The sequence below is a fragment of the Ruegeria sp. H7 genome (genome assembly GCF_056532945.1).
Genome location: NZ_JBQFNZ010000001.1, coordinates 57,426 through 509,578, shown reverse-complemented (window position 1 = coordinate 509,578; position 452,153 = coordinate 57,426). Strand labels below are relative to the sequence as shown.

At 59.9% G+C, this 452,153-nt stretch carries 421 protein-coding genes, 5 tRNA genes and 1 riboswitch (2 of these 427 cut by a window edge); of the genes, 235 read left to right on the top strand and 191 right to left on the bottom strand.

Annotation, left to right across the window (positions count from 1 at the left end):
- The 4 genes in view from argE to ACR0AC_RS02385 are tightly spaced (at most 20 nt apart) and all read left to right on the top strand, a layout consistent with a single transcriptional unit that may run on beyond the window.
- A protein-coding gene (gene argE, locus ACR0AC_RS02400; protein WP_170451989.1) for an acetylornithine deacetylase crosses the window boundary here: on the top strand, positions 1 to 243 show its 3' portion. It extends 924 nt beyond the left edge of the window; the window shows 243 of its 1,167 coding nt (coding positions 925-1,167); the start codon falls outside the window, past its left edge; it ends in the stop codon at positions 241 to 243.
- A gap of 20 nt (positions 244 to 263) precedes the next feature.
- Positions 264 to 1,430, top strand: coding sequence for a M20 aminoacylase family protein (locus ACR0AC_RS02395; RefSeq protein WP_480871788.1), 1,167 nt, complete (start codon positions 264 to 266; stop codon positions 1,428 to 1,430).
- A gap of 14 nt (positions 1,431 to 1,444) precedes the next feature.
- A complete protein-coding gene (locus ACR0AC_RS02390; RefSeq protein ID WP_170621346.1) occupies positions 1,445 to 2,608 on the top strand; it encodes a M20 aminoacylase family protein in 1,164 nt (387 codons plus the stop codon).
- A 17-nt stretch (positions 2,609 to 2,625) separates the two neighbouring features.
- Positions 2,626 to 3,789, top strand: a complete 1,164-nt coding sequence (locus ACR0AC_RS02385) for a M20 aminoacylase family protein (protein ID WP_170451983.1) — start codon at positions 2,626 to 2,628, stop codon at positions 3,787 to 3,789.
- Positions 3,790 to 3,858: 69 nt separating this feature from the next.
- Here the strand turns inward: ACR0AC_RS02385 and ACR0AC_RS02380 are convergent, their stop codons facing one another.
- Positions 3,859 to 5,151 (bottom strand): 3-deoxy-D-manno-octulosonic acid transferase, encoded by a 1,293-nt coding sequence (locus tag ACR0AC_RS02380; protein ID WP_170451981.1) that lies wholly within the window; start codon positions 5,149 to 5,151, stop codon positions 3,859 to 3,861.
- A 1-nt stretch (position 5,152) separates the two neighbouring features.
- A complete protein-coding gene (gene moaA, locus ACR0AC_RS02375; RefSeq protein ID WP_480625736.1) occupies positions 5,153 to 6,160 on the bottom strand; it encodes a GTP 3',8-cyclase MoaA in 1,008 nt (335 codons plus the stop codon).
- 90 nt (positions 6,161 to 6,250) lie between these two features.
- On the opposite strand from moaA, the gene ACR0AC_RS02370 reads away from it, so the two are divergent.
- Entirely contained in the window at positions 6,251 to 6,664 is a 414-nt protein-coding gene (locus tag ACR0AC_RS02370; protein WP_170451977.1) for a hypothetical protein, read from the top strand.
- Here ACR0AC_RS02370 and ACR0AC_RS02365 read toward each other — a convergent pair.
- Genes ACR0AC_RS02365 through glmU form a run of 4 tightly spaced genes read right to left on the bottom strand, consistent with a single transcriptional unit; the run spans position 6,652 to position 11,084 of the window.
- Entirely contained in the window at positions 6,652 to 7,341 is a 690-nt protein-coding gene (locus ACR0AC_RS02365) for a DNA alkylation repair protein (protein ID WP_170451975.1), read from the bottom strand. The genes ACR0AC_RS02370 and ACR0AC_RS02365 overlap by 13 nt on opposite strands.
- The gene (locus ACR0AC_RS02360) at positions 7,338 to 7,907 is read right to left on the bottom strand and encodes a GNAT family N-acetyltransferase (RefSeq protein WP_170451972.1); all 570 of its coding nucleotides are present in this window, start codon (positions 7,905 to 7,907) and stop codon (positions 7,338 to 7,340) included. The genes ACR0AC_RS02365 and ACR0AC_RS02360 overlap by 4 nt, the downstream gene beginning before the upstream one ends.
- Positions 7,904 to 9,727: a glutamine--fructose-6-phosphate transaminase (isomerizing) gene (gene glmS, locus ACR0AC_RS02355; RefSeq protein ID WP_170451970.1), complete on the bottom strand. Its 1,824-nt coding sequence runs from the start codon at positions 9,725 to 9,727 to the stop codon at positions 7,904 to 7,906. Before glmS ends, ACR0AC_RS02360 begins: the two co-directional genes overlap by 4 nt.
- A gap of 4 nt (positions 9,728 to 9,731) precedes the next feature.
- Positions 9,732 to 11,084 (bottom strand): bifunctional UDP-N-acetylglucosamine diphosphorylase/glucosamine-1-phosphate N-acetyltransferase GlmU, encoded by a 1,353-nt coding sequence (gene glmU / locus ACR0AC_RS02350; protein ID WP_170451968.1) that lies wholly within the window; start codon positions 11,082 to 11,084, stop codon positions 9,732 to 9,734.
- A gap of 134 nt (positions 11,085 to 11,218) precedes the next feature.
- Here glmU and ACR0AC_RS02345 point away from each other — a divergent pair, with 134 nt between their 5' ends.
- From ACR0AC_RS02345 to ACR0AC_RS02335, 3 genes are all read left to right on the top strand, one after another.
- Positions 11,219 to 11,890 (top strand): HAD-IA family hydrolase, encoded by a 672-nt coding sequence (locus ACR0AC_RS02345; protein ID WP_170451967.1) that lies wholly within the window; start codon positions 11,219 to 11,221, stop codon positions 11,888 to 11,890.
- Between the two features lie 39 nt (positions 11,891 to 11,929).
- Positions 11,930 to 13,120, top strand: a complete 1,191-nt coding sequence (locus ACR0AC_RS02340; protein ID WP_170621361.1) for an aminotransferase class I/II-fold pyridoxal phosphate-dependent enzyme — start codon at positions 11,930 to 11,932, stop codon at positions 13,118 to 13,120.
- 170 nt (positions 13,121 to 13,290) lie between these two features.
- Complete coding sequence (locus tag ACR0AC_RS02335) at positions 13,291 to 14,454, top strand: isovaleryl-CoA dehydrogenase (protein WP_170451963.1); 1,164 nt, start codon at positions 13,291 to 13,293, stop codon at positions 14,452 to 14,454.
- Between the two features lie 44 nt (positions 14,455 to 14,498).
- On the opposite strand, the gene ACR0AC_RS02330 is transcribed toward ACR0AC_RS02335, so the two are convergent.
- The gene (locus tag ACR0AC_RS02330) at positions 14,499 to 15,104 is read right to left on the bottom strand and encodes an OmpW/AlkL family protein (RefSeq protein WP_480871783.1); all 606 of its coding nucleotides are present in this window, start codon (positions 15,102 to 15,104) and stop codon (positions 14,499 to 14,501) included.
- Between the two features lie 136 nt (positions 15,105 to 15,240).
- Between ACR0AC_RS02330 and ACR0AC_RS02325 the strand changes: the two genes are divergently transcribed.
- The 32 genes from ACR0AC_RS02325 (at position 15,241) to ACR0AC_RS02170 (ending at position 44,005) form a co-directional block, all read left to right on the top strand.
- On the top strand, positions 15,241 to 16,767 hold the full coding sequence (locus ACR0AC_RS02325) for an AMP-binding protein (RefSeq protein ID WP_480871781.1): 1,527 nt from the start codon (positions 15,241 to 15,243) through the stop codon (positions 16,765 to 16,767).
- Entirely contained in the window at positions 16,764 to 17,240 is a 477-nt protein-coding gene (locus ACR0AC_RS02320; protein WP_480871779.1) for a hypothetical protein, read from the top strand. The genes ACR0AC_RS02325 and ACR0AC_RS02320 overlap by 4 nt, the downstream gene beginning before the upstream one ends.
- Positions 17,237 to 18,844 carry a carboxyl transferase domain-containing protein gene (locus tag ACR0AC_RS02315; RefSeq protein ID WP_480871777.1) on the top strand — a complete coding sequence of 536 codons (1,608 nt, stop codon included), beginning with the start codon at positions 17,237 to 17,239 and terminating at the stop codon, positions 18,842 to 18,844. Before ACR0AC_RS02320 ends, ACR0AC_RS02315 begins: the two co-directional genes overlap by 4 nt.
- 10 nt (positions 18,845 to 18,854) lie before the next feature.
- Positions 18,855 to 19,253 carry a hypothetical protein gene (locus ACR0AC_RS02310; protein WP_170451955.1) on the top strand — a complete coding sequence of 133 codons (399 nt, stop codon included), beginning with the start codon at positions 18,855 to 18,857 and terminating at the stop codon, positions 19,251 to 19,253.
- A complete protein-coding gene (locus ACR0AC_RS02305; protein WP_480871775.1) occupies positions 19,253 to 21,184 on the top strand; it encodes an acetyl/propionyl/methylcrotonyl-CoA carboxylase subunit alpha in 1,932 nt (643 codons plus the stop codon). The genes ACR0AC_RS02310 and ACR0AC_RS02305 overlap by 1 nt, the downstream gene beginning before the upstream one ends.
- A 78-nt stretch (positions 21,185 to 21,262) precedes the next feature.
- On the top strand, positions 21,263 to 22,114 hold the full coding sequence (locus tag ACR0AC_RS02300; protein ID WP_170621365.1) for a hydroxymethylglutaryl-CoA lyase: 852 nt from the start codon (positions 21,263 to 21,265) through the stop codon (positions 22,112 to 22,114).
- Position 22,115: 1 nt separating this feature from the next.
- Positions 22,116 to 22,904 carry a crotonase/enoyl-CoA hydratase family protein gene (locus ACR0AC_RS02295; RefSeq protein WP_480871773.1) on the top strand — a complete coding sequence of 263 codons (789 nt, stop codon included), beginning with the start codon at positions 22,116 to 22,118 and terminating at the stop codon, positions 22,902 to 22,904.
- A gap of 185 nt (positions 22,905 to 23,089) precedes the next feature.
- Positions 23,090 to 23,455 (top strand): NADH-quinone oxidoreductase subunit A, encoded by a 366-nt coding sequence (locus ACR0AC_RS02290; protein WP_170451948.1) that lies wholly within the window; start codon positions 23,090 to 23,092, stop codon positions 23,453 to 23,455.
- Complete coding sequence (locus ACR0AC_RS02285; RefSeq protein WP_037307875.1) at positions 23,446 to 23,979, top strand: NuoB/complex I 20 kDa subunit family protein; 534 nt, start codon at positions 23,446 to 23,448, stop codon at positions 23,977 to 23,979. The genes ACR0AC_RS02290 and ACR0AC_RS02285 overlap by 10 nt, the downstream gene beginning before the upstream one ends.
- A 12-nt stretch (positions 23,980 to 23,991) precedes the next feature.
- Complete coding sequence (locus tag ACR0AC_RS02280; protein ID WP_170451946.1) at positions 23,992 to 24,597, top strand: NADH-quinone oxidoreductase subunit C; 606 nt, start codon at positions 23,992 to 23,994, stop codon at positions 24,595 to 24,597.
- The gene (locus tag ACR0AC_RS02275) at positions 24,597 to 24,770 is read left to right on the top strand and encodes a hypothetical protein (RefSeq protein WP_480871771.1); all 174 of its coding nucleotides are present in this window, start codon (positions 24,597 to 24,599) and stop codon (positions 24,768 to 24,770) included. The genes ACR0AC_RS02280 and ACR0AC_RS02275 overlap by 1 nt, the downstream gene beginning before the upstream one ends.
- A gap of 1 nt (position 24,771) precedes the next feature.
- Positions 24,772 to 24,900 carry a hypothetical protein gene (locus tag ACR0AC_RS02270; RefSeq protein ID WP_480871769.1) on the top strand — a complete coding sequence of 43 codons (129 nt, stop codon included), beginning with the start codon at positions 24,772 to 24,774 and terminating at the stop codon, positions 24,898 to 24,900.
- The gene (locus tag ACR0AC_RS02265; RefSeq protein ID WP_480871767.1) at positions 24,900 to 26,123 is read left to right on the top strand and encodes an NADH-quinone oxidoreductase subunit D; all 1,224 of its coding nucleotides are present in this window, start codon (positions 24,900 to 24,902) and stop codon (positions 26,121 to 26,123) included. Before ACR0AC_RS02270 ends, ACR0AC_RS02265 begins: the two co-directional genes overlap by 1 nt.
- 77 nt (positions 26,124 to 26,200) lie before the next feature.
- Positions 26,201 to 26,479: a DUF4267 domain-containing protein gene (locus tag ACR0AC_RS02260; protein ID WP_480871765.1), complete on the top strand. Its 279-nt coding sequence runs from the start codon at positions 26,201 to 26,203 to the stop codon at positions 26,477 to 26,479.
- The gene (gene nuoE / locus ACR0AC_RS02255) at positions 26,479 to 27,612 is read left to right on the top strand and encodes an NADH-quinone oxidoreductase subunit NuoE (RefSeq protein ID WP_480871764.1); all 1,134 of its coding nucleotides are present in this window, start codon (positions 26,479 to 26,481) and stop codon (positions 27,610 to 27,612) included. Before ACR0AC_RS02260 ends, nuoE begins: the two co-directional genes overlap by 1 nt.
- A gap of 33 nt (positions 27,613 to 27,645) precedes the next feature.
- Positions 27,646 to 27,873, top strand: a complete 228-nt coding sequence (locus ACR0AC_RS02250) for a DUF5337 domain-containing protein (RefSeq protein ID WP_170451938.1) — start codon at positions 27,646 to 27,648, stop codon at positions 27,871 to 27,873.
- A gap of 6 nt (positions 27,874 to 27,879) precedes the next feature.
- Entirely contained in the window at positions 27,880 to 29,178 is a 1,299-nt protein-coding gene (nuoF, locus tag ACR0AC_RS02245) for an NADH-quinone oxidoreductase subunit NuoF (protein ID WP_170451936.1), read from the top strand.
- A gap of 5 nt (positions 29,179 to 29,183) precedes the next feature.
- A complete protein-coding gene (locus ACR0AC_RS02240) occupies positions 29,184 to 29,600 on the top strand; it encodes an MAPEG family protein (protein ID WP_170451934.1) in 417 nt (138 codons plus the stop codon).
- Positions 29,601 to 29,605: 5 nt separating this feature from the next.
- A complete protein-coding gene (locus ACR0AC_RS02235; RefSeq protein ID WP_170523558.1) occupies positions 29,606 to 29,989 on the top strand; it encodes a hypothetical protein in 384 nt (127 codons plus the stop codon).
- Positions 29,990 to 30,087: 98 nt separating this feature from the next.
- The gene (locus ACR0AC_RS02230; protein WP_170451932.1) at positions 30,088 to 30,492 is read left to right on the top strand and encodes a DUF5333 domain-containing protein; all 405 of its coding nucleotides are present in this window, start codon (positions 30,088 to 30,090) and stop codon (positions 30,490 to 30,492) included.
- Positions 30,493 to 30,495: 3 nt separating this feature from the next.
- Complete coding sequence (nuoG, locus tag ACR0AC_RS02225; protein ID WP_480871763.1) at positions 30,496 to 32,514, top strand: NADH-quinone oxidoreductase subunit NuoG; 2,019 nt, start codon at positions 30,496 to 30,498, stop codon at positions 32,512 to 32,514.
- Positions 32,515 to 32,709: 195 nt separating this feature from the next.
- Positions 32,710 to 33,747: an NADH-quinone oxidoreductase subunit NuoH gene (nuoH, locus tag ACR0AC_RS02220; protein WP_170451928.1), complete on the top strand. Its 1,038-nt coding sequence runs from the start codon at positions 32,710 to 32,712 to the stop codon at positions 33,745 to 33,747.
- 1 nt (position 33,748) lies between these two features.
- On the top strand, positions 33,749 to 34,243 hold the full coding sequence (gene nuoI, locus ACR0AC_RS02215) for an NADH-quinone oxidoreductase subunit NuoI (protein WP_068347504.1): 495 nt from the start codon (positions 33,749 to 33,751) through the stop codon (positions 34,241 to 34,243).
- Positions 34,240 to 34,650 (top strand): carboxymuconolactone decarboxylase family protein, encoded by a 411-nt coding sequence (locus tag ACR0AC_RS02210; protein WP_480871762.1) that lies wholly within the window; start codon positions 34,240 to 34,242, stop codon positions 34,648 to 34,650. The genes nuoI and ACR0AC_RS02210 overlap by 4 nt, the downstream gene beginning before the upstream one ends.
- Complete coding sequence (locus tag ACR0AC_RS02205; protein ID WP_039534292.1) at positions 34,647 to 35,249, top strand: NADH-quinone oxidoreductase subunit J; 603 nt, start codon at positions 34,647 to 34,649, stop codon at positions 35,247 to 35,249. The genes ACR0AC_RS02210 and ACR0AC_RS02205 overlap by 4 nt, the downstream gene beginning before the upstream one ends.
- Before the next feature lie 4 nt (positions 35,250 to 35,253).
- Positions 35,254 to 35,559, top strand: a complete 306-nt coding sequence (nuoK, locus tag ACR0AC_RS02200) for an NADH-quinone oxidoreductase subunit NuoK (protein ID WP_005984024.1) — start codon at positions 35,254 to 35,256, stop codon at positions 35,557 to 35,559.
- Positions 35,560 to 35,566: 7 nt separating this feature from the next.
- Positions 35,567 to 37,744: an NADH-quinone oxidoreductase subunit L gene (gene nuoL, locus ACR0AC_RS02195; RefSeq protein ID WP_480871761.1), complete on the top strand. Its 2,178-nt coding sequence runs from the start codon at positions 35,567 to 35,569 to the stop codon at positions 37,742 to 37,744.
- Entirely contained in the window at positions 37,744 to 39,288 is a 1,545-nt protein-coding gene (locus ACR0AC_RS02190) for an NADH-quinone oxidoreductase subunit M (RefSeq protein ID WP_170451917.1), read from the top strand. The genes nuoL and ACR0AC_RS02190 overlap by 1 nt, the downstream gene beginning before the upstream one ends.
- 15 nt (positions 39,289 to 39,303) lie before the next feature.
- Positions 39,304 to 40,746, top strand: a complete 1,443-nt coding sequence (gene nuoN, locus ACR0AC_RS02185) for an NADH-quinone oxidoreductase subunit NuoN (RefSeq protein WP_480871760.1) — start codon at positions 39,304 to 39,306, stop codon at positions 40,744 to 40,746.
- 54 nt (positions 40,747 to 40,800) lie between these two features.
- Complete coding sequence (locus tag ACR0AC_RS02180; protein ID WP_170451912.1) at positions 40,801 to 41,550, top strand: biotin--[acetyl-CoA-carboxylase] ligase; 750 nt, start codon at positions 40,801 to 40,803, stop codon at positions 41,548 to 41,550.
- An 11-nt stretch (positions 41,551 to 41,561) separates the two neighbouring features.
- On the top strand, positions 41,562 to 42,341 hold the full coding sequence (locus ACR0AC_RS02175) for a type III pantothenate kinase (RefSeq protein WP_170451910.1): 780 nt from the start codon (positions 41,562 to 41,564) through the stop codon (positions 42,339 to 42,341).
- Complete coding sequence (locus ACR0AC_RS02170; protein ID WP_480625752.1) at positions 42,338 to 44,005, top strand: ribonuclease J; 1,668 nt, start codon at positions 42,338 to 42,340, stop codon at positions 44,003 to 44,005. The genes ACR0AC_RS02175 and ACR0AC_RS02170 overlap by 4 nt, the downstream gene beginning before the upstream one ends.
- 8 nt (positions 44,006 to 44,013) lie before the next feature.
- On the opposite strand, the gene ACR0AC_RS02165 is transcribed toward ACR0AC_RS02170, so the two are convergent.
- Both ACR0AC_RS02165 and ACR0AC_RS02160 read right to left on the bottom strand, forming a co-directional pair.
- Positions 44,014 to 44,715, bottom strand: coding sequence for an NUDIX hydrolase (locus ACR0AC_RS02165; protein ID WP_170451906.1), 702 nt, complete (start codon positions 44,713 to 44,715; stop codon positions 44,014 to 44,016).
- 25 nt (positions 44,716 to 44,740) lie between these two features.
- Entirely contained in the window at positions 44,741 to 45,148 is a 408-nt protein-coding gene (locus ACR0AC_RS02160) for a DUF983 domain-containing protein (protein WP_480871759.1), read from the bottom strand.
- A 199-nt stretch (positions 45,149 to 45,347) separates the two neighbouring features.
- Between ACR0AC_RS02160 and ACR0AC_RS02155 the strand changes: the two genes are divergently transcribed.
- Genes ACR0AC_RS02155 through ACR0AC_RS02140 form a run of 4 tightly spaced genes read left to right on the top strand, consistent with a single transcriptional unit; the run spans position 45,348 to position 47,252 of the window.
- Complete coding sequence (locus tag ACR0AC_RS02155) at positions 45,348 to 45,815, top strand: EF-hand domain-containing protein (protein WP_170451904.1); 468 nt, start codon at positions 45,348 to 45,350, stop codon at positions 45,813 to 45,815.
- Positions 45,816 to 45,821: 6 nt separating this feature from the next.
- The gene (locus tag ACR0AC_RS02150) at positions 45,822 to 46,436 is read left to right on the top strand and encodes an RNA polymerase sigma factor (RefSeq protein WP_170621391.1); all 615 of its coding nucleotides are present in this window, start codon (positions 45,822 to 45,824) and stop codon (positions 46,434 to 46,436) included.
- Entirely contained in the window at positions 46,429 to 46,782 is a 354-nt protein-coding gene (locus ACR0AC_RS02145; protein ID WP_170621394.1) for a hypothetical protein, read from the top strand. Before ACR0AC_RS02150 ends, ACR0AC_RS02145 begins: the two co-directional genes overlap by 8 nt.
- Positions 46,779 to 47,252 (top strand): periplasmic heavy metal sensor, encoded by a 474-nt coding sequence (locus ACR0AC_RS02140; RefSeq protein WP_480871758.1) that lies wholly within the window; start codon positions 46,779 to 46,781, stop codon positions 47,250 to 47,252. Before ACR0AC_RS02145 ends, ACR0AC_RS02140 begins: the two co-directional genes overlap by 4 nt.
- Before the next feature lies 1 nt (position 47,253).
- Here the strand turns inward: ACR0AC_RS02140 and ACR0AC_RS02135 are convergent, their stop codons facing one another.
- Complete coding sequence (locus tag ACR0AC_RS02135) at positions 47,254 to 48,654, bottom strand: diguanylate cyclase (protein ID WP_170451896.1); 1,401 nt, start codon at positions 48,652 to 48,654, stop codon at positions 47,254 to 47,256.
- 88 nt (positions 48,655 to 48,742) lie between these two features.
- Here ACR0AC_RS02135 and ACR0AC_RS02130 point away from each other — a divergent pair, with 88 nt between their 5' ends.
- The 5 genes from ACR0AC_RS02130 to ACR0AC_RS02110 all read left to right on the top strand — a co-directional run bounded on the left by ACR0AC_RS02130 (position 48,743) and on the right by ACR0AC_RS02110 (position 53,101).
- A complete protein-coding gene (locus tag ACR0AC_RS02130; RefSeq protein ID WP_170451886.1) occupies positions 48,743 to 49,024 on the top strand; it encodes a DUF3572 domain-containing protein in 282 nt (93 codons plus the stop codon).
- A gap of 23 nt (positions 49,025 to 49,047) precedes the next feature.
- A complete protein-coding gene (locus ACR0AC_RS02125; RefSeq protein WP_170451884.1) occupies positions 49,048 to 49,740 on the top strand; it encodes an HAD family hydrolase in 693 nt (230 codons plus the stop codon).
- Between the two features lie 118 nt (positions 49,741 to 49,858).
- Complete coding sequence (locus ACR0AC_RS02120; RefSeq protein ID WP_480871757.1) at positions 49,859 to 51,418, top strand: trimethylamine methyltransferase family protein; 1,560 nt, start codon at positions 49,859 to 49,861, stop codon at positions 51,416 to 51,418.
- Between the two features lie 106 nt (positions 51,419 to 51,524).
- The gene (locus ACR0AC_RS02115; RefSeq protein WP_480871756.1) at positions 51,525 to 52,112 is read left to right on the top strand and encodes a heme NO-binding domain-containing protein; all 588 of its coding nucleotides are present in this window, start codon (positions 51,525 to 51,527) and stop codon (positions 52,110 to 52,112) included.
- Entirely contained in the window at positions 52,109 to 53,101 is a 993-nt protein-coding gene (locus ACR0AC_RS02110) for a GGDEF domain-containing protein (RefSeq protein WP_480871755.1), read from the top strand. Before ACR0AC_RS02115 ends, ACR0AC_RS02110 begins: the two co-directional genes overlap by 4 nt.
- A gap of 11 nt (positions 53,102 to 53,112) precedes the next feature.
- Here the strand turns inward: ACR0AC_RS02110 and ACR0AC_RS02105 are convergent, their stop codons facing one another.
- Genes ACR0AC_RS02105 through ACR0AC_RS02070 form a run of 8 tightly spaced genes read right to left on the bottom strand, consistent with a single transcriptional unit; the run spans position 53,113 to position 60,529 of the window.
- Entirely contained in the window at positions 53,113 to 53,811 is a 699-nt protein-coding gene (locus tag ACR0AC_RS02105) for a CbiX/SirB N-terminal domain-containing protein (RefSeq protein ID WP_480871754.1), read from the bottom strand.
- A 59-nt stretch (positions 53,812 to 53,870) separates the two neighbouring features.
- Positions 53,871 to 54,803, bottom strand: coding sequence for an AEC family transporter (locus ACR0AC_RS02100; RefSeq protein ID WP_170451866.1), 933 nt, complete (start codon positions 54,801 to 54,803; stop codon positions 53,871 to 53,873).
- Positions 54,804 to 54,848: 45 nt separating this feature from the next.
- On the bottom strand, positions 54,849 to 55,646 hold the full coding sequence (locus ACR0AC_RS02095; protein WP_480871753.1) for an MBL fold metallo-hydrolase: 798 nt from the start codon (positions 55,644 to 55,646) through the stop codon (positions 54,849 to 54,851).
- A complete protein-coding gene (locus tag ACR0AC_RS02090; protein ID WP_480871752.1) occupies positions 55,643 to 56,449 on the bottom strand; it encodes a TatD family hydrolase in 807 nt (268 codons plus the stop codon). Before ACR0AC_RS02090 ends, ACR0AC_RS02095 begins: the two co-directional genes overlap by 4 nt.
- Positions 56,446 to 57,567, bottom strand: coding sequence for a DNA polymerase III subunit delta' (locus ACR0AC_RS02085; RefSeq protein WP_480871751.1), 1,122 nt, complete (start codon positions 57,565 to 57,567; stop codon positions 56,446 to 56,448). Before ACR0AC_RS02085 ends, ACR0AC_RS02090 begins: the two co-directional genes overlap by 4 nt.
- 3 nt (positions 57,568 to 57,570) lie before the next feature.
- On the bottom strand, positions 57,571 to 58,197 hold the full coding sequence (gene tmk, locus ACR0AC_RS02080; protein WP_480871750.1) for a dTMP kinase: 627 nt from the start codon (positions 58,195 to 58,197) through the stop codon (positions 57,571 to 57,573).
- Positions 58,194 to 59,360, bottom strand: coding sequence for a D-alanyl-D-alanine carboxypeptidase family protein (locus ACR0AC_RS02075; protein WP_170621417.1), 1,167 nt, complete (start codon positions 59,358 to 59,360; stop codon positions 58,194 to 58,196). Before ACR0AC_RS02075 ends, tmk begins: the two co-directional genes overlap by 4 nt.
- Positions 59,361 to 59,377: 17 nt before the next feature.
- Positions 59,378 to 60,529, bottom strand: a complete 1,152-nt coding sequence (locus tag ACR0AC_RS02070; RefSeq protein WP_170523634.1) for an SPOR domain-containing protein — start codon at positions 60,527 to 60,529, stop codon at positions 59,378 to 59,380.
- Positions 60,530 to 60,729: 200 nt separating this feature from the next.
- Between ACR0AC_RS02070 and ACR0AC_RS02065 the strand changes: the two genes are divergently transcribed.
- Together ACR0AC_RS02065 and ACR0AC_RS02060 are read left to right on the top strand one after the other, a co-directional pair.
- Positions 60,730 to 60,819, top strand: a tRNA-Ser gene (locus ACR0AC_RS02065).
- 241 nt (positions 60,820 to 61,060) lie between these two features.
- Complete coding sequence (locus ACR0AC_RS02060) at positions 61,061 to 62,527, top strand: uracil-xanthine permease family protein (RefSeq protein ID WP_480871749.1); 1,467 nt, start codon at positions 61,061 to 61,063, stop codon at positions 62,525 to 62,527.
- 95 nt (positions 62,528 to 62,622) lie between these two features.
- Here the strand turns inward: ACR0AC_RS02060 and ACR0AC_RS02055 are convergent, their stop codons facing one another.
- From ACR0AC_RS02055 to ACR0AC_RS02045, 3 genes are all read right to left on the bottom strand, one after another.
- Positions 62,623 to 63,687: a hypothetical protein gene (locus tag ACR0AC_RS02055; RefSeq protein WP_480871748.1), complete on the bottom strand. Its 1,065-nt coding sequence runs from the start codon at positions 63,685 to 63,687 to the stop codon at positions 62,623 to 62,625.
- A 64-nt stretch (positions 63,688 to 63,751) separates the two neighbouring features.
- Positions 63,752 to 64,060 carry a MocE family 2Fe-2S type ferredoxin gene (locus tag ACR0AC_RS02050; protein ID WP_170734401.1) on the bottom strand — a complete coding sequence of 103 codons (309 nt, stop codon included), beginning with the start codon at positions 64,058 to 64,060 and terminating at the stop codon, positions 63,752 to 63,754.
- A 17-nt stretch (positions 64,061 to 64,077) separates the two neighbouring features.
- Complete coding sequence (locus ACR0AC_RS02045) at positions 64,078 to 65,214, bottom strand: fatty acid desaturase family protein (protein WP_480871747.1); 1,137 nt, start codon at positions 65,212 to 65,214, stop codon at positions 64,078 to 64,080.
- 289 nt (positions 65,215 to 65,503) lie between these two features.
- On the opposite strand from ACR0AC_RS02045, the gene ACR0AC_RS02040 reads away from it, so the two are divergent.
- Together ACR0AC_RS02040 and ACR0AC_RS02035 are read left to right on the top strand one after the other, a co-directional pair.
- Positions 65,504 to 66,541 carry a LacI family DNA-binding transcriptional regulator gene (locus tag ACR0AC_RS02040; RefSeq protein ID WP_480871746.1) on the top strand — a complete coding sequence of 346 codons (1,038 nt, stop codon included), beginning with the start codon at positions 65,504 to 65,506 and terminating at the stop codon, positions 66,539 to 66,541.
- Positions 66,538 to 67,317 carry an oxidoreductase gene (locus tag ACR0AC_RS02035; protein WP_170621426.1) on the top strand — a complete coding sequence of 260 codons (780 nt, stop codon included), beginning with the start codon at positions 66,538 to 66,540 and terminating at the stop codon, positions 67,315 to 67,317. Before ACR0AC_RS02040 ends, ACR0AC_RS02035 begins: the two co-directional genes overlap by 4 nt.
- Position 67,318: 1 nt before the next feature.
- Here the strand turns inward: ACR0AC_RS02035 and ACR0AC_RS02030 are convergent, their stop codons facing one another.
- A complete protein-coding gene (locus tag ACR0AC_RS02030; RefSeq protein ID WP_480871745.1) occupies positions 67,319 to 68,353 on the bottom strand; it encodes a LacI family DNA-binding transcriptional regulator in 1,035 nt (344 codons plus the stop codon).
- Between the two features lie 195 nt (positions 68,354 to 68,548).
- Here ACR0AC_RS02030 and ACR0AC_RS02025 point away from each other — a divergent pair, with 195 nt between their 5' ends.
- The 9 genes from ACR0AC_RS02025 to ACR0AC_RS01985 all read left to right on the top strand — a co-directional run bounded on the left by ACR0AC_RS02025 (position 68,549) and on the right by ACR0AC_RS01985 (position 78,134).
- Positions 68,549 to 69,277 (top strand): SDR family oxidoreductase, encoded by a 729-nt coding sequence (locus tag ACR0AC_RS02025; RefSeq protein ID WP_170621430.1) that lies wholly within the window; start codon positions 68,549 to 68,551, stop codon positions 69,275 to 69,277.
- A gap of 11 nt (positions 69,278 to 69,288) precedes the next feature.
- The gene (locus ACR0AC_RS02020; RefSeq protein WP_480871744.1) at positions 69,289 to 70,443 is read left to right on the top strand and encodes a Gfo/Idh/MocA family protein; all 1,155 of its coding nucleotides are present in this window, start codon (positions 69,289 to 69,291) and stop codon (positions 70,441 to 70,443) included.
- 10 nt (positions 70,444 to 70,453) lie between these two features.
- Positions 70,454 to 71,368 (top strand): sugar phosphate isomerase/epimerase family protein, encoded by a 915-nt coding sequence (locus tag ACR0AC_RS02015; protein ID WP_480871743.1) that lies wholly within the window; start codon positions 70,454 to 70,456, stop codon positions 71,366 to 71,368.
- A 53-nt stretch (positions 71,369 to 71,421) separates the two neighbouring features.
- Complete coding sequence (locus ACR0AC_RS02010; protein ID WP_170451830.1) at positions 71,422 to 72,450, top strand: ABC transporter substrate-binding protein; 1,029 nt, start codon at positions 71,422 to 71,424, stop codon at positions 72,448 to 72,450.
- A gap of 75 nt (positions 72,451 to 72,525) precedes the next feature.
- The gene (locus ACR0AC_RS02005) at positions 72,526 to 74,010 is read left to right on the top strand and encodes a sugar ABC transporter ATP-binding protein (protein ID WP_480871742.1); all 1,485 of its coding nucleotides are present in this window, start codon (positions 72,526 to 72,528) and stop codon (positions 74,008 to 74,010) included.
- Positions 74,007 to 74,945: an ABC transporter permease gene (locus tag ACR0AC_RS02000; RefSeq protein WP_170451826.1), complete on the top strand. Its 939-nt coding sequence runs from the start codon at positions 74,007 to 74,009 to the stop codon at positions 74,943 to 74,945. Before ACR0AC_RS02005 ends, ACR0AC_RS02000 begins: the two co-directional genes overlap by 4 nt.
- Positions 74,942 to 75,949 (top strand): ABC transporter permease, encoded by a 1,008-nt coding sequence (locus ACR0AC_RS01995; protein ID WP_170451824.1) that lies wholly within the window; start codon positions 74,942 to 74,944, stop codon positions 75,947 to 75,949. Before ACR0AC_RS02000 ends, ACR0AC_RS01995 begins: the two co-directional genes overlap by 4 nt.
- A 14-nt stretch (positions 75,950 to 75,963) precedes the next feature.
- A complete protein-coding gene (locus ACR0AC_RS01990) occupies positions 75,964 to 77,034 on the top strand; it encodes a Gfo/Idh/MocA family protein (RefSeq protein ID WP_480871741.1) in 1,071 nt (356 codons plus the stop codon).
- Positions 77,031 to 78,134: a Gfo/Idh/MocA family protein gene (locus ACR0AC_RS01985; protein WP_170517439.1), complete on the top strand. Its 1,104-nt coding sequence runs from the start codon at positions 77,031 to 77,033 to the stop codon at positions 78,132 to 78,134. Before ACR0AC_RS01990 ends, ACR0AC_RS01985 begins: the two co-directional genes overlap by 4 nt.
- A gap of 46 nt (positions 78,135 to 78,180) precedes the next feature.
- Here ACR0AC_RS01985 and ACR0AC_RS01980 read toward each other — a convergent pair whose 3' ends face one another.
- Positions 78,181 to 79,062 carry a LysR family transcriptional regulator gene (locus ACR0AC_RS01980; RefSeq protein WP_480871740.1) on the bottom strand — a complete coding sequence of 294 codons (882 nt, stop codon included), beginning with the start codon at positions 79,060 to 79,062 and terminating at the stop codon, positions 78,181 to 78,183.
- Positions 79,063 to 79,174: 112 nt separating this feature from the next.
- Between ACR0AC_RS01980 and acdA the strand changes: the two genes are divergently transcribed.
- A complete protein-coding gene (acdA, locus tag ACR0AC_RS01975) occupies positions 79,175 to 80,395 on the top strand; it encodes a 3-sulfinopropanoyl-CoA desulfinase (protein ID WP_480871739.1) in 1,221 nt (406 codons plus the stop codon).
- Positions 80,396 to 80,441: 46 nt separating this feature from the next.
- On the opposite strand, the gene ACR0AC_RS01970 is transcribed toward acdA, so the two are convergent.
- The 6 genes from ACR0AC_RS01970 to ACR0AC_RS01945 form a co-directional block, all read right to left on the bottom strand.
- Positions 80,442 to 81,455, bottom strand: coding sequence for a D-cysteine desulfhydrase family protein (locus tag ACR0AC_RS01970; RefSeq protein WP_480871738.1), 1,014 nt, complete (start codon positions 81,453 to 81,455; stop codon positions 80,442 to 80,444).
- A gap of 19 nt (positions 81,456 to 81,474) precedes the next feature.
- Complete coding sequence (locus ACR0AC_RS01965) at positions 81,475 to 82,212, bottom strand: TSUP family transporter (protein WP_480871737.1); 738 nt, start codon at positions 82,210 to 82,212, stop codon at positions 81,475 to 81,477.
- A gap of 85 nt (positions 82,213 to 82,297) precedes the next feature.
- On the bottom strand, positions 82,298 to 83,038 hold the full coding sequence (locus ACR0AC_RS01960) for an aspartate/glutamate racemase family protein (RefSeq protein WP_170451809.1): 741 nt from the start codon (positions 83,036 to 83,038) through the stop codon (positions 82,298 to 82,300).
- A gap of 43 nt (positions 83,039 to 83,081) precedes the next feature.
- On the bottom strand, positions 83,082 to 84,320 hold the full coding sequence (locus tag ACR0AC_RS01955; protein ID WP_170451807.1) for an FAD-dependent oxidoreductase: 1,239 nt from the start codon (positions 84,318 to 84,320) through the stop codon (positions 83,082 to 83,084).
- 4 nt (positions 84,321 to 84,324) lie between these two features.
- A complete protein-coding gene (locus tag ACR0AC_RS01950; protein WP_480780356.1) occupies positions 84,325 to 86,538 on the bottom strand; it encodes a TRAP transporter permease in 2,214 nt (737 codons plus the stop codon).
- Positions 86,539 to 86,619: 81 nt separating this feature from the next.
- Complete coding sequence (locus ACR0AC_RS01945) at positions 86,620 to 87,627, bottom strand: TAXI family TRAP transporter solute-binding subunit (RefSeq protein WP_170451802.1); 1,008 nt, start codon at positions 87,625 to 87,627, stop codon at positions 86,620 to 86,622.
- 128 nt (positions 87,628 to 87,755) lie between these two features.
- Here ACR0AC_RS01945 and ACR0AC_RS01940 point away from each other — a divergent pair, with 128 nt between their 5' ends.
- Positions 87,756 to 88,718 (top strand): LysR family transcriptional regulator, encoded by a 963-nt coding sequence (locus ACR0AC_RS01940; protein ID WP_480581914.1) that lies wholly within the window; start codon positions 87,756 to 87,758, stop codon positions 88,716 to 88,718.
- Positions 88,719 to 88,737: 19 nt separating this feature from the next.
- Here ACR0AC_RS01940 and ACR0AC_RS01935 read toward each other — a convergent pair whose 3' ends face one another.
- From ACR0AC_RS01935 to cuyA, 6 genes are all read right to left on the bottom strand, one after another.
- Positions 88,738 to 90,621: an SLC13 family permease gene (locus ACR0AC_RS01935; RefSeq protein WP_480625770.1), complete on the bottom strand. Its 1,884-nt coding sequence runs from the start codon at positions 90,619 to 90,621 to the stop codon at positions 88,738 to 88,740.
- Between the two features lie 138 nt (positions 90,622 to 90,759).
- Positions 90,760 to 91,485 (bottom strand): alpha/beta fold hydrolase, encoded by a 726-nt coding sequence (locus ACR0AC_RS01930; RefSeq protein WP_480581908.1) that lies wholly within the window; start codon positions 91,483 to 91,485, stop codon positions 90,760 to 90,762.
- Complete coding sequence (locus ACR0AC_RS01925) at positions 91,482 to 93,023, bottom strand: ABC transporter permease subunit (RefSeq protein ID WP_480871736.1); 1,542 nt, start codon at positions 93,021 to 93,023, stop codon at positions 91,482 to 91,484. The genes ACR0AC_RS01930 and ACR0AC_RS01925 overlap by 4 nt, the downstream gene beginning before the upstream one ends.
- Positions 93,020 to 94,075, bottom strand: a complete 1,056-nt coding sequence (locus ACR0AC_RS01920; protein ID WP_480871735.1) for a quaternary amine ABC transporter ATP-binding protein — start codon at positions 94,073 to 94,075, stop codon at positions 93,020 to 93,022. The genes ACR0AC_RS01925 and ACR0AC_RS01920 overlap by 4 nt, the downstream gene beginning before the upstream one ends.
- 71 nt (positions 94,076 to 94,146) lie before the next feature.
- The gene (locus ACR0AC_RS01915; protein WP_170451792.1) at positions 94,147 to 95,106 is read right to left on the bottom strand and encodes an ABC transporter substrate-binding protein; all 960 of its coding nucleotides are present in this window, start codon (positions 95,104 to 95,106) and stop codon (positions 94,147 to 94,149) included.
- Between the two features lie 43 nt (positions 95,107 to 95,149).
- Positions 95,150 to 96,163: a D-cysteate sulfo-lyase gene (gene cuyA, locus ACR0AC_RS01910; RefSeq protein ID WP_480872216.1), complete on the bottom strand. Its 1,014-nt coding sequence runs from the start codon at positions 96,161 to 96,163 to the stop codon at positions 95,150 to 95,152.
- Positions 96,164 to 96,359: 196 nt separating this feature from the next.
- On the opposite strand from cuyA, the gene ACR0AC_RS01905 reads away from it, so the two are divergent.
- The 7 genes from ACR0AC_RS01905 to ACR0AC_RS01875 all read left to right on the top strand — a co-directional run bounded on the left by ACR0AC_RS01905 (position 96,360) and on the right by ACR0AC_RS01875 (position 104,459).
- Entirely contained in the window at positions 96,360 to 97,268 is a 909-nt protein-coding gene (locus tag ACR0AC_RS01905) for a LysR family transcriptional regulator (protein ID WP_170451788.1), read from the top strand.
- 201 nt (positions 97,269 to 97,469) lie between these two features.
- Positions 97,470 to 99,209 carry a peroxidase family protein gene (locus tag ACR0AC_RS01900; RefSeq protein WP_480625774.1) on the top strand — a complete coding sequence of 580 codons (1,740 nt, stop codon included), beginning with the start codon at positions 97,470 to 97,472 and terminating at the stop codon, positions 99,207 to 99,209.
- A 3-nt stretch (positions 99,210 to 99,212) separates the two neighbouring features.
- A complete protein-coding gene (locus ACR0AC_RS01895) occupies positions 99,213 to 100,085 on the top strand; it encodes a hypothetical protein (protein WP_480625775.1) in 873 nt (290 codons plus the stop codon).
- Complete coding sequence (locus ACR0AC_RS01890; protein WP_170734422.1) at positions 100,082 to 101,434, top strand: NADH:flavin oxidoreductase; 1,353 nt, start codon at positions 100,082 to 100,084, stop codon at positions 101,432 to 101,434. Before ACR0AC_RS01895 ends, ACR0AC_RS01890 begins: the two co-directional genes overlap by 4 nt.
- Positions 101,431 to 102,966, top strand: a complete 1,536-nt coding sequence (locus ACR0AC_RS01885; RefSeq protein ID WP_480871734.1) for a c-type cytochrome — start codon at positions 101,431 to 101,433, stop codon at positions 102,964 to 102,966. The genes ACR0AC_RS01890 and ACR0AC_RS01885 overlap by 4 nt, the downstream gene beginning before the upstream one ends.
- 17 nt (positions 102,967 to 102,983) lie before the next feature.
- Positions 102,984 to 103,406, top strand: coding sequence for a hypothetical protein (locus tag ACR0AC_RS01880; protein ID WP_480871733.1), 423 nt, complete (start codon positions 102,984 to 102,986; stop codon positions 103,404 to 103,406).
- Positions 103,407 to 103,445: 39 nt separating this feature from the next.
- Positions 103,446 to 104,459 carry a hypothetical protein gene (locus tag ACR0AC_RS01875; protein ID WP_170451777.1) on the top strand — a complete coding sequence of 338 codons (1,014 nt, stop codon included), beginning with the start codon at positions 103,446 to 103,448 and terminating at the stop codon, positions 104,457 to 104,459.
- Between the two features lie 76 nt (positions 104,460 to 104,535).
- On the opposite strand, the gene ACR0AC_RS01870 is transcribed toward ACR0AC_RS01875, so the two are convergent.
- From ACR0AC_RS01870 to ACR0AC_RS01825, 10 genes are all read right to left on the bottom strand, one after another.
- A complete protein-coding gene (locus tag ACR0AC_RS01870; RefSeq protein WP_480780361.1) occupies positions 104,536 to 107,997 on the bottom strand; it encodes a hypothetical protein in 3,462 nt (1,153 codons plus the stop codon).
- Positions 107,997 to 111,839 (bottom strand): hypothetical protein, encoded by a 3,843-nt coding sequence (locus tag ACR0AC_RS01865; RefSeq protein WP_480871732.1) that lies wholly within the window; start codon positions 111,837 to 111,839, stop codon positions 107,997 to 107,999. Before ACR0AC_RS01865 ends, ACR0AC_RS01870 begins: the two co-directional genes overlap by 1 nt.
- A gap of 3 nt (positions 111,840 to 111,842) precedes the next feature.
- Complete coding sequence (locus ACR0AC_RS01860; RefSeq protein WP_170517500.1) at positions 111,843 to 112,889, bottom strand: hypothetical protein; 1,047 nt, start codon at positions 112,887 to 112,889, stop codon at positions 111,843 to 111,845.
- Positions 112,886 to 114,988 carry a hypothetical protein gene (locus tag ACR0AC_RS01855; RefSeq protein WP_480871731.1) on the bottom strand — a complete coding sequence of 701 codons (2,103 nt, stop codon included), beginning with the start codon at positions 114,986 to 114,988 and terminating at the stop codon, positions 112,886 to 112,888. The genes ACR0AC_RS01860 and ACR0AC_RS01855 overlap by 4 nt, the downstream gene beginning before the upstream one ends.
- Before the next feature lie 2 nt (positions 114,989 to 114,990).
- Entirely contained in the window at positions 114,991 to 124,761 is a 9,771-nt protein-coding gene (locus ACR0AC_RS01850; RefSeq protein WP_480871730.1) for a DUF6603 domain-containing protein, read from the bottom strand.
- Positions 124,758 to 125,903, bottom strand: a complete 1,146-nt coding sequence (locus tag ACR0AC_RS01845) for a hypothetical protein (protein WP_480871729.1) — start codon at positions 125,901 to 125,903, stop codon at positions 124,758 to 124,760. Before ACR0AC_RS01845 ends, ACR0AC_RS01850 begins: the two co-directional genes overlap by 4 nt.
- 92 nt (positions 125,904 to 125,995) lie before the next feature.
- A complete protein-coding gene (locus ACR0AC_RS01840) occupies positions 125,996 to 126,190 on the bottom strand; it encodes a hypothetical protein (protein WP_170451767.1) in 195 nt (64 codons plus the stop codon).
- A gap of 238 nt (positions 126,191 to 126,428) precedes the next feature.
- Positions 126,429 to 127,466 (bottom strand): TRAP transporter substrate-binding protein, encoded by a 1,038-nt coding sequence (locus tag ACR0AC_RS01835; protein WP_170517512.1) that lies wholly within the window; start codon positions 127,464 to 127,466, stop codon positions 126,429 to 126,431.
- Between the two features lie 67 nt (positions 127,467 to 127,533).
- Positions 127,534 to 128,862: a TRAP transporter large permease subunit gene (locus ACR0AC_RS01830; RefSeq protein WP_170621477.1), complete on the bottom strand. Its 1,329-nt coding sequence runs from the start codon at positions 128,860 to 128,862 to the stop codon at positions 127,534 to 127,536.
- On the bottom strand, positions 128,859 to 129,419 hold the full coding sequence (locus ACR0AC_RS01825) for a TRAP transporter small permease subunit (RefSeq protein ID WP_480872214.1): 561 nt from the start codon (positions 129,417 to 129,419) through the stop codon (positions 128,859 to 128,861). Before ACR0AC_RS01825 ends, ACR0AC_RS01830 begins: the two co-directional genes overlap by 4 nt.
- 370 nt (positions 129,420 to 129,789) lie before the next feature.
- Here ACR0AC_RS01825 and ACR0AC_RS01820 point away from each other — a divergent pair, with 370 nt between their 5' ends.
- From ACR0AC_RS01820 to ACR0AC_RS01805, 4 genes are read left to right on the top strand one after another with little or no spacing between them, the layout of a single operon-like run.
- A complete protein-coding gene (locus tag ACR0AC_RS01820) occupies positions 129,790 to 131,043 on the top strand; it encodes an MFS transporter (RefSeq protein ID WP_170451763.1) in 1,254 nt (417 codons plus the stop codon).
- A gap of 30 nt (positions 131,044 to 131,073) precedes the next feature.
- On the top strand, positions 131,074 to 131,700 hold the full coding sequence (locus ACR0AC_RS01815; protein ID WP_170451761.1) for an HD domain-containing protein: 627 nt from the start codon (positions 131,074 to 131,076) through the stop codon (positions 131,698 to 131,700).
- 23 nt (positions 131,701 to 131,723) lie between these two features.
- Positions 131,724 to 132,866, top strand: a complete 1,143-nt coding sequence (locus ACR0AC_RS01810) for an aromatic ring-hydroxylating oxygenase subunit alpha (RefSeq protein WP_170451759.1) — start codon at positions 131,724 to 131,726, stop codon at positions 132,864 to 132,866.
- Positions 132,863 to 135,346 carry a CoA transferase gene (locus ACR0AC_RS01805; RefSeq protein ID WP_480871728.1) on the top strand — a complete coding sequence of 828 codons (2,484 nt, stop codon included), beginning with the start codon at positions 132,863 to 132,865 and terminating at the stop codon, positions 135,344 to 135,346. The genes ACR0AC_RS01810 and ACR0AC_RS01805 overlap by 4 nt, the downstream gene beginning before the upstream one ends.
- A gap of 82 nt (positions 135,347 to 135,428) precedes the next feature.
- Here the strand turns inward: ACR0AC_RS01805 and ACR0AC_RS01800 are convergent, their stop codons facing one another.
- The 3 genes from ACR0AC_RS01800 to ACR0AC_RS01790 all read right to left on the bottom strand — a co-directional run bounded on the left by ACR0AC_RS01800 (position 135,429) and on the right by ACR0AC_RS01790 (position 139,578).
- Complete coding sequence (locus tag ACR0AC_RS01800; protein ID WP_480871727.1) at positions 135,429 to 136,250, bottom strand: enoyl-CoA hydratase/isomerase family protein; 822 nt, start codon at positions 136,248 to 136,250, stop codon at positions 135,429 to 135,431.
- Positions 136,251 to 136,253: 3 nt separating this feature from the next.
- Positions 136,254 to 138,308 carry an acetate--CoA ligase family protein gene (locus tag ACR0AC_RS01795; protein WP_480871726.1) on the bottom strand — a complete coding sequence of 685 codons (2,055 nt, stop codon included), beginning with the start codon at positions 138,306 to 138,308 and terminating at the stop codon, positions 136,254 to 136,256.
- Between the two features lie 94 nt (positions 138,309 to 138,402).
- Positions 138,403 to 139,578 (bottom strand): TauD/TfdA family dioxygenase, encoded by a 1,176-nt coding sequence (locus tag ACR0AC_RS01790; protein ID WP_170451751.1) that lies wholly within the window; start codon positions 139,576 to 139,578, stop codon positions 138,403 to 138,405.
- A 103-nt stretch (positions 139,579 to 139,681) separates the two neighbouring features.
- Between ACR0AC_RS01790 and ACR0AC_RS01785 the strand changes: the two genes are divergently transcribed.
- The 6 genes from ACR0AC_RS01785 to ACR0AC_RS01760 all read left to right on the top strand — a co-directional run bounded on the left by ACR0AC_RS01785 (position 139,682) and on the right by ACR0AC_RS01760 (position 144,392).
- A complete protein-coding gene (locus ACR0AC_RS01785; protein ID WP_170451749.1) occupies positions 139,682 to 140,635 on the top strand; it encodes a helix-turn-helix domain-containing protein in 954 nt (317 codons plus the stop codon).
- Positions 140,636 to 140,831: 196 nt separating this feature from the next.
- Positions 140,832 to 141,089, top strand: a complete 258-nt coding sequence (locus ACR0AC_RS01780; protein ID WP_170517540.1) for a YjhX family toxin — start codon at positions 140,832 to 140,834, stop codon at positions 141,087 to 141,089.
- Between the two features lie 9 nt (positions 141,090 to 141,098).
- The gene (locus ACR0AC_RS01775) at positions 141,099 to 141,620 is read left to right on the top strand and encodes a GNAT family N-acetyltransferase (protein WP_480871725.1); all 522 of its coding nucleotides are present in this window, start codon (positions 141,099 to 141,101) and stop codon (positions 141,618 to 141,620) included.
- Positions 141,621 to 141,678: 58 nt separating this feature from the next.
- A complete protein-coding gene (locus ACR0AC_RS01770) occupies positions 141,679 to 142,143 on the top strand; it encodes a GNAT family N-acetyltransferase (protein WP_170451743.1) in 465 nt (154 codons plus the stop codon).
- A 162-nt stretch (positions 142,144 to 142,305) separates the two neighbouring features.
- A complete protein-coding gene (locus ACR0AC_RS01765) occupies positions 142,306 to 143,238 on the top strand; it encodes a DMT family transporter (protein WP_480625791.1) in 933 nt (310 codons plus the stop codon).
- Between the two features lie 11 nt (positions 143,239 to 143,249).
- Positions 143,250 to 144,392: an aromatic ring-hydroxylating oxygenase subunit alpha gene (locus ACR0AC_RS01760; protein ID WP_480871724.1), complete on the top strand. Its 1,143-nt coding sequence runs from the start codon at positions 143,250 to 143,252 to the stop codon at positions 144,390 to 144,392.
- A gap of 63 nt (positions 144,393 to 144,455) precedes the next feature.
- Here ACR0AC_RS01760 and ACR0AC_RS01755 read toward each other — a convergent pair whose 3' ends face one another.
- Together ACR0AC_RS01755 and ACR0AC_RS01750 are read right to left on the bottom strand one after the other, a co-directional pair.
- On the bottom strand, positions 144,456 to 145,691 hold the full coding sequence (locus ACR0AC_RS01755; protein ID WP_170451739.1) for a Tm-1-like ATP-binding domain-containing protein: 1,236 nt from the start codon (positions 145,689 to 145,691) through the stop codon (positions 144,456 to 144,458).
- A gap of 18 nt (positions 145,692 to 145,709) precedes the next feature.
- On the bottom strand, positions 145,710 to 147,194 hold the full coding sequence (locus ACR0AC_RS01750; RefSeq protein WP_480871723.1) for an aldehyde dehydrogenase: 1,485 nt from the start codon (positions 147,192 to 147,194) through the stop codon (positions 145,710 to 145,712).
- Positions 147,195 to 147,356: 162 nt separating this feature from the next.
- Here ACR0AC_RS01750 and ACR0AC_RS01745 point away from each other — a divergent pair, with 162 nt between their 5' ends.
- A complete protein-coding gene (locus ACR0AC_RS01745) occupies positions 147,357 to 148,169 on the top strand; it encodes an IclR family transcriptional regulator (RefSeq protein ID WP_170517556.1) in 813 nt (270 codons plus the stop codon).
- Entirely contained in the window at positions 148,169 to 149,521 is a 1,353-nt protein-coding gene (locus ACR0AC_RS01740; RefSeq protein WP_480625794.1) for an aminotransferase class III-fold pyridoxal phosphate-dependent enzyme, read from the top strand. Before ACR0AC_RS01745 ends, ACR0AC_RS01740 begins: the two co-directional genes overlap by 1 nt.
- Before the next feature lie 12 nt (positions 149,522 to 149,533).
- Here the strand turns inward: ACR0AC_RS01740 and hpaR are convergent, their stop codons facing one another.
- Positions 149,534 to 150,010, bottom strand: coding sequence for a homoprotocatechuate degradation operon regulator HpaR (hpaR, locus tag ACR0AC_RS01735; protein ID WP_480581826.1), 477 nt, complete (start codon positions 150,008 to 150,010; stop codon positions 149,534 to 149,536).
- Positions 150,011 to 150,119: 109 nt separating this feature from the next.
- Between hpaR and ACR0AC_RS01730 the strand changes: the two genes are divergently transcribed.
- The 7 genes from ACR0AC_RS01730 to ACR0AC_RS01700 are packed head-to-tail and all read left to right on the top strand — an operon-like array spanning position 150,120 to position 156,838.
- Positions 150,120 to 150,509 (top strand): 5-carboxymethyl-2-hydroxymuconate Delta-isomerase, encoded by a 390-nt coding sequence (locus ACR0AC_RS01730; protein WP_480871722.1) that lies wholly within the window; start codon positions 150,120 to 150,122, stop codon positions 150,507 to 150,509.
- A complete protein-coding gene (hpaE, locus tag ACR0AC_RS01725; protein ID WP_480871721.1) occupies positions 150,506 to 152,014 on the top strand; it encodes a 5-carboxymethyl-2-hydroxymuconate semialdehyde dehydrogenase in 1,509 nt (502 codons plus the stop codon). The genes ACR0AC_RS01730 and hpaE overlap by 4 nt, the downstream gene beginning before the upstream one ends.
- Positions 152,015 to 152,055: 41 nt before the next feature.
- Positions 152,056 to 153,039: a 3,4-dihydroxyphenylacetate 2,3-dioxygenase gene (gene hpaD / locus ACR0AC_RS01720; RefSeq protein ID WP_480871720.1), complete on the top strand. Its 984-nt coding sequence runs from the start codon at positions 152,056 to 152,058 to the stop codon at positions 153,037 to 153,039.
- Between the two features lie 10 nt (positions 153,040 to 153,049).
- Positions 153,050 to 154,447: a pyridoxal phosphate-dependent decarboxylase family protein gene (locus tag ACR0AC_RS01715; RefSeq protein WP_480871719.1), complete on the top strand. Its 1,398-nt coding sequence runs from the start codon at positions 153,050 to 153,052 to the stop codon at positions 154,445 to 154,447.
- Positions 154,444 to 155,298, top strand: a complete 855-nt coding sequence (locus ACR0AC_RS01710; protein WP_480780377.1) for a fumarylacetoacetate hydrolase family protein — start codon at positions 154,444 to 154,446, stop codon at positions 155,296 to 155,298. The genes ACR0AC_RS01715 and ACR0AC_RS01710 overlap by 4 nt, the downstream gene beginning before the upstream one ends.
- Positions 155,295 to 156,095, top strand: a complete 801-nt coding sequence (gene hpaH, locus ACR0AC_RS01705; RefSeq protein WP_480780378.1) for a 2-oxo-hept-4-ene-1,7-dioate hydratase — start codon at positions 155,295 to 155,297, stop codon at positions 156,093 to 156,095. The genes ACR0AC_RS01710 and hpaH overlap by 4 nt, the downstream gene beginning before the upstream one ends.
- A gap of 14 nt (positions 156,096 to 156,109) precedes the next feature.
- On the top strand, positions 156,110 to 156,838 hold the full coding sequence (locus ACR0AC_RS01700) for a metallophosphoesterase family protein (RefSeq protein ID WP_480871718.1): 729 nt from the start codon (positions 156,110 to 156,112) through the stop codon (positions 156,836 to 156,838).
- Between the two features lie 36 nt (positions 156,839 to 156,874).
- On the opposite strand, the gene ACR0AC_RS01695 is transcribed toward ACR0AC_RS01700, so the two are convergent.
- The 3 genes from ACR0AC_RS01695 to ACR0AC_RS01685 are packed head-to-tail and all read right to left on the bottom strand — an operon-like array spanning position 156,875 to position 159,661.
- Positions 156,875 to 157,057 (bottom strand): DUF2783 domain-containing protein, encoded by a 183-nt coding sequence (locus ACR0AC_RS01695; protein WP_480625803.1) that lies wholly within the window; start codon positions 157,055 to 157,057, stop codon positions 156,875 to 156,877.
- A gap of 3 nt (positions 157,058 to 157,060) precedes the next feature.
- A complete protein-coding gene (locus ACR0AC_RS01690) occupies positions 157,061 to 158,674 on the bottom strand; it encodes an FAD-dependent oxidoreductase (protein ID WP_480871717.1) in 1,614 nt (537 codons plus the stop codon).
- A gap of 36 nt (positions 158,675 to 158,710) precedes the next feature.
- Complete coding sequence (locus ACR0AC_RS01685; protein WP_480871716.1) at positions 158,711 to 159,661, bottom strand: MBL fold metallo-hydrolase; 951 nt, start codon at positions 159,659 to 159,661, stop codon at positions 158,711 to 158,713.
- 166 nt (positions 159,662 to 159,827) lie between these two features.
- Between ACR0AC_RS01685 and ACR0AC_RS01680 the strand changes: the two genes are divergently transcribed.
- Positions 159,828 to 160,262, top strand: coding sequence for a MarR family winged helix-turn-helix transcriptional regulator (locus ACR0AC_RS01680; RefSeq protein ID WP_480871715.1), 435 nt, complete (start codon positions 159,828 to 159,830; stop codon positions 160,260 to 160,262).
- Between the two features lie 155 nt (positions 160,263 to 160,417).
- Positions 160,418 to 161,758, top strand: coding sequence for a serine hydrolase domain-containing protein (locus tag ACR0AC_RS01675; RefSeq protein WP_170621527.1), 1,341 nt, complete (start codon positions 160,418 to 160,420; stop codon positions 161,756 to 161,758).
- Here the strand turns inward: ACR0AC_RS01675 and ACR0AC_RS01670 are convergent.
- On the bottom strand, positions 161,755 to 162,435 hold the full coding sequence (locus ACR0AC_RS01670) for a TetR/AcrR family transcriptional regulator (protein WP_170451701.1): 681 nt from the start codon (positions 162,433 to 162,435) through the stop codon (positions 161,755 to 161,757). The genes ACR0AC_RS01675 and ACR0AC_RS01670 overlap by 4 nt on opposite strands.
- A 47-nt stretch (positions 162,436 to 162,482) precedes the next feature.
- Between ACR0AC_RS01670 and ACR0AC_RS01665 the strand changes: the two genes are divergently transcribed.
- The 4 genes from ACR0AC_RS01665 to ACR0AC_RS01650 are packed head-to-tail and all read left to right on the top strand — an operon-like array spanning position 162,483 to position 166,460.
- Entirely contained in the window at positions 162,483 to 163,859 is a 1,377-nt protein-coding gene (locus tag ACR0AC_RS01665) for a flavin-containing monooxygenase (protein WP_480780381.1), read from the top strand.
- Positions 163,856 to 164,758 (top strand): bile acid:sodium symporter family protein, encoded by a 903-nt coding sequence (locus tag ACR0AC_RS01660; protein ID WP_480581798.1) that lies wholly within the window; start codon positions 163,856 to 163,858, stop codon positions 164,756 to 164,758. Before ACR0AC_RS01665 ends, ACR0AC_RS01660 begins: the two co-directional genes overlap by 4 nt.
- Positions 164,755 to 165,693: an SDR family oxidoreductase gene (locus ACR0AC_RS01655; RefSeq protein WP_480871714.1), complete on the top strand. Its 939-nt coding sequence runs from the start codon at positions 164,755 to 164,757 to the stop codon at positions 165,691 to 165,693. Before ACR0AC_RS01660 ends, ACR0AC_RS01655 begins: the two co-directional genes overlap by 4 nt.
- Complete coding sequence (locus ACR0AC_RS01650; protein ID WP_480871713.1) at positions 165,690 to 166,460, top strand: SDR family NAD(P)-dependent oxidoreductase; 771 nt, start codon at positions 165,690 to 165,692, stop codon at positions 166,458 to 166,460. Before ACR0AC_RS01655 ends, ACR0AC_RS01650 begins: the two co-directional genes overlap by 4 nt.
- 23 nt (positions 166,461 to 166,483) lie before the next feature.
- Here ACR0AC_RS01650 and ACR0AC_RS01645 read toward each other — a convergent pair whose 3' ends face one another.
- Positions 166,484 to 167,125, bottom strand: a complete 642-nt coding sequence (locus ACR0AC_RS01645) for a TetR/AcrR family transcriptional regulator (RefSeq protein WP_480871712.1) — start codon at positions 167,123 to 167,125, stop codon at positions 166,484 to 166,486.
- An 87-nt stretch (positions 167,126 to 167,212) separates the two neighbouring features.
- On the opposite strand from ACR0AC_RS01645, the gene ACR0AC_RS01640 reads away from it, so the two are divergent.
- Together ACR0AC_RS01640 and ACR0AC_RS01635 are read left to right on the top strand one after the other, a co-directional pair.
- A complete protein-coding gene (locus ACR0AC_RS01640; RefSeq protein ID WP_480871711.1) occupies positions 167,213 to 168,373 on the top strand; it encodes an efflux RND transporter periplasmic adaptor subunit in 1,161 nt (386 codons plus the stop codon).
- 12 nt (positions 168,374 to 168,385) lie between these two features.
- A complete protein-coding gene (locus ACR0AC_RS01635; RefSeq protein WP_480871710.1) occupies positions 168,386 to 171,529 on the top strand; it encodes an efflux RND transporter permease subunit in 3,144 nt (1,047 codons plus the stop codon).
- Between the two features lie 101 nt (positions 171,530 to 171,630).
- Here ACR0AC_RS01635 and ACR0AC_RS01630 read toward each other — a convergent pair whose 3' ends face one another.
- Complete coding sequence (locus ACR0AC_RS01630) at positions 171,631 to 172,707, bottom strand: pyridoxal-phosphate dependent enzyme (protein WP_170451687.1); 1,077 nt, start codon at positions 172,705 to 172,707, stop codon at positions 171,631 to 171,633.
- A gap of 81 nt (positions 172,708 to 172,788) precedes the next feature.
- A complete protein-coding gene (locus tag ACR0AC_RS01625; protein WP_170621544.1) occupies positions 172,789 to 173,808 on the bottom strand; it encodes a hypothetical protein in 1,020 nt (339 codons plus the stop codon).
- A 167-nt stretch (positions 173,809 to 173,975) separates the two neighbouring features.
- On the opposite strand from ACR0AC_RS01625, the gene ACR0AC_RS01620 reads away from it, so the two are divergent.
- Both ACR0AC_RS01620 and ACR0AC_RS01615 read left to right on the top strand, forming a co-directional pair.
- Positions 173,976 to 175,100: a radical SAM protein gene (locus ACR0AC_RS01620; RefSeq protein WP_480871709.1), complete on the top strand. Its 1,125-nt coding sequence runs from the start codon at positions 173,976 to 173,978 to the stop codon at positions 175,098 to 175,100.
- A gap of 39 nt (positions 175,101 to 175,139) precedes the next feature.
- The gene (locus tag ACR0AC_RS01615) at positions 175,140 to 175,940 is read left to right on the top strand and encodes a hypothetical protein (RefSeq protein ID WP_480871708.1); all 801 of its coding nucleotides are present in this window, start codon (positions 175,140 to 175,142) and stop codon (positions 175,938 to 175,940) included.
- Here the strand turns inward: ACR0AC_RS01615 and ACR0AC_RS01610 are convergent.
- Both ACR0AC_RS01610 and ACR0AC_RS01605 read right to left on the bottom strand, forming a co-directional pair.
- Positions 175,933 to 181,218, bottom strand: a complete 5,286-nt coding sequence (locus ACR0AC_RS01610) for a beta-ketoacyl synthase N-terminal-like domain-containing protein (protein ID WP_480871707.1) — start codon at positions 181,216 to 181,218, stop codon at positions 175,933 to 175,935. The two genes, ACR0AC_RS01615 and ACR0AC_RS01610, sit on opposite strands and share 8 nt — an antisense overlap.
- A complete protein-coding gene (locus tag ACR0AC_RS01605) occupies positions 181,184 to 181,966 on the bottom strand; it encodes a thioesterase II family protein (RefSeq protein ID WP_480625815.1) in 783 nt (260 codons plus the stop codon). Before ACR0AC_RS01605 ends, ACR0AC_RS01610 begins: the two co-directional genes overlap by 35 nt.
- A 230-nt stretch (positions 181,967 to 182,196) precedes the next feature.
- On the opposite strand from ACR0AC_RS01605, the gene ACR0AC_RS01600 reads away from it, so the two are divergent.
- From ACR0AC_RS01600 to ACR0AC_RS01570, 7 genes are all read left to right on the top strand, one after another.
- Complete coding sequence (locus ACR0AC_RS01600; protein WP_170451674.1) at positions 182,197 to 182,757, top strand: hypothetical protein; 561 nt, start codon at positions 182,197 to 182,199, stop codon at positions 182,755 to 182,757.
- A 9-nt stretch (positions 182,758 to 182,766) separates the two neighbouring features.
- Positions 182,767 to 183,549, top strand: coding sequence for a hypothetical protein (locus ACR0AC_RS01595; protein WP_170517631.1), 783 nt, complete (start codon positions 182,767 to 182,769; stop codon positions 183,547 to 183,549).
- A 30-nt stretch (positions 183,550 to 183,579) separates the two neighbouring features.
- Positions 183,580 to 184,293, top strand: coding sequence for a hypothetical protein (locus ACR0AC_RS01590; protein ID WP_480871706.1), 714 nt, complete (start codon positions 183,580 to 183,582; stop codon positions 184,291 to 184,293).
- A 372-nt stretch (positions 184,294 to 184,665) separates the two neighbouring features.
- Positions 184,666 to 185,616 (top strand): ABC transporter substrate-binding protein, encoded by a 951-nt coding sequence (locus tag ACR0AC_RS01585; RefSeq protein ID WP_480871705.1) that lies wholly within the window; start codon positions 184,666 to 184,668, stop codon positions 185,614 to 185,616.
- A gap of 83 nt (positions 185,617 to 185,699) precedes the next feature.
- Complete coding sequence (locus ACR0AC_RS01580) at positions 185,700 to 186,737, top strand: quaternary amine ABC transporter ATP-binding protein (protein ID WP_480871704.1); 1,038 nt, start codon at positions 185,700 to 185,702, stop codon at positions 186,735 to 186,737.
- Positions 186,730 to 188,319, top strand: a complete 1,590-nt coding sequence (locus ACR0AC_RS01575) for an ABC transporter permease (RefSeq protein ID WP_480871703.1) — start codon at positions 186,730 to 186,732, stop codon at positions 188,317 to 188,319. The genes ACR0AC_RS01580 and ACR0AC_RS01575 overlap by 8 nt, the downstream gene beginning before the upstream one ends.
- A 53-nt stretch (positions 188,320 to 188,372) precedes the next feature.
- A complete protein-coding gene (locus tag ACR0AC_RS01570) occupies positions 188,373 to 189,347 on the top strand; it encodes an arginase family protein (protein WP_170451661.1) in 975 nt (324 codons plus the stop codon).
- Here the strand turns inward: ACR0AC_RS01570 and speB are convergent.
- Positions 189,344 to 190,312: an agmatinase gene (gene speB / locus ACR0AC_RS01565; RefSeq protein ID WP_480871702.1), complete on the bottom strand. Its 969-nt coding sequence runs from the start codon at positions 190,310 to 190,312 to the stop codon at positions 189,344 to 189,346. The genes ACR0AC_RS01570 and speB overlap by 4 nt on opposite strands.
- A gap of 69 nt (positions 190,313 to 190,381) precedes the next feature.
- The gene (locus ACR0AC_RS01560; RefSeq protein WP_480871701.1) at positions 190,382 to 191,902 is read right to left on the bottom strand and encodes a trimethylamine methyltransferase family protein; all 1,521 of its coding nucleotides are present in this window, start codon (positions 191,900 to 191,902) and stop codon (positions 190,382 to 190,384) included.
- Between the two features lie 185 nt (positions 191,903 to 192,087).
- Here ACR0AC_RS01560 and ACR0AC_RS01555 point away from each other — a divergent pair, with 185 nt between their 5' ends.
- The 3 genes from ACR0AC_RS01555 (at position 192,088) to ACR0AC_RS01545 (ending at position 196,687) form a co-directional block, all read left to right on the top strand.
- Positions 192,088 to 194,523, top strand: coding sequence for a GcvT family protein (locus ACR0AC_RS01555; protein ID WP_480871700.1), 2,436 nt, complete (start codon positions 192,088 to 192,090; stop codon positions 194,521 to 194,523).
- A gap of 127 nt (positions 194,524 to 194,650) precedes the next feature.
- Positions 194,651 to 195,625 (top strand): LysR family transcriptional regulator, encoded by a 975-nt coding sequence (locus ACR0AC_RS01550; RefSeq protein ID WP_480871699.1) that lies wholly within the window; start codon positions 194,651 to 194,653, stop codon positions 195,623 to 195,625.
- An 81-nt stretch (positions 195,626 to 195,706) separates the two neighbouring features.
- Entirely contained in the window at positions 195,707 to 196,687 is a 981-nt protein-coding gene (locus ACR0AC_RS01545) for a sterol desaturase family protein (protein WP_480871698.1), read from the top strand.
- Here the strand turns inward: ACR0AC_RS01545 and ACR0AC_RS01540 are convergent.
- On the bottom strand, positions 196,674 to 197,705 hold the full coding sequence (locus tag ACR0AC_RS01540) for a LacI family DNA-binding transcriptional regulator (protein WP_480871697.1): 1,032 nt from the start codon (positions 197,703 to 197,705) through the stop codon (positions 196,674 to 196,676). The genes ACR0AC_RS01545 and ACR0AC_RS01540 overlap by 14 nt on opposite strands.
- Positions 197,706 to 197,840: 135 nt before the next feature.
- Between ACR0AC_RS01540 and ACR0AC_RS01535 the strand changes: the two genes are divergently transcribed.
- The 11 genes from ACR0AC_RS01535 (at position 197,841) to ACR0AC_RS01485 (ending at position 206,849) form a co-directional block, all read left to right on the top strand.
- Positions 197,841 to 198,026 carry a hypothetical protein gene (locus ACR0AC_RS01535; protein ID WP_170451648.1) on the top strand — a complete coding sequence of 62 codons (186 nt, stop codon included), beginning with the start codon at positions 197,841 to 197,843 and terminating at the stop codon, positions 198,024 to 198,026.
- A 24-nt stretch (positions 198,027 to 198,050) separates the two neighbouring features.
- On the top strand, positions 198,051 to 199,196 hold the full coding sequence (locus ACR0AC_RS01530) for a TRAP transporter substrate-binding protein (RefSeq protein ID WP_170451646.1): 1,146 nt from the start codon (positions 198,051 to 198,053) through the stop codon (positions 199,194 to 199,196).
- Between the two features lie 111 nt (positions 199,197 to 199,307).
- Positions 199,308 to 199,820, top strand: coding sequence for a TRAP transporter small permease (locus ACR0AC_RS01525; RefSeq protein WP_170451644.1), 513 nt, complete (start codon positions 199,308 to 199,310; stop codon positions 199,818 to 199,820).
- Positions 199,821 to 199,831: 11 nt separating this feature from the next.
- Positions 199,832 to 201,160 carry a TRAP transporter large permease gene (locus ACR0AC_RS01520; RefSeq protein WP_170451642.1) on the top strand — a complete coding sequence of 443 codons (1,329 nt, stop codon included), beginning with the start codon at positions 199,832 to 199,834 and terminating at the stop codon, positions 201,158 to 201,160.
- Between the two features lie 12 nt (positions 201,161 to 201,172).
- Positions 201,173 to 202,480 carry a histidinol dehydrogenase gene (gene hisD / locus ACR0AC_RS01515; RefSeq protein WP_480780395.1) on the top strand — a complete coding sequence of 436 codons (1,308 nt, stop codon included), beginning with the start codon at positions 201,173 to 201,175 and terminating at the stop codon, positions 202,478 to 202,480.
- A complete protein-coding gene (locus ACR0AC_RS01510; protein ID WP_480780396.1) occupies positions 202,473 to 203,234 on the top strand; it encodes an SDR family NAD(P)-dependent oxidoreductase in 762 nt (253 codons plus the stop codon). The genes hisD and ACR0AC_RS01510 overlap by 8 nt, the downstream gene beginning before the upstream one ends.
- Positions 203,231 to 204,208, top strand: coding sequence for an alcohol dehydrogenase catalytic domain-containing protein (locus tag ACR0AC_RS01505; RefSeq protein ID WP_480780397.1), 978 nt, complete (start codon positions 203,231 to 203,233; stop codon positions 204,206 to 204,208). Before ACR0AC_RS01510 ends, ACR0AC_RS01505 begins: the two co-directional genes overlap by 4 nt.
- A 23-nt stretch (positions 204,209 to 204,231) precedes the next feature.
- Entirely contained in the window at positions 204,232 to 204,642 is a 411-nt protein-coding gene (locus ACR0AC_RS01500) for a universal stress protein (RefSeq protein WP_170517663.1), read from the top strand.
- A 49-nt stretch (positions 204,643 to 204,691) separates the two neighbouring features.
- A complete protein-coding gene (gene comD / locus ACR0AC_RS01495; RefSeq protein WP_170451631.1) occupies positions 204,692 to 205,198 on the top strand; it encodes a sulfopyruvate decarboxylase subunit alpha in 507 nt (168 codons plus the stop codon).
- A complete protein-coding gene (gene comE / locus ACR0AC_RS01490; RefSeq protein WP_170451629.1) occupies positions 205,195 to 205,749 on the top strand; it encodes a sulfopyruvate decarboxylase subunit beta in 555 nt (184 codons plus the stop codon). Before comD ends, comE begins: the two co-directional genes overlap by 4 nt.
- Positions 205,749 to 206,849 carry an alpha-hydroxy acid oxidase gene (locus ACR0AC_RS01485; RefSeq protein WP_480780399.1) on the top strand — a complete coding sequence of 367 codons (1,101 nt, stop codon included), beginning with the start codon at positions 205,749 to 205,751 and terminating at the stop codon, positions 206,847 to 206,849. Before comE ends, ACR0AC_RS01485 begins: the two co-directional genes overlap by 1 nt.
- Before the next feature lie 11 nt (positions 206,850 to 206,860).
- Here the strand turns inward: ACR0AC_RS01485 and ACR0AC_RS01480 are convergent, their stop codons facing one another.
- Positions 206,861 to 207,961, bottom strand: a complete 1,101-nt coding sequence (locus ACR0AC_RS01480) for a Hint domain-containing protein (protein ID WP_480625830.1) — start codon at positions 207,959 to 207,961, stop codon at positions 206,861 to 206,863.
- A gap of 317 nt (positions 207,962 to 208,278) precedes the next feature.
- Between ACR0AC_RS01480 and ACR0AC_RS01475 the strand changes: the two genes are divergently transcribed.
- The gene (locus tag ACR0AC_RS01475; RefSeq protein WP_480871696.1) at positions 208,279 to 209,682 is read left to right on the top strand and encodes an MATE family efflux transporter; all 1,404 of its coding nucleotides are present in this window, start codon (positions 208,279 to 208,281) and stop codon (positions 209,680 to 209,682) included.
- A 5-nt stretch (positions 209,683 to 209,687) separates the two neighbouring features.
- Here the strand turns inward: ACR0AC_RS01475 and ACR0AC_RS01470 are convergent, their stop codons facing one another.
- The 8 genes from ACR0AC_RS01470 to ACR0AC_RS01435 all read right to left on the bottom strand — a co-directional run bounded on the left by ACR0AC_RS01470 (position 209,688) and on the right by ACR0AC_RS01435 (position 217,225).
- A complete protein-coding gene (locus ACR0AC_RS01470) occupies positions 209,688 to 210,785 on the bottom strand; it encodes a M56 family metallopeptidase (protein WP_480625832.1) in 1,098 nt (365 codons plus the stop codon).
- Positions 210,772 to 211,167, bottom strand: a complete 396-nt coding sequence (locus ACR0AC_RS01465) for a BlaI/MecI/CopY family transcriptional regulator (RefSeq protein ID WP_170451622.1) — start codon at positions 211,165 to 211,167, stop codon at positions 210,772 to 210,774. Before ACR0AC_RS01465 ends, ACR0AC_RS01470 begins: the two co-directional genes overlap by 14 nt.
- A 65-nt stretch (positions 211,168 to 211,232) precedes the next feature.
- Positions 211,233 to 211,502, bottom strand: a complete 270-nt coding sequence (locus ACR0AC_RS01460) for a DUF2160 domain-containing protein (RefSeq protein WP_480626265.1) — start codon at positions 211,500 to 211,502, stop codon at positions 211,233 to 211,235.
- 140 nt (positions 211,503 to 211,642) lie between these two features.
- The gene (locus ACR0AC_RS01455) at positions 211,643 to 212,440 is read right to left on the bottom strand and encodes a carbohydrate ABC transporter permease (protein WP_058280831.1); all 798 of its coding nucleotides are present in this window, start codon (positions 212,438 to 212,440) and stop codon (positions 211,643 to 211,645) included.
- Positions 212,437 to 213,300, bottom strand: a complete 864-nt coding sequence (locus tag ACR0AC_RS01450) for a carbohydrate ABC transporter permease (RefSeq protein ID WP_058280832.1) — start codon at positions 213,298 to 213,300, stop codon at positions 212,437 to 212,439. The genes ACR0AC_RS01455 and ACR0AC_RS01450 overlap by 4 nt, the downstream gene beginning before the upstream one ends.
- On the bottom strand, positions 213,297 to 214,373 hold the full coding sequence (locus ACR0AC_RS01445) for an ABC transporter ATP-binding protein (RefSeq protein ID WP_480871695.1): 1,077 nt from the start codon (positions 214,371 to 214,373) through the stop codon (positions 213,297 to 213,299). The genes ACR0AC_RS01450 and ACR0AC_RS01445 overlap by 4 nt, the downstream gene beginning before the upstream one ends.
- A 1-nt stretch (position 214,374) precedes the next feature.
- Entirely contained in the window at positions 214,375 to 215,424 is a 1,050-nt protein-coding gene (locus tag ACR0AC_RS01440; protein WP_170451617.1) for an ABC transporter ATP-binding protein, read from the bottom strand.
- A 61-nt stretch (positions 215,425 to 215,485) separates the two neighbouring features.
- Positions 215,486 to 217,225: an ABC transporter substrate-binding protein gene (locus tag ACR0AC_RS01435; RefSeq protein ID WP_170451615.1), complete on the bottom strand. Its 1,740-nt coding sequence runs from the start codon at positions 217,223 to 217,225 to the stop codon at positions 215,486 to 215,488.
- Between the two features lie 542 nt (positions 217,226 to 217,767).
- Between ACR0AC_RS01435 and ACR0AC_RS01430 the strand changes: the two genes are divergently transcribed.
- Complete coding sequence (locus ACR0AC_RS01430; protein ID WP_480581738.1) at positions 217,768 to 218,547, top strand: DeoR/GlpR family DNA-binding transcription regulator; 780 nt, start codon at positions 217,768 to 217,770, stop codon at positions 218,545 to 218,547.
- Positions 218,548 to 218,586: 39 nt separating this feature from the next.
- On the opposite strand, the gene ACR0AC_RS01425 is transcribed toward ACR0AC_RS01430, so the two are convergent.
- From ACR0AC_RS01425 to ACR0AC_RS01400, 6 genes are all read right to left on the bottom strand, one after another.
- Positions 218,587 to 218,661: transfer RNA gene (locus ACR0AC_RS01425), tRNA-Glu, on the bottom strand.
- Positions 218,662 to 218,687: 26 nt separating this feature from the next.
- A tRNA-Glu gene (locus ACR0AC_RS01420) sits at positions 218,688 to 218,762 on the bottom strand.
- A gap of 107 nt (positions 218,763 to 218,869) precedes the next feature.
- Positions 218,870 to 220,612, bottom strand: coding sequence for a single-stranded-DNA-specific exonuclease RecJ (gene recJ / locus ACR0AC_RS01415; RefSeq protein ID WP_480871694.1), 1,743 nt, complete (start codon positions 220,610 to 220,612; stop codon positions 218,870 to 218,872).
- 94 nt (positions 220,613 to 220,706) lie between these two features.
- A complete protein-coding gene (gene glpX / locus ACR0AC_RS01410) occupies positions 220,707 to 221,687 on the bottom strand; it encodes a class II fructose-bisphosphatase (RefSeq protein ID WP_480871693.1) in 981 nt (326 codons plus the stop codon).
- A gap of 71 nt (positions 221,688 to 221,758) precedes the next feature.
- Positions 221,759 to 223,045: a homoserine dehydrogenase gene (locus ACR0AC_RS01405; RefSeq protein ID WP_170621564.1), complete on the bottom strand. Its 1,287-nt coding sequence runs from the start codon at positions 223,043 to 223,045 to the stop codon at positions 221,759 to 221,761.
- A 118-nt stretch (positions 223,046 to 223,163) separates the two neighbouring features.
- Positions 223,164 to 223,412: a hypothetical protein gene (locus tag ACR0AC_RS01400; RefSeq protein WP_170621565.1), complete on the bottom strand. Its 249-nt coding sequence runs from the start codon at positions 223,410 to 223,412 to the stop codon at positions 223,164 to 223,166.
- A gap of 102 nt (positions 223,413 to 223,514) precedes the next feature.
- On the opposite strand from ACR0AC_RS01400, the gene ACR0AC_RS01395 reads away from it, so the two are divergent.
- Positions 223,515 to 224,102 (top strand): TetR/AcrR family transcriptional regulator, encoded by a 588-nt coding sequence (locus ACR0AC_RS01395; protein WP_170621566.1) that lies wholly within the window; start codon positions 223,515 to 223,517, stop codon positions 224,100 to 224,102.
- 23 nt (positions 224,103 to 224,125) lie between these two features.
- Here ACR0AC_RS01395 and ACR0AC_RS01390 read toward each other — a convergent pair whose 3' ends face one another.
- Entirely contained in the window at positions 224,126 to 225,037 is a 912-nt protein-coding gene (locus ACR0AC_RS01390) for a pirin family protein (RefSeq protein WP_170621567.1), read from the bottom strand.
- Between the two features lie 221 nt (positions 225,038 to 225,258).
- Between ACR0AC_RS01390 and ACR0AC_RS01385 the strand changes: the two genes are divergently transcribed.
- Positions 225,259 to 225,672, top strand: a complete 414-nt coding sequence (locus tag ACR0AC_RS01385) for a hypothetical protein (RefSeq protein ID WP_170734489.1) — start codon at positions 225,259 to 225,261, stop codon at positions 225,670 to 225,672.
- Here the strand turns inward: ACR0AC_RS01385 and ACR0AC_RS01380 are convergent.
- Genes ACR0AC_RS01380 through ACR0AC_RS01370 form a run of 3 tightly spaced genes read right to left on the bottom strand, consistent with a single transcriptional unit; the run spans position 225,669 to position 228,758 of the window.
- Positions 225,669 to 226,271 (bottom strand): TadE/TadG family type IV pilus assembly protein, encoded by a 603-nt coding sequence (locus ACR0AC_RS01380; RefSeq protein WP_480871692.1) that lies wholly within the window; start codon positions 226,269 to 226,271, stop codon positions 225,669 to 225,671. The two genes, ACR0AC_RS01385 and ACR0AC_RS01380, sit on opposite strands and share 4 nt — an antisense overlap.
- On the bottom strand, positions 226,258 to 226,860 hold the full coding sequence (locus ACR0AC_RS01375) for a TadE/TadG family type IV pilus assembly protein (RefSeq protein WP_480871691.1): 603 nt from the start codon (positions 226,858 to 226,860) through the stop codon (positions 226,258 to 226,260). Before ACR0AC_RS01375 ends, ACR0AC_RS01380 begins: the two co-directional genes overlap by 14 nt.
- Complete coding sequence (locus ACR0AC_RS01370) at positions 226,857 to 228,758, bottom strand: pilus assembly protein TadG-related protein (protein WP_480871690.1); 1,902 nt, start codon at positions 228,756 to 228,758, stop codon at positions 226,857 to 226,859. Before ACR0AC_RS01370 ends, ACR0AC_RS01375 begins: the two co-directional genes overlap by 4 nt.
- A 327-nt stretch (positions 228,759 to 229,085) precedes the next feature.
- Between ACR0AC_RS01370 and ACR0AC_RS01365 the strand changes: the two genes are divergently transcribed.
- From ACR0AC_RS01365 to rpoD, 4 genes are all read left to right on the top strand, one after another.
- Positions 229,086 to 230,516: a Glu/Leu/Phe/Val family dehydrogenase gene (locus ACR0AC_RS01365; RefSeq protein WP_170451596.1), complete on the top strand. Its 1,431-nt coding sequence runs from the start codon at positions 229,086 to 229,088 to the stop codon at positions 230,514 to 230,516.
- Positions 230,517 to 230,645: 129 nt separating this feature from the next.
- Entirely contained in the window at positions 230,646 to 230,942 is a 297-nt protein-coding gene (locus tag ACR0AC_RS01360; protein ID WP_170451594.1) for a hypothetical protein, read from the top strand.
- A 79-nt stretch (positions 230,943 to 231,021) separates the two neighbouring features.
- Positions 231,022 to 232,971, top strand: a complete 1,950-nt coding sequence (gene dnaG, locus ACR0AC_RS01355; RefSeq protein ID WP_480871689.1) for a DNA primase — start codon at positions 231,022 to 231,024, stop codon at positions 232,969 to 232,971.
- Between the two features lie 114 nt (positions 232,972 to 233,085).
- Positions 233,086 to 235,074, top strand: coding sequence for an RNA polymerase sigma factor RpoD (gene rpoD, locus ACR0AC_RS01350; protein ID WP_170621570.1), 1,989 nt, complete (start codon positions 233,086 to 233,088; stop codon positions 235,072 to 235,074).
- 174 nt (positions 235,075 to 235,248) lie between these two features.
- On the opposite strand, the gene ACR0AC_RS01345 is transcribed toward rpoD, so the two are convergent.
- Positions 235,249 to 236,268: a helix-turn-helix domain-containing protein gene (locus ACR0AC_RS01345; protein WP_480871688.1), complete on the bottom strand. Its 1,020-nt coding sequence runs from the start codon at positions 236,266 to 236,268 to the stop codon at positions 235,249 to 235,251.
- Positions 236,269 to 236,588: 320 nt separating this feature from the next.
- On the opposite strand from ACR0AC_RS01345, the gene ACR0AC_RS01340 reads away from it, so the two are divergent.
- The 6 genes from ACR0AC_RS01340 to ribD all read left to right on the top strand — a co-directional run bounded on the left by ACR0AC_RS01340 (position 236,589) and on the right by ribD (position 240,170).
- Entirely contained in the window at positions 236,589 to 237,026 is a 438-nt protein-coding gene (locus tag ACR0AC_RS01340; protein WP_480871687.1) for a thiol-disulfide oxidoreductase DCC family protein, read from the top strand.
- Positions 237,027 to 237,569 (top strand): DUF4166 domain-containing protein, encoded by a 543-nt coding sequence (locus ACR0AC_RS01335; RefSeq protein WP_480871686.1) that lies wholly within the window; start codon positions 237,027 to 237,029, stop codon positions 237,567 to 237,569.
- A gap of 79 nt (positions 237,570 to 237,648) precedes the next feature.
- Complete coding sequence (locus ACR0AC_RS01330; RefSeq protein WP_170451582.1) at positions 237,649 to 238,047, top strand: hypothetical protein; 399 nt, start codon at positions 237,649 to 237,651, stop codon at positions 238,045 to 238,047.
- Positions 238,048 to 238,068: 21 nt separating this feature from the next.
- Entirely contained in the window at positions 238,069 to 238,482 is a 414-nt protein-coding gene (locus tag ACR0AC_RS01325) for a secondary thiamine-phosphate synthase enzyme YjbQ (RefSeq protein ID WP_480871685.1), read from the top strand.
- 120 nt (positions 238,483 to 238,602) lie between these two features.
- Entirely contained in the window at positions 238,603 to 239,073 is a 471-nt protein-coding gene (gene nrdR, locus ACR0AC_RS01320; protein WP_170451578.1) for a transcriptional regulator NrdR, read from the top strand.
- Positions 239,070 to 240,170 carry a bifunctional diaminohydroxyphosphoribosylaminopyrimidine deaminase/5-amino-6-(5-phosphoribosylamino)uracil reductase RibD gene (gene ribD, locus ACR0AC_RS01315; protein ID WP_170451576.1) on the top strand — a complete coding sequence of 367 codons (1,101 nt, stop codon included), beginning with the start codon at positions 239,070 to 239,072 and terminating at the stop codon, positions 240,168 to 240,170. The genes nrdR and ribD overlap by 4 nt, the downstream gene beginning before the upstream one ends.
- An 8-nt stretch (positions 240,171 to 240,178) precedes the next feature.
- Here the strand turns inward: ribD and ACR0AC_RS01310 are convergent, their stop codons facing one another.
- The 3 genes from ACR0AC_RS01310 to ACR0AC_RS01300 form a co-directional block, all read right to left on the bottom strand.
- Positions 240,179 to 242,167 carry a capsular polysaccharide biosynthesis protein gene (locus ACR0AC_RS01310; protein WP_480871684.1) on the bottom strand — a complete coding sequence of 663 codons (1,989 nt, stop codon included), beginning with the start codon at positions 242,165 to 242,167 and terminating at the stop codon, positions 240,179 to 240,181.
- A gap of 15 nt (positions 242,168 to 242,182) precedes the next feature.
- The gene (locus tag ACR0AC_RS01305; RefSeq protein ID WP_480581718.1) at positions 242,183 to 243,316 is read right to left on the bottom strand and encodes a polysaccharide biosynthesis/export family protein; all 1,134 of its coding nucleotides are present in this window, start codon (positions 243,314 to 243,316) and stop codon (positions 242,183 to 242,185) included.
- A 79-nt stretch (positions 243,317 to 243,395) separates the two neighbouring features.
- Positions 243,396 to 244,694, bottom strand: coding sequence for a capsule biosynthesis protein (locus tag ACR0AC_RS01300; protein ID WP_480871683.1), 1,299 nt, complete (start codon positions 244,692 to 244,694; stop codon positions 243,396 to 243,398).
- A gap of 163 nt (positions 244,695 to 244,857) precedes the next feature.
- On the opposite strand from ACR0AC_RS01300, the gene ACR0AC_RS01295 reads away from it, so the two are divergent.
- From ACR0AC_RS01295 to nusB, 4 genes are all read left to right on the top strand, one after another.
- Positions 244,858 to 245,445: a riboflavin synthase gene (locus tag ACR0AC_RS01295; RefSeq protein ID WP_480871682.1), complete on the top strand. Its 588-nt coding sequence runs from the start codon at positions 244,858 to 244,860 to the stop codon at positions 245,443 to 245,445.
- 108 nt (positions 245,446 to 245,553) lie between these two features.
- On the top strand, positions 245,554 to 246,675 hold the full coding sequence (gene ribB / locus ACR0AC_RS01290; protein WP_170517744.1) for a 3,4-dihydroxy-2-butanone-4-phosphate synthase: 1,122 nt from the start codon (positions 245,554 to 245,556) through the stop codon (positions 246,673 to 246,675).
- A gap of 2 nt (positions 246,676 to 246,677) precedes the next feature.
- Complete coding sequence (locus ACR0AC_RS01285) at positions 246,678 to 247,229, top strand: 6,7-dimethyl-8-ribityllumazine synthase (protein ID WP_170621576.1); 552 nt, start codon at positions 246,678 to 246,680, stop codon at positions 247,227 to 247,229.
- Positions 247,226 to 247,708, top strand: coding sequence for a transcription antitermination factor NusB (gene nusB, locus ACR0AC_RS01280; protein WP_170621577.1), 483 nt, complete (start codon positions 247,226 to 247,228; stop codon positions 247,706 to 247,708). The genes ACR0AC_RS01285 and nusB overlap by 4 nt, the downstream gene beginning before the upstream one ends.
- A 156-nt stretch (positions 247,709 to 247,864) precedes the next feature.
- Here nusB and ACR0AC_RS01275 read toward each other — a convergent pair whose 3' ends face one another.
- A complete protein-coding gene (locus tag ACR0AC_RS01275) occupies positions 247,865 to 248,644 on the bottom strand; it encodes a response regulator transcription factor (RefSeq protein ID WP_480871681.1) in 780 nt (259 codons plus the stop codon).
- A 94-nt stretch (positions 248,645 to 248,738) separates the two neighbouring features.
- On the opposite strand from ACR0AC_RS01275, the gene ACR0AC_RS01270 reads away from it, so the two are divergent.
- Positions 248,739 to 249,044, top strand: a complete 306-nt coding sequence (locus ACR0AC_RS01270) for a hypothetical protein (RefSeq protein ID WP_170621579.1) — start codon at positions 248,739 to 248,741, stop codon at positions 249,042 to 249,044.
- Between the two features lie 213 nt (positions 249,045 to 249,257).
- Here ACR0AC_RS01270 and ACR0AC_RS01265 read toward each other — a convergent pair whose 3' ends face one another.
- Both ACR0AC_RS01265 and ACR0AC_RS01260 read right to left on the bottom strand, forming a co-directional pair.
- Complete coding sequence (locus tag ACR0AC_RS01265; protein ID WP_170621580.1) at positions 249,258 to 249,683, bottom strand: SRPBCC family protein; 426 nt, start codon at positions 249,681 to 249,683, stop codon at positions 249,258 to 249,260.
- Entirely contained in the window at positions 249,680 to 250,000 is a 321-nt protein-coding gene (locus ACR0AC_RS01260) for an ArsR/SmtB family transcription factor (protein WP_480625847.1), read from the bottom strand. Before ACR0AC_RS01260 ends, ACR0AC_RS01265 begins: the two co-directional genes overlap by 4 nt.
- Before the next feature lie 115 nt (positions 250,001 to 250,115).
- Here ACR0AC_RS01260 and ACR0AC_RS01255 point away from each other — a divergent pair, with 115 nt between their 5' ends.
- Positions 250,116 to 250,547, top strand: coding sequence for an MmcB family DNA repair protein (locus ACR0AC_RS01255; RefSeq protein ID WP_170451551.1), 432 nt, complete (start codon positions 250,116 to 250,118; stop codon positions 250,545 to 250,547).
- 6 nt (positions 250,548 to 250,553) lie between these two features.
- Here ACR0AC_RS01255 and ACR0AC_RS01250 read toward each other — a convergent pair whose 3' ends face one another.
- Positions 250,554 to 250,742 carry a DUF6324 family protein gene (locus ACR0AC_RS01250; protein ID WP_170451549.1) on the bottom strand — a complete coding sequence of 63 codons (189 nt, stop codon included), beginning with the start codon at positions 250,740 to 250,742 and terminating at the stop codon, positions 250,554 to 250,556.
- A 77-nt stretch (positions 250,743 to 250,819) separates the two neighbouring features.
- On the opposite strand from ACR0AC_RS01250, the gene ACR0AC_RS01245 reads away from it, so the two are divergent.
- A complete protein-coding gene (locus tag ACR0AC_RS01245) occupies positions 250,820 to 251,302 on the top strand; it encodes a GNAT family N-acetyltransferase (RefSeq protein ID WP_170451547.1) in 483 nt (160 codons plus the stop codon).
- A 47-nt stretch (positions 251,303 to 251,349) separates the two neighbouring features.
- Positions 251,350 to 251,426: transfer RNA gene (locus tag ACR0AC_RS01240), tRNA-His, on the top strand.
- 72 nt (positions 251,427 to 251,498) lie between these two features.
- Here ACR0AC_RS01240 and ACR0AC_RS01235 read toward each other — a convergent pair.
- The 10 genes from ACR0AC_RS01235 to secG all read right to left on the bottom strand — a co-directional run bounded on the left by ACR0AC_RS01235 (position 251,499) and on the right by secG (position 259,935).
- Positions 251,499 to 252,305, bottom strand: coding sequence for an ABC transporter permease subunit (locus tag ACR0AC_RS01235; RefSeq protein ID WP_170451545.1), 807 nt, complete (start codon positions 252,303 to 252,305; stop codon positions 251,499 to 251,501).
- 91 nt (positions 252,306 to 252,396) lie between these two features.
- On the bottom strand, positions 252,397 to 253,284 hold the full coding sequence (locus ACR0AC_RS01230; RefSeq protein ID WP_170517773.1) for an ABC transporter permease subunit: 888 nt from the start codon (positions 253,282 to 253,284) through the stop codon (positions 252,397 to 252,399).
- 82 nt (positions 253,285 to 253,366) lie between these two features.
- Positions 253,367 to 254,116 (bottom strand): transporter substrate-binding domain-containing protein, encoded by a 750-nt coding sequence (locus tag ACR0AC_RS01225; RefSeq protein ID WP_170451541.1) that lies wholly within the window; start codon positions 254,114 to 254,116, stop codon positions 253,367 to 253,369.
- A 33-nt stretch (positions 254,117 to 254,149) separates the two neighbouring features.
- Positions 254,150 to 254,926, bottom strand: coding sequence for an amino acid ABC transporter ATP-binding protein (locus ACR0AC_RS01220; RefSeq protein WP_170517776.1), 777 nt, complete (start codon positions 254,924 to 254,926; stop codon positions 254,150 to 254,152).
- 125 nt (positions 254,927 to 255,051) lie between these two features.
- On the bottom strand, positions 255,052 to 255,795 hold the full coding sequence (locus tag ACR0AC_RS01215; RefSeq protein WP_480872212.1) for a phosphate/phosphite/phosphonate ABC transporter substrate-binding protein: 744 nt from the start codon (positions 255,793 to 255,795) through the stop codon (positions 255,052 to 255,054).
- Between the two features lie 5 nt (positions 255,796 to 255,800).
- A complete protein-coding gene (locus ACR0AC_RS01210; protein ID WP_170517782.1) occupies positions 255,801 to 256,238 on the bottom strand; it encodes a tellurite resistance TerB family protein in 438 nt (145 codons plus the stop codon).
- A gap of 20 nt (positions 256,239 to 256,258) precedes the next feature.
- The gene (locus tag ACR0AC_RS01205) at positions 256,259 to 256,708 is read right to left on the bottom strand and encodes a tellurite resistance TerB family protein (RefSeq protein ID WP_170451533.1); all 450 of its coding nucleotides are present in this window, start codon (positions 256,706 to 256,708) and stop codon (positions 256,259 to 256,261) included.
- A 183-nt stretch (positions 256,709 to 256,891) separates the two neighbouring features.
- Entirely contained in the window at positions 256,892 to 257,668 is a 777-nt protein-coding gene (locus ACR0AC_RS01200) for an isocitrate lyase/PEP mutase family protein (RefSeq protein WP_480871680.1), read from the bottom strand.
- A gap of 97 nt (positions 257,669 to 257,765) precedes the next feature.
- Positions 257,766 to 259,409: a CTP synthase gene (locus tag ACR0AC_RS01195; RefSeq protein ID WP_170451529.1), complete on the bottom strand. Its 1,644-nt coding sequence runs from the start codon at positions 259,407 to 259,409 to the stop codon at positions 257,766 to 257,768.
- Positions 259,410 to 259,569: 160 nt separating this feature from the next.
- Complete coding sequence (gene secG, locus ACR0AC_RS01190; RefSeq protein ID WP_170453086.1) at positions 259,570 to 259,935, bottom strand: preprotein translocase subunit SecG; 366 nt, start codon at positions 259,933 to 259,935, stop codon at positions 259,570 to 259,572.
- 151 nt (positions 259,936 to 260,086) lie between these two features.
- Between secG and nthA the strand changes: the two genes are divergently transcribed.
- The 5 genes from nthA (at position 260,087) to ACR0AC_RS01165 (ending at position 263,457) form a co-directional block, all read left to right on the top strand.
- The gene (nthA, locus tag ACR0AC_RS01185) at positions 260,087 to 260,701 is read left to right on the top strand and encodes a nitrile hydratase subunit alpha (protein WP_170451527.1); all 615 of its coding nucleotides are present in this window, start codon (positions 260,087 to 260,089) and stop codon (positions 260,699 to 260,701) included.
- Positions 260,698 to 261,375, top strand: coding sequence for a nitrile hydratase subunit beta (nthB, locus tag ACR0AC_RS01180; RefSeq protein ID WP_170621588.1), 678 nt, complete (start codon positions 260,698 to 260,700; stop codon positions 261,373 to 261,375). The genes nthA and nthB overlap by 4 nt, the downstream gene beginning before the upstream one ends.
- Positions 261,372 to 261,710: a nitrile hydratase accessory protein gene (locus ACR0AC_RS01175; RefSeq protein WP_170451523.1), complete on the top strand. Its 339-nt coding sequence runs from the start codon at positions 261,372 to 261,374 to the stop codon at positions 261,708 to 261,710. Before nthB ends, ACR0AC_RS01175 begins: the two co-directional genes overlap by 4 nt.
- A gap of 215 nt (positions 261,711 to 261,925) precedes the next feature.
- On the top strand, positions 261,926 to 263,221 hold the full coding sequence (locus tag ACR0AC_RS01170; protein ID WP_170451521.1) for an adenylosuccinate synthase: 1,296 nt from the start codon (positions 261,926 to 261,928) through the stop codon (positions 263,219 to 263,221).
- On the top strand, positions 263,221 to 263,457 hold the full coding sequence (locus ACR0AC_RS01165; RefSeq protein WP_170451519.1) for a DUF2842 domain-containing protein: 237 nt from the start codon (positions 263,221 to 263,223) through the stop codon (positions 263,455 to 263,457). Before ACR0AC_RS01170 ends, ACR0AC_RS01165 begins: the two co-directional genes overlap by 1 nt.
- An 89-nt stretch (positions 263,458 to 263,546) precedes the next feature.
- Here the strand turns inward: ACR0AC_RS01165 and ACR0AC_RS01160 are convergent, their stop codons facing one another.
- Positions 263,547 to 265,097, bottom strand: coding sequence for a midas domain-containing protein (locus tag ACR0AC_RS01160; protein ID WP_170451517.1), 1,551 nt, complete (start codon positions 265,095 to 265,097; stop codon positions 263,547 to 263,549).
- Positions 265,098 to 265,316: 219 nt separating this feature from the next.
- Between ACR0AC_RS01160 and ACR0AC_RS01155 the strand changes: the two genes are divergently transcribed.
- On the top strand, positions 265,317 to 265,928 hold the full coding sequence (locus tag ACR0AC_RS01155; protein ID WP_480871679.1) for a thiamine diphosphokinase: 612 nt from the start codon (positions 265,317 to 265,319) through the stop codon (positions 265,926 to 265,928).
- On the opposite strand, the gene ACR0AC_RS01150 is transcribed toward ACR0AC_RS01155, so the two are convergent.
- From ACR0AC_RS01150 to ACR0AC_RS01135, 4 genes are read right to left on the bottom strand one after another with little or no spacing between them, the layout of a single operon-like run.
- Positions 265,873 to 266,787, bottom strand: coding sequence for a DMT family transporter (locus ACR0AC_RS01150; protein ID WP_480871678.1), 915 nt, complete (start codon positions 266,785 to 266,787; stop codon positions 265,873 to 265,875). The two genes, ACR0AC_RS01155 and ACR0AC_RS01150, sit on opposite strands and share 56 nt — an antisense overlap.
- Positions 266,788 to 266,832: 45 nt before the next feature.
- Entirely contained in the window at positions 266,833 to 267,249 is a 417-nt protein-coding gene (locus tag ACR0AC_RS01145; protein WP_170517811.1) for a GFA family protein, read from the bottom strand.
- 21 nt (positions 267,250 to 267,270) lie between these two features.
- A complete protein-coding gene (locus tag ACR0AC_RS01140) occupies positions 267,271 to 268,644 on the bottom strand; it encodes an L-serine ammonia-lyase (protein WP_170451509.1) in 1,374 nt (457 codons plus the stop codon).
- A 1-nt stretch (position 268,645) separates the two neighbouring features.
- Entirely contained in the window at positions 268,646 to 269,347 is a 702-nt protein-coding gene (locus ACR0AC_RS01135) for a glutathione S-transferase family protein (protein ID WP_480871677.1), read from the bottom strand.
- A gap of 169 nt (positions 269,348 to 269,516) precedes the next feature.
- Between ACR0AC_RS01135 and rpiA the strand changes: the two genes are divergently transcribed.
- The 7 genes from rpiA (at position 269,517) to ACR0AC_RS01100 (ending at position 276,854) form a co-directional block, all read left to right on the top strand.
- On the top strand, positions 269,517 to 270,305 hold the full coding sequence (rpiA, locus tag ACR0AC_RS01130) for a ribose-5-phosphate isomerase RpiA (RefSeq protein WP_480625854.1): 789 nt from the start codon (positions 269,517 to 269,519) through the stop codon (positions 270,303 to 270,305).
- A 126-nt stretch (positions 270,306 to 270,431) separates the two neighbouring features.
- Positions 270,432 to 271,790, top strand: a complete 1,359-nt coding sequence (gene gor, locus ACR0AC_RS01125; RefSeq protein ID WP_480780423.1) for a glutathione-disulfide reductase — start codon at positions 270,432 to 270,434, stop codon at positions 271,788 to 271,790.
- A gap of 72 nt (positions 271,791 to 271,862) precedes the next feature.
- Complete coding sequence (hflK, locus tag ACR0AC_RS01120; RefSeq protein ID WP_170630295.1) at positions 271,863 to 273,005, top strand: FtsH protease activity modulator HflK; 1,143 nt, start codon at positions 271,863 to 271,865, stop codon at positions 273,003 to 273,005.
- Entirely contained in the window at positions 273,005 to 273,883 is an 879-nt protein-coding gene (hflC, locus tag ACR0AC_RS01115; RefSeq protein ID WP_170451499.1) for a protease modulator HflC, read from the top strand. Before hflK ends, hflC begins: the two co-directional genes overlap by 1 nt.
- Complete coding sequence (locus tag ACR0AC_RS01110) at positions 273,883 to 274,077, top strand: DUF2065 domain-containing protein (protein ID WP_170330952.1); 195 nt, start codon at positions 273,883 to 273,885, stop codon at positions 274,075 to 274,077. The genes hflC and ACR0AC_RS01110 overlap by 1 nt, the downstream gene beginning before the upstream one ends.
- Before the next feature lie 132 nt (positions 274,078 to 274,209).
- Entirely contained in the window at positions 274,210 to 275,706 is a 1,497-nt protein-coding gene (locus tag ACR0AC_RS01105; protein WP_480581682.1) for a Do family serine endopeptidase, read from the top strand.
- A gap of 161 nt (positions 275,707 to 275,867) precedes the next feature.
- Positions 275,868 to 276,854: a DMT family transporter gene (locus tag ACR0AC_RS01100; protein ID WP_480871676.1), complete on the top strand. Its 987-nt coding sequence runs from the start codon at positions 275,868 to 275,870 to the stop codon at positions 276,852 to 276,854.
- A 191-nt stretch (positions 276,855 to 277,045) separates the two neighbouring features.
- On the opposite strand, the gene ACR0AC_RS01095 is transcribed toward ACR0AC_RS01100, so the two are convergent.
- The 5 genes from ACR0AC_RS01095 to ACR0AC_RS01075 all read right to left on the bottom strand — a co-directional run bounded on the left by ACR0AC_RS01095 (position 277,046) and on the right by ACR0AC_RS01075 (position 281,296).
- Entirely contained in the window at positions 277,046 to 277,714 is a 669-nt protein-coding gene (locus tag ACR0AC_RS01095; protein ID WP_170451495.1) for a Crp/Fnr family transcriptional regulator, read from the bottom strand.
- Positions 277,715 to 277,850: 136 nt separating this feature from the next.
- A complete protein-coding gene (locus ACR0AC_RS01090; RefSeq protein WP_170451493.1) occupies positions 277,851 to 278,456 on the bottom strand; it encodes an inner membrane-spanning protein YciB in 606 nt (201 codons plus the stop codon).
- A 16-nt stretch (positions 278,457 to 278,472) separates the two neighbouring features.
- Positions 278,473 to 279,375 (bottom strand): DMT family transporter, encoded by a 903-nt coding sequence (locus tag ACR0AC_RS01085; protein WP_170451491.1) that lies wholly within the window; start codon positions 279,373 to 279,375, stop codon positions 278,473 to 278,475.
- 87 nt (positions 279,376 to 279,462) lie between these two features.
- Entirely contained in the window at positions 279,463 to 280,602 is a 1,140-nt protein-coding gene (gene ftsY, locus ACR0AC_RS01080; RefSeq protein ID WP_480871675.1) for a signal recognition particle-docking protein FtsY, read from the bottom strand.
- Between the two features lie 58 nt (positions 280,603 to 280,660).
- On the bottom strand, positions 280,661 to 281,296 hold the full coding sequence (locus ACR0AC_RS01075) for a lysoplasmalogenase family protein (RefSeq protein ID WP_480871674.1): 636 nt from the start codon (positions 281,294 to 281,296) through the stop codon (positions 280,661 to 280,663).
- Between the two features lie 131 nt (positions 281,297 to 281,427).
- On the opposite strand from ACR0AC_RS01075, the gene ACR0AC_RS01070 reads away from it, so the two are divergent.
- Positions 281,428 to 281,823 (top strand): hypothetical protein, encoded by a 396-nt coding sequence (locus tag ACR0AC_RS01070; protein ID WP_170621598.1) that lies wholly within the window; start codon positions 281,428 to 281,430, stop codon positions 281,821 to 281,823.
- Positions 281,824 to 281,825: 2 nt separating this feature from the next.
- Here the strand turns inward: ACR0AC_RS01070 and ACR0AC_RS01065 are convergent, their stop codons facing one another.
- Both ACR0AC_RS01065 and xseA read right to left on the bottom strand, forming a co-directional pair.
- Entirely contained in the window at positions 281,826 to 282,467 is a 642-nt protein-coding gene (locus ACR0AC_RS01065; RefSeq protein ID WP_170621599.1) for a glutathione S-transferase family protein, read from the bottom strand.
- 3 nt (positions 282,468 to 282,470) lie between these two features.
- Positions 282,471 to 283,955 (bottom strand): exodeoxyribonuclease VII large subunit, encoded by a 1,485-nt coding sequence (gene xseA / locus ACR0AC_RS01060; RefSeq protein ID WP_170621600.1) that lies wholly within the window; start codon positions 283,953 to 283,955, stop codon positions 282,471 to 282,473.
- Positions 283,956 to 284,031: 76 nt separating this feature from the next.
- On the opposite strand from xseA, the gene purD reads away from it, so the two are divergent.
- Positions 284,032 to 285,294, top strand: a complete 1,263-nt coding sequence (gene purD, locus ACR0AC_RS01055; protein ID WP_480871673.1) for a phosphoribosylamine--glycine ligase — start codon at positions 284,032 to 284,034, stop codon at positions 285,292 to 285,294.
- 92 nt (positions 285,295 to 285,386) lie between these two features.
- Here purD and ACR0AC_RS01050 read toward each other — a convergent pair whose 3' ends face one another.
- Both ACR0AC_RS01050 and ACR0AC_RS01045 read right to left on the bottom strand, forming a co-directional pair.
- Entirely contained in the window at positions 285,387 to 286,151 is a 765-nt protein-coding gene (locus ACR0AC_RS01050; RefSeq protein ID WP_480871672.1) for an FG-GAP repeat domain-containing protein, read from the bottom strand.
- Positions 286,151 to 286,474: a 2Fe-2S iron-sulfur cluster-binding protein gene (locus tag ACR0AC_RS01045; RefSeq protein ID WP_039534845.1), complete on the bottom strand. Its 324-nt coding sequence runs from the start codon at positions 286,472 to 286,474 to the stop codon at positions 286,151 to 286,153. Before ACR0AC_RS01045 ends, ACR0AC_RS01050 begins: the two co-directional genes overlap by 1 nt.
- Positions 286,475 to 286,601: 127 nt before the next feature.
- Between ACR0AC_RS01045 and ACR0AC_RS01040 the strand changes: the two genes are divergently transcribed.
- Together ACR0AC_RS01040 and ACR0AC_RS01035 are read left to right on the top strand one after the other, a co-directional pair.
- Positions 286,602 to 286,967 carry an OB-fold nucleic acid binding domain-containing protein gene (locus tag ACR0AC_RS01040; RefSeq protein ID WP_170451479.1) on the top strand — a complete coding sequence of 122 codons (366 nt, stop codon included), beginning with the start codon at positions 286,602 to 286,604 and terminating at the stop codon, positions 286,965 to 286,967.
- Positions 286,968 to 287,051: 84 nt separating this feature from the next.
- A complete protein-coding gene (locus tag ACR0AC_RS01035) occupies positions 287,052 to 288,080 on the top strand; it encodes a VOC family protein (RefSeq protein WP_480871671.1) in 1,029 nt (342 codons plus the stop codon).
- 31 nt (positions 288,081 to 288,111) lie between these two features.
- On the opposite strand, the gene ACR0AC_RS01030 is transcribed toward ACR0AC_RS01035, so the two are convergent.
- On the bottom strand, positions 288,112 to 288,801 hold the full coding sequence (locus tag ACR0AC_RS01030; protein WP_170451474.1) for a glutathione S-transferase N-terminal domain-containing protein: 690 nt from the start codon (positions 288,799 to 288,801) through the stop codon (positions 288,112 to 288,114).
- Positions 288,802 to 288,824: 23 nt separating this feature from the next.
- Positions 288,825 to 289,760 (bottom strand): DUF726 domain-containing protein, encoded by a 936-nt coding sequence (locus tag ACR0AC_RS01025; RefSeq protein ID WP_480871670.1) that lies wholly within the window; start codon positions 289,758 to 289,760, stop codon positions 288,825 to 288,827.
- 134 nt (positions 289,761 to 289,894) lie between these two features.
- A riboswitch (SAM riboswitch) is annotated at positions 289,895 to 289,972 on the top strand.
- 65 nt (positions 289,973 to 290,037) lie between these two features.
- Here ACR0AC_RS01025 and metZ point away from each other — a divergent pair.
- From metZ to ACR0AC_RS01000, 5 genes are all read left to right on the top strand, one after another.
- On the top strand, positions 290,038 to 291,228 hold the full coding sequence (metZ, locus tag ACR0AC_RS01020; protein ID WP_480871669.1) for an O-succinylhomoserine sulfhydrylase: 1,191 nt from the start codon (positions 290,038 to 290,040) through the stop codon (positions 291,226 to 291,228).
- Positions 291,229 to 291,432: 204 nt separating this feature from the next.
- Positions 291,433 to 292,533: a GTP cyclohydrolase FolE2 gene (gene folE2 / locus ACR0AC_RS01015; RefSeq protein ID WP_170451469.1), complete on the top strand. Its 1,101-nt coding sequence runs from the start codon at positions 291,433 to 291,435 to the stop codon at positions 292,531 to 292,533.
- A 285-nt stretch (positions 292,534 to 292,818) separates the two neighbouring features.
- Positions 292,819 to 293,526, top strand: coding sequence for a hypothetical protein (locus tag ACR0AC_RS01010; protein ID WP_170451467.1), 708 nt, complete (start codon positions 292,819 to 292,821; stop codon positions 293,524 to 293,526).
- A gap of 52 nt (positions 293,527 to 293,578) precedes the next feature.
- Positions 293,579 to 295,027, top strand: coding sequence for a TrkH family potassium uptake protein (locus tag ACR0AC_RS01005; protein ID WP_170451465.1), 1,449 nt, complete (start codon positions 293,579 to 293,581; stop codon positions 295,025 to 295,027).
- Complete coding sequence (locus tag ACR0AC_RS01000) at positions 295,027 to 296,604, top strand: 5-guanidino-2-oxopentanoate decarboxylase (RefSeq protein WP_480871668.1); 1,578 nt, start codon at positions 295,027 to 295,029, stop codon at positions 296,602 to 296,604. The genes ACR0AC_RS01005 and ACR0AC_RS01000 overlap by 1 nt, the downstream gene beginning before the upstream one ends.
- A 52-nt stretch (positions 296,605 to 296,656) precedes the next feature.
- Here the strand turns inward: ACR0AC_RS01000 and ACR0AC_RS00995 are convergent, their stop codons facing one another.
- A complete protein-coding gene (locus ACR0AC_RS00995; RefSeq protein WP_480871667.1) occupies positions 296,657 to 298,399 on the bottom strand; it encodes a serine protease in 1,743 nt (580 codons plus the stop codon).
- 206 nt (positions 298,400 to 298,605) lie between these two features.
- Here ACR0AC_RS00995 and ACR0AC_RS00990 point away from each other — a divergent pair, with 206 nt between their 5' ends.
- The 10 genes from ACR0AC_RS00990 (at position 298,606) to glmM (ending at position 311,928) form a co-directional block, all read left to right on the top strand.
- Positions 298,606 to 299,535, top strand: coding sequence for a glycine--tRNA ligase subunit alpha (locus ACR0AC_RS00990; protein WP_480625869.1), 930 nt, complete (start codon positions 298,606 to 298,608; stop codon positions 299,533 to 299,535).
- A gap of 155 nt (positions 299,536 to 299,690) precedes the next feature.
- A complete protein-coding gene (locus tag ACR0AC_RS00985; RefSeq protein ID WP_170451459.1) occupies positions 299,691 to 300,215 on the top strand; it encodes a DUF6446 family protein in 525 nt (174 codons plus the stop codon).
- Between the two features lie 6 nt (positions 300,216 to 300,221).
- A complete protein-coding gene (gene gltS, locus ACR0AC_RS00980; RefSeq protein WP_170451457.1) occupies positions 300,222 to 301,436 on the top strand; it encodes a sodium/glutamate symporter in 1,215 nt (404 codons plus the stop codon).
- Between the two features lie 9 nt (positions 301,437 to 301,445).
- Positions 301,446 to 303,629, top strand: coding sequence for a glycine--tRNA ligase subunit beta (gene glyS / locus ACR0AC_RS00975; protein WP_170451455.1), 2,184 nt, complete (start codon positions 301,446 to 301,448; stop codon positions 303,627 to 303,629).
- 68 nt (positions 303,630 to 303,697) lie between these two features.
- Positions 303,698 to 306,259, top strand: coding sequence for a pyruvate, phosphate dikinase (locus ACR0AC_RS00970; protein WP_170517883.1), 2,562 nt, complete (start codon positions 303,698 to 303,700; stop codon positions 306,257 to 306,259).
- A 186-nt stretch (positions 306,260 to 306,445) separates the two neighbouring features.
- Positions 306,446 to 307,087, top strand: a complete 642-nt coding sequence (locus tag ACR0AC_RS00965; RefSeq protein ID WP_480871666.1) for a cell wall hydrolase — start codon at positions 306,446 to 306,448, stop codon at positions 307,085 to 307,087.
- A gap of 25 nt (positions 307,088 to 307,112) precedes the next feature.
- Positions 307,113 to 308,534 (top strand): multicopper oxidase family protein, encoded by a 1,422-nt coding sequence (locus ACR0AC_RS00960; protein WP_480871665.1) that lies wholly within the window; start codon positions 307,113 to 307,115, stop codon positions 308,532 to 308,534.
- Between the two features lie 101 nt (positions 308,535 to 308,635).
- Positions 308,636 to 309,556 carry a dihydroneopterin aldolase gene (locus tag ACR0AC_RS00955; protein WP_170517894.1) on the top strand — a complete coding sequence of 307 codons (921 nt, stop codon included), beginning with the start codon at positions 308,636 to 308,638 and terminating at the stop codon, positions 309,554 to 309,556.
- Positions 309,553 to 310,551, top strand: a complete 999-nt coding sequence (gene folP / locus ACR0AC_RS00950; protein WP_480871664.1) for a dihydropteroate synthase — start codon at positions 309,553 to 309,555, stop codon at positions 310,549 to 310,551. The genes ACR0AC_RS00955 and folP overlap by 4 nt, the downstream gene beginning before the upstream one ends.
- 33 nt (positions 310,552 to 310,584) lie before the next feature.
- Positions 310,585 to 311,928 carry a phosphoglucosamine mutase gene (glmM, locus tag ACR0AC_RS00945; RefSeq protein ID WP_170517900.1) on the top strand — a complete coding sequence of 448 codons (1,344 nt, stop codon included), beginning with the start codon at positions 310,585 to 310,587 and terminating at the stop codon, positions 311,926 to 311,928.
- Here the strand turns inward: glmM and ACR0AC_RS00940 are convergent.
- Positions 311,925 to 312,827, bottom strand: coding sequence for a DMT family transporter (locus tag ACR0AC_RS00940; protein ID WP_170517903.1), 903 nt, complete (start codon positions 312,825 to 312,827; stop codon positions 311,925 to 311,927). The two genes, glmM and ACR0AC_RS00940, sit on opposite strands and share 4 nt — an antisense overlap.
- A 79-nt stretch (positions 312,828 to 312,906) precedes the next feature.
- Between ACR0AC_RS00940 and ACR0AC_RS00935 the strand changes: the two genes are divergently transcribed.
- Together ACR0AC_RS00935 and ACR0AC_RS00930 are read left to right on the top strand one after the other, a co-directional pair.
- Positions 312,907 to 313,218 (top strand): ArsR/SmtB family transcription factor, encoded by a 312-nt coding sequence (locus tag ACR0AC_RS00935; RefSeq protein ID WP_480871663.1) that lies wholly within the window; start codon positions 312,907 to 312,909, stop codon positions 313,216 to 313,218.
- Positions 313,215 to 313,670 carry an SRPBCC domain-containing protein gene (locus tag ACR0AC_RS00930; protein ID WP_170517907.1) on the top strand — a complete coding sequence of 152 codons (456 nt, stop codon included), beginning with the start codon at positions 313,215 to 313,217 and terminating at the stop codon, positions 313,668 to 313,670. Before ACR0AC_RS00935 ends, ACR0AC_RS00930 begins: the two co-directional genes overlap by 4 nt.
- Positions 313,671 to 313,718: 48 nt before the next feature.
- Here the strand turns inward: ACR0AC_RS00930 and ilvC are convergent, their stop codons facing one another.
- On the bottom strand, positions 313,719 to 314,741 hold the full coding sequence (gene ilvC / locus ACR0AC_RS00925; protein WP_170451439.1) for a ketol-acid reductoisomerase: 1,023 nt from the start codon (positions 314,739 to 314,741) through the stop codon (positions 313,719 to 313,721).
- Between the two features lie 131 nt (positions 314,742 to 314,872).
- Here ilvC and ACR0AC_RS00920 point away from each other — a divergent pair, with 131 nt between their 5' ends.
- Positions 314,873 to 315,328 carry an Lrp/AsnC family transcriptional regulator gene (locus ACR0AC_RS00920; protein WP_170621614.1) on the top strand — a complete coding sequence of 152 codons (456 nt, stop codon included), beginning with the start codon at positions 314,873 to 314,875 and terminating at the stop codon, positions 315,326 to 315,328.
- Positions 315,325 to 315,783 (top strand): Lrp/AsnC family transcriptional regulator, encoded by a 459-nt coding sequence (locus ACR0AC_RS00915; RefSeq protein WP_170621615.1) that lies wholly within the window; start codon positions 315,325 to 315,327, stop codon positions 315,781 to 315,783. The genes ACR0AC_RS00920 and ACR0AC_RS00915 overlap by 4 nt, the downstream gene beginning before the upstream one ends.
- A gap of 6 nt (positions 315,784 to 315,789) precedes the next feature.
- Here the strand turns inward: ACR0AC_RS00915 and ACR0AC_RS00910 are convergent, their stop codons facing one another.
- Positions 315,790 to 316,491, bottom strand: a complete 702-nt coding sequence (locus ACR0AC_RS00910) for a GntR family transcriptional regulator (RefSeq protein ID WP_480708042.1) — start codon at positions 316,489 to 316,491, stop codon at positions 315,790 to 315,792.
- 232 nt (positions 316,492 to 316,723) lie between these two features.
- Here ACR0AC_RS00910 and ACR0AC_RS00905 point away from each other — a divergent pair, with 232 nt between their 5' ends.
- Positions 316,724 to 317,851 (top strand): aminotransferase class V-fold PLP-dependent enzyme, encoded by a 1,128-nt coding sequence (locus tag ACR0AC_RS00905; RefSeq protein ID WP_480625877.1) that lies wholly within the window; start codon positions 316,724 to 316,726, stop codon positions 317,849 to 317,851.
- Positions 317,852 to 317,882: 31 nt separating this feature from the next.
- Here the strand turns inward: ACR0AC_RS00905 and ACR0AC_RS00900 are convergent, their stop codons facing one another.
- The 3 genes from ACR0AC_RS00900 to ACR0AC_RS00890 all read right to left on the bottom strand — a co-directional run bounded on the left by ACR0AC_RS00900 (position 317,883) and on the right by ACR0AC_RS00890 (position 320,133).
- A complete protein-coding gene (locus tag ACR0AC_RS00900) occupies positions 317,883 to 319,079 on the bottom strand; it encodes a UbiH/UbiF family hydroxylase (RefSeq protein ID WP_480780443.1) in 1,197 nt (398 codons plus the stop codon).
- Between the two features lie 74 nt (positions 319,080 to 319,153).
- Positions 319,154 to 319,402: a hypothetical protein gene (locus tag ACR0AC_RS00895; RefSeq protein WP_170451428.1), complete on the bottom strand. Its 249-nt coding sequence runs from the start codon at positions 319,400 to 319,402 to the stop codon at positions 319,154 to 319,156.
- A gap of 86 nt (positions 319,403 to 319,488) precedes the next feature.
- Positions 319,489 to 320,133, bottom strand: coding sequence for a pyrimidine 5'-nucleotidase (locus tag ACR0AC_RS00890; protein WP_170451426.1), 645 nt, complete (start codon positions 320,131 to 320,133; stop codon positions 319,489 to 319,491).
- A gap of 100 nt (positions 320,134 to 320,233) precedes the next feature.
- Here ACR0AC_RS00890 and ACR0AC_RS00885 point away from each other — a divergent pair, with 100 nt between their 5' ends.
- The gene (locus ACR0AC_RS00885) at positions 320,234 to 320,881 is read left to right on the top strand and encodes a GntR family transcriptional regulator (RefSeq protein ID WP_170451424.1); all 648 of its coding nucleotides are present in this window, start codon (positions 320,234 to 320,236) and stop codon (positions 320,879 to 320,881) included.
- Positions 320,882 to 320,884: 3 nt separating this feature from the next.
- Here the strand turns inward: ACR0AC_RS00885 and ACR0AC_RS00880 are convergent, their stop codons facing one another.
- Together ACR0AC_RS00880 and carA are read right to left on the bottom strand one after the other, a co-directional pair.
- On the bottom strand, positions 320,885 to 322,765 hold the full coding sequence (locus tag ACR0AC_RS00880; protein ID WP_480871662.1) for a glycosyltransferase: 1,881 nt from the start codon (positions 322,763 to 322,765) through the stop codon (positions 320,885 to 320,887).
- 81 nt (positions 322,766 to 322,846) lie between these two features.
- Entirely contained in the window at positions 322,847 to 324,013 is a 1,167-nt protein-coding gene (gene carA, locus ACR0AC_RS00875; protein WP_480625880.1) for a glutamine-hydrolyzing carbamoyl-phosphate synthase small subunit, read from the bottom strand.
- A 183-nt stretch (positions 324,014 to 324,196) separates the two neighbouring features.
- On the opposite strand from carA, the gene ACR0AC_RS00870 reads away from it, so the two are divergent.
- Positions 324,197 to 324,682 (top strand): GatB/YqeY domain-containing protein, encoded by a 486-nt coding sequence (locus ACR0AC_RS00870; protein WP_170517930.1) that lies wholly within the window; start codon positions 324,197 to 324,199, stop codon positions 324,680 to 324,682.
- Between the two features lie 16 nt (positions 324,683 to 324,698).
- Here ACR0AC_RS00870 and ACR0AC_RS00865 read toward each other — a convergent pair whose 3' ends face one another.
- From ACR0AC_RS00865 to ctaD, 3 genes are all read right to left on the bottom strand, one after another.
- Positions 324,699 to 325,190, bottom strand: a complete 492-nt coding sequence (locus ACR0AC_RS00865) for a DUF2244 domain-containing protein (RefSeq protein ID WP_480871661.1) — start codon at positions 325,188 to 325,190, stop codon at positions 324,699 to 324,701.
- A gap of 44 nt (positions 325,191 to 325,234) precedes the next feature.
- Positions 325,235 to 325,834, bottom strand: a complete 600-nt coding sequence (locus tag ACR0AC_RS00860; protein ID WP_170451414.1) for a 2-hydroxychromene-2-carboxylate isomerase — start codon at positions 325,832 to 325,834, stop codon at positions 325,235 to 325,237.
- Positions 325,835 to 325,977: 143 nt separating this feature from the next.
- Positions 325,978 to 327,636 (bottom strand): cytochrome c oxidase subunit I, encoded by a 1,659-nt coding sequence (ctaD, locus tag ACR0AC_RS00855; protein ID WP_170451412.1) that lies wholly within the window; start codon positions 327,634 to 327,636, stop codon positions 325,978 to 325,980.
- A 294-nt stretch (positions 327,637 to 327,930) separates the two neighbouring features.
- On the opposite strand from ctaD, the gene ACR0AC_RS00850 reads away from it, so the two are divergent.
- The gene (locus tag ACR0AC_RS00850) at positions 327,931 to 328,347 is read left to right on the top strand and encodes an HIT family protein (RefSeq protein WP_480871660.1); all 417 of its coding nucleotides are present in this window, start codon (positions 327,931 to 327,933) and stop codon (positions 328,345 to 328,347) included.
- A gap of 459 nt (positions 328,348 to 328,806) precedes the next feature.
- On the opposite strand, the gene lipB is transcribed toward ACR0AC_RS00850, so the two are convergent.
- Positions 328,807 to 329,463, bottom strand: a complete 657-nt coding sequence (lipB, locus tag ACR0AC_RS00845) for a lipoyl(octanoyl) transferase LipB (RefSeq protein ID WP_170451408.1) — start codon at positions 329,461 to 329,463, stop codon at positions 328,807 to 328,809.
- 39 nt (positions 329,464 to 329,502) lie between these two features.
- Positions 329,503 to 330,162 (bottom strand): DsbA family oxidoreductase, encoded by a 660-nt coding sequence (locus ACR0AC_RS00840; protein WP_480871659.1) that lies wholly within the window; start codon positions 330,160 to 330,162, stop codon positions 329,503 to 329,505.
- A 141-nt stretch (positions 330,163 to 330,303) separates the two neighbouring features.
- Between ACR0AC_RS00840 and ACR0AC_RS00835 the strand changes: the two genes are divergently transcribed.
- Positions 330,304 to 330,390 (top strand) — tRNA-Leu (locus ACR0AC_RS00835).
- 126 nt (positions 330,391 to 330,516) lie between these two features.
- On the opposite strand, the gene ACR0AC_RS00830 is transcribed toward ACR0AC_RS00835, so the two are convergent.
- On the bottom strand, positions 330,517 to 331,299 hold the full coding sequence (locus tag ACR0AC_RS00830) for an FkbM family methyltransferase (RefSeq protein WP_480871658.1): 783 nt from the start codon (positions 331,297 to 331,299) through the stop codon (positions 330,517 to 330,519).
- Positions 331,286 to 332,392 carry a glycosyltransferase gene (locus tag ACR0AC_RS00825; RefSeq protein ID WP_480871657.1) on the bottom strand — a complete coding sequence of 369 codons (1,107 nt, stop codon included), beginning with the start codon at positions 332,390 to 332,392 and terminating at the stop codon, positions 331,286 to 331,288. Before ACR0AC_RS00825 ends, ACR0AC_RS00830 begins: the two co-directional genes overlap by 14 nt.
- Before the next feature lie 380 nt (positions 332,393 to 332,772).
- Here ACR0AC_RS00825 and ACR0AC_RS00820 point away from each other — a divergent pair, with 380 nt between their 5' ends.
- From ACR0AC_RS00820 to ACR0AC_RS00805, 4 genes are all read left to right on the top strand, one after another.
- Positions 332,773 to 334,656 carry a glycosyltransferase family 2 protein gene (locus tag ACR0AC_RS00820; RefSeq protein WP_480871656.1) on the top strand — a complete coding sequence of 628 codons (1,884 nt, stop codon included), beginning with the start codon at positions 332,773 to 332,775 and terminating at the stop codon, positions 334,654 to 334,656.
- A gap of 62 nt (positions 334,657 to 334,718) precedes the next feature.
- Positions 334,719 to 335,414, top strand: a complete 696-nt coding sequence (locus tag ACR0AC_RS00815; protein WP_480871655.1) for a class I SAM-dependent methyltransferase — start codon at positions 334,719 to 334,721, stop codon at positions 335,412 to 335,414.
- A 31-nt stretch (positions 335,415 to 335,445) separates the two neighbouring features.
- Positions 335,446 to 336,501 carry a glycosyltransferase family 2 protein gene (locus ACR0AC_RS00810; protein ID WP_480581597.1) on the top strand — a complete coding sequence of 352 codons (1,056 nt, stop codon included), beginning with the start codon at positions 335,446 to 335,448 and terminating at the stop codon, positions 336,499 to 336,501.
- 25 nt (positions 336,502 to 336,526) lie between these two features.
- Entirely contained in the window at positions 336,527 to 338,434 is a 1,908-nt protein-coding gene (locus ACR0AC_RS00805) for an ATP-grasp fold amidoligase family protein (protein WP_480871654.1), read from the top strand.
- Positions 338,435 to 338,444: 10 nt separating this feature from the next.
- Here the strand turns inward: ACR0AC_RS00805 and ACR0AC_RS00800 are convergent, their stop codons facing one another.
- Positions 338,445 to 338,750 carry a DUF6476 family protein gene (locus ACR0AC_RS00800; protein ID WP_480625888.1) on the bottom strand — a complete coding sequence of 102 codons (306 nt, stop codon included), beginning with the start codon at positions 338,748 to 338,750 and terminating at the stop codon, positions 338,445 to 338,447.
- Between ACR0AC_RS00800 and ACR0AC_RS00795 the strand changes: the two genes are divergently transcribed.
- The 4 genes from ACR0AC_RS00795 to ACR0AC_RS00780 all read left to right on the top strand — a co-directional run bounded on the left by ACR0AC_RS00795 (position 338,749) and on the right by ACR0AC_RS00780 (position 342,284).
- Positions 338,749 to 339,783 carry an RluA family pseudouridine synthase gene (locus tag ACR0AC_RS00795; protein WP_480871653.1) on the top strand — a complete coding sequence of 345 codons (1,035 nt, stop codon included), beginning with the start codon at positions 338,749 to 338,751 and terminating at the stop codon, positions 339,781 to 339,783. The genes ACR0AC_RS00800 and ACR0AC_RS00795 overlap by 2 nt on opposite strands.
- Positions 339,784 to 339,929: 146 nt before the next feature.
- Positions 339,930 to 340,826 (top strand): RNA polymerase sigma factor RpoH, encoded by an 897-nt coding sequence (rpoH, locus tag ACR0AC_RS00790; RefSeq protein WP_170451393.1) that lies wholly within the window; start codon positions 339,930 to 339,932, stop codon positions 340,824 to 340,826.
- A 144-nt stretch (positions 340,827 to 340,970) separates the two neighbouring features.
- Positions 340,971 to 341,945, top strand: coding sequence for a Gfo/Idh/MocA family protein (locus ACR0AC_RS00785; RefSeq protein ID WP_480871652.1), 975 nt, complete (start codon positions 340,971 to 340,973; stop codon positions 341,943 to 341,945).
- Between the two features lie 69 nt (positions 341,946 to 342,014).
- A complete protein-coding gene (locus ACR0AC_RS00780) occupies positions 342,015 to 342,284 on the top strand; it encodes a DksA/TraR family C4-type zinc finger protein (RefSeq protein ID WP_480871651.1) in 270 nt (89 codons plus the stop codon).
- Positions 342,285 to 342,370: 86 nt separating this feature from the next.
- Here ACR0AC_RS00780 and ACR0AC_RS00775 read toward each other — a convergent pair whose 3' ends face one another.
- Both ACR0AC_RS00775 and ACR0AC_RS00770 read right to left on the bottom strand, forming a co-directional pair.
- A complete protein-coding gene (locus ACR0AC_RS00775; protein WP_170517967.1) occupies positions 342,371 to 342,754 on the bottom strand; it encodes an ectoine synthase in 384 nt (127 codons plus the stop codon).
- Positions 342,755 to 342,771: 17 nt separating this feature from the next.
- Positions 342,772 to 343,521 carry an SDR family oxidoreductase gene (locus tag ACR0AC_RS00770; protein WP_480871650.1) on the bottom strand — a complete coding sequence of 250 codons (750 nt, stop codon included), beginning with the start codon at positions 343,519 to 343,521 and terminating at the stop codon, positions 342,772 to 342,774.
- A gap of 116 nt (positions 343,522 to 343,637) precedes the next feature.
- Here ACR0AC_RS00770 and ACR0AC_RS00765 point away from each other — a divergent pair, with 116 nt between their 5' ends.
- On the top strand, positions 343,638 to 344,516 hold the full coding sequence (locus ACR0AC_RS00765) for a LysR substrate-binding domain-containing protein (protein ID WP_480871649.1): 879 nt from the start codon (positions 343,638 to 343,640) through the stop codon (positions 344,514 to 344,516).
- An 89-nt stretch (positions 344,517 to 344,605) separates the two neighbouring features.
- Here ACR0AC_RS00765 and ACR0AC_RS00760 read toward each other — a convergent pair whose 3' ends face one another.
- The 3 genes from ACR0AC_RS00760 to ACR0AC_RS00750 all read right to left on the bottom strand — a co-directional run bounded on the left by ACR0AC_RS00760 (position 344,606) and on the right by ACR0AC_RS00750 (position 347,774).
- Entirely contained in the window at positions 344,606 to 346,426 is a 1,821-nt protein-coding gene (locus tag ACR0AC_RS00760) for a M3 family oligoendopeptidase (RefSeq protein ID WP_480871648.1), read from the bottom strand.
- Positions 346,427 to 346,524: 98 nt separating this feature from the next.
- On the bottom strand, positions 346,525 to 347,484 hold the full coding sequence (locus ACR0AC_RS00755; RefSeq protein ID WP_480871647.1) for an alpha/beta hydrolase: 960 nt from the start codon (positions 347,482 to 347,484) through the stop codon (positions 346,525 to 346,527).
- Positions 347,484 to 347,774: an SCP2 sterol-binding domain-containing protein gene (locus ACR0AC_RS00750; protein WP_170451378.1), complete on the bottom strand. Its 291-nt coding sequence runs from the start codon at positions 347,772 to 347,774 to the stop codon at positions 347,484 to 347,486. Before ACR0AC_RS00750 ends, ACR0AC_RS00755 begins: the two co-directional genes overlap by 1 nt.
- Before the next feature lie 30 nt (positions 347,775 to 347,804).
- Between ACR0AC_RS00750 and ACR0AC_RS00745 the strand changes: the two genes are divergently transcribed.
- The 8 genes from ACR0AC_RS00745 (at position 347,805) to ACR0AC_RS00710 (ending at position 354,305) form a co-directional block, all read left to right on the top strand.
- The gene (locus tag ACR0AC_RS00745) at positions 347,805 to 348,413 is read left to right on the top strand and encodes a tetratricopeptide repeat protein (protein ID WP_170451376.1); all 609 of its coding nucleotides are present in this window, start codon (positions 347,805 to 347,807) and stop codon (positions 348,411 to 348,413) included.
- Between the two features lie 22 nt (positions 348,414 to 348,435).
- Positions 348,436 to 351,249 (top strand): helicase-related protein, encoded by a 2,814-nt coding sequence (locus ACR0AC_RS00740; protein ID WP_480871646.1) that lies wholly within the window; start codon positions 348,436 to 348,438, stop codon positions 351,247 to 351,249.
- A gap of 90 nt (positions 351,250 to 351,339) precedes the next feature.
- Complete coding sequence (locus ACR0AC_RS00735) at positions 351,340 to 351,531, top strand: hypothetical protein (protein ID WP_170451372.1); 192 nt, start codon at positions 351,340 to 351,342, stop codon at positions 351,529 to 351,531.
- A 6-nt stretch (positions 351,532 to 351,537) separates the two neighbouring features.
- Positions 351,538 to 351,843, top strand: coding sequence for a hypothetical protein (locus ACR0AC_RS00730; RefSeq protein WP_170451370.1), 306 nt, complete (start codon positions 351,538 to 351,540; stop codon positions 351,841 to 351,843).
- Between the two features lie 8 nt (positions 351,844 to 351,851).
- Positions 351,852 to 352,220: an RNA-binding S4 domain-containing protein gene (locus ACR0AC_RS00725; protein WP_170451368.1), complete on the top strand. Its 369-nt coding sequence runs from the start codon at positions 351,852 to 351,854 to the stop codon at positions 352,218 to 352,220.
- A 66-nt stretch (positions 352,221 to 352,286) separates the two neighbouring features.
- Complete coding sequence (gene fdxA / locus ACR0AC_RS00720) at positions 352,287 to 352,625, top strand: ferredoxin FdxA (RefSeq protein ID WP_170451366.1); 339 nt, start codon at positions 352,287 to 352,289, stop codon at positions 352,623 to 352,625.
- A gap of 284 nt (positions 352,626 to 352,909) precedes the next feature.
- Positions 352,910 to 353,425, top strand: a complete 516-nt coding sequence (locus ACR0AC_RS00715) for a CarD family transcriptional regulator (RefSeq protein ID WP_170451364.1) — start codon at positions 352,910 to 352,912, stop codon at positions 353,423 to 353,425.
- Between the two features lie 118 nt (positions 353,426 to 353,543).
- The gene (locus tag ACR0AC_RS00710; protein ID WP_170451362.1) at positions 353,544 to 354,305 is read left to right on the top strand and encodes a potassium channel family protein; all 762 of its coding nucleotides are present in this window, start codon (positions 353,544 to 353,546) and stop codon (positions 354,303 to 354,305) included.
- Here ACR0AC_RS00710 and cobS read toward each other — a convergent pair.
- The gene (cobS, locus tag ACR0AC_RS00705) at positions 354,302 to 355,066 is read right to left on the bottom strand and encodes an adenosylcobinamide-GDP ribazoletransferase (RefSeq protein WP_480871645.1); all 765 of its coding nucleotides are present in this window, start codon (positions 355,064 to 355,066) and stop codon (positions 354,302 to 354,304) included. The two genes, ACR0AC_RS00710 and cobS, sit on opposite strands and share 4 nt — an antisense overlap.
- A gap of 78 nt (positions 355,067 to 355,144) precedes the next feature.
- Between cobS and cobT the strand changes: the two genes are divergently transcribed.
- Entirely contained in the window at positions 355,145 to 356,155 is a 1,011-nt protein-coding gene (cobT, locus tag ACR0AC_RS00700; protein ID WP_480871644.1) for a nicotinate-nucleotide--dimethylbenzimidazole phosphoribosyltransferase, read from the top strand.
- A gap of 31 nt (positions 356,156 to 356,186) precedes the next feature.
- Here the strand turns inward: cobT and ACR0AC_RS00695 are convergent, their stop codons facing one another.
- Complete coding sequence (locus ACR0AC_RS00695) at positions 356,187 to 358,067, bottom strand: monovalent cation:proton antiporter-2 (CPA2) family protein (protein WP_170451356.1); 1,881 nt, start codon at positions 358,065 to 358,067, stop codon at positions 356,187 to 356,189.
- 19 nt (positions 358,068 to 358,086) lie between these two features.
- Positions 358,087 to 358,542: an Lrp/AsnC family transcriptional regulator gene (locus ACR0AC_RS00690; protein ID WP_170451354.1), complete on the bottom strand. Its 456-nt coding sequence runs from the start codon at positions 358,540 to 358,542 to the stop codon at positions 358,087 to 358,089.
- Positions 358,543 to 358,689: 147 nt separating this feature from the next.
- Between ACR0AC_RS00690 and hppD the strand changes: the two genes are divergently transcribed.
- A complete protein-coding gene (gene hppD / locus ACR0AC_RS00685) occupies positions 358,690 to 359,787 on the top strand; it encodes a 4-hydroxyphenylpyruvate dioxygenase (protein WP_480625898.1) in 1,098 nt (365 codons plus the stop codon).
- A 23-nt stretch (positions 359,788 to 359,810) separates the two neighbouring features.
- Here hppD and ACR0AC_RS00680 read toward each other — a convergent pair whose 3' ends face one another.
- Positions 359,811 to 361,772, bottom strand: a complete 1,962-nt coding sequence (locus ACR0AC_RS00680) for a hypothetical protein (RefSeq protein WP_480780474.1) — start codon at positions 361,770 to 361,772, stop codon at positions 359,811 to 359,813.
- A gap of 164 nt (positions 361,773 to 361,936) precedes the next feature.
- Between ACR0AC_RS00680 and ACR0AC_RS00675 the strand changes: the two genes are divergently transcribed.
- The gene (locus ACR0AC_RS00675; RefSeq protein WP_480871643.1) at positions 361,937 to 362,632 is read left to right on the top strand and encodes an SIMPL domain-containing protein; all 696 of its coding nucleotides are present in this window, start codon (positions 361,937 to 361,939) and stop codon (positions 362,630 to 362,632) included.
- A gap of 2 nt (positions 362,633 to 362,634) precedes the next feature.
- Here ACR0AC_RS00675 and ACR0AC_RS00670 read toward each other — a convergent pair whose 3' ends face one another.
- The 3 genes from ACR0AC_RS00670 to ACR0AC_RS00660 all read right to left on the bottom strand — a co-directional run bounded on the left by ACR0AC_RS00670 (position 362,635) and on the right by ACR0AC_RS00660 (position 365,707).
- On the bottom strand, positions 362,635 to 363,345 hold the full coding sequence (locus ACR0AC_RS00670) for a GNAT family N-acetyltransferase (protein WP_480871642.1): 711 nt from the start codon (positions 363,343 to 363,345) through the stop codon (positions 362,635 to 362,637).
- 3 nt (positions 363,346 to 363,348) lie between these two features.
- Complete coding sequence (locus tag ACR0AC_RS00665) at positions 363,349 to 364,641, bottom strand: O-acetylhomoserine aminocarboxypropyltransferase/cysteine synthase family protein (RefSeq protein WP_170451344.1); 1,293 nt, start codon at positions 364,639 to 364,641, stop codon at positions 363,349 to 363,351.
- A 70-nt stretch (positions 364,642 to 364,711) separates the two neighbouring features.
- Positions 364,712 to 365,707 (bottom strand): hypothetical protein, encoded by a 996-nt coding sequence (locus ACR0AC_RS00660; protein ID WP_480871641.1) that lies wholly within the window; start codon positions 365,705 to 365,707, stop codon positions 364,712 to 364,714.
- A 288-nt stretch (positions 365,708 to 365,995) separates the two neighbouring features.
- Here ACR0AC_RS00660 and ACR0AC_RS00655 point away from each other — a divergent pair, with 288 nt between their 5' ends.
- The 4 genes from ACR0AC_RS00655 (at position 365,996) to ACR0AC_RS00640 (ending at position 370,088) form a co-directional block, all read left to right on the top strand.
- Positions 365,996 to 367,330, top strand: coding sequence for an NAD(P)-dependent oxidoreductase (locus ACR0AC_RS00655; RefSeq protein ID WP_480871640.1), 1,335 nt, complete (start codon positions 365,996 to 365,998; stop codon positions 367,328 to 367,330).
- Positions 367,331 to 367,373: 43 nt separating this feature from the next.
- A complete protein-coding gene (locus ACR0AC_RS00650; protein ID WP_170451338.1) occupies positions 367,374 to 368,210 on the top strand; it encodes a methyltransferase domain-containing protein in 837 nt (278 codons plus the stop codon).
- Between the two features lie 20 nt (positions 368,211 to 368,230).
- On the top strand, positions 368,231 to 369,535 hold the full coding sequence (gene preA / locus ACR0AC_RS00645; protein ID WP_480871639.1) for an NAD-dependent dihydropyrimidine dehydrogenase subunit PreA: 1,305 nt from the start codon (positions 368,231 to 368,233) through the stop codon (positions 369,533 to 369,535).
- Positions 369,536 to 369,608: 73 nt separating this feature from the next.
- Positions 369,609 to 370,088: a hypothetical protein gene (locus tag ACR0AC_RS00640; RefSeq protein WP_170451334.1), complete on the top strand. Its 480-nt coding sequence runs from the start codon at positions 369,609 to 369,611 to the stop codon at positions 370,086 to 370,088.
- A gap of 3 nt (positions 370,089 to 370,091) precedes the next feature.
- Here ACR0AC_RS00640 and ACR0AC_RS00635 read toward each other — a convergent pair whose 3' ends face one another.
- On the bottom strand, positions 370,092 to 370,700 hold the full coding sequence (locus ACR0AC_RS00635) for a TetR family transcriptional regulator C-terminal domain-containing protein (RefSeq protein ID WP_480871638.1): 609 nt from the start codon (positions 370,698 to 370,700) through the stop codon (positions 370,092 to 370,094).
- Positions 370,701 to 370,871: 171 nt separating this feature from the next.
- Between ACR0AC_RS00635 and ACR0AC_RS00630 the strand changes: the two genes are divergently transcribed.
- The 10 genes from ACR0AC_RS00630 (at position 370,872) to ACR0AC_RS00585 (ending at position 380,210) form a co-directional block, all read left to right on the top strand.
- On the top strand, positions 370,872 to 372,122 hold the full coding sequence (locus tag ACR0AC_RS00630; RefSeq protein ID WP_480871637.1) for a Zn-dependent hydrolase: 1,251 nt from the start codon (positions 370,872 to 370,874) through the stop codon (positions 372,120 to 372,122).
- 91 nt (positions 372,123 to 372,213) lie between these two features.
- On the top strand, positions 372,214 to 373,668 hold the full coding sequence (gene hydA, locus ACR0AC_RS00625; RefSeq protein WP_480871636.1) for a dihydropyrimidinase: 1,455 nt from the start codon (positions 372,214 to 372,216) through the stop codon (positions 373,666 to 373,668).
- Between the two features lie 53 nt (positions 373,669 to 373,721).
- Positions 373,722 to 374,519: an ABC transporter ATP-binding protein gene (locus tag ACR0AC_RS00620; RefSeq protein ID WP_170451327.1), complete on the top strand. Its 798-nt coding sequence runs from the start codon at positions 373,722 to 373,724 to the stop codon at positions 374,517 to 374,519.
- On the top strand, positions 374,509 to 374,946 hold the full coding sequence (locus tag ACR0AC_RS00615) for a GNAT family N-acetyltransferase (protein WP_480871635.1): 438 nt from the start codon (positions 374,509 to 374,511) through the stop codon (positions 374,944 to 374,946). Before ACR0AC_RS00620 ends, ACR0AC_RS00615 begins: the two co-directional genes overlap by 11 nt.
- Positions 374,943 to 375,875, top strand: coding sequence for an ABC transporter permease (locus ACR0AC_RS00610; RefSeq protein ID WP_480871634.1), 933 nt, complete (start codon positions 374,943 to 374,945; stop codon positions 375,873 to 375,875). Before ACR0AC_RS00615 ends, ACR0AC_RS00610 begins: the two co-directional genes overlap by 4 nt.
- Positions 375,872 to 376,717, top strand: a complete 846-nt coding sequence (locus ACR0AC_RS00605; protein WP_170518042.1) for an ABC transporter permease — start codon at positions 375,872 to 375,874, stop codon at positions 376,715 to 376,717. Before ACR0AC_RS00610 ends, ACR0AC_RS00605 begins: the two co-directional genes overlap by 4 nt.
- Before the next feature lie 62 nt (positions 376,718 to 376,779).
- Positions 376,780 to 377,775 (top strand): ABC transporter substrate-binding protein, encoded by a 996-nt coding sequence (locus tag ACR0AC_RS00600; RefSeq protein WP_480871633.1) that lies wholly within the window; start codon positions 376,780 to 376,782, stop codon positions 377,773 to 377,775.
- Positions 377,776 to 377,933: 158 nt separating this feature from the next.
- Positions 377,934 to 378,647, top strand: a complete 714-nt coding sequence (locus ACR0AC_RS00595; protein WP_170451322.1) for an ABC transporter permease — start codon at positions 377,934 to 377,936, stop codon at positions 378,645 to 378,647.
- Positions 378,640 to 379,374 carry an ATP-binding cassette domain-containing protein gene (locus ACR0AC_RS00590; RefSeq protein ID WP_480780482.1) on the top strand — a complete coding sequence of 245 codons (735 nt, stop codon included), beginning with the start codon at positions 378,640 to 378,642 and terminating at the stop codon, positions 379,372 to 379,374. Before ACR0AC_RS00595 ends, ACR0AC_RS00590 begins: the two co-directional genes overlap by 8 nt.
- Positions 379,375 to 379,394: 20 nt before the next feature.
- A complete protein-coding gene (locus ACR0AC_RS00585) occupies positions 379,395 to 380,210 on the top strand; it encodes an ABC transporter substrate-binding protein (protein WP_480871632.1) in 816 nt (271 codons plus the stop codon).
- Between the two features lie 52 nt (positions 380,211 to 380,262).
- Here the strand turns inward: ACR0AC_RS00585 and ACR0AC_RS00580 are convergent, their stop codons facing one another.
- The 10 genes from ACR0AC_RS00580 to ACR0AC_RS00535 form a co-directional block, all read right to left on the bottom strand.
- A complete protein-coding gene (locus tag ACR0AC_RS00580) occupies positions 380,263 to 381,135 on the bottom strand; it encodes a substrate-binding domain-containing protein (protein ID WP_480871631.1) in 873 nt (290 codons plus the stop codon).
- On the bottom strand, positions 381,136 to 381,261 hold the full coding sequence (locus ACR0AC_RS00575; protein ID WP_480581542.1) for a hypothetical protein: 126 nt from the start codon (positions 381,259 to 381,261) through the stop codon (positions 381,136 to 381,138).
- A gap of 14 nt (positions 381,262 to 381,275) precedes the next feature.
- A complete protein-coding gene (locus ACR0AC_RS00570) occupies positions 381,276 to 382,538 on the bottom strand; it encodes a c-type cytochrome (RefSeq protein ID WP_480780484.1) in 1,263 nt (420 codons plus the stop codon).
- Positions 382,539 to 383,747 carry a formate dehydrogenase subunit gamma gene (locus tag ACR0AC_RS00565; RefSeq protein ID WP_480780485.1) on the bottom strand — a complete coding sequence of 403 codons (1,209 nt, stop codon included), beginning with the start codon at positions 383,745 to 383,747 and terminating at the stop codon, positions 382,539 to 382,541.
- Positions 383,748 to 383,817: 70 nt separating this feature from the next.
- Positions 383,818 to 384,414, bottom strand: coding sequence for a formate dehydrogenase FDH3 subunit beta (gene fdh3B / locus ACR0AC_RS00560; protein ID WP_039530246.1), 597 nt, complete (start codon positions 384,412 to 384,414; stop codon positions 383,818 to 383,820).
- 17 nt (positions 384,415 to 384,431) lie between these two features.
- A complete protein-coding gene (locus tag ACR0AC_RS00555) occupies positions 384,432 to 387,326 on the bottom strand; it encodes a formate dehydrogenase subunit alpha (protein WP_480871630.1) in 2,895 nt (964 codons plus the stop codon).
- Between the two features lie 132 nt (positions 387,327 to 387,458).
- Positions 387,459 to 387,647 carry a twin-arginine translocation signal domain-containing protein gene (locus ACR0AC_RS00550; RefSeq protein WP_480871629.1) on the bottom strand — a complete coding sequence of 63 codons (189 nt, stop codon included), beginning with the start codon at positions 387,645 to 387,647 and terminating at the stop codon, positions 387,459 to 387,461.
- A 61-nt stretch (positions 387,648 to 387,708) separates the two neighbouring features.
- Positions 387,709 to 388,320, bottom strand: a complete 612-nt coding sequence (locus tag ACR0AC_RS00545; RefSeq protein ID WP_170734576.1) for a molecular chaperone TorD family protein — start codon at positions 388,318 to 388,320, stop codon at positions 387,709 to 387,711.
- A 3-nt stretch (positions 388,321 to 388,323) separates the two neighbouring features.
- The gene (locus ACR0AC_RS00540) at positions 388,324 to 388,893 is read right to left on the bottom strand and encodes a DUF3306 domain-containing protein (protein WP_480871628.1); all 570 of its coding nucleotides are present in this window, start codon (positions 388,891 to 388,893) and stop codon (positions 388,324 to 388,326) included.
- Positions 388,890 to 389,444, bottom strand: coding sequence for a DUF3305 domain-containing protein (locus ACR0AC_RS00535; RefSeq protein ID WP_170451312.1), 555 nt, complete (start codon positions 389,442 to 389,444; stop codon positions 388,890 to 388,892). Before ACR0AC_RS00535 ends, ACR0AC_RS00540 begins: the two co-directional genes overlap by 4 nt.
- Positions 389,445 to 389,707: 263 nt before the next feature.
- On the opposite strand from ACR0AC_RS00535, the gene ACR0AC_RS00530 reads away from it, so the two are divergent.
- The gene (locus tag ACR0AC_RS00530) at positions 389,708 to 391,663 is read left to right on the top strand and encodes a 4Fe-4S binding protein (RefSeq protein ID WP_480871627.1); all 1,956 of its coding nucleotides are present in this window, start codon (positions 389,708 to 389,710) and stop codon (positions 391,661 to 391,663) included.
- Here ACR0AC_RS00530 and ACR0AC_RS00525 read toward each other — a convergent pair.
- On the bottom strand, positions 391,657 to 392,385 hold the full coding sequence (locus ACR0AC_RS00525) for a hypothetical protein (RefSeq protein ID WP_170451310.1): 729 nt from the start codon (positions 392,383 to 392,385) through the stop codon (positions 391,657 to 391,659). The two genes, ACR0AC_RS00530 and ACR0AC_RS00525, sit on opposite strands and share 7 nt — an antisense overlap.
- A 105-nt stretch (positions 392,386 to 392,490) precedes the next feature.
- On the opposite strand from ACR0AC_RS00525, the gene ACR0AC_RS00520 reads away from it, so the two are divergent.
- From ACR0AC_RS00520 to ACR0AC_RS00510, 3 genes are read left to right on the top strand one after another with little or no spacing between them, the layout of a single operon-like run.
- Positions 392,491 to 393,552, top strand: coding sequence for an Mrp/NBP35 family ATP-binding protein (locus ACR0AC_RS00520; protein ID WP_170621666.1), 1,062 nt, complete (start codon positions 392,491 to 392,493; stop codon positions 393,550 to 393,552).
- On the top strand, positions 393,549 to 394,244 hold the full coding sequence (locus ACR0AC_RS00515; protein WP_480871626.1) for a biotin/lipoate--protein ligase family protein: 696 nt from the start codon (positions 393,549 to 393,551) through the stop codon (positions 394,242 to 394,244). The genes ACR0AC_RS00520 and ACR0AC_RS00515 overlap by 4 nt, the downstream gene beginning before the upstream one ends.
- Positions 394,244 to 394,723 (top strand): DUF6505 family protein, encoded by a 480-nt coding sequence (locus ACR0AC_RS00510; protein WP_170451305.1) that lies wholly within the window; start codon positions 394,244 to 394,246, stop codon positions 394,721 to 394,723. The genes ACR0AC_RS00515 and ACR0AC_RS00510 overlap by 1 nt, the downstream gene beginning before the upstream one ends.
- On the opposite strand, the gene ACR0AC_RS00505 is transcribed toward ACR0AC_RS00510, so the two are convergent.
- From ACR0AC_RS00505 to acs, 8 genes are all read right to left on the bottom strand, one after another.
- Entirely contained in the window at positions 394,720 to 395,220 is a 501-nt protein-coding gene (locus ACR0AC_RS00505; RefSeq protein WP_170518068.1) for a flavin reductase family protein, read from the bottom strand. The two genes, ACR0AC_RS00510 and ACR0AC_RS00505, sit on opposite strands and share 4 nt — an antisense overlap.
- 88 nt (positions 395,221 to 395,308) lie before the next feature.
- Positions 395,309 to 396,721, bottom strand: a complete 1,413-nt coding sequence (locus ACR0AC_RS00500; protein WP_480871625.1) for a 3'-5' exonuclease — start codon at positions 396,719 to 396,721, stop codon at positions 395,309 to 395,311.
- Between the two features lie 2 nt (positions 396,722 to 396,723).
- Positions 396,724 to 397,242 (bottom strand): hypothetical protein, encoded by a 519-nt coding sequence (locus ACR0AC_RS00495; protein WP_170518075.1) that lies wholly within the window; start codon positions 397,240 to 397,242, stop codon positions 396,724 to 396,726.
- Between the two features lie 93 nt (positions 397,243 to 397,335).
- On the bottom strand, positions 397,336 to 399,159 hold the full coding sequence (locus ACR0AC_RS00490; protein WP_170451298.1) for a DUF294 nucleotidyltransferase-like domain-containing protein: 1,824 nt from the start codon (positions 399,157 to 399,159) through the stop codon (positions 397,336 to 397,338).
- 109 nt (positions 399,160 to 399,268) lie between these two features.
- Positions 399,269 to 401,053, bottom strand: a complete 1,785-nt coding sequence (locus ACR0AC_RS00485) for a sodium:solute symporter family protein (protein ID WP_170451296.1) — start codon at positions 401,051 to 401,053, stop codon at positions 399,269 to 399,271.
- A gap of 15 nt (positions 401,054 to 401,068) precedes the next feature.
- Positions 401,069 to 401,353, bottom strand: a complete 285-nt coding sequence (locus ACR0AC_RS00480) for a DUF4212 domain-containing protein (RefSeq protein WP_170451294.1) — start codon at positions 401,351 to 401,353, stop codon at positions 401,069 to 401,071.
- A 181-nt stretch (positions 401,354 to 401,534) separates the two neighbouring features.
- Positions 401,535 to 402,218, bottom strand: coding sequence for an adenylate kinase (locus tag ACR0AC_RS00475; protein WP_170451292.1), 684 nt, complete (start codon positions 402,216 to 402,218; stop codon positions 401,535 to 401,537).
- 7 nt (positions 402,219 to 402,225) lie between these two features.
- On the bottom strand, positions 402,226 to 404,190 hold the full coding sequence (acs, locus tag ACR0AC_RS00470) for an acetate--CoA ligase (RefSeq protein WP_480871624.1): 1,965 nt from the start codon (positions 404,188 to 404,190) through the stop codon (positions 402,226 to 402,228).
- Between the two features lie 428 nt (positions 404,191 to 404,618).
- Between acs and ACR0AC_RS00465 the strand changes: the two genes are divergently transcribed.
- The 3 genes from ACR0AC_RS00465 to ACR0AC_RS00455 are packed head-to-tail and all read left to right on the top strand — an operon-like array spanning position 404,619 to position 407,732.
- The gene (locus ACR0AC_RS00465) at positions 404,619 to 405,635 is read left to right on the top strand and encodes a C4-dicarboxylate TRAP transporter substrate-binding protein (RefSeq protein WP_170621674.1); all 1,017 of its coding nucleotides are present in this window, start codon (positions 404,619 to 404,621) and stop codon (positions 405,633 to 405,635) included.
- A 60-nt stretch (positions 405,636 to 405,695) separates the two neighbouring features.
- Complete coding sequence (locus ACR0AC_RS00460) at positions 405,696 to 406,325, top strand: TRAP transporter small permease (protein ID WP_170630200.1); 630 nt, start codon at positions 405,696 to 405,698, stop codon at positions 406,323 to 406,325.
- Positions 406,326 to 406,328: 3 nt separating this feature from the next.
- Complete coding sequence (locus tag ACR0AC_RS00455) at positions 406,329 to 407,732, top strand: TRAP transporter large permease (RefSeq protein ID WP_170451282.1); 1,404 nt, start codon at positions 406,329 to 406,331, stop codon at positions 407,730 to 407,732.
- Between the two features lie 261 nt (positions 407,733 to 407,993).
- Here the strand turns inward: ACR0AC_RS00455 and ACR0AC_RS00450 are convergent, their stop codons facing one another.
- Positions 407,994 to 409,037, bottom strand: coding sequence for an ornithine cyclodeaminase (locus ACR0AC_RS00450; protein WP_170621676.1), 1,044 nt, complete (start codon positions 409,035 to 409,037; stop codon positions 407,994 to 407,996).
- Positions 409,037 to 409,957, bottom strand: a complete 921-nt coding sequence (rocF, locus tag ACR0AC_RS00445) for an arginase (protein WP_170451277.1) — start codon at positions 409,955 to 409,957, stop codon at positions 409,037 to 409,039. The genes ACR0AC_RS00450 and rocF overlap by 1 nt, the downstream gene beginning before the upstream one ends.
- An 86-nt stretch (positions 409,958 to 410,043) precedes the next feature.
- On the opposite strand from rocF, the gene ACR0AC_RS00440 reads away from it, so the two are divergent.
- Both ACR0AC_RS00440 and mprF read left to right on the top strand, forming a co-directional pair.
- Positions 410,044 to 410,472 (top strand): Lrp/AsnC family transcriptional regulator, encoded by a 429-nt coding sequence (locus tag ACR0AC_RS00440; RefSeq protein WP_170451276.1) that lies wholly within the window; start codon positions 410,044 to 410,046, stop codon positions 410,470 to 410,472.
- A 126-nt stretch (positions 410,473 to 410,598) separates the two neighbouring features.
- On the top strand, positions 410,599 to 413,208 hold the full coding sequence (mprF, locus tag ACR0AC_RS00435; RefSeq protein ID WP_170451275.1) for a bifunctional lysylphosphatidylglycerol flippase/synthetase MprF: 2,610 nt from the start codon (positions 410,599 to 410,601) through the stop codon (positions 413,206 to 413,208).
- A 3-nt stretch (positions 413,209 to 413,211) separates the two neighbouring features.
- Here mprF and ACR0AC_RS00430 read toward each other — a convergent pair whose 3' ends face one another.
- The 4 genes from ACR0AC_RS00430 to ACR0AC_RS00415 all read right to left on the bottom strand — a co-directional run bounded on the left by ACR0AC_RS00430 (position 413,212) and on the right by ACR0AC_RS00415 (position 417,164).
- Positions 413,212 to 414,774, bottom strand: coding sequence for an efflux transporter outer membrane subunit (locus ACR0AC_RS00430; RefSeq protein WP_170451273.1), 1,563 nt, complete (start codon positions 414,772 to 414,774; stop codon positions 413,212 to 413,214).
- Positions 414,775 to 414,785: 11 nt separating this feature from the next.
- On the bottom strand, positions 414,786 to 415,931 hold the full coding sequence (locus ACR0AC_RS00425) for an HlyD family secretion protein (RefSeq protein ID WP_170621679.1): 1,146 nt from the start codon (positions 415,929 to 415,931) through the stop codon (positions 414,786 to 414,788).
- Between the two features lie 21 nt (positions 415,932 to 415,952).
- Complete coding sequence (locus ACR0AC_RS00420) at positions 415,953 to 416,309, bottom strand: DUF3302 domain-containing protein (protein WP_170518099.1); 357 nt, start codon at positions 416,307 to 416,309, stop codon at positions 415,953 to 415,955.
- A 93-nt stretch (positions 416,310 to 416,402) separates the two neighbouring features.
- Positions 416,403 to 417,164, bottom strand: a complete 762-nt coding sequence (locus ACR0AC_RS00415; RefSeq protein ID WP_480871623.1) for a DeoR/GlpR family DNA-binding transcription regulator — start codon at positions 417,162 to 417,164, stop codon at positions 416,403 to 416,405.
- Between the two features lie 178 nt (positions 417,165 to 417,342).
- Here ACR0AC_RS00415 and glpD point away from each other — a divergent pair, with 178 nt between their 5' ends.
- Both glpD and ACR0AC_RS00405 read left to right on the top strand, forming a co-directional pair.
- Positions 417,343 to 418,929 carry a glycerol-3-phosphate dehydrogenase gene (glpD, locus tag ACR0AC_RS00410; RefSeq protein WP_480871622.1) on the top strand — a complete coding sequence of 529 codons (1,587 nt, stop codon included), beginning with the start codon at positions 417,343 to 417,345 and terminating at the stop codon, positions 418,927 to 418,929.
- Positions 418,930 to 419,115: 186 nt separating this feature from the next.
- A complete protein-coding gene (locus ACR0AC_RS00405; protein WP_480871621.1) occupies positions 419,116 to 419,667 on the top strand; it encodes a DUF2087 domain-containing protein in 552 nt (183 codons plus the stop codon).
- Positions 419,668 to 419,727: 60 nt separating this feature from the next.
- Here ACR0AC_RS00405 and ACR0AC_RS00400 read toward each other — a convergent pair whose 3' ends face one another.
- The 11 genes from ACR0AC_RS00400 to ACR0AC_RS00350 form a co-directional block, all read right to left on the bottom strand.
- Positions 419,728 to 422,865, bottom strand: a complete 3,138-nt coding sequence (locus tag ACR0AC_RS00400; protein ID WP_480871620.1) for an efflux RND transporter permease subunit — start codon at positions 422,863 to 422,865, stop codon at positions 419,728 to 419,730.
- A gap of 3 nt (positions 422,866 to 422,868) precedes the next feature.
- A complete protein-coding gene (locus tag ACR0AC_RS00395; RefSeq protein WP_170451259.1) occupies positions 422,869 to 424,047 on the bottom strand; it encodes an efflux RND transporter periplasmic adaptor subunit in 1,179 nt (392 codons plus the stop codon).
- Between the two features lie 282 nt (positions 424,048 to 424,329).
- Complete coding sequence (gene metG / locus ACR0AC_RS00390) at positions 424,330 to 426,048, bottom strand: methionine--tRNA ligase (RefSeq protein ID WP_480871619.1); 1,719 nt, start codon at positions 426,046 to 426,048, stop codon at positions 424,330 to 424,332.
- Positions 426,049 to 426,172: 124 nt separating this feature from the next.
- Complete coding sequence (locus ACR0AC_RS00385; RefSeq protein WP_480871618.1) at positions 426,173 to 426,862, bottom strand: sterol desaturase family protein; 690 nt, start codon at positions 426,860 to 426,862, stop codon at positions 426,173 to 426,175.
- A gap of 226 nt (positions 426,863 to 427,088) precedes the next feature.
- Positions 427,089 to 428,309 (bottom strand): MFS transporter, encoded by a 1,221-nt coding sequence (locus ACR0AC_RS00380; protein WP_170451252.1) that lies wholly within the window; start codon positions 428,307 to 428,309, stop codon positions 427,089 to 427,091.
- 83 nt (positions 428,310 to 428,392) lie between these two features.
- Positions 428,393 to 428,986 (bottom strand): YceI family protein, encoded by a 594-nt coding sequence (locus ACR0AC_RS00375; protein WP_170621683.1) that lies wholly within the window; start codon positions 428,984 to 428,986, stop codon positions 428,393 to 428,395.
- A complete protein-coding gene (locus ACR0AC_RS00370; RefSeq protein WP_170518127.1) occupies positions 428,983 to 430,197 on the bottom strand; it encodes an MFS transporter in 1,215 nt (404 codons plus the stop codon). The genes ACR0AC_RS00375 and ACR0AC_RS00370 overlap by 4 nt, the downstream gene beginning before the upstream one ends.
- A gap of 62 nt (positions 430,198 to 430,259) precedes the next feature.
- The gene (locus ACR0AC_RS00365; protein ID WP_480871617.1) at positions 430,260 to 430,880 is read right to left on the bottom strand and encodes an ImuA family protein; all 621 of its coding nucleotides are present in this window, start codon (positions 430,878 to 430,880) and stop codon (positions 430,260 to 430,262) included.
- A gap of 46 nt (positions 430,881 to 430,926) precedes the next feature.
- A complete protein-coding gene (locus tag ACR0AC_RS00360) occupies positions 430,927 to 431,508 on the bottom strand; it encodes a TIGR02281 family clan AA aspartic protease (RefSeq protein ID WP_170451244.1) in 582 nt (193 codons plus the stop codon).
- Between the two features lie 42 nt (positions 431,509 to 431,550).
- The gene (locus ACR0AC_RS00355) at positions 431,551 to 432,171 is read right to left on the bottom strand and encodes a MarC family protein (RefSeq protein WP_170451242.1); all 621 of its coding nucleotides are present in this window, start codon (positions 432,169 to 432,171) and stop codon (positions 431,551 to 431,553) included.
- A complete protein-coding gene (locus ACR0AC_RS00350) occupies positions 432,168 to 434,021 on the bottom strand; it encodes an ABC-F family ATP-binding cassette domain-containing protein (protein WP_170451240.1) in 1,854 nt (617 codons plus the stop codon). The genes ACR0AC_RS00355 and ACR0AC_RS00350 overlap by 4 nt, the downstream gene beginning before the upstream one ends.
- Before the next feature lie 101 nt (positions 434,022 to 434,122).
- On the opposite strand from ACR0AC_RS00350, the gene ACR0AC_RS00345 reads away from it, so the two are divergent.
- Positions 434,123 to 435,325, top strand: a complete 1,203-nt coding sequence (locus tag ACR0AC_RS00345; RefSeq protein ID WP_170621687.1) for a multidrug effflux MFS transporter — start codon at positions 434,123 to 434,125, stop codon at positions 435,323 to 435,325.
- Positions 435,326 to 435,428: 103 nt separating this feature from the next.
- A complete protein-coding gene (gene ndk, locus ACR0AC_RS00340) occupies positions 435,429 to 435,851 on the top strand; it encodes a nucleoside-diphosphate kinase (RefSeq protein ID WP_170352964.1) in 423 nt (140 codons plus the stop codon).
- Positions 435,852 to 435,906: 55 nt separating this feature from the next.
- Here the strand turns inward: ndk and ACR0AC_RS00335 are convergent, their stop codons facing one another.
- Positions 435,907 to 436,254: a TfoX/Sxy family protein gene (locus tag ACR0AC_RS00335; protein WP_480871616.1), complete on the bottom strand. Its 348-nt coding sequence runs from the start codon at positions 436,252 to 436,254 to the stop codon at positions 435,907 to 435,909.
- A 302-nt stretch (positions 436,255 to 436,556) separates the two neighbouring features.
- Here ACR0AC_RS00335 and ACR0AC_RS00330 point away from each other — a divergent pair, with 302 nt between their 5' ends.
- Genes ACR0AC_RS00330 through ACR0AC_RS00320 form a run of 3 tightly spaced genes read left to right on the top strand, consistent with a single transcriptional unit; the run spans position 436,557 to position 439,300 of the window.
- Positions 436,557 to 438,077, top strand: a complete 1,521-nt coding sequence (locus tag ACR0AC_RS00330; RefSeq protein ID WP_170451234.1) for a CHAD domain-containing protein — start codon at positions 436,557 to 436,559, stop codon at positions 438,075 to 438,077.
- A 3-nt stretch (positions 438,078 to 438,080) separates the two neighbouring features.
- Positions 438,081 to 438,836, top strand: coding sequence for a ParA family protein (locus ACR0AC_RS00325; RefSeq protein WP_480871615.1), 756 nt, complete (start codon positions 438,081 to 438,083; stop codon positions 438,834 to 438,836).
- Positions 438,833 to 439,300 (top strand): CYTH domain-containing protein, encoded by a 468-nt coding sequence (locus tag ACR0AC_RS00320; RefSeq protein WP_170451230.1) that lies wholly within the window; start codon positions 438,833 to 438,835, stop codon positions 439,298 to 439,300. The genes ACR0AC_RS00325 and ACR0AC_RS00320 overlap by 4 nt, the downstream gene beginning before the upstream one ends.
- Here ACR0AC_RS00320 and ACR0AC_RS00315 read toward each other — a convergent pair.
- From ACR0AC_RS00315 to ACR0AC_RS00295, 5 genes are all read right to left on the bottom strand, one after another.
- Positions 439,297 to 440,667, bottom strand: a complete 1,371-nt coding sequence (locus ACR0AC_RS00315; RefSeq protein ID WP_480625927.1) for an ATP-binding protein — start codon at positions 440,665 to 440,667, stop codon at positions 439,297 to 439,299. The two genes, ACR0AC_RS00320 and ACR0AC_RS00315, sit on opposite strands and share 4 nt — an antisense overlap.
- Complete coding sequence (locus ACR0AC_RS00310; RefSeq protein WP_170451226.1) at positions 440,660 to 441,340, bottom strand: response regulator transcription factor; 681 nt, start codon at positions 441,338 to 441,340, stop codon at positions 440,660 to 440,662. The genes ACR0AC_RS00315 and ACR0AC_RS00310 overlap by 8 nt, the downstream gene beginning before the upstream one ends.
- Before the next feature lie 195 nt (positions 441,341 to 441,535).
- Entirely contained in the window at positions 441,536 to 442,972 is a 1,437-nt protein-coding gene (locus ACR0AC_RS00305; RefSeq protein WP_480871614.1) for a Do family serine endopeptidase, read from the bottom strand.
- Positions 442,973 to 443,709: 737 nt separating this feature from the next.
- Positions 443,710 to 444,312 (bottom strand): nucleotidyltransferase family protein, encoded by a 603-nt coding sequence (locus ACR0AC_RS00300; protein WP_480871613.1) that lies wholly within the window; start codon positions 444,310 to 444,312, stop codon positions 443,710 to 443,712.
- A gap of 31 nt (positions 444,313 to 444,343) precedes the next feature.
- Complete coding sequence (locus ACR0AC_RS00295; protein ID WP_480871612.1) at positions 444,344 to 446,761, bottom strand: GcvT family protein; 2,418 nt, start codon at positions 446,759 to 446,761, stop codon at positions 444,344 to 444,346.
- 198 nt (positions 446,762 to 446,959) lie between these two features.
- Here ACR0AC_RS00295 and ACR0AC_RS00290 point away from each other — a divergent pair, with 198 nt between their 5' ends.
- On the top strand, positions 446,960 to 448,528 hold the full coding sequence (locus ACR0AC_RS00290; RefSeq protein WP_170734608.1) for an ABC transporter substrate-binding protein: 1,569 nt from the start codon (positions 446,960 to 446,962) through the stop codon (positions 448,526 to 448,528).
- Positions 448,529 to 448,583: 55 nt separating this feature from the next.
- Here ACR0AC_RS00290 and ACR0AC_RS00285 read toward each other — a convergent pair whose 3' ends face one another.
- From ACR0AC_RS00285 to ACR0AC_RS00275, 3 genes are all read right to left on the bottom strand, one after another.
- The gene (locus ACR0AC_RS00285) at positions 448,584 to 449,891 is read right to left on the bottom strand and encodes an HlyC/CorC family transporter (RefSeq protein WP_170451217.1); all 1,308 of its coding nucleotides are present in this window, start codon (positions 449,889 to 449,891) and stop codon (positions 448,584 to 448,586) included.
- 63 nt (positions 449,892 to 449,954) lie between these two features.
- Positions 449,955 to 450,908, bottom strand: a complete 954-nt coding sequence (locus tag ACR0AC_RS00280) for a site-specific tyrosine recombinase XerD (RefSeq protein ID WP_170451215.1) — start codon at positions 450,906 to 450,908, stop codon at positions 449,955 to 449,957.
- A 5-nt stretch (positions 450,909 to 450,913) separates the two neighbouring features.
- A protein-coding gene (locus ACR0AC_RS00275; RefSeq protein WP_170451213.1) for a hypothetical protein crosses the window boundary here: on the bottom strand, positions 450,914 to 452,153 show its 3' portion. 278 nt of this gene lie beyond the right edge of the window; the window shows 1,240 of its 1,518 coding nt (coding positions 279-1,518); the start codon falls outside the window, past its right edge; it ends in the stop codon at positions 450,914 to 450,916.

Sequence of the window (452,153 nt, the reverse complement as noted above, 5' to 3'; positions counted from 1 at the left end):
CTGGTGCCGGAAGAGGATGGGGAGGCCGAGGCCCTGGTCCGCGCCCTGACCGGCGACAATGCCGGCCACGTGGTCAGCTATGGCACCGAGGCGGGTCAGTTTCAGGAAGCAGGCTATTCCGCTGTCATCTGCGGCCCCGGCGACATCGCGCAGGCGCATCAGCCGAACGAGTTTATCTCGGTCGCGCAGTTCGAAGCAGGCCACGCATTTATGAAACGGCTGCTGGAAAAGCTGACGGGCTAACCCGCCAAAGGAGGCACGACATGCCGGTGAAAAACAGACTTGCCGAGATGCATGGTGAAATCACCAAATGGCGTCGCCACCTGCATGCGCATCCCGAACTTATGTACGACGTCCACGAAACCGCAGCCTTTGTTGTTGAACGGTTGAAGGAATTTGGCGTCGATGAAATCACGCCCGGTATAGGCAAAACCGGCGTCGTGGCGGTGATCAAGGGCCGCACGGATACCAGGGGTCGCGTGATCGGGCTGCGCGCCGATATGGACGCCCTGCCGATCGAAGAAGCGACGGGGCTGGACTATGCCTCGACCGTTTCCGGCAAGATGCACGCCTGCGGGCATGACGGCCACACCTCGATGCTGTTGGGGGCTGCGCACTATCTGGCCGAGACGCGGAATTTCGATGGCACCGTGGTGCTGATCTTTCAACCGGCCGAGGAAGGCGGGGCCGGGGGCTTGGCCATGTGTCAGGACGGGCTGATGGACCGCTGGGGCATTCACGAGGTCTACGGGATGCACAACATGCCCGGCCTTCCGGTGGGGGAATTCGCGATCCGGCCCGGCGCTTTGCTGGCATCATCGGATGAGTTCGAGATCGTTGTGACCGGCAAGGGCGGCCATGCAGCGGCCCCTCACGACGCGGTGGATACGACGCTGGTTGCGTCGCATATTGTTGTGTCTTTGCAATCGGTTGTTTCGCGCACGGTGGACCCGATCAAATCGGTTGTTCTGACCGTCGGCACTTTTGAAACAGACAGTTCCGCGTCGAACGTGATTGCGCATACCGTCCGGCTGAAAGGCACCGTCAGAACGCTGAATTCGGAATATCGTACCATTGCCGAAGACCGCGTGCGCCGGATTGCCGAGGATACGGCCTCGGCCTTTGACGCATCGGCGCAGGTGAAGTGGAACCCCGGCTATCCGGTGACTGTGAATTCCGAGGCGGAAACCACCTATGCCGCAGAAGCCGCCGCAGCCGTTGCGGGTAAGGTGAATGACAGCACCGATCCCATCATGCCATCGGAAGATTTCGCCTACATGCTTGAAGAACGGCCCGGAGCCTACATCTTTGTTGGAAACGGGGACACGGCCATGTGCCACCACCCGGAATACAATTTCGATGACGACGCGATTCCCGCCGGCTGCAGCTGGTTTGCCGAGATTGTGGAACGACGATTGCCCATCGCCTGATAAGGGAGAATGACATGCCGATCAGAAACCGCCTTGCAGAACTGCACGATGAGATTACCGGCTGGCGGCGCGACATTCACGAACACCCCGAGATCCTGTACGACACCCACCGCACCAGCGCCCTGGTGGCCAAAAAGCTGAAAGAGTTCGGCTGTGATGAGGTTGTCACAGGCATCGGCCGTACCGGCGTGGTCGGGATCATCCGGGGCAAGACAGATACACAGGGCCGTGCGATTGGGTTGCGGGCGGATATGGATGCGCTGCCCATGCAAGAACAGACCGGGCTGGATTATGCCTCGAAAACCGCCGACGCGATGCATGCCTGCGGCCATGATGGTCATACGGCGATGGTTCTGGGCGCTGCAAAGTACCTAGCCGAGACGCGCAATTTCGACGGCACGGCAGTTGTGATCTTTCAGCCTGCGGAAGAGGGCGGCAACGGGGCCGAGGCCATGTGTCAGGACGGTTTGATGGACCGGTTTGGCATTCAGGAAGTCTATGCGATGCATAACGTGCCGGGCCTGCCCACGGGCCAATTCGCCATCCGCTCGGGGCCATTGCTGGCGGCGGCGGACGAGTTCGACATCCATCTGGAAGGTCATGGCGGGCATGCGGCCAAACCGCAGGAAACGGTGGACACCACAGTGATGCTGTCTCAGTTAATCGTGGCCCTGCAAACGGTTGTGTCGCGCAATGCCGACCCGATCCAGCAGGGTGTGTTGTCTGTGACCTCGGTCGAGACGTCATCGAAGGCGTTCAACGTGATCCCGCAATCGGCCCGCGTTCGGGGCACGGTACGCACGCATTCCAACGAAATGCGCGAGATGATCGAAAAGCGGCTGAGCGAAGTTGCCACCGGCATCGCCGCCACGATGGGCGGCACCGCAAGCGTGACCTACAACAAAGGCGTTCCGGTCACGATCAACGCCGAAGAGCAAACCGGCTATGCAGAAGAAGCCGCGATTGCTGTTGGTGGAAGTTGCGGCGAGGCCCCAATGGTGATGGGGGGCGAGGATTTCTCATTCATGCTGGAAGAACGCCCCGGCGCTTTCATCATTCTGGGCAATGGCGATAGCGCCGGGCTGCACCACCCCGAATATAATTTCAACGACGAGATCATCCCAATCGGATGCTCGTGGTTTGCCGAAATGGTCGAGCGCCGGATGCCGGCGGCTTGAAGTAGGAGAGAGAAAGAATGCCAGTTAAGAACCGCTTTGCCGAATTGCAGAACGAAATCACCGAATGGCGACGCGATCTGCATGAGAACCCCGAGATTTTGTTCGAAACGCATCGCACCAGCGCAGTAGTGGCCGAGAAACTCAAGGAGTTCGGTTGCGACGAGGTCGTCACCGGTATCGGCCGCACTGGCGTTGTCGGCGTGATCAAGGGCAAGTCCGACAGCAACGGCAAGGTCATCGGTCTACGCGCCGACATGGACGCGCTGCCGATCCATGAGGCGACGGGATTGGACTATGCCTCAAAAACGCCCGGCGCGATGCATGCCTGTGGGCATGATGGCCACACGGCGATGTTGCTGGGGGCTGCGAAGTACTTGTCGGAAACGCGCAATTTCGACGGCACCGTTGTCGTAATCTTCCAGCCTGCCGAAGAAGGCGGCGGCGGTGGGCGCGAAATGTGCGAAGACGGCATGATGGATCGCTGGAACATTCAGGAGGTCTACGGGATGCACAACTGGCCCGGTAAGCCGGTTGGCAGTTTCTCGATTCGTCCGGGCTCGTTCTTTGCGGCGACCGATCAGTTCGATATCACCTTTGAAGGGCGCGGTGGTCATGCGGCGAAACCGCAGGAGACGGTGGATACGACTGTCATGACGGCGCAGGCGGTGCTGGCATTGCAGACCATTGCATCGCGCAATGCGGACCCGATTGATCAGGTGGTGGTGTCGGTGACCTCGTTCGAGACGTCATCCAAGGCGTTCAACGTGATCCCGCAGACGGTGCAGATCAAAGGCACTGTGCGCACGATGAGCAAGGAGATGCGCGATCTGGCCGAAAAGCGGATCAACGAGATTTGCAACGGCGTGGCGGCGACGTTCGGCGGCACTGCGGACGTGACGTATATCCGCGGCTACCCGGTCATGGTGAATAGCGACGAGCAGACCGCGTTTGCCGCAGACGTGGCCCGGTCTGTTTCCGGCGACTGCGAGGATGCGCCTTTGGTGATGGGCGGCGAGGATTTTGCGTTCATGCTCGAAGAACGTCCGGGGGCGTATATTCTGGTTGGCAATGGCGACACGGCCATGGTGCACCACCCGGAATATAATTTTAACGACGAGGCCATTCCCGCCGGGTGCAGCTGGTGGGCTGAGATTGTCGAGCAGCGGATGCCGGCGGCCTGATTGAAAGGGTGGGGGCTCTGCCCCCACACCCCCGAGATATTTTTAGCCAGATGAAGAGGGATCCTGCGCCTATTGGGCGAGGGTCAGATGGGTGCAGAGCGTTTCAACGACTGCATCCAGCGCGTCCTTTTGGGTAAAGACGCAGGTTTGGGCTGCCGCGCGCGCGCGGGTCAGGGCGGTGTCATCTGCCAGCCAGGTTTCGACGGCATCGGACAGGTCTTTGGCGGTCTGGACCTCGATTGCGCCTTTGGCCTCGACCAGTGGGGCGAAAGTTTCGGCGAAGTTGAAGTAGCGCGGTCCGGTGATGACTGCGGCCCCGGCCTGGGCGGGTTCGAAGGGGTTGTGGCCCCCGATCTCTTTGAGCGATCCGCCAAGAAAGACTATAGGGCCAATAGCGTACCAAGTTCCGGTTTCGCCGAGCGTGTCGGCGACGTAGACTTGGGTTTGGGCGGTGATCGGCTCGCCAGCGGCGCGGAAGGCGGCGGGTAGGTTGGATTGACGCAGAAGGGTGGCAACGTCGCCTCGGCGCTCGGGGTGACGGGGGATCAGCAGCAGCAGAAGGTTCGGCCAGCGTTCCAGCAAAGCCTTGTGCGCCGCAAGTACCGTTTCCTCTTCGCCGTCATGAGTGGAACTGGCGATCCAGACGGGGCGATCTGCAATTTGCGCGCGTATCTCGTTCAAGGTTGCGCTGTCCACGGGCAGCGGGTCGGACATGGCCTTGAGGTTGGTGCCGGGTTTCACCCGGTCGGCTTGCGCGCCCATGGCAATCAGGTTGTTGGCCGTCTTTTCGTTCTGGGTCAGAAACAGCCGGAATTTATCCAGAAGGAAGCCCGCCGTTTTGGGGCGCTTTTTCCAGCCTTTGACGGACTTCTCGGACAGGCGCGCGTTGAGCAGGGCCAGCGGCACGCCCCGCCGTGCGCTTTCGACGATCAGGCGCGGCCATATTTCGCTTTCGACAAAGATCCCGGCGTCGGGTGTCCAATGGTCCAGGAAGCGTTTAACCGGGCCGGCTGTGTCCAGCGGCGGGTATTGGTGGCGCGCGCGGGCCGGCAGGCGCTTTTCGATCAGAGCGGCAGAGGTCGGGGTGCCCGAGGTTATCAGGAACTCGGCATCGGGCAGGCGTTCGCCCAGCTTCTTTATCAGGCTCAGAACCGACAGGCTTTCACCGACGCTTGCGGCGTGAAACCAGATCAGGCGGCCTTGCGGGCGGGTCAGGCTGGCGTGGCCGAGCCGTTCCTGTTGACGCTGTGGGGGGACGTCAGCGGCCTGCAGTTTGCGGCGCACCGCGCGCCAGACCAGAGGTGCCGCAATCGTCGTCAGGCCGCAATACAGCCGGTACAGCAGCGTTGGGTGGCCGGGCATGTCAGCCGCCCGTGTGGCTCATGTGGCGGCTCATTTGGCCATCGACGGCCTGACGGGAATAGTCGAAATCATGCCCTTTGGGTTTTAGGGTGATTGCGGCGCGGATCGCGTCTTCAAGCTGTGCTCCGCTGTCGGGGTGATCGCGCAGCGGGGCGCGCAGATCGGCCATATCCTCTTGTCCGAGGCACATATACAGCTCACCCGTGCAGGTCAGGCGCACGCGGTTGCAGCTTTCGCAGAAATTGTGGGACAGGGGCGTGATGAAGCCGATCTTCTGGCCTGTTTCCTCCAGCCGGACATAGCGCGCCGGGCCGCCGGTGCGCTCGGCCAGATCGGTGACGGCATAGTGGTTTTCGTATTCCTTGCGCACGTCTTTCAGCGACCAGTACTGATCCAGACGATCCTCGTTGCCGATATCGCCCATTGGCATGACCTCGATCCAGGTCAAGTCCATGTCACGCTCTGCGCACCATTCGGTGATGCGGGGCAGTTCCGGCTCGTTGAAGCCTTTCAGGGCCACCGCGTTGATCTTGACCCGCAACCCGGCCTTTTGCGCCGCGTCGATGCCGTTCAGCACCTGTTTCAGACGCCCCCATCGGGTGACTTTGGCGAATTTGTCATCGTCCAGCGTATCAAGCGAGACATTCACCCGCTGCACACCCGCCGCGTAAAGATCGTCGGCAAAACGGTGAAGCTGTGAGCCATTGGTGGTCAGCGTCAGCTCTTTCAGCGCGCCGCTGTCCAGATGACGGGTCATGGCATTGAAAAACGTCATGATATTGCGCCGCACAAGGGGTTCCCCGCCGGTGATGCGCAGCTTTTCGACGCCCATCTTCACAAAGGTGGAACACATCCGGTCCAGTTCTTCCAGCGTCAGAAGGTCTTTCTTGGGCAGGAAGGTCATGTTCTCGGACATGCAGTACACGCAGCGGAAATCGCAGCGGTCGGTTACCGAGACGCGCAGATAGGTGATGGCACGGGCGAAGGGATCAATCAGCGGAGCAGTCATGCGCTATAGGTAGATGTGGAACCGGTCCACGACAAGAGCGAACTGCGCTTTGGGCTGGAACAGATGGGTGTGGGGCTGTAGGTAAGACGGATGAGGTATTTTCTTGTTTTCCTGTGCGTTCTGGTCACCGGTTGCGATGCGGTTCGGTCAACAACGGATCGCGTTTTTGGCCGGAACGAAGCAGCGCCAGAAGTGGAATCCGAAATTACGGAAGCCACACTCGAGCCTGAGCCGGTTGCCGCCCGCGCCGATTGGGCGGGCCCCAGAACGACCATTGCAGGATTGGGCGATCCGACGACGCCCGGCCGCTGGATGCAAACGCCGCTTGTGGACACCGAGGTAACCGCACGTGTGGTGGTGCCTAGAACCGGTGCGCAGGCTTACATCACCTTGGTGCCGTCGCGCGGGCCGGAAGGCGGCGGGAGCCAGCTGTCATTGGATGCGATGCGGGCATTGCTGGTGCCGCTGGATGCGCTGGTCGAGGTCGAAATCTACGCCAACTGATCTTTCAGGTATTTCCCGGCTTCACGCCGGGCAAAGGGTTTCATGGCATCCCCATGTTGGTCCAGAAAGGCCAGGACGCGCGGGGCGTCGTGTTTGGACAGCTCGCGCAGCCACCAAGCAATGGCTTTCTGGATGAACCAGTCGCGGTCCGGGACATAGGTGGCGGCCCAGCCAAGGATATGATCCCGGCGGGCCAGATCATCCGGTTTCGGGTGGTTCTGCTTGGTCCAGGGCAGGGTGGCAACCAGCGCCGCGCGGCGTGTCCACATATGGTCCGAGGTCGTCCAGCCCTCGACTTGATCCAGACGCGTCGGGTCGGCGGATAGCCGTTTTTGCATCGCCATACAGGCGTGATCGGCAACGGCCCAGGCATCGAAATCCGGCAGCCAGCTTTCCAGCAACGCCCAAACCGCGTCGTCCGGTCGGATGCGCGCCTGCGTCAGCAGTTTGGCAGCGGCCAGACGGGCTTCGTGCACATTGGTCTGCCACAGCGCATCCGCCAAATGGATGCGCCCGGGCACGTCCAGTTCTTGCCTCCACGCTTTGTTGAGGTCGTTCAGAACCGGGTTGGCGACGCCCAGATAGGGGCGGTCCGCCTTGTGGTACGCCGCCATCTGCACGGCCTTTTCTGCGTCGGCATGGGCCTTTATCGCGGCAAGGGCGTCGTCCAGTGTCATCGGTCCAGCTTGTGCAGAAGATGTGCGCGCACCGTAGGCCATTCCGGTGCGGTGATTGAATAGACGGCCGTGTCGCGCAGGGTTCCGTTGGCCATCACCATATTGGCCCGAAGGATGCCATCCAACTGCGCCCCCAGCCGCTCGATAGCCTGCCGGGACTGAGTGTTCAGCCGATGGGTGCGGAATTCGACCGCATGGCAGGACAGACCCTCGAAAGCGTGGCGCAGCAACAGAAATTTGGCTTCGGTGTTCAGCGGCGTGCGCTGAACCGCGCGCCCGATCCAGGTCGAGCCGATTTCGACCCGCCGGTTGACCTCATCAGTGTTCATGTAGGTGGTCATCCCAATAGGGGTGCCGTCTTGTGTCATGACCGTAAAGGGCTGCATATCGTGCAACCCCATGCGGCGGTCGATCTCGGCGTCCATCCCCTCGACCGTGGGGATGGAGGTATACCAAAGCTGCCCCAGATCCGCCGCCGCCGTTTTCAGAGCCTCTGAATGCGCGGGGTCAAGCGGTTCCAATCGGACGTGAGTGCCAACAAGCGTAGCAGGGGCAGGCCAGGTCATTCCACCGTCACCGATTTCGCCAGATTGCGCGGTTGGTCCACATCCGTGCCTTTGGCGACCGCCGTATGATAGGCCAGCAATTGGGCCGGGACCGAATACAGAATCGGGGCGAGGCTGGGGTGGATATGCGGCATGCGGATCGTGCTCCAGACGCCGTCCTCGGCCTCGGCAATGCCGTCGTCATCGGACACAAGGATGACCTTGCCTTTGCGGGCCATCACCTCTTGCATGTTCGAGACCGTCTTGTCGAAAACCGTATCCTTCGGGGCCATCACCACAACCGGCATATGCTTGTCGATCAGCGCGATGGGGCCGTGTTTCAATTCGCCCGAGGCATAGCCTTCGGCGTGGATATAGCTGATTTCCTTCAGCTTCAGCGCACCTTCCATTGCCAGCGGGTACATCAGACCGCGTCCCAGGAACAGCACGTCGCGCGCCTCGGACAGGCGCTGGGCGGATTTGCGAATGGCGCGGTTCTGATCCAGCGCTGCGTTCAGGACCGAGGGCAACCCGCGCAGGGCGGCGGCGTGATCGGCCAGATCCTCATCCGACATCGTGCCCCGGTCGGCTGCGGCTTTGAGGGCCAGCATCAGCAGCACGCTCAGCTGACAGGTGAACGCCTTGGTCGAGGCAACGCCGATCTCGACCCCTGCATGGATGGGCAGCGCCACATCGCTTTCCCGCGCAATCGAGCTTTCGGGGACATTGATGACCGACACAATCTTGTCCGCCTTGCCCTCGCAATAGCGCAGCGCGGCCAGTGTATCGGCGGTCTCGCCCGACTGGCTGACGAACAGCGCCATGGTACGGTCGGTGATGGGTGGTTCGCGATAGCGGAACTCGCTGGCGATATCGACCTCGACCGGCAGTTTCGCCAATTGCTCGAACCAGTATTTCGCGGTCAGGCAGGCATAAAAGGCCGTGCCGCACGCGACCATTGTCAGGCGGTCCAGCTTGGTGAAATCCAGATCGGTATTTGGCAACACGACCCGGTCGCCGCCGGTGGGCAGGTAGGATCGGATCGCCTCGGCCACGACAACGGGCTGTTCGGCGATTTCCTTGGCCATGAAATGCTTGTGCTCGCCCTTATCGGCGCGTGCATGATCCAGCTTGATCTTGCGCATCTCACGATTGGCCAGTTCACCGGCCTCGTTGCGGATTTCCAGCGAGGTGCGGGTCAGGACCGCCCGGTCGCCTTCTTCAAGATAGGTGATCTTGTTGGTCAGCGGCGCCAGCGCAATCGCGTCCGAGCCAACATACATCTCACCATCTCCGTGACCAATCGCCAGCGGCGAGCCCTTGCGCGCAGCCACGATTAGGTCATCCTGACCGTCGAACAGAAAGGCCAGCGCAAACGCGCCCTGCAACTGGTCGATGGTTTTGAACGCGGCCTCAACGGGCGACAGGCCCGAATTCAGCAGATGTTCAGCCATCAGTGCGACGGTTTCGGTGTCGGTTTCGGTCTCGAACCCGATCCCGTGCTCGGCCAGTTCGGCGCGCAGTTCACGGTAGTTTTCGACGATCCCGTTGTGGACCACGGCAACCGGCCCGGCCTTGTGCGGGTGGGCATTGTTGACCGAAGGCGCGCCATGGGTGGCCCAGCGGGTGTGCCCGATGCCGGATTTTCCGGGCAAAGGGTCATGCACCAGCAGATCGCTTAGGTTGACCAGCTTGCCCACCGCCCGCCTGCGTCCCAAAGCTCCGTCATTCACGGTTGCAATACCGGCGCTGTCATAGCCGCGATATTCCAGCCGTTTCAGGGCCTCAACCAGAATGGGGGCGGCTTCATGCTGTCCCAGAACACCAACAATTCCACACATAAAATCAGGCCTCTTTATCGCGGCGAGCCTTTTTCGCCTTTAACATATCAAACAATTTGCGCGCGTAGCCGGGTTTGTTTTCCTGCTTGGCACGGGCTACGGCCAGTGCGTCGGCTTCGACATCCTTGGTCACGACCGTACCTGTTGCCGTCATTGCGCCATCACCAAGGGTCACAGGGGCCACCAGCATCGTGTTCGAACCGATGAACACGTTTTCACCAATCGTGGTCTTGTGCTTCATCACGCCGTCATAGTTGCAGGTGATCGTACCCGCCCCGATATTTGTTGCCGCCCCAACCGAGGCGTCACCGATATAACTGAGGTGATTGACCTTCGCGCCCTCGGCAATCTCGGCATTCTTGATCTCGACAAAATTGCCGATCCGCGCGTTTTCGGCCAGTTCCGCCCCGGGGCGCAAGCGGGCATAGGGGCCGACAATTGCACCCTGGCTGACATGGCAGCCTTCCAGATGCGAAAACGCCCGGATCGTTGCGCCGCTTTCCACGGTAACGCCAGGGCCAAAAACCACGTTGGGTTCGATCACCGTATCCCGCCCGATCACCGTATCGGCCGCCAGGTAGACGGTGTCCGGGGCCATCAGCGTGACGCCCAACTCCAGCAGTTCAGCACGCGCTTGCGCCTGAAACACAGCGTCCGCAGCGGCCAGATCAGTGCGGGAATTCACACCCAGCGTCTGTGCCTCATCACAGGCAACCGCCGTCACGGTCAGGTCGCGATTGCGGGCGATTTCCACCACGTCCGTCAGATAATACTCGCCCGAGGCATTGTCGTTGCCCACCGCATCGATCAACGACATCAGCGTCTGCGCGTTGCACGCCAAAAGGCCCGAGTTGCAGAAGCTTATTGCGCGTTCTTCATCCGATGCGTCCTTGAATTCGACAATCCGCTCCAGCGTGTCACCGTTCATGACCAAACGGCCATAACGCGCCGGATCGGCCGCTTCGAACCCAAGGATCACCAAATCGTTCTTGGCCCGCGCTTCGATCATCCGCTCCAGCGTGTCGGGTTGCAAAAACGGTGTGTCCCCATACAGGACCACGACGTTACCCTCGAACCCCTGCAGCGCCTTACGCGCTTGCGCAACCGCATGGGCGGTGCCCAGTTGTTCCTCCTGCACCGCGATCTGGGCGGTCTCGTCCTCGGCCTGCGCCACCTTGGCGACGGCCTCGGCCCCGTGGCCTGTGACGATCACGGTGCGCTCGGGCGACAAGACCGATCCGGCGCGCATGGCGTGGATCAGCATCGGAACCTGAGCGATTGGGTGCAGGACTTTGGGGATGTCCGAATTCATCCTGGTGCCTTTCCCGGCGGCAAGGATGACAAGGGCAGTGGTCATGAAATCGTTTTCTCTTTGTGTTTTGTTGCCGTCCGTTTTATCCGCTGAGGGCAAAGGCGCAAGCCGTTCGGCCATCAAACTAGATTGCCGTTTGCAACACGACATGGCGGAAACCTGCCGAGCAAGGAGGCGCAATGCGCACGGTCATCTTCGATCTGGACGGGACTTTGGCGGATACGTCGGGCGATTTGCTGGCCGCGGCGAACCACTGTTTTCGCAAGATGGGGCATGGGGATGTGTTGGTTCACGGGCAGGATGCGGGTATCGCCGTGCGTGGCGGTCGGATGATGTTGACCCACGGTCTGAAACGGGTCGGGGCCTTTGATGAGGGCACAGTAGACGCCTACTATCCCGTGCTGCTTGAGGCCTATGCCAAAGACATCGACACCCATACACATTTCTATCCCGGCGCGTTGGACGCGGTCGAGGCGTTGAAAACCGCAGGTTATGGCGTTGGGATCTGCACCAACAAACCGGAACGGCTGGCGGATCAATTACTGAGCCAGATGGGCGTGCGGGATCAGTTTGCCTCATTAGTTGGTGCGGATACCTTGTCGGTGCGCAAACCAGACCCTGAACCCTTACGCGAAGCCGCGCGGCGCGCTGGCGGGCATCCCGATCTGTGCGTTCTGATCGGAGATTCGGATACCGACCGCAATACCGCACGGGCCGCCGGAGTCCCCTCGGTGCTGGTAACATTCGGCCCCTCAGGAGACGACATGGCAGCGTTGCAGCCCGAAGCGCTGCTGCATCATTTCGATGACCTGCCAGAAATGGTGGCTGATCTGATCGGTGCGGCTGCATGATCTCTTGACCCGAACCGGATGCGACCCCAGAACTGAGCCATGACAGAGACATTCACCGGTAGTTTCACCCAGCAAGAGCCAATCCCCGATGAGGCAATCGACGCGGCGATGGCCGTCCTGCGCCATGGGCGCTTGCATCGTTACAATGTCGCGCCCGGTGAATTGGGCGAGACCGCGTTGCTGGAACAGGAATTTGCCGCTCAGATGGGGGCTAAATACTGCCTCGCCGTGTCGTCCGGTGGCTATGCGCTGGCCACCGCGTTGCGTGCCGTAGGAGTGCAGCCCGGCGATCCGGTGCTGACAAACGCGTTCACGCTGGCTCCGGTGCCGGGATCGATTGCCTCGGTTGGGGCCAAACCCGTTTTCGTTGGGGTTACGGAAGACCTGACCATCGATCTGGACGATCTTGAGGCCAAGCTGGATCAGGCACGCGTTTTGATGCTGAGCCATATGCGCGGTCATCTGTGCGACATGGACCGGCTGATGCGGATGTGCGACGCGGCCGGTGTAACCGTGATCGAGGATTGCGCCCATACGATGGGGGCAGCCTGGCGCGGTCAATTGTCGGGTCGTCAGGGCGCGGTTGGGTGTTATTCGTGCCAGACCTACAAGCACGTCAATTCAGGTGAGGGCGGTTTGCTGATCACCGATGATGAAGAACTGGCGGCCAAGGCCACCATGCTGTCGGGGTCCTATATGCTGTATGAACGCCATCTGGCCGCACCGGGGCCTGAGGTGTTCGAGCGGATCAAGTACACCACCCCCAATGTCTCGGGTCGCATGGACAATCTGCGCGCGGCCATCCTGCGCCCGCAGTTGCGGGATCTGGACCGGCAGGTTGAGCGTTGGAACGAACGATACCGCGCCGTCGAGGCCGGTCTGCGTGGCACGCCGGGGCTGACCGTGGTCGAGCGCCCGAAGGCCGAGACCTATGTGGGCTCGTCGATTCAGTTTCTTCTGTTGGACTGGTTGCCCGAACGTATCGCAGAGGTGATCAGCCGCTGCGCCGCGCGCGGGGTCGAGTTGAAGTGGTTTGGCGGGGCCGAGCCAACCGGTTTTACCTCGCGCTATGACAGTTGGCGCTATGTGGACAGCGAGCGGATGCCAAAATCGGACCGCGTGCTGGCGGGTGTGATGGACATGCGGGTTCCACTGACCTTTTCGTTGGAGGATTGTCAGTTGATCGCGCGCATCATTCGGGCCGAGGTCGGGGCCGTCTACCAATCGTGATCCAGCGGAGTGCGCCTGCGGCGCACGCTTGATGTTTGCAAAACGCCGCCCCGCATGGGCGGCGTTTGTGCGTTTTGGGGCCGATATCCTTACGGTGATTGACCGGTTGCAGATTCGCTGCTATCCAGTTATTGAACACTTGTTCATTAATTCTCGGGAGGAGCCCGCCAATGTTCATGGCGACTATGAAATTCGATCTTGGCGAAGACGTGAACGCGCTGCGTGAAATGGTGCATCGCTGGGCGCAGGAACGGGTCAAGCCGATGGCCGCTGATATTGACGCGTCCAACGAATTTCCCAACGAGCTATGGGCTGAAATGGGTGAGCTTGGCCTGCTGGGCGTCACTGTGCCCGAGGAATATGGCGGTGCCGGAATGTCCTATCTGGCCCATACGATTGCTGTGGAAGAAGTGGCGCGGGCATCAGCCTCGGTTTCGCTGTCCTATGGCGCGCATTCAAACCTGTGCGTCAATCAGATCAAGCTGAACGGCAATGAAGAACAAAAGCGGAAATACCTGCCGCGCCTGATCTCGGGCCAGCATGTGGGGGCGTTGGCGATGTCCGAACCCTCGGCCGGGTCGGATGTGGTTTCGATGAAGCTACGGGCGGAAAAGCGCAACGACCATTACCGTCTGAACGGCAACAAATACTGGATCACCAACGGGCCGGATGCGGACACTCTGGTCGTTTATGCCAAGACCGACCCGGATGCCGGATCCAAGGGCATCACCGCGTTTCTGATCGAAAAAGAGATGAAGGGTTTCTCGACCTCGCCCCATTTCGACAAGCTGGGGATGCGCGGGTCGAACACCGCGGAACTGATCTTTGAAGATGTCGAGGTGCCGTTCGAAAACGTTCTGGGCGAAGAAGGCAACGGCGTTGCGGTTCTGATGTCGGGTCTCGACTATGAACGTGTCGTGTTGGCCGGGATCGGAACCGGCATCATGGCGGCCTGTCTGGATGAAATCATGCCCTATTTGTCCGAGCGCAAGCAGTTCGGCAAACCGATTGGCAGCTTCCAACTGATGCAGGGCAAGATCGCCGATATGTATACGGCGATGAACTCGGCCCGTGCCTATGTCTACGAGGTGGCCAAGGCCTGTGATCGTGGGGATGTGACCCGTCAGGATGCGGCTGCGTGCTGCTTGTATGCGTCCGAAGCGGCGATGACCCAGGCGCATCAGGCGGTTCAGGCGATGGGCGGGGCGGGGTTCCTGTCGGACGCGCCGGTCAGCCGGATTTTCCGCGACGCCAAGCTGATGGAGATCGGCGCCGGCACCAGCGAGATTCGCCGGATGCTGATTGGCCGCGAGTTGATGAGCGAGATGCAGTGAACAGAATGCCTCGCCGGTTCCGGACCGGCGAGGCGTTTGCGGGATCAGAACTGATGGACGTAGGACACACCGACCAGCCATGGATCGATTTCGGCGGTACCAATGTCGGCACCGTCCAGTGTCACGTCCGAGTCGATGTCGAACCAGCGCACGTTCAGCCGGACGGCACCTTTTTCGGTGACCATATAGTCCAACCCGGCCTGCAGCGAGACACCGAACGAGTTATCGACCTTGAGCTCGCCCAGATCGGACTGCTCGTCAAAGAAGATGGTATAGTTCAGACCAGCACCGACATAGGGTTTCCAGGCGCTGTTGGTCGGGAAGTGATAGTTCAGCGACAGGGTGGGGGGCAGGTGCTTGACGCTGCCCGCGTCGACACTGCCGCCAAGGGTGATGTCGTGGCTGAACGGCGTTGCGGCCAGCAGCTCGATCCCCAGATTGTCGCGAATGAAATACTCGGCGGTGAAGATCGGTCGGGTGTCGGCATCGATCTCGGCGTCAGAGTTTGCGATCGTTCCGTTGTCGGATTTCGGGTCCAGGTATCCGACACCGACACCAAGGGTCCAGCCGCCTTGCGATTGCGCAAACGCGGGCACGGCCAGTCCGGCCAATGCGGTAGAAAGGGTCAAAGCGACGAGCGTTTTGGTCATAATCTTGCCTTTGGTTTTGTTGACGCCTCGGATGTGGCAGGCTGGGCCGGGTCACACTCTGATCTGCATCAAGTTTCAGTGTGGGGGTGGAACGGAGCGGAAGCCGAAAACGACAATGAAACAAGGGGTTATCACTATGATTGACCCTGCGCGCATACCGGGTTTGCGCCCTGGGGATAGCTGGGACCTGCCGGACCGGTTGAACATGGCGAAACAATGCCTCGACCATCCTGCTGAGAAGGTGGCCCTGATCGACCTGACCGGGGCATCTGAACAGCGCGTCACCTACGGGCAATTGCGACAGATGACGGACGGGCTGGCCCGGACACTGCTGCCCAAAGTGCAGGCCGGGGATCGGGTGGGCGTCTTGCTGAGCCAGTCGCCCTGGTGTGCCGCTGCGCATCTGGCGATCTGGAAGATCGGGGCGATCTCGGTGCCTTTGTTCAACCTGTTCAAACAGGATGCGCTGCGGTCTCGGGTTGGGGATGCAGGCGCGCGGCTCGTCCTGACGGATGCCGAGGGCGCGGAACTCTTGGGCGACCTTGCTGAGCCTTTGATCGCGTCCGAGATCGGTCAGCCGGGCGGGCCGGTGCCGTTTGCGGAAACCGCGCCAAATGATCCGGCGGTACTGATCTACACATCCGGCACAACCGGCAGCCCCAAGGGCGCGCTGCATGGGCATCGGGTTCTGACTGGCCATATGCCGGGCGTGTCGATCAGCCATAACCATCTGCGCGACGGTGACTGCCTGTGGACCCCTGCCGACTGGGCCTGGATCGGCGGTTTGTTCGATGTGCTGATGCCCGGGCTTGCCTTGGGAATTCCGGTGGTCGCAGCGCGGCTTGAGAAATTCACGCCCGAAGCCTGCGCCGATATCATCGCGCGTGGGGGCGTGAAGAACGTGTTTTTCCCGCCCACGGCGCTGCGGATGCTCAAGGCGGCGGATCAATCGATCCCCGTCCTGCGCTCGGTCGCCTCGGGGGGTGAGCCTCTGGGGGCCGAGATGCTGGCCTGGGGGCAGCAGGCGTTTGGCCTGACGATCAACGAATTCTACGGCCAGACCGAATGCAACATGGTCGTGTCCTCCTGCGCCGAGGACTTCCCGGTGCAGCCCGGCTGCATCGGCAAGCCTGTGCCGGGGCATGACGTGGCGGTGATCGACGATGATGGCAAGCCGACCACCGAAGAAGGCGACGTCGCCATCCGGCGTGGCTCAGCCTCGATGCTGCTGGAGTACTGGAACCGACCCGACGCGACGGCTGAGAAGTTCCGGGGCGATTGGCTGATCACCGGAGATCGCGGCGTGTGGGAGGGTGATTACCTGCGCTTTGTCGGTCGTGATGACGATGTGATTACCTCCGCCGGGTATCGCATCGGCCCGGCTGAGATCGAGGACTGCCTGCTGACCCACCCGGCGGTGGCGACAGTCGGTGTGGTCGGTAAACCCGACAAGCTGCGGACCGAGATCGTGAAGGCCTATGTGGTGTTGAAACCGGGGGCTGAGGCGGCGGAGCGTGAGTTGCAGGATTGGGTCAGGGACCGTCTGGCGCATTATTCGTACCCGCGCGAGGTGACGTTTCTGGAGGAATTGCCGATGACGGTGACGGGCAAGGTGATCCGGAAGGAGTTGAAGGCGCGGGCGGCGGGGGAGGTTCATGAATGAAGCAACTTCTGACACTTTGTGTATTGACCTTTGGTGCTGCCGCTCCGCTAGCTGCTGAGGAAACGATAGAAACTTTGGATGTTCCTGCTTGGTTTGACAGTTGCACAGCGCTTTCCACCACCATCATAGCGGACGAAATGGATGCTCGATGTATGTCTTCAGCATACGATTATTGCGAACTTGGACATCCAACCGAGGAACGGCGCGTTTGTATGGAGAAGTTAAACGCTCATCTTGTGGCAAAGATCCTAGAAATCGGGGAAGGCTTGCCAGATCAAGTAGCGGGTTTGCGCGGCTTTAAGAAATGGTCTTACCCGCGTCGTTTGGAGAAATTCAGAAATGACGAATTCGATCCAGACTGTTCTCAAATGACAGAATTTATGTGTGAAACTTTCAATATCATAGTGCGATGGAGCGCCGCCAGAGATCTTGAACGATTGTCAAATGCGCCTAGAGGATCAGAAGCAGAATGAAACTCACATCCAAAGCCATCCCAACCTCTGAGGGCTTCAAAGCAAACCGCACGGCTCATCTCGACGCGCTGGCGCAAATCTCTGCCGCTGCCGAAGCGGCCCGTATGGGCGGGGGCGAGAAATCCCGCGCGCGGCATGAATCTCGGGGCAAGATGCTGCCGCGTCGGCGGGTGGCGAACCTGCTGGACCCGGGGTCTCCGTTCCTCGAAATCGGCGCGACGGCGGCGCATGGAATGTATGGCGATGCGGCCCCGGCCGCAGGGGTGATCGCGGGCATTGGCCGGGTGCAGGGGCGCGAGGTCATGGTGGTCTGCAACGACGCCACCGTGAAGGGCGGCACTTATTACCCGCTGTCGGTTAAGAAACACCTGCGGGCGCAGGAGATTGCCGAGGAAAACCATCTGCCCTGTATCTATCTGGTCGATAGCGGCGGTGCGAACCTGCCCAATCAGGATGAGGTCTTTCCCGACCGCGACCATTTCGGCCGCATCTTCTATAATCAGGCGCGGATGAGCGCGAAGGGTATCCCTCAGATCGCCGTGGTGATGGGGTCGTGCACGGCGGGCGGGGCCTATGTGCCTGCTATGTCGGATGTGACGATCATCGTGCGCGATCAGGGCACGATCTTTCTGGCCGGGCCGCCTCTGGTCAAGGCCGCGACCGGAGAGGTTGTCAGCGCCGAGGATCTGGGCGGCGGCGACGTGCATACCCGCCTGTCCGGCGTCGCGGATTATTTGGCCGAGGATGATGCCCACGCGCTGGCCTTGGCGCGACGGGCCGTTGGATCGTTGGGCGGTGCCGGGCTGAAGCCCGGCCTACAGCTTGAGGCACCCGAAGATCCGGCCTACGACCCCGAGGAAATTCTGGGCGTCGTGCCTGCCGATCTGCGCACGCCTTATGACATCCGCGAGGTGATTGCGCGTCTGGTCGATGGATCCCGGTTCGATGAATTCAAGCCGCGTTTTGGTGAGACGCTGGTGACGGGGTTTGCGCATGTCAAAGGCTGCCCGGTCGGGATCATCGCCAATAACGGCGTGCTGTTTTCCGAGGCCGCGCAGAAGGGTGCGCATTTCGTGGAACTGTGTTCGCAGCGCAAAACGCCTTTGGTGTTCTTGCAGAACATCACCGGGTTCATGGTCGGTCGGAAATACGAAAACGAGGGCATCGCGCGGCACGGGGCCAAGATGGTGACAGCCGTGGCGACGACCAATGTGCCCAAGATCACCATGCTGGTGGGCGGCTCGTTCGGGGCCGGGAATTACGGCATGTCGGGGCGGGCTTATCAGCCGCGATTCCTGTGGACCTGGCCGAACTCGCGGATTTCCGTGATGGGCGGCGAGCAGGCGGCGGGCGTGCTGGCCACCGTCAAACGCGACGGGATCGAGCGGCAGGGCGGCACATGGTCGGCTGAGGAAGAGGCCGCGTTCAAACGCCCGACGCTGGAGATGTTCGAGGAACAGTCGCACCCGCTCTATGCCTCGGCCCGGTTGTGGGACGACGGCATCATCGACCCGCGCAAAAGCCGCGACGTGCTGGCCTTGTCGCTGAGCGCGGCGCTGAATGCCCCGATTGAGGAAACACGTTTCGGCGTGTTCCGGATGTGAGAAGATAACCATGACGAAACTTTCAAAAGATAAACTTGCTTATCTTTGGGTGGAACACAGCAACAAAATGTGGCGCACGGTATATGCCACACCCATTGTTGCGGTGCCCGTGGTCGCTGGGTGGTTCGCTTTGTACAGCGATGGTAATTCAACTTTTGCGTTTCTAACGGCCTTTTTGGGAATGCTGTTGATGATCGCGCAATGGGCCATCATAACTCGGATGGCACAGTTTGACGGTGCCTTCTTCAAAACCCTGGAGGCCGACCTTCCGAATTTCGGGGCACCAGTTCTCAGGCAAAGCGGAAAGCTACTTGCCCAATCCGTGCCGGTGATCCTGCTGCTGATTTTCCTTTTGCTAGCAATTGTTTCGTTCACATTTCCATTTGTCGAAACAGGTGGAGGCGTCTGATGTTCAATAAAATCCTGATTGCCAACCGGGGCGAGATTGCCTGTCGGGTGATGGAAACCGCCCAAAAGATGGGTGTTTCCTGCGTTGCGGTGTATTCCGATGCGGATGCGTCGGCCAAGCATGTGCAGATGGCGGATGAGGCTGTGCATATCGGTGGCGCGGCCCCGGCGGAGAGTTATCTGAAGGGCGACGTGATTATTCAGGCAGCGCTCGATACCGGTGCGCAGGCGATTCATCCGGGCTATGGGTTTCTGTCCGAGAATCCCGAATTCGTGGATGCGGTTCAGGCGGCGGGTCTGATCTTTATCGGCCCTTCGGCGAATGCGATCCGCAAGATGGGCCTCAAGGACGCGGCCAAGGTGCTGATGGAGCAGGCAGGCGTGCCCGTGGTGCCGGGCTATCACGGTGACAACCAAGACCCCGAGCATCTGGCGGGGGCTGCCGACACCATCGGCTATCCGGTTCTGATCAAGGCCGTTGCGGGCGGTGGCGGGAAGGGGATGCGCCTTGTTGAACGGCCTCAGGATTTCGCAACCGCGCTCGACAGCGCGCGGGGTGAGGCAAAGACCGCCTTTGGCAATGACGCCGTGCTGGTCGAAAAATTCTTCGCCAAACCGCGCCATATCGAGGTGCAGGTGTTTGGCGATGGCACCCATGCGGTGCATCTGTTCGAACGCGATTGTTCGTTGCAGCGGCGGCATCAGAAGGTGATCGAAGAAGCTCCGGCCCCCGGCATGACCGCTGAAATGCGCGAGGCGATGGGGCAGGCCGGTGTACGCGCGGCTGAGGCCATCGGCTATAAGGGCGCGGGGACGGTTGAGTTCATCGTTGATGCCTCGGACGGGCTGCGACCGGATCGGTTCTGGTTCATGGAGATGAACACGCGCCTGCAGGTGGAACATCCCGTTACCGAAGCCATCACTGGTGTTGATCTGGTAGAATGGCAGCTGCGCGTCGCGGCGGGTGAGAGCCTGCCGAAACGGCAGTCGGACCTGTCGATCACCGGTCATGCGTTCGAGGCCCGACTTTATGCCGAGGATGTGCCAAAGGGCTTTCTGCCCGCGACCGGCACGCTGACCCATCTGCATTTCCCGCAGGATTGCAGGGCCGACAGTGGCGTGCGTACAGGGGATACGATCAGCCCTTGGTATGATCCGATGATCGCGAAGGTGATCGTGCACGGCCCGACCCGCGCTGTTGCGCTGGAAACGCTGCATCGGGCCTTACGCGGGACCGAGGTTGGGGGCACGGTCACAAACCTGTCCTTTCTGGGCGCATTGACCCGCCATGCGGGCTTTGCCTCGGGCGATGTGGATACAGGGCTTATCGGGCGCGACATTGATACGCTGGTGCAGGAGGATGAGCCAAAGCCGGAAACGCTGGTTGCAGCAGCGATGCATGCGTTTGGCTTGCTGGAGGCATCGGATTCTACGGGGTTCACCTTGTGGGCTCCGCTGCATCGTGCGACGCAGTTGAGGCGCAATGGCGACATCGTGGACCTTGATGTTCAGGTCGAAGGCCCGAACACGCAAATCTGGCAGGTCGGGGATCGCACAGTCACGGCGACCCGGCGCAATGGGCGCTGGCTGATTGACGGGGTGAGAATGCCCAATGTCTCGGTCGCAGGGTCCCGGATCACCGTATTCGAGAACTATGGTCAGGTGTTTGATATCGTTGACCCTCTGGACCGCGACACCAGCGCGGCGGGCGATACCAATGTCATCGAAGCGCCCATGCCGGGTCTGGTCAAAGCGGTGTTCGCGACGGCAGGCCAATCGGTCAAGGAAGGCGACCGCCTTGCCATTCTCGAAGCCATGAAGATGGAGCATTCTCTGCTGGCCGCGCGTGACGGAGTGGTGGCCGAGGTGCTTGCCGAAGACGGTGCGCAGGTCGAGGCTGGGGCGGCTCTGGTCCGGTTGGAGGACGCGTAAGCTGTTCGTTGGGCGCGCGGCGTGGCACAGTCGGGCCATCCGTATTTGAAACGAGAAGAAGCCAGAGAGGGCGAAGGAATGGTTGAGCGCGTCGAAATCTTTGAAGTGGGGCCACGGGACGGGCTGCAGAACGAAAAGCGCGACATCCCGGTCGCCGAGAAAATCGCCTTGGTCGATTGCCTGTCCGATGCCGGGTTCAACAGGATCGAGGTAGCCAGTTTTGTGTCGCCCAAATGGGTGCCGCAAATGGCAGGCAGCGCCGAGGTTCTGGCCGGTATCCGCCGGGCCGACGGCCTGCGTTATGCCGCACTGACGCCGAACATGCGGGGATACGAGGATGCTCTGGCCGCCGGTGCGGATGAGATTGCGGTTTTTGCCTCGGCGTCTGAGGGATTTTCGAAGGCCAATATCAACGCCACGATTGCCGAGTCGATTGAGCGGTTCGCGCCGATTCTGGACGCCGCACGCCATATTGACCTGCCAGTGCGTGGCTATGTCTCATGCGTGACCGATTGCCCGTATGACGGACCGACCCCGCCGGAAAAAGTGGCCGAGGTTGCGGATCTTCTGTTCTCGCATGGTTGTTACGAGGTGTCATTGGGGGACACAATCGGGCAGGGAACCCCGGACAAGATCGCGCGGATGCTGATGGCCGTGCGCGAGCGCGTGCCGGTGACCCGTCTAGCCGGGCATTTTCACGACACGAACGGGCGGGCGATTGACAATATCGACGCCTCGCTTTCGTTGGGGGTGCGGGTGTTTGACGCGGCCGTTGGCGGCCTTGGCGGGTGCCCCTACGCGCCCGGCGCCGCAGGCAATGTCGCGACCGAGGCCGTGGCAGCGCATCTGGAGCGATTGGGCTACGAAACCGGGTTGGATGCCGGAATTTTGGAAAAAGCGGCGCAGATGGCGCGCGCAATGAGGGGCTGAAATGTTCGACACCATAACCGTCACAACGGATGCGCGCGGCGTCGCGACATTGAAATTGGATCGTGCCGAAAAACACAACGCCATGTCGGCGCAGATGATTGCGGAACTGACTCAGGCGGCTTCTGATTTGGAGCAGGACGCGTCCGTTCGGGTGGTGGTTCTGACCGGTGAGGGCAAATCGTTCTGCGCTGGCGGGGATTTGGGGTGGATGCAGGATCAGATGGCTGCGGATCCTGAAACGCGATTTGCCGAGGCGCGCAAGCTGGCTGAGATGTTGCAGGCGCTCAACACGTTGCCGAAACCTCTGATCGGTGCGTTGCAGGGTAACGCGTTTGGGGGCGGGGTCGGTTTGGCTGCTGTCTGTGACGTGGCGCTTGGCGTTGAGACGCTGAAAATGGGGCTGACGGAAACCAAGCTGGGCCTGATCCCGGCCACTATCGGCCCTTACGTGATCGCCCGCATGGGCGAGGCAAGGGTTCGGCGAGTCTTCATGTCTGCGCGCCTGTTTGACGCGACCGAGGCGGTGACGCTTGGCCTGTTGGCCAAGGTTGTACCTGCGGACGAGCTGGCGGACGCTGTTGAGGCTGAAGTACGCCCCTATCTGGCCTGCGCACCGGGGGCTGTCGCCTCGGCCAAGGCGCTTGTCAGGGATCTGGGGCCGAAAATCGACGAGCAGGTCATTGACCACACCATCAACGCGCTTGTCGCTCGCTGGGAAACCGATGAAGCGCTTGAAGGCATCGGCGCGTTTTTCGACAAACGCAAGCCTGCGTGGATCAACGAAGTTTGACTCTGAAACTCGAAACGCACCAACAGGGGGGTGGCGAGGGTTTTCTTAGACCTGTCAAGCCCCTGAATGACCCCCTGCGCGCTTGTGGTCGGTTGACCCTCTGATCCCGCAGGGATACAGAATATCCAGTCAACACGCCAATTGACGGCGCGCCTTGTCGGGGCCGCGCAAGAAAGGAGCCACTCGTGGAAGAGTTGTTGCGGGAATATCTCCCGATCCTGGTGTTTCTGGCCGTGGCCGTGGGCCTTGGAATCGTGCTGATTCTGGCGGCCGTCGTCCTTGCTGTCCGCAATCCCGATCCGGAAAAAGTCAGCGCATATGAATGTGGTTTCAACGCGTTCGACGACGCCCGGATGAAATTTGACGTTCGCTTCTATCTGGTCTCGATTCTCTTCATCATCTTCGACCTGGAAATCGCCTTTCTGTTCCCCTGGGCCGTTGGCTTCAAGGACATCAGTGATGTGGGGTTCTGGTCCATGATGGTGTTCCTGGCGGTGCTGACCATCGGCTTTGCCTATGAATGGAAGAAAGGGGCCCTGGAATGGGAGTGATGACGGGTGCAAACACCGCCGGCGTCGACAAAGAAGTCGCCACCCAGGCCCTGAATGCCGAGCTGCAGGACAAAGGCTTCCTGCTGACCTCGACCGAAGACATTATCAACTGGGCACGCACCGGTTCCTTGCACTGGATGACCTTTGGTCTGGCCTGCTGCGCGGTCGAGATGATGCACACCTCGATGCCGCGCTATGACGCCGAACGGTTCGGTATCGCCCCGCGCGCGTCGCCACGTCAGTCGGACGTGATGATCGTTGCAGGCACCCTGACCAACAAGATGGCCCCGGCGCTGCGCAAGGTTTACGACCAGATGCCCGAGCCGCGCTATGTGATCTCGATGGGGTCCTGCGCGAATGGCGGCGGGTATTACCACTATTCCTATTCGGTGGTACGCGGCTGTGACCGTATCGTCCCGGTGGACATTTACGTCCCCGGCTGCCCGCCAACTGCCGAGGCGCTGCTATACGGTCTGATGCAGTTGCAACGCAAAATCCGCCGCACCGGCACGATTGTACGCTGAGGGAGAGGGCAGATGAGCGAAGCACTCAAGGAACTTGGCGCGCAACTTGAACTGAAGCGGTCCGACTGCGTGCTGTCGTGGGACGTCACCCATGGTGAGTTGAACGTCGATGTCGCTCCGTCGAGCCTTGTTGAGTTCATCGAGTTTCTGCGCAGCGACCGCAACTGTCAGTTCTCGACCCTTGTGGATATTACCGGCGTTGATTACCCCGAACGGGCCAAGCGCTTTGATGTTGTCTATCACTTCCTGTCGATGTACCAGAACCAGCGCATTCGCCTGCGGGTCTCGATCCGCGAGGAGGACATGGTACCCTCGATTGTCGACGTGCACCCCTCGGCCAACTGGTTCGAGCGTGAGGTGTTCGACATGTTCGGGATCCTGTTCTCGGGCCACCCCGACCTGCGGCGTATCCTGACCGACTATGGGTTCCGAGGTTATCCGCTGCGCAAGGATTTCCCGACAACCGGCTATACCGAGGTGCGCTATGACGAGGCGCAAAAGCGCGTGGTCTACGAACCCGTCTCGCTGGTGCAGGAATACCGTCAGTTTGATTTCATGTCCCCGTGGGAAGGTGCGAATTACATCTTGCCGGGGGATGAGAAACAGGAGGCCGAGTGATGGGTGGTACCTGGTGGTTGATCCTTTCCGCGCTGACCATCATCCCGATGGTCAAGATACTGCCGTTTTTCGGGATCAACAAAGTCTGGTGTCTGCTCTGTCTCATCCCATTTGGCACGATTGCCCTGCTCTGGTGGGTCGGGATCAAGCTACAGGAATTGGAGCGCCGCTGAGATGATGCTGGGGGAACTGATCGCATTGGGGGCGCTGGGCGTTCTTCTGGCCGGGGCCGCCGCCAAGGCCGCCGAGGCGGAAAAGGTCCGGGTCCGGGCTGAGGCGAAAAAGAACAAACGGGGGCGTTGATGGACGGCTCAAGATACGATGACGGCAGCACGGACGCGCTGAGCGGAGAACAGAAGATCCGCAACTTCAACATCAACTTCGGCCCGCAACACCCTGCGGCGCATGGAGTTTTGCGTCTTGTGCTTGAGTTGGACGGCGAGATTGTCGAGCGCTGCGACCCGCATATCGGCCTGCTGCACCGTGGCACCGAAAAGCTGATGGAAAGCCGGACGTATCTGCAGAACCTGCCATATTTCGACCGTCTGGATTATGTAGCACCGATGAACCAGGAACACGCCTGGTGCCTCGCCATCGAAAAGCTGACCGGGGTTGAGGTGCCGCGCCGGGGCTCGCTGATCCGGGTGCTCTATTCTGAGATCGGCCGTATTCTGAACCACCTGCTGAACGTGACCACACAAGCCATGGATGTGGGTGCTCTGACCCCGCCTCTGTGGGGCTTTGAAGAGCGTGAAAAGCTGATGGTGTTCTATGAGCGTGCCTGTGGTGCCCGTCTGCACGCCGCCTATTTCCGCCCCGGTGGCGTTCATCAGGACCTGCCGCCGGAATTGCTGGACGATATCGAGACGTGGAGCCATGAGTTCCCCGCCGTTCTGGATGACATTGACGGTCTGTTGACCGAAAACCGCATCTTCAAACAGCGTAACGCCGACATTGGTGTCGTGACCGAAGATGACATTCAGAAATACGGTTTCTCGGGCGTGATGGTGCGCGGATCGGGCCTGGCTTGGGACCTGCGCCGCGCGCAGCCCTATGAATGCTATGACGAGTTCGATTTCCAGATTCCCGTCGGCAAGAACGGCGACTGCTATGACCGCTATCTGGTGCGCATGGAAGAGATGCGCCAGTCGCTGCTGATAATCCGTCAGGCCATCGCCAAAATCCGCGAATGTCCGGGGGATGTTCTGGCGCGCGGCAAGATCACCCCGCCGAAACGCTCGGACATGAAGACCTCGATGGAGAGCCTGATCCATCACTTCAAACTGTATACCGAAGGTTTCCACGTGCCTGCAGGCGAGGTCTACGCCGCTGTCGAAGCCCCCAAGGGTGAGTTCGGCGTCTATCTGGTCGCCGATGGCACCAACAAACCCTACCGCGCCAAACTCCGCGCGCCGGGCTTCCTGCATCTGCAAGCCATGGACCATGTCGCCGGAGGGCACCAACTGGCCGACGTCGCCGCGATTATCGGAACGATGGACGTTGTGTTTGGGGAGATCGATCGGTGACATTGCCTCGTCGAGTCATTCTCTTGTTGAGCTATCTGACAGCAGTCGTGCTTTTGGCGTACGGCGTGTGGTACATTATGGCGCCGGACTCGGCGCTGGCTCGCACCAGTCATTTGGCGGACACTCTGCCGCTTGTGATGGGCGGGCGGTACCTGTTCTTCGGCGCAATTCTCATCTGGGCGCTTAGAAACGATGATCCGAAGGTTCTGAGCGTTCTGCTTGCTGGCCTTGGCGGTTTGGGCCTGTTCGATAGCGTTTTGTATTGGTCGGTCGATCCGTGGCCGCATGCCATCGCCGGGCTGCTGGCCATCGTTGCGGCAGTTTACTTTCATAAGACTGGAAAGGTTGCTGGCTAATGCTCCGCCGTCTTCACCCCGAACAACCCGAAAGCTTTGCCTTCACCACTGCCAACCAGCAATGGGCCGAAGCGCAGATCACCAAATACCCCGAAGGCCGTCAGGCCAGCGCGGTGATCCCCCTGCTGTGGCGCGCGCAGGAGCAGGAGGGATGGCTGTCCCGTCCGGCGATTGAATCTGTCGCTGAGATGCTGGGCATGGCCTATATCCGCGTGCTCGAGGTCGCCTCATTCTACTTCATGTTCCAACTGCAGCCGGTTGGATCGGTCGCGCATATTCAGGTGTGCGGCACAACTTCCTGCATGATCTGCGGGGCCGAGGATCTGATCGCGGTCTGCAAGGACAAGATCGCGGCCAAACCGCATGAACTGTCTGCCGATGGCAAGCTGAGCTGGGAAGAGGTCGAATGCCTCGGCTCCTGCGCAAATGCTCCGATGGCTCAGATCGGCAAAGACTATTACGAAGACCTGACGACTGAAAGCTTTGGCAAGATCATCGACGATCTGGCCGCTGGCAAAGTACCGACGCCGGGCCCGCAGAACGGGCGCTATGCGGCCGAACCGCTGGGTGGTTTGACCAGCCTGACGGAGCACGATGCCGGAAAACCTGCGCAGAATGCCTCGGTCGCTTTGGCGACCGGTCTGGGCGATACCGTCAAGCGCATCGACGGGACCGAGGTTCCGATCCTGACGCCGTGGCTGGACAAGGATGGCAAACAGGCCGGAGCCTCGGCTGCGGCGAAACCGCCCAAGGCGCCTGAACCGGCGAAACCTGCGGTGAAACAGGCGGAAGAAGCCAAGGCCAAGCCTGCGCCCGAAGAGGCAAAGGAAGATCAGCCCAGAACACTGCCCGAGGCGCGCGGGGGCTTGCCCGACGACCTCAAACTGCTGAAGGGCGTAGGGCCGAAACTGGAAGAGAAACTGAACGATCTGGGCTTTTTCCACTATGATCAGATCGCCTCGTGGACGCCCGAGCATGTGGCCTGGGTCGATGCCCGGCTGAAGTTCAAGGGCCGGATCGAGCGGGACGGCTGGATCGAACAGGCCGCTAAGCTTGCGGTGGGTGATGAAACCGAATTCTCCAAACGTGCCAAAGAAGAAGGCACGTATGATGAGCAGACAGACGAAGACTAAATGACGGGTGCCCATCCGGGGCATCGAGGTGAGATGGACAAAGACAAGGAACTGGCCATAGCCCGCAAGGGCCGTCACATCGGCATCGTCATCGCGGTGACGATGGCGTTCTGGCTTGCCATGAACCTGTTCATCGGCCCTGCCATGGAACTGACGGCGCGCCATGCGCTGCTGTTCGACCTCGCCGCGCTGGCCGGGTTTATCTATGCGGGCGTCAACATTTTTCAACTCTGGCGCATGCGTCAGGATAGCCAAGGGTAACACGCGATGCTGAAGGATCAGGACCGGATCTTTACCAACATCTACGGGATGCACGAGCGTACGCTGCGCGGCGCGCAGGCGCGTGGGCATTGGGACGGCACCGCTGGCCTGATCGAGAAGGGACGCGACTGGATTATCCAAACGATGAAGGACTCTGGTCTGCGCGGTCGCGGCGGCGCGGGCTTCCCGACCGGTCTGAAATGGTCTTTCATGCCCAAGGAAAGCGATGGCCGCCCGTCCTATCTGGTGGTGAACGCAGATGAATCCGAGCCGGGCACCTGCAAGGATCGCGAGATCATGCGCCATGATCCGCACACGCTGATCGAAGGCTGCCTGATCGCCTCATTCGCGATGAACGCGCATACCTGCTATATCTACCTGCGCGGCGAATATATCCGCGAGCGTGAGGCGTTGCAGGCCGCGATTGACGAAGCTTACGATGCGGGTCTGCTGGGCAAGAACGCGGCTGGCTCGGGCTGGGATTTCGATCTGTTCCTGCATCACGGGGCCGGGGCCTATATCTGCGGCGAGGAAACCGCCCTGATCGAAAGCCTTGAGGGCAAGAAGGGCATGCCACGGATGAAACCTCCGTTCCCGGCGGGGGCGGGGCTTTATGGCTGCCCGACGACGGTGAACAACGTGGAATCGATTGCTGTTGTGCCGACCATTCTGCGCCGGGGTGCCGACTGGTTCGCGGGTTTTGGCCGCCAGAACAACGCGGGCACCAAGCTGTTTGCGATCTCGGGTCACGTGAACAACCCCTGCGTTGTTGAAGAGGCGATGTCGATATCCTTCGAAGAATTGATCGAGACCCATTGCGGTGGCATTCGCGGCGGTTGGGACAATCTGCTGGCGGTGATCCCCGGCGGCTCGTCCGTGCCATGCGTGCGTGGAGAGAACATGCGCGATGCGATCATGGATTTTGACTATTTGCGCGGTGAGCTGGGCTCGGGTCTGGGTACTGCTGCGGTGATCGTGATGGACAAGTCCACCGACATCGTAAAGGCGATCTGGCGGCTGTCGAAATTCTACAAGCACGAAAGCTGTGGTCAGTGTACGCCCTGCCGCGAAGGCACCGGCTGGATGATGCGGGTGATGGACCGTCTGGTGCGCGGCGAGGCCGAACTGGAAGAGATCGACATGCTGTTTGACGTGACCAAACAGGTCGAAGGGCACACGATCTGCGCCCTTGGCGACGCGGCGGCCTGGCCGATCCAGGGCCTGATCCGCAACTTCCGCGATGAGATCGAAGACCGCATCAAGGCCCAGAAATCGGGTCGCGCCAGTGCGATAGCTGCGGAGTAAATCGAATGGAAGGTTTTGCCGAATACGCTCATGCCCTGGCCTCGCTGGTGATATTCACGCTGGTTGTGTTGTTGCTTGCACCGTTCAGCGCCATGGCCAAGCAGAACAAGGGTTTGGCACCGGGCGCCACGCCCGAACAAGACTATGCGGACCGGGCCTATCGTCTGAACCGGGCCTATTTGAACGGCACGGAAACACTGCCCGCTTTTGTCATCGTTGTCGTGACGGCGATTTTGCTGGGGGTCAGCCCGTTTTGGGTCAACCTGCTGGCGTCGATTGCGCTGGTCGCCCGGCTTGTGATGCTGGGGGTTCACATTCGGGGCGTTGGTAAACCGCATTCGGGTGTGCGCTCGGTTCTGTATGTGCTGGCCTGGGCCTGCATGTTTGTTATTGGGGTTATGGCTTTGGTGGCTGCACTGTGATGGGAATGAGTTATAGAAATCAAAGGTTTGCGAAGGCAAGCCGGGCCACGACATGCCTGACCATCGCGACTTTGGCGTTGCTGACGGCTTGCAGCACGATCACGACATCCCGAAGTGACCGGGTTTTGTTCGAAGGCAATTACTTCAGAACCAAGGCCAAAGCCGTCGATAAGAAAAGGGCACCGACCGAGTTCACCATCGTCGTCAACGGTGTATCAGCTTCCTTGAACGGCGCGCGTGAGGCCGGGCGGTATGAAGGGATCAAATACTGCGTGCAGAATTTCGGCTCATCCCGTATCGCGTGGAAGGTGGGGCCGGATACGGATCCGCAGCAGCTGCGGATTGACAACGACAAGCTGGCCTTTGCAGGAACCTGCCAAAGACCATGACGCGCGTTCTTGCATATCACGGCATGTTGTCGCGTCTGTTATCGCATAGCAGATCGGCCGACCTTTGTTTTGGGGAACCCAAAACAAAAGGAACGATCATGTCTGTTGCAAAAACTCTGGCAGTTGCCGCGCTGATGACCGTGCCGGGCGCGGTTCAGGCCAAACCTCCGCTAAGCGACGTCGCTGAGATCGACAACGAGCTTTATTATATCGCCATCGCAAACGAGATCTCCGAATACTGCCCCTCGATCAGCGGGCGGCGTCTGAAGGCGATTGGCGTGATGTGGGGGCTGCGGTCCAAAGCTAATGAACTGGGATATTCGGACACGGAAATCCGGGCTTACGTCGAATCGGATGCCGAAAAGGACCGGATGCGCGCCAAGGGCGAGGCCTATCTGGCGCAGAACGGTGTCTCGTATGACAAACCAAATTCATTCTGCACGCTGGGGCGGGCGGAAATCGAAAGAAACAGCGCCATTGGCGTGTATTTGAGGGCGAACTAGACCATGTCTGACCTTCGGAAAGTGAATATCGACGGACAGGAGATTGAAGTCGATGGTTCGATGACCTTGATCCAGGCCTGTGAAGAGGCCGGGATCGAGATTCCACGGTTTTGCTATCACGAACGCCTCTCGATCGCCGGGAACTGCCGCATGTGTCTGGTTGAGGTTGTGGGCGGCCCGCCGAAGCCTGCCGCATCCTGTGCCATGCAGGTGCGTGACCTGCGTCCGGGGCGGGAAGGTCAGGTACCGCAAGTCAAGACGAACTCTCCCATGGTCAAGAAGGCCCGCGAAGGGGTGATGGAGTTCCTGCTGATCAACCACCCGCTGGATTGCCCGATCTGCGATCAGGGCGGTGAATGTGACCTGCAGGATCAGGCCATGGCCTATGGCGTCTCGGGGTCCCGGTTCAAGGAAGCCAAGCGGGCGGTGGACGATCTGGATTTGGGTCCGCTGGTCGGTACCGCGATGACCCGCTGTATCAGTTGTACCCGCTGCGTGCGCTTCACGACCGAGGTCGCCGGGATCACCCAGATGGGCCAGACCGGGCGGGGCGAGGATGCCGAGATCACCTCGTATCTGAACCAGACGCTCGACTCGAACATGCAGGGCAATATCATCGACCTGTGCCCGGTGGGCGCGCTGACGTCGAAACCCTATGCTTTTACCGCCCGCCCGTGGGAACTGACGAAGACCGAAAGCATCGATGTGATGGATGCTCTGGGTTCGAACATCCGGGTGGACACCAAAGGGCGCGAAGTGATGCGCTTCCTGCCGCGCAACCATGATGGCGTGAATGAGGAGTGGATCAGCGACAAGACCCGTTTCGTCTGGGACGGTCTGCGGCGTCAGCGGCTGGACAAGCCCTATGTGCGTGAAAACGGCAAGCTGCGCCCGGCTTCATGGCCTGAGGCGCTGACCAAAGCGGCCGGGGCGATGAAGGGCAAGAAGGTTGCGGCGCTGGTCGGTGATCTTGTTCCGGTCGAGGCGGCTTTCGCGTTGAAGCAACTGGTCGAAGGTCTGGACGGCAATATTGAATGCCGTGTGGACAATGCGCGCCTGCCTGCTGGCAACCGGTCGGGCTATGTCGGGACGGCGTCGATCGAAGATGTTGATAATGCGAAATATATCCTGCTGATCGGGGCCAACCCGCGTGACGAGGCACCGGTTTTGAATGCACGCATCCGAAAGGCGTGGCTGAACGGGGCCAAGATCGCCAATATCGGGCCGCAGGCCGATCTGACCTATGACGTTTTCCAGATGGGCGAGGGGCGGGATGCACTGGCCGATCTGCAAAAGCACGAATTCGACGACATTCTGGAAAAGCCCTCGGTGATCATCGTCGGCATGGGTGCGCTGCGCGAAGCGGACGGCGCTGCGGTGCTTGGGCACGCCATGCAGGCAGCCGCGCGGACCAATGGTAAGCTGATGATCCTGCACACCGCTGCCGCCCGTGTTGGTGCAATGGATGTTGGCGCTGTGACGGAAGGCGGGCTTGAGGCTGCATTCGAAGGGGCCGAGGTAATCTATAACCTGGGCGCGGATGAGGTCGAGATCGATGATGGGGCCTTTGTGATCTACCAAGGCAGCCATGGCGACCGGGGCGCGCACCGTGCCGACGTGATCCTGCCTGGCGCGGCCTATACCGAGGAAAACGGTCTGTTCGTGAACACCGAAGGCCGCCCGCAACTGGCGATGCGCGCCGGCTTCGCGCCGGGGGACGCCAAAGAGAACTGGGCCATCCTGCGCGCCTTGTCGGCCGAATTGGGGGCGACACTGCCTTATGACTCGCTGGCGCAACTGCGCACCGTACTGATCGAGGCGGTTCCGCATCTGGCCCGCATCGACGAGGTGATCGAGAACGAATTTCAACCGCTCGAGGCAGGCCTTCTGGGCCAAGCCAGCTTCCGCCACGCGATCCAGGATTTCTACCTGACCAACCCAATCGCCCGCGCCTCGCAACTGATGGCCGAGCTGTCGGCGCAAGCGCAGGCGCGTAAGGCCGAAAAGATCGCTGCGGAATGAACCAGAGCTGTTTCATATCGCCAACCAGCGCGGCTGCCTTTCGGCAGGTCACCGCGCGGGGCGTGAATGTGGAACCAAAGAAAAAGGGTAGCGCGAGGGCGGCGGATGCTGTTTACACCTACGCGCCGACCCAGCCGCTGCCTCGCGACTATCGTGACGCAGGCGGAAAACGGAATACCCACGGTGTGAGGACCAATGGCTGAATTCTTTAACACCCCCGGCGGAATAGCCATCATCATACTGGCGCAAGTGCTTGCCGTTGTTGCCTTTGTGATGATTTCGCTGTTGTTCCTTGTTTATGGTGACCGCAAGATCTGGGCTGCTGTCCAGATGCGTCGCGGCCCGAACGTTGTCGGTGCATACGGCTTGCTGCAATCGGTGGCGGACGCGCTGAAATATGTGGTGAAAGAGGTCGTGATCCCGGCCGGGGCCGACCGAACGGTGTTCATCCTCGCGCCGCTGACATCCTTCGTGCTGGCGATGATCGCCTGGGCGGTGATCCCGTTCAACGACGGCTGGGTTCTGTCGGATATCAACGTCGCCATTCTGTACGTCTTCGCTGTCTCCTCACTTGAGGTTTATGGCGTGATTATGGGCGGTTGGGCGTCGAACTCAAAGTATCCGTTCCTGGGCTCGCTGCGCTCTGCCGCGCAGATGATTTCCTACGAGGTCTCGATCGGTCTGATCATCATCGGCATCATCATCTCGACCGGTTCGATGAATTTCGGTGATATCGTGCGCGCTCAGGATGGCTCATTCGGTTTCTTCAGCTGGTACTGGCTGCCGCATTTCCCGATGGTGTTCCTGTTCTTCATCTCGGCACTGGCCGAAACCAACCGCCCGCCCTTCGATCTGCCCGAGGCGGAATCGGAACTGGTCGCGGGTTATCAGGTCGAATACTCGGCCACGCCCTTCCTGCTGTTCATGGCCGGTGAATACATCGCCATCTTCCTGATGTGCGCCCTGACCTCGCTGCTGTTCTTCGGCGGCTGGCTGTCGCCGATCCCGGGCCTGCCCGACGGCGTGCTGTGGATGGTCGCCAAGATGGCGTTCTTCTTCTTCATCTTCGCAATGGTCAAGGCGATCACGCCTCGCTACCGCTATGACCAACTGATGCGGTTGGGCTGGAAAGTGTTCCTGCCATTCTCGCTGGTCTGGGTGGTCTTCGTGGCCTTTGCGGCGAAATTCGACTGGTTCTGGGGCGCGTTCGCCCGTTGGAGCGTAGGAGGCTGATATGGCAAACATCGACTACACCCGCGCTGCCAAGTATTTCCTGCTGCAGGACTTCTGGGTCGGCATGAAGCTGGGTTTGAAGTATTTCTTCGCCCCCAAGGCCACCGTGAACTATCCGCATGAAAAGGGCCCTCTGTCCCCGCGCTTCCGGGGCGAACACGCGCTGCGCCGTTATCCGAATGGCGAAGAACGCTGCATCGCCTGCAAACTCTGCGAGGCGATCTGCCCGGCGCAAGCCATCACCATCGACGCCGAACCACGCGAGGACGGCTCTCGCCGTACGACACGGTACGACATCGACATGACCAAGTGCATCTATTGCGGCTTCTGCCAAGAAGCCTGCCCGGTCGACGCCATTGTCGAAGGCCCGAACTTCGAATTCGCCACGGAAACCCGCGAAGAGCTGTTCTATGACAAGGAAAAACTCCTGTCGAACGGCGAACGCTGGGAGGCCGAGATCGCCCGCAATCTGGAACTGGACGCGCCGTACCGATGACTGACAGCCCGACAAATCCGTTCGAGCTGATGATGAAGCAGGCTCAGGACATGGCCAGGGCGATGAACCCGGCGATGGAGAAATTCTCGCCCAAGGGGTTCGAGGCGCTGTGGCCGACCATGCCGAAAGAGGTCATGGAGATGATGTTCGGCAATACAGTCAACAAAGACGGGCTGGATGCCAAGACCCGCCTGCTGCTGACGCTGGCCGGGCTGACCTGTCAGGGCGCACAGGCGGATTCAGCGGTGCGCCAGACCGTGCGCCACGCGCTGGAGACGGGCGCCAAGAAACAAGAGATCGTGGAAACGATCGGTCAGATGTCGGTCTTTGCCGGCATCCCGGCCATGACCCGCGCGCTGGATCTGGCGCAAGAGGTCCTGGGCGACAACGAGGATGAGGATCAATGACCGTCTTTGCCTTCTACCTGTTTGCCATCAGCGCCATAACCGGCGGGCTGTTCACTGTGATCAGCCGTCAGCCGGTGCATTCGGTGCTGTGGCTGATCCTGTCCTTCCTGTCGGCGGCGGGGCTGTTCGTGCTGCTGGGGGCCGAGTTCGTGGCGATGCTGCTGATCATCGTCTATGTCGGCGCGGTCGCGGTGCTGTTCCTGTTCGTGGTGATGATGCTGGACGTGGACTTTGCCGAGCTCAAGGCCGAGATGGCGCGCTATATGCCGCTGGCCCTGCTGATCGGTCTGGTCATCCTGATGCAGTTCGTCATGGCCTTCGGCGCATGGGACAGCGCGCAGGGCGCGGCGGCCAATCTGGCGCAGCCGGTTCCGGCGGACCGCCACAACACCGAGGCGCTGGGTGTCATCCTTTACGATCAATACTTCCTTCTGTTCCAACTGGCAGGCCTGATCCTGCTGGTGGCCATGATCGGTGCCATCGTTCTGACACTGCGCCACCGTCAGGACATCAAGCGTCAGGACATCATCGGCCAGATGATGCGCGACCCGGCCAAGGCGATGGAGTTGAAGGACGTGAAACCGGGGCAGGGGCTTTAAGACGATGATCGGACTTGAACACTATCTTACGGTCGCGGCGACGCTGTTCGTCATCGGCATCTTCGGTCTCTTCCTGAACCGCAAGAACGTCATCATCCTGCTGATGAGCATCGAGTTGATGCTGCTGGCGGTGAATATCAACCTTGTGGCGTTTTCCAGCTTCCTCGGCGATCTGGTCGGGCAGGTGTTTACGCTGTTCGTGCTGACCGTTGCGGCGGCCGAGGCGGCGATTGGTCTGGCCATTCTGGTCTGCTTTTTCCGCAACCGTGGCACTATCGCGGTTGAAGACGTCAATATGATGAAGGGCTAAGGGAACTATGGAAACCACCATCCTCTTTGCCCCGTTGGTGGGCGCGCTGCTCTGCGGGTTTGGCTGGCGCTTTATTGGCGAAAAGGCCGCCATGTGGACCGCCACGGGCCTCCTGTTCCTCGCCTGTCTGCTGTCGTGGATCGTCTTCCTGACCTTCGATGGCCAGACCCAGCAGATCGAAATCCTGCGCTGGATCGAGAGCGGCTCGCTGTCGACAAGCTGGGCGATCCGTCTGGACCGGCTGACCGCGATCATGCTGATTGTGGTGACGACGGTCTCGGCCCTCGTGCACCTTTACTCCTTCGGCTACATGGACCACGACCCGCAATGGCGTGAGGGTGAAAGCTACAAGCCGCGTTTCTTTGCCTATCTGTCCTTCTTCACCTTCGCCATGCTGATGCTGGTGACGGCGGACAATTTGGTGCAGATGTTCTTTGGCTGGGAAGGCGTGGGCGTCGCGTCCTACCTGTTGATCGGGTTCTATTACCGCAAATCCAGCGCCAATGCGGCGGCGATGAAGGCGTTTATCGTCAACCGTGTCGGCGATTTCGGTTTTGCCTTGGGCATCTTCGCGATCTTCTTCCTGACCGACAGCATCAATTTCTCGGACGTTTTCGCCTCGGCCCCGACGCTGGCCGAAACGCAACTGACCTTCCTATGGGGGGAGTGGACAGCGATTGAGGTGATCTGCGTCCTGCTGTTCATCGGCGCGATGGGGAAATCTGCGCAGTTGATCCTGCACACCTGGTTGCCGGACGCGATGGAGGGCCCGACGCCGGTGTCGGCGCTGATCCACGCTGCGACCATGGTGACGGCGGGTGTGTTCCTGGTCTGCCGCATGTCGCCGTTGATGGAGTTCGCGCCGGGCGCCACCGCGTTCATCACCTTCCTTGGGGCCTCGACCGCCTTCTTTGCGGCGACCGTGGGTCTGGTGCAAACCGATATCAAACGCGTCATCGCCTATTCGACCTGTTCGCAACTGGGCTATATGTTCGTGGCGGCGGGCGTCGGCATGTACTCGGCGGCGATGTTCCACCTGCTGACGCACGCCTTCTTCAAGGCGCTGTTGTTTCTTGGTGCGGGTTCGGTGATCCATGCCATGCATCACGAGCAGGAGATGACCGAATACGGCGGGCTGCGGAAGAAGATCCCCTATACCTTCTGGGCGATGATGATCGGCACGCTGGCCATCACCGGTGTGGGGATCCCGCTGACCACGTTCGGCTTTGCCGGGTTCCTGTCCAAGGACGCCATCATCGAAAGCGCCTTTGCCGGTGGAACGGGCTATGCCTTCTGGATGCTGGTGATTGCCGCTGTCTTCACCTCGTTCTATAGCTGGCGTCTGATCTTTCTGACCTTCTATGGTGAGCCGCGCGGTGACAAGCACACGCATGACCACGCCCATGAAAGCCCGTTGACCATGCTGATCCCGCTTGGCGCGCTGTCTATCGGGGCCGTTTTTGCCGGAATGATCTGGTACAGCAACTTCTTTGGCCATACCGATAAGGTTGGCAAGTTCTATGGCATCCCCGTAGCCGAAGCATCCGAACACGCCGAAGGGCATGATGACGCGACCCATGCCGAGCATGTCGCCGACGGCACCGCTGATGCGCATCATGGGGACGAAGGCCACGCCGATGACGCACATACAGATGCGGGTCATGCGGATGACAACCATGGAGAGAAAGACGCCCATGGCGGCGACCATCACTACGTGTTTGCGGGTGAGCCGGGCGAAGGCGCGCTGTATATAGCACCCGACAATACCGTGCTGGACGATGCCCATGCGGTACCGAAATGGGTCAAGGTCTCGCCCTTCGTGGCGATGCTGCTGGGCTTTGTCGTGGCCTATTGGTTCTACATCGTGAACACCACGTTGCCCGCGCGCTTGGCTGCAAACCAGCGTCCGTTGTACTTGTTCCTGCTGAACAAATGGTACTTTGACGAGATCTATGACGCGGTCTTTGTCAAACCCACCGTGGCCCTTGGCCGGTTCCTGTGGAAGCGCGGTGACGGCAATACAATCGACGGTTTCCTGAACGGAGTAGCCATGGGCGTTGTTCCCTTCTTCACCCGCCTCGCAGGCAAGGCGCAGACCGGGTACATCTTCACCTATGCCTTCTGGATGGTGCTGGGCATCGCGGCCCTTGTGACCTGGATGTCGATCGGCGGAGGGGCGCAGTAATGGACAATATCCTTTCCATCGTCACCTTCATCCCGGCCATCGCAGCGGGCATTCTGGCTCTGTTCCTGCACGGCAACGACGCAGCGGCGCAACGGAATGCCAAATGGGTCGCGCTGCTGGCGACCACGGTGACCTTCCTTGTCTCGATCGGCATCTACACCGGCTTTGACCCCAACGACACCGGCTTTCAGATGGTGGAAGAGGGTGAATGGCTGCTGGGCCTGAAATACAAGATGGGCGTGGACGGGATCAGCGTTCTGTTCGTGCTGCTGACCACATTCATCATGCCGCTGACCATTCTGGCCAGCTGGCAGGTGACGGACCGCGTCAAGGAATACATGGTGGCCTTCCTGCTGCTGGAAACGCTGATGCTGGGCGTGTTCATGGCGCTGGATCTGGTGCTGTTCTACCTGTTCTTCGAGGCAGGCCTGATCCCGATGTTCCTGATCATCGGCATCTGGGGCGGCAAGGACCGCATTTATGCCAGCTTCAAATTCTTCCTCTACACCTTCCTCGGCTCGGTACTGATGCTGGTGGCGATGGTTGCGATGTATGCCGATGCGGGCACCACGGATATCGAGGCGCTGATGACCCATCAGTTCTCCTCCGAAGGGTTCAGCGTGTTGGGCGTCTATATCGTCGGCGGTATGCAGACGCTGATGTTCCTGGCTTTCTTTGCCTCGTTCGCAGTGAAGATGCCGATGTGGCCGGTGCATACCTGGTTGCCGGACGCGCACGTGCAGGCACCAACGGCGGGTTCGGTCGTGCTGGCGGCGATCCTGTTGAAAATGGGTGGCTATGGCTTCCTGCGGTTCAGCCTGCCGATGTTCCCGGTGGGCTCGGCGGTGATGACCGATCTGGTGCTGTGGATGTCGGCGATTGCAGTGGTCTACACCTCGCTGGTCGCGCTGGTGCAGGAGGATATGAAGAAGCTGATTGCCTATTCCTCGGTCGCGCATATGGGCTTTGTCACCATGGGGATTTTTGCGGCGAACCAGCAGGGTATTGACGGCGCGATCTTCCAGATGCTGAGCCACGGGTTCATCTCCGCCGCGCTCTTCCTGTGCGTCGGCGTGATCTATGATCGGATGCACACCCGTGACATCGAGGCCTATGGCGGTCTCGTGATCCGGATGCCCGCCTATGCATTGGTCTTCATGCTGTTCACCATGGCCAATGTCGGCCTGCCGGGAACGTCGGGCTTCATCGGAGAGTTCCTGACCCTGATGGGCGCCTTCCAGGTCAACACGTGGGTGACGGCCGTGGCCGCGACCGGTGTGATCTTCTCGGCTGGCTATGCGCTGTGGCTGTACCGCCGGGTGGTGTTTGGCGATCTGATCAAGGAAAGCCTCAAGGCGATGACGGACATGAGCTCGCGCGAGCGGCTGATCTTTGCGCCGCTGATCGTGATGACCATCTTGCTGGGCGTCTACCCATCGCTGGTCACGGATGTGATCGGCAACTCGACCGCCGCGCTGATTTCGAACTATGACACGGCTCTGGCCGCGGCTGAGGCTGCGACCCAGACGGCCGCCTCGCATTAAGGAGGCTTTGGAGACATGATCCAGGCTGATCTGACAATAATCCTGCCGGAAATCGTTCTGGCCGTATATGCGATGGTGGCCCTGATCGGGGCCGTCTATACGACGAAAGACGGGCTGGCCCCGGTTCTGGTCTGGACCACCGCTGGCCTGATGGCGCTGCTGGCGATCTGGATTGCCACCAATGGTGACGGCACCAACGTGGCCTTCAACGGCATGTTTGTCGATGACGGCTTTGCCCGCTTTGCCAAGGTCGCGATCCTGCTATCCGCCGCCGCCGTTCTGGTCATGAGCCAGGAATACATGGCCCGCCGGGGCCTGCTGCGCTTTGAATATCCGTTGCTGGTGGCTTTGGCCGCCGTGGGCATGATGATGATGGTCAGCGCAGGCGATCTGATGTCGCTGTATATGGGGCTGGAGCTGCAGTCTCTGGCCCTTTACGTCGTGGCCGCGCTGCGCCGCGACAGTGCGAAATCGACCGAGGCCGGTTTGAAGTATTTCGTGCTGGGCGCGCTCAGCTCGGGCCTTCTGCTATATGGCGCATCGCTGGTTTATGGCTTCACCGGAACCACCCTTTTCTCGGGCATCATCGCGACTGTACAGGCCGGAGATGTCTCGGTTGGCCTGCTGTTTGGTCTGATCTTCCTGATCTCGGGTCTGGCCTTCAAAGTGTCGGCCGTGCCGTTCCATATGTGGACGCCGGACGTGTACGAGGGCTCACCGACCCCGATTACCGCGTTCTTTGCAACCGCGCCGAAAGTGGCGGCGATGGCCCTGTTCGCGCGGCTGCTGCATGACGCATTCGGCGGCATCGTGAAAGACTGGCAACAAGTGATCGTGCTGCTGTCTGTGCTGTCGATGCTGCTGGGTGCGGTCGCCGCCATTGGGCAGCGGGACATCAAGCGCCTGATGGCGTTCTCGTCGATTGCGCATATGGGCTATGCGCTGATCGGTCTGGCCGCAGGGACTGAGTTGGGCATCAAGGCGATGCTGATGTATCTGGCCATTCACGTGACCATGAATATCGGCACCTTCGCCTTCATCCTGATGATGGAGCGTGATGGCAAACCCGTTACCGATATCGACGCCTTGCGCCAGTATTCCAGGCATGATCCGGGCAAGGCGCTGGCGGTTCTGATCCTGATGTTCAGCCTTGCGGGCGTGCCGCCGATGCTTGGGTTCTTTGCCAAATTCGGGGTCTGGCAAGCGGGCGTCAGCGCGGGTCTGACGGGTCTGGTCATCGTCTCGGCCATCGCCTCGGTCATCGGTGCGTTCTATTACCTTCGGATCGTGTTCTACATGTATTTCGGGGCCGAGAACGAGGAACCGATTGAAACGCGGTCATCGCCCGTTTTGTGGGTCGCCCTGATGGGATCGGCAGCCCTGATGCTGGTCGGCGTGTTTTATCAGTTCGGTGTCGAGGGCGCAGCGGCAGCTGCGGCAGCCACGCTTGTCAACTGATCGTTTTGAACACTGTGAAGGAGGGGCTCGGTCGCGCGACCGGGCCTTTTTGATATGACCAAATGGCCCCAAGGCTACGGCCTGCACGAGGTGCAGGAAGTTGATAGCACCCTGAACGAGGCGGCGCGCATCGCCCCAAACGCCAGTGGTCCAGTGTGGATCATGGCGCATCACCAAACCGCAGCGCGCGGACGGCGCGGGCGGGCGTGGGCGAACCCCATGGGCAATCTGGCCGCGACCTTGCTGATGCGTCCGCAAGGTGCGCCGGAACAATCGGCTTTGCGCAGTTTCGTGGCCGCGCTGGCCCTGTTTGACGCCTGTGTGGCTGTCACCGGGCGGGCGGACGGTCTGTCGCTGAAATGGCCCAACGATGTGCTGCTGAATGGCGGCAAGCTGGCGGGAATCCTGCTGGAAAGCACCGGGCAGGGGCGCGGCGTGGCCCATCTGGCCATCGGCATTGGCGTAAATCTGGCCTCGGCCCCAGACCCCGAGGCGGTGGAGCCCGGTGCAATGCGCCCCGTCTCATTGCTGTCCGAAACCGGGGCCCATGTCACGCCCGAGGATTTCCTGACCGAACTCGCCGCCGCCTATGCCCGTTACGAGACCCAGTTTGTCACCTATGGGTTCGAGCCGATCCGCACCGCCTGGCTGGCCCGCGCGGCGCGTCTGGGTGAGGTAATCACCGCCCGTACCGGAACGTCAGAGACGGTAGGCACCTTCGAAACGGTGGACGCGGGGGGCAACCTTGTCCTAAACACCGCGAAAGGCCGCGTGAGCATTCCCGCGGCGGATGTATATTTCTGAAAGGGGCGCAGATGCTTCTGGCCATCGATTGCGGCAACACGAACACCGTATTCTCGATCTGGGATGGCGAAACCTTCCTGTGCACCCTGCGCACGTCGACCCATCATTCGCGCACGGCGGACGCCTATTTCACATGGTATTCGACGCTGGTGAAACATTACGGCATCGAGGCCGAGATCACGGATGTGATTATCGCCTCGACCGTGCCGCGCGTGGTGTTCAACCTTCGTATATTTGCGGATCGGTTCTTTGGCTGCCGGCCATGGGTGGTGGGTAAACCCGATTGCCTGTTGCCTGTGACGCCCCGCGTGGATGAAGGCACCGTGCCTGGCCCGGATCGTCTGGCCAACGCGGTCGGGGCGTTTGACCGGCATGGCGGCAATGTGGTGGTGGTGGATTTCGGCACCGCAACCAATTTCGACGTCGTGGCCGCCGACGGCGCTTATGTCGGCGGCATCATTGCGCCGGGGGTGAACCTCAGCCTGGAGGCTTTGCATCAGGGCGCTGCGGCGTTGCCGCATATCGACATTACGCGGCCGGACAAAGTGATTGGCACGAATACGGTTGGCTGTATCCAGTCGGGCGTGTATTGGGGCTATTCTGGTCTGATCGAGGGGCTGATTGCCCGCATCAAGACCGAATACGGAATGCCGATGAAAGTCGTTGGAACCGGAGGGCTCGCACCCTTGTTCGATCAGGCCGACGTGGGGTTCGACGCAATCGAAGATGATCTGACGATGCACGGCCTGACCGTGATCCATCGCTATAACAAGGAAAATGGCTCGACATGAGCAGCGAAAGACTGATCTACCTGCCGCTGGGCGGGGCCGGTGAAATCGGCATGAATGCCTATGTGTATGGCTATGGTGAACCGGGCAAGGAACGCCTGATCCTCGTCGATCTGGGCGTGACGTTTCCCGATATGGATACCACGCCAGGGGTTGATCTGATCCACGCCGATATTTCATGGCTGCAGGACCGCGCCGACCGGCTTGAGGCGATCTTTGTCACCCACGCGCACGAAGATCACGTGGGCGCCGTGGCCCATTGTTACGAAGCACTTGGCGCGCCGGTCTATGCACGTGCTTTCACCGCCAATATCGCCCGCCGCAAGATGGACGAACATGGCCATCCCGAAGACGCCGTGCGCACCGCCTCGGCCTGGCCCGAGCAGGTCTCGGCTGGCCCGTTCACCGTGGGTTTCCTGCCGGTCTCGCATTCGATCCCCGAAAGCGCGGCCTTGGTGATCGACACGCCTGCGGGCCGGATCGTGCATTCGGGCGATTTCAAACTGGACGCAAACCCGGTTGTGGGGGAAGCGTTTGACCCGGACCTGTGGACCGAGGTTGCCAAATCGGGTGTCAAGGCGCTGGTCTGTGACAGCACCAATGTGTTTTCAGCCCATCCCGGACGATCGGAATCCGAAGTTGGGCCCGAGATCACAAAGCTGGTCGAAAGCGCCGAAGGTATGGTTGTGGCCACCACTTTTGCCTCGAACGTTGCGCGGGTGAAGACATTGGCAGAGGCCGGGCAGCGGGCCGGGCGTTCGGTTGTTTTGCTGGGCCGCGCCATGCGCCGGATGATCGAGGCGGCGACGGAAACCGGTATCCTGTCGGACTTCCCCAAGGTGATCAGCGCCGAAGAGGCGGTGGACCTGCCGCGCCAGAACCTGATGCTGATCGTGACCGGCAGTCAGGGCGAACGCCGCGCCGCCAGCGCGCAACTGGCACGCGGCAAGTATCGCGGGATCGAACTGAAAGAGGGCGATCTGTTCCTGTTCTCGTCGAAGACCATTCCCGGAAACGAGCGCGGCGTGATCTTCATCATGAACCAGCTTAGCGAAAAGGGCGTGGATGTGGTCGATGACAGCTCGGGGCTGTATCACGTCTCGGGCCACGCCAACCGGCCTGATCTTGAGAAGGTGCATGCGCTGACTGACCCTCAGATGGTCATCCCGATGCACGGCGAACACCGCCACCTGCGCGAACATGCGAAACTGGCCGAGGCTGGCGGGCGGACCGGTATCCTTGCGGTCAACGGCACCATGTTGGACCTGACCGGCAATGCGCCCAAGGTTGTGGATTATGTCGAGACCGGACGCACCTATCTGGACGGCACCGTCAAGATCGGCGCGCTGGACGGCATTGTCCGCGACCGTATTCGCATGGCGCTGAACGGGCATGTCACGGTCACAGTCATTCTGGATGAAGAGGACGAGCCGCTGGGCGAACCCTGGTGCGATATGATGGGCCTACCGGAAACCGGAACCTCGCGGGCCGCTTTGGTCGAGGTGCTGGAGGAAGACCTGAACCAGTTCCTGATGCGGGCCGAGGCCAAGACCCTGCGCGACGATGACAAGCTGGAAGAGGCGATGCGCCGGATCGTGCGTCAGACCGCCAAGACCGAGATCGGCAAGAAGCCCGAAGTTACCGTTGTGATTAGCCGGATGAAGTAAGCCCGGCGTCAGTCGGCATCCGGCATCGGGTATCCGCGCAGGCGCAGAAACAGGCTGGCCTCATCCTGGTTCTGGTAGAAGGGAACCGATGCCGGTGGCGTCGGATCGGTCACGCGCGCTGCGATTTCGGCCAGAACAACTTCGGTGATGAAGGGCAGGTCCAGATCACGGGCGCGGTCCAGCTGGACCCATTGCAGATGCGACAGCTCGTCCGAGGCGCGGCTGAAATCGTCCAGATCGCCCTGAATCTCATCCGCATCGACCAGAAAGAACCGCGCATCAAACCGGCGTGGGCGGCCGGGCGGCGTGACCGCGCGAAAAACGAACTGTAAGCCTTTGGCGGATGGCAGAAATCCCATGTCGGCAAATTCCGCCCAATCCTCGGGCACGGTCGCGGACCAAGTGCCGGGCTGCCCCAGAACCAGTCCGGTTTCTTCCCACAATTCGCGTATCGCAGCGGCGGCCAGCGCGGTTTGCAGATCGGGCGCGGATTGTTCGGCAAGCCGGTCTTGACACAAACCGGGCAGCGGCGTGGCCAAAGGAACACTCCCGTCCGACGGGTCAACCGCGCCGCCGGGGAAAACAAACTTGTTGGGCATGAACACGGCATTGGTGCCGCGTTGCCCCATCAGAATCGACGGATCCGTCAGGCGATTGCGCAAGACAATGACTGTCGCCGCGTCCCGTATTGCTGTTTTGTCGATGCTCATGCGTGGCCGGTTCCGATGGATGACCTCATGAGGCTTTCTCGAACCCGTTCATCCGGCGTGCCCATTGATAGGCCACCATGGCCCCCTTCAGGCGGGGCAGCAGGTACAGCGACAGCGCCACACAGGCAATGGAAAAGCCGATTGCCATGGTCCACGGATCCGGCCGCCAATGCACGTACGAGACGTGCAGCGCGGGGGCCAGCAGGTGCCCGACCACCAGAATCGTCAGGTATGCCGGGCCATCATCGGCGCGGTGATGAAACAGCTCCTGCTCGCAGTTCGGGCAGTGGTCGTTCACCTTCAGATAGCTGTGCAGCAGCTTGCCCTCACCACATTTGGGGCACCGGCCACGAAAGCCTTTGACCAAAGCAGGCCATGTCGGGCGCTCATCTTCGGTCGGGGTCTCGATCGTCTGGTCCATAATATAACTCATGCGCTCATCTTTGCCGGATATTGCGCCTTGTGTCCGCGAGTTTAAAGGGGGGTGCGTCGCTTTGTGCCGATGCGGGCAATGACGCGCCCAAGCCAAATATCAAAAAAAGTTTGACCTTTGCGACGGAAACCCCGGCGCGCCCCGTTTGAATGGATATGAGCAGCGGTGATGAGGCCGCGTCAAACAAGGGAAACCAACCATGAAAAACTCAACTTTCATCGCGGGTATCGTACTTGCAGCAGTCGCCATCACAGGCACATCGGTTCTGGCGGCGGGTCCCAAAGATCGTGAGCCCGTTTCGTTTCAGGAACTGGACGCAAACGGAGATGGGCAGATCACCAGGGACGAGATGACCGCCCATCGCAATGCGCGGTTCACGACGGCAGATACCGATGGCGACGGCCAATTGAGCGTTGAAGAAATGCAGGCGGCGGCCCAGAAACGGTCGGACGAGCGTATCACCAAGATGTTCGAAGAGCATGACGCCAACGCCGATGGCTTTCTGAGCCAGGATGAGTTGCCGAAACCACGCCGGGCTGACAAGATGTTTGACCGGATCGATGCAGATGACAGCGGCAGCATCTCGGAACAGGAATTTGCCGATGCAAAAGACAAAATGGGCCGGCATCACAAAAAGCGTCACAAGGCGGGCGCCGACAATAACTGATGCGGGATGGAGGATCTGACCTCCCATCCAGATACAGGTTGCGGCGGCGATGCCGCTGCAGCCGACCTTGGCGACGATGTGTTGCTGAGGCAGTTTGCTGATGGCGATGCCGGGGCCGCGCGGCTTTTGACCGACCGTCTGGGGCCGCGCAGCTATTCGGTGGCTTTGCGTATGCTGGGAAACCGGGCCGAGGCCGAAGACATCACGCAAGAGGCCATGATGCGGCTGTGGCAGATGGCACCGGACTGGGTGCCAGGGCAGGCCAAGGTCTCAACCTGGCTATACCGGGTGACGCTGAACCTTTGTGTGGATATGCGGCGCAAGAAACGGCCCGAGGCCTTGTCGGATGTACCCGAACCCGAGGACGATGGTGTCAGCGTGGTTGAACGCATGCAGCAAGAGGCGCGCAAGGATGCATTGCAGGCGGCCCTGTCACAATTGCCGGATCGGCAAAGACAGGCGGTTATCCTGCGCCATATCGAGGAATTGCCCAACCCCGAGATTGCCGGGATCATGGGGGTATCGGTAGAAGCGGTCGAAAGTCTGACCGCGCGGGGAAAACGCAGCCTGGCTGCCAATCTGGCCAGACGACGGGATGAACTGGGGTATGAAAATGGCTGATGATGACATGGAACTGGATGATCTGTTTGCCCAGGCAAGGGCGCAGCGCGACGACCTGCCGGATGGTCTGGCCGTACGCATTCAGACCGATGCCGAGGCGGTTCGCCTGCAACGTCTGAAAGCCCGGTCGCCGGTCGGCCCCCGACCATGGGTCCGTTTTCTAGAACAGATCGGCGGCTGGCAGGGGTTTGGTGGCCTGATCGCGGCCAGTGCCGCTGGTGTCTGGATCGGGTTTTCCGCACCTGCTTTTCTGCCCGACCCGGCCAGTTTGGTGACGTCGCAGGACACGTCTTATCTGATAGCGGATCTGGGCTTTGACACGAGTTTTCTGGAGGCCACGGAATGAGCGCGGAAACCAAACCAAAACGGCGTTGGATGCCGATTGTTCTGGCCCTCTCACTGGCCCTGAACCTGTTGATTGTCGGGATTGCTGCGGGGACGGTTCTTCGGTTGAAAGGCGGTGACCACGCCAAGGGCCCACCGGGTTTTGGCCCCGCCTTGTATCGCGCTTTGCCCAAAGACGACCGCAAATCCCTGCGCGGGGAATTGTCGGGGTTGCACCGGGAACGTTCAGGTAACCGGGCGCGGGATTTTGTAGCGATCAGCCAGGCATTGCGCGCGGTGCCGTTCGATCCGGCGGCTGTTGAGGTTCTGTTGCAGCAACAGGCACAGGAAACGGCCCAATTGCAAGCTGCGTTACAAACTCAATGGTTGGCGCGTGTCTCGGCGATGTCGGATGCAGAACGTCAGGGTTATGCCGACCGGCTGGAAGAGGTTGTTCAGCGTGGCCACCGCAAGCACCAGAAGCACGATTGATTCATGCCGCGCTTTGGCGGATCCGAACCTGATTGCGGCCTGCTCTTTTCGCGGCGTACAGCGCCTCGTCCGCTGATTTCATCAGCCTATCCACAGGCTCGGGCCGTGTATCTTGCGACGCATATCCGGGCGAGGCGTGTTTGAGGCCGATGCTGATCGTAACCGGGATCGGGTCCTGTGTGTCGGACAGGTGAAAGGGTTGTTGGCAAATACTGTCACACAGCGCCTCTGCCAGTTTGACGGCCCGTGCACGGGTCATGTTTGAGGCCCCGATCATGAACTCTTCACCGCCGATGCGGGCGACAAACCCGGTGTCCCCCAGAACCCGCTGCATCCGGGTCGCGGCCTGCGTCAGCACCATGTCGCCGCTGGCATGCCCAAAGCGGTCATTGATCGTTTTGAAATGGTCCAGATCGGCCAGCATGATCGCAAAGCCGCGCCCGGACCTCAGCGATTGGCGGGCGATCTGTTCCATCGCGTGCATACCGTAGCGCCGGTTGTGCAACCCGGTCAGCGGGTCGATCCACGAGTCGGCGATCCCGCGTTTCAGCGAGGCGCGCATCTGATCGATACGTGTTTTTCGGGCAAGCTGGTTTGCCAGTCGCAACTGGATTTCCTGCGGGCAGAAGCCGCCAAGGCAAACGGCATCCGCGCCGCGATCCAAAGCCTCGGACGCCATAGCGGCATTGGTGTCGTCCAGTACCCCGATCAGAACTGTGTGGCGCGTCGCGCTGCGAGATCTGAGGTCGGCGAGAATATTCAATCCGCTCGGGCTGGCATCCAATTCGATCACGACGGCGTCCGGGGTCGGGCCCGACAACAGCGCCTGCAGATTGGATTGCGTGTGCCAGCCGACAATGTGCCGTGTCTGATGGGACAGGGCCTTGTTCCATATCGCGCCGGTTCGGGGTGTCAGCGACAGAATATCGACGCGCGCTGGCTTGTGTGGGGTGAGAAATGCCGTGGCTTGTTCTGCGAATCCAATGGTCTGAGGCGTGTCGTTGACGTGAAGGTCCTGCGTGTCGGCCCGCGCCCGCAACAGGCTGCGAATGCGGGCCAGAAGCAGCGTATCCTTGAATGGATGGGTCATCACATCGTCCAGCCCATCCTCCAACGCGCGCAGGCGGGCGGCCTTGTCATTCTGAGGCGCAAGCGCCACCACGGGCACATCGCCCAGCTCGGGCTCGTTCAGGATAAGCTTTTTGACATCTGCGGCCGTCCCGTCCGGCAGGGTCTGCGCGGTCAGAACAAGATCGGGCCGTACCCGCCGCAGCAAGGCTCGCAGCCCCTTTAGCTTTTCCCCCTGCACCACGTGATACCATGCCGCCGTCAGCTGAACCTTCAGCATAATGCGGTTGGTTGATACCCCGTCGAGGACAAGGATGGTTCCCTGCACGGACATAGTCGCTCACCGTTGATTGCATGCGTCAACAAAGTGTTTATGAGTCTGGTTAACAAACCCTTTCCAAGACCGAATCCAGGGCCGGTTTATGTCACTTTCTGCCGATTCTGCCGAAACGCTTGCGCTGACCGCCCTTGGCTGGCTGGTCGGAAATGATGAGCTTTTGCCTGTATTTCTTGGCTCAACCGGCGCTGCGTCTCAGGATTTGCGGACCAATGCGGGCGACCCTGCCTTTTTGGCATCCGTTCTGGATTTCCTTCTGATGGATGATTCGTGGATCATCGCGTTTTGCGACGCGCATTCGGTCCCATATGCCCAACCCGCACAGGCCCGCGCGGTGCTGGCGGGCGGTGAAATGCACTGGACCTAACCCTATCTCAGCAGGAGCCTGCGATGCCCATTGATGCAATCGTCTTCGACAAGGACGGCACTCTGTTCGATTTCGCCAATACGTGGGGGGCATTCGGGCGGTCGCTGCTGACGCGTCTCGCCGGTTCCGATCAGACACGGGCGGCAGAGCTGGGCGCCGTCATCGGCTATGATCTTGAGCAGGATCGATATGCCGAAGACAGTATCGTCATCGCAGCCACGGTTGAAGAAATTGCCGAGCTTATGCTGCCTCATCTGGATGGGTACACGCTGGCCGAACTTATCGACCTGATCAATACCGAGGCTGCGGCGGCCACTCAGGCCCCCGCAGTGCCGTTGGAATCGTTTCTGGATGGTCTGCGGAAATCCGGCCTCAAACTTGGCGTTGCGACAAATGACAGCGAACACCCCGCGCTTCAGCACCTGGAGTCGGTGGGCATTCGCGATCATTTCGACTTTATCGCCGGGTATGACAGCGGCCATGGATATAAGCCCGGACCGGGGCAGTTGCTGGCCTTTGCCGCCCATGTCGGTGTCGATCCGTCGCGTATTGCCATGGTGGGTGACAGCCTGCATGACCTGCAGGCCGGGCGTGCTGCCGGAATGGTGACCATTGGCGTTCTGACAGGCCTGGCCAAGGCCGAGGTACTGGCCCCAATGGCCGATGTGGTTCTGCCGGATATCGGGCATATCCCGGTCTGGCTGGCGCAGAACTGACCTCACCGACCCGAAATTCGGCACATCGGGATAAGAAACCGACATTTTCTGTCGCAGACAGAGCGGCTGCCGGACGGTCTTCAAGGCTTGCTTGGGATAAGCAAAGCAGGAGGGGACGATGGCCGACACCAGTACTCGCAAACGGCGCGGCGGCGGCCGCGCCGGGGCCGCCGCCCGACGCGGAAGCGCCGTTATCGATCAGATGCCATGGAACCCGCCGGTCAACACCGACCGACCGACCGAACCGCTGGGCCCCGAAGGGATCGAGGCGATCCATGACGGTGCGATGCGTATTCTGGAAGAGATCGGTATCGAGTTCTACAATGACGAAGCCGTTGAGATCCTGCGCAAGGCTGGGTGCAAGATAGAAGGCGACAACGTTCGAATGGGCCGCGATTTCGTGATGGAGATGGTGGCCAAGGCCCCCAGCAGTTTCACGATCACCCCCCGAAATCCTGAACGCACGATTGAAATCGGCGGCAAGAATATGGTGTTCGGGAACGTCTCGTCTCCACCAAATTACTGGGACATGGAGATCGGCAAGAAGGTTCCCGGCAACCGCCAGATGTGTCGCAACCTTCTGAAACTGACGCAATATTTCAACTGCATCCACTTTGCCGGGGGCTATCCGGTCGAACCCGTGGATCTGCATGCCAGCGTCCGGCATCTGGATGTACTGTATGACAAGCTGACACTGACGGATAAGGCCATGCACGCCTATTCGCTGGGCAAAGAGCGGGTCGAAGACGTGATGGAGATGGTGCGGATCGCAAGCGGCCTGAGCCATGACGAATTTGACGCCAGCCCTCGGATGTATACCAACATCAACTCGACCTCGCCCCTGAAACACGACTATCCGATGATCGATGGTTGCCTGCGTCTGGCGCGGCGTGGGCAGGCGATTGTGGTGACGCCATTCACGCTTGCAGGCGCGATGGCACCGGTGACGATGGCAGGGGCGGTGGCGCAGTCGCTGGCCGAGGCGCTTTGTGCAATCGCGCTGTTCCAATATGTCCGCCCCGGCACGCCCTGCGCAATCGGGACGTTTACCTCGAATGTCGACATGAAAACCGGCGCTCCGGCCTTTGGAACGCCGGAATACATGCGCTCGACCCAGATGACCGGGCAGATGGCGCGGTTTTATAATCTGCCGATGCGATCCTCGGGCGTTTGCGCGGCAAACGTACCGGACGGGCAATCGGTTTGGGAGACGTCAAACTCGCTTTGGGCGGCGGTACAGTCGGGCACGAACATGGTGTATCATGCGGCTGGCTGGCTGGAAGGTGGCCTGATCGCAAGCCCTGAGAAATTCATCATGGATTGCGAGGTTCTTCAGCAAATTCAACGCTATATGGACCCCGAAATTGTCGCGACCGGCCCGGATGAGATCGCCGTGGACGCCATCCGTTCGGTCGGGAATGACGGCCACTTCTTTGGCATCCAGCACACGCAGGATCGGTACACCACGGCGTTTTATCAACCCTTCCTGAGCGACTGGAAAAACTTTGAAGGCTGGGAGGTCGCAGGCGGTATCTGGACAGCCGAACGGGCGCATCACATGTTCAAAGAGATCATCACCAGCTTTGAGCCTCCGGCGATGGATGACGGAATTCGCGAGGAGCTGGCCGAATTTGTTGAACGTCGCAAAGCGGAAGGCGGGGCACCCACGGATTTTTGACCTTAGACCGTCTTGCTTGAGCGGATTCTCGGCAAATCGGGCAGATTTTGGCTATTTGTTAAGGATTGTCAGACCACAGTAGGGTGAAACCAATCTGGGGCACCTTATGCATGGTCTGATCAATCGGGCGATCCAATCCTTTGTCTGTGCGACTTATGGCCAATCGTGCTGGTTGCGCGTGACCGAGGCGGCGGGGCTGGGGTTTCACGAGTTCGAGCCCATGTTGATCTATGGCGAAGACGTGCTGGCGCAGGTTCTTGACGCGTTGAGCCACGATCTGGGGCGTCCGCAGCCCGAAATACTCGAAGACGTCGGCACCTATCTGGTCTCGCATCCCAATATGGAAGGCTTGCGACGATTGCTGAGGTTTGGCGGCGTCAGCTATGTCGAGTTTCTGCATTCGCTGGACGACCTTGCGGATCGCGTCCGTCTGGCCGTGTCGGACCTGACCTTACCCGCCTTAGAGTTGCGGGAACGTTCTGTGACCGAATATCAGTTGCTCTGTTATTCGGGGTTACCGGGTTATTCGAGCGTAATGGTCGGAGTCCTGCGGGCCATGGCCGACGATTATGGTGCCCTGGTGATGCTGTCGCATGACGGGCAACAGGATACGGCCGAGATTATCTCGATCATGTTGGTGGAAAGCGCCTTCGCGGAAGGGCGGCATTTCGATTTGGGGGCGCGAAACGGATGACAGAACCCGAGGATCTGGCGCATCTGCTGGAAACCCTGTGCCCGATGTTTCTGCTGCTGGAGGAAGGCGGGAAAATCGAACGGGCCGGGCCTACGCTGCAAAAGCTGCGCCCGGACATGCCTTTGATCGGGAAAGGTTTTTTGGACGTGTTCCAACTGATCCGCCCGCGCACCGTCACCACCATTCCGGCGCTGATGTCCATGGCCGGGGCGAAGCTGCATCTGAAGTTTCTTGATGAACCCCGAACCGCCCTGAAAGGGCTTGTTGCGCCGTTACCGAATGGGCGCGGGGCGGTGATCAACCTCTCCTTTGGCATCTCGATCCTGGACGCGGTGCGGGATTACGCCCTGACCAGTGCCGATTTTTCGGGCACCGATCTGGCCATCGAACTTCTGTATCTGGTCGAGGCGAAATCCGCCGCGATGGAGGCATCGCGGTCCCTGAACCTGCGACTGCAGGGCGCGATGCTGGCGGCTGAGGAGCAAGCCTATACCGACACCTTGACCGGCCTAAAAAACCGCCGCGCGATGGATCATATGTTGGGGCATCTGGTATCGGCCAACGCGTCATTTGCGCTGATGCATCTGGATCTGGACTATTTCAAAGCCGTGAATGACCGATTGGGTCACGCCGCCGGGGACTATGTATTGCAGCAAGCCGCCCAGATCATGGTCGAGGAAACGCGGGGCGACGACACCGTTGCGCGTGTCGGCGGCGATGAGTTTGTGATTATTTTCAAGGGCCTGACCCGAGAGGATGTGTTGGCCTCCATCGCCGCACGCCTGATCGCGCGATTGAATGAGCCGATGATGTTTCAACAACAGCCCTGCCGTATTTCCGCAAGCATCGGAACGGCGATCTCCACCCAGTTCGATGCGCCCAAAGCAGCAGAGGTTCTTCATGCCGCCGATCTGGCGTTGTATCAGGCCAAGCGGGAAGGGCGGTCATGCCATCGACTGTACTCAACGCTGTCGCAGGCACAGTCGTGAGTTGACCCTTGTCAGGCGGTTTCGAAGGCGGCGCTCAGCTTCCGGGCGATCTGGAGTTTTATGGGCGGAAGCTCTCCGACCACGGGCAATAGCTGCCCTTTGAACCCGGCGCGGTCCAGTTCTTGCGGGACGTCTTCCAACACGTGCCCGCCTGTGCAGGCAAAGAAGGGCAGGCATATGGATTTCTGACCCACGCTGCTCGCTGCATCGGCAATTGAAGGGGGTTCTTCAACAAAGCCCACGTGAATTGATTTGAACGCAAGAATCTCACCCAGTGTCTTGGCAAAATCCCGCGTCACAGTCGCAGGATTGCGGCTGCGCCCCGATCCGTGGGCGGCGATCACCAGATCTGTTTCTGACGCCAGCCATTGGTTCGCGACCACCGCATCCTGCAGGGCCGAGGCGGCCAGATTGGCCAATTCCGGGTCAACGCCCAACGGGTCCAAAATCTGCAGGCAACGGTTTCCGACACGTTTCGGCAGGGCGCTGGTGACGAACCAGCCCTTGGCCATGAACAAAGGGTAAATCACCGTGTCGCTGGGCAGGCTATCCATCATGGCCTCAAGCGATCCGGGGGCGGCGAGGGTGGCAGAATGCACCGATACACCGGCCGCCACGGCATCAACCTGCGCGGCAAACCGCGACAAAGAGGCCTCGGCCGGATCGGGATCCGAGGGTTGACCATGGGCGACAATAATGGCGTGCGGCATATACGGCTCCTGTTCTTGGGCGATAGCTGTGTCGCCGGGCCTGCAAGTCAAGACAGGTGTTAGCCCAAAACGGCCAGCCAAAGCCAGACGGTCAGAATCGAAACGCCTGTTCCGATCAGAACGGATGAGGCGGCGACCCGTTTGGCGCGGCCATACATATTGGCAAAGATATAGGCATTGAAACCCGGTGCCATGGCCGCGTTCAAAACGCCCGAGCGGAACAGGTCCTGCGGCAGTCCGGTGGATTTGCCGAAGATCCAGACAAGGCTTGGGTGCAGCATCAGTGAGATGCAGCACACATAGGCAATCGTGCGCAGATCACCCTCGGGCTTGTATTTGACCAGCACGCCGCCCAGTGCGAACAGGGCTCCGGGCAAGGCCGCGCGGGTCACAAGGCCAAGCGCTTCATCGACCACGCGGGGAATGACAAGGCCCGAGAGGTTGACGACAAACCCAAGCGCAATGCCCAGGATCAAAGCGTTCTTGAACATCGCAGACAGGACCGAGCGTGCCATCCGCGCGCCGCCATGGCCGCGATTTCGGACGATCTCCATCACCGTGATGCCGACGCCATAGCAGAAGGGCGAATGGAACGCGATGATCGCGTAGTTTCCGGTCAGGTTTTCAGGCCCATAGGCACGCTCGGTTATCGGCAGGCCCAGCAGGACTGAGTTCGAAAACAGGCAGCAAAAGCCGATGGCGACGCAGTCTTCCCACTCGCGCCCAAAGATCAGCCGCGCGCCGAACAGTCCGGCGGTGAAACACAGCGCAGCGGCAGAATAGAAGCTGGCCAACAGGCGCGGATCGAAACTGGCGCTGAGGTCCAGATGCGCGATGGCCAGAAACAGCAGGCAGGGGATGGCGAAGCCCTGCGTGAATTTCATCAGACCATCGACATGCACTTCTTTGAAATAGCCCGACCGCGTCGCGGCATAGCCCGCACCGATGACCAGAAAGACCGGCAGGATGACATCAATCAGGCTTTGAAGCATATCGCCCCACGGCTTGGCGGTATCCGGATTGCGCGGGGCAGGGCCTTACAGCGCTTGATGGATCACCATCCCGTCATAGGCGGGGGTGATGTGGTTTGCGGTCTCGGCCTCGACGGTCGCATAGTCCAGATCGATATGCATATTGGTCAGTACCGCCAGCTTCGGTTGCAGCTTTTCAATCCAGCCCAGCGTCTTTTCCAGATGCGCATGGGTCGGGTGCGGCGTGCGGCGCAGGGCGTCGATGACAAGGCAATCCAGCCCCTCCATTGCAGGCCACGCGTCGTCATAAACTTCTGCGACGTCCGGCAGGTAAGCAAGGTTGCCCATCCGAAACCCCAGCGCGTCGATCGAGCCGTGATTGACCTTGAAAGGTTGAAAGGGGATCGGGCCACCGGGGCCGTCAACTTCGAAAGCGCCGTCAATGGATTTCAGATCCAGAATCGGCGGATAGGGTGAACCTTCGGGTTGGATAAACGCATATCCAAACCGCCCAAGCAGGGCGTTTTGCGTGTCGCCATCAGCCCAGACCGGCACGCGGGATTTCATGTTGAAGACAATCATCCTCAGATCGTCGATGCCATGCACGTGGTCAGCGTGAGAGTGGGTATAGACCACCCCGTCCAACCGACCGGTGCCGGTATCCAGCAACTGGCTGCGCATGTCCGGCGTTGTGTCGATCAGGACCGATGTGGTGCCATCTGGTCCGTCCCGCTCCACCAGCATCGAGCAGCGGCGGCGGATGTTGCGCGGGTTCGTTGGGTCGCAGTCACCCCATTGCCCGCCAAGGCGCGGCACGCCGCCCGAGGACCCGCAGCCTAGAATGGTGCACCGGAGCTGGTTCATGCAGCGGCCTTGTACAATGCGGCCTTCGAGAACAGGCGGTCGAAATTGGCCTGCGTTTGCGCGGCAAATGCGGCGTAATCCATGCCGAACACCTCGGCCCCCTTGCGGGCTGTGTGCGCGGTATAGGCAGGCTCATTGCGTTTGCCGCGATAGGGCGGCGGGGCCAGGTAGGGCGCGTCGGTTTCGACCAGAATGCGGTCCACGGGCGCGGCGGCGAAGATGTCGCGCAACTCCTGACTTTTGGGGAAAGCAGCGATGCCGGACATGGACAGGTAGAACCCCAAATCCAGAGCAGCCTTGGCCAGCTCGGCAGAGGACGAAAAGCAATGCATGACGCAGGAATAGGGCGCGTTGCGGTATTCCTCGGCCAGAATGCGGGCCATGTCATCATCGGCGGCGCGAGCGTGGATGATCAATGGCAGGCCGGTGCGCTGGGCGGCTTCGATATGGATACGCAGCGATTGTTTCTGCACCTCGGCGCTGTCGGCGGTGTAGTGGTAATCCAGTCCGGATTCGCCGATGCCCACGAATTTTGGGTGTTGCGCCAAAGCGACCAGTTCATCGACCGTTGCCATTGGCTCGTCTGCGGCACTCATCGGGTGGGTGCCCGCGGCGTAGAAGACCGGAGCGTAGGCCTCGGCGATGGCGCGGACGGAAGGCTCGTTGCGCAAACGGGTGCAGATCGTGACCATGCGGGTCACGCCTGCCTCGGCGGCGTTGGCGATGGTATGGTCCAGTTGCCCCTCGAAATCGGGGAAGTCCAGATGGCAATGGCTGTCGGTGATTTGGGGGGTGTCGCTCATCTGCTCTGACCGGCGGTTTCCTGTATCTTGAACACCGTATCTAGAACCAAAGCGGCAGGGTCAAGGTTCACCGCCTGACCATGGCGTGCGCGGGCCGTGATTGTCGCGGCGACCTCGGCCCAGCGCCGCGCCTGATCGGGTGAGGCCGACAGGCGCGCGAGCGTCGCGGCCTCGTTCGGGGCGGCCTCGGGCGCGGGTGGGGTGCCGGTGGCGCCGGTCAAGGCAAGGCGGGACAGGGCGACGTCAATCAATGTCAGCAGCAATTCGAACCGATCTGCTGCGCCGCGCTGAGCGGCAGCTTCGGCGAGTTTCAAGGCGCGTTGGCGGTCCATGCGGGGCAGGGTGCCCAGAATGGCGATCAGTTCGGCATAAATCTCCAGCCCGCCAAGATTGATCAGACGCACGGCATCGCCGACCGACCCGGCAGCCAGCGCGGCCAGATGATCCGGCTGCGCAGGCGGTTCCGCCCCGGTCTGCGCCAGTGCGGCCTGCATGTCCTCGGGCCCCAGCGGCGACAAGCGCAGGGTCCGACACCGCGACCGTATCGTCGGCAACAGGCGCGAAGGTTGGTGCGAGATCAGCAACAGCGTGGTCCGCGCGGGCGGTTCCTCAAGCATTTTTAACAGCGCATTTGCGGCGCTGACATTCATCTCATCCGCTGAATCGACGATGACCACACGCCGTCCGCCATCCGCCGAGGACAGGCCGAAGAACTTGCCCAGCTTACGAATGTCATCCACCACAATCTCACCGCGCAACCGCCCCTGATCGTTTAGCGAGCGTGTGATCGCCGCCAAACCGGGCTCTGCCCCCGCCATGATACGGTGCGAGACCGGATGATCCGGATCAATATCCAGTGTCTCAGGTGGTGGAGGCGCACCAAACAGCCCACCGTCATCAGCAGGGGGCGTAGCCAGCAGGAACCGCGCGATCCGCCAGGCCAACGTTGCCTTCCCAACCCCGCGCGGGCCGGTCAGAAGCCAGCCGTGATGCAGCCGGTCCGAGGTGTAGGCGGTCAGAAACGCCTGTTCCGCCGCGTCCTGCCCGAACAGGCGGGCGGTTTCACGCGGATGCGGCGCGCCGGGCGCCTGATCTGGGGTTGGGGTGTCGTCGCTCATCGTCTATCGCAAAGCTGCCTCGACGATATCTCTCACATCCTGTGCGACACTGTCCATGTCGCGATTGCCATCGACGACGCGGAACCGGTCAGAGAATTCATCCGCCAAAGCCAGAAACCCGGCGCGCATCTGTTTTTGCAGGGCTGGGCCGAAATCTTCGAACCGTTCCTCTGTTCCTTGACGGCCTTTGGCGCGGGACAGGCCGGTATCCGGGTCCATGTCGATCAGCAGGGTCATGTCCGGTTCGCGCCCGATCATCAGATCATGCAACTGATCCACCAGCCCGCGCAGATTGCCGCGCGACAGGCCCTGATACATGCGTGTGCTGTCGGCAAAACGGTCGCAGATCACCACCATGCCATCGGCCAAGGCCGGTTCGATGGTCCGCTCCAGATGGTCGCGGCGGGCGGCGGTGAACAGCAACAACTCGGTTTCCGCCGACCAGCGATCAGGGTCGCCTTCCAGCACCAGCCTGCGGATTTCCTCGGCCCCTGGCGAGCCGCCGGGTTCACGCGTCAGAATGACCTGATGGCCAGCGGCATCCAGATACTCGGCCAGCATCCGGGCCTGAGTTGATTTGCCTGATCCGTCAATGCCTTCAAAGGTCAGGAATAACCCGCGTTGCGTCACATCGACTCCAGCGGGTTATTGATCACGTCTTTCAGGACAATGCCGCCCACGGTCATCATTCGCACCACGAACCCGCCCAGCGGCACATCTTCGGCCGCGACCAGCGGGCGGCGGATTTCGGGTAGACCTTCGGGTTTGATCACCAGTTCGGCCAGTTGCTGGCCCTTGGTGACGGGCGCGTTGATCGGGCCCTCATAGACCACCTCGGCTTCGACATCCTGTGCACCCAGAACGGGGAACAACACGTTCAGATCACCCTCGGGCACCAGACCCACGGTCTTTTTCTCGCCCATCCACAGCTTGGCTTCGGCTATCGGCGCTTCTTCGGTGGCAACTGTCCTCTCGACAAAATTTCGAAACGACCAGTTAACCACGGCCTCAGCCTCCTCTGCCCGCTGCGCGGTACTGTCGAGACCCGATAGCACGAAGATCACCCTGCGGTCGCCCTGTTTGGCCGAGCCGACAAGGCCATAGCCCGCCTCTTGCGTGTGGCCGGTTTTCAGCCCGTCGGCCCCGATGTCCAGCCGCAGCAGGGGGTTCCGGTTGCGTTTGTTGGACGGTGCGCGCCCGTCAAATTCAAACTCTTCTTCGGCGAACAGGGGGTAGTATTCCGGGAAATCCGTGATCAGCCTGTCGGCCAGAACCGCCAGATCATGCACCGACATCATATGCCCGGCAGCGGGCCAGCCGTTCGAGTTGGCAAAGTTCGAGTTGTCCATGCCAATTTGCTTGGCGCGCTGGGTCATGTAGCGGGCAAACCCCGCCTCAGTGCCATCGGGGCTGAGCGCTTCGGCGATCACCACACAGGCGTCATTGCCCGAAAGCACGATGATCCCGCGCAGCAGGTCCTCGACCGTTACGCGATCCTGCGTGTTCAGGAACATGGTCGAGCCGCCATAGCTCATTGCATGTTGGGAAACCGGCAGGGTTTCCTGCAGGGTCAACCGCCCGTCGCGCAGCGCTTCGAACGCGACATACAGCGTCATCAATTTTGACATCGACGCCGGAGGCAAGGGTTGATCGGCGTCTTTCGACAGCAGAACCGTCCCGGTCGTCTGGTCCATCACATAAGCCGCGCGCGCCGAGGTATCGAACGCGTGCGCGGGCAGGGCCAGAACGGCCAGCCCAAGGGTGAATACGGATGTTCGCAATGCGGATAGCACGGGGGCGCCTCCTGTTATCAGTTGGACACGGTGAACGCGTCGGTAAAGCCCAAGGCCTTCACGTCGCTCTGGATAGCCTTGCGTTCCGCGCGGGTCGCGGCGGGGCCGACCAGAACCCGCCAGACCGTTTTGTCTTCGGTTTTCAGTTCGCGCACGTCGGCGGTCATGCCGTTCTTGCGAACCTTGTCCGCTGCGGACTTGGCATTGGCCTCGACGCTGAACGTGCCGACCTGAACGAAGGGTTTCGACAGGTTCGAGGGGGCCGCCGCCGTGGCCGCCGCAGCGGCTGCCGGTGTAGGTTCGGCTGCTTCAATCGCGGCGGCTGCGCCTTCGATCGGGTCCAGCGGCGTCTGGGTGATTTCGTCTGGCTGCTTCTTTTGCCACCACTTGCGCTTGGCTGGCTTTTCGGGCGGCGGCGCGACCGGAGCATCGGACAGGCCCGGCGCGGCGGCTGCACTGGCTTCCGGTGCAGCGGCATCGACCGCCGTCTCTGCCGCGTCCTCAGCTGCGGACCCCGCTGCTGCGGCGGCGGCACCGGCTGCGCCTGCCGCGGCTGCGGGTTCCTTACGTTGCCACCATTTCCGCTTGGCGGGCTTTTCCTCGGCCGCGGTATCCGGCGCGGTTTCGGCTGCCGCGACCTCGGCCTCGTCACTGGTTGTTTCCGCTTCGGGGGCGGGTTCCTCGGCAGGTGGCTTCTGTTCGACCTCTTCGCGGCGCAGGGCAACGACACTGACGCGGGTTGGGGCACCGGCCAGCATTCCCAATTCCTCTGCTGCCGCCGAGGATACCTGCAGCGCCGGACCCGGCAAATTGCGTTCCCGCCGGAACAGCGCGCCGGTGATGGTTTTGTTGTTGGCGGTGTTCTTGATCAGCACGCGTTCGGGCTGCTTGACGTCAGGATGTGCGACCCAGATACCGCCCAGCGATGGACGCCCGTCCCACAAACCTGCCTCGGTGACGGAAAACACATCCGGCGCCTCGACATCACGTTGCGAGGCGCTGGTGACCTGAGGCAGCAACTCGATCTTCGAGTCGTCCCCGGATTTTGCGCCATCTTCAGACGCGTTCTGTGATTGTAAAACTTCCTCACACCCGGACAAAACGGTCAAAGTCACAGCCAAAACAGCCAGTCCTCGCGATCTTGCGCGTGTCTGTGTTGCTCGCTTCATCTTTTCATCCCTTGCCTGAAAGGGCCTCGTTTTTCCGAGCCCCGCCGCAGGGCCGGTTCTGCGCGCCAGCCTGCTACGGTCTTACCGCCAGAGCATAACGCGGGCGAGGTGTCATGGAAAGACTGCTGCGCAGGCTTCGGCAAGATTTCCCGATTTCGACTTGCCTCTGATTTCAGTTGGCCTTAGACCCTGCCTTCGACGGGGAGGTGGCAGAGTGGTCGAATGCGGCGGTCTTGAAAACCGTTGAACGTGAGAGCGTTCCCAGGGTTCGAATCCCTGTCTCCCCGCCACTCCAAAATCCGTATCGTACTGTTTGGGCATTCCGCCCTACGGCCCCCCACGTCAGCACAGCACCTTTCGGGTATTTTTGATAATCCCTCGCGCTTTTCTGCACTAACCTAACTCCACTTTGTGGAGGTCAAGGCACAGAGAAGGCCAATAGGTCCAAAGCCGCTGAGTCGAACGCAGGTCACAGCGTGCGCGCCAACACCCCGGCAAAGTCTGCAACAGGGGCGCAACGCGAGGGACTCCATGACTGCTTCATCAATCGGAACGCCAGAGCAACTTCGTGATCCGAACTATTTTCCTGCCATATATCGTGCCGTGCCGTTGGGCATTCAGCATGTGCTGGCCATGTTTATCTCGAACGTCACGCCAGCGATTATCGTTGCCGGGGCCGCCGGTTTTGGCTTTGGCTCGAACAGTCCGGATTTCCCGGAACTGCTGTACCTGATCCAGATGTCGATGCTGTTTGCAGGCGTTGCTACGCTGTTGCAGACGGTCACCATCGGCCCGGTCGGGGCGGCCTTGCCCATCGTGCAGGGGACGTCCTTTGCCTTTATCCCGATCATGATACCGCTGGTCGCCGGAAAGGGCGTCGACGGTCTGGCCGCCTTGTTCGGAGGCGTCATAATCGGCGGCCTTTTCCATGCCTTGCTGGGTACTGTGATCGGCAGAATCCGCTTTGCCCTGCCGCCTTTGGTCACAGGTCTTGTCGTGACAATGATCGGGCTTGCATTGGTGAAAGTCGGCATCGAATACGCCGCCGGTGGTGTTCCGGCCAAGGCTTCGGGGTCTGAAACCTACGGCTCATTGTCCAGCTGGGCCCCGGCGCTGATCGTTGTGTTTGTCACATTGGGGCTGAAGTTCTTTGCCCGCGGGATGCTGTCTGTCTCGGCTGTGCTGATCGGCATTCTTGTCGGATATGTCTATTGCATCCTCGTCGGGAAGCTGCCGCTCGAGGCGATTTCGGGTTCGTGGGAACGGTCTGCGGCTTTCGCGCTGCCACAGCCATTCAAGTATGGGTTCGAGTTCTCTCTGGCCGCTGTGATCGGCTTTTGCCTTATGGCCTTTGTTTCAGCGGTTGAAACCGTTGGTGACGTCTCCGGGATCACGAAAGGTGGGGCGGGCCGCGAAGCGACGGATAAGGAGATTCAGGGCGCGACCTTTGCCGATGGTTTCGGCACCGCCATTGCCGGTATCTTCGGCGGGTTTCCCAACACCTCGTTCAGCCAGAACGTGGGCCTGATTGCGATGACCGGGTTGATGAGCCGACATGTCGTGACCATCGGAGCCATATTCCTGATCATCTGCGGATTGGTCCCGAAAGTCGGTGGCATCATTCGCACCGTCCCGATCGAAGTGCTGGGCGGCGGGGTCATCGTCATGTTCGGGATGGTTGTCGCCGCCGGTGTTTCGATGCTGTCCGATGTGGTCTGGAACCGTCGGAACATGGTGATCTTCGCGGTCTCGCTGTCGATTGGCCTTGGGCTTCAGCTAGAGGTCATGAATGTCGCGCCGGGTTCGGCCAACGCGCTGCAGCACCTGCCGGATACGCTGCGAGTTCTGGGTGCGTCGGGGATCTTACCTGCGGCCCTGATCGCCATTGTCCTGAACCTGATCCTGCCAGAGACATTGGCGGATGAAGCGACCGAGGAGGTTTCTGGCGGTATGTCAGGACATGGTCGCGGCGAGTTGGTGAAAGACGATCACGCCTGACATTTGACCGGCGGGCGATGGCTTTGTTCCTGTCAGGGAACCGGCTGTCGCCCAATCCTGCTCAGACAAGGCGCGGGGACTGCGACGTTTGGGTGTTAGGAACCCTGCAAGAATTCGGTGTCGAAGCTGATGCGTTTGCGTGTTCCGCAATCCGCCAAAACCTCCAGCCCGTCATCATGCAAGCTTATGGAGTGAACCGGAGAACCCGCAGGCCAGGCAATTGCGCCGATCACGTGTTTAACAACGGCAGAGCGGGCCGGAGATAGCTGCAAAGCACCGGGCCCGGACAGTGCCTTTTCGCGATCAGGTCCCAAAACATGCCCGGCCGCGCCTTCTTCGATGCCCAGGCAGCCAAAATGACGGCCCGACCACGGCGGATAATCCCGCCCTCCGTTCGAGTGCCACAGCATCGTCATGGGCAGGTATTCAGAACGCTTGAGCGAAAGGAACAGATCACCCTCGATCGGTCTGGTGACGGCTGTCCAGCCCAACCCGCCACCGGGTGCATCGAGACCGGCAACAAAATCCTCATGTCTTTGGAACCAGGGATAGCGCGTCAAATCTGTGGTGCCGTCCTGCGACGGGAAACGCGTTGGATCGTCACTGGACGCAGGGTAGACCAAGCCCGACCTGCCGCGTTTCGGGTCGGTTTCCTGTGGTGTCGCAGGCGTCATCCAGCGGGATTTGGCAGAGGTCCGGATAAAGCCACCATTTGGCAGAGAGATATTCGCATGATTGGCCACCGGGACCGACCCGGACCCGCCCACAAGCGTATGTTTTTGATAAACAAAGGGGTGATCCGGGCGCAGTGAAAGCTCTTTGATGACTTCCGAATCGTTGACGCGGTGATCCAACCGGGCTGACAATTGGTCCGGCGACAGATCAATGATCGACCAGCATGCGTTTGCAGGCCAACCATGCAGGGGTGCCCCGTCTTTTTCTTGCCCAAACGGTGCGCAGAAAAAATCTCCTCCCAGCTTGTATAGATGGGGCGCTAGCCCATCGGGAAGGGCCTCGTCCATTCCGACCCAAGGCGCGCGGTGCAACGGGGATATCCCAGCGTCGCCGCCCATCACCGTGAAGCTTTTGATCATGCCGATACTGGTGTCGAACGACAGTCGGATGCCATCTGCATTCAGGTTGATCGTGTCTTCGGACATGGGACCGCCTTGTGGTTTTGGGCGCTGTTCGTCTTGAGGGCTGCGCGTCCGGTGAGATTATTCTTCAAACCAAAACGAAAACTCTGCCACCTTCAATCTTCGTCTCATAAGTTCCAAGCTTTGCACAGGCAGGGGCGCGCAAGGCTTGGCCCGAACGGTAATCGAAAATCCCGTTATGTTTGGGGCACTCGATCTCGTAATCCATCACCAGGCCATCGGCCAGATGAACCTGTTCATGAGTGCATAAACCGTCTGTGCAAAAGAAATCTCCGTCCGGGCCACGGACAATTGCAAAAGTTCGACCGACGTGGTCCCAGCGAATGACGTCCTCTTCTTCAACGTCATCAATGGCGATTGCTTCGATCCAGGGCATTTTGGCCTCCTACCTTTTTAATCGTCACTGCTCCGGTCTGGCACATGGGAATGCAGATGTTCCTTGTAGGGCTGCGCCGTTGGCGGCAGCGTTTTCCTTAACGCATAGCCGGGGTCAGTGCGTTGACGCATCACGGCCCCCATCATCTCTTTGTAGCCATCCCAGATTGAGGTGTTGGGCGCGGGAAGGTCATCTTTGATTTCCTGATGCAGGGCAGGAAGCGCGTAATAGGGGACCATCGGGAACATGTGGTGTTCTACGTGATAGTTCATGTTCCAATACAGCCAGCGGCTGATCGGGTTCATGTAGACCGTGCGGGAGTTCAGCCGGTGGTCAATGACGTCCTCGGGCAAGCCGCCATGTTGCAGCAGGCCGGTCATGACGAAATGCCAGCACCCGTAAACGCGCGGCCCGCCGATCAGCAGGATGGGGATTGTCGATTTCCAGCCCATGCCGTTTGCCAGCATGAACGCGGATACCAGCAACACGACCGCGTAGATGAGCATATGGATCCGCGCCCAGAACACGGCCTTTGGCCATTCGGATTGCGGGGCGTAGTCCTTCTCGTCCGGCGACAAATACCCCAGCGCGTTGCGGAACAGGACCTTGAGTGACAGCCAGGTGTCGTAGATGCCGACAAACGCCAGTGCCTTCAGCATCAGGTTGATCGGATGCATCCAGGCGATTTCCGGGTCGCGGCCCACGATCAGCGTGTCGGTGTGATGGCGCGCGTGGCTCCACCGCCAGTTCACAGGGTTCCTCATGATCTGAAAGGATGCGATGTGATACACAACATCGTTCATCCAGCGCGTTCGAAAGGCCGTCCCATGGCCGCATTCGTGCCAACGGCTGTCGCAGGCCGAGCCATAGACCACGCCATAGGCCAGCCAGAACGGGACCGAGAGCCAGCTTCCCCAGAAGAAGATGCCCCCGGCGGCGAGCAAAATGTGAAGCCCAACCCACAATGCGGTGTCGCGCAGGGCAGGGCCGTCGCGGCGTTTCATGAGGGATTTCATCGTCTTGCGGGGGACGGTGCTGTGATACCACTCTGCTGCCGCAAGCCCGATCTCCTGCGCTTTTTTGCCGGTCTCGCCAGTCAGGGAATAATCCCGAACTGTTTCGGGCAAGGGCCCATGTTGAAGCGTGTCGGTCATCGGTTTACGCCGTCGTTATGGTTCTACCAATCGCAGGCCGTGTTGAGTGATCAGACGGCCTGTCCGGTCCACTGACAGCTTTGGCACATCACCCTGTCGCATCAAGTGCCATGGCCATCAGATTACATCAGCTATTTTCGGGTCATATCGCGTTTGGGCTCAGCAGAGGCGTAATTTAGAAAAACAAGACCGCTAAAATGATGTAATTTGATGCCTCAAAACAGGACGAGCGGCTTTTATCGTGCCAGTATGGTCCGCGACAAAGCAATCGATTGAGGTCTGCAAGCGCATGACGCGCGCCACAATTGCTGACATATCCAAACGGGCCGGGGTCTCGACGGCGACCGTCGACCGGGCGCTGAACGGGCGCAAGGGCGTCAGCGCCGCCAACCGGCAGCGTGTTATGCGGGCGGCCCGGCTTTTAGGGTATCTCCCGTCCGAGGGTATTCTGGCGCTGCCCTCGCGACCTGCGCGGCTCAGCTTTCTCATCCCGACTGGCGGCAATACGTTCCTACAGGATATGGCCGGGGCCATCACGCGGTTCTCGGACGCTCAGCCCTTGGTCGAAAGTTGCAGAATACAGGTGCTGGACGGCATAGGCCCGGACCCGCTGATCGAGGCTTTGGACAACCTGCCGCCAGATACCGACGGGATCGGTGTCGTGGCAACAGACGACCCGCGCAGCCGGGATGCCCTGCGGCGGATGTGTGAATCCGGTATTCGTGTGGTCACTTTAGCGTCGGATGTGCTGGCAACGCCGCGCTCAGGGTATGTCGGCGTTAACAACATGGTCGCCGGGCGCACGGCGGCTCAGATACTGGGTATGTCTGCCAGCGACCGCGCCGGAGATGTCGCAGTTTTCTTTGGAACGCATGCGTATCACGGACACAGCGAGCGGGAATTGGGGTTTCGGTCCTGCCTGTCCGCATATTACCCGACGCTTACCGCTTTGCCATCAGTCGAGACCGGTGAGAATGGAGAGCGTTTGTACCGCGAATTGACGCGGCTTTATCGTTCCGGCGCGCGTCTGGTTGGGGTCTATTGCGTGGGGGCGGGGCGGAAGGGTCTGGTGCAGGCGCTTGAAACCATCCCACAAGCCGAACGGCCCCTTGTCGTCATGCACGACCTGACAGAGGACACGCGGCGCTGGTTGGCCGAAGGGTTGATCCATGCGGTGATCGACCAGAACGCTCATCTTATCGGGGAACAAGCTGTCATTCGTCTGCTTGGGGCAATTGCGTCGGGGCCTGTCCAATTGCCGATGGAGCATATCGAGCCGAGGATCATTCTAAGGGAAAATATTCCAGCCGGTCGGGTGTCGGCATGAGTATCCGGCTGCAAGATATGGCGCTTGTCGTCACCGGAGCCGCCAAAGGCATCGGCCGGGCGATCGCATGCCGGGCCGCTGCGCAGGGCGTTCGTCGGATTTTGGCGACGGACAGAGACCAGGCCGGTCTGCTAAGCCTTGCAGCGGAATTGTCGGGCGTTGCCCGGACCAAGACCATTGTCGCCGATCTGGCCGAAGCTGGCGCTTGCGCGGATGTCGCGGCGGCAGCGCGGGCCGCTTTTGGTCGGATTGATGGCCTTGTGAATGCTGCGGGACTAACGAACCGCGCCAGTTTTCTTGACGGAACAGCGCAGGATTTCGACAAGATTTTTTCAGTCAACGCCCGCGCGCCTTTTCTGCTGATGGGTGAAGCGATCCGGGACATGCAAGCGCGTGGGTCTGGCGGAGGGATCGTGAATATTCAATCTATGAATGCCCATTGCGGCGCGCCGGATCTGGCAATCTATGCGGCGTCGAAAGGGGCGTTGCAGACATTGACCAAGAATGCGGCCAACGCGCATTTGCACGATGTTATTCGCGTAAACGGGATCAATCTGGGTTGGGCGCTGACTGAGTCCGAGCATGAAACGCAAACCGGTGCTTTGGGCCAAGCGCAGGATTGGGCGGAACAGGCAGGGCAGGGGCTTCCGTTGGGCCGGTTGCTGATGCCCGACGAAGCGGCTCGGTTGGCCGTATTCCTACTAAGCCCTGAATCATTTCCGATGACCGGCGTATGTGTCGATCTTGAACAGTCGGTTCTGGGCGCGCCGCGCTAGGTTACCTACCGCCTGTTTTGGGCGGCGCGGTGCTGGCCCGTTCGATCAGTTCAACAGGAACCGGGGCTTCCGGTTCATTTGCGCCAAGCCCCGACGAGAGCCGATCAAGCAGAAGTTTTGCGGCCCGTTGACCCAAAAAGTGCCGGTTCTGACGGATCGTGGTCAGTGCGGGCACATAATATTCCGACATCTCGATGTCGTCGAAACCCACAACAGACATATCCTCGGGCACCCGAACACCACCAGCCTGAAGCCCGGCGATCAGCCCAAATGCCACCATATCGGCCGAGCAGAATACAGCTGTGGGCCTGTCGTCCATCGCCAGAATGCGCGCGGCGGCCTCGTGTCCGGATTCGAGCGAGAAATCACCGCGAATGATCCACTCGGTCGGGGCAGGCAGGCCAAGACGTGCGCGCTCAGACACCATACCCTCTCGACGTGCGCTTGTCAGAACATTGCCCTGCGGCCCGGTGACATGAGCGATTTTTTCGTGGCCGAGGTTGTGCAGATGGCGGATTGCCAGCCGGGCCCCCTCGACATTGTCGCTTTTGACCACCGGAAAAGACTGGTCTTCGACCCATTCGCACAGGAACACGATTTTGTCTCGGGCTCCGGCCTGAATGCACTTGTTCAGCACTGTATCCGACAACTGACCATCCAGCGAAATCGCGCCGTCTATGCGCCCATCTAGAAAATACTCGGCCAGCGTTGAATCGTGGATCGGATTGCTTTCCGTATCCGTAATCAGAACTGCATAACCGGTGCCAGAAAACGCCTCACTGATGCCCGCCAGAATACCGGAATAGAAGGGTTTGCCCAAATTCGGGACAAGGACCAGAACCGCATTCGCGCGCTGCATCCTGAGGTTTCTGGCCGCCTGGTTTGCCCTGTATCCCGTGCTCTGGATCGCCTGCATGACCGCATCTTTGGTGGATTTCTTGACGACATCTGGGTTGGACAGAACCCGGCTGACAGTGGCCGTGGACACCCTTGCTTCGCGGGCGACATCTTGAATGGTTGCGGGTTTCTGGATCATGGGTCCTGATTGCAAAGTGAGATTTCGGTTGACTCGAATCCCTGACGCTGTCGATTATGTAATCGATTTCAAGGATTGAAAAGGGCGAATTTCTGCAAATGTAATCGTTTGCAGGCGCATAATTCGCAATCGGGGGAATGTAATGATCCGTGCCGCCAAAGCTGGCAACAACGACCTGTGGACCGGGGTGGCGGTTTGACTGCCGCGGCCCGGTTCGACTTCTCCGGCGCGCAGGTCGCCGTGATCGGTGCCAGCCGGGGTGGCATTGGGGCAGCCATTGCCCGCGCGTTCAAAGACGCCGGTGCCGAGGTCGAAATCACAGGGGCCGAGCCAGAGTGCCTGCCCGAAGACGCCGCCCGGTTCCCCTATACCCAGCTCGACGTCGTGGACACTGACGCGGTCGAAGCATTTGGTCGCGACCGCCTTGAATTGGATGTGCTGGTGAATTGCGCAGCGATCACGCGGCGAGGCGAGGAAATGGAGCCCGGATTCTTCAGCCATGTGCTGGATGTGAATCTGGTCGGAACCATGCGATGCGCGCGGGCGTTGCATACCGCGCTTCTGGCCCGAAAGGGTCGGGTGATCAATATCGCGTCGATGTATGCCCGCTTTGGATCACCGCAAAACCCGGCCTATGGCTCGTCCAAAGCGGGGGTCGAGCAATTGACCAAATCCCTGGCGGTCGCATGGGCCGCAGACGGTATTCGCGTGAACGCCATCGCGCCAGGGTTCATCGTGACCGAACAATCCGCAAGGGCCAGACAGGATCCGAAATTCGTCGACGCAGTCGAGGCGCGAACGCCGATGTCCCGATGGGGAATGCCCGCCGACATCGTCGGCGCGGCGCTGTTCCTGGCCTCGGACGCAGCCGCGTTTGTAACCGGCATCTGCATGCCCGTGGACGGAGGATACTCGGTTGTCTGAAGGAGGTGATAATGTCTGATGTCTCGGCCATCGGCGCGGCAGTGATTGGAACCGGCTTTATAGGAACGGTTCATGTGCAGGCCCTGCATCGTCTTGGAGTGCAGGTTGTTGGCGTGCTCGGGTCGTCAGCGGAACGGGGATCGGCGCGGGCTGCTGAGATTGGTGTCCATCAAGCGTATCCTTCGTTGGAGGCCTTGCTGGCAGATGACAGTGTTGATGTGGTCCACGTCACGTCCCCGAACCACGCCCATTTCCCGCAGGTCATGGCGATCCTGAAAGCCGGAAAGCACGTGATCTGTGAAAAGCCACTGGCAATGACCAGCGCGCAATCGGCTGAGATGGTGGAGATGGCCGCCGCGTCGGGGAAGGTTTGCGCGGTATGTTACAACATCCGCTTTTACCCCCTGAACCAGCAAGCCCATGGAATGGTCGCTCAGGGAGAGTTGGGGCGCATCCGCTTTGTGACCGGCCACTATCATCAGGACTGGCTGGCAAAGCCAACGGACTGGAACTGGCGGTTGCAGGCTGACAAAGGGGGCGTGTTGCGCTCGGTCGGGGATATCGGGACGCATTGGGTTGATCTGACGAGTTTTGTCACAGGGCTGAAAGCTAAATCCGTATTTGCCGACCTGACGACCTTTCTGCCCGAACGGCAGCGGCCGACCGGCCCGGTTGAAACATTCTCCAGCGCCGAAGGGACAACCGAAACTGTGGCCGTCGATACCGATGATGCCTCGGCGATCATGATCCGGTACGAGGACGGCGCGAAGGGCGTAATGACCACCTCTCAGATCAATATCGGGCGCAAGAACTCATTGGTTTGGGATATTGCAGGTAGCGCGGCCAGTGCGGCGTGGAACAGCGAAACGCCGGATCACCTGTTCATCGGGCATCGCGACGACGCCAATCAGATATTGATGCGGGATTTTACGCTGATGAATGCCACGGGCACCCGCGCCGCGACCTTGCCGCCCGGTCATGTCGAAGGGTTTGCGGACAGTTTCTTCAACTTCTTCCGTGCCGTTTACACTGACGTCTGCGCAGGCAAGCGCGGGCCGGACAGCACCTGGGCGACGTTTGAGGACGGCCATTATGAAATGCGGTTCTGCGATGCCGTGGTGAAATCGGCCCGCGAAGATCGCTGGGTCGATCTGGACGAGGTTTAAGGGGGGCAACATGAAACTGGGACTGCTGACCGCGCCATTTGAAGATACGGACCTGATGGACGTTGCCACATGGGCGTCTGGCAACGGGTTTTCAGCGCTCGAGATCGCATGCTGGCCGTCCTCCGGCGGTGAAAAGCGGCGCTATGCGGGCACGAGCCACATCAATGTCGATGGGCTGACGGCCGCGCAGGGCAAGGAGATCGTGGATGCGCTGACCGGAATGGGTATCGAAATCTCGGGCCTTGGATATTACCCCAACCCTTTGCATGCGGACACGTCGCACCGGGACGAGGTGATCGAACACCTGAAAAAGGTAATTTCTGCCGCAGGCACGATGGGCCTGTCGGTGGTCAACACCTTTGTCGGCGGCGACAGAACCCTGAATGTGGACCGGAACTGGGAGCGGGCGCAGCAGATCATCTCACCCATCGTCGATCATGCCCGTGGGCAGGGTGTTCGCCTGTGCTTTGAAAACTGCCCGATGATCTTCAGCTACGATGAATGGCCCGGCGGTCATAACATTGCCTATTCGCCGAAGATCTGGCGCAGGATTTTCGAGGAATGGGGCGACGATGTCGGGATGAACTTCGACCCGTCTCACCTGATCTGGCAGTTCATCGATCAGACCCGGTTCATCAAGGAATTCGGCCCGCATATCGCGCATGTCCATGCCAAGGACCTGATGGTGGATCACGACGGGCTTTATGAACACGGGATCATGTCGGCGGGCATGGGGTGGCAGGTGCCGCGCCTTTGCGGTCTGGGCGATGTCGACTGGTCCGACTTTTTCTCGGGGCTATACCGGTTCGGATACGATGGCCCTGTCATCATCGAGCATGAGGACAGGCTGTTTGAAGGGACCGACGAAAAGATAAAGCGCGGGTTCTTGCTGGCACGCGACGTGCTGCAACCGTTCATCAAATAGAAGGGCGAAAAGCCCCGGACATATCACTGAGTGTTCAAATGGGAGGTACTACAATGAAAAAGCTACTCACAGGTGCGGCGGCCATAGCTGTTGCTGCGGCGTTCACACCGGCGGCGTTTGCTGCCGATTACACGATCGGTGTGTCCAACACCGTGCAGGGCAATGGCTGGCGCGAACAGATGATCTGCGCCATGCGGGCTCAGGCTCTGGTCGAAGAGGATGTGTCCAACCTGATCGTGGCGCATCGCAATACGGATTCAGCCGGACAGTTGGAGGACATCAACAACCTGATCGAAGCGGGTGTGGATGCGATTGTTCTGAACCCGTCAAACCCGGACGCTTTGAATTCGGCGCTGGATGCGGCGATGGAGAAGGGCATTGTCGTGGTCGCCGTGGATGCTGGCGTGACGGCGGATGGCGCGTATATCCTGTCGAACAATCAAGAAGAATACGCCTATCTGGGTGCGAAATGGCTGTTCGAGCAATTGGGCGGCTCGGGTGACGTGGTCTATATGCGCGGCATCGCGGGGGTGTCTGCCGATACCGACCGCGACAATGGGTTCAAGCGCGCCTTGGCCGAATATGACGGCATCAATGTGGTGCACGAGGTGTTTACCGGCTGGCAGCAGGATCAGGGCAAACAGCAGATGTTTGACTTTCTGGCCACGGGCATTCCGTTCAACGGTGTGTGGACCAGCGGAATTGACAACGTGATCGTAGATGCCTTCGTGGAATCCGGCGCGCCGTTGGTGCCCATCGTCGGCGCGGACAATGCCGGGTTCGTGCAGTACCTGACCGAAGTTGACGGCCTGCAAGGGGCCGCGGTGACCAATCCCGGATCTGTTGGCGGGGCAGGGATCGCTCTGGCCGTCGACATTCTGAACGGCAACGCGCCCGACGACAAAACCGTTCTGGTGGACCCGGTGCTGTGGGAAAACGCCACGGATGACGGTGTTGCAACCATCACTGCGGCGCAAAACCCCAACCTTGATCCCGAATGGCCCGTCTCGGTCACGGTTCCCGGTTGGACGGACTACTCGATGGAACAGATCATCGAATGCAAAGGGCCGGGCGACAGCTAAAAGCGGTCTGGCCTTGCGTGAATTCCCCCTGCCCGGATCGGGCAGGGGGCAACCAAGTTGGAATAGTGGGCACCGATGACCGAAACACACCTTCTCGACGCGTCCGGGATTGCCAAGAACTTTGGTGCTGTCCGTGCTTTGACCGATGCCAATCTGAGCGTCTCCAAGGGCGAGGTGGTCGCCCTGATGGGGGCAAACGGCGCCGGGAAATCCACCTTCGTGAAAATCATCACCGGCGCCTTGAGGCCGGATAGCGGCAAGGTGCTGATCCGGGGACAGGTGGCCCGCGTTGGCAGCCCGGCCGAGGCGCGCAAATCGGGCCTTGTTCCGGTTTATCAGGAACCCTCACTAATCCCCCATCTGGATGTGGCCGATAACCTGCGGCTGACCGATACACCACTTGCGCCATTCAGGCATTGGGTCAGTGAGCTTGGGATTGAACAGCTGAACCTCTCGGACCTGATCGCAGACCTGCCGCTTGCCACTTTGCGTATTCTGGACCTCGCGCGTGCCTTGGCGTCCGAGCCGGATGTGGTTTTGCTGGATGAGATGACAGCCGCGCTGCCAACCGATCTGGTTGAGCGGGTACTGACGGTTGTGCGCGAGCAGGCAAATCAGGGCATGGGTGTCATTTACGTGTCGCACAGATTCAGCGAAATCTCTGAGCTGTGCGACCGGGCCTCGGTTCTGCGCGACGGGATGACCGTTGGTGATCTGAGAATTGAGCCGGGCGTCGAAGAACGGGCCGTTGAACTGATGCTGGGTCAGAAACTGGACCTTGGGGATCGCGAAAACAACGGCGCGAGTTCTGTCGCGCAAGGCAATCCGCGCCTGTCTGTTCGAAATCTGGCGATTGCGCCGAAGGTGTCGAATATCTCGTTCGACCTTCACCCGGGCGAGGTGCTTGGCGTTGTGGCGCTTGAAGGGCAGGGGCAGGATGAGATGTTCGACTGTCTGGCCGGCTTTCTGCCTCCGACTGCCGGGGTGATCGAGGTGAACGGATCGCAGGTTGGGTTCAGGCACCCTGCCGATGCGATCTCGGCCGGGTTGACTTTTGTGCCGGGTGACCGGGCCGACGCGCTGTTGGCCCAACGATCGGTCAAAGAAAACATCGCCCTGCCGTTCTCGGCCCGCCTGCGGGATTGGGGCCAACTGAACCTGCGGCGAGAGCGTGAGCGGGTCGATTACGCCATCGAGAAGCTACAGATCGATACGCGCGCGCAGGGTGAGGTGCAGCGCCTATCGGGCGGGAACCAGCAGAAGGTGACCATTGGCAGATGGCTTGCCACGGGGGTCGAGACGCTGTTGCTGTTTGATCCGACGCGGGGGATCGATGTGCGGACCAAACGCCAGATTTACCCTCTGGTGCGCGAACTGGCGCAAAACGGGGCCTCGGTCCTGTTCTATACCTCGGAACTGGAGGAGGTGCCGCTGGCCTGCGACCGCGCGCTGGTCATTTTCAATGGCCGTGTTGTGGATGTGATCGACGCCAAAGACGCGGACGAGCAAACCCTGCTGCGCGCGGCTTATGGGCTAACTGAAAACGAGAGTGCAGCGTGACCAAGACCCTGCGCAAACACTCCTGGCTTCTGGGTCTTGTCGCGTTGCTGCTGGTTTTGCTGGCCGTCACCAAACTCATACAGCCCTCTTTTGGTGCGTCCGGGCTGGAAAGTGTTGCTCGCGCCGCATTGCCCTTTGCTTTCGCAACGGCGGGCATGGCGGTGGTGGTGATCGTCGGCGGGATCGATCTGTCAGTTGCATCGATGATGGCTGTATGTGCCGTCTCTGCCGCTGTGCTGATGGAGCGGATGTCCGGACTACCGGCCATCGTGATCGTGCTTGGCATCGGGTTGGCGATGGGGCTGATCAACGGCGCCCTCATCGTTCTGACCCGAGTACCTGACATCGTGGTGACGCTGGCGATGTTGTTCGTCTGGGAAGGCGTCGCGCTTTTGATCCTGGAAACGCCGGGCGGGTCAACCACCGATTGGGTTCAGCAGAGCATTCGCGGCAGTGTCATTCCTGGGGTACCTAGCGCCTTGGCCATCATGGTCGGATGTATTGCGGTGGTATGGCTGCCCCTTCGGCGATCCAAGCTTGGTATCTCGATCTATGCAACCGGATCAGACGAACGCGCGGCCTTTCGATCGGGGGTGTCCGTCGGGCGCGTCAAAATCGCAGCCTACGGAATTTGTGGGCTTTTCTGTGCCTTCGGCGGGCTCAGCCTTGCGGCACTGACCGGCATTGGTGAGCCGGTGCCCGGACCCTATCTGTTGGCCTCGGTCGCCGCCGTTGTTCTGGGCGGCGTGGTTCTGGGGGGCGGGCGCGGCGGGCTGCTTGGGCCGATTGTCGCTGTGTTCATCCTGCGCATCGTGCGCACGATCCTGACATTTCTGGCCGTGGACCCCAATGTCACGACAATCATCGAAGGGACGATCATGGTGGCCGTCGTATTGCTTGGCACCGCAGCCACCGCGCGAGGAGCAAGACGATGAGCATGGCCGTGAATGACCCACCCGTCGTCCGCTTTGGACGGTATCTGCGGGATAATCCTGTGATACCGCTTTTGATCTTTCTGGTCTTGCTGATCGCTGTGCTGGAGTTCATGCGGCCCGGTATTGTCACGCCGTTCAGGGCGGGGCGCGATGGGCTGGTCTCGACCTTCTGGGTTGGCAACTTGATCAAGTTTGCAATACCGCTTGCGATGCTGGCCGCTTGTCAGGTGCTGACGATGCTGACCGCCGGGATCGACCTGTCGGCGGGCATTGTCGCAACCGTCGCGGCCTTTGTCTGCGCCACCCTGACCTCGATCTGGGGCGTGACGCCTGCGGTGCTGGTCGCCTTGACCTCCGGTCTGGTTGTCGGGGTCGTCAACGGCCTTGGGGTTGGGTTGGTGCGGGTGCATCCGTTGATCATGACCCTTGGCACCGGCCTGATCGCCACGGGCTGTCTGCAGGTCTATCAGCGGATGGTGATCAATGCCGGGTCCGAGATCCCGGCCTTTTTGGCGTGGCTTGGAACCGGGCGCACCTTGTCCATGCCCAACGGGTTGTTTCTGTTTGTGCCCTTCGCCTTGTTCATCTTCTGGCTGATGCGATTCACCGGCTTTGGCAGGTTGCTGTTCGCGCTGGGCTCGAACGAAAACGCGGCCAAGCTTTCGGGCGTCAAATCCTGGCAGGTCTATCTGGCGCTCTACGCGCTGTCGGGGGTGATCGCGGCGGTCGCGGGGTTGCTATATCTTGGTATGATCCGGCAAACCTCGCTGAGCCTTGCCAATCCGCTGCTGCTGCCCTCGGTCGCGGCTGCGGTGATCGGCGGAACCTCGATCTTTGGCGGGCGTGGCAGTTTTGCGGGTGCCATTGTGGGCGCCTTGATCATCAGGGTTCTGGATACAATGCTGACCCTGATGCAGATGCCCGAAGGCGCAAGAACGGCGCTGTTTGGTCTGATCATCCTGGCGGTGACGGCCATCTATGTCAGGATCACGGGAAACCGTTAGAACGGAGGACGCCCATGTTTCGGATTGTTGGAATAAGCTTTGACCACATGCATATGGGCGATCTGCTCCGCATGGTGCATGAACACCCTGAAGCGGAAATTGCCGGTATCTATGATCCCGACAGGCAGAAAATGGCTTCGGCGGTCCAGAATTTCGATATTCCGCCAGACCGGGTTTTTACCGATTTCGATGCCTGCATGGCCGCGGGAACCTATGACATGGCCGTTTTATGCGTCGCCACGGCAGACCACGCCGATTACACTGAAAAACTGGCAGCGCATGGCGTGCATGTCTTCGTCGAAAAACCATTCGCTGCGTCCTCGGATGACGCGCGCCGCATGATCGCGGCCATGGACGGGACCGGGAAACAACTGATCATCAACTGGCCTTTGCGGTGGGTGGAAAGCCACGTTACCGCCAAGCGCCTGATCGATGAAGGACTGATCGGCGAGTTGCGAGAGGTGCATTTCTACGACGGCAATCGCGGCCCGCTTTTTCACCTTGCCGACAAGGTCGAGGTCAGCTCGGAAGAGGTTGAACAGGAAAAGCCAACCTCTTGGTGGTACAAGAAATCCTCGGGCGGCGGGTCGTTGCTGGACTACCTCGGATACGGCGCGACACTGGGGACGTGGTACATGGACGGGGAAGCCCCGATTGAGGTGACATGCACCGTCGACGAAACACCCGGTATCGAAGTCGATCAACATGCCATTGCTGTCTGCCGCTATGCGTGCGGTTTGTCCAAGATGGAAACCCGTTGGGGAACGTTTACTGATCCGTGGACCACTCAGCCGCAGCCTACCTGTGGGTTTGTCTTTGTCGGCACGGATGGAACAATCTCTTCGCCCGACTATGCCGACCACGTGACCGTCCAAACCCGCGCCCGGCCAGAGCGGCATGAAATCCCTGCTGATCCGCTGCCCAAAGGCCAGACAAACGCAATCGAGTACGTTCTGGGCTGCATCAGCCGCGGCGAAGCGGTGGCCGGTCCGCTGAATCCGCAATTGTGCCTGACGGCGCAGAGGATCGTGGACACAGCCGTTCAATCCGCCGCCGAAAAACGCACATTGGAACTGCTGCCATGAGCGACGATGCCGCCGACACAGACACCTACGCGCTGAAATCCAAGGACTTGCCGCAGATCAACGCGCCCGAGGTCGATTACCTTCCACCAAACCCCCGAACCTATCGCCCTCGGATCGGCATGATCGGAACGGGAGGTATTTCGAACAGCCATCTGGATGCATACCGCACTGCGGGTTGGGATGTCGTGGCGCTATGGAACCGAAGCCGTGCAAAAGCGGAAGGCAAAGCGGCAGAGTTCTTTCCTGATGCCCGCATTGTTGAACGCTATCAAGACCTTTTGGAAGACCGCGAAATAGACATCATCGACATAACTCTGCCCACCGACATACGTGCGCCAGTAATCGAGGCTGCTCTGAAAGCGGGAAAGCATGTTCTAAGCCAGAAACCCTTTGTATCCGATCTGACAACCGGAAAAACGCTGGTAGAACTGGCCGACAAACAAGGCGTGAAGCTTGCGGTTAACCAGAATGGACGATGGTCGCCGCACATGGCCTGGATGCGCGAAGCGTGTCGCGCTGGGCATATCGGAGATGTCCAGTCCGTCCACACCTCCATTCACTGGAACCATGGTTGGACCGCAGGCACGCCGTTCGACGAAATCGAGGATTTGATCCTGTATGACTTCGGGATTCACTGGTTCGATTTCGTGTCTTCTATTGTTGGCAACCGGGCGAAATCGGTGTTCGCCAGCGCCTCTCACGCGCGGGGGCAGGATAACAAGGTGCCGTTATTGGCGCAGGCCGTGGTCAGTCTGGAACAGGGGCAGGCCAGTCTGGTTTTCGACGGCAGCACGCAACACGGGCCACTGGACACGACCTATATCTCCGGCACCAAGGGAAGCATATCCTCAACCGGAGCAGACCTAGGGCAGCAAACGATCACCCTGACGACTGCAGATGGGTATAGCCGGCCCGCGTTGCAGGGCGCCTGGTTCAATGACGGGTTTCAAGGCGCAATGGGCGAGTTGCTTTGCGCCATCGAAGAAGATCGCTCACCGGACAATTCCGCCCGGAGCAATCTGAAATCTCTGGCGCTGACATTTGCTGCAATCCAATCGCAGCGCAGCGGCCAACCTGTCGAGATTGAACCGCCGATGTAACCATCAGGGCGCACCTATCCCTCGATTTGAGGGGAAATCGACGGGACTATGTGACACCATCGTTCGAAGTGCGGCCCAGCGAGGATGCCAGTTCGCTCCGGTACCGGTCCAGAACGCTGTCGCGCAACGTGACAAGAACCAGTTTGCGCTGCATCGTGGCTTTGGCATCCAGCACAACCAGGTCCGGCGCGCGGTAGCGTTCGACGTCAGGGACAGGCAGCAGCGTAAAGCCTAACCCGGCCGAGACGCATTCCATGATGGCCTCAAGATTATCCAGTACGACAGTCTTGGACTGGGCAGGGCGTTCATGGCTGACCATCACCCGCGCGATCAGCTTCCCGATCCCGGTATCCGGCATGAAGTGGAAGAACACGCCTTCGGACAACAAACTGGGCAAACCTTGATCGAGAAGGTCTTTGCGGGCTGCAAATACAAATGGCTCCTGCCGCAAAACTTCGGATGCCAGTTGGCTGGGCAGACCATCTGCGTCGGTGATGATCGCCGCATCCAGCAGCCCCGAGACGACTTTTTGCTGCAAGCTGGCAGACAAACCGGTTTCGAATTCGAACGAGGCCTGCGGCAATTCCCGACTGGCGGTCTGAAGAAATCCGGGCAGCAGGCGCACCGCCGCTGTGGTGACAAACCCCAAACGAAACTTGCCTGCCAGCCCTCCGCCTTGTCGGCATATCTCGATCAGATTGTCTTCGTGCCGCAGCAAAGGAACCGCCTCTTCGACGATTGCGCGCGCAACTGGTGTAAGGCGCGGTGGTCTGACCGAGCGGTCGAACAGCTCGGCCCCTAAAGCTTCCTCTAATGATTTCATCTGCATAGAGAGCGCAGGTAATGTCATTCCAAGCTGTTCCGCCGCGTCGCTGAAAGACTGAACGTGAGAGATCTTAACAAGACTTTTTAGGGAACGTGTTTGCATAAATTCAGTATACCTGAATTAGATATCAAATGTAAGTTTGTTTTTCTGAACTACAGCTTCTGTTACCTTGAGGTTATCACGCTTTCGTGAAGTGCCGCACAGGAGTCCCGCAATGACTCATCGATTTGTCGAAACAGCCAAAGACCTCGCGCCCGTGTTCGTCGCGCGGGCCGCCCATTGGGACAAAACCCGCAGCTATTGCTGGAGCAATGTCACCGCCCTGACAGAAGTCGGGATCATGGGAATGACGATCCCAACGGCGTTTGGCGGTCAGGGGGCAAGTTTCCTCGACGTTGTGGAAGTGGTCGAAGAGATCGCAAAAGTGTGCACGCTGACCGCCCGTGTTGTGGTCGAGGCGAATATGGGCGGCATCAGCGCGGTCATGGCCTATGGCACCGAACAGCAAAAGGCGTTCTGTGCCTCTCATGTTCTGGCGGGGGACAAACCGGCGATTTGCATTACCGAGCCGGACGCAGGCAGTGCGGCGACCGATATGCAGACGACGGCCCGGAAGGTAGGCGACACCTATGTCATAAATGGCCGGAAGCACTGGATCACCGGCGGCGGTGTTTCAAAGCTGCACCTGATTTTTGCCCGTGTGATTGATGAAGCGGGCGATGAGATGGGCATTGGTGGCTTTATTGTATTTGCCGATCCGATGAACGCGGACCTGCCGGAGGGGCTTGAGATCACCGGCCGCGAAAACACACTTGGTCTTTGTGGCATGCCCGAGGCGGAATTGAAGTTCACCAACCTCAAGGTGCATGAGGATTGGCTTTTGAAGCCCCCTTCCGGGTTAAGGCGCGGGTTCGCCGACTTGATGCAGGCGTATAATTCGCAAAGGGTTGGTGCAGGCACGATTGCGATGGGCGTGGCCGCCGGAGCGTTGGAACGGGCGAAACGCTATCTGCTGGACCGCCAGCAATTCGGACGACCCCTGGCAGAGTTTCAGGGGCTGCAATGGATGGTGGCTGACATGGACACGCAGGTCCACGCGGCGCGTCTGATGTTGCAAGACGCTGCAAGATCACGAACCGGTGCCCAAGGCCAGTTTCCAGATTTGGTCAAAGCGGCGCGGGCAAAACTCTTCGCGTCGGAAATGGCGATCAAGGTCGTGAACGACGCGCTACAGATGTTCGGAGCGCGCGGCTATAGCGACCGTGAGCCACTGGAGCGCATGTACCGGGATGTCCGGATGTTCACGATCGGCGGCGGAACCGCGCAGATTTTGCGCAATCAGATCGCCAGTTCCGCTTTGGGCATAAAATGCCCGCAAACGCGGGATGGGTATCTGGAACAGGACCTCTCGATGCAAAACCTCGCCGCTGAATAAAGCTTGTGATGTATTAAACCACGCGATGCGGAATCATATGGCCGTGTCAGTCGTGTGCGGGGCCGAGTTCATTCTGATAACCGAATAGGGCGGGCAGCCCTCCGGTATGGATCATCACCACCTTTTGCCCGGGCTTGATCTGTTTTTGCTCAACCAGATCAATCAGTCCTGCAAAAGTCTTGGCCGTATAGACGGGGTCGAGGAACACCCCCTCGGTCCGTGCCATCAGTTCCAGTGCGGCACGGGATTTTGGCCCCAGCCTGCCATAGCCGGGGGCCAGCGCGGTGTCCGATGTTCGGACGTCATTCACCACACTTGCCGGATCAATGCCCAGAAGGTCCGACAGCAGTTCAAGGACCGTCACCATCCGCTCCTGTTGCAGCGCGCTGTTTCGGCGAACGCAGATGCCATAAACCGGCGCGGACACGCCGCTGGTTCTGATACCCGTCAGCAACCCGCCATGGGTCGCACCGCTGCCCGAAGGGACTACAACAGCGTCAAAATTCCGCATCTGCTGGCACAGTTCTTGCCCGGCGGCAACATAGCCAAGCGCGCCCAGTGGCGGTTGATGCAGGCCCAGATGGATGACATAGGGTTTGCGCCCCTGCGCCCGCAGCGCCTCGGCCCGGGCGTGCAGGGCAGCGTCTGCCCCGGCTTCGTCTTCACCAACGGGATAGTGCATGTGTTCGGCCCCAAGGATCCGGGCCAGCAACACGTTGCCGGATTGATAATAGTCCGGCCCCATATCCGGAACACGCTCTTCCAGTTGCAGGATGGATGTCATGCCAAGCCGCGCCGCTGCTGCCGCGGCCGAGCGGACATAGTTGGACTGAACCGCCCCGGTAATCAGAACGGTATCCGCGCCCTGTGCCTGAGCGTCGCCAAAGTAGAACTCAAGCTGCCGGGTTTTGTTGCCGCCAAAACCTAGCCCGGTCAGGTCATCGCGTTTCAGCCAAAGGTCGATCCCCAGCTTGTCAGACATCCGGTCCAGACGCTCAACCGGCGTCGCGCCGGTCATGAAGCGGGCCCTTGGGAATTTTGAGAGAAGATCCTGTGTCATCGGATTCGACCTGTAAAGTTCATGCGACAAGATACGCGCGTTGGAAAAGAACATAGCAGGCCACAAGCGAGATGGCCCGGATCGCGGTTCTGACAAGGGGTTGGGGCAGGCGCGATCTGACTGCGCGTCCGACCAGACTGCCGAAAATTGCGATGCCCGCGAAAGCCAACAGCCGGGGGCCGAGTGGAATCGATTGCCAATCGGAAAGGCCATGCAGCAGAAACGCCGCGCCATAGGCGACCAGCGCGATGGGTTGAACCAGCAGGGCCACCGCACGGGCCTCAAAACCCCGCGCGATCAGCCCGAACACCATCAATGGCCCGGGTGTCGCCGCCCAGACGGTTGCCAAACCCGACAGCCCGGACACGGCGGTAAAGCCGGTCGCACCAATCGCGTTCCGCATCGGAAGCAGGGTCGTGACAACGCCGATCAGCAACAGCAATCCGGTCAGGGCCAGCACGAAGGCTTCGCTGAGCCATGGATAGACCATCAGCCCCGCAACCACGCCAATCAGGCAGCCCAAAATCGCCGTTGTGATTGTGCGTCGTTCGACCGTGACGATGCGCCAGTCCGTGGCGACCACCGAAACGATTGTGTTCAGCAGCAAAAGCGCCGGAACCGCTGTCGCCGTCCCCAGCAGGATCATCATGGGCGGACCGGCCAGAATGCTGAACCCGATGCCGATGCCAACCTGAAGCAAGGCGCCCAGAAAAACGGCGATCATCAACAAGGACAGTTCCAGAGAAACTTCAAACACCTTTTGCCACGCTCATCGCCTCATCGATCCACGTTAACGTCTAGTTTGGAGGCGGCCCAAAAGCGAGCGTCGAGGCAACGAATGATCAAGCCCAAGGCATAATGCCAGAATACGCAGACCGCACCGAAACCGCGTGCGCCATCTGCGCCAGCGTCGTCAGGTCAAAGACCGGCAGCTTCAGCGCGTCCTGTATTTGCGCGGCGTAGGGCGGCAAGTCGGTGCACTCCAGCACCACAGACCGGATGTCCGGCGTTTCGCGTTGCAGATCACGGGCGGCTTGCAGAACTTCGGCCTCGATCAGGTCGGTGTCCATGCGTGTCCGCGTGTTCCGCAGGATCACCTCGGCAAATTCTTCGGTGTCTTGCAGCCCTCTTACGGCGACGGGGATGTTTGCGGCTCCGACGCCTTCGAAATGCCGGGGCGTCAGAGCCCGGGCATCTGCGGTCAACACGCCAACAGGCGCTTTGGCCCCGGTCATGTGGAACGCCAGCGGCACTTGTATCAGGCTTGAGGCAAACACCGGGACCGAGACGCAGGCGGCCAGTTCCTTTTGAAACAAGGCAAGGAAACCGCAACTGCCGGTGATTGCGCGCACGCCTTCGGCCTCGAGCCGTTGTGCGCCTTTGATGAACGGGTCCAGCAATTCGGGCTTGGGGTCGTTCAACAGGTCCGGCACGGTGATGCCGTCGATCATTTCATAAAGCACAGGAAAGGGCAGGCTGGACGGGTTCTTGATATGGCCGGGCGGCTTGGGGAAATAGCTTTCCAGACACAGCACGCCAATGGACGCGCCGCAGATATTTTGTCCGCCATTGAAAACCGGCATGGGTGTTCCTTTCTTTAGCCAAGCTGCGGCGCGGGCAGGGTGCCTAGAACCGCCCCAGTGAAAACGGATCGAGATCGATGTTGAGCCGCCGACCGGACAGAAGATCGGCCACCAGCTCTCCGGTCTTTGGGGCCATCATCAATCCGTAATGCGAATGCCCGAAGGCGGCGTAGAGGCCCGATTTTCCGTTCACCTGACCAATGGCCGGTAGGCTGTCGGGAAAGGACGGACGCCGCCCCATCCAAAAGCGCGCGCCCTGCAGGTTCAGATCGGGCATCATCGCCTGCGCCTGTTGGGTTAGCAGCGCCTTTTTGCGCGGGTCCGGGGGGGCGTCGATCTCGGCAAACTCGGCCGTTCCCGCAACCCTCAGGCCGTCCTGCATGGAACTGGCGACAATCTTTGCGTCCACGTCCATCACCGAATGGCTGAGCGTGCTGTGGGCGTCCGGAAACTCGATATGATACCCGCGCTCGGCCACCAGCGGTAGCTTGATGCCCAACGGTTTCAGCAGGTCTGCCGACCACACCCCGGCGGCCATGACGACGTGGCAGGCCTGTATCGTCTTGTCCGAGGTCGTCAGGTCCCAGCGCCCATCAGGGGCTTGCGAGATTGCCTTGATTTCGGTTCTTACAAACTCGGCACCCTGAGTGCGGGCTTTCTCGGCCAGCACTGCGCCAATGCGGCCCGGAGACAGCGCCCGCGCCTGTCCCTTGATCAACACGGCGGCTTTGAAATCCCGGGACAAAGCCGGTTCAATACGCCGAAGCTCGGCCCCGTCGACCCGTTCGATCTGCCCGCCTTTTTCCTTGCGGATTTGATAATCCAGACCGTTCAGGTTGGCATCTTCCGCGCGGCGAAACGCGTGCACATAATAGCTGTCGGTGATCAGGCCTTCGTGCCCCGTTCCATTCAGGTGCTTGCGGTAGAGGTCGATCGAAGGGCGGCACAGCAGTTCCATCGCCTCTGACGTGCTGCGCACTTTGCTCTCGCTCGAATTGCCAAGAAACCGCAGGCCCCATGGGATCATCTTTGGCCAGAAACTCGGGCGCACTGACAAGGCGCTTTGGGGGTTCAGCAGCATCCGGGGCAGTTGCTTCCACACCCCGGGCATGGCCTGCGGGATGATCGACCAGGGCGAGATCACGCCCGCATTCCCGAACGAGGTCTCCTGTCCCGGTTCCCCCCGGTCGATCAGGCGCACCTGAATGCCGCGTTCCTGAAGCGAAAGGGCGCAACAAATGCCGACGATCCCTGCGCCGATGATGGTCACCTGTTCTGTCATAGCATCAGGCCGGGGAATGACTGCGGTTGCGCGCGATCAGTTGGGTGACGATGACCGGAGCGGCCACGGCCAGCGCGATCAGATCGGCGGTCAGGCTTGGCGCGACAAAGATCACCCCGGCGATGGCCATCAGGATGCGTGACACCATGTTCAACGGCTTCAGCCAATAGCCCACCACCGCCGCCGACAGGGCCACGACCCCGGCGATACAACTGGTGGCAGTATAGGTGAACTCCCACAGATTGAACCCGGTCGAGGACACGAACAGCAGGACCGGCGCATAGACGAATGCCATGGGCGCGATGACCTTGCCCAGCCCAAGGGTGAAAGCCGACAATCCGGTTCGGAACGGGTTCGAGTTGGCAATCGCCGCCGCCGCATAGGCGGATGTGCAGACAGGCGGCGTGATCTCGGACACTACGCCGTAATACAGCACGAACAGGTGGCTGGCGATCGGCGGGACGCCAAGCTGGGCCAGCGCGGGCTGCGCGACCGAGACCAGCATGATGTAAAGCGCGGTGGTCGGGATGCCTGCGCCCATCAGGATGCAAACGATGGCAATGAATACCAGCGAGATGAACAATTGCAGGTCTTCCATGGCAAACAGCTGGAAACTGCCGAACGAGATCATGTTGTAGAGATCCGCCGCCAAATTGCCCGCGCCCTGCGTCACCATGAAACCAATGCGGAAACCGATGCCGGTGGTGTTGATCACACCCACCACGATGCCGACAGCGGCAGCGGCGGCCCCCACGGCCAGCGAGTATTTCACGCCCAGTTCAACCGCGGCCAGCATCTCGGGCACTTCGATCCGTTTCTGGGGGTTAAGGGTCGCGATCAGCGACAGGCCACACAGAATGGCCGTCATGGTCAGGTCGAACCCGCCATCCGAGAATTTCCACAGCACAAAGGCCAGGAACGCCGCCGCGTAGATCAGTGTCGGAGGGTGTCTCAGCCGCGACATGCCCGCAATCACCGCCAGTGATATGCCGCAGAAGGCGGACATGAACGGCGTGTAGCCTGTAAACAGTACGACCAGTAGGCCGATCAACGGCACGATATTGGCCCAGCCCTCGGCCCAAACGGCCTTGAGCTGGGGCAGTTGCTCTTTCGCCAAGCCTTTCAGGTTCAGCTTGCGCGCCATCAGGTGCACCACGGCAAAGACGCCGACATAGTGCAGGATCGCCGGGAAGATCGCGGCGATAACGATGGTGGTATAGGGGACCTCGAGGAACTCGGCCATGATGAAGGCAGCGGCCCCCATGATCGGCGGGGTGATCTGACCCCCGGCCGAGGACGCGGCCTCGACCCCGCCTGCAAAATGGCCGGGGTATCCAAGGCGCTTCATGTTGGGAATGGTCAGCGCGCCGGTTGACACGGTGTTGGCCACCGAAGACCCCGAGATCGTGCCGAAAAACGCCGAGGATACCACCGACACCTTGGCAGGACCGCCGGTATAACGGCCCGCCAAAATCGTTGCGTTGTCGATGAAAAGCTGCCCCAACCCGGTGCGCTGTGCGATGACGCCGAACAGGACGAAGTGGAAGACGATGGTCGAAACCACCCACAGCGTGACGCCATAGATGCCTTCCTGCGGGAAATACATCGACGACACGAAGGTTTTGAAATTTACTCCGGGATGTTGCAGCAAGCCGGGGAAATACGGCCCCAACAGCGCGTATGAGATGAAGACACAGATGATCAGCGGCAGCACCCAGCCCAGCGTGCGGCGGGCGATGTCCAGCACCAGCAGGATGATGACGACGCCAAGGAACACGTCATAGCCGTTCGGGTTGCCCATGCGGAATGTCTGTTCCTCGATCCCCAGAGCCGGGATGCCGCGCCAGGCAACGCCCACATACAGCGCGGCGACGATGCCGAACCCCATGAAAACCAGATCATAAAGGGGGATGTTTCCGATCCGAAAGCGGCTGATCTTGAGGGCATAGAGGCTTTTGGCCCCGACAATCGGAATGGTGGCGTAGACCAGAATGAACAGCAGGGCCAGATAGATACCCATATGCCAGTGATCGGCAGGCAGGCCGAAGCCTGCGGTGAAAAATTCATAAAACGCAAAGATCAGGGCAACGACGCGCAGCACCTTGCCCATTGCGGGCGTGACCTGGCGGACGGCGGCACCTTCGTCGAACTGTTCCTCGATGGCCGCCAGTTCCTCGGCTGTCAGTTCGTGGTCATCAAGTTTCTGGGTCTCGGACATGATGGCCCCCTGATTTCGCGTAATTCCAGAATGCGGTGCCCCGCATAAGGGGCACCGGCGACAGGTTTCAGTCGGTTGCGATTACTGAAGCAGACCGGCTTCTTTATAGAACTTCTCGGCCCCCGGATGCAGCGGAACACCCAAAGCCTCGACACCGTCCAGCGCGGTTTCAGCCGTGATCTGCTTGCCCTTGGCGTGGCCATTGTCCAGCAGCTTGCGGGTGTTGTCGTTCCACAGCGCCTTGGTCAGGCCATAGACCAGTTCGTCGGACAATTCCGAGGACACAACCAGCATCGCGCTGACCGCAGGGGTCTTGGTCTCACCGTCGATGCCTTCATAAACGCCACCCGGAATGGTCGAGGGGATATAGGCCGGGATGATCTCATTGATCTTGGCCATATCCTCGTCGGTGAAGGAATGCAGGTTCATCCCCTTGGTCGAGGACAGCTGCACCATCGCGGCAACCGGCCAGCCTGCGGCGTAGAAATAGGCGTCAAGCTGACCATCGGCCAGACGCTCGGCGCTTTGGCTGTTGTTCAGCTCGGCCTCGTCCATGTTGTCGCGATTGACGCCCCAGGCGTCCAGCATCTGCAACACGGCAACCTGCGTGCCGGAACCGGCCTGCGCGATACCCACGCGCTTGCCTTCCAGATCGCTCAGATCATTGATCGTCTGACCGGCTGGCAGCACCAGATGCAGGTCCTCGGGGAACAGATTCGCGACGATGCGCAGGTTGGGGTGGGGCTTGCCTTCGAACTTACCCTCGCCCAGATACATCGAGCGGGTCACGTCGGCTGCGGCCAGACCGGCCTCAAGCTCGCCATTCTGGACGGCGGCGTTGTTGAACACCGACGCTGTGGTGGATTGCGCGATGGCAATCAGACCGGGCACGCCGCATTGGCCGCCTTCCTCGCAGGGGCGCGAGCCCGGAGGGGCAGAGATACCGTTTGCGATGGTGCCACCAATGGGGAAATAGGTTCCACCGGCCCCGCCGGTGCCGATACGGAAAAAGGTCGGATCCTGCGCCAGCGCTGGGGCGGCCAGCGCGCCAGCCAAAGCCAGACCTGTCAGGCATTTCACGAGTTTCATCGTCGTCTCCGTTGTTGGTTCGTGGGATTCGGTTTGACCGAACCTCGATCCCAAAAGCGTAAAGACAAATGGCATAAATACAAATTTGTTATATTTCACAAAACTAAAGTTTGGCTTATACGACAGGAATGAACCTGACGCAGCTCACAGTCTTTCGCGAGGTGATGGAAACCGGCTCCATCTCTCAGACCGCCAGAAAACTGAACCGCACCCAGCCCGCGATCAGCCTGGCCCTGAAGAACCTGGAACAAACCCTTGGCCTGACCTTGTTCGAGCGTAAGGGCAGGCGGCTGGTTCCGGTTCCCGAGGCGCACTACCTGCTGGCCGAAACCACCGGCATTCTGGACCGTCTCGCCGCAATCTCCAGCACGATGGAGGGGTTGATCAAGGGCCATTCCGGTAGCCTGAACATCGCCACGATGCCGGGGCCTTCGGCCTTTCTGTTCCCGCGTTTCATCAGCCAGTCGGTCGGAGAAAACCCGGAGATCCGCATCACGCTGTCCACCCGCAGTTCTCCCCAGATCATAGAGCTTGCCGGGACGCAGAATATCGACTTTGGCTTTGCCGATTTCGAACACGCGACTGGGAAAGAGCCGCAATATTCAGCCGAGCTGATCCGGGCCGATTGTTTCTGTGCCATTGACCGGGACAACCCGCTGGCTGCGCGCGGCAGTATCTCGATCTCGGACCTCGACGGGGTTCCGATGGGTGGGCTGCACGCAACGCACCCGTTCCAGCACAAGATTCGCAGCAAGTTTCAGGAGGTATCAGCCCGCTACAACTCGACAGTGACCTGCCAGTATTTTCTGCCCCTTATCCCGTTTGTAAGCTCGGGCCAATGCTGCACAATCGTGGACCCTTTGACCGTCGCGACGGAACAGGAACTGGGCCTGTCTGCCGGAAAGGTTGTGTTCCTGCCGTTCGCAAACCCCCTTCGGTATGAATACGCAATTCTGGAACCGGAACACCGCCCGCCGTCGCAACTGGCCCTGAAGATCAAGGCAGGTTGGAAAGCCGAAGTTATCAGAATGCTTGACGACGTGGGGGCCAAGCCAACTGCCAAAATGATTTCTGAGCAGAGTGGCGAATGAAGTCGCCAGCTTTTCAAGCTTAGTAAATCAAGTTCAGCATCAACATCGAAACCACCAAAAACAGTATCGTCATCACGCCGCCGGATCGCACAAAGTCCATGACCTTGTAGCCGGCAGGCCCCATGATCAGGGCGTTCACTTGGTGCGTCGGAATGATGAAGCTGTTTGAGGTGGAAATGGCCACCGTAAGGGCGAAAACAGCCGGGTTTCCTCCGGCGGCAACTGCAATGGACACGGCCAGCGGCACAAGCAATACGGTGGCCCCGACATTTGACATCACAAGCGAAAACGCTGTGGCCAGTATCGCGACACCGGCCTGCAGCGCCCAGATCGGCCAGCCATTCAAAAGAACCATGATCTGTTGGGCGATCCACGCCGCCGTGCCGGTATTTTGCACCGCCTGACCCAAGGGGATCAGACAGGCCAGCAGGAAAACGGTGTTCCATCCCACGGCGCGATACGCCTCATCCACGCTCAGCACGCGGGTCAGCATCATTCCGGCGGCACCGGTCAGCAGGCACAGCGACAGCCGCACGTCGGTGAACAAAATCAACGACAGGGAAATCGCAAAGAAGGCCAGCGCCCAGCCAACCTTTTGCGGGCGCAACTCTTCCTGAGGGAAATCGGATGTGACCACGACAAAGTCAGGATCCTGCGTGATCCGCATCAGGTTGTCCCATCTGGTATGTGCCACCAGCATGTCACCTGCTTTGAAGGTTTCGAGACCGATCTGCGTGGACTCGTGCGTGTCCGTTTCGACATGGCTGAGTGTCTCTTCGCCCCGGTGGATGGCCAGCAGGGACATTCCGTAGGTCTTGCGGAACAACAACTCGCGGGGGCATTTCCCGATCAGTTTGCTGTCGGGTGTCACGACCACTTCGGCAATACCGGCATTTGTGGGTGCGAATTCTTCGACGAAAATGTCCAACTCGGGCAGGACCTTCAGTCCAAACTTCTGGGCAAATTCCTCTACCACCCAGCGGCGCCCGATGATGGCCAACCGACATGGCGCGGCAATTTCGGCCGTCAGAACCTGCACCATCGATGTTTTGCCGCGATAGAAGGTCGAGATGATATACAGGTGGTTTTCGTGGTTGATGTCAGCCAACACCTGACCGACTAAGGGGCTGTCTGCGGGGACCACAACCTCGAAAACATCTGCTTTCAGGCCGTAGACCCGTTGCAGATATTCCTGCGTGCCTTGGCTGGTGCCGGTATTGTCGGATCCTGTGTCGCCGGGCAGCACCCATCGGCCAAGCAGTAGAAAATACGCGATCCCGGTCAGGATCAGCGCCGCACCAATCGGAGTGACCGAGAACAGTCCAAACGGCTGAATTTTCTGATCGTCCGGCAGCCCTTCGTTCGCGGTCACAACCAGATCGTTCAGCAAAATCAGCGGCGATGACCCGACCATCGTCATCGTGCCGCCAAGGATGGCGCAAAAGCCCATCGGCATCAGCAGACGCGAAAGCGGAATACCGGACCGTGAGGATATGCGGCTGACAACAGGAAGGAACAGCGCCGCTGCACCCACGTTTTGCATGAAGGATGAGATAACGCCGACCGTGCCCGAAACGATTGGCAACACCCGGTTTTCAGCAGTACCGCCGTATTTCAGAATGACAGCCGCGACCTTGTTCATGATGCCGGTCTTGTCCAACCCGGCACCCACGATCATGACCGCGATGATCGAGATTACGGCGTTTGACGCAAACCCATCGAAAAGGTGAGAGACATCCGCCAGGTTCTCAAGACCCGGCGCATAGCTCAGCAGGCCGACCAGAACGAGCACCAATATGGCCGAAAGATCAATCCTGACGATTTCTGAAACAAACAGGAACACGGTAAACGCCAACAGCGCGCAAACGACTCCCATCTCGAACGTAAAAACAACCTGTTCCACAGAGTTCTCGGTAACTTTGTCTTCTTTTCGTTTTAAGTGAACACCTAAACGATCATGATGGCCTTGTCATGTTGTTTCGATTTCACGGGCGATAACGTAATTTAATTTCAAGCCGGGTTGGGTTGCTGGTCGTGCAAGCTAACCGGTCACGAGGTAGTCCAGCAAAATGCCGTTAAAAAGCGCGGGCTTCTCCATATGTACCGCATGCGCGCATCCAGGGATCACGGACAGGCTGGCGTTGGGAATACTGGACCAAAGCAAATGCGTCTGGTCCCACGAATAGGTTCGGTCCCGGTCGCCACAGATTACCAGCGTCTCCTGTTGCAGGTCTTGCAGGTGTTCTGCTCCGGACCAATTTTGCATTGCATCCAGACCGGCGAGAATGGAGTCTTTCGTGGCCATTCGGGCAACGGTTTCGCAATCCTTGAAATGGGGCGCGGCCTCGGTTTCCCAAAACCACGTTGCCGCGATCCGGCTTGCGGTGGCTGCGACGCCGTCCTGTTCAACGCGGGCTTTGCTTTCGTCGATGGTTTCAAACCGTCCGGGCAGGACGCCAATTGCACCGGTCGCGTACAGGATCAGCTTCTGCACGCCGCTTGGATCAGCGCGAGCGATCTCTTGCACCACCATACCGCCCATCGAGTGGCCCAGAAGGTGGTACCTGTCTGTACCGCGCGCGTGCAGATGCGCGATCACCCAGTCGGCCAGACCATCGATGCGGTCTATCGCGGGAAGATGTGCGTTCTTGCCAAAGCCGGGCAGGTCAAGGGCGACGACCTCGAAATGGTCTGAAAGGGCCTTGTATTGCAAGTTCCACTGCGGGCTGCCGCCCATCAGGCCGTGCACCAGAACAAGGGGCGTCACTTGCGCTGGCCCTGAACAATGCGATCCAGGATCATGGCGCAGAACAGGATGGCGAACCCTGCAAGGATACCTTGTCCGACATTGGCGTATTGCAGGGCCTCCAGAACATCCTCACCCAACCCCTTGGCACCGATCAGCGATGCGACAACCACCATCGCCAGCGACAGCATAATGGTCTGGTTGATCCCCGCCCGGATCGACGGGCTGGCCAATGGCAGATCGACCTTGGTCAGCAGATACCATTTGTTGGCCCCAAAGCTGATCGCCGCCTCGCGCACGCTTTCGGGGACGCCACGCAGACCAAGAACGGTCAGGCGTACCACCGGAGTGCCGCCGAAAATCATCGTTGTGACGACGGCAGCGGGTTTGCCTGTTCCGAAGAACGCAATCACCGGGATCATGAACACGAAGGCGGGCATGGTTTGCATGAAATCCATGATCGGTTGAATGAACGCATAGAACCGGGGACGGCGTGCCGCGAACATGCCTAGTGGGATTCCGATGACGATGGACAGACATGCCGCCGTTCCAAGCAAAGCAAGCGTTGTCATGGCTTTTTCCCAAAACCCAAGCAGGCCCATATAGGCCAGAAACGCGCCGGAATAGATCGCCATTCGCACACCGGCCGTCAGCCAGGTCAACAAGATGATCAGCGACGCAATCACGATCCACGGGGTGCTGACAAAAACCAGTTCCAGCGCGTCCAGCACCAGACGGATGGCATAGGTGATTCCATCGAACAGCGCCTCGCCATTCAGAACGGCCCAATTGAAGAACGCCTCGACCCCGTCGATGCTGAGCAGTCGGAATTCCGGGTCCGTCGGAAAATCGCTGAGGATCGTGAAACGCCCCGGAAAGCTGTAGTTGATCATGGCGACCGTCACGATCAGAACCATGAACACCGCGCTGAACACGATCTGGGATACAGGCATCCCGGACCGGATCGACCGGTCCGACAGCCATTCAGAAAACCGAGCTTCCAGCGCCCAGTTGGCCATCACTGACTGAGCCACCTTGGCGATGATCAGGATGACAAGGCCGGTCAGGGCGATGGTTGGGCCTTGCTCTGCCAGCGCCTCGGCCTCGGCGCGAATGCCGCCGATATTCGCCTCTAGCCCGTCCACCGCACGCTGGAACGCGTCCACCCGGTCCGAGCCCGCCTCGATTGCCGCCGCAAGCTGTTGCTTGCGTAACTCTAAGGTGCCCTCGATAGACGCGATCCGGGCCATCGCGTCCGAGGCGAGATCTCCGAACAGGCCACGGGCGATCTGGACAAAGCCAATCGCCTCGATGATCAGAAAGCACAGCGCCCAAGACCACAAGCCGCGCGCACCAAACCAGATCGGCCCGAATAGCCCAGCGAAAAAGTTGAAGGTCGGCGTAAACCGCGCCGAGGCACCGACCTTGTCGAAATTGGCGATGTAGTAGTCGGGATGCGTGCGAACAAAGGTGCGAATATTCTCTTTGCGCTCTTCCGCATAGGCCAGCGCGGCCTCGCTTTCGGTGTCTTCCAGCGGATTGATGTTTTCGTCCCTCATGACACCTCGGTCCCTTCGATAACGGTACGCAGCAGGTCGGCGCGGGTGATGACGCCAACATCGGCACCCGCGTCGGCCACGACGATGGGATTGTCATCATCAATGGCCAGATTGATCAGATTGCTAAGCGTCTCATCGCCGCTGACGCGGTGCAGATCGGCGGGCAGGGGGCCGTTCCGGGACGTCCAGTCTTCAATCGGGCGCATGACGACCTTGGCATGCACCACTTTCAGACGCGATATCCCGGCGACAAAGTCGGCGACATAGTCATCCTGGGGATGCATGACGATATCTTCGGCCGTGCCCATCTGCACAACCTTGCCGTCGCGCATGATGGCGATGCGATCCCCGATCCGAACGGCTTCATCCAGATCGTGGGTGATGAACACCGTTGTCTTTTTGAGGATTTTCGACAGTCGGATGAATTCATCCTGCAATTGCCGCCGGATCAGCGGGTCAAGGGCCGAAAACGGTTCGTCCATCAGCAAAACATCCGGATTGGCCGCCAGCGCCCGTGCAAGGCCGACACGCTGCTGCATCCCGCCGGACAGTTCATGGGCGAACTTGGACCCCCAGGCCCCCAGCTCGACGATGTCCAGAATGGCCGCCGCCTGACGCATCCGTTCATTCTTGGCAACCTGCCTGATCTCCAGCGGCATCGCCACGTTGTCCAGAACGGAGCGGTGCGGCATCAGCGCGAAGTTCTGGAACACCATACCGATCTTCTGGTTGCGAAAGTGCTGCAGGTCTTTCGTGCCCAACGCCATCACATCGGTGCCTTCGATCTCGATCTTGCCCGCGGTGGGTTCCAGCAAACGGTTGAAATGGCGCACAAGGGTCGACTTGCCGCTGCCCGACAGGCCCATGATGCAAAAGATTTCACCCCGGTTCACCGACAGGCTGACATCCGCAACACCGACAACGCAGTTATACTCGGCCAGTACCTCGGCCTTGCTCAGGTTGCGCTCGCGAACAGCTTGCAGTGCGGCCTGTGGTTTAGCCCCGAAAATCTTCCAGACATTCGAAATCTCGATGACGGTTTCTGCGTTCATTTTTGCGCCACTGTTTGAAGAGATCAGGTCCGGGACCGGCCGAAACCGGTACCGGCAGTTCAGTTGGGCGCTTACAGCCCCAGCATCGAGTCGACGCGGTCCGAGTTCTCATTGACCCAGTCCTTCGCAACATCAGCCGGTTCGCGACCATTGGCGCTGATTTCAAAGGCCAGACCGCTGACATCATCGGCGGTCAGGGCAAAGTTGGCAAAAAACTCGGCAATGGCGGGCGAGCGGTCGGCCAGCGAGTTCGACCAAGCAATCTGAACCTGCTTCAGGGCGTCCTTCGTTGCCACATTGGATTTTTCGTACCAATCGGCATCGTCGGACGGTTGGATCATCACGTATTTTGCAGGGTCATAGGTGGGTTCCGTCAGCATCTCGACATCAAACATGAACCACACCGCATGCGGCTTGTAGCAATAGAACGCATATCCTTCGCCCTTGGCGATCGAGTCCTTGATGCGCGCGGTCTTGACACTTTCTTCGGCTCGGATCGGTTCGATGAAGTCCAATAGGCCATAGTCGCGCACCTTGACCTCGTTGACATTTGCCGAGGCCCAGCCGGGCGCGCCAATCCACATCTCGCCCTTGCCATTGCCATCACTGTCCATCAGCGCGGCCACATCCGGGCGACCCAGATCTGCGATGTCGGTAATGTTGTTGGCCTGACCGAAATCCTTGGACACGCAGAACCCCTGGTTCCCTTCGTATGGATTTGATGACAGCGTCACTGTGCCTGCCTCATCCACATATTTCTTGGTAAAGCTCTCCTGGTTCGGCAGCCAGACGTCCGGATGAACATCGATGTCACCCTTGCCCTGATCCATCGCCTGAAAGATCGTGGCGTTATTGCCGGGAACATATTCGACCGTCCCGCCAATGCGGGTGGCGACGATCTCGCCCAGCACATAGGCGATGGCCTGAGCACCAGTCCAGGACGGCACGCCGATCTTGACGTCTTCGGCATAAGCGGTCGCCCCAAACGTGGTCAGCAGCGCCGCGCCGATGAGGGTTTTTTTCAGTGACATAGTGATCTCTCCTTGTTGGTCGCTTTTTGTTTTGTTCTTGTTTTTATGGTGTGTAACCGGGCAGTCCGAAGGCATCGGAATACCCAAACAGGGCCGCGCTTCCACCAGTGTGCAGAAACACGACATTGCTCATGCCGTCGAAATAACCCTTGCGGATCTGATCGATCAGCCCGTCGAGGCCCTTGCCTGAATATACCGGATCGAACAGCAGCCCTTCGGTGTGGGCCAACAGCTTGACCGCCCGGATCATCCCGTCGGTCGGCAGCCCATAGCCGGGGCCCACATAATCGCAATTCGCGCGCACTTCTGAGCGGGCGATCTGCGCGTCCAGTTCCAGATGCGCTGCGGTTTTGGTCGCCAGTTCAAACACCATCTGTTCCTGCTTGTCCTGCGGAGCCCGAACGCCAATGCCCAGAAGATGCGTGGTGCTTTTGATTGCCGCCAGCCCGGCCACAAGCCCGGCCTGGGTCCCGGAACTGCCGGTCGCATGAACCAGCGCATCAATCGACAATCCCATTCTGGCGGCCTGTTCGGTCAATTCACGGGCGCAATTGACATAGCCAAGCGCGCCGATGGCGTTCGAGCCCCCTCCGGGAATGATGTAAGGCTTCTTGCCCTCGCTCCGCAGGTGATCGGCCAACCTGTCCATTTCGGAATTCATGTCTGCACCGCCGTCGCGTTTGGACACCGAGGCCCCGTGCAGGCGGTCCAGCAGCACGTTTCCGTTCATGATGTAGTTCTGATCCTCGGACCCGGTGCGATCTTCCAGCAGTATGTGACATTCCAACCCCAGTTTGGCCGCCGCAGCAGCAGTCTGTCGGGCGTGATTGGATTGCGTAGCGCCCTGGGTAATGATCGTGTCCGCGCCCTTTTCAACGGCGTCCGCCATCAAAAATTCAAGCTTCCGGGTCTTGTTTCCGCCGGTCGACAGGCCGGTACAATCGTCCCGTTTGACCCAAAGGCGCGGGCCGCCCAGCACCTCGCTAAGCCTGTCCATCGGTTCCAGAGGTGTCGGAAGATGCCCGAAGGAAATCCGTGGAAACCGGGCCAGACTGATCGACAGCTCCTTGCACAGGCTAAAGGTTAGGTCTGCGGTTTCGCCCGCAGTATTCTCCGAGATTTCTGCCGACTCTGCCATGCTCTGAGGTCCTTACCATTGGGATTTCTCAAAGCGTTTCCTATCAAATCGAAGAAAAACAGTGCTTTTTTGTACGGCTACTCATACTTTTGCTTTGGCTAGGGGTGCGCTTTTTATGGATACACAATGGTTAGAGGACATTCTTGTTCTGCTGGAAGAGGGCAATCTAAGCCGGGCTGCCGCGCGCCGACATATCACCCAGCCCGCGTTTTCCAGGCGTATCCGGTCCTTCGAAGACTGGCTGGGCGTAACCATACTGGACCGCAAAACCAACCGGGTCGAGATCAGCGCCGCGCTGATTTCAAACGAACCCGAGATACGTGCGCTTCTGGTCCAGCTTCGCGAGCTACGCACAAAAATTGCCCATCATGACCCCAAGGCGACCACCGTCAGGATCGCGGCACAACATGCGCAGGTGTTTTCCCGGTTCCCGGACATGGCGCTGAAGGCCCGGTCGCACCTGCCGGGCGTCAGGTTCCGTCTGCATGCCGCTAACCTAAGCGACTGCGTCAGCATGTTCCTGCGCAAGGATGCCAGCATGCTGCTGTGCTACGAGTCCGATCTGGCCGAGCCGTTGGAGTTCGGGTCGGGCGTATTGCGCGGAATATGGGGGCGGGATTATCTGATCCCTGTAGTGGGCGGGGCCCTTCGGTTTGCGGTGAAAGACGTGGGCGACATTTCCGACACTGCGCCGGCAATCGTCTATCCGGACAACAGCTATTTCGGGCAGGTTCTGCGCCGAAAGGAACGCCGGTTCGGGACGGCTGGGTACAGCACCAACCCGATTTGTGAGACGGCGTTTTCGACCGGTATTCTCGAGATGGTCCGCAAGGGCCTTGGGGTCGGTTGGCTGCCCTTCAGCATGGTGCACAGCGAATTGCAAAGCGGCGAGGTGATCTCGCTGGCGAATGCGTTGGGGCGTGAGCCCATGGACATCGCGATCTACGCGGACCGCACGGAATCAGCGGCCGCCGAATTGTTCGGGGTCTGGAGCAACCAGGGGTCGAAGGCGCGACACCGCTGACCGCCAATCAAGGTGCGGAATCCCCCAACTGTCAAAGTCACGGATTTTGTGATATGCACAAACAATAGTTTGATTATTGTTATCCCACTGTCTTTAAGGACATTTTCGATGTTCGAAAGAATTCTGGACTCTCTGCTCGGCAGATTTGCCTCTATTTCTCAAAGATTTAGAGTTTGGCACGCTTGGCCGTTTTTGCCTGCGTTGGCGATTATTCTGGGCCACCGTGTCAACCTGCGGCACAACAACCTGATCGATACCGAAACCGCGCCGTTGGATGGCGAACGGCCCGAGGATTTTGACATTATCGGATGGCGCACCGCGGACGGGCAATTCAACGACCTTTCGCAGCCCCGCATGGGCGCGACGGGCACCCGGTTCGGACGCAATGTCGCGCTGAGGGACACCTATCCGCCCAGCGACGCGGATCTGATGGATCCAAGCCCCAGACTGGTCAGCGAAAAGCTTCTCAAGCGGCATGAATTTGTACCCGTTCCACATCTGAACGTGCTGGCGGCTGCCTGGATTCAGTTCATGGTGCATGACTGGCTCAGCCACGGTCCCAACGATCCGGATGCCGAGCCGTTGGACGTGCCGCTACCCGAAGGTGACGACTGGCCGGGCGGCAAGATGACCGTACGGCGCACGATGCCCGACAAACAGGTGACGGATGCTGATGCCAACCGTCCACCTACCTTCCGCAATGTCGAAACCAGTTGGTGGGATGGATCGCAAATCTATGGCTCGACCGAGGAACGTCTGCGTTACGTCCGCACCGCCAAACTGAAGGGCCGGCCCAAATCGGCCGAAATTGCTTTGGACGATGGTCTTTTACCCGTCGACAAAAAGGCCAAGCGCGAAGGTCAGGAACTGGCAGGTGTCAACGGCAACTGGTGGACCGGGCTGTCGGTGCTGCACACTCTGTTCGCGCGCGAGCATAATTCCATCGTGGCGCGGTTGCGCATTGATCATCCGGATGAAAGCGAAGACTGGCTGTTTCACAAGGCGCGGTTGGTGAACTCGGCGCTGATGGCCAAGATCCACACCGTAGAATGGACGCCCGCGCTGATGGACAGCCCCGAAGGCCGCATGGCGATGCGTGGCAACTATTGGGGCCTGATGGGCGAAACCGTGTTCAACGCGGTGGGTCGGGTCTCGGACAGCGAGGTGATGTCGGGCATTCCCGGCTCTCCGCGGGATCATCATGGCAGCCCCTATGCGATGACCGAGGAGTTCGGCTCGGTCTACCGGCTGCACTCGCTGATGCCGGACGCATATGAATTCCGCAGCCATTCCGACAACGCGCATCTGCACAGCGCCGGGCTGACCGAAGTGTCAGGTCCGGGCGCACGCAAGCTGTATGACAATCTGAGTTTCGACGACGTGCTGTATTCTCTGGCGACCGAAAATCCGGGTGCCTTGGTGCTGAACAACTTCCCCGAAACCCTGCGCCGTCTGGACAAGAAGGTTGAGGCGAATGTGTTCCTCGACCTCGCCGCCGTTGATGTCCTGCGTGACCGCGAGCGGGGCGTGCCGCGCTATGCCGATTTCCGGGCCGCCATCGGCGCGACGCGGCCTGAAACCTTTGAAGACATCACCGATGATCCCAACTGGCAGTCCACACTGCAAGAGGTCTATGGCACCGTCGAAAAGGTCGATCTGCTGGTCGGGACACTGGCCGAAGCGAAGTCGAAAAACCAGCCGCCGCGCTTTGGGTTCTCGGACACGGCGTTTCGTATCTTCATCCTCATGGCCTCACGCAGGCTGAAAAGCGATCGCTTCTATACCGATGATTTCCGACCGGAAATCTACACAGAGGCCGGGTTCCGATGGGTTGCCGAAAACGGATTTTCCGACGTGGTGCGTCGCCATTGCCCGGACCTTGCCGAAGCTCTGGTCGATGCCCGCAACCCATTCTTCCCCTGGCGGATCGCGGGGGGCTGAGGCATGGCCCGTCACATTCGCATCCCGCTGCTTGCCGATCTGATCCTGACCGATGACGCGGATGAGATCGGACAGCTTGCCGACCACGCCGCGCTGGATCGCGGGTTTCGCCCGCGGGGGCCGCTGATCAACCGGATACTGGCGCACCGCGTCAGATCGGCGTTGTCGCTTGGTGGCAATCCGCTGCCCAGCGCGATGATGCGGGACGACCCCGAAAGGCGTCGGATGTCTCAGGACATTGCCGATAAGTTCGCGCCGGGCAATTGGGATACCGACACGCTTAATCAGATGGTGGGCTATGTGAGGGGCGATCTGAGCAGGCCCGTGGGTGAGCTTGCGCAGCAGATCACGGGCCGCGTGTTTGATCCGACCTATGCGGCAAGCGCCGAAACCTGGGATGCAGCCAAAGCGATCGAGACACATCTGCAATCGTTTAACCCCCTTCGGCGCCTCATCGCCTTTCTGTCCGGCGCATTGCGGGACGCTCAAGGCGTGTTGGGTCAGGCCGCTAAGGGCGACAAGGGCGCTGTCCACGGCACCGGGATCGCGGTGCATAATCTGGCGCTCAGCCTGGAACGGTTGCAAGCGGCATGGGCCGATCAGCGGCTGCGCGCCCATCTTACCCCGGAACAGGCGGCTTTGCGCGTGATTGCCGCGCCGCGCACCGTGATGCGTGCCGGAAAGCGCCATAGCGACACAATCGGCGGGCGCGTGCGGCCAGTCACTTTGGTCGCCATGAACACGCGCAGGGCGGCGGGCGCAGGCATGGATGCCGATCTGGCCTTTCTGGGATCAAGCTGGAGCCGCTGCCCGGCCCAGCACTGGGTCATGGCGTTGCTGGCAGAGATCTGGAAACAGGCGGGAGAAACCGGATGAGCGACGATATCATCTTCACTCCGCTCAAGTTCCGCAACCTTGAGGTCAAGAACCGGGTCTTCCGGTCGAATATCTCGGGTCGCTTCGACGCCGAAAATGGGGCGCTGACGCAGACGCGGATCAACTGGGAATGCAAGTTTGCGCGGGGCGGGGTGGGGGCCGTGATCTCATCTTATGTGCCCGTGCGCATGGATGGCCGCATCATCGCCGGCTACGCCACCATTCATACGGATGAGTTCATTCCCCTGTGGCAAAAGCTGGGTGAGGCGGTCCGCGCCAACGGATCGAAATACATCCTTCAACTGTCACATTCCGGTCGCCAGATGGATTTGCCCGGCATCCACAATCAGCACCGCCCGACCCCAAGCCCCACCAACGCATACGAAACCCTGCACGGCTTCCCAACCCGCGCCATGAGCACGCATGAAGTGGGCGAAATGGTCGAAGATTTCGCCCAGGCCGCATGGCGCGCGCGTGAGGCCGGGTTGGATGGGATCGAATTGCACGCCGCCAATGGCTATCTGTTCACCCAGTTCCTGAGTTCCGCGATCAACGACCGGACCGACCATTACGGCGGCTCCCTACGCAACCGCGCGCGGTTCCTGCTTGAGGTGATCGACGCCATTCGCGCCAAGGTCGGGCGCGAATTCCATCTGCAAGTCAAACTCTCTGCCGTGGACCACAACAACGTCCTGCCGTGGGAAGGTAAGGGCAACACCCTGTCCGACACGGTGCAGGTCGCGCAATGGTGCGAGGCCGCGGGCGTGGATGCCCTGCACGTCTCGACCGGCTCGCTGTTTCCGCATCCAATGAACCCGCCGGGGGACCTGCCGCTTGAGGTTCTGGCCGTTACTTACGACGCGATGATTGCATCGGGCGTCAACGGGTTCAGAAACTACCTGTTCTTCCGCTTCCCCTTGCTGCGCCCGCTATTCCTGCGGCTTTGGTTCCGGCTGAAAAAAGGCCGCGAGGATGAAGGCATCAGCCTGGAAGAATGCCGTGCGATCAAACAGGCGGTGACCATTCCTGTGATCAACACCGGCGGCTATCAGAACGCGCGGGTTGTGCGTGATGCCATCACCTCGGGCGGCTGCGATGGGGTGTCCATCGCGCGGGCTCTGGTAGCCAATAATGATCTGGTCAAGCATTGGGCCGCAGGTGAAGATGAGCCGCCAAAACCTTGCACACGCTGCAATAAATGCCTGTGCAATGCGCCGAAACATCCGATGGGTTGTTATGAGGAGGACAGGTTCGAAAGCCGTGATGCGATGATCGAAGAACTGATGTCGATCTATGAAACCAAGCCGATCCTTCAAATCCCGACCCCTGACAGGGAGGCGGCAGAATGAGGAACCAGCCTGTCACCTTTGTTGAAGAGGCTCTGGTAAAACGCCGCCGCCGACGGTTGCCGCTGACCATTCTTGTGGGCCTGATGGCTTTGGTCGGGTTGCTTGCTTTGGTCGTCGCGCTTTGGTTGCTGTTGGCCTTGCTGCGCGGCGGGCCCGAGCATTTCAAGACTGATGAGCAGCATTTCCTGCACGGCTCTATCGGTTCGGAAACCTCCAGCGGATTGCCGTATGAGGTCTGGCAGGCGCTGCCCTATCTCTTCCCCGACGCGTTTGAGGGCAAGACGACCTACGAGGCGTTTGGGTTCCTGTATCGGGAGGATGAGAAAGGTCGCACTGACTTGCCAATTGGCATTTCCCGCCGCGATCAGTTGGGCATCACCTTGGTCTGGTTCAACTGCGCCGTCTGCCATGCCGGGACCTATCGCGAAACGGCTGAGGCCGAGGCGGTGATCGTGCCCGGAATGCCGTCGAACAACCTGCAATTTCATGCGTTTATCGAGTTACTGCTGGACGCCTCGACCAGTCCGAAACTGGCCGCCGAACCGCTGTTCGACGCCATCGAACAAAGCGGCAATGGCCTTGGACCCGTCAAGCGGCTGTTCTGGCGCATTGCAGTTGTCCCCCGCATTCGCGAGGAATTGCTGGCGACCCGCGCCGCTTTGCAGCCCCTATTGGCGCGCCAGCCGGATTGGGGCACCGGTCGCGTGGACACGTTCAACCCCTACAAGGTGCTGGAATTCGACATGAACGGGGATGCACTGACCCCGCAAGAGGTCATCGGCGCATCTGATTTTCCCTCCATCTTCCTGCAAGGCCCGCGCGAAGGCATGCGGTTGCACTGGGATGGCAACAACCCTTCGCTGGCCGAACGCAACCTGTCGGCGGCGCTTGGGGCCGGGGTGACAGCGGAAACTGCGGATCATGGCGGGATTGAGCGCGTTGCAGCATGGCTCAGCGATCTGCCGCCGCCTGCGAACCCGGTACAGGTGGATGCCGAGGCCGCCGAACGGGGGGCCAACCTGTACGCGACCTTCTGTCTGGAGTGCCACGGGCGTTGGACCGGGACAGAGTACGAGTTCTCGGGCGACAAGTTGGGAACCGTTCAGCCAATCGCGTCCATTGGGACGGATCGCGCGCGGCTGGATAGCTACACAAACGAGTTCCAGCAGCGGCAGGTGACTGAACTGTTTGCGGACACGCCTTACGCGTTCCGGCAGTTCCGCAAAACCGACGGCTACGCAAATATGCCGCTGGATGGGCTTTGGGTGCGCGGCCCGTATCTGCATAACGGATCGGTGCCGACGCTGGCGGATTTACTTAACGCCCCGGAAGATCGCCCCAAAAAATTCCAGCGCAATTCGGATGTGATCGACCCGGTGAACGGCGGGTTCCTGTCACCCCCGTGCGAGGATGAAGGTGTCTATTGCTTCGATACATCCCAGCCGGGCAATTCCAACGCAGGCCACGTTTACGGCACGCATCTAAGCCCGACCCAAAAAGCCGATTTACTTGAATACCTTAAAACCTTCTGAACAAGGAGATGAGTAACATGACCGATACGTTATCCATCGGCTGGACCCGCGCCCAGGCCGACAACCGGATCAAATCTCATCGCCGTCTGTTCGGATTTGTGCTGGCGCTTCAAATCGTCATCGGCGGGCTTTTCCTGTTTTGCCCGGCGTTTTCGCTGGGTGTTGTGGGCCTGCCCGCTGGGGCCGAGAACCCCTGGCCCTCGGTCTGGGGGGCGACGCTGATCTTTGTGACCGTCATGCAAATCCCCGGCGCGCTTGATCCGGTGCGTCAGCGTTATCCCAATGTCATTGCCGTGCTGGGGCGGGCGCTGATGGTGGCAACCTTCGTTGCGCATGGGGGGCCGTTCCTATGGTTCGCTGCCTTCGACGCCGTGTTTGGCGTGCTTATTTTCCTTAGTTTTCGCCGACTGGTGATTTCCGAACTGATGACCAGACCGTGACCGTTTTCTGTCTCTGAGGTGGGCGATTGGGTAAATCTTATGTTTGCTTGGTTTCATACCCTGACACCTGCCGGTCAGGCGACGGTCGTGTCTGCCCTGGTCAGCGCACTGGTCGCTGTTTTTGTCGCCTTTCTAAGCCCATTCAGCGCGCGTCGGTTGGAAAAACTCAAGGCGATGCTGGCCAAGGACGCGGCGCTTAATGACGCGCGAACCTCATATGAATTCGAAGCACGCAAGAGACTGTATGCTGAGATCGAGCCGCTGTTCTTCCAACTGTTTGAGGCCGCAGAAGGCGGGTATTACCGCGTCGCCAGCTTGGTACGCACGCAGCGGCAGGGCCATCTGGGCGAAGCAGACGGACGTTGGCTGGCAACCGAGGGTTATTACCTTCGTTCAACCATCTACCAACTCTTCCTGCCGCTTGCGATATTCAGACTGATTCAAAGGTCCGCGACCTTCGTCGATATCGAACTGGATCAGAATATCCGCGCCCGATATTTCCTGTTGAAGCTGTCCTATTATGCGTTCACCGACGACTTTGAGCTTGCCGGGCTTGAACCATCTTTGGCGTACTCTCCCAACGTTCCGGACTGGAAGGAAAAAACCCTTGAAAACCCAGCGCAATACCGGCGGCAAGGGTTGGTTATCGGGCATCTGGATCGCTTGATAGACGCCATGATCGTTGGTGATGATCAGTCGCAACGAACAGTTGATTATGGTGAGTTTGAAGAGCTTTGTCGTAACGATCAGGAGCTCAAGAAAGTGATGGCTGAGCCTGCACGACTGTTCCTTGGATTTGGTTTCACCAACCGACCTGTTCTGGCCCGGGCCTTGCTGGCGCATGCCTATACCATGCGGTTGCTGCTCTACACCTATTCTCGCGCGTCGGATTGCGGTGATCTTGCCGCTGTGTTGCAGACCTTTTGTACTTCGGATGAAGCGTCCGAAGACCTGGACTGGGGCGAAGGCTTTGGACAGGTTTCCTCTTCTGTCGCAGGTTATGTGAAAGAGCGTTTGTCCTGGAGCGGGGCGGACGAGTACGACATCGGCTGATCGCCTGAACCCGAAGGCCGGCTTGCGTGTCACCGTTCATCCTCTGTCGGATCGCATGAGCCCAGACGGCTGAACCTCAGGGGCTTGGGTCGAACCGATTGAAGGCGCGGGCGGCCAGATAGGCCGAACGGCGCATCACCTGATCCAGCGTCACAGTGGTTTCCCCCGAGCGGGGCGAAATCTCTGCAACGTCAAAGGGCCGATTTGCAGGATCAAGTACGGCGATAAGGGCAACCCTGTCCTGTGCTGCCTCGCCAGCGGCGCGCGTTAGATCGACCGTGTCGAAATGGGCTATACCGGTTTTGCGGCTGAACAGTGGGTCTTCGGGGTTCGCCCTGCGCAGGAAGCGAAGGTGAAGACCGGGATCTGGTATCGCAAAATCGCGCTGGGCGTTCGTTCCGGTCACGCCCGCAGAAATTGCGTTGCGTAGATTGTCGCTGACCTCAATGTCGTCAAGCCCAAGGCCGCGCGCGAAACTCAGGTAGAACAAGTTTATCTGAATATCTGCTGCGGGTAAGGGGGTTACGTGCCGATGATGGACCTGCACAAAAGCGCTGAAGCCATTTGATGCGGTTGCCAGGTTAAGGCTGCGCGCGGCTGCGAAATTGACTTCGTTTGCGTTCAGAAGCACCTCGATCGGCGGGGTGTCGACGAACAGAATATCCGGGCTGTTGTGCGTGACCAGTGGGCGGTTGCTGGGATTGGACGGGTCCGTTCGCGGGGCCCAGGCCGGGTCTGGCAGATCGCCGCGCCCGGTGTCGAACTCAAAGGTCCGGATATAGCTGCGCCCGACCGAGTGCGGGGTGTCTGACACGTCGCGCTCCCAAACGCCCAAAGACACAAGCGCGGCGCGCAGATACCGCCGGTCGCCGGACCGGAACAGAGACAGGTCTTCGACCAGCGTCTGGGGCAAGCCGTCCATGATAGGCCGCCAGGTCCAGCTCGGATGCGCCCCGGACTGGTCGATCTGTCCTTCGAAAACACCAACCCGCGTGCCGACCCAGACCACATCCGGGTTGTCTGGGTCCACAAGCACCGCATGGGCCGAGGCAGGGGTGCCGCTGGTGCCGGTTGCCACGTCCGGCTCGGTTAAATGCAGCCCGGTTGGATACCATCGCCCGTCGCCGTTATACCACCACAGCGTATCGAAGTTCGGATCCGTGATCAGTTCGCCATCCCCGTCGCGGCGCGTCCGACCCGAGGTTGTGACATACAGCGTTGTATCTGTGTGTCTTGCGATGGCAGTCCATGAGGTTCCGGAAAAGTAGGGAAGGTAGTCCAGAAACGGATCAGGCTCATCGCCTTCGGCCTTTTTGTTGCTGGGCCGGTTGCCGCTGATGATGGCGGCCCTGCGTCCGGTCCAGCTGGGGTTGTTTCCCTCGAACGTGAATATCCGAACCGTGCGTTCGCACAGCACCGCGATGCTGGTGCCTTCAAAATCGGGCGGTTCGCCCTCGACCAGTGCATCCAATGCGACGACCTTGTCGCTTAGGGTTTCAAAACGGAGCTGGTCGCGAAAGACGCGGTTCCGCGAATCTCGACCTGGCTCGGTGGTGCTGCGGGCCGAATGGGGATCGGTGGCAGATGGAAGTGTCACCCAACTCATCCAATCCGTTCTCAGGCGATGCCCGTACCAGTCGTTGGTCATCCATATCCGGTCGGTCCCTATGAACACCCGTGCTGTGTCGTCTGTTTCCCCCGGCAGGACCAGCGGGTTGGAGTAGAAACTGGCCCGGCCGTTTTCTGCCTTTTCGGAATCCCATTTTCGATTCCATGCATGCCGGACAGCGGGTCCGCGTGGCTGGCGGGCGGGGATGAAATCCCAGTCTGCGTTGAAGGTCTGCTTGACCACCATATGCGGTCGCGTTGGGTGATAGGCGCATCCACCCCCGTCGCTGCCATAAATCTGGTCCCAGAAACTGCCGCCAATGCGTTCGATAAACCCATTGTCTTGCAAACCCGCAATCAGGTGGCCGTCAAGCGTTGGGTGGGATTGTACGTAGCCCGGTTCCAACGTCGGCAGACCGACATTGCGCGACGTCCCCGAGCCGCCCGCCGTGAGTGGCCGGGTAAAGACACCGCCATCGCACGAGACCCAAAGCGTGTTATTCGCCGGACGCAGGGCGTGAACATCTGCGTGGATACCGCGGCCGGCAAAGGTCGGGTCGGTATCGGCTGTCGTCTGGTTGGCGGCGGTGAACCCGGCGGACAGATCGTTTGCCGCAGCGGTGCCCGTGATTGGCAGACGGAAAATCAGCGCGTTGCTATTCATTCCCTGACCGCCGATGAAGACGACATCGTCGCCCGAACCATTGTCCACAACCGTGATGCACTGGTCATAATGTGATTGGTCACTTTCGATCACATAATCGGTCCCGTCCTGAGTGACCGAGGACGTATAGACACCCACGGGCCAGTCATCGATCGACACCGCTGCGACGGGCGTTCCGGACACTCCGGCAGGGGTGTGTGACAGATCGATCAGCCACCCCTGGCCAAGGCCTCTCTTGTCCGCCACGTTGGATTCTTTCAGCCCGGCAACGTAAATTCGCCTTGCTTCATTAGGGGAGGCCGCAAGGCTAAGGCGTGTGCCGGTATCATGGTCCGGCAGCGCGATGCGTTGGAACGTGCCGGTCGGCCCTCCGGTCGAAAGCCAGATGCCATCCAGATCCTCGTCCGCCCCCATCAGCGCGACAAACAGGCCCTGATCGGTCCAAAGCAGATCGGTACAGGCCCCATCGTCATCTTCGGTGAACTCACCATCCGTGAAGTCGACAAATGTCCAGCTTTGGTCTTCGACAAAACGGCCTTGGCGCATGAACAGACCACGGGACGTTGCGGCCAGAAGGGTCGCCTCATTTGCCGGGTCAGGGGCGAGAGGGGTTCCGGGGTCACGGGCCAGACGGTAGATTCCTGCGCCGATTAGTTCTTCACCACCTTCGCGCTGCCACGGGTTGACCCCGACCAGCGAAATCGCCTGCTCGACCGTTCCATTCAGGCGAAGTACCCCGATCCCTGCATGTTTGCCCCCGGGACCGAGTGAGAAATATGGTTTAAGCTCGCCGGTTCCCACATAGACCGCGTCCAAGGCGGGGTCGTCGGCACCTCCGCCGTCTTCTCCCCACTCGACCAGCAATGCGCCGACAGTCAGTACAAGATCGTCCCGGCTTGTGGCCGCGGCCAGGGCCCAACTGCCCAGCGGTGCCCAGCTTTCCCCGGCATCGTCGGTGTACCAGACACCGCCGTTGGCCGCCCCGGCATAGGCACGCTGGCCGTTTGGATGCACCTGAATATCGCGAATGCGCCCTGCAACCACTGGGTCGCCGTCCGCCTGACCGTTGCGCAGAATGAAGGGGCCCAGCGGCATCCATTGGCGTTCTTCGTCAAAGGCCCCCTCGATCACTTCGCCCAAGGCCGCAAGATTACCCAGATTCCCTCCGATAGCCGTTCCATTGGCGCGAGCTGCGTTGGCCTCGGCCCGACCAGCAAGGGATTCGGGCGGTTTCCTCAGATCGCGTGGCCAGTCATAGCGTGCCATCAGGTGCCTCCTTCCTCGCTGTTGTCGCTGGCCCCGATCCGTATCCAGCCTTCTTCAACCGAAACCGGGCCGTCCGGCAGGATGGCAGCCTGCGTTGCCGCCAGAATAGGATCGTCGCGCCAGGTGATTGGGCTGTTGCGGCGGGTCCACCGCTGGTCTTTGCCAAAGGCCGCGATCTTCGGCAGGCGCACCTTGTCGGGATCGATCAGAACCGGACCGATCCGCGCTGACGGGGCAATCTTTTCCAACCCCGGAGCCACCCAATCGCGCAGCAATTCCAAAGACTTTCTCGGCAAAATCCCGGATGTCGCATGCACCCGCGCGGCGGGGTTCATCAACAACGTCAACTGCACCTTCTGCCCCGAATGGGTGAAGATACGCCCGCCGGGTTCGATGTAGGGTGAGGTCAGCGGCGACGGTTCCGCCAACGTGGCCGAGCCCAGAATGGCGCGGAACCCAAACCCCAACCCGGCAGCGGGCGCAGCCTTGCTGACGGACTTTTCGATCAGGCGGAAGCGGCGGAAATCGTCGCCGACGAAATAGCCGTAAAGCCCGTCATAGCCCTTGGCGACCTCACCCAGCGCAATCTCGAAGGCGCGCGCTTTGATCGCTTCGAATACGCCTTCGTTGTCAAGCAGTTGGGACAATCCTTCGGCTGTTTCGCCAAAGGCATCAATCTGCGAAAGGTCGGTTGGGATATCCAGCCACAGCGTCGCCCGCACCACGGCGACCGGGCGTCCGACCAGCCCGGCAATCGTGGCTCCGGCCTGTACCTGCGCCTCGTCCACACCCCACATCGTTGTATCAACCGCGCGCAGGAAGGCCGACAGCGCGCTTTCGTCTTCTGCGGTCTCAGGATCCTGCGTGCGCAGCGCGTCCGCGTCGATCATCCCGCGCGCGATCCGGCCCAGCACCTGCGCCGCCGGGGGCAGGCCTACTTCGGGGTCGTTAACAGCCGGTCCGGGACGGCCAACCGCGCCTTCCCAGACCAGACCACCGGCGACCGGGTCCTGCAGAACCTCGCCCAGCGGGTTGCCTTGCGCATCGAACATCTCAAGCGACTCGTCGATGAAATCCGGCAGGATATATCCCGCGATGGGGCTGATGCCCTGCGACGGGTTCGCCTGGTTCAGACGGGCTTCGGCGGGTTCCTCCGATGTGTCTGCCGGATCGACAAAGCGGAACATCAGCCTACCGGGCAGCGATAGGCGTGGCGGCAATTCAAGGGCCGGGCGATCTTCGGAATCCGTGCTGGACAGTGCATGCGGGCGCACCAACCGCTGTGTGTTGAGGTCGCGGAACCGCCCGAAACAATCGACGATCCGCGCCCGGACAAGGCTCAGGCGGCCACTTGCGATCAGACGGGGAAGCCCGACCGCCCGAATGTTATCGGCGACTGCTTCGGGCACGTCACGCTCTTGCCCGTCGGGCTGGGGTTCGAGGCCCAGCCACAGGTCACCGACCTGATCCAGCGTGACCGACCCCAGATCCGCAAGGTCCAGATAGGTCTTGAGTTGCGCAAGGCGCGCCTCATGCGCCTCGGAGATCTCGCCAACCTCATCCTCGTCGCGCTGGTTTTCGGCGTCCAGATAGTCGGCAATCAGGCTCGTCCACGCATCGTGCAGACCATCGGTAATGGGCGAACGGCCGAGGATGTTAAGGGATTGCCCGCCAACGTCCGATGCCCCTTCGAATTCAATCCGGCCCAGTTTCCAGCCGTCAAAATCCTGGCCGGTTTCCAGACGCGCCTCCCATTCCAGCCAAACCGGCACCCAGGGTTGGGACCACATGGTTATTCCGACCGGGCTGGGCTCGCGCCCCTCGGCAAGCGAGAACCTGAGCAACTCGTCGCTCAGCGTCGCTCGTGCCATCGGTGTGGTACTCGCGGCCAGTGGCGGCGTGCCGTCATAGCTGCCGTCGGGTGAGAACCGCAGCGCCATTTCCGCGCGCACGCGGGTTTGCACCGCCGGGGCCTCTGCCGGTTCCGAGGTTTGCTCGATGGCTTGCAGCATCCAGGCCAGCATGTAGATGTCGAACAGGAAGCTGTGTTCCAATATCCGGCGGGTCTGGCCCGGCAAGTTGGACAGGTTGGGCAGCGCGGGTACATAATCGCGCGCTTCAAAGCGGCGACCGAAGGCGATTGGCAACTCACGCGCCCAATGGCAGCGCAAACGTCTGTCTTCGGTGAAACGCCAGTCGTCAAACCGGTTCGAGCGTCCAAAGTCGCGCAACCCAACGACCGGAGGCACCGCGCGATGATAGCGGGGCGCTGGGCGGCGAATGCGCCGGACGGTCGGGCCTTCGTCGTCGGGCTGGGTGCGGAACCGTTTGTCGGTTTCCAGCTTTGCCGTGCGGCGCAACTCGTTCAGATCGGCCTTTTTGGACCCGGATTTGGTGCCAAGCCACATTACGTCGGCCTTTGGCGGCGGCTTTGAGGCAAGCGTGGCGATCTTTGTGCGAACGGGCCGCCCGGCCTTGATGTCGGTCTGCCGCCGCTCGACAATCACGTCCTCATAGACTTCGCGGCCACGGAAGGATTCGAACCCGTCGCCATGTTCGGCTTCGTCCAGCGCGATGATGCCGTCTTGTTCGCCCAAGCGGCGAATGGCCCCATTTGCGACGGCGGTCAGCAGGCTTTCGGTGTATTCCCGTTCCTCGCCGTCGGTCAGGCCGAAGCTGTCGGCCACTTGCGCGGCGATCAATCGTTCAAGAGTAGGCCCAAGCGCAATTCCAATGGCAGGCGGGCGGGGGGCCAAATCGCGCCCGACCGGCCCGGTGATCCGAACCCCCATGACCCGTCCATGCAGAACGGTATCGTAGTGCATGGTCACCAGCGACATTGCCACCGCGTCGAAGACAAGCGGTTCGTACCCGCTGGCCAATGCGGCCTGCGCGCTGGACAGCGACAATGCAGTGCGCGTATCGGTGACCCGCAGGCCACGGGCCGAGACGGCCTCGACCGGTGTGTCGAAGCTGTCCGTCACCGTAGATGAGAATGCGCGGAACTGGGTCTGCGCAAAGCCCGCCAAACCGGATTGAACCGGTTGTGAGATTGCACCTTCATACGGGGCTGGGGACGCGGTCCACCCAAGCTCGTCCAGCGTGCGCGAGACGGCAAATGGCCAGAAGCTTTTCGCCAGCGGGTCCGAGGCCCGTTCGGACCACCAGCCAATGATCACATATGAGGCAAGGCGCGTGGTGATCTGATTTGGGTTCAGGTCCGTCAGCGGGTCGTGGAACCCGAACCGATTGCGGGTCGAGTCATACCCCGCCGTCCAGCTTGGTGAGCCGCCCACGACGCCGTCCAACTCGCCCGGTTCCAACTGATCGCCGTCGCCTGCGCTGTCGCCATCGGGGTAATCTTCCAGATCATAGACCCGGCCCGTCTCTGATGCGACGACCCAGGCGCGCAGATCAACGGTGCGTGTGTTTTCGGGGCCGGTCATCCGCACCACCAGCCAACGGTTCGGCAGTGGACGCAGGGAAAGCGGGCTATCCTCGTCGTCCTCAAGATCACCGCGCAACAACCCATCGGGCAGCGCCCAGTGAATGTGTATGCCGGGGTCCCGGGGTTGCGGATCCGAGAAGGGCGGGGCGGGTTCATCCGTATCGCTGGCCGGTCCGCCAAGCTCCATCGGAAGCCTTACATAGTCTTCATCATGATTGACCGGCACGTAAAGCGCGCGGACATCCACCGGAACGACCAGTGCAGGCGGCGGCGGTGGCGGCGTTGCGAACCGGTCGAGGCGGGACACCGCCGTGTCGCCCAGTTCAACGGCCATCGACCAGCCCGGACGGGCGAGGATGGCTTGCATCAGCTGCGGATCAATCGGGTTGGCCATGGCTCAGCTCTCGTCCAGGCGGTGGCGAAGGATTTCGGCGTAATCGGGCGTGACGGCCAGGTTCGGCGTAAAGGCCGCATCCTGAATGACAACGGTCGTGGTGGTCTGCGCAAAGACCTGACGGTAGGGGAAGCGGATCATCTGCATCGCAAACTCGGCCCCGTCGATTTCCGTGCCGGGATTGGGGTCTGTCATACCGGTGCCCTCGGCATCGGCAAAAGCGCGGGCGGTGTTCGACAGATCAAGCACCCCGGCGGACCCGGGACGGAAGCGGACCGGGATTTGGGCCGCCAGTGCCGACAGGGCGGTGGGGTCATCGTCATCCGGTTCAACCGCAACGCCGTCATCATCCACATATCCGGCGGTCCGCACGTCCCGCGCGGGCACAAAGGCCCGCCAACGCCCGCCGGATTGTTCATCCAGCCGGACGCCAAACTGAAGACCCTGCCGGGGTTCTTCGATATGAATGACATTGGGAATGCCATCGAACAGCGCCAGCAGCACGGACGGGGCCAGCCGTTCGAGCCGCAGCAGCTTGATCCGGTCTGGATGCGACTCCGGCACGATGTCTTCATCGTTGTCCACCGGTTCCGCGTCATAGGCGCGGATGTGCATCCCCGGCCAGCCCGCCACGGCGGCCGAGCGCATCAGGAACCCGGTCACGATCCCGGCGGAGCCGGTCAGGTTCGGCTCGGACCCGGGTGAGCGGACACGGCGTTCCGCCTCGTCTATTTCTTCCTCGATCTGCGGATACAGCCGTTCCAATTGCGCACGTTCCAGCGAATTCGCGGTACCGACGCTCAGCGCTCCCTGCACCAGCGCGTCCGTCCAGGCCCTGTCGAGATAGAAGAACCGTATCGACTCGACCGGCAGAAGATCGGAATCCGGCACCAGAGTGTTAAAGGGCACGCCTTCCAGCATGCGCAGCCGCGCCAGAAAGGTCAGCACACTGTCCGTCGCCACGGTTTCTCCATCAGGGGCCGCAAGGAACAGGTCGAGGTTCAGGGCCGCGTGCAGTTGTTCATACCCAAGCTTGTCTGACAGCTTCATCTGCGGGTCCTTTCGATACGGTCGGCGAGAAAATCGCCAAGATTGTCAAAGTCCTGCACCTGATCCAGGTCGCCTGCCTCAAGCGCGTCGGGACCAACGGCAAATCGGGCAAGCTGTCGCACGCCGGAATCCAGCGTATCGACAAGCCGCGCCGCGATCTCTGCATCCGGCTGAACGGTGGCCCCTGCAACCGTTGGCGATTGCTCCATAAGTTGGGCCAGCGCGCCCTCGTCATCGGGTTGCCGTAGCAAGGCACCGACAATGGCCCGGTCCAGCTGCAGACCTTCGGCCAGAATGCGGGTGGGGTCGTCGTCCAACTCGGGGACAGGGTTGCCGATATCCACCCGCGGGCGCAGGGCGGCGACGCTGGATTCGGGGTTGATGCTGACGGTTTGGATCAGGCTGGCCTCAAGCTCTCGGGCAAAGCGGGCTTTCAACAGCGTGTCAAACACGTTTGGATTTGGCACCGCGACCGCGGCAAGCCCAAGCTGATCATTGATCGCGAAATCGATCCCGGCCTTGGCCCGTGCCGCACCAAACCGTTCCGCCCGCCACCGTTTGAGCGCGGCGATGAACGACGGCTGCGACAGGGCAAGAAGACGCCCCGTTTCAAAGGCCACGGCAAGCGAGACATCCTCTTCACCCCCCGGGGTCATCGTCCGCAGATGGTCGCTGACATGTGCCAATGTTCGACCCGACGTACCGGGCAAATCGCGTTGCAGCCGAACGGGTGAGAACGGCCCCCGGTACCACGCGCTTTCACCATCGCCGACGCGGGTTCTGTAGGGCAGGGACAGATGCCCGCTTTCCGCCACCTCCAGCGGCAAACGGGATGCCGGGGCGGGGCCAGAGCTGTCGCCGCCTGTGTCCGGCGTACAATCGGCCAGCGGGCGGGCGAACCCGCTGCCGGTGCGGCGACCCAGCAACCCCACATCGAGGTTTTTCATCAACTGTTCGAAACTGCCCGCACCGCTGCAGGTGAATCGCCACGAGGTCAAAACCGGGAAGCGCAAGATCTGGTCCTGAAACACCTTGTCGACGGGGATTGAAAACCCGTCAAACACGCCTTGCAGTTTGAAGGTTGTGCTTTGGTTGGAGGACAGGGTTGCGAAGTCTCCGTCCAGTAAAGCCGCGCCGGAGATCGGCCCAAGATTGGCCAGGCCACCATTGGTTGTCCCCGCCCGGTCGATCATGGCTCCGTCATGAAACACCACCTCACCCCGACGGATGGCTTCGGCCATCGCGTTGCCGTCCGTGGTGTCGAGATCCCTGATCTCACCATCGATCTGTGGCGTAATCGCCGCCCCGGTCTCGATGGCGTTGTTGACCACGGCAAGTTCGTCGCTGAACACCAGATCGGAGATATCGAAAAACGGTCTGGGCGGCAGCGGGGCGGGCAGGGCACCCAGTTGCCCCTCAAGGTTCACCAGACAGGCGGTATAGGCCTTGGGTCGGCAGTTCACCCGATCGAACTGCGGTATCCTGTTGGCAATGACCACCGCAAGGAAGCCGTCATCATCGCCCATCGCGGCCTCGGTGTCGTCGATATTCACCTCTCGGACATGGGTCAGCAGCGGCAGATCTTCGACGGTTGGGAACACGCGCCTGACCACCGATGCGGCAACCGAAAGCCGGGTGGCGGTCGGCACATCCTTGTCACCGGGCAGATCGACCCCTTCGGTCACGCAATCCTGCCATGGAATGTCATGCTCGATCTGGCCTTCGCCCTCGGCGATGATGACAAGGGCGAGCCATGGCGTGCGCTCAGTCACCTCCTGATCGCCGAACATGGTGCCATCCTGTGCCGCCTTTCGATCCCATGGCAGGGTTTTCTTTTTCAGAACGATCTGCGGCAGGCGGGATTCATAGGCGCCTTCGGAATTCGCGGGCGGAAACGTCATAAGCGCCTGATCCGGCGGCAGTTTCAGCCGCGGCGCAGTGACGTTGATATGGGTCTCCAACGGGCGTACCCCAAGGTTCGAGGCCGAATCGCCGTCTTCCGTCGCCGCAATATCCAGATCGCCGCGCAGCCTATACCGTCCCGCTTCAAGGGCGGGAACGATGCTGTCGTAGAGGAAGAAACGACCACGTGCGACCATTGCTAGAACTCCTGGTATTCGTCCTGCCGCGGCGTGACATCCGCCGGGGGACTCCATTTGAACGTCAGCCGTGCGCCCTTGCCGCGCAGCAGACCGACCGAGAGCGATACGCTTTCGTTCAGCAAGCGGGTGACAAGGCGGTCCGGTTGAAGCTGTGCCGCGATGACCCCATCCAGACGACCGGGGACCAGCCCGGCGACCCGAACCGCAAAGCCCGCGTCGTCCCGCGGTTTCAGCGCGTACACGACCAGGGTTTTGCCATCGAACGGGGCGAGGATGGGCTTGTCGTCCAGCACCTCGGCCCCGCGCACGGAAACTGCGAGGGATTCCAGATCTTCTGCGACCACTTCACCTTCCAGCAACAGGGCGACAGATGTGGCGGGCCAGTCAAAGCGGGTTTCGACAAGGGCAGACTGATCGGTCAGGTGCGATGCCCGGAACCAGCCGGTGCCACCAGCCCGTCCGCCGCGCACGCGGCTTGCGCCTTCGGCATAGAGGAAGCCGCCCCGGCACAGGGCCAGCGACCGCCCGAAATAGGCAACCGACTCGGATTCGGTCCACCCGGCGAATTCCGGAGTAGCGGCCCCGTCGTCACCGGACACGACGGCATAGGCGGCTGTTCCCTTGGGCAGTTTGACCCGCCGCGCGTCACCGGCGCTGTCCGACAGGACGCGCCCGTCCAGACCGATGGCGACAATACGGGCAGGACCGTTCAGCGCGACCACACCGCTTGTTTCAAACCGGGGCGAGCGGGCAGCGCCCGGCAGATCGAAAACAGCGATTTCTCCGGGGGCCAGCCCTGTGGGTTTGACGTTGTCCGTCTGCGCGCCCCGTGGCGGTTTCGCGCCAGCCATAAGCGCGGTGGCCGCCAGCCGGTCTCGGGTTGGGCCAGAGGCACGCGTCGCGCTTGAGGACGCCTGAACGCCAGCCGCCAATGTCAGCGGAACGCGCTGTTCGGCGACAACCGTACGTCCGACCTGCGCATCGGCCGACGCGGCCCGCAACAGCAGGGCAGGTGCCCGATCCTGACGTGCGGCTAGAACCTCATCCAGCACAGGCGGGCGGACACGTTTCGCACGGCGCGCCCGGTCGGCCGGAACGCGGGTGACACGCGCGGCCAGTGCGCCACCAGCCTCGCCCAGTAACACGTTGGGCAGCGCCAACTGCCCGCGCAGCCGGGGCGTGCCAAAGCGGATGGGGCGGCGTTCGGGCGGCGTCCGCAGCACTTCGCGTTTGGCACCGGGGGCCGCGTCACTAACGATGCGTTCGGTCAGCAGACCAACCCGCATCGGTGTCCGGCGGCTGCGGTCAAAGGCACGGGCACCGGTTGCGCCGACGCGAAGGCGTTGATCCTGCTGAAATTCTGCCGAGAGTTGCGCCATCTGAAGGTCGTTGATTGAATTCAGCAACGTGCGATGTTCGGTGGCCAGTATCGCCACCGCGATGAAGAACTGCCCCACATCGCGCAATGGCAGAGGTTTGCGCAGATCGGATTCGACCTGATTGAACGCCACACCGCCGGTTGAGGCGTCCGGGCGGCGGTTGAAGAATTCGGGCACAAAACGCAGGTCCACCCCTTCGGTCGCGCCGATCACCTTGCCTTTTGGCACTTTCTTATCGTCCAGCCCCTGCGGCGGTCCCCAGACGCCGACCGGGAATGCGCCGGTGTTGCGGGTGGTCATCTTGATCTTGTCCAGATCATCCAGCCGCTCGTCATTCGGGCGGTCGAGGCGGCGCAGTTGCAGCGACAAAGTGATTTCGGAAACGATCAGGTTGACCGGGGCCACCCCCAGCGTGGACGTGGGATCACGCTCGATCGGAGCGCGCCCCGGCCGGATGATCCGGGTCAGCGGAATGGTACTGGTCAGCGATAGCTCGAACTCGCTCATGACGTCGAACGGATTGGCCTCGGACCCGTCGGCAGTGCCGGGCGGTTCGCCGTCATTGCTGGCGGGCGGCAGTGCACCGCGCCCGGCGATGCCGGACAGTGCCTCGGCCAGATTGCCATTTGCCAGTTCCAGATACTTGGCCGAGAAATCCACCCACGAGATGTACTGGATCGGCGGATCGCCCTGTTTGCCGAATTTGACCGTGACGTCGATGGGCCCGATCTTGATCCGTGCCTTGCCATGGAACTCCGGCCCGGCGACCTGAATTTCAGCGCTGAGTGTAAAGGACAGTTTGATCGTTCCGAACCACGTCTTGATCCGGATGCCTGCCGAAATCCGTGCATAGGCGTCAGCCTCATAGCGGAAGGGATCGAAGTAGACGATGGCGTTGCCGCCCCAGCCCAGAGACGCGAACACCGGCCCGAACTTGGCCGACGCTTCGAACAGCCCACCGCCCATGATCGCCTCGGAGGTCAGAGCAAAGTAGTTCTCGGCCTTGATGACGATGTTCGAGGAAACCGACCAGTTATACCCAAGCCGAGGAACAACCGGATAGCCTTCGGCGTCAAAATTCGGGTGATACCCGCCCAGCGTCAGGACAAATTGCCCCCGGTTCGGCCCCTTGAACCAGCTGACATAGGCAAAGCCGCCGGTCAGGCGCGCGCTGGGGTGCAGCAGCCAGGAATTGTCGGTCAGCTGCGCCTGAATCCAGATCACACCCTCTTCGGTCGAGAACCGCGCCAGCAGGCCGAGCTCGATGGAAACAAGCGCGAATTGCGGTCTGGGAAGGGCCATCCGGGCCAGGCCAAAGATCGACAACTCGAACCCGTTACCGAATTCGACGGCCACAACGGCGATCCCGTCGACCAGCGCAAATGAGGTAAAGCTGATCCCCGCAGCGAACCAGAACTTGCCGCGAATGGCGGGGAAGGTGTTGCGCACTTCCTCAAGGTAGGCAATGACGTCCGTGGGCAAGTCTGCCGCAGGGTCAAGTGCTTGAATCAGAACGAAGTCTCCGAAATCGCCCAGATCCGTAGGTGGCACCAGATCGCGGTTGATGCCAAAGCCGCCGCCAATCCCGGTCAGGAAGAAGGCCGGGGCCCCGCCGATTGGACCAAGGAAAGACCCGACCGCGAAGAAGGCGGTATACCGCCCCTGATCGTCCGAGGTGGAGGCGTAGCCGCCATAGATCGACAGGCCGTAAACCGCGAACCGTGCAGCGATCATGCCGACATATTCGATATCCGGCGTTTCACCGAATTTGCGCAATCCACCGGCAAGGCTGATCCCGGACAGATCGGCTGAGATACCCAGCCCGGCCAGATCGACGCCCCAGGATGCGCTGTCCAGCAGGCCACCCCGATCCGTTCTGTAAATCAGTTCCAGATCATCAACACTGGCCGCCAGCCCCGCAATCGTGACCGAACCATCGAACAGCAGCGAAATGGATTGCAGTCCCTCGGTCTCATCCGATTGTGCGCCCAGACCGATCTGATCGACATAAAGCGGGCCAAATCCTTTGCGGATCGGCAGCCACCACGGCCCCGATCCTTCTCCTGCGCGGAACCCGAACCGGAAACCGCCGCCGGACAAGGTTTGGACCGACAGAGCCGGGCTGAACGCAGGGGCAAGGGCGGCGTCGCCGTCATTGGTTTCGCTCAGCAGGCCCGAGGCCACCGCATTGTCGCCGGACCCGCCGCCGACGGCCGCCCCAACTTCGGCAAGTTCGACCTGAGCACCGCCCAGAACCTCGCCAGTCTCGACGCGTGCAAAGGCGTGTATCGCAATTGATCCCAGCGCGATGGGGGATTTCACAAGCGGAGCGTTGCTGCGCCCGATCCTGATCCCGATCCCGTTTACGGCCAGCGTCGGGGCGAAATCCAGCCCGCCACTTGTGCTGAGCAATCCGATCTGAAGGCCGGGATCCACATCCCCGTTGATCCATCGGCTGTCATTCTCCAGCCAGATCGCAATGTCCCCGCCGACGATCTCGAACCTGTTGGCGATGGCCAGCGACAGGCCGATGGAGTTTCCGACGCGGGCGATGCCGATATCCACCTCGCCACCGACGCGCACGCTGGGCCCGGCATCGGCGATGTTTTCAACAAGGGTCAGCAGCCGGTCCAGCTTGGTCAGCAGAAGCGCCTCGATGTCTTCGCCGTCACCAGGCAGAACGCGGAAGAAGTCCGCGTCCAACGCACCGCCGGGCGTCAGGATAACACCGCCCAAAATGCCGCGCACATCGCTTGATCCGACTGGCAGATCGAGCAGTGCGTCAACCTCTTCAAGGCCAAGCACAAAGACGCCGACAAGTTCCACCGCTAGATGCATCAGCGCGGCGGCGATTTCGGCTGGGGTGTCCGCGCCAACGCCCAGTCGGAACTGCTGTGTCTGGAAGTCGTAGGTCAGACGCAGCACCTGATTTGCAGCCGGATCGAAGGACAGGCCCGTGCTGATCTCGGGGGTTGCGACGCTACTGCCGACGTCCATTTCGACAATCGGGCGCAGGGCAAATCCATCGGCGACCGGTATCTCGGCGGGGCCTATGGTGGTATTCAGACGGGCCAGACCGCCAGTATCGACGCGGACAAGCACGTCGATGTCTTCTACGAAAGGAATGGCCGTCAGGTCGGCGGCAAACTCGACCGCCAAAGGTGCCGTGAACAGTTCCACCGATACCGATGAACCGGGTGTGCCTGCATTGGCGACGGTCACGCGCAGCCCGCTTGCCGTGCCAGCAACCGAAACCCCGGTTGGCAGAACCGGACCCAGTTGTGCCAACCCGCTGGACAAAAGCGTCGGCCATCGGGCGGCCAGACTGCCTTGCGGATCAGCGGCCCAGTCAGCCAGCTCACCCGCATCAAAGCTGCCCGCGACGCGCAGCGCGAGGGCGTCGCCAATATCGGCCACCACATCCCCGACATCGGTGCCGGTATCCACAATGGCGTCCAGCGCCTGCGGCAATGCCGCGACCAGGGCCGTTGTCAACAGGCTGGTCAGGTCGGGCGGGCCGGGATAAATTTCGATGTCGGCACCGGTATCGGGACGCAGCAACAAGCGCACGATGTCGCCGGATACCGACAGGTGGACCGCGCGTGTACCGGGGGTTCCGCCCGGCAAACCGGCAAAGAACGAAACCTCTGGCCGCGTCTGCCCGCCTGAGGTTGGAAAGCGCAGACCAAAGGCTCCGCCAAAGGCAATGTCGCCGTCGGGAAGGAAGGCGCTGGGATCGATCTGGAATTCCAGCACCAGGCCGCCGGCGTCTCGTGCAACCAGATCGACGCCCTGCGACAGCGTCCAGATGCCGGATCCGCCGCCCACGCCAATCAATGGCCGCAGCGCATCCATGACGGCAATTACCCGCGCCGCGCGTACGCCACCACCCGGGCCGCCCAGCACATCCGCCTGGCTAAGCCAAACGCCGGGATTGGTGAACAGGATCGGAGGCACCCGAACCGGCTCTGTGTTCAGGCCAAAGGCTGTAAGCCCTGCATCGACAATGGGCGTCACGGCAGGATCGAAACTGCGTAAGCCTTCCAACAGCCGGGAAAGCGCAAGCGCGGACAGGATCGGAGGCACAGCCCGCAGATGGGACACGAAATTTGGATCGGGCCACAGCGGCATAGACGCGGGAATGTCAGGTAGCCCATCGGGCAGGGTGATCTGCGCCGTGAAGGGCGCGAAGCCCACCTGTAGGCCAAGGCCATCGGGAACCCCAAACTCCAGCGCGCCTGACAAAAGGCCGGACGCGCCAAGGCTGGCCTCAAGCGACCACTGACCAAAGATCAGGTCATCGGCGCTGCCGCTGAGCGAGACGTTTAGCCGGTTCTGAACGCTGTCGAATGAAATTCCGCTGCCGGTGCCTGCCACGAAGGACTGTACCAACGCCAACAGGTCCGCGCCAAGGCTGGGGTCGCCCAACGCGACCTGAAGCTGCGCGGTTGGGTCGTCGATCCAATGCGACAGGGACAGCGGATCAAAGGCATCGTCTGCGCCAAGAATGCCGGTCGCTCGTAGCAGGTCGAGCAGTTCGGCCATGCCTGCCGCAGGTGTGATCGAGGCTTCGGCAACGATTTCAGCCAGCAACTCGCGTATGCCGGGGGCTGTCGGGGCCGCGCTGGCGAGGCCCGGATCGCTGAGGCTGTCAGGGGTGATCGCCAGCCGGGCATGGCTTTCGCCCAGTATCCGCACACCGTGGAAGATAAGTTCTATGCCATCCGTTTCTGGCTCGGATGTGCCGCCTGTACCGACGCAGGCCGATACTTCGATGGACCGAAGGGCAAGGGGGGCAACCGCATCGTCGCTGTCCGGACCGCCGATCAACCACCCGTTTCCTCGGGTGATCCGGCCCGAAACCACAACCTTGCTGGCAGGACGGGCGGTGATTTGCGGTACCGAGAGGCCATCGCGGTCAAGACCGGTCGATAACAGCTCGGCCATGGCCCGGCCTTCGAAGCCAATGGTGCCGTTTGCCGGGGCTTCACCGACGGGCAGATAGACGCCAAGCCCTGCCGCCTCGATACGTTTGGCGCTGGATCGTGCGGCACGGCCCACGGCGTAGGCGCTGAGCCCGGCCGCCGTAACGGCCGTCATCGCGCGCTGGATCACATCGCGCTGGATCACGCCATGCAAAAGATGGATTTCAAGGCCCGCACGCACCGCGCCGGTCCAACCGGCGGGCGGCGCAAGTTCGGACAGGGGGCGGCCATTGCGCCGTTGACCGATTAACTGCCTGCCCAGTGCCAGATCAGGATCGTCAGGCTCTGCCGGATCGATGGGGGGCAACAGCTCGTCCAATCGGCTCAGCGCCTCGGACGCTTCGGACGAAAGGGGATCGATACTCGCCCCCGCAAGACCGGCAATCAGCAATCGGTCCGGCCCAGCCGCCATACCATTCAGCGCAAGCCACGCCGCGTGACCCGCCGCCCGGTCCGCCAAGACGGCGGCATCGGCAATATTCGATGCCGGTGCCAGAGCATGTGCAAGACGCGCGGCTTGCCCGGCTGCCCCGCCTTCCGGGGTGTCCGGGCGCGGAGCCAGCAAAATCGTCCAGGTGCCGCTGGCATCCGCCGGAACCTGCGGAAAGGCCGTTGGTTCGCGGTCGCTGATGCGCAGATCGATGCGCCGAGCAGCCGTTGTATCCGCAGGCGGCGGGGCATTCTCGGACAGCGTTCTGACGACGAAGAGAACGGGCGGTGCGGCACCCAGATAAGGCTCGGCATCGGCAAGCGAGATCAGGCTGTCCGCATCCGCGTTTTCAATGATGTGCAGAACCGTCCCGTTGGGGGCGCTGGCCGGGGGCCGCACCATGCCATCACTTAGGGTACATTCGGTCGTCAGGGCGTCCAGCCCGACCTGAAACTCTGCGGTGCCCAACCCGTTCAGCGCGGCGGGCAATTCACTTTGCAAGGCCAAAGCCAGCGCGCCTGCCTCAAGCCCTGTGTTACCCGGACGCCATCTGCGCAGGGGCAGGGAATCAAACCGATCCGGCGCAGGTTCCGAGCGTTCGGGCATCCGCCACGCGGCCAGACCTGGGCCGTTTTCAATACCGGGCAGCTCGATGCGCCAGGGATCCCCAAGCGTACCGGATCCGGACACGCGCCCGCTGGGTGTTTCCAGTGTGGCGGCGAAAACCTCCAATCTGGGGGCGATGCGTGAAACCGGGTCGGACAGCAGCTTGCCCAGCCAGCCCCGCAGCGCGTCAGCGGGTTCCGAGACAAGGGCGGCAAGCTGCAGGCGGTTGGGATCGGGTTCGCCGAACACCCGCCGCTCGCGCCGCCAGCCGAGGCAGTCGATAATGGCCAGCAGGAAGGCGTTTCCGCTGCGCTCTGCCAGCAGGCCGAGCAGCCGTTCGATGCCATCCCATTGCTCGGGCGTGATCAGATCGACGTCGATGTCGCTGGTCAGATCGGGCAGGTCCAGCGGGATTTCGATCCCTTCGATTGAAATCGTGGGGTTGGGTGCGTCAAACCTGAACGAAAGCCCCGGCTGAGCGGCCCATGATGCCACAAAGCCAAGGTGATCGACCTCAGCCGACAGCCCGCCAGCCCCGGTTTGCATCCGGCCACCACCGCGCGGACGCCCGGTTGCGGCAATGTCTACAGACGGCACAAAGGCCGTCGCGCCCGAGGACAGGTTGATCGACACCAAAGCCAGACGCCCGCGCATCTCGAGCACGGTGCAGCGATCCCCCAGATCGTCCACTCGCGTCAGCCAGCCCAGACCAAGCGCCAGCGCACCGGTGTCTGTCCGCCAGATCGCCACATGGATGCCGGGCCGGATCGACAGCCGCCATGGATCGACCTCGGTGCCCGTGCCGGTGACGTCGGCCGCTCCGGTCAACAGCGTCCGCAGGCTTTGCAGCACCGCTGTGACGTCGCTTGTGTGGTCTTCCAGGATTGTCAGCCAATGGTCGCGCAGGCGGGCGATTGGATCGCCGAGGAAGGTGATCGGATCCAGCGTCGGGAACCCGGCCCCTGCGCCGGTGGGGGCCCGCCAGCCCAATGCAACGCCGATGAGTTCCGCGCCGGGGCCGAGATTGGACAACAGCTCGGTCAGGATGTCGGTCACGGCCTGTGCTGCCGCCGCCGCCAAAGCATCCGGGTTGGTCAGATCCAAGCGGGGGTGCGTGGTTTGGGAAATCACGGCGTTTTCGACCGCAACCACAACATCGGGACGCCGGTCTTCGTTCAGCGTCAGGCCAAGGATCAGGCGTTCAATCGATACGTCGGGCATGGCCAGACCCGACAGATCGAAGCGCAGCGATGCTTCAAGCGCAGGTACAGCAATTGCATCTGCAGTGCCCAGATCCAATTGCAGGATATCGGCGGTAAAACGCGCCTCGGCGGTGCCGCTGGTCAAGCCGAAGCCCAGAGAAACAGTGACCTTGTGCCGCGCCGTGGCACCGGGCTCGGCGATGAAGCCGATGCGAACGGTTCCGCCGCCCAGCGGCAGGTCGATGCCGGTTTGGTCCGCCGCGGCCCCGGACCCCAGAATATCGGCCAATGCCTCAAGCCAGCGGGCGCGCGATGGTGCATTGCCCAGGACGTCAGCGATCCAGTCCGCGACGGCGTCCAGACCCCGGTCCAGCAAGTCCGAGGCGGGAAAGGCCGGGATCTCGGGCGCGCCGCCAAGGCCCAGTGCCGTTGCAAGGGCGCGAACCTCGTCCCCGCCGCCGCCTCGCAGTTGCGCTTCGAGAAGCGACAGGATCAGTTCTGTGGCCGTATCCTGCAACGCGTCGGGATCGGTAAGCGACAGAACCAGATCCCGCGGGGCCTGTTCGCCGGGCAATTGCAGACCGCCCAGGGACAGGGCCACATCCGGCGCGCCATCACCCGCCGCTGTTGGCAAGGCGATCCGAACGCCAACTCGTGCCAGCCCGGCCTCGCCCGGTTGTGGTGGCGGCCCGACAGTAATCTCGGACGACAGCGCAATATGGCCGCCTTCCTGACCGGCCAGAAACGCGTCGGCAGGGGCAGGGCCGTTGGTTTTGGCCGCGCGAAACAGCGGGAACATCAGCGATGACGTGCTGTCCGCCAGCGCGCCGCTTGTGATCATGCGGATGCCCAGAAACAGGTTGACCTGACCCGCTGGCTGGTCATCGAAGACCACGAAAAACGCTACATCCAAACCGGCTTGAACCTGTTCCGAGAACAGTTCGATCCATTGCCGCCCATCTGCGTCCGTCTCAATCTCGCCTTCGCGAACCGTCGCGACAAAGTCCAGCAGCGCGGCGCGCTGGTCATCATCGGCAAGGATGCTGGCCAGATAATCCTCGGGCCCCGTGATCCAATCGGCGTTGAACTCACCTTCGGCGTTCGACAGACCCAACGCCTGAAGCAGAGAGGACAGTTCGCCAAAATCACCGGGTGAGAACGCGTTCACGGCTTGTCCCTCCGATAACGGAATGCGGCTTGCGATTGCACGACCAAGGCACCATCCCGAACTGCCAAACCTTGCGCGATAAGCCGGTCATTAAAGACGTCTCGACCCGACGCGCCCGCGATGTTGTCAGCGACCTCCAGCAGGGCCTTGTAGGCAAAAGCGATCAACGCCTCGCCCCAGATTTCGGCGATCAGGGGATCGCCCAAAGGGCGGTCGGGGGCCGCCGCAATCAACCCCGTCACGCGCTTTTCGCTGCCCACGGCGAAGGGCACGACCATCTTGGCGCTGCCCGCATCGGTTTCGACAGGCACCGTGACCCGCACAATGCCATCGTCCAATTCGGTTTCGACGTTGTCGGGGTAGACCAACAACTCATTTGTGCCGTCATCCCAGATCACAGGCTCCGCAGCCGTATCGGGGTCAGGTTCAGATGTCGGATCGGCAAAGTTTTGTGCCGCAGCCAGCCGAACCAGATTTCCCAGCGCAGGCGCGGCCAGTGGCAGCGTGGCTCCGGGGCGGCCGACCTTTAATGGCCGATTTGGCAGCAGGTTGGGCGAGGTGTCGCGGATATTGGCCAGCGCGCCGTCAATTACGGAACTTAGTCCCTGCCCACGGGTTTCTGGCCGGTAAAGCTCGGCCTCGACGAACTTGTCCAGAACGCCGACATCGATCTTCAGGTCTCCGGTGGGAATATCAACCTTTCCGCCGCCGGGTGGACGGATATCGTCTATGTCGAGGATGAAATCGCCGATGGTACGGCCATCCCCCAGATCGATCTGGGCGATCTGATCGGTCGCATTCCTCAGGCGATCACGGTCCAGATCGGACAGCACGGTATCCCCCAGTGCGCGCCCGATGGCCCGTTGCAAGCGCGCTGACTGAACGGCGCTTACATCGCTTTGCTTTTCTTCATCGGTGTCATTGTCCACATCATCACGCGACAGGATCAGATCGCCCAGATTTCGACCGCCCAGTTCCACGCGTTCCAGATCTTGCAGCGCGTTGGTGACACGTTTGCGGATCTGGTCGGGAACCGACCGTTCGGTGACAAGCCGTTCGATACGGCGGCGCAGCCCGCCCGAGCGGCCATTGTCATTGTCGTCGTCGAACGGGTCCCTGCCGGACCCCCTTGGCGGTCTCATGGGCGTACCTTCATGGCGCACCGATCACGCGCGTGAGAGCGATGCACCGCAATTGAGTTCGCAAAAATCCCGCAAAGCGGGGCGAACCGGATTTATCTTTTGAGTTTTCTCAGGAGGGGAACGACGATGAGGCCGAGCACAAACCAAAGTGCGAGAAAACCAAGAAGCTCCAGACCGAAGCTTCCCCATTTGAAGAACACCTGCGCGATAACCAGGGACACTGAGAACGGTATTAATTCCTGCTCGAGAACGGTGCGCAGGCCGTTGGCATTGAAAAGAGAAAACATGAAATGACTGCCCCAAATTTGAATTCAGGATGCCTTGATTTTTACATCGAAGTTGACGTTGGGTCAATGATTCCGGGCGGCGGGAAACAGCCGATGGCGGCGAAACAGGTCCGTCGTTTGCGTGGCTGACCGAGGAGTTTTCAGCCCACCAGTTTCACGTCGTACGCCCTGTGGGCCGACGTCAAAACGCGATGAAAAAAGTCCAAGTGGCCCCGGTCCGAGGCCACTTGGAAACGTCTTATTCGAAGTTATACGGTGCACCCGCCTGATTGATCACACTGTTGTATTCGCGGAAGATTCCCACGATCTTCTCGTGAACTTCGCCTTCCTGTGCGATCTCATCCCAAAACTCTTTGGCGGCGTTTTCGACCTCGGCCCATTCAGAGGCTGGTACTGACCGCAGTTCCAGCTTGTCGCCGTTGGCCCGCAGCGCGGCCTCGCCGCCCCAATACCATTGGTTGCGATAGGTGTGGCCTGCTTCGATGCCCGCCATCACGATGGATTTGAGGTGGTCGGGAAGCTCGTTCCAGCGTTCCTGATTGGCGAACCACGATCCGATCCACGCGCCCGAGATGTTGTTGGTCAGGAAGTAATCGGTCACATCGGCCCAACCTACGGTGTAATCCTCGGTAATCCCGGACCAGGCCATGCCATCAAGCTCACCGGTTTGAACCGCCACCTCGGCATCTTCGTAAGGAATGTTCACCGGCACGACGCCGAACTTGGCCAGGAAGCGGCCAGCGGTAGGGAAGGTGTAAAGCTTCAGCCCATCCAGATCAGCAACCGAGGTGATTTCCTTTTTGGTGTTAAAGTTGCACGGGTCCTGACCGGCGGCAGACAGCCACTGCACCCCAACCTTGGCGTATTCGTCGCGCCAGATATCCGCCAGACCGTATTGGTTGAACAATACCGGCACGTCGAGAATGTGCTTGGTGGCAAAGGGGAAGTACCCGCCGAACACGCGCAGCGGCGTGGGTGACGCCATCGAGTCATCGTCCGAATGCACCCCGTCAATCGTGCCGCGTTGCAGGGCCTGGAACAGCTCACCCGTGGGGACGATCTGATCTGCGAAGAACAGCTCGATCTCCAGCTCGCCATTGGCGTTGGCGTTGATGTAGTCGATTGCAGGCTTGGTCACATGCTCGCCCAACGCGCCCCCGGCATAGGTCTGAAACCGCCACTTGATCGGGGCCTGCGCCTTGACGATGGCCGGTGCGGCAAGTGTTGCGGGCGCGGCCAGGGCGGCGGTCTGTAAAAATCTGCGTCTTGTAGTCATGGTCGTCCTCTCCTGTGCTTTTCATTGAACTTGATCCGGTTGACCCGGTTTCTCGTTCTTTACGTGCTCAGTTTCCGTAGACGATGCCCGGAAGCCACAATGCGATCTCTGGGACGGCCATCACCAATCCCAAAGCCAAGGCCATCACCGCGACAAACGGTATGATGGACCTGTAAATATCTCCAATCGTTACCTCTGGCGGGGCCATGGCCCGCATGAGGAACAGGTTGTACCCGAAAGGCGGGGTCATATAGGCGATCTGACAGGTGATCGTATAAAGGACCCCGTACCAGATCAGATCGAACCCCAGCGCGCCGACCAATGGCACGTATAGCGGGGCGACGATGACCAGCATGGCTGTGTCATCCAGAAACGTGCCCATCACCAGAAAGCTAAGCTGCATCAGGATCAGGATGATCCAGGGGTTCAGACCCAGCTGCACGGTGAACAGGTTCTCAATCGCCTTAACCGCACCCAAGCCGTCAAACACAGCGCCAAATGCAAGGGCGGCCAGGATGATCCACATGAACATGCAGGTGATACCAAGCGTCTGCTTGATCGAGGTTTCAAAGACCTGCCACGTCATGCGGCGTTTCAGAACCGCAGCCAAGAATGCAGCGATTGCCCCTAGGGCCGAGCTTTCGACCAGCGAGGTCCAACCGTTCACGAAAGGCACCATCATCACGGCAAAGATGCCTATGGGCAGCAGACCGGCCCCCAAAAGGCGCAGTTTCTCGCCCCATGTGACCTGCGCACGTTCTTCTGCGCTCATCACCGGACCCAGCGATGGGTTCAGACGGCAGCGGATCGCAATGTAGATGACGAAGAGGGTCGCCATCATCAAACCGGGAACAACGCCTGCCAGCCAAAGTTGCCCGACCGGTTGCCGTGCGATCATGGCGTAAAGAACCAGCACCACCGATGGTGGCACAAGAATACCCAGTGATGACCCGGCCTGTATTACCCCCGTCACCATGCGTTTGTCATAGTTTCGGCGCAGCAGCTCGGGCAGGGCGATGGTGGCCCCGATCGCCATGCCCGCCACGGACAACCCATTCATGGCCGAGATCAGAACCATCAGGCCAATCGTGCCGATGGCCAGCCCGCCGGACAGGCCGCCCATCCAGACATGGAACATGCGATAAAGGTCATCGGCGATCCGGGATTCGGACAGGACATAGCCCATGAAGATGAACATCGGCAGCGTCAGCAGGGGATACCAGCGCATCACCTTGATCGCGGCCGCAAAGCCCAGATCATATCCGCCCCGGTCGCCCCACAGGAAAAACGCAGCGATCACCGCGACGAACCCGATGGCCCCAAAGACCCGCTGCCCGGTCAGCAGCATCAGCATCATGGTCGAGAACATGAGCGCGGCGATCAGTTCGTAACTCACCCGCGGTGTCCTCCGTCAAGGTCCTCGGGCGCCATGTGCACGGGCTCGTCATCCTTTGGGCCCATGTCATGGCCTTGCAGCCGCAAGATGTCTTTGAACAGTTCCGAGATCGCCTGAAGCAGCATCAGAAAGATGCCAATCACCATGATGGTCTTGATGGGCCAGATATAAGGGCGCCACGCGGACGAGGACCGCTCGCCCCCGTATTGGAACGAGTACATCAAACTGTCCCAGCCGCCCCACAGCAGAAAGGCCAGATAGACGATCAGAAACAGCACGGTCACCACATCGATCTGACTTTTGCGCCGGTCCGACCACTCTCCGTACAGCAGGTCCATGCGGACATTCGCGCCCATCTGCATCGCGTATGGCCCGCCAAGGATGTAATAGGCCACCATCGCGAACTGCGCCATTTCAAGCGTCCACAGCGACGGGACAAAGAAGGTTTTGGACACGGACGAATACAGCAGGATCGCCATCATGACGAAGATGCCATACATGATGACCCGACCAAGCATACGGTTGGCGCGGTCCACTTGCCGGACATAAGCCTTCATCACACCCGTCACGAAGCCGCCTTTGCAAGTTCTGAGTTGTCAGGCAAAAGGGGCGCGCGTTCCTCGGGGCAGGTTCGACCTAACAGCCCGCATGCGCGTGAAAAAACGCCATTGGTGTCGCGCATGATCAGCTTTGCCCCCAATTCTCTCCGTCTTTATCAGAGCGGCATGTTGGTAAGCTGTCAAGTTGACACTAGCGCATCAACAGATGCGGCACCTTTTCGGGACCGAGTTTGAGGACAGAAGACGTATGCCCCTTGACGTACTTCTAAAAAAGTCGCCGTACCGCGCCGGATTTTTTCTAACCCGCGACATCGCAATGTCGCGGGTTTGGTATACTCGGGGCACCAAGCCGTCCTAGCCGTAGCCTATGCTACGTGCTTTGAACGAAAACTGGGCCCTGTTCCTTGGCATGCTGATGCTGATGGTCGCCAACGGCCTTCTGGCGACACTGCTGACCATTCGGGGTGCTAGCCTGGGGTTCAGCGATTTCACGATCTCGATCATGCAGGCCAGCTATCCGCTTGGCGCGCTTGCGGGCACGGCACTGGCCCCTAGGCTGGTCGAAAACGTCGGACATATCCGGGCGTTTTCCGCGCTCGCGTCGCTGGTCTCAATCGCTGCGATTGTTCACCTTCTGACCAGCGATGCGGTCAGTTGGAGTGTGATGCGCTTTCTGGGCGGGTTCTGCTATCCCGGCCTTTACGTGATCACCGAAAGCTGGCTGAACGCAAAGTCCGACAACAGCATACGCGCGCAGGTCCTGTCGCTGTATTTCATCATTCAGCTTGCCGGACCCGCGTTGGGAACGGCGCTAGTCGGATTTCCCGACCCGACCGGGAACCTTCTGTTCGGCGTCGTCTCGATCCTGATCTCACTGTCAATCGTCCCGCTTTTGCTGTCCGGCAACAAAGCGCCGGATTACACCGCGCCCGAGCGTATGCCTGTGACCCGGCTTTACAAGGTCTCACCCGTTGCAGTGATCGGAATTGTTATCGTCAGCATCGGGGTCTCTGCCTCGTATATCACGCTGCCTCTTTATGCTTTGCAGCAAGGGTTCACGGCTGCACAGGCGTCGGGCGCGTTGGTGGCGGCGTTGATTGCCGGGGCCGTCGTGCAATACCCGGTTGGCTGGATTTCCGATCATACCGACAGACGCTATGTGATCATCGGCCTGGGCGTTGTCGCGGCGTTGGCCAGTCTTTGGATGGCCATCGATACGTCACCGTCGAATATTGTCATCGGCTTTGTTCTGGTCGCAATCGGGCTCTATCCCGCATATTCGATCCTGACTGCGCATGCGAATGACCAGTTGAAGCTGTCTCAGATCGTGCCCGCCAGCGGTACTATGGTGCTGTTGCTGAACATCGGCTTGTTGGTCGGAACGATACTGGGGCCAAACTCGATCACCTTGCTGGGGGGCAGGGGGTTGCAGTTCCTGCTTGCAGCAATCGGCATTTCCGTAGCCGTGGTCGCGCTGATCCGGCGCTATCAGGTCGAGGCCCCGGCAGAAACCGGCGAAGTGCAGGTTGTCGGCGTGATTGGCACCGGCCAGCCCGGCGTTCTGCAGGCCGAAAGCTGGGTTCAGGAGGAGGATGCAAATCAACAAGAAAACGCGTCCTAAACCGCAATTCACTTATCAGGGAAGGCGAGGATGAAAAAAGTCAGTTTCACCCAGATGAAAGACGGCAGCAAAGAAGAATATGAGTTCCTGACCGCGCAGGCCGTGGATGATGCCCGTCACACCGCCGGACGGCTGGTCAGGGCGCTGGTCGAACTTGATGATGAGATGGCCGGTTATCAAATCACGCGATTGGGGCATTCCGTGCAATCCGCCACACGGGCCTGGCGCGACGGGGCTGATATCGATTGGGTCGTCTCGGCGCTGTTGCATGATATCGGGGACATTTTCGCGCCGTACAATCATGACGAATACGCCGCCACGATCCTGCGTCCGTTCGTGCGGGAACAATGCGCCTGGGTGGTTCAGACCCATGGCGATTTCCAGATGCTCTACTACGGTCACCATCTGGACGGGTTCGATCAACACAAGCGCGAGCGCCATCGCGGGCATCCCTACTTTGATGACAATGCCGAATTCTGCGAACGGTGGGATCAGGCCAGCTTTGATCCCGACTATGACACCCTGCCGTTAGAGTTTTTCGCCCCCATGGTTGAAGAGGTTTTCGCCCGCACCCCCTATGCCGAGGACGTCGTGCGCGCAGGCGAACGTGAACCCCTTGTCGTGCCAAAGATCGCCAAAGCACGCGCCGCCGCCTGAGTGCAGATCCTGAGGAGGATAAGATGACCCCAACAGATGAAAACCTGCGCGCCCTCGCCGCCGACTACTACATCAGCCCCGAGGTTTTTGCCGAAGAGCGTGAGAAACTGTTTTTCAGATCCTGGCAATATGCCTGCCACATCAGTGAACTGGCCGAGCCCGGCGATTACGTCGCCACCAGTATTCTGGGCCAGAACGTGTTTGTCGTGCGCGATCAGGACCACGAAATCCGCGCCTTCAACAATATCTGCCCCCATCGCGGTCACAAGCTGGTGGAAGGGTCCGGGCAGACCCGCGCCATCGTTTGCCCTTATCACCATTGGAGCTTTTCTCTGGACGGGTCGCTGCGGCACATGCGCAAACGGGACACCAGTTCGGTGCCCGAGCAGAAAGAGGTTTGCCTGAACACGGTGCGGGTGGATCGCCTGTTGGATTTCATCTTCGTCAATCTCGACCCCGACGCCCTGCCGATTGCCGAGTTCTGGCCGGGCATCGAAGCGCAGGTGCGCGAGAAATGTCCCAAAGTGGACAGCTACGTCTTAGGCGAGACCGCCGCCGCCATTCACGAGGTCGACGTGGCCGCCAATTGGAAGATTCAGATCGACAACTATCTGGAATGCCAGCATTGCCGCCACGGGCACATCTCGTTCTCGGACATGCTGGACATCAACAATCAGACCTATGAACTGAGCAGAAATGCGGCCTATAACTTCATTCCCGGCAACAAGAAGGCGGACAATCTGGCCTATCCGCTGGATCTGGACCATGATGAAACCGATCTGCATTTCTGGTTTCTGTTCCCCAATATCGGCATCTCGCAATTTGCCGGTCCGGGCAATCTGACCCTGTTCCAATGGAACCCGATCGGCACCGATCGCGGGTTGAGGTGGAGCATCAATCTGGAACCGCCCGAACCCACTGATCCGGGTATGCGCGAACGTCAGGAAAAGCGGGCGATCTGGGGGCGGGACGTGTTGCAGCCCGAAGATATCTCGTTCCTGCTGTCAGTGCAGGAAGGCATGAGCCAGCGGTGCTTTGATCAGGGTTGGTACATCGTTGATTGGGAAAACATCGAGTTTTCCGAGGCCATGATGCGCCATTTCCACAATACCTATTTGGAGCATATGGGGCGCACATCCCCAGCCACCGCGCAGGCCGCGGAATGAGCAGGGCAAGACCGCTGACCGGGGTGCGGGTTCTGGATTTCGGGCAGTATCTGGCCGGGCCGCTGGTCGGCATGATGCTGGCCGATATGGGCGCGGATGTGCTGCGCATCGATCCGCCCGGCGGGCCGCGTTGGACCGATCCGGCCTTTGATATGCTGTCGCGAGGCAAGCATGTTCTGGAACACGACCTGAAATCAGATGCTGGCCGGGCGCAGGCGATTGAATTGGCCAAACGATCGGATATCGTGATCGAGAATTTTCGGCCCGGCGTCATGGATCGCCTGGGCGTTGGCGCGGAGGTTTTGCGAAAAGCCAATCCGGGGCTGATCTATCTGGCTATGCCCGGCTTTGCCTCGACCGATCCGGAACTGGCCGATCTGGCCGCGTGGGAGGCGATTGTTGCAGCTCGCACCGGGCAATTCACCGATATGGGGCTGAACCGGCGTCTGATGGGGATCAAGGCGTCGTTTTCGCCGCTCAACCTCGCATCGGCCTATGCGGCCAGTTACGGGGCAATGTCGGTTCTGTTTGCCCTGCAGTCGCGGGCCAAAACCGGTGGAGACTATATCGAAGTGCCGCTGGCCTCATCCCTGTTCGAAGGTCTGGCTTATAACCACGAACAGATCGAAGGCTATCCCGACCGCTACAAATCCCCGCGCGAACTGGAACTGGATCGCCGGGCAAGAACGGGTGAGCCCTGCGATCTGGACTTTGCTGAGTTGTCCGAATTTCTTGATCCGTTCTACCGCACCTATACCTGTCAGGATGGGCGCGGGTTTTATGTGGTGGCAGGCAGTGTTGCCACCCATCCGGCCCGCGTTCTGAGGACGCTTGGTCTGGGCGATCTGCTGGATGATCTTCCGTTGTTCGACCCTTATCTGGACACACAGGATTGGCCGGATGAATGGACGCTCAGCAACTACCCGGTCGGTGCGCGGGATCGCGCGCGGGTGTCCTCGGCCATGAAGGCCGCGTTTCTGACCAAGCCCGCACATGAATGGGACGTCCTGTTTGGTGCGGCCAAGGCCCCGGCAACGGCGCAGCGTACAACCAGTGAGTGGCTGCACAATCCGCACGCCACCGCGTCAGGCCTGATCCTGAGCGTGGATGACCCCAAATATGGCGCGATGCAGCAGATGGGCAACGTGGCGTGGCTGGCCGGGGATCATGCGGTGGTCGAGAAAAAACCGGCTGTAACCGGGGAAGCGGCCAGAAAACACGTGGCGCAAATACTGGCTGAACCCACCCGTCCGCATGTTGAACCCTCGCAGCAGTCAGGCTGGCTGGACGGGGTCAGGGTGCTGGACCTGACCAATGTGATCGCCGGACCGACCATCGCCTCGACTTTGGCACGGTTTGGGGCCGAAGTGACCCATGTCCAACCCGTTACACCTTCGGTCGATCCGTGGAATACGGTGGTGTTCGGCTTGCAGGCCAATCGCGGCAAGGAAAGCGTTCTGCTGAACCTGCGTGATGAGGCCGGGCGTGATGCGCTGAACCGGTTGATCCGACAAGCGGATGTGATCACCCTGAACGCCACAAACGAACAGCGCGACGGGCTGGGCCTGTCGCCAGAGGAAATCTCTCACATCAACCCCGATGCCGTTCTGGTGCAACTGGATGCCTTTGGCGGGCCGATGCGTGGGCCGAAGTCGGATCATCTTGGCTATGATGATCTGGCGCAGGCGGCCACGGGGATCATGATCCGCTTTGGCGGCGGTATGGACACACCTGAAGAACACGCCCATGCAGGTACGATTGACGTTCTGGCCGGGCTGACGGCCTGCGTGTCGCTGGGCGGTGCGCTGCTCTGGAAACAGGCAACCGGCAAGGCTGACATCGCGCGGTCGTCTTTGGCCGCGGCGGGGGGCATGATACAGGCGCAATTCATGTATGACTTTGCCGGACGCGCACCTTTTGATGAGCCTTCGGGTCGCGATGCGCTGGGGCAAGGGCCGTTTTATCACTGCTACGAAGCGTCGGACGGGTGGTTCTTTTGGGCTGCGCCGACCGATGGTCGCGACGTGCTTAGCAAGGTGGCAGAGCTTTCCGACCTGGTTTCGCAACCCGATAACACAGTGCAGGAAGAGCTAATCGCGCGTTTCAAATCCCGCCCTCTTGTTTATTGGTCTCAATTCCTGACTCAGGGGGCGAGTGCTGTTGTGCCTTTGGCATCCATGCTGGAAACGCGGGATCAGGCGCTGCAGGTTGAAAGCGACGGTCCGGTGGACATTGACATAGCCACCTATCGCGCGGTGCGTCACGATACGCACCCAATGGGCCGTTGGTGCGATCTGGCCGCCCCGAATGCGGTGCGCGCCTTGAATGCAAGCATCACCATCCCCGGTCCTGCGCCCAAATTTGGCGACAGCACACTGCAGATCCTTGGAAGGCTTGGGTACTCGGATGACGAGGTGCAAGAGATGCTGGCGCAGCAATCTGCTGCAACAAGCTGGGCGGCGCGCTACCTGCCCGAGTAAGACAGGCGGATGCAGGCGGGGCCTTCAAAGGCCTCGCCAAAGTGTCTAAGAAGGCAAGTGTCCCGTTTGCCTGAAAAAGGGATTAATCCAGCCCCTCATATCGGGCATTGGCATCGGCCAGCGTTGCCTTCAGGCCCTTTTCAAGGGTCGATTTTGAAAACGCCTCATATTCCGGAACCGGTTGCGCGCCCATGATCGCGACCTGTTCCAGATAATAATCCGTTGCGGTACGCAGGCCCTGCATCTCGTAGACCCGGTTCAGGTACATCTTGTGCATCCGCTGCATTTCACGCGGCATGCGTGCCATCAGCAGTGCCTTTTTGTGGGTTGCCTCTTTTAGCCTGTCCAGCGGCACAACCTCGGTAATCAGGCCCATTTCCTTTGCCTCTGTCGCCGTCAACTCACGCCCGGTCAGCAGCAGATCCTTGGCGGTTTTCATATTGACCAGCCAGGGCAGGAACATGCAGTGGCCCGAAATGCCATAGCGCACCTCGTTATACCCGATGCGGGTATCATCGCTGGCGATGGTGATGTCGCAGAAAAGGGACAGTTCGAACCCCTTGCCGATGGCGATGGAGTTGACCGATGCGATCACCGGCTTGGTGATCCGCCAGGGGGTCGTGAACTCATCGAACTGTTTGAAATAATGCGCGCGGTATTCGTAGATCGAGGTCCGATCCTCCTCGGCATCCTCATCCAGATCGTGCCCGGCGCAAAACCCGCGACCCGCACCCTGAATGACGATCACGTTCACATCATCATCCGCATCTGCGCGTTCCAGCCCCGCCTGTAGCTCGGCGATCAGTTTCAGGTTCATCGCGTTCAGCTTTTCGGGTCGATTCAGTGTCAGCCAGCAGATGTGGTCGGCGTCCACGTCGTAGATCAGATGAGTGTATTCGGTCATGTCTCAGCCTTTCAGGGTCAGAACCGCATCGGCAACCACCGCGCGGGTTTGGGTGAGCAGCAGAGGGTTCACTTCCATCTCTGCGATGCCGGGGGTGGCGGTGGCAAAGGCGCACAGCGCCTCGATAGCGTTCAGCGTAACGGTCATGTCTGCCGCCTGACGACCGCGATAGCCAAGGATCAGGGGGGCCAGTTTCAACCCCTTTAGCGCGGCCTCGATTTCCCGGCGCGGTGCGGGCAGGATCACGGTGGCGGTGTCTTGCATCAGTTCCACCGCAATTCCGCCGATGGCCAGCGTCAGAACCAAACCGATCTCTGGCACGCGGCGGATGCCGACCAGTAACTCGCCAATCGGGTTTTGGATCATCTCTTCGATCAGGTACGCGTCAGCCTTCAGGCCGTGTTCCGCAAGGCGATCTGACATGGCGCGGATCGCAGTCGAAAGATCCGGCGGCGCGAGATTTAGCGTCACAGCGCCCATTTCCGTCTTGTGCAGCAATCCCGGAACAATGGCCTTTAGCGCGCAGGTGCAGTGGACGTTCGGCAGGTCATGCGCGCCCGAAACGACCCATTGGCGGGGAATGTCCAAACCGTGCCCTTGCAGTTGCAGTTTTGCTTCGGCTTCGCTGAGGGTTCGGTCCGCTGTCACCAGCTTACCACTGTCGGCGTTCAAAGCCATGGCGTCGGCGTCCAGGCTGTTTCGGCTCGCGCCGTATCGCGCCGCAAGGGCGACCGCGCGCAGGCCGTCTTCGAGCCCTTGCAACGGGGCCATTCCATTGGAGATCATCCGGTCCCGCGCCTCTTTCGGCAGGGACTCGGCCAGAGTGTTGACAAAGGCCGCCGGACGATCCCCCTTGGCCTGTGCCAGCGCCCCGGTGGTTGCGTCCCATGTCGTCATGTCCCAACCGCCTTCGGGCGGGTAGCACATAACTTGCGCGAAAAGATCATAGTCGTCGCGCGCGAAGGCTTGGTAAATTGGCAGTTGATCCGCCTGCGGCCAACCATGCGCGTCCGAGATGTCCAGCGGATTGGCAGGGCCGACATAAGGCGGCAGCGCGGCATCAATGGCAGGCGCGGCGTCGGTTGAGGGTGGCTCCATCCGAAGGCCCGCTTTTTCGGCAATATCGCCTCCCAACACGGCATAAGACCCAGAGGACGTGATGAACCCGGTTTTCAAGCCTTTTGGAACGGGCGTGAAGCTTAACATCTTGACGATTTCAATGGCCTCGGACGGTGTTGTCACTTCGATCCAGCCAAAGCGGCGGAACAGGGCCGAGGCGACGGCCGCATCCCCCGACAAGGACGCCGTGTGTGACTGTGCGGCTCGGGTGCCTGCCTGACTGCGACCGCCTTTGATGGCCACAACGGGAATGCCCTTGCGGGCGGCCTTGGCGGCGGCCCGGCTTAGCTTTGCAACATCGGTAATGCCTTCGAAATAGATATTCACCGCCGTCACGCGCGGGTCGTCCAATACCACATCCAGCATGTCGGCAACCGTGACCATCGCCTGATTGCCCAACCCGATCAAATAGGCGATGGGTTGCGAGCGGTCGGCACAGCCAAGGTCGCTGAGGTATGCGCCACCGTTCGAGATCACCGCTACGCCCTTGCCGGGTGCATGAGTGCCGAAGTGATCCATCATAAAGGCACTGCCATCCAGGAAATTGGCGATACCTGGACAGTTGGGGCCGATCACCGGCATGTCACCGGCGGCGTCGATCAGAACCGCCTGCCGGGCTGCGCCATCGGCGCTTTCGGAAAAGCCCGAAGTAATGCAGACAACGCCACCACATCCTTGCGCCGACAGCGCGCGCACGGTTTCGATCACCGCGTCCTTGGGGATCACCAGAATTGCGACATCCGGCACCCATGGCAGTTCAGAAACCGACGCCACACAGGGAACGCCCGCGATCGACGCCCGTTTCGGGTTCACGGCTACGGCGTCACCGGAAAACCCGCCCGCCTGCATGTACTCAATCGCGGGCGCAATACCCCCGCCGCCAATCCACGCGACGCGCGCGGGCGACAGCATTCGTTTCAGACGATCCGCTTTTGTCACAGGCTGTACTCCGTGACCTGATTGCCAAATCTTGAGGTGCTGATGACTTTCCGGGTCCGCTCGGTCAGTTGTATCGCGGCCATTCGTTTGAAGATCATGACTGCGCCTCAGCTCGGAACTGGCGTTGCAGCGTGCGGATGCGGGAATGCAGTTCGTCGCGGTCGGAATAGATACCTTCGATGAACCGTGTGCTGCCTTTGGCCTCGTACCCGGCGCGGCCATGCAGGGCGCGACGGTTGTCAAAGGCCAGCAGATCGCCCGGCTCGTACCGGAAAACCATCATATAGCGCGGGTCCTGGGCCCGTTCGCAGAACGCCCGGTATGCCTGATAGGCGCGGCGCTGGATATGGACCGGAGCCCGCAGCGGCGCGCGCAGGAAGGTGTTGTACCGAACGCCGGTGATGCCTCCGGTCTCATCGGTCTCAACCACAGGCCCCCAACCGCGATAATCCGAGCCGCGCGCCCGGTTGCTGTATTCCCAGATATCCGTGGTCAGCGAGTGGAAATGCGCGGGCTCGTCGACCCGCAGGTCTTCGGCAATGCGGTATGCATCGACGTAAATCCCTTCGCCACCCGTCGTCGTGTTGTCGCGGGTATAGAGAAACTGAAGGCCAAACGGCGTTTCCCGCGTTGGCAGGTCGATATGCTGCAACAGCATGTCCGAGGTGAAGGCCTGACTGTCAGGATCATCCTTGATCTCTAACGTATACTGCCGCCCGAAATTGCTTTCTCGGATTGGACCGATGCGGGTGACGATCTGTTCCAGCAGGCCGTCCTGCTGGGGCAATCCGCGCAGGCGGGCCACGCCGTAGTCGCGCAAGGCCTCTAGCCATTGCAGAAACACCCGCGGATTGTTCAGCGCCTCGGGGCCGTCAAAGCTGGGCGGTTCTGGCTGATCCTCGCCTCGCCAAAGGATGGGTTGCGGCGTGTCATCCGCGCCGAACCACGCGATCCCGCGCAGCCAGCCGGGATGGAACCGGCTGGTTTTGCTGTCTGTAAAATCGACGGAGACCGCGCCGCCTGCTTCGACCCGTGCACTTCGTATACCCAGATCGCCATCTATCGCGCTGGGCGACACGCACATTTCGCGCGCCTTGGGATGGATTGTCTCGGGGTCGGGGCTGTTTTCCCGCAAAAGCAGCGCGTGGTACTGGCTGGTGGCCCCGTCCGACCAGGTGATGCTGAGAACATCCTTGGTATGCGTCACAGCGATCACGGTATGGAGAATGGGCCAGGTGTCGAAATCCGGTGTCCAGGGCAATTCGGTCATGGGGTGTCCTCCGTTACTTAAACGGTACTGCCTGTCCCGCAATTTCTCTTGATCTGAATTGGCAATTTCTTGATGATTTCTTGCAAATTGAGAAGGCCCAACCTTGCCCAGTGTCGACATCGTACTGACCGAGAACTTTCCGATCCTGTCGCTGACACTGGTGACGGAACCCCTGCGCGTGGCAAACCGGGAAAGCACCGAGCCTTTGTGGCGTTGGCGCTTCTTGTCCATCGAAGGGGGCGTGATGCTCAGCTCCAGCGGGATGCAGGTGAACACCGAGCCGTTGGACGACAAGGCTGCCGACGTTGTTCTGCTGCTGTCCTCTTATCACCCCGAGGCGTCGCTGGTGCCGAGGCTGTTGACTTGGTTGAAACGCCGCGCCCGTGCCGGGGCGGTGATGGGCTGCGTCGATACAGGTGCCCTGATCTTTGCCGAAGCCGGGCTGTTGTCACTTGCACCGGCAGCGGTGCATTTCGAAGCCCTGCGCGGGTATCGCGAACAGTTTGCCGATGAGATGTTCGTGGACCGGCTGTTCACCATCACCGGCAATCGCTGTTCCAGCGCAGGCGGGGTGGCGACGTTCGACATGACGCTGGGACTGATCGAGCGGTTCAACGGACAGGGTCTGGCGAAACGAGTGGCGGAGATTCTGACCTATCGCCCGACAGTGCATGAGGGGCCGCAGCAGAAACTGCTGACGGATACTTCGCTTGCCCGACTTGACCGAACCCTTGCGCGGGCGGTGGACCTGATGCTGGCGACTTTGGATCAACCCTTGCCAATCTCGGAAATTGCCGACCGGGTTGGGGTGCCGATCTGGACCCTTGGACGGTTGTTCAAGCACTATCTGAAATGCTCGCCCGCCTCCTATTATCGTGGTTTGCGCCTTGTTGAGGCCCGCAACCTTATTCGCAACTCCAGTTTGCGTGTCAGTGACATCTCGGCCTTGTGCGGCTTTGAAAACCCAGAAAGCTTTGCCCGAGCCTACAGGCGACAATTCGGTCTGACCGCATCCGAAGACAGGGCAGGGCTAGTATATAATGTCGATGCGACTTGACACATCGAGGATTGATGAATACTTCCGATCACGCCTGAGGCAGTCAGCCTCGTGCAACGGAGATTATATGAAAGAGACCCGGGCCTAACGCCCGTTCCTGGCGACCCAAATTCAGGAACACCAACACTGATAGGCACACTCACGCGCGATGCTGAGTGAACCTGTTTCTGTGCTTTCGTAAAATCGAGACATCCCAATGAATATCTCAAAGCACGAACAACGTGTTTTGCACGAACTCGCCCTTGGCGGGTCGATCCATCATCAACGTCTGGAGAACGGTAAAATCCATGACGTCACCTGTTACACGCGCGACGGGTTCATTCTGACCGACTGCACCATGGGCGTCTTCAAACGCCTGCTGAAACGTCGTTTCATACGGTCAAAGAATGGCAGCCCCTACCGCGCCTCTGCGTTGGGCATCAAATCCGTGCGCGCGCAAATGAACCAAAGATAGGAAAAAGCAATGAACCATACAGACATCGAAGCCATAACACGCGTTCACCTTGATGCGTTCGGCAAAGACGAAGGCCCCGAGATTGTGCAGCTTGCCAAGGGCTTTCTGGCGCTTGCGGACACAATTTCGATCAGCGCGACACGCGATGGAAAGATTGCGGGGAATGTGCTGTTCACTCCGTTCCTGTTCCAGGATCACCTGCAGGCCAAGTGTTTCCTCTTGGCCCCGTGCGGGGTGGTGCCCGACTATCAGGGGCAGGGTGTCGGCAAGGAACTGATGGAGACGAGCATCGCGCATCTTACCTCGGTCAATGCTGACGCTGTGTATGTCTTGGGCGTGCCCAGCTTCTATCCGAAATACGGATTTGTTCCGACGGACAAACAAACGCCCTATCCGGACCTTTTGACCATGCCGGAATCCTGGTTGGAGCTTGAGCTGAAACCCGGGTCCGCCAAGGCGCTGGGCGGCAAAACCACTGCCGTCGCGCCGATCATGCGGCCCGAGTATTGGGACACGTCTGCATATGGTTGAAACCACACGCGCCCCGCAAGAACCTGTCCTGAAACGCGACACTGAATGAGAATACCCGATGAAAACACCAATAGTTAAACAAACCACCAAGGGTGATATTCCAGCGTTGCAAACCGTGCTGGATCAAACGCAGTTGTTTCCCAGTGAAATGCTGCCCGAGATGCTGCAACCCGCGCTGGATCATAAGGCCGAGGCGATCTGGCTGACCTGCCATCTGGACGGCGCAGCCGTCGGACTGTGTTATTCTGTCCCCGAGGAACTGGCGCAGGGCACGTGGAATATGCTTGCGCTTGCCGTGCGACCTGATCTTCAGGGGCAGAAACTGGGAACCGCTCTGGTCGAAGCTGCGGAGCAACGTCTGAAAGCCAAGGGTCAGCGGTTGCTGATCGTTGATACATCCGGGACCGAAGACTTTGCACTGACGCGCAGGTTTTATGCGCGCAACGGCTATGAGGAAGAAGCGCGAATTCGCGATTTCTGGGCAGCCGGGGATGACAAGGTGATCTTCCGGAAGGCATTGTAATCAACCTTTGCCCTTCGCCAGTGACTTGGCGAGGGGCGCACTTGTTGATGGGAAAGGCCGGACCTGTGCGCCGACCAATTCCGCGCGTTGCGCCGTGAAACGTCAGCCTTGTCGCAAACGGGCCTGCGGGCCTGTTGTCGCGCATCTACACTGTCCCGAGATTTGAAGGACAGCGCCATCACGACGACAGCCAACATACCCAGTTCACAAGACGCCCACAGATACGGCGTTTTCTTTGTATTTGCGGCTGGCGTTCTGTGGTCAACGGTCGGGCTTGGCATCCGGCTGATAGAAGAGGCGGGCGTTTGGCAAATCCTGCTGTACCGGTCGGTTGCGATGTCGCTTTTTCTGTACGCGGTCATACGAATTCGGTCGCGGGAAAACCCGTTTGTACAACTTCGCCGGTCCGGTTTTCCCGCCGTTGTCGCCGCGCTGTCGCTGCTGGCGGCGTATTCCGGTGCGATCTACGCGATCCAGAACACCTCGGTCGCGAATGCGATGCTGCTGTTTGCGACGGCTCCTTTTTTGACCGCTGTTCTGGGTTGGGTCGTCCTGCGCGAGCCTGTGCGCCGGGCCACCTGGGTTGCCATCGGGATCGCCCTGATCGGCATTGCTGTCATGGTTGCGGACAAGTCCGGGGGCGTGGCGCTGAAGGGCAGTCTGGCCGCGCTTGGATCGGCATTGGGCTTTGCGGTCTTTACCGTTGCGCTGCGCTGGGGGCGCACGTCCGAGATGTTGCCCTCGGTCTTTCTGTCCGGGCTGTTTGGCGTCGCGATCACTTTCACGATCTGCCAGCTACAGGGCCTATCCCTCGTCCTAAGCCTGAATGACGGTGGTGTGGCGATGGGCATGGGTGTCTTTCAGGTGGGGGCCGGGTTGATCCTTTACACAATTGGATCAAGAAGCCTGCCCGCCGCTGAATTGACGTTGCTTTCACTGGCCGAGGTTCTGCTTGGCCCGGTCTGGGTGTGGCTGTTTCTGGGTGAAACAGCGACCGTCAATACTCTGATCGGCGGGGCGATTCTGCTTGCCGCAATTGCCGGAAATGCCCTGACCGGGCAGCGTCGCAAGCCACCGCCCATCACCGCCCCGTAAGGAGTACAGCGATGAACTCAGCCTATGACCCCGCTCTGGCCGATTGCGCCCGCCCAGTCGAGGCGGCCTTTTCCATTCCGCCGGTCTGTTACACCTCGGACAGTCACGCCCTGGCCGAAATGGATCTGGTGTTCCGCCAAGGCTGGATCGGCGTTGGTCGGGCCGATGTCGTTGCCAATCCGGGTGATTTCATCACGATGGATGTGGCCGGGCAGAACATCATCCTTCTGCGCGATAGAACGGGTCAGTTGCGCGCATACGCAAACACCTGCCGTCATCGCGGGGCCCGCTTGGTAGACGGGCAGGGTAGGTGCAAGGGACTGCGTTGTCCGTTTCATTCGTGGTTCTACGGTCTGGACGGCAAGCTTGTCGCCGCACCGCATATGGAGCGGGCGCAGGGCTTCGACAAGGCGGACTATGGCCTTGTGTCCTATCAGGTGGCCGAGCGGTTGGGCTTTGCCTTTGTCTGTCTGTCTCGGGACGCGCCCGATATTGATGCCTATCTGGGGGATATTGCCGAACTCCATAGCCCTTGGCCCATGGACCGCCTTGTGTCGGTCCGCAGGCAAGAGGTCGAAGTGAATTGCAACTGGAAGATCTTCCTCGAGGTGTTCAACGAATACTACCATCTGCCGTTTGTGCATGCGGAATCGATCGACAGTGTCTATGACAGACCGGATGCAGCCGATGCCGTAAAGGGCGCCTTTGCTAGCCAATTCGGCGCGACCGAAGGGACCGGAGGACTGCTGGAAAGCGATCAGGACAAATCTCTTCCCGAAATTCCCGGCCTGAAAGGCAAGGCGCGCGAGGGTGCGCGTTATACATGGATCTTCCCAAATATGACTTTCGCCGCGAACCGCGACGCGCTTTGGTGTTACGAGGCTTATCCGGTTGGCGCATCCAGATGTCGGGTGGTTCAAACCTCGTGCTTTCCGTCAGAGACCATCGCATTGCCGGATTTCGCCGAAAAATCTCAGGCGTATCTCCGGCGCATGGATGCGGCACTGGATGAGGATATCGAGGCGCTGGAAAATCAACAACGCGGGCTGGCTTGTCCGGACGCGCGGCCCGGCCGGTTTCAACCGGATCTGGAACCCAACGTGGCCGCCTTTGCACGCTGGTACAGCAGCAAGTGGACGGGTTTGTCAGGCTAGCTCAGCTGGTCGACCTTTTGGGCCTTTAGTTCGGACAGCGGGCCGAGGGTAAATACACGCCGTTCACTGGGCAGATACCGTTCCATCCTGAACCCAGGCATCAAACTGTGCCAAAACCGCGTCGCAAAAAGCGGGGTCGTTGATATGGGCGTCCAACTCGGTCATCGGGATGCGACCGGACATGGTGGTGCGCGCTTCGTCCACCATTTCGGCCAACGCTTCGGGGTCGTATGCTTCTTCGCCTTCCTTGTCCCAGGCCTCGACCCCCTGAACAGGAAGGAAAAAGTGAACCGGTCCGGTTGCAGCTTCCAGCCGGTTGGCAAGCTCTCGCACCCAGGCGCGGCGTTCTTCACCCGTGAAGACCGAACTTTTGATGAGGCGGTTGTGTTCATGAAACGGGCGGTCCGCGTATTGGTCCGGAATGTCCTGCCAGCCTGCAAAGTCCAGCAGGTCCAACGCGCCGGGGGCCACCATCTGCGGGGTGCCCGCGCGGCCTGCATTGGTCACGCGATCCTCCCCGCTGGAGACCACTGAGCCCGCCATCAGGTTCCCGAACTCCTGCATGCAGAAATCCATCACGCATACAAATGCGCCTTCGCCTGCCAGCTTCTCGAACGCCATGCCGCCCATACCGGTCGAGTGGAACACGGCCACTTCGAAGCCACGGCTTTCCAGCGCAGGTTTCAGCGTCTTCATATAGCGCAGACAGGATGAGCCGAGGCTGGTCATCCCGATCAAGGGCTTGCTGCGATCAACCTCGATGGCCGCGTTGGTTGCCCCAACCACCGCCCCCGCAGCCTGGCTAAGCGAGGACCGACAGATCGAGTTCATGCCATACAGACCGCCCGCCCACAGGATCATCTGAATATCCGGGGCCAGCCGGTGCGGCGGGATCAGGGGTGAAAAGCTGACGGTTGAAACGATGTATTTCGGAACGCCCATCGGCAACGCCTGTGCGCAGTCCAGCGCAAGATCAGTGCCCATCGTGCCGCCAATTGCGAGCATCCCGTGAAAGCGCCCCCTGGCATGTGCTTCGGCGACGACGTTTGCGGCCCCCGCAGACATCACGCGGAAGGCCTTGTTTTCGTCGCCTTGCGCGATGACCTGATCAACGGTCATGCCCCCGGCGGCTGCAATCTCGTGCTTGCTGATATCGGTCGCGTTTCCCGGATCACCCAGTACCGAGACATCCATGGTCAGCACGTCGGCCCCCTGCGCCCGGACCACGCCTTCGATAAAGCGCATCTCGGGCTCTTTTGTGTCGTATGTGCCAATCAACAGGATCGTTTTTCGGGTCATTGGCATCCTCCTGTCGGTTCAGAGCTTGATCCACGCGGTCTTCAGGTCAAGGTATTTGTCGAACGCATGCAGTGACTTGTCATGCCCGTTTCCGGATTGTTTTACGCCACCCAAGGGCACAGTGATGTCCGCCCCGCCATACGTGTTGACATGCACGACTCCGGCCTGAATTTTCGCGATCATCCGATGCGCGCGCGACAGGTCTGCAGTCCACACGCCAGCGGCCAATCCGAACTCGGTGGAGTTGGCAAGGGCGATGGCTTCCTCTTCGGTGTCAAAGGCCTGAACGGTCAGAACCGGGCCAAACACCTCTTCACAGACAACACGGTCGTTGGGTTGCACGCCGGTAATGATGGTCGGTGCCATGTATGTGCCGCCTGTGTCCTGCAGTATCCGGGTGCCCCCGGTGGCAACGGTGCGCCCGGCGGCGCGGGCCTCGTCCACAAAGGCAAGGTTCTGCGCCAGTTGTCGTTCCGAATTCACCGCACCGGCATCGGTATCAGGGTCCAGCGGGTCGCCGACACGCATGGCTTCGGCGTTTTTCACCAGCATTGCGACGAAGTCGTCATGGATTTCGCGTTGCACCAGCAGTCGCGATCCGGCAACGCAAACCTGACCCGAGTTTCGGAAAATCCCCGCAGCCGAGACTTTGGCGGCCTCTGCCAGATCGGGGGCGTCTGCAAACACGATATTTGGGGATTTGCCACCAAGTTCCAGATAAACACGTTTGAGGTTGGACCGCGCCGATGCCTCCATCAGCCGACGCCCCGTTGCCCCAGATCCGGTGAATACCAGTACGTCCACGTCGTGAGACTCGGCAATCTCAGTCCCGACAACCGCGCCTTCGCCGGTCACGACGTTGAAAACGCCGGGGGGAAGACCAGCGTCCAGCGCCAGTTCGGCAAGGCGGATCAGGGTTAACGAGGCGGTCTCGGCCGGTTTCAGAACCACGGTGCAACCGGCGGCAAGGGCCGGGCCCAGTTTCCAACTGCCGATCATCAGGGGGAAGTTCCACGGCACGATCGCGCCCACGACACCTACCGGCTGTTTATGCATCAGCCCAAGCGCGCCGGGGGTGGTGGGGGCGATCTCGCCGTATATCTTGTCGATGGCTTCGGCAAAGTACCGGATCGTCCCGGCGGCGCTGAGCGGTTCGGCCTTATAGGCCATTCCGATCTCGGTTCCGTTGTTTCGCACGCCCAATACGGCAAGTTCTGCCGCCTGCGCTTCGATAAGGTCCGCCCATTTCAGCATGATTTTCTTGCGTGCAGCAGGCGCGAGGCCAGACCATCGCCCGTCGTCAAAAGCCGCGCGCGCCGAACGGATTGCCAATTGGGCATCATCCCGCGTGCCTTTTGGCATGGTCGTCAGGTTCGATCCGTCGATGGGTGACACAACATCAAGCGTGCCGCCGTCCGAGGCATCAAACCGCGCGCCGTCGATCACATGGCGGGCGGGTGGTACGCTTTGGGACCGGAGTTGGTCAATAATCGCTCTGTCCAAATCACGCCTCATCGGTTTAAATAATGAACCATGGGTATCAAAAAAAGTGTCTGATCAAATGCCGACATTTGTCAATATTGATTTTCTATTGACTGACGTGGAAACCGGCTCAAAATATCTGATACCATTGGTTCAAATATCAAACCGATCAAAAGGTATCAGATGGGAACGATCACAAAAGCTTTGGACTTACTGTCCCTGTTCGCGCGCGACCGCGCGGAAATCGGGCTGGGTGAGTTTGTGCGCCTTACCGGGCGCGACAAGGCGACGGTTCATCGCCACCTGACCGAGCTTGCGGAAAACGGCTATCTGGAGCAACACTCTGACACGCGCGCCTATCGGCTTGGTCCGGCGCTGCTGCGCCTGTCGGCCTTGCGTGAGGCGGCGTTCCCGGTGCGAAAGCTGTTGCAGCCCATCGTGTCCGAATTGTCCGAAGCTGTTGGCGAACTGGCCCATGCCAGTCTGCTGCAGGGCGAGGCGCTGTCGCCGGTCGCCCACGCGGATCCTGCCCTGCACGGCATTCAGGTGAACTTTGACATTGCCGAGATGTTGCCCCTGCACGCGACATCGTCCGGCATCGCGGCCCTGGCTTTTTGCCCCGAGGATTGGCAAGCCCGCGTCATGGCACGGCCCTTGTCGAAATATACCGACCAAACGATCTCGGACCCGGCGGACCTGAAAGGCATGATCGACCGCGTCCGGCGGTTCGGCGTGGCGTCAGTCACCGGTGGGTTTGATGAAGGGGTCACGTCGGTCGGATGCCCCGTCTTCGGCGAAGGTGGGCGCGTTCTGGGCGCTTTGGCCGTTGCCGTCCCAAGCGTGCGGGCCAGGCCGGAGAAACTGCGCGACATTGCCCAAATGCTTTTGAATGAGGCCGACCGCGCCTCGACTGCGCTGGGCGGTGCGTTTCCACAAGGGTTCGAAGCCCTGCCGCCGGACTGGGGCGATGAAACCAAGACACAACAGGTGATGTGATGAAGGACAGCAATTTCCTGAAAGAAAACAACGCGCGCCACCTGTGGCACCCGATGGCGCATCCGGCGGACAGCCTTGCAAACCCGCCTGACATTATCGTCGGCGGTGACGGTGTGCGCATCACAGATGTGGATGGGAATACGGTTGTCGATGGGGTCGGGGGGCTATGGAACGTAAACCTTGGGTATTCGTGCCAGCCGGTGAAGGATGCAATTTCCCAACAGCTGGACAGGCTGCCCTATTATTCGATTTTCCGGGGCACTACCAATGATCTGGTCATAGAACTCAGCTGGATGCTGCGCGAATTCTTTGCCCCGGACGGGCTGTCGCGCGCCTTCTTTACATCCGGCGGGTCGGATGGCGTTGAAATCGCGCTGCGCCTTGCGCGGCAATATCATAAGGTGCGTGGCGAGGCCGGGCGCGTCAAATTCCTGAGCCTCAAGAAAGGCTATCACGGCACCCATACGTTGGGCGCGTCAGTGAACGGTAACCCGAACTTCCGAACCCAGTACGAGCCGCTGATGCCCGGCTGCCATCACATTCCATCGCCTTACACCTATCGCAATCCGTTTGGCGAAACCGATCCGGAAAAGCTGGCGCAACTGTGCCTTGCGGAGCTTGAGGATGAGATCAGGTTTCAGGACCCTTCAACCATAACCGCAATGATCATGGAACCGGTTCTTGGGGCGGGTGGGGTGATCCCGCCGCATGAAACCTTTATGCCCGGCGTGCGCGAGATCTGCTCGAAATACGGTATCCTGCTGATCGCGGATGAAGTGATCACAGCCTATGGCCGGACGGGGGCGTGGAGCGGATCGCGCCGCTTTGGCGTCAAGCCCGACATGGCGGTCACGGCGAAGGCCATAACCAATGGGTATTTCCCGTTCGGTGCCGTGATGATTAGCGATGCGGTGGCTGATGTGTTCGAAGGTGACCGCTCGGGCAAGGCGGCAATCGGGTCGGGGTATACCTATTCCGGCCATCCCGTGGGTGCGGCTGCCGCGATTGCGTGCCTGAAGGAAACCGAACGTCTGAACGTCAAGGACAACGCCGCGCAGCGTGGGGCGCAATTGCATGCGGGCCTTCAGGCGCTGGGCGAGACATACGACCTGATCGGCGATGTGCGCGGGGGGTATGGCCTGATGTGCGCGTTAGAGCTGGTTTCGGACAGAACCACCAAAACGCCCATCGACAAGGCCACGATCGGCAAGGTGCAAAAAACGGCCTATGAGGCCGGGGCCATGGTGCGTGTGTCGGGAAACAACATCATTCTGTCCCCGCCGCTGGTGCTGGGCGAAGAGGACGTGAACACTTTGATTTCGGCGTTGGGTAAAGGGCTGGGGGCAGTTTGATGCCCCGGCCTTTCAAGGGGTTGAATCCTGATCTTCAATCGCAACGGCAAGCTTTCGCAGCAGCGCCAACAGGGTGTCGTGATCGTTATCCCCAAGGATGCTTCGGTAATGGGAGGCGATGTCCGAGGCCTCGGCCATATGATCATCAATGATCGCTTGCCCTGCAGCCGTGATCGCAATGTGCTGGCGACGGCGGTCTGTCGCGTCGGCCTCACGGGATACGAGCCCGGCTTTCTCCATCGAATGCACAATCCGGCTGAGGCTTGGCGACATCAGCGCCGCGCGATTGGCCAACATGCCGGCGTCCATCTTTCCGCCCTCGCTGAGCACGCGCAGAACGCGCCATTGCTGTTCGGTGATGCCCGCCTTGGCCAACATCTTGCGGATCGGGGCCATTACGGCCTCACGCGCGCGGATCAGCGACACCGGAAGTGACTGCGCCGTCGGGGGCAGGGCGGTGGGTTTTTTGGTTCGCGATGTGTCTGGCAATTGTCCGATCCCAAAATTACATCACATGTTAAATAAATTGTTTGACTCGAGACCGCAACGCTCGATAGGTATAATATTACTTAACATGGCAATTAAAATGGATTGAGACGTGCCGCATATCCACATCGAATATTCCGCAAACCTGGAACAGGTCGTGGATATGGCCGGGCTGTGTGATGCGCTGAGGCAATCTGCTGTTCAGATCGATGCGTTGTCCATGCCCGGGCTGCGTGTGCGGGCGATCCGCGTCGATCATTATTCCATCGCGGATGGCGATCCCAAACATGGGTTTGTCGACATATCGGTCCGCCTGCGCGAAGGACGGGCGGATGCGGTCAAGCAGGACGTCATCAAGCAGATTTTCGACACCGCGCGGGCCTTTCTGAAACCCGCAATGGACACGCATTCAATCGCCTTGTCGTCTGAATTGCGGGACATCGACGCTGGGCTTTCCCCAAAATGCGGCACGATCCGCGACCATCTGGAGGATCCGAAATGAGCAGTTTGGAGCAGAACCTGGAAAAGCTGAACGGGTTGCTGGCGCGGTTCCGGAAGGATGGGATCAAAAACCGGATTGCGGGTAAGGACCGGGACGGGGCTGCAGGCAGGTTTCACACCACGTCTCCGGTCGACAAAAGCGTGATTTGCGAGGTTGCCCATGGCAATGCGGACGATATCGACGCTGCGGCCAATGCTGCTGCGGATACCTTTCCCGAATGGCGCGACATGCCCGCAACCGAACGGCGCAAAATCCTGATCCGCGTGGCCGAAGGCATCGAAGCGCGCGCCGAGGAGATCGCCTTGTGCGAATGCTGGGACACAGGGCAGGCGTTGAAATTCATGACGAAGGCCGCACTGCGCGGGGCCGAGAACTTTCGCTATTTTGCGGATCAGGTTGTGCAGGCGCGGGATGGTCAGCATCTGAAATCGCCGACGCTGATGAACATCACCACGCGCGTCCCGATTGGCCCGGTCGGTGTGATTACGCCCTGGAACACGCCCTTTATGCTGTCCACGTGGAAAATCGCACCTGCGCTGGCGGCGGGTTGTACAGTGGTTCACAAACCGGCCGAGGCCAGCCCGCTGACGGCAAGGCTGTTGGTCGAAATCGCGGAGGAGGCCGGCCTGCCAAAAGGCGTTTTGAACACGGTGAACGGTTTCGGCGAAGAGGCGGGAAAGGCGCTGTGCGAACATCCGAAAATCCGCGCCATCGCCTTTGTGGGCGAAAGCCGCACGGGCAGCCTGATCACCAAACAGGGGGCAGATTCGCTCAAACGCAACCATCTTGAGTTGGGCGGTAAGAACCCGGTTATCGTGTTCGACGATGCCGATCAGGACCGCGCGCTGGATGCGGTGATCTTCATGATCTATTCGATCAACGGCGAGCGCTGCACCTCATCCTCGCGTTTGCTGGTGCAGAACACGATCAAGGATGCGTTCGAGGCCAAGCTTGTCGAGCGCGTGAACAAGATCAAGGTCGGCCATCCGCTGGACCCGGCGACCGAGATCGGACCGCTGGTGAGCGAGGAACATTACAACAAGGTCACCAACTACTTTGAGATCGCGAAAGAGGACGGGGCCACCATCGCTGCGGGCGGGACGACGGTCGGGGAGACCGGCTATTTTGTACGACCGACCCTTTTCACCAACGCAAACAACCAGATGCGCATCGCGCGCGAGGAAATCTTTGGCCCCGTTCTGACCGCCATTCCATTCTCGACCGAGGATGAGGCGCTGCAGTTGGCCAACGACACACCCTATGGTCTGACCGGCTATGTCTGGACCAACGACCTGACCCGCGCCTTGCGTTTCACCGACAAGCTTGAGGCCGGGATGATCTGGGTGAACTCGGAAAACGTCCGCCATCTGCCGACGCCGTTCGGTGGTGTCAAAGCCTCGGGCATTGGTCGGGACGGCGGCGATTGGAGCTTTGAGTTCTACATGGAACAAAAGCACATCGGCTTTGCCACTGGTCAGCACAAGATCACTCGCCTCGGAACCTGACGCGCGTCGCCCTTACAATCCAATGCACTTAGGAGTTTGAAATGCCTGTACCCGCTCCGAACCTCTACCCGGATTTCAACACGATCCGCCTGAGCCATGTTTGCCTGAACGTACGGGATCTGGCGGTGTCCAGAGCGTTTTACGTTGATATGTTCGGCCTGCAGGTGACGCATGAGACCGACACCCACATCTTCCTGCGCGCGCTGGAAGAGCGTGGGCATCACAGCGTGGTTTTGCAGAAATCCGACGCGCCCGGCACGGTCGATGTCATGGGGTTCAAGGTCTTTGATGAGGCTGATCTTGATCGCGCCGAAGCCTGGTTTCAGGCCAAAGGCCGCCCGACCCAGTGGATCGAACGCCCGTTTCAGGGGCGTACGCTGCTGACCTCGGACAATTTCGGTATCCCGTTGGAATTCTATAACAAGATGGACAGGCTGCCGACGATCCATCAGGACTATGCCCGATACCATGGCGTGCGTCCCTTGCGGATAGACCATTTCAACTGTTTCAGTCCAAACGTCGATCACAGCGTCGCCTTCTACAGCGACATGGGATTTCGGGTTACGGAATATACCGAAGACGAAGACAGCAAGCGGTTGTGGGCGGCGTGGCTGCATCGCAAAGGCGGTGTGCATGACATGGCCTTTACCAACGGCACCGGGCCTCGTATGCACCATGTGGCGTTCTGGGTCGCCAACCCGATGCACATCATCGATCTTCTGGATGTCATGTCGACCACGGGTTACGTCGAAAACATCGAACGCGGGCCGGGACGGCACGGTATTTCCAACGCGTTCTTTCTGTATATCCTTGACCCGGATGGTCACCGGATCGAAATCTACAGCTCGGATTATCAGACGCTGGACCCCGATCATGAACCGCTGAAATGGGATCTGAAAGACCCGCAGCGGCAAACCCTATGGGGTGCGCCCGCACCGCGCAGCTGGTTTGAACATGGGTCTCGGTTCACAGGCGTTGACGTGGCCGAGGCGGATTTGAACGCCACCCCGATCATCGCACCCTGAGGAGGCGGGAATGGACTGGGACGAGTTTAGCCACTGGGGCAAACGCATATCCGACTGGGCCGCGGATTATCACAAGGCTCTGCCCGACCTGCCGGTGCGCGCGCAAACCGCCCCGGGTGAGATTGCCGCGCAGCTTCCCCAGCAGCCGCCCGAGCATGCGCAGGCCATGGACGCCATCATGGCCGATTTCGAACGGATCGTGATGCCGGGAATGACCCATTGGCAGCACCCGCGTTTCTTTGCCTATTTCCCGGCCAATGCCGCGCCGCCGTCGATGCTGGCCGAGATGCTGGTCACCACAATCGCGGCGCAGTGCATGTTGTGGCAGACCTCTCCGGCCGCGACCGAGGTCGAAGGGGTTATGGTTGACTGGCTGAGGCAGGCGCTGGGCTTGCCCGAAGACATGACAGGGGTCATTCAGGACAGCGCGTCCTCGGCCACCTTGTCGGCGGTGCTGACCATGCGCGAACGGGCCACGGGCTTTACCGGCAATCGTGAAGGGTTGAACACCAAAGGGGCGCTGCGGATTTATTGCTCGGATCAGGTTCATTCGTCGATTGACCGGGCCTGCTGGGTCGCGGGCATCGGTCAGGACAATCTGGTCAAACTGCCCGCCTATGGCCCGACCTTTGCGATTGACCCGGATGCGCTGGAGGCCGCAATCCAGCGCGACATCGCCGCCGGTCATGTGCCCGCCGGGATCATCGCCATCACCGGGGGCACCGGGGTGGGGGCATGCGATGATCTCAATGCGGTTGCCGATGTGGCGCAGAAACACGACCTATATACGCATCTTGATGCGGCATGGGCCGGGTCGGCCATGATCTGCCCGGAATTCCGCGCGGGGCTTTGGGCCGGGGCCGACCGCTATGACAGTATCGTCTTCAACCCGCACAAGTGGCTGGGCGCGCAGTTCGATTGCGCCATTCAATTCCTCAGGGACGCCACACCGCAGTTGAACACGCTGAAGATCGAGCCCGAATACCTCAAGACAACCGGGGCAGAGGTCACGAATTACTCGGAATGGACGATCCCCTTGGGGCGCAGGTTCCGGGCGCTGAAAATCTGGTTCCTGTTGCGCTCATACGGGTTGGAGGGGTTGCGGACCCGCATCCGCAACCACGTTACTTGGGCCGCTGAGCTTGCTGAGACAATTGGCGCGATGGAGGGGTTTGAGGTGACGACGGGCCCGATTCTCAGCCTGTTTTCCTTCCGTTGTCCTGGTGATGATGAGATGCAGCAGCGATTGGTGGATGCGCTGAACGATGATGGCCGGATTTACCTGACCCAAGGCCTGTTCGACGGTCGCAAGATCATCCGCTTTCAGGTCGGCCAATTCGATACAACGCGCGAAGACGTGCTGATGGCGGCAGAGGTCATCCGTGACGTCTGGGGAAAGATCACATGAAGTTTGCCACCTACACAACAGATAACAGGACGTTTTTCGGAGCCATCACCGACAACGGCGCTATCGCTCTGAATGATGCGTTCCCGGACTGCGCCAGCCTGTATGAGGTGATCGCCTCGGGTGCATTCGGGCAGTTGGCCAAAGCTGCCGAAGGCAGGCCCGTCACCCATACCGAGTTCACCTATGAGATGGTGATGCCGGATGCGCGCCGTATCCTATGTGTTGGGGTGAACTTTCCGGACCGAAATGCGGAATACAAGGACGGCAGCGCGCAGCCCAAATACATGTCGCTGTTTCCACGTTTTCCCAGCGGCTTTACCGGCCATGACCGCCCATTGATCCGACCGCCCGAAAACCACACGCTGGATTACGAAGGCGAGGTTGCCATTGTGATCGGCAAGGGAGGCCGCAGGATCGCTCAGCAAGACGCGTATGACCATATCGCGGCCTTGACCTTATGCAATGAAGGCACGATCCGGGATTGGGTGCGGCACGCCAAGTTTAACGTCACGCAAGGAAAGAACTGGGACAAATCGGGGTCAATCGGCCCGTGGCTGGTGCCGTTCACCGATGCGGCGCAACTGGATGACGCCCGCATCCAGACCCGCGTGAATGGCGAGCTACGGCAGGATGACACGCTGAACCGCATGATGTTCCCGATTCGGCGCGAGATCGAGTATATCTCGACCTTCATGACCTTGCAGCCCGGCGATATCATCGTCACCGGCACCCCCACCGGCGCGGGCGCGCGGTTCGATCCGCCAAGATACCTGGTGCCCGGCGACGTTGTAGAGGTGTCGGTCGACGGCATCGGCACCCTGCGCAACACGGTCGAGGATGAACAGGTATGACCCCCGAAGATCACGACCGCGCCGCTGCTGATCTGTTGCGGGCCGAACGGACGCGCGAACAGATCGGGTTGCTGAGCCTGCGCCACCCCGAAATGGGCATGGACGACGCTTATGCGGTGCAAAAGGCCATCTACCGTCAGAAACTGGCCGAAGGACGCAAGGTGATTGGCTGGAAGATCGGGCTGACCTCGAAAGCGATGCAATATGCGTTGAATATCGACATCCCCGACAGCGGGATTTTGTTCGATGATATGGTGTTCGCGAATGGCAGCACTGTCCCGGCAGGGCGTTTCATCCAACCCCGGATCGAGGCCGAGATTGCCTTTGTCATGCACTCCGCCGTGGGGGGCGAGGACGTCCGTCGTGAGGATGTCATCGCCGCAACGGATTACGTCGTACCGTCCATCGAAATCCTCGACACCCGTATTCAGCGCATGGACCCCGAGACCGGCAAGGCGCGCACTGTGTTTGACACGATCAGCGACAATGCGGCAAATGCGGGCGTCGTGTTGGGCGATGAACGCCATGCAATTGATGCGTTTGATCTGCGTTGGGTGGGCGCACTGACCTTCCGTAATGGCGAGATTGAGGAAACAGGGCTGGGGGCCGGTGTATTGAACGATCCTATCGAAAGCGTTGTCTGGCTGGCCCGCCGCATGGTGCAGTACGGCCAAAGCATCGAACCGGGTCAGGTCATCTTGTCCGGCAGCTTCATCCGACCTGTCGAATGCCCGTCAGGCGCTGACATCCACGCCGATTTCGGCGCGTTTGGCTCGGTCGATATTTCTTTCGCCTGAACGGAGCGTAACAGATGCCCGATCCGATCTACGCAATAGGCGACATTCACGGTCAATTTGGGATGCTGGAGGACGCCCTGGCGCAGATCGAACGCGACGGCGGCCCCGATGCCAAAGTGGTGTTCATTGGTGACTACACCGACCGGGGGCCACAAAGCCGCGAGGTTCTGGATTTACTGATCAAAGGGCAGGCCGAGGGCAGGAACTGGACGTTCCTGCGCGGCAATCACGACCAGATGTACGCGATGTTCCTTGAGGCGTATCCGCGCAATGATGCCCGACTTCTGATCGGTTATCACTGGCTGCATCCCCGGATTGGCGGCGTCGAGACGTTGCAGTCTTACGGGGTAGGGGTAGAGGACGGAGATCGCATCTATCAGGTTCACGCCAAGGCGAAACAGGCGGTGCCACAGGCGCATATCGACTTTATGACCCGGTTGCAGCCTTATCACCTGACCACCGATGTGCTGTTTGTCCACGCAGGCATTCGACCCGGTGTGCCATTAGAGCAGCAAGACCCCGACGACCTGATCTGGATCCGCGATGAGTTTCTGAACCACGAAGGCCAGCATCCGTGGCTGGTGGTACACGGCCACAGCCACGTATCTGCGCCGGATCACCGGGGCAATCGGATCAATATCGACACCGGTGCAGGCTATTGCCACCCGCTGACTGCGGTGGTGTTCGAAGGCACGGACTGTTGGGTGCTGGAGGCTCAGGGCCGCAATCGACTGGTGCCCTAAGCTGTATTTCGGATCTGTCGCCGGGTCTGAAGCTTTTCAAGCAGCGGCTTGCAGGGCCTGCCTGAGCGTTTCTTGATCCCCAATATGATTGGCCAGCACAAGGATCAGTCGGGCGTTCAGCGCTTCGCTATCCTCATCCGACAGCCCGTCATGGGCGGCGATCAGATCGGCGTAGAAATCATCCGGTGATGGCAGGTTTGGCTCGGTAATCAACGGCATGTGCTATTCCTTTCCGCAGGCTTTGCGAACCGCCGCGCGCGTCGCCGCCTCATCAAACGCCACCCAGCGGGCCGCTACATGCTGATCCGGGCGGATCAGATAAACGGCCTGTTTGTTCGCCCCAAGATAGCGGGCAGCTAAGGCATCGGTCGTCTGGACAGAGACGGTGCGCAGGGTGATCCCATCCACGTCCAGATGTGCCGGTGCATCCGTGTTGATCGCCAGAAGAACAAACTCATCCCCAAGCCGGTCGAGCAGGAAGCCATCGCCCAAAGGCGCATCTGCACATGTCGCACCGACGCGCGTTCCGCTTGGGCCGTCGGGCAGGGCATCCTCGCCGTTCAGGGATGAATGATCATAGGTGCAGGGCACGGACAACCGCCCCGAATTGACCAGAGGCCGGGCAAAGCTGTGCGTTTCGGCCAGCTTCAAGACTGCATCGCGAAACCTCTTGCTGGTTTTGGACTTCGGGGTGATGAAATCGGTCGAACGGGTCGAGTTGAGGATATTCTCATCCGCCGCAAACACCCGTTCCTGATCATAGCTGTCCAGCAGGCTGTCCGGTGCCTTTCCCGCAATCACAAGGCCAAGCTTCCAGCCCAGATTGTCCACATCCTGCATCCCCGAATTGGCCCCGCGCGCGCCAAACGGGGACACCTGATGCGCTGAATCTCCTGCAAAGATCACCCGGCCATGGCGGAAGTTCTGCATGCGGCGGCACTGGAAGGTGTAGATTGAGGACCAGACAAGTTCATATTCGACGTCGTCGCCCAGCATCGCATCCAGCCGTCTGCGGATGTTTTCCTCTCTCAGTTCTTCCTTGCGGTCCACATCCCAGCCGATCTGAAAATCCACGCGCCAGACGTTATCAGGCTGTTTGTGCAGCAAAGTCGAGGCCCCGGATTTGAAGTAAGGCTCGAACCAGAACCAGCGTTCTGTCGGGAATTCGCTGGTTTTCATCCTGATATCAGCGATCAGGAAGCTGTCCTGAAACACGCGCCCCTCGAACCCCAGATCAAGCATGTCCCGCGTCGGGGACCCCGCGCCGTCGCAGGCGATCAGCCAGTCCGCCTCGATCTGGTAAGGGCCATCCGGAGTTTCGACCGACACGGTCACGTGGTCGTCTTTGACATCAATCGCTTCAACCCGGTTCTTGCCACGGATTTCGATGGGCGCTCCGCGCTCCTGTTCGGCACAGATAGCCTCGAAGATGAACTTCTCGAAATAGGGCTGTTGCAGGTTGATGAACGCCGGGTTGCGATGGCCGGTTTCGGGCAGAAGGTTGAATTCATAGACCTGACGGTCGTCCTGAAACACCTTGCCGACATTCCAGACCACGCCCTTGTCCAGCATCGGTGCGCCGCACCCGTAGCGGTCTGCGATCTCCAGTGTTCGCTTGGCAAAGCAGATCGCGCGGCTGCCCATGCCGATCCCTTCGTGATCGTCCAGAACCAGCGCGGGAATGCCTTGCCGTCCCAGATCCAGCGCCATGGCCAGCCCGATCGGGCCGCCGCCGACGATAACAACCGGATGGCGCCTGGCATGTGGTGCGTCCTGATCAGCGGATTTCCGATAGGGATAAAGCCGAAACGCGAGCGAATATCTGTCCTGAAGCATCTGAATACCTGACGTGCCGAATTGGGTGTAATCGGATCAGCCTTGCAACTGCTCCCACATCTCCAGATCGCGTTTGTCGGTCCAGATGCGGGGGTGGGTGATTCCGCGTGCTTCGTCATAAGCGCGACTGACGTTGAAGGGCAGGCAGTGTTCGTAGATGGCGTAGTCCTTGAACTTGGGGTCGCAGGCCTCACGCACCGCGTCCCACGCATCCTTGAGCGTTCCGCCCTTCATCGCCACGCGCTGGGCAGGGGTGTAGGTCGAGTTCACGAAGTCCCGCGTGCTTTCGATGGCGCGGTTCACCGCGTCCTTGCCCACCAATGCCGCACCACGACCCGGCGCGATTGCGTCCACGTCATAGGCCTTGATCGCGTCGAGCGTTCCGCCCCAATCCGCGAAATGCCCGTCGCCGCAATAGCAGGCCGAGTGATCCTCGACGATATCGCCCGTGAACATCACGTTTTGGTCGGGCACATGGATCACCGCGTCACCTGCCGTATGGGCGCGGCCGATCTGTTTGATATCCACGCGGCGATTGCCCAGATAGACCGTCATACTCTCGCTGAAGGTCGTCGTGGGCCATGTCAGGCCGGGGATGCTTTCGTGTCCTTCGAACAGGCGCGGGAAGCGCTGGAATTCGCTATCCCAATCCTCTTGCCCGCGTTCGACAACCATCGAGCGGGCGACATCGGACATGATGATTTGCTGCGCATTAAAGGCCGACGCGCCCAGCACCCGAACGGCATGATAGTGAGTCAGCACAACGTGGGTGATTGGTTTGTCGGTCACGGTCCGGACGCATTCGATCACTTTGTTGGCCAGTCGTGGGGTGGCCTGCGCCTCGACAATCATGACGCTGTCGTCGCCGATGATGACGCCAGAATTCGGGTCGCCCTCGGCGGTAAACGCGTACAGCCCTTCGCCAATCTCATCAAAAGTGATTGTCTTTTCGGTCAGATCGCCTTGCGATGCAAATGCCTTGGCCACGAGGATCGGTCCTTTTGCTGTTTTGACGAAGAAGGCCCCGGGGCGCTTCTGGTCCGAGTGTATAGGAAATCGACTCAGATAATCGTTGCATTTGCAACGGTGTCAATATTTTTGTTGCATTTGCAATGAATATTTGGCCTCCATACGGAAAAAAGGACGTTGCCGGATGACGCCAAACACTTTGCCCGAGTTCGATCTGGAGAAATACCTGCCGTACCGCCTGACAGTTCTGGCTGCGCGTCTGAGTATGGACATGGCGCAGCAGTATAAAAGTGAGTTTGGCATTTCGATTCCCGAGTGGCGGGTTCTTGTAAACATTGGATACGCAAAGAACTTATCGGTGCGGGACATCGAAAAACGGGTCGGTTTGGAAAAATCGATGGTCAGCCGGGCAGCGGCGCGGCTAGAGGCGCGCGGGCTTGTTTCCAAGACGGTCGACCCCAAGGACCGGCGTCTGGTGAAGCTTGAACTGACCGAAGAGGGGGCCTTGGTCCTTGGTCAACTGATCCCGATCGCCTCGGCCTTTCAGGCAGATCTGGAGCGCAAGCTTGGGGCGGAAAAAGACGCGCTCTATTCCGCGCTGGATAGGTTGGCGGATTGAAGACCGTTGGCCTTTTTGGCGCAACGCGGCAGGAAGGGCGTGGTCGCGCCCCGGGAAAAACGCAACGGAACTGTGGCCAGTTGCGTGCGCTTATACTCTAGTCAGGGCAGGTATCGGGTTGAGAGGAGGGCCGGGCACACCGGCTGATAGGGGCGATGTTGGTAAAAGCGGCAAAGATCTTCGCGGGCGCGGCAGTCGCCGGCGCACTCGGTCTGACAGGGTATCTGTTGATTGCACCGCCCGATTTGCTGAAGGTCGGCACGAACTACTCGGCCAAGATCGTCTGTTCCAACGTGTTCATCGCGGGGCGCGACCCGGATGAGGTTCTGTCGGTTGACGTGCAAGCCCCCGGGCATCCATTGCTGCGGCAAATCTCGATCAAAGTGGACCGCGAAGCGCAAAACGTCGAGGCACGGATTTTCCGGTTCTTTGCGCCTGCAACTTCTCAATACCGCGAGGGGTTGGGATGTGCGAACCTGTACACATCCGAACTCAGCGACAAGACCCTTGCTGCGTCGCCGTCATTGCCGGACGGCATCTGGCCGAAGGGAAACCGCGTCAATCCGTCTCAAGATGCTGAAATAGAACGCATTCTGTCCGACGAGACCTTGCTTGGCGAAGGGTATCGCGCTGTCGTTGTCGTGCGAGATGGTCGCATCGTTGGGGAAAGCTATGCGCCGGGTTTCGACGAAAACACCCCACTGTTGGGATGGTCCATGACCAAGACCGTGACGGCGGGCCTAATTGGTACGTTGATACAGTCCGGCCAGATGGCGTTGGATGATAAACTGATCGACAGCTTCCCCGAATGGGCCGATGACAGCCGCAGGGACATCACTGTCGCCGATATGTTGTCGATGGCAAGCGGGCTGGAGTGGAACGAAGAGTACGGGGATGTTTCTGACGTCACCAGAATGCTCTATCTGCGTGATGACATGGCCGGATTTGCGGCAGGTCGTCCAGCAGAGAGCGAAATTGGCACCGACTTCAACTATTCGTCCGGAACATCCACTGCACTGTCCCGCGTGTGGCAAGACGCGGTTGGCGACGGGGGGCTAAGCTATCCGAAGGAGGCATTGTTCGAGCCGTTGGGCATGACCTCGGTCGTGCTGGAAACAGATGCTGCGGATACGTTTGTCGGGTCCAGCTATATGTACGCTACGGCGCGGGACTGGGCGCGGTTTGGGCAGTTTTTGCTGCAAAAGGGCGTCTGGGATGGGCAGCAGATACTGCCCGAAGGATTTACGGATTGGATGTTTGAGCCGGTGGCCGCGTCGAATGGTGCCTATGCCAAAGGGCACCTTTGGATCGAGGCCCCGGGTGGCGTGCCGTCCTTCGAAGATTCGGTCTGGTTACAGGGCCACGACGGACAGACCATCGGCATTTTCCCGTCCCATGACATGGTCGTCGTCCGGCTGGGTCTGACGCCTTCGAAACTGGGGTATTCCTCGCTGCCGTTGGCGCAGGAACTGATCGCGGCCTTTGCTGAAAACTAACTTTGTAGCGGGAGGTTCTGATCCACGCTGCTAAGAATGCCAGCCTCGCAGAAACACAGCAGGTTTTGGATCATGTCGTCAGACTGCGGTTCGTCACCCGTTCCGCCGAGCGCGGCAATCCGCCAGTCAGAGGTACAGAGCGCCAGCATGGACGACACCGCAAACACCAGCGCGCCAGCGACGCGCGCCGGGTCCGCGCCGGGGAAACGCGCGCACAGCATCTGTACAACACGCGTGGCCACCGGATCGAAATGCGTATTGGCCAGCGCGCGCCAGCGGGTGTCGGCCGAAACGATGGCCACGATACGCGCATAGGCCAGCCACTGAGGGTCGCCGCCAAAAGCGCGGGTCACAAGGGGCAGCATGAAAGCTGATATCAGATCGCCGACGCTCCAGTTGTCATGAGCCTCAAGCAACCTGATGGACGTAAGGCGTTCTTCGGACAGCTCGGCGGCACGGCGCGCCACGATACGCTCGAACAATTCCTCTTTCGGGCCGCCGTGAAAGTTCACGCTGGCCTTTTGAACCTGCGCCCGTTCGGCGATGTCCCGGATCGAGGCTCCTTCGAATCCCCTTTCGGCAAAGACCTGTTCTGCGGCGTCCAGAATGCGCTCTCGCGCCGCGACGGATCGCTGCGAGGGTGCTCTTTTACGTTCTTTTACAGCATGTTGGGCCATCTCAAAAACCAGTTTGCCTTATTTAGAACGTTCGTTCAAGATAAGAGATGTCGCAGGAGGAGGCGCGGATGGAACAGGGGCAGGTAAAGGCGGGTCAACCGGTTGAGGTAAAAGCCCGCCCCCAAGAGTGTTTTGCACTGATCGGAGCCGGGCCCATGGGTCTTGCAATGGCCAAGACACTGATCGAGCAGGGGGTGCCGTTTCAGGGATTTGAACTGGCAGATGATGTGGGTGGTCTTTGGAATATCGATGCACCCCGGTCCACGATGTACGAGACCGCCCACCTCATATCCTCCAAGCGGATGACGGAATTCACTGACTTCCCCATGCAGGAGGACACGGCAGAATACCCGTCGCATCGCGAGATGAAGCGTTATTTTCAGGAATTCGCGAACGCCTTCGATCTGTATCGGCACTTTCACTTCGGTGCAGAAGTTCTAAGCGCCAAGCCTTTGCAGGATGGCGGATGGGATGTGACCTGGCGCGATAGGGCCGGGGTCGAACAGACCCAGACCTTTGCCGGTATTCTGATTGCAAATGGCACCTTGTCGGAACCCAACATGCCCAAGTTCAAGGGCGAGTTCACAGGTGAACTGATCCACGCGTCCGAATACCGGTATCCAACCCAATTCGCCGGTAAGCGTGTTCTGGTCATCGGCGCGGGGAATTCCGGGTGCGACATTGCGGTGGATGCCATCCACCACGGGCTGTCCTGCGATCTGTCGATGCGCCGTGGGTATTACTTTGTGCCGAAATACGTATTTGGCGTTCCGGCGGATACGATGGGCGGCAAGATCCGCCTGCCCATGTGGCTGAAGCGCAAGGTTGACGGGGCAATCCTGAAATGGTTCGTCGGTGATCCGCAGAAATACGGGTTTCCGAAACCGGATTATGCGCTTTATGAATCCCATCCTGTTGTGAACTCGCTGATCCTGTTCCATGCCGGGCACGGGGACCTGAAGGTGCGCCCGGATGTGGAACGGTTCGAGGGTAAGACGGTTCATTTCCGTGATGGCAGTTCATCCGACTATGACATGATCCTGACAGCCACCGGGTATTCGCTGCACTATCCCTTCATCGAAAAGGACTTGCTGAACTGGAAGGGCGACGCCCCGGACCTGTACCTCAATTGCATGCACCCGGACCGGGATGACCTGTTCGTCCTCGGCATGGTCGAGGCGTCTGGGTTGGGCTGGCAGGGCCGTCATGAGCAGGCCGAGATGGTTGCGCGCTATATCGCTGGTTTGCGCTCGGGCAACGCGGCAGCCAAGGCGATCCGTGCCACCAAATCCGACGGGTATGAGCGGGCGACGGGGGGCATGAACTATATCGACCTGCCGCGCATGGCGTATTACGTCGACAAGGCAACCTATCGCAAAGAAGTCACCGGTCAGATCGCGGCGCTGCGGGCGGCTGAGCGATGAACGGGATCGATCAGGTTGCGCTGAACTTTGATGCCGGAAACCTCAGGGTTCTGAATGCGGTTCTGGCGATCATCATGTTCTCGATTGCGCTGGATTTGCGGATTGACGATTTTCGCCGCGTTGTGCGCGGACCCAAGCCACTGATTGTCGGGCTGGCGTCGCAGTTTCTGATCCTGCCTGCGCTGACATTTCTGATGATCCTTGTGCTTCGGCCCATGCCATCTGTTGCGATGGGCCTTATTCTGGTTGCGGCCTGTCCCGGCGGGAATATCTCGAACTTCATGACCCATCGGGCGCAGGGCAATGTCGCGCTGTCCGTTTCCATGACGGCCTTTGCGACGGTCGGGGCGATTGTCATCACACCGATAAACATTGCGTTCTGGGGCAATCTTTATGGCCCGACGCGCGAGATTTTGCAGCGTACGGAAATCGATCCGGTCTCGGTCGCGATAACGGTTGGGTTCATGCTGATCCTGCCGCTGATCCTGGGAATGGTCGTGAACGCGCGGTTCACTGCATTTGCCGACCGTATTCGCCGACCAATGCAGTGGGTGTCGATGGGCATTTTCGTGGCCTTCATCGCATTGGCGCTGGCCGCGAACTGGGCCCATTTCCTAAGCTTTGCCGGGGCGATCATCGGCCTTGTCATAATCCACAACGCGCTGGCCTTTTTAGGCGGGTATGTCACCGCGACCGTGGCGGGGCTGTCCGAACGGGATCGCCGGTCCGTGACCATCGAGACCGGCATTCAGAACTCGGGCCTTGGGCTGATCCTGATCTTTGCCTTCTTTGGGGGGCTGGGCGGGATGGCCGTTGCAGCGGCCCTTTGGGGCATATGGCACGCGATCTCGGGGATCGCACTGGCGCGCTATTTCGCACGGCGAGCGGTTCCGGCATGACCCGGATATTGATCACTGGCGCAGCCGGGGCGGTGGGGGCCGCGCTTTTGCGGCGCCTTGGTGAACGCCCGGAACTGGATGTGGTTGCGACCGACATTCGCAAGCCTGAGGACTTGCCGCCCAACGCGCGTTTTCTGACGATGGACGTGACAGGCGACGACCCGCAGAGCATCATCCCTGCAGAACGCCCCGATACCGTTGTGCATCTGGCATCGATTGTAACTCCGGGCCCCGAGTCAACGCGTGAGATCGAATATCAGGTCGATGTCGAAGGCACCTGGAATGTGCTGAACGCGGCCATTGGAGCTGGGGTGCGGCGTTTGGTGGTCACGTCCTCGGGCGCGGCTTATGGTTACCACGCCGACAACCCTGTACCGCTGCGTGAAACGGACGCGATCCGGGGCAATCGGGAGTTTGCCTATTCCTGGCACAAGCGCTTGGTCGAAGAGATGTTGGCCGAAGCCAGAGAAAATGCCCCCGACCTGCAACAGGTCGTTCTGCGCGTGGGTACGGTGCTGGGCGAAGGTGTCGAGAACCAGATCACGTCCCTGTTCCATAAACCGCGATTGCTCGGGTTAAGGGGGTCGGACAGCCCCTTTGTTTTCATCTGGGATCAGGACCTTGCCGAGATTTTGCTGCGGGCTGCAACCGACGGGCCAGCGGGTGTTTTTAACGTTTCGGGTGATGGCGCTTTGACACTGTCCGAAATCGCCAATGCAATGGGTAAAACCGTGCGATGGCTGCCGCCGGGGCTGATCAAACTGGCCTTGACCGTGGCCCGGCCCTTGGGTCTGAGCCGTTATGGACCCGAGCAGGTCAGGTTCTTGCAGTATCGGCCCGTACTGGACAACGCATCCCTGAAATCCGACTTCGGCTATCACCCCAGCCTTTCCAGCGCCGAGGCGTTCCAGCGCTGGTGGGAGAGCAGGACATGACAAAGACCGCCGTCATAACCGGAGGGGCAGGCGGGTTAGGGCAGGCCCTTGCCATGGCGCTGCGGGATCAGGGTTGGCATACGGCCTTGATCGACCTTCCCGGCCCTGAACTTGATGCACTGGCGGCTTTGGAAAATGTCAGCGTCTACGCCTGCGATCTGACCAAGCCAGATCATTGTGCGGCGACCTGCGCCGAGATCATTAGTGACAGACCCTCGGTCGATCTGGTCATCTACAACGCGGGCGTTTCGCAAATAGCGGCCTTTGCCGACAGCGACATGCAGGCACACAGGAAACTGTTCGAAATCAACTATTTTGCAGCCGTCGAGTGTGCAAAACACTTTCTAGAACCCGTCCGCTTGGCCAAAGGAACCCATCTGGCAATATCCTCGGTCGCCGGGTTCGCGCCGTTGCTGCACCGCACCGCCTACGCCGCCAGCAAGCACGCGATGGAGGGGTTTTTTAAATCGCTACGGGCCGAGGAATTGCCTCATGGGGTAAACGTGGTCATCGCGGCCCCGTCTTTTGTCGCGACCAATATCGGGCGACCGCATGCCAACCAATCGGATTTTGTGCGTCCGGGCTCTGCGGCTGATGGTATCGAGTACATTGCGCCTCAGGACGCAGCACGGATCATTCTTCGCGGTGTGCAAAAGCAGCAGGATTTTGTTCCCGTTGGGCGTGTGGCCACGCTTTCTAGCATTTTGAACCGCGTGTCCCCAACGCTTTACCTGCGCCAGATGATGCGAAGGATTGGGAAGGGTTGAAGCGCCCATAGGCTGGTGCAGGGTCAACTCAGCATTCTTTGCGAGACGTCTTCCAGAAGATCGTGCAAATCGAAATCCTGGCCTTTCTCTGCAAGCGCATGGTCTTTCAGGATGAAGGACAACCCGTGAACGAAACTCCACAACAGAAAGCCTCGGCGGCGGACCTCCTCTGTGATTTCCGATTCACCCAGACATTTCGCCACTTCGGCCAAGAGAATCCCAAAGCTCTGCTGCCCGCCTTCTTCAAGGCGCTGGTCGGCGATGCGGTCTGTGAACCCGCCGAATTTCAGCCGGAAAATCCCCGGCTCGTTCAGCGCGAAGGCAATGTACTCCATGCCGATTGCGGTGATGCGTTCGGGCGAGCCTTCGGGGATGCCCTTTAGCGCCGCCAGCATGTTTTCGCGATGCCGAACCATCCCTTCGAGAACGGTGGCGACAAGCATTTCCGTCTTGTCCTTGAAGTGTTTGTAAGGCGCAGCGGTGGATACTCCGGCCAGCCTGCAGGCCTCGGACACGGAAAAACTGTCGGGGCCTTTTTCTTCCACCAATTGCCGGGTCGCTTCGATCAGAGCGGCCCGTAAATCACCGTGATGATAGGCTTTCTTGCCCACGGCCTGGCGGTCAGCGCCCCTGGTTGGCGCGAGGATTTTTTCTGTGCTCGTCATGATCCAACATCTGCCAGATCGCGTACCCCTTGTCAAAGTAAGAAGTTCTAACATATGTTAGAGAGGCTAACTTGATGAGGTCCCCAAATGCCGAATCCTGCGACATCCCCCTCTGAACCTGCCAAGCAAGGTCTGTTTTCGCGCGTGTTGCGTGGCACGGTGCGGCTTGGATTGACCGTCAGCGTGATCGCCGTTGCAGCCGCCGCTGTTTACGTCGGAACCGCGGAACTGACGCGCAGGGCGGATGCTGTACCTGCACCAGACGCCGCCGCAGTGACCCCGGTATCCGTCACTCCGATCATCTCTGAAAACGCCTATACGGTGGATCGGGTCTTCATCGGGCAGGTCGAACCTCAACGCTCGGCTGATGTTTCGTTCGAACTGAATGGCAGGCTGGATCAGATTCTTGTAGATGAGGGCGATGCAGTGGCCAAGGGGCAGCTTCTTGCGACCTTGGACATTGCGCTGCTGGAGGTGGAACGCGATCGCCTGACCGCGTCACGAGATGCCATTGCCGCGCAGCTTGCCTTTGCAAAGAAAACAGTCGAGCGAAACGCAAAACTCATCGGGCAGGGCTTTACCAGCCAGGCCCGTCTGGACGAGGCCGTCGCGCAGCAGGATGAACTGTTGTCCCGGATTGGTGAGCTTGACGCTGGTTTGCGGGATGTGACGGTGCGAATCGAGAAATCCAGCATCGAGGCCCCGTTTGCGGGTCAAATCACCTCGCGGCACGTGGATGGCGGGGAAACGCTCCGGTCCGGTGAGTTGGTGTTGGGCATGGTCGAGCTTGTCTCGCCTCAGGTTCGGATCGGAATCCCGCTGGATGTCGATCCGGCGCTGCTGGCGGATGTTGAGATCGAAATCGCGGGTCAGAGCTACCTGGCAGAACTTGCAACCCTGCGCCCCGATATTGATCCGGTGACCCGTACGCGGACGGCGCTTTTTGATCTTAAGGACGGGCCTGATGTTGCGTTCGGGCAGACCGCGCGTGTGCATGTCCTTGATCCGGTTGAAAGTGCCGGGACCTGGGTGCCCACAACCGCGCTGAAAGAAGGAACACGGGGGCAGTGGACGCTGCTGGTTGCCGATGCGCAAAAGACCGTGCGGCTTGCAACGGTCGAGGTGCTGCATGCCGAAGATGACCGGGTTTTTGTGCGCGGGCAGTTTCCGGACGGAACCGTTCTGATCGATCAGGGGCCACAACGTGTCACCGTTGGGCAGCGTGTCGCCTTCGGCACCGGCGAGTAACGGAGCGGTCCCATGGAAACCCTGACCTTTCGCCACCCCCGCCTAGTTGCTCTGATTATTCTGGTTCTGGTATCTGCGGGCCTGTCATCCTTCCTGTCGCTGGGACGTCAGGAAGACCCTACGATCACCAACCTTTTTGCGACCGTGACAACGCAGTTTCCGGGTGCTGACCCCGAGCGAGTCGAAGCGCTGGTTACGGCAGAGATCGAGGAAGAACTGCGAAAAATCGCCGAGGTGGATGAGATCAGTTCTGTGTCCCGCTCGGGCGTTTCGGTGGTCTCGGTCGAGTTGCTGGAAACGCTGGACGAAGCCACTATCGAGCAGGTGTGGGCCGAGGCGCGCGATGCCGTCGAGGATGCCCGCCAGACCTTCCCGGCGGGTGTGTTGCCACCGGACTTCGATGCCGAGGGGATTTCGGCCTATTCAGCGGTCATCGCAGTCGCTGCGGATAGCCCCGATTTCCCGGTCACATTGTTGTCGCGCCATGCCGAAGCCTTGGGGGATCGTCTGCGCGCAATCCCTGCAACGCGGGCCATTGAGTATTTTGGTCAGCCAGACGAGGAAGTTCTGGTCAGTGTGGACATGGACAGGGCAGCGGCCTTGGGGCTGAGCGCTGCCGAGATCTCTCAGCGCATTGCCGAGGCGGATGGCAAGGTCCAGTCGGGTCGTTTGCAATCCGACGTGGATTTGACCATCAACATCAGCGGTGAAATCGAAACGCTGGACCGCATTCGCAGCATCGTCCTGCGGGAAAGTGCAGAAGGGGCGGTGGTGCAGCTGGGCGATATCGCCAGCGTGGATCGCGGTGCGCGCAATCCGCAATCCTCAATCGCCTTTGCCAATGGCAAGCCCGCCGTGCTGGTGGGCGTGCTGGCACAAGACGGCGTGCAGATCGACCGCTGGACCGGTTTCCTTCGGGAAGAACTTGCGGCAGGTGCGCAGTCAGTGCCGTTGGGCGTTCAGGAAGTGCTGCTGTTCGATCAAAGCCAGTATACAACGGACCGTCTGACCGAGGTCGGGATCAACATGGCCATTGGCGTCGCGCTGGTTGTGGCCGTTTTGTTCATCACGCTTGGCGTTCGCGCTGCGGCCATTGTGGCCTTGGTGCTGCCTGTCGTCTCACTGGCGACCTTGGCCACGATGAATATGATCGGGCTGCCGATCCATCAGATGTCTGTCACCGGCCTGATTGTGGCCTTGGGTCTGCTGGTGGACGCGGCCATTGTCATGACCGACGAAATCCGACGTCGCTTACAAGACGGGATGGCCCGCATTGCCGCCGTGCAGGACGCCGTTCGCCGGTTGGCCGCGCCGTTGCTGGCATCGACGGTCACCACGGCGCTGGCCTTCACACCTATGATCCTGCTGCCTGGGCCCGCCGGGGATTTTGTCGGCGCTATCGCCATCGCCGTTGTTTTGATGCTGGTGTGGTCTCTGGTCGTTGCCCTGACCGTGACGCCAGCGATTGCGGGCTGGGTTCTGTCCGACCGTCCGGATGCCGGAATGCTGAGCCGGGGGATCAGCATCCCGCCGCTTGCCCGCCTGTTCGAAGCCTCGATCCGCCTGTCGGTGGCCAACCCGGTCCGGTCCATCGCACTGGCGCTGGTTCTGCCCGTACTTGGGTTCGCGGCCTTCCCGACGCTGACCGCGCAGTTCTTTCCGGGTGTTGACCGCAACCAGTTCTATATCGAGGTCGACATGCCGGGCGGCACATCCATTGCCACGACGAAAGCAACAGCGCGGAAGATCGACGCCATGCTGCTGGCCGACGAAGGCGTCAAAAGCGTCTACTGGACCGTGGGCGAATCCGGCCCGGCCTTTTACTACAACATCGTCGGCAACCGCTCACGCGAACCGGGGTTTGCGCAGGCCATGATCACGACCGACACCGCCGATGACGCAGCCCGCCTTGTTGGGGCGCTTCAAAGCCGTCTGGATACCGATTTCCCCGATGCTCAGATCATCGTACGCAATCTGGTGCAAGGCCCGCCGGTTGACGCCCCGGTCGAGGTCAAAATTCAGGGGCAGGACATCACTGTTCTGCGCAATCTGGGCGACGAAGTTCGCTCGATCATGGCGAACCTTGATCTGGTGACGCAGGCACGGGCCAGCGTCAACGGCGGCAACCCTCAGATCCGGTTCGAGATTGATGAGGTCAAGGCCCGCCTGCTGGGACTGGACGTGGCCGATATTGCCAGTCAGTTGGATACGGCACTGGTGGGCATTACCGGCGGGTCGCTGATCGAAGGCACCGAGCAATTGCCTGTGCGCGTACGGCTGGGCGACGAAGTCCGCTCGGACCTGAGCGCGATTGTCAGCATGCCGATCCTGTTGCCGAATGCCCCTGCAGTTTCGGCCACCGGAGTGTTCCCGGCAGTGCCGTTGTCAGAACTGGCGCGGCCCGTTCTGGAACCTGCCGAAAGCACCATCACCCGGACAGATGGCGTGCGCGAAAACACCATTCAGGCGTTCATCGTGCCGGGCGTATTGCCGGAAGAGGCGTTGCAGGACGTGCTGGAAGCGCTGGACGCATCCGGATTTGTCCTGCCGCAAGGCTACTCGATGTCTTTGGGCGGGGACAGCGATGCGCGGTCCAACACGGTGGGCAATCTGCTGGCATCTGTCGGCCTGATTGTCACCTTGTCGATTGCGACTATTGTGCTGACCTTCAATTCCTTCCGTCTGACCGTTGTAACGCTGGTCGTGTGCATTCTGTCCGCCGGGCTTTCGATGCTGTCACTGGCCGTTATGCAATTCCCATTCGGGATCACCGCGATCATTGGCGTGATTGGGTCAATCGGCGTGTCGATCAATGCTGCGATCATCATTCTGACCGGGTTGCAAAAGGACCCGGATGCAAGTCAGGGCGATCTGCACGCCATGGCGCGCGTCGTGTCAGGATCAAGCCGCCACATCATCTCGACAACCATCACCACGTTCGGCGGGTTTCTTCCCCTGATCCTTGGCGGGGGCGCATTTTGGCCGCCCTTTGCCGTCGCAATCGCCGGTGGTGTTTTGCTGTCGACCGTGGTGTCCTTTTATTTCACGCCGCCCGTCTTTGCGATGCTGTATCGAAGACGGTCTGGCGCGGTATGCTTACCTGCCAGCCGGACATCCGAGCCTGGCACTGCGGTTGTCCCACTTGCCGCCGAATAAGAGTTCTGACGCCTGAGGGCAGGGTTCTTTTCGGTTTCGCCAACCTATTTTGAGACGATCAGGAACAGATCGTCTCAATACGCGCCAATAAAAGTGGAAACCTACTCGGCCACCATTTGGGCAGACGGCGTGGACATCGAGATTGCCTGTTCCTCGTCCGTCATCTCGTCTTCGATCCCTTCAAACAAAGGTGTCGAGAGATAGCGTTCGCCCGTATCCGGCAGCATGACCAAAATCACCGAACCTTCGGGGGCATCTTCGGCCACCTTCATCGCCACTGCAAAAGTCGAACCACCGGAGATTCCGGTAAAGATACCTTCCTCGGCGGCAAGGCGGCGCGACCATTCGATGCCTTCGGCACCAGGAATTGGGATCAACTGGTCATAGTAGGATTGATCGATCGCTTCCTGCAGAACCCACGGGATGAAATCCGGCGTCCAGCCCTGAATGGGATGCGGCTCAAACTCGGGGTGGCTTTCGGTTGGCTGATGATCCGCATTGCGGGTGTTTACATAGCCCGATCCGACAAGGGCCGCATTCGCAGGCTCGGTCAGGATGATCTTGGTGTCAGGGCGTTCTTTGCGCAGAACGCGCGCGACGCCGGACACCGTTCCGCCCGTTCCATACCCCGTGATCCAGTAATCCAGCCGTCCGCTACCGAAATCGCCAAGGATTTCCTGCGCGGTTGTGTTTTCGTGGATATCCGCGTTGGCGGCGGTCTCGAACTGGCTGGCCAGGAACCACCCGTTTTGCTCGGCCAGTTCCTTGGCCTTGGTATACATCCCAAAACCTTTCTGCGCCCGTGGCGTCAGAACAACCTTTGCACCCAGAAACCGCATCAGCTTGCGCCGTTCGACCGAGAAGCTGTCTGCCATGGTCACGACAAGCGGGTATCCTTTGGCCGCACAAACCATCGCCAGACCGATCCCGGTATTGCCCGAGGTCGCCTCGACAACCGTTTGACCCGGCTTCAGGCGACCGTCGCGCTCGGCTGCTTCGATGATGTTGAGGGCCAGACGATCCTTGACAGATCCGGCAGGATTGAACGCTTCGAACTTGACATAGACGGACACATGCGCCGGTGCGATCCTGCCGATGCGGATGCAGGGCGTGTCACCTACCGTGTCCAAAACACTGTCGAACAGGCGTCCACGCCCCTTAGTCTTGCGAATAGCCATGAGGTCCTCCCAGTTTCCTTTGTTTGCGAACCGTGCCACAGGTCGGCTCAGATTGATACGTCGCTTGGTTGTTCTGCGGGGTCAGACGCTGATCGGAGAGATGCCGCCCGCAAAAGCCGCCAAAATGGGGGCGGCCAGCGCAAAACCCGCGCGCATGAAATCGCCGGGCCCATCTGACAGCCCGTGTTCCTTGCGCCAGTCCTGAACGTCAAAATCGTCCTCACCGCCTTCGTTCTGGCGCGCGGCGATTGCCAGATTTGTGACGCGGCCGTCCAGAATTACAGCCACAGGCAGGAAAAAGCTGAGCATCAGCAGGCAGAAATAGGTGCCGGTCAGCAAGGCCGACGCGGTGACCAAGGATGTGAATGCGGACTTTTCCGACTCGGCGATCACGGGCAAGGGCCAGTACATCCAGCTTGAAGCGAAGAACATGCCGAAGGTCAGGATCAGGCTGGACAGGTAAAGCTGTTGCTTCATCTGGCGTATGTTGCGGGCCAATCGGACAGCGGTGTCTTCGATATCGCCGTTCTCACCGGTTGCCAGGCATAGGATCATCCCTGCAATCAAAGCCCCGACTGCAAGACCCGCCAGCCCGGTGATGATGTCCATCACACGACGGAACAGCGAGAACACCGGAATTTCCCCGCATGTGCCCATCAGCCAGCGATCGCCGACGCCCTGGCAGCCGGGCAGGGTTCCTTTGGACAAGGTCATCTCGAACACTTCTTTTCCCACCTGCCGGTAAATTTGCGGCGGCGTTCCGGTCAGGTGCTGTTGGATCACCGGGATCATGGCCAGCAAAAATACGACCACAACGGTCAGGACTGCCGCAACCCTTGTGTTCCGTTCGGTCGGGCGCATCAGATTGCGGGCCAGCACTGCGACGGGCAGAACGGCCAGCGCGGCAAAGAACCAGGCGGCGGCAAGAAACCTGTACCTGCCAACCGTCTCCAACCAGTCCTTGTCCTGCACCAGAATGTCGGGGGAAAGGTCCAGATCCTTTGACAGCATATGGGTCTGGATCAGTTCATGGACCGCAAAGACGCAAATGGGCAGCGCGACAATGGAAAAGTAAACCAGTTCAACTCGACGTTTGCGCACGCCAGACCCCCTGCGTGAAAAATCATGACAAAACAAAGCATATCACGGATTTGAAGCAGCTTCATCGTTTCTGAGGTTCTGCCCACGGGCCACGCATGTCGGCAGTTTTCGGCCATGGCTTGGCCACGGTGTGTTATGATCAAGCCCGAGCAAGTTTTGGTGGGGCCATGATCAACCCGATTCAGAACTATCACTACAATCAACAGCGCCGCGCCGGACCCCGGCCCATCCTGTGTTACAGCCCGTCGACCAGCCTGTATTTCGGCACGGACGGCAATGTCTCAAGCTGTTGCTACAATCGCGAGCCGCTGGGCCGGTACCCGGATCAGTCCATCCACGAAATCTGGCAGGGGCGTCCGCGTCAGACATTGTGCCAGCGCGTGGCAAAAGGCGAACTTGGCGGAGGGTGCAACGGATGCGGATCGCAGATTGAATTCGGGAACTACGGCGCGGTCGTCGCGCAGCATTTTGATCGTTGGAGCGTTGATCCGGATCACCCAACCTCGTTTTCCTTCGAGTTGCACAATGCCTGCAATCTTGAATGCATCATGTGCAATGGCGAGCTGTCCTCGCGCATTCGCCGCTACAGGGAACTGCGTGCGCCCATGCAGCAAGCTTATGGCGATGGTTTTGTCGAGGAGTTGGAGGATTTTATCCCGTACCTTGAGGGAACGACCTTCTATGGCGGCGAGCCGTTCCTGATGCGGCTTTACTACCGCATTTGGGAGAAGATGATCACGCTTAACCCGGATTGCGAGATTACCATTCAGACCAACGCAACCCTGCTTCCGGATCAGGCCTTGTCCGTGCTGGAGCGGGGTAACGTACATATCGGTATCTCCCTCGATACGGTCCGGCGTGACACCTATGGCTCGATCCGGCGCAACGCGGATTTTGATGAGGTGATCCAAAACACCCGCTGGCTGGCTGACTATTCGCACCATCATAACCGGCCCATCGGCATCTCGGCCTGTATCATGACGGTGAACTGGCAGGAGCTTTCCGAACTGATGGATTTCACCGACGATCTGGGCGCGGTTTTGTATTTCAACACGGTTTGGGAGCCCGAGCATCTGTCGCTGGCTTATGCCGAACCCACCATGATCCTGCGCGTCATCGAACATTACAGCCAGCTTTCGGTCGAACGGGGGCTGCGCGGGCCGCATGATACCGCCGGAACCGTGACATCGACCAATCTGGCGGGATATATCGCCCTGCTTGGAACCTGGTATCAGGCCGCTATCCGCCGGGCGGGTGAGGCGAAATTGGCGAATTTCAACAGTTTGGTGTAAACTGGCCGCATTGGCGAGTGCAGCAGACAGAGGGCTGAGATGGCTAAAGCAACCGGCAAGCAACCCGCAAAACGCCCGCGTCCCAAAGCAAAGCAAACGGCGCCCAAGCCCAAACCGGAACCGGTTGAGGTTAAGCCGGAGGTCGAGGTTGTGCATGCCGCTGTACCGCCCACGCATCACGGATTGGGCAAACAGGCGGAATTGCAGGCAGCGATGGAGGAAAGCTATCGCCAGCTTCAATCGATCTATACCGCCTTCACGCAGCAATACACCGATGCTGGTACGCAATATCAGCGATTGTCGGAACAGGGCTATGACCCTGAAATGGCCGATCTCTACAAGGAATTCACCGAAACGCGCGGGGCCGAGATTGCGCAAGAGGGGTTGCAGCTTGCCATCCGCTATGCGGCCTCGGCTCAGGTCCTGTCCAAGCGTTATACGGACGAACTGTTCCAGTTTCTGAACAGCCGGGGAAGAAACGGGCTTGCTGCCGAGCAGCCCGCGCAACCCCAGACGGCCACGATCTCATTGAGCGGCGCGGCTGGCAGCACCCTGTCGGCCAGTTTCGAGGTGGAGAACAGCACCGCGACAAGTGTCAGCCCCCGGATTTCGACCACCCCGGTTCTGGACGAGGACGGCGTTGCAGTTGAAGGCGCGATGATCGACGTGATCCCCGATCTGATCAATCTGGCACCGGGTCAAAAGCAACTGGTCAAGGTCATGGTTCCCGTCGACGCCGAACTGTACCGCGCGGGGCATAGCTACTCTACAGCGTTGGTCATCGTAGGGTTAGGACAGGCGCGCAATCAGTTGATTTCCATGGAAATCGACGTCAGTTAGAGGGCTTCCTGAGCCGCCAGATGCGATAGCTCCATTCCCCGGATTTCATCGACTCGTAAACCGCCGATCCGGGCGCGGCGAGGAAGTTGCTCATCTCCTGATCGCCGCCGAAGGCACCAAGACGCGACGCGGCAATCTCATCGCAGGACAGCAGAACATTCGGCGTGATGTCGCGTTCATCTTCGATGTCAAAGCCAAGGTCTTTCAGACGTTCAAGACATTGGTTCAGTTTCCCGACGGGCAGCAGATCAGTGTAAAGAAACGCGCCTCCGGGTTTCAGGACGCGCAGGACCGAGGCATAGAATTTCTGGATCGCCGGATAGGTGTGTGAGCTTTCGATATTTGTAATCGCGTCGAATTGGCCATCCTCGAAAGGCAGGTTCTCGGCGTCGCCTTGCACAAAGGTCAGGCGGGGATCGGTATGCGTCTTTCGGCAGAACGCGATGGCGGCCCCGGATAAATCCAGCCCGGTGACAGAGGCGGGCTCAAAAAACTCAACCAGCGTCCGGGCCGTACCGCCGCGACCGCATCCCACATCCAGAACGGATGTGCCGTCAATTGGGTGCGTGCCAATCACCTCCAACGCAAGTTTGACCGAGTTTCGGTTCATCATCGTGTCGTTGAGCCGGACATCCGACGCCTCGGGCGCACCGTTGGGCGCATAGCCGTAGTTCAGGAAATGCGCAAAAGCCCCGAAGGCCGAGCTATCAAGCTGGTTGGTCACGCCGTCATACATGTCCTGAAAGCTTTTCTTGGCCCCTTCCAGGTCCAGATCAGGCTCGGGCTGTGGGGCTGCAATGTCCGGCTGGATTGGTTTGTCGGTGGTCTTGCCGATATTGGCTTCGATGATCGGGGCCAGACCCGCGATTGTGGGCGTATCAAAGATCTGGCCGACCTCGGGGTTAAAGCCAAAGCGCTCCTCGATCCGCATGGTCATTTCGATGGCCAGCAGGGAATGCCCGCCCAACTCAAAAAACTTGTCATGGATGCCGACGGGGCTCAGGCCCAGCAGATCCTCCCAGATGCCAGCAACGATGGTCTCCATATCCGTTTTTGGTGCTTCAAACGGGTTGCTGAGGTTGGGGCGGCTATGGCCCGTAGCGGCGGCTTCGGTGGCTTTGGGCGTGGCCGTGAACTCGACCCATTCCGCCAGACGTGCCTGCAGTGGGGTGGCTGAGATCACAATCTGATTGGTATTCAATGCAGACAAACGGTGCAGCGCCTCGACCCCATCTGCGGGCGAGATCGCGTCCTCTCCATGCGTCTGATCGGCAAAGGCCCATTGATCCCAGTTGACCGAAATCCAGCGGGTATCGGAGGGGCGCGAGGCGGCGAACGCGTCCAGCACCTGGTTTGCGACGGCGTAATATCCCAGGTTCAATCCGCCAAGAACAGCGGACAGGGACGAGCCCAGCATGACGAAATCCGGGCTGTGATCCTGCAAAACCTTTGCAACTGCGCGGGCCCCGCCGATCTTTGGGTCAGTCTGGCTGTGCAGATCGTCTGCTGTCAGATCGCTGAGTTTGCCAAACCCGCTGCCAACATTTCCGGCCATGTGGAAGACGCCATTGATAGGGCCAAGCTTTCGGGCGGCTTCGGACAAGGCGCTGCGCATCGTCTTTTCGTCCGACACATCTGCTTTCAAAACCATAACTTCGGTTTTGCGCGACAAGTCCAGCAGCCTGCGCGCCAGCATCGCGGTTTTGTCGAACTCGTTGGGGCCGTTGGCTAGCGCCTCCCATTCGGATTCCGCAGGTCCGCCGGAACGGGACAAAAGGACCAACTTGGCCTTGTAGCGTTCGGCCAGCATCTCGGCCATTGCCAGCCCGATATTGCCCAAGCCGCCGGTGATGACATAGACACCTTTGCGTTTGAACAGCGGTGACGCTTCGACGGGTTCCAACTGCTGCGCCTGATAGCTGAGGCGGCACCGTTTTCCGTCGATATAGGCAACCGAAGGGGCGAACTCTGGCGCTTGCAATTCGTTCAAAAGCCAGCCTGCGAGGCGATCTGCGGCAGGTTTGGTCCGGTCGTTTTCCGCAATGTCGACCGAGGTAACGCGCAGCGAGGGGACCTCCTGTCCCAGCACCTTCGCCAATGCGAGTGTTGCCGAGGTCTCGACCCCCGTCGTCTTGTCCGCTCGGGCAGGCTGCGCCTGCGCTGTGACCGAGATCATCCGAACCTTGGCCAGTCCGTTGGCTTTGGCGATGGCCAGAGCCGCGCTCTGCATCGCCATGACATTGGCCGAGGCGTCCAATAGCGCGAGAGGCCAGAGGTAAACGATATGTGTGATCGGCTTGTCGTTGTCCCGCAGTTCGCTTGCAAGCCGGGTGAAGTGTGTTGGATTGCTCGGATCAACCGAGAACGCCCTGTCCTTGCGGTGCATGAACCGCAAAGATGCGGTGACAATGGTAGCGTCGACCCCCTTGGATCGTAACGTTTTTTGCAAAACTCTGGCTGCTTGACCCTTGTCGCTGAAGATCAGGACACGCGCATCATCGGGCAAAGCTTCGGTGTCCGTGATCGGAGCGTCCATCCACTGGGGCACATACCCCCAATCGACCATCGCCTTGCGCGTTGCCGCCGCGTCCACGCTGGGATCTTCCGCACCGCCGACCCAATAGCTGTCCCGTTCGAACGGATACATCGGAACGGGTACTTTGCATCGCGCCTCGTCCGCATAATGGCGATGCCAGTCGATTTCAGCCCCATGCGCCCAAAGCTGCCCGAGCGTGTCGGTGGCCATGTCAGCCTCGAACTGCGGACCGGATTTGCTGTCCATCGAGGGCAGGGCAACCGAGCCGGTCCCGCTCAGTTGCAGCCCGGCGAGGTTGGTCAGGGATCGGCCGGGGCCGACCTCAAGGAAAATGGCATCGGGCAGGTCCAGCCCGGCTTTGACGCAGTCAGCAAACCGCACCGCGCTGCGCAGGTGCATGGCCCAGTAGGCCGGGTCGGTTGCGGCGGTTTTGGTCAGGACGGTGCCGGTGAGGTTCGAATAAATGTCGATCTGAGGCGCACGCAGGCGAATGCCCTGAAATGCGTCGATGAAGTCGTCCAGAATCGGGTCCATCATCGCTGAATGGAACGCGTGTGAGGTTCGCAGAATAGTGGCTTTGATCTTCTGGTTCTCAAGCCGCTTCGCCAGTCGCTTGATTGCCGGGCTCGGTCCGGCCACAACGGTCATTCCGGGAGCGTTCACAGCGGCAACCGCGATGTCGTCGGGAAGCAACGGGCGCAGATAGGCTTCCTCCTTCGGAACTGCCAGCATCGAGCCGGGCTTGCATGACGCCATCAGAGCCCCACGTCGGGCCACCAGCTTTGCCGCGTCCTTTAATGTCATCACCCCGGCCAGTGTTGCCGCAACATATTCGCCGATGCTGTGCCCGATCATCGCGCGTGGTCGAACGCCCCACGACATCCAAAGCTGCGCCAGGGCATATTCTACGGCAAACAGCGCAGGCTGCGTGAATTGCGTCTGCTTCAATTGCTCAGCCGCGCGTTCACGGTCCGCTTTTTTGGCGAAAACGATGGGCTTCAGGTCCAGACCGCTGCTGTCCCGAAAGGCGCGGCAACAACGGTCGAAGGCTTTGCGAAACACCGCTTCCGACCGATAGAGGCCCTTGCCCATGTCAGGGTATTGCGCGCCTTGGCCCGAGAACATGAAAACGACGGGGCGATCCTCGCCGCTGGACTCAATCGTGCGCACCTTGTCGTTGTTATTCGCCAACAGGGCCAAAGCGCTGCCCGCAGGGTTTTTGGCATCAACGCGCACATAGCGCCGAAGGGCAAACCGCGCGCGGCTTGTTTGGGTTGTGTAGGCAATATCCGCCAGGTCCGAGGGCGCGGCGCTCATGATGCGGCGCGCATGTGACAGCGCCAGACGATCCAGCGCGGCTTTGTTGCGGGCGGACATGACGATCAGTTGCTGCGTGCGCCCTGGCCCGGATGGGGCCTGTTTCGGAGGTTCCTCAAGCAGGATATGCGCGTTTGTCCCGCCAACCCCAAACGAACTGACACCTGCCCGGCGCGGACCGTCGATTGCCGCCACCTTGGTCGCGTCGCGGTTGACGTAGAACGGGCTGGTCGGAAAATCGATGCCCGGGGCAGGGACGTTGAAATGGGGGTTGGGGGGGACCGTGCCGGTCTCGGCCACCAAAGCGGCCTTGATCAGCCCGGTTACCCCGGCAGCGCAACTCAGATGCCCGACATTCGCTTTGACCGAACCGATGGCGCAGAACTGCGTGTCTTCGGTCGATTTGCGGAACACGCGCGACAGGGCCGCGACCTCGATAGGGTCGCCCAGCATGGTGGCGGTTCCGTGCGCCTCGATATAGCCGACCGAGCGGGGCGGGATGCCCGCCATCTGAAACGCGGTTTCAATCGCACGGGCCTGGCCTTCGGCGCTGGGCGCGGCATAGCTGACCTTGTTCGACCCGTCGTTGTTATGCCCAAACCCCCGGATCACGGCGCGTATGCGGTCGCCATCCCGAAGGGCCTTGTCCAGCCGTTTGAGCACCACAAGACCCACGCCGCTGCCCACTATTGTCCCTTGCGCCGCCGCATCGAAAGGGCGGCACTGGCCGTCCGGCGACAGAATACCCCCGGCGGCAAACAGGTAGCCGCGCCGCTGCGGGACCTTGACCGTAACGCCCCCGGCCAGCGCAATGTCGCAGCTTTCTTCCAGCAGGTTCTGACAGGCCAGACAGGTCGCAACCAGCGAGGTTGAGCATGAGGTCTGAACCGTGATCGCAGGCCCGGTCAGGTTCAGCTTATAGGCCACCTGTGTGGCCATGTAGTCCTTGTCGTTGGTGATCATCAACTGCATGCCGTCCAGAAAGCCCAGACGGTCAAGATTGCGGTTGATCAGGTACAGGTAGCCCGACAACTCACAGCCGCCAAAGACACCAATGTCTCCTTTGTAGCGGTCGGGTACATAGCCCGCATCCTCAAGCGCGTGCCAGGCGCATTCCAGAAACAGGCGGTGCTGGGGGTCGGTCAGTTCCGCATCACGCGGGCTGAAGCCGAAGAACTCGGCGTCGAACTTATCAACGTCATCCAGCAGGGTGGCTTTGTTGACGTAGTTCGGCAGCTCGTGCAGCTCTTTCGGGACCTGCGCGCCTTCCATTTGTTCGGGGCTCAGCGTCGTGACGGCCTCGCGCCCGGCCAGCAGGTTTTGCCACAGCTCATCCACACTGGCCGCGCCGGGAAAGCGGCCCTGCATGCCGATAATGGCAATCGACGCCTCATCCGGCGCGATGGAGGTCCTTTGAGTGTTCATTCAGGGCATCATCAACATAGTCGAAAAGAGTGTCGGCGAAATCCGGGTTGGAAAAGGGAAAGAAGTGATCGCCTGCAAACAGGCGGCATTCAAAACGGCTGCGCGTGCGGTGCCGCCAGCCGAGAATGCTGTGGAACGGAACCTGCGGGTCATTGTCCGAGCCGACCGCAAGGATTGGGCAGCTTAACGGGGGGTGCTTGCTGGCGCGGTCCGCGTCATACGCTTCGAGCAGGGCAAAATCCGCGCGCAAGGCAGGCAGAAACCGATCCATCAAGTCTGCGTTGGACAGAACATCGGGCGGCGTGCCGTTGATGGCCTCAATCTCGGACAGAAACCTCGACCTTGGCAGCCCGGAAATAGCACGATCACGCCGGGCCATCTGCGGTGCAGACCCGGCCACGACCAACAGGTCGGGCGGCTTGCCCTGATGATCAAGCGCGCGGGTGATTTCATAGGCCAGCAAGGCCCCGAAACTGTGACCGAAAACGGCAAAAGGTCGATCTGTCAGTGGTTGAATCCCGGCCAAAACCGACTCGATCAGATCCGGCCATTGATACACTGGCGGTTGGTCCAAAAGCCGTCCCCGGCCCGGCAGGGTGACGGCCCGAACATCCAGAACCGGCGCAAATCCGCTCATCCAGTCGTGAAAGCGCTCTGCCGCGCCGCCTGCATGCGGGAAACAGACCAACCGACCCGACAGCCCGGCATGGGTAGGGTTCTGCGGAGTCAATGCGATTTCTACACTCACAGCGTCTGTCACCTTTGGTGATACCCTCGTTCGCGTCGCGCAGACGTCGTTTTGGTCAGCGCCTATCATATCACGAATTCAGGGGTTTGACGCCGTCCAAGCCGCCGGATCACAGGTTCACCCGTGAATCAGAGGCCAAAATATGCTACCTTGGCGATACTTTTTGCACAGTTTTCGTGCCAAGCGCTTACTCAGGTGCGGCGAGCACCGGAATGGATTTGGAGGTGACTATGCCAGGGGGCGGAGGCAAAGGTGGCGGTGGCCGCAGCACCGTAAACGTCAATAACGGACCCATCACAATCGACTCGGACACAGATGCCGATGTCACCATCAACGGCCTCGACGATATCGGTGTCACGCTGAACGGGGGTCAAACACCGATCAAGACCGAGACCAAGCTGGAAGGCGGCGATCCGATCAAGACCGAGAGCGTTCAGGACCTGAAAATCTCGGAACCCATCGTCAGCGAAAACACCACCGACCTGACGCTTGAGATCAAGCCGCTGTCGATTGATCTGAAACCTGTGGCGCTGGATCTGTGCACGACCGTCAATTACGGCAAGCTTCCGACCGGTATCATCCGCCAGCCCTATCACCACCATATCGGCGTGACTTATATGGGCGTCGAATATTACGGCGTAACCTATAGCGGCGAAAGCAAGCAGGTCTACGAAGAGTTGCCCTTCCGCCCCTCGGTCCAATTGCCTGCGCAAAGCTCGGCCCCGTCCGGTGGGTCGAAAACGGCTAAGCCCAGCCCATCCTCGGGCGGCGTCAAAATTCACATCAAATAGGGGTGCGATATGGCCAGGGCTGCAAAGACCAAGACGCCGGATGTCACACTTCTTGAGCCACTTGTTCTGGTGGGCGCACCCGGCGCGGTGCACGGCACCTTGAACCTGGGCAACGCAAGTGCGGAACGCAAAGCCCTGCGTGATTTGAAACTGACAGAGGTCAAACCCACATCGGGCCGGGGGTCGCGGGCTGCGGCAGCGAAACCCACACTATCCGTGGACCTGCCGCGGGTGAAACTGCGGGCCGGGGCCAGCAAGTCCGTGCCGGTTACAGTATCGCTCAGCCCGACGACCCCGCCGGGTATCTATGCGATGACGCTGCCCGTTGATGGCACCGACCACCCGGCCGAGGTTATCGTGACCGAGGTGGTGGATTTCGAGGTCAACCCGGATGAGGTGTTTCTAGTCGGCGCCGCCGGAACTAAGGTCAAAAAGCTGATGGCGTTTCGAAACCACGGCAATGTGCCGGTTGATGTTCCCGCCATCGGGGCCGTGCAACTGGATCTGGATCTGCTGCATTGTCGGGCGCAGCGCGAGACCCTGAAGAAACTGCGCGATACCGATCGAACGCTGGACGACGTCATGAAGGCCATGTCGCTGAGTTATGATGCCGAACTGGAGAGTTTCACGCCGCTCAAGGTCAAGAACGATCCGGTAACGGTGGCTGCGGGGCAGACCGTCTCGCAAATGTGGGAATTCACGATACCGGGCACGATCCCCAAAGGGGTCGAGGCCAACGCGGCCATCCGGATTTTGTCTGAAACAGTGACAGTGCACATTCTGGCGGTTTGAACGCTCTGTCCGTGATGAGGAGGCAAGAAAATGCAAAGAACCATGACACGGCGCAGCAGCGGGAAGGGCAGAAACCCCGAGGTGTTTTACGGCTACTGCTACCGGACGCAGGGCATGCGGATGATGACGGTCGACGACTATCTCTGTAACCTGCGCGAAGGGTATACGCAGATACAGGCCTATACCCAAAGCCTGTACGGTGTCCCGGATGCGCGGCGGTCCTATCGCGACGATTGTGGCTGCGACTGTGACCCATGCGGGCATGACAGTTGCTGCGACTGCTGTATCTGCGACGGCGATGTGCTGATCGAAGCGCGCTGTTCTGAACGACGCGCTATCTCGCTGACCTTCTCCAATGACTCGCGCCGCACCCGTGACGTCACCGTTTCGCTGAGCAGCTTTTCAACCGCCAGCGGGCGCGATCTTGGCTGGGCGGCGGCCCTGTCGGACACAAAGTTCACGCTTGGTCCTTGCGAGGAAAAGGTGGTTCAACTTGTCGTAAATATCGATTGTTCGGTTTTCCACAAAGACGATCCCGCAAGCACGGCAGGTACGGCAAGTACAGCCGCCAAGGCCCGCAAGGATGACAATAATCAACGCCTTGTGGACGTGGACAGGTGCGAGGTCGCCTATGCCCGCGTCAGTGCCGATGGCTGCATTTCGCGCCCGGTTCTGGTAGCGGTCGCCGTATTGCCGAACCATTGCGACAGCTACGTCGCGACGTGCAAATGCGATTGTTGCTGATCAGGTCGCGCTGCAATCAGACAAGTGCATGATGTAAGCCGTGCCTTGCGTGCATGGCGCGTTGCGCTTTACCTGCAGTAATTGTGGAAGGCGTTGCCTTTGCCCTGCGGTTTTCGCCGAAGACTTACGCAATTCGGCAAGTAATTCCGAAAATCTCGAATATTGGTTTTCGTAATTTCGAACAAACTTCGTTTCTGCTGTGTCGCGCTTGATGCGCAATACATTCGCATGTTTCACTTTTCCAACACGTGTATCGCCAATGGGTGCAGGCTAACAAGCTGCAAACACACGTGTTGTCAAAAAAGAACAGGCGCGGGTGGGTGGGACCTGCTGAAACACCGTGCCCCATAAAGTTCAACATGGAGAGATCTTATGAAAAAACAATCGTTGCTACTGGGTGGTGCTTCCGCAGTCGTCGCCCTGCCGGCTTTTGCGGCCGACATCGTGATCGGGGTACCAAACTGGGCCTCTGTCAACGCAACGGCGCATATTCTTGAGGTTGTCATCGAAGAGAATCTGGGCCTGGATGTCGAACTGCAAAACGGCACCAACCCCATCGTGTTCGAGGCGATGGACAGCGGTTCAATGCATGTCCACCCCGAAGTGTGGATGCCGAACCAGCAGAACCTGCATGACACCTATGTCAAGGATAACGGCACCGTCGTGATGAACGAAAACCCGGTTCAGGCCGAACAGGGCATGTGTATCCCGACCTATATCGCGGAACAGCACGGCATCACCTCGATTGATGACCTGAGCGACCCGGACAAGATGGCCATTTTCGACACAGACGGAAATGGCACGCCAGAGGTATGGATCGGCGCGCCCGGATGGGCCTCGACCGTGGTCGAGAAGATACGCGCGAAATCATATGGTTATGATCAGATCTTCGACCTGACCGAATACGAAGAGACCATCGCCTACGCCAATCTGGCCAACGCGACCAAGGCAGGCGATCCGTGGATCGGGTTCTGTTATAGCCCGCACTACATCTTCGTGACGCAGGATCTGACTGTGCTGGAAGAACCCGCTCATGATCCGGCGACCTGGACGATTGTCCAGCCGACCGATGATCCTGATTGGCTGGCCAAGTCCGAAGCATCAACAGCCTGGAACGGCGCGACCTTGCACCTGCACTATGCGAAAGAACTGGAAGAGGCCTATCCCGAAGTGGCCGCTTTGTTCCGCAACTATCAGATGCAGGGTGACGACCTGAGCGCGATGGGCAAGGCGCTGGCCGTGGATAACATGGAAGCATCAGATTTCGCTCAGCAATGGGTGGCCGACAACGAAGATACGGTGATTGGCTGGTTGACCAACTAAGCCGTTGAAACCCGGGCCGTTGCGACAGATCGCGACGGCCCTTTTCCTATCTGCCTGGCGAAACCGCGCCTTATGGGGGGCAAATGGACGAATCTGTCGTTAAACTTGAACATGTCTGGAAAATCTTCGGTAACCGCGCGCCCGAAGCCATGGAGGCCGTCCTGAAAGAGGGTCTGACCAAAGCGCAGGTTCTGGAGCGTTTTGGCTGTGTGGTCGGCGTGCAGGACGCCAGTTTCGAGGTCTCGCGCGGCGAGATTTTCTGCATCATGGGCCTTTCGGGATCGGGCAAATCCACTCTGGTCCGGCACGTGAACCGCCTGATCGAACCCACGGCGGGCAAGATTGAAATTCTGGGCAAGGATGTATCAGCCATTTCCGAAACAGAACTGCGCCGCATTCGCGCGCAACAGATCGGAATGGTGTTTCAGCATATGGCGCTGATGCCGCATCGCTCTGTCCGCGATAACGTGGCCTATCCGCTGGAAATTCGCAAAGTGTCGAAGTCCAAACGCTGGGCGGTGTCAGATCACGCATTGGGCCTTGTGGACCTGACCGGTTATGAAGACCGCCTGCCCAAAGAGCTGTCCGGCGGGATGCAGCAACGCGTGGGGATTGCGCGGGCGCTGGCCTCGGACCCTGAGATTTTGTTGATGGATGAACCGTTCTCGGCACTGGACCCGTTGATCCGCCTGCAATTGCAGGATCAGTTCAAGGCACTTGTGGCGCAGCTGAAAAAGACGACGCTGTTCATCACCCATGACCTGGACGAGGCCATTCGCATCGGCCACCGCATCGCCATCATGAAGGACGGCGTGATCGTTCAGATCGGCACGCCCGAAGATATCGTGATGAACCCAGCAGACGACTATGTGCGCGAGTTTGTGCAGGGCATCTCGAAGCTGAAACTGGTCAAGGCGCATTCGATCATGGAGCCGGTCGCCAGCTATTCCGGTCCGCTGGATGGCGCGCCGCGTGCAGATGAAGGGGCCGATCTGGATCAGTTGATCGATCTGGCCGTGAATACCGATATGCCGGTGGTCATCACCGACGCGGGCGCGGATGTAGGCGTCGTGACCAAGCCGCGCTTGCTGCGCGGAATTCAGGGGGGCAAAAATGACTGATGCAGCCATGGAAATGAAGGTCACCGCCGCCTCGGATATCGAAGTCGACCGCGAGACGCTGGATCGCTCGATCCACGAATTCGCTGGGCCAAACGGCGACTATTACGTCAACGCGTTTCACAAGATCCACGACGCGACCAGCGCGATCCCGAACACCTTCAACCTGTGGGCCGCCGTACTGGGGCCGTTCTGGTCGGCGTCGCGCGCCATCTGGGGCATGTTCTGGACCTTCCTGATCCTTGAAATCATCGCCTGGGTCCAGATCGGGCGCGGAGCCTGGGGCAATCCGGGCGCGGAGTTTGCCGACCGGGCGGCGCGTCAGCAGGAACGCGCGGACGAGTTGCTGGGTCGGGCTGCCGAGGCGACCGAGCAGGCAGATATCGACCGCTTCACCAAACTGGCCGAGAATATCCAGAAAGCGGCGGACACAAGCCTGGAACGCGCGCTGGCGGCACAGTCCGAGGCGACGGGCATCCTGATAACCGGGCTCTTGATGCTGTTGGTGTTCAAGGTGGTTCAGGGCTTCTACGCCGACCGTGTGTACGAGAAACAGTATTCGAACTGGCGGATCAATCCAGACAAGACGGAAAGCGGGCGGTCCACGCGGAATATCGTGATGGGCGCGATCCTGATCGCTGCCATCGGGCCTCTGATCGTCTACAAGTTCACCGTGAACGCATCGCTGCCCTTGTTGGACGCCTTCCCGGAACAGGAGGTCTCGGCTGTCTTTTTGGGCGAGGATGGTGGGACGCTGTTCTCAGCGCTTGCCAGTTGGATGGAGGCGCAGATTGATGCCGCCGCGGCTGCCGGGGGTGATGTCTTTGACGGGATCGTGGCGGGTGTCCGATCCGTTCTGGATGCTCTGACCATTGCCCTGATCGGGTCGCCCTGGCCGGTGGTCATGCTGGTCATCTGCGTAACCGCATGGCGGGCCGCTGGTCCTCGGGTGGCGATCTTCACGGCGGCGTCCTTGGCCTATATCGCGCTGTTGGGATACTGGGACGTGGCGATGGAGACGGTTGCGCTGGTGGGTGCGGCAGTGATCCTGTGCGTGGTCTTCGGCATTCCGCTGGGCATCTGGTTCGGTAAATCTCAGCGCGCCTACCGTGCGGCGGAACCGGTGCTGGACCTGATGCAGACGCTCCCCGCGTTCGTCTACCTGATCCCGATCATCGCCTTCTTTGGCACCGGCAACCCGCCGGGCATTCTGGCCACGATCATCTTCGGCATGCCCCCTGTGATCCGCCTGACGGCGCTGGGGATGCGCGGGGTGCCTGACAGCATCAAAGAGGCTGCGGTCGCCTTTGGTGCCTCGAAATGGCAATTGCTGAAGGATGTGGAGATTCCGCTGGCCTTGCCCTCGATCATGACCGGGGTAAACCAGACCATTCTGATGTGCCTGTCGATGGTAGTCATCATCTCACTGATCGGCGGCGGAGGCCTGGGCAAGGAAATCCTTGAAGCGCTGCAATACGCGGCCAAGGGGCCGGGCCTGCTGGGCGGCTTTGCCATCCTGTTCTGCGCCATGGTCATCGACCGCATCGTGCAGGGTGCCTTCCGGCGAGAAGACGAAAAAATCTGAATGCAAACGCCCTCGGTTCCCGCCCGGGGCGTTTTTCATTGAAGGAGAGCGGGATGGTAGATCGCTACGAACAATCCATGATGGATAATCTGTACTGGTGGGGTGTGCCGACGCTGTTTCGCTGCCCCAACACAGGCCCCGAGGGGCAGGACATTGCCCTGGTGGGAGTGCCGCATTCCACGGGTAACGGCACGACCGAGCGGGATCAACATCTGGGCCCGCGCGCCTTGCGTCATGTCTCGGCGGTGCAGCGCCGGGTCCATTCCCTGTTTCAGATCGACCCGTGGACCAGTGCGAAGATTGCAGACGTAGGCGATGTGCCCTTTCCCCGCGCAAACGACAACGAAGCCTGTATCGAGCAGATCACCAGGTTCTACAAAGACATTGACGCCGCCGGTGCGCGCCCGGTTTCCATTGGCGGCGATCACTCGATCACCGGCGGTATCGTTCAGGCGCTGGGCTGTGGCAAGCTGGCGGGGGGCGAGCCAGTAAGTTTTCTGCATCTCGACGCCCACACGGATGTGTTTACCAAGGTGGATCACTTTCTGGGCGCCAAGAAATCGGCGGCGCATTGGGGGGCGTATCTGGCCGATCAGGGGCAGGTTGATCCAAGCCGGTCCATGCAGATCGGTCTGCGGGGGCATCCGCGCAGTCTGGACTGGCTCCAGCCATCTTATGACTACGGCTATAACATCGTCACAATGCGCGAGTTTCGGCAGCGCGGTCTTGCCGACGTGGTGGCGCAATCGCGCGAAGTGCTGGGCGACCGTCCTGTCTATATCACCTTCGATCTGGATTGCCTTGACCCGACTGTTGCGCCCGCAGTGTCCAATCTGGAGCCCGGCGAGAAGGGTTTCGATATTGATGAGGCTGTGGGCCTTCTTCACGCGGCGCGGGGGCTGAACATCATCGGAGGCGACGTGGTCTGCATGATGCCTACGAAAGACAGCCCGAACAACATCACCGCGCTGACGGCGGCGGCGGTGATGTTCGAGATGATCTCGATGATTGCCGAAAACGTCAGCTAGCGCCGCGCGTCGACGGCCTGCGCCAGCACACAGAGCAGTTCGAACATCAGTGAAATACCAAGCCATGCCGTGCCCCCGCTTGGATCGAACGGGGGGGCGACCTCGACCAGATCGGCGCCGACAAGGTTCACGCCGGACATCTGGCGAATGACCTGCTGCGCCTGAAAGCTGTTGGGTCCGCCGATTTCAGGCGTACCTGTGCCGGGGGCATAAGTCGGATCGACAAAGTCTATGTCATAGGTGCAATAGGTCGGGGCTGTGCCGACAATCTGTCGGACCTCGGCCATGACATCGTCGATGCCGCGGTCGAACAGTTCCTCGATGCGGATGATGCGAGTGCCTTGCGCCTCGCCCCACTCGATATCCTCGGTATTGTAGGCGGTGCCGCGAATGCCGACCTGCACAAAGCGTTTGGGATCGACCAGACCCTCTTCGACGGCGCGGCGGAACGGGGTGCCGTGAGTGAATTTGTGGCCGCCGAAATAGGTGTCGAACAAGTCGGTATGGCTGTCGAATTGGATCAGACCCAGCGGACCGGATTCTGCCAAAGCGCGCAGGACGGGTAGGGTGGTCAGGTGATCCCCGCCAGCGGTAAGCGGCGTAATGCCATCCGACACAAGACGACTGTAGAAGCTGGTCACGCGATCCAGAGTATCGTCAATATCGACCGGGTTGGGCGCAACATCGCCCAGATCGGCGCAGTTCACCAAGGAAAATGGGCTGACGCCGGTCACCGGGTTCATGGCGCGGATCATGGTGGAATAGTCGCGCAATTGCCGGGGACCATGTCGCGCGCCGGGTCGGTTTGTGGTGCCACCGTCCCATGGGATGCCGACGAGTGCCAGATCGACGTCTTTGTATCGCTCATGCTCGGGTGTCAGGTTCGGCAGGCGCATGAAGGTTGGAACACCCGCAAAGCGGGCAAGGCCCATCGCCGATACCGGTTGAAAAAATGCGTCTGCCATGGTGCCCCCTGATCCGTGTCGGTGTGACCCTAACCGGCTGGCGGTGTGTCGCCAATCCATAGTTTGCGGTCAGTAGAGAATACGAAACCGCTTGCGAATCTCTGCATCCTGCTCGGGCGTCAGATAGGTGGGGTGATGTGTTTGCAAGGTCTCGATGGCTTGTTCGCGGGCGTTGGTCCAGGCGTCCTTTGCACCGTCCTCTTGCCACGTGCGCGGCTCGGTTCGATCTGCAAGGGCAGGGTAGAAATAGTCCCGCTCCATCGCTTCGTAGGTGTGAGAGCTGCCGAGAAAGTGACCATCACCCAGAACCGACTGGCAGATCGCCTCGAAGCCCAGATTTTCCTCGGTCACTTCGATCCCCCTTAGCGCGCGATATGTGTGAGAGTGCATTTCGTTGTCCAGCACAAAGGCTTCAAAACTCGCACCCAATAGCGACGCGGTCATGCCCGAGCTTTCATAGATCAGGTTGCCGCCCGCCAAAGCCGCCGCCAGCGAGGTCATGCCCTTCTCAACCCCATATTGCGCGTCAATGGCCTTGGCGTCCGTCATCGAGGCCGCAACGCCCGAGGGCAGGCCCAGCCAGTTGATGATCTGGGCCGAGGCCGCGTTCAGGATGGCGGTCTCGCCACTGCCGCCCGCAAATGCCCCGGTCCGCAGATCCACGATGAAGGGCCAGTTGGAAAACACCATGGGAAAGCCGGGCTGGATCGTATTGACCATCACCAGACTGGCCAGTGTCTCGGCCAGCGATTGCGCCAGAAACCCGGCCAGCGTCGCAGGAGCCGTCGCCCCGGCCTGCGCGGCGGTGATGCAGGACATCGGGATGTTGTGCCGGATGCATTCATAAACCACGTCCACCGCATCTTCACCGTATCGCAGCGGAGAGATCACGGGGCTGATATGCGCCTTCAGGAACGGCCGTTCGGAAAATGCGCCGGGGCCACCTGCGGCAATGTCCAAAAGCGAGACAATCGGGGCGACATGCTCGGCCAGAGTGAACGAGGTTGCGACAGGTTTCGTGGTGTTTTTGATCAGCGCGTAAGCGGTGTTCACGTCCAGATCCAAAACATCTGGTACGTCTGTCGCGACGCAACAGCGGGTGAACCAACTGACATTGGCCAGCGTGTCCTGCAGGCGGGTGAAATCATGCAGATCGGCAAGGGTTGAGGGGCGATAAACACCGCTCTCAAGGTCCAGCGTCTGGACCGCAGCCCCTCCGGTTCCGAAAAACACCCGATTGCCACCGACTTCGATCGAACGGGCCTCGTCCCGCCCATGCAGGGTGAAGGTTTTTGCCGCCGTGTTGATCGCACGTTCGACCATCGCGCGCGGGAACAAAACACGGTCATGTTCAGCCTCCGTCGCGCCTGCTGCCAGCAGGTCGGTGCGCAGACGATCCGGGACTTCGCCCATGCCAAGCGTTTCCAGCAGGCGAAGGGCAGTGTCGAATATCCGGGAAATCTCGCCCTCGGTTAGAGGTTTGTAGAAACCACCAACCTGACCGGGCGCGCAGGGATCAACCTCGGGCCTGGCCGCCCGTTGGGCATGGCGGGCCTTGCGACCGCTTCTTCTGTTTCCGTCCGATGCCATGCGCGGCGCGCTCCTCCGTCTTGTCTGGACCCACCGTAAAACTCACATATCGCCGCCCGCAAAACCAGAAATCAGCCTTTCGAAATCTAAAACCACAGTTTCGATTTTTTCAAACCAGCAAAAGGCGCGTTGCTGAGCGGTCCGGTTTGTCCCCACCATCTGACCGACGCAGGAAGGAGCGCGCGATGAAGTCACGCACAAAGGTCGTTGTGATCGGAGGGGGGATCGCCGGGTGTTCCACCCTGTACCATCTGACGCAGGAAGGGTGGAACGATGTGGTTCTGGTTGAACGGAACGAACTGACCTCGGGCACCACATGGCACTCGGCCGCGCAGGTGACGAATTTCGGCATGAACCAGACGATGGTTGGGCTGAAATCCCACTCGATCCGGCTGTATAAAGAGCTGGCAGAAGACCCCGATTACCCGATCAACTACCACCACGGCGATGGCGGCATTCGGTTGGCCAATACCGAGGCGCAGATGCAGGGCTATCGCCATTTCGCCTCGATGGCGCGGGGGATGGATGTGCATTTCGAGGTGATCAATGCCGAGGAATGCGCCCGCAGGCACCCTTTGATTTCCACGGACAACCTGATCGGCGGGCTATGGGACCCTTTGGATGGTGATATTGACCCGGCGCAACTGTGTCAGGCTTTGGCGCGACGCGCCCGGAAAGCAGGGGCCGAGGTTTATCGCAACACGCCCGTGATCGGATTGATCCAGCACAGCGACGACACCTGGACCGTTAAGACAGAACATGGTGATATCGACTGCGATATCGTCGTGAATGCCTGTGGCTATCGTGTGAACGAGGTCGGTGCGATGATGGGGGTGCATCATCCGGTTTCCTCGATGGAGCATCAGTATTTCCTGACGGAAGAGATCGCGGCCATTCGCGATGCCGGGCACCGTATGCCGCTGCTGAGATGCCCGATCAGCGACTATTACTGCCGTCAGGAAAAAAATGGCCTATTGGTCGGTTTCTATGAGCAGGATTGCAAAACCTGGGGCATGGATGGGATCGACCCCAATTTCGTCAATGCCCTGTGCCCAGATGATCTGGACCGGGTGACGGACGTTCTGGAAGGGGCCTTTGCGCGGATGCCCGCCTTGATGGAGGTTGGCATACATACGGTCGTCAATGGCCCAATCACCTACACGATAGACGGCGCGCCCTTGGTCGGTCCGATACCCGGCAAGCGCAACGCGTTCTGCATCATCGGGCTACGCGCGGGTCTAGGCGAGGGTGGTGGGCACGGTTGGCTGCTGGCCCAGCAGATCGTACATGGTGAGGCCTGCTATGACACATGGTGCCTCGACCCGCGCCGGTTTGCCGGGCACGCGAATGTCGAACTTACGGCGCTGAAGGCGATTGAGGACTATCAGAACGAATTCAGGTTTCATTTTCCGCATGAACACCGCCCTGCCGGTCGTCCAGCTAAGACCACGCCTCTGACCCCGGTTCTGGCTGCGGCTGGCGCCGAATTCACTGTGGTGAACGGGTGGGAACGTGTCGATTACATCAAACCCAGTTCTGAGTTTGAGCCGACCCTTGGCTTCGATTTTGACGAAACGTTCGACGTTGTCGCCGCAGAAGTGCAGAACGTGCAGACAAATGTCGGGCTGGCCGAGGTAAACGGGTTCAACCAGATCGAGATCACCGGCGCGGATCGCCATGCCTTTCTGGATCGCACGTTCTGCGGCACGGTGACGAAACGCGAGGGGCGGGTCGGGCTGGGCTATCTGCTGAACCATCACGGCATGATCAAGGGTGAGGCGACGGTTGCGAACCTGCCCGCCAGTGATCGCGGCCCTGCGCGGGTCTGGTACGGCTCGGCGGCTGCTAGCGAGTTTCACGATATGGACTGGCTGACCCGACATCTGCGCGCGGACGAGGTTGTGCACCTGAAAAGCCTGACCAATGATCAGACGATCCTTGTACTGGCGGGCCCGAACGCACGCGCGGTTCTGTCCGCCTGCGCGCGGGGCGATTGGTCGGCGGACGCCTTCCCGTGGCTTTGCGTGCGAGAGTGTTTCGTGGGCATCGCACCTGCGACGGTGATGAATATCAGTTTCTCGGGCGAACTGGCCTATGAGATTCACGTGCCCAACGCTTCGCTTTATGCCGCATACCTTGCCTTGCAACAGGCAGGTGCCGCGTTTGACATGCGCCTGTTCGGGGCACGAGCGGTTGACTCGATGCGAATGGAGAAGGGATTTCTGCACTGGAAAGCCGACCTGATCACCGAATTTGATCCATATGAGACGGGATTGGCCCGTTTTGTGAAACCGCAGAAGGGTGAATTCATCGGGCGAGAGGCATTGGCCCAGCGACACGCCAGGGGGCCGTCGAAATGTCTTGTGACCCTCGCGGTGAACGCCACCCATGCCCCGGCGCATGGGGGCGCGTCGGTGATGCAAGGGGACCGTGTGGTGGGGACGGTGACGTCGGGCGAGTGGGGGCACCGGACGGGATTGAACCTGGCCTATGCCTTTGTCGATGCGGCCTTGGCCAGCGTCGATACCACGTTTGACATCGACATGTGCGGAACGCGGGCCGAGGCCAGGATCATCGCCCCGTCCCCCTATGATCCACAGTTCGAGCGGATGCGCAGCTAGGCGAAAACGGCCCGATTTTTGCCCAGCCGCGCCGCATTCGGTGGCCGAACTCCGAATTGAACATTGCCGATCCGACGATTCTCTGTTTCGATTTTACCGAAAGAACGGGGCGGGAGGAGGCGCGCCTATGTCGAAATCGCTGAGCCTGCGCTGGCTGGAGGTGTTCCAGCTGATTGCCAAATCCGGGTCCATCCAACAGACGGCTTCGGAAACCGGGTTATCGATCAGCACTGTCTCGAACCATTTGCGTAGTCTGGAAACCGCGTTGGGGATTGATCTGGTCGACCACACCCGACGCCCCATGAGCCTGACCCCCGCCGGAGAGGTGTTCGCTCGATACGTACGCGAAGGTCTGACCGTGTTGAAACGAGGAGAGGCGGAAATCCGATCCGGCAACTGGCTGCATGCCACATCCCTGCGGTTGGCGCTGATCGACGATTTCGACAATCAGGTCGCGCCCGAGCTGTTTCGCTATCTCGCCCAAACCCTGCCGCGATGCAATTTCCGCCATTTCACCCGCCCCAGCCACGAAATCATCGCGAAACTGCAGGAACACAAACTGGATGCAGGCGTCGCGACCCGGCCACCGGGCAAGACCGATGGGCTGGTCGAATACCCGTTGCTGCGGGATCCGTTCATTGTCATTCTGCCCAAATCCTTCGGTGGGTCGATTGAAGATGTGCTGAAACCTGACTCGGACCTGCCTTTCCTGCGCTATTCCCGCGATTATACCATCGGGAAGCAGATCGAGATTCAGTTGACGCGCAGCAAGTACAACCTGCCCAACCGGTTTGAGCTGGAATGCAATCAGTCCATCGTCGGGCTTGTGGCCGAAGGTAGCGGTTGGGCGGTGACCACGGCGGCCAGTTTTCGGCGCGCGCGGCGGTTTCATGACAGCATCAACGCACAGCCCTTCCCGGGCCGGAACTTTGTGCGCACCGTGTCCCTGTTCACCACGGATGTGTATCCAAGATCGACCTCTCTGCTGATCCACCGCGTCCTCGGTAAACTGATCCAATCCAATTATTGCGACCCCATCGGGGCAAAACACCGCTGGATGGAGAACGAGTTCAGAACCTTGCCCAGCGGGGTCGACGGTTAGCGCGGGCGTATCAAGCTAGTCCTTGGTGCAGGGCGTCGCTTCGTGCCACACTGATCGGGTCATCGCACCGGGATCGCGCTTATGTCTGACGCAAAGCTTAAAGGCTGGAACCACACGCCCGAGGTTCCGATACAGGTCTCGCCCTTTTTCACCTGGCCGCTCAGGCCGGTCCGGATGCTGCGCTGGGTCTGGGACTCTTGGCTGCTGATCTCGGAAAAGCTGATTATCCTGCTGATTTCCTGCGCCTGTTACCTGTGGCTCAGCCCATCCCTGGCTGAGACGACGCAGTTACAGTTCGGCTGGATCGCGCAAATCTACGTTCGCAATCTGGTGCTGATCTTTTGCATCGCCGGGCTGCTGCACCTGTGGTTTTACAGGTATTCGGCCCAAGGCGATCGGCTGAAATACGACCCCCGGCCCCTGATGTTGAAGGGCAAACAGTTCACTCTGGGCGGTCAGGTGCGGGACAATATGTTCTGGACGCTCGGTTCCGGCGTGTTTTTCTGGACCGCTTACGAAGTGCTGATGTTCTGGTCGATGGCAAACGGCTTTGTCCCGTATGTCAGTTGGGCTGCAAACCCGATCTGGTTTGTTGCGATCTTCCTGCTGATCCCACTATGGGAGAGCTTTTATTTCTACTGGATCCACCGGCTGATCCACATTTCGTTTCTGTATAAACACATCCATTCGGTCCATCACCGGAATATCAATGTGGGGCCGTGGTCCGGCCTGTCGATGCACCCGGCAGAGCATGCGATTTATCTGGGGTCCGTCCTGATCCATTTCGTCATCGGCGCGCATCCGCTGCATATTATCTTCCACCTGCAATATTACACGCTGACAGCGGTCACGACGCATACCGGGTTTCAGGGGCTGGTGATCAAAGACAAAAACCGGCTGGCGCTGGGCACGTTCCACCATCAAATGCATCACCGGTATTTCGAATGTAACTACGGCTCGCTCGAGATGCCGTGGGACAAATGGTTCGGCTCGTTCCACGATGGCACCGTCGAGGCGAACGAGCGGATGCAGGACAGGCGCAAGTCGATTACGGGGAAGTAGCTTGCGCTGGCCCCAGCGATTGGCGGGTGATTACGGTGGTGTCCAGACGCAGCGAAGTCCCGGCCGAGCGTGTCTCGATCATATCAATAAGCTCGGCGGCGGCCTTGCGGCCCATCTCTCGGTGGGGGACGTGCACGGTTGTCAGCGATGGGGTAATGATTCGCGCAAGCTCGATATCGTCAAACCCTGTAATGGAAACTTCATCCGGGATTGAGATACCCATTTTCTGCGCCTGCCGCACCGCACCAACGGCCAGCACGTCATTGCCGCATAACACGGCGGTCGGACGCTGGGGCAGGGACATCAGCCGCCCGAAGGCGTCGGCGCCGTTTTCGATTTCATAGGTCGTCTCGATCACCGACAGAGAGGTCTCGGGCAGGCCATTTGCCCGCATCGCATCCCGTATCCCTTCGATTCTGAACCGCGCCCGGTCATTGCCTTTGGTAAGCGCGGATATGGCGGCAAGGCGCGTGTGGCCCAGTTTTATCACCTGTTCCGCCAAGGCCCGCATCGCCTGACGGTTGTCAAACCCGACCGACGGGGCGCTCTGGTTCGGGGCAAATGACCAGGCTACGACCACCGGAACTTTCTGCGTTTCCAGATAGTCGAATATGCGTGGATCGCGGTCATGACCGATCAGCAACAGCCCGTCCGCGCCGCGCGCGACAAGGGTGCGGATCTGTTCTTCCTCGGCTTCTGGCTGATAGGCGGAACTAGAGACCAGCAGGGTGTAGCCCTGGCTGTGAATTTCTTCCTGAAAGGCCTGTAACCCTCTGGCAAAGATCGCGTTTTCCATTGTTGGGATGATCGCGCCTATTGTGAATGAACGCTTGGCTGCCATGACACGCGCTGCGAAGTTCGGCGTATATCCAAGGTCTGAAACCGCCGTCATCACCCGGGCGCGGGTCGCTTCGACCACACGCTGCGGATTGTTCAGGCATCGCGACACCGTTGCCGTGGACACACCCGCCTTTTTGGCGACGTCATCCAGGGTTGGCGCGGAATGGGGTTTTGGCATCTTCAAACTCAGGTTTCGATTTCTCTTAACTCTACCCCGTTCCAAGCGCATGTGAAAGCATCAATGTAAGCGCTTGCATTTGTGATGTAAGCGCTTACAAATGGAGTTGGACCGATTCTATAAGGAGTCCCGGAAATGTTTCTTGCAGCCTCGATTGTCGTATTCGTCATCTACTTTGCGAATGTTGCGTTGGGTGCTTTCTCGAACGCAGCGTTTCTTGGGGATGTCGGAGAGATGTTGGTCCTGTTCGCGGCGTCGATCCTGTTCGTTGTCGCAATTCTGAAAAAGGAGGCCGACCGGGACACCGAAAACGGCGGCTGAATTTTTTGCTTGGGAGGGCAATTTATGAACAACGACAAGAACGAGCTGGCGTCCGCAGAACGTCGCAATTTTCTGAAACTCAGCGCCAGTGGGGCATTCACGGCTGCTTTGGTCGCAGGCGCAGGCGGGGTGCTTTGGTCGTCCGAGGCCGCAGCACAGACCGCCAAAGAAGAAAGCGAGCGGGAAAAGGCAGCCGATCATGTGATGACCATCGCAACGGCCTATGTGTTGGGCGCATCGCGCAGCTATCCGATCATGCAGCTGGACCTGAAGGAAAACATCCAGAACGCCACCAATGGTAAGGTTTATGTGAAACTGGCGCCGGGTGGTCAGTTGGGTGCAGGCGGCTCGCTGGTGCAGAAGGTGCAGGGCGGAACCATTCAGGCCGCGCAGCACTCGCTGTCGAACTTTGCGCCGTTTGCATCGACCGTCGACCTGATCAACATGCCGTATCTGTGTGGCTCGAACCAGCGGTTCACCAACCTGGTGCATTCCGACACCTGGAAAAACGAAGTGCATCCCAAGGTCGAGGCTGCGGGCTTCAAGGCGCTGTTCTATGTTGTCATCGACCCGCGCGTTGTTGCGGTCCGTCAAGGCGGCGATGCCGTTCTCACCCCGGGCGATATGAGCGGTATCAAGTTCCGCGTGCCGGGCTCGAAAATGCTGCAGCAGTATTACCGCATGGTCGGTGCCAACCCGACGCCGGTGGCATGGGGTGAGACCCCCTCGGCCATTAAACAGGGTGTGGCGGATGCGCTTGACCCGTCCGTGGGCGCGCTGTTTGTCTTTGGCTTCAAGGACATCCTCAGCCACGTGACCTTTACCCAGGCAGTGCCGGACAGTCAGGTCTATTCCTGTAACCTGGAATGGTTCAACTCGATGCCCGCCGATGTGCAGGAAGGCATCATGTGGGGCTCGGAAATGACCAGCCACCAGAATCTGTCCAAGGTGCCTTCTGCGCGCGCCTATGCCATGGCGGAACTGAACAAGGCGGGCGTGCAGTTCCACTCGCTCAGCGACGATCAACTGGCCGAATGGCAGGACGCAGGCGGCTATCAGAACGCCGACTGGGATCCGTTCAAGACCGAGCTGGCCGGGTCGATGGACAACTTCGAGAAGCTTGTCGAAGCGGCCGGTACGCAGGGCAAATACTACGTCCACGACGCATAATGCGATCTAGGCGGGTGCGCTGCGGCGCGCCCGTTTGCTCCACAATAAGCAGCATATTTAAGCGGTTAGCGTGACTGCCTTCTGAAGTGCTGCCAAGAATTGGGACCGGACATGACTGTACTTCAGAAAATAGACCGGGATGCCGAGCGCTGGCTGCTGCTGGTGTTCTACGTGATGCTGGTCATCACCATGGCAATCGAGGTGCTGCGGCGCGAGATTTTCGCCTATTCCTCGATCTGGGGCGAAGAGATCGTCCGGTATTCCTTTATCTACCTCGCCTGGATCGGGGCCGCGGCCGCGGTCAAAGAACGCGCGCACATCCGCATCGATGTGGTCATGCATTACCTGCCGCAGCGGCCCAAGGCACTGCTGTATATCTTCGGTGATCTGGTGATGTTCGTTGTGGCGGTTATCGCGCTCTACTGGTCCTACGAGGCGGTGCATGTCTCGGCCAAGTTCGGATCGGTAACGGATGGTTTGCGGGTCTCGAAGGTCTGGTTCCTGATGGCCGTTCCAACTGGATTTGCGCTGATGATCTGGCGCTTGATCCAATCCCTGATGCGCGATCTGAAATCCCTTCGCGACGGTACCCCCGTCTTCGAAGGCGACAAGCTGTTTGACTGAGGAGACCCGCAATGCTTTGGAATTCCCTCAATCAAACCGTTGAACTTGGCTGGGATTTTTACCTGCCCGTCATTCTGTTCGTTGGCCTGATCGCCATGGCCGTGCCCGTTTGGGCCGCCATTGGCACCGCCGCGATCGTCATGCTGGTCATGTCCGGCGACCTGCCGCTGAGCCTTGTGGGCGAAAGCCTGTTCACCGGCATCGACGCCTTCGCCCTGACCGCCGTGCCGCTGTTCATTCTGACCGGCGACGTGCTGGTCCGCACCGGGTTGTCGCGCAAGTTTCTTGACGTGGCCGAGGCGCTGACCTGTTTCGCCAAGGGCGGCTTCGGCTCGGCCACCGTGCTGGTCTGCGGCATGTTCGCGGCGATCTCGGGCTCGGACGCAGCGGGTGCTGCCGCCGTGGGCCGGATGACGATCAACCGTCTGGTCGAAAGCGGCTACCCGCGCCCCTATGCCTGTGCACTGGTTGCGGCGGGGGCCTGTACCGGCATCCTGATCCCGCCGTCGATCGCCTATATCATCATCGGGCTTGTGCTGGGCATATCCGCCTCGACCCTGTTTTTGGCCGCACTTATCCCCGGTCTGGCCATTCTGGTCTCGATCCTCATCACCAACATCATCATGAACCGTCTCTATGCCTATGAGGGCGGCGGCATGATGACGATGGGTGAGTGGCTGGCCAATCTGGGCAAGGCCCTGAAATCCGGCTGGTATGCTTTCATCGTGCCGGGCATCATCTTCTACGGAATCTTCTCGGGCCGTTTGACGCCGACCGAGGCAGGGGCGACCGCAGTTGTCGTCACCATTATCATGGGCTTCATCCTACGCACGCTGACGCTGGCTGATTTCCCATCGATGCTGGTCAGCTCAGCCAAGGTGAACGGGGTGATCCTGCCGATCATCGCCTTCTCGGCCCCGCTGGCCGAGGCGCTGGCGATCATGGGCGTGCCGCAGGGCTTTGTGACATCCGTGACCAACCTGACCGACGATCCCTACCTGCTGATCCTGCTGATGATCGGCATCCTGATCGCCGCAGGCTGTGTGATGGAGACGACACCGAACATCGTGATCCTTGCGCCGATCCTGAAGCCGCTGGCAGACAATATCGGCATGAACGAGATTCAGTTCTGCATCATGATGATTACTGCGCTTGGCGTGGGTTTCATCACCCCGCCGCTGGGTCTGAACCTGTTCGTCGTTTCGGGCATTACCGGAGAGTCGATCCTGAAAATCGCCGCTCGCGCTGTGCCCTTTGTACTGACCATGCTGATCGTGGTGATCCTGATCGCCTATGTACCAGCCGTTTCAACCACTTTGCTTCCTGCAATCTACCAATAGGATCTGCTGAATATGCCGCGTGACTATTTGAAAAAGGCAACCCTGACGGCGCAATCGCATGCGTCCGAGGTTCACGATACGGTCAAGACCATTCTGTCCGATATCGAGGTGGGTGGCGATGCCAAGGCGCTGGAATACGCCGCGAAGTTCGACAAGTTCGAGGGTAACGTTCTGATGACTCAGGACGAGATCGACGCCGCCATCGCGCTGGTGCCGGAGAAGCTGAAGGCCGATATCCGCTTTGCCCATGACAACGTGCGCCGCTTTGCCGAAACGCAAAAGGCCACTGTGTCGGATGTGCAGACCGAGATCGTGCCGGGCGTTGTCGCGGGGCAAAAAGCCATCCCCGTGGATGCGGCAGGGTGCTATGTGCCCGGCGGGCGCTACAGCCACATCGCCAGCGCGATCATGACGGTGACGACCGCCAAGGTAGCCGGGTGCCGCCACATCACGGCCTGTTCGCCTCCGCGTCCGGGTGAGGGTGTGGCCCCTGCGATTGTCTATGCCGCGCATATCTGCGGGGCCGACAGTATTCTTGCAATGGGCGGTGTGCAGGGCGTGGCCGCGATGACCTATGGTCTGTTCGGCTTGCCACGCGCGAATATCCTTGTGGGGCCGGGCAATCAGTTCGTGGCCGAGGCAAAGCGTATTCTCTATGGCAAGGTCGGCATCGACATGATCGCGGGACCGACGGACAGCCTGATCCTTGCCGATAGCAGCGCAGATGCGCATGTGGTCGCGACCGATTTGGTCAGTCAGGCCGAGCATGGCTATAACTCGCCCGTCTGGCTGGTGACCGATGATCGTGCGTTGGCGCAAAAGGTGATGGAGCTTGTGCCCGCGCTGATCGAAGACCTGCCGGAACTGAACCGCGAAAACGCATCCGCCGCGTGGCGCGACTATGCTGAGGTGATCGTCTGTGCAGATCGCGAGGAAATGGCCGCATGTTCCGACGACTATGCGCCTGAACACCTGACCGTCCAGGCCGAGGATCTGGATTGGTGGCTGAACCGTTTGACCTGCTATGGTTCGCTGTTTCTGGGTGAGGAAACCACCGTGTCCTATGGCGACAAGGCCACCGGCACCAACCACGTTCTGCCCACCTCGGGCGCGGCCAGCTACACCGGGGGCCTAAGCGTCCATAAGTATATGAAGATCGTGACATGGCAGCGGGCAACGCGCGAAGGGTCCAAGCCTATCGCAGTCGCAACTGCGCGCATCTCACGACTGGAAGGGATGGAAGGCCACGCCCGTGCCGCTGATGTGCGGCTGGCCAAGTATTTCCCGGATGAGCAATTCGACCTGACCGCAGATGGATGACCCACGTTCGCTCTTTGACCTGACAGGGCGCGTGACCTGCGTCACCGGCGCAAGCTCGGGGCTGGGGCGACGGGTGGCTTTGGTACTGGCGCAGGCCGGGGCCAAGGTGGTCGGCGTCGCGCGGCGGGCCGATGCGTTGTCTCAACTATGCGATGAGATCGGGGCAAATGCTGCCGCAGTAACTGGCGATGTTGCGGATCGAGGGAATATGGGGGCTTTGGTCGCCGAAATCTCTTCCCCCTTCGGCCCGCCTGACATCATCGTCCACGCCGCCGGGGTGAACACGCGCGAGGCGGCGGATGATGTGACGGGGCAGGGATGGGATGCGACTCTGGCCCTGAACCTGAGCGCACCGTTTTTCCTCAGCCAGGCCATGGTGCCCGCGATGAAGGAAAAAGGCTGGGGCCGGATCGTGAACTTTGCCTCGCTGCAAACAACACGGGCCTTTCCGGGTGGCATCGCCTATGGCGCGACCAAGGCCGGGATCGGGCAGTTGACCCGCGCCATGGCCGAGGCATGGTCGCCGCACGGCATCACCGCCAACGCCATCGGGCCGGGGTTCTTCCCGACCGAACTGACGCAGGCCGTGTTCGACGACCCGGAGCGCGCCGCGCGAAACGCCGCACAGACTTGCATCCAACGCAATGGGCGGATGGAGGATATGGACGGGCCGATCCTGTTTCTGTGCTCGAAGGCCTCGGATTATGTCACCGGGCAAATCCTCATGGTGGACGGGGGGTTCACAGCGAAATGAAAGCGCTTGTCTATGAAGGTGTCGAACAGGTTGTGCATCGTGAGGTGCCGGATGCCGTGCCGGAATTTGGCGAGCATCTGATCCGGGTTGAGGCGGTTGGCATCTGTGGCTCGGACATGCATGCCTATCTGGGGCATGACGCTCGACGCCCCGCGCCGTTGATCCTGGGCCACGAAGCCGCAGGCGTGATTGTCGGCGGTCAGCGCGATGGCGCGCGCGTGACGGTCAACCCTCTGGTCACCTGCGGGGGCTGTCCCGCCTGCAGGTCGGGTCGGGAAAACCTGTGCCCAAACCGCCAGATCATTTCGATGCCCCCGCGCGAAGGGGCTTTTGCGCAATATGTCACCATGCCAGACCGCAATCTGGTCGAGGTGCCCGAGGATGTGCCGCTAGGCAAGGCCGCTTTGGCCGAACCTCTGGCGGTTAGCTGGCATGCGGTTCGGCTGGCCATCGCAGCGCTGCATCCGGCAAGCGAAAAGCGCGCCCTGGTGCTGGGCGGCGGCGCAATTGGGCTGGCCGCTGCGCTGGCGTTAACCGCGATGGGCGTCGAAGAGGTCACTCTGGCCGAACCGAATCCGGGGCGGCAGGACTTTCTGCTGAGGCTTGGCCTGCGCGTTGTCGACGGCGTCATAGGAACCTATCCGATCGTGATCGACGCGGTCGGCTTTGCAGCGACCCGTGCGACCGCCTCGGCCTGCGCCGAACCCGGTGGCGTTATAGCTCATGTCGGTTTGGGTGAGGATACGGGTGGCTTGGACATTCGCCGCATGACCCTGCAAGAGGTCACGTTCATCGGAACCTACACCTACACCGCCGAAGATTTCCGCCAAACGGCGCAGGCCATTTTCGACGGCCGTCTTGGCCAGCTGGACTGGACCGAAGCGCGACCCTTGTCCCAAGGCGCTCAGGCGTTTCGCGATCTGCGCTCTGGCGCGGTTGCCGCGCCAAAGATTATCCTGGACCCGTGGCAATAGACCGGGCTGAAAAGGAGTTTGATATGTATAAGAAAGTTCTTGTCCCGATGGCGCTGGATCACGGCATTTCGCAGCACACGCTCGAGGTTGCCCGCGCGCTGTCCGAAGAGGGGGCCGAGATCGTCGCCCTGCATGTCTACGAGATGCCGCAGGGCTCGGTCAGCGCATATCTCGACAAGGCGGCGGTCGCCGAAGGATTTCAGCGCGCCCGTCTGGAGTTGCTGAAAAAGGTCGAAGGGCTGGACGGTGTGACCGCTGAGATCGTGAAGGGCCACACCGCGCGGACAATCATCGACTATGCCGGCAGCAACGATGTGGATTGCATTGTCATCGGTTCTCACAAGCCCGACCTCAGCGACTATTTCCTGGGATCGACCGCGTCGCGCGTCGTTCGCCATGCCCCCTGCGCCGTGCATGTGCATCGCGGGGGCTGAATTCCTCAATCGCGCTTATCGCGCCCCAATCAGGACCAAAAGCCGGACCATGAACATAGACAAGAAGATCACTGACGATCTGGTGGCGAACGATATCTCGTTCGTGACCACCGTCCCCTGCAAGCAACTGGCCGGGGTGATAGAAGAGATCGACCAACGCGACGGCATCTTCCACATCCCGTCAAACAAGGAAGACGAAGGCATGGGCCTGTGCGCCGGTGCCTGGATGGGCGGCAAACGTCCGGCCATCATCATGCAGAACACCGCCATCGGCGTGACGATCAACACGCTGGCGACGCTGATCCAGTATTACCGGATGCCGCTGCCCATGCTGATCTCGTATCGCGGAGAGCTGCGCGAACCCGTGGCCTGCCAGGTCGAGATGGCTGTGCACACCAAAGCGCTGTTGGCGCAGATGAACATCCCGACCTACCATTTCCACAAACAATCGGATGTCGAAGAGCTCGACATGATCCTGAAATACACCTTCATGTGCAACAAGCCGGTCGCCATCCTGACCGATGCCAATTTCTGGGGAGGCTATGGCGACCAATGATCCGTTCCGAGATTCTGAAAGAAATCGCCCCGATCCTGCGTGACCAACTGGTGGTCTGCAATATCGGTATTCCCAGCCAGGAACTGCACGCCATCGACGATCAGCCGACCAACTTTTACATGCTTGGCACGATGGGGCTGGCTTCGTCCATTGGTTTGGGGCTTGCGCTGTCGCAACCGAAACCGGTGATCGTGATCGATGGGGATGGCTCGATCCTGACCAATCTGGGCACGTTGCCGACCATCGCCAACAACGTGGCCGATAACTATGTCCTGCTGATTGTCGACAATGGCTCGTACGGGTCGACCGGGGATCAGCCGACCTACGCAGGCCAGAAGACCTCGTTGACGAAAATGGCACAGGCCGCCGGGTGCGAACGTGTGATTGAATGCGCCGCCGAAGACACGGGCCGCGTGCTGCAAGAGGCGCTGGATGCCAAGCAGATGACCATCATCGTCGCCAAGTGTGAAAGCGGCAATGCCAAGATGCCGGTTATCACCATGGATCCGGTGGTGATCCGCGACCGCTTTATGAAGGCCGTTCAGGCCTGATGGGCGCAAGCGCCATTCACTGCGCCGAAGACGCCCGCCGCCTTGCGCGGCGGCGTTTGCCTTGGATGGTGTTCGACTATATCGACGGTGCAGCGGGATCCGAGGTTGGGGCTGCGCGCAACCGCGCCGCAATGGATGCGATGACCCTGCGCCCGCGCATCCTGCGGGATGTGAGTGACCGTTCGCTTGAAAGCTTGGTTTTCGGCAAACCCTCGCAACGTCCCTTTGGCATTGCGCCCATGGGCATGTGTAACCTGTCCGGTCCGGGGGCCGACCTGATGTTGGCGCGGCTGTCTGCGCGTTATTCGGTGCCTTTGGGGGTCTCGACTGTGGCCTCAACGCCCATGGAAGAGATGCTGGACGTGTCCGAAGGCAACGCCTGGTTTCAGCTGTATTTCAGTGGCGATGGATCGGGGACAGCCAAGCTAGTGGATCGGGCCAAGGCGGCAGGTTACGAGACACTGGTCCTGACCGTTGACGTGCCCGAGGTCGGGCGCAGACCGCGCGAATTGCGGCATGGGTTCCGTATGCCGTTCCGGCTGGGCCCGCGTCAGTTTCTGGACTTTGCCCTGCATCCGCGCTGGTCCCTGTCGACCCTCGCGCATGGCAAGCCTCAGATGGCGAATTTCCTGATGGAGGGCTACACGTTCGACCGAACCGAAAGCCGCGCCAAAGCCGATTGGGACACTCTGGCAAGGCTCAGGGATCAATGGCCGGGGCATCTGGTCGTCAAAGGCGTTCTGGATGCCGAGGATGCAGTTGCTTTGAAAACAGCTGGTGTGGACGCAATTCAGGTCTCAAGCCATGGGGCCAGGCAATTGGAAAGCGCACCGGCCCCGTTCTCGGTTCTGCCCGACATCCGCGCGGCGGTCGGTGAAGACTATCCGTTGTTCTACGACAGCGGGCTGCGATCCGGCGAAGATGCGCTGAAGGCAATCCGGAACGGCGCTGATTTCACCTTTTTCGGGCGCATTCTGCAATTCGCCATAGCCGCCGGAGGCGAGGCGGGGCTGAACCAGCTTTGGCAGGTGCTGAGCGATGAGATGAGCATCGCCATGGCTCAGATCGGGGCGACACGGGTCGCGCGATCAGCCGAATAGGGCACCATGTATCAGACCAAGGACCGGTCGTTTTTGAGGTGCCGTTGCACCATGTTGCGGACCTGTCGGCCTTTCGACGGGATGCGCCGCGCAGAGTGTGCCACGTAGCCCGGCAGCCGTAGGAACGGGAACAATTCTAAGATTTCGGCGCGGGCGGCGGACGGCAGGCTGCGCATGGCTTGCGGACCGGTGAACAGGCTTTCTGACGGTGCACCTTCGGCAAAGACGACCTCATGCCGGTCAAACAGCATGTGGTAATAGGTGACCTTCCTTGCGGTGTCTTCGCAATCAATGCCCGGCAGTTCGGTCAGCATATGCGCAGGCACCAACACCTCGGCCGCGTCGAACATCCGCGTGGCGATGGGTGAGCGGACAAGCATCCGGTGCTGCGGCGATACAAGCAGATCGCGACGGGGCAAACCGCTGCCTAAAGCGCCAGCTTCAATCCGTATCGGCCTTAGCTTGGGTTTGGCGGCCAAAGCCGCCTGATCCAACTGGCACGCGCCAATCCAGCGGATGGGCTGATCACCGTGATCGGCAGTGCAGACCAGATCACCGGCGGACAGAGATTCAATCGGTTTTGGCCCCGCAGGAGTCGTGATCAGGGTGCCAGCGACAAAACAGGGCACGTCGATGATCGCGGTTGGGTCTGACGTGTCAGGCGCGTTGGTCGGCGTGACATTGACCACCTGGATGTCATAAGTGACCCCCGGATCCAACGGTTCGGACGTGATGTAGCCAACCAGCGTGCCTTCGATTTCAACGGCATAAACCGTGATGTTGCCGCCACCGGGTACCGTCAGGATATAGGATTCCTCAAGATAGATGTCACCGCTGCCAAAAGTGGTCGAACCGTCCAGACTGGTCACAACACCGGTCTGTGTTGCGTCATCTCCGTTTTCGTTATTGAAGCGGTCCCCGTTGAAGATGGTGCCGTCATCCGGCAAAGGATTCGCGCCGTTCAGAATGGTGCCGCCTGCGTCGTCCTGAACATCAAAGACCCTGCGATCCGTGCCGGGGCTGTAGCTGGCCGCCAGTGTGATCGTATCCTGCCCGACAAAGTTCACTGAAATAACGTCCGGCGCGTAGCCGATATACGAGTAGTTCGCCATGACCTAACCCAAACCTCATCCCCTAACAAACCGCCCTGTTTCAATTCATTGATTAAGCCAGGGAGGTTGGCGTTCCCTTAACGGCACCAACCTGCGGCTGAGCTAGTGCGCCTTTGAGGCAATTTGTGGGCGCAGGCGATCAAAACTGGGTGAGGTGGCCAGAGTTTTGAAAGGAACTGAAACAGGTGCGCCAGTCCCCATGTGATCAGACCTTTTTGGCGCAAAAACCTCACACAGCGGTTTCAGTTTGGATAAGGTATTTCACATTGGGACCGTTTCGGAACACGATTGCAAAACCACAATAATGGGACAGAACCTTGGCCGATACTTCCCCGCGTGAGGCGGTGTTTCTGAACGGAAGCCTGATGCGGCATGTGACACGGATGTCACTGACAACCAGCATTGGTTTGATGGCGATTTTTGCCGTCGATTTCGTCGATATGGTTTTTATCTCGATGCTGGGCAATGACGCATTGGCCGCAGCCGTCGGATATGCCGGGACGCTGCTGTTTTTCACCAACGCGATCAATATCGGCTTGTCTATCGCGGCCGGGGCGCTTGTCGCGCGCGAGCTTGGGGCAGGCAGGCCCGAACAAGCACGGCACTACGCGTCCAGCGTTGCGACACTGGGCCTGATTGTCGGTTCAATTACCTCAGGTTTGGTATTGTTAAATATCAGCTTTTTGCTGTCATTGCTTGGCGCGGAAGGCGAGGTTTTGCGGCTGGCGACCCGCTATGTCTCGATCATTCTGCCTACCATGTGGGTTATGTCGATTGCCATGGCGGCGATGGCCGTTCTGCGCGCGCACGGGGACGCCAGACGGTCGATGATGGCCACGATCTATGGCGGGCTTGTCAACGCGGTGCTCGATCCGATCCTGATCTTTGGGGTTGGGCTGGGGCTGGACGGCGCGGCCATTGCCTCGGTCGTGGCGCGGGTGTGCATGTTGGCGGCGGCGTTGTGGCCCGCATTGCGCGTGCATCAGGGCTTTGCGCGCCCCTCGTTGAAACAGGTCGGGCGCGACCTTCGGCCTGTGCGTGCCATCGCGATCCCCGCTGTTCTGACCAATGTGGCAACGCCGATTGGCAACGCGATTGTCGTGCGTGAGATTGCTCAGTACGGGACAGATGCGGTCGCGGGTATGGCGGTGATCGGGCGGTTGTTGCCGGTGGCGTTTTCGGTGATCTTCGCGCTTTCTGGCGCGATCGGGCCCATTATCGGCCAGAATTTCGGGGCCGAGAAGTTCGACCGGGTTCGCGCGGCCTATCTGGCAGGGATCAAATTCACGGCGATTTATGTCCTGGGCATGGCCGCAATCCTGTTTTTGCTGCGTGCCCCCATTGCGGATCTGTTTGTGGCGCAGGGCGAGACCCGCGTGCTGATCTACCTGTTCTGCGGGCCGCTGGCCCTGGCGTCGTTCTTCAACGGGGTGATCTTTGTTGCAAATGCCAGCTTCAACAATCTGGGCCATCCGGTCTATTCCACATGGATCAACTGGGGCCGCCACACGGTTGGAACCTGGGTATTTGCGACCTTGGGCTCGTACCTGGCAGGCGCGCCCGGAGTTCTGCTGGGTCAGGCGTTTGGCGGCGTCATTTTCGCCGTCATCAGTTGGGTTATGGTGATGCGCGTTGTCTCGGGCCTGCAAAGTTCGCAAGCGATTGAGCCTTTTGCGGATCAAAACCGCCTCCACTCTCTATTCGGGCGGCGAGGGTGGTAACGGTGTCAGTTGCCCTGATTGCGGGCTTCCAGCCGCTCCAAATTCACGACCGTTGACAGCATGATGCGATCATGGCTCCAGTCTCCGGTCTGTTGGATCGAAGCGGATCCCAAGGCCAGCAAGGCCGCGAAGATCAGCGTCAGTCCCAGAAAGGCCACCGGCAAGGGCGCGGAAACGGTCGGAGTGTCGGTCAACGCGATGACCCGCTGTCGCAGCACGCGCTTGGCGTTTCCGCTTGTGACCATTGCGACATGCAACACACGGGGGCTGCCTTTGGCGACCGAACGTGCGCAGTAATCCAGCAAACACGTCGTGTAGTCCCTTGTATCAATCCGCTTGCGCGCGACAACCGACTGGTCGCAGGCCAGTTCGCGCAGGCGGTCGAACTGGTATTTCAGGATCAGATAAGCCGGGTTCCAGAACAGCAGGGGGCGCAGAAGTTCGAACCCCAACTCCCACTCGACGTCGCCTGCGCGGATGTGCTGAAACTCATGCGCAAGTGCAAATCGCAGCTCGCGCGGGGTATCCAGAAGGTGACTGGGCAAGACCACGTGGCGGCGGCGCAGGCCGCGGACGGCGAAAGGAACGGTGATACGGTCGGACAGGCGGATATCGACCTTGTTGGATCGCCGCCAGAGAAAGCTGGACGTGACCGTGTCGCGGATCGCAAGCGCGTCGCGTGTGACACGCAAAGCCAGCAGGGCAGCGACACATGCCAGCAGGGCCAATAGAACGGTAACAGCAGAGGATTGACCGGACAGCACCAGATCGACCCAACGCTCGCGCGTATTCAGCAACGCTTCGAACTGGGTCGCAGGCATCGCAATGTCGCCACGCAGATAGGCGGCCACCGCGATATCGCCAAGGGCAAACCCCCGATCAGGCCAGGCCAGACTGGACAGTGCCGAAACGCCAAGCGCAAGGATCGGGCTGACCAGAACGCAAATACACAGCGCCTTGAACGCGTGCAGCTGCGAGATAAACCCGGTGCGCAGTGACGTGCGGGCCAGAGCCGCGCGGGCGATCAGCCAGATAAGGGCCGACAGGCCCAGCACGATGTTCATTTCCAGAAATGCGTCGAGTACCGGTTTAACCGCGGTCATTTTGCAGTCTCCTCTCTACCAGTGCTCGAATTTCCTCCAGATCGGTTTCGCTCAGACCTTCATCATCGACCAGCCGGGCGACCAGTGAGGCGGGCGTGTTGTCAAACAACGTCCGCGACAGGTTCTGAAGTGAGCGTGCCTGATACCTGTCCTTGTCCAGAAGCGGTCTGTAGATCAGGGTCTTGCCGTCCTTGCGGCTTTCGACAAATCCCTTTTCATCGAGAATACGCAGGATCGTGGCCCCTGATGTATAGGCCAGATTCCGTTCCGGGGGCAGGCGGTCCAATACATCCCGCACCGAGCCGTGACCAAGCGCCCAAAGCTCGTTCATGAACTCCAGTTCAACTTCGGTCAGCAGATTTGTTGTCTTTTTCTTACGCATCGATCTCGGTGTCGTCATGATTGGTCTGCCTGTCAGACAAGCATCCTTTCGCCGTTTCGCAAAGTCTAAACTTTCCAGAAGACGAAGATGCCCCAGCCGATGGACAGGAAAAGCGGGGTCCAGACCGGTTGGCCGACCAGCCCAAGCCAGGCGAGGAAGATATAGGCCGAGCCGAGAAGCGTGATGAACAGCCGGTCGCCCAGTGTGGTCGTCAGGCCCAAAACCCCGCGCCGCTCGACCCCGTCGCGGTATTTGAAGCCTTCCAGAATACCGATCAGGGCGATGGCCGAGAAGATGCCGACAAACAGGGCCAAGGTCGCCGGGGTCCAGGCCATCCAGAAATCGGGCCACAGGGGATCGGTCCACGAGAAGCCTTTTTCCTCTTGCTGGCCGACGCTGCCCCATCCGGATTGCTGGGCGAATGCCATGGTGGGCAAAAAGGGCAGGGTGAGAAGAAGTTTACGCATATCGAACCTCACACACGTCCCATCGCGAAACCGCGCGCGATGTAGTTGCGGACAAACCAGATGACGATGGCGCCGGGGATGATGGTCAGGGTTCCGGCGGCGGCCAGCAGACCTAACTCATACCCCGCGCTGGAGGCGGTGCGGGTCATCACGGCAGCGATGGGTTTGGCCTCGACCGCCGTCAGGGTTTTGGCCAGCAGCATCTCGACCCATGAGAACATGAAGCAGAAGAAGGCAGCGACGCCGACGCCCGCTTTGATATTGGGCAGGAAGATCGTCACGAAGAAGCGCGGGAAGGAATAGCCGTCGACATAAGCCGTTTCATCCAGTTCCTTGGGGATGCCGCGCATGAAGCCTTCCAAAATCCACACCGCCAGCGGCACGTTGAACAGCGTATGTGCCAGCGCCACAGCCAGATAGGTGTCGAACAGGTGGATCGACGAATAAAGCTGGAAGAAGGGCAGCGCGAAAACCGCCGCCGGGGCCATCCGGTTGGTCAGCAGCCAGAAGAACAACTGCTTGTCGCCCAGGAACCGATAGCGCGAGAACGCATAGGCCGCAGGCAGGGCCACACAGACCGACAACACCGTATTGATCGTCACGTAGATGATCGAGTTGATGTAGCCCCAGTACCATGTCGGATCGGTGAAGATGGTGATATAGTTCTCCAGCGTAAAGGTCTGGGGAAACAGGGAAAAGCCCGACAGGATCTCGTTTGTCGTTTTGAAGGACATCGCCACCAGCCAATAGATCGGCAGCATCAGGAACGCGATATAGAGGATCGGGATAAGGGACCGCTTCTTCATTGCGCGTCATCCTTTGTCATCAGAGTGTAGAAGACCCAACTCACCAGCAGCGTGATGGCGAAATAGATCAGGCTCATCGCCGCCGCAGGGCCAAGGTCGAACTGTCCCAGCGCGATTTTCACAAGGTCGATCGACAGCAAGGTGGTCGAGTTTCCGGGGCCGCCGCCGGTCAGAACGAAGGGCTCGGTATAGATGTTGAAACTGTCCATGAACCGCAGCAGGACGGCGATGGTCAGGACGGTTTTCATCTTGGGCAACTGAATATAGCGGAACACCGACCATGGGCTGGCCCCGTCGATCTTGGCGGCTTGATAATAGGCATCCGGGATCGAGACCAATCCCGCATAGCACAGCAGCACGACCAGCGACGTCCAGTGCCAGACATCCATGACGATGACGGTAATCCAGGCCGAGATCGGCTGTTGCGTCATGTCATAGTTGATGCCCAGAACGTCATTCAGGAAATACCCCAACAACCCGATCTTGGGCAGCGTGAAGATGTTCCACATCGAGCCCACGACGTTCCACGGGATCAGCATCGGCAGGGCCATCAGCACCAGACAGACCGGCACCCAGAAGCCTTTGCGGGGCATCGAAAGGGCGACGATGATGCCCAGCGGCACCTCGATCAGCAGGATCAGGAAGGTGAACAGGAACTGTCGCCCCAGCGCGGCCTGAAACCGGTCGGACCGCAGGATCTGTTCGAACCAGCCAAGCCCTTCCCAGAAGAACTGGTTGTTGCCGAAGGTTTCCTGCACCGAGTAGTTGACCACTGTCATCATCGGCACCAGCGCGTTGAAAGCAACCAGCGCCAGAACCGGCAGGACAAAGAACCATGCCTTTTGGTTTTCCGTTCTCATTGTGCCCGCTCCTGAGTTGCGATCCAGCCGTCGCGGTAGACGCGGGATTGTTCGGGTTTGAATTGCAGAAAAACCTGTGATCCCAGTTCGGGAACCTCATGTTCCGTGACAGCTTTGAGGGCGGTGTTGCCGACCATCGCGCTGACGACGTAGTGGCGGCCAATGTCGGAAACTTTGGTCACATGCGCCGGGATACCGGTATCGCCAAAGCCCACATATTCAGGGCGGATGCCCAGATCGGTGCGGCCTCCGTCGCCATGGGTCGGGCCTTCCAGCATGACCTCGTGGCCCTCGAACACGGCCCGATCGCCCTTGGCCTCGCAGGGCAGCACGTTCATGCCGGGTGAGCCGATGAAGTGGCCGACGAAGGTGTGCTGAGGGCGCTCGAACAGTTCAACCGGTGTGCCGATCTGCACCACCTCGCCGTCTTGCATCACCACGACTTCATCAGCGAAGGTCAGCGCCTCGGTCTGGTCGTGGGTCACGTAGATCATCGTGGCCTGCACGCGCTGGTGCAGTTCTTTCAGTTTGGACCGCAGCTTCCATTTCAGATGCGGGTCGATCACGGTCAACGGTTCATCGAACATCACCGCGTTCACGTCGTCGCGGACCAGCCCGCGACCCATCGAGATCTTCTGTTTGTTGTCAGGGCTGAGGCCCGAGGCGCGGGTGTATAGCATATCCGTGACGTCCAGCATCTCGGCGATCTCATCGACGCGGCGTTTGATGGTCGCCGGGTCAACACCCCGGTTTTTCAACGGGAAAGCAAGGTTTTCGCCCACTGTCATCGTGTCGTAGATCACCGGGAACTGGAACACCTGTGCGATGTTACGCTGATCGGGGGGCAGGGCGGTGACGTCCTGACCATCGAACAGAATCTGCCCCTCAGACGGTGTCAGCAGGCCCGAGATGATGTTCAGCAACGTGGACTTGCCGCAGCCCGACGGGCCAAGCAGCGCATATGCGCCGCCGTCGCGCCAGGTTACGTCGATTTCCTTCAGCGCATAGTCCTCAGGGCCTTTGGGTGAGGGCATATAGCTGTGCCGCAGGTTTGAAAGCTTGATCTGAGCCATGTCACGCGACCCTTTGGCCGTCTTGGCCGAAATACCGGCAATGGGCCGGGTTCATGTAGAAACTGTGGTCCTCACCCACCCGGTAGGGATGTACCCCTGCGGCCAGAGAGACCCATGCATCCTCGCCATGCTGGAAATGTGCGCTGGAATCTGAGCCCGACAGTTCAGTCACGATCACCCGGCCCGTCAGTTCAACATCCGCTTCCGACGTTCGGAACGGAGTTACGCGATGCGGGCGTACGGCGACGGAGTAGTCGCCATCTGCCATGCCCGAGACATTCCAGCGACCGCCGCCTTCCAATTGCGCCATCGCGCCTGTCACTTTGACCCGACCCACATTGATTGGCGGATCCGAAAAGACGCGCGCAGCGGCGATGTTTTCTGGGTTGCGGTAAATGTCGGCGGTGGGGCCGAACTGTGTCACGCAGCCATCTTCCATCAGGGCGGTGTGACCACCCAACAGCAGGGCCTCTTCGGGTTCCGATGTGGCATAGACCACCACTGCGCCGCGTCCTGCAAACAGGTCGGGCAGTTGCTCACGCAGTTCTTCGCGCAGCTTGTAGTCGAGATTGGCCAGCGGCTCGTCCAGAAAAACAGCGCGGCTTTCCTTGGCAATCGCCCGCGCCAGCGCAGTACGTTGCTGTTGCCCGCCCGACAGCTCATGCGGGCGGCGGTGCAGCATGGGACGCAGTTGCAGCAGGTCGGCAGCCTCTTCGACGCGGCCCTCGATCTCGGACTTTGCCATGCCCGCCACGCGCAGGGGCGAGGCGATGTTGTCGAACACGCTCATATGCGGGTAGTTGACGAAAAACTGGTGCACCAGACTGATCTGCCGCTTCTGCGTGTTCAGCCGGGTCACATCCTGCCCATCCATCAAAACCTTGCCCGAGGCGATCGGGTCCAGCCCGGCCATCATCTTGATAAGCGAGGTCTTTCCCGAGCCGGTCGCGCCCAGCAGCACATTGAAATGGCCGGTTTGCAGCGTCAGGTTTGTAGGCTTGATATGGATGACGTTGCCGACCCGTTTGGTCGCGTCCTGTAGTTCGATCATCGGGGAAACTCGTGGGGTATTTGGGGTAGGCCGGGCTGAAGCCCGGCCTACGATGTTGCGTTTACTGGGACTGCCAGCGCTGAACCAGTTCGTCATAGTTGACGGTCTGACCCTGCGGCTTTTCGTTCTCCAGCTTCGCCTTGGGCGAACCGGCCTTTTCCAGCCAGAAGGACGGATCCTGCGGCTCGTTCAGGCGGGGGCCACAGCCGCCGTAGACATTGGCTGCTTCGTCCGCCGCCTGCATCCGGGACATGGTGATGTCCATCTCTTCGGCCAGACGATCCATCGCCTCTTGCGGAGTGAACGCGCCCGAGTTCACGTCACCGATCTGCTGCCACCAGATCTGGGCCAGCTTCGGATAATCCGGCACGTTGATGCCGGTCGGCGACCAGGCCACACGGTCAGGCGAGCGGTAGAACTCGACCAGACCACCCAGCTTGGGCGCGCGTTCGGTGAACGACTCGTGATTGACCGAGCTGTCGCGTGCGAAGGTCAGACCCACGTGGGATTTCTTCACATCGACAGTTTTCGACGTCACGAACTGAGCGTACAGCCAGGCCGCCTGAGCACGATCCGAAGGGGTCGATTTCAGGAAGGTCCACGACCCCACGTCCTGATAGCCAACCTTCTGGCCTTCTTCCCAATAGGGGCCATGCGGGCTGGGCGCCATCCGCCATAGCGGCGTGCCTTCGTCGTCGACAGTATTGTTGCCTTCGGACTTCGGCTTGACCATGTCGGCGGTAAAGGCGGTGTACCAGAAGATCTGCTGGGCCACGTTGCCTTGGCTAAGCGCGGGCAGCGACTGGTAGAAGTCATAGGACGCCGCACCCGGAGGGGCGTAAGCCCGCAGCCATTCATCCCATTTGCGGATCGCATAGACCGCAGCCGGACCGTTTGCAGCACCACCGCGCGACACCGAAGCGCCAACCGGATTGCAGGTGCCCGCTTCCATGCGGATGCCCCATTCATCGACCGGAACACCGTTCGGCTCGCCCACGTCACCGGCACCGGCCATCGACAGCCATGCGTCGGTCATACGCCAGCCCAAGTCAGGCGCGCGTTTGCCGTAGTCCATATGGCCATAGATCGCCACACCGTCGACTTCCTTGACGTCATTGGTGAAGAATTCGGCGATGTCCTCATAGGCCGACCAGTTGACCGGAACGCCCAGATCATAGCCGTATTTCTCTTTGAACGCGGCTTTGTTGGCTTCGTCATCGAACCAGTCCTTGCGGAACCAGTAGAGGTTCGCAAACTGCTGATCCGGCAGCTGATACAGGTTGCCATCCGGGCCAGTGGTGAACTGAATGCCCATGAAGTCATCCAGATCCAGCGTCGGTGAGGTTGTCGCCGCCCAGTCGCCGCCCATCTGTTCGGTGAGGTTATAAGCCAGTTGCAGGCGCGAGTGGGTGCCGATCAGGTCGCTGTCATTGACATAGCCGTCATACAGGTTTCGGCCGGTCTGCATCTGGGTTTGAACGGCCTGAACCACTTCGCCCTCACCAAGTATCTGATGATTGACCTTGATACCGGTGATTTCCTCGAACGCTTTGGCCAGAACCTCGGATTCATAGGAATGCGTGGGGATGCTTTCCGACAGAACGTTCAGTTCCATTCCGGCATAGGGTTCGGCAGCTTTGATGAACCACTGCATTTCCGCCATCTGTTCGTCTTTCGACAAGCTGGACGGCTGGAACTCATCATCGATCCAACGCTGTGCTGCGGCTTCGTCGGCCCAAACGGGACCGTGCCCCGCAATGACGGCGGCCGCCGCCACTGCGGAAAGTAGATGTCTCCGCATCTGTCTCCTCCCAAAGATTATGGTTGTCCGGCGCTAACCGGATGGCGCTCAGCATCAGCGATTTTTTGCATATGTGTCAAACTAAATTTTTAGTAAATGAGGGTCGGAGAGGAATTCGGATGCGAACCCCGCGCCGTTTCTTGGTTCGCATCTTGTATCTAAGTAATTGTAAAGTAATATTTAAAAAGCGCAATCAACCTTGGGATACGTGACGCGTTCGCGTGAGAATAATCGATGCCCTGAACCCATATGCTCTGAAATTCTGTTCCGAAGACCGACGGCGATACACCTTATATGCGGCTGTTTTTGGCTCATTTGGCGGACACTGTTTTTAGGGGCCAATTACACGCTCGCAGCCCTACGGCGCAGCCAGAATCGCGATTCGCCCCCAATGCCAAGGCAATGGCCCCCTCATAGTACCGATCCGCGCTGTTGCCCGAATAACCAACCCTGCCAGAGATCGCAGTGCGAATTGTAAATCTGCTGGATTTGCCGGCTCGGCTTCGTAGTTTGTACGCCAGTTTGATTTTTCGGAGCCGACCTTGAAAAAGCCCGTCCTCAATACCCATCGCGAGCTTGAACTGCTGGACGCCCTGAAACGTCTTGGCGGGACGGCCCGGAACTCGGAACTGGCCACGATGTTGAATGTCTCCGAAGAGACGGTGCGTCGTACGATCAAAGCCTTGTCCAGCGCCGGCACAGTCGAACGCGTTCATGGCGGTGTTTATCTGGCGGGGGCACAGGGCGATCCCGGATTTTTCCGCCGTATTTCGCAACATGCTGACGAAAAACGCCTCATAGCGCAGCATGTCGCGCGGATGGTCAGGGACCGGATGACCATCTTTCTGGACGTCGGATCGACGACCGCTTTTGTGGCAGAGGAACTGCGCCATGCCGAGAACCTGACCATCGTGACAAACTCAATCGTGGTGGGGCTGACCCTGGTGGGCGTCAATGGCAACCGGGTGCATTTGTTGGGGGGCGAGATGCAAAGCGACGAACGGGGAACATTCGGCCACGTGGCGCACCGGCAGCTGCAGCGTTATGCCTTTGACCTTGCGATCCTCAGCACCGACGCGATTTCGGACAGCAAAGGGTTTTTGTATCAAAGCCTTGGCGAGGCGGATCTTGCATCCGTCGTGGTGCAGAATGCGGATCAGGTTGTGATGGCGGCAGCGCATTACAAATACGACGTATCGGCACCCTATGTGGGCCCGGATCCGCGCCGGATTCACATATTGGTAACGGACAAAGCCCCGGACGGAGCGCTGGCCGATCAGATCGCAGAATGGGGCATAGACATGCAAATCGCGTCTGCCTGAGCCATCGCAGCCGTTTTCGTTCGCGATATAGGAAGGAAATGGCAGCCCGTAGGGGAATCGAACCCCTCTTTCCAGGTTGAAAACCTGGCGTCCTAACCGATAGACGAACGGGCCACTGGGTATTGGCGCACAAGCAAAAATGGCAGCCCGTAGGGGAATCGAACCCCTCTTTCCAGGTTGAAAACCTGGCGTCCTAACCGATAGACGAACGGGCCACGCTGGCTTGTGGAGGGCCTTTTACGGTTTCACCCCGACCCCCGCAAGCCGAAAAATGCAGGGATGCGAAAGTTTTTTGGTGGCTCGAAACAGACCGGAAATCCGCTCAATTGGCCTCCGCCGCATCCTCAAGCCGAAGCTGTACGTTTTGACGACCACCCCAGGAATTTACTTCGAGCCGGCCTGCAAAATGAAAGCGCGCGCCGCCGTGGTTCGAAAGCCTCTCGCCCAAGGGCCCGTCGAATGCCCCAAAGGCGATGGCGTCCAACCCGCTGCTCAGCCCGTCGGACAGGGAAAGTTTCAGATGCGACTCGCCCACGCGTTTGGCAAACCGTACTTGCAGATCGGGCAGGGCATAGCGTGGGGCAGGGGCGCTGGCCCCAAAAGGGCCTGCCTTTTCAATCTGTTCGATCAGATCTACTGTGGCCGCGCCGGGCATCAAAGCACCATCCAGCTTCAGGTCCGCCGGGCCGCCTTGCCCGGCGCCCTGTTTCGCCAGCAGTTCCGACAGACGTTCCATCGCCGGTTCCAATTGGTCCCGCATCACGGTCAGCCCCGCCGCCATTTTGTGGCCGCCGCCTTTGACCAGCAGCCCTTCGGCCGCCAGCCGCTGGATCGAAGCCCCCAAATCGACACCCGACACCGACCGGCCCGATCCTTTGCCCTCATCCCCGTCAAAGCCGATGACGATGGCGGGGCGGTTCGCGGCTTCTTTTAGGCGCGAGGCGACAATTCCGACCACACCAGGATGCCAGCCCTCGCCAGCGGCCCAGACAAGCGGCGCGGCCAATCCGCGTTCTTCCGCCTGTTCCAGCGCTGCGGCGCGCACGGCATTTTCAATGTCACGTCGTTCGGAATTCAACGCATCCAGTCGCTGTGACAGGGCCTCGGCCTCGGTCATCGAGTCGGTGCTGAGCAACCGCGCGCCCAGATCGGCCTGACCGATGCGCCCGCCCGCATTGACCCGAGGCCCCAGCAGAAACCCAAGGTGATAGCTGTTTGGTGCGGAATCCATCCGCGCCACATCCGACAGGGCAACAAGACCGGGCCGTTGCCGCCCGGCCATGACCTTCAACCCCTGTCGAACCAAAGCCCGATTGGCCCCGATCAAAGGGGCCACATCGGCGACGGTGGCCAAAGCGACGAGGTCCAGCAAAGACACCAGATCCGGTCCCTTCGCCCCGGCTTCACGCATTTGCCGCCCGGCCTCAACCAGCATCAGAAAGACCACCCCAGCGGCGCAGAGATAGCCCAGATCGCCGCTTTCGTCCTGACGGTTCGGGTTCACGACGGCGACACAGTCAGGCAGGGTCTCTCCACCCAGATGGTGATCCAGAACGATGACATCCGCGCCTTTGGCCGCCGCGATTGGCTTATGACTCAAAGTGCCGCAATCAACGCAAATGATCAGGTCGTGCCGCGCCGCCAATTCCTGCATGGCGGGAACATTCGGCCCATACCCCTCATCAATCCGGTCGGGCACATAAAGCGTCGCCTGCAACCCCATCTGACGTAACCAAACCAGCAGCAAAGCTGCCGAACTGCCGCCATCTACGTCATAGTCCGCGAAAACCGAGATCCGCTGTTTGTCCCGAACAGCTTTCAGAAACCGCGCCGCCGCAACTTCCATATCCTTCAAGCTGCGCGGATCCGGCAACAGCTCTTTCAGCTTCGGCTCCAGAAACCCCGCCGCCTCCATCGGAGGAACACCGCGCCGCGCCAGCACCTGACAAACCGCGCGCGGCAGGTCGGCTTGTTGGGCCAGCATCTCGGTCGCGCGCTCAACCTCGGGCGAGGGGCCCACCCAACGCCGCCCCGTCAAAGATTGCTCCACCCCAAGAAAACCCATCGCGCCCCTCATGTGCCAAGGCCGGACCCTTGCGGACCCGGCCTCTTCATCTTTTTACAAATACTCTCGCCGAAGGCATCGGCGCAAGCCGCTATCAAGTGTCGTGCGACCACATCGGCGTTCGGTAGGACATACGGCGGACTGAGCCAGTTTTCGAGCGCATCAGCAGAGTCGTGGTCTCAACCCAACCCGGCTCACGCTTGATGCGCGGCAGCAGCGATCCACCCGTCACACCGGTCGCGGCAAAAATTACATCTGCGGTCACCATTTCGTCGCGCGCATAGACGCGGTCCAGATCGGTGATGCCCGCTTTGGCTGCACGGCCACGTTCGTCATCATTGCGGAACAGCAGACGGCCAAAAATCTGACCCCCCATACATTTCAGCGCGGCTGCGGCCAAAACGCCCTCGGGCGCGCCGCCTTGACCCATATACATGTCGATGCCGGTCACTTCGCTTTCGGCACAATGCATCACGCCCGCCACGTCACCATCGGTGATCAGGCGGATCGAGGCTCCGGTCTCGCGCACTTCGGCAATCATCGTCTCATGACGCGGGCGTTCCAGAATGCAGACGGTGATATCGGCAGGCTCGCAGCCTTTGGCCTTGGCCAAGGCCTCAACACGCTCACGCGGGCTCATGTCCAGATTGACAACGCCTTCGGCGTAGCCCGGACCCACGGCCAGCTTGTCCATGTAGACGTCCGGCGCGTGCAGCATCGAACCGCGCGGACCCATGGCGATCACGGTCAGCGCGTTGGGCATGTCCTTGGCCGTCAGCGTGGTGCCTTCCAGCGGGTCCAGCGCGATGTCCACTCCGGGGCCGTTCCCGGTGCCGACCTCTTCACCGATATACAGCATCGGAGCTTCGTCCCGTTCACCTTCACCGATGACGACCACGCCCGCGATATCCAGCAGGTTCAACTGCTCGCGCATCGCGTTGACCGCGGCCTGGTCGGCGGCTTTCTCGTCACCGCGCCCCACCAGCGAGGCCGAGGCAAGCGCCGCCTGTTCTGCAACCCGCGCAAGTCCCAATGACAACAGGCGGTCGTTAAAATCGATCTTGGCAGCACTCATGCGATGTATTCCTTTGGTCGGCAATGACGGTACGTCTGGCATAGCCTGCACGAGGCGCAGGCCGCAAGGGGTCAGACCTGTTCGATCCGCAAGGCGACAGGTTCACCGGCAACAACATCCGTGTCGCGGAACCCGTCCAGCGCCACGTCCAGAGTGGCGCGTGTGGTCTTATGCGTCACGATCAGAACCGGCGCGGTGTCGTCGCTGTGCCCATACTGGCGCATCCGGTCGATCGAAACCCCGGCATCGCCCAGAATGGCCGCGATTTTGGCCAGTGCGCCCGGTTTGTCGAACAGGGCCAGCCGCAGATAGTAGGGGGCGGGCAGGCCGGTGCGGGCCGGGGTGGCGTCTTCCAGCGAATTCGCCGGGCGGCCGAAGGTCGAGATTTGCAGCCCACGCGCCAGATCGCAGACATCGCCCATCACCGCACTTGCGGTCGGGCCTTCCCCTGCACCGGGGCCACGCAGAACAACCTGTTCCACCGCGTCGCCTTCGATCACGACCATATTGGTGCCGCCTTCCAACTGACCCAGTGGTGAGTCGCTGGGCACAAGACATGGCTGCATCCGCTGTTCCAGACCGCGTGCCGTCCGCTGGGCTACGCCCAGCAGTTTGATGCGAAAGCCCATGTCATGGGCCTGATCGATATCTTCCAGGCTGATTTGTTGAATGCCTTCGATCTCGATCCCGTCGAAATTTGGTTTGGTGCCAAACGCGATCGACGACAACAGCGCAAGTTTATGCGCCGCGTCGATGCCGCCGACGTCGAGGTTCGGGTCCGCCTCAAGATAGCCAAGCTCGGCACATTCATCGAACAGCGCGTTATAGCCCTGACGCTGCGATTGCATCCGGGTCAGGATATAGTTGCAGGTGCCGTTCATGACGCCCATGACGCGGGTAATTTCGTTCCCGGCCAGACCTTCGGTCAGGGATTTGATCACCGGGATACCGCCCGCCACGGCGGCCTCGAACCGGATGACGCGCCCTGCGGCCTCGGCCTGTTCCGCAAGGTCCTGACCGTGGATCGCCAGCAGCGCCTTGTTGGCGGTGACCACATCCTTGCCGCTGGCCAGCGCCGCCTCGACCGAGGCTTTGGCCGGACCGTTCTCGCCGCCCATCAGTTCCACATAGACATCAATGTCGTCGCGCTTGGCCAAAGCGACCGGATCAACCTCCCACGCATAGTCAGAGAGGTTCACGCCGCGATCCTTGTTGGGGTCGCGGGCCGACACGGCCACGATTTCGATCCGACGCCCCGTGCGGGCCTGCAGCAGATCCGCATGACGGCGGATGATCTTGACGACACCCACACCAACCGTTCCCAAGCCCGCAATTCCAAGCCGCAGCGCCTGTGTCATTCCGTGGGTTCCTTTCCGCTCGACATGTTCTGAAACCGGACGCTTTTGTCCGTTCAGCGCTGCCTTAGCGGGTTCAGGCCGGGGGTGCAATCCGTCACTAGGCCCTGACCGGTTTAAGCTAGTTGGTTTCAGCGTTCTGAAGCGCTTCGGCCTTTTTCTTCAGCGCCTCGCTGCGGGTGGTCAGGTCTTCTTCGACCTCTTCCGCCTCGCTGACAGGATCCACCGGTGCGCCCAGCGTGTCCTGCAGCGGGATCAGACGTGGATAGGCGGCTTTTTGGATCCCGCGCGGTTCGACCCCGTCCAACTCCGGAATATCGGCACAGCTTGCCAGAACAACCGTCAGGATCAAAAAGGGCAAAGCTTTCATCGACAAAGGCTCTCTCTGGCGCAGGTCCCCCCGTGATGCACCTTTTGCCGGATCGGATCAAGCGGGCTTCTATCTGAACGTTTGTTCAGATACGGTGTTTTCATGGCACGCACACAGGGATCACATTCGGACATCACCGGACCGCGCATTCGCGGCGCCGCGTTAAGGCTTTTTGCCCGTCACGGCTATGCGGCGGTGTCGATGCGCCAGATCGCAAAAGAGGTCGGGGTACAGGCCGGGGCGCTTTACAACTACACCCCGGACAAACAAAGCCTGCTGTTCCGCCTGATGCGCGAACACATGCAGGATCTGTTGCAGGCCTATGCCGATTTGAACACCGCATCCGATCCGCAAGAGGCGTTGCGCCGCTTTGTTGGTTTCCATATCCGGTTCCATCTGGAACGCCCGGACGAGGTCTTTATCGCCTATATGGAGTTGCGCAATCTGACGCCCGAGAACTTTACCGAGATCGAAGACCTGCGCCGCCGATACGAAGACGCGCTGGAAACGATCCTGCACAAGGGCCAGCAAGCGGGTGAATTTGCGATTTCGGACACCAAGATCGCGACGCTTGCGGTGATCGCAATGCTGAACGGCGTCATGACATGGTATCGGGCCGGAGGGCGGCTGTCGCTGGACGAGGTCGAGCAGATTTACTGGGACATGGTTCGCCGCGCGGTCGCGGCCTGACCGAAGCCAGGCCGCTTTGACGGCTAATGCGCCGGGCGGATGAAGGTGCCGTTGCGCAGTTCGCGAAACGCCTGTTCCAGTTCGGCCCGCGTGTTCATCACAATCGGGCCATGCCAGGCCACAGGCTCATCAATCGGCGCGCCCGAGATCAGCAGAAAGCGCACGCCCTCGGGCCCGGCCTGAACGGTGACCTCATCGCCTGTTCCAAAGCGCACCAGAGTACGGTCACCGGACATATCGCGGATGTTCACCTCTTCCCCGGCAATTTCTTTTTCCAACAGAACGCCGGTCGGCTGCGAGGCATCGGCAAACGCGGCCTGCCCCTGAAAGACATAGGCAAAGGCGCGGCGGTAGGTATCGATGCGAAAGGTCTTTTTCACACCCGCCGGGATCTGAACATCCAGATACTGAGGGTCCGCTGCAATGCCATCCACCGGGCCGGTCTTGCCCCAGAACTCACCCACAATCACGCGCACGATTGTGCCGTCATCGTCGATGACCTCGGGGATGTCCTTGCTTTGCACATCCTGATAGCGCGGCGCAGTCATCTTCTGGGCCGAGGGCAGGTTGCCCCAAAGTTGAAAGCCATGCATCTGACCGCTGGTATTCCCGTGCGGCATCTCCTGATGCAGAATGCCCGACCCGGCGGTCATCCATTGCACATCGCCTGCGCCCAGCGTGCCGCTGTTGCCAAGCGAATCCGAATGCTCGACCGTTCCGGCCAGCACATAGGTGATGGTTTCGATCCCGCGATGGGGGTGCCATGGAAATCCGGCCTGATAGTCCTGCGGACGCTCGTTGCGGAAATCATCGAACAGCAGAAACGGGTCCAGTTCCGACGGATCCTGAAATCCGAACGCGCGATGTAATTTGACGCCAGCCCCTTCCATCGTGGGCATGGCTTTGCGGGTTTCCAAAGTGGGTCTCAGGGACATGAGTGCCTCCTATTCCTTTGCACAGCATGTAACCCCTGCATTGCTGCGGTCAATTTGCATAAACCCACTGGACTTGTGCGAATTTGTGCAGATATCGGTGGCCCTGTTTTTCCGTGGAAAAAGCGGATAGACGGGTCCCGTACAAAGCGGAGGCATCCATGCAAGATGAAGTGCTGGCAACAATAGAGGCCTCAGCGCCCAGACGCTGGGCGGGGGTTGCTATGTTGTCAACTGTTGGCCTTCTTGTTCTGTATGTCGCCTTTGCCACCCCACCCGCGCTGGTGTGGCAGATTTTCCTGCTGATCGTTGGTGGGGCGGCTATGTGGCTGGCCTATCGCGTCTGGCACGCAACGCAGGACCGGATCGAACTGACCCGTACCGAACTGCGCACCGGAACAGGGCAGGTGATCGCAATCGTGGACGAGATCGAAGCGGTGGACCGGGGCGTGTTCGCCTTCAAGCCGTCAAACGGATTTCTGGTCCGCATGCGGTCGAAACCGGGTAACACCTGGGCACCAGGATTGTGGTGGCGGCTTGGACGACGTGTTGGCGTCGGCGGCATGACCGCCGCCTCCGAGGCCAAGTTCATGTCAGAAATGCTCTCGGCCATGCTGATGGAGAGGGAAGGGGTTTAGCAGTCGTCAGCTGCGACAATCTGCGTATATCCACGCGGTTGAGTGAAAATAAACTTGTCGATGGCGAACGAATGATCCCCGTACCCGATTCTGAAGGGTCGAGTATACCAGTCTTTTGTTTCGACCAGGATCATTGTGGCCCTGTCCGCCATTACAGGAATACGCCCTTTGAATTCTTCGTTAAGAGTTTGGTTATCCAATTCGTCAAAGCTGTCGCCTCGGACGCAAGACCAGAGCTTTTCGTAGCTTCCTCCGTCCGCTTCGTTTTCGCCCGCGTTAAAGCGGACGAAAGAAATTCGCATAGACACAGTTGACCGGTCTGCGACCATGAATTTTTGCAGGTCATACATGTTCGAAATGTAATTGGCCGTAACCAAGTTCTTTTCGCGAGAAAGAATGTCAGCGACTGCATAGGCCGCCTTCAGGTTTCGAGCGCTTTGACGATAGCCGTCAAAGAATGTGTAGGAGGCCCAGATTGACCAGAACAGAAGCGGAAAAATCATGACCGCCTCGATGCTCACGATCCCGTCCTCCTTGCGGAAGAAATGTGCGAGCCGATTGGCTGTTGGTTGAACGATGTAGTTCTTAAAACGGTTCATGGACAAACACCGTTGTTGAATGCAGTTCGTACTGGCCGTCTGGGTCTTGTTGGGCCAATCGTCCCAGCGTTGTGCCAAAAAACAGCGGATCGACTTCAATGCAAGCCCGAACGACCATCAATTGATTGGACGTACCGGGCGTGAACAACTGGTCTTCTTTTCCGCGCACTTCTTCAGGCGTATCAACGCAATAAGGGTTGCTGAATACGCTGCCGAGATCTGACTCGGGATTGTCGCTGAAGATACTGTCTTCAGCGTAAGGATTGATCGAGAGCATTTCCAATGCCAGGTTGTCGAAACAATCCGGGATGACGCCAGCCTTGTCGCAAATGATCTGTTTCAGCAAGGTATGCGTCCACACTGCGCCGATGCTAGAATCGTATTCTTCAATACGGTTCATACGGACGTCCTGAATGGTCTCATCCAGTGCCCGTTCCAAGTTGGTGTGGTTCCAGGCCACGATCCCCATTTCGACACCGGAATAGGTTGTCATCATGAAGACCGGGAACCAGAACACGAATTCAATAGTGGCCATTCCGTCTTCTTTGCCGCGAAATCGGCGCAGATTATTTACAAGGCGTGTGATCATTGTGTGAGCCTCAGGTTTCGAATGCTCGATGTAATCGAAGCAAACACGTTTGGCAGATCTTCTGGTGTGGCTTCATAATATGTTCCGACGTCCGTGCGGCAATGCTGCATGATCGCGCGGCCCGCGCTCGGGGCTTCCAATGAGATAGTAAAGATTACGACACCCATTTGGTCTTTCGCGTAGGTGCACATCGAGCGCACACGAGGATCTTTCGTACCCTGGCCGCTTGATGAAACGGCGTCATAGTAAAAGTCGTAGGCCCAGCTAGAACCGTAGTAGTCATAGAAGCGCTGGTACAGGTTGTATCGCGTTGCTCGTTCCCACAACTCTGGCCATGTCAGATTGTCCGAAGGCTGTACGTCTAAGTCGAGGTAGGTTTTTACGCGCGGATTGTCCCTATCAAGGCTTACGCATTCACCCGTGGTACCGGAGAAGGCCAGGCAACGGTACTGAATAAACCCCCTTACGTACTCACCGGTTGGGTCCACTTCTTCAGCTGTCGCGACGCTGTCCGCGTTTACGTAAGTGAGGGTATCGGTGTTTACAATCGTGTTGCCAAAGCAAGTGGGCTGGAGCTCGTCTCTAACCCAATACGCGCCGCCATTTGACGAGTCCCATTCGATCATGTCGACATCTGGCCAGATGTAGTCTGTATCGAATTCAATGGTGATTTCGTCATTTTCATCCAAATCTGCGTATGAAACGTATTCGTTCAGCCCATCGTTCCAGCAAACGCCGGACTTACCATCGCGGTAGGGATCGTTCGTCCAGTATTGGGTCGTATTCGCACCGTCCGTCATAAGTATCATAACTTTGAGTGTATCACCGCTTCGCGGGTTGTCCGGGCGAGATGCGAACTCGGATGGAACATCACCTGCGGCCGCCATCTGCGCAACTACGGGTTGGAAGCTGTCGTCAAGCAGGGTCAGGCCCCATTTAACGCCAAGGTCGATCGACGTATTCCCATCCGCGACAAACGATTCAATTTTATCTTTTAGAAGGTCTGCATCCTTCTGAAAGATCATTGCTTCACGGTTCTCGTCGGTCTCACAAATTTCGCTGTAGACCAGATTGTTATTCACCGGGCGCTGGTCGTAATTGTTCCAAGGAGTGAAATGCAGTGTGCGATCATACACCAGGTTCAGATCGAAATCGCTGGTCTGAAATTGAGCGGTTTCAAAGTTGATGCAATTTGCATGCGGATTAACACCGTCGGTGTTCAGGTATCCCATCACAGAATCCGGCAGCGCAACTTGCGTCGCGTAAGGAATGATCGAAATCGACATTTTGCCGTCTTCGGATTTATCGACCATTTCCTGCACAAATTCCTGTGCCGCCAGTTTCAGCGTCGTAAGGCGGCTGTTCCGGTTCATCGAGCCAGAAACATCCAGAACCATCGAAATCTCGACATTCCCCAGCGCTTCTTCCGCGGCGCTGACAACCGAAGTCGTGATCGTATCAACGTCCCACCACTGCATGAAGTGCATTTTGACGGGCATAACTGCGGTCGCCTCGACGCGACGGAAACCTTCAATGGTCACAGCGTCGGAACCGCAAAGGTTTGCAGGTTCGATGACAATTTGATCCTTCAGAAGAAATTCTTTTAAACCTTCTTTATCCAGATAATCTTCGATGACTTCTGTGGGGCAAAGGTCCTGCGCCAGGTCGGTCGCCGCCAAAACTGCACGATCCAGCGAGTATTGAAGCCGCGCGCGCTCGTGGTCAAAGCGCATGATGTCAACGGCAAATCCTCCGACGGCAAATACGATCATTATAAGGACCAGCGTAAAGATCGTCATGGTCCCGTCTTCTGACCGGACAAACGAATGCGGCGCAGATCCATGCCGGTCTGCGCGCTTTGGTTTGTCGATAATCCGCTTCCAGTCAAATTTCTTCATAATGAGTCCCTCTGCCGGTCAGGCACACTGATCTCAATCCGTCGCAACTTTAATAAATTAGCCGTGGAACGTGGCGAGATTTGGGCGCCTTTGCCACTATGATGCTATTATTGAATGAAAATCGGCCGCAGTTTGGGGTTGCTTGTCAGCTTTGTTTCGTCAGGGCGAACAATTCCCAGGGGAGTCTTAACCGGACGACTCAGGCCCTTAGCCGATAACCAATCCTTCAGGAAGTGATGAAAAAAAGTGCAAGAGAAGATTGCAGCATCGAGTAAGTGGTGCGACAAAACGTCATGACGTTTGTCAGTTACCGGTACGGAGGATTTTATGACCGGCATCAAAGAACCCAGCTTTCGTGAGAGTGTAGACCTGATGTTCAACAGGGCGGCGTCCCTGATGGATATGCCCCCGGGGTTGGAGGAAAAGATACGGGTCTGCAACGCCACCTACACGGTGCGGTTCGGTGTTCGATTGCGCGGCGAAATTCACACGTTCACCGGTTATCGTTCGGTTCATTCCGAACATATGGAGCCTGTAAAAGGCGGTATTCGTTACGCCACGGCGGTCAACCAGGACGAAGTCGAAGCGCTGGCCGCGCTGATGACCTACAAATGTGCGCTGGTTGAAACGCCCTTTGGCGGCTCGAAAGGCGGGCTATGCATCGATCCGCGCCAGTATGAGGAACATGAGCTGGAGCAGATCACGCGGCGCTTTGCCTATGAGCTTGCCAAGCGTGACCTGATCAATCCGTCGCAAAACGTTCCGGCCCCTGACATGGGGACTGGTGAACGTGAAATGGCCTGGATGGCCGACCAATACGCGCGGATGAACACAACCGACATCAACGCGCGGGCCTGTGTGACCGGCAAGCCGCTGAACGCGGGTGGCATCGCCGGGCGGGTCGAGGCAACGGGGCGCGGCATTCAGTATGCTCTGCGCGAGTTTTTCCGCCACCCGGAAGACATCGCCAAAGCCGGGTTGTCCGGCAAATTGGACGGGAAACGCATTGTGGTGCAGGGGCTCGGCAATGTGGGCTATCACGCTGCGAAATTCCTCAGCGAAGAAGATGGCTCGCGCATTGTGGGGATCATCGAATGGGATGGGGCGCTGTATAACCCTGACGGTATCGACGTCGAAGCCGTGCGCCAGTGGATCGTCAAGCATGGCGGTGTCAAGAATTACCCGGACGCGACCCACTCTGCCGAAGGCGGGGCCGTGTTGGAGGCCGAATGCGACATCCTGATCCCGGCTGCTTTGGAAGGTGTGATCAATCTCAGCAACGCTGAGCGCATTCAGGCGCCGCTGATCATCGAAGCCGCGAACGGTCCGGTGACGGCCGGGGCCGATGAAATCCTGCGCAAGAAGGGCACGGTGATCATCCCTGATATGTATGCCAATGCGGGCGGTGTGACGGTGTCCTATTTCGAGTGGGTCAAGAACCTCAGCCATATTCGCTTTGGCCGGATGCAGCGCCGTCAGGAAGAGGCGCGGCATGAGCTGATTGTCAGCGAATTGGAGCGGCTCGATCGCTATCTCGGTGATGCCTGGTCGATGTCGCCGGACTTCAAGGCCAAGTACCTGAAGGGCGCGGACGAGCTGGAGCTTGTGCGGTCAGGCCTGGATGACACCATGCGCATTGCCTACCAGTCGATGCGCGAGGTCTGGCACAGCCGCGACGATGTCGAGGATTTGCGGACCGCGGCCTATATTGTCGCAATCGACCGCGTGGCCAGCAGCTATCGGGCCAAGGGCCTCTGATCTCGGCCGGAAGGGGGGCGGTTGGTCCGCCCCCTCATGAAACACCAACAACCTTTCCGAAATGGGCAATGGCAGGTCTGGCTGCGGGCGGGTAAGCTGCCGTCGAACAAACGATTCCGGGAGACCTAAATGTTGCGTATCGCTATCGCCGCCGCTGTGCTTGCCACGCCCTTGGCCGCTGCTGAAACCAAGGAAGAAAGCTGCAAGTATCAGGCCGATGTGGTTGCCGCGATTCAGCAGGCGCGTTTGGACAGGGTGAAGGAACGCGATGTCCCGCAGGCGGTTGCCGACAGCAGTCCGACCTGGCCCGAGAACTACAATGCCGCGATCCCGCTGATCACGCCCTGGGTCTACGAACAGAAGATGCGCGACGTGCGTAAAAAGGACCTCGGTGCCGCCTGGTTGGAGCTGTGTTTGCAGCAGTAATCCACAATCCCGCATTTCCTTGTGGATAAGCCCGTGCCTTCCCCTTGGCGCGGGTTTTCATTTCTGGCAGGTTTGATCCATGTCTTTGCCCCCCGGATTTCTGGATGAGTTGCGCACCCGGCTGAGCCTGTCTCAGGTCGTTGGTCGCAAAGTCATGTGGGACCCGCGCAAATCCAATCAGGGCAAGGGAGATATGTGGGCGCCGTGCCCCTTCCACCACGAAAAAACCGCGTCATTTCATGTGGATGACCAGAAGGGCTTTTATTACTGCTTCGGCTGTCATGCCAAAGGGGACGCGATCAGTTTTGTGAAAGAGACCGAGAATGTCTCATTCATCGAAGCGGTCGAGATTCTCGCGCGCGAGGCCGGGATGCCGATGCCGGCGCGTGATCCGAAAGCGCAGGAAAAACAGGACCGCCGCTCGCAACTGGCCGAGGTGATGGAGCAGGCGGTACAGTTTTTCCGGCTGCAACTGAAGACCGGGGCAGGGGCGGCCGCGCGCGACTACCTGACCCGGCGCGGGCTGGACGCGCAGGCGTTGGATCGGTGGGAGATCGGCTTTGCCCCCGATGGCTGGCAGGCGCTGTGGGATCATTTGACCAATAAGAACGTGGCCGAGGATCTGATCCTGGGCGCAGGGCTGGCCAAGACCTCGAACAAGGGCAAAAAGCCCTATGACACCTTCCGCAACCGGATCATGTATCCGATCCGCGATCCGCGCGGGCGCTGCATTGCGTTTGGTGGCCGGGCGATGGACCCGAATGACAACGCCAAATACCTGAACTCACCCGAGACCGAGTTGTTCGACAAGGGCCGCAGTCTCTACAACCATGGTCCCGCGCGTCAGGCGGCGGGCAAGGGTCAGCCGCTGATCGTGGCCGAGGGCTACATGGACGTGATCGCGCTGGCCGAGGCCGGATTTGGTGCGTCGGTGGCGCCTTTGGGGACGGCGATTACCGAACATCAATTGCAACTTCTGTGGCGTGTTTCGGACGAGCCGATCATTGCGCTGGATGGTGACACGGCGGGCCTGCGCGCGGCGATGCGGGCGGTTGATCTGGCGCTGCCGTTGCTGGAAGCTGGTAAGTCCCTGCGCTTTGCCATCATGCCCGAAGGGCAGGACCCTGACGACCTGCTGCGCGCCGAAGGGCCGGGGGCCGTACAAGCAGTTCTCGATGGTGCGATCCCGATGGTCAAGCTGCTGTGGCAGCGCGAAACCGAAGGCAAAGTTTTCGACAGCCCCGAACGCAAGGCGGCGTTGGACAAGGTGCTGCGCGATAAGATCAAGTTGATCCGCGACCCATCGATCCGGTCCCATTACGGGCAAGAGATCAAGGATTTGCGCTGGCAACTGTTTCGCCCGCAGAGACAGTCACAAAACCGTGCGTGGCAACCGCGTGGCAAATGGCAGCCGCCGAAGCAACCGGCAACGCCGGGCGCGCGGTCGTCATTCCTGGCCTCTTCGGAGAATGCGGATATCCACCTGCGTGAGGCGGCCATTCTGGCCATTGCCATTCTGAACCCGCAGGTGGTTGTTCAGTTCGAACACCAACTTGAGGATATGGAGTGCCGCGATCCGGATCACGCGGCCTTGCGCGATGCCATTCTGCGCCATGCGATTGACGACCCGGACAATCTGAAAGACCACATCGCTGAAACTTTGGGGCCCGAGCCCCTTGAAAACCTGCTGGGCCTTCGCCATGTCGCAGTGATCCCCTGTGTGTTCAAACCGGGCGACGTTGAAAAGGCCGAGATGACGCTGGCCGAGGAACTCGCGAAAATCAAAGCGCTCCGGGGGTTGGATGCTGAGATTGCCGAAGCAACTGAGGAACTGTCCGACTTGGCTGATGAGTCACTGACGTATCGGGTGGGTCAGGCCGCCGAAGAGCGTAACCGCGCAAGCCGCAGCCAGAACGAGGACAGGGCCATTTTCGACATCGCCGACAACGGTGCGCGAATCAACCGCGACGAGAAGGATGCGTTTGAGGCGATCATGTCCGGTATCAATTTCGAGCGGAAACGCCGGTAAAGTGGTGTTTTCATAAGGCACTGGAAAAGAAAAACGGGTAAACGGGTGGCCGAATCAGTTTCACGCGCTAATGATTCGGTTCCAACGAATCACCCATCCCTGCAGGAGCATTGAATGGCCGCCAAGGATACGAACGAAGACCGCAAATCCGACGAGCAGGAACAGGAAATCTCGCTGGACATGAGCCAGGCCCAGGTCAAGAAGATGATCGCCGAGGCCCGCGAGAAAGGTTACATCACCTACGATCAGCTCAATCAGGTCCTGCCGCCTGATCAGGTCAGTTCGGAACAGATCGAAGACGTTATGTCGATGCTGTCCGAAATGGGCATCAACATCATCGAAGATGAAGAGGCCGAAGAGGAAGAGAACAAGGGCTCGACCGAACTGACCACCACGGAAAGCAACCGTGAGGTTGCGCTGGCTGGTGCCGCCACCGAAAAACTGGATCGCACCGACGATCCCGTCCGCATGTATCTGCGCGAGATGGGCAGCGTCGAACTGCTGAGCCGCGAGGGCGAGATTGCCATCGCCAAGCGGATTGAGGCTGGCCGGAACACCATGATCGCCGGTCTGTGCGAAAGCCCGCTGACCTTCCAGGCAATCACCATCTGGCATGACGAATTGCTGTCCGAAGACATCCTCTTGCGCGATGTCATCGATCTGGAGACCACTTTTGGCAACCAGATGGACGAGGACGGCGATGTTCAGGAGCCTGTGGTGGATACATCCGCCGTTCAGGCCGCCAAGCCCGCCAAGGACACCGGCCCCGAACTGGATGCCGACGGCAACCCGCTGAACAATGACGATGACGATGACGACGACGATCAGGCCAACATGTCGCTGGCCGCGATGGAAGCCGCGCTAAAAGATCAGGTTCTGACCACGCTGGAACGGATCTCAACCGACTTCTCGATGCTGTCGGAAATGCAGGACAGCCGGATTTCCGCGACTTTGAACGAGGATGGCTCGTTCAGCGAAAAAGACGAAGAGACCTATCAGAAGCTGCGCGCTGAAATTGTTGAGCTGGTGAACGGGCTTCACCTGCACAACAACCGGATCGAAGCGCTGATTGACCAGCTTTACGGCATCAACCGCCGGGTCATGTCGCTGGACAGCTCGATGGTGAAACTGGCCGACCAGGCCCGTATCAACCGTCGTGAGTTCATCGATGCCTATCGCGGGCGCGAGCTTGACCCGAACTGGCTGGCCGAGATGGCGGAAAAGCCGGGCCGGGGCTGGCAGATGTTCATCGAACGCTCGACCGACAAGGTTGAGGAGTTGCGCAACGATATGGCCCAGGTCGGTCAGTATGTCGGTCTGGATATCTCTGAATTCCGCCGCATCGTGCAGCAGGTTCAGAAGGGCGAGAAAGAGGCGCGGCAGGCCAAGAAGGAAATGGTCGAAGCCAACCTGCGTCTGGTGATCTCGATTGCCAAAAAATACACGAACCGTGGTCTGCAATTCCTTGATCTTATTCAGGAAGGTAACATCGGTCTGATGAAGGCGGTGGACAAGTTCGAATACCGCCGCGGGTACAAGTTCTCGACCTATGCGACATGGTGGATCCGTCAGGCGATCACACGCTCGATTGCGGATCAGGCGCGGACGATCCGTATTCCGGTTCATATGATCGAAACGATCAACAAGCTGGTCCGGACTGGCCGCCAGATGCTGCACGAAATCGGCCGCGAGCCGACACCGGAAGAACTGGCCGAAAAGCTGCAGATGCCGCTGGAAAAGGTTCGCAAGGTGATGAAAATCGCCAAGGAACCGATCAGCCTGGAAACGCCCATCGGCGACGAGGAAGACAGCCAGCTTGGCGATTTCATCGAGGACAAGAATGCCGTTCTGCCGCTGGACAGCGCCATTCAGGAAAACCTCAAGGAAACCACGACCCGCGTTCTGGCCTCGCTGACCCCGCGCGAAGAACGGGTTCTGCGGATGCGCTTCGGCATCGGCATGAATACCGACCACACGCTGGAAGAGGTCGGCCAGCAGTTCAGCGTGACCCGCGAACGTATTCGCCAGATCGAGGCGAAGGCGCTGCGCAAGCTGAAACATCCCAGCCGGTCGCGCAAACTTCGATCTTTCCTGGATCAATAGAAATCAAAGGCGCCCCGGATCCGAGGCGCCTTTTTTCTTTGCCATCACGGTTGGCTAACACGCCAAACACATTGGCGCGAACTCACAAGGATCGGGTTCAGCACATCCTTATATCGGCCCTGTCCACTCATGGGACGGGCCGGGGCGAGGCGCAATCGCTGATGACCCCCGGTTCTAGTTGCGGATCGGGTGTTCGACACGGGTTTTGAAGGCGCTGGGGGCCTGACCCGTCCACCGCTTGAACGCGGTCGAAAATGCCGCCTGATCCGCATATCCCAGCGAATAGGCGATCTCGGCCAGCGGCATCCGGTTGGTGATAAAGGTCTGCGCAAGATCGCATCTCAGGTCTTCGACAATCTCGCGGAAGCTGGTGCCTTCATCCTTTAGCCTGCGGGCTAGAGTTCTGGGACTCATGCCCAGATTGGCGGCGGCCTCTTCGGCCTGAATGATATGGCCGGGCAGCGAGCGGGTGATCAGCCCTTCGACCTTGGCGCGGGTCTTCTGTTGGGGGGACCGGCGCTCGGCCAGGATACGCTCGCCATATTCCAGCAGATGCGCGCGCAGCTTTGGGTCATAGGTTGGGACGGGCAGGTCCAATGAGGACAAGGACAGAATGATCTCCATCCGTTCCGCACCAAAAACAACCGGAAAGCCTGCAAGTTTCTGAAAGGCCTTCGCGTTTTCGCCGATCTCGTGCTGAAACCGCATTTCGATGGGATAGAACTGTGTCTGGGTCAGGTTCCGCATTCGCGCCAGCGCAGCGAACAACAGAAACTCGGTTCTGCGATGATAGCGGGCAAAGCTGGGGTCTTTCCAATCCGCCTCGAACGCTGCGAAATTCCCAGCCATGCGCAGGCTGAACGCTATGGAGGGGTCAATTATGCCGTGAAACCGGGACGTGTTTTCGGTCACTTGCTTCAAATCGCGGGAATACTTGCTGATATATCCTGTCAGGGTTGAAACCGAGGTCACGTCCAACCCGGCCCGCGCGGCAAAGGTGATGTCGCGAAGCGCGTCGCAGGCATAGCGGACAAACAGCGCTTCTTTATGCGCGTCATAGGTCGTGGCGGTGGGATCCACGTGGTCTGGTGCCAACCCGCTTTGCGCAAGAACGCGTTGCGAGGTCGAGGCATTGCCGCTGTGCCGGTCCAGCGATTGGGTCAGGATATGAAGACGGCCAATATCAACATCCATTGCGGTGCCCTAATGCTTTTAACCAAAACCGCCCTAGGTGGTGTGAAACCTGTTAGGCGCATTGGGATCATAGGCTGAAATGTCCGGAAATCGAATGGAATTGTCCGATGCGATCAAGAGATTGCCCCGAACGTATCCTACATCGTCAGTGCTGTCGGGTCGCGACCTTTATGGGGATGAGGTCTGAGCCACCATGCGATCGCCGCGATCGCGCGGAGGCTCCCCGGCACGCGCGCCGTCCCGCCATTCTTGTCGCATTGCCTGATCGAACGCTGCGTGACACCGTGTATTTGCGCAGATCGCGGAAAGGCGGTGATGTCATGCAAAAGCCTGATGTTTCGCGGAAAACTCACGATGGCAGCCTCATCGTCTTTGATGGGGTCTGTGTCCTGTGTTCCGGGTTTTTCCGCTTTATGCTGCGGCATGACAAGGCGCAGGTGTTTCAGTTTGCTACAGCTCAGTCACCATTGGGGCAGCGCCTTTACCGGGAACTCGATCTGCCAACGCAGGATTTTGAAACCAATCTTGTGATTGTGAATGGCGTGGTTCATCAGCGCCTCGATGCCTTCGCAGTGGCGATGGGGCAGTTGCGCGGGCCATGGCGTATTCTGTCGCTGTGCCGGATCCTGCCTAGGTTTGTGAAGGATCCGCTTTATCACGCGATTGCGCGCAACCGATATGCCATCTTCGGAAGTTCGGAAACCTGCCTTGTGCCGGATGCGGCGACCCGCTCGCGCTTTGCTGTGCAAGGGTTTTAGATGGATCCATTTTTGCAGGCTGCGGCGGAACCGACAGGGCTTCCCGAGGCGTTACATGACTTGCACAGCAAGGAAGGCACATACATCGGTCGCTGCGATATTCAGCGGGGACAAGGGTGGCTGGCCGGTTTGTATTTGTGGTTAGGGGGGTTCCCCCACTCCGGGCGCGACGTTTCGGTCAGGGTCACGGTGTCTCGGCGCGGGCCGGGATGGGAATGGAGGCGCGATTTCGGAGGGCATATCACCCAGTCCCGCTTGTCTTTTGATCGACAGTCCAACTGCGTGCGAGAGGATTTTGGTGCCTTGTCCATCTGGTTGAAACCGGTTGTGGCCGGGGCGCGTTTGCAGATCAATATCCGGCGTTTGACCCTGTGGGGCATTGCCGTTCCAAACGCGCTGCTTCCGCAGTCATCAACGGTCGAATGGCAGGACGATCAGGGCCGGTTCCGGTTTGACGTGTCCGCCCGCGCGCCGCTGGTCGGGCAGTTGATCCGCTATCATGGCTGGCTCACGCCCGATCACAGTCACCCGCCAGTGGTCTGAACAGGTTGTGAGGGGGCCTGTTCAGCGCCGGACCCGATCCTAATATTTTGATCACACACAATCAGGGAAGAGATTAACAATGAAACAGATTTTAGCCTGCGTAACGCTCGCGGCCTTTGCCCTTGGCATTCCCGTCACCGCTGACGCCGCCCGCAATGGATACCGAACCGAGCCGATCAACAGCACCGATTTCGAAGTCATCCCACGCGCCCAGCAATTCACGGACGGGTATTGGTGTGCGGCCGCCGATTTTGCTCGGCGCAAATTGGGTGCCGGCTGGCAGCAGCAAATTTACGTCCTGCGCGGATATGGGCCCAGCGTGACCACCGGGCGCAAAACGGCCGTTCAGTTTACGCTGAAAAAACCGGCCGAGGTTCCCGCGCAACCCAGCTTTGTCTTGACGCCCTTCGTTCCGGGGTCCAGCGTATCGGTACAAGGGGCCGAGGCACGGTGCAGGACGCGCCCGTTCATAAACTGACGCAGTGGTGAAACAGCGCGGATGCAGACAGAATTCTCGATCCAGACGCAAGGCCCCGGACTCTATGAATTCACCAAGGATGTGCATCGCTGGCTGAACCCGGTGGCGAAGGATGGCGTATTGACGCTGTTCGTTCGCCACACCTCATGTTCTTTGCTGATTCAGGAAAACGCTGACCCCGAGGTTCAGACCGATCTGCACGCGTTTTTTGAACGGCTTGTGCCGCCCTCGAACCACCCTTCGATGGCCTATCTGCACCACACATATGAGGGGCCGGACGACATGCCAGCGCATATCAAGGCGGCGCTTATGCCGGTCTCGCTTTCGATCCCGGTCTCTGGGGGTCGTATGGCACTTGGGACATGGCAGGGGATTTACCTGTTCGAACACCGGACCGCACCGCATCGCCGTTTGGTCGCTGCGCATCTGGGGTAACCCTTTATCTAGGGGTTGAAAATTCCGACTACCCAAATCCTAGCGGCTGCCCTATAGTTGTGGATAAGTAAGCCGTAGCGCTTACAAAAAGAGGCCGAACATGGGACGAGGAGACGGCGGATGCGCTGCCCGTTTTGCGGAAATATCGACACTCAGGTGAAAGATTCACGCCCGGCAGAGGATCACGTCGCGATCCGCCGACGCCGCTTTTGTCCGGCCTGTGGGGGTCGGTTCACCACCTATGAACGCGTGCAACTGCGCGATCTGGTGGTGATCAAAACCAACGGCAAACGCGAGGATTTTGACCGCGACAAGCTGGAACGGTCAATCCGCATCTCGATGCAGAAACGCCCTGTTGATCCCGAGCGGATCGATCAGATGATCTCGGGGATTGTCCGGCGTCTGGAAAGCATGGGAGAGACCGACATACCCTCCGAAAAGATCGGTGAGATTGTCATGGAAGCTCTGGCGCGGATCGACACCGTCGCCTATGTTCGCTTTGCGAGTGTCTACAGAAACTTTCAGGCGGCCGATGATTTCGAGGAGTTTGTCCACGAACTGCGCCCGCCGCAGCCTCCGACGGACGAGTGAGCGAAACAGATAAGCGATTTATGGCGCTGGCCTTGTCATTGGGTCAGCGCGGCCAAGGGTCATGTTGGCCTAACCCGGCAGTCGGGTGCGTTGTCGTGCAGGGTGGCAGGATTGTCGGGCGAGGCTGGACCCAGCCCGGCGGGCGACCCCATGCGGAAACCGAGGCTTTGGCTCAGGCAGGAGACGCGGCCAGGGGCGCGACGGCCTATGTGACGCTGGAACCCTGTTCGCATCACGGTAGGACACCGCCTTGCGCTGCAGCCCTGATCGAGGCTGGGGTCGGGCGTGTTGTTGCAGCCGTGGAAGACAGTGATCCCCGCGTGGCGGGGCAGGGCTTTGCCATGTTGCGCGAAGCCGGGATCGAGGTTGAAACCGGCGTTCTGGCCGAGCAGGCCGAACGGGATCTGGCAGGCTTTTTCCTGAAGACCGAGCAAGGCCGCCCCTTTGTTACCCTGAAACTGGCCAGCAGCTTTGACGGGCGCATTGCAACCCAGACCGGGCATAGCCAGTGGATCACGGGCCCCGAGGCGCGCCGCGCCGTTCACGCGATGCGCGCGCGTCATGATGCGGTGATGGTGGGTGCAGGCACGGCGCGGGCGGATGATCCGTCGCTGACCGTGCGTGATCTGGGCGTCGCGCAGCAGCCTGTGCGCGTTGTCGTGTCCCGCCATCTCGACCTGCCGCTTATGGGGCAGCTTGCCCGCACAGCAGCCGAGGTTCCGGTCTGGCTGTGCCACGGCCCCCATCCCGATGCCGAACGTGCGCGCGCATGGGACGGGCTGGGCGCGCGTCTGATCCCCTGTGCCTTGCAGGATCATCATATTGATGCGGCGGATCTGTTGCAGCAACTGGGTCAGGCCGGGCTGACCCGAGTGTTTTGCGAAGGCGGGGCCGCGCTTGCAGCCTCACTATTGGAAAAAGACCTGGTGGATGAGCTGGTCGGTTTCACGGCAGGCCTGACCATCGGGGCCGAGGGTTTGGCCGCAGTTGGTCGGTTGGGGCTGGAAAAGCTGGACGCGGCCCCTCGGTTCGAACTGATCGAAACCCGCGCTATCGGTCCCGACATTCTGCATCGTTGGCGACGTCCAACGCAGTGACGTTCCGGTCAGCGCCACAAATGCGCATGTGTGGCAAACGCCCCCTGAAGCTTGGACAGAAACCGGTTCAAAGGCCCCGTTGGCGCGGCCGTGTCACTCACCAACCGATCAACGGCGACTTCGACCGGGCAGGGCTGTCCGGTCAACGGATCCATGAAACGCGGGTAATCAATCAGCGTCGCATGAACCAGCCCCATCAAGGACGGGCGCGCGCCGCGCCGGACAGGCACCGCACCCAGATCGGTTGTCAGCCCCCAACCGGCATAAAAGGGCGCGCCCAGCGTCGTGACCTGAACACCGCGCAAAAGCGCCTCGAACCCCAGAAGCGAGGTCATGGTCCAGACTTCGTTCACATGAGGCAGCAAAGACGCCGGATCGCAATTGTCGAGGATCAGATCCGCCAGTTCCTCCGCCTCAATGCGCCCCTCACGCAGCCCGGCTTCGACATCGGGATGAGGTTTGTAGATCAAAACGGCGTCCGGATTCGCTTCCCGCGCGGTTTGCAGCAACTCAAGATTGGTGCGCACGCCGCTGGTGCCCAACAGGATCGAGGCATCATCCTCAACTTGTCCCGGCACAAGAATGCGGTGCCCATCTGGCAGGGTCGGCGCGGGCTGGCCGGTGTTGTATTTGCTCAGACCGTCCGAGAGCAGCCTGCTGACCAGCCGCTCGGCCCGCCGTTCCTGATCGGGGCGCAGGGTTTCGCGCTGGGCGATCAATTCCTCCAACCGGCTAGGCCGTGTGGGGTCGTAGTAAATCCCCAGATCGTCCGTCACCAGTGACAGAGGCGGAACCAGCTCGGCCCCCAATCCGCGCGAGCGCAAAAAGCCATCCTCGACCCGAATGGCCCCTTCGGCATCCCGGGCCTGATTGGCCCAGACCATGTGGGGGCGATCGGACGTTGTCGGCGGGGCCGAGGTGAATTGCATCTTTTTGTGACGCCCAAACATCTGTTGCAGATGCTTGCGCTTCCACAGCCGCATGCCCGACGCGGTCCAGCCAAACCGATCCTGCCGCCACGCGCGGCTCAGCGCTTCGAGCGTGTCCAGAACGGTTTCCAACTCGCACAATTGGTCCTGATATGGGTCGTACCAGACTGGGTAAAGCAGCATGGATGCCGCGAATAACTGCGGTCGGGTCAGATTGCGGGTGCGGCGCGGGATTGGGTTTTCATCCTGCGTCAGCCCCCAACCCGCATAGAAAGGCTGCCCAAAGACGCGGGGCTTGTGACCGGCCAGAATAGCCTCGAATCCCAGTTGCGACGACAGTGTGTAAACAGCAACCGCGCCTTCCAGCAGGGACCACGGGCTGATCGGGTCGCTTAGAAAGGACACCCGGTCAGACAGGTCCTGATCGCTGAAATGCCCCGCGCGATGGCCGGTCTGCGTTTCCGGGTGCGTTTTGATGATGATCCTTGCGCCCGGGTTTTCCTCTTGCGCGATCACCAGCATTTCGCGGAAGCGGGCATAGTCGCCGCCACTGGCCGTTACTGCCGCATCACCTAGGGTCTGATCGATGACAAGCACATATCCGGGGTCGGGTGGTGCAATATCCAGATCAAAGGCCGAGTATTTGCTGAGATGCAGGTCTTTCAGTCGCGCGATTGCCCCCCGAGCCCGGTCCAGCAGCGCAGTGTCATCCAGCGGGTGCGTGGCCAACAGGGTCTCAAGATCAGATGGCGCAGACGGGTCGAAATGCAGACCTGTTCGATCCAACAGCAGGCCCAGCGGCGCTTCGCCCTGACGACCGGGGTGAAGCGAGCGCAGAAACGCGTCTTCGACCCGCAGGACCGGGGCATCGTACTTACCCGCAACGCGCAGGCCGCGATGGGCGGTCGGACTATTGCCCCAAACCCCAACCATGTCGCCGGGTTTCAGCAGGCCCAGACGAATGTCATAGCCAGCCAAGGACAGGATGCGCCGAATGCGCCGATTGGTCAGAAATCCCCCATTATACACAAACAGCCGAGAGCGCTCCGCCCCGGCTGCGGTGTCCATTTCGGGGGTCACGGATCAGTTGCCGGTCAGGGTCGCGACGTTTGCAACCGGAGTCAGCCCGCCCGCGATAAGCGAGATCGATTTGCTCCACTGCGCATAAGGCGCTTCGGTCACGTAGATCGTGTCGTCGTCGCGGATGACAAAGTCACGGGCGATGAACAGGCCATTCGGCGCGGTGAGGTTGAGCAGGTAGATCATCCGCTGATCGCCTTGCAACTCGGCCCGGCCCGTCACGCTGCGGGCGATGTCCTGACGTTCTTTCCGCAGGATGAAAATCCCAGTCGGATCCGATGACAGGCCTTGCAGGCCGCCGACCTGCGCCAGGGCTTCCAAAGCTGACAGGTCCTGAGTGTCAAAGGCGATACGAGATTGCCCGCCGGTTGCGCCAAGCGCGATGTAGGACCGGCTGTCCGCCTCGACCAGGATACGGTCGCCGCCACGCAGCGCCACATCCAGCCTTGGATTGGTGAACAGGTCTTCATACCAGACCGTACCCTTTTGGTCGCCCCGGATCAGGGTGACCAGCGCAATGTCCGATCCGACGGCCACGCCGCCCGCCTGAGACAACATGCCCAGCAATGTGCGGGTGGGGCGTTCAATCGGGTAAATACCGGGGGCTCCAATTGTGCCTGTCAGCGACACGGTCGAGCCATCGCCGGCAACGCGGCGCACCTCGACCTGCGGGTCAGGGGTTTGTTCCTGCAAGCGGTTGGTGATCAGGATGCGCAACTGCTCGGGCGTGTTCCCGGCGGCGCGCAGGCGTCCGGCATAGGGTACAAAGATGAAACCTTCGCTGTCGACTTGCACTTCGTCCAGCGCAGTGGCCGAGCCGGTTTCGCCAGCCAGCAATCCGTCATCCACGTTTTCCCAGATGGTCAGGCCCAGAACATCGCCGGGGCGCACCGTATCGGCCGCCACGCTTTGCGCACTGCTGAACGACGACGAAAAGCCAAACTGCGGAACGCTGGAGGTTGCCCGTGTGACGCGATCATCAACTTCAACCACGAAGGCATTGCCGCCATTTTCGACCGAGCCTGCCAGAATCTCTGATTTGTTCGGTCCGGATTTGGGAAGCTGACACGCGGCCAAAAGGCCGCAAAGGCCGACAAGGGTAATCCCCCGCATCCATCGGATTGGAAAGCTCTGCACTGCCGATGATCCTCAGTATTCTTAGTTTTGGGAAACTTACCCGCTTCGGGATACAACATCCAGCAGAGGATGCCCCATTTCACTCAACGAGCCGCAACTGTGGCGTCAGTGCCTCGTTGTTTCTGAGGACACTCTGATAAGGATCGTTGGCGCGCAACATCATATCTGCGGCGCGGCGCAGCAATTGCCGGCGCCCCCGGCGCGAATAGAACCCGCCCGGAACCTGACTGGTTTCCAACAGGAACTGACGATAGATGCGGTAGGCCTTGGCGTCCGGCATATCGGGATTTGCATAGAAGTCTTCGATGGCTTGATGCGACACGAATTCTGGTTTGTCATAGACCGATTTGCCGAAGATCCGCAGCGGAATGCCTCGCCACAGCACCTGTTGACCGGCCGTTGAGTTGATCGTGACGGCCGAGTTCGCCTCATCCAGCAGTTTGGCCAGCTTGCCGCCCGGCACATAGTGAACGCGATCTTCGATCCCAAGCGCGCGTGCCATCTGACGTACGCGGCGACGCAGCGGTTCGCGGTGGTTTTCCAACGGGTGTTCCTTGATCACCAGCCGATGATGTCCCGGCGCGCCCTTGGCAAAACCCGTGATCATCTGTTCGAGAAACGCGCTCATCCCTGAGTAATCGGAATGCGCCTGAACCGAGCTGTCGTGACCCAGTTGCAAAAGAACAAGGTGATAGGGGTGGGGGCTTTTGCGGACCAATCCCGTGGACCAACCCCTTTGAATGCGATGGAACGGCATCAGCGCCAGCCGCTTGAAATATAGCCGGAATTCTTTTGACACCGGCAATTCCCGGTGCGGGCGGAAGTTCCGGTAACGGCGGTTCAGGAACAACACGAACCAATGGTAAAGCGCGCCGTAGAAGATGTGCTGGCGCATATCCCCCCAATGCGACGGTGGCGGCGGGGACTGCGTGTCCGAATGCTCCAGCGCCTGTTGCATATCCTCGACATTCAGCGACATGAGGCGCGAGTTTCCGTTCGAGCCGCCACGCTCATACGTGACCCACCAGGGCCTCAGATACCCTTCTTCGAATACATGCACGGTGATGCCGCGCGACCGCGCGATTTCAACGGCGCGCGTATGCACCGGGCGGGTGTCGCCATACAACACAATGTCGGTCACGCCTTTTCCGACGATCAGGTCAATCAGGGTTTCGGACCAACGATCCGGCGTGTCGCGAAAAGGGATATAGCTGGATTTGTCGAACCAGAACGCCCGATCACCTGCGTTGAACCCCACGCGCCAGACTTGCGCGCCCGATGCCTGCAACATCCGCCCAAGGGCGCTGAAAAACGGCCCATGGGGCCCCTGAAGAAACAGGAAGACGCGGTTACTTCGGGCGGTGGTTGAGTGGTTCATCTTGGTGACAATATCCAAACTTCTGGGCGAATCTATGCCGTATCTCGCCAGTTTTTTGTTCAATCCGGCCTTTTTTACCGTGTCGGGTCCTTGCCCGCGCAAGGGGATGGGCGTACCTCAGCTTGTGAAAACACGCTCAGGTTAGGGAACGAGGGTTAACAGGATGTTTACAGGGATCGTCACCGATGTCGGCACTGTCACCGAGTTGGAGCAGCAAGGCGACCTGCGCGCCCGCATCCAGACTGCCTATGACACGTCCGGCATCGATATCGGGGGGTCGATTGCCAGCGATGGCGTGTGCCTGACCGTGATCGCGCTGGGCAACGACTGGTATGACGTTCAGATCAGCGCCGAGACGGTGTCAAAAACCAATCTTAACAGCTGGACCACCGGATCGCGGGTGAATCTTGAGCGCGCCCTGAAGGTTGGTGACGAACTGGGCGGTCATATCGTCTCGGGCCATGTCGATGGCGTTGCCGAGGTTGTTGCGGTTGAAGATGAGGGCGACAGCACAAGGGTCACGTTGCGCGCGCCTGCGAATCTGGCGCGGTTCATTGCGCCGAAAGGGTCGGTTGCGTTGAACGGAACCTCGCTGACTGTCAATGACGTGGACGGTCGTGATTTTGGTATCAACTTTATCCCGCATACCAAAGAGGTCACGACCTGGGGTGATGTTGCTGTCGGGGATCACGTTAACCTCGAAATCGACACGCTGGCCCGGTACGTCGCCCGCCTGGCCGAGATTTCCTGACCGCGAAATACGTCGCGTCCTGACAGGCCAGCGCCGTTTGCGCTCTGGCCTTTGGGCGCAGTGTGGTCTATCCCGCCTTGCAGAAATGCTCTTGTGAAAGGCTGCCCCATGAGCTTTGAAACCCCCGGCCCGGTCGAGGCCCAACTGCGTGACGCGATCAGCCCGATCGAAGAGATCATCGACGAGGCGCGCAAGGGCCGGATGTATATTCTGGTCGATCACGAGGATCGCGAGAACGAAGGCGATCTGGTGATCCCGGCTGAATTTGCCGATGCCGAGGCGATCAACTTCATGGCCACCCATGGGCGCGGGCTGATCTGTCTGCCGATGACGGCCGAGCGCGTGGATGCTCTGGGCCTGCCGATGATGGCCGTGAACAACTCGTCGCGTCACGAGACGGCCTTCACCGTGTCGATTGAAGCGCGTGAGGGTGTGTCCACCGGGATTTCTGCTGCCGACCGCGCGCTGACGGTGGCAACTGCGATCAACGAGCAGAACACCATGGCCCATATCGCAACCCCCGGCCATATCTTTCCGCTGCGGGCGAAACGGGGCGGCGTGCTGGTGCGGGCAGGCCATACCGAGGCCGCCGTGGATATCTCGCGTCTGGCGGGGCTGAACCCGTCGGGTGTCATCTGTGAGATCATGAAGGCTGACGGCACCATGGCGCGTCTGCCCGATCTGGTGGAATTCGCGCAAGAGCATGACATGAAGATCGGCACAATCAGCGATCTGATTGCGTACCGGTCGCGCAATGACAATCTGGTAGTTGAAACCTCGCGTGAAACCGTCAACTCGGAATATGGCGGCGAATGGGAGATGCGGATTTTCACCGACCAGACCCACGGCATCGAGCATGTGGTGATGGTCAAAGGCGATGTGACTACACCAGAGCCGGTTCTGACCCGTACCCACGCCCTGCACGAAGCGCCGGATATTCTGGGCCTCGGCCCCAAATCCTCGCGCGAGTTGCCGCGCGCGATGGAGAAGATTGCAGAAGAGGGGCGCGGCGTGGTCTGCCTGTTCCGGCAGCCGCGTAACTCGCTGTATGCGGCCGAAGATGAAGGCCCGCGCACGATCAAGCAAACCGGTCTGGGCGCGCAAATCCTGTCCAAGATGGGCATTCAGGAACTGGTGCTGCTGACGGACTCGCCTGAAACCGTATATCTGGGGCTCGACGCGTTTGGCCTGTCCATCGTCGGTACCCGTTCGATCCTGAAGGAAGACTGATCATGGCTGCTCAAGACGAACATGGCGTTTTGCCGACACCCAAATTCGACAAGCCGGTGAAGCTGTTGATCGTGGCGGCCCCTTTCTATCGCGCGATTGCAGACAACCTGATCGCCGGTGCGAAGGCCGAGATCGAAGCAGCTGGCGGCGCCTGTGAGGTTGTCGAGGTGCCCGGCGCGCTGGAGATCCCCACCGCCATCGCTATGGCGGACCGCCAGTGCAATTTCGACGGCTATGTCGCACTGGGCTGCGTCATTCGCGGTGAGACCACGCACTATGAGACTGTCTGCAACGACTCCAGCCGCGCCATTCAGTTGCTGGGCCTGCAGGGCCTGTGCATCGGCAACGGCATCCTGACTGTGGAAAATGACGATCAGGCCGAAGTTCGCGCCAACCCCGAAAAGATGAATAAAGGCGGCGGCGCGGCTGCTGCGGCCTTGCATCTGATCGCGCTCAGCCGTAAGTGGGGCTCTTCCAAAAAGGGCGTCGGATTCAAGCCGCCGTCCGAGTCCATCCTTGTGGCGGGCGACAGCAACGGACCCTCGACAGCATGACCAAGACAGACGCGCCGAAACCGGCCAACCAGAAACGCCTGATGAAATCCGCCGCCCGGCTTTATGCCGTGCAGGCGCTGTTCCAGATGGAGCAGTCGGGCCAGACGACCGAAGCCGTCGTGAATGAGTTTCTGGATCACCGGTTTGGCGCTGTCTATGAAGGGGACGAGATGCTGGATGGCGATATCAGCGTCTTCCGCTCGCTGGTGGACAATGCTGTGAACTATCAGGCTCCGATTGACCAGATGACCGACCGTGCGCTGGTCGCCAAATGGCCGATCTCGCGCATCGATCCGACCCTGCGGGCGCTGTTCCGCGCCGCCGGGGCCGAACTGACCCAAAGCGACACGCCGCCCAAGGTGGTTATCACCGAATTCGTCGACGTCGCGCGCGCCTTCTTCCCTGAAGGCAAAGAGCCGAAATTCGTCAACGCCGTGCTGGACCACATGGCGCGTGAGGCCCAGCCCGAGGCGTTCTGAGCCACATCACCGGACGACAAGAATAAGGCGCAGACTCGAAACCGAGCTGCGCCTGAACGTTTGCAATACACTTGTTAAAACAAGCCTCCGGTGTCCACCACTCACAGTTTTATCCAAAGACACCAGCACTTTAACGGAAATCCTCTGACGCGCCACCTATCGATTCCGATAGCGCTGCGGATCGATCAGGCCCAGCTGCATCGCGCGGACCGAGGCGGATTCGCGGGTTGGGGCCTGCAGTTTGTCACGCGCGTTTTTCAGATGGGTGCGTATCGTGATCTCGGACAGGCCCAATTGTTCAGCGATCCTGTCGTTGCGGTGGCCAAGCGCCAGCAGGTTCAGAACCTGCAATTCCCGCAGTGTCATGTCCGGCGCGGTCGGTGCGATGCTGGCGATGTCGTAGACACGGCCATGATTGCTGGGGATGTCCGACCCCAGATTGGTGGCCAGCACGGTGGCCAAGACGCGCATGTCCCGCTGCTGTTCGGTCATCATCAACTGGACGTCCTGTTGGTCCGAGGCCAGCACGACCAGCTTGGCCTCGTTGTCGGGGCAGGGCACGACCAGAGAACACAGGTGGATATATCCGGCCTTCTCCAGATCGTGGTTCAGACCCAGCGCCTTGTCGGAATGGCCATCCGACGGTTTCAGGCTTGCGGCCTGCACGTAAAGGCTTTCCTTGCCGTTCTGAACCTGCGCCAGCATGGGGTCCGCTTCGGCATAGCCTTGCGTGTCGTAGCGGTTCAGCCAGCCCTTGGACATCGAACTGCGCACCCAATGGATCGCGCCGGTCTCGGGCGTGAAGCACACCATGTTCAGCGCGTTGAATCCGATCTCGGCCAGCCGGTCTAACGTGAACTCCCACCGTTCCTGATCGTCGTGACGCAAAGACAGCGCTTCGAGTAGGTCAAGCGCGAACAGGCTGAGGGCATTCATTGAAACTCCGCATACAGTGTCGCACCCCGGCGGGGCGCGGTTTACTCTGTCCGACCATGCGCTATCCTCGTGGCATCAGACAAGGAGCTTTGTGATGCCCAAACTGATCCGCCTTTACATTACGCAAGTTGCATGGGGATTTGTGATCTCGGCTGTGTTTGTCGGCGTGCTGCTGGCGCTGAATGTCGCGAACCTGCGGGGGCTGATTTTCGGGTCCGAGGTCGGGTTGATCGCGCTTGCGATGATCTGGTTCATGAACGGGATCGTCTTTGCCGGGGTGCAGTTCGCCTACAAGATCATGAGCATGGCCGAAAAGCCCGGTGGTCCGCGTCGCGGATCGCCCGTCGTGCACAGCTTCAAGCCCGCTATGGCCAAGCAGGAAGCCCGCGCAGAGCGCTGAATTTCAGGGGAAAAGTGGCGGGACCGCCAGCCAACCGTGCGGTGTGATTCCCGAGGACCTGTATGTACAGGTGGGCGCCGGGTAATCAGGCCAGGACCTGAACAGAGCCAGCCCCCTCGGAATTGCTTAAGGCCACCAGAATGCTACCTGTCACAAGAAGGGCAGAACCCGCCAAGCGCTTAGTTAGGGCGTCTGACGGGTTCGCACAAGGGGTCACGCATCAACAGTTTCGTGCAATGCCGTGCGCATCTTGCCGAAATGCTCGTCCCAGCCGTTGTCCAGCGCCAGGATAAGGCCGAAGGCGTCGGCATTCTGCGGCAGGCCTTCGTGCAACAGGCTCAGACGCGTTCCGCCCGCAACCGGAGTAAGCGTCCATTTGACCACGCTGACGGCGTCGCCCATGGGTTTCACGGTGAAGGTGTATTCCAGATATTCCGGCGCGCGCGCCTCGCGGACGTCGCCCCAGATCAAAAGGTCGCCGCTGGTGGTTCCGTACATCTCAAGCTTTTGACCCTTGGCCAATGGGCGCTGGGGTTTGTGGAACCATTCCGCCAGCCTATCGGGCTCGGTCAAATAGGCCCATACGGTTTCCGGTTCGGCCCGCAGAAAAATCGTTTTTTGTAATACAGATTTGGTCATTTGTCTTTCCTTTCAATAGCTTCCTTGAGAGAGTTGAGGCGGTCATCCCAGAACTGGTCAAAGTAGCTGAGCCAGTCCAGAACCGGGGCCATACCGCGGGGTTCTATGCGATTGATGCGTTCACGACCGCGCGCCTCAACCGTGATCAACCCGCCATCAGACAGGACCGTCAGGTGTTTCTTGACGGCGGCGCGGGTCATGTCGAAGCGGTCCGTCAGTTGGCCGATTGTCATATCCTCGCACGCCAGCAGTTTGACGATGTCACGCCGGGTAGGGTCGGCCAGCGCACGAAACGCGTTTTGGGTTAGGGTCTGCATTTGTCACCTCGGTAAAGATACCATTTGGTATCATATTAATGCAGTACCATACGGTATCATGTCAAGTCCCGTGCGGAGGCTTTACATTTGTTCACGAATTGTTCACATTTCTCACATGACACTGGATCTGCAACCCGGACAGAAACTTGCGCGTGGCGTGGCGCGTCACCTGACCGCGCATGGTTTTGTTTCCGTTGAGGAATTCGTTCCGGCGCGTGGCCTGCGCGTCGATGTGATGGGGCTGGGCCCGAAGGGTGAGCTTTGGGTGATCGAGTGTAAATCCAGTCGCGCCGATTATCAGTCGGATTCGAAATGGCAGGGCTATCTGGAGTGGTGCGACCGATTCTTTTGGGCCGTGGATACCGAGTTCCCGACCGAGCTGTTGCCCGAGGAAACCGGCCTGATCATCGCCGACGCTTATGATGCAGAGATCATCAGAATGGCACCCGAAGACAAGCTGGCCCCGGCGCGGCGCAAGAAGATGATCCAGAAATTTGCAACCGACGCGGCCCGCCGTCTGCTGGCGCTGCGTGATCCGCGAATTTGAAGCTGGTCAGTCTTTGACGGCGCGCGCCGCCTGTGCTGCTGCGCGCAGTTCGTCGGCGATTTCTTCAGCCTCTTCGGGGTCGAAATCCATTGGAATTTCGATGCCATCGGCCTCGATGAACAAACGCACCATCCCCTGATCGGTAGGCCCGATCTGAAGGTTGGCCTGAATGTCTCGTTCGGTGTTGATACCCATACGCGCCTCCGGGACTGAGCACTCGTGCTAGCGCGCGCGGGGTTGAGAATCAAGCCGCCAATGCGCTCAGATATGGCATGGCAAATGTGGATCTCAGACAATTCCGGGCCGAAGATGCTCCGTGGCTGGTTGAACGGCACGGCACGCTTTATGCGCGGGACGAAGGCTTTGATGAGACATTCGCCCCGCTGGTGGCGCGTATTCTCGACGACTTCATCGCGGATCATGATCCGACCTGCGAGCGCGGCTGGATCGCCGAGCGGGACGGAGAGCGGTTGGGCAGTATCTTTTGCGTCAGGCTGGATGACCAGACGGCAAAACTCCGTCTGTTCCTCTTGGTGCCCGAGGCGCGCGGTTTGGGGCTGGGCAAGCGGCTTTTGGCAACCTGTATGGGTTTTGCTCGGGCTGCCGAATACAGACAGATGCAGCTATGGACCCATGAAAGCCACAAGGCCGCCTGCGCGCTGTACAAGGCCACCGGTTGGCAGTTGGTGGACAGCAAACCGGTGCGGTCTTTCGGGGTCGATCTTGTCGAACAAAGCTGGAAAATTCAGCTTTAATCCTCTTGCATTCCCCGGGCGCGTTCGGTAAATCGCCCCTCACGAGTGCCGCCTTAGCTCAGTTGGTTAGAGCGCTGGATTGTGGATCCAGAGGTCCCCTGTTCAAGCCAGGGAGGCGGTACCACTTCCCCAATATGAAACACAAAACTCGCGCTTTTTGGCGGGTCATTGCGGTGTGCCAATGGCGCGCCTGAATTCAGCGCGCCAGGTTCAGTTTGAACTTCATCTTGCTCTGTTTCGCGGCGGGCAAATGCCGGTTCAGGCGTTTGTTGACCAGTCCAAAGCCCCAGATGATCACCAGCGTCAGCAGGATGAAGTAGAAGGCCAGAATCGGGTAAGGCACAAACGGGTTGAACGTCTTGTCCGCGAAATAGCTGGCGTAATACAGCGCATCTCCGCGTTGTTGCCAGGCGGGGAAGGCCGAGAAGAAGACCAGCGTTGTGGCGTGGAACAGAAAGATCGCCTCATTCGTGTATGCAGGCCATGCCAGTCGCAACATAGTGGGCCATACAATCCGGCGGAAGCGGGCCCAGCCGGTCATGCCATAGGCATCCGCCGCCTCGATATCGCCTTTGGGGATCGAGCGCAGGGCGCCATAGAAGATCTCACCCGTATAAGCGGCGGTATTGAGGAACAGAACGATCAGCGCCCCCAGCCAGGCCGACGTGAAGGCGTCGAACATCGGATAGGGTTTCTTCAGCGACAGGAAGAAGAAATAGGCAAAGAAGAACTGGATGAACAAAGGCGAGCCGCGGAACAGAAAGATGAACCATTCCGCAGGCTTGCGCATCCATTTGTTCGGGGACGCCTTGCCGACGGCCAACGCGGTGGCCAGAAAGAACCCGGTCGCAAGGGCCATGATCCCGAAATAGACATTCCAGATCATGCCCGAACCAATCAGCGTGAACTGCTCGCACAGGGTAAAGTCGGATTTGGGCAACAAGCGCTCGCCAATGCCGACAGAGCGGAGGGCGTAGTCCTGAATTGTCTGGATGCAACTCATGCCCGGGCTCCTTGCAAAGGAGACCGCGTGCGCGAAAGCCATTGCATTGCAATCGCGTGCGGCACCCGGTTGAGGTTTTGAAGCGCGATTGTCATGCCGTCGTCTCCTTGCGCAGCAACTCTCCGCCCGCGGTGGCCTGACCGTGGGACAGGCGGCGCATCAGCTTTTCAAGCACGATTTCCGAGATGCGGGTCATGCCGAGATAGAAGATCAGCAGGAACAGGAAGTACCACATGCGCCAGTCGCCATGCGGGTAATCGGTGAAGCGCGAGGTTTTGGTGCCACCCAACTCTCGGGCCCAATAGACGATGTCCTCGATGCCCAGCAGGAACAGCAGTGGCGTCGCCTTGATCAGCACCATCCACAGGTTCGACAGGCCGGGCAGGGCGTAGACCCACATTTGCGGCACGAGGATACGCCAGAACGTCTGGCGGCGGGTCATGCCATAGGCTTCGGCGGTCTCAAGCTGGGCATGCGGAACCGCCCGCATCCCGCCGAACAGCACGTTGGCTGCAAACGCACCGAAGACGATCGAGAAGGTGATGACGGCCAGCACGAACCCGTAGGTTTCGTGTACCCATTCCGGTGCGCTACCCAAGGGCAGTTTTGCGGCCTGACAGACGATGAAGTCATTGCCCTGACGCACCGGGTCGGTCCATTCGGGACACATAACTTGGTGGCGTGTCCATTCGAACGCCTGATCCAGAGCAATCACAAAGAACAGAAAGAACGCGATGTCGGGCACGCCGCGTACGACCGCGATGTATCCTTTGCCCAACCAGCTGAGCGGAGCGAAATGCGACCGGGCTGCCATTGCACCTGCAAACCCGAAACTCAGCGCGACCGGGGCGGTCACGGCCAGCAACCCGAGGACCTTCAGAAACGACAGGTAGAACGACCAGTGCACACCGTTGGTCAGGTAGCACGAGAACCAGCGGAACGTGCCCAGCGTGTCGGGATCAGCGCAATAGGAAAACATACGGCGTCTTTCGAACGTCAGCCCCGGCGCAAGGCCAGGACAGGTTCGGCGCCATGAGGGGCGCCGAACCCATGTGTGCAGATCAGTTGGTGACGACCGAACCGTCAGAGTTATAGGTCGGCACGCCTTCGCCGAACCACTTGACGATCAGCTCGTTCAGTGAGCCATCGGCCTTCATCGAGGTGATCGCCTCGTCGAACTTGCCGCGCAGCTCGCCATCGGATTCGCGGATGCCCAGGCCAATGCCACCGCCCAGCGGGACGTCATCACCGACAAAGACCAGCTCACCACCGGATTCCTCGACGATCGGGACCAGGAAGTCCTTGTCGGCAAAGACCGCATCAGCCTCACCGTTGCGCACGGCTGCGATGGTTTCTTCCGGGGTTGCGAATTCGACCAGAGTCGCGCCGGATTCGGCGACGTGACCGGCCTGAATGGTTGCAGTCTGCGCCGCAACGATGCCGCTGCTCACGTCGACGCCGTCCGACGCACCGACATAGGCCGAGGCTGCGGGCGGGAAGTAGTTCTGAGTGAAATCAATAACTTCATCGCGTTCGTCGGTGATCGACATGCCCGCGATGATGGTGTCGTAGTTGCCCGACACAAGGTTCGGGATGATCGAATCCCAGTCGTTCTTGACCCATTCGCAGTCCAGATTGGCGCGTTTGCACAGCTCGTCGCCCACTTCACGCTCGAACCCGTCGATCTCGCCGGCGTCGTTGATGAAGTTATACGGAGGGTAAGCGCCCTCGGTCCCCATGCGGACGGTGTCGGCCATGGCGATACCGGCGGTCAGGGCCAGCGCTGCGGTGGACAGAATCAGGTTTTTCATTGGTTACTCCCCAGTTTGGTTCTGTTTTTGAAACTATGCCGCCTGAGTGGCGGAGAGAAAGCCCCGAAGCCGTTCGGATTCGGGAGAGGTAAAGATATCTTCGGCCGTGCCTTCTTCTTCGATCCGGCCTTGATGCAGGAACACGACATGGCTGGAGATATCCGCCGCCATCTTCATGTCATGGGTCACGATGATCATCGTCCGGCCCTCGGCAGCCAGGTCCTTGATGACCTTGATGACTTCTTGTTCCAACTCGGGGTCCAGCGCCGAAGTCGGCTCGTCAAACAGCAGCGCCTCAGGCTCCATGCACAAGCCACGCGCGATGGCCGCGCGTTGCTGTTGGCCACCGGACAGCTGTGCCGGATAGACGTCGCACTTGTCGCCAATGCCAACCTTTTCAAGGTATTTGCGCGCGCTGTCTTCCACTTCGGCCCTGTCACGGCCCAAAACGGTTACCGGAGCTTCCATAACATTTTGCAAAATGGTCATGTGTGCCCACAGGTTGAACTGTTGAAACACCATCGACAGGTTGGTGCGAATGCGCAGGACCTGCTTGGGATCGGCAGGGCGACGTCCGTTTCCTGACCCGCTCCACTTCACCGGTTCGCCTTTGAACATGATCTCGCCCTGTTGACTGTCTTCCAACAGGTTGCAGCAACGCAGAAGGGTGGATTTGCCAGAGCCGGATGAGCCAATCAGGGACACGACGTCGCCGCGTTTTGCGGTGATGTCCACGCCCTTGAGCACCTCGAGATTACCGAAGCTTTTGTGAAGGTTCCTGATCTCGATTACGGCAGATGCGTCTGACACGGAAGGTCCAGTTGTTGTTGGTATTGGTGCGGTAATAGGGCGGAAAAACGGGCGCAATGCAATGCGCAAATCACAGATTCGTGCGGTTAATCAACCAAAATGGCCAGAGGGTATGACCAAATCGGTCAGCTTCTGCGCGCAAATGCTTCGGGCGTGGGCGGAGTTGGAACCGCAAGGTACTGATCCGCCGGAATATCGATCAACCCGCGGATGTGAAGCCGCCGCCTGTCATCATCCGAAAGGTCCACAATGGCGGACCGAACAGCCTTGGCGATCTGGTCCGCGTCTTGGCTGAGCGAGGTTATGAACGGCAGGGCAGGGGTCGGGGTCGTGCGGGTTATTTCGCGTAAACGGCTGCCCAGATCTGTATGCTCATTCAGCAACTCCCATGTCAGCGCATCCAGCGATGCAAAGTCTGCGCGACCCTCCGCCACGGCCTGCGCGGACAGCGCGTGGCCGCCTGTTTCCAAAAGCTGGGTCGGAGCCAGACCCAGCGCAGTCAGATGCGTGGTCGGGGCGGCCCAACCGGATTGAGACAGCGCCTCGTTATACGCAAAAACTCCGTTGGTCAGATCGCCCAGATCGCGCGGATCATTCGCACGGGCAACAAGAACCGAGCAATAATGGCCAGCGGGGCAGCCGGGCAGGTCGTAATCCGGGGTGCCAACCAACTGCACCTGACCATGCAGCCGGGTGCGGTAGGGCATCCCGCAGGTCTGGGCAAAGATCAGAGCGGAATCCTGCCAGACGTCCCAGACATCTCGGGTTCGGTCCAGATGCTGCGGGCCATAGCCCAGATTCGCATGGATCAAAGACCAGAATCGGTCATTGGTGGCGCGCAAGGCGGGCATGTCATACATGCCCAGCATCGCTGTCACGCTTTTGCGGCCTTCTGACGGGCGCGCGCCGAATCCACGTCGCTGACGCCCAACAGGCTGACAACCAGTCGCAGCAGCGAATCCTCTTCGCCGGTGCGCTGACCATCGGCCAGCGCGACCGACCACATGGCCTGAACCACGGCCAGACGATCCTCGTAGGCGACGGCCTCTTTGATCGCGCGGGTAAAGCGGACGGTGTCGGGGGCCTCGGCCTCAAGGTCTTCGGCCTGGGCGCGCAGGGCTGCGGCCTCGAACGGTGACAGACCGTAGCGCTCGGCCGAGACCTTGTCGATCCGCGCCATTTCAGTGTCGGCATAGTCATTGTCGGATCGCGCGATGCGGACCAACAGGGCCGTCAGGGCCAGCCGCGCATCGTTTTCGACCAACGGGTCGGGATCGGGCTGGGTCAGCCGGGACAGAAAATCGCTAAACATGATACAGATATAGACGCGGCTTAGCTGGCTTCCAAGCGGCTTTGCACACGTTCGCGCGCGGCCTTGCTGTCGTTAAAGCTCAGCCCCATGGCGGCGCGGGCCTCTTCGACGATCTTGATCTCACCCTCGTCCGAGTCGCCGTCGGCCAGCACCACCTCCCACAGGGCATCCAGCGCGGCCATGCGTTCCTCAAGGCCCGTGGTCTCGCGGATCAGCTTGCCGAAGGTGTCGGTTTCGGGGGCGGCTGCATGCAGTTTCTCGCAGGTTGCGCGCACTTTGGCGGCTTCGATTGCGTTATGCTGATAAAGGCGCGCCAGTATCCGGTCGATCAGGCTGATTTCTTCCAGCTTGTAATCGCGATCCGCCTGCGCCACCCGCACCATCAACGCCCCCAACGCCAGTTCGGCATCAGGGTCAGGCAGTTGCTGGGTCTGAGGCGGTCTGAACGCCTGAAAGAACTTTTTCAACATGAGGTCAGGTTAGTCCATATTTTGTGGCGCGCCAAGCTGGGACTACCCGTCATAGGCATGAATAATCACAAGATCGCCGAGGGCGACTGAATCCCGCCCAGCCTTGGGGAATTGGTATCCGCATTTTTGTGACAAGGCGGGATACTGAGATTGTCCGGTCCCTAAATCTAGGTCACCAGACGCTTACATGGCGTAGTCGATGGCGCCACGTGCCTGTTCCGTCAGCCATGCTACCATCTGGCGATAGGGCACTGGGCCATAGCTGACCCGCGCCACGCCCAACGTTGCCAATCGCGGTGTGTCCGGGGTGCCGGGCAGGGCGATGATGTTGACCGGCAGCTCCGTTGCTGCGCAGAGCTGCTCAATCATCGCTTCGTCCTTCAGGCCGGGGGCAAAGAACCCGCTGGCCCCGGCGGACTGGAACGCCGCCGCACGGGCAACCGCGTCGTCCAGCATGGCTGCGTTATGCGTGTCGGCGTGCGCTTTCAGGAAGATATCGGTCCGGGCGTTGATATAGGCCGGAACCCCTGCCGCATCACACGCCTTGCGCATCGCTTCAATCCGTGTGGCCTGCTCGGCAATGGGGTAAAGGCCATCACCGCCGACGATCTGATCCTCGAAGTTGAAGCCCACCACCCCGCAGTCCAGGGCCCGCAATACGTTTTCCGCAATCCCGTCAGGATCAGCGGCATAAGCCCCCTCAAAATCCAGAGAAACAGGCAGATCGACCGCGGCCACAATGCGTTTTGCATTGTCCAAGGCGGCCTGCAGCGGGATATTCTCGCCGTCCTTGAACCCCTGCGCCATCGCGACCGGGGCACTGCCGGTCGCGATCGCCTGCGCACCTGCGTCGCGCACGGCCGCGGCGCTGCCTGCGTCCCAGATGTTGAACAGGATGACCGGATCACCTTTCTTGTGCAGGCGGGTGAAGGTTTCGGCGTGTTGGGCTTGGGTGGTCATGGGGTATCTCCTGTCGAAGCTTGTTCAACAGTTAACCCCATGCCGGGCATTCGCTAAGCGCTTAATTGTGTCGGTACATCACTTTGCAGCGACCGGATCAGACCAGACGCGACGTGTCCTTGGCCGCGCGCACAAAGTCGCGGAACAAAGGGTGCGGATCGAACGGTTTGGATTTCAATTCGGGGTGGTATTGCACACCGATGAACCACGGATGATCCGACCATTCGACGATTTCCGGCAACCGGCCATCGGGGGACATGCCCGAGAAATTCAGGCCCGCCTTTTCCAGCTTGTCGCGATACTTGATGTCCACCTCATAGCGGTGGCGGTGACGTTCCTCAATCTGAGTGCCGCCATAGACCTCTGCCACTTTGGAGCCGTCGGCCAGAACCGCGTTATAGGCCCCCAGCCGCATTGTGCCGCCTTTGTCATCGCCGACCTTGCGCTCGACCTTGTGGTTGCCCTGCACCCATTCTTTCAGGTGGTAAACCACGGGTTCAAACCGCCGCTTGCCCGCTTCGTGGTCAAATTCCTCGGACCCTGCCTCGGCGATGCCCGCCGCATTGCGCGCCGCTTCGATCACGGCCATCTGCATCCCCAGACAGATACCCAGATAGGGCACCTTGTGCTCACGTGCATATTGCGCCGCTTTGATTTTGCCTTCGGTTCCACGCTCGCCAAACCCGCCGGGCACGAGGATCGCGTGGAAGCCTTCCAGATGCGGGGCGGCGTCTTCGGTGTCGAAAATCTCGGCATCCACCCACTCGACCTTGACCTTGACGCGGTTGGCCATGCCGCCATGGGTTAGCGCCTCGGCAATCGATTTATAGGCGTCTTCCAGCTGGGTGTATTTGCCAACGATGGCCACCTTCACCTCGCCCTCGGCGTTGTGGATGCGGTCACTGACGTCTTCCCATTTGGCCAGATCGGGCTTGGGTGCAGGGCTGATCTGGAACGCATCCAGAACCGCCTGATCCAGACCCTCGCGGTGATAGGCCAGCGGGGCGTCGTAGATGGTCGAAAGATCCTGCGCCGCGATCACGCTGTCCGGGCGCACGTTGCAGAACAGTGCCAGCTTCTCGCGTTCCTTGGTCGGAATCGGTCCTTCCGAGCGGCAAACCAGAATATCGGGGGCCAGACCGATGGACCGCAGTTCCTTGACCGAGTGCTGGGTCGGCTTGGTTTTCAACTCACCCGACGCCTTGATATAGGGCAGCAGCGTCAGGTGCATGAACAGGCACTGACCGCGCGGCTTGTCCTGGCTGAACTGACGGATGGCTTCGAAAAAGGGCAGGCCTTCGATATCGCCGACAGTGCCGCCGATCTCGCACAGCATGAAATCAACCTCATCCTCGCCGATGGCGATGAAATCCTTGATCTCGTTGGTGACGTGCGGGATCACCTGAATGGTTTTGCCGAGGTAATCCCCGCGGCGTTCCTTTTCCAACACGTTGGAGTAAATCCGCCCCGAACTGACCGAGTCGGTCTTGCGGGCCGCCACGCCGGTGAAACGTTCATAGTGGCCAAGGTCCAGATCGGTCTCGGCCCCGTCATCGGTGACGAAAACCTCGCCATGTTCAAACGGCGACATGGTGCCGGGATCGACGTTCAGATAGGGGTCCAGCTTGCGCAGGCGCACCGAATATCCCCGGGCCTGTAACAGCGCGCCCAAGGCCGCCGAGGCCAGTCCTTTGCCCAAGGACGAAACCACACCACCAGTGATGAAAATAAATCGCGCCATAGTTTTTCGGCTGCTCCCGTGAGACGTCAAAATCAGCTGCCCGACGGTTTCGAAAAACCGCTGCATCACGGGACTTCACGTATAAAGGATTCGCGCGCATAGCGCAAGAGAACCGCAAGATGCTGTTGCAGTTCTCTTTCAGGTTTCTAGGTCTAGTGGATCAGTCGGCCTGGGGGATCAGCGGCGCGTTGTCGCCTTCTGCCGGAGGCAGCAGATCATCTGCCGACGGAACCGCAGGTGTGCTTTCTTCGGTTGCCGCAGGGGCCGGAACGCCCAGACGGTCGATCACCGAACTGCCCGAGGATTTCTGCGCCGCCAGAATGGTCAGCGTGATCGAGGTCACGATGAAGCAGGCCGCCAGAATCCAGGTCACTTTGCCCAATGCCGTCGCCGCTGCGCGGCCGGTCATGGCACCGCCGCCGCCGCCACCCATGCCAAGGCCACCGCCTTCGGACCGCTGCATCAGCACAACGGCAATCAGGCCCAAAGCCAAAAGAAGGTGGATGATGAGAACAACGTTTTCCATGGTGGTCCCGTGCAGCGTGACGTGTATCGCGTGGTACTTATGCAAGTTTCAACTTGGGGGCAAGACACGAGTTCACATCACCCCGCGTGATGTATCATATCACAGCAAAGGGACTGGACAGAGCGATAAATCCTGACGCAGGCTTCGGGCTATGCCTCATGACGATCCCGACCACCCGCACGCCCTTTTGCCACCCGAACCCGCGCTGCGCGTCAAGGCGCTGGAGACGATTCTGATCCGCAAGGGGCTGATCGATCCGGCAGCATTAGATGAGATCATCGACACCTACCAGAACAAGATCGGCCCGCAAAACGGCGCGCGCGTCGTGGCAAAGGCTTGGAGCGACCCTGATTTCAAAGCGGCACTGTTGGAAGATGCCACGCCGGTCGTTGCCGAGCTGGGGTACTACGGCCGTCAGGGTGAACACATGGTCGCCGTCGAAAACACGCCCCGGCAGCACAACATGGTCGTCTGCACCCTGTGCAGTTGCTACCCGTGGCCGCTGCTGGGTATCCCGCCCGGATGGTACAAATCCGATGCCTATCGCGCCCGTGCCGTGCGGGAGCCACGCAAAGTACTGGCCGAGTTCGGCGTTACCTTACCCGAAAGCACCGCAGTGCGTGTCTGGGATTCGACCGCCGAGATTCGGTACCTTGTGTTGCCGATGCGTCCCGAAGGCACAGAAGGTATGGGCGAGGATGAGCTGACCGCTTTGGTGACACGCGACAGCATGATCGGGACAGGCTTGCCCAAGGTGCCCTCATGACACGTGTCCATGACATGGGCGGACGCTTTGGCGATGGCGAAATCCGGCCCGAGGCTGAGGGCGCGCCGGTCTTTGCCGAAGACTGGCACGGGCGGGCTTTGGCCGTGACGCTGGCTGCCGGTTTTCTGGGGCAGTGGAACATCGACATATCTCGCCACGCGCGAGAGCGGTTGTCGCCCAAGGATTACACCCGGTTTTCCTACTATGAGAAATGGATCTCGGGCCTTGCCGATCTGTTGGTTGAACAAGGCGTACTGACCCTGGATGATCTGCGAGGGGCCGGAGATGATGCGCCGCATCCCTTGACGGACAAGACGCTGAAGGCCGAGGCTGTCGCCGCTGCACTTGCAAAAGGCGGACCAGCAGATCGGCCTTCAAACGTTGCCGCGCATTTTACGATCGGTCAGCAGGTGGTGACAGCGCGACCAACCGCCAATCGCCTTGTCGATGGTGGCCACACGCGCTTGCCAGTTTATGCAGCAGGGGCGCGAGGTCGTATCCTGCGATTGCATGGAACCCATGTCCTGCCAGATTCCAACGCGCATCGTTTGGGGGAAGCGCCGGAACCGCTATATGCCGTTGTCTTCCCGGCGTCCGAGCTTTGGGCCGCCCCCGAACACCCGGATGATGAGGTCGTGCTGGACCTCTGGCAAAGCTATCTGGAGCCCGCATGAGTGACTGCACCACACATTCCGCGCCGGAACCGGTGTTTGCCGAGCCATGGCACGCGCAGGTCTTTGCCGTAACGGTTGCCCTGAATGAAGCCGGACGTTTCGGCTGGCCCGATTGGGCGGCCCGGTTTTCGGACACGTTGAAGCGCAACGGTCTGGACCGTGAACTGGACGGCGGAGACGACTATTTCCACGCCTGGCTGGAAACGCTTGAAGGGTTGTTGGTCGAACAGGGCGCGGCGGTGTCGGAAGACGTGCAGATGCTTCACCGCGCGTGGGAGCAGGCGTATCTGACCACACCCCATGGCCAGCCGGTCCACTTGCGACCAGGCGGGTAGGGGGCGCTGCCCCCGCCGCCCGTTCCGGGCGACTCCCCCGAGATATTTTTGGCCAGATGAAGCAGGGGATCCGATCTTCATCTGGCTATAAATATCCCCGCCGGAGGCATCGCGCGCCAGCGCGATTTCCATCTGCGGCGAAATAGCGGTTTCCCTGTCCTCTGTGCCCCGTTATACGAGCCGAGTTTGATTACTCAGCACGAAAAGGACCGGATATGGCCAACGTGGTTGTTGTCGGCGCCCAGTGGGGTGACGAAGGAAAAGGCAAGATCGTCGACTGGCTCAGCGAGCGGGCGGACGTCATCGCGCGTTTTCAGGGCGGACATAACGCCGGGCATACTCTGGTTATTGATGGCGAGGTTTACAAGCTGAACGCGTTGCCCTCGGGCGTGGTGCGTGGCGGAAAGCTGAGCGTGATCGGGAACGGCGTCGTTCTGGACCCGTGGCATCTGGTCACTGAGATCGCGTCAATCCGTAAGCAGGGCGTCGAGATCACGCCCGAGACTCTGATGATTGCTGAGAATACGCCGCTTATCCTGCCGATCCATGGCGAGCTGGATCGTGCGCGGGAAGAGGCGGCCAGCAAGGGCACGAAGATTGGCACCACCGGTCGCGGAATTGGTCCGGCCTATGAGGACAAGGTCGGGCGACGCTCTGTCCGTGTTGCCGATCTGGCCGATGACGCGACGCTTGAGGCGCGTGTAGACCGCGCGTTGCAGCACCATGATCCGTTGCGCAAGGGCCTGGGCATTGATCCGGTCGATCGCGACGCGCTGGTAGCGCAGTTGAAGGAGATCGCTCAGCAAATCCTGCCGTTCGCCGCCCCGGTCTGGAAGGTGCTGAACGAAAAGCGCAAGGCGGGCAAGCGGATCCTGTTCGAAGGCGCGCAGGGCGCGTTGCTGGATATTGATTTCGGAACCTACCCGTTTGTGACCTCTTCCAACGTGATTGCCGGTCAGGCGGCGACGGGTGTGGGTATCGGCCCGGGGTCTGTTGATTTTGTGCTGGGCATCGTCAAAGCCTATACCACTCGTGTGGGAGAGGGGCCTTTCCCGACCGAGTTGGACGATGATGACGGGATGCGCCTAGGGACCCGTGGCCACGAATTTGGCACGGTAACAGGCCGCAAACGCCGGTGTGGCTGGTTCGATGCCTGCCTTGTACGCCAGACCTGCGCGACCAGCGGCGTGAACGGCATATCGCTGACCAAGCTGGATGTTCTGGACGGGTTCGAGACGCTGAAAATCTGCACCGGTTATGATTTGGACGGAGAGCGTCTGGACTATCTGCCGACGGCTGCCGACCAACAGGCGCGCTGCACCCCGATCTACGAAGAGATGCCGGGTTGGAGCGAATCCACCGAAGGCGCGCGCAGCTGGGCCGACCTGCCGGCCAACGCGATCAAATACGTGCGCCGCGTCGAAGAACTGATCGAATGCCCCGTGGCGCTTTTGTCCACCAGCCCGGAGCGGGACGACACCATTCTGGTGACCGACCCGTTCGCAGATTGATGGGCAAGGACAAAAAGCCGGGCCTGAGTTACAAGGCCCGCCGCCGCTGGTCGCTGGTGATTTTGCTGGTCGGCCTGCCGCTTTACATTGTTGCGGTGGTGACCGTTGTGAACTGGCTGGATCGCCCGTCGATCCTGGTTGAGCTGTTGGTTTACATTGCCCTTGGCATTGTCTGGGCCTTGCCCTTCAAGTTCGTCTTCCGGGGAGTTGGCAAAGAGGATCCGGACGAGTCTTGACTCGATACTGAGACATCGCCGCCTAAACTGCTGGCAAAAGAAAAGGGCCGAGAGGTATCTCTCGGCCCTTCGTCTTTCTGATTGAGTGATCAGCCCGCCGCGCGTTCATCATCCGGGCGGAAACCGATCAGGTTCGAGGCTGCGAACCGGCCACCGCCTGCTTTCTGGATCTTGCCGTCGCGCAGCAATTGACCAAAGGAGCGCAGGCTTTCTTCGCGGTTGAATTCGTTCTGCTTCAACGAGCGGACCTTGTTCATCAGCTGCGGGCGCGAGAACTGTTCCTGACCTTCGATGAAGGACAGATAGGCCGCCGCCGCTTCCAGAAGATCGGGCAGGGACTGCGCGCCCTGATCCTGCGCGAATTGCGCAAAGCCGCCTTCATCCGCTGCGCTGTCGTCCTGCTGCGTGGTTACGCGGCGGGGCATGACCGGGCCGGCTTCGACGGCTTCGTCGTCTACACGCTGTTCTGCAACCAGTTTCAGCGGCGCGGCGTCATCGGATTCCGGACGCATGCTGGTGACCTGAATTTCCGGGCGGCGCGGGCTGACAACCGAGGCAAGATCGCCACGGTATTGCTGGTCAGGTGATGCCTTGTCGATTTCACCTTCGGCTTCGGTGGCCGCTACAGCAGTGCGCAGGTGCGAATATGTCTCACGCGCGTCGCTGGTGGCCGGGTCGCCCATCTGTTCATCAGCTTTGGCCATCAGGCGTAGAACGTCCTGATCCGATGCGCGCTCATCCGGCTGTTTCTGGTCCACGCGGTCGGACATATCTGCCTCGACGCTCGAGATTTTGTTCAGCAGGTTGACCTCGTCGTCCAGCGTCAGAACACCGGGCGCAACGTCTTCCTGAGGTTCTTCTTCGGCTTCCGCCTTCGCTTCGTGATCGCTCAGGATGTTCAGAATGCCATCATCACCCGCATCGTCTTCAGCGATATCTTCGAAATCCGAGAACAAGACATCGGCGGGCTGATCGTCTTCCGCCTCATCTTCGAAGAACGCGGCCGGAGCAGGCGCCGGTTCTTTCATGGCCACGGGCTGCGGTTCGAACGTTGGCTTCTGCGGCTCGAGGTCTTCGGCGCTCAGCGCACCGGCCTCGAACGCGGCGGTTACGGCGTCAACCGGAGCCGGGGCGGCGCTGAGCAGGGCCGAGTCATCATCTTCGGAATAGGCGACAGGGGTGGCGTCCGAATGCGAGACCACGGCGCGGATGCGCTGGAGTTTTGCGGCGATGCTGTCGGCAGCAGGGGCAGGTACGGCATCAGCTTGTTCAAACGACGTCTGCGGCGCGGGCTGGTGCACCGGCATCGGGGCCGGAGTTCGGGCCACGTTCACCTCAGATGGTACGGGGGCAGGGGCAGGCGCGGCCAACGGTGCGGGGGAGGCTTCGGTGGCGCGCAGCAACAGGCCGCTTTCGCTTTGCCGGGCTTCCACGTGCTGCGAGGCGTCGCGCTGCGCAATACGGGTCAGCATCTCGGCGTCGGGCTGGGGGGGTTCCGAACCGAAATACCGGTCATCTGCTGCGAGGTCGCGAAAATACTCGGCAATGGACTTCATCGTTTCGAACGAGTCGTCAAACCCTTCCAAAGTGCAGGAGAAAGTCCCATAAGAAACGGTCAATACCTTGTTATTCTGTACCATCAGACGCACGTCCTCTACAAACTACGAGAGCCAACCTACCCGGAATCGGGCACACACATCGGCTCAGAACTTTCTGCATGAACCTATCATTTTGTGGTCTCAATGTGTCCAAATCCGGGAAAAATGATCAATCTTAGAAAAAATGAGCCGATTGTGCGTTCAAACGGTCCAATTGGCCTGTTTGGAGGGGGATTTGTCGGGTTTGAGGACCTGAATTTGGTGCTAAATCGCGTCAGATCGGTCGTCGCGGCGGATGGCGGAGCGGCCATTTTGGTCGATTCGGACATAATTCCCGAGGTCGTGATCGGCGATTTCGATTCGATGAGTGAGCCTGTGATGGCGCAGCTGCCAGCGGATCGGTTGTTTCAAATCTCGGAGCAGAACAGTACGGATTTCGACAAGGCGCTGAGGCACATAGAGGCCCCACTGGTGCTGGGCGCCGGGTTTCTGGGCGGGCGGCTGGATCATCAATTGGCGGTTCTGAACACTCTGGTCGCGCGCTTGGATCGTCCCTGCATCCTGCTGGGTGAACATGAGGTGGTGTTCCACGCACCGCGCTGGATCACCCTGCACCTGACACCCGGCGATATCGTGTCCTTGTTTCCGATGCGGCGCGTCACGGGGCGCAGCCAGGGGTTGGAATGGCCGATCGAAGGGTTGGTGTTCGAACCGGATGGTCGGGTCGGAACTTCGAACCGCGCGGTGTCGGATGTCGAACTGCATATGGACGGGCCGGGCATGTTGCTGATGGTGCCGCGCGCGGCGCTGGATCAGGTTATGCAGGCGTTTCTGTCGGACCAGACCGGGCGGTGGCCCTCTCACGCAGAATGACATATAGCCCGGCACCGATTGTGATCAGAATGCCAATCGCCGCGATCCCGTCGGGCAGGTCGTGAAAGATCAGCCAGCCGATCAGGGTTGCAACCGGGATTTCCAGATATTGCATCGGGGCCAGCGTGGCCGACGGCGCATAGCGCAGCGACCAGGTCATCAGCAGATGCGCGACCGTTCCCAGCACGCCGATGGCCAGCAACAGCCAGTGGGTGTTGCCAGCGGGGATGATCAAGGACAATTCCCAAATCCCCGCATTCGTACCCCAAAGGACCACGGGCAGCAGCAGGATCGTGGCAAACACCCCGGACACGGCCTGCAGGGAGACCGGATCGGTTTCCTTGGCGATCTGCCGGGTCACCAGCATGAACAGGGCAAAGACGACGGCCACGATCAGGGGCAGCAGGGCGGGCAATCCGACCTCGACAAAGCTGGGCTGGATCACCAGCAAGGTCCCGATGAAACCGACGATACAGGCGATCAGGCGGCGCGGGCCGACCTCTTCCTGCAAGACGTATCTCCCAAGCAGCAGCATGATGAAGGGCATGACAAAGGCGATGGCAATTGCATCCGCCAGTGGCAGAAACTGCAACGCACTGAACATGGCGGTGATGCCAATGATGTGCAGAACCGTGCGGATCAGGGTCAGCCGCAGAACGCGCCCCCGCATGCGCCATGGCCGTCCCGTGACGGCAATCAGCGGGATCAGAATCGCCGCCTGTATCGCAAAGCGCACAAGCACCAGCAGACCCAGAGGCGTTGTTTCCCCCAATAGCTTGGCCATCGAGTCGCCAAGCGGTGCAAGCACGCAAAAGCCGAGCATCAGAACGATGCCGAATACGGGACGATCCTGGGTCATGGTCGCGACGCTAGCGGTTTCGCGGCGCGGGGGAAAGCTCTGTTCTCAGGCGTCCGGAAGGGGTTGGACTTTGGTGTAATCCGGGCCGGTGCAGGTCGGCAGACCATCATCCAGATGCAGCCAGTCCAGTTTCTCTTCATGCGACACATGCAGGGTCGGTTGCAGCGCTTCGGGGGTTTCCAGCGTGGCAACATACAAGTGCAGCACATCCGACATCTTAGCCGAGCGGAAAGAGATCGGCGTTCCGCAATGCGGGCAGAATGTGCGCTCGACACCGGGAGAGGAATTGAAACTCTTCGGTTCCTCTTTGGTCCAGCGCCATTGGGTGTCGCGGACCGCGAAATAGGTGGTCATGGGCGCGGCGCATTGGCGGCGGCAGCTGTCGCAATGACACGAGACGCAGGACAGGATCGGAGGATCAACCTCAAACGCGATCCTGCCGCACAGGCAATGTCCACGCATGATGCCGCCTCCTGTCTGACCTCAGCAGTTGGGGATGTTCACAGCCAAGCCGCCAAGTGATGTCTCTTTGTACTTCTCATGCATATCATGCCCGGTCTGGCGCATGGTTTCTATGACGGAATCCAAGGGTACGAAATGCTTGCCGTCCCCGCGCAATGCCAGCGACGCAGCCGACACGGCCTTGATCGCGCCCAGGCCGTTGCGCTCGATACAGGGCACCTGCACCAGACCTGCGACTGGATCGCAGGTCATGCCCAGATGATGTTCCAAGGCGATCTCGGCGGCGTTTTCCACCTGCTCGGGCGTGCCGCCCATCACCGCGCACAAACCGGCGGCGGCCATGGCCGAGGCGCTGCCGACCTCGGCCTGACATCCCGCTTCGGCCCCCGAAATCGAGGCGTTGAATTTCACCAGACCCCCAATAGCGGCGGCGGTCAGCAGGAAATCCTCGATATGGCTTTCCGATGCGCCGGGCACGTGGTCCAGGTAATAGCGCAGCACCGCAGGCAGAACGCCCGCCGCACCGTTGGTGGGGGCGGTGACAACCTGGCCTCCGGCTGCGTTTTCCTCGTTCACGGCCATGGCGTAAACGCTCATCCAGTCGTTGATCGTGTGCGGCGCAGTCAGGTTCATGCCGCGTTCAGCCATCAGCGCGTCATAGATGCCCTTGGCGCGGCGACGCACGCTCAGACCGCCGGGCAGAATGCCATCGGTGTGCAGACCGCGTTCGATGCAATCGTTCATCACTTGCCACAGACGCGCGCTTCCTTTGGCGAAACTGTCCGCGCATCCGCGCGCGATTTCGTTCTCGCGCTTCATCTGGGCGATGGACTTACCGCTGGAGGCGGCCATCTCCAGCATCTCGACCGCTGACTTGAAGGGGAACGGAACGGGTGCGCCTTCATCTGTCGCTTTGCCTTCGGCCAGTTCCTCTTCGGTCAGAACAAAGCCGCCGCCGATGGAATAGAACACCTGCCGCAGGATCACATCGCCCTGCGCATCGGTGGCCATCAGGATCATGCCATTAGCGTGGCCGGGCAGGTTGTGGTCATAGTCAAAGACCAGATCGGCCTTGGGGTCGAATTTCAGGGTCGGCAGCCCTTCGGGCGTGACCGTATGCGTCTCGGCAATCGCGGCCATGGCAGCCTCGGCCTTGTCGTTGTCATAGGTGTCGGGCACGAACCCGGCCAGGCCAAGAATTGTCGCCCGGTCGGTGGCATGTCCCACGCCTGTAAACGCCAGTGACCCATGCAGCGACCCGCGCAGCCCGGCGAACTCAAACGGTGAGGCGCGCATCATGTCAAGGAAACGCGCCGCAGCGACCATCGGGCCCATTGTGTGTGATGAGGACGGGCCGATGCCGACTTTGAACATATCAAAAACGGAAAGGAACATGTCAGATAGCTGAGCCTTCTGGAGGGTTGGCGTGGATCGGAGAGGTGAACGGGGTGACCCCAAGACCTTCGGCTGCAACGGCCGCACGGGTCGCGGGGCGGGATTCAAGCTGCATCAGGATCGCTTGCAGATAAGGCGTGTCCGCCAACTGATACCAACTGCGATCCGCGCTTGCCGGGTACAGCGCCATCCAGCGCATCATGCAGGCGAGGTAGTAGGTCAGGATCGATGGTTTGTCAGCGTTCAGCCAGTCAGGGGCCTTTGCGGCCTCGGTATCCAGATGTTTCAGATGGGTGCGCAGCCTTGGACGGATACCTTGGCGCAAAGGCTCGGCCTGCGCGGCATCGATGTATTTCTCGGCATAGAACAGAATGCGCAGATCGGCATGCAGCGTGTTTGACGCAAAGAACAGCCATTTCAGGAACGCCGCCCGATCCGGGCTGTCCGGTGCAGGGGCAAGTTGCCCATGTGTGTCAGCCAACCACAACAGAATGGCCGCTGTTTCAAATATTGGTCCGTTGGGCGTTTCCAGAACCGGGATCAGCCCGTTTGGGTTCAGCGCACGATAGGCCGCGCTGTCCTGCTCGTTCTGCCGCCGGTCGACCAGAACGGTGTCATAGGGTTGGCCCATCTCTTCCAACACCAGCCGGATCACCAGCGAGGCGTTGTCGGGGGCGTAGTGCAGGCGGTAGGACGTCGTCATGAGGTCTATTTATACCGCACCGCGAATCCAAAAAGACATGATTGCGACGTTTCCTATCGGAAACGCGTAGTCTTGCGACATCTTTCGAAGGGATCCCGGGTGAATTGGGTCTCGAAGTCGCGATGTGCATTCCGTATAAGTCTGGCAGACCAATCAGGGAATGCTGCCAATGACCGGAGAATTGTCGCCAATCGATACCGCAAAATACGTCGCGGCCCGACGCGCGGCAGAGATGGTCGAAGACGGGATGCGTGTCGGATTGGGAACCGGCTCGACCGCCGCCTGGCTGGTGCGACGTTTGGGTGAGCGCGCGCAGCAAGAAGGGTTGCGGTTCAAGGGTGTCCCGACCTCGACCCGTACTGCGCAATTGGCGCGTGAGGTCGGGATCGAGGTCGTCTCGCTGGATCAGGCCGGGTGGCTGGATCTTACGATTGACGGCGCGGATGAGTTTGACGGTGATCTGAACCTGATCAAAGGCGGCGGTGGCGCGCATTTGCAGGAGAAGATCGTGGCCACCGCCAGCGATCAGATGGTGGTGATCGCCGATGCAGGCAAAGAAGTTGAAACGCTGGGCGCGTTCCCTCTGCCGGTCGAGGTGATCCCCTTTGGCTGGCAAACCACGCGTACCCTAATCGAAGAGGCGCTGGATACGATGGATGTGCTTGGCACGACCTCGGCCCTGCGCATGAATGGCGAGGCACCCTTTGTCACCGATGAGGGCAACCACATTCTGGACCTACATCTGCAACGGATCGGCAACGCGCGCCAGATGGCACTGGTTCTGAACCAGGTGCCGGGCGTGGTCGAAAATGGCCTGTTCATCGACATCTGCGACAAGGTTGTGGTCGGCCACGGCGATGGCCGGGTCGAGCTGCGCGATATCAACGCAGGCACGATTGAGATGGACCAGTTGATCGGCGGTGCGCGCGAAAACCTGTTTTCGGACCTTGCGGATTGATCCCGGCGCGACCTTTGATGCAAGCATCCGTGAAAAAACCGAAATATGTGCATCAAGGGGTTGGCAGTCTGGTTTTTGCGCCCAGATACCCAGAGACTTTTTGAAAGCTGAACGAAGGAACCCAGCATGAGCTTTGACTATGATCTGTTCGTCATCGGAGGCGGCTCGGGCGGGGTTCGCGCGGCGCGCGTCGCCGCTGGCGAAAACGGGGCCAAAGTGGCACTGGCGGAAGAGGATCGCTATGGCGGCACCTGTGTGATCCGGGGCTGTGTGCCGAAGAAACTGATGGTGTTTGCCAGCGAGTTTTCGGGCATGGTCGGCGATGCGCAAGCCTATGGCTGGGACATTCAGCCCGGCGCGCTGAACTGGAACACGTTCCACGACAAGCTGGTGACCGAACTGGATCGTTTGGAAGGCATCTACCGCAATATCCTGAAGAACAACGGCGTTGAAAGCTTTGATCAGCGCGCCAAAGTTGTTGATCCTCATACGGTCGAACTGGCTGATGGCACTCGCAAGACCGCCAAGCACATCCTGATTGCCACTGGCGGTCGCCCGGTTGTACCGGACTTTCCGGGCTCGGATCTGGCCATCACCTCGAACGAGATTTTCCACCTGGAGAAGCTGCCCGAAAGTATCCTGATCGTCGGGGGCGGCTATATCGCCAGCGAGTTTGCGGGGATCATGAACGGGATGGGTGTAAAGACCACTCAGTTCTATCGCGGGGCGCAGATTCTGCGCGGCTTCGATGAAGAGGCGCGCGGCCTGATCTGTGAAGAGATGCGCCAGAACGGCATTGATGTGCGTCTGGGCACCAACGTGCTTGAGATGACCCAAGAAGGCGACAAGATCCGCGTCAAGGCCACGGATGGCACCGAGGATCAGTTTGACGTGGTCATGTATGCCACGGGCCGTGCGCCCAATGCCGACAATCTGGGTCTTGAAGAGGTCGGGGTCGAGCGTGGCCGCAAGGGCGAGATCATCGTGGATGAATACAGCCAGACTGGTGTACCTTCGATCTACGCCATTGGCGACGTCACCGACCGTGTGAACCTGACCCCGGTTGCGATCCGCGAAGGCATGGCCTTTGTCGAAACCGTGTTCAAAGGCAACCCAACGCCTGTGGATCACGAGTTGATCCCGACCGCGATCTTCACCCAGCCGGAATTCGGCACCGTGGGCCTCAGCGAAGAAGATGCGGCAGCGCAGGAGCCGATTGAGGTCTATGCGACCTCGTTCAAACCGATGCAAAAGGCGTTTGCCGGAGGAACGCAGCGGGTTCTGATGAAGCTGCTCGTCAGTCAGGCGACGCGAAAGGTGCTGGGATGTCATATCGTTGCGCCGGGCGCGGGTGAGATGATCCAGCTGGCAGGCATTGCCGTAAAGATGGGCGCAACCAAGGAAGATTTCGACCGTACAGTCGCGGTTCATCCCGTGATGGCCGAAGAACTGGTGACAATGCGGCAACCTGTGCGCACTGCTTGATTTGCAAGCGCGCGCACACAAGTTACAAGAGACCCCGTGATCACACGGGCCTAAACGAAGGAATTGATACATATGGCGGGCAACAGCGGTGGCCCCTGGGGGGGCGGAGGCTCCTCGGGCGGCGGAGGAAATCGGGGAAATAACGGGGACGGGCGCAAGCCCCCCGAAGGCGACGGCCCGCAGATCCCCGAGATCGATGAGCTGATGAAAAAAGGCCAGGAGCAGCTGCGCGTCCTGATGGGCGGTCGCGGCGGCGGTGGCCGTGGTGGCAATGGTTCAGGCGGCGGCGGTGGCCCGATCTTTACCAAAGGCACTGTAATAATCGGTGGCTTGGTGGCGATTGGCCTTTGGGCGGCTGCAAGTTTCTACACGGTTAAGCCGGAAGAACAGTCTGTTGAGCTGTTTCTGGGCGAGTTCTCAGCCGTCGGTAATCCCGGTCTGAACTTTGCGCCTTGGCCCGTGGTGACCGCCGAGGTTATCCCGGTGACCCGTGAACAAACCGAAGATATGGGCGGTACACGCGGCAGCGACGACGGTCTGATGCTGACCGGCGACGAAAACGTGGTCGACATAGATTATCAGGTCGTCTGGAACATCAACGACCCGGCCAAGTTCCTGTTCAACCTGCGCGACCCGCGCCAGACAATTCGCGCCGTGTCGGAGTCGGCGATGCGTGAGATCATTGCGCAAAGCGAGCTGGCTCCGATTCTGAACCGGGATCGTGGCGTCATTGCCGAGCGTCTTCAGGAACTGATCCAATCGACCATGGACAGCTATGATTCGGGTGTGAACATCATCCGTGTGAACTTTGACAAGGCCGACCCGCCGCAGGACGTGATCGCCGCTTTCCGCGACGTACAGGCCGCTGCGCAGGAACGTGACCGGCTGCAGAACGTCGCCGACGCCTATGCCAACCGTGTTCTGGCGGAAGCCCGTGGTGAAGCCGCGCAGGTTCTGGAAGAAGCCGAAGCCTATCGCGCCCAGCAGATCAACAGCGCGCAAGGTGAGGCAAGCCGTTTCAGCGCGGTTCTCGAAGAATACACCAAAGCGCCTGATGTGACCCGCAAACGCCTGTATCTGGAACGGATGGAGCAGGTTCTGGGTGATGTCGACAAGATCATCCTCGACGAGAACTCGACCGGTCAGGGGCAGGGCGTTGTGCCATATCTGCCGCTGAACGAACTGCGTCGCACCCCAGCCGCGGAGAGCAACTGATGCGTAAGTCACCCATTATCCTGATCATCGTTGCAATTCTGGCCGTTGCCGGGTTGTCCTCGATCTTCATCGTGGACGAGCGTGAACGTGCGCTGGTTCTGCAATTCGGTCGCGTTGTCGCCGTGAAGGAAGAGCCCGGTCTGGCGTTCAAAATCCCGCTGATTCAGGAAGTCGTTCGGTACGACGATCGGATTCTGTCGATTGACGTGCAGCCATTGGAAGTCACCCCGCTGGATGATCGTCGTCTGGTGGTTGACGCATTCGCGCGTTACCGGATCTCCGATCTTGAACAGTTCCGTCAGGCCGTTGGTGTTGGCGGTGTACCGGTCGCCGAAGATCGCCTGGACCGCATCCTGCGCGCCGAAACGCGGGAAGTTCTGGGTTCGGTATCCTCGCGGGATATCCTGAGTTCCGACCGAGCGGCCCTGATGCTGCGCATCCGCAACAGCGCGATTGCCGAAGCGCGGGCGCTGGGCGTCAACGTGATCGACGTGCGCCTGAAAGCGACCGACCTGCCGCAGGCCAACCTCGAAGCCACCTTCGACCGGATGAAGGCAGAACGCGAGCGTGAAGCAACCGACGAACGTGCACGCGGTAACGAAGCCGCGCAGCGGGTTCGCGCGCAGGCCGACCGGACCGTGGTGGAACTGGTGTCCGACGCCAACCGTGAGGCAGAGATCATTCGCGGTGAAGCCGACGCCGAACGCAACGCGATCTTCGCCGAAGCCTTTGGCAAAGACCCGGAGTTCTTCGAATTCTATCGCTCGCTGTCGGCCTATGAACGCGCGCTGGGCGGTAGCAACAGCTCGATGGTGCTGAGCCCGGATTCCGAGTTCTTCAACTACCTTAAATCGCCCACCGGGCAGGCGACCCAGTAATGGGTATGATCCTTCTGGCCTTCGGGCTGGTTCTGATTGTCGAGGGGCTGGCCTATGCGCTGGCCCCTTCGCTTATTGAACGTATGCTCGAGGCGTTGCGATCATTGCCGGAACAGGCGCGACGACTTGCAGGGCTTTTGTGTGTTGTCAGCGGTCTGGTCCTGCTTTGGGGCGCGTATCAGGTCGGGTTTTAACCCATCTGTTTCACTTGGTGGTGATTTCCCCGCGATCCTGAGTTGCGAGTGGGAACAAACCGACTACATTGGTTGCCAAGAAAGGTCTGCCTGCGGGCGGACAACAAGGATTTGACGACAAGGAGTTCCCAAGTGCAGGCACAAGCACGCAGTATTTCCGTCCGGCGGGACGATGGTGTTGGTTTCATGCGGCTGATGTGGCTGGCATTTGCGGGGATGATCCTGATCGCGGCGCAAACCGTGGCGGCCTATGCGCGCGGGGAAAGCCTTGCGCCGCTGGCGGAGCAGATCAGCCCGGCGGTAGTGAACATCACCACATCCACGCTGATCGAAGGCCAGACCGGACCGCAGGGTATCGTGCCCGAAGGATCCCCGTTCGAGGATTTCTTTCGCGAGTTTCAGGACCGAAACGGGGACGACGACGATGACAATCGCCCCCGTCGCAGCAATGCGCTGGGGTCGGGGTTTGTGATCTCCGAGGACGGTTACATCGTGACCAACAATCACGTCATTGCCGAAGCGGACGAGATTCTGGTCGAGTTCTTCCCGGGCGACGGTCAGCCCAAGAAAGAACTGCCCGCCAAGGTGATCGGAACGGATGAGAAAACCGATATCGCGCTGCTCAAGGTCGAGGCCACGGGGCCGCTGCAATATGTGCAGTTCGGTGACAGCGACATTGCGCGCGTCGGCGATTGGGTGATCGCGATGGGCAACCCGCTGGGGCAGGGATTCTCGGTTTCTGCCGGGATCGTCTCGGCCCGGAACCGGGCGCTGAGCGGGTCATATGACGACTACATCCAGACCGACGCGGCGATCAACCGGGGCAACTCGGGCGGTCCTTTGTTCAACATGAATGGCGAGGTGATCGGCGTGAACACCGCGATCCTGTCGCCCAATGGCGGCTCGATCGGGATCGGCTTCTCGATGGCCTCGAACGTGGTTGTGAAAGTGGTCGACCAGCTGCGCGAGTTCGGAGAAACTCGCCGTGGCTGGCTGGGTGTACGCATTCAGGACGTGACCGAGGATATGGCCGAGGCGATGGGTCTGGAAAAACCCGGTGGCGCGTTGATCAGCGACGTGCCGGATGGTCCGGCCAAGGATGCGGGGCTGAAAGCGGGCGACGTGATCCTCAGCTTTGACGGGGTCGAGGTCGAGGATACCCGTGGTCTGGTGCGTCAGGTCGGCGAAACCACCGTGGGCAAATCTGTCCGCGTTGTGGTCAGCCGCGATGGTGCCACGCAGACCATTCTGGTCACTCTGGGTCGCCGTGAAGATGCCGAGCGGGCCGAGAACGGGGAAGAGGACACCCCGGACGCGCCAGCCGACGAAAACACCGACATTCTGGGCCTCACAATCTCGCCGCTCAGCGACACGCTGCGCGAGGATCTGGGGCTGGACGCGGATGCCGAAGGGCTGGTGGTGTCGGATGTGGACGAAGCATCCGAGGCCTATGCCAAGGGCCTGCGCGCTGGTGATCTGATCACAGAAGCCGGTCAGCAGAAGGTTGTGACGGTCGAGGACCTTGAAGCGCGCATGGAAGAAGCCCGGACGGCAGGGCGCAAATCCTTGCTGCTGCTGGTCCGTCGCGGCGGTGACCCACGCTTTGTGGCGCTGAGTCTGGAGGAATAACGGACCGGGCGCAGGAACGCGTCGTAAGGACATGAAAAGGGGCTCCGATCCGGGGCCTCTTTTTCTTTTGGAACGGCGGGGAATTGCGACCATCCATTATGTCGCAAACGGAAGTGACCTGACCCAAGGCCCGTGTTACTGGCCGGATGAAAGGGTATCCCGTGGCAGAACATCAGAAATTACAAAACCCTACCGTCGGCATCGCCTTCATCCTGTTCGGCATGCTGGCGATTTCGTTCAACGATATGATGATCAAGTTCCTGTCGGGCGGTTACCCTCTGCATCAGATGGTTTTCGCCCGGTCCTTTATCGGGATCGGCTTCAGTCTGGCTCTGGTTCAGTTGGAAGGCGGCTGGCGCATTCTGAAAACGGATCAACCCGGTCTGCACCTGCTGCGGGCCATATTCATCGTGATCGCGAACCTCACTTTTTTCAGCGCCCTGGCCGTCATGCCATTGGCCGAGGCCACGGCTGTTTTCTTCGTGGCGCCATTGATGATCACGTTGCTGAGCATTCCGCTGCTGGGCGAAAAGGTCGGGCCGTTGCGCATCGGCGCGGTTTTGGTGGGGTTTGCCGGTGTGATCATCATGACGCGCCCGTGGGAAAGCGGGGCCGAGCGCTCAGTCAGCCTGTGGGTTTACGCACTGCCCGTGGCGGCGGCGTTCACCTATGCGCTGAACAACGTGATGACGCGGTTTCTGGGCGCGAAATCCAAGGCGTCTGCAATGGCGGTCTATGTCCAGTCCGCGTTCATCGCCATCAGCATCCTGTTCTGGGCCGTGGCCGGGGATGGGCGTTTTGCAGAGGGGCTGGAGAACGAAAGCCTTGTGTTTCTTCTGCGGGCCTGGGTCTGGCCCGAGGGGCGAGACGTCTGGCTTTTTGCGGGCCTCGGTCTGAATTCTGCCATCATCGGCTATTGTTTGGGGCAGGCGTATCGCATGGCCGACGCGGCCACTGTAGCGCCGTTCGAATATGTGGGGCTGCCTTTGGCGATCTTTTGGGGCTGGGCGATCTGGGGTGAATGGCCCGATCTGCCGGTCGTATGGGGGATCGTTTTGATTCTGGGATCCGGCCTGTTTGTGTTCCTTCGGGAAAAGCAAAAGAACCGAAAGGTGCTGCGCGGCAAGCGCGTGAACCGCCGGTACTGACACGTAAACCCGCCGTGCCACCGCCTTGAAGGTAAATGAGCCATATGCTGGGACAGCATATGGCTCAGGTACAGGGAGAGGTCAGTGGACAGATATCGGGGATGATTCTCTGACCTCCTACGGTAACAAGATCACGCTAGCTTGAACCTGGGTTCTGTTCTGTGAACCAGTTCACACGGGCGCATCTGTCGTCAGATCAAATCCGATTCGGCCAGCTCGCGCAGGGCTTCGAAATCCTGAATTTGCAGACCGCCACGGGAGGCCTCGACCACGTTGTCGCGTTTCCAGGTCGAGATGGTCTTGGACACGGCTTCGCGCGTTGCACCGACAAACTCGGCCAGTTCGCTTTGCGACAAGGTGATGCGTTCGTTGGGGTTGTCCTGCAGGTTGGACAGGTGCAGCAGCTTGCGGGCCAGTCGGATCGGCATCGGCAGAAAGACCTGCTCGTTCAATTGCGATCCCATCCAGCGCATGCGCAGACCGGCCAGACGCACCATATCAACGGCCAGATCGGGGTGTTGGCGGAGTTGGTTCATGACATCGCGCCGCCTAACGCGCAGGACACGTGTGGGCTCGGCCGCGGCAACCGTTGCGGTGCGCGGGCCGCTGTCGAACAGGGCGATCTCACCAAAGACTTCACCCGGGCGCATCAGGGTCAGCGACAGTTTGCGGCCGCTCATGGCGAGAAACGACACCTCAAGCGTCCCTTCGATGATCGCATAAAGCGCATCGCCTTCATCCCCTTGTTCAAACAAGGTTTCGTCCTGGTCCAGGGATATTTCGGAAGCAAGCGCCGAGAGCATATCTCGTAGCTCGTCTGAGGCTTCGGACAAAAAGCCACTATTGGGAAAGGCCGTCATGCGGGCGGTGAACTCCGGCTGTGAATGGTGAGTGGTGCCTTAACCTTTCACAGCTTGCCCGCTAAGCCAAGGTTTTTTGTATGGATTTGCTCTCTTTACGGTTGAACCCGACGGCATGTTCCACGGCGCAAACCGTTTATTGGCGGTCGGGGTCGTCCATGTAGTTTTGCAACAGGCTGAACTGCAGCATCAGGAACGCCATCAGGGCAATCGGAAAGCCGAAGGTTTCGATCTTGACCCACAGGTCGGTGGACATGGTCCGCCAGACAATTTCATTGGCGACAGCCAGCACAGCAAAACAGGCACACAGACGGCGCGTCAGGATCATCCAGCCTTCGTGTTTCATCGGCAGCATCTCGTCCAGTACATAGGCCAGATAGGATTTCCCCTGCAGCAGTCCGATGCCCAGAATCGTCGAGAAAACGCCATAGACCAGCGTGGTTTTCATTTTGAAAAACCGCTCATCATTGAACCAGGCGGTCAGCCCGCCGAAAAAGATGACCATGAAGGCGGTGAAAATCTGCAATCGGCTGAGTTTCCCGGTCAGGAACCAAAGGATGCCCATCGCGGCCAGCATCAGCGGCACGAAGATGATGGTGGCGATAATGAACCCCGAATACTCGGTGCCGCCGATCAGGAAGCTGTCATCGCGCAGGCGCAGGTAGATGAAGAAGAAGGCCAGCGGGGGCCCAAGCTCCAGCACCTGTTTCAGAAACGGGTTGATGTCTTTTTTGCCTGTCATCATGTCTTCCTGCTGCTTACCCGCCCATTTCAACTATTACGGCGCCCAATGCAATCAATGCCATCAGGGCAATGCGTCTGGGGCCAACGGTTTCTTTCAGAACCAGCCAGCCGATCAGGGCGGCGAATACGGTGGAAGTTTCACGCAAGACGGCGGCCTCGCCCACCTTGTCCAGCCGCGTGGCCAGCATGATGGACCCAAAAGACAACGGCGCGATGATGCCGCCCGCAAGCCCGCGCAGCATCAGGGGCCCGATAGCCGGACGGTTGATCATGGCGCGCCATCTGAGGAAGGCGTAGATCGGCATCGCGGCCCCGTCGATCATGAAGAACCAGGCAAGGAAGGTGAACGGGTCGGCGGTGGCGCGGATGCCATAGGCGTCATAGGTGGTATAAAGCGCCACAAACAACCCGGTGGCCACGGCCAGCGCCAGCGCGATGCCAAGCGTTTCCCGGTTGGTTTCGAGAAAGCGCAGGTTGTAGATCGCGAGGCCGAATATCCCCGCCAGAAGGACCGCCACGCCCAGCCACTGGGTGCCTGTAAAGGTTTCCCCGAACAGCAGATAGGCTCCGATCACGGTGAACAGCGGGCCGGTGCCCCGGACGACAGGATAGACGACCGTATAGGAGCCTTTGGTATAGGCCATGGCTTGAAGCGTTTTGTAGGCGATGTGGATCAGCCAGACGACCCCAAAGATGGGCCACATATAGGGTTCAGGCCATGGCACGACGAAGAAGGCGAAGGGGGCGGCCATCAGGCAATAGCAGGCGTCGATGGCCCCCCGCGACAGCCACGGGTCGTGGCGGCCTTTTTGAAGTGCGCCGAACGCGGCGTGCAGGAAGGCAGCCATCAGCGCCAGCCCAAGGGCAAGCTGGTGGCCCGCTTCGGTGCCTTCGAGTGAGATCAGCCAGTCGCTCAAGTATCAGATCTTTGTGCTGGTGGGAGAGGCTGGGGGCTGTCTGCCCCCAGACCCCCGAAGATATTTTTAGCCAGATGAAGAATCGGATCAGCTTGGGTCGAGGCCGGTGAGGGCGGCGGCGAATTCCTCGGGGTCGAAGGGGGCGAGGTCGTCGATTTGTTCTCCGACGCCGATGGCGTGGATGGGCAGGCCGAATTTGTCTGCCAGCGCGACAAGCACGCCGCCCTTGGCGGTGCCGTCGAGTTTGGTCATCACCAGACCCGAGACGTCGGCCAAATTGCGGAAGGTTTCCACCTGGCTGAGCGCGTTTTGACCGGTGGTGGCGTCAAGCACGAGCAGGGTGTTGTGCGGGGCAGTATCGTCGACCTTGCGGATGACGCGCACGATTTTGGCCAGTTCCTCCATCAGGTCAGCGCGGTTTTGCAGGCGGCCCGCCGTGTCGATCATCAGCAGGTCTGCACCGTCTTCTTGTGCTTTGGTCAGCGCGTCGAAGGCGAGGCTGGCGGGGTCGGACCCTTCGGGGGCGGTCAGAACCGGGACGCCTGCGCGCTCGCCCCAGACTTGCAGTTGTTCGACGGCGGCGGCGCGGAACGTGTCTCCGGCGGCGATGACGACTTTTTTGCCTGCGGATTTGAACTGGCTGGCAAGCTTGCCGATGGTCGTGGTTTTGCCAGAGCCGTTGACGCCGACGACCAGAACCACCTGTGGGCGTTTGGGGTAGATAGGCAGCGGGCGGGCAACGGGTTCCATCACGCGGGCGACTTCCTGCGCCAGCAACTGCTTGATTTCGCGGGCCGAGAGTTTGCGGCCAAAGCGCCCCTCGGCCATATTGGCAGTGACGCGCAAGGCGGTGTCGACGCCCATGTCAGAGGCGATCAGCAGTTCTTCGAGCTGTTCCAGCATATCGTCATCCAGCGTGCGGCGGATTTCGGTTTTGCTTTCAGAGCGACTGAACAGACGACCCAGAAGCCCCTTGTTTTCAGGGACTTCGGGCGGCGTAGGCGCCGGGGTTGGGTCTGCGGGGGCAGGCTCGGGCACCTCGACAGGCTCGGTGGTCGGTACGGGCGTAGGAATCTCCGGCACCGGCTGCGGTTTGGGCTCGGGCTGTGGGATCACCGGATCAGCGGCGGTTTCCTCACCGCCGTCTTCGACAATGGCTTCCAGCCCCTGTTCAAGGCGTGAAGAGGATTTGAACAGCTTGTCCTTCAGCTTTGAAAAAAACGCCATTTTCGATCTCCGCAGGTGTTCCCCCCACCTAATGCGGATTTACCCGAGTTGCAAAGGGTCAGGTAAAGGCAATCAGCAGCCCGGCCTGCGCCACCCAATAGAGCGGCCAGATCGCATAGGGTGTGAGTTTCAGGGCCGGGTGGTTTGGGGGCAGAAGGAACTTTTCGGTCGCCAGAACCAGATCCGAGGCAATGAAGGCCAGCGCGGCCGGAAGGGCCCAGACCAGCATGCCGGTGGGTGGCAGGGACAGGACCGATACTCCCATGCCGAGAATGATGGGGATATAGATCAGAACGGGGACCTTCAGCTCTCCGGCGCGGGGCGGGAGGATTGTAATGACGACGACACCCAGAAGGATCAGCGACCAGAATATCCCCGGTCGATCAAGGATGAGGCCGGCTGCGCTGGCAGGATGAGACAGGAACCGGGCAATATAGGCGATGTGGCCTGCCGCAAATGCGCCGATGCCTGCCATGAAGGTTGCCTCGGACTCGCGTGAGAGCAAGGCGTCCCCGACGGCGCAGAGCGCAAGCGCGAAGATCAGCAGCATCGCGCCGCCTTCAAGCGCAGCGATCACGGCCAGCAACGCGACCGAGGCGGTTTTGAGCACCGTTCGCGCAGCACCTGCCGGGCGCGGTGCCAGGGGAAGATAGGCCAGCGCACATGCCGCTGCGATCCAGAACAGGACGGTCATGTCGTATCCTCTCGGTTGTTTTGGGCCTACTGTCCTTCCTGATCTGCAGCCCAGGCAACAGGTGACGTAGAGGCAGGCGAAACCGGGCAATGCGATTAGCCTTGGCTGCCGGTATCTGACACTATGGTCGCATGGTGAGGTATCTTGCGATTCTACTGGCCCTCTCGGCCCAAGCCGTTGGCGCGCAAACAGCGCTTTCCGGCGCGGAGTTCGATGAGTATACGCGCGGAAAAACCCTGTTTTATGGTTTCCAAGGGAAGGTTTATGGGGTTGAGCAGTATCTGCCCGATCGGCGTGTCATCTGGTCGTTTCTGGACGGGCAGTGCAAGAAAGGCGTCTGGTATCAGCGTGAGGAACAGATCTGTTTTGTCTACGAAGACAGGCTGGATCCGCAATGCTGGGTGTTCAAACGGTCCGGCGGTGGCCTGATCGCGCGGCCAGACGGCGATCCTCAGGCAACCGAGCTGTATGGGATCGAGGATCTGGGCCAGGACATGGTGTGCCTTGGTCCCGAGGTCGGGGTCTGATCCTAGTTTACGCGAAGGTCGTCGTAGCTGATCATGACGTGTTCCTGATACGCAGGTCGCTGGCTCAGCCTGTCAAAGTAACGTTGTAGATTTGGTAAAGGTGCCCTTGGGATGTCGATATCATAATATCGGTACAGGATGTGACCCAACTGGATGTCGGCCAAAGTCAGGTCAGCTCCGGCAATGAAGGCCCTTCCTACAAGCTGCGTGTCCGCAATTTCAAGTTTTCTTTCAAGGGCTTTTACGGCGGAGTTGATGGATTTTTCATCCTGCTCTGACTTGGCCGTTCGCACAACCTGCCAGAACACGGGAACGGTGAAGGCCATCGCAATGTTGATCTTGGCCCATTCGGCCCATTTGTCGACCTCGGCCCGATGAGCCGAGTCTTTGGGCCAAAAGGTGTCGGGCCCGTAGCGGTCGGCGAGATAGCGCAGGATTGCTCCGGTCTCCCAAAGGGGTGGGTTGGGGCCGTCCTGTATCACGGGGATGGTGCGGTTTTGGTTCAGGTTCGCGAAGTCCGGCGTGTCCAGACCGCCGAAACGATGACCGACATCGTGTCGTTCATAATCCAGGCCCAGTTCTTCGACGCACCACATCAGAGCCTGCACATTGGATGACGTTTTGCGGCCCCAGATCGTCAGCATGGCTTAGAACAGCGAGCCCTGATCCGGGGTATCCGCTTTGGCCTTTTTGGCAGGGGTTTTACCGGCCCCTCCGGTCGTCAGGCGACCATCGGCGAATTCGATCTCAAGAGCCGGGTGCTTGGCGGCCTGCGATTTGGTGGTGACCACATCGCCTTCGGCCCGGACAACCGCATAGCCGCGCGCCAGAGTGGCCTTGTAGCTGAGCGTTTCGCGCAACCGATCCGTGGCGTCCAGTTGCTGACGCAGGCGATCCAGCCGGGTATTTTGGGCTGCGTTCAGACGTTCGGCCAGTCGGGCGGTGGCCTGCCGCTGTTGGTCGATCTCGCGCTGAATGGGGCGCAGGGACAGGCGAGAGGACAGGTTGCGCAGGCTTTCCTGACGTGAGGAAACGACGTTGCGCAAGGTCGAGGGGCGCAGATGGGCGGACATTTCGACCAGTTGCAGGCGGCGGTTCTGAACACCTCGGTTCAAAGCAGGTGTCAGGCGTTCCGCAATCAGATCAAGGCGTTGCCGGGGGGAGTTCAACAAACTGTCCGGGCGCGGCAAGGCGCGGGCAACATCGCGCAAACGCTGGGCGCGGCGCTGGACCGCATCGCTGGCGGCGCGGGACAGACGTGCGCCTTGCTCGTTGGTCCAGGCCAGAAGTTCCATCCGTACGGGCACGGCCAGTTCGGCGGCTGCAGTTGGCGTGGGCGCGCGGCGGTCCGAGACGAAATCGATCAGCGTTGTGTCCGTCTCGTGGCCCACGGCTGAGATCAGCGGTATGTCCGAGGCCGCCGCCGCGCGGGCCACGCTTTCTTCGTTGAACCCCCACAGGTCTTCGATCGAGCCACCACCGCGTGCGACAATGATCAGATCGGGACGGGGCAGCGCGCCTCCGGGTGTGAGCGCGTTGAAACCTTCGATGGCGCGCGTGACCTCGGGGGCGCAGTTGGCGCCTTGCACAGCGACCGGCCAGATCAGAACCTTGCGGGGAAACCGATCCCGCAGGCGATGCAGAATGTCCCGGATTACCGCACCGGAGGGGGAGGTCACAACGCCGATGATTTGCGGCAGATAGGGCAGCGGCTTTTTGCGTTCAGGGGCAAACAGCCCTTCGGCTTCCAGCTGCTTCTTGCGCTTTTCCAGCAGCGCCATCAGCGCGCCTTGGCCTGCGACCGCGACCTCATCGACATTCATGTTGTATTTGGACTGTGCACCAAAGGCGGTCAGGCGACCGGTGACAACGACCTCCAACCCTTCTTCCGGAACCACCGACAAGCCCGAGATCTGGCCTTTCCATGTCGTACAGGCCAGCACGTTCCGGTCGTCTTTGATGTCATAGTACAGGTGACCCGAGCGCGCCTTGAACACCCGTCCGACCTCACCCCGAACACGGATTCGCCCAAACGATCCTTCGAGCGTGCGCTTCACCTCGCCGGATATCTCGGAAACCGAATATTCAGGGGTGTTTTGGCCAGGAATGGGGTCGTCTAGCAGGTCGGACATTTCAGCGCCTTGTGTCAAATGCCCGGCCAGCTTAGAACGCCGCGCAGGCGAGGCCAAGCAGATCGGAGACGACCCCATGAACATCCTTATTCTCGGCAGCGGCGGGCGCGAGCACAGCCTGGCCTGGGCGGTGATGCAGAACCCCAAATGCGACCGTCTGATTGTTGCGCCGGGCAATGCCGGGATCGCTCAGATCGCCGAATGCGCGTCTTTGGATATCGAAAATGGCGGCGCGGTGGTCAATTTCGCCGAAGCCAACGCGATCGATTTCGTGATCGTCGGCCCCGAAGCGCCTTTGGCCGCAGGCGTGGCGGATCGGCTGCGTGAGGCAGGCGTGCTGGTCTTTGGCCCGTCAGCCGAGGCGGCGCGGCTGGAAGCTTCGAAAAGCTTTACCAAAGAGATTTGCGATGCCTCTGGCGCACCAACGGCGGCTTATGCGCGTTTTACCGAAGCGGAACCGGCCAAAGCCTATATCCGCGAGCAGGGCGCACCGATTGTCGTCAAGGCTGACGGCCTGGCGGCGGGCAAGGGCGTGATTGTGGCGATGGACGAGCAGGCGGCTCTGGAGGCTATCGACGACATGTTCGGCGGTGCGTTCGGTGGTGCAGGGGCCGAAGTGGTCATCGAAGAGTTCATGGATGGTGAAGAAGCGTCATTGTTCGTGCTGTGTGACGGTGAAATCATTCTGTCTGTCGGGACCGCGCAGGACCACAAGCGGGTTGGCGAAGGGGACACCGGGATGAATACTGGCGGAATGGGGGCGTACTCTCCTGCACCGGTTCTCAGCGCCGAGGTCGAGGCCCGCGCTATGGACGAGATCATTCGTCCCACCATGGCCGAGATGAAACGCCGGGGCGCTCCGTTTCAGGGGGTGCTCTATGCCGGTCTGATGATCAAGGACGGGCAACCGCGTCTGGTGGAATACAACGTCCGGTTCGGCGATCCCGAGTGTCAGGTTCTGATGATGCGTCTGGGCGCGCAGGTGATGGACCTGATGCATGCAGCAGCCGAGGGGCGGTTGGATGAGACCCGCGTCAACTGGGCGGATGATCATGCGATGACCGTGGTCATGGCCGCGAAAGGCTATCCCGGGGCGTATGAGAAAGGGTCGGTTATCAAAGGCTTGGATGGTCTGCCGGAAGATAGCGGCAATATGGTATTCCATGCGGGCACCAAGGCGGTTGAGGGGCAGGTGCAGGCCTCTGGCGGGCGGGTGCTGAACGTCACCGCGCGCGGTGAGACGCTGCAAGAGGCGCGGGATCGGGCCTATGCGATGGTGGATGGGGTCGAGTGGCCCGAAGGGTTTTTCCGCCGCGATATTGGGTGGCGGGCGCTGTGATCTGATTGCCGGGCTGCGCCCGTCTCAATTTTCTGGGCGAGGGGCCAGCCCCTCGCCCTCCCCGAGATATTTTTGGCCAGATGAAGAACGGATCAGCATTCCAGGGCTTGGGCGAGGCTTTCGGGGCCGGCGAATGGGCCGATATCGGTTTGGGTCCAATCGTTTTGGTAAGTGATACTGATGATCCGGGTCCAATCGGCGCTGGCGACGATGAGTTCCGGACCGTTGGCGCAGGTACGCAGGCCGCCTGAGATGAAATCCTCACCGATCTTGTGGTTGGTCAGACCGGGGAGCGAGGCGATTTCGGTCAGAGCATCGTCTTGGTAGCGCCAGATGCGCAGGGTTTTGGCAAGATGAGGGCGGTCGATATAGGCAATCTCGATATGGCCATCGCCGTCCAGATCAGCCGCTGCGATGGGGGCGAGCCAGCGGAAGCGTGTACCGATATGCGGTGTCGCGGCAATCTTTTCCCCGCGTGCGTCATAGATCGCGAGCTGTGCCCCGATGTTGGCCTGGCTTTCGACGACAATGGCTTCGGGTGAGCCGTCTTTGGTGACGTCCACCAGCCGCGGCGCGAGGTCTTCGAAAACGCGATCTTGCGGTAAGCGTATCGTCAATATTGAAGGGCTGGCGCTTGCGTCAGCGGTCTGGATGGTGAGCTCCAGCGCGCCATATTCGATAGTGTCGCCCAGAACGCCATGCGGATAACGAGTGGTGGGTTCTGTGAATCGGGCAGAGGCTATGGTGTCGGCGGTTGCCATGGGTGCCCCCGCCAGCCACATGCATAAGGCCGTCAGCGCGCCGCGAGCCCATCCTTGCCACAGGCGGACGGGCAGGCGCGGCGCTTTGGGATGCATCAGATCTGCTTTTCCGGCATCTGCACAACCAGACCGTCCAGCGCATCGGTGACCTTGATCTGGCAGGTCAGGCGCGAGCGGGCGGGGTCGGGTTCATAGGCGAAGTCCAGCATATCCTCTTCCATGTCATCCTTGGCGGGGATTTTCTCGACCCAGTCGGGGTGGATATAGACATGGCAGGTAGAACAGGCACATGCGCCGCCGCAATCGGCCTCGATGCCGGGGATATTGTTGTCACGGGCCCCTTCCATGACGGTCAGTCCGTTGGCGACCTCGACTGTATGTTCGGTACCGCCATGCTCGACATAGGTGATCTTTGCCATTGCGTGCGTCTTCCTTTTGCGATGTTCGAATTCTTCCTTAGTGAAGGCCTTTAGGTCTTTCCAGTACCATTTGCGACTCGTGACGCCGTGTCTGGACTTTCCGTGCGTATGTTCTATTTTTGTTCTTATGCTTGTTCGCCCCGTGGTTTCAAAGCGGGACTGGCCGCGCCCGCCGTCCTGTTTGCCGTCAGATCAGTTGACCGCACCGCCCGAGGGCGCGCGTGTGGCCGTGGCCGGGCTGGTGATCCTGAGGCAGAGGCCGGGGACCGCCAAGGGGGTGATCTTCGTCACGCTCGAAGACGAGACGGGTATCGTGAACGTGGTGGTCTGGCGCAAGATTTACGAGCAGTTCCGCCGCGCGGTGATATCGGGTCGGTTGCTGCGGGTTACGGGGCGGATGCAGCGGGCGCATTCGGTGACCCATGTGATCGCGGAAGAGATCGAGGATATTTCAGACATGCTGGATGTGCTGGTGCGGGGCGAGGGGCAATAAAGCAATCTGCGTATAGTGCGGCCTCTGGACAGCCCGAATTTCCGGTCGTAGCTCGGGTAAGTACCGAAACGGCAAGAGGGCGCTATGGCATACGGGCATTTTCTATGGACCGACCTGTCTACCTACGACATGCAGGCGGCCAGAGCCGATTACAGTGACGTCTTCAGCTGGTCTTTCGGCGGCGATGGCGCTTACGACTTTGCCACCATCAGCGGGCAGCAGGTTGCGGCCATCTTCCCGATGCCCGAGCGGTTGGCGCAGATGAACATGCCGTCTTTCTGGATGTCTTATGTCCATGTCGATGATCTGGATGCGAAGGTCGAACAGGCACGCCGGCACAAAGGGGTCATCATCGAAGTGGAACCTCAGCCGTTCAGCGATGAGGCGCGCATCGCTCTGGTCCGGGATCCATCAGGCGCGGGTTTCACAATGTATGAGGGGCCGGATAACACCTCTGCGACGTCGGGGCCCGGCGCAGTTGTGGCCCGATTTCATCATGTCCCGGACATCGCCCTGATCGAACCGTTTTATGCGGATCTGTTCAACTGGCGCTTTGAGAAAAGCGTGGCAACCCCGTGGCCCCGATACGATATTCGCCACCCCGACGGCACGGTGGTCGCGCAGGCCGAAGAGGTGCCCGAGGCCGTCCGGGGCAAGTTTCGGTATTGGATGCCATGTTTCGGCGTGAGATCGGTGGCCGACACCGTTCAGCACATCAAGGCGCGGGGCGGGTGCCATCACAATGACTTGCCGGACGAGCGTATATTGGTCTCGGACCGGCAGGGTGCCCATTTCATGATCCAGCCCGCGTTTGGTGACTCGGCTGCAGCAGACGATAGCCAGACCTCTGACGTGACGCGCAAGACCTACGGGTTGGCGTGGAAATCGCTGATCGCGGTGACATGCGTTTGGCTTGCCGTGTTTTTGGATTTGCAGGTTTTCTGGGGTGTGCTGTTTCTGATCTGGACCTGGCTTGCCCTCAGAACCGGGCGTGCTGATTTTGTCGAGCCGATCGACCGCGCAACACAACCCGGGATGTTCTGTTTGATCACCGGGACGTGGATGGTTCTCAGCTTGTGGGTGATATTGGCTGCGGTCGCGGGCGTTATTTGATCCTTCGATCAAGACGGAAGGTTAAAACGGCTCACCGCTTGAACAATACCCCCTGCGATTGCTTGTCGCGATGATCGCCGCGCAATTCGGCATGTAGCGCACGACCGGCCTGAACGCCGGGGCGGGCGCTGACCGTTTCAAGCCAGCGTGCAAAATGGGGTTTGTCGTCCAGCACTTGTTGCTGCCCTTCCCACAGGCTCGCCCAGCCCCAGATCGACATGTCCGCAATCGAGTAGAAATCGCCCGCGACAAACTCATTCTCCGCCAGTCGGCGGTCGAGAACGCCGTAAAGCCGGCCGACCTCGGCGCGGTAGCGGTCTTTGGGGTAGGGCAGGTCCTGTGGTGGGTCCAGTTGCGGGGCGTATTTCAGAAAGTGATGCGCTTGCCCCGCCATGGGGCCGACGCCACCCATCTGCCACATCAGCCATTCCTCGACCGCGATCCGGTCACGCTCGGTTTCGCCGTAAAAACGCCCGGTCTTGCGGGCCAGATACATCAGGATCGCGCCGCTTTCGAACACGGAAACGGGCGCGCCGCCGGGGCCGTCGGGATCGACAATCGCAGGCATGCGGTTGTTGGGTGCGATCTTCAGAAACGCGGGGTCGAACTGGTCGCCTTTGCCGATGTTGATCAGGTGAGTCGTATAGGGCAGCCCCATCTCTTCCAGCGCGATGGACACTTTCCAGCCATTCGGCGTGGGCCAGAAATACAGATCGATCATGATGTCTCCTCAGGTTGAGGAAATCATGAGGTTTTCTGCGCAAACGGCAAGAGGGCTTGCGGGCGGGGCACCGCAAAAAGCCGTGACCAGCGGCGGTTCGGCTGGTCGGGCACACCGCGCCGCAATGCGATCAGGCTCAGGCGCTCGGGGTCGCGCAGCAAAGCGTTGTAGGTGCGCAGAACGCCGGGTCGGGTATAGCTGGACCAGTGACAGATACGTCGCTGAGGTGCCGCGAGGGGGAAGGCCAGAGTGGACAAGTGATCCACGGTCGCAGAGCAGTCGATCTGTAGCGTGACGGCATTGGGTGCGCTCAGACCGGCCCCGATGCTGCGATCACCCGGTGCAGGCGGTTGGATCAGCGTTTCGTAGAGGAAGTCGAACAGGTCGTTTTCGCGGCTGGTGATGTTGATGAATTCCGCCCGACGACCTGCGGCAGTCTGCAAGGCTTCAACGGCGCGCGATTGGTAGACGGCCCCGGTCAGCGAGACAATTCGGTTCAGCACCCCCGGCTGAATGTGATGCAGCGCTTCCAGCGCCAGTTCTGTGCCCATGGAGTGCCCGATAAAGTGTATGGGACGATCGGGGTTCAGACTGCGCATCTGTTGAATGACATCGGCCAGAACGCGCCCGGCTTCGACCGCGCGTCGCCGCGCTGTCCACAGCGGGCCGCGCGCGTCCCAGCCGAAGGCGATGGCCAGCCCTTCATCCCGGAACCCTGCGCCAAAGCCCAGATGTTGCGGCCAGCTGGGGCTGTACCACGGCATTGCTTTGGGGCGCAGCGAGAGCATGTGAAGATGCGGGCAGGCGTTGGGGTCATCGGGTCGATATTTGTAGCCATGGGTCATGATGATGACCGGGCCGCTGGTGTGACGCGTTTGGCGCAAGACCCCAGTTATGGGTCGGGGGCTGCCGTGCAACCGGGCGTGTCCGTCGACAGCATTGATCCTGATTACTGGCATTGGCTCTGCCTCATACAAGATGTTGTGGTGCTGCTTTGTCATGACGCTATGACGCTTCGATGAATGAACGATTACAGAACCGTGACGTTGCCCCGGGCCGGGGTTGACGAATTCGCGACTGCGGCGTAAGGGCAACAGCATCACGTGGCGATTTGTTACCGGATTGCGGGCCACGCTAAACAACACCGCTAAAAGGTCAGGATGAAAGGCCCCTTTCGCTTGACCGCGTCTGGGGTTTTTTTGATGCGCCTTGGGGATCAAGGCCGAAAGGAATGACATGAGCGAGAGCTGGAACAAACGCACCCAAGCCGTCCATGGCGGCATCCGTCGCAGTCAGTATAATGAGGTCAGCGAGGCGATTTTTCTGACCCAGGGCTTCGTCTATGACACCGCCGAACAGGCCGAGGGCCGGTTCCTGGAATGTGGCCCGGACGAGTTCATCTATGCGCGTTACGGCAACCCGACCGTCTCGATCTTTGAGCAGCGCATTGCGGCGCTGGAAGGGGCCGAGGACGCGTTTGCCACCGCCTCGGGTATGGCGGCGGTCAACGGCGCGCTGACCTCGATGCTGAAGGCCGGTGATCATATCGTTTCGGCCAAAGCCTTGTTCGGATCCTGTTTGTACATCGTCGAAAACATCCTGACGCGTTTTGGCGTTGACGTGAGCTTTGTGGACGGCACCGATCTGGACCAGTGGAAGGCCGCAATCCGGCCCGAAACCAAGGCCGTGTTCTTCGAGTCCATGTCGAACCCGACGCTGGAAGTGATCGATATCGAGGCCGTGGCCCAACTGGCCCATGCGGTGGGTGCTCTGGTCGTGGTGGACAACGTGTTCTCGACCCCGGTGTTCTCGCGCGCGATCGAACAGGGCGCGGATGTCGTGATCTATTCGGCCACCAAACATATCGACGGGCAGGGGCGCGCGCTGGGCGGTGTCATTCTTGGCACGAAGGAATTCATTCGCGGCACGGTCGAGCCGTATATGAAGCACACCGGCGGTGCGCTGAGCCCGTTCAGCGCCTGGATCATGCTGAAAGGTCTGGAAACCATGGCGCTGCGGGTCAACGCTCAGGCCGCGTCCGCGCAGCAGATTGCCGAGGCGCTGGAAGGGCACCCGGCCTTGGTACGGACCCTGTATCCCGGCCTGAAGACGCACGCGCAGAATGATCTGGTGCAACGGCAGTTGGGCGGCAAGGGCGGCACCGTCCTGTCGCTGGACATCAAGGGCGGCAAGGATGCTGCGTTTGCGTTCCTGAACGCGATGACGATCCCCGTGATTTCGAACAATCTGGGTGACGCCAAGTCCATCGCGACCCATCCGGCCACAACCACGCATCAACGTCTGAGCGATGAACAGAAGGATGAGTTGGGCATCACACCCGGTCTGATCCGCCTTTCGGTTGGGCTTGAGGATGCAGGCGATCTTCTGGCCGATATTCAGAACGCGCTGAAAGCCTCGCAAGGTTAACAAGGCGCTGCCGGGGGCCTGTCAGCCCCCGGATTTACTCTGCTGAATGGTTGTCAGCTACATTCGCGGGCGGTTTTTGACTGAAAATGCCGCAAACGCGTCACTCATTTCGATCCGGACTGCTATTGCACGCGTAGTAGGTTTATCTGGCAAATAACTTGCCGTGGTATATATCAATGACGACCAATCGAGGAACCTCAGTCCATGAATGTTCACCCGCGCGACATTGACACCCCGGATCGTGATGAAGCTGCTGCTGCCCTGAAGGTGCTGCGGAAATGGGCCGAGACTGCGTCGTCGCTGGAAATCTCTCAGCTTGATCCGGCGGTTGCGCGTCTTTTGCCGGGGACGGGTGCGGTGAATTATCCGACCCTTGCGCGGGACTATCCCGATGGCTTTGCCGTGGACGCCGCCTATCGTGCATCGCTGCCCGATCTGCAAAACGGCCCGTCCAGTCTGATCCGTGGCGCAAAGCAACAGATTCAGCATGTGGGGATTTCCAATTTCCGACTGCCGATCCGGTTCCACCGCAAGGACGGTGATGTCCTGACGCTGGAAACCTCGATCACCGGCACGGTGAGCCTTGAGGCCGAGAAAAAGGGCATCAACATGTCCCGGATCATGCGGTCTTTCTACAAACATACCGAGCGGACGTTCAGTTTCGAAGTGATGGAATCGGCGCTGAGCGATTATCTGACCGATCTGGACAGCTTTGACGCGCGTATCCAGATGCGGTTCTCCTATCCGATCAAGGTGAAAAGCCTGCGGTCGGGGCTGGAAGGGTACCAGTATTACGACATTGCGCTGGAACTGGTGGAACAGAACGGCGTTCGCCAGAAGATCATGCATCTGGACTATGTCTATTCGTCCACGTGCCCCTGTTCGCTGGAGCTGAGTGAACATGCAAGGTCTCAGCGCGGGCAGCTTGCAACGCCACACTCGCAACGGTCGGTCGCCCGGATTTCGGTTGTCGTGGATCGTGACGCGGATTGCCTGTGGTTCGAAGACCTGATCGAACTGTGCCGCCGCGCGGTTCCGACCGAAACACAGGTCATGGTCAAACGCGAGGACGAGCAGGCGTTTGCCGAATTGAACGCCGCCAACCCGATTTTCGTCGAGGATGCCGCGCGTCTGTTCTGCGCCGAGCTGCTGGCAGATCACCACGTCGGCGATTTCCGCGTGATTGCCAGCCATCAGGAAAGCCTTCACAGCCACGATGCGGTATCGGTTCTGACCGAAGGGCCGACATTCGAATCGGCCAGCCTTGATCCCAGATTGTTTGCGACTCTGTTCCACGTGGGATGAACCGCGGCCGGTAAGCGGCTGAAAATTCATCGCATAGTGCGACTACCAGCGTTTTTTCGCCGCAATGCAGCAGAAATGCTGCAATTGCGCAGTCGTTTGAGGTATGGATGGTCCTGAATGCAGCTGCGGCACGCCTGCGTACTGTGTGCGTGCCGCCCCGGAGGGACACCGAGACGTGCCACGCCTTGGACTGCAATACCCAACCTGCCGCCCGAGCGATCGGAGCGGGGCGGGTCTTACACTCTCACAGACCTGGCTGCATCGCTACTACAGGAGAGACATGTAATGAATCCGATTACCCAACCGCTGGAACTTCAGGCAGCGGCGTTTCGCGTGGCAGGTTACGCCATGGTGAGCCAAATCAAGATCATGCAGATCATGGCGCGTTCGGCGTTGGAACTGCCCATGGCCCCGGTCCACGCGTTGCACAATACGGCATCCAAACCCGCTCCGGCAGAGGCCAAGCCCGTTGCGACCAAACCGGTTGCCAAGCGTGCAGCGGCGACCCCGGTCAAGAAACCTGCGGCGGCCAAGCCCAAATCGGCACCTGCGGCCAAGTTTACCGCGAAACCACGCGCTGTGGCCAAACCGGCTGTGAAGCCCGAAGCTGAGGCGAAAGCACCCGGCAAAGCCGCAGCGCCCGCGCCGAAACTTGCGGCACCTGTTGCAAAGACCACCGAGGCAAAGCCGGCACCCGCAAAGCAAGCTGCAGCGAAACCTACGCCGGAAAAAACGGTGGTGGTCAAAACTGCGCCCAAGACTCCGGCTGCCAAACCCGCCCCACGCAAAGCAGCGGTCGCAAAAACCGCGCCCAAGGCCAAAACTGCCCAAGCGCCGAAACCTGCGGCCAAGCCTGTTCAGGCGGCTCCGGCAAAAGCGCCCGAGACGGCAAAACCTGCCGCTTCCGAGGCGCCTAAGCCGCAGGCACGCCGCACCCGGGCGCCTTCAAAACCACCGGTGATGCCGCAACCTGTTGCAAAATCCGACGAGTAATCGCGGATCATCGGCTTGACACGGTCGGGCAGGCGCGCCAACGCTGCGCCTCATGATGGACATTCGCCCGGTCGGATATGTGATTGGCTTGCTGGTCGCCATTCTTGGGGCGACCATGCTGTTTCCTATGCTCGCGGACCTGATCGAAGGGCGCGGCGAATGGTATGTATTCCTGGAAAGCGCGATCATCACCATGCTGACCGGGTCGGTTCTGGCCATGAGCTGCTCGAACGGGGTGGGCGAGGGGCTGACCATCCGGCAGACCTTTGTGCTGACAACCGGCGTCTGGGTCGCGCTGCCGGTCTTTGGCGCGATCCCGTTTCTGTTCGGTGAAACGGAACTGCGCTTTGTCGACGCGTATTTCGAGGCGATGTCCGGCCTGACGACCACAGGCTCGACCGTAATATCCGGGCTGGATGATCTGCCACAGGGCCTTTTGTTGTGGCGCGGCATCCTGCAATGGTTGGGCGGCATCGGCATCATCGTTGTCGCCATGGTGTTCCTGCCCGAGCTGCGCGTGGGTGGGATGCAGATCTTCCGCTCGGAAGGGTTTGAAACCATGGGAAAAATCCTGCCGCGCGCGCAAGAGATTGCGGGCCAGATTTCCCTGATCTACGTGTTTCTGACACTGGCGTGCGGACTGGTGTACGCCAGCTTCGGGATGAGCTTCTTTGACGCCACAGTTCATTCCATGACCACCATCGCAACGGGTGGCTTTTCGAACTACGATTCCTCGTTCGCGACCTTCACCGGTCCGGCGGAATATGCGGCCTCGGTGTTCATGATCCTCGCCGCGCTGCCGTTTGTCCGCTATGTGCAATTGGCCAACGGCAAGACCAACTCACTTTGGCAGGACAGTCAGATCAAGGCGTTTCTGGCGACGATCTTCGTTCTGGTCGTTGTCATGGCCGTCTTCCTGATGTCCGTCTTTCCGCACCACTGGGAGCGCGCCTTCCGCGAGTCGCTGTTCAACATCACCTCGATCATCTCGGGCACCGGCTATGCCAGCGTCAACTACATGACCTGGGGCAGTTTCCCGGTGATGCTGTTTTTCCTGATCGGCCTGATCGGCGGCTGCGCGGGCTCGACCGCCTGTTCGATCAAGGTGTTCCGGTATCAGCTGTTGTTTGCGTCGATCAAAACCCAGATTCGGCGTATCCGGTCCCCGCATGGGGTGTTCATGCCGCTTTACGACGGACGCCCGGTCAGCCGCGATGTTCTGACTTCGGTCATGAGTTTCTTCATGTTCTTCGTGTTGTCCATGGGCGTTCTGTCCTGGGCGCTGGCCCTGACGGGGCTGGATTTCATCACATCGGTCTCGGGCGCGGCGACGGCGCTGGCCAACGTGGGGCCGGGGCTGGGCGATCAGATCGGTCCGGCGGGTAATTTTGCCGGGCTGAACGACTCGGCGAAATGGCTGCTGACCATCGGCATGCTGGTCGGACGGCTCGAGTTGCTGGCCGTTTACGCAATCTTCACCGTTCAATTTTGGAGAAGCTGATGAAAAGAGCTCTTGGCGCGCAGATCTCGCATATGCTCAGGGATCGTGGCGTTGACGTGATCTTTGGTATTCCCGGCGTTCACAATCAGGAAATGTACCGTGGCATCGAAGAGGCCGGGATCACCCATGTTCTTGCCCGGCACGAGCAGGGGGCAGGCTTCATGGCCGACGGATATGCGCGCGCGACGGGCAAGCCGGGCGTGGCTTATGTGATCACCGGTCCGGGTCTGTGCAACATAATGACGCCGATGGGGCAGGCCTATAGCGATTCGGTGCCGATGCTGGTTCTGTCGTCATGTCTGGATGAGACGCAGGCGCAGCGGGGGCAATTGCATCAGATGAAGGATCAGCAGGCGGCTGCGGGCACAGTGGCCGACTGGTCGTCTCAGGCGAACACCGCACAGGCCGCCTATGGCCTGATCGAGCGCGCATTTGAAGAATTCGAACTGTCGCGACCCCGTCCCAAGCATATTCAGGTACCGATTGCCCGGCTAGAGGCCGAGGCCGAACCGGCCCCGTTCCCAAATCAGCCAGCACTGCGGACCAAAGCATTGCCGCCGGATGTGGCGCCGGTTGTGTCCCTGCTGAACATCGCGAAACGCCCCTTGTTCATTCTGGGCGGCGGATGTCGGTCGAATGACTGGCGGCAGATTCTGACGCAGGTGGGTGCCGCCTGTTTCACCACCTATGCCGGGCGCGGCATGGTTGGCACGAACTATCCCCTGGACTTCGGCTCAATGTTGCCGCGCCCCGGTAGTGCCGAGGTGATCGCCTCGGCCGATCTGGTGATCGCGGTGGGGGCTGAATTGGGTGAGGTCGATCTCTGGCGGCGGGAACTGGGGCACTCGGCCACTCTGATCCGCGTCGATCTGGACCCCGAGGTGCTGTCTGACCATCACCGTGCTGCGGTCAAAATACAGGCAGACAGCGCAAGCTTTGCCCGAGCCTTATGGATGGCGACCGAAGACGCGAAACCGGCCACGGGCTGGTCGCAGGACGAGGTGGCCGAGGCCCGCGCCCGCTGGCGGGCCGAGGTTGATGCTGAACGGCCCGGTATCGTTCCGATCCTTGACGCTTTGCGCGCCACGATGCCCGCCGACACGATGATCTATTCCGACATGACCCAGTTCGCCTACGTCGCGAAAGAGGTCTGGGATTTGGCCTATCCCCACCATTGGCACCACCCGACCGGCTTTGGCACCTTGGGCTATGGCCTGCCAGCGGGGATTGGCGGGGCTGTGGCGCGGCGAGGCAAACCAACCGCTGTGATCGCCGGGGATTACGGGTTTCACTATACGATGCAGGAACTGGGCGTTGCGGTCGAACTGGGCCTGTCGCTGCCGATCTTCCTGTGGGACAACGGCAAGTTGAAAGAGATTGAGGACAGCATGGTCCGTAGCCAGATCGCGCCAAATGCGGTTGTGGCGCGCAATCCCGATTTCTGCAAACTGGCCGAGGCGTTTGGGGCACGGTCCGCCGCGCCAGGCACTCTGGCTGCACTGCAAGAGGCGGTGAAGGCCGCGTTTGCTGCGCCGGCTCCAACGCTGATCCACGTCACGCCGGAGATCCTGAAATAAGAAAACGCCGCAGAATTCTGCGGCGTTTCTTTTTCTGCGGATAGGGCTGGGATCAGTCCCAGCAATGAACCAGAACAGTCATTCCCGTTGCGCGGCGGTTCAATTCGTTCGGCGAGATTTGCGTTGCCTCCTCAGGGCCGGACTGACCGGAAACGCCTGCCTGTGTCAGAACGTCCGTCAAACGATCTGCAGTCGCCGCAAGGCTGACCGAGGCGGGCAGGGTGCGCCCTTCGGTGGGTGTCGGCAGCAACATGCCCACCACATTGCCGCTGTCGTTGAACACGGGGCCTCCGGCATCGCCGGGCTGGGCGTTCAGGGCCAGACGTTTGACCCCTTCTTCACCGTCCAGACCACGGACATCCGCGATTTGCCCGTAGGTCAGGGTCGGGGCGCCCAGTGCGCCCTGATAGGAATACCCGGACACCGCCACTTCGGACTGAATGCGCGGGGTGCCTGCGCTGAAGGCGGCAACGCTCATCGGGGCCAGGCTTTGGTTGGGGCGCAAGACAGAAACACCCAGATCGGTATCGGTCCAGGCGACCTGAACCTCCTGATCGCCATCCAGTGTGATCCGGGTGCAATTGTCCGCTGCCTCGGACACGGTCAGCACCGCGCCGTTTGTGTCGGCAAAAAACCCCGAGCGGGACAGGCGCGGTTTGCGCACTTGCAGGCCCGAGACCAGATCGATCCGCTGATCCAAATTGGCCCCGGCGGTTGCGTCCAGAACCGCGTCGGTGGTCGCAAAGCTGGACGCCATGGCCGCCAGAACGCGCAGGCGGCGCGCCTCATCGCCTTCGGGCCAGACCAGCGTGAATCCTTTGATCCGCCCGTCTTCCAGCTTGGCTTGCGTGAACGAAACAACGCCATTGCCGCGCCCTTCCAGCGAGAACCGGTCGCCACGCAACTCGCGCGGCCCGTCCAGCGGCACGATTTCCAGCGATTGCATTACCTCATACAACGCGCGCAGCGTGGATCTGTCGCCTTCCTGAGAAATCAGCAGCGCCTTGGCTCCGATATCCGAACCAGACTTAAAATGGGCAAAGGGGGCTTCGTAGCGATCAAACGCCAATGCCTGCAAAGGCATGTCCATCGCAACACCGGCCTTATCGTCCACATATTGCGCCATGCCAACGCTGATCAGCGGCGCGTTGTAGTCATCAATCAGCGCCTTGCGCTGCAAGGTGGTCAGAACGCCTGTCGGCTCATAGCCGTTAAAGCGCTGCCAGTCGCCCATCGACCGGCGGGTGCCTTGCCCGAATGCTCCGTCGATGGTCGAGTTATAGAACCCTGCGGCCTGTAGCGCGGTTTGCAGGTCCTTCCGTTCCTGCGCGCTCAGCAGTCGTTCGGATTGCAGCGCCTGCGCGCGGGTTTCGTCGGACGCCTGCGGTGTCACCTCGGACAGGTTTTGTTCCGGCTGCGGTTCGGGCTCTACCGGTGGTGTGGCGATTCCACGGTCCAGCAGGTTGGCGCCGACCGGCCAGAACTGCTGACCAAAGGCGCTGGAGAATGCGATGAAGCTGTCGCGGGGGATTTCCCCTTCGGCGCGGTAGACGCGCAGAACCTGTTCGGCATCGCTGCGGGCGTAAGGCCCAATGACGATGGCGTACCAGCCGCTGTTCAGACGAAACCCGTTCACATCGGGCAGGGCGCTGGCGTAAACCTGCGCGCGCTCCTGCGCCTCGCGCAAGGAAGGCTGAGCCTCGACCTGTACCCAAACGCCCTGGTCTTGCTGAGCGGATGCGGCGTGCAGGCCGAATAGAAGAAACAAAAGAAATGCCGTTAAAACTCGTGTCATTGTCTGCCCGTTTATGCAGTGTTGGTGCTTTGGCGCAGAATACGCGATTTCGTCCTTCAAATGCCATGGCGGGAATACGGGGAATTTACGGTGTGGCCGTGCAGATACAGCATGGGGCCATTGGCCCGTTGACGCCCCTTGGCCCCTTGCATAGGAAGGGCAAAACCGACCGGAACAGGGCGCAAGCGACGCCCAAAGGGAATGTCATGACCGAACCGTCCAGCGCACCTCGTTCTTTTCAGGAAATTATCCTGCGGCTTCAGACCTATTGGGCGTCCAAGGGCTGTGCGATCCTGCAACCCTACGACATGGAGGTCGGGGCAGGGACCTTCCATCCGGCGACCACCTTGCGCGCGCTGGGATCCAAGGCCTGGGCCGCGGCCTATGTGCAGCCCTCGCGCCGCCCGACCGACGGGCGGTACGGTGAGAACCCGAACCGGTTGCAGCATTACTACCAGTATCAGGTGCTGATCAAACCCAGCCCGCCGGATCTGCAAGAGCTGTATCTGGGCTCGCTGCAGGCCATCGGCATCGATATGGACCTGCACGACATCCGGTTCGTCGAGGATGACTGGGAAAGCCCCACCCTGGGCGCCTGGGGGCTGGGATGGGAGGTCTGGTGCGACGGGATGGAGGTCAGCCAGTTCACCTATTTCCAACAGGTCGGCGGCCATGACTGCGCCCCGGTCTCGGGCGAGCTGACCTATGGGTTGGAACGTCTGGCGATGTATGTGCTGGGCATCGATCACGTGATGGACATGCCGTTCAACGACCCGCAATCCCCCAGTCCGCTGACCTATGGCGACATCTTCAAACAGACCGAAGAGGAATACGCCCGCTGGAATTTCGATGTCGCCAATACCGAGGTCCTGTTGCGCCATTTCGAAGAGGCCGAGGCCGAATGCGCCTCCATTCTGGCGCAGGAACATGACGACCCGAAAACCGGCAAGCGCATCATCATGGCGCATCCCGCGTACGATCAATGCATCAAGGCGTCGCACATCTTCAACCTGCTGGACGCGCGGGGCGTGATCTCGGTCACCGAGCGGCAGGCCTATATCGGGCGCGTGCGGGCGCTGGCCAAACAATGCGCGGATGCCTTTGTTCAGACCGAGGCCGCAGGGCACGCGGCCTGATGCGTCCAACGGGAAACACGACCTCAAAGGGCACAGGGAATTGGTGACCTTGGACTGAGAGTTAGACAGCGGGCGACGGGCGGACTGTACTGTCCCGTAGCACGCGCTACCTCTGAAATACCTGAGAAAGACTGCGAACGAAGGACCTTCAAAACATGACTGGCAAATTGCTCGCCATCCTTCTTCTGGTGTCCGCCGCGCTTGCGGGCGGCGGGATGTATTATTTGCAGGTCTATGGGTTCTATTACGATGTCGCACCATCGCCAGGTGAGGACGTGGCGCTGTTGGTCGACGGGGCCGATGCACCGGTTGCGATCGAATATTCGGGTTTTCAGGCGATCGACGCCGACAGTTCTCCGATCCGGTTTCGGGCCTGTTTCGACACCGATCTGACGCTGGATGAGTTGCAATCGACGTACCAGTTGGCGGACGAGGCGACCCCCCTGACCGCGCCGGGCTGGTTTGATTGTTACGATGCGGTCGCTCTGGCAGATGCTCTGAAATCCGGTCAGGCGCAGGCATTCATCGGGCAGAAGAATATCCACTATGGTGTGGATCGGATCGTGGCTGTCACACAGGATGGCAAAGGTTACATCTGGCACGCGCTGAACAATTGTGGCGAAAAGGCCTATGACGGCACCGTTGTAGGCGAAGAATGCCCGCCCCGGCCTGAAAGTTAAAACGCCATGGACGCGCAGACCCTGCAGATCCCGGATTTTCTAACGGCGACGCTGGGCTTCGCGGTCTACCTGATCGGGGCCGAGGTCAACGCTCGGGTCGCGGCGCTGCGCCAGTTCAACATCCCCGAGCCGGTGACCGGAGGTCTGTTGGCGTCTCTTGTCGTTTTGGGGCTGTATCTTCTGTTCGATCTGGAACTCGGCTTCGGCCTCGCGGCCCGTGATTTCCTGTTGGTTGTGTTCTTTGCCGGGATCGGCCTGAATGCGCGGCTGTCTGATTTGATTGCAGGCGGCAAGCCACTGTTTTTGCTTCTTGTTCTGACGCTTGCGACCATCATCTTCCAGAACGTGATTGGTGCTGCCGGGGCGGTGACGTTCGGCTATCCCGCGCAGGCCGGGGTGCTGTTTGGCTCAGCCTCCCTGATCGGCGGGCACGGAACGGCGATTGCCTGGGCCCCGGATGTGGCCGAAGTGACTGGCCTGGACGGTGCGACCGAGTTGGGTGTCGCGGTGGCGACCCTTGGCCTTGTTCTTGCCGCGCTTGTCGGCGGGCCGATTGCGCGGGTTCTGGTCGAGGGCCGGAACCTGCAACCGGCGCGCCCGGATGAGGAACACACAATCGGCCTTCCCGATGATGCGGACGAGCGCAATTCCAAGATCGATCACCTGACGATCATGCGCGTCCTTCTGCACCTCAACCTCGCGATCATCTTCGGATATGTGCTGAGCGAGGCGATCACGGCCGCCGGGTTGAAACTACCGCTGTTTGTTCCGTGCCTGATCATGGGAATCGTGATCGCCAACCTACGCGACTGGATTGCCCCGAATGCACCGCAAGTGTCGCGCACACCTTCGCTGGCGTTGATCTCGGAATTCTCGCTGGGCGCGTTTCTGGCCATGTCGCTGATGAGCCTGCAGCTTTGGACAATCGCGGAACTGGGGCTGGCCATCGTCGTCATCATGACGGCGCAAACCCTGTTTGCCGTCGTCTTTGTGATCTGGGTTCTGTTCCCCGTCATGGGCTCGAACTACCGCGCCGCCGTGCTTGCAGCAGGGTTCGGGGGCTTCGCCCTTGGCGCAACCCCCACCGCGATTGCCAATATGACCGCCGTAACCAAGCGATATGGCCCGTCGCCTATTGCCTTTATCGTGCTGCCCCTTGTATCCGCATTCTTTGTGGATATCGCCAATGCCATCGTCATCCAGACGATCGTTTCATTCTAAGGACCGAAAATGCCCGACCTGCTGATCGAACTGTTTTCCGAGGAGATCCCCGCGCGTATGCAGACCCGCGCCGGTGAGGACCTGAAAAAGCGGATCACCGATGGTCTGGTCGAGGCCGGTCTGACCTATGCCGGGGCCGCCGCCCTGACCACGCCCCGCCGCCTGACACTGGCAGTCGAAGGGCTGCTGGCTGAAAGTCCGACGATCCGCGAGGAACGCAAAGGCCCCAAGGTAGGCGCGCCGGACAAAGCGATCGAGGGCTTCCTGCGTGGCGCGGGCCTGACCCGCGACCAGCTTGAGGAGCGTGACACGCCCAAGGGCGCAGTCTATTTCGCGACCATCGAAAAAGCCGGGCGTCCGGCGGCCGAAATCGTGGCCGAGGTGCTTGAGGCGACCATCCGCAACTTCCCCTGGCCCAAGTCGATGCGCTGGGGCAGTGGCCCGATGCGCTGGGTGCGGCCTTTGCACTCGATCCTCTGCATTCTAAATGATGAGACCGGCGCACAGGTCGTGCCGTTGGAGGTCGAAGGGATTACTTCCGGCGATACCACCGCCGGTCACCGTTTCATGGCTCCGGCCCGGTTCTCGGTTTCGTCTTTCGAAGACTACGCCGCTCAACTGAAACGCGCGTTCGTAGTCCTATCGCCCGGCGAGCGCGCCGAGCATATCTGGAACGACGCCCAGAACATGGCCTTTGCCGCCGGTCTGGAAGTGGTCGAGGATAAGGGCCTGCTGGCCGAGGTTGCCGGGCTGGTCGAATGGCCCGTGGTGCTGATGGGGCAGATCGACGAGGAATTCTTGGAGTTGCCGCCCGAAGTGCTGCAGACCTCGATGAAAGAGCATCAGAAATTCTTTTCCGTGAGGAACCCCAAGACCGGTCGGATCGAACGTTTCATCACCGTCGCCAACCGCGAAACCGCCGACAATGGCGCGACCATTCTGGCGGGGAACCAGAAGGTGCTGTCGGCCCGTCTGGCCGATGCGAAATTCTTCTGGGAGAACGACCTGCGCGTTGCCAAATCGGACATCATCCAATGGACCCGCGCGCTGGAGAATGTGACCTTCCACAACAAGCTGGGTACGCAGGCCGAGCGCATCGACCGCATCGCCGCGCTGGCCCGCGAACTGGCCCCGGTGACCGGCGCGGATGCAGATCAGGCCGAGAAAGCCGCACGTCTTGCCAAGGCCGATCTGAGTTCCGAGATGGTCTATGAATTCCCCGAACTTCAGGGGCTTATGGGGCGGTACTATATCGAAGCCGCAGGCGAGGACACCGCCGTGGCTGCTGTGGCACAGGAGCATTACTCGCCGCTGGGGCCATCGGATGACGTGCCCACTGCGCCGCTGTCGGTGACCGTGGCGCTGGCCGACAAGCTGGACACGTTGACCGGGTTCTGGGCGATTGATGAGAAGCCGACCGGTTCGAAAGACCCGTTTGCGTTGCGACGGGCAGCGCTAGGTTTTGTTCGGTTGGCGTTAGAGAATGACTTGCACCTTAATGACACACCGAGTTTTCGGGAAATTCTTGCGATGGGCTACAATGGTCATGTCTACCCCAACCATTGGCGTCGTATGGGCAAGCCTATGGGTGAGTGGAATGATCAAGACCGCAAGGACGACGAAGCGGCATTGGCACTTTATGATCCAGAAAAAACACTCAAAATAATCGAAGACCTTCTCGCCTTCTTCCACGACCGCCTCAAAGTCTTCCTCCGAGACGAGGGCATCCGCCACGACGTGATCGACGCCTGTATCGCGATGGAGGGGAATGACGACCTCAACCTGCTGGTCAAACGCGCCCGCGCTCTGAATGCGGTGATCGCGACCGAGGATGGGGAGAACCTCGTGCAGGGCTTCAAACGCGCCAACAATATTCTGACGCAGGCCGAGGAGAAGGACGGCGTCGAATACTCCTACGGTGCGGATGTGAAATTTGCTGAAACGGACAGCGAAAAGGCGCTGTTTGCCGCGCTGGATCAGGCGCAGGCGCAGATTGATCCGGCGCTGAAGGCCGAGGATTTCCCGACCGCCATGGCCGCCATGGCCGCCTTGCGTGGCCCGGTGGATGCGTTCTTTGAGGATGTGCAGGTCAACACTGACAACGACATCCTGCGCCGCAACCGTCTGAACCTGCTGAGCCAGATCCGCACGATCTGTTCCAGCGTCGCCGATCTGACCAAGATCGAAGGCTAAGACACCGGGCGCGCGGCCTTGCGCGCCCATATCACCCTTGCGCAAGGGGTAAAGCTGCCTATGCTGCGGTGAAACCAAAAGGTGCCGCAGTGCAGAATAACCCGCATACCACGCTCATCACGCCCAAAGCGCCCATCGCTGCCAATACCCATGGCGGGCGGGCGAAATGTCTGCAACGTCTGGTCCGGCTTGAGATGCCGGTGCCTCGCACGGTGGCGTTGTCCTTCGATGCAGTTCACCGCATTGCGGAAGGGCAGGTGCCGGATATCGCGGCGATTCTGGACCAGTTTGACGAAGACGCCCTGTTGTGCGTGCGGCCCAGTTCGGAAGATCCGGATTGGGGTGGTCCGGGGGCTATCCTGAATATTGGTATGAACGAAGCCCGATACGGCGATTTAGCGGAAAAGATGGGGTCCGAGGCCGCCGCAGCCTTGTCGCTGCGATTTGTGCAAAGCTATGCCATTCACGTGGCGCGTCTGGATGCCGACGTATTTGACGATATCGATACCGTCGGTATGGACGGATTGCGGGACAGTCTGCGCGCCTATGAAGATGAGACCGACGAGGCCTTTCCGCAGGATCGGGGCGAGCAGTTGGTGGGCGTCCTGCGCTCGATGGCGCGGGCATGGGACGGAACGTCGGCCCGGTTGCTGCGTCAGGCCAAAGGGGCCCCGGCAGATGCGGGGCTTGGGCTGGTCATTCAGGAAATGATCCCCGGCGTGGGGCAGGGTGAATGCGGCTCGGGCGTGTTGCAACTGGTTGATTCCACAACCGGAATGCCCCAGATCACGGGGCGGTATCTGAGCCAGAGTCAGGGGCGCGATGCGCTGGGCGAAGGTGTCTCGGCGCTGTATCTTGAGAAGGACCCGCGGGGGCAGTCGCTGGAAGAGGTGGCGCCTAAGGCTTTTGCCGACCTGAAGGCACAGGCCGCATTGATGCGCGAGAAGCTGCGCGAGGAAATGCAGGTCGAGTTCGTGATTGAAAACGGCCACGTGCACATTCTGGACGGTGTGCGTGTGCAGCGGTCCGCGCGTGCGGCGATGCGGATTGCCGTTCGGTTGGCCGAAGACGGGATCATCCCGCAGCAAGAGGCGGTAATGCGGGTTGATCCCCACGCGCTGAACGAGCTGCTGCACCGTCAGGTCCATCCCGAGGCCGAGCGTGATGTGCTGACCACGGCGATTGGCGCAAGCCCCGGAGCCTCGACCGGTAAGATCGTGTTTACCGCCGCCGAAGCGCAGGCCAGCGCGGCGCGGGGCGAGGCCTGTGTTCTGGTCCGCCGCGAAACCTCGCCCGAGGATGTGCGCGGGATGCACGCCGCCGTGGCCGTGCTGACCGAGAAGGGCGGCATGACCAGCCATGCGGCGGTGATCGGGCGTGGTCTGGGCCTGCCCTGTATCGTCGGCGCGTCCGACATCCGCTTTCAGACCAAGAAGAAAATGCTGACCGCCCCGGATGGGCGCGTGTTCAAAACCGGGGACGTGCTGACCATTGACGGAAGCTCGGGGCAGGTTCTGGCCGGGCAACCCGCGATGCTGGAAGCCGCTTTGGACGATTGTTTTCAAACGCTTATGGGCTGGGCCGACGCCGAGCGCGATATCGAGATACGCGCCAACGCCGATACGCCAGCCGATGCACAAACCGCCCGGAACTTTCAGGCGCAGGGCATTGGTCTGTGCCGGACCGAGCATATGTTCTTTGATCCCGGCCGTCTGATCGTGATGCGCGAGATGATCTTTGCGCAAACATCGTCCGGGCGTGAGGCTGTGCTGGAACGTCTGTTGCCCATGCAGCGCGAGGATTTCGTGCAACTGTTCCGCATCATGGAAGGTCAACCGGTCTGCATCCGCCTGTTCGACCCACCTTTGCACGAATTCCTGCCGACCACCCGCAGTGGCCAGCGCGAACTGGCCGAGGCGCTGGATTTGCCGGTCTCGGATGTGGAACGCCGGGTTGCTGCGATGACCGAATATAACCCGATGCTGGGCCTGCGCGGTGTGCGTCTGGGTGTGACCGTGCCCGAAATCTATGACATGCAGGCCCGCGCGATCTTTGAGGCGACGTTGGAGGCCAGCAAAAACGGCGCCCCCGTGGTGCCCGAGGTGATGATCCCATTGGTGTCGGCCAAGCGCGAGGTCGAACTGGTGAAATCCCGCATCGACTCGGTCGCGGCAGCGGTTGCGGCAGAGCAGGGGCAGGAGTTTGAATACCGTCTGGGCGTCATGGTGGAAACGCCGCGCGCCTGCCTGCGGGCCGAGGAAATCGCCCCCAGCACCGCCTTTTTGAGCTTCGGCACCAATGACTTAACCCAAATGACCTATGGACTGTCGCGTGACGACGCAGGGCGTTTCATGTCGGCTTATGTCCGTCAGGGTGTGTTCACCGAAGATCCGTTTCACGTGCTGGACCCCGATGGCGTGGGTGAATTGCTGAAACTCGGGGCCGAACGGGGGCGTCTGGCAAAACCCGATGTGACGCTTTCGGTGTGCGGCGAGCATGGCGGAAATCCCGAATCAATCGCGATTTGTCGGGACCTCGGCTTTGACTATGTGTCCTGTTCCCCCTTCCGAGTACCGGTCGCTCGGCTGGCTGCCGCTCAACTGGCGATTTCGTCCAGACTTGGGGGTTGACAGCGCCATTTAACCCAAGGATTAGTGGGTTTCAGGTGAACTTGTGGCGGAAAAAATCTTCCCCACGAGCGATTTTCCACTTGCTTTTCCTTCAGTTCTGGACGTTTGCGCCGGACTGCGCTAAATGCCTCGTCGCGCCCGCCGGGGGAGGGTTAGGCGCGAGAAGTGCCTGTGCGAGGTTATCTGATGCTACGTTACATAATGGCTGTTGCCACATTGGCGGCAACCGTGCTGCCAAGTGCGTCCTTCGCCGAGAGGGAAGCAACCGATTCCGCCAAGGAAGAACTTGTCGCCCGCAACGAATTGCCGGCGCAAAGTTTCCGTGACTATTTCAAACTGTTCCAGCCTCGGAAGCCGGCTGCGCCGGTCGAAGTTTCCTACTCGAAGGCCTGGCTGGATCAGCAACCCAAAGCAACCGGGGACGAGAACTGGAAGTGTCTGTCCGAGGCGCTGTACTTCGAAGCCCGCGGTGAAAGCGTGCGGGGACAGTTTGCCGTGGCTGAAGTGATCCTGAACCGGGTCAAAAGCAGCCGTTTCCCTGACAGCCTGTGCGGTGTGATCCGTCAGGGCACCGGGAAGAAATACCAGTGCCAGTTCACCTATACCTGCGATGGCCGCAAAGAGGTGATCCACGAAAAGAAAGCCTTTGAGCGTGTGTCGAAAGTCGCGCGGGCCGCGATGGACGGGATTGCAAAGGAACTGACCGAAGGCGCGACCCATTATCACACGACCGCGGTGCGCCCATCCTGGTCACGCGTCTACAAGCAGACCGCGCGGATCGGTGTGCACATCTTCTACCGCCACAACTATCGGACGGCGAGCAACTGATTGACGCACCCGCGCTGGAAGCTTGATGGCGCGGGGCGAGTTGCAGTCTATATTGCGGGCCAGGAGGCCCGTAATGCCATTCAACAGAAGACGATTTTTGCAAACCGCTGCGGCGGCTTCGCTTTTGCCGGCTGCGGTCAGGGCGAACGTCCCACATCTTGAGGCGCGTGTTACAAGTCAACAGCTTGCGCCTGTCGGGTTTCCTGAAACCGAAGTCTGGAGCTATGGAGGCTCGGTTCCGGGCGAGACGCTCAGATACAATCGGGGAACGCGCGTCCAGCAACGCTTTGTGAACAGACTTCCGCAGCCGAGTTCGGTTCATTGGCACGGAATTCGAATAGACAACGCGATGGACGGTGTACCGGGTTTGACGCAAGACGTCGTCGAAGCTGACGGGGCTTTCAAGTATGAATTCGTCGTCCCCGATGCGGGCACATATTGGTACCACGCCCATAACCGGTCGATGGAGCAGGTTGCCCGCGGGCTATACGGTCCCTTGATCGTTGATGAGGTCGTACCACCCGATGTCGATCAGGATCTGATCCTGATGCTGGATGACTGGCGGCTCGACCCGGAAACGGCTCAGATTGCCGACGATTTCAACAACGGCCACGACCTAAGCCATGCCGGACGCCTTGGAAACATTGTCACTGTTAACGGCTCGTTCGATCCGGCCTTTCCGGTGCGTCGAAACGAACGGCTCAGGCTCCGGCTGATCAATGCCTCGAACGCTCGGATCTACGATCTGGACTTGGATGGCCTTACGGGCTGGATTGTCGCTCTGGACGGGATGCCGCTGGAAGTGCCGCTTGCCCTGAGCGGGTCCTTCCCACTGGCCCCGGCGCAAAGGGCGGATTTGATCGTTGACGTTGTGGCTGATGGGCCGACCGCAAGCCTTGTAAGTGTTGAACGCGACGGGGCATTTGGATTGGCGCGTTTCGACATCGGCGGTCCGTCCGCCAACGCTCAACGGACGGACATAGTCGCGCTACCGCCTAATCCCCTGCCGGAAATCGCTGGGATTGACGATGCCCCGCTGCATCGAATGCGTCTGCAGGGCGGGGCTATGAGGTGGTTGGAAAGCGCTCGGATTGGTGAGACCGACCTGTCAGGGCGCGAGTTGGCGCAGTTGGGGCGGTTCTGGGCATTGAACGGATATGCCGAACGTCCGTCTGATCCTTTTCTCGATGCGTCTCTGGGTAGCCTTCACAGGATCGAGTTCGTGAACGAAACCGCATTCCCCCATGCGATGCACCTGCATGGCCACCACTTTCGGCTTGTTTTGGACGACGGCGCGTTGGGTCCGTGGCGCGATACGGTTTTGATCGAGAGGGGACAAACCCGTCAAATCGCGTTATTTGCCGATAATCCCGGTGATTGGCTGTTGCATTGCCATATGCTGGGACATGCCGCCGCGGGTATGATGAGTTGGTTTCGCGTCACCTGACGCCGCAATCAGCGGCTGGAATGGCGCTTGTGTGAGTGTTATAGCCCCTCGGACCGCCTAAATTAAGCGAACTGTTCTGCAAGCCCGAGAAGGCCTGACCCATGAGTTCTGAAATCCGCCTTGCCTTTGCGCACCCGTCCGAGCGGTCCGAGGCGACCTCGCCCCGGGGGCCGTTGGATCGCATCTCATTGCGTGACCACACTGTCGAGGTTGAAATTGGGGCCTTTCAGGCCGAGCGCGGCACGACGCAGCGCATCTGCTTTAACATCGTGGTCGAGGTGCGCCCGCTGACCTCGGATATTGACGACGATGTGGACCGTATCCTGTCCTATGACCGCGTGACCGAGGCCATCGCCTATGAACTGGCGGCTGAACGCCTGAACCTGCTTGAAACGCTCGCCGAGCGCGTGGCCGAGCGCATCCTGCTGGAACCTCAGGCCGTTCGGGTTTTCGTGCGGATCGAAAAGCTGGATCGGGGTCCCGGCGCGCTGGGGGTAGAGATCGTACGCGGCAAGGACGCCGTTCATCATGACGTTGTTGAAGAAGAACGCCCGCATCCGCGCCTTGTGTTCCTGTCCAATGACGCGATTGCGTCGGGCAATCTGAAAGGCTGGATCGATCAGCTGGAAAATCGTCAGCGCCCGCTGATCCTGTGCGTCGGGGCCTCGGATCTGGCTGCGCCGCAGACCGGCCATGCCATGACGCAGCGCCGGATCGATCTGCTGTCCATCGAACAAAACGCCTGGGTTCTGGCCGCGCGGGATCATCGCTGTGTCGTCGTCTCGACTCGGACCGAGCTGGATTGGGCCATGAAAAACGGCCAGATCTGCGTCTGGGCCCCGTCCAAGATCGTTCTGGATGCGGTGGACGGCCCATCCGCCGCGCCGTCGGACGCGGTTGCTCTGGCCGCGTGGTTTGCCGCGACGTTTGAAGCCAGTGAGATGATGGTGATCGGTGGCGAGCTGCCGAAAGAACCCAAGACGCCCCTGCGCGCCGTCGCCGTCGATCAGGCGCAATTGTGAGCCATTATTACCGACCGCTGGTTCAGCACGGCCCGGCCCGCCCGGATGGTGCAGTGTCTTTGGCCGGTCAGGCGTTGTGGTTCACACATGCGGAAGCCCTGTCGCGGTTGGATGCGCCCAAGGTCGTCCCGGCGGCTGAAATTCCAGCCGATGTTTTGCAACGCCTCAGCCGCCAGCGTGCAGCAATATCCGGTCTGGACATGGCGCAGCCGCATATCATGGGCATCCTGAACGCGACACCTGACAGCTTTTCGGATGGCGGCGTTCACAGCTCGGTCGAGGGTGCGCGGGCAGGGGCCGCTGACATGGTGGCGCAAGGCGCGACCATTCTGGACATTGGCGGAGAATCGACCCGCCCCGGTGCAGATTTTGTCCCAGAAGCGGAAGAGATCGCCCGCACGCGCCCGCTGATCGAAGCGATTCGGGCGGAAACGGAAGCCTTGATCTCAATCGACACCCGCAAGGCCGCAGTGGCCAAGGCCGCCTGCGCCGCCGGGGCAGGTTTGGTCAACGATGTCTCGGGCTTTACCTTCGATCCGGACCTCGCGCCGTTTTGCGCTGAATTGGGCGCGCCGGTTTGTATCATGCATATGCAAGGCGACCCGGCCACGATGCAGGACAATCCCGAATACGACAACGTTGTGCTGGATGTTTACGATTTCCTCGAAGGTCAGATCGCGCGGCTGGAAACACTGGGTCTGAGCCGCGATCTGATCATTGTCGACCCGGGTATCGGCTTTGGCAAAACCGAACAGCACAATCTGGACCTTCTGCGCAACCTCAGCCTGTTTCACGGGTTGTGCTGTCCGATCCTTCTGGGCGTGTCGCGCAAGGGGTTCATCGGGTCCATCGGGAAAGAGCCGCAAAAAACTGCGCGCGCTCCGGGATCAATTGCCCTTGCTCTGGACGGATTGTCCCAAGGTGTGCAGATCATTCGCGTGCATGACGTGGCCGAGACAGCTCAGGCCTTGCGTCTATGGGCTGCGGTCCGGTAATCCGGTCGCAAACATTTTTGTGAGGGGTAGAAGATGCGCAAGCTGTTCGGAACTGACGGTGTGCGGGGCACAGCCAATACACATCCGATGACAGCGGAAATGGCCTTGCGCATCGGGGCCGCCGTGGGGCGGTATTTCCGTCGCGATGCCTCGGGCGTGCACCGTGTGGTGATCGGTAAGGACACGCGCTTGTCGGGCTATATGCTGGAAAACGCGCTGACTGCTGGTTTGACTTCGACGGGGATGAACGTGCTGCTGCTGGGGCCGGTGCCAACGCCGGCCGTCGGGCTGATGACTCAGTCCATGCGCGCCGATCTGGGTGTGATGATATCGGCCAGTCATAACCCGGCGGAAGACAACGGCATCAAGTTCTTTGGGCCCGACGGTTTCAAGCTGTCCGATCAGGCCGAGTTGGAAATCGAACGGCTGATCGAGGAAGGCGTCAAACCCGCGCAAGCCCAGAATATCGGACGCGCGCGCCGCGTGGACGATGCGCGGTTCCGCTATGGCGAGCGGATCAAATCCTCGCTGCCCCGCGATGTGAAGCTGGATGGCCTGAAAGTCGTGATCGACTGCGCCAACGGTGCGGCGCACCGCACCGCGCCCGAGGTGTTGTGGGAAATGGGCGCCGAGGTCATCCCGGTCGGCGTCGCGCCGAACGGCAAGAACATCAACCTCAATTGCGGCTCGACCAAGCCTCAGCTTGCCGCCGAGACCGTGGTGGCGCACGGCGCGCATGTGGGGGTCTGTCTGGACGGGGATGCCGACCGCGTTGTGGTAATCGACGAAAACGGTGAGGTGGCTGATGGCGATCAGCTGATGGCTTTGCTGGCCTCGGCCTGGGCTGCATCCGGTCAGTTGAAAGGCGACGCGCTGGTTGCGACTGTCATGTCCAATCTCGGATTGGAGCGTCACCTGCAATCGCAAGGCCTGCGTCTGGAACGCACGGCCGTCGGCGACCGCTATGTGGTCGAACGGATGCGTGAAGGCGGATTCAATCTGGGCGGTGAGCAATCCGGCCATATCGTCATGAGCGACTACGCCACCACAGGTGATGGTTTGATGGCCGGGCTGCACTTTTTAGCCGAGATGGTTCTGTCCGGGCGATCAGCCTCGGATCTGGCGCAGCAATTCGAGACCGTGCCGCAGCTGTTGAAGAATGTCCGCTATGGCGAGGGGCAAATGCCGCTTGAAGCGCAAAGCGTCAAAGCTGCCATTGCCGATGCCGAGGCGCGCCTGAACGGGCAGGGCCGCTTGCTGATCCGAAAATCCGGCACGGAACCGTTGATCCGGGTGATGGCCGAGTGTGAGGATGACGCGCTGTTGTCTCAGGTCGTCGACAGCATTGTCTCCGAGGTCGAAGCCGCAACAGGCTAGCGCCCGGTCAGCAGTTTTCGCAGACTGAACCACTGGCTGATGGCCAGCCCGGCCAGAATCATGGCCAGTGCGATGAAGAAACGCAGGGGCAAGGCCTCGGACAGGATCCATGCGCCGAACACCATCGACCAGATTGGCACCTGATAATTGACCAGTGTCAGAAAGACCGACCCTGCGCTGCGAATGATCGATACACGCAGAAGCGTGGCAAAGGCGGTGGGCAACAGACCCAGGATGATGATTGCAAGGCCGGGTCGTGTGCCTTCCCATCTTGGTAGGCCTTCGGTCACCAGCATCAGCGGCACCAGGCACACTGCGCCGACGACCAGCGTCAGCGCGGCCAGCGTGACAGGGTCAATGGGCGGGCAACGTCGGGTGAAGATCGAGGCCACCGAGTAACACAGCGCCGCCCCGATACAGGCGAGTTGCGCCAACGGTTCGAACCCTTGGCCGATCTGGGTCAAGCCGGGACCGATTAGAACCAGAGCCCCGGCAAAGCCGAGCGACACTCCGAAAATGCGGCGCGCATTCATCGGCTCGTCGGAAAAGAAATGCGCCAGCGGCAGCACCATCAGCGGTATCGCTGCCATGGACAGGCCTGCAAAGGCCGAGGGCACGTATTGCTGGCCCCAACTGAGCATCATGAACGGAATTGCGGTCGACAACAGCCCGATGATGACGATTGCGCCCCATAGCGTGCGGTCCGGTCCGGGTATCCTGCGACCAGTGGCTGCCATCAGGCCCAGCAGGGTAACCGCACCCAGCGTTGTGCGCGCCGTTGCCACTGTGACAGGCCCATAGCCTTCCAGCGCCATGGCCACGACCATGAACGTACCACCCCATATGAGGCCGAGTGTCAGGACGCCGCTCCAGTCGCGGTAATCGGGTTCTTGCACCATAAACCCCGCATATCCTTTGATTTTGCCGATGTCACGCGCCCGAGATTGACAAAGCGTTAGTTTTTACTTACCGTAAGTAATGGCTTACCAAGATGCATTTACCGCGCTGGGCGACCCGACTCGCCGGAAAGTGTTCGAAGCGATTGCAGCCCGGCCCTGCGCGGTCGGGGCTCTGGCTGACACGCTACCTGTCAGCCGCCCGGCCGTGTCACAGCATCTGAAGGTTCTGACAGATGCGGGATTGGTCGGGTGCCGGTCGGAAGGGACGCGCCGGATTTACTTTGCCCAGCCTGACGGCTTGGCAGAAATGCGCGCCTGGTTGGATCGATATTGGTCGGATGTGCTGGACAGTTTTGCAGCTGAGATAAACCGGGAAGGGCGAGATACATGACTGATCCAATCGTCAAAACCGTGGTTGTGAACGCCGCGCCGGACCGTGCCTTTGAGGTTTTTGTGCACCGCATCGCAAGCTGGTGGCCGCTGGATGGTCACGCGGTGTCGGCCTCGAAGGGACAACCGGCGCTGGCCGTCACGATCGAGCCTTGGGTCGATGGCGCAGTGTTCGAAACGATGTATGACGGCGAAAGGGCCGATTGGGGCACGGTGTTGGAATATGAAGAGGGGAACCGCCTGGCCTTCACCTGGCATCCGGGCACCAACAAGGACACCCCCACGCGGGTTGATGTCGCGTTTGAAAGGGTCGGTGCGAACCAAACACGAGTGACCCTGACCCATTCCGGGTGGGAGGTCTGGGCCGAAGCCGCCGCGGACAAGCGAGGCGGTTACGATACGGGTTGGGATTTTGTGTTGGGCGAATGCTTCGTAACAGCATGCGCTGCATAGAAAAGGGCGGCCCGTTAAAGGCCGCCCCAGTGCTGATGGATATCAGACTTAGTTCTTTTCCTGATCGACCAGTTTGCCAGCCGAAATCCACGGCATCATGCCGCGCAGCTTGGCGCCGGTTTCTTCGATCAGGTGCTCGTCATTGGCGCGACGCGAAGCTTTCAGGGTCGGCTGGCCGACCTGATTTTCCAGCATGAAGTCGCGGACAAACTTGCCCTGCTGGATGTCGTTCAGAACCTCTTTCATCGCTTTCTTGGTCTGCTCGTAGGGCAGGATGCGCGGGCCGGTGACGTACTGGCCGTACTCGGCAGTGTTCGAGATCGAGTAATCCATGTTAGCGATGCCGCCTTCGTAGATCAGGTCAACGATCAGCTTCACCTCGTGCAGACACTCGAAATAGGCCATCTCGGGCGCATAGCCTGCTTCGACCAGGGTTTCAAAGCCGCAGCGGATCAGCTCAACCAGACCGCCGCACAGAACGGCCTGCTCACCGAACAGGTCGGTTTCGCACTCTTCGCGAAAGTTGGTTTCGATGATGCCCGAACGGCCGCCACCAATGGCCGAGCAGTAGGACAGGCCGATTTCCAGCGCTTTGCCGGTTGCGTCGGTGTCAACGGCCACCAGACAGGGCACGCCGCCGCCTTTGACGTATTCGCCACGCACGGTGTGGCCGGGGCCTTTGGGGGCCATCATGATGACGTCAACGCCTTCTTTCGGCTCGATCAGGCCAAAGTGAACGTTCAGGCCGTGGGCAAATGCAATGGCCGAACCGGGCTTGATGTTGTCATGCACGTATTTCTTGTAGGTCTCGGCCTGCAGTTCGTCGGGCATGGTGAACATGATGACGTCACACCAGGCTGCCGCTTCGGCGATGCCCATGACCTGCAAACCTTCGGCTTCGGCTTTCTTGGCCGAGGCAGAGCCTTCGCGCAGAGCGACGACCAGGTTTTTTGCGCCCGAGTCGCGCAGGTTCAGCGCGTGGGCGTGACCTTGCGAACCATAGCCCAGGATGGCCACTTTTTTGTCTTTGATCAGGTTGATGTCGCAATCGCGATCGTAATAGACGCGCATTTTGCCGGTCCTTTCTGTTTCGATTGCTGCGCTTTTACCCGGGTGTTTTGCGATTGGCGAGCGTATTGAAGTTGAGTATTTATAAAAAAGATGAAGAACTATTCTTCATTTGGCCGAATGATGAGAAATCTATGCTTGATGACCTCGACAGACGTATTCTGCGCCATTTTCAGGCTGATCCCAGCCTGTCCAACGCCGAACTGGCCGAGCGGTGCCGGATCACGCAAGGTGTTTGCTGGCGTCGTATCGAAAAGATGCAGGCCGCGGGGATCATCGAGGGGCAGGAGGCGGTGATAGACTGGGTTGCACTGGGTTATGCGGTCGAGGTGTCGCTGCGGGTCACATTGGACAAGACGCAGGCGCGCGCGTTTGACGAATTCACGGCTGCGGCGCGCGATGTGCCCGAAGTGATCGAGATCCAGACCTTTCTGGGCCGCGTGGATGTGCGGCTGTCGGTTCTGGCAAAGGACATGGCGCATTACCAGCAACTCTATCGCGACCGCATCCTGACCTTGCCGCATATCGCAGACATCGAAGCGCTGATGCATATCGCACGGGTCAAACGAGATGAGGTGCTGCCGGTATGATCGAGCTGGACGAAACAGACCGAAAGATCCTGCAGGCCTTGCGGCAGGATGCAACGCAAAGCGCCGGAGCGTTGGGGCGCAGGCTGGGGCTGTCGCAACCTGCCACATGGCGGCGGATCCGCAGGCTGGAAGAGGCGGGGGTCATCAAAGGCCGCCGTCTGCGCCTGAATGCCGAGGCATTGGGCTTTGGCGTCACTGTCTTTCTGGGCGTGAAGCTGGCGCGCAAGGGACAGGTCAGTCTGGAAGACTTCGAACGCGCTGTCAGCGCCATTCCCGAAGTGCAGACCGTCGAGCATGTGCTGGGGCTGTATGACTACCGTCTGCGCGTAGTGGCGCGTGACCTGTCCGATTTCGAACGGGTCCTGCGCCGACGGATCATGACGTTGCCCGGCGCGGGGGATGTCGAGGCCAATGTCTTGCTGAGCGAAGAACGCCTGCCCGGTCCGATAGGCTGATCGCGCCTAGTATTTCGTGCGAACGCAATAGCCGGGATGGTGGGTCATGCGGGCGAAGGTGATCGGGTTTTCATCCTTCCACGTCGTCCGCTCCATCTGGATCATCGAGGTTCCGGCGGTGGTGCCCATGAACTCGGCCAGACGACTGTCAGCGGAAATCGCGCAAAAGGCGACCTCGGCCTCGGTGAAGGGGGCAGCGTTCAGCAGCCATTCGTGGGGGCCGTGCGCGCTCAGATCGGCCTCTTCCACCTCGGGAACGGCTGCGATGTTGATCCACCGTTCCTCAAGCTGAAAGGGGCGGTTGTCGGCATAGTGCATGCAGATCACGTGCAGCACACGGGCCTCGGGCGAAACGCTGAGTTGCGAGGCCAGCCAACCGGGGCTGGGCACAACATTACGCTCGACCAGTGCATAGCGGTATGCGGCGTTCTGGTTTTCAATCATCTGCCGGGCCAGCGACAGTTCCAGCCTGGCGTGTTTACTGGGCTCTTTCTTGACCCGCGTTCCACTTTTGCGCTTGCGCTCGACAAAGCCCTGGTCGGCCAGTTCCCGCAGCGCGCGGTTCACGGTGGCCCGCGCGCAGTTGAATTCTTCGGCCAGCTGCGTTTCCGTCGGCAAAAGCGAGCCTTGTGGCCACACACGGCTTTCGATCCGTCGTTTCACTTCGTCACGAACGACCTGGAAGCTGATCCGCTTTTGGTGAGTCACGGGTTGAAATTTCCCTTCAAGCATAAAGTGTATGCATCTGTTCAGAAGCAAGTAGAAGTGTAAAGGGGAGGTGACTCTAATTGGCGTCATTTTTGATGTTTTCGAACCAGTTGGTCTAAATATTTCGGTTTTGTTTTTCGTGACGTAGGGTCACTTTCGTGGCAGTGTACGCCGGAATCAGACAGGGCACTTGGGCCTGGCTTTGGGGAACGACTTCTGGAAAGGAAACTGAATGCCTGCATTGCTGGAAACCGTGGACCGGGATGGTCTTGAAGAGTTCTCGGTTGTCTTCACCGACCGCTCTTTGAACCATATGTCGGCCAAGTTTCAAAAGGTTATGCGCGATGTCTCGAGCATGCTGCGCGAGGTCTATAATGCCGACGGTGTTGCCATCATTCCCGGCGGCGGAACTTACGGGATGGAGGCCGTGGCCCGTCAGTTCGCGCGTGGTGCCAACGTTCTGGTGGTGCGCAATGGGTGGTTCTCCTATCGCTGGAGCCAGATCATCGAAAGCGGCGCGCTGACCGGATCGGTTACCGTTCTGAAAGCGCGGGAAACCGGCAATACCAGCCCGTCCCCCTTTGCGCCCGCTCCGATTGAAGATGTGGTTGCTGCCATTCACGAGCAGCGCCCCAACGTGGTCTTCGCACCCCATGTCGAAACAGCGGCGGGCGTGATCCTGCCCGACGATTATGTGACCGCCATGGCAGCTGCCGCGCATGAGGTTGGTGCGTTGATGGTTCTGGATTGCATCGCATCAGGCTGCGCCTGGGTTGATATGAAGGCGACCGGCGTGGACGTGTTGATCTCGGCCCCGCAAAAGGGGTGGAGCGCGTCGCCCTGCGCGGGCCTCGTCATGCTGTCTGAGCGTGCCGAAGCGCGGTTGCAAGAGACCGAGTCCGACAGTTTTGCGGTCGATCTGAAGAAATGGCGTCAGATCATGCAGGCCTATGAGAACGGCGGCCATGCCTATCACGCGACCATGCCGACCGATGCCCTGACGGCGTTTCGCGACACGATGCTTGAGACGCAGGAATACGGGTTCGAGAAATTGCGCGACGCGCAATGGGCTTTGGGCAATGGCGTACGCGCGATGTTGAAGGAGAAGGGCGTTGTCTCGGTGGCCGCGGATGGTTTTGGCGCGCCGGGCGTTGTGGTCAGCTATACGGCTGATCCCGAGGTTCAGAATGGCAAGAAATTCGCCGCTTTGGGGATGCAGATCGCCGCTGGCGTGCCGTTGCAATGTGACGAACCTGCCGGGTTCAGCACGTTCCGCCTGGGGCTGTTCGGCCTCGACAAACTGTATGATGTGGACGGCACAATTGCGCGTCTGAAACGGGTGCTGGATCAGGTTCTGTGACCGGGTGGCGGGCTGAAGCCCGCCTTGCCGCTTAACGCACGCCGAGGCCCATTTGCATCAGCGTCTTGCGCACCGGTCCCATGGAGTAGAGCGCGTTCAGCCCCAAGGCGCGTGCATCGCGCAGCGGCCGCGCCTCAAGCATTGAGGTGCGGTTCAACAGGTCGATGCCTTTCACCCGCAGCTCGATCTCAGCATGGCGGGCCTTGTGGTAGGCATCCAGCATCTGTTCATCGCCCAACCCGTCAGGCCGGGCTTGTGCCAGGTCCAGAAGGGATCGCAGATCGCCCAAGGACATGTTCAGACCCTGCGCACCAATGGGCGGCACCACATGCGCGGCCTCGGCCATCAGGGCGATGCGTTCGCCTGACAGGCGCGCGGCCGATTGGCTGATGATCGGCCAGATCGTCCGGCGTGAGGCCAGTTTCAACGGCCCGAACAACCCGCAGGACCGCTCCGTCATCGCGGCCTCGAAGGCCTCGGTGTCGAGGTTCAGCAACTCCACCGCGCGCGGCCCGCGTTCCATCCACACGATGGCGGATGAGGGCTGACCCTGCCAGTCGGGCAGCGGTACCAATGTGAACGGCCCGCCAGACCGGTGGATCTCGGTCGAGACGTTTTCATGCGCAATTGGATGCGTTACCGCAAAAGCAAGCGCTTTCTGACCATAGCGCGTAGTGTGGACGGGTATCCCGGCAGCCTCGCGCATCGTAGAGTTTCGCCCATCGGCGGCGATGACCAGTTTGCACCGGATGCGGCTGCCGTCGCTTAGCCCAACGCGCGCCTCGGCGGTGCGGGTGAACAGGCTGACGGTGCCAGTGCCTGGGCGGAAATCGACATTGGGCAGCTCGGCCAGCCGCGCCACCATTTCGCGCCGCAGCAGCCAGTTGGGCAGGTTCCAGCCAAAGGGCTGTTCCGAAATGTCCGAGGCGTTGAAATCGCGCACAACGCGCGGTTCGGGGACGTCTCCGCCCGCATCGACGATGCGCATCACTTGCAGCGGGGCCGCGTGGGCATCAAGCCGGGCCCACAAACCACATTGGTCCAGCAACCCGCGTGAGGGTTGCAGGAAGGCGGTGGTCCGCAGGTCCGACCCATCGACGTCGCGTTCAGTGATCGGCGGGGTCGGATCAACGCAGATCACGTTGAACCCGGCGGTCCCAAAGGCGGCGGCGGCGGTCAGGCCAGCGATTCCGCCGCCGGAAATCAGGATGTCACAGCTGTCAGTCATGGCACTTGTCTCCGTTCCCGGCAGACCCTAGTGCGGTTCCCGCGCCTGCGCCAAGTGACATCCTGTCCCGTGTCCTATCCGCGTGAAATCAGGATCAGGATCAGAAACATCACCGGCACCATCATCACGGCAGGGATGTAGAGACCGGGCAGGCCGAACAGCAGCGCCGAACAGCCCCACATGCTGAAGATCGCGGCGGCCGTATAGCCCAAGTCCTCGGGCTCGCCATCGGCCACGTCGCGGGCCATCCAGCCAAACAAGGGGATTGCATAAAGCAGGCGTTGCCAAATCGGCAGGCGCTGCGGCATCAGGGTCGCGCTCATTGGGGTCTCCGTTCTGTTCGTCGCAGACGGGCATATATGGATGATTGTGCAGCTGCAGAATATGCAGATCGTCGCAGTGTGACAGCCTACCGCAGGCGGGCCAGGAATGCCGTTAGGTCATCCGTATGGTGGTGGATGTGATCGGCCTCATGCGGGTCCGGCGCGACGTGAACCGTGCGCATTCCCATCTCATGCGGCGCGGCCAGATTGCGGGGATCGTCCTCGAACATGGCGGCCTTTTCGGTCTGAATACCATCTTGCGAAAAGATCGCCTGAAAGGCCGCTTTTTCCGGCTTGGGGCGATAGCCTGCATGTTCGACACCATAGATGGCGTCAAACAGACCCGTCAGCCCGCGCGCCTCAAGCACCCGTTCCGCATAGGGGGCGCTGCCGTTGGTGTAGACGATCCGCCGACCGGGCAGGGCGCGGATATGGGCGGCAAGCTCGGCATCGGGGTCCATATGGCTCATGTCGACCTGATGGACCGCGTGCAAATAAGGGTCGGGGTCCAGATCATGTTCGGCCATCAGCCCGGCCAGAGTTGTACCGTATTCGCGCCAATAGTGGCTGCGCAGGCGGTCGGCCTCGGCCCGGTCCACGCCGATGGCCTGCACGACGTAATCGGTCATCAGCACCTCGATCTGGTCGAACAGGCGCATGTGCGGCGGATACAGGGTGTTGTCCAGATCGAACACCCATTGGGTGACGTGGCTAAAGGCAGGTTTGACCATGATGTCGGTGTAGGGCGCGAAAGCCGGGTTTTCAATGCTACACTTGATTGCGGCCCCCGGACACGGATAGACATGGCCGAACGAGGAGACACAACACCCCATGCCCCAATCCCGACAGTCCAACAAAGATGCCTACAGCCTGATTCTCGAAGCCATCGATGTGGGCGTCTACAAACCCGGTGACCGTCTGGTCGAAAGCGAACTGGCCGAGCGGTTCGGCGTGTCGCGCACCCCCATCCGCGAGGCGTTGCAGCGGCTGGAAACGCAATCGCTGCTGGAGCGGGACGGGCGGTCGCTGATTGTGGCGTCTTTGGACCACAACCAGATGGCCGAACTGTATGTCGTGCGGCGCGAGCTTGAGGGGCTGGCCGCACGTCTGGCCGCCAAACACGCGACCGAGGAAGAGATCCGCGTGCTGCAGGAAATGGTGGCCGAGGATGATGCGCTTGTCGATGATCCCTCGGCCCTATCGCGGGCAAACCGGCGGTTTCACGAGCAGATCCATCTGGCCTCGCACAACCGTTATCTGGTTCAGCAATTGGATCTGGTACATCGCACCATGGCCCTGATGGCAACCACGTCGCTGGCGGCGCAGGGGCGCAGCGAAATTGCGCAGAGCGAGCATAAGGGGATCGTCGAAGCCATTGCTGCACGTGACGAAGAAGCAGCCGGGCGGGCGCTGAAGGACCATATCTCGATTGCCTTCATGACCCGTCTCAAGCAGGACGCGGTGCGGCGCGAATCTTAACCTTCAGGCTTGCGGCAGGTCCTCTTCGGCCTGCCCATGCTGGGTTTTGTCCCAGAAGAACGGGCAGATCGCGAGCTCCCACAGGGCCTTGTAGGCGGCGAGGACGCCCAGCGGGAAGTAGAAGCACATCGTGGGCACAAACGGTAAAAGATGCCGACGTTCCCGGGCGGACACGGCCAGCATTGCGACGGCCATATTGATCAGCTCAGCCGCCAGAAACAACCAAAGCAGCGTGGTCATCACCGGTGCCGTCAGCAGGGTTTGCATCGGGTTGGGAAGTTGCAGCGCGGACAGCCAGAACATCCACAGGATCGGGGCCAGCAGGAACTGACCCAGCGTGCCCAGAAAGAACGCCTGCACGCCCGCGAACCTGAGCGCTCCCAATTCGCGATACAGGCCTACCGGGTTCCGCATATGCACCAGATAGGTGACCATGAACCCTTTCAGCCAACGCGAGCGTTGTTTCACCCAAGGCCAGGCGCGAAAGTTGGCCTCTTCATAGGTGGTGGTCTCGACCATCTCGGTCCGGTATCCCGCGCGGCTGAGGCGTACGCCCAGATCGGCATCCTCGGTGACGTTATGCGCGTCCCATCCGCCCAGTTCGATGAGCTTGTCACGGCGGAAGAAAAAGGTGGTTCCGCCCAATGGCACCACCAGCCCAAGGCGCGCGATGCCCTGCAGGATCACCCGAAACCAAGAGTTGTATTCGATGGTGAAGCAGCGCGAACGCCAGTTGGTGCGCGGGTTGTAGTAATCCAGCATACCTTGCAGACAGACCACATCCGGCGGGGCCTGAGTGAAATGCTGCACCACCCGCTCAATCTGATCTGGCTCGGGTGCATCTTCGGCATCCCAGACCCCCAGAATATCGCCCCGGCAGAAATCCAGCGCATAGTTCATTGCACGCGGCTTGGTTGTCAGCCCGTTCAGTGCGGGCACCTCGACGGTGCGAATCCAGCTTGGAAGGTCGGCTTTCTCGACGGTTTCGCGGGTGACGTCATCGCGTTCCTCCAGCACCAAAATCACGTCCAGAAGGGCTTTGGGATAGGTCAGCCGTTGCAGCCGTTTGATTAGGGCGCCTGCGATCTCACGCTCCTTATACAAGGGCACCATGATCGACACGCAAGGCTGTCGCAGCGAAACGGGCGTGCAACCGGGATCGGTTTTGGGTGGTTTGATTATCCGCAGCACAAAGGCCAGCGCGCCTGAGAGTCGTAAGGTCATGAACAGGATCAGGGTTGCGACGGCTGCAATCAGCAGGGCGGCAAGTCCAAGCTGGGGAAGGGCCGCAAAAAACGCCATCAGCCCCAGAACCAGAACCGCAGGGCCAATGCGCGACCGGGGTGTCCAGGTGCGGCAGCTTTGCGCCTCATCCACACGGGTCTCGGCGGCCTCGGCCAGAACCTGCGAGAATTGACGGGCAATCGCGCGATCAATCTGATCCGGTGCGGCCAGAACGGGAAGGACGGCGTAGGGGCAATCCTGCATCTCGGCAGTGACGGTCGGGAAGCGATCAGGGCGTGCAGTGGCAACCAACAGCAGCGGGTCGGCGCGCATCCATGGTATGACGTTATGGGCCAGCCAGAATTCAACCGGCTTGAAATCGCACAAGCCGGGTGCGGGCGGGATCTGGTCCAGATCGGCGATTTGCCATCCGCTTTGCACGGACAGGGCGGTCAGGACATCCGCGCGGCTGACCCAGCCTTCGCCAACCAGAATTTCGCCCAGCGGGGCCTTTTGCTGGGATTGCAGATGCAGCGCCTGGTCCAACTGCTCCCACGAAATCGCACCTTGTTCGATCAGGCAGGTGCCCAACGGTTTGCGTTGCCCTTGAGGGGGGATCGGGGCGGCAGTGGTAAAATCCTGAAGATTCAATTCAACCATTAAAAAACCCTGACGCAGTGACCTGCCGTCAGGGTTGATCAATCTAGGTTAACAGCGGGTTAACCCCGGGCTTTGCGCCAGTTACGCCTGCGTTTTTCTGTCCGCCATGGCGGCTGCGAAGCGTTCGAACAGATAGAAGCTGTCCTGTGGGCCGGGCGAAGCCTCGGGGTGGTATTGCACCGAATAGACCGGTCGGTCCGTCATGCGGATACCGCAGTTCGAGCCGTCAAACAGCGAGCGATGGGTCTCGACCACACCGTCGGGCAGGGTCTCGGCATCGACGGCGAAACCGTGGTTCATCGAGGTGATCTCGACCTTACCGGTTTCCAGATCTTTCACCGGGTGGTTTGCACCGTGGTGGCCGTGGTTCATCTTGATGGTCTGACCACCCAGCGCCAGCGCCAGCATCTGGTGGCCGAGGCAGATGCCAAAGACGGGCAGTTCGGTGCTGTTCAGGATCTCTTTGATCATCGGCACGGCATATTCGCCGGTTGCCGCCGGGTCGCCGGGACCATTGGACAGGAACACGCCGTCAGGCTCGTGCGCCAGAACTTCGGCAGCGGTCGCGGTGGCGGGCAGAACGGTCACGTCACAACCAGCCGAGGCCAGGCAGCGCAGGATGTTGCGTTTCGCACCATAATCCAGCGCCACGACCTTGTGTTGGGGTGCCTTCTGCGGCGCGTACCCCTCGGGCCAGGCCCACCGCATCTCGTCCCAGCGGTAGCTTTGGGCACAGGTGACGTCCTTGGCCAGATCCATGCCTTCCAGCCCGGCAAAGCCACGCGCAGCGGCAACCAGCGCGGCGATATCGAAATTACCCTCGGGGTCATGCGCCAGCGCCACATGCGGCGCGCCCTGTTGGCGGATGGCGCGGGTCAGGCGGCGGGTATCGATGCCGCCAATCGCGATACGGCCGCGACGTTCCAGCCATGTTTTCAACTCTTCGGCCGAGCGCCAGTTCGACGGCTCGGTCGGGTCCCATTTGACCACCATGCCTGCGGCCACCGGATCGCCGGTTTCGTCATCTTCGGGGTTCACGCCCACATTGCCGATATGGGGGAAGGTGAAGGTGACGATCTGCCCGGCATAAGAGGGGTCAGTCATGATTTCCTGGTACCCGGTCATCGCGGTGTTAAAGCACAGCTCGGCCACTGTCTGGCCGGTTGCGCCGAAGCCTGTGCCGTAAAACAGCGTTCCGTCGGCCAATGCCAGACATGCGGTGGGCTTGGACGGGGCGTTCTGGGCCATGGCGCAACTCTCCTACAGGGTAAATCGGCGCATACCTAAGGGGGTTAACCGCTTTGGTCAAGTGTGTTCAAATTTTCGGCTATTGTTGTTTTTCAATGGGTTAGCTATGTCCGTGCCCTGTTGTGTCACGCTTTTTGTTTAGATATGTTCGGGGTTCCGTTGTCATGGGGATGGACAAACCAAATGGACATGCGATCACGGGTGAACACCGCCCTGAAGCAAGCAATGAAAGACAAAGCGGCCGAGCGTCTGTCGACCTTGCGCCTGATCAACGCTGCGATCAAAGACCGGGATATTGCGTCCCGTGCTTCCGAGAACGAAGAGGCGAAAGGCTGTGGCGATGCTGAGGTTCTTGAAATCCTTGGCAAAATGACCAAGCAGCGCAAGGAAAGCGCGCGCGCCTATGAAGAAGGCGGACGCCTGGACCTGGCCGAGCGTGAAATGCGCGAAGTTGCGATCATCGAGGAATTCCTGCCCAAACAGCTGGACGACGATGAGGTGACGAAGGCGATTCAGACCGCGATCACAGCCACCGGCGCGGGTTCGATCCGCGATATGGGCAAGGTGATGGGTGAGTTGAAGACCCGCTATACCGGCCAGATGGATTTCGGCAAGGTAGGTCCGATGGTCAAAGACCATCTGTGTGCCGCATCGAACGGCGGTTGCTGACCCCTGTTGGCAACGCTCACTGCGCGGCAGAACCGCGCAGCCGTTGCACCAGATCGTCATAGAGGGTGATGCGCTCATCCTCGGACAGGAACGCGCCAATCTCGACTTCGCGCCCGTCTCCGATCAGGGTGACGTAATGCGGCACAGGCCCGCCCTTTTCGTGCATTTCGGGTCGTGCCCAGTAGCGGTTACAGGACCATTCCTGTGCCTGTCTGCCCGGTGTTTGGTGGATCAACCGGGCCTGGTTTCCGTCCAGCGTCAGAACTTCCCAAACACTGCGGGCGCGGTAGTTCGATTGAATGGCCAGCCATAGGCCCAGAACGGTCAGCAGCAAGAACGGCAGCAAACCCCACAAGATGACCGATCCCAGCATCGCCAGTATCGGGATCAGGCCAAACAGGAAGACAGACAGGATCACAATCATCGCCCCACGTGGCGGTAATGAGTTATGCGGCCACAGGCGCAGTTCCTGTTCGGTGTCCGAGGCTTGATTCCATTGATACGGCATGGCCGAAACCTAGCGCAGTCTGCGGTCGTGTCTAAGGTTTATTGTCACACAACATGCCCGACACGAGCCCAGGACAAGGCGTCATCCAACCTGTCGTCGCCCCAGAAAACCTCATCACTTACGACAAAGCTTGGGGCTCCAAATACGCCCAGCCTTGTGGCCTGCTCGGTTTGCGCATCCAGCGCGGCGATGCAGTCCGGGCTGCGGGCGCGGGACAGGATCAGGCGCGGGTCCTGCTGACAGCGCAGCAAGGCCTCGGACAATGCGGTTTCGCTGCCGCCCTCGACGCCTTCTTCAAACCAGATACGATACAGGTTTTGCGTAAACTCCTTGCCCCAATCCTCTTGCATACCCAGCAGTGCCACCTGATTGGCCAACCCAAGGTTCGAGATCGGGTAGGGGGCCGGCAGGTTGGCGTGGATGCGGTACTTGGCCGCCCGGCGTTCAATGTCGCGCCACATATAGGCGGATTTGACCGGCTTGCCCGCAAAGGGAATGTTCTGCTGCGCCGACATGATCGTGCGCACGTTGAACGGGCGCCAATTCACGGTCGCATTGGTTTCCGCGCACCAGTCGTCCAGCCTCATGACGGTGAGAAAGCTGTAGGTGCTGCCAATCGAGTACCAAAAGTCGATTTCGGGCATCTGAACCCCCAGGGTTGCCGGATCAGTTGCCCGAACCATTCTAGCGTATTTTTCGTGATCTGGCGATCTGTGCACCGCATTGGCGTAGGGCAAAGAAAAAACCCCGCCTGTTCGGGCGGGGTTTTCTTAGGTCTCTGACCGGATCAGTGCGCGTGGCCTTTGTCCCAGTCTTCCTGCTTTGGCAGCTGCTCGAACGTGTGTTCAGGCGGCGGTGTGGGCAGGGTCCATTCCAGCGTATCTGCGTACTCGTTCCACGGGTTCGGACGTGTTTCTTTCGCGCCGCGCAGCAGGGCGTAGATCACGATGCCGAAGAACAGCAGGAACGAAGCGAACGAAATGAACGCGCCGATAGACGATACAAAGTTCCACTGTGCGAAGGCTTCCGGATAGTCGATGTAGCGACGCGGCATGCCCTGACGGCCCAGGAAGTGCTGGGGGAAGAAGGTCAGGTTGGCGCCGATGAAGAACATCCAGAAATGAACCTTGCCCCAGAACTCGGAATACTGACGACCGGTCATCTTCGAGAAGTAGAAATACATGCCCGCGAAGATCGCAAAGACGGCACCCAAGCTCATCACATAGTGGAAGTGCGCCACGACGTAGTAGGTGTCGTGATAGGCGCGGTCGATACCAGCCTGCGACAGAACCACACCGGTCACACCGCCGACGGTGAACAGGAACAGGAAGCCGAAGGCGAAGAGCATCGGCGTCTTGAACTCGATGGAACCGCCCCACATCGTTGCGATCCACGAGAAGACCTTAACGCCGGTCGGAACCGCGATGACCATCGTGGCCAGCATGAAATAAGCCTGCTGACGCAGGGACATGCCAACGGTGTACATATGGTGCGCCCAAACGACGAAGCCCAGAACACCGATCGCGATGATTGCCCAGACCATCGGCAGGTAGCCGAAGATCGGCTTGCGCGAGAAGGTGGCGATCACGTGGCTGATGATGCCGAAGCCCGGCAGGATCACGATGTACACTTCGGGGTGGCCAAAGAACCACAGGATGTGCTGATACAGGATCGGGTCACCGCCACCGGCCGGATCAAAGAAGGTGAAGCCAAAGTTGCGATCCATCAGCAGCATGGTGATCGCGCCCGCCAGAACCGGCAGGGACAACAGAATCAGCCACGAGGTGATGAAGATCGACCAGCTGAACAGCGGCACCTTGAACAGGGTCATGCCCGGGGCACGCATGTTCAGGAAGGTGGTGATCATGTTGATCGCGCCGAGGATCGAGGAGGCGCCCGATACGTGCACGGCAAAGATCGCAAGGTCCATGGACATGCCGCCCTCGGTCGTCGACAGCGGCGGGTACAGAACCCAGCCCACACCCGAACCGAGTTGGTCATTGCCACCAGGGCTCAGCAGCGAGGCGACGCCCAGCGAGGTGCCAGCGACGTACAGCCAGAAGGACAGGTTGTTCATCCGCGGGAACGCCATATCCGGCGCACCGATCTGCAACGGCATGAAATAGTTGCCAAATCCGCCGAACAGCGCCGGGATGACCACGAAGAACATCATCAGAACACCGTGATAGGTGATCATCACGTTCCACAAGTGACCGTTGGGGGTGCAGGGGTCGGCCATGAAGCCTTCCATGCACATGTACTGAACACCGGGGTGCATCAGCTCAAGCCGCATGTAGATCGTCATCGCGACCGAGATAAACCCGGCCAGCGCCGAGAAGATCAGGTAGAGAATCCCGATGTCCTTGTGGTTGGTCGACATGAACCAACGCACGAAGAAACTGCGCTGGTCTTCATGATCGTGACCATGAATGGCTGCGTCTGCCATTATAGGTGCCTCCTGTTGCAAATGCACCGCGCAGTCGGACCTCTCCGGCGCGCGGGTTTCCTGCTGGTTTTAGAATGCGAAGTCAGCACCTTCAATGGCCGAGTTTGATCTGGATCAAGAATAATTGTCGCGGGCAGGGGACTGCATCGCGATTTTGGGCCTGAAGCAGCCCCATATCTGGGTATGTCTTCGGATTGTTCAAGAGACCGGCGCCATGCGCTTGGCGGTTCCACCTTGACCACCTGCCGCCGGACCCGCAGAACGGTGGGAAACGCTCCAAACCAGAGGCCCGCCATGTCAGCTTACGACCCGGATAACATCTTCGCCAAGATCCTGCGCGGGGAAATCCCCTCGACCCGTGTGTATGAGGATGACGACACGCTGGCCTTTATGGATATCATGCCGCGTTCGGACGGACATTTTCTGGTCATCCCGAAAGCACCCTGCCGCAATGTTCTGGACGCCACACCGGAACAGTTAAGCGCCGTGATGGCGACCGTTCAGAAACTGGCCGTCGCCGCGAAGACGGCCTTTGCTGCCGATGGCATCACGATCCAACAGTTCAACGAGGCCGCAGGCGGGCAAGAGGTGTTCCATCTGCATTTCCACGTTTTGCCCCGTCACGAGGGCGTGTCGATGCGCCCGCCCGGTAAAATGGGGGATTTCGATCTGATTGCCGAACATGCAGAGAAGATCAAAGCGGCTTTGTAATCCTAGGGCCTCAAAAATCTAGCGGGCGGTTCCTGGACCAAACCAACTGCCCTGATCCCGCGCCACTCTGCGTGGCAATGGCAAAGCCCAGAAGTTAAGCGGAGTCATTTTCGCGTTGCGATGCAGCAATTCAGATGGCTGGGAAGAGCGGGGCCTGAGAATTGCCGTTCCGATTTGGGGTCGGAACGGCAGACTCGTAACCAAACACTTATCGGATTTCTCGGGGGCAAGCCCCGGAGCACCGGTTAACATACCACTCACTCTAGACTGGTCGTTATATGTTACTCTTTAACGAGTCCCATGTATCCAGAAGAACTGAATTTTAGTTAAAGAAAACGATAATTCCGCCTAATTCTGCTGAAATTGCCCCTGTCTTGGGAAACAGAACAGCAGTTGCGAGGGCATTGTTGTTTCCCTTTACGTCACTTTTCGATTCGCCGACCGGGTGCCTTTGGGGCGCTAGACCTCTGCGTTCTCGAACACTTCGGCAAATGTCTTCTGCAGTGCGGCATCCATATCACCCATCGTCACCGGCAGACCAAGATCGACCAGCGAGGTCACGCCATATTCGGTGATGCCACAGGGAACGATCCCCGAGAAATGCTCAAGATCCGGTTCCACATTGACCGAGATGCCATGAAAGCTGACCCACTTGCGCAGGCGCAGGCCGATTGCCGCAATCTTGTCCTCGGCGGGTTTGCCGGTCACGGTCAGCGGCTTGTCATCGCGCCTGACCCAGACACCAACGCGCCCGTCGCGAATCTCGCCCTGAACGTTGAATTCCGCCAGCGCGGAAATCACCCAGGTCTCCAGCTGTTTCACGAACCGCCGCACATCGCGGCCGCGCGTGTTGAGGTCCAGCATCACGTAAGCCACGCGCTGTCCGGGTCCATGATAAGTGTATTCCCCGCCACGTTTGCTTTCGTAGACAGGGAACCGGTCCGGATCCGTCAGATCCTCGATCCTGGCAGAGGTCCCGGCCGTATACAGCGGCGGGTGCTCCAACAGCCAGACACATTCATCCGCCTCGCCCGCGGCGATGGCGGCCACGCGCGCCTCCATAAAGGCAACGGCGTCCTCGTACCGGGTCAAACCATCGGTGATTTTCCATTCCATGCTGGCCTCATATCGCGCATGCGGGGCAGGGGGAAGGGCCTATGCCGCCTCGGCCAGACAGCGCTGCAGAACCTGCGCGTAGGTGTCTGTGCCCTGCGCGCCGGTCAACAGGTACTTGCCGCCAAACACCATCGACGGCACGCCCGAGATACCACGGCTGGTCCAGAATTGCTGTTTCTCGCGCACAGGCGCACCATGCGCGCCCGATTCCAGCGCAATGCGCGCGGCCTGAGGGTCCAGACCAACGGTCCCTACCGCATCCATCAGGACGTCAATGTCCGAGACATCCCGTTGCTGCGTGAAACAGGCATCGAACAGCGCCAGCTTCAGCGGATGCTGGCGCCCCTGACCCTCGGCCCAATCTAACAACTGATGCGCAGAAAACGTGTTAACAATCCGGCTTTCATCATTGAAATTGAACGAAAACCCAAGTTCCGCACCCAATGAGGTCAACCTGTCGCGGGCTTGCTGGTTTTGCTCGGGCGTGGACCCGTATTTCTCGGCAATATGCTCGCGCAGATTCTGGCCCTCGGGCGGCATATTGGGGTTCAGTTCAAACGGATGCCACCTGAGACGCGCCAGAATGCCCAGCTGCTGCAAGGCCAGATCGAGCTGTCGAAAGCCAATGATACACCAGGGGCACACAACATCCGAAACAATATCAACCTGAACAATCGGGCGCGGGTCAGTGCTGGTCATATCAGTTTCCTGTCAGATCGAATTCTTTGGCTTCCTTGCGATAGATAAGCTTGGCCTGAGCGAATTTAAACCAAGACATTTTTGCCTCTTCACATCGCCAGCATCAGCGTCTATACGCCCCTCTACCAAGTCACTGGCAGTGCGGTCGTGGCGGAATTGGTAGACGCGCAGCGTTGAGGTCGCTGTGGGGTAACACCCGTGGAAGTTCGAGTCTTCTCGACCGCACCAAATTTTCAAGATAACATGCAGTTTAGGGCGTTAATCCGAAGCATTGGGCTTTCGGTGTGGTGCCGGGCTGCGTTGGTTCCCTCAGCTCGTCAACTGGTTTCCCGAAGCTGCTTTGTGAACCAACGGCTACTCTAAATCGAACCACTTTGAGTCCCACCGAACGAACAGCAAGTCACAATCGGGCGCGTCCCTGTCGACGGGGCGCAGGGCCTCTATCAATTCAAAACTGTGTTTGCCCATCTCTGCCACAAAATCGCTGAACCGGTACCCGTTCTTGAAACGCCGTTTTACCGAGACCTCTGCAATGACGAAATCGGTCCGCTTCAAGGTTTCTTCGGCCCCTCGGATAACGGCGAGTTCATTGCCCTCCGTGTCGATCTTCAGACCAAACCGGCCAGGAATGTCGGAGGTGTAGGAATCAAGGCGCCGTTTATCCACGATGCGCTTTTCCATCTTCACGATGCGATTTTCATACTCTTCGGAGAAACCCGCGACACTCGCCAAAGATCGCCGTTTGCGATCCGTGGTGGGGATGATCAGTTCGGCCTGGCCTTCATCTGCGTCCAACGCCACGATGTTGAGGTCATAATCGATACGCTCGCGCCATGGTGCAACCCGTTGGGCTGTTTCTTCAATCGGATCGAACAGGATGAACTTCTTGTCGGGGAAAGCCTCGTACAGGAAAGGGGTTCCGGCGTCCACGCCGACATCAAGGATTGTGTCCACATCAAAGCCGAAACTGCCAAGGTTCTTCGCAGTCACACCGCCGCTGATCACGGTCAGGCCTGCGCTGTTGAGCCTGCGCATGACTGGTCGGGGGCCGATGAAGTCACCACTTTCAAACTCGACAACTTTCAGGCCGACGGATCGCAGCAATTTACGAAACGAAAAAGCATCAATCTTTGGCATTCAGCAGCCCCATGGGTTTGGAAGTGGCCTGAGAAGCGGAAGCCTTATCTTCGTTCAGCGCGTCCCGTAACGCCCGGCTTTGCAATTCCGGCCGAATTGATACCGCATGATCCATACAGACCGCACGGATTTTCAGCAGGTCTTCGGGATCAAAATCGATCAGTTTACGCATTTGGAACATCATGCCGCGCGGATTTCCGTCTGCGTATAGGAACTCGTGTACGGCGTCCGGAAGGTGGTCTCTAAGCGGTCTGACGTTCGGCCCGACAATGGGAAGGCCATAGGTCAGCGCCAGGTTCACCGAACCCGACGTCAGAATTCGGCTGAACGGCGCGACGCAGGCATGGCTACCTGCAACGACGTCGCGCAGGTCTTGATCTGGCAGATATCTGTCGTGAAACCTGACATTGGGCATTTCCCGGATCGGTTGCTGCCCCTTGCGCTCGCCCGCGATAACGGCCCCTGCAATGTCCAGCACCCACGACCGATCCCGGATGTAGAGCGATTTCAGCGCTTGCCACATAAACTGCCCGCCGCGATTTTCCTGCACTTTTCCGATATGAACAAACCTGCGGTGCTGGGATGGTGCGAGAGCGCCACGCCGCGCCAAAGTGTCTTCGGCCGGCTCGTAGACCCCCAGATAGCTTGGATGCGCGACCAGTAGGATTTTTTCCCGGGGTATTCCGTAAGTTTCGGTCATCAGCTCAACTGCATAAGGCGTATGCAAGTGAATTTTGTCTGCTTGCCGAACCAGCAGGGCGCGCCCTTCGTGGATGGTGTCCATGTCCCTTGCAGAATTGTGCGGGTGGAAGTTGTGAACGGTCCAGACGATTTTTACGCCTTTTTCTCTCAACGCCGCCAAACCTGCTTCGATCTTTGCAAAACGATCTTGAGCTGGGATGTCATTCCTGCTGCCGAACTCAACTGTCTCCCAATGTATCCAGTATATGTCACCCTTTTGCATAGGGGGCAGTTCACCAGCATAAAACGCCTTGAGCCGCACAACCCGGACATCGTAGCCTGAGAAACTGCTGTAAATCATGCTCTGATACGGATTGTTCCCCAGCGGCGCGTTGGAAAAAATCGTCGGCATTAACTCAATCCCTATTCAGGCCCTTAAAGCGCAACGCAAAGTCATCGTCGCATTTACCTGTATCAACAATCCGCCTGCCGACCTCAACCAGTAAGGCCTGTGTCGTCGCATATCGGTTGCGCAAGGCAATTGACTGATCACTTGCTGTGTACGATCACGTTGTTCGTGGTGCATGACACGCCGGTCAAGTGGCAAGGCGCTTATTTGGAAAAGGGACAATTGTCGGGGCATCGTGTCCGTGCGATCACGTCTGCTCGCTTGCAAAGCCCGGTGCGGAACCGTAACAAAGCTGGGCGTTCACGTTTGTCTGCAAGCGCCCGGCAAGGCCTGATATTGCAGGAACTCCTACGGTTCGGAATGAAGGTCACGGGTAATAGTTGATGAGACTTGTCGTATCCACGATGAAAGACGAAGGGCCGTTCATCCTGGAGTGGATAGCCTACTATCTTTCAATCGGGTTCACGCATTTCATTGTCAACTCGAATGACTGTTCAGACGGGACGGATGTCATCCTGAAACGGTGTGAAGAGCTTGGGTTTCTGGCCCATATCGACAATCCGGGTCCGTGGGATTTTGGGCCACAGGCGTCGGCCTATTCAAATGCGATGCAGCATCCCTGGTACAAGGAAGCCGAGTGGATCATGGTGTGCGATGTGGATGAGTTTTTTGACATCCGCATCGGCGACGGAACGTTGGATGACCTGTTTCAGGCACAGCCGCATGCCGACGGGTTCGCGGCGCTGTGGCAGCTGTTTGGTCACAATGGGATCGTGGATTTTGAAGATCGCTTCATAACCGAACAGTTCACCAAAGCAGGCGAGCTGGGTGCAGTGCTGCCACAAAATCTGCGCGCGTTCAAATCTCTGATCCGAAACAACGGATCGTATTATGCGCTCAATACGCACCGTCCTCGTGGACCTGTTCGTGGCAAGGCAGAGCGCTTTGCCTGGATTGACGGGGACGGGGATCCTTTGCCGCCCGCGATGCGGCGCAGGGGCTGGGCCTTTTCCACCACCGGTGCAGGGTTCGGGGGCAACTTGTTCCGCATGAACCACTATGCGGTGCGGTCCATTGAAAGCTACCTGATGAAGCGCGTACGGGGTGACGTGAATACCACGGCCTTTCATCCGAAGATGGAGGCGACCGGGCAGGCGTATTGGCATTTGCACTGCTATAACGAGGTTGAAGAAACCTCGATCCTGTCAAAGGTTGCGCGTCTTCGTGAAACCTTTGATCGGCTGCGGTCGGACACTGTTCTGGATGAATTGCACCAGCAAGCGGTGGCATTCCACAAGGATCGGATCTCGGTCATTCGGGAAACCGAAGCTGCAAGCAGTTTTATAAAGAAATACAGGAACTTCAAAGGCGGGCAGAATGTGAAAGCGCTGGATCTGGGGGTTATTGAAGAGGCCAATATTTCCTTTGATCCTACGATGTACAAAGATCCAAACGTTACATTTGCTCAGGTCGCCAAGTGGAACCGCATTGGGCAAATGGCGAAAGCGCAGAACTCGAAACCAAAGAATTATCCGTGGTTTGTGCGACTGGATGCTCTGGAGACGCCGCTACAGTATGAAGAGGCTGCCGCGCAGCACGCGATCATCACCGAACCAACACAGGTTTCTGTGCCCTTTGATCCCAAGGATTCCTGCCATCTGCCTATTGCTTCGCCCGAAATCGCAAGAACGGCAGAGCAGCGGCGAGATTTCTTGCAGTCAATTAGTGGGAAGAAAAATTGGGTTCTCATTGGGCAGGTTGAAACTGAAATCGTTGAAGAGATTCTTGCCTTACAGTCGGTTGCAAGGCTGACGATCCTGGCACCTTGGGGGTTGTCGTGGGACGGCTACGCTTGTGATGACACAACGCAGAACCCGGACCTTCAGGCAATGGACCGCGCGTTCTACGCATTTTTGGAGTTTTTTCGTGAACCAATTCTAGCAGGGCGATTGCGTATCTACCGTGCGATGCCACAACTGATGCTTAAATTCTTCAAAAATGAATCTGTTGGTGTTGCGATCATTAGGGGTGTGCGCTCTGAACGTATCACGAACCAATTGTTACGCCGGATTGACCGCGTCCTCGCCCCCGGTGGAAGCATCGCTTTCACGACCTATCGGCGCCGTGGGGGTGGGTCCTATGCTGGGATGAACGCGGCCATCAACAGCTTTTTGGGGCAGAATGCGACCCGTTACAGGGTGACCAGTCTGCAACCACCGTGGCTTGGGATCGACAAGTTACCGCCACTTAACGCAGAAGAGACTTAGCTTCTGGCTCTTGTCTTGTTGGCGTGATAGCCATTGCTCAATGAACAAAACGGGTTCTGTGTGTGACTGAAACCCGTCTGCCAAGCGAGGTCGAGATGTCAAACGAACCCAAGGTCATAGGTGCAGCACCCGGAAGCCCGCTGAAACCGAAGGCGGACAAGGCGACCAAGCGCAAGAATTCGAAAGAGGCCATCCGTCGGACCTTTCTCTCAAGGCTGCCCAAGGGTGGCGTCGCGGTTGAGATTGGCGTCTGGCAGGGCGAGTTCTCTCCGACCATTCTGAAACTGATCGAGCCAAGTCAGTTGTTCCTGATCGACCCGTGGAAGCACATTGGCGAAGAATCCCATACCACCGCCTTTGTCGGCCGGACCGAAGACGAAAAGATGGAGGCGATCTTCCAAAAGGTCGTGAAGGCGTTCGAGGCCGAGATCGAAGAGGGCAAGGTTGGCATCATTCGCGATTTCTCGGTTCCCGCCCTGGAACTGTTTGACGAAGAGAGTATCTCGTTCGCCTATGTCGATGGCGATCATTCCTACGAGGGTGTCTCGGCAGATCTGGCCGCGCTGTTCCCCAAGATGAAGATCGGCGGCATCATGGCGTTTGATGACTATCACCGCCGTGGCTGGTGGGGGGACGGGGTGATCCGTGCCGTGAACGAATTCCTGGGCCAGTACCCGCGCCACCTGCGTATCCGGGCCATCGCAGGCGCACAGATCGCGATCGAGAAGATCAAGCCTCAGGATGATAGCAAAGGCTGATCTGACCCAGTTTTGAGACCGAGCGCATCAGATGCAAAACCCTGAAAAAATCGTCATCACTGCCATGAAGAATGAGGGGCCTTACATTCTTGAATGGGTGGCCCATCACAAGGTGCTTGGCTTTGACAGGATTATTGTCTACACCAACGATTGCTCGGACGGGACAAACCGTATCCTGCGACGGCTGCAAGAGCTCGGGCATGTCGAGTTTCGCCGCAACCGGGTCGGCGTCGGAGGGATTCACCGGTCTGCCCTTCGGCAGGCGCGTCGATTGCCGGTGGTGAAAGAGGCGAAGTGGATCTATGTCTGCGATGCTGACGAGTTTCTGAATATCCATGTCGGGAACCACAAGGTCGACGACCTGATCGAGGCGACCCCGGATGTGGATGTTATCTCGATCCCGTGGAAGATATTCTCGAACAATGGTCGTCATGTGTTGCGGGATTCTCCGGTCACGGCGCAGTTTCTTGACGGCGAACTGGATTTTGAACAGGGCGGGGCCGGGCGGCGATTTGTAAAGTCGATCTTCCGGCAGGGGGAGTTTTACAACCGCTTCGGTCTGCACAACCCGCATCCCAGGCCCGAGTTCCAGTCCAGCGTGTTCCGCTCTGTGGCGGGTGGGCACGCAAGGGAACCCGCGCCCTTCGGAAACCACGTCTCGCCGCCGTTTGGCTTTGAGGTCGCGCAGATCAACCACTATGCCGTGCGCTCGACCCAAGCATATCTGGCAAAACGCAGCCGCGGCCGGGCGAACCATTCGTCTCAGACCCTTGGAACCGAATACTGGGATCGCTGGAACCGAGGTGGATCGCGCGATGAAACCATTCTGTGCTATCAGGATGAAACGGCAGAGATGCTGAAGCAGTTCAAATCGGACGAGGTGCTGCAGCGGTTGCATCGCAGGGCGTTTCGCTGGCACAAAGACCTTATTTCCGACCTTATGAAGGTTCCGGATTATAATGAACTGTATCAACGGCTTGTGGAGCGACCCGCAGCCAGCTTTGTTGAACAGGATCGTGGCGTACGCGAGCGCGTCAGAAGCGAACCTTTGCCGCGCCCGTCTGATCAAAATCAACCGGATATGTGATTAAAGACCCCGGAGAATCGAATTAATGGTTGTCGACAACAAGCTTCCGACGGTTGGAATGCTCTGGCTGGAAGGACCGCTGAGTTTTCTCGAGCAGATGTGCCTGCTGTCCTTTGTGGCGAACGGACACAAAGTGGTGCTGTTCCACTATGGCGAGGTCGAAAACGTACCCGAAGGTATCGAGCTGGTGTCGGCAAATGAAATTCACGAGCCGCAGCAATTCATCATGAACAACCAGTTCAAAACTCCGGTCCCGCAGTCGGATATCTTCCGGCTGCAACTTATGAAGAAAACCGATTTTCTGTGGTGCGATACGGATGTAATCTCGCTGGCCCCGATCCCGAAAGCGGATCATATTTTTGGGTATTTCAACAATACCACGATCTGCAACGCGATCATGCGGTTGCCATCTGACAGTCCGGCATTGCGGGGTTACACTGAATACAGCCTTGATCCGTTCCCGATCCGCCCGTGGATCGAGGGTGAAGAGCGGGAAGAGCTGGAACGCCAGAAACGCACCGGTGAGCTGCCTCATGCGTCGGAACAAGCGCACAGTGTGTATGGGCCAGGCGTGCTGACATGGTTCCTGAGGCACCATGGTGAGATTGAACACGCGAGCCCTGTTTCGGTTTTCTATCCCCTTCCGTTCCGGCACACGGGGCAGGCGAACGATATTTCCGCGCGCGAGTTCCGACGGAAGTATCTAACGGACGAAACCCTTGCTGTGCATCTTTGGGGCCGTCGGATGCGGTGGTGGATCGCCAAAGGAATTAACCGTCATTCGTTTTTGGATCGGCGATTGCGGGGATTGGGCATCCGCCCGGCGGATGCGCCTTTGCCGAGAAAGGGCAAGGGCGCTCCGAAGAAGATCGTGTTTCCGGGTGACCTGCCTGAACTGCGCATCAGCAAGGAAGAGATCAGTGCATCCACCAAAGGTGTTATGTCCGTTGCGCAGGTTTCCAATTCGGAACAGTATCTTAAGGTCGCTCAGCTTGAACTGGACAAGATCAGAGAGCGCGGTCTCTACGGTGTGAACAGCGAGCCGCGCGCAGGACACCGACGGGGCTGGGATCATTATCAAGGCGACGTGTCCCGCATGCATGCCTTGTCGATGTCCTTATCGCGCTTTGCCAACAACCAGCGCTATTTGCCGGACTTGTCCAACCCGAAGACCGTGACGGAAAAACTGTTGGTCATGAAGCTGTTTGCCGAGATGCCGGTTGTCTCTGCCGCGGATAAGCTGACTGCTGAAGGATATGTGCCGGACACCGCCAGACATCTTCTAACCCCTGTCAAACGGTACTGGAATTCACCAACGCCAGAGTTGCCGGCGGATATTGATCTGGAACCGGGTAGCTATTGGCTTAAGTGCAACAATGGTCAGGGTCAAAATCATCGTATGACCTGGCCCATGACCGCCGAAGAACATGATCTGGCCAACGAAAAGCTTGTCAACTGGAGCAAGAAGCCGGTCCCGCACGGATATTGGGCGGCCGAATGGTGGTATTCGACCATAGACACGCAATATTTCATCGAAGAAGACCTTGCCGCCGAAGGCGAGGATATCATCGACTGGAAATTCTGGGTTGTCGCCGGGCGGGTGCAGCTTGTTCAGGTCGACCGGGACCGCTCGCGCGGGCATGTGCAGATGATCCACGACCGGGATTTCAACTTCATTCCCAAAGAGTTGTATTTCAAAACCAGCGAAGACACCGAGCCAAGGCCCGAACGGTTTGACGACATGGTTCAGATCGCCGAAGCGATTGGTCAGCGGGTCGAATTTGCGCGGGTGGATCTCTATGCGATTGGCGACAAGATTTACCTTGGTGAAATCACGCTCTGCCCCTTTGGCGGCAAGCGTCAGATGCGCACGCCCGAGTTGGACGCGCAATTGGGGGAGGCGTGGACGGGGACACGTTTGTTCCCGAACTAAAATCGCGGGGCTATTCGACGGGGATGTCCTGACGCAACCGGCCAGTTGTCTTGTCAAAAATCAGAATGCGGTTGTCATCGGTCACCACCGCGTACCAGTTGTTGCCAATCGTGACCGCCTGCGCGCTTGCTCCATCGGGCAATTCGACCTGATCGGGCAGGGTAGGGGTGCGGTCCGTTAAGCGGATGACAATCAGTGCGAATGTCACTAGAACCCCGCCAATCATCACCGCGGTCAGCAGCATGACCATGCGCCGCAGCAATCGCAGTTGCGGCGTCTCTTGCGGTTCGTCTTGGGGGTCGGAAGGAACAGTCATGGGCACCCGCCAGATAGAGTTTCAGATCGCGGCCGATCCGCCGCCTCGTCTTGATAAGGCGCTTTCGCGGGATGTGCCAGCCGATGAGAACCTGTCGCGCACCCGTTTGGCGCGTTTGATCGAAGAGGGCGCGGTGTCCATTGACGGGACCACGATTCTCGATCCGAAATACAAAGTACCCGAAGGTACTGCGGTGGCCATCACCGTCGCCGAAGCCGAAGACAGCCATATCGGCCCCGAGGATATTCCGCTGCAGGTTGTCTATGAGGACGCAGACCTGATCGTGATCAACAAACCGGCCGGAATGGTGGTGCATCCGGCGCCGGGCTCGCCCAATGGAACGCTGGTCAACGCTCTGTTGCACCATTGCGGCAAGGATCTTTCCGGGGTTGGTGGCGTCAAGCGCCCCGGCATTGTTCATAGAATAGATAAAGAAACCAGCGGCTTGCTGGTCGTCGCTAAATCAGACGCGGCGCATCACGGGCTGGCCGCTCAGTTCAAGGCGCATAGTGTCGAGCGTTACTATCGCGCCATCTGCTACGGGGTGCCCGATGCCAATGATCCGCGTCTGCGTGGGGCGAAGGGGGTCAGCTTCGAACCCGGCAACATCATGCGTTTGACGACTCAGTTGGCGCGGCACAAGACGGATCGGCAAAGACAGGCTGTGCTGTTCCATGGCGGGCGGCACGCCGTGACACGGGCACGGGTTGTCGAGACGTTTGGCGCTCCTGCAGGGTTGGCGCTGATCGAATGCTGGCTGGAAACCGGTCGGACACATCAGATCAGGGTTCACATGGCCCATGCCGGGCACGGGCTGGTCGGAGACCCGGTCTATGGCGGCAAGCGCAAACCGGCGGCAAAAGCCTTTAGCCCGATGACTGCCGAAGCCGTGCGCGCCTTTCCGCGACAGGCGCTTCATGCCGCTGTTTTGGGCTTTGAACACCCTGTAACGGGCGAAAACCTGCGGTTTGAGGCCGAATTGCCCGCCGACATGCAGAATTTGATCGACACTCTGCGCACACCGCTGACATAATCCGCAAACTGTCGTGAGTAAGGCTTTCTTATCTTTCCTTTACCTAAGCTTAATTCCAAACTGTTAACGGTACCTCTTGAAAGGGGTGGGTTCCTTACCTATCTCCTATGTTAAAGACTTAAACATTTGTCGGAGGGACATCATACATGGCCAATTACGCAAATCTCCCCGCACCGACGCCCGAGGGCGGCCTGAACCGCTATATGCAGGAAATCCGCAAGTTTCCTCTGCTTGAGCCGGAAGAAGAATACATGCTGGCCAAGCGTTGGGTCGAAGAGCAGGACACTGAATCCGCGCATAAAATGGTGACATCGCACCTGCGCCTGGCGGCCAAAATCGCCATGGGCTATCGCGGCTATGGCCTGCCGCAGGCCGAAGTGATTTCCGAAGCGAACGTGGGCCTGATGCAGGCCGTCAAACGGTTCGACCCGGAAAAGGGTTTCCGCCTTGCCACCTATGCAATGTGGTGGATCCGCGCCTCGATCCAGGAATACATCCTGCGGTCCTGGTCGCTGGTCAAGCTGGGCACGACCTCGGCGCAGAAAAAGCTGTTCTTCAACCTGCGCAAGGCCAAGGCCCGCATTGGTGCGCTGGAAGAGGGCGATCTGCGCCCCGAGAATGTCGCGCAGATTGCCAATGATCTGGGCGTGACCGAAGAAGAAGTGATCAGCATGAACCGCCGGATGTCGGGCGGCGATGCCTCGCTGAACGCGACCGTCGGATCCGAAGGCGAAGGTACCATGCAATGGCAGGACTGGCTTGAGGATGAAGACGCAGATCAGGCCGGTGATTATGAGGCGCGCGATGAACTGGACGCGCGGCGCGAGCTGCTGGCAGCCGCTTTGGAAGTTCTGAATGATCGTGAGAAGGACATTCTGACTCAACGCCGGTTGATGGATCAGCCCGTTACATTGGAAGAGCTGAGCACACAGTACAATGTCAGCCGCGAACGCATCCGCCAGATCGAGGTGCGCGCCTTTGAAAAGCTGCAGAAGAAGATGCGCGATTTGGCGCGCGAGAAGGGTATGCTCGGCACTGTCTGAACGGGTTGCCTGTGAACAGGATGACCGGCTCAACCCTGTTGGGTCGGTTTTCTTTTGGCTGATCCCGGCGAAACCTGCATGACAGCGCGGCCTTCTGCCGTTAAGTAGAACCCAACTTTGGTTGCGCTAACGGCGGAGGGGACAATGCAGAAACCGGTTCGATGGGGCGTTCTTGGGGCCTCGAAATTTGCGCGTCAGTATCTGGCCCCGGCGATCCACGCAGCAGACCGCGCGCAGCTTTACGGGCTGGCGACCTCGGATCCTGCGAAGGCCGCTCCGTTTCAGGCGTTCTGTCCGGAACTAAACACTTATGACAGCTACGAGGCGATACTGGCGGACCCGCAGATCGATGCGGTTTATATCCCTCTGCCAAACCACCTGCATGTGGAATGGAGCCTGAAGGCGCTGGATGCGGGCAAGCATGTGCTGTGTGAAAAGCCCATGACCATGCGCGCTGATGAGTTCGACGATTTGATTGCCAAACGTGATCAAACCGGTCTGCTGGCGGCTGAGGCTTATATGATCGTCCACCACCCACAGTGGCAGTTGGCCCGCAAGCTAATCGCAGACGGGGCCATTGGCAAACTGGCGCATGTGACCGGCGCGTTCAGCTTTGACAACCGCGCGGACACTGGAAACATCCGCAACAAGGCGGAAACGGGCGGAGGTGGCCTGCGGGATATCGGCGTTTACGTGATCGGCTCGACGCGCTTCGCGACAGGGCAGGAGCCGGGCAGCGTTCAATCTGCGATCCGTTGGGAAAACGGGATTGATGCCTTCACCGAGATTCGGGCGCAATTCCCCGACTTCACCTATTCGGCTTATGTCTCGATCCGGATGCACCCGCATCAGGAGATGGTGTTTCACGGCGAAAGCGGCGTGATCCGCCTGACCGCCCCGTTCAACGCGCGGGTCTTTGGCGAGGCGCGGGTTGAACTGCACCGTCCGGGACTTGAGGTTCAGGTCACGCGCTTTCCGGGCGACGATCACTACAAGCTGCAGATCGAGGCGTTTTGTCGATCCGTGCGCGAGGGTGTCGATTACCCGTGCCCGCTGGAATTCTCACGCGGGACGCAGCTGATGATTGATCAGGTGTTTGACGGAGCAGTGGCCCTGTAACTTGCCCCCATAACTTGCCATAGCCGCTGGCTCGGTTATCCTGTCACCCTTCGGAACAGGAGAGGACCCATGGCAGGCGGCTGGGCACGCGACGGTGCGGTAAGTGAACAGATCGAGGCGTCGATTTCTGACGAACTGGCCTGGATGCAGGCGCAAAAGCGACCCGAGGGCGAAAGCCTGACCCATTGCGCGGAGTGCGAGGAACCGATCCCCGAGAAACGCCGCGCCGCGCTGCCGGGTGTGAAGCTGTGTCTGGAGTGCCAACAGGAGCGGGACAGCAGTTTCAAGTCGCGCGGCGGGATCAATCGGCGGGGGTCCAAGGATAGCCAGTTAAAGTGACCTGTGTTGTGGCTGCTTTGACCCAACCTCAAGCGATGCTGCAATTTGCATAAATCGCAGACCGGCCCGAAACACTGCTGTCAGGATTAATCTAACGCATAACTGCCGTCTTCGCGGTGCACTTCTCGCCCGCTGAGGGGCGGGGTAAAGACGCAGACCAGACGCAGATCAACATCCGTGGCGCGCACGATGTGCCGGTCATGCTGATCCAGGGCATACAGGGTAAATGGTTCAAGCGGATGCCAGGTTTCGTCGTTGAACGCCCTGATCTGGCCCTTGCCTTCGATGCAATAGCACGCCTCCAGATGATGGGTGTATTCAAGCTCAAGCTCGGCGCCCTTCTTGATGATCGTATCCGTCAGCGTAAATCCCATGCCGTCAGATGCCAACAATAGCCGCCGGCTGTTCCACCCCGGGCCGGAAACGTCCCGATCTGAGCCAAGGATGTCTTTGAGCGTCTTAACAATCATCTTTCGCTGCCTCGTTGTTATCGTACCGCGCGGTTCATCCCGCCGTCGGACAGTATACTCTGACCATTAATGTATCTGGCCCCCTCGCTGGCGAGAAATACGCAGGCCTGTCCAATCTCCTCGAATGTCGCGGGGCGCTGCGCGGGGATTTCCCGGCGGGCCCGTTCGGACAGGTTCACGTTCTCGCAGAATCCCGGCAGCAGATTGTTCATGCGAATGTTGTGCCGTGCATAGCGGTCGCCGTAAAGCTTTGAGAAACTGTGCAACGCGCCGCGCAGCATGCTCATGGGGTAAGGCGCACGCGGCTCGATTGTGTTCATGGACGAGATATTCACGAATGCACCGCCGCCATGTTCGATCAGTATGGGCGTGACGATGCGGGCGATCTTGACGACGTTCAGCACATACATGTCCAGGCTTTCGTGCCATAGTTCATCGCTCAGCTCCAACAGCGGCCCGTCAAAATCAGGATCGAAGCCAACGGTTTTGATGGCTTCCGGAACCGTTCCGCCATGACCCATATTGCTGACGATGGCATCGATCCTGCCATACTTGCTCATGGTTGTGTCGATCATTGCCTGCAGATCATCGACATCCAGCACCGAGCCGCGGCGGCCAATGCCCCCAAGCTCTTCGGCCAATTGGACAGACCGATTGGACGGGGACATCAGCGAGACCTTGTAGCCTGCCTTTGCCATTTCGATGGCGCACCCCCGGCCAATGCCTTGTCCGGTCCCTGTCATAAGTGCAACTTTGACGTCAGCCATAGTGTGTCCTTCCCGCGCAAATGTTCTGTGAGGTTTTTTGAGTTAACGGCAGACTAACCCTGCAGGTTTAAGCGGACTTATCGAGTTTATCGGGCATAGCTGTTAGGTTTCCTCACATGACGGAAAACCTTAGACACCTGCGCGCCCTTCAGGCCTTTGACGAAACCGCAACCCATTCGAGCCTGTCCAAGGTGGCGGATGCGCTGAACGTCACGCACGGGGCGATCAGTCGGCAGATCAAACTGTTGGAACTGCATCTGGGTGTGACACTCTTTCACCGTCGCCCGAATGGCGTTGAACTGACCAAGGCCGGGGAACGCCTGTATCACTCGACACGCGGGGCCTTTTCGGCCTTGCAACTGGGCGTGGCCGAGGTGAAGCGGCTGCATCACCGCCAGTCGATCACCGTGTCTTTGTCCACGTCGCTGGCGCTCAAATGGCTTGTGCCGCTGCTCGGGTCCTTTCAGCAGGACCATCCGGGGATCGCGTTGTTGCTGGATACAAACGATGCCTTTGCGGATTTCGATACATCCGAGGTCGATGTCGCCCTGCGGTTTGGGGAGCCCGGTTGGGACGGGCTGTATCATGAGCAAATCAGACAAGAAGACCTGATTGTCGTGGCCGCGCCGTCCCTTGTTGGGAAAACGCGCCTGCCGATGCGGCCCGAGGATGTGGCGGACCTGCCTTTATTGCACGATGCCTTCAATATCGGCTGGGAAAGCTGGGCCGCACAAGTCGGGTTGAACCCTGATCGGATCAATGCGCAGAGCATCAAATACGTGGACAGTGCTGTTTTGTTAGAGGCGGCGATAGACGGACAAGGTGTGGCGCTGGCCAGACATCTTTTAGCGGAAAGGGATTTGAACCTTGGCCGATTGATCCGCCTTGATGAAAGCCGTGTTCCTCTGGATCGCGGGCTCTACTTTGTCTGCCGCCCCGGCGATCAGGAGAGGGTCACGGTGAGAATATTCAAGAAGTGGCTCATGTCCCTTTGATCACCGGGCTCCCATCGAAGCCCGGCGAATGCGGTCAAAAGCCCGGTTTGTTGCGCAAAGCGTGGTCGTCAATCCTTTGAAGGGCCGCTTTAGCCCTCCATCGCCTCCAATTCATCGATGAAGCCCGAGATCATCGACAGGCCCTTGTCCCAGAACTTCGGATCGCTCGCGTCCAGCCCAAACGGGGCCAGCAGTTCCTTGTGATGTTTCGACCCACCAGCGCGCAGCATCTCGAAATACTTGTCTTCGAACCCCTCGGCACCGCTTTCGTAAACGGAATAGAGCGCGTTCACGAGGCCGTCGCCAAAGGCATAGGCGTAGACGTAGAAGGGCGAGTGGACGAAGTGGGGGATATAGGCCCAGAAGGTCTCATACCCTTCCATGAATTCAAATGCCGGACCAAGGCTTTCGGCCTGAACGCTCATCCACAGGGCGTTGATGTCATCCGGGGTCAACTCGCCTTCGCGGCGTGCGGCGTGCAGTTTGCATTCGAAATCGTAGAAGGCGATCTGGCGGACCACCGTGTTGATCATATCCTCGACCTTGCCGGCCAGCAGCACCTTGCGCTGTTCCGGCGTTTCGGCCTGATCCAGCATCTTGCGGAAGGTCAGCATTTCGCCAAACACCGACGCCGTTTCAGCCAATGTCAGCGGCGTGGATGACAGCATCTCACCCTGATCCGCGGCCAGAACCTGATGCACGCCGTGGCCCAGCTCATGCGCCAGGGTCATCACGTCGCGCGGTTTGCCCAGATAGTTCAGCATCACATAAGGATGCACGTCAGTCACGGTTGGATGCGCAAAGGCGCCGGGCGCCTTACCCGGTTTCACCGCTGCATCGATCCAGCCTTTCGAAAAGAAGGGCGAGGCGATCTCTCCCATACGCGGATCAAACGCGTTGTATGCGTCCATCACCGTCTTTTCGGCCTCTTCCCAGCCGACGATCCGTGTGTCTTCCATCGGCAGGGGCGCGTTGCGATCCCAGACCTGCATGACGTCCAGACCCAGCCATTTGCGTTTCAACTCATAGTAGCGATGGCTGAGTTTGGGGTAGGCCGCCACGACGGCCTCGCGCAGGGCCTCGACCACTTCGGGTTCGACGTCGTTCGACAGATGGCGACCGGTTTGAGCTGTCGGCATGTTGCGCCAGCGGTCGAGGATCTCTTTCTCCTTGGCCTGCGTGTTGTGCACGCGGGCGAAGGTTTTGATGTTGTCCTGAAATACGCTAGCCAGTTCGCGCGCCGCCGCCTCGCGTTTGCTGCGGTCCTGTTCGGTCAGCAGGTTCAGGGTGCCTTCGATATTCAGCTCTTCGCCATCGACGGTAAAGGTCAGCCCGGCGATGGTTTCGTCGAACAGGCGTTCCCATGCGTCACCGACGACGCCCAGATCGTGCAGAAACTTCTCCAGTTCGTCGGACAGTTGATAGGGTTTCATCGCGCGGATGCGGCGGAAGACCGGCTCGTACCGGGCCAGATCGGCATTGGCGTCGAAATGCGCCTTCAGCACATCGTCGTCGATGCGGTTAAGTTCCAGCGTGAAGAAGACCAGCGGAGTGGTGAATATCGTGATCTTTTCCTGCATATCCGACAGGAATTTGGCGCGGTCGGCATCGGTGGTCAGCTGGTAATAGCGCAAGCCCGCGAAGGACATGATCCGCCCGGCGATCGCGTTGATCTTTTCGTTGCGCAGCACGCAGGTCAGCAGGCCGTTGGCGTCCAGTTCGGCCAGCTTGCCTTCGTAGTCCGCAGCAAAAGACGCACATTCGCCTTCCAGCCATCCCAGATCGCGATCCAGCTCGGGCGCGTCTTCTGCGGTGTAGAGATCGCTCAGATCCCATTCCGGCAGGTTGCCCAGATTGTCGGCACCGCCGACGGCATTCGCATCACGGACGGGAAAGGGAAGGTCGCGCATAGATCACCTTTTGAAGACTGCTTTGGCAAACATCTAGGGCTGGCGCGCGGGGATCACAAGCGGCCAGTTTGCACACAGGCGATCAATACAAGTGGGGGCTAGGGTGTACCGTTGGATTGATTGGCCAGAAAATGCGCTGCGAGTTGATCCAGAACCGGTCCGCGCACGTCGGGGGCCTCCATCAGAACCTCGTGTTCGCCATCCGGTATCTCGACCAGCTTCCCGTTGGGCCAGTTGGCCATACGCGTCCGGATTGCCTTGCGATCCACGATCTGTTCGTGACTACCCAGGAAGGTCAGGCAGGCTGTGTCCGGGGCAGGCTGATCCATCAACCAGGCGCATTCGTCCAGTGACTCGCGCAGCCACAGGTTTGACGGTGCGCCAAGCGACAATTCGGGATGCGCCTCTAGCTGATCCTGCATCATCTTGTACATCACCGGATCGCGGGTCAGGACGTTGCCTTCGAACGGTTGCGTCAACACATAGCTGTCCAGCGAGGTTGTCGGCGGCGTCCGTTCGCCCAACCCAAGGGCCGTTCCCCAATACGCGGTGACACGGCTGAGCGGTTTCATGATCGGCGTGAAGAAAATGCCCCACATCGGCCCCGTGAAGGCGCACGCGGCAAAGCAATTCTTCTCGATCACAGCACGCAGGCCAATGGCACCGCCCATCGAGTGGCCGATGACATACCAGGGTTTCGGCAGGTCAAGCTGTGTCGCCAGATCCAAAACCGCATTCACGTCGTGCTGATAGTCCGGGAAGTGGTCCACATGACCCACACGCGGGTTGTCCAGCAGGCGATCCGCCAGACCCTGGCCGCGCCAGTCGACGGCAAGCATGGCAAAACCGCGTTCTGCGAACTCACCCGCTGTGCTGCCGTATTTCTCAATATACTCGGTTCGGCCCGGAAACATGAAGACCGTGCCGTGCGTATCGCCTTCGGGCCGCCAATGGCCCACGCGGATACGCTTTTGATCTGCGGTGTGCAGCCAATGGGCCGCACCACCAGCAGGACCGCCGGCCACATCTTCGAACAAGGGGGCCGACGACAACTCCATCAGGCCAGCACCGAGGCAAGTTTCATGGCAATACCCATGTCACCGTCCACGCTCAGCTTGCCGGACATGAACGCGCCCGTCGGGTTCAGTTCACCGCTGAGGATTTGTTCGAACGTGTCAGCATCGGCGGTCAGGGTCACATCTGCGTCTTCATCGCTGACGCGTGCGCCGTCTGCATCCAGAACGATGGCGCCGTGCTCGGCAATCGCAAACTTGGCCGAGGCGTCAAACGCGCCACCCGACAGTTTTTCGTTCAGTGCGGCTGCCGCCTTTTCAAGAATCTCGCTCATGGTGTTCCTCATTTTGTTAGTGCGCCGTGAATGGACATCCGCGGTCGCAACGCTACACTGACGATTGTTATGGGCATTGCAATGATCAATCTCAAAGGTACCGTTGCGGCACTTGCCGTCCTAGTCATGTTTTCCGGAGTTTCTGCCGCTCAGCAGGCCGATTCCCGGGATGAATCGCAGTTGCTGCAACAATTGGCGCAATCAGCGCCCGAGCAGGCCATTGGCCTTGACCGGCAGTTGCAGGCGCTGTGGTCGCAATCGGGGTCGGCCTCGGCGGATTTACTGCTGGAGCGCGGGCGCGACGCGTTGGATGAGGGCGACGTTGACGCAGCTATCGAGCACCTGACCGCTCTGACGGATCACGCGCCCGATTTCGCGGAAGGCTGGCATCTGCGCGCCTCGGCGTTTTTTGGGCTAGAACGGTTCGGTATGGCTGCGGCCGATCTGGAATATGCCCTGACCCTGAACCCCAACAATTACGAAGCGATCTATGGCCTGGGTCTGATTTTCGAGATCGTTGGAAAGCCCGAACAGGCATTCGATGCCTATTCGCGCGCGCTGGCTATACATCCGCACCACGAAGAAGTAACCAATGCCGTGAATCGACTGAAGCCTCAGGTCGAGGGCTCAGCGCTCTGACGAACCGGGGCAGGGGGCAAAGGTGAGCGGGTCATCCCGAATAGTGGCCGTACTTGGCCCGACAAACACAGGCAAAACCCATTACGCGATCGAACGCATGCTGGGGCACCGCACCGGTGTCATAGGCCTGCCGTTGCGCCTGCTGGCGCGCGAGGTCTATGACAAGATCGTCGCCATTCGTGGCCCCTCGGTTGTGGCGCTGGTCACGGGCGAGGAACGGATCGTGCCACCGCGCGCGCAGTATTGGGTCTGCACCGTCGAGGCGATGCCCGAGGGCATGGGCGCCGATTTCGTGGCCATCGACGAAATCCAGCTTTGCGCCGACCCCGAGCGCGGCCATGTGTTCACCGACCGCCTGCTGCGGTCCCGTGGCACCAACGAGACTCTGTTTCTGGGCTCGGACACCATGCGCGGGCCAATTGCAGCGCTGGTCCCAGAGGCGCAGTTCGTTCGCCGCGAACGCATGTCGCAGCTGGTCTATGCCGGATCCAAGAAAATCAGCCGGATGCCCGCGCGCAGCGCCATCGTCGGCTTTTCGGTCGATAACGTCTATGCCATCGCCGAGCTTTTGCGCCGCCAAAAGGGCGGGGCTGCTGTGGTCATGGGCGCGCTCAGCCCGCGCACGCGGAACGCACAGGTTGAACTCTATCAAAATGGCGAGGTTGATTATCTGGTCGCAACTGACGCCATTGGCATGGGCCTCAATCTGGACGTGAACCATGTGGCGTTTTCGTCCCTGACCAAATTCGACGGCCGCCGGATGCGCCCCCTTGCGCCCAACGAGTTGGCGCAGATCGCAGGTCGGGCAGGGCGCGGCATGTCCGATGGCACCTTTGGCGTGACCGGAGAGGCCCCGCCGCTGGACGAAGGCGTTGCGCAGGCGATCATGGACAGCCGTTTCACGCCGATGAAAAAGCTGAACTGGCGGAATGCCGCTTTGCGGTTCGGCTCAGTTGACGCGCTGATCGACTCGCTTGAGGTCAGCCCGAATGACGAACACCTGATCAAGGCGCGGCCTGCCGACGACCTGAACGTGCTCAAGTCGCTGTCGCAAGTGACCGAAGTGGCGGCCCGCGCCAGTGATGGTCCGTCGATCCGCCTGCTGTGGGATGTCTGCCGAATCCCCGATTTCCGCGGCATCAGCCATGCCGAACATGCCAGCCTGCTCGAGGTGATCTATGGCCACCTGCACGAACGCGGCGGCATCCCCGATGACTTCATGGCGCGGCAAATCCGCCGGATTGACCGGACCGACGGCGATATCGATGCATTGTCCAAAAGGTTGGCATATATTCGCACCTGGACATATGTTGCGCAACGAAACAACTGGGTACGCGACGAATCGCATTGGCGTGATGAGACGCGCACTGTAGAAGACAGGCTGTCGGACGCTCTGCATGACCGTCTGACCCAACGATTTGTGGACCGGCGTACATCCGTATTGCTGCGCCGGCTCAAACAGAAGGAGGCCCTTTTGGCCGAAGTAAATGACAAGGGTGAAGTGACCGTCGAAGGCGAATTCGTCGGTCGTCTGGAAGGGTTCCGGTTCTCGCCGGACAAAAGCGCGCAGGGGACCGAGGCGAAAGCTTTGAAATCGGCGTCCTTGCAAGCACTCGCGCCGCAATTCCATCTGCGTGCCGACCGCTTCTACAACGCGCCCGATACCGAAATTGATTTCACCGATCAGGGTGGCCTGATGTGGGGCGAATATGCTGTCGGCAAACTGGTTGCCGGGGCAGACCCCCTGAAACCCGTGGTCGAGGTTTTTGTAGATGAGGCCGCAGGTCCCGATGTGGAACAGAAAGTTCAGCGCCGTCTGCAACACTTCATCGACCGCAAAGTGGCCGCGCTGTTCGAGCCGCTGCTGAACCTGTCACGAGACGAGGAACTGAGCGGTCTGGCCAAGGGTTTTGCCTTCCGCATGGTCGAGGCGCTGGGCGTGCTGCCCCGCGCGCAGGTCGCGCAAGAGGTCAAGGATCTGGATCAGGACGCCCGTGGTGCGCTGCGCAAGCATGGCATCCGTTTTGGTCAGTTCACCATCTTCATGCCGCTCTTGCTGAAACCCGCACCCACGCGCCTGCGTCTGGTTCTGTGGGCGTTGGCACAAGGCTTGCAGGAGTTTCCGGACGCACCGCCTCCGGGTCTGGTCACCGTGCCCGTCGCCAAGGACGCGCCGCAGGGCTATGACACCATGTGCGGCTACCGCGACGCGGGCGAACGCTCGATCCGGATCGACATGCTGGAACGTCTGGCCGACATGCTGCGTGCCGAGGACAGCCGGGGCGGGTTCGAAGCCAAGCCCGACATGCTGTCGATCACCGGCATGACGCTGGAGCAGTTTGCCGACCTGATGCAGGGGCTGGGCTACAAGGCTGAACGCGGCGAGCGCGAGAAAGTCAAACCTGCGCCCGTCGAACAGCCTGTTGAACAGCCAGCGGCAGAAACGACCGAGCAACCCGCCGCCGAAGAAACCCCGGCAGCCGAAGCCGTTGCGGAAGAAACCGCCGCACCCGCCGAGGCGTCAGCCGAGGCCACCGACAGCACCGAGGCGGCAGCCGAGGCACCCGCGTCAGATGAACCCGAGGTCGAGGTCTTCTACACCTTCACCTGGGGTCGCCAGCGCCAGCAATCCCGTGGCCCGCGCCGCGAGCAGGGGCAGGGCAAGGGCAAACCGCGCGGCAAGCCTCAGGACGGACGCGGCAAACCGCAGGGCAAGAAAGGTGGCAAGCCGCAAGGCTCCAAGACCTTCTCGTCGCGGCCTCCGAAAAAGGAAAAGGCCATCGATCCCGATAACCCGTTCGCTGCCGCGCTGATGGGCCTGAAGGACGGTAACTGATCGTTATCCAGCCTTTGGCGTTTTTTCTTGCAGGTTTCCAGAGGGTTCCTATATCATAAAGGCCAGATGGATTTGAGGTGGAATAGCGATATGCCCGCTCAAAGTAAGAAAGTTAAAAAGAAGTTCTCCTCCCGCGACATGATCGTTAACGGGGGGGTTCCCGCTTTGGGCGCGTGTGCGGCAGTTTTGGCTGTTTCCGGCCCGATGGCGCTGGCGGTTTTACTGGGTGCGGCTGCCGGTGTGTCAGGTGTTGTCCTGACAAATGAAATTCCTCAAAAGTAAGACAAAATGCCAAAATCCCTGACGATTTCCCTGGCGGCCGCCTTGATAGGAGTGGCCGTCTACTACTTTTGGACATTCGGGAACGGCGTCACGGAAACCCAAAATGACTTCATTGCCGTCGCGGTGAATTTCTTCAATATATCGGCGATCATTTGTCTGTTTTTCATTTTGGCAACCTGCGAAAAATCTTCAGCCGAAGAATTTGGCGGGGTCATGCGGGACAATATTTCCACAATCGTTGTGGCATTGTTCATAAATGTGATCATGACCGGCTATGATCTGCTGTTGAAATTCAACTTACTTACACCCTGAAGGTCATCATGACCACTGATACCAAGCTCCGGATCGACAAATGGTTGTGGCAGGCGCGGTTCTTCAAGACCCGCAGCCTGGCCGCCAAACAGGTCAGCGGCGGTCACGTGCGTTTGAACGGAAACCGGGTGCTGAAACCGGCGCAAGCGGTGGCGCCCGGTGATGTTCTGACCTTCCCGCAGGGGCGTATCGTCCGGGTTGTACGCGTCGAAAAGCTGGGCGAACGCCGCGGTCCGGCCCCCGAGGCGCAGACGCTTTACTTCGATATGACGGAAAAACGGGAAAGCCCTCCTGAAAATCCGGGATATGAGGGAAAAGGTCGTCCAACCAAGAAAGAACGCCGCGCGCTTGATCTTTCTCGCACCCACAAAGGGTGATCCTCTCTTGAAGAGGCGCGCAGACTGAATTAGCTAGACGCCCAAACCGCTAATGGGAATCCCACCATGACCTATGTCGTCACCGAAAACTGCATCGCCTGCAAATACACCGACTGTGTCGAAGTATGCCCGGTGGACTGTTTCTACGAGGGTGAGAATACGCTGGTCATCCACCCCGATGAATGTATCGATTGCGGCGTGTGCGAACCCGAATGCCCCGCCGATGCCATCCGGCCCGATACCGAGCCGGGCATGGAGCAGTGGGTCGAGTTCAACCGCAAGTTCTCGGAACAATGGCCGGTGATCGTCACCAAAAAAGACCCTCTGCCCGGCGCGGAAGAACGGGATGGCGAAGAAGGCAAGATGGAGAAGTATTTCTCCGAAGCTCCTGGCGAGGGCGGCTAAGCGATTCGCCTGAACCGCGTTGGTGTGATTTCAGCGCCAACGCGGGTTAGCCTGTTGAAAACAGGTCGAATAATGAAATTTTACCTTAGGTAAACTTTCGGGTGTCGCATTTTTGTGATATACTCCGATCCTACATGATGACTGAGATTGGGATGTACTCCGTAAGTATGCTCGCTTTGGAGTTCTGATTTTGTGACGAATATGCCGCCAGACGGGGCTGAACCAGACCCCGCTTGTGGCGTTTTGTCGTCTGCGTCCCGGTCCGTAACCAAGGAATAAACTGAATGACAAAGTCGAAAAAGCTTGAGTTCCGCCCCAACGACTATGTTGTCTACCCCGCCCATGGCGTGGGCCAGATCATCTCGATCGAGGAGCAGGACGTCGCGGGTTTCTCGCTCGAGCTGTTTGTCATCTCATTTGAGAAAGACAAGATGACCCTGCGGGTTCCGACCAACAAGGTCACCGAATCCGGTCTGCGGTCGCTCAGCTCGCCTGACGTGATCAGCCAGGCGATGAAGACGCTGAAGGGCAAGGCCAAGGTGAAACGCGCCATGTGGTCGCGCCGGGCGCAGGAATATGAACAAAAGATCAACTCGGGCGATCTGATCTCGATTGCAGAGGTGGTCCGCGACCTGCACCGCACCGACGATCAGCGCGAGCAGAGCTATTCCGAGCGTCAGCTGTACGAAGCCGCGCTTGAGCGTCTGACCCGCGAAGTCGCCGCCGTTTCCGGTGCCGGAGAGATTTCGGCTGCCAAGCAGGTGGATGACGTTTTGACCTCGCGCGCTGCCGCTGCTTAAGTTTGCGACGTTTGAATTGGAAAGGCCGCCCTGGCACCGGGGCGGCCTTTTTCGTTGCTTGGTGGATTTCTGAATACCGGCTAGTTTTGCTGTAGATGCAAGCAGATACAGGGTCGGGATGAAGCAGACGGTCAAGTTTCTTTACATTGGCAAAGACCCGGTTTCGGTCTGGTTCCGATATGGGCTGATCCTGTTCGACGTGGCGACAATCGTATTTTTTGTCGCCACGGCCCATTTCCCGCATGGGCCATGGGTGACGGCGATCAGCATCATACTTGGCTTGCTGATCATGCTGGATTTTTCGGCCCGGATGTGGATATCAAAGGACCGGTGGAAGCTGCTGCGCCAGATTTACACCCTGGCCGATATTGTTGTGATCGTATCGCTGGTGCTTGACCCGTTTCTGACAGGCAATCTGGCATTCCTTCGCATCCTCAGGGCTCTGCGTCTGATCCATTCCTATCATCTGCTGCGGGATCTGCGGCGCGACAGCAACTTTTTCCGCACGCATGAAGACGCTGTTATCGCAGCTATCAACCTGCTGGTTTTCGTCTTTGCAACCTCGACCGCTGTTCTGGTGTTCTTCATCCCCGAGAACACGCCCAACCCCTATATCGACGCGCTGTATTTCACGATGGCGACCCTGACCACGACAGGGTTTGGCGACATCACGCTGTCCACGCCGTGGGGCAAGCTGTTTTCGGTTTTTATCATGGTGGTTGGTGTGGCCTTGTTTGTGCGGCTGGCGCAGGCGATCTTCATGCCGCAGAAAGTGCGCCACAAATGCCCCAGCTGTGGCCTGTACCGGCACGACCCGGACGCGGTGCATTGTAAACATTGCGGTTGCACCCTGCACATCAAGACGGGCGGCGTTTCCTAGATCAAAGCGGTCAGGGCGATCAGGAACGTGATCTCGGCCAGTTGCTGGGACGCGCCCAGAATATCCCCGGTCTGCCCGCCGATCTTTACCTTGGCGACAAGTGCCAGCCCCACCACGATCAACGCCGCGCACAGGGCAGGCAGTAGGAATTGCGCACCGATCAGCAGCAGACCGATAGCAAGAGCCAAACCCAAGGAAATTACAACGGCCATAAAGGTCGGCGCGCCAACAGAATGGCTTAGCCCCGATTGCCGTGCGTTCGGCAGCCCGGCCATCAGAACGGGCATGACAGCGCGCGAAAACACGCAGGCCGCCAAAATACCCCAGACCGCGCCGGCAGCCAGAAGGCTTGCGATTGCCGAAATGCGGATCAGTTGCGAACCAATCAGGGACAGCACGCCATAGGTGCCGATTTGACTGTCCTTCATGATCTCCAGCCGTCGTTCGCGCGTGAACCCGCCCCAAAGCCCGTCGAACGTGTCGGCCAACCCGTCCTCGTGCATCGCTCCGGTCGTCATGATCAGGGTTGCCACCAGCAACGCGGCGCAAATGAATGGCGGCACCGAAAGCGTCAGCGCGATCCAGCCGACAAAGCAGGCCAATGCGCCGATCACCAGCCCGACGATGGGAAAGGCCCAAACCGCCTGTGCCTGACGGGCAAAGACATGCTTGGGCAAACGGGGAACGGGCAGGCGGGTCAGCAGGACCAGCGCCAGCGGTATATCCTGCGCGGAAACCGGATTGGTGTCGTTTTTATGCACCCTCGCGCCTTTCGGGGTCTTGTTGGTATCTCAGCTTCGGTTAAACACACAGGACCACTCTGATGCAATGAGGCTTTGATGCTGCCCGAACTGAATGATTTGAACACGTTCCGCGAAGCGTTGACCATCGCGCCGGGACCGGACACCGCCGCGGCGACCGGTGCAGCCGAGCGCAATGGTCAGTTGACCAAACCCCCCGGCGCGCTGGGGCGGCTTGAGGATTTGGCGATCTGGTACGCGTCCTGGCGCGGGGATGCACGGCCACAAATTGAAGCCCCTCAGGTCATCGTATTTGCGGGCAACCACGGGGTGACGGCGCAGGGCGTTTCGGCCTTTCCGCCCGAGGTCACCGTTCAGATGGTGATGAATTTCGAACATGGCGGCGCGGCGATCAATCAGTTGGCCAAGGCAGCGGGGGCCAAGATGGACGTCCACGCGCTGGAACTGGATCGCCCCACGGCGGATTTCACGCAAGAGCCTGCCATGACCGAGGCCGAACTGCTCAGCGCTCTGCAAACCGGTTGGAATGCCGTGGACCCGCAATCCGATCTGCTGGTGGTCGGCGAGATGGGGATCGGCAACACCACCCCCGCAGCGGCCATTGCCTGTGCGCTATTCGGCGGGGATGCCTCGGACTGGACCGGGCGCGGGACCGGCGTCGACGATGCGGGCCTTGCCAACAAAACCCGCGTTGTGGCCGAAGGCGTGGCGCGCCATGCCAGCGAGGACGGGCTGGATATTCTGCGCTGCCTCGGCGGGCGCGAGATAGCGGCAATGGCAGGCGCTATCGCCGCTGCGCGCGTCCTGCGTATTCCGGTCATCCTGGACGGATTTATCTGCACCTCAGCCGCCGCATGTCTGGCGCGCGTGTCCGCCTCGGCGCTGGATCACGCGGTTGCCGGTCACCAAAGCGCAGAGGGCGCACATGGGGCCATGCTGTCGAAGCTGGGCAAGGATCCCCTGCTGAGCCTTGGTCTGCGGTTGGGCGAAGGCTCGGGCGGAGCCCTGGCGATCAACATCCTCAAAAGCGCGGTTGCCTGCCATTCGGGCATGGCAACCTTTGCCGAGGCAGGCGTTTCAGACGGATAAACAAAGCGCCTGACCCGGGCTGCGGCCCCGGTCAGGCGGATTTCTTGGCATGTTCTTCGGCCAGTTCCAGAAGCGCCGTTTCCAGATCCTTTTCCAGTTTCTGCGCACGCTCGATGTACTTTTTGTTCTCGGCCGTCGGCATGCCCGGGATCCACAGCTCGGCCAGTTCGCGCACTGACGTCCGGTCGTGGTGATAAAAGGTCTGTTCGGCCTGCGCGGCCTCGTATTCGCTGAGGCCGATATTCTCCAGAACATAGCGCCCGGCGCGCAAGGAACTGTCGAACATCTCACGCACGATGTCGTTGGCTCCGGCCTGATACAGCTCGTACACATGGGTTCTGTCATGGGCGCGCGCGATGATGTGCAGGTCCGGGCGCTGTCGTCGGGCAAAGCCGACCAGCCGCGTCACCGTTTTCCGATCATCCATCGCGGCGACAAGAACCGAGGCTTTCTCGAGCCCCGCAGCGCGCAAAAGTTCGGGCCGTGTCGGATCCCCCAGAAAACCTTTGACGCCGAAACGCCGCATCAACTGGATGGTTTCGATATCGTGGTCCAGAACGATGGTCTTGAAGCCGCTGGCCACCACAAGTCGGTTGACGATCTGACCGAACCGCCCGATGCCGGCGATGATCACCGGGCCTCTCTCGTCAATCTCATCGGGTTCCATCGTGGTGGTGGGTTCGCCGATTTTGCGCGACAGCACGTCATAGATGATGAACAGCAGGGGCGTGATCAGCATCGTCAGAGCAATGATCATCAGCAGTTTCTGGGCCAGATCCTGCGGGATGACGTTCTGCTGCCGCGAAAAGGCCAGAAGCACAAAGCCAAATTCGCCTGCCTGCGCCAGACCCAGGGTGAACAGCCAATGATCCCGGCCCTTCAGTTTGAACGCCTTGCCGACGATATACAGGATGATCCCCTTGGCAAGGATCACCAGCAGGGCCAAGCCAATCAGGTCCAGCGGGTCGTTGAAGAAATAGGCAACGTCAATCCCGGCCCCTACGGTGATGAAGAACAGCCCCAGAAACAGCCCTTTGAAGGGTTCAAGGTCGCTTTCCATCTCGTGCCGGAATTCCGAGCTGGCCAGCACAACGCCCGCCAGAAAGGCACCCAGAGCGGGCGACAGGCCGACAAGGGTCATCAGGAAGGAAATGCCCACCACGATCATCAGCGCCAGCGCCGTATACATCTCGCGCAGGCGGGTGGCGTGGATGAAACGGAACAGCGGGCGGGTCAGGTAGACGCCTGCCAGAATGACAAAAGCGATAGCGCCTAACGTCACCAGCGTAACCGCCCAGCCCGGCAACCCTTCGACCAGAGACAGGCTGTGATGTCCGGCGTCATGCAGATGCTCAGCGCCGCGATCGATCGAGCCGTCAGCCTCGATATGAGGGATGGCGGGCAGGGCAAGCAGGGGCAGCATGGCCAGAATCGGGATGACCGCAATGTCCTGCGTCAGCAGTACCGAGAAGGTGGCCCGCCCGCCATTTGTCTGCATCAGGCCCTTTTCCGAAAGGGTTTGCAGCACAATCGCCGTCGAGGACAGGCATAAGGTTAACCCCACGGCCAAGGCGACGGACCAAGGGTGATTTGCATAAAAGGCAACGCCCGCGATGACGGCAGTTGACAACAAGACTTGCAGCCCGCCCAGCCCCAGCAGCCTGTCCCGCATGTCCCACAAGGCCCGTGGCTCCAGCTCAAGACCGATCAGGAACAGCATCATGACGACGCCGAACTCGGCCACGTGCTGCAAATCTTCGGTCTCCGCGCCGACCAGGCCAAGAATGGGGCCGATGATGATGCCGGCGGCCAGGTATCCAAGCACTGACCCCAGCCCCAGACGTGCCGACAGGGGCACGGCAATCACGGCGGCAGCCAGATAAATTGAAGCCTGGTAAAGGAAATCGTCCATATGTGTCCTCGTTGCCCGCTCAGGTCGGCAGGGGGGCGTCGCGTTTCAGTTGGTCCATCACGATCTGGCTTTGAACCCGTGCTACAGCAGGATGCGGCAGGATCACCTGATGAAGCAAGCTGTTGAGCGCGGAAAGATCGTCGCAATAGACATGCAGCAGGTAATCTGCCTCACCCGTCATCGTCCAGGCGCTGGTGATCTCGGGGCGGGCGTCGACCATTCGGGCAAAGCTGGCGGATTGTTCGGGGCCATGGGTGCCCAGATGAACCTGGATGAACCCCTGAACATGTAGCCCAAGCTTCAGCGGGTCCAGCCGGGCGGCGTACCCTGTGATATAACCCTCGGCCTCAAGCCGCTGACGGCGGCGACCCGCCTGACTGGCCGACAGGTTCAGCACCTCGCCCAACTGTTGCGCCGTCAGATGCGCGTCCCGCTGCAATGCTGCAAGCAATCCGATATCGATATGATCAAGCATGTGCGGCGTTTTCTCAGTTTTCTTTTACTGGATGCGAGTTTTGCGCGTCTTTCTTTATTTTACATGAAAACAATGCGCAGAAACAGCGTTGGTTAAGGCGTATTTTAGAATCAGCAAAGAATTACCGGCTTCCCAAGGAGACGCGCCATGGGTCCTTTCCCGCACAACGCCCCGAAATCCGTTATCAGTTCAGAAAACCCCGCAGGCACCGACGGGTTTGAATTTGTCGAATTCGCCCATCCGAACCCGCAAGAGCTGCGCGACCTGTTCGCCAAGATGGGCTTTGATCTGGTCGCCCGCCACAAGGCCAAACCCCTGGTCGAGCTGTGGCAGCAGGGCGATGTCACCTATATTCTGAACGCCGACCCGGACAGCTTTGCCGACAAGTTCGTGGCCGAGCACGGGCCCTGCGCGCCCGCGATGGGCTGGCGCGTGGTGGATGCGCAAAAGGCGTATGAGCACGCGGTGTCCAAAGGGGCCGAACCCTATGACGGGGCGGACAAAACCATGGACGTGCCTGCCATCAAGGGCATTGGTGGATCGTTGCTGTATTTCATCGATCAGTATTACGACACATCGCCCTACAATCAGGAATTCGAGTGGATCAAGGAATCCAAGCCGCGCGGTGAGGGGTTCTATTACCTCGATCACCTGACCCACAATGTCTACAAGGGCAACATGGACAAGTGGTTCAGGTTTTACGGCGATCTGTTCAACTTCCGCGAAATCCGGTTCTTCGACATTCAGGGCAAGTTCACCGGTCTTTACAGCCGCGCCTTGACCTCACCCTGTGGCCGCATTCGTATCCCGATCAACGAGGATCGCGGCGAGACCGGGCAGATCGTGTCTTACCTTAAGAAATACAAGGGCGAAGGCATCCAGCATATCGCAGTGGGCAGCGAGGATATCTATGCCTCGACCGATGCCATCGCCGAGAACGGTCTGAAATTCATGCCCGGCCCGAACCGCGCCTATTACGACATGTCGAAAGAGCGTGTGACGGATCATGACGAGCCGTTGGACCGGATGATGAAACACGGCATCCTGATCGATGGCGAAGGCGTTGTGGACGGGGGTGAGACCCGGATTTTGCTGCAAATCTTCTCAAAAACCGTGATCGGCCCGATCTTCTTCGAATTCATCCAGCGCAAGGGCGATGACGGATTTGGCGAGGGTAATTTTCAGGCCCTGTTCGAATCCATCGAGCGTGAGCAGATCGAAAGCGGCGAGATTTCGGCGGCTTGACGCGCGCCTGATAGGCGAAGCGATCATCCACGCGGCATCGACAGGGTCACGTTGCGGCCCTTTTTCTGATACCGCAACTCACTGTCGCTGATGGCGATGACCTTGCCGCCGTCAACCCGGTCACCGACCTTCAGCTTTTTGTACCGACCGCTGGGCAAGCGGACCAAAGCGCGCCGGTTGGCGGGCGTACCATAGACCCCGATCAGGTTCAGCCTGCGCAGGTTGATGGCGTTGTCGATGGTCGCCTGCCGCGCAACAGACGCGGTGGACGGGATTTTGGGGGCGACGGCCTTGGGCTGGAACGATCCGGCCTCGTCACTGTTTTGGTCAACAGCAGCGGTTGAGCCCAGATTGGATGCGGCCGGGGCTGCTGCGGCGACGCGCACAAGACCTGCGGGCCGGGTTTTGGGGCGTGGCACGCGCACAACGGCCAGGGCGGTGGGCGTGTCATCCACCTCGGGCGCGGCTTGCAGGGATTCGGGTCGGAGTTTTGGCCGCATTACTGCCAGTTCTTCCAGGGACCGACCGCCCAACTGCTGACGCTCGAACCGTTCGTCCAGATTGTCCGGGCGGGGTTTCGGGCGGAACCTGGCAAGGCGTGTGTCGGTTTCCTCGACCACGGGTTCCTCTTCGAAACGCGTGGGAACATCCGGCGGAACCGAGGCGGGGCGACCGAGATAGACCATAATGCCGTCAGGGTTCAGGGTGCCGTCCGGGGAAGGTGTCACAAGCCCACGCTCATCCAGATCGAAACCCGCCACGGCTGCGCGCGTCAGGGCAGGGGCGTCAAACGGCAGATCCGTTTCGAAGCTTTCGGCAGGTGCCAGCGCCACTGCGTCGTTCGAGAAATCGGACTTGTCGATTGAGGCAAGATACAGATCGTCCGGCTCGATCAGAGATGGTTCGCTGGGGCGGTCGGGTGCAAGATCAACAACCACGACGCCCGGTTCAACGTCTTGCGCGGTGTCGGAGTCCCGTTCGATCTCTTCCACCGGGGTTGGCTGCACCTTCAACGCCTCCAGAATCGCCGCGTCTGTTGGCGATAAGGCGGGCTGGTCGTCGGGCGCCTGCGGTTGTGTCGCAGAAGGTTCGACCGAGGCCAAGGTATCCTCATCCGGCACAAGGTCGGTTGTTGGCGCACCCGCCACCTCGGTTTCAATCGGCGGTGTTTCGGCGAGGTCTTGAGCGACCTCTTCATCCGGTGTCGCGGTCAGAAAGTCGGGCTCGCCTTCGGCCAGAACATCCTCATCTTGCGCGCCTATCAGGGACCATGCGCCGATTGCCACCGCCAACACAGCAGCCGCTGCGATGGCTGGAACGGTCAGACGTTTGGGATCAAAACCGTTGCCACCCGAAGGCACATCAGCATCCGGCGGAGCAGGCGAGCGGAAAGCATCGGGTGCTGCCGTTTCGGCAATGGCGTGGACCGTTGGTTCGGGTTCTTCGTCGACCTCGGGCTCTACCTGTGCGGCAGGATGTTCGATTTCGAGCACAGCAACGGGCGCAACCGGCGCAGGGTCCAGATCAAACACCGGCTTGCCGGGAAATGTGTCTTCGTCGGGGTCTGCCGTGTAGGCGACCGGGACAAACCCGTGCTCGGCAGTAAAGCTCTGCGCTTCGTTCAGCGTTTGCAGCGACACCGCAGCGCCAAATGTCGTTCCGTCCTGACAGACAGTGGCGAAACTCAGTTCCGAATGCTCATAAGGCGTTGCTGCAACCAGCTCATCGCGAACCTTCTGTGCGCTGTCTTCAGGCGACAGATCACCCGTTTCAACCGAGAGGTAGCGAATCTGGTCCGCCGGAATCACCACATTGCAGCTTAGGTCATTTTCCAGCGCAAAGGCCTGATCCCGCAACGCATGGATCTGCGCGTTCAGATCATCCGCATCCAGAGAAACGGTTCCAATACTGTACCACTCGCCCTCGGACAGGTGGTGCAGCGAAATTCCGGTTGTAGAAAATGACAGCGCAAAGGCGGGTTTCATAATCCCGTGGAACCATAACTCATATCATCAGCGCAAACGATAACACGCCTGCAGACCGACCCTAAAGCAGGAAGCCGCCGAGGGAAAGAAAAAGCCAAGCACCCCCCTTGTATGGCAAAGCCCTGCCAACCCATGTTGAAGGCAATTAGTTTGGAGGGATGACCTTGAAGACATTCGCTTTTCTGGCCGCCATGATGGCCGCAACAACCGCCGGGCTGGCACATGCGGAAGAACGTCGCATCAATGTGGACGCCACGGGAACCGTGCAGGTCGCGCCCGATATGGCGACGATCACGCTGGGCGTGACAAACGAAAACGCCGAAGCCTCTGTGGCGATGCAGGCGACATCGGACGCTGTGGCGCAGGTTCTGGCCCGTCTGACCGACATGGGGATCGAGGATCGGGATGTGCAAACGCGCGACCTGTCCCTGTCGCCGGTCTGGTCGAATCGAAATCAGCGGGACGGCAGCGCGCCCGAGATCACAGGCTTTGTTGCGTCGAACCGGGTATTTGTGCGGGTGCGAGATCTGAGCCAGTTGGGACAGATCATGGATGCCGTCATTCAGGACGGGGCCAATGATTTCGGCGGCCTCAGCTTTGGTTTGCAGGACCCCAAACCGATTGAGGTGCAGGCCCGCGCCAAGGCGGTGGGCGAAGCTACAGCCAAGGCCGAGCAACTGGCGCAAGCGGCAAATGTCACTTTGGGTCCGGTCCAGACAATCTCGGAACGCGGTGGCGGTGTGCACCCTATGGCCGAGATGCGCGCTTTCAGCGCGGCGGATGCCGGTAGTGTACCCGTGGCCAGCGGAGAGATTTCGGTTTCGGTCAGCGTCTCGATGGAATTCGAGATTTCCGAGTAAGACTACGCCTCGGCGCGGGTCATCAGCGGTTTTCGTTGCTGGCCCGCCGCGTCGAAATTGTCGGGCGACAGCCATTCTTCGAACGCGGCCTTGATACGGGGCCAGTCACTGTCGATGATCGCGTACCACGCCGTATCCCGATTGCGGCCCTTGTAATGGGTCGCCTGCCGGAAGATGCCCTCGAACGTGAAACCCAATCGCTGCGCCGCCCGGCACGAGGCGGCATTGAGCGCGTCGCATTTCCATTCATACCGGCGATAGCCCAACTCGTCGAAGACACGTTTCATCATCAGGTACATAACTTCGGTCGATTGCGGCTTGCGCTGCAACAGGGGGGAGAAGTGGATGTGCCCCACCTCAATTGCCCCGGCCGCAGGCGCAATCCGCAGGTACGAGGCCGTGCCCACCGGCACCTCATCCGCATCCAAGACTGTGTGAAACATCGGATCCGCATCCATACAGTTGGCGCGGGCCCAGGTTTCAAAATCCGGCTCGGACTCAAACGGGCCGTAGGGCAGGTAGGTCCAGTTCCGATGATCGGCGTCATTGGCAAACGCCCGGAACAATCCGGGCGCATGTCTGTTCACGTCCAGCGGCACGACCGAGCAATACTGGCCCATCATCGGCGTATAAGGCGGTGTCGGGCGCGGGAAATCGCCTGTGACCGGCAGACCGATGGGTTGACCCAGCGCGTTGGTGTCGTGCCCGCTCATGGCTTAGTTACTGGCTTTGGCCAGGGCCTGATCCAGATCGGCGATCAGGTCATTGGCATCCTCGATCCCGATGGATACACGCACCACGTTGGGGCTTGCGCCCGCAGCCTCTTGCTGTTCCGGTGTCAACTGACGGTGCGTGGTCGAGGCCGAGTGGATGATCAGCGACCGGGCATCACCCAGATTGGCGACATGGCTGAAAATCTCCAGCGCGTTGACCAGCTTGATACAGGCGTCATAGCCACCTTTGACGGCAAAGGTGAACAGCGCACCCGCGCCGCGAGGGTACTGCGCCTTGACCCGGTCGTGATAGGGCGACGAGGGCAGGCCCGCATAGGTCACGTAGTCCACGCGATCATCGGCTTCGAGCCATGCTGCGATCTTTTGCGCGTTCTCGACATGACGCTCCATCCGCAGCGACAGGGTCTCGATCCCCATCAGCGTGTAATGCGCGGCTTGCGGGTTCATGGTCATGCCCAGATCGCGCAACCCGATGGCGATGCCATGGAAGGTGAAGGCCAGCGGGCCGAAGGTTTCGTGGAATTTCAGCCCGTGATACGCCTGTTCCGGTTCGCTGAGTGAGGGGAACTTGTCATTCGCCGACCAGTCGAACTTGCCCGAATCCACAATGCAACCGCCGGTGACAGTGCCATTGCCGGTCAAATACTTGGTGGTCGAATGCACCACCAGCGTCGCCCCGTGTTCGATCGGGCGGCACAGGTAGGGCGTGGCCGAGGTGTTGTCGACGATCAGCGGAATGCCTGCCTCGTCAGCCACATCCGCCAGCGCGCGGATGTCGGTGACATAGCCGCCCGGGTTGGCGATGGATTCGCAGAACACCGCGCGGGTGTTTTCGTCGATGGCGGCCTTCACGGCGTCAAGATCGTCGGTGTCCACAAACGTGGCCGACCAGCCAAAGCGTTTGATCGTTTGGCTGAACTGGGTGACGGTGCCGCCATACAAACGGGTCGAGGCCACCACATTACAGCCCGGTCCCATCAGCGGGAACAGCGCCATGATCTGCGCCGCATGTCCCGAGGAACAGCAAACCGCACCGACGCCACCTTCCAAAGTCGCCACACGCTCTTGCAGCACGGCCACCGTTGGGTTGGTCAGGCGCGAGTAGATGAACCCAACCTCTTGCAGGTTGAACAGGGCTGCAGCGTGGTCGGCATCGCGGAACACATAGGCCGTGGATTGGTAGATCGGTGTCTGCCGCGCGCCGGTTGCCGGGTCCGGGCGTGCGCCCGCGTGAATTTGCAGCGTGTCGAAACCGTAGGTGGGGCCGTCAGACATCAAAAATCTCCTGTTGGAATGTGTGTTGCCGAATCTGTAGGACATTGCCCGCCGTCACACAACGCTGCTGTCAGCGCATCCAAAGCCCTTGCGCTTTGATCCGGTTGCGAATGGCCTGTTCGCGGCTGGGCAGCGCGTTGCGGTCGAACAGGTCCCGGATTTTCTGACCCTTGCCCTGAACCACCAGCTTTTTGATCGGGTCATACTGTTTCAGGACCTTCTTGATCTTGTTCGGGGCCGTAACGGTTTCCAGAACATCGATCACATGGTCGCTTTCGCGGGCATAAAGCATCGGAAACAGGCGGTAGTGACAACTGACCGAGCCGTCCAGAAGCCCCTCGGGCAGGGCATCGCGTCCGCCGCCGAAGGAATGGATCACAAGGGGCAGGGCGGCCTGATCCAGCCAGGGATCGAGGTTCTGTCCGACCAGTTCCGGAAAATGCTCATCCCGGATGGTGCGCGCGTAGTCCAGGAACCGCTCACCGAACTGGCGCGGACATTTGTAGAAGAAATAGCCCGCGTTGAAATACAGATACCGCCGCCAGTGTTCGTGCGGTTGGCTTGTGTCAATCGAGCTGTCGAAGTCCAGACCAAATCGCTGATACAGCGCCGACCAGATGCCGTCAAAACCTGGCCCGTACAGCGTGGGCTTGGGCCAGGTGCCTTCGACCTTCAAGGATGCGCTTGGCCGGTCGAAATCAAACGGAACGCTGCCCAGATCGCCCGTGATCAGCGTGTCTGTGTCAAAGAAAACAAAGGGTTCGCCCTCGGGCAGGGCCAGAAGCGCCTCGATCTTGTTGCCATAGGAATAGCTTTCACCAAAGACATGGCTGTCGAAGGGCAGGATCTCGGCACCCAGATGTTTCAGCGCATTCAGAACGTCTTCGTCCTGAATGGCGGGGTTCTGAGGCCAACGCGGGCCGGGATTGGGCGTGGCGACAAACAGACGACCTTTAAAATCGGGCGAGGAATGGCGCAGCGAGGCTGCGAACAGCACGGCCTCGTATTGCAGGCGGTTGTTCTGACCGATGATGACGATGTTGAAATCTTGCGAAGCTGCCCGCATCTGTGCCCGTCCCAAACATGCGCGTTGTCTCACGCACCTGCCTTCGGGCTTACAGCAAGCCGGATAGGGCGTCAAAAGACAGTTGAGGTCCGGCGACCCGACTTGAACGGGTTATCCCGACACGCCGCCCTGCAAAATGCTTAGAAAGTGAGCAAAACGGGGCCAAATCCGGTCTGCATCGGCTGCCGGATTCAAATTTTTGACCATTTGGCAAATTTTACCAATTGATAAAAAATCAAAATGTGGCAAGCTGAGGTTACAACAAACATATCTACAGGGAGTAGAGCGATGGCACAGGGCCAGATGGCACCCGGTATCGTATCCGGGCGGCTTTCCAGCGATGAGCTGACCTCGAATTTCACCGATCTGCATCCGCCGCTGGCCCCGCACGAGGCTGCCGTGGCCGCGGATCGCTGCTATTTCTGCTATGACGCGCCATGTGTTACGGCCTGTCCGACGGATATCGATATTCCGTTGTTCATTCGCCAGATTCAGGCCGGACAACCGCAATCGGCGGGGCGGACCATTCTGGAGCAGAACATTCTGGGCGGCATGTGCGCCCGTGTCTGTCCGACCGAAACTCTGTGCGAAGAGGCCTGTGTGCGCGAAACAGCCGAGGGCAAACCGGTTGAGATCGGACGTCTGCAACGCTTTGCGACCGATGATGTGATGGCTTCGGGTGAGCACCCGTTCGAGCGTGCTGCTGCGACCGGTAAAACCATCGCTGTGATCGGGGCAGGGCCTGCCGGCCTGGCCTGCGCGCATCGGCTGGCAATGCTGGGCCATGATGTGGTGATCCATGAAGGCAAACCCAAGCCGGGCGGTCTGAACGAATACGGGATTGCCGCCTACAAATCGACCAATGACTTCGCGCAGGCCGAGGTGGATTGGCTGTTGAAGATCGGCGGTATTTCCATCGAAACGGGGTCGCTGTTGGGCGAGGGCCTCTCGCTTGAAGGACTGATCGAGAACTACGACGCCGTGTTCCTGTCCATCGGTCTGGCGGGTGTGAACGCGCTGCGGGCGCAAGGGGTGGACAAGGACGGCGTGCGCGCTGCGGTCGATTTCATCTCGGACGTGCGGCAGGCGTCGGATCTGGCCGATTTGCCAGTGGGGCGCAATGTCGTTGTGATCGGGGGCGGCATGACTGCTGTTGACGCGGCGGTGAAGTCGAAACTGCTGGGGGCCGAGCATGTCACGATTGCCTACCGCCGTGGGCGGGACGCAATGGGCGCCAGCCGGTATGAGCAGGACTTGGCCGCCTCGCACGGTGTTCGGATCATGACCAATGTTCAGCCTGTTGCGGTGCATGGCAACGGCGCAGCGGTCGAGATCGAGCTCGAATACACCTCAAGCCAGAATGGTCAGCTGACCGGAACCGGCGAGACCATACGTCTGCCTGCCGATCAGGTGCTGAAAGCGATTGGTCAAACGCTGGACGGCGCGCCAGAAGGTCTGGAACTGGACGGCAACAAGATCGCCGTCAGCGGGGCCGGACGCACCTCGATGGCCGGTGTTTGGGCGGGCGGCGACTGCGCTGCGGGTGGGGAAGACCTGACCGTGACCGCTGTGGCTGAAGGCCGGGATGCGGCGATGGACATCCACGCGAGCCTTGTTTCGTGATAGGGTGAGGCATTCAACTCATCCCATTCGCTGAGGTACCGTTATGTCCCAGATCGAAAACGCAGTTGCCCAACACTATACCACCGGTGCCCTGACCGATCGCGTGCGCGATGCGCTGAAAGCCAGTGGCGTGGACCCGGACGCGGCCACGGTCGCGGACCTGAAAGCCGGTGACGAGTTTCACACGGGCGGGGTTCTCGCCACGGATCACCTGTTTGCCCAGCTGTCGCCCACCCATGCGACGCGGGTGCTGGATGTGGGCTGCGGGATCGGCGGGACATCGCGTTATGTCGTGGACCGGTATGACTCGAGGGTGACAGGGGTCGACCTGACACCCGAATTCGTCGAAACGGCAACGGCGCTTAGCGAGATCGTGGGGCATTCCGACAAGGTCGAGTTCCATGTCGGGAGTGCTTTGGACATGCCGGTGCCGGATGCCGGGTTCGATCTGGCGGTGATGCTGCATGTGGGCATGAACATCGAAGACAAGGCCGGGCTGTTTGCCGAGGTGTCGCGCGCACTTGCCACGGGTGGCAGCTTTGCCCTGTTCGACGTGATGGCTGGTGCAACAGACGAACCGTTGGCTTTCCCCTTGCCTTGGTCGACTGTGGCCGAGACTTCGTTTGTGCACGCGCCAGAGGTCTATAAGGACGCAGCCGCATCGGCGGGGCTTGAATTGGTGACCGAGACGGATCGTACCGAATTCGCCATCAAGTTCTTCGAGGAAGTCTTTGCAAAGATTGCCGAAACCGGCCCCGCGCCGTTGGGCATCCACCTGATGATGGGTGATACGGCACCAGAGAAGTTTCAAAACTACGTCGCAAACCTGCATGCCGGGCGGATTCGCCCGACCGAGATGATTTTCAAGAAAACCGGCTGAGGAGCCGGAAAGGAGTACCCATGGCTGACCTGACGACAGACTTTCTGGGCATTTCCAGCCCCAACCCCTACTGGCTGGCCTCGGCCCCGCCGACCGACAAGGAATACAACGTCCGCCGCGCCTTCGAGGCCGGATGGGGTGGTGTGGTCTGGAAGACACTGGGGGCCGAGGGCCCTCCGGTCGTGAACGTCAACGGCCCGCGTTACGGGGCCATATATGGCGCGGATCGGCGGTTGCTGGGGCTCAACAATATCGAACTGATCACTGACCGGCCCTTGGAAGTGAACCTTGAAGAAATGGCGCGGGTCAAGGCGGATTACCCGGACCGCGCGCTGATCGCTTCGATCATGGTGCCGTGCGAGGAAGAAGCGTGGAAAGCCATCCTTCCGCGTGTTGCCGAAACCGGCGCGGACGGCATCGAACTGAACTTCGGCTGCCCGCACGGGATGAGCGAGCGGGGAATGGGGTCTGCCGTAGGGCAGGTGCCGGAATACATCGAAATGGTCACCCGTTGGTGCAAGATGTACTATGACCGCCCGGTCATCGTGAAGCTGACGCCGAACATCACCGACATCCGCAAACCTGCAGCTGCGGCGCGGAATGGTGGGGCAGACGCGGTATCGCTGATCAACACGATCAACTCGATCACCAGCGTCAACCTGGACACGTTCAGTCCCGAGCCTTCGATTGATGGCAAAGGCAGCCATGGCGGCTATTGCGGCCCTGCAGTCAAGCCGATTGCGTTGTCGATGGTCTCGGAAATCGCACGGGCCGAGGCGACGCATGGCATGCCGATTTCCGGCATTGGCGGCGTCACCACGTGGCGCGACGCGGCAGAATTCATCTCGCTGGGTTGTGGCAATGTGCAGGTCTGCACGGCGGCCATGACCTATGGGTTCAAGATCATCGATGAACTGACGGCGGGCTTGTCCGAATGGATGGATGAGAAAGGCTATACCAGTATTTCCGAAGTTGTTGGGCGGGCGGTGCCCAATGTGACCGACTGGCAGTATCTGAACCTGAATTACATCGCCAAGGCCAAGATTGATCAGGACCAGTGCATCAAATGCGGCCGCTGCTATGCCGCCTGTGAAGACACCAGCCACCAGGCGATTTCGATGTCGCCGGATCGCGTGTTCGAGGTGATCGATGAGGAATGCGTCGCCTGCAATCTCTGCGTGGATGTCTGCCCGGTCGAAGGCTGCATCTCGATGGAGCCGATGGCCGCGGGCGCGGTGGATCCGCGCACCGGCAAGGTTGTTCAGGAGGAATATGCCAACTGGACGTCCCACCCGAACAACCCGATGGCGAAAGCCGCCGAGTAAGAGATACCGGTATCCCGCAAAAACCGGTTCGGTGATACAGTGACGCTGACGGACAGGATCAAAGGAGAATGTCATGCCAGCGGCACCACCGGGCCGGAACAAGGGTGGCAACCGGGTCACAAAGCTTGACCGGGACACATCCAAAAAGAATGTCGCCCTGTCCAAAGCCAAACAGCGTGATGCGCTGGCGGCAAAGAATTTCGTGCTGCACCAAAAGCAGGTCAAAAAGGACCTGGATCAGATGATCAAGCTGCGCCGCTCGATCGAAGAAATGCTGAAAAAGCTGAAAGAGGATCGTCAGCTGGATCAGCGTTTTCTGGGGCAGGTCAAGAAAAAGGTCAAAGCATTACAGGACTTTGACAAATTCATCAAAGCGTCCGAGCGTGAGCATTCCATCGGCGTCCAGCAGCCCAAGATGTATACCGCCATCGTACGGGATGCCGGGAAAGTGCCCAAGATCAACACGGTTAACACAATGGGCGATCTGACCATATTGCTGGCCATGGCCATCGTGATTTTGAAACGAATTCTGGCTCTGAAACCGGCGAAATAAACCTTAGGGTGTTAGCAGTTTGCGATAGAGCATCTCGACAAAGGGTTCGGCCCCTTCGAACGGGTCTTCCTCGCCCAGAATGGCGCGGACCTGCACGTCAAAGTCGGCGTAGTGCTGGGTCAGGGCCCAGATCGAAAAGAACAGATGATAGGGGTGCACGTGGGCAATTTTACCGTCATCCATCCATCTGGTCAGGATCTCGGATTTCGAGTCGACCAAGGCCTTGAGGTCGGTGGACAGGGCATCATGTATGCGCGGCGCGCCTTGTACGAGTTCATTGGCAAACAGGCGGCTTTCGCGCGGCAACTCTCGGCTCATCTGCAGTTTGCGCTGGATATAGGACAGGATTTCCTGCATCGGATCGCCGTTTTCATCCAGATCGTGCAAAGGTGCCAGCCAAACGTCCAGCAAACCGGACAAAAGCGCGGTGTGGATCGCCTCCTTCGAGGGGAAATAATACAGCAGGTTGGGCTTGCTCAGGCCGGCCTCGGCCGCGATCTGATCGACGGTCGCCCCGCGAAACCCATGCGCCGAGAACACGTTCAAAGCGGCTTCGAGAATCGCGGCGCGGTTCTTTTTCTGAATTCGGGTTGGTGCGCGGTCTTTGGGCATGGTTCCTGCGTGTCTCTTTTTACGCCAAGTGAGTGTGAATTATGCGGAAAAATTCCGCTGTGTTTCGCAATTTCTTGACTGATGTTGAACCCGTGATAGCGTGAGTTTGACCAGATGGTCAAATCAAGACACCAAAAGCGAGCCAAATCGCAAGCGACAGGGAAAAAGACAATGGCAGCTCCGGCGCAGAATCTCAGGATCAATGGCGACAGGTTGTGGGACAGCCTGATGGAAATGGCCAAGATTGGGCCCGGCGTCGCGGGCGGTAACAACCGCCAGACATTGACCGATGAAGACGCCGAAGGCCGCGCCCTGTTCCAGACATGGTGCGAGGATGCAGGCTGTTCCATGGGGCTGGACCAGATGGGTAACATGTTTGCCCGGCGCGAAGGCACGGACCCGGATGCGCTGCCGGTCTATGTGGGCTCTCATCTTGATACGCAGCCGACGGGTGGCAAATATGACGGCGTTCTGGGCGTGCTTGGGGGATTGGAGATCATTCGGACCCTGAATGATCTGGGGATCAAGACCAAACATCCCATCGTGGCGACGAACTGGACCAATGAAGAAGGCACGCGATACGCGCCTGCCATGCTGTCCTCGGGCGTGTTTGCCGGGATGCACACGCAGGATTGGGCCTACGGTCGCGAAGATGCGGAAGGCAAGAAATTCGGTGATGAATTACAACGGATCGGCTGGCGCGGCGATGAAGAGGTCGGCGCGCGCAAGATGCATGCGTTCTTTGAGTTGCACATTGAACAGGGGCCGATTTTAGAGGCCGAAGGCAAGGATATCGGGGTCGTCACCCATGGTCAGGGGCTGAGTTGGACTCAGATAACCGTGACCGGCAAGGATGCGCATACCGGATCGACGCCGATGCCGATGCGCAAGAATGCAGGTCTGGCGATGGCGCGGATACTGGAGAAGGTGGATGAGATCGCCTGGTCTCATGCGCCCCACGCCGTGGGGGCAGCGGGGCATATCGACGTTTACCCGAACTCGCGCAATGTGATCCCGGGAAAGGCGGTGTTCACGGTCGATTTCCGCTCGCCCGAGTTGGATGTGATCACCGATATGGAGAACCGTCTGCGCGTCGCGGCCGAGGACATTGTCAATGAGATGGGCCTTGAGATCGAGTTCGAGAAGGTCGGCGGTTTTGATCCGGTCAAATTCGATGATGGATGTGTTGCAGCCGTTCGCGATGCGGCGGAACGGTTGGGTTATTCGCACACGGACATCATCTCGGGCGCCGGGCATGATGCCTGCTGGATCAACCGGGTGGCACCGACTGCGATGGTGATGTGCCCGTGTGTGGATGGGCTGAGCCATAACGAGGCCGAAGAGATCAGCAAGGACTGGGCTGCCGCCGGGGCGGATGTTCTGTTTCATGCGGTCGTCGAGACGGCGGAAATCGTGAAATAGGGGGCGCTGCCCCCGTCGCCCTAGGGCGACTCCCCCGAGGTATTTTTGAACAGAAGAAGCAAGTGGCGCAGACCACATCAGGGAGTTTAACATGAGCACAGTCATCAAGAACGGAACCGTTGTTACGGCAGATTTGTCTTACAAGGCCGATGTGCTGGTCGAAGGGGGCGTGATCATTGAGATCGGGATGGGCCTGAAAGGCGACACCGAGTTGGACGCGACCGGATGTTACGTCATGCCGGGCGGCATCGATCCGCATACGCATCTGGAGATGCCGTTCATGGGGACTTATTCCAGCGACGATTTCGAAAGCGGCACGCGGGCGGCTTTGGCGGGTGGGACGACCATGGTGGTCGATTTTGCGCTGCCAAACCCGGGCGAGAGCCTGCTGGATGCGTTGAAGCGCTGGGACAACAAGTCGACGCGTGCGAATTGCGATTACTCGTTTCACATGGCGGTGACCTGGTGGGGCGAGCAGGTGTTCAATGACCTCAAGACGGTGATAGAGACGCGCGGGATCAACACGTTCAAGCATTTCATGGCCTACAAGGGCGCGTTGATGGTGAACGATGATGAGTTGTTCGCCTCGTTCAAGCGTCTGGCCGAGCTGGGCGGCACCGCCATGGTCCATGCCGAGAATGGCGATGTGGTGGCGGAGCTGAGCGCCAAACTGCTGGCCGAGGGCAATACCGGCCCCGAGGCGCATGCCTATTCCCGCCCGCCGCAGGTGGAAGGCGAGGCGACAAACCGGGCCATCATGATCGCGGATATGGCGGGCGTGCCGCTTTATGTCGTGCATACCTCGTGCGAAGAGGCGCATGAGGCCATTCGGCGGGCCAAGATGCAGGGTAAGCGGGTGTGGGGAGAGCCTTTGATCCAGCACCTGACCCTGGATGAAAGCGAATATTTCAATCAGGACTGGGATCACGCGGCGCGGCGGGTCATGAGCCCTCCGTTCCGGAACAAGCAGCATCAGGATAGCCTGTGGAACGGGTTGCAATCCGGCACGCTGAGCGTTGTGGCCACGGACCATTGTGCCTTTACCACGGAACAGAAACGTTATGGCGTGGGGGATTTCACCAAGATCCCGAACGGGACTGGTGGGCTTGAAGACCGGATGCCGATGCTGTGGACGCATGGGGTGAATACCGGGCGTCTGACCATGAACGAGTTCGTGGCGGTGACCTCAACAAACATCGCCAAGATATTGAATTGCTATCCGAAAAAGGGCGCCGTCCTGGTTGGCGCGGATGCCGATCTGGTGGTTTGGGATCCTGAGAAATCCAAAACCATCAGCGCGGGCACTCAGCAATCGGCCATCGACTACAACGTCTTCGAAGGCAAAGAGGTCAAGGGCCTGCCACGCTTTACCCTGACACGTGGTCAGGTCGCTGTGCATGATGGAGAGATCCGCACGCAGGAAGGCCATGGCGAGTTTGTAGCGCGTGAGGCGAATACGACCGTGAACAAGGCGTTGAGCACATGGAAAGAGCTGACCGCGCCGCGACCGGTTGAGCGGACGGGTATTCCGGCAACGGGCGTATGACGCAGATGAGCCGTCTTGCGGCGGCTCAAATCCACTCTTTTCAAGGCAATGGAATGAATACTGAAAGTAAGACCCCGTCCGTGATCGAAGCCAGGCAACTTGACCTGACGTTCCAAACCAATGACGGGCCGGTTCATGCCCTCAAGGATGTGAACCTGACAATCGACAAGGGCGATTTTGTCAGCTTCATCGGCCCCTCGGGCTGCGGTAAAACCACGTTCCTGCGCTGTGTTGCGGCGTTGGAGACCCCGACCGGGGGAACCTTGACCGTGAATGGCATGACCCCGGATGAGGCGCGGCGCAAGCGGGCTTATGGGTATGTGTTTCAAGCGGCAGGCCTGTATCCGTGGCGGACCATTGCCAAGAACATCAAACTGCCGCTTGAGATTATGGGTTATTCCTCGGCGGAACAGGATGAGCGTGTTAGGAACGTACTGGAACTTGTTGATCTTGAAGGGTTTGGTGGGAAATTTCCATGGCAGTTGTCCGGCGGCATGCAGCAACGGGCCAGCATCGCGCGAGCCTTGGCCTTTGATGCCGATATCCTGCTGATGGATGAACCGTTCGGGGCGTTGGACGAGATCGTGCGTGACCACCTGAACGAGCAGCTTTTGGCACTTTGGGCACGGACCGAGAAGACGATTGGCTTCGTGACCCACTCGATCCCCGAGGCGGTGTATCTGAGCACCAAGATCGTGGTCATGAGTCCCCGGCCCGGGCGGATCACAGATGTGATCGACAGCCCCTTACCGAAGGAGCGGCCCTTGGACATTCGTGACACTCCGGAGTTTATCGAAGTTGCGCATAGGGTGCGCGACGGGCTGCGGGCGGGGCATTCCTATGATGACTGACGCCGTCCAAATCAGACGCGCAAGGCCCGAGGATGTGGAGGCATGCGCGAGGGTGGTTCATGACTGGGCCAGCCAAACCAACTGGATGCCGGACGAACTGCCCGTAGGTCAAATCGCCGACATGATCCGCAAGGCGTTTGATGCGCGCGAAATCTGGGTGACCGGAGACCCGATTGATTGCTATATGTCGGTCGATCCAAAGGAAAACAAAATCGGTGGGCTCTATTGCAGCCGAACCGGACAGGGGATCGGCAAGAGATTTGTCGATCAGGCCAAAGAGGGGCGGGACTTTCTTTGGTTGACCACCCACACCCCCAACACGGCGGCGCAGCGATTTTACCGGCGCGAAGGGTTTGAGGTGACAGCCGAGGAACCGCCGGTGCCTCCGGACACCGTTCCTGTCCTCCGGATGGAGTGGCGGGCATGAAACAGTTCTTTGCAGTCATGACCGTTCTGCTGGCCATTGTTGTGCTGTGGTATCTGGCGGTTGCACCGATGAACATCCGTGTCTCGCTGGATCAGGCCGAACGTGCGGGCGAAACCGTCACGCCCGAGGCGTCACGGGACCGTCAGCAGGTCTCGGTCTGGGTTCTGATGACGCAGAATTCAGCGCATATCGTTCGCGGGTACGAACTCGACCGTCCGCGCCTGCCGACCCCGGTTCAGGTGGGGCAGGAGCTGTGGAAAACCACTGGTGAGATGGCGATGCGCGGGCGGGCCATGTCAAAGCGGTCGTTGATCTATCATGGGTGGATCACGTTACAATCCACCCTTTGGGGTTTCGTACTTGGCACTGCCGTGGGCATTCTGGGGGCCGTCGCCATTGTCTATTCCCGCGTTGTCGACATGAGCCTGATGCCATGGGCCATCATCAGCCAAACGGTGCCGATTGTGGCGCTGGCCCCGATGATCATTGTCCTGAGTTCGCAATTGGGGATCGAGGGGCGTGGGGTGCCCAAGGCCATTATCTCGGCCTACTTGTGTTACTTCCCGGTTCTGGTCGGGATGGTCAAAGGGCTGCGGTCGCCTGCCGTTTCGCAACTGGATTTGCTCAGAACCTACAATGCAAACGGACTGCAGGCGTTTCTGAAGCTGCGCCTGCCGTCCTCGGTGCCGTATCTGTTTACCTCGCTGAAGGTGGGGATCGCGGCGGCCTTGGTGGGGACGATTGTGGGCGAGTTGCCGACGGGTGCAATCTCGGGCCTGGGTGCGCGGATATTGATCGGGGATCAGTTCGGCACGCCGCTGGCCATCTGGGCAGCGCTGTTTGCGGCGGCCATTCTGGCGGGCATCCTGGTGACCTTGCTGGACGTGCTGCAACGGGTGACCCTGAACCGCATGGGGATGGGCGCATGAACTGGCTGATCTTTTCCCTGATCTTCTGGGCCGGTGCCTGGTGGCTGAATGCCTGGCTGGCGCGGTCGATCTATCGCGACTCGAAGGGTATTCGGGTCTTTGTGCCGGTGCTGTTTGGTGTCACGCTGCTGATCCTGTGGGAAGGGCTGGTGCGTGGCCTCAACGTCTCACCCGTGATCCTGCCGCCGCCGTCTATGGTGGCGCAGACCTTTGCGAATTCGACGGATATTCTGTGGCAGGATTTTACCCAGACCGTCTTTAAAGGGGCGTTCACCGGCTTTGCCATCGGCAGCAGCGCCGCTTTCGTAACTGCAATCCTGATCGACCGGTCCGTGTTCCTGACACGCGGGCTGCTGCCCATCGGGAACTTTGTCGCGGCCCTGCCCATCGTGGGGATTGCGCCCATTCTGGTCAGTTGGTTCGGGTTTGACTGGCAATCCAAGGCGGCTGTTGTCGTCGTGATGGTGTTTTTCCCGATCCTCGTGAACACGGTGCAGGGCCTGCGCGAAGCGGACGCCATGCAGCGCGATCTGATGCGCACCTATGCGGCCAGTTATATGCAAACGCTGATCAAGCTGCGCCTGCCTGCGGCGATGCCGTTTGTTTTCAACGGCCTCAAGATCGCCACGACGCTGGCGCTGATCGGGGCTATCGTGGCCGAATATTTCGGATCGCCCACGCGCGGCATGGGCTTTCGGATTTCGACCGGGGTGGGCAGCCTGTCCATCGATCTGGTCTGGGCCGAGATTGCTGTGGCGGCCATGGCGGGGACGGTGTTCTATACATTGGTGGCAGGGCTCGAAAAGGTGGTAACCTTCTGGCACCCCTCACAACGCGGATAACAAAAAGAAGACTTAACAGACCCCGAAAACGGGGCACAACACGCAACTAGGAGAAGATGAAGATGAAAAAGCTACTCAGCGGGGCGGTTGCCGCCTTTAGCCTGGCCGCCAGTTCAGCACTGGCCGCAGATGAGGTGACCTTGCAGCTTAAGTGGGTCACGCAGGCTCAGTTCGCTGGCTACTATGTGGCGAAGGACAAGGGGTTTTATGAGGAAGAAGATCTGGACGTGACCATCCTGCCGGGTGGTCCGGATATTGCACCTGAACAGGTCATCGCCGGCGGCGGAGCAGATGTTATCACCACTTGGATGGCTGCCGGGTTAGCAGCGCGTGAGCGTGGCGTCCCATTGGTCAATATCGCCCAGCCGTTCAAGACAGGCGGGCTGCAGGTAAATTGCCTGAAATCTACAGGAGTGAAAACTCCCGAAGACTTCCCTGGTCGGGTCATGGGGGTTTGGTTCTTCGGTAATGAATATCCGTTCTACGCCTGGATGGCCTCGCTTGGTATCGAAACGGACGGCGCGGATGAAAATGGTGTCACTGTCATGAAGCAGGCGTTTTCAGCTGATCCTTTGATCCAGGGGCAGGCGGACTGTATCTCGACTATGACGTACAACGAGTACCGGCAAATTCTACAAGCTGGCATCGCTCCGGAAGAGCTGGTGACCTTCAACTATCTGGATATGGGTTTCGGTATGCTTGAAGACGGTCTTTATGTCATGGAAGACAACCTGAACGATCCTGCATTCGTCGATAAGATGCAGCGGTTCGTGCGTGCCTCTATGAAGGGCTGGAAGTATGCAGCAGAAAACCAGGAGGAGGCGGCTGAAATCGTCCTGGAATTTGACCAGACCGGAGTGCAAACGTTGGACCACCAGATTTACATGGTTGGCGAAGTTGCCAAACTGATCGAGGGTTCGGACGGGTCTCTGGACCCGGCGGATTACGAGCAGACGGTCAATACGCTTCTTTCGGCCGTATCCGCGGACAACCCGGCGATCACCAAACAACCCGAAGGTGCCTGGACGCATCAGATCACCGATGCGGCATTGAACTAAGCCAAACGGGCATTTCGCACGTCACGACGCGGTCCCAAACGGGGCCGCGTTATTCATTCCGACTGTCGGAATTGTGTATGTACTTGGGGTCAAATCGGGCTAGTATTTCCTTGTAATTTATCGCATTTCATCCGATTTGCGTTGCAACTGGGAAAATAATGCAGGGATTTGCATCAGAATTCAGCGGCGCGCTGTCTTTGATCCTCAATGGGGATGCAGAGCTGTGGGCCATTGTGCTTCTGTCCCTGAAAGTTTCCCTGTTTGCGGTACTGATTTCTGCGCTGATCGGGATGCCGGTTGGGGCAGCTCTGGCTGTTGCCCGGTTCCCCGGACGGCGGGTTCTGATCGTGCTGATGAACGCGCTGATGGGCTTTCCGCCGGTGGTGGTGGGGCTGTTGGTGTATCTGATGCTGTCCCGTTCGGGGCCGCTGGGCGTGCTTGAACTGCTTTATACGCCCACCGCAATGATCATCGCTCAGGTCGTGCTGGTGACGCCCATCGTGGCCGCGCTGACCCGACAAGTGGTTGAGATGCTGGCCGAGGAGTATTCGGAACAACTCCGGTCGCTTGGGGTGTCGCGTCTGGCCTCGGTTCCGGTGCTGCTGTGGGATGCGCGGCTTGCTCTGATCACAGCATTGCTGGCCGGGTTTGGCCGCGCGATTGCCGAGGTCGGGGCGGTGATCATCGTGGGCGGCAATATCAACCACGTGACGCGGGTGATGACCACGACGATCGCGCTGGAAACCTCGAAAGGCAATCTGGCGCTGGCGCTGGCTTTGGGTGCGATCCTGATCGGGATTGCGGTGGCCGTGAATGCGATGGTCAGCGCCGCCAGCCTGCGGGCCGAGCAGGAGGGATTGCGCCATGCGTGATCTGGTCTCGGATATGACAAATCGCCTTCATGTCCGCGACGTGCAGATCCGCCGCAACGGGAAAGCTCTGCTGGACGTTGCTGATCTGACGTTGGACGGGCCGGGGCCGACCCTTTTGCTGGGACCGAACGGAGCGGGTAAAAGCCTGTTGCTGCGCTGTTTGCACGGGTTGATTGTGCCGGATCAGGGGCGGGTGATGCAGGACGACACACCGCTGAACGCCGATCACCTGTCGCGGCAGGCGATGGTGTTTCAGCAGCCGGTTCTGCTGCGACGCTCGGTCTCCGCCAATCTGGATTTTGTGTTGAAACGTCAGGGGCTGGCACGCGCCGCGCGCAAAGCCCGGATCGTTGAATTGCTGGCCGAGGGTGGGCTTGAGGACAAAGCCCGGCAATCCGCGCGTTCACTGTCAGGGGGTGAGGCGCAGCGGCTGGCGATCCTGCGCGCGCTGGCGGTGAACCCCGAGACTTTGTTTCTGGACGAACCCACAAGCGCGCTTGACCCAAATGCCACGCAGATGATCGAACGCATGATCCTGCGCGCGTCGTCTCGGGGTGTGCGGATCGTGATGGTCACTCATGACATCGGGCAGGCGCGGCGGCTGGCGGCGGATATTGTCATGATGCAAGGCGGCCATGTGGTTGAACATGGTTCCGCAAAGCAGGTTCTGGATGCCCCGCAAAGCGAGGCATCCCGGCGCTACCTGGCAGGCGGTTTGGTCACTTAGCAGGAAACTTGGAGGTCGCGATGGTTCGGGCAGTTTTGCGCGCAGCACTGGTGGGTCTTGGCCTGATGGCAGGGACTGCTTTGGCAGAGGAGCCGTTCATTGTCGTGCAATCCACCACGTCTACCCAGAACTCGGGCCTGTTGGACTATATCCTGCCGGGGTTTGAGGCGGAGAGCGGGATCGATGTGCGCGTCGTGGCTGTTGGAACCGGTCAGGCCATTCGCAACGCGATCAATGGGGACGGGGATGTGCTGCTGGTGCATTCTAAGCCGGCCGAGGAGCAGTTCGTGGCCGATGGCTGGGGCGTTGAGCGATTTGACCTGATGTATAACGATTTTGTTCTGGTCGGACCGAAATCGGACCCGGCTGGCGTCAAGGGCGGGTCGGATATTCTGTCTGCATTGGCGGCGATTGAGGCGGTAGAGGCCGTTTTTGTCTCGCGCGGGGATGACAGCGGTACGCACAAGGCCGAGCTCGGCCATTGGGCGGAGGCCGGTATTGATCCGACCGAGGCGTCCGGGACGTGGTATCGCGAAACCGGCTCGGGCATGGGGGCGACGTTGAACGTGGCCAGCGGCATGGGGGCCTATACGCTGACCGACCGGGCAACCTGGCTGTCCTTTGGCAACCGGGGCGATCTTGAAATACTGGTCGAGGGCGACCCGCGTTTGTTCAACCAATATGGCGTGATCCTTGTGAACCCCGACAAACACCCCACAGTGCGCGCCAACGCAGGGCAGAGGTTTATCGACTGGCTGCTGGGGCCGGGCGGTCAGGCGGCCATCGAGTCATTCCGGCTGCAGGGGCAGCAGGTGTTCTTTCCCAACGCGCAGTGAATTGGCCTGCGGCCAATGCCTTCGGCGAGAGTATTTTTGAAAAGATGAAGTTTTACCCGCTGGCGCCATTATGGTGGATCTGTCCCAATCCGTTCAGATCGTAGCCGCCGAATTCGGAGGCCCGGGCGTGGAATTGGTCGGAACGCAAGAAGCGCAGCAATTTCTGCATCGGTGGGTCGAAATAGGCGCGTCGCCAGATGGCCAGATCCAGTCTTTCGGAATGGGTCGGGGCAAAGCCAAGATTGTAGAGGCTGGCTAGCGCACCCAGACCGAACCCGGCCTCGGCTTTTGTGTCGTACAAGGTGATGGCCAGTTCCTCTTCGGTGCGGGCGCAGTTTGGCAGGGCGTTCAGATCATCCCGTGTCATGCCATGCGCTTCGAGCTGCGCGTCAAACAGGCGCTGGCTTGCGGCACTGTTCTGGCGCAGGATGACGCGCCGATTTCTAAGGTCGGCAAACCCGCTAATGTCGGTGACACCGGGGGCGAGCAATAACCCGCGCTGCCGCTGGGCAATTTCGACCAGAACCATGGGCGCTTCGCCCAACGCATCGCGCAGGGAGGTTGTGTTGAACCCATCTTCTTCGTGGATGTGCAAGACCGCGGCTTGCGCGCTGCGATCTGCAAGGCGGGTCAGCCCGTCGAAAGAGCCGTCATAATAAGTCGCCAACCCCGATCCGCTTTCCCGCAGCGCCCAATCCAGCAGAGGATCATGGCTGCCCGCGACGATGGCGGGCAGGGGTGGTTCGGCCACCTGCGGACCGGATCGAGAGGCGTTGAGCCATGCGATCACCTCGGCGCGGGGGAACAGCAGTTTTCCCATGGCGCGGACGCAGGGCACCTCGCCCGAGGAGGCCAGATCGTAGGCCTTTCGCTCGCCGATCCGCAGCAGGTCGGCCAGTTCTTTGGTGGTCAGGTAGTCGGACATTCAGTCAAGGCGCACGGCTGAGCCGGAAGTGGCCTCTTCGGCGCTAAAGCCCATCTGCTCCAGCGTGTAAGGGGCTGCAACGGTGATGACGACCATCGCGGCCAGGGCGGCAAAAAAGGCTTTCATGGTCTCCTCCGGGTTCAGTCCTGGTCAACCGTTGCGCGGCGTAGAAAGGCGATCAAATCGTCCCGGTCCTGTGCTTGGGTAATCCGCTGCATCGGCATCTTTGACCCTGGAATGTAGTGATCCGGCCCTTCTTCGAAAAGGGCATTTATCGTCTCATCATTCCAAATGATATCAGTGTCTTGTAAGGTTTCCGAGTAGAAATAGCCCGGCAAGGTTCCGGCCGGGCGACCGAACAGTCCATACAGCGTTGGACCGGCGCGTCGTTGCCCATCAGGTGTCAGGCTGTGGCAGATCGAGCATTTGCGGGCGAATTGGCGCTCGCCATTGCTCATTTCGTCTGGGTTTTTCAGAAAGCTTGGCTCGACAGCGGCCATTTGGTCTTGATCGCCAAGGGCTGAAACCGGCCAGCTATACATGGCGTCGTCGATGCCGCCCGCGTGGATGTTCTGCCCGTCGGCGGAAAAGGCCAGCGCCCAGACCGGCCCGCGCAGGGTGGCGCGGAAATCCTGCGCGATGCGCCATTCGGTCGTGTCGATCACCATGATGTAGCCTTCGCCATCACCAACCGCCAGCAAGCTGCGGTCGGGGCTGAGGGCAAGCGCAAGGATCGGGCGGCGGTCGAGGGTGAAGTCTCGTTCTTCCCGCGTGGACAGGTCCAGAATGCGCGTGACGCCGTCAACCGCGCCATAGGCGATCCAGTTGTCCTGCGTGTTCAGGATCAATTCGTTGATGCCAAAGCCATGCTCGACCAACCGATCTGTTTCCTGACCGGTGGCAACATCCCAAAGCCGCAGAGCGCCATCGACCCCCGCAGAATAAAGATGCGCGCCATCTGGCGAAAAGGCCACTGCGTTCACACCGCTGCCGGTTGGTCCAAGCAAAACAGGGTCTGACCCGTCGACCGGCCAAAGCCCGATGGTGCCATCCCAACTGGCTGTGGCAACGTGGGTTTTCGAAGCTGCAAGCCCGACGATCTTGCCTTTGTGCTGGCCGACAATTGCACCGCCGGGCCAGCGACGCAAGGTGAAATCGTCCCCGGCGGAATAGATCGCGGTTCCGTTGAACACGACGCTGTTGACGGCGGCTTCGTGGCCTTCAAGCCATTCGGGGGATTTGCCCGACCATAGACCCACGGAATTGTCGAAACTGGCCGTCGCAATGCGCCCGTCCGGCGCGGTGGCGATCCCCATGATCGGGCCGCCATGACCCTTGAGCGTGAAGAACTCGGACCAGGCGGGCAGGGGGACCAGCGCCAGGGCCAGGATCAGCCCGCGCATCTATTCTGCGGGTGAAGCCGCTGCTTTACCGGCCTCTTTTTCCTGCACCTCTTCCAGCCACAGCGAGTGGTGCTCGCGCGCCCATTGCTCTTCGACCTCACCGGTTCCCATGGCATCGAATGCGCCCTCCATCCCGACCGAGCCGAGGTAGATATGGGCGATGATGATGGCAATGAAGACATAAGCCACCATAACGTGCCAGACCTGCGCATACTGCATCTCTTCCTGCGGTGCCATTTGTGTCGGCAGGTTCAGGCCCAATGCTTGCGGAATGCCGGTGGCGTTTGCGACCGAGAAAGTCTTGGCAAACATCGGCAATTCAAACGGGAACAGCAGCGACAGGCCCGACAGGCTGATCGAGACGCCCAGCAGGATGCAGGCCCAGAAGATGATCTTTTGACCGGCGTTGAACTTTTTGGCGGGCGGGTGAGAGCCTTTGGTGAAAAGCCCCCCTCCGGCAGCCAGCCATTTCAGGTCCGTGCGGTTTGGTATGTTGTGGGCGATCCAGTTCACGGTGACGATGATGAGCCCAAGCATAAAGGCCCAGGCCAGGTTGTTGTGCAGCCATTTGCAGCCCTGGGCGATGGTCGCGAAGCCTTCCTTGCCGAAGATCGGGATCAGGAAGTCGCGCCCATAAAGCGTCAGCAGGCCGGTAAGGCCGAGGATCAGGAAGGACCCGGCAAACAGCCAATGCCCGAAGCGTTCAAAACTGGTAAAGCGCAGGACAGTCCGGCCGGTTTTCTCGCCATCAATACGGATTTTTCCGCGGATCAGGAAGAACAAGACGATGATCGCAAGCATTCCTGCGACGATATAGCCGCCGTATTCGCGCAACGGTCCGGTGCGGAATTCCCACCACCACATGCCGCCGTCCTGTATCAGAACACTGTCGGCAGGCCCACGAGATGAGACGGTGACGACTGCCGAACCAAAGCGCAACGCACGGTAGACATCGCTGTCCGATGACACGCCGCTTGGGCCAAACTGGCCCAGCAGACCCTCGACATTGCCCTGGCCGGTGTTTTCCGAACGATAGGCGTTATCCACCTGTTCGCCGCGCTGTCGGGCCAGAATATCCTCAAGCGTCGTCGCGCCGCCGGTCGAACTGCGCTCGGTCGTGGGGGCAGGTGCTTCGGTCTCGTCGGATTGCGCAAGTGCGGCCTGCGCCAGTCCAATCGTAAGCGATAGTGCGAAGAATAAGCGGAACATCTGAACCTCGGTCAAAATTCCAAAGCAGGCGACCCGCACGGGCGGGTCACCTGAGTTTGATGCAGACGGTTTATCCGTCTTTCTGGTCGTAGGCCGTGCCCCAACCCCACGCGCCCGAACCAAACCCGCGCGCGACGACGCGCTCGCGGTAGATGGCCGAGACCACGTCGCCGTCACCGGCAAGCAGGGCCTTGGTGGAACACATCTCGGCGCAGATGGGCAGTTTGCCCTCGGCGATCCGGTTGCGACCGTATTTGGCGAACTCTGCGGTCGAGTGCGTTTCCTCGGGACCGCCGGCGCAGAAGGTACATTTGTCCATCTTGCCGCGCGATCCGAAGTTGCCCGCCTGCGGGTATTGCGGCGCGCCGAACGGGCACGCGTAGAAGCAATAACCACAGCCAATGCACAGGTCCTTGGAGTGCAGGACAACCCCTTCTTCGTTCTGATAGAAGCAGTCGACCGGGCACACCGCCATGCAGGGCGCATCCGAGCAATGCATACAGGCCACCGAGATCGAGCGTTCGCCCGGGTCACCGTCATTGATCGTCACCACCCTGCGGCGGTTCACGCCCCACGGCACCTCGTGTTCGTTCTTACAAGCGGTGACGCAGGCATTGCACTCGATGCAGCGTTCGGCGTCGCAGAGAAATTTTGCTCTTGCTGCCATTTTTCTCTTCTCCTCCCTTACGCTGACCAGATTTTGCAGAGAGTCGCTTTGGTCTCCTGCATCTGGGTCACTGAATCGTAGCCATAGGTCTGGGCGGTGTTGGTACTTTCACCCAGCACATATGGGTCTGCACCGGCGGGGTATTTGTGCCGCTGGTCCTCGCCCTGGAAATGGCCACCAAAGTGGAACGGCATGAAGGCCACACCGGCACCGACCCTGTTGGTCAGCATCGCCATCACCTTGACCTTGCCACCCTCAGGACCTTCGACCCAGACCTGTGACCCGTCACGAATGCCCAGGTTGTTGGCATCGCGGGGATTGATCTCGACGAACATGTCCTGCTGAAGCTCGGCCAGCCACGGGTTCGACCGTGTCTCATCACCGCCGCCTTCATATTCGACCAGACGACCTGACGTTAGGATTATCGGGTAATCCTTTGAAAAGTCGTTCTTTTGGATCGAAGCATAAAGGGTGGGCAGGCGATACGCGTGCCGGTCTTCGTAGGTCGGATAATCCTCCACCAGATCGCGCCGGTTGGTATAGAGCGGTTCGCGATGCAGCGGGATCGGATCCGGGAAGGTCCAGACAACCGCGCGGGCTTTGGCGTTCCCGAAGGGCGCACAGCCATGCTCGATCGCAACCCGCTGGATGCCGCCGGACAGGTCGGTTTTCCAGTTGGTCTCTGGTCCCGCAACGGCGTCGATGGCTGCGCGTTCCTCAGCCGTCAGATCGCCGTCCCAGCCGAGGTCCATCAGCATCTGCATCGTGAATTCGGGATAACCATCCTGAATTTCCGATCCAACGCTATAGACCCCTTCGGCCAGCAGGTTGTCACCATCGCGTTCCACCCCGAAACGAGCGCGGAAAGTCAGGCCACCTTCGGCCACCGGCTTGGACATATCATAGAGGTTCGGTGTCCCCGTATGACCCATCTCGGCCGTGCCCCAGCAGGGCCATGGCAGTCCGTAATACTCGCCGTCGTTTGGCCCACCAATGGCTTGCAGCGTGGTTCTGTCGAACGTGTGCTGGTTGGCCATATGGCTTTTCAGACGCTCCGGCGACTGACCAGTATAGCCGATGGTCCAGAGGCCCGCGTTGAACTCACGCGTGATGCTTTCAACGTTGGGGGTCTCGGCATCCTCCATCTCGATATTGCGGAACAGACGATCCGCCCAGCCGAACTTGTTGGCGAACTTGGCCATGATGACCTCGTCCGGCAGGCTTTCGAACAGCGGATCCACCACCTTGTCGCGCCACTGAAGCGAGCGGTTCGACGCGGTGACAGAACCACGGGTTTCGAACTGCGTACAGGCGGGCAGCAGGTAAACGCCATCGGTGCGGTCATGCAGCACGGCGGAAACGGTGGGATACGGGTCGATCACGACCAGCATGTCCAGCTTCTCCATCGCCGTTTTCATTTCCGTCATCCGGGTCTGCGAGTTGGGCGCGTGGCCCCAAAGAACCATGGCGCGGACGTTGTTGTCCTGATCCATGTTGGCCGGGTCTTCCAGAACACCGTCGATCCAACGAGAGACCGGGATGCCGCGCTCATTCATCAGCGGCTTGTCCTTGCCTTCCTTGTCCTTGATCGTGGCGAACTGACCTTTAAGCCAATCCAGATCCTCACCCCAGACGCGGCTCCAATGGCCCCATGCCCCTGCGGACAGGCCGTAATAGCCGGGCAGAGTGTGGGACAGAACACCAAGGTCCGTTGCGCCCTGCACGTTGTCATGGCCGCGGAAGATGTTGGTGCCACCACCCGAGGTGCCCATGTTGCCAAGCGCAAGCTGCAGCACGCAATAGGCGCGGGTGTTGTTGTTGCCGTTGGTGTGCTGGGTTCCACCCATACACCAGATCACGGTGCCGGGGCGGTTGTTAACCATGGTCCGGGCAACGCGTTTCAGCTGCGAGCCGGGAACGCCGGTCACACGCTCGGTCTCTTCCGGGTTCCAGTTGGCAACTTCGGTGCGGATCTGGTCCATACCCCAGACACGGGTACGGATGAACTCTTTGTCCTCCCAACCGTTATCGAAGATGTGCCACAGGATACCCCAGATCAGCGCAACGTCTGTGCCGGGACGGAACCGGACATATTCATCCGCATGCGCTGCCGTGCGCGTGAATCGCGGGTCGCAGACGATCAGCGGAGCGTTGTTCTGCTCTTTCGCGCGTAGAACGTGCAGCAGCGAGACGGGGTGCGCCTCGGCCGGGTTGCCGCCGATGATGAAGATGGCCCGGGAATTGTGGATGTCGTTATACGAATTGGTCATGGCGCCGTAGCCCCATGTGTTCGCAACACCCGCAACGGTGGTTGAGTGGCAGATACGGGCCTGATGGTCCACGTTGTTCGTGCCCCAATAGGCGGCGAACTTGCGGAACAGATAGGCCTGTTCGTTATTGTGCTTGGCCGAGCCCAGCCAGTACACGCTGTCCGGCCCGGATTCCTGACGGATGTTCATCATGCCGTCGCCGATCTCGTCGATCGCCTGTTCCCAGCTGATGCGCTTCCACTCGCCGCCTTCCTTTTTCATCGGATATTTCAGGCGGCGTTCGCCATGGGCGTGCTCGCGGACCGAGGCCCCCTTGGCGCAGTGTGCACCCAGGTTGAACGGGCTGTCCCAGCCGGGTTCCTGCCCGACCCAGACACCGTTCCGCACTTCGGCAACCACGGTACAGCCGACCGAACAGTGGGTGCATACGGATTTGATGTTTTCAACGGCTGCGTTTGCCGCTGTCTGGGCGCTGGCTGGCGTCACGGTTCCACCCGTGGCGCTGATCGCGGCAAGGCCGCCGATCGTCAGGCCCGAGCCACGCAGGAATGCGCGGCGATCGACGGTTTTTTCGCCGACCTGGGACAGGATACTTGTCCGCTGGGGGCGTCTCGCAACCCCGTTGGTCTTTTTCCTTAACATTGGTTTCCTCCCTTGCTGGCCATGTAAGCCATGGCTGGCTTGGTGCTGGTGATGCCGACGTCAGGGCCAATCGCAACCGTCAGTCGGATGGTGAAAACGTCCGATCCTAGAACCGGGTGCTTTCATCGTCGCTCAAAAGCGCGTGCTTTCGAGATATGCGCGGGTGTGCGCGGTGTCCTGCATGCGGGTCTCATCCGTTGGCAGCTCGGCTGCTTCGGCCTGACCGCTCAGGCTGGCGGCGGCGACGGCAGCGGGTGCTGCGGTTCCGGCCAGTTTGAGGAAGTTCCGGCGCGTGGTGCCTTCTTCCTTGGTCTTGCTCATGGGCTCCTCCTGTCCCAGTTGCGATCTAGCGCCAAACGGGGCGCTGGCGAGTGACAGCGCATCACGCTGTCGTCATTCGGAATGCCTCGCGTTCGATCTCCATGAACACCCGACCGGCTGTGCCGACCGAGGCATAGAGAACCGACGCTTCGGCGGCTTCCAAATCCGAATAGAAATGTGCGGCCCAGGGGCCGATATGTTTGTTCCAGAACGCTTTTTGGTCTTCCAGCGTGGCGGGTGAGCCAAAGCGGCCTACGATCATACCCGCCATCATCTCCATCAGTGAGGCGATGTTGTCCTCGGGCTCGAACACATTCTGCGCCCGAGTGATCCCACGCGCGGCCATGTCGTTGCGAAGCTGCGCGAGGGGTTTTTCGTTCAGGAACCCGGTCAGGTAGAAACTTGCGTAAGGCAGCAATTCTCCACGACCCAGCCCAATGAACAGCGCGTTGAACTCACGCTCGGCGGCAGCGGGTTTGGTGACTTTTGCCACCCGCGCCATCGCCTGAATGGCCTGACCCAGATCGGTGTCGTCGCCGCTTAGGCCCGCCATCTGGTCCAAAAGCAACTGATCGGGCGGGCCAGCCAGCAGCAGACCCAGAAAGTTGTAGAAATCAGCGCGCAGCCGATCTTCGGCTGAGATGTCTATGGTCTGCGCGTTATCTGCGGTCATGCGTTATCCTTCGAATTCAAATCTCATACGGCGCGGGGCAGGGGGCAGTTCAGCCTCTTCCGGCTCGTGGGCGGCGGCTACCAAAACGGGTTCAGGAGGGGCTTGATCCAAAGCCGGTTCCTGTTCGATCTCAGGTGGCTCAGCCAGGTCTTGCGGCGTTTCTTCCTCTGCCTCAGCAGCTAGTGCTTCGACATGCGCCAACATGCCTTTGCCAACCTGATACGCTGTCTGGAGGTTCTCGATGACGCAGGCGGCGTCCGTGTAATCCTCGCCGTAATCGACCAGCCCATCCACATTGGCCAGCACCGGGTTCAGCCGCCACAACCGACGTAGCGCCCGACGACGCAGCCGATCCGGCACCGCCTTGGCCATGAAGCCCGAGACATCGTCGCCCGCCTGCAACTGATCCGGGTCGGGCAAGTTGAACTCGGCCAAAATTTCGGCGTCGGTCTTTTCTTCCAGTTCGGTGTGCTGTGCTGCGATAGCCTGTTCTTCTGCCGCAATCACTTCGGCCTCGGCTTCGGCCTGAACGGCAGCTTTGCGGCGGGACCAGAAATCGCGGGCTTGGGTCATTGCACAACCCTCCGTGGGGCGCGGTAGACGTCCGAGTCCTGCCGGATTCGCGCGTCGCCCTTGCCGTCCTCAATCAGATCGGTCCGTTTCTTGTCGCGACGGCGTTTGACGAAAACCTCATCGCGGTGGTGCTCAAGGGTAAAGTCCCGCATCCAGGCAATCAGGCCATCGGTCATCGGGATTTTTTCGACGATCTCTTCGCCGGTATCGGCGTAATCCTGACCTTCGAAGGGCGAGGCGGTGATCAGCACCGCATCCATCGGGCGTTTCCCGTCCAAAGCATCGCGCAGAACCAGATAGATCGAAGGCTGACCGTCAGACAGGTTGACCATGTAAGCCTCGGTCTCATCTGCCCACAAGGTCAGGGGCAGGGTGGCGGCGTGATATTCGACCGCTTCGCCTTCGCGCCGCAACTCCAGCCAATCGGCCGGGCCCGCTCCGGGCAGCGCCGCGACAGCGCGCCAGTTCCACTTGGCCCAGCGGGTCACACCGGGTGTTTTGCGCACTACGACGCCAACAGGCATTTCGATACGGCTTGCGGCCTTGGCCACTGGCTCCTCCCCGTAAGGCTCTCCCCTGCCTTACCTAGCGTCTACTATGGTACACATAGCGCTATCATGCCAAGTCTCAATGACGTGAAAACAGGCGTGATCACCTAGAATTTAACATGTGAAATTCCGACCGATTCAGTCGGAAAACAAGGGGATTTACGTTTTATCCAACAACTTGCCGCTGCCTGGGCGCAGGGGCTGGATTACTAGCGGCAGGATACCATCTAATGTAGACAAGTAAGGAAGCTGTCCGGGGGAGGGACATGGCCACCAAACTCATCCTATGTGACTGCGAAGGGTCACAGCCCGTTGACGCCGACCGGATAGGCTCTGCCTGCGATGTCGAATGTTCCAGAACCCACACCGCCCTGTGCACCCGCGAGCTTGGCTTGGTGGCCGAGTTCATGAAAGGCGATGATCCGGTTCTGATCGCCTGCGGGCAAGAGCAGGAGGTGTTCCGCGATCTGGCCGGGGATCTTGAGGTCGACATACCCGCCTTTGTAGACCTGAGGGACCGCGCCGGTTGGTCGGATCAGGCCCGGGACGCCGCACCCAAGATGGCCGCGTTGGCCGCCGAGGCGTTGGTGCCCTTGCCAATCACACCCAGCGTAGATGTGATCAGCGAAGGGACGTGCTGCATCATTGGCCCCGCCGAGGCTGCGTTTGAATTGGCGGAACGTCTGTCCGGTACCTTGGCGGTCACGGTTTTGACGTCCGAGGACAGTGTTCCCTTCAGCCGCGCTTTTGATGTGGTGCGCGGGCAAGTACGATTGGTCACTGGTGCCTTGGGGGGATTCTCGCTGCAGATCGATCAGGTTCAGCAGGTCGAACCGGGTGGGCGCGGGGCCTTCACATGGTCAGATCCCCGCGATGGTGCGAAATCCGCATGCGATATCCTGATTGACCTGACCGGCGGCACGGCCTTGGTTCAGGCCCCGACCAAGCGCGAAGGGTATCTGCGCGCTGACCCGCGCGATCCGGTGGCGGTTGCCCGTCTGGCCTTTGACGCCGCGCAGTTGGTGGGGACCTTCGAAAAGCCGCTATATGTCCGGTTGGAGGAAACCCTGTGTGCTCATTCCCGCGCCGAACAGGTTGCGTGCACCAATTGCCTCGACATCTGCCCGACTGGCGCAATCACCCCGGCGGGTGAGCATGTTGCGATTGACCCGATGATCTGCGCGGGTTGCGGGGCTTGCGCCGCCCTGTGCCCCTCGACCGCGATTACCTATGAGGACCCGCCCGTGTCGGCGATCCTGTCCCGGATGCATGTTCTGGCCCGCACTTACCGCCGGGCCGGAGGTGCAGCGCCGCGCCTGCTGGTGCATGATATCCACGGGGCCGAGATGATCCGTCTGGCCGCGCGCTTTGGCCGGGGTCTGCCCGCTAACGTGATCCCGATGGAGTTGAGCGTGATTTCAGGCTTTGGCCATGCAGAAATGCTGGCCGCCCTGGCCCATGGCTTTGCGCGGGTCGATATACTGCTTGCCCCCACAACCGAGCGGGACGCGCTGGACCAAGAGCTTGAACTGGCGAAAGCCATAGCCGGAGATGGCGCATTGGGACTAATTGATGAGGCTGACCCGGACACCGTGTCGGATCAGCTTTACGCGCAAGAGGTTCCGACACCGCTGGCCGATCCGGTTCTGCCCTTGGGCAACCGTCGGCAAATCACCCGGTTGGCTGCGCAGGCCCTGAACCCAGAAGCCGACGCGCCTTTGTCACTGCCGGAAGGTGCGCCATATGGGGCAGTTGCGGTGAACACCGACGCCTGCACCTTGTGTCTTAGCTGTGTGTCGCTTTGCCCATCGGGGGCATTGATCGACAACCCGGACAAACCGCAACTGAACTTCCAGCAGGACGCCTGCCTGCAATGCGGCCTTTGCCGGAATATCTGCCCGGAAGATGCAATTGCTTTGGTGCCGCAGCTTGACCTGAGCGATGCGGCCCTGTCCCAGCAGGTGTTGAACGAAGAAGAGCCGTTTGCCTGCGTGGAATGCGGCGCGTTGTTCGGGGTGAAATCAACGGTCGAGCGCATCATGGAGAAACTTTCAGGCACGCATCCGATGTTTGCCTCGTCCGAGCAGGCGCGGATGATCCAGATGTGTGACAATTGCCGGGTGAATGCGCAGTTCAAGATCCAGGACAATCCGTTCCAGTCCAATCCGAAACCTCGGGTGGTCACTACGGACGACTATTTCTCAAAACGGAAGGATCATTGATGCTGCAGCGGCGCGCCCAGATCCGCCGCATCGATGACCGAGACAAAGGCAAGGATGGCCTCAAGATCGTCCAGCGTCATTTCAACCGGATGAATGGGCGAGGGGCGCGACGGATCGAACGGCGGCGTCAATCCATCGATCTGCGTGAAAGCCGGGTGCGGGTTCAGCGCAAAGAAGGCCTGAAACCGTTCGGACCAGTCGGGCAGGGTGCGCAACACCGCAAAAGACGGGGTCGAGCCCAGACCGTTCATCCGGTTCTGAGGGCCGATCACATGGCACCTGCCGCAATGGGTCATCGACAGTTCCTCGCCCAATGCCGTGTCACCATCGGTGGTCGGGGTGTCGTCGGTAGTGACGACTTCGAAACTGGCGCTGAACGGCGCGCCTTGATCCGGTGCAAAACTCTCGACCGTGCGCTTGCCAATGTCCGACAGCAGCCAGTCACGGAACCGGGACTGGCGCGGGTCGTCCTGAATGCTCAGATGATAGATCACCGTATCGCGGGCAAAGACAGGATCGCCGCTGGGTTCAGCCGACAGCGTCATAACACCGTCTTCTGCGGCAATAACGCGTATCCCGGTCTTGAGTGAAAAGCGCGGAAGAATATGTTGCAAAAGGCCCGTGTCTGAAACCTCGGGCGGGGCGGCAAGGCCGATGGCCTCTTGCGACCCGGAAGGGGTGGCGGTGAGCGTCAGGCTGAGGCACAACAGGACAAAGCGCATGGCCAAACCTAACGGCCAATTGGCAAATGCGTCAAATGAACGAAGAAAGACGGAGACACATGCAATGAAAAGCAACCATGCGATGCAGGGTAAGGGGATGAAGGCATGAGTGTCCGTGACGCGGTTCTTGCAAACCTGAAAAAGATCACCGACCCGGTGTCCGGTCAGGATATCGTCAGCGCCGGTGTCGTGCGCGCGCTGAATGTCGAAGGTGACACCGTGCGGTTTGTGCTCGAGATCGATCCCAAGCAGGCCGAACGCATGGAACCTGTGCGCGCCGCTGCCGAACAGGCCGCGCAGATGGTGGACGGTGTCGCCAAGGTCTCGGCCATGTTGACCGCGCATTCCGACAAGGCCCCGCCGGATCTGAAGCCCAAGCCCAAACCCTCGCAAACCGGGCCGCAGGCGGTTCCGGGTGTGGATCGGATCATCGCCGTTGCCTCGGGCAAGGGTGGGGTGGGTAAGTCCACCGTCTCGGCCAACCTCGCCTGTGCCTTGGCCGCCGAGGGTCGGCGCGTGGGTCTGCTGGATGCGGATGTCTACGGCCCATCGCAGCCCCGGATGCTGGGTGTCTCGGGTCGGCCCGCCAGCCCGGATGGCAAGACGATCCTGCCGCTGCGCAACCATGGCGTCACCATGATGTCGATGGGTCTGATGACCAACGAAGGGCAGGCGGTTGTCTGGCGTGGCCCAATGCTGATGGGCGCGCTGCAACAGATGATGAGCCAGGTGCAATGGGGTGCGTTGGACGTGCTGATCGTCGATCTGCCACCCGGCACTGGCGACGTGCAACTGACGCTGAGCCAGAAGTTCCAGGTGGACGGCGCCATTGTCGTCTCGACCCCGCAAGATGTGGCCCTGATCGACGCCCGCAAGGGGATCGACATGTTCAATCAGCTCAAAACGCCCATCGTCGGTATGATCGAGAACATGTCGACCCATATCTGTTCCAATTGCGGGCATGAGGAACATATCTTTGGCCATGGTGGTGTCACCGCAGAGGCCGAGGCGCTGGGCGTCCCGCTGCTGGGTGAAATTCCGCTGCATCTGGACATCCGTCTGGCCGCTGACGGAGGTGCGCCCATCGTCGTCACCAAACCCGACAGCCCGCAGGCCGAAGCGTTCCGGAAGATCGCCCGCGACATGATTGCCAAGGGTAACGCATGACCGAACCGGTCTTCCCTCCGCTGCTGACGGGCCATCCTGCGCAGGGCGGGGAAGACCCGTTTGAGAAGGCGCCGGCCATGGCGGCACTGGGCTGTGATGCGGGGTCGGTGGTCTACAACATTCAGGCCGACCGCCTGCGCGTGGCCATCGTCTTCGCGCCTGAGGTGCCATTGCAGGATGCCATGGCGATGCTGCCGCTGTGCGCTGTGGGGTTCCAGAATGCGCTGGGCGCGCTGGCTCCGCCCGAAGTGGCCGTGCATCTTGGTTGGGACGGGCTGATCTGCGTGAATGGCGCGAAATGCGGACAGTTCCACGTCGCAGCCTCGACCACCGACCCGGATCAGATGCCCGACTGGCTGGTGATCGGATGGGAACTGGCGCTGCTGCAAACCAGCGATGCACCGGGGAACACCCCGGACATCACCGCGCTGTATGACGAAGGCTGCGCCGACGTATCTGCGACCCAACTGGTGGAAAGCTGGTCACGGCATATGCTGACATGGCTCAACCGCTGGCAAGAGGACGGCAACGCGCCGTTGCACGGCGAATGGCTGGGCCTTCTGCGTGGCGTCGGGGAACCGCTGACCGACCGGGGCGTCTTTCTGGGCACGGATGAGCGGTTCGGTATGCTGATCCGGGACGGCGAAGACACCCACTTGCGCCCGCTGACAGAATTATTGGAGACGACCTGATGAAACTCGCCCGCGCGATCCATTTCGATGAAAGCGACATGAATGTGTTTCATTCCCCAGCGCGGACCGGCGAATGGTGCATCTCGGGCGGGTTCGAATTCTCGAACTGGGGGCAGGGCGATTTGGAAGGGAAATCCCGGCAGGCCTTCGCCAATGGCTGGTTGGGGTTAGAGACCTTCGGGCGCGTGACATTTGTTGCGGTGACCCAGATCGAAGCGGCGGAAAAAGATCAGATCATCCAAAACCTGGCCGAACATTTCGTGCAGCTCTACGGTGCGCCATCGGTCGAGGATGCGCTGGGTGTGGCGCAGGCAGAAATCGAGCATATGTCGGAACTGTGCGATGAGCACGCGCCGAACATCCTGCTGACCGTCGCGCGCGAGCTGACCGAAAGCGGTGTGCACGAGGCATTCCGCGTGATCACGCCGCAAGAAACCCAGCTAGAGGCGCTGGCGGTTCATGGGTCGCTAGACGATTAAACGTTGTCGACAAAGCCGCCGAACTGACCGCGCTTGAAGATCAGGCCCTTGCCGGTGCGGTACATCACTTGTTCCACCTGACCGACAAGGATCAGATGATCCCCGGCCTCGTGTTTGGCATGAAGCTGGCAGTCGAACCGGGCCAGACACTCGGCCAGTTGTGGGCGACCGGCTGCATCCGGTTCCCATTTGGCATGAGAGAAATCGGTGCCGTCGCGCGCGAATTTCAGCGCGGCGTCCTGCTGTTCTTGTGCCATGACGTGGATTGCATAGTGCTGGCACCCGTTGAAGGCGTTGAAACGGTATGAATCCTTGGCAAGACACCATAGCACCAAAGGCGGATCCAGCGAGACAGAGGCAAAAGAGTTCACGGTGATCGCCCGCGGGCCGTTTTCCGTGTGCGTTGTTACGACCGTGACACCCGTTCCGAAGCAGCCCAATGCCTCGCGAAAGGCGGTGCTTTGTTCGGGGCTCGGGGTGAATGTGTTTTCGGTCATTGCACGCTCTTGGTTCCGGCGCGCCTGAGGTGCCACGCGCCATCTGGTTTGTCCATCAAAAGCTTAATGTCGCGCGCATATTTCCCGATCAGTTGAGGTCTTCCAGAAGACGCCCATGTTTGCGTGTCTCGGCAATAACCGCGCCAAACGTGGTCATCTGCCTTGCCTGCAACATCGGCAGCATCCTGACCAAGGCCTCGGCCGTTGCGACGGCGTCCCCAAGGGCGGTGTGGCGCAGCGCCTCGGGGATGGTGACGTCTAGCCGGTCACACACAGCGTCCAGCGTATGCGTTTCGCTGGCCCCAAACAGGACCGCCGACAGCAGAACCGTGTCCAGAATGGGGTGATCCCATTCGACATCCATGCGTTTCGCATGACGGCGCAAAAAGGCCATGTCGAACGGCGCGTTATGCGCCACGATCACGGCGTCGCGGGCGAATTGATGAAACACCCGTCCGGCCTGCGCGATATCCGGCGCGCCCTGAACCATGTGGTCGCTGACCTTGTGCACTTTGGTCGAGGCTGCGGGGATCGGGATGCCCGGATCGACCAGCATGTCCAACTGCTCACCCTCGACGATGCGCCCTTTGATGACACGCACTGCGCCGATCTGAACGATTTCATCCTTGTGCGGCAAAAGGCCGGTGGTTTCGGTATCAAAGACGACGAAGCACAAATCCGACAGGGCGCGCTGCTCGAACGCTTCCTCTGCAGCCGTGGTCAGCAGGTCGAAGTCATAAACCAGGGGGCGGGCGGCCTCAGGCGCAATCCGCGCGGCGCTGTCGTCGAAGATCAGCATATAGCCCGGCGCATCGCCCAAAGGCTTCATACGAGCCTGATAGCTTTGATTGCCGTCAATGCTGATCAGGGTGCATTCGACATCCATGCCGGTCTTGGTCAATCGGGCATAAGCTTTCTCAAGCGGCTCGGGATTGAGGTATTCGAACAGGGACGCGTTGAGGCGTGGGTGTGCGATCTGCGCCAAAACCTCTGCCGCCTGCGCGTCATAAAGAACGATCTTATGCGATGGGCTGGACAGCAGCATGGCCACCGGGATTTCGGTCAACAACGCGGTCAGGCGTTGCTTTTCCGCGGCCAGATTGGCGGTTTCGGCGGCGACTGCCTCGGCGATATTCAGGGTTTTGTCGGATAGCTGATCCGCCAAACCCGCAGCGGCAGGGGCCAGATCACCGAGATATTTCGCCGCATCAACATCCATATCGGTGCTGACCCCGGCATGAGCACGGGCGCGTAATTCAGCCGAGAGGCGCTCAATGGGCTTGGCGACGTTGTCGTCGAACAACAGCCAAACCCCCGCGATAAGCGCCAGCAATCCAAACCCGATCAACAGGCCCGAGAAGACAAAGGCATCCAGCAGTTCCGGCATATCTGCGCGGGCATAGCTGACCCACAGCGCAACGGTGCTGACGGCCACCCCGCCAGCGGCAAGAAGGCAGAAGAACAGAAAAATCCGGATCCGGAGGCTGAGGCGGGTCAGCATGGTTACACTCCGCAGGTTGCCTCGATAATCGGGTCGCCGGTTTCGGCTGTGATCCAGTCGGCGTTCAGCAACTGACCGTCATCGCCAAATTCGGCCCCATCCGCCAGGCTCGCACGGCGATTTTCGGCGCAGTTCACGGCAACGGGCAGTTTGGAGACCGGCGACCAGCGGCCGAAGAAATACAGATCGACCAGACGCTGATCTGGCACCTGATCGTTGGTCTTCACGGAAACCGTATCAATCGCGGCGAACCGGTCTACAAAGGGCACCGCATAGGTCCAGGGGCGATAAAACGCGCGGCTTTCGACCTCTTGGATCACCGCCAGACTGTCTGGCAGAGTGTCCCGGGTGCGGTCATACCAGGAATACTCGCTGGCGATCGTCATCCCGATCATCCCCAAACCTGCCGCAACCGGAGTGGCCCAACGCGGCAACAGACCGCCCGTCAGTTTGTTCAGCACCATCACGATCCCGGCAAAGGCAAAGCCCGCGAATATTGTGCCGATCAGTTCCAGAAACATGCGGTTCCTCCAGTTTTCGGGCGCGACACGCCCCTTCTTCTCGTTCCAAATACGGTCGCCGAAGGCGATCCCTTGTGCGACACAGGCGCAGGTTTAGCCTAGCATCCCCTTGCCGTGACCCACAGCCGATTGCATCGTCTTGATGACAACAAACGCGTCCCGCAAATGGCTGCGCTCAAAATCCGACAGGTCCGAGGGCGGCAGGTAATTATCCGGTTCCCGTCCAGCTTTCACAATCCGGACCTGATGTTCCAGCCGGGTTTCTGCGATCAGGTCATAGGCATCCAATAGGTCCCGCGCCCCAGACGGGCTGAGAACACCTGCCGCCTCGGCAGCTTTAAGGCGCGCGCGGGTGTTTGCCTCGGTCAATTGCCCTTGCAAGGTGTAAATCCGGGCCAGATCGACCACGGGCACGACGCCGTTATGCTTCAGATCCAATGTGTTGCGATGCTCGCCTGACCGGATCGTGGCAAACCCGCGCAGCAAGCCCAGCGGCGGAGTATGTTTGAGCGAGTTCGAGATCATATGCGCCACAAAGATCGAGTTCGAACTGGCCGCTTTCAGCGTGTTGGCGTGCAAATCGGCAAACAGCTCGAACGCGCCGCCGATGGGGCGCAGGTCAAACATGACCGAGGCCAGCATCTGCGCCTCGGGGTTGGGTTTGGCAATCCAGCCGCTGAAATACTCGCGCCAGACCCGCACAGGCTGGCACCAGCGCGGATTGGTCGCCATCATGTCGCCGGGGCAATAGAAATATCCGCACACGTCCAGCCCGTCCGAGACGAACTGCGCAAGTGATTGAAAATATGGCATATCGGCGTCGGAAGCGCTGTCATCCAACATCAGGCAATTGTCCTGATCGGACACGCCTGTCTGTTCCTGCCGCCCTTGTGAACCGCAGGCCAGCCACAGATAAGGAACAGGCGGTGGGCCCAGTTTTTCCTCGGCCAGCGCCAACAGCCGTCTTGTGGCTGTGTCGGCAATATCGGTGATCAGCCGGGTCACGATCTCGTGCCGGTTACCCCCGGCCACAAGCTGCACCAGAAGCTGCGGGATCTCTGCCGTGACCTTGGCCATGTCCTCGGCGCTGTTGGCATTGGCGATGCGGCGCACCAGCTCCGCCGAACTGACGGCCTGATAGTGGGTCAGGTCGGTTTGCGTTACGATCCCGACCAGACGCCCCCCTTCGCAAATCGGGATATGGCCGATCCCACGCTCCATCATCACATGCAGCACATCCGATCCGATGTCCGAAGGCGAAAGCGTCGTGGGGTTCGGCGTCATGATCTGCGAGACCGGGGTATCCGCCGACATCGCGTCCGCCACGTATTTGCCCGAGATATCCCGCAGCGTGGCAATTCCCACCAAGCCATCGGCATCCGTCACGCAGAGGGATGAAATGCGCTTGTCACGCATGATGCGCGCTGCGTCTTGCACCGGCGTCGCAGGGGGGCAGGTGGCCGGGTTATGCGCCATCAGCGTGTCGATGGCACTGGTTGCCAGACTTTGCGGACCGGCCCGGTCGCCGCGTGATCGGTCAAAGAATTTCGATACGATTTCGTGCCCGTCGATCAGCTCGCGCACCAGATCAGGCGGCAGAACGATCAGCACAGATGGCGAATGCGCCCGCGCTTTGGTGGCTGCCTTGCCGTCCTTCAGCAGCCCGCGTTCGCCAAAGGAATTACGCAGCCCAAGTTGCGAAACCACAGCGCCGTTTTCATCGGATATTTCGACCTGACCTTCGTAGATCAGAAATACGCCGGGCAGGGTATGGCCCAGATCATAGACTTCAGAGTCCTCGTCGACCTCCCACACTTCGATCTGCTGGGCGATATCCGCCAGCACCGAGTCGGGAAGCGCGTCATAGGGGTGTACGGATTTCAGAAACCGGGTGATCTGGTCGTGGGACAGGGGCATCAGATACCTCCGGATGGTCTGAGTAAAAATCCCGCCCGGTGGAATGCCGGGCGGGAACAGTAAGTCGAAAGACGCGGCACATAGAGGTTATCCATGCACCGCATCATGCTCATTTATTCTGAGCTGCGCCAGCACCACGGGGAATGCGAACGCTTTCGACCAGATCTTTGATCTCCTGCGGAGTCTCTTTGGTCATACCGGCAACGACGTAGGCAACGCCGAAGTTGATCATTGCACCAATGGCGCCGAACGAGGTCGACTTGATCGGACCCAGCAGCGGGTCAGCATCGGTGAACGAGTTGGTGCCCGGAATGAACAGCCAGCCCTTGTGCAGGAAGATGTAGACCAGGGTCACAACCAGACCAGCCATCATGCCAGCAACCGCGCCGGTGTTGTTGATGCGGGTCGAGAAGATCCCCATCATCAGCGCCGGGAAGATCGAGGCTGCCGCCAGACCAAAGGCCAAGGCCACGGTTTGCGCCGCAAAGCCCGGTGGGTTCAGACCCAGCCATGTTGCGACCACGATAGCCACGGCCATTGCGATCCGCGCCGCCAGAAGTTCACCCTTTTCAGAGATCGACGGGTTGATCGCACCTTTGACAAGGTCGTGGGACACCGCCGACGAGATCGCCAGCAAAAGACCCGCAGCCGTGGACAGGGCAGCAGCCAGACCACCGGCAGCAACCAGACCCACAACCCAACCTGGCAGGTTGGCAATCTCCGGGTTCGCCAGAACCAGGATGTCGCGGTTGAACTTGGTCAGCTCGTTCCCAACCCAGCCTTTTTCTTCAGCGAGTGCCTGCATATCTGCATTGGCATCGTTGTAGTACTGGATCTTGCCGTCGCCGTTTTTGTCTTCCCAATCCAGCAGACCGGTTTTCTGCCATGTGGCCATCCAGTCATAGCGAGGATCGTTGTCGATTTCCTCGACCGACACGGCTCCGCCTTCGATGCCGCCATTGGGCCACATCATGTCACTGATGTTCAGACGCGCCATGGCACCAACCGCAGGGGCAGTCAGATACAGCAGAGCGATGAAGACCAGCGTCCAGCCAGCGGACCAACGTGCGTCAGACACTTTCGGCACGGTGAAGAAGCGCATGATCACGTGCGGCAGACCGGCGGTACCGATCATCAGCGACAGCGTGAACAGCACCATGTTCAGCGTGTTCGAATGGTGGGCCGTGTACTCGTTAAAGCCCAGCTCGGTCACGATCGCGTCCAGCTTGGTCAGCAGCGGCTCACCGCTTGCGGTATCGCCAAATAGACCCAGCGCCGGGATCGGTGTGCCTGTCAGCTGCAGCGAGATGAAGATGGCCGGGATGGTGTAGGCGGTGATCAGCACGCAGTACTGAGCGACCTGAGTGTAGGTCACGCCCTTCATCCCACCAAACACCGCGTAGGCAAACACAACTGCGGCACCGATCAGCAGGCCGGTGGTGTTGTCAACCTCGAGGAAGCGGCCAAAGGCCACGCCCACGCCGGTCATCTGACCGATCACGTAGGTCACCGACGCAACGATCAGACAGACAACCGCAACGACACGTGCGGTCTGGCTGTAGAAGCGGTCGCCGATGAATTCCGAGACGGTGTATTTGCCGAACTTACGCAGGTAGGGCGCAAGCAGCAGAGCCAGCAGCACGTAGCCGCCGGTCCAACCCATCAGGAAGGTCGAGTTGTCATAGCCGGTAAAGGCAATCAGGCCCGCCATCGAGATGAACGAGGCCGCAGACATCCAGTCTGCCGCTGTTGCCATACCGTTGGTGACCGGGTGAACGCCGCGACCGGCGGCGTAGAATTCCGATGTGGAACCCGCGCGGGCCCAGATCGCGATGCCGATGTATAGCGCAAAGGATGCGCCAACAAACAGCAGGTTGATGGTAAACTGATCCATTGTCCCCGCTCTCCCTTACTCTTCATCCACGCCGTATTCGGCGTCCAGCTTGTTCATGCGCCAGGCGTAGTTGAAGATCAGCACCAGAAAGACCAGGATCGAACCCTGCTGGGCGAACCAAAAGCCCAGATCGGTGCCGCCAACAGAAATGCCGGACAGCAGCGGACGCAGCAGAATGCCGAATCCAAACGACACCAGCGCCCAGATCGCGAGGCTGATGTAGATGAGGCGCAGGTTGGCCTGCCAATAGCCCTTATCGGCTTCGGCAGTCTGCGCGGAGTTTGTAGATTGATCCGCCATTGCGGGTTCCTCCTTCGCTTCCTCGTTGGGCGGCCCGTTGCCCAACTCCTCCAGTGCTGCGGGCCGCTTCTCGATGTTTCCAAACGCCCCGTGACGTCCGGCATAACTTCTCTGTTCCGCCAGGGCGGTTCATTGAAGTATTCTGTTGTAGGATCAAAGCCTTGCGGCCTTTCTCCTCCCCTTACTTCATCGCGTCGCTGACGATCACCTCCAGGTCGCGCGCGATGTCCTCAATCTGGCCCATGGCGTTTGTGCGTTTCAGCACGCCTTGGGTTTCGTAGTAGCTGATCAGCGGTGCGGTCTGCGCGTGATAGGCGGTCAGGCGCGAAGCCACCGTTTCCGCGTTGTCATCCGCGCGACGCTTGAACTCGGTGCCGCCGCAATTGTCGCAGGTGCCTTCAACGGCGGGCTGTTTGAACCGGTCGTGATAGCCTTCGCCACAGCCTGCGCAGGTGTAGCGGCCCGAAATGCGGATCACCATTTCGGCGTCTTCAACCTCAAGGCTGATTGCGGCGCTGATCTTCTGGTCGTTTTCCGCCAGCAAGGCATCCAGCGCCTCGGCCTGAACAGTTGTACGAGGGAAGCCGTCAAGGATGACACCCTTGGCGCAATCGGGTTCCGCCATACGGTCGCGCAGGATGGCGATGACGATCTCGTCACTGACCAGATCGCCAGCCTCCATTACTGCTTTTGCCGCATTACCTGCCTCGGTGCCTGCGGCCACAGCGGCGCGCAAAAGATCGCCCGTGCTGAGTTGAACGAGGCCGAATTTGTCCTCAAGCATCCGGGCTTGCGTACCCTTCCCGGCGCCCGGAGGCCCGAGAAGGATCAGAACAGCGGGGGATATGGTCGTGGCAGCGTCCATCACATCCTCACTTATTCGCACGGTTTTCGATCAGGTCTTCGACAACCGAAGGATCGGCGAGTGTCGACGTATCGCCCAGGCTGTCAAAGTCGTTCTCGGCAATCTTGCGCAGGATACGGCGCATGATTTTGCCTGAACGGGTCTTGGGCAGGCCCGGGGCCCACTGGATTACATCGGGCGAGGCAATCGGGCCGATCTCGGTCCGAACCCATGTGCGCAACTCTTTCAGCAGATCATCCGAAGGTTCGCGATCATTCATCAAAGTGACATAACAATAGATGCCTTGTCCTTTGATTTCATGGGGATAGCCCACAACGGCGGCCTCGGCCACAGCGGCATGCGCGACCAGAGCGCTTTCCACCTCGGCCGTGCCCATGCGGTGACCGGATACGTTGATCACGTCATCCACACGGCCGGTGATCCAGTAGTCGCCATCTTCGTCGCGACGGCAGCCGTCACCAGTGAAGTAATAGCCTTTGTAGTCCGAGAAATAGGTCTTCTCGAACCGCTCATGATCACCCCAGACGGTGCGCATCTGACCGGGCCAACTGTCTTTGATGCACAGAACGCCTTCGACGCCGTTGCCTTCGATCTCGACGCCGGATTGGGGGTCCAGAACCACGGGCTGAATGCCAAAGAACGGCTTCATCGCCGAACCGGGCTTCATCGCATGTGCGCCGGGCAGGGGGGTCATCAGGTGACCGCCGGTTTCCGTCTGCCACCATGTATCCACAATGGGGCATTTTCCTTTGCCGACGACCTCATTATACCAGTTCCAGGCTTCGGGGTTGATCGGCTCACCCACGGTGCCCAAGGTCCGCAGATCGCTCAGATCACATTTCTCGACCCACTCGTTGCCCTGACCCATCAGGGCGCGCAGTGCAGTCGGCGCGGTGTAAAACTGGTTAACCTTGTGCTTTTCGCAGACCTGCCAGAACCGGCTGGCATCCGGATAGGTCGGCACACCTTCGAACATCAGTGTGGTCGCACCATTGGCCAGCGGGCCGTAGACGATATAGCTGTGGCCGGTCACCCAGCCGACATCCGCCGTACACCAATACACGTCGCCTTCGTGATAATCGAACGTGATCTCATGCGTCATGGCAGCGTAAACCAGATAGCCGCCGGTGGTGTGCACAACGCCTTTCGGTTGGCCGGTCGAGCCGGATGTATAGAGAATGAACAGAGGATCCTCGGCGCTCATCTCGGCGGGCGCACAGTAGTCGTCTGCCTCTAAGGCCATCTCATTGTAATCATAGTCCCGGCCATCGATCCAGGTGGTCTGACCGCCGGTGCGCTTGACGACAAGACATTTCACCGTGTCCTTACAGTGCAACAGGGCTGCATCCGCGTTCGATTTCAGTGGCGTCTTGCGTCCGCCGCGCGGTGCTTCGTCGGCGGTGATTACAACCTTGGCATCGCAGCCGTTGATCCGCGCCGCCAGCGCGTCCGGCGAGAAACCGGCGAACACGATGGAATGGATCGCACCAATGCGTGCGCAGGCCAGCATGGCATAGGCCGCCTCGGGGATCATCGGCAGGTAGATCACCACGCGATCGCCTTTGCGCACACCCAGTGATTCCAGAATATTCGCCATCCGGCAGGTGCGGCGGTGCAACTCGGCATAGGTGATGTGCTGGGCAGGGTCGTTTGGATCATCCGGTTCCCAGATGATCGCTGTCTGATCGCCCCGCGTCTCCAGATGACGGTCCAGACAATTGGCCGAGACGTTCAGCGTACCATCGGCATACCAGTTGATCTTGACCGAGCCAAAGCTGTAATCGACGTCTTTGACCTGAGAGAAAGGCTTGATCCAGTCAACGCGCTTGCCCTGTTCGGCCCAAAACGCGTCAGGGTCGCTGATCGAAGCTGCATACATCGCGTCATATTTCGCAGCATCGACATGCGCACGTGCGACGGTTTCTGCGGATGGCGGATAAGTCTTGGCATCTGCCTGGGCAGCGGTGGTCATTTTTGAGGCTCCTCCCTCTGGACTGGATTTCACTGGGTCATTTCTTTCCCCAAGATCGGGCAAAGTCGATCCCATTCCTCCCCGATCGCAGTATGGCCGGGTTCAGAAAATAATGAAATAAATTGCCGTAATCCTTGAATTTGTTTGTCAAAAAATTTCTTTCCGTTGGGTAAATGTGTAAACAAAGCCTAAACTTTTGATTAAATATTGTTAAAAAACAAAAGCTAAGTTGTAATGATGATAACGGCGCTGGCTTGCCCTCAGGCTTCCATGATGGGTGGGTGGATCCGCTGGATGTACCGATCAAGCGCCTCTCGAAGTGTCCGGCAAAACTTTGCCAATCTCTGTGCAGGGTTGGCATCGGCGAATGTTGGCGCTAGCTTTTTTCCAAGCGCCTCGGGAGGAGGTGCACATAAGGGAGAGATCACATGAAAAAGATGTTGAGCGGTGCTGCCGCCGCCGCAATAAGCATTGCCTTTGTCGCCGAGGCATCAGCGACCGAATGGAATGCCTCGGTCTGGGGCAAGCGCCGGGCCTTTACCGAACATGTCGAAAAACTGGCCGAGCTGGTGAATGAAAAAACCGGCGGGGATTTTACCATCAATGTCAGCTATGGCGGGTTGTCCAAGCCGCGTGAGAATCTGGACGGGATCGAGATCGGTGCCTTCGAGATGGCGCAGTTCTGCGCAGGTTATCACCGCGACAAGAACCGGGCGATTACCGTTCTGGAACTGCCATTTCTGGGGGTAAACAACCTGGCGGAAGAGGTTGCCGTCAGCCACGCGGTCTATGACCATCCCGCCGTGCAGGATGAGATGGCGCAGTGGAACGCGCGCCTGCTCATGACCTCGCCCATGCCGCAATACAATCTGGTCGGCACCGGCGACCCGCGCGATCAACTGGCCGAGTTCGAAGGCATGCGTGTCCGTGCAACCGGTGGTCTTGGGCAGGCGTTTGAAGCGGTTGGAGGGGTCCCGACCTCGGTTCCGGCCACCGAAGCCTTCAACGCGATGGAATCCGGCGTGGTCGACACAGTGGCCTTTGCCCAGCACGCGCATCTGTCCTTTGGCACGATCAATGAGGCTGATTGGTGGACGGCAAACCTGAACCCCGGCACGGTGAACTGCCCGGTTGTTGTCAATATCGACGCGTATGAAGCCTTGTCACCGGAACACCGCGAAGCGCTCGACAGCTCGATTGACGAGGCCATCGATCACTATCTGGCCAATTACGGCGGTCTGCTGGAACAGTGGGACAGCGTTCTGGAAGAAAAGGGCGTGACCAAGGTGATGATCGATGATGCGGTCATCGAAGAGTTCCGCACCAAGGCCGCTGATCCGATCCGTGAACAATGGATTGCCGACATGTCCGCGCAAGGTCTTCCCGCACAAGAGCTTTATGATCTGGTTCAGTCCACGTTGCAGCAACAGCGCGGCGGCAACTGATCGTATCTCCGGGCGCTCGGTCAGGGTGCCCGGAGATCCCTGACATAAAGGATCACCGGAATGGCAGGTACAGCCACGGTGCTGGAAGACGGCAGCCGCCTCAGCCAGCTGGATCAGCGTCTGCTGACGGTCGAGCGTTTTTTGGCGTTGATCAGCGGTCTTGCCGTATTTGGTCTGATGGTTCTGGCCGTCGTCTCGGTCAGCGGGCGAAACGCAATCAACGCACCTTTGCCCGGCTATGTGGACTGGATCGAGCAGGCCATGCCCCTGATTGCCTTTCTGGGCATCTCCTACGTTCAGCGGGACGGCGGGCATATCCGGATGGATATTGTCATCTCGCGCCTGCGGGGACGTGCCTTGTGGTTGTTCGAGACGGTGTCGGTCATCCTGATCCTGGTGTTGATGCTGGCGTTGGTCTGGGGCAGTTGGTCCCATTTCGACCGGTCCTTCGATTTTGGTGCGCCGTTATGGAGCCGCGACAGTTCCATCGACATCGGAATACCTCTGTGGCCCGCCAAGCTGTTGGCACCGGTGGCGTTTTCCGTTCTGTGTCTGCGGCTGGTCTTGCAGGTCTGGGGATACGGGCGCGCATTTGTACTGGGGCTGGATGCGCCGGTGGCTGTGCCCCTGATCCAGGACGCCGCCGCACAGGCCGCAGCCGAGGCTGATCAGTTCGAAGGGCAGGACTAGCGCATGGATACGATCGAGATCGGCCTTTGGGTCACAGGTGGCCTGCTGGTTCTGGTTGTAACCGGTATGCGAGTGGCCTTTGCAGCGGGTCTGGCCGGGTTGTTCGGCCTGATCTGGATCTTCTGGGCCAAGTTCGGCTACGACCCTGACCGGTTCGGCAAGGCCGTCACCGTTGCCGTCAAAACAGCGGGGCAGGTGCCGCATTCCAAGGTGGCGGCCCATACACTCAGCCTGATCCCGACCTTCATCCTGATCGGATATCTGGCCTACTACGCCGGTCTGACCCGAGCGTTGTTCGAAGCGGCCAAACGCTGGATTGCCTGGGTGCCGGGCGGGTTGGCCGTCTCGACCATCTTCGCCACCGCAGGATTTGCCGCCGTGTCCGGCGCGTCGGTGGCCACCTCTGCCGTATTCGCCCGCATCGCCATCCCCGAGATGCTGAGCGTCGGATACAACAAACGCTTCGCCGCTGGTGTTGTGGCCGCTGGGGGCACATTGGCCTCTCTCATCCCACCATCAGCGATCCTTGTGATCTACGCAATCATCGTCGAACAGGACGTCGGAAAACTGCTTCTGGCCGGGTTCATACCGGGGGCATTTTCAGCCCTTGTCTACGGGCTATTGATCGTTGGGATCGCGGTTGTGTTCAAATCCGTTGGCCCCCCCGTCACCGGCTTCAGTTGGAAGCAACGTTTCGCTGCTCTGCCGGGCGCAATCCCCATCGTTGCCGTCATCCTGATCATCATCTGCTTTGTCTACAACCCGTTCGGAGACAAAGCCTGGGGTACCCCAACCGAAGGCGGCGCAATTGGCGCTTTCATCGTGTTCTGCTTCGCCCTGTTTCATGGCATGCGCTGGCCCGAGTTCAAATCCGCCCTGCTGGAAACGGCCAAACTGACGGCCATGATCTTTTCGATCATCTGGGGCGTTTTGATCTATGTGCGCTTTCTTGGCTTCGCCGACCTGCCGGGCGCGTTCTCGGACTGGATTACCTCTTTGGAAATGTCCCCGATGCTGATCCTGATCTGCATCCTTCTGGCCTATGCCGTGCTGGGCATGTTCATGGACGCAATCGGCATGCTGTTGCTGACCCTTCCGGTGGTTTATCCGGCGGTCATGGCCCTGAACGGCGGTGAAACCGTCAGCGCGGCCGAGAGCGCCTTTGGCATGTCTGGCCCCATGTGCGCCATCTGGTTCGGAATACTGGTGGTTAAAATGGCCGAGTTCTGTTTGATCACGCCCCCAATCGGATTGAACTGTTTCGTCGTCGCAGGCGTGCGGCCGGATCTGAGTGTTCAGGATGTCTTCAAAGGCGTCACACCTTTCTTCATCGCAGATGCTGCGACGATTGCCTTGCTTGTGGCGTTCCCGGGGATCGTTCTCTACCTGCCGTCTTTGGCCGGGTAGAGCCATGCGAGGCTCTGCCTCGCGCTCCGGGATATTTTTGGCCAGATGAAGAAACGGATCCTTAACCATTCTGATGGAAAAGAGTTCTGCGGTACAGGCGGGGACGCCGATGACCGCGCCAGGTGAAGCTCTCTGGCCGGTCGGTCAGAGGGCGGATCCCTGCTTCATCTCGCTATAAATATCCCGGGGGAGTCGCCCGCAGGGCGGCGGGGGCAGAGCCCCCTTTGCCGGCCATGGCTCAAGCAGTGATCGGTTGGGCTACTATCCCGCCCGCATCAGCATCCCAAACAGGTCGCGCGGGTCGTCGGGGTCAGCGAGCATATCCAGCGGTTCGTAGAAATCGGTCCCCTCGACCACGCTTTTGATCACGCGCAGGGCCGAGAAATCCTCAATTGCGAAACCCACGCTGTCGAACAGGGTGATTTGCCTGTCATCGGTGCGACCTTCGATCTGGCCGGTCATAACCTGCCAGATCTCGGTGACGGGGTAATTAGGTTCAAGCGCCTGAATCTCACCCTCGATCCGCGTCTGCTCGGGGTATTCCACAAATATGTCCGAGCGCAGCAGGATATCGCGGTGCAGTTCGGTTTTGCCGGGGCAATCGCCGCCGATTGCGTTGATGTGAACACCGGGTCCGACCATGTTGTCGGTCAGGATGGTGGCGTATTTCTTGTCGGCAGTGCAGGTGGTGATGATCTGAGCACTCTCGATCGCTTCCTCGGCCGTTTTACAAGCCACCACGTTCAAGCCCTTGCCGTGAAGGTTTGCCGCGCATTTGGCGGTCGCGTTTGCGTCGATGTCGTAGAGGCGAACGGTTTCGATCCCGCACATTGCTTTGAACGCAAGGCATTGGAATTCGGACTGCGCGCCATTGCCGATCATAGCCATGGTGGTCGCGCCCTTGGGCGCAAGATATTGACCCACCAGTGCCGAAGTGGCTGCAGTTCGCAGCGCCGTCAGAATGGTCATTTCCGTCAACAGAGTGGGGTAGCCGGTGTAAACATCTGCCAGCAAACCAAAGGCGGTGACAGTCTGCAGCCCCTCGGAAGTGTTCTTCGGGTGGCCGTTGACGTATTTGAACCCGTAAGCCTCACCATCCGATGTTGGCATCAGCTCGATCACCCCATGTGGTGAGTGCGCTGGGATGCGCGGGGTTTTGTCAAAGCTTTCCCACCGTTTGAAATCGGCTTCGATCTGAGTGGCGATTTTGGCGATCATCGCTTCGACGCCGATGTGGTGGACCAGCCGCATCATGTTGTCGACGGACACGAACGGGACCAGGGCCTTGTCGGAAGGTGCAGTCATCAGAAGCTCCGTGTGGGGCGGTCAAAGATCCGGCGTCCCATCAGCGACGCAGTCAGATCCACCATCAGTCGTGCGGTGCGCCCGCGTTCGTCCAGAAACGGGTTCAGTTCCACCAGATCGAGCGAGCTGACCAATCCGCTTTCATGCAGCAGTTCCATGGCCAGATGCGCCTCACGTTCAGTTGCGCCGCCGGGCACGGTGGTTCCGACCGCTGGCGCAATGGCCGGATCGAGGAAATCCACATCCAGCGACACGTGCAGCAGGCCGTTTTCGGCCCGAACCCGATCCAGAAATGCCATCAGAGGTGCTTTGATCCCGTGTTCGTCGATACTGCGCATGTCGGCCAGCATGGCCTGGTCCTGCTCGAGAACCGCGCGTTCGGCGGGATCGACAGAACGCAAGCCGATCATGCCGACCCGATTTGTAGGCACTGTGGCGGGCAGGGGCGGAAACGCCTCGAACCCCGGCTGGCCAGTGAAATAGGCGACCGGCGTGCCGTGCAGGTTTCCGCTGCCGGTGCTGGTCGGCGTATGAAAATCGCTGTGGGCGTCGAGCCACAGGACAAATAGCGGGCGGTCGATCTGTTGTGCATATGCTGCCATTCCGGCAACGGTGCCCATCGACAAGGCGTGATCCCCGCCCAAAAAGACCGGTGTTCCTTCGGGCGCGGCCTTCTGCGTTGCGCGGCTGAGCGCGCTTGTCCAACCCACGCATTCGGGCAGCGAAAACAGGTGTTCATGTTCCGGCATCTGCACCGCGTCAGGGGCCACATCGCCCCAATCGGTGACAGTATGCCCCAACTCGGCCAGCGCGGTTTCCAACCCGGCAACACGATAGGCATCGGGGCCCATTCGGCACCCCTGACGCCGTTTGCCGGCATCCAGGGGTGCACCGATCAATATGATGTTCTTGATATCCATGTGTCCATTTAACCGTTCGATATATCTTGCTGGAAGACGGCAAATTGTTCAAAATGAACTTAAGAAATCCGAAACGGAAACAAGTTATGGACGAACTGGACAATCGACTGATCAGCGCGCTGCACCGGGATGCGCGGGCGTCCCTGTCTGAACTGGCTGAGACGCTGGGGGTGACCCGCACAACCGTGCGCAGCAGGATGCAGCGGTTGAAACAGTCGGGTGAGATTGTCGGCTTTACGGTTCTGACTCGCCGCGATGTGGCGCAAAGCCCGGTGCGTGGGTTGATGATGTTGGAAATCGAAGGGCGCGGGACCGAGCGTACGATGGCCCGTATCGGTGCAATGCAGCAGGTACGGGCCGTGCATTCCACCAACGGCAGCTGGGATCTGATTGCCGAGATCGGAACCGAAACGCTGGTCGAATTGGACGAGGTGATTTTTCAGATCCGCAGGATGGAGGGGATCACCCGATCCGAGACGAACCTGCTGCTGTCTACTCGCAAGGGTCGGTTCTGACAGGGCATAGCGCTTTGACCCGGAAGGAATTTGTGACAGAGTTTCTTTGCGTGTCGCCCCAAAGGGGCGCGTCAGACCAAGGGGCTGGCGTCGCACACGGTTAAGAAAACGGCAGGGACGCGCAGCATGACAGCACAGGACCACAGCGACGAGTCCAAGGCGATGCAATGGGCTGAAAAGCTGACCGGGATGCTAGAAAAACCCTGGGTGCGTATCGCCATTCCGGTTCTGGTCACAGCGATCGCTTTGACGGTTCTGCACGAGCTGTCATCACATGTGAAATGGGCGGATGTGCAATCCGACATCGCCGCGACGCCCTGGACTTTGCTGCTGGTCGCCCTGTTCTGGGCCGGAGTAAGCTATTTTTCCTTGTCCTTGTATGACGTCTTTGCGGTGCAAAGCGTAGGCGGTGGCAAGGTACCCTTGCCGATTGCGGGCTTGGCGGGGGCCAGCGGTTATGCGGTCTCCAACTGCTTGGGGTTTTCCTACATCACCGGCACAGCGATCCGGTACCGGATCTACGCCTCGCTGGGCCTCGACCTTGGGCGTGTGGCCGGGGTGATCGCCACGTCCTGGGTTGCGTTCTGGATGGGGTTGGTTCTGATCCTTGGGGTATTGCTAACGCTGCATCCCGATGGGATCTCCAAAGTCCTGCCGATCAGCGAAACGGTCGAGACGATCATTGGCCTGTGTTTGCTGACCGGGTTGGTCGCAGTGTTCTTCTGGTTGGCAAGTGGAGGGCGCCGGTTCTCGTTCGCAGGGTTTGAGTTCAACCTGCCGGGTGGCAAGCTGGCCAGCTTGCTGACGCTGGCGGCCTTGGGCGACCTTCTGGGTGCGTCGATGGTTTTGTACGTGCTCATGCCCGACGATCTGGGCGTCGGATTTCCCTATTTCTTCACGATCTACGTGGCCGCCATTGCGGTCGGTATCCTCAGCCACGCGCCCGGAGGGATCGGCGTGTTCGAAGCCACCTTGATCGCGGGGCTGGGGGCCTCGGGTCGGTCGGACGTGATCGCTGCGTTGCTGTTGTATCGGGTTGTTTACACCTTTGTTCCTTTTGCAATTGCCAGCTTGTCCATTGCAGTCGCCTCGGCCCTGACACAGCGCCACCGGATTGGCGGGGCAGCGGTTTGGGTGTACCGGGCCATCCGCCCGATTGTGCCGATGGTCGCAGCGGGTGTGACCGCAACCGCAGGTATCATCCTGTTGGTTTCGGGCGCGTTGCCGTCGAATTCCCAAAACCTGAGTGTCTTGCGTGACGTGCTGCCCTTGTCCTTTGTCGAGGCGTCGCATCTGGCGGGCAGCGCGGTGGGGGTTTTGCTGCTGCTGGTTTCGCGGGGTCTGTTCCGCAAACTCTACCGGGCGTGGGTCGTGGCGATGTTGCTGATGGTGGCGGGCTTTGCCGCCTCACTCGCCAAGGGGTTGGACACGCATGAAGCCATTGGCCTGTTGGTCACGATTGCCGTGTTGGCGCTGTTCCGAGGTGCGTTTTACCGGGTCAGCGGGGCGTCGATCTTCCGGCTGAACATCCCCTGGCTGATCAGCGTGGTCGTATTGCTGGCGGTGATCTTCTGGATCGGTCTTTTTGCCTATTCCCATGTTGAATACCAGAATGCGCTGTGGTGGGAATTCGCGTGGAACGGCGACGCCTCACGCTTCCTGCGATCCAGCCTTGTGGTGGCGGTAATCGTGGGCATCGTGGCCGTGACCTCGTTGTTCGGGCGCGAGATACCGGCACCGGTCCGCACCGAAATCCCCGAGGTCGTCGAGCGGCTGGTGATGGAGAGTGAGGACACCGAATCCCAAATCTCCCTGACCGGAGACAAGCAATTCCTGATCGCTCCGGATCAGACAGCATTCATTGCCTATGCCGACACCGGCAACGCCATCATTTCCAAGGGCGAGCCGGTAGGGGATGAAAAGGCCGGGCAACAATTGGTCTGGCAGTTGCGAGAGATGGCGGATCGTGAAGGCAAGCTGTGTGCGTTTTACAGCGTTTCGACCAAGTATCTGCCGACTTTTCTGGATCTGGGCCTGTCGATCCTGAAAATCGGTGAGGTCGCGCGCGTGCCGCTGCAAGATTTCTCGCTGGATGGAAAATCCCGCAAACGGTTCCGGCAGGCCAAGAACCGGGCCGAGCGGGAAGGGTATGTGTTCGAGATCATTCCGAAAGAAAACCTCGCGCCGATATTGCCGGAGCTGCGGAAAATCTCGGATGACTGGCTGGCGCAGAAAGCAGGGGCTGAAAAAGGCTTTGCCCTGGGCGGATTCGACGACGACTACCTGTCCTATTTCGATCATGCGGTGCTGCGAAATGGTGAGACCGGGCAGATCATGGCCTTTGCCAACCTGTTTCAAGGCGGCAACAAGTCGGAACTGTCACTGGATCTGATGCGGTATGAACCCGACAGCCCCAGTTTTGTCATGGATGCGCTGTTTGCTGAGATGATGGTCTGGGGATCCGAGCAGGGGTTTCACTGGTTCTCGCTGGGCGCGGCCCCGTTTTCAGGCATTGAAAACCGCCAGTTGGCCTCGCTCTGGAACCGGATCGGCGGGTTTGTCTATGAACATGGCGAGCAGTTCTACCACTTCGAAGGGCTGCGCGCGTTCAAACAGAAGTTCGACCCGGAATGGAGCCCGAACTATCTGGCCAGCCCCGGCGGACTGGCCGCGCCGCGCATTTTGTATGAGGTGAATATCCTGATTTCAGGCGGGCTGCGCGGGCTGACAAAGTAACGCCTAGTTTAGACTCGCCCCGGTGGGGTCCTGTTGCAATAGGTCGCCCCAATCGGTGCGATACGCCATCTCGGCCAGAACCGTTTCCGGCAGGAACTCCTGGTTCTGACGAATTTGCCATCCGCCACCGAGGCCTTTGTAAACGGCGACCAAATTGCTTGAGACCTGTTGCCGTGCCTCGATCAAATTAGCCTGAGACCGCAAGAGCGCGGTTTGCGTATTCAGAACACGCGAATAGTCAGCGATCCCGTCACGATATTGGCTGACCGCAATATCCGCGGCCTTGCGCGAGGCATCGACGCTTTGCTGGTACAGCCCGACCTGCTTGCGGGCCTGCGCATAGGCGACCATGGCGCTTTCGACCTCGGAATAGGCGGTCAGGACGGTGTTCTGGTAATTGGCGATCAGCGCCTGATAGGCCGCGTCCTGTGCGCGGACATTGTTCTTGATGCGCCCATAGTTCAGCACGTTCCAGACCACGCCCGCGCTGGCCAGACCCGTCGTGCTGTTCGAGCTGAACAGATCGCGCCCGCCCGAGGCCTGCAAGCCGATCGAGCCGGACAACACGAATTGTGGATACAGGTCCGCCATGGCGATACCCACCTGCGCCGATTGCGTGGCGGCCGCCAGTTCCGCCGCGCGCACATCCGGACGGCGACGCAGTAATTCTGCCGGAACACCCACGGCGACATTGGACCGGGCGGAAGGGATGCGCCCGAAGTTGCCCAAAAGGCTGGTCATCCGTGAGGGCGTTGCGCCAAGCAAGACGGCCAGCGCATTCTTGGTTTGTTGCAGGTCGCTCTCTAACTCGGGCACCAAGGCTTTGGTATTGTTCAACAGGGCGGTGGATTCCTGAACGTCCAGTTCGGTTGTGACGCCGTTGTTGAAACGTAGCTGGGTCAGGTCCAGCGACTCTTGTTGAAGGGTGATGTTTTCGCGGGCAACGGCCAAAGATTCCTGCAAGGCACGGATATTGACATACAGTGCCGCCACATCCCCGGTCAGCGTCACCAGCGCGTCATCGTAATTGGCAACCTGAAGGGCAAGGTTCGACCGTGCAGCCTGAACACCCCGTCTTTGCGCGCCCCAGACATCCAGCTCCCATTGCGCATCAAAGCCTACTTGCGAGGTCGAAAACTCGGTATCCAGCGGGATGATGCGGTTGATATCCGAGATCGGCCCAAGGTTATCGCTGATCTGTCGCCGTTCCAGAGATCCACCAATTGCCTGCGACTGAGGGTAAAGCTCGCCAAAGGCGATCCCCAACTGCGCGCGGGCCTGCAACACACGGGCTCCGGCAACCTGCAAAGTCAGGTTCTGGGCATAAGCCTCGGCCACCAGCTTGTTGAGGGTGGGGTCATTGAACGTCTCCCACCACTTCACCACCGGCGCGCTGCGCGAGGTCAGGCCGCTTGGCCCTGTGCTGGGGCTGTTGACCTCGATCCACTCTTTCACGACCGGAGAGTTCGGGCGCACGAAATCCGGGCCAACCGGCGTGCAGGCGGTCAGCATCGCTGCGCACAGGGCCGTTCCCATCAGGTATCGAAAGGGTTTGGCCCGTGTCATGCTCTGCGTCCTCAAATGTCCAGCGGTCGGATGAAATTGGCGAAGGAGTAGAGGCGGATATTGATGCGCCTCAGAAACTCAAAGCTTTTGCCCTGACCGGTATAGATGGCGACGGCAGCGTGACCGCCGGCGGGAAGAATATGGTCTTCGGGCAGATCGACCGTGATCTGAACCGCGATCCGACCGGGCAGTTTCGGCAATTCGAAACCGGGCAGGCGGCCCGAGGGTAGATACTGACCCTGTCGCGTCGCCCACCAGATCGCCTCGACCTTGCCGGGTAGGATTTCGCCGGGATATAGATCAAGGGCGACCTCAACCTCTTGTCCGACCTCGACGAATTTCAGGTTTTGCTGCCGGAACGTTGCCAGAAGATAGGGGTTATCCTCGGTCACGAAGCTGGCGATTGCGCCCAGTCGAATGTCACCGACCACAAGACCGGGGCGGGCCTGTTGTGAGACGATCATGCCGTTTTCCGGGGCATAGATCGTTGTGTTGTTTAAGAAATACTCGGCCTCGGCCAATTGCGCCTGCGCTTGCAGAATGCCGGTATTCACACCGTCGATCTGGGATTCCTGCGCGAGAATAGATTTTTGCAAATTGGCTTCGGCTTGTTTCACCGCCGCCTGATCCTCGGTCACTTGTTCGTTCCAGCGATCCAGCTCATCCTGTCGTGCACCTCCGGCAGGAACGAGGTTCTCGTATCGCGCCTGCTGGGTGAAGGCATAATCCAGTTGTGCAATGGCCCGCTCAACCGCTTCGGTCGAGGCGATGACATCCTGTTCCAGAATTTTCGCGTTCTGCTGGGCAGCCACCAACTGCGCCTGCGCATTGTCCACCGCCAGCGAAAACACCGTGTCGTCGAAGCGATAGAGCGGATCGCCCTTGGTGACGGGAGTGTTCGGTTCCACCAGAACTTCGGTCAGGATCGTCGGCTGCGTTAGCTTGGGTACGATCTGAATGGTGGACCGTACGACGTGACTGTCGACCGAGAAAGGCTGGAAGAACCGCAATGCGACCAAGAAGATCAGCAACAGATGCGCACCGACCCAGAAGGATACAATCCCCCAGGCGATGTTGAACTTCAGCCACTCCATCTTGAAGAAGATGAACCAGACGAAAATGATGTAGAAAAGCGTGATGCCCAGGGCGACGAACATGTGCGGATGTTTCCTTTGGCCTTAGCTTTTCTGCGTCTCGTCCGACGCGGCCTGATATTCTTCTTTGACGGTCCCGCCTAAGCGTTCAATGTCTTTGCGGATGGCTTCTTTTTCTTCGTCGGGGCCGCGACGCATATCAACCGTGATGCCGTCGTGAAATGCCCACATGAAGGCATGGACCCATGGCACAACCGCCAAAAACCCCATCCATCCCATGATCTTGACGGCTTCGGCGTGCGGATGGTTGCGTTTGATCGCGATGCGACCGGGCAGACCCATGATGAACAGAAACAGCGCCATCACAGCGGCCAGCAACAGGATCAATGCAACGAAAGTCAGGTAATCGTAGTAGCCCAAAGGCTGTCCCAGAAGTCCCATGCTCGCGCCTCCTTTCTGGACGGTTGCCCCATCCTCAGGTGTAGGGGGGCGATCGTCAATCCATTTATGGTGGAAGGCGGTCGCAATCCCGGGTCACGGGCACAGGCGAACGTTTGTGTCCCAGGCGGTGCATTTTTCCGACAGGTCCGCAGGCAGTGGCTGATCGGTATACACCGTGTCGATTTCGGCCAGTGAGGCGATCCGCGCCGGGGCCGAGCGTTGGAACTTTGAATGATCGGCCACCAGAAACGTGCGCCGCGCCTGTGCGATGATGGTTTGGCTGACATGCACTTCCTGAAAGTCGAAATCCAGCAAGTCGCCCTCGGTATCCAACGCCGAGCATCCGATTACCGCATAGTCGAATTTGAACTGTCGGATCGTATTGACGGTCTGGTTGCCGATCAGACCACCGTCCGAGCGCCGCAACACGCCGCCAGCCACAACAATTTCGCAGCCCGGATTTTCGACCAGTATGTTTGCAACATTCATATTGTTGGTCACCACCATCAGGGTCTTGTGGTTCAGCAATTGCCGCGCGACGGCTTCGGTCGAGGTGCCGATATTCAGAAAGATCGAGGCACCTTCGGGAATATCCTGTGCGCAGGCCTGCGCCATCAGGGTCTTGGCATCCGCGTTCAGGGTGCGGCGATCCTCATACCCGATATTGGACACGCCAGAGCGCAGAACCGCACCACCATGCACCCTGTCGAGTTTGCCGGCATCGGCCAGCTCGGTCAGGTCGCGCCGGATGGTTTGGACGGTGACCCCGAACCGCTCTGCCAGCCCCTCTACCGTGACGCGGCCTTCGGTGCTTGCGATCTCAAGAATGTCGGCTTGGCGGAAGGAAAGGGACATAGCAGTTCCAAATAGTCATGGTTCTTTCGTTTTTGTTCTTTCTGGCCGAATTGGCAAGTTGCAATGCGTGAAATTCAAATCAGTGTTGCAAAACGAAAAAAAACGAACATAAAGCTTGATAATACGAATACCCTTCTGATTAATGCGCGCAGATGGGTTTGATTGGGAATCAAAAGCTATGACATCGACGGACGATCAGATCACCGACCTGTTCATCATCGGCGGCGGGATCAACGGATGCGGCATCGCGCGGGATGCGGCAGGGCGGGGAATGTCTGTCACTTTGGCGGAGATGAACGATCTGGCCTCGGCCACGTCTTCCGCCTCGACCAAGCTGTTTCATGGCGGTCTGCGGTATCTTGAGTATTTCGAAATTCGTCTGGTGCGCGAAGCTCTGATCGAACGTGAGACGCTGCTGCGCGCCATGCCCCACATCAGTTGGCCGATGCGTTTTGTGCTGCCCTATCACAAGGATATGCGGTTCGATTCCGAGACGCCGACTTCAAAGCTGCTCAGCACTGTGATGCCGTGGATGCGTGGGCGGCGACCGGCGTGGCTGATCCGGTTGGGCCTGTTCCTGTATGACAACCTTGGTGGGCGCAAGATCCTGCCGGGGACCAGCTCTTTGAACCTACGCAGCGCGCCCGAAGGTGCTCCGCTGCAGGACAGGTTCGAAACGGCCTATGAGTATTCCGATTGCTGGATCGAAGACGCCCGGCTGGTGGTTCTGAACGCCCGCGACGCCGAGGCGCGCGGGGCCCGGATCATGTTGCGGACCGAGGTGATTTCGGCCCACCGAGTCGACGATCTGTGGGAGGTTACGGTCAGGGATCGTGACAGCGATGAAACACGGGTAATCCGTGCCAAAATGCTGATCAATGCCGGTGGGCCATGGGTTGGGGACATCATCCAATCCAAAATCCACGTGAATTCGCGCGAAGGGGTGCGCTTGGTTCGCGGCAGCCATATCGTGACGCGCAGGCTGTTCGATCACGACAAGTGTTATTTCTTCCAAGGTGAGGACGGGCGCATCATCTTTGCCATTCCCTACGAACAGGATTTCACCCTGATCGGAACAACGGATCAGGACCATGCGGAACCGTCCGAACATCCCGTCTGTACCGATGCCGAGAAGGACTATTTATGCGCCTTTGCCTCGAAATACTTCGCGCAGGCCGTGACGCGGGACGACATCGTCTGGACCTATTCCGGCGTCCGCCCTCTGTATGATGACGGTGCCAGCAGCGCGACAGCGGCGACGCGGGATTATACGCTGAAGGTGAACGCAAATGGCGGGGCACCTGTGCTGAACGTGTTTGGCGGCAAGATCACGACCTATCGCCGTCTGGCTGAAAGCGCGCTTGAGAAAGTGGCAGAGCATTTCCCGGATTTGCCGGGACCATGGACAGCAGGAGTGGCCTTGCCGGGCGGGGACTTCCCGGTTGATGGGGTGCAGGCCCTTACCGACGCGCTGCGCGCAGACTATCCATTTCTTAGTGCCGCTTGGGCCGCGCGTCTGATCCGCGCCTATGGCACCGAGGCGGCGGTGATGCTGGGCGGCGCAAAGGAAGCCTGCGATCTGGGTGAGGATTTCGGCGCGACCCTGACCGCGTGCGAGGTCGCGTGGCTGATGGACAAGGAATATGCCCGGTCGGCCGAGGACGTGGTCTGGCGGCGCAACAAGCTGGGGCTGCGTCTGAACGCCGATCAGATCGCGCGGATCGATCAGTGGATGGGGCAGCGCATTCAGGCACAGGTCGCCTGACCCTTGGCTGACCCGTCGGTTCGTGTTAGCCATCGGGAACGGTCGGCAGACACCGAGGCGTCGCTGCTCTGATACCAGAGAGCTAAACCTGCCATTCAGTTTGAGACGGCATCGCAAACCAAAAGGGGCGTTGTTTCGTCAAGTCAGCGACCGACGAGCGTGCGAAACGCCCGATATGGATGCATGATGACCAAAACACCACTTCCTCTGCACGTGGATGACCTGACCGGATTTGCCCGCAGCTTAAGCCGCCAATTGGGTGAGGGCAGCCCGTCCCATCTGACCCTGATGAACATGTTGTCCCGCGCTGCCGGGTTCCAGAACCTGCAACATATGCGGGTTGCAAGTGCTGCGAAACGGCGTATCGAGGCCCGGCCTGACCTTGTGCCCGTTGATATGCGTATGGTCGAGCGGGCTCTGTTTCAATTCGACACTCAAGGCCGCTTGCGCCAATGGCCGTCCAGGCGCGCGGTGCAAACCCTTGCGTTGTGGGCTTTGTGGGCCAGCCTTCCCGCAGGCACCAGTCTGAGCGAGAAAGAAATCAACGACATGCTGGGGCGCGAGCATCTGTTCCACGACCCGGCCACATTGCGGCGCACGATGATTGGCTGCGGAATGCTGACCCGGCAAAGCGATTGCAGCGATTATCGACGTGTCGAACAGGCCCCACCGGCAGAGGCGCAGGCTGTTATCAGCGCCGTTACGGCCCGGCGTCGCAGCCGGGTGGTGGCTGCGTGAAGTTCTGAACTAAAAAAGCCCCGTGACCTGCACGGGGCTTTTTCTGCATCATTGACGGGGTCAGGTTGCTTCGCCCGTTGGGTCCGGGTCTTTCTTGCCGCCCTTCAGCCATTCGCGCAGGCTTTGCATTAGGGCGTAAAGCACCGGCACCAGGATCACGCCGACAAGCGTTGCGGCCAGCATCCCGCCAAACACGGCCACACCAATGGCTTTCTGGCTTGCCGCACCCGCACCGTTTGCCGCCAGCAGGGGAACAACCCCAAGCAGGAAGGACAGGGCCGTCATCATCACCGCGCGGAAACGCTGATAGGCGGCTTCGGCTGCGGCATCCTTGATTGACAGACCGTTGGCGCGTTGTTCCATCGCGAATTCCACAATCAGAATTCCGTTTTTCGAGGCCAGCCCCACAAGCATGATCATCCCGATCTGCGTATACAGGTTGATGTCGCTGCCCACAATGGCCACCGCCGCCACCGCGCCGAACAGGGCGACAACCACCGATAACAGGATCGAGACAGGCATCGACCAGCTTTCGTACTGACCGACAAGGAACAGGTAGCCAAAAAGGATCGCCAGCCCCAGGATCACGATCACAAGACTGCCCGAAGCCAACTGCTGCTGCGCCGTTCCGGTCCATTCGAACGCATAGCCGGGGGGCAGGGCGGTCGCCGATTCCTCGGTCATTACATTGATGGCATCACCGGTGGACAGGCCCGGCGCAGGCACCGCAGTCACAGTGGCCGAGCGGAACAGGTTATGCCGCTTCAACAAAACCGGGCCCAGCACGTTTTCGACATCGATGAGCGTGCCCAGCGGAACCATCTCACCCTGTTGCGAGCGGACGTAGAGGTTCGAGATATCCTCGACATTGTCCCTGTATGTCCCGTCCGCCTGTATCATCACGCGGTAGACGCGGCCAAACAAGTTGAAATCGTTCACATAGTACGATCCCAACTGCGCCTGCATGGTCTGAAAGATCTCGGCAACCGAGACTTGCAGGGTTTTGGCTTTCTCGCGGTCCAGATCGACAAACAGCTGTGGCACGTTTGCGCGGAAGGTCGTGTAGGATTGTCCGATCTCGGGGCGTTGGTTCGCCGCATAAACAAAGGACCCCACGGCCGAAGCCAGATCCTGCGGTGTACCGCCGCCGGTCTGCTGCACCTCCATCTCGACCCCAGCGGACATGCCCAGGCCCTGAATGGGCGGTGGGTTGAAGGCCACGATCGAGGCCGCGGATTCGCCATTGGCGATGGCGAGCACCTTGGCCAAAATGGCATTGGCGCTCACATCATCGTCCTGACGGTCATCCCAATTGGTCAGGTTCACGAAGATCGCCGCGCCGTTTGTGGTTGTACCGTTCAGCAGCGAGAAGCCGTTGACCAGCACGGTACTGGCGACACCCGGGATTTCGCGGATCTTGTCGTCCACGCGGGCCGAGACCGTTTCGGTCCGTTCCAAAGTGGCCGCGTCGGGCAGTTGGATGTCCACGAACAGATAGCCGTTGTCCTCAAGCGGGATAAAGCCGCTGGAGGTGTTGGACATGATCGTCCCCGTTCCCATCCCAAGCGCCACAATGACACCCAGCGCGACGACGGGCAGGATCAACAGCTTGCGCACAATCGCGACATAGCCGCTGCGCACCGTTCCGATGAACCCTTCAAACAGGGCCAGAAGCCCCTTGGGCGGGCCGGAACGGGCACGCAGAACCAGGCCACACAGAGCGGGCGACAAGGTCAACGCGTTGATCGATGAGATCACAACAGCGGTCGAGATCGTCACCGCAAACTGCGAATACAGCCGTCCGGAGATGCCGGGCATGAAGGTCACGGGCACAAACACGGCCAACAGAACCAGCGTTGTCGCGATCACGGGACCGGTGATCTGGCCCATCGCCTTGCGGGTCGCCTCGGCAGGGGGCAGCCCTTCATCCGCGATGATCCGTTCGACGTTTTCCACCACCACGATGGCGTCATCAACCACGATCCCGATAGCCAGAACCAGAGCGAACAGCGAGATCGTGTTCAGCGACATGCCAAAGGCCAGCAGGAAGGCAAACGTTCCTATCAAGGATACCGGAATTGCCACCGCCGGGATGATGGTCGCTCGCCAATTCCCCAGGAATATGAACACGACCGAGATCACCAGAATGAAGGTCAGGATCAGGGTCGAAACCACATCGTTCAGCGACGCCTCGACAAAGTCGGTGGTATTGAACGGCACTTCATATTCCACATCCGTCGGGAAAGAGCGGGACAAGCGTTCCAACTCGGCCTGTACCCGTTCAGACACCGCAAGCGCGTTGGCGCCGGGGGCCTGATAGATGCCGATCACTGTGGCAGGAACCGCCTGAAAGTAGCCCGAGGCTGAATAGAACTGCGCCCCAAGCTCCACTCGTGCAATGTCGCGCACACGCACGATGGACCCGGCATCGCCGGTGCGGATAACAATTTCGCCAAACTCGGCGGCTGAGGTCAGGCGTCCTTTGGTTTTGATCGTGTATTGGAATGTCTGGCCTTCAGGCACGGGCGGAGACCCGATCGAGCCTGCCGAGACTTCGATATTCTGTTCGCGGATCGCATTGATTACATCTCCGGGGGTGATCGACAGGGCGGCCATCTTGTCCGGGTCCATCCAGATCCGCATGGCGTATTCCAGATTGGTCAGAACATCCGCCTTGCCCACACCCTGAACCCGCGCCAGCGCGTCTTTCAGGTTGATCGAGGCATAGTTGGACAGAAACACACTGTCATAGGTCCCGTTGGGCGAGGTCAGCGTCACCAGCAACAGCATGTTGGTCGATGCCTTTTGAGTGACCACGCCCGAGGATGTCACCTCGGACGGCAGGGATGACATGGCCTGTGCCACCCGGTTCTGCACGTTGACCGAGGCAATGTCCGGGTCCGTGCCCACTTCGAAGGTAATATTCAGCGAATACGAGCCGTTATCGGACGAGGTTGACGTCATGTAGATCATGTCGTCCACACCGTTCACCTGCGCCTCAATCGGGGCGGCGACGGTGTTTTCCACGGTCTCGGCGTTTGCGCCGGTATAGGTGGTCGTCACGCTGACCACGGGCGGTGTGATGTCCGGGAACTGGGCGACCGGCAGAACCATATAGCCGATGCCGCCCATGATCGTCAGGACAAGCGAAATGACAAGCGCCAGCTTGGGCCGGCTGATGAACAGGGCTGAGAACATCCGTTATTCTCCCGGCTGCTCAGAGGCCACGACCGCATCCACGGCCACGCCAGGACGCACCCTTTGCAGGCCCTCGACGATCACGCTCTCGCCTTCGCGAAGCCCATCGGTGACGATGATGGCGGTGTCCACCGTGTCACCGGTCGTGATATAGCGCTGTTCGACCATCTGCTGGTCATTGACGACCAGAACAAACTCGCCCCGCTGATCCCGTTGCAGCGCGGCCTGAGGGACAAGCACCTGCAAGGTCGGCTCCAGCGCTTCGATCTGGACGTTAAGGAATGCGCCGTCGATGATCAGCCGATCCGCGTTTTCAAACTCGGCCCGCACGGTAATCGCGCCGGTCAGAGGGTCGATGCGGTTGTCGACAAACACGATTTCGCCGGTTTCACCCAATTCCGTCCCGTTGGGCAGGGTGACGTGCACATTGGGGCTCTTCTGACTTTCTGCCAGAGTGCTGGCATTCTCGCCAAACTGTTGAAGAACCGAAGTAAATTGTTTTTCGTTCAGCGAGAAGTTCACGTAGATCGGCGCTTCGCTGACCAGGTTGACCAGCGGAGGGTTCGACGGGCCAACAACGTCACCTACACTTGTGGCAACGCGCCCGATGCGGCCCGAAAACGGCGCCTGAATCTGCGTGTAGCTCAGGTCAAGCTGGGCTTGCTGGATGGCTGCGTTTGCGGCTTTGACTTCGGCTTCGGCAACCAGTTCGTTGGCGCGCGCAATGTCGCGTTCGGATTCCGGGGTTGCATCACGGCGGAACAACTCTTCTTTCCGGGCCAGATCGACCTTTGCCAGTTCCAGATTTGCCTCGGCGCGGTCCAGATCGGCCTTGCGCGCCTCAAGTGTGGCCTCATAGAGGTCGGGCTCGATGGTAAACAGAAGATCGTCTTTCTGGACCAGTGCGCCGTCCTCGACGTTCTGAGACTCAAGAAACCCGTTGACCCGCGCGACGATGTCCACCTTGTCGATGGCTTCGGCCCGACCGATGAAAACGGCTTCATCCGTGATCTCTTGGGTATAGGCCGCAGCGATGGAAACCTTTGGCGGCGGCGCGTCGCTTTGATCTTGCGCCGCAGCCCCATGCGCCACCCCAAGGCAGGTCAGTAAGGCAAGATGCCGCCCCAGCATTTTGGCTGACCCGAAGATGGGAAAACCGATATTCGTCAAATCAAGGGACATGGCGCGTGCCTCACAGTAGATATGAAATAGCTGCCCGGACCCCAAAGGCCCCGGCGCGAGTCGATAGAATTCCTCGACAGGATGGACGTTTTGAGACTTTATCTCAAGCTTCTTGAATACGACTTGTGCGGCCTTGGGCGCAGAATTTTCTTCGTGCTTCGGCTGACTTAGGGCCCCAAGGGTTCAGCACCCTGGTACGACAGGGTGCGTCACGCGATGTATCGGCAAAAAATACGGGGGCCGAAGCGGCCCCCGTGTCGTGTCTGTCACGATGGTCTGAATTCAGTCGCGGGTGCCAGCAAAACGGGTTTGCCAGTCTTCGCGCTGTTCATCTGTGATTTTGGCGAACAGGACATCGGGAACGGTGAACTCATGACCGGCGGGCAGGGCGGCCAGCGCTGCCGCCACATCCTCGGGCCAGCCGGTGTCCAGCGTGTTCATCGCGCTCAGCATCCGGGCCGAGGTGTCGGGGATGAACGGCGCGCTGAGCACCGCGTAAAGACGGATCAGGTTCAGGCCCAGACGCACCTGTGCAGCGGCCTGTTCGGGGTCTTCCTTAAAGGTCGACCATGGGGCTGCGGCCTGCAGGTATTCGTTGCCCGCCACCCAGATGGCCCGCAATTCCTGCGCCGATTTGCGCACATCCATCGCCTCCATATGCCCTTCATAGGCGCGGACGCGGCGGGTCAGTTCGTCGATCAGTGCGTTTTCACGTTCGCCATAGGTGCCACCTTGGGGCACAGCCTCGCCGAATTTCGAACGGCAGAATTTGGTGATGCGGCTGACAAAGTTGCCCAGCACGTCCGCCAGATCCTTGTTCACCGATTGCTGGAAGTTCTCCCACGTGAACTCGCTGTCGCTGCTTTCGGGCGCATGGCTCAGCAGCCACCAGCGCCAGTAATCGGCGGGCAGAATCTCCAGCGCCTGATCCATGAAGACGCCACGGCCCTGCGAGGTCGAGAACTGGCCGCCGTCATAGTTCAGGTAGTTGAAGGATTTCAGGTGATCGACCATCTTCCACGGCTCGCCCGAGCCCAGAATGGTGGCCGGGAAGCTGAGCGTATGGAACGGCACATTGTCCTTGCCCATGAACTGCACATAACGCACATCGTCCGCGCCCTTGTCAGTGCGCCACCAGCGTTCCCAGTCGGCATCCGACTTGCCGTTCGCATCTGCCCATTCCTTGGCGCAGGCGATGTATTCGATGGGTGCGTCGAACCAGACATAGAAGACCTTGCCCTCCATCCCCGGCCAGTCCTGATCGCCTTTCTTGACCGGCACACCCCAGTCCAGATCGCGGGTGATGCCGCGGTCTTGCAAACCGTCGCCATCATGCAGCCACTTCTTGGCGATCGAGGTGGTCAGGATCGGCCAATCGGTCTTGGAGTCGATCCAGGCGTCCAACTGATCCTTCATCGCGGATTGACGCAGATACAGGTGCTTGGTCTCGCGCACTTCCAGATCGGTCGAGCCGCTGATCGCGCTGCGCGGCTCGATCAGGTCGGTCGGGTCCAGCTGTTTGGTGCAGTTCTCGCACTGGTCGCCCCGCGCGCGGTCATAGCCGCAATTGGGGCAGGTGCCCTCGATATAGCGGTCGGGCAGAAAGCGTTTGTCGGCGTTGGAATAGACCTGTTTCTCGCTGACCTCGCGGATCAGCCCGGCCTCGTCCAGCTTGCCCGCGAAATGCTGGGTCAGCACCTTGTTCTGCGCGCTGGACGAGCGGCCAAAGTGGTCAAAGCTGAGCCCGAACCGTTTGGCGATATTGGCCTGAACGCCATACATCTCGGCGCAGTATTCCGCGACCGGCTTGCCCGCCTTGGCGGCCGCCAGTTCTGCCGGGGTGCCGTGTTCGTCGGTGGCGCACAGGAACATGACCTCATTCCCCCGGCCACGCTGATAACGTGCGTACAGGTCAGCAGGCAATTGCGAGCCGATCAGATTGCCGAGGTGCTTGATCCCGTTGATATAGGGGATCGCCGAGGTGATGAGAATCCGAGCCATTTTGCGTGTCCACGTAACTGTCTGCGCGCTCGTCTACAGTAAGTCACTGGCCAGCAAAAGCCCGGCTTTCGGGCAGAAGCGATTTTAACGTCTGTGTTGCCGACCCTAATGCGACCTAAGAGGTTCAGCCACCGTTCGTTTCAGGGCGTTCCCAATACAAGGTCCCCAATGCAACGTCGAAGACCGGAAAGGTGATGTTGAAATTCGCCTCCTGCATCCGTTCGCGTTTGTGATGCAAGGCATGAAGATGCCTGAGACGCCACCAGCCGGGTATGGATTGGAACATCGCCTCGGCCCGGCTGCCGGGTGGGACGTGATAGCTGAAGTGACACACCTCATAAAGCAGATATCCGGCGATGGTCGACGCGGCAAACAACGCGCCGACATTTGGATTGAATATCCATCCCAGAACAAGGCCACCGGGCAGCGCTATGCCCATCGTGAACAGAAAGATCAGATAGAGCGGGAACAGAACCACACGCCAGTCAAATGGGCTTTCATATCCCATGTCGGTATCCAGAAAAAAGGAATGATGGTCCCCGGTGTGGCGCTGGTAGAACAGTTTAAGCACCCTGGTCTTTTCGTGACCAAGCCAGCGGTGCGAGGCATATTCGGCAAAGTTCACAAACAAAAGCGTCGCCGGGATCACCAGCAACTCTGGCGCGGTCACGTCCGTGACGAAAGTCAGGCTGTAGCAGATCACGAAAAGGCCAGCGATGGCCACCGACAGCATATGAAAATACCCGCTGTACATCTTGCTTATGCCAGCGCGGTATTTCGCCCTGAAGGCCTGCATGGCTTCTCTGGTCATCATTGTCGTCTTCCTCCCGAGTATTCGGGATCAGACTATATGCTTTTCCGGAATAAGCGCCTGCGACCCGACGTTAACTTGGACAGAATGAAGGTCAGTTTCTTTCGGGTCTCGCGCAGGTTCCGCCTTGGGATGGTCGTTCAGGCATGATCCGCTCGCGGGGTGTTGGGCACAACATTCATGTTTCGCACCGTTGGGGCCAGATGCGATCAATGCTGGTCCTGCTTCTTTATCCTTCCCGGGACCGTTTCAGCAATCGGCCAATGGTGAAGGAGGTGCGCGGTGCATAGACGTAATTTGTTCGCTCTTCGGGTGTGGGGCGCGACCGCATTCGGGCCAGGCCAAATCCGATCAGGAAGATGTGACCCAGCGCAACAAAGGCAAACAGCGCCCCGGGACCGAATTGCTGGATCAGCGTTGATGAAATGTAGGGCGATGCAATGGCCCCCAGCGCATACCAGAACATCAGCGCCGCCGACAGCTCGACCCGCTGTTCGGTTGTGGCAAAGTCGTTTGCGTGGGCGGATGAAACCGAAAAGATCGGGAAGGTGGTAAAGCCGAAGAAACCAGCCGCCAGCATGACACCCACAGTTCCGGTGCCGCTGGCCGCCATGGTGACCCCGCAGCTTAGGACCGCGACGGCGGACAGCCAGATCAGAACCCAGCGCCGGTCATATTTATCCGCAAGCCAGCCCATCGGGTATTGCGCCAATGCCCCGCCCAACACGAATGAGGCCAGGAAGAACGCGATTTGGTCCACGCCCAGCCCGACCTCCTGCCCATAGACAGGACCAACCATTCGAAACGACGCGGAACTCAGCGCGGCAACGATCACGCCCGCAACGGCAAGGGGCGAACTGCGCCAGGCCAGCTTGGGCCGCAACCGAGGCGCATCAGGTGTCTGAGGTTGACTGGCCCGCGTCAGTGTCAGCGGCAACAACGCGGCGCAGCACAGAATGGCCAGCAGGTTATACGACACGTAAGAGGCAGGTGGCAGAACCGCGATGATCAACTGCGCGGTCAGCGAGGCACCCATGTCGACAATGCGGTACGTGCCCATCGCGCGCCCACGCGTTTCATTGTTGACTTTTGCGTTCAGCCAGGCCTCGATCACTGTATAGCACCCGGCGACACAGGTGCCCGATGCGATCCGCAGCGCGGCCCAGATATAGGGGTTTTCGGTCAGTGTGTGCCCGATCAGCCCCATCGCACCCAAGGCGGTGCAGACCGCGAAGGCGCGGGAATGGCCCACAGTCCCCATCAAACGCGGGGCCCACCAGCAGCCGACAAAGAACCCGATGAAATGTGCCGATCCCAGCAGACCGATCTGCTCGGTCGTGAACTCAAGCGTGATGCCCGAGATGGCGTCCAATGGCCCGACGCCGCCTGTCGACAGTTGCAACAGAATGACGGAAAGAAACAGGGCGGCGAAGGAAATGATCGTGCGCATAATGGGGTTACACTGACGCTCTGACAGGCAGATGCGCGCGCCTATTCGACGCGAGGGGGTCGTTTTTTGACCTTTGGCCGATTTCAGGCGCGTGAGATTTCGGCGTGGATGTCCAGCCCGACGTTTTCTGCCACCAGATCGGGATAGCCCGAGGCGCCAAAATCATGCCGGTTCAGCGCACCCGTCAGGCCGATGGACAATTGGTCCAGATCGTCCGGGGCTGTTCCGGGGCGACGATAAAGGCTCGCATCCAGGGTCACCGGACGGGTGACGCCCCGCACCGTCAGATCGCCGGTAATCCGCGCCCCGTCCGAGATGCGGCCCGACGGGCCAAGCTGAACGTCGGTCGAGACAAAGCGAATGGTCGGATGGCTTTTTGCGTTCAGCACGGTCTGCCCCAGCATCGGCATCCGGGCAAACGGCAGCCGTGTGCGCGCCTTGCTAACATCCAGCACCACGTCGACCCGGCTGTTCTGCAATCGGCGCGTATCGATCTGAACATTCGCCGACCGGATCGGCATCGACCCGGTCTGGGAAACGCCCGACAGATCGAAACTGAAACCGACGCGGGTGTCCCGAGCCGACAGAACATAGGGTTGCAAAGCGGCTTGCGCCGTCCGGGTCAGGGGCAGGGCAGCCAACCCGGCAAGGACACAGCGGCGGGTCAGGGTGGTCATGCCATGACCCCCTCTCGTCTGGGGCGGGAACGTTTGAGCAGCATCAGCACGATGGCGATGTTCAGCCCGTTCCACAGAATGCCGTTCACGAAGGCCAGTTGATAGTTTCCGGTCACGTCGTAAATCCATCCCGACATCCAGCCGCCAAGGGCCATGCCCAGAATGGTCATCATCATGACAAAGCCGACACGCGCCCCGGCCTCTTGCGGGGGCATGTATTCACGCACGACCAGCGCGTAGCTGGGAACGATGCCGCCCTGTGCCAGACCGAACAGCATGCTGATGACATAAAGCGAGACCATCCCGTCATAAGGCAGGAACAGAAACAGCGCGATACATTGCAGGACCGAGCCGATCAGCAGGGTCATGACGCCACCCAACCGGTCCGCCAGCAAGCCCGAGATAATCCGGCTGACAACGCCACCCAGCAGCATCAGCGACAACATCTCGGCCCCCACGGCGGGCCCGTATCCAAGTCCGACGCAATACGAGACGATATGGACCTGCGGCATGGACATGGCCACACAACAGCCGATACCGGCAAGGCCCAGAATATACTGCAGCGCGCGGGGTGAGACGCCAACGCTGCGGGCGTTGATCTGCGCGGTCGCGGCGGCTGTGCTGTGCGCCTCGACCGGGACTTGGCGGCGCAGCAGCAGCGACAGGGGAATGACGACCAGCAGGGTCAGGGCGGCTAGGGTCAGGTAGACCTGTTGCCAGCCATCGCGGGCCAGAATGTCGGACAGCAGCGTGGGCCAGATCGCGCCGGACAGATAGTTGCCGCTGGCCACCAGCGCCACGGCAATTCCGCGTCGCTTCATGAACCAATGCGAAATATCGGCGATCAGGGGGCCAAACCCAATCGATGTGCCCAGACCCAGCAGCAGATGCGCAGCCGACAGCAGCAGGATATTCGGGGCCCAAGTCGCCAGCAGATAGCTGACCGCACTCAGCATTGCAGCCCCGATCAGCGCTATGGTCACGCCCAGACGGTCAACCATTTGCCCCAACCACATATTTCCCAGGGCAAAGCCGATCATGGACAGAACATAAGGCAACGAGGCTTCGGCCCGCCCTGCACCGAATTCGGCCTCGATCGCGGGCATCACCACGATCACCGCCCACATGCCCACATTCGCCACCGTTGCGATGGCGAGCGTGATCAGAAGGCGCAGCCACGAGTAGCGGCTATCGTGGATCGGGTGAGTCATGCGGTGACGCTAGGGTGCAGTCCGGGGTTTGACCAGTCACATCTTGCGTGATCGATGCGGTCTCAGGTCAGAACATCCTCGGTTTCGACTCGTTTCAGGTGCAAACCGGCGCGGGCGGCGGTCATGGTGGCCTGCCATGTGACCGACGGCAGCGCGCGGGCGCGGCGGCGGGTCAGGGTCCAGCGGCGGGCCTCTCCCTTATGATTGGCGGCCATGTGCCAGCGCGTCTCGACCCCTTGCGCGCCACCATCGCCGGGGGTTAGCAGCAGACCCAGCGGCGCGCGCGCCATCGCGCCGCCCTGTTCGGCAGCCAGATGCATCCGCCGGATCGGGGTCAGCCCCGGCGCGCGGGGCAGATCGCCGACGATCAGCGGAATGGCCCCGCTGCGCAGCGCCTCTTCCAGACACCACAGCAGATCTTCGGCGCGGGTGGGGTGGACAAAGATGAACCGGGCGGGATCGGCAAAGGGCATCATCCCGTCGGGGTGTAACTGGCCGGGCTCCCACGCGGGGGAAATCCACAAGACCGGCCCCTGCATCTGACCGGCCAGCCACATGGCAAAACTGCGCCGGGCCGGACCGCAGACTTCGTGCACGCGGCCCAGTTGCAGGGCGATTTCCTCATGAAGTTTGACCCCCGGCGCGGCGCGCGCGGATTTTTGACCAAGAAGCTGAGCAGACATGATATGTTCGTATCATGTTCTTATTTTGCTCTCAAGTGGGGTGCGTTTAGCGCGACAGGATCAGGCGACCATCGGTGAACTGGATGTTCGAAAACCGATGCAGGTAATCCATGCCCAGCAGCGACTGATGCAGTTCACCTTCATTGATCCAGGCCGAGACATTGCGGTCCGTGATCGGCCCCAGTTCCAGGCTATCCAGCCGCACGGGCGCGGTCCGGACCTCGCCGTTCGCGGTAATCGCGCGCCCGAAATAGTTCAGCTGATCCGGGTCAATGCCCACACGTTCCGCATCCTGCGCGCTGAGGACGATCTGGCTGGCCCCGGTATCCACAAGGAAGACAATAGGCTCGCCGTTCACCGTGACCGGCAGGTAATAATGCCCGTCCTGCGCGCGCGGAACCTCGATGGTGTCGCCGGTGACGGCCATTTGCGGAGCAGGGCCGACCGAGGACCGGATATCCTCCCACAAGCCAATGACCGCGATGACGCCCACAAAGATGAACACCCAGGCCATCACCTGTTGCAGGGTCTTGTTCAGGGATTGGCGGTTCTGGGCGACAAACCACAGCAATATGGCCGCGGCCAACACGACCAGATACACCAAACGCCCGATATCGTCGCCATTCATGCTGCTGCCCTTATCCTTGGTTCTGACCCTCTATATGGGGATTTAGGACGCAAAACCAAAGGCCTTGAGGCCATCCAGAATGAACTGCACCGACAGGGCGGCCAGCAGCATACCCAACAACCGGGTCAACACGTTCAGACCGGTTTTGCCCAGAATGCGGGCGATCAGACCGCCCGACAAGAAGAACAACAGAACCACCGCCATGACGGCCAGCATTACGGCCACTGCCGCAGCAATTCCCTGAATGCCCGGATGCTGCCCGGATAGCAGAATAATGGTCGCAATCGATCCCGGCCCGGCGACCAGAGGGATGGCGAGCGGAAAGACGGACGGATCGTTGTGTTCCTCTTCCTCGGCCCGATCCTCGCGCCGTTTGGTGCGGCGTTCGAACAGCATGTCCAGCGCGGTCAGGAACAGCAGTGCGCCGCCGGCGACCTTGAACGCCTCCATCGAAATGCCAACGAAACCCAGTACGGCCTCACCAAAGGCGGCAAAGGCAATCAGGATGCCCGAAGCCACAACGCAGGTGCGATAGGCCGTTCGCCGCCGGGTGCGCGCGTCCATATCCTGCGTCATCGCGACAAAGATGGGCGCGGTGCCAAACGGGTCGATCACCACGAACAAGGTGGTGAAGGCGGTGATGAAGAAGGCGGCGTCAGTCATGCGGCGCTCTCGGCCTGTTCCAGTTTTTCAGCCGCAGCAACCCAAAGCGCCTCGGCCTTTTGCATGGCTTCGGTGACTTCGGCGAATTTACGGTTCCAGGTTTCCAGATCGTTGATCTTGTCATCCTCGTACAAGGCCGGGTCCGCCAGCTTGGCCGACAGCTTGTCATGCATGTCCGTCAGTTTCTCGATCCGGTCCTCGCATTTGCGCAGATCGGCGCGCAGGGCCAGCATCGCCTCACGCGAGGGGCGCTTGGGCTTGGCGGTTTGCGGCTTCGCCTTCACGGGTTTGTCGCGGGCCAGCAGCAAGGAACGATAGGCCTCCAGATCGCCATCGAACGGCTTGACCGTCCCGTCCGAGACCAGCCATAGCCGGTCCGCCACCAGCGATAGCAGGTGCATGTCATGGCTGACCAGCACAACCGCGCCGGAATAGGCGGTCAGCGCCTCGACCAGCGCCTCGCGGCTTTCGATGTCCAGATGGTTGGTCGGCTCGTCCAGGATCAGCATATGCGGCGCGTCGATGGTGGCCAGCAGCAGCGACAGCCGCGCCTTTTGACCGCCCGACAGACGCCCCACCTTGGTCTCAGCCTGATCCGCGTTCAGGCCGAACCCGGCCAGACGCGAGCGCCACTTGCCCGGCGCCTCATCCGGGCGCAGGCGGCGCAAGTGGTCCAGCGGCGTCTCGTCCACATAGAGCTCATCCACCTGATGCTGCGCGAAATAGCCGATGCGCAGCTTGTTGGAGCGGCTCATCTTGCCCACCATCAGGGGCAGGCGGTCGGACAGCAGCTTGGACAGGGTCGATTTACCCTGACCGTTCTTGCCCAGCAGCGCGATGCGGTCGTCCTGATCGATGCGCAGGTTCAGACGGCGCAGCACTTCGGTCTCGCCATAGCCCGTGACGCCGCCTTCGAGATTGATGATGGGTGGCGACAGTTCCTCGGGTTCCGGGAAAGAGAACGCGCGCAACGCGGCCTCTTGCGGGGTTGAGACCAGTTGGATGCGTTCGATCATCTTCAGGCGAGATTGGGCCTGCACGGCTTTGGACGCCTTGGCGCGAAACCGGTCCACGAAACTTTGCAGATGCGCGATGCGGGCCTTGGCCTTGGCGTTTTCCGATTCCGCCTGCGCCAGCCGCTCGGCCCGGCGTTCGGCGAATTTGTCGTATGGCACCGCGTAGTAGGTGAGCTTTCGATCCTCCAGATGCAGGATCGAGCCCACCGCGCGGTTTAGCAGCCCGCGGTCGTGGCTGATGATGATGACCGTATGCGGATATTTCGCCAGATAGCTTTCCAGCCATAAGGCGCCTTCGAGGTCCAGATAGTTGGTCGGTTCGTCCAGCAGCAGCAGATCAGGCTGAGAAAACAGCACCGCCGCCAACGCCACGCGCATCCGCCAGCCGCCCGAGAAATCGGAACAGGGTTTCAGCTGGTCGTCGTCATCGAACCCCAGACCCTTGAGGATCGAGGCCGCGCGCGCCTCGGCCGACCACGCATCAATATCGGCCAAACGGGTCTGGATCTCCGCGATCCGTGCGGGGTCGGTGGCGCTGTCGGCCTCGGCCATCAGCGCGCTACGTTCGGTATCGGCGGCCAGAACCGTGTTGATCAGCGACACATCGGACGAGGGCACCTCTTGCGCCACCCCACCAATCCGCGCCCGTTTCGGGACCGAGATATTGCCGGACTCCAGCGCCAGTTCCCCCCGGATCAGTCGAAACAGGGTGGTCTTGCCGGTGCCATTGCGGCCCACAAGCCCGACCTTGTGCCCGTCGGGAATGGTTGCACTGGCCCCGTCGAACAGGGGGCGGCCTTCAACGGCATAGGTGATGTCTTCGATCCGTAGCATGAGGCCGCTCTTAGCAGAGCCGTGATGCCGCCGCCAGCGGCTTGGCATGTTCAACCGCCGGGCAATGTGTTAGCGCGTTCTGCAAGCACCGGAGACACCTTATGCGCGCGGCCCAATCGCACCCGACACTGATCACGCTGGTTCTGCTGACCGCGCTGTCGGTGCTGTCGCTGAATATGTTCCTGCCGTCACTGGCCCATATTGGTGAGGATTTGCAGGCTGACTATGGATTGGTCAATCTGGCGGTCGCGGGCTATCTGGCTCTGTCCGCTGTTCTGCAACTGATCATGGGGCCCTTGTCCGACCGGTTCGGGCGGCGGCCCGTTCTGCTGCTCAGCATGGTGATTTTTGTTGCGGCATCTGTCGGTTGCGCCTTGGCCGAGTCGATCTGGGTCTTTCTTGGCTTTCGCATGTTGCAGGGCGCAATCATCGCGGGGCAGGTGCTGTCGCGCGCTGCTGTGCGCGATATGTACGAGCCCAACGAAGCCGCCAGCAAACTGGGTTACATCTCGATGGCGATGGCCCTTGCGCCAATGCTGGGCCCGATGCTGGGCGGCGTGCTTGAAATGCTGTTCGGCTGGCGCGCGGGTTTTGTCCTTTATGCCATGTTGGGCGTGGCCATGTTGGTGCTGGTCTGGGCCGATATGGGCGAGACCAACACAAACGCCAACGCAACTTTCGCCGCGCAGATGCGGCTTTATCCGCAGCTGTTCGGCTCTCGCCGGTTCTGGGGCTATTCGTTCTGCGCGGCATTTTCGATCGGGGGCTTTTATGCCTTCATCACTGGCGCGCCTTTGGTCGCGGGCGCGTGGTTCGATCTCAACCCGGCTTTGTTAGGGGTAGGGATCGGGATTATCACGCTGGGGTTCATGGCTGGCAGCTTTCTGACCGGACGCCTCGCCGCCCACACAAAACTAAGCACGATGATCCTTGTTGGACGGGCAATCGCCTCGCTTGGTCCGCTGATCGGCTTGCTGACATTCCTTGGCGGGTTCGGCACGGTCTGGACGTTTTTTGGGTCCGCAGTCTTCGTGGGCTTTGGCAACGGTCTGACTGTCGCCAATGCAACGGCCGGGTTGATGTCGGTCAGGCCGCAGCTTGCGGGCAGCGCCGCCGGATTGTCCGGCGCGATCACCGTTCTGTTGGGCGCTATTCTCACCTCAGCCACCGGCGCACTGGTCAGTGCCCAGAACGCGCCCTTTGTCGTGTTGGGCATGATGTGCGCCAGCAGCTTTGCGGGGCTTTTGTCCATCCTCTATGTGCGTTGGATCGATCTGCACGACCCGCTTCCCGACACGATCTGAATGTCAGGCAATCATTGTCCTTTTCTTACGCCCGATACCATGCTACGCGGCGCGCGATGGATTTCGGCGCGAGTGTCGCGCCCTATGTTAAGGAGAGGCCGACATGGCACTGGAACGCACATTCTCGATCATCAAACCCGATGCAACCCGCCGCAACCTGACTGGCAAGATCAACGCCAAATTCGAAGACGCGGGCCTGCGCATCGTTGCGCAAAAGCGCATCCACATGACCAAGGAACAGGCTGGCAAGTTCTACGAAGTCCACGCCGAGCGTCCGTTCTATGACGAACTGTGCGAATTCATGTCGTCGGCTCCGGTCGTTGTTCAGGTTCTGGAAGGTGAAGGCGCCATTGCCAAGAACCGCGAAGTCATGGGCGCAACCAACCCCGCTGACGCGGCCGCCGGCACCATCCGCGCCGAGTTCGCTGAATCGGTCGGTGAAAACTCGGTCCACGGTTCGGACGCACCGGAAACCGCAGCAGTCGAGATTGCCTATTTCTTCTCGGGCATCGAACTGGTCGGCTAAGCTACGGCTTATATCGGATTTTGAGGCCGCTCCGTTTTGGGGCGGTCTTTTTCGTTCAGACCTGTTTCAGATCCTTGGCGGCAACACGCACGCCAATCGCATCCAGATCCGAGATCATCTGGTTTTCCGGAGCGGCTTTGGTGCTGGCCTTGATGGCGTTAAACCGCTGACGCAGCTGCTTTTTCTCTTCACCCTTGCAGTCGTTCCAAGGGCGGCCCTGCAGGCCCATCACCAGCACATAATACCCGATGAAATGCGCTTTGGTTCCGGCCTGTAGCAGCCGGGAATACGCCTCATCCGGCCCCAACTCGCGCAGTTCCTGCGCTGAATGGATGCCCGCGCGGGCGCAGGCTTGCTCGAAGGCGGGACCCAGATTGCGGATGGATGAGACGGGATCAGACATGCCCTTGGTTTAACCAGCCGTTGCAGGGCTGTCACCCGCGCATTTCGTCGGGTCGCGCCCGGTTTTACTTGCAACGAATGCAGAGTCTTGCATTCATAACGTCATGCCATCGCAGAAAATTGGATGGTTAGAACCAAAGGCTTCGGCCAAACTGTGGAGAATAGCGAAAAACACCCCACATTGGCTTGAGGGAAAGCCCCTTGGATTGCTGAAAAAAGTTCGATTGTAGAAAGCATCGGCATTCAGAAGGTCACGGAGATTCTGGTCAATGACGACCTTGAAGCAGAACGAAAGAGCAGTTCATGAATTCTGAGTCCGAGGCGCTTTTCTTTGTTCTTGGCGCGTTTGATCAGGCTGCGTTTGCGTCGGCCCTGACTGATATGTCGGTGAGAGTCACCAGGTCGTACGCTGGTAAGCCGTTTATTCTGCTGGATTGCCATGATCAGTCGATCCGCGCCTCTGGTCGGATATTGTTGGAAACGGAAGGGGCGTTGCACCTGTTGCAGAAGGACGGTGCGCGCCGGATCCAAAAAGGCAAGGGCCGGGGCCGGTTTGTGCAGGATCTGCCAACAGGTCCTGTGCGTGAGGCTTTGAGCGGCTTTCCCAAACTACGCGCCTTGATGGAAATCGCCACGGGAGAAAGGCAGGAAAGCGACGTGGCCCTGCTGGACGATCTGCAAAAGACGCAAGTGCGCGGCAGTGTGGTGTCGTTGTCTACGGAACATGGTCGGGCGACAATCCTGCGCCTTCGGCGATTGCGTGGATACGACAAAGCCTTTGACAAAGCCTGCGCTGCGGTCCGTGCAATGGTTGGGGCAAGCCCGGACATTGAATCACTGGCGGATGCGGTATCGGCGACCGACGCGCGTTATCGTGCCAAGCCCGAGATCGCATTGGGGACCGACGAACCCTCGATTCAAGTCGCGGCTGATATTATCAAGACTTATCTAAAGGTTGCGCAGCAAAATGAAAGTGGCCTGATCGCGGATATTGATACCGAGTTTCTGCATGACTACCGCGTGTCGCTGCGTCGAATTCGCTCGGTCATCAGCCTGTTCAAAGGGGTGTTTTCTGAGGCGCAGACCGCCGAATTCAAAAAGACCTTCTCGGAGCTGATGGCGCCGACAGGGCGGATGCGGGATCTGGACGTCTATCTTCTGGAAAAGGATATGTATTTCAACCTGGTGCCAAGCACGCTTCATGCTGGTCTGGACGCCATGTTTGCGCAATTCCAGAAGGAACGCGCCCAAGAACTGTCGCGCATCACGCGCCGATTGCGCAGCAAGACTTACCAAAGCCAGATGTCTGACCTCAGGGCGCTGTTTGACGGGACGGATAACGTAAAACCGGGACCGAATGCGCAGCGCGGGGCGTATGATTATGCCTGCGCGCTGATCTGGAAACGCTATCGCAAGGTCTGCAAGATCGCGCGCAGCATCACGCCCGAAACTCCGGATGAATCAGTGCATGGCCTTCGGATCGACTGCAAGAAACTCCGATACCTGATGGAGTTCTTTGCGCCCCTGTTCGACGCAAAGGATTTCAAATCGATCCTCAAGCCCCTGAAAAAGCTTCAGGATAACCTTGGACTGTTCAACGATTTCTCGGTCCAGCAAGAGGCTCTGCTGGCTTTTACGTCTCAGCAATCAAACGCCCAAGGCCGTGTGGATGCTCAGGTCGGTTTGGCTGTTGGCGGGCTGATCGCCGTACTGGATCAACGTCAGCGGGCCGAGCGTGACCGGGTGATCGCCAATTTCCAGCAATTCGATGCCCCCGAAACACGCCATCTGTTCCGCAGCCTGTTTCACCAGCCCAAGGAGTGAGGAATGAAGATCATTGCCTGTTACAGCAACAAAGGCGGTGTCGGGAAAACAGCAACCTCGGTCAATCTGGCCCATGCCTATGCCGCGGCGGGCAAGCTGGTGCTGCTGTGCGATCTTGATCCACAAGGCGCCTCGGGGTTTTACTTTCGGGTCAAGCCTTCGAAAAAGCTCACGGATGCGCGGTTTTTTGAGGATGTGAAGCGCTTTACCAACGCCATCCGGGCCAGCGATTTCGACGGTCTGGATATTCTTCCCGCAAACCTGACCTTCCGCGATTTTGACGTGTTTCTGTCTCGGATGCGGAACAAGCGTTCGCGCCTGAAAAAGGCTCTGATGGCGGCGGGCAGTGACTATGACGTCATCATCCTCGATTGCCCGCCGAATTTTTCGACCCTGTCCGAGAATATCTTTAAGGCCGCCGATGAGATTGTCGTGCCGGTCATCCCAACCACCCTGTCGGAGCGTACGTTCGATCAGTTGGTGGGGTTCTTTGACGAACACAAACTGCCGAAGAAAAAGCTGAATGCATTTTTTTCGATGGTCCAGCAACGCAAAACCCTGCATCAGCAGACGATGGAGACGATGCGCAAGGCTTATCGGAAGCGGTTCATGCAAAGTTGCATTCCTTTTGCCTCGGATATCGAAAAGATGGGCCAATATCGCGCGCCGGTGGTCACCTACGCCCCGCGCGGCGTGGCAGGGGCGGCCTACAAGGCGCTGTATGAGGAATTGGAAAACGGGGTGGTTGCGACCAAATGAGCAAGGAAATCGAGCGCAAATTTCTGGTCAACAGTCTGCCGGACCTGAGCGGCACGCAGAAGGCGGTCGTGCGGCAGGGCTATCTGACGGCCCCTGACGATTCGACCGAATTGCGGTTGCGGCAGAAGAATGACCGGTACTTCCTGACCCTCAAGGGCGGCGGAGGGCTGGTTCGGGTTGAGCGTGAGGCCGAAATCTCGGCCGATCAATTCGAAACCTTCTGGCCTGAGACCGAAGGGCGGCGGGTCGAAAAAGAACGGTTCACCGGCGCGTTGCCAGATGGGCGAGTGTTCGAGCTGGATATCTTCCAAGGCAATTTGGCGCCGCTGCAACTTGTCGAGGTTGAGTTCTCGTCAGAAGACGAGGCGCACAGTTTTGCGCCGCCCGCTTGGTTCGGCGCGGATGTGACCGAGGATAAGCGCTACAAAAACAAGAACATGGCCATCGACGGCGCGCCTGACTAAACCCGGCGCGCCAGATTCAGGGTGGTTTCAAGGCCCGGTTCGCAATTCCGGGCCGCGAACTGACCGCCATGCATGTGTGAGATCGCCGCGACCAGCGCCAACCCCAACCCCGCATTGCGTTCCGTACGGGCAGGGTCAAGCGTCACAAATGGCAGTTGCAGGCGATGCAGGTCCTCTGGCGGGACGCCCGGTCCCTGATCACGCACACTCAGGTGGGCCGTGTCACCATCCTCACCGATCGAGATTGTGATGGCGGTGTTTTCGGGCGCATAGCGCATAGCGTTTTCCAGCAGGTTCGACAGCGCCTGAGACAGAAGGGGCCGGTGGCCCTGTATCGGGGCGGCCTGTCCCTGAACCTTTAGCCGGATGTTCTGATCAGCGGCGACAGGTTCGTAGAGTTCAACAACGTCGCGGGCGAGTTGCTGCAAATCCACCTGTTCGAACTGTTCACGGCCCAGCCCGGCCTCGGCGCGTGAGATTTCCGTCAACTGCCCCAAAACCCGCAAAACGTGGTCGATCTCTCCGGTGGCGCGGGCAATATCAACCTCACGATCCAAGTCGCTTTTGTCGGGATCTGAAAGCGCCTCGACCCGTTGTTTCAGGCGCGACAGGGGCGAGCGCAGGTCATGGGCTATCGAGTTGGACGTGGTGCGCAGGTTGCTGATCAGTTCTTCGATCCGATCCAGCATGTTGTTCAGTGTTCCGGCCACCTGATCGAACTCATCGCCAGTGCCGCGCAACGGCATCCTGCGGGACAGATCGCCCGAGACGATGTTCTCGGCAGTGCTGGCGATGTCGGACAGGCGGGAAAAAACCAGCCGGGTGAACAACCAGCCGGTCAGCACGCTCAGCGCCAATGCGATGCCAAGGGCCAGCGCTACGGATCGCAGCAGAACCCGGTCGAATTGTTGCCGCGCGACGGCGTCGCGGCCGACGATTAGGCGCTCCCTGCCGGGCAGGCGGATCGACGCGGCCGAGACGGGGACGAGTTGATCGTCATCGGCGCGGCGCAGTTCCAGTTCAACCCAGCCACTGCCTGCCGTGATATGTTCGGGCCATTGCTTGAGGTTTCCGACCAGCTTGTTGCCGAACCGATCCGTCAGAAGATACAGCGCATCGCGTTCCGAGGCGCTGGGAAGGCGGCGTTCGATGGCTGTGATCAGCCCGATCAGGCCCCGGCGTTCATATTCATCAGCCAACCCCGTGAGTTCTGCTGACACGACCGAGCGGGTTTCGGATTCAATACTGCGATTGGCGGTAACATAGACCAGCGCCAGCACCGTCGCCGTCAAAAGCGTGCTGAGAACCATGCTGGCCAGAACCAGCCGTGTGCGAGAATTGTTCAGGGAAAGCCGCAGGTTATCCATCAGACATCATGTAACCCGCACCTCGGACCGTTTCAATCAGCGGCGCGTCGCCGCCTTCGTCCAACTGGCGGCGGAGTTTTGAGATATGGACGTCCACGACATTGGTGTTCGGGTCGAAGTGATAATCCCAAACGCCTTCCAGCAGCATGGTGCGCGATACGACGCGATTTTTGCGGCGCAGGAAGAATTCGAGGATCTGGAACTCGCGCGGGGTCAGCGTGATCTCATGCCCGTCGCGCGTGACTTTGCGGGTCAGCAGATCCATCTCAAGATCCTTGCAGGTCAGGGTAGGCGTTTCCTCGGATTCCTGCGGGCGACGCAAAAGCGCTTCGATCCTTGCGTGCAGTTCCTGAAAGGAAAACGGCTTGACCAGATAATCATCCGCGCCCGAGCGCAGACCTTTCACGCGCTCATCCACCGCGCTCATGGCGGTCAGCATCAGAACGGGGGTTTTCAACCCTGCAGCGCGCATGGATTTGATCAGGGACAACCCGTCCAAGCCCGGCAGCATCCGATCCAGAACAATGGCGTCAAAGCCGCCATCCGTGGCATGATACAGCCCTTCGCGGCCATCGGCGGCAACCTCGACCACATAGCCTTCCTCGCTGAAACCTTTAGCGATGAAGTCCCGTGTGTCTTCGTCATCTTCGACGATCAGCAGGCGTCGGCTCATGATCGGGGTTCCTTTCTATCGGGATTTAAACACAATTTTCAGATAAAGCACATGGTTTGAGAATGGTTCGTATCTGAGGGATCGAGCCGGGTGCGGCCTCGCGCACCCGGCAAGCCCGGCGGATTGCGGACAAATCAATTCCGCCAGGAAGCGCACGTCATATATCCCCATCATGTGACGCGCGCGGGTCTTCGGTCAGGCGATTTCAACCGCGACAAAGATCTGGTTGCCGCTGCGATTGATCAGCACCAGCGCCGGGTCGGTCTTTTCGCTGTCCAGCGCAGCTTTCAGTGCATCCGGCGTCAGCGTGTCCTGGCCACCCAGTTTGACGATGACATCACCGCGCTGCAGACCGGCCTTGGCGGCAGGGCTGTCAGGTTTCAGGTCCGTCACAACCACGCCGTCAACGCCTTCGGCCACACCCATCTCGGCGCGGGCGGCCTCGGTCAGCGGCGCAACGGTGACACCCAGTTGGGTACCAGTGGCTTCCGCATCAACGGGGCCGTCCACTTGGGCCTGGGCCGACTGGTGCTGGCCAATCGTCAATTGCAGGTCCTGTCGGGTGCCGTCGCGCAGCACGGTCAGGGTGCTTTCGGTGCCAACTTTGGTGGTGCCAACCAGAAGGGGCAGGTCGCTGCTGTTATCCACGGTCTCGTCATTGAAACTCAGGATCACATCGCCCTGTTGCAGAACACCGTCCGCCGGGCTACCGGCCACGACGTCCGAAACCAAAGCACCGGTCGAGCTGTCGATACCAAGCGCCGCTGCCAGTTCCGGGCTTACATTCTGGATCGACACGCCCAGCCAACCACGGCTGACCTGACCGTCATCGCGCAGATCGGCTGCGATATGTTCCACGATGTTCGATGTCACCGCAAAGCCAAGGCCGACCGAGCCGCCGCTGGGCGAATAGATGGCCGAGTTTACACCGACCACTTCGCCTTCCATGTTGAACAGCGGACCGCCCGAGTTGCCTTTGTTGATGGCCGCATCGGTCTGAATGAACTCGGCATAAGGCCCTTGCGAGATGTTGCGGCCCTTGGCCGAGACGATCCCGGTGGTAACGGTCGAGCTCAGGCCGAACGGGTTGCCGATGGCCACCACGTCCTCGCCCACGCGGATCACGTCGCTGTCGCCCATTTCGACCGCTTGCAGGGTTTCGCCTGCGTCGATCTTCAGAACGGCAATATCGGTCAGCGGGTCGGTGCCGATCACTTCGGCGTCAAACGTGCGGTCATCGTTCAGGCGCACAGTGACCGATGAGGCGTTGTCGACCACGTGGTGGTTGGTCACGATAAACCCGGCCTCATCCAGAACAAACCCCGATCCCAGACCCTGTGCCGGGCCGCGTTGTGGCATTTGGAAACCTTCGGGGCCACCGAAGCGTTTGAAGAACTCGCCAAAGGGATGGCCTTCGAAGTCAAACTCCTGACCTTGCGCCGGGCTTGTGGCGATGTCCTGCTCGGCGATGATGGTCACCACCGACGGGGATACGGTTTCGACCAGATCGGCCAGTGCCTCATCCGCCATCGAGGGCAGAGCGGTTGTCGCCAGCAATGCAGCGCCCAGTGCGCTGACGCCGATCCAACTGGAATTTCGCGGCAAAAGAAGCGAGGATTTACGGATGCTCATTTGTGTCTCCTGTTCATATCGCGCGATTGCTGTCGCGCGTTAACAGGCAGATAGAACGCCAGTCTTTGGCTTACGTGGCGAGAGGGTTAAGAAATCTTAATTTTGCCACAAACCGCCTGTTCGGTGTGCCGCGATGTGGGTCAGAGATTCGGGCGAAGGCCTTGAGCGAATCGGAGGATTGTTGCCGAAACGTGTGTCAAACACTCAAAAGTGTTGAATTTCGTTTCCCTTGTGGACAATCGGGTGGCCTGAAATATCAAAAAGAGAGTGATCTTCCTTTAGTTGTGGACCGGTTCCAAAAACTGTGAGCCGACCGGTTTAACAACACGAGATTGTTATCAGATAGCGCATTACGCATGTGCATAACGGCCTTATTTGTGAATTCCTAAAAATCTAAGCACACTTGGAAGTTGTGCAAGCGAAAGCAGAATGTTGCTTAAAAGCCATTCGTTTGCTGCTGAACTGGGCAGTTTTGTCCAATTTTACGTTGTTTCGACGGATCGGATCGGGGAATATGAACCTGCCCAAGTGAGGGGGAACCGAAGGCACTAGGGGGTGCCAACGGTGATCTCGGTCTTAAGTAGCGCTAGCGGCATGTTAACGAGGGGGTCTTGTTTAGGTTTAGCGGCGGAAAACCCAGTCAGCCTGTTTGGCGAGATTGGTCGCGCTTTTGAGATCGAAGAAAAGTGGTAGTCCTGTTTGGGTACGCGGCCCGGTCTTCAACGACCGGGCCGTGATCATTTTGGGGGCTGGTTTTGGTGCCATGCGGCCCAGTCCTCGGGCGTGTCCAGATCCAGCAGTGCATGTGACCCCGGCAAGGCAACTGTGAAGACCCGATCCTTGTTTGCGCGCACGACGGATTGCGCGCCTTCGTCTCCGGTCAATTGGGCCAGCGCGGCAAACAGGCTTTGGTCGAACACCACGGGATGACCCGGCTTGCCGCTTTGTGTGGCACCGCGCCAGATCAGGAAGTCGGGGTTGTTGTTGTGTGCTGCCAGAACCTCCGCCAGATCGTCCGCAGTCAGGTCGGGCAAATCGGCCAGCATCACCATGACGGCTGTTGCGTCCGGGCGTATATGCGCCAAAGCACCGCGCAAGCTGGCATTCATCCCTTCCGCAGCGTCCGGAATCGGCACCCGACGAACATCAAGACCGTCCAGCGCCTGATACCGGGGATGAGGCCTTTGGGGCAGGGCGACCGTCACAGGCCCCACGGCCAGCGCAGTTTGGGCGGATCGCCTGAGCAGCGGAGCACCGTCCACCTGTTGCAACAGCTTGTCCGCGCCGCCCATCCGCGACGATTGCCCGGCGGCCAGCAGGATGATGGGAATCCTCGTCATTCCGCCACCATGCCGTCCGGGCGACGCCGAGTCATCCCCTCATCCGGGCACCATCCGCATCAAACAATGGGGTCGAGATCACGCGGGCCTTGCGCATCTGGCCCAGGATTTCGATTTCGACCTCCAGCCCGTCGCTTACACGGTCTGTTGGAAGAAAGCCCATGGCGACGGACTTCTGCGCATAATGCGAAAACCCACCAGAGGTGCAGAAACCGACGACGGACCCGTCCAGCCAGATCGGCTCGTAAGCATTCACATCGGCGTCTTCGGCATCGACCTCAAAAGCGACCAGCTTACGGGCGGTGCCATTGGCACGCTCTGCCTCGGCTGCGGCGCGGCCGATGAAGTCCGCGTTCTTGGAAAATGAGATAAAGCGGTCCAGCCCCGTTTCGGCAGCGGTGTAATCGGGCGAGAACTCTCGCATCCATGAGCCAAAGAACTTGTCCAGCCGCAGGGACATCATGGCACGCATACCAAAAGGCACCATTCCATGCGGTTGCCCGGCCTGCCACAAGGTCCACCAGAGCTGCCTTTGGGCCATCGGATCACAGTAGATCTCATACCCCAGATCGCCGGTATAACTGACCCGCTGGACGATGCAGTCGGTCATGCCGATGGTCATTGGGCAAACGTCGAGGAACCTCAGGTTTGTCGCATCCTGACGTGTGCAGGCCGCCAGTACTTCGGTGGCCTTTGGCCCTGCAATCTGGAAGCCGTTCAGACGGTCGCTGAAATTTTCAACGGTCACGCCCTCGGCCAATTTTTGTTGGAACCAGCGCATGTGATAAGCCTGACTGCCATATGAGGCCGTCAGGCGGAATTCGGTCTCGCGCAGGCAGGAAACGGTGAAATCACCGATCAGCTTGCCCTTGGGCGACAACATTGGCGTCAAAGACACGCGCCCCGGCTGCGGAATGCGTCCGGCCATGATCCGGTCCAGCCACGCACGGGCGCTGGGGCCGGTGACGCGGTATTTGCCGAAATTATGCACCTCGTTGATGCCGACGCTGTTGCGGACGGCGCGCACCTCGCGGCCCGTGGCGTCGAACGCGTCTGAACGTCGGAAGGACGGCGTTTCGTAGCCCGGTTCATCCCCTTGGGCGAAATAATTCGGCACCTCAAGCCCGTATTGCTGCCCCCAGACCGCGCCCATATCGCTGAAGATGTCATACATCGGTGTTGTGCGGTTGGGGCGGGCGGCGGGCAGTTCCTCATTCGGGTAGGCGACGCTGAAGCGTTTCTGATAGTTCTCGATCACCTTCGGGCGGGTATAGCCGGGGCTGATCCAATCGCCAAACCGGGCCACATCCATGGCAAAGACGTCGCGTTCTGGCTCACCCTCGATCATCCATTGCGCCAGCGTCAGTCCGACACCTCCGCCCTGAGAGAATCCGGCCATCACGCCGCAAGCCGACCAATAGTTGCGCATCCCCGGCACCGGCCCGACCAAAGGGTTCCCGTCCGGCGCAAAGGTGAACGGCCCGTGGATCACCGATTTCACACCGGCCTCGGCCAGAACCGGAAAGCGTTTATAGGCAAACTCGATACTGTCGGTGATCTTGTCATAGTCATCCGGCAGTAGTTCATGCCCGAACTCCCATGGCGTTCCGTCTACGGCCCAGGGTTTGCAGGGCTGTTCGTAGAACCCGATGCACAGGCCGCGGCCTTCCTGCCTCAGATAGCTTTCGCCCGCAGGGTCCATCACATGCGGATGCTCGCCGCCCGCGTCGATGATCGCCTCGATCTGAGGGATCGAGTCCGTCACCAGATACTGATGCTCCATCGGGTGCAGCGGGAAATAGACCCCCGCCATCGCGCCGACCTCACGTGCCCAAAGGCCGCCTGCGTTGACCACATGCTCGGCGTGGATCGTGCCCTTGTCGGTGACCACGTCCCATGTGCCGTCGGCGCGCTGGTTGGTTTCGCGCACCATGCAATGGGTCTCGATCGTGGCTCCGCCCATCCGCGCCGCTTTGGCATAGGCGTGTGTCGTGCCCGAGGGGTCCAGATGCCCGTCCAGCGGATCATAAAGCGCGCCGATGATGCCGTCGGTGTTGGTGATGGGGGCGATGTTTTTGATCTCGTCCGGGCCGACAATCTCGGTCTCAAGACCCATGAAGCGATGCTTGGCCCGCTCGGCCAGCAGCATGTCAAAGCGGTCCTGATTGTCGGCCAGGGTCACACCGCCCACATGGTGCAGCCCGCAGGACATGCCGGTGATCTCTTCCAACTCTTTATACAGCCGGATCGTATAGCCTTGCAGCGCCGCCATGTTGGTGTCGCCGTTCAGCGTATGAAACCCGCCCGCCGCGTGCCAGGTCGAACCGCTGGTCAGTTCCGAGCGTTCCAGCAGCATCACATCAGCCCATCCAAGCTTGGTCAGGTGATACAGCACGGAACACCCGACAACGCCGCCGCCTATCACCGCCACACGGGTTTGAAGTTTCATGAACGCCTCCGATTTGCTTGGTTTCCACTGTGATCTGCGCGCGCGCAGATGCAACGCCAAATGCGACAAGAATTGTCGCTGGACGAAATCCTCAATTCCGGTCAAAGACAGACAAAAGCGGTCACAAGGCTGTTACAGAATCAAGCTAACTGCCGCGCCGACTGGATCCCTCCTGAAACACTCAACAAGGAAAATGAGATGAGCAAGTTTGACCTCAAACCGCTGTCGCTGAGCCGCCGTGAATTCATGGCAAAAGCAGGCGCATTGGGCCTGAGCGCCGCTGCGGCAAACCTGATCTGGGCCGAGGCCGGTCTGGCGGATACCCCCAAGAAGGGCGGCCACTTCGTGTTGGGCCTGAAGGGCGGCGAAAGCACCAACACGCTGGACCCGGCGCTGTCGGCTTCGCATGTGACCGCCAAGGCGCTGCGGGCCTTTGGCAACACGTTGACCGTTGTCTCGGCTGATGGTGGGCTTGAGCCCAGCATCGCTGAAAGCTGGGAGGCGTCTGAAGACGCCAAAGACTGGACCTTCCGCATTCGCAAAGGGGTCGAGTTCCACAACGGCAAGACCCTGACACCCGAAGACGTGCAACTGACCCTTGCGCGCCATTCAAACGAAGAGTCGCAGTCCGGCGCACTGGGGATCATGCGCGGGATCGAGGATATTCGCGTCGATGGCGATAACGTCGTGATCAGCCTGACCACGCCCAACGCGGACCTTCCTTACCTGATGTCCGACTATCACCTGATCATGCAGCCGGGCGGTGGCATGGACAACCCGGCCGAAGGGATCTCGACCGGTGCCTACAAGGTGGTCGCGGATGAGCCTGGTATTCGCTACGCGTTCGAGAAATTCGCGAACCACTGGGATGACAGTGTCGGCCATTACGACAGCCACGAGATTCTGGTTTTGAACGACGACACCGCCCGCTCGGCCGCGTTGCAGGCCGGTCAGGTGCACGCGATCAACATCGTGCCGCCGCGCACCGCGAAACTATTCGGTCGCGCGCCGGGTGTAACCATCAACGCGACCTCGGGCCGTGGGCATTACATCTTTGTCATGCATTGCGACACCGCGCCGTTCGACAACAAAGACCTGCGTCTGGCGCTGAAATACGCGATCAACCGCGAGGAACTGGTCGACAAGGTGCTGCGTGGCTACGGCTCGGTTGGTAATGACATTCCGATCAACGAAGCCTATCCGCTGTTCGACGGAACGATGGAGCAACGCCAGTTCGATCTGGCCAAGGCTGCCGAGCATTACAAGGCGTCGGGCCATGACGGCTCTCCCATCGTTCTGCATGTCTCTGACGGTGCCTTTGCCGGTGCAGTCGATGCGGCGCAGCTGTTCCAGCTGTCGGCGCAAGAGGCCGGTATTCCGCTGGAAATCCAGCGTGAGCCTGCAGATGGTTACTGGTCGGAAGTGTGGAACAACAAGCCGTTCTGTGCCTCGTATTGGGGCGGGCGTCCTGTGCAGGATCAGATGTGGTCGGTTGGCTACCTGTCGACTGCCGACTGGAACGACACCCGTTTCAAGAACGAAGAATTCGACGCGCTGCTGCTGAAAGCCCGTGCCGAACTGGATGAGACCAAGCGCAAAGAAATCTACGGTCAGATGGCCCGGATCGTTTGGGAAGAAGGCGGTCTGATCAACCCGATGTTCAACCAGTTCATCGACGGCTATTCGGACAAGGTGACCGGCTGGGCCGCGCATGCCAATGGCGACCTGATGGACGGTTATGTCGCAAGCCGGACCTGGTTTGCATAACCCCTTAAACAGAACCGGCGCCCTGTGATCGGGCGCCGGTTTTTCTTTCGGCTGGTTACAGCGGGCGGATTTTCAGGCCCGTTACCCGGTTGCCCTCACGGGCCGTGACCTCGAACCGGAAGCCGTGGAACGAGAAGACCTGACCCACAACCGGGATCATCTGCGCCTCGTGAATGACAAGCCCGGCCAGTGTGTTGGCCTCTTCGTCCGGCAGGGACCAATCCAACGCGCGGTTCACGTCGCGGATCGTCATCGCCCCTTCGACCAGATACTGGCCATCATCGGTTCGGGTGACCGGAACCTCTTCTTCAAGGTCGAACTCATCGGCAATCTCGCCGACGATCTCTTCCAGAATATCCTCAAGCGTGATCAGACCACGCAGCGAGCCGTATTCGTCCACAACCAGCGCAAAATGGCTGTGCATGCGCAGGAACTCTCGCATCTGGTCGTCCAGAGTGGTCGTTTCCGGCACGAAATACGGGTCATTGGCGACCCTTGAGATGTCGAACGCTTTCAGACGGTCCGTGTCACCTTCGGCCCCGCCGACCTGCGCGTACATGGCGCGGAACAGGTCCTTGGCGTGGACCACCCCGACGATATTCTCGGGCTCATCCCGAAAGACGGGCAGGCGGGTATGGGGGCTTTCCAGACATTGCTTCAGGATCGCCTCGGGTGCTGCATCTGCATCGATCATCTCGATGTTCGAACGGTGGAGCATGATTTCTTCCACCACCCGGTCGCCCAGATCCAGCGCGCCCAGAATGCGGTCGCGGTCTTCCTTTTCGACGACACCTTCGGAGTGACCCAGTTGCAAAGCACCAGCGATTTCCTCGCGCACGGCAAGGATGTTGCTGTCGGGGTCGATCTGCACCCCGAACAGGCGCAGAACAGCCCGCACCAAAAGCCGAACCGCAGCCACGATGGGGGAAAACACCGTGACCACCACGCTGATGATCGGGGCAACGGCTGCGGCCGCTTTTTCCGAGTTTGTGATGGCGTAGGTTTTCGGCAAGACCTCAGCGAAGATCAGAACCAGCAGGGTCATGACCAGCGTCGCCAGCGCCACGCCGCTTTCCCCAAACAGGCGCGTGAACAGGGCCGTGGCCAGCGAAGCCGCCAGAATGTTCACAAGGTTGTTGCCCAGCAGGACCGATCCGATCAGACGCTCATTATCGTCGGTGATTTCCAGCGCCTTCTTGGCCCCGCGCGAGCCCTTGTCAGCCTGCGCGCGCAACTTACCGCGCGATGACGCTGTAAGTGCCGTTTCAGAGCCGGAGAAAAAGCCAGACAGGAAAAGCAAAAGCAGGATAGCGCCTGAGGTTAACCAGAATGCGCCGTCGATCAGAGAGGATGTGGGTTCCATCGGTCCTTGGTTGTTCGTGTTTCTGCATCCGTTATGGGGATGCTGCCCCTATGGATCAAGGGTTTAGCCCTTGTCGCCGGGGTCTTTCGCCAGCGGGTGATGCTCTAACACCAGTTCCGCAAGTCTTTCGTCCAGAACATGGGTGTAGATCTCGGTCGTGGCAACATCGGCATGGCCCAGCAGCGTCTGGATCGAGCGCAGATCGGCCCCGTTGGCCAGCAGATGGGTGGCAAAGGCGTGGCGCAGAGTGTGGGGCGTGACCTTTTCGGGCGATACACCGCCCTGAACCGCCAGTTCCTTGACCAGCAGGAAGAACCGGTGCCGCGTCAGATGGCCGGATTTACCACGTGACGGGAACAGGAACCTGGATCGCTGCCCGCCTTTTTCGACCGTCTTGTCTTCGGCTTCGTCCCGCATTCTCAGCCATTCCGAAAGCGCCTCGCGGGCCGGGGGCGACAACGGCACCATGCGTTCCTTGCCGCCTTTGCCCAGCACCAGCAACATGCGCGGATCACCCCGCGCCGATGACACAGGCAGCGAGACCAGCTCGGTCACGCGCATGCCGGTGGCATAGAGCAACTCCATCAAACAGGAATTGCGCACGCGGTCGGCTTCGGTGCGCCCGGTATTGCGGGCGGCTTCCAGCAGCCGGTCGACCTCGGGCACGTCCAGCGTTTTGGGCAGTTTCTTGGTTCGTCCGGGGCCTTTGATCTGAATGGCGGGATTGACCTCGCGCCAGCCTTCCTCGAATGCGAACCGATACAATTGCTTGATCGCCGAAAGCCGCCGCGCCCGAGTGGATTTCGACAACCCCTGTGCATCGCAATCGATGAGATACCCTTCAATCTGGTCGCGATCAGCCTGTTCGAAGGTGATGTTGCGATGTTCCAGCCACGACGCGAAATCCTTCAGGTCTCGCCCATAGGCCAGCAGAGTGTTGGTAGCGGCCCCCAACTCGGCCGCTTGCGCCTGCAAAAAGGTCGAGATCCACAATTCTTGCGAGGCTGGTCCACCCATGACCGTCACCCCTGCAGGATCAGATGGTTCAGCGCCGCGCGTCTGGCGGTGTCTTCCAGTCCCACGCGCCGAAAGGCCGCAATGGCCGCTGTCAGATCGACCAGATTGCCGCGTGCACCATGGGTGAACAGTTGCATGGCCTCCAGAATGGCCTCTCCCAACTGGCCCTGTTCCAGCAGGGCGTCGATATCCGATGGAACAGGCGCGGCCCATTCGAACCCCTGCGCCACCGCATCAGCCAGCGGCGAGGGCGATACGGCGCGACCGGGGTCCCCTTGCGCAAGGGCCACGAGGAACTGAGCCTCGGTTGATTTGTCCGGTGTTGTCAGCGCTGCCCGCTCGTATTGCTCGGACAACATCAGAATACGCCAGCGCAGGTTGTCCGTGGCCGGAACGGGCAGGGTCACGTCGGCCAGCCGGTCGGCGAACAGCTCGGCAAATGGCACCTCGAGCCCGACACTGCGCATCTGATCCCATGCGCGGGGCAGGGTCTTTCCGATCGCTTCGGCATTGCCGCTATCCAACGCGCTTTCGAACTGCTGGATGGCCGCGACCCGATCCCAAACCGCGCCGGATGCAGCTGGGTCCCGCTCGGTATAAAGCCCGAGCAACTGGTTGGGCGTCAGGGCCCCGATACGCGTCAGACGCTCGGCGGCCTCGATCTGGGCTTTCCACCCGGCCACATCGCGCAGGTCTGCATTGGCAAAGGCGCGGGGCAGCGGGGCAGATGGCAATCGTTCCCCGATCGCTTCGAACAGGCGGAAGCTGAGCGGCGTTGGGTCTTCGGGCTGCGGCAGATACGCTGCGTCTTCGTAAAGTTCGGGGCTCAGGAAACGGTCCAGCACGTCCAACTCATCCTGCGGCAGGATTTTCAGCGCATGCGCGGCCTCCAGCGTCAGCGCAGCCGAAGGCCAATCGCCCCGCCGGGCCTTGCAGAAAATCTGTGCCGCATAATCACGCGACAGATGAGGTTGCGCGATCAGGGCAGTACAACTGCGGTCTTCGTCCCCGGTCAGTAGAGTAGCATCGAACCAGCGTTGAAACCGAGCCTGCGAATCCGTGGGACCAGCCAGTTGAACCAGCGATTGCGCCGGATCAGCGGCCCCCAATTGCATCAGCCGATCAAGGCGCGCCAGTAGCAAAACCTCTTCGGCGCCGGAACCTGCGGGCGCGCGGGCTTCGGACAGCAGCAGGGTGAACAGCAACCGCTGCATGGCCGGGTTATGTTTGACTGGCACCCGCGCG

Excerpts from the sequence above, each read along its gene's own strand:
- ACR0AC_RS02395 (WP_480871788.1), top strand. The coding sequence starts at position 264 with ATGCCGGTGAAAAACAGACTTGCCGAGATGCATGGTGAAATCACCAAA.
- ACR0AC_RS02390 (WP_170621346.1), top strand. The coding sequence starts at position 1,445 with ATGCCGATCAGAAACCGCCTTGCAGAACTGCACGATGAGATTACCGGC.
- ACR0AC_RS02385 (WP_170451983.1), top strand. The coding sequence starts at position 2,626 with ATGCCAGTTAAGAACCGCTTTGCCGAATTGCAGAACGAAATCACCGAA.
- ACR0AC_RS02380 (WP_170451981.1), bottom strand. The coding sequence starts at position 5,151 with ATGCCCGGCCACCCAACGCTGCTGTACCGGCTGTATTGCGGCCTGACG.
- moaA (WP_480625736.1), bottom strand. The coding sequence starts at position 6,160 with ATGACTGCTCCGCTGATTGATCCCTTCGCCCGTGCCATCACCTATCTG.
- ACR0AC_RS02370 (WP_170451977.1), top strand. The coding sequence starts at position 6,251 with ATGAGGTATTTTCTTGTTTTCCTGTGCGTTCTGGTCACCGGTTGCGAT.
- ACR0AC_RS02365 (WP_170451975.1), bottom strand. The coding sequence starts at position 7,341 with ATGACACTGGACGACGCCCTTGCCGCGATAAAGGCCCATGCCGACGCA.
- ACR0AC_RS02360 (WP_170451972.1), bottom strand. The coding sequence starts at position 7,907 with ATGACCTGGCCTGCCCCTGCTACGCTTGTTGGCACTCACGTCCGATTG.
- glmS (WP_170451970.1), bottom strand. The coding sequence starts at position 9,727 with ATGTGTGGAATTGTTGGTGTTCTGGGACAGCATGAAGCCGCCCCCATT.
- glmU (WP_170451968.1), bottom strand. The coding sequence starts at position 11,084 with ATGACCACTGCCCTTGTCATCCTTGCCGCCGGGAAAGGCACCAGGATG.
- ACR0AC_RS02345 (WP_170451967.1), top strand. The coding sequence starts at position 11,219 with ATGCGCACGGTCATCTTCGATCTGGACGGGACTTTGGCGGATACGTCG.
- ACR0AC_RS02340 (WP_170621361.1), top strand. The coding sequence starts at position 11,930 with ATGACAGAGACATTCACCGGTAGTTTCACCCAGCAAGAGCCAATCCCC.
- ACR0AC_RS02335 (WP_170451963.1), top strand. The coding sequence starts at position 13,291 with ATGTTCATGGCGACTATGAAATTCGATCTTGGCGAAGACGTGAACGCG.
- ACR0AC_RS02330 (WP_480871783.1), bottom strand. The coding sequence starts at position 15,104 with ATGACCAAAACGCTCGTCGCTTTGACCCTTTCTACCGCATTGGCCGGA.
- ACR0AC_RS02325 (WP_480871781.1), top strand. The coding sequence starts at position 15,241 with ATGATTGACCCTGCGCGCATACCGGGTTTGCGCCCTGGGGATAGCTGG.
- ACR0AC_RS02320 (WP_480871779.1), top strand. The coding sequence starts at position 16,764 with ATGAAGCAACTTCTGACACTTTGTGTATTGACCTTTGGTGCTGCCGCT.
- ACR0AC_RS02315 (WP_480871777.1), top strand. The coding sequence starts at position 17,237 with ATGAAACTCACATCCAAAGCCATCCCAACCTCTGAGGGCTTCAAAGCA.
- ACR0AC_RS02310 (WP_170451955.1), top strand. The coding sequence starts at position 18,855 with ATGACGAAACTTTCAAAAGATAAACTTGCTTATCTTTGGGTGGAACAC.
- ACR0AC_RS02305 (WP_480871775.1), top strand. The coding sequence starts at position 19,253 with ATGTTCAATAAAATCCTGATTGCCAACCGGGGCGAGATTGCCTGTCGG.
- ACR0AC_RS02300 (WP_170621365.1), top strand. The coding sequence starts at position 21,263 with ATGGTTGAGCGCGTCGAAATCTTTGAAGTGGGGCCACGGGACGGGCTG.
- ACR0AC_RS02295 (WP_480871773.1), top strand. The coding sequence starts at position 22,116 with ATGTTCGACACCATAACCGTCACAACGGATGCGCGCGGCGTCGCGACA.
- ACR0AC_RS02285 (WP_037307875.1), top strand. The coding sequence starts at position 23,446 with ATGGGAGTGATGACGGGTGCAAACACCGCCGGCGTCGACAAAGAAGTC.
- ACR0AC_RS02280 (WP_170451946.1), top strand. The coding sequence starts at position 23,992 with ATGAGCGAAGCACTCAAGGAACTTGGCGCGCAACTTGAACTGAAGCGG.
- ACR0AC_RS02275 (WP_480871771.1), top strand. The coding sequence starts at position 24,597 with ATGGGTGGTACCTGGTGGTTGATCCTTTCCGCGCTGACCATCATCCCG.
- ACR0AC_RS02270 (WP_480871769.1), top strand. The coding sequence starts at position 24,772 with ATGATGCTGGGGGAACTGATCGCATTGGGGGCGCTGGGCGTTCTTCTG.
- ACR0AC_RS02265 (WP_480871767.1), top strand. The coding sequence starts at position 24,900 with ATGGACGGCTCAAGATACGATGACGGCAGCACGGACGCGCTGAGCGGA.
- ACR0AC_RS02260 (WP_480871765.1), top strand. The coding sequence starts at position 26,201 with ATGGCGCCGGACTCGGCGCTGGCTCGCACCAGTCATTTGGCGGACACT.
- nuoE (WP_480871764.1), top strand. The coding sequence starts at position 26,479 with ATGCTCCGCCGTCTTCACCCCGAACAACCCGAAAGCTTTGCCTTCACC.
- ACR0AC_RS02250 (WP_170451938.1), top strand. The coding sequence starts at position 27,646 with ATGGACAAAGACAAGGAACTGGCCATAGCCCGCAAGGGCCGTCACATC.
- nuoF (WP_170451936.1), top strand. The coding sequence starts at position 27,880 with ATGCTGAAGGATCAGGACCGGATCTTTACCAACATCTACGGGATGCAC.
- ACR0AC_RS02240 (WP_170451934.1), top strand. The coding sequence starts at position 29,184 with ATGGAAGGTTTTGCCGAATACGCTCATGCCCTGGCCTCGCTGGTGATA.
- ACR0AC_RS02235 (WP_170523558.1), top strand. The coding sequence starts at position 29,606 with ATGAGTTATAGAAATCAAAGGTTTGCGAAGGCAAGCCGGGCCACGACA.
- ACR0AC_RS02230 (WP_170451932.1), top strand. The coding sequence starts at position 30,088 with ATGTCTGTTGCAAAAACTCTGGCAGTTGCCGCGCTGATGACCGTGCCG.
- nuoG (WP_480871763.1), top strand. The coding sequence starts at position 30,496 with ATGTCTGACCTTCGGAAAGTGAATATCGACGGACAGGAGATTGAAGTC.
- nuoH (WP_170451928.1), top strand. The coding sequence starts at position 32,710 with ATGGCTGAATTCTTTAACACCCCCGGCGGAATAGCCATCATCATACTG.
- nuoI (WP_068347504.1), top strand. The coding sequence starts at position 33,749 with ATGGCAAACATCGACTACACCCGCGCTGCCAAGTATTTCCTGCTGCAG.
- ACR0AC_RS02210 (WP_480871762.1), top strand. The coding sequence starts at position 34,240 with ATGACTGACAGCCCGACAAATCCGTTCGAGCTGATGATGAAGCAGGCT.
- ACR0AC_RS02205 (WP_039534292.1), top strand. The coding sequence starts at position 34,647 with ATGACCGTCTTTGCCTTCTACCTGTTTGCCATCAGCGCCATAACCGGC.
- nuoK (WP_005984024.1), top strand. The coding sequence starts at position 35,254 with ATGATCGGACTTGAACACTATCTTACGGTCGCGGCGACGCTGTTCGTC.
- nuoL (WP_480871761.1), top strand. The coding sequence starts at position 35,567 with ATGGAAACCACCATCCTCTTTGCCCCGTTGGTGGGCGCGCTGCTCTGC.
- ACR0AC_RS02190 (WP_170451917.1), top strand. The coding sequence starts at position 37,744 with ATGGACAATATCCTTTCCATCGTCACCTTCATCCCGGCCATCGCAGCG.
- nuoN (WP_480871760.1), top strand. The coding sequence starts at position 39,304 with ATGATCCAGGCTGATCTGACAATAATCCTGCCGGAAATCGTTCTGGCC.
- ACR0AC_RS02180 (WP_170451912.1), top strand. The coding sequence starts at position 40,801 with ATGACCAAATGGCCCCAAGGCTACGGCCTGCACGAGGTGCAGGAAGTT.
- ACR0AC_RS02175 (WP_170451910.1), top strand. The coding sequence starts at position 41,562 with ATGCTTCTGGCCATCGATTGCGGCAACACGAACACCGTATTCTCGATC.
- ACR0AC_RS02170 (WP_480625752.1), top strand. The coding sequence starts at position 42,338 with ATGAGCAGCGAAAGACTGATCTACCTGCCGCTGGGCGGGGCCGGTGAA.
- ACR0AC_RS02165 (WP_170451906.1), bottom strand. The coding sequence starts at position 44,715 with ATGAGCATCGACAAAACAGCAATACGGGACGCGGCGACAGTCATTGTC.
- ACR0AC_RS02160 (WP_480871759.1), bottom strand. The coding sequence starts at position 45,148 with ATGAGTTATATTATGGACCAGACGATCGAGACCCCGACCGAAGATGAG.
- ACR0AC_RS02155 (WP_170451904.1), top strand. The coding sequence starts at position 45,348 with ATGAAAAACTCAACTTTCATCGCGGGTATCGTACTTGCAGCAGTCGCC.
- ACR0AC_RS02150 (WP_170621391.1), top strand. The coding sequence starts at position 45,822 with ATGGAGGATCTGACCTCCCATCCAGATACAGGTTGCGGCGGCGATGCC.
- ACR0AC_RS02145 (WP_170621394.1), top strand. The coding sequence starts at position 46,429 with ATGGCTGATGATGACATGGAACTGGATGATCTGTTTGCCCAGGCAAGG.
- ACR0AC_RS02140 (WP_480871758.1), top strand. The coding sequence starts at position 46,779 with ATGAGCGCGGAAACCAAACCAAAACGGCGTTGGATGCCGATTGTTCTG.
- ACR0AC_RS02135 (WP_170451896.1), bottom strand. The coding sequence starts at position 48,654 with ATGTCCGTGCAGGGAACCATCCTTGTCCTCGACGGGGTATCAACCAAC.
- ACR0AC_RS02130 (WP_170451886.1), top strand. The coding sequence starts at position 48,743 with ATGTCACTTTCTGCCGATTCTGCCGAAACGCTTGCGCTGACCGCCCTT.
- ACR0AC_RS02125 (WP_170451884.1), top strand. The coding sequence starts at position 49,048 with ATGCCCATTGATGCAATCGTCTTCGACAAGGACGGCACTCTGTTCGAT.
- ACR0AC_RS02120 (WP_480871757.1), top strand. The coding sequence starts at position 49,859 with ATGGCCGACACCAGTACTCGCAAACGGCGCGGCGGCGGCCGCGCCGGG.
- ACR0AC_RS02115 (WP_480871756.1), top strand. The coding sequence starts at position 51,525 with ATGCATGGTCTGATCAATCGGGCGATCCAATCCTTTGTCTGTGCGACT.
- ACR0AC_RS02110 (WP_480871755.1), top strand. The coding sequence starts at position 52,109 with ATGACAGAACCCGAGGATCTGGCGCATCTGCTGGAAACCCTGTGCCCG.
- ACR0AC_RS02105 (WP_480871754.1), bottom strand. The coding sequence starts at position 53,811 with ATGCCGCACGCCATTATTGTCGCCCATGGTCAACCCTCGGATCCCGAT.
- ACR0AC_RS02100 (WP_170451866.1), bottom strand. The coding sequence starts at position 54,803 with ATGCTTCAAAGCCTGATTGATGTCATCCTGCCGGTCTTTCTGGTCATC.
- ACR0AC_RS02095 (WP_480871753.1), bottom strand. The coding sequence starts at position 55,646 with ATGAACCAGCTCCGGTGCACCATTCTAGGCTGCGGGTCCTCGGGCGGC.
- ACR0AC_RS02090 (WP_480871752.1), bottom strand. The coding sequence starts at position 56,449 with ATGAGCGACACCCCCCAAATCACCGACAGCCATTGCCATCTGGACTTC.
- ACR0AC_RS02085 (WP_480871751.1), bottom strand. The coding sequence starts at position 57,567 with ATGAGCGACGACACCCCAACCCCAGATCAGGCGCCCGGCGCGCCGCAT.
- ACR0AC_RS02070 (WP_170523634.1), bottom strand. The coding sequence starts at position 60,529 with ATGAAGCGAGCAACACAGACACGCGCAAGATCGCGAGGACTGGCTGTT.
- ACR0AC_RS02060 (WP_480871749.1), top strand. The coding sequence starts at position 61,061 with ATGACTGCTTCATCAATCGGAACGCCAGAGCAACTTCGTGATCCGAAC.
- ACR0AC_RS02055 (WP_480871748.1), bottom strand. The coding sequence starts at position 63,687 with ATGTCCGAAGACACGATCAACCTGAATGCAGATGGCATCCGACTGTCG.
- ACR0AC_RS02050 (WP_170734401.1), bottom strand. The coding sequence starts at position 64,060 with ATGCCCTGGATCGAAGCAATCGCCATTGATGACGTTGAAGAAGAGGAC.
- ACR0AC_RS02045 (WP_480871747.1), bottom strand. The coding sequence starts at position 65,214 with ATGACCGACACGCTTCAACATGGGCCCTTGCCCGAAACAGTTCGGGAT.
- ACR0AC_RS02040 (WP_480871746.1), top strand. The coding sequence starts at position 65,504 with ATGACGCGCGCCACAATTGCTGACATATCCAAACGGGCCGGGGTCTCG.
- ACR0AC_RS02035 (WP_170621426.1), top strand. The coding sequence starts at position 66,538 with ATGAGTATCCGGCTGCAAGATATGGCGCTTGTCGTCACCGGAGCCGCC.
- ACR0AC_RS02030 (WP_480871745.1), bottom strand. The coding sequence starts at position 68,353 with ATGATCCAGAAACCCGCAACCATTCAAGATGTCGCCCGCGAAGCAAGG.
- ACR0AC_RS02020 (WP_480871744.1), top strand. The coding sequence starts at position 69,289 with ATGTCTGATGTCTCGGCCATCGGCGCGGCAGTGATTGGAACCGGCTTT.
- ACR0AC_RS02015 (WP_480871743.1), top strand. The coding sequence starts at position 70,454 with ATGAAACTGGGACTGCTGACCGCGCCATTTGAAGATACGGACCTGATG.
- ACR0AC_RS02010 (WP_170451830.1), top strand. The coding sequence starts at position 71,422 with ATGAAAAAGCTACTCACAGGTGCGGCGGCCATAGCTGTTGCTGCGGCG.
- ACR0AC_RS02005 (WP_480871742.1), top strand. The coding sequence starts at position 72,526 with ATGACCGAAACACACCTTCTCGACGCGTCCGGGATTGCCAAGAACTTT.
- ACR0AC_RS01995 (WP_170451824.1), top strand. The coding sequence starts at position 74,942 with ATGAGCATGGCCGTGAATGACCCACCCGTCGTCCGCTTTGGACGGTAT.
- ACR0AC_RS01990 (WP_480871741.1), top strand. The coding sequence starts at position 75,964 with ATGTTTCGGATTGTTGGAATAAGCTTTGACCACATGCATATGGGCGAT.
- ACR0AC_RS01985 (WP_170517439.1), top strand. The coding sequence starts at position 77,031 with ATGAGCGACGATGCCGCCGACACAGACACCTACGCGCTGAAATCCAAG.
- ACR0AC_RS01980 (WP_480871740.1), bottom strand. The coding sequence starts at position 79,062 with ATGCAAACACGTTCCCTAAAAAGTCTTGTTAAGATCTCTCACGTTCAG.
- acdA (WP_480871739.1), top strand. The coding sequence starts at position 79,175 with ATGACTCATCGATTTGTCGAAACAGCCAAAGACCTCGCGCCCGTGTTC.
- ACR0AC_RS01970 (WP_480871738.1), bottom strand. The coding sequence starts at position 81,455 with ATGACACAGGATCTTCTCTCAAAATTCCCAAGGGCCCGCTTCATGACC.
- ACR0AC_RS01960 (WP_170451809.1), bottom strand. The coding sequence starts at position 83,038 with ATGCCGGTTTTCAATGGCGGACAAAATATCTGCGGCGCGTCCATTGGC.
- ACR0AC_RS01955 (WP_170451807.1), bottom strand. The coding sequence starts at position 84,320 with ATGACAGAACAGGTGACCATCATCGGCGCAGGGATCGTCGGCATTTGT.
- ACR0AC_RS01950 (WP_480780356.1), bottom strand. The coding sequence starts at position 86,538 with ATGTCCGAGACCCAGAAACTTGATGACCACGAACTGACAGCCGAGGAA.
- ACR0AC_RS01945 (WP_170451802.1), bottom strand. The coding sequence starts at position 87,627 with ATGAAACTCGTGAAATGCCTGACAGGTCTGGCTTTGGCTGGCGCGCTG.
- ACR0AC_RS01940 (WP_480581914.1), top strand. The coding sequence starts at position 87,756 with ATGAACCTGACGCAGCTCACAGTCTTTCGCGAGGTGATGGAAACCGGC.
- ACR0AC_RS01925 (WP_480871736.1), bottom strand. The coding sequence starts at position 93,023 with ATGAGGGACGAAAACATCAATCCGCTGGAAGACACCGAAAGCGAGGCC.
- ACR0AC_RS01920 (WP_480871735.1), bottom strand. The coding sequence starts at position 94,075 with ATGAACGCAGAAACCGTCATCGAGATTTCGAATGTCTGGAAGATTTTC.
- ACR0AC_RS01915 (WP_170451792.1), bottom strand. The coding sequence starts at position 95,106 with ATGTCACTGAAAAAAACCCTCATCGGCGCGGCGCTGCTGACCACGTTT.
- ACR0AC_RS01905 (WP_170451788.1), top strand. The coding sequence starts at position 96,360 with ATGGATACACAATGGTTAGAGGACATTCTTGTTCTGCTGGAAGAGGGC.
- ACR0AC_RS01895 (WP_480625775.1), top strand. The coding sequence starts at position 99,213 with ATGGCCCGTCACATTCGCATCCCGCTGCTTGCCGATCTGATCCTGACC.
- ACR0AC_RS01890 (WP_170734422.1), top strand. The coding sequence starts at position 100,082 with ATGAGCGACGATATCATCTTCACTCCGCTCAAGTTCCGCAACCTTGAG.
- ACR0AC_RS01885 (WP_480871734.1), top strand. The coding sequence starts at position 101,431 with ATGAGGAACCAGCCTGTCACCTTTGTTGAAGAGGCTCTGGTAAAACGC.
- ACR0AC_RS01880 (WP_480871733.1), top strand. The coding sequence starts at position 102,984 with ATGACCGATACGTTATCCATCGGCTGGACCCGCGCCCAGGCCGACAAC.
- ACR0AC_RS01875 (WP_170451777.1), top strand. The coding sequence starts at position 103,446 with ATGTTTGCTTGGTTTCATACCCTGACACCTGCCGGTCAGGCGACGGTC.
- ACR0AC_RS01870 (WP_480780361.1), bottom strand. The coding sequence starts at position 107,997 with ATGGCACGCTATGACTGGCCACGCGATCTGAGGAAACCGCCCGAATCC.
- ACR0AC_RS01865 (WP_480871732.1), bottom strand. The coding sequence starts at position 111,839 with ATGGCCAACCCGATTGATCCGCAGCTGATGCAAGCCATCCTCGCCCGT.
- ACR0AC_RS01860 (WP_170517500.1), bottom strand. The coding sequence starts at position 112,889 with ATGAAGCTGTCAGACAAGCTTGGGTATGAACAACTGCACGCGGCCCTG.
- ACR0AC_RS01855 (WP_480871731.1), bottom strand. The coding sequence starts at position 114,988 with ATGGTCGCACGTGGTCGTTTCTTCCTCTACGACAGCATCGTTCCCGCC.
- ACR0AC_RS01845 (WP_480871729.1), bottom strand. The coding sequence starts at position 125,903 with ATGAGACCGCCAAGGGGGTCCGGCAGGGACCCGTTCGACGACGACAAT.
- ACR0AC_RS01840 (WP_170451767.1), bottom strand. The coding sequence starts at position 126,190 with ATGTTTTCTCTTTTCAATGCCAACGGCCTGCGCACCGTTCTCGAGCAG.
- ACR0AC_RS01835 (WP_170517512.1), bottom strand. The coding sequence starts at position 127,466 with ATGACTACAAGACGCAGATTTTTACAGACCGCCGCCCTGGCCGCGCCC.
- ACR0AC_RS01825 (WP_480872214.1), bottom strand. The coding sequence starts at position 129,419 with ATGAAGGCTTATGTCCGGCAAGTGGACCGCGCCAACCGTATGCTTGGT.
- ACR0AC_RS01820 (WP_170451763.1), top strand. The coding sequence starts at position 129,790 with ATGCTACGTGCTTTGAACGAAAACTGGGCCCTGTTCCTTGGCATGCTG.
- ACR0AC_RS01815 (WP_170451761.1), top strand. The coding sequence starts at position 131,074 with ATGAAAAAAGTCAGTTTCACCCAGATGAAAGACGGCAGCAAAGAAGAA.
- ACR0AC_RS01810 (WP_170451759.1), top strand. The coding sequence starts at position 131,724 with ATGACCCCAACAGATGAAAACCTGCGCGCCCTCGCCGCCGACTACTAC.
- ACR0AC_RS01805 (WP_480871728.1), top strand. The coding sequence starts at position 132,863 with ATGAGCAGGGCAAGACCGCTGACCGGGGTGCGGGTTCTGGATTTCGGG.
- ACR0AC_RS01800 (WP_480871727.1), bottom strand. The coding sequence starts at position 136,250 with ATGACCGAATACACTCATCTGATCTACGACGTGGACGCCGACCACATC.
- ACR0AC_RS01790 (WP_170451751.1), bottom strand. The coding sequence starts at position 139,578 with ATGACCGAATTGCCCTGGACACCGGATTTCGACACCTGGCCCATTCTC.
- ACR0AC_RS01780 (WP_170517540.1), top strand. The coding sequence starts at position 140,832 with ATGAATATCTCAAAGCACGAACAACGTGTTTTGCACGAACTCGCCCTT.
- ACR0AC_RS01775 (WP_480871725.1), top strand. The coding sequence starts at position 141,099 with ATGAACCATACAGACATCGAAGCCATAACACGCGTTCACCTTGATGCG.
- ACR0AC_RS01770 (WP_170451743.1), top strand. The coding sequence starts at position 141,679 with ATGAAAACACCAATAGTTAAACAAACCACCAAGGGTGATATTCCAGCG.
- ACR0AC_RS01760 (WP_480871724.1), top strand. The coding sequence starts at position 143,250 with ATGAACTCAGCCTATGACCCCGCTCTGGCCGATTGCGCCCGCCCAGTC.
- ACR0AC_RS01755 (WP_170451739.1), bottom strand. The coding sequence starts at position 145,691 with ATGACCCGAAAAACGATCCTGTTGATTGGCACATACGACACAAAAGAG.
- ACR0AC_RS01745 (WP_170517556.1), top strand. The coding sequence starts at position 147,357 with ATGGGAACGATCACAAAAGCTTTGGACTTACTGTCCCTGTTCGCGCGC.
- ACR0AC_RS01740 (WP_480625794.1), top strand. The coding sequence starts at position 148,169 with ATGAAGGACAGCAATTTCCTGAAAGAAAACAACGCGCGCCACCTGTGG.
- hpaE (WP_480871721.1), top strand. The coding sequence starts at position 150,506 with ATGAGCAGTTTGGAGCAGAACCTGGAAAAGCTGAACGGGTTGCTGGCG.
- hpaD (WP_480871720.1), top strand. The coding sequence starts at position 152,056 with ATGCCTGTACCCGCTCCGAACCTCTACCCGGATTTCAACACGATCCGC.
- ACR0AC_RS01715 (WP_480871719.1), top strand. The coding sequence starts at position 153,050 with ATGGACTGGGACGAGTTTAGCCACTGGGGCAAACGCATATCCGACTGG.
- ACR0AC_RS01710 (WP_480780377.1), top strand. The coding sequence starts at position 154,444 with ATGAAGTTTGCCACCTACACAACAGATAACAGGACGTTTTTCGGAGCC.
- hpaH (WP_480780378.1), top strand. The coding sequence starts at position 155,295 with ATGACCCCCGAAGATCACGACCGCGCCGCTGCTGATCTGTTGCGGGCC.
- ACR0AC_RS01700 (WP_480871718.1), top strand. The coding sequence starts at position 156,110 with ATGCCCGATCCGATCTACGCAATAGGCGACATTCACGGTCAATTTGGG.
- ACR0AC_RS01695 (WP_480625803.1), bottom strand. The coding sequence starts at position 157,057 with ATGCCGTTGATTACCGAGCCAAACCTGCCATCACCGGATGATTTCTAC.
- ACR0AC_RS01690 (WP_480871717.1), bottom strand. The coding sequence starts at position 158,674 with ATGCTTCAGGACAGATATTCGCTCGCGTTTCGGCTTTATCCCTATCGG.
- ACR0AC_RS01680 (WP_480871715.1), top strand. The coding sequence starts at position 159,828 with ATGACGCCAAACACTTTGCCCGAGTTCGATCTGGAGAAATACCTGCCG.
- ACR0AC_RS01675 (WP_170621527.1), top strand. The coding sequence starts at position 160,418 with ATGTTGGTAAAAGCGGCAAAGATCTTCGCGGGCGCGGCAGTCGCCGGC.
- ACR0AC_RS01670 (WP_170451701.1), bottom strand. The coding sequence starts at position 162,435 with ATGGCCCAACATGCTGTAAAAGAACGTAAAAGAGCACCCTCGCAGCGA.
- ACR0AC_RS01665 (WP_480780381.1), top strand. The coding sequence starts at position 162,483 with ATGTCGCAGGAGGAGGCGCGGATGGAACAGGGGCAGGTAAAGGCGGGT.
- ACR0AC_RS01660 (WP_480581798.1), top strand. The coding sequence starts at position 163,856 with ATGAACGGGATCGATCAGGTTGCGCTGAACTTTGATGCCGGAAACCTC.
- ACR0AC_RS01655 (WP_480871714.1), top strand. The coding sequence starts at position 164,755 with ATGACCCGGATATTGATCACTGGCGCAGCCGGGGCGGTGGGGGCCGCG.
- ACR0AC_RS01650 (WP_480871713.1), top strand. The coding sequence starts at position 165,690 with ATGACAAAGACCGCCGTCATAACCGGAGGGGCAGGCGGGTTAGGGCAG.
- ACR0AC_RS01645 (WP_480871712.1), bottom strand. The coding sequence starts at position 167,125 with ATGACGAGCACAGAAAAAATCCTCGCGCCAACCAGGGGCGCTGACCGC.
- ACR0AC_RS01640 (WP_480871711.1), top strand. The coding sequence starts at position 167,213 with ATGCCGAATCCTGCGACATCCCCCTCTGAACCTGCCAAGCAAGGTCTG.
- ACR0AC_RS01635 (WP_480871710.1), top strand. The coding sequence starts at position 168,386 with ATGGAAACCCTGACCTTTCGCCACCCCCGCCTAGTTGCTCTGATTATT.
- ACR0AC_RS01630 (WP_170451687.1), bottom strand. The coding sequence starts at position 172,707 with ATGGCTATTCGCAAGACTAAGGGGCGTGGACGCCTGTTCGACAGTGTT.
- ACR0AC_RS01620 (WP_480871709.1), top strand. The coding sequence starts at position 173,976 with ATGATCAACCCGATTCAGAACTATCACTACAATCAACAGCGCCGCGCC.
- ACR0AC_RS01615 (WP_480871708.1), top strand. The coding sequence starts at position 175,140 with ATGGCTAAAGCAACCGGCAAGCAACCCGCAAAACGCCCGCGTCCCAAA.
- ACR0AC_RS01610 (WP_480871707.1), bottom strand. The coding sequence starts at position 181,218 with ATGAACACTCAAAGGACCTCCATCGCGCCGGATGAGGCGTCGATTGCC.
- ACR0AC_RS01600 (WP_170451674.1), top strand. The coding sequence starts at position 182,197 with ATGCCAGGGGGCGGAGGCAAAGGTGGCGGTGGCCGCAGCACCGTAAAC.
- ACR0AC_RS01595 (WP_170517631.1), top strand. The coding sequence starts at position 182,767 with ATGGCCAGGGCTGCAAAGACCAAGACGCCGGATGTCACACTTCTTGAG.
- ACR0AC_RS01590 (WP_480871706.1), top strand. The coding sequence starts at position 183,580 with ATGCAAAGAACCATGACACGGCGCAGCAGCGGGAAGGGCAGAAACCCC.
- ACR0AC_RS01585 (WP_480871705.1), top strand. The coding sequence starts at position 184,666 with ATGAAAAAACAATCGTTGCTACTGGGTGGTGCTTCCGCAGTCGTCGCC.
- ACR0AC_RS01580 (WP_480871704.1), top strand. The coding sequence starts at position 185,700 with ATGGACGAATCTGTCGTTAAACTTGAACATGTCTGGAAAATCTTCGGT.
- ACR0AC_RS01575 (WP_480871703.1), top strand. The coding sequence starts at position 186,730 with ATGACTGATGCAGCCATGGAAATGAAGGTCACCGCCGCCTCGGATATC.
- ACR0AC_RS01570 (WP_170451661.1), top strand. The coding sequence starts at position 188,373 with ATGGTAGATCGCTACGAACAATCCATGATGGATAATCTGTACTGGTGG.
- speB (WP_480871702.1), bottom strand. The coding sequence starts at position 190,312 with ATGGCAGACGCATTTTTTCAACCGGTATCGGCGATGGGCCTTGCCCGC.
- ACR0AC_RS01560 (WP_480871701.1), bottom strand. The coding sequence starts at position 191,902 with ATGGCATCGGACGGAAACAGAAGAAGCGGTCGCAAGGCCCGCCATGCC.
- ACR0AC_RS01555 (WP_480871700.1), top strand. The coding sequence starts at position 192,088 with ATGAAGTCACGCACAAAGGTCGTTGTGATCGGAGGGGGGATCGCCGGG.
- ACR0AC_RS01550 (WP_480871699.1), top strand. The coding sequence starts at position 194,651 with ATGTCGAAATCGCTGAGCCTGCGCTGGCTGGAGGTGTTCCAGCTGATT.
- ACR0AC_RS01545 (WP_480871698.1), top strand. The coding sequence starts at position 195,707 with ATGTCTGACGCAAAGCTTAAAGGCTGGAACCACACGCCCGAGGTTCCG.
- ACR0AC_RS01540 (WP_480871697.1), bottom strand. The coding sequence starts at position 197,705 with ATGCCAAAACCCCATTCCGCGCCAACCCTGGATGACGTCGCCAAAAAG.
- ACR0AC_RS01535 (WP_170451648.1), top strand. The coding sequence starts at position 197,841 with ATGTTTCTTGCAGCCTCGATTGTCGTATTCGTCATCTACTTTGCGAAT.
- ACR0AC_RS01530 (WP_170451646.1), top strand. The coding sequence starts at position 198,051 with ATGAACAACGACAAGAACGAGCTGGCGTCCGCAGAACGTCGCAATTTT.
- ACR0AC_RS01525 (WP_170451644.1), top strand. The coding sequence starts at position 199,308 with ATGACTGTACTTCAGAAAATAGACCGGGATGCCGAGCGCTGGCTGCTG.
- ACR0AC_RS01520 (WP_170451642.1), top strand. The coding sequence starts at position 199,832 with ATGCTTTGGAATTCCCTCAATCAAACCGTTGAACTTGGCTGGGATTTT.
- hisD (WP_480780395.1), top strand. The coding sequence starts at position 201,173 with ATGCCGCGTGACTATTTGAAAAAGGCAACCCTGACGGCGCAATCGCAT.
- ACR0AC_RS01510 (WP_480780396.1), top strand. The coding sequence starts at position 202,473 with ATGGATGACCCACGTTCGCTCTTTGACCTGACAGGGCGCGTGACCTGC.
- ACR0AC_RS01505 (WP_480780397.1), top strand. The coding sequence starts at position 203,231 with ATGAAAGCGCTTGTCTATGAAGGTGTCGAACAGGTTGTGCATCGTGAG.
- ACR0AC_RS01500 (WP_170517663.1), top strand. The coding sequence starts at position 204,232 with ATGTATAAGAAAGTTCTTGTCCCGATGGCGCTGGATCACGGCATTTCG.
- comD (WP_170451631.1), top strand. The coding sequence starts at position 204,692 with ATGAACATAGACAAGAAGATCACTGACGATCTGGTGGCGAACGATATC.
- comE (WP_170451629.1), top strand. The coding sequence starts at position 205,195 with ATGATCCGTTCCGAGATTCTGAAAGAAATCGCCCCGATCCTGCGTGAC.
- ACR0AC_RS01485 (WP_480780399.1), top strand. The coding sequence starts at position 205,749 with ATGGGCGCAAGCGCCATTCACTGCGCCGAAGACGCCCGCCGCCTTGCG.
- ACR0AC_RS01480 (WP_480625830.1), bottom strand. The coding sequence starts at position 207,961 with ATGGCGAACTACTCGTATATCGGCTACGCGCCGGACGTTATTTCAGTG.
- ACR0AC_RS01470 (WP_480625832.1), bottom strand. The coding sequence starts at position 210,785 with ATGACCGCGGTTAAACCGGTACTCGACGCATTTCTGGAAATGAACATC.
- ACR0AC_RS01465 (WP_170451622.1), bottom strand. The coding sequence starts at position 211,167 with ATGCGTAAGAAAAAGACAACAAATCTGCTGACCGAAGTTGAACTGGAG.
- ACR0AC_RS01460 (WP_480626265.1), bottom strand. The coding sequence starts at position 211,502 with ATGGCCTGGACCCCGGCGACCTTGGCCCTGTTTGTCGGCATCTTCTCG.
- ACR0AC_RS01455 (WP_058280831.1), bottom strand. The coding sequence starts at position 212,440 with ATGAAGAAGCGGTCCCTTATCCCGATCCTCTATATCGCGTTCCTGATG.
- ACR0AC_RS01450 (WP_058280832.1), bottom strand. The coding sequence starts at position 213,300 with ATGAGAACGGAAAACCAAAAGGCATGGTTCTTTGTCCTGCCGGTTCTG.
- ACR0AC_RS01445 (WP_480871695.1), bottom strand. The coding sequence starts at position 214,373 with ATGGCTCAGATCAAGCTTTCAAACCTGCGGCACAGCTATATGCCCTCA.
- ACR0AC_RS01440 (WP_170451617.1), bottom strand. The coding sequence starts at position 215,424 with ATGATCGAACTACAGGACGCGACCAAACGGGTCGGCAACGTCATCCAT.
- ACR0AC_RS01435 (WP_170451615.1), bottom strand. The coding sequence starts at position 217,225 with ATGCGGAGACATCTACTTTCCGCAGTGGCGGCGGCCGCCGTCATTGCG.
- recJ (WP_480871694.1), bottom strand. The coding sequence starts at position 220,612 with ATGGGTTTTCTTGGGGTGGAGCAATCTTTGACGGGGCGGCGTTGGGTG.
- glpX (WP_480871693.1), bottom strand. The coding sequence starts at position 221,687 with ATGAGTGCTGCCAAGATCGATTTTAACGACCGCCTGTTGTCATTGGGA.
- ACR0AC_RS01405 (WP_170621564.1), bottom strand. The coding sequence starts at position 223,045 with ATGACACAGGCGCTGCGGCTTGGAATTGCGGGCTTGGGAACGGTTGGT.
- ACR0AC_RS01400 (WP_170621565.1), bottom strand. The coding sequence starts at position 223,412 with ATGAAAGCTTTGCCCTTTTTGATCCTGACGGTTGTTCTGGCAAGCTGT.
- ACR0AC_RS01395 (WP_170621566.1), top strand. The coding sequence starts at position 223,515 with ATGGCACGCACACAGGGATCACATTCGGACATCACCGGACCGCGCATT.
- ACR0AC_RS01390 (WP_170621567.1), bottom strand. The coding sequence starts at position 225,037 with ATGTCCCTGAGACCCACTTTGGAAACCCGCAAAGCCATGCCCACGATG.
- ACR0AC_RS01385 (WP_170734489.1), top strand. The coding sequence starts at position 225,259 with ATGTTGTCAACTGTTGGCCTTCTTGTTCTGTATGTCGCCTTTGCCACC.
- ACR0AC_RS01380 (WP_480871692.1), bottom strand. The coding sequence starts at position 226,271 with ATGAACCGTTTTAAGAACTACATCGTTCAACCAACAGCCAATCGGCTC.
- ACR0AC_RS01375 (WP_480871691.1), bottom strand. The coding sequence starts at position 226,860 with ATGATCACACGCCTTGTAAATAATCTGCGCCGATTTCGCGGCAAAGAA.
- ACR0AC_RS01370 (WP_480871690.1), bottom strand. The coding sequence starts at position 228,758 with ATGAAGAAATTTGACTGGAAGCGGATTATCGACAAACCAAAGCGCGCA.
- ACR0AC_RS01365 (WP_170451596.1), top strand. The coding sequence starts at position 229,086 with ATGACCGGCATCAAAGAACCCAGCTTTCGTGAGAGTGTAGACCTGATG.
- ACR0AC_RS01360 (WP_170451594.1), top strand. The coding sequence starts at position 230,646 with ATGTTGCGTATCGCTATCGCCGCCGCTGTGCTTGCCACGCCCTTGGCC.
- dnaG (WP_480871689.1), top strand. The coding sequence starts at position 231,022 with ATGTCTTTGCCCCCCGGATTTCTGGATGAGTTGCGCACCCGGCTGAGC.
- rpoD (WP_170621570.1), top strand. The coding sequence starts at position 233,086 with ATGGCCGCCAAGGATACGAACGAAGACCGCAAATCCGACGAGCAGGAA.
- ACR0AC_RS01345 (WP_480871688.1), bottom strand. The coding sequence starts at position 236,268 with ATGGATGTTGATATTGGCCGTCTTCATATCCTGACCCAATCGCTGGAC.
- ACR0AC_RS01340 (WP_480871687.1), top strand. The coding sequence starts at position 236,589 with ATGCAAAAGCCTGATGTTTCGCGGAAAACTCACGATGGCAGCCTCATC.
- ACR0AC_RS01335 (WP_480871686.1), top strand. The coding sequence starts at position 237,027 with ATGGATCCATTTTTGCAGGCTGCGGCGGAACCGACAGGGCTTCCCGAG.
- ACR0AC_RS01330 (WP_170451582.1), top strand. The coding sequence starts at position 237,649 with ATGAAACAGATTTTAGCCTGCGTAACGCTCGCGGCCTTTGCCCTTGGC.
- ACR0AC_RS01325 (WP_480871685.1), top strand. The coding sequence starts at position 238,069 with ATGCAGACAGAATTCTCGATCCAGACGCAAGGCCCCGGACTCTATGAA.
- nrdR (WP_170451578.1), top strand. The coding sequence starts at position 238,603 with ATGCGCTGCCCGTTTTGCGGAAATATCGACACTCAGGTGAAAGATTCA.
- ACR0AC_RS01310 (WP_480871684.1), bottom strand. The coding sequence starts at position 242,167 with ATGGACACCGCAGCCGGGGCGGAGCGCTCTCGGCTGTTTGTGTATAAT.
- ACR0AC_RS01300 (WP_480871683.1), bottom strand. The coding sequence starts at position 244,694 with ATGAACCACTCAACCACCGCCCGAAGTAACCGCGTCTTCCTGTTTCTT.
- ACR0AC_RS01295 (WP_480871682.1), top strand. The coding sequence starts at position 244,858 with ATGTTTACAGGGATCGTCACCGATGTCGGCACTGTCACCGAGTTGGAG.
- ribB (WP_170517744.1), top strand. The coding sequence starts at position 245,554 with ATGAGCTTTGAAACCCCCGGCCCGGTCGAGGCCCAACTGCGTGACGCG.
- ACR0AC_RS01285 (WP_170621576.1), top strand. The coding sequence starts at position 246,678 with ATGGCTGCTCAAGACGAACATGGCGTTTTGCCGACACCCAAATTCGAC.
- nusB (WP_170621577.1), top strand. The coding sequence starts at position 247,226 with ATGACCAAGACAGACGCGCCGAAACCGGCCAACCAGAAACGCCTGATG.
- ACR0AC_RS01275 (WP_480871681.1), bottom strand. The coding sequence starts at position 248,644 with ATGAATGCCCTCAGCCTGTTCGCGCTTGACCTACTCGAAGCGCTGTCT.
- ACR0AC_RS01270 (WP_170621579.1), top strand. The coding sequence starts at position 248,739 with ATGCCCAAACTGATCCGCCTTTACATTACGCAAGTTGCATGGGGATTT.
- ACR0AC_RS01265 (WP_170621580.1), bottom strand. The coding sequence starts at position 249,683 with ATGACCAAATCTGTATTACAAAAAACGATTTTTCTGCGGGCCGAACCG.
- ACR0AC_RS01260 (WP_480625847.1), bottom strand. The coding sequence starts at position 250,000 with ATGCAGACCCTAACCCAAAACGCGTTTCGTGCGCTGGCCGACCCTACC.
- ACR0AC_RS01255 (WP_170451551.1), top strand. The coding sequence starts at position 250,116 with ATGACACTGGATCTGCAACCCGGACAGAAACTTGCGCGTGGCGTGGCG.
- ACR0AC_RS01250 (WP_170451549.1), bottom strand. The coding sequence starts at position 250,742 with ATGGGTATCAACACCGAACGAGACATTCAGGCCAACCTTCAGATCGGG.
- ACR0AC_RS01245 (WP_170451547.1), top strand. The coding sequence starts at position 250,820 with ATGGCAAATGTGGATCTCAGACAATTCCGGGCCGAAGATGCTCCGTGG.
- ACR0AC_RS01235 (WP_170451545.1), bottom strand. The coding sequence starts at position 252,305 with ATGAGTTGCATCCAGACAATTCAGGACTACGCCCTCCGCTCTGTCGGC.
- ACR0AC_RS01230 (WP_170517773.1), bottom strand. The coding sequence starts at position 253,284 with ATGTTTTCCTATTGCGCTGATCCCGACACGCTGGGCACGTTCCGCTGG.
- ACR0AC_RS01225 (WP_170451541.1), bottom strand. The coding sequence starts at position 254,116 with ATGAAAAACCTGATTCTGTCCACCGCAGCGCTGGCCCTGACCGCCGGT.
- ACR0AC_RS01215 (WP_480872212.1), bottom strand. The coding sequence starts at position 255,795 with ATGCTGGGCATGTATGACATGCCCGCCTTGCGCGCCACCAATGACCGA.
- ACR0AC_RS01210 (WP_170517782.1), bottom strand. The coding sequence starts at position 256,238 with ATGTTTAGCGATTTTCTGTCCCGGCTGACCCAGCCCGATCCCGACCCG.
- ACR0AC_RS01205 (WP_170451533.1), bottom strand. The coding sequence starts at position 256,708 with ATGTTGAAAAAGTTCTTTCAGGCGTTCAGACCGCCTCAGACCCAGCAA.
- ACR0AC_RS01200 (WP_480871680.1), bottom strand. The coding sequence starts at position 257,668 with ATGACCACCCAAGCCCAACACGCCGAAACCTTCACCCGCCTGCACAAG.
- ACR0AC_RS01195 (WP_170451529.1), bottom strand. The coding sequence starts at position 259,409 with ATGGCGCGATTTATTTTCATCACTGGTGGTGTGGTTTCGTCCTTGGGC.
- secG (WP_170453086.1), bottom strand. The coding sequence starts at position 259,935 with ATGGAAAACGTTGTTCTCATCATCCACCTTCTTTTGGCTTTGGGCCTG.
- nthA (WP_170451527.1), top strand. The coding sequence starts at position 260,087 with ATGCCTCATGACGATCCCGACCACCCGCACGCCCTTTTGCCACCCGAA.
- nthB (WP_170621588.1), top strand. The coding sequence starts at position 260,698 with ATGACACGTGTCCATGACATGGGCGGACGCTTTGGCGATGGCGAAATC.
- ACR0AC_RS01175 (WP_170451523.1), top strand. The coding sequence starts at position 261,372 with ATGAGTGACTGCACCACACATTCCGCGCCGGAACCGGTGTTTGCCGAG.
- ACR0AC_RS01170 (WP_170451521.1), top strand. The coding sequence starts at position 261,926 with ATGGCCAACGTGGTTGTTGTCGGCGCCCAGTGGGGTGACGAAGGAAAA.
- ACR0AC_RS01165 (WP_170451519.1), top strand. The coding sequence starts at position 263,221 with ATGGGCAAGGACAAAAAGCCGGGCCTGAGTTACAAGGCCCGCCGCCGC.
- ACR0AC_RS01160 (WP_170451517.1), bottom strand. The coding sequence starts at position 265,097 with ATGGTACAGAATAACAAGGTATTGACCGTTTCTTATGGGACTTTCTCC.
- ACR0AC_RS01150 (WP_480871678.1), bottom strand. The coding sequence starts at position 266,787 with ATGACCCAGGATCGTCCCGTATTCGGCATCGTTCTGATGCTCGGCTTT.
- ACR0AC_RS01145 (WP_170517811.1), bottom strand. The coding sequence starts at position 267,249 with ATGCGTGGACATTGCCTGTGCGGCAGGATCGCGTTTGAGGTTGATCCT.
- ACR0AC_RS01140 (WP_170451509.1), bottom strand. The coding sequence starts at position 268,644 with ATGTTCCTTTCCGTTTTTGATATGTTCAAAGTCGGCATCGGCCCGTCC.
- ACR0AC_RS01135 (WP_480871677.1), bottom strand. The coding sequence starts at position 269,347 with ATGACGACGTCCTACCGCCTGCACTACGCCCCCGACAACGCCTCGCTG.
- rpiA (WP_480625854.1), top strand. The coding sequence starts at position 269,517 with ATGACCGGAGAATTGTCGCCAATCGATACCGCAAAATACGTCGCGGCC.
- gor (WP_480780423.1), top strand. The coding sequence starts at position 270,432 with ATGAGCTTTGACTATGATCTGTTCGTCATCGGAGGCGGCTCGGGCGGG.
- hflK (WP_170630295.1), top strand. The coding sequence starts at position 271,863 with ATGGCGGGCAACAGCGGTGGCCCCTGGGGGGGCGGAGGCTCCTCGGGC.
- hflC (WP_170451499.1), top strand. The coding sequence starts at position 273,005 with ATGCGTAAGTCACCCATTATCCTGATCATCGTTGCAATTCTGGCCGTT.
- ACR0AC_RS01110 (WP_170330952.1), top strand. The coding sequence starts at position 273,883 with ATGGGTATGATCCTTCTGGCCTTCGGGCTGGTTCTGATTGTCGAGGGG.
- ACR0AC_RS01095 (WP_170451495.1), bottom strand. The coding sequence starts at position 277,714 with ATGACGGCCTTTCCCAATAGTGGCTTTTTGTCCGAAGCCTCAGACGAG.
- ACR0AC_RS01090 (WP_170451493.1), bottom strand. The coding sequence starts at position 278,456 with ATGACAGGCAAAAAAGACATCAACCCGTTTCTGAAACAGGTGCTGGAG.
- ftsY (WP_480871675.1), bottom strand. The coding sequence starts at position 280,602 with ATGGCGTTTTTTTCAAAGCTGAAGGACAAGCTGTTCAAATCCTCTTCA.
- ACR0AC_RS01075 (WP_480871674.1), bottom strand. The coding sequence starts at position 281,296 with ATGACCGTCCTGTTCTGGATCGCAGCGGCATGTGCGCTGGCCTATCTT.
- ACR0AC_RS01070 (WP_170621598.1), top strand. The coding sequence starts at position 281,428 with ATGGTGAGGTATCTTGCGATTCTACTGGCCCTCTCGGCCCAAGCCGTT.
- ACR0AC_RS01065 (WP_170621599.1), bottom strand. The coding sequence starts at position 282,467 with ATGCTGACGATCTGGGGCCGCAAAACGTCATCCAATGTGCAGGCTCTG.
- xseA (WP_170621600.1), bottom strand. The coding sequence starts at position 283,955 with ATGTCCGACCTGCTAGACGACCCCATTCCTGGCCAAAACACCCCTGAA.
- purD (WP_480871673.1), top strand. The coding sequence starts at position 284,032 with ATGAACATCCTTATTCTCGGCAGCGGCGGGCGCGAGCACAGCCTGGCC.
- ACR0AC_RS01050 (WP_480871672.1), bottom strand. The coding sequence starts at position 286,151 with ATGCATCCCAAAGCGCCGCGCCTGCCCGTCCGCCTGTGGCAAGGATGG.
- ACR0AC_RS01045 (WP_039534845.1), bottom strand. The coding sequence starts at position 286,474 with ATGGCAAAGATCACCTATGTCGAGCATGGCGGTACCGAACATACAGTC.
- ACR0AC_RS01040 (WP_170451479.1), top strand. The coding sequence starts at position 286,602 with ATGCTTGTTCGCCCCGTGGTTTCAAAGCGGGACTGGCCGCGCCCGCCG.
- ACR0AC_RS01035 (WP_480871671.1), top strand. The coding sequence starts at position 287,052 with ATGGCATACGGGCATTTTCTATGGACCGACCTGTCTACCTACGACATG.
- ACR0AC_RS01030 (WP_170451474.1), bottom strand. The coding sequence starts at position 288,801 with ATGATCGATCTGTATTTCTGGCCCACGCCGAATGGCTGGAAAGTGTCC.
- ACR0AC_RS01025 (WP_480871670.1), bottom strand. The coding sequence starts at position 289,760 with ATGCCAGTAATCAGGATCAATGCTGTCGACGGACACGCCCGGTTGCAC.
- metZ (WP_480871669.1), top strand. The coding sequence starts at position 290,038 with ATGAGCGAGAGCTGGAACAAACGCACCCAAGCCGTCCATGGCGGCATC.
- folE2 (WP_170451469.1), top strand. The coding sequence starts at position 291,433 with ATGAATGTTCACCCGCGCGACATTGACACCCCGGATCGTGATGAAGCT.
- ACR0AC_RS01010 (WP_170451467.1), top strand. The coding sequence starts at position 292,819 with ATGAATCCGATTACCCAACCGCTGGAACTTCAGGCAGCGGCGTTTCGC.
- ACR0AC_RS01005 (WP_170451465.1), top strand. The coding sequence starts at position 293,579 with ATGATGGACATTCGCCCGGTCGGATATGTGATTGGCTTGCTGGTCGCC.
- ACR0AC_RS01000 (WP_480871668.1), top strand. The coding sequence starts at position 295,027 with ATGAAAAGAGCTCTTGGCGCGCAGATCTCGCATATGCTCAGGGATCGT.
- ACR0AC_RS00995 (WP_480871667.1), bottom strand. The coding sequence starts at position 298,399 with ATGACACGAGTTTTAACGGCATTTCTTTTGTTTCTTCTATTCGGCCTG.
- ACR0AC_RS00990 (WP_480625869.1), top strand. The coding sequence starts at position 298,606 with ATGACCGAACCGTCCAGCGCACCTCGTTCTTTTCAGGAAATTATCCTG.
- ACR0AC_RS00985 (WP_170451459.1), top strand. The coding sequence starts at position 299,691 with ATGACTGGCAAATTGCTCGCCATCCTTCTTCTGGTGTCCGCCGCGCTT.
- gltS (WP_170451457.1), top strand. The coding sequence starts at position 300,222 with ATGGACGCGCAGACCCTGCAGATCCCGGATTTTCTAACGGCGACGCTG.
- glyS (WP_170451455.1), top strand. The coding sequence starts at position 301,446 with ATGCCCGACCTGCTGATCGAACTGTTTTCCGAGGAGATCCCCGCGCGT.
- ACR0AC_RS00965 (WP_480871666.1), top strand. The coding sequence starts at position 306,446 with ATGCTACGTTACATAATGGCTGTTGCCACATTGGCGGCAACCGTGCTG.
- ACR0AC_RS00960 (WP_480871665.1), top strand. The coding sequence starts at position 307,113 with ATGGCGCGGGGCGAGTTGCAGTCTATATTGCGGGCCAGGAGGCCCGTA.
- ACR0AC_RS00955 (WP_170517894.1), top strand. The coding sequence starts at position 308,636 with ATGAGTTCTGAAATCCGCCTTGCCTTTGCGCACCCGTCCGAGCGGTCC.
- glmM (WP_170517900.1), top strand. The coding sequence starts at position 310,585 with ATGCGCAAGCTGTTCGGAACTGACGGTGTGCGGGGCACAGCCAATACA.
- ACR0AC_RS00940 (WP_170517903.1), bottom strand. The coding sequence starts at position 312,827 with ATGGTGCAAGAACCCGATTACCGCGACTGGAGCGGCGTCCTGACACTC.
- ACR0AC_RS00935 (WP_480871663.1), top strand. The coding sequence starts at position 312,907 with ATGGCTTACCAAGATGCATTTACCGCGCTGGGCGACCCGACTCGCCGG.
- ACR0AC_RS00930 (WP_170517907.1), top strand. The coding sequence starts at position 313,215 with ATGACTGATCCAATCGTCAAAACCGTGGTTGTGAACGCCGCGCCGGAC.
- ilvC (WP_170451439.1), bottom strand. The coding sequence starts at position 314,741 with ATGCGCGTCTATTACGATCGCGATTGCGACATCAACCTGATCAAAGAC.
- ACR0AC_RS00920 (WP_170621614.1), top strand. The coding sequence starts at position 314,873 with ATGCTTGATGACCTCGACAGACGTATTCTGCGCCATTTTCAGGCTGAT.
- ACR0AC_RS00915 (WP_170621615.1), top strand. The coding sequence starts at position 315,325 with ATGATCGAGCTGGACGAAACAGACCGAAAGATCCTGCAGGCCTTGCGG.
- ACR0AC_RS00905 (WP_480625877.1), top strand. The coding sequence starts at position 316,724 with ATGCCTGCATTGCTGGAAACCGTGGACCGGGATGGTCTTGAAGAGTTC.
- ACR0AC_RS00900 (WP_480780443.1), bottom strand. The coding sequence starts at position 319,079 with ATGACTGACAGCTGTGACATCCTGATTTCCGGCGGCGGAATCGCTGGC.
- ACR0AC_RS00895 (WP_170451428.1), bottom strand. The coding sequence starts at position 319,402 with ATGAGCGCGACCCTGATGCCGCAGCGCCTGCCGATTTGGCAACGCCTG.
- ACR0AC_RS00890 (WP_170451426.1), bottom strand. The coding sequence starts at position 320,133 with ATGGTCAAACCTGCCTTTAGCCACGTCACCCAATGGGTGTTCGATCTG.
- ACR0AC_RS00885 (WP_170451424.1), top strand. The coding sequence starts at position 320,234 with ATGCCCCAATCCCGACAGTCCAACAAAGATGCCTACAGCCTGATTCTC.
- ACR0AC_RS00880 (WP_480871662.1), bottom strand. The coding sequence starts at position 322,765 with ATGGTTGAATTGAATCTTCAGGATTTTACCACTGCCGCCCCGATCCCC.
- carA (WP_480625880.1), bottom strand. The coding sequence starts at position 324,013 with ATGGCCCAGAACGCCCCGTCCAAGCCCACCGCATGTCTGGCATTGGCC.
- ACR0AC_RS00870 (WP_170517930.1), top strand. The coding sequence starts at position 324,197 with ATGGACATGCGATCACGGGTGAACACCGCCCTGAAGCAAGCAATGAAA.
- ACR0AC_RS00865 (WP_480871661.1), bottom strand. The coding sequence starts at position 325,190 with ATGCCGTATCAATGGAATCAAGCCTCGGACACCGAACAGGAACTGCGC.
- ACR0AC_RS00860 (WP_170451414.1), bottom strand. The coding sequence starts at position 325,834 with ATGCCCGAAATCGACTTTTGGTACTCGATTGGCAGCACCTACAGCTTT.
- ctaD (WP_170451412.1), bottom strand. The coding sequence starts at position 327,636 with ATGGCAGACGCAGCCATTCATGGTCACGATCATGAAGACCAGCGCAGT.
- ACR0AC_RS00850 (WP_480871660.1), top strand. The coding sequence starts at position 327,931 with ATGTCAGCTTACGACCCGGATAACATCTTCGCCAAGATCCTGCGCGGG.
- lipB (WP_170451408.1), bottom strand. The coding sequence starts at position 329,463 with ATGGAATGGAAAATCACCGATGGTTTGACCCGGTACGAGGACGCCGTT.
- ACR0AC_RS00840 (WP_480871659.1), bottom strand. The coding sequence starts at position 330,162 with ATGACCAGCACTGACCCGCGCCCGATTGTTCAGGTTGATATTGTTTCG.
- ACR0AC_RS00830 (WP_480871658.1), bottom strand. The coding sequence starts at position 331,299 with ATGCCAAAGATTGATGCTTTTTCGTTTCGTAAATTGCTGCGATCCGTC.
- ACR0AC_RS00825 (WP_480871657.1), bottom strand. The coding sequence starts at position 332,392 with ATGCCGACGATTTTTTCCAACGCGCCGCTGGGGAACAATCCGTATCAG.
- ACR0AC_RS00820 (WP_480871656.1), top strand. The coding sequence starts at position 332,773 with ATGAGACTTGTCGTATCCACGATGAAAGACGAAGGGCCGTTCATCCTG.
- ACR0AC_RS00810 (WP_480581597.1), top strand. The coding sequence starts at position 335,446 with ATGCAAAACCCTGAAAAAATCGTCATCACTGCCATGAAGAATGAGGGG.
- ACR0AC_RS00805 (WP_480871654.1), top strand. The coding sequence starts at position 336,527 with ATGGTTGTCGACAACAAGCTTCCGACGGTTGGAATGCTCTGGCTGGAA.
- ACR0AC_RS00795 (WP_480871653.1), top strand. The coding sequence starts at position 338,749 with ATGGGCACCCGCCAGATAGAGTTTCAGATCGCGGCCGATCCGCCGCCT.
- ACR0AC_RS00800 (WP_480625888.1), bottom strand. The coding sequence starts at position 338,750 with ATGACTGTTCCTTCCGACCCCCAAGACGAACCGCAAGAGACGCCGCAA.
- rpoH (WP_170451393.1), top strand. The coding sequence starts at position 339,930 with ATGGCCAATTACGCAAATCTCCCCGCACCGACGCCCGAGGGCGGCCTG.
- ACR0AC_RS00785 (WP_480871652.1), top strand. The coding sequence starts at position 340,971 with ATGCAGAAACCGGTTCGATGGGGCGTTCTTGGGGCCTCGAAATTTGCG.
- ACR0AC_RS00780 (WP_480871651.1), top strand. The coding sequence starts at position 342,015 with ATGGCAGGCGGCTGGGCACGCGACGGTGCGGTAAGTGAACAGATCGAG.
- ACR0AC_RS00775 (WP_170517967.1), bottom strand. The coding sequence starts at position 342,754 with ATGATTGTTAAGACGCTCAAAGACATCCTTGGCTCAGATCGGGACGTT.
- ACR0AC_RS00770 (WP_480871650.1), bottom strand. The coding sequence starts at position 343,521 with ATGGCTGACGTCAAAGTTGCACTTATGACAGGGACCGGACAAGGCATT.
- ACR0AC_RS00765 (WP_480871649.1), top strand. The coding sequence starts at position 343,638 with ATGACGGAAAACCTTAGACACCTGCGCGCCCTTCAGGCCTTTGACGAA.
- ACR0AC_RS00760 (WP_480871648.1), bottom strand. The coding sequence starts at position 346,426 with ATGCGCGACCTTCCCTTTCCCGTCCGTGATGCGAATGCCGTCGGCGGT.
- ACR0AC_RS00755 (WP_480871647.1), bottom strand. The coding sequence starts at position 347,484 with ATGGAGTTGTCGTCGGCCCCCTTGTTCGAAGATGTGGCCGGCGGTCCT.
- ACR0AC_RS00750 (WP_170451378.1), bottom strand. The coding sequence starts at position 347,774 with ATGAGCGAGATTCTTGAAAAGGCGGCAGCCGCACTGAACGAAAAACTG.
- ACR0AC_RS00745 (WP_170451376.1), top strand. The coding sequence starts at position 347,805 with ATGGACATCCGCGGTCGCAACGCTACACTGACGATTGTTATGGGCATT.
- ACR0AC_RS00735 (WP_170451372.1), top strand. The coding sequence starts at position 351,340 with ATGCCCGCTCAAAGTAAGAAAGTTAAAAAGAAGTTCTCCTCCCGCGAC.
- ACR0AC_RS00730 (WP_170451370.1), top strand. The coding sequence starts at position 351,538 with ATGCCAAAATCCCTGACGATTTCCCTGGCGGCCGCCTTGATAGGAGTG.
- ACR0AC_RS00725 (WP_170451368.1), top strand. The coding sequence starts at position 351,852 with ATGACCACTGATACCAAGCTCCGGATCGACAAATGGTTGTGGCAGGCG.
- fdxA (WP_170451366.1), top strand. The coding sequence starts at position 352,287 with ATGACCTATGTCGTCACCGAAAACTGCATCGCCTGCAAATACACCGAC.
- ACR0AC_RS00715 (WP_170451364.1), top strand. The coding sequence starts at position 352,910 with ATGACAAAGTCGAAAAAGCTTGAGTTCCGCCCCAACGACTATGTTGTC.
- ACR0AC_RS00710 (WP_170451362.1), top strand. The coding sequence starts at position 353,544 with ATGAAGCAGACGGTCAAGTTTCTTTACATTGGCAAAGACCCGGTTTCG.
- cobT (WP_480871644.1), top strand. The coding sequence starts at position 355,145 with ATGCTGCCCGAACTGAATGATTTGAACACGTTCCGCGAAGCGTTGACC.
- ACR0AC_RS00695 (WP_170451356.1), bottom strand. The coding sequence starts at position 358,067 with ATGGACGATTTCCTTTACCAGGCTTCAATTTATCTGGCTGCCGCCGTG.
- ACR0AC_RS00690 (WP_170451354.1), bottom strand. The coding sequence starts at position 358,542 with ATGCTTGATCATATCGATATCGGATTGCTTGCAGCATTGCAGCGGGAC.
- hppD (WP_480625898.1), top strand. The coding sequence starts at position 358,690 with ATGGGTCCTTTCCCGCACAACGCCCCGAAATCCGTTATCAGTTCAGAA.
- ACR0AC_RS00680 (WP_480780474.1), bottom strand. The coding sequence starts at position 361,772 with ATGAAACCCGCCTTTGCGCTGTCATTTTCTACAACCGGAATTTCGCTG.
- ACR0AC_RS00670 (WP_480871642.1), bottom strand. The coding sequence starts at position 363,345 with ATGAGCGGGCACGACACCAACGCGCTGGGTCAACCCATCGGTCTGCCG.
- ACR0AC_RS00665 (WP_170451344.1), bottom strand. The coding sequence starts at position 364,641 with ATGTCTGACGGCCCCACCTACGGTTTCGACACGCTGCAAATTCACGCG.
- ACR0AC_RS00660 (WP_480871641.1), bottom strand. The coding sequence starts at position 365,707 with ATGCGGGCAGCTTCGCAAGATTTCAACATCGTCATCATCGGTCAGAAC.
- ACR0AC_RS00655 (WP_480871640.1), top strand. The coding sequence starts at position 365,996 with ATGGCACAGGGCCAGATGGCACCCGGTATCGTATCCGGGCGGCTTTCC.
- ACR0AC_RS00650 (WP_170451338.1), top strand. The coding sequence starts at position 367,374 with ATGTCCCAGATCGAAAACGCAGTTGCCCAACACTATACCACCGGTGCC.
- preA (WP_480871639.1), top strand. The coding sequence starts at position 368,231 with ATGGCTGACCTGACGACAGACTTTCTGGGCATTTCCAGCCCCAACCCC.
- ACR0AC_RS00640 (WP_170451334.1), top strand. The coding sequence starts at position 369,609 with ATGCCAGCGGCACCACCGGGCCGGAACAAGGGTGGCAACCGGGTCACA.
- ACR0AC_RS00635 (WP_480871638.1), bottom strand. The coding sequence starts at position 370,700 with ATGCCCAAAGACCGCGCACCAACCCGAATTCAGAAAAAGAACCGCGCC.
- ACR0AC_RS00630 (WP_480871637.1), top strand. The coding sequence starts at position 370,872 with ATGGCAGCTCCGGCGCAGAATCTCAGGATCAATGGCGACAGGTTGTGG.
- hydA (WP_480871636.1), top strand. The coding sequence starts at position 372,214 with ATGAGCACAGTCATCAAGAACGGAACCGTTGTTACGGCAGATTTGTCT.
- ACR0AC_RS00620 (WP_170451327.1), top strand. The coding sequence starts at position 373,722 with ATGAATACTGAAAGTAAGACCCCGTCCGTGATCGAAGCCAGGCAACTT.
- ACR0AC_RS00615 (WP_480871635.1), top strand. The coding sequence starts at position 374,509 with ATGATGACTGACGCCGTCCAAATCAGACGCGCAAGGCCCGAGGATGTG.
- ACR0AC_RS00610 (WP_480871634.1), top strand. The coding sequence starts at position 374,943 with ATGAAACAGTTCTTTGCAGTCATGACCGTTCTGCTGGCCATTGTTGTG.
- ACR0AC_RS00605 (WP_170518042.1), top strand. The coding sequence starts at position 375,872 with ATGAACTGGCTGATCTTTTCCCTGATCTTCTGGGCCGGTGCCTGGTGG.
- ACR0AC_RS00600 (WP_480871633.1), top strand. The coding sequence starts at position 376,780 with ATGAAAAAGCTACTCAGCGGGGCGGTTGCCGCCTTTAGCCTGGCCGCC.
- ACR0AC_RS00595 (WP_170451322.1), top strand. The coding sequence starts at position 377,934 with ATGCAGGGATTTGCATCAGAATTCAGCGGCGCGCTGTCTTTGATCCTC.
- ACR0AC_RS00590 (WP_480780482.1), top strand. The coding sequence starts at position 378,640 with ATGCGTGATCTGGTCTCGGATATGACAAATCGCCTTCATGTCCGCGAC.
- ACR0AC_RS00585 (WP_480871632.1), top strand. The coding sequence starts at position 379,395 with ATGGTTCGGGCAGTTTTGCGCGCAGCACTGGTGGGTCTTGGCCTGATG.
- ACR0AC_RS00580 (WP_480871631.1), bottom strand. The coding sequence starts at position 381,135 with ATGTCCGACTACCTGACCACCAAAGAACTGGCCGACCTGCTGCGGATC.
- ACR0AC_RS00575 (WP_480581542.1), bottom strand. The coding sequence starts at position 381,261 with ATGAAAGCCTTTTTTGCCGCCCTGGCCGCGATGGTCGTCATCACCGTT.
- ACR0AC_RS00570 (WP_480780484.1), bottom strand. The coding sequence starts at position 382,538 with ATGCGCGGGCTGATCCTGGCCCTGGCGCTGGTCCCCCTGCCCGCCTGG.
- ACR0AC_RS00565 (WP_480780485.1), bottom strand. The coding sequence starts at position 383,747 with ATGTTCCGCTTATTCTTCGCACTATCGCTTACGATTGGACTGGCGCAG.
- fdh3B (WP_039530246.1), bottom strand. The coding sequence starts at position 384,414 with ATGGCAGCAAGAGCAAAATTTCTCTGCGACGCCGAACGCTGCATCGAG.
- ACR0AC_RS00555 (WP_480871630.1), bottom strand. The coding sequence starts at position 387,326 with ATGTTAAGGAAAAAGACCAACGGGGTTGCGAGACGCCCCCAGCGGACA.
- ACR0AC_RS00550 (WP_480871629.1), bottom strand. The coding sequence starts at position 387,647 with ATGAGCAAGACCAAGGAAGAAGGCACCACGCGCCGGAACTTCCTCAAA.
- ACR0AC_RS00545 (WP_170734576.1), bottom strand. The coding sequence starts at position 388,320 with ATGACCGCAGATAACGCGCAGACCATAGACATCTCAGCCGAAGATCGG.
- ACR0AC_RS00540 (WP_480871628.1), bottom strand. The coding sequence starts at position 388,893 with ATGACCCAAGCCCGCGATTTCTGGTCCCGCCGCAAAGCTGCCGTTCAG.
- ACR0AC_RS00530 (WP_480871627.1), top strand. The coding sequence starts at position 389,708 with ATGGCCACCAAACTCATCCTATGTGACTGCGAAGGGTCACAGCCCGTT.
- ACR0AC_RS00525 (WP_170451310.1), bottom strand. The coding sequence starts at position 392,385 with ATGCGCTTTGTCCTGTTGTGCCTCAGCCTGACGCTCACCGCCACCCCT.
- ACR0AC_RS00520 (WP_170621666.1), top strand. The coding sequence starts at position 392,491 with ATGAGTGTCCGTGACGCGGTTCTTGCAAACCTGAAAAAGATCACCGAC.
- ACR0AC_RS00515 (WP_480871626.1), top strand. The coding sequence starts at position 393,549 with ATGACCGAACCGGTCTTCCCTCCGCTGCTGACGGGCCATCCTGCGCAG.
- ACR0AC_RS00510 (WP_170451305.1), top strand. The coding sequence starts at position 394,244 with ATGAAACTCGCCCGCGCGATCCATTTCGATGAAAGCGACATGAATGTG.
- ACR0AC_RS00505 (WP_170518068.1), bottom strand. The coding sequence starts at position 395,220 with ATGACCGAAAACACATTCACCCCGAGCCCCGAACAAAGCACCGCCTTT.
- ACR0AC_RS00500 (WP_480871625.1), bottom strand. The coding sequence starts at position 396,721 with ATGCTGACCCGCCTCAGCCTCCGGATCCGGATTTTTCTGTTCTTCTGC.
- ACR0AC_RS00495 (WP_170518075.1), bottom strand. The coding sequence starts at position 397,242 with ATGTTTCTGGAACTGATCGGCACAATATTCGCGGGCTTTGCCTTTGCC.
- ACR0AC_RS00490 (WP_170451298.1), bottom strand. The coding sequence starts at position 399,159 with ATGCCCCTGTCCCACGACCAGATCACCCGGTTTCTGAAATCCGTACAC.
- ACR0AC_RS00485 (WP_170451296.1), bottom strand. The coding sequence starts at position 401,053 with ATGGATCAGTTTACCATCAACCTGCTGTTTGTTGGCGCATCCTTTGCG.
- ACR0AC_RS00480 (WP_170451294.1), bottom strand. The coding sequence starts at position 401,353 with ATGGCGGATCAATCTACAAACTCCGCGCAGACTGCCGAAGCCGATAAG.
- ACR0AC_RS00475 (WP_170451292.1), bottom strand. The coding sequence starts at position 402,218 with ATGGACGCTGCCACGACCATATCCCCCGCTGTTCTGATCCTTCTCGGG.
- acs (WP_480871624.1), bottom strand. The coding sequence starts at position 404,190 with ATGACCACCGCTGCCCAGGCAGATGCCAAGACTTATCCGCCATCCGCA.
- ACR0AC_RS00465 (WP_170621674.1), top strand. The coding sequence starts at position 404,619 with ATGAAAAAGATGTTGAGCGGTGCTGCCGCCGCCGCAATAAGCATTGCC.
- ACR0AC_RS00460 (WP_170630200.1), top strand. The coding sequence starts at position 405,696 with ATGGCAGGTACAGCCACGGTGCTGGAAGACGGCAGCCGCCTCAGCCAG.
- ACR0AC_RS00455 (WP_170451282.1), top strand. The coding sequence starts at position 406,329 with ATGGATACGATCGAGATCGGCCTTTGGGTCACAGGTGGCCTGCTGGTT.
- ACR0AC_RS00450 (WP_170621676.1), bottom strand. The coding sequence starts at position 409,037 with ATGACTGCACCTTCCGACAAGGCCCTGGTCCCGTTCGTGTCCGTCGAC.
- rocF (WP_170451277.1), bottom strand. The coding sequence starts at position 409,957 with ATGGATATCAAGAACATCATATTGATCGGTGCACCCCTGGATGCCGGC.
- ACR0AC_RS00440 (WP_170451276.1), top strand. The coding sequence starts at position 410,044 with ATGGACGAACTGGACAATCGACTGATCAGCGCGCTGCACCGGGATGCG.
- mprF (WP_170451275.1), top strand. The coding sequence starts at position 410,599 with ATGACAGCACAGGACCACAGCGACGAGTCCAAGGCGATGCAATGGGCT.
- ACR0AC_RS00430 (WP_170451273.1), bottom strand. The coding sequence starts at position 414,774 with ATGACACGGGCCAAACCCTTTCGATACCTGATGGGAACGGCCCTGTGC.
- ACR0AC_RS00425 (WP_170621679.1), bottom strand. The coding sequence starts at position 415,931 with ATGTTCGTCGCCCTGGGCATCACGCTTTTCTACATCATTTTCGTCTGG.
- ACR0AC_RS00420 (WP_170518099.1), bottom strand. The coding sequence starts at position 416,309 with ATGGGACTTCTGGGACAGCCTTTGGGCTACTACGATTACCTGACTTTC.
- ACR0AC_RS00415 (WP_480871623.1), bottom strand. The coding sequence starts at position 417,164 with ATGTCCCTTTCCTTCCGCCAAGCCGACATTCTTGAGATCGCAAGCACC.
- glpD (WP_480871622.1), top strand. The coding sequence starts at position 417,343 with ATGACATCGACGGACGATCAGATCACCGACCTGTTCATCATCGGCGGC.
- ACR0AC_RS00405 (WP_480871621.1), top strand. The coding sequence starts at position 419,116 with ATGACCAAAACACCACTTCCTCTGCACGTGGATGACCTGACCGGATTT.
- ACR0AC_RS00400 (WP_480871620.1), bottom strand. The coding sequence starts at position 422,865 with ATGTTCTCAGCCCTGTTCATCAGCCGGCCCAAGCTGGCGCTTGTCATT.
- ACR0AC_RS00395 (WP_170451259.1), bottom strand. The coding sequence starts at position 424,047 with ATGTCCCTTGATTTGACGAATATCGGTTTTCCCATCTTCGGGTCAGCC.
- metG (WP_480871619.1), bottom strand. The coding sequence starts at position 426,048 with ATGGCTCGGATTCTCATCACCTCGGCGATCCCCTATATCAACGGGATC.
- ACR0AC_RS00385 (WP_480871618.1), bottom strand. The coding sequence starts at position 426,862 with ATGATGACCAGAGAAGCCATGCAGGCCTTCAGGGCGAAATACCGCGCT.
- ACR0AC_RS00380 (WP_170451252.1), bottom strand. The coding sequence starts at position 428,309 with ATGCGCACGATCATTTCCTTCGCCGCCCTGTTTCTTTCCGTCATTCTG.
- ACR0AC_RS00375 (WP_170621683.1), bottom strand. The coding sequence starts at position 428,986 with ATGACCACCCTGACCCGCCGCTGTGTCCTTGCCGGGTTGGCTGCCCTG.
- ACR0AC_RS00370 (WP_170518127.1), bottom strand. The coding sequence starts at position 430,197 with ATGACTCACCCGATCCACGATAGCCGCTACTCGTGGCTGCGCCTTCTG.
- ACR0AC_RS00365 (WP_480871617.1), bottom strand. The coding sequence starts at position 430,880 with ATGTCTGCTCAGCTTCTTGGTCAAAAATCCGCGCGCGCCGCGCCGGGG.
- ACR0AC_RS00360 (WP_170451244.1), bottom strand. The coding sequence starts at position 431,508 with ATGAATGGCGACGATATCGGGCGTTTGGTGTATCTGGTCGTGTTGGCC.
- ACR0AC_RS00355 (WP_170451242.1), bottom strand. The coding sequence starts at position 432,171 with ATGACTGACGCCGCCTTCTTCATCACCGCCTTCACCACCTTGTTCGTG.
- ACR0AC_RS00350 (WP_170451240.1), bottom strand. The coding sequence starts at position 434,021 with ATGCTACGGATCGAAGACATCACCTATGCCGTTGAAGGCCGCCCCCTG.
- ACR0AC_RS00345 (WP_170621687.1), top strand. The coding sequence starts at position 434,123 with ATGCGCGCGGCCCAATCGCACCCGACACTGATCACGCTGGTTCTGCTG.
- ndk (WP_170352964.1), top strand. The coding sequence starts at position 435,429 with ATGGCACTGGAACGCACATTCTCGATCATCAAACCCGATGCAACCCGC.
- ACR0AC_RS00335 (WP_480871616.1), bottom strand. The coding sequence starts at position 436,254 with ATGTCTGATCCCGTCTCATCCATCCGCAATCTGGGTCCCGCCTTCGAG.
- ACR0AC_RS00330 (WP_170451234.1), top strand. The coding sequence starts at position 436,557 with ATGAATTCTGAGTCCGAGGCGCTTTTCTTTGTTCTTGGCGCGTTTGAT.
- ACR0AC_RS00325 (WP_480871615.1), top strand. The coding sequence starts at position 438,081 with ATGAAGATCATTGCCTGTTACAGCAACAAAGGCGGTGTCGGGAAAACA.
- ACR0AC_RS00320 (WP_170451230.1), top strand. The coding sequence starts at position 438,833 with ATGAGCAAGGAAATCGAGCGCAAATTTCTGGTCAACAGTCTGCCGGAC.
- ACR0AC_RS00315 (WP_480625927.1), bottom strand. The coding sequence starts at position 440,667 with ATGGATAACCTGCGGCTTTCCCTGAACAATTCTCGCACACGGCTGGTT.
- ACR0AC_RS00310 (WP_170451226.1), bottom strand. The coding sequence starts at position 441,340 with ATGAGCCGACGCCTGCTGATCGTCGAAGATGACGAAGACACACGGGAC.
- ACR0AC_RS00305 (WP_480871614.1), bottom strand. The coding sequence starts at position 442,972 with ATGAGCATCCGTAAATCCTCGCTTCTTTTGCCGCGAAATTCCAGTTGG.
- ACR0AC_RS00300 (WP_480871613.1), bottom strand. The coding sequence starts at position 444,312 with ATGACGAGGATTCCCATCATCCTGCTGGCCGCCGGGCAATCGTCGCGG.
- ACR0AC_RS00295 (WP_480871612.1), bottom strand. The coding sequence starts at position 446,761 with ATGAAACTTCAAACCCGTGTGGCGGTGATAGGCGGCGGCGTTGTCGGG.
- ACR0AC_RS00290 (WP_170734608.1), top strand. The coding sequence starts at position 446,960 with ATGAGCAAGTTTGACCTCAAACCGCTGTCGCTGAGCCGCCGTGAATTC.
- ACR0AC_RS00285 (WP_170451217.1), bottom strand. The coding sequence starts at position 449,891 with ATGGAACCCACATCCTCTCTGATCGACGGCGCATTCTGGTTAACCTCA.
- ACR0AC_RS00280 (WP_170451215.1), bottom strand. The coding sequence starts at position 450,908 with ATGGGTGGACCAGCCTCGCAAGAATTGTGGATCTCGACCTTTTTGCAG.